General features: G+C 59.6%; 385 protein-coding genes, 1 other RNA gene, 4 pseudogenes and 1 riboswitch (1 of these 391 only partly in view). Of the genes and pseudogenes, 209 read left to right on the plus strand and 181 right to left on the minus strand.

What is annotated here, in order from left to right:
• Window positions 1-239: 239 nt before the first annotated feature.
• Both KVH01_RS00005 and KVH01_RS00010 read left to right on the plus strand, forming a co-directional pair.
• Window positions 240-2270 (plus strand): methyl-accepting chemotaxis protein, encoded by a 2031-nt coding sequence (locus KVH01_RS00005; protein WP_217880053.1) that lies wholly within the window; start codon window positions 240-242, stop codon window positions 2268-2270.
• 124 nt (window positions 2271-2394) lie between these two features.
• Complete coding sequence (locus tag KVH01_RS00010; protein ID WP_217880054.1) at window positions 2395-2823, plus strand: hypothetical protein; 429 nt, start codon at window positions 2395-2397, stop codon at window positions 2821-2823.
• Here KVH01_RS00010 and KVH01_RS00015 read toward each other — a convergent pair.
• The gene (locus KVH01_RS00015) at window positions 2770-3546 is read right to left on the minus strand and encodes a TatD family hydrolase (RefSeq protein WP_217880055.1); all 777 of its coding nucleotides are present in this window, start codon (window positions 3544-3546) and stop codon (window positions 2770-2772) included. The two genes, KVH01_RS00010 and KVH01_RS00015, sit on opposite strands and share 54 nt — an antisense overlap.
• Window positions 3547-3548: 2 nt before the next feature.
• The gene (gene cra / locus KVH01_RS00020) at window positions 3549-4544 is read right to left on the minus strand and encodes a catabolite repressor/activator (RefSeq protein ID WP_043048506.1); all 996 of its coding nucleotides are present in this window, start codon (window positions 4542-4544) and stop codon (window positions 3549-3551) included.
• Between the two features lie 293 nt (window positions 4545-4837).
• Between cra and ptsP the strand changes: the two genes are divergently transcribed.
• The 4 genes from ptsP to KVH01_RS00040 all read left to right on the plus strand — a co-directional run bounded on the left by ptsP (window position 4838) and on the right by KVH01_RS00040 (window position 12020).
• Entirely contained in the window at window positions 4838-7696 is a 2859-nt protein-coding gene (gene ptsP, locus KVH01_RS00025) for a phosphoenolpyruvate--protein phosphotransferase (protein WP_217880056.1), read from the plus strand.
• Window positions 7697-8617 (plus strand): 1-phosphofructokinase, encoded by a 921-nt coding sequence (gene pfkB / locus KVH01_RS00030; protein WP_217880057.1) that lies wholly within the window; start codon window positions 7697-7699, stop codon window positions 8615-8617.
• Between the two features lie 11 nt (window positions 8618-8628).
• Entirely contained in the window at window positions 8629-10347 is a 1719-nt protein-coding gene (locus tag KVH01_RS00035) for a PTS fructose-like transporter subunit IIB (RefSeq protein ID WP_217880058.1), read from the plus strand.
• A gap of 131 nt (window positions 10348-10478) precedes the next feature.
• A complete protein-coding gene (locus tag KVH01_RS00040) occupies window positions 10479-12020 on the plus strand; it encodes an alkaline phosphatase D family protein (RefSeq protein ID WP_217880059.1) in 1542 nt (513 codons plus the stop codon).
• Window positions 12021-12149: 129 nt separating this feature from the next.
• Here the strand turns inward: KVH01_RS00040 and KVH01_RS00045 are convergent, their stop codons facing one another.
• Window positions 12150-14675, minus strand: a complete 2526-nt coding sequence (locus KVH01_RS00045; RefSeq protein WP_217880060.1) for a PepSY domain-containing protein — start codon at window positions 14673-14675, stop codon at window positions 12150-12152.
• A 137-nt stretch (window positions 14676-14812) separates the two neighbouring features.
• On the minus strand, window positions 14813-17098 hold the full coding sequence (locus tag KVH01_RS00050) for a TonB-dependent receptor (RefSeq protein WP_217880061.1): 2286 nt from the start codon (window positions 17096-17098) through the stop codon (window positions 14813-14815).
• Between the two features lie 205 nt (window positions 17099-17303).
• Between KVH01_RS00050 and KVH01_RS00055 the strand changes: the two genes are divergently transcribed.
• From KVH01_RS00055 to KVH01_RS00070, 4 genes are all read left to right on the plus strand, one after another.
• Complete coding sequence (locus tag KVH01_RS00055; protein WP_043048515.1) at window positions 17304-17984, plus strand: Fe2+-dependent dioxygenase; 681 nt, start codon at window positions 17304-17306, stop codon at window positions 17982-17984.
• Window position 17985: 1 nt separating this feature from the next.
• On the plus strand, window positions 17986-18744 hold the full coding sequence (locus KVH01_RS00060) for a tetratricopeptide repeat protein (RefSeq protein ID WP_217880062.1): 759 nt from the start codon (window positions 17986-17988) through the stop codon (window positions 18742-18744).
• 142 nt (window positions 18745-18886) lie between these two features.
• Window positions 18887-19153: a CopG family ribbon-helix-helix protein gene (locus KVH01_RS00065; RefSeq protein ID WP_217880063.1), complete on the plus strand. Its 267-nt coding sequence runs from the start codon at window positions 18887-18889 to the stop codon at window positions 19151-19153.
• The gene (locus tag KVH01_RS00070) at window positions 19153-19428 is read left to right on the plus strand and encodes a type II toxin-antitoxin system RelE/ParE family toxin (protein ID WP_217880064.1); all 276 of its coding nucleotides are present in this window, start codon (window positions 19153-19155) and stop codon (window positions 19426-19428) included. Before KVH01_RS00065 ends, KVH01_RS00070 begins: the two co-directional genes overlap by 1 nt.
• 61 nt (window positions 19429-19489) lie before the next feature.
• Here KVH01_RS00070 and KVH01_RS00075 read toward each other — a convergent pair whose 3' ends face one another.
• The 5 genes from KVH01_RS00075 to KVH01_RS00095 all read right to left on the minus strand — a co-directional run bounded on the left by KVH01_RS00075 (window position 19490) and on the right by KVH01_RS00095 (window position 24578).
• A complete protein-coding gene (locus KVH01_RS00075) occupies window positions 19490-20653 on the minus strand; it encodes a type III PLP-dependent enzyme (protein ID WP_003188470.1) in 1164 nt (387 codons plus the stop codon).
• 474 nt (window positions 20654-21127) lie between these two features.
• Window positions 21128-22285, minus strand: coding sequence for an osmoprotectant ABC transporter ATP-binding protein OsmV (locus tag KVH01_RS00080; protein WP_043048518.1), 1158 nt, complete (start codon window positions 22283-22285; stop codon window positions 21128-21130).
• Window positions 22282-22935, minus strand: a complete 654-nt coding sequence (locus KVH01_RS00085) for an ABC transporter permease (RefSeq protein ID WP_034118069.1) — start codon at window positions 22933-22935, stop codon at window positions 22282-22284. The genes KVH01_RS00080 and KVH01_RS00085 overlap by 4 nt, the downstream gene beginning before the upstream one ends.
• A 12-nt stretch (window positions 22936-22947) precedes the next feature.
• A complete protein-coding gene (locus tag KVH01_RS00090) occupies window positions 22948-23841 on the minus strand; it encodes a glycine betaine ABC transporter substrate-binding protein (protein WP_217880065.1) in 894 nt (297 codons plus the stop codon).
• A gap of 20 nt (window positions 23842-23861) precedes the next feature.
• Window positions 23862-24578 carry an ABC transporter permease gene (locus KVH01_RS00095; protein ID WP_217880066.1) on the minus strand — a complete coding sequence of 239 codons (717 nt, stop codon included), beginning with the start codon at window positions 24576-24578 and terminating at the stop codon, window positions 23862-23864.
• 333 nt (window positions 24579-24911) lie between these two features.
• Here KVH01_RS00095 and KVH01_RS00100 point away from each other — a divergent pair, with 333 nt between their 5' ends.
• Window positions 24912-26495, plus strand: coding sequence for a peptide chain release factor 3 (locus KVH01_RS00100; protein ID WP_217880067.1), 1584 nt, complete (start codon window positions 24912-24914; stop codon window positions 26493-26495).
• A 200-nt stretch (window positions 26496-26695) separates the two neighbouring features.
• On the opposite strand, the gene KVH01_RS00105 is transcribed toward KVH01_RS00100, so the two are convergent.
• The 12 genes from KVH01_RS00105 to KVH01_RS00160 all read right to left on the minus strand — a co-directional run bounded on the left by KVH01_RS00105 (window position 26696) and on the right by KVH01_RS00160 (window position 46289).
• The gene (locus KVH01_RS00105) at window positions 26696-28954 is read right to left on the minus strand and encodes a TonB-dependent siderophore receptor (protein ID WP_217880068.1); all 2259 of its coding nucleotides are present in this window, start codon (window positions 28952-28954) and stop codon (window positions 26696-26698) included.
• A 402-nt stretch (window positions 28955-29356) separates the two neighbouring features.
• Entirely contained in the window at window positions 29357-30328 is a 972-nt protein-coding gene (locus tag KVH01_RS00110) for a peptide ABC transporter ATP-binding protein (protein WP_217880069.1), read from the minus strand.
• Window positions 30328-31296 (minus strand): ABC transporter ATP-binding protein, encoded by a 969-nt coding sequence (locus tag KVH01_RS00115; protein WP_043048526.1) that lies wholly within the window; start codon window positions 31294-31296, stop codon window positions 30328-30330. Before KVH01_RS00115 ends, KVH01_RS00110 begins: the two co-directional genes overlap by 1 nt.
• Before the next feature lie 10 nt (window positions 31297-31306).
• Window positions 31307-32218, minus strand: coding sequence for an ABC transporter permease subunit (locus tag KVH01_RS00120; RefSeq protein WP_003188486.1), 912 nt, complete (start codon window positions 32216-32218; stop codon window positions 31307-31309).
• Window positions 32219-32228: 10 nt separating this feature from the next.
• Complete coding sequence (locus tag KVH01_RS00125; protein WP_003171721.1) at window positions 32229-33239, minus strand: ABC transporter permease subunit; 1011 nt, start codon at window positions 33237-33239, stop codon at window positions 32229-32231.
• A 75-nt stretch (window positions 33240-33314) separates the two neighbouring features.
• The gene (locus tag KVH01_RS00130; protein ID WP_217880070.1) at window positions 33315-34913 is read right to left on the minus strand and encodes an ABC transporter substrate-binding protein; all 1599 of its coding nucleotides are present in this window, start codon (window positions 34911-34913) and stop codon (window positions 33315-33317) included.
• A gap of 80 nt (window positions 34914-34993) precedes the next feature.
• Entirely contained in the window at window positions 34994-36388 is a 1395-nt protein-coding gene (locus tag KVH01_RS00135) for an OprD family outer membrane porin (protein ID WP_043048529.1), read from the minus strand.
• Window positions 36389-36559: 171 nt separating this feature from the next.
• Window positions 36560-38164, minus strand: a complete 1605-nt coding sequence (locus tag KVH01_RS00140) for an ABC transporter substrate-binding protein (protein ID WP_043048531.1) — start codon at window positions 38162-38164, stop codon at window positions 36560-36562.
• A gap of 306 nt (window positions 38165-38470) precedes the next feature.
• On the minus strand, window positions 38471-40099 hold the full coding sequence (locus KVH01_RS00145) for an ABC transporter substrate-binding protein (RefSeq protein ID WP_043048532.1): 1629 nt from the start codon (window positions 40097-40099) through the stop codon (window positions 38471-38473).
• A gap of 258 nt (window positions 40100-40357) precedes the next feature.
• Window positions 40358-41959 carry an ABC transporter substrate-binding protein gene (locus KVH01_RS00150; RefSeq protein WP_217880071.1) on the minus strand — a complete coding sequence of 534 codons (1602 nt, stop codon included), beginning with the start codon at window positions 41957-41959 and terminating at the stop codon, window positions 40358-40360.
• A gap of 80 nt (window positions 41960-42039) precedes the next feature.
• Window positions 42040-45393, minus strand: a complete 3354-nt coding sequence (locus KVH01_RS00155; RefSeq protein WP_217880072.1) for a dermonecrotic toxin domain-containing protein — start codon at window positions 45391-45393, stop codon at window positions 42040-42042.
• A gap of 185 nt (window positions 45394-45578) precedes the next feature.
• The gene (locus tag KVH01_RS00160; RefSeq protein WP_217880073.1) at window positions 45579-46289 is read right to left on the minus strand and encodes an SIMPL domain-containing protein; all 711 of its coding nucleotides are present in this window, start codon (window positions 46287-46289) and stop codon (window positions 45579-45581) included.
• A gap of 205 nt (window positions 46290-46494) precedes the next feature.
• Between KVH01_RS00160 and KVH01_RS00165 the strand changes: the two genes are divergently transcribed.
• From KVH01_RS00165 to KVH01_RS00175, 3 genes are all read left to right on the plus strand, one after another.
• Window positions 46495-47757: an ATP-binding protein gene (locus tag KVH01_RS00165; protein ID WP_043048537.1), complete on the plus strand. Its 1263-nt coding sequence runs from the start codon at window positions 46495-46497 to the stop codon at window positions 47755-47757.
• Window positions 47750-48310, plus strand: a complete 561-nt coding sequence (locus KVH01_RS00170) for a response regulator transcription factor (protein ID WP_043048539.1) — start codon at window positions 47750-47752, stop codon at window positions 48308-48310. Before KVH01_RS00165 ends, KVH01_RS00170 begins: the two co-directional genes overlap by 8 nt.
• A 99-nt stretch (window positions 48311-48409) precedes the next feature.
• The gene (locus tag KVH01_RS00175) at window positions 48410-50134 is read left to right on the plus strand and encodes an ABC transporter ATP-binding protein/permease (protein WP_217880074.1); all 1725 of its coding nucleotides are present in this window, start codon (window positions 48410-48412) and stop codon (window positions 50132-50134) included.
• Window positions 50135-50324: 190 nt separating this feature from the next.
• Here the strand turns inward: KVH01_RS00175 and KVH01_RS00180 are convergent, their stop codons facing one another.
• Window positions 50325-50762 (minus strand): YhcB family protein, encoded by a 438-nt coding sequence (locus KVH01_RS00180; RefSeq protein ID WP_003171734.1) that lies wholly within the window; start codon window positions 50760-50762, stop codon window positions 50325-50327.
• Window positions 50763-50908: 146 nt separating this feature from the next.
• On the opposite strand from KVH01_RS00180, the gene KVH01_RS00185 reads away from it, so the two are divergent.
• From KVH01_RS00185 to zapE, 3 genes are all read left to right on the plus strand, one after another.
• Complete coding sequence (locus KVH01_RS00185) at window positions 50909-51538, plus strand: alpha/beta hydrolase (protein ID WP_217880075.1); 630 nt, start codon at window positions 50909-50911, stop codon at window positions 51536-51538.
• Between the two features lie 16 nt (window positions 51539-51554).
• A complete protein-coding gene (locus KVH01_RS00190; RefSeq protein WP_217880076.1) occupies window positions 51555-52910 on the plus strand; it encodes a tryptophan--tRNA ligase in 1356 nt (451 codons plus the stop codon).
• 79 nt (window positions 52911-52989) lie between these two features.
• Entirely contained in the window at window positions 52990-54084 is a 1095-nt protein-coding gene (gene zapE, locus KVH01_RS00195; RefSeq protein WP_043048545.1) for a cell division protein ZapE, read from the plus strand.
• A gap of 130 nt (window positions 54085-54214) precedes the next feature.
• Here zapE and KVH01_RS00200 read toward each other — a convergent pair whose 3' ends face one another.
• A complete protein-coding gene (locus KVH01_RS00200; protein ID WP_200893569.1) occupies window positions 54215-55135 on the minus strand; it encodes a GlxA family transcriptional regulator in 921 nt (306 codons plus the stop codon).
• Between the two features lie 220 nt (window positions 55136-55355).
• On the opposite strand from KVH01_RS00200, the gene KVH01_RS00205 reads away from it, so the two are divergent.
• Window positions 55356-56492, plus strand: a complete 1137-nt coding sequence (locus tag KVH01_RS00205) for an acyl-CoA dehydrogenase family protein (protein WP_217880077.1) — start codon at window positions 55356-55358, stop codon at window positions 56490-56492.
• Between the two features lie 127 nt (window positions 56493-56619).
• On the opposite strand, the gene KVH01_RS00210 is transcribed toward KVH01_RS00205, so the two are convergent.
• On the minus strand, window positions 56620-57660 hold the full coding sequence (locus KVH01_RS00210) for an NADP(H)-dependent aldo-keto reductase (RefSeq protein WP_217880078.1): 1041 nt from the start codon (window positions 57658-57660) through the stop codon (window positions 56620-56622).
• A gap of 249 nt (window positions 57661-57909) precedes the next feature.
• Between KVH01_RS00210 and rplM the strand changes: the two genes are divergently transcribed.
• The 8 genes from rplM (at window position 57910) to KVH01_RS00250 (ending at window position 63708) form a co-directional block, all read left to right on the plus strand.
• A complete protein-coding gene (rplM, locus tag KVH01_RS00215; RefSeq protein WP_003171742.1) occupies window positions 57910-58338 on the plus strand; it encodes a 50S ribosomal protein L13 in 429 nt (142 codons plus the stop codon).
• A gap of 14 nt (window positions 58339-58352) precedes the next feature.
• The gene (rpsI, locus tag KVH01_RS00220) at window positions 58353-58745 is read left to right on the plus strand and encodes a 30S ribosomal protein S9 (protein ID WP_002555064.1); all 393 of its coding nucleotides are present in this window, start codon (window positions 58353-58355) and stop codon (window positions 58743-58745) included.
• A gap of 267 nt (window positions 58746-59012) precedes the next feature.
• The gene (petA, locus tag KVH01_RS00225; protein WP_043048551.1) at window positions 59013-59606 is read left to right on the plus strand and encodes a ubiquinol-cytochrome c reductase iron-sulfur subunit; all 594 of its coding nucleotides are present in this window, start codon (window positions 59013-59015) and stop codon (window positions 59604-59606) included.
• Window positions 59606-60817, plus strand: a complete 1212-nt coding sequence (locus KVH01_RS00230) for a cytochrome b (RefSeq protein WP_003188526.1) — start codon at window positions 59606-59608, stop codon at window positions 60815-60817. Before petA ends, KVH01_RS00230 begins: the two co-directional genes overlap by 1 nt.
• Window positions 60817-61596, plus strand: a complete 780-nt coding sequence (locus tag KVH01_RS00235; protein WP_005784777.1) for a cytochrome c1 — start codon at window positions 60817-60819, stop codon at window positions 61594-61596. Before KVH01_RS00230 ends, KVH01_RS00235 begins: the two co-directional genes overlap by 1 nt.
• A gap of 148 nt (window positions 61597-61744) precedes the next feature.
• Window positions 61745-62362, plus strand: a complete 618-nt coding sequence (locus KVH01_RS00240) for a glutathione S-transferase N-terminal domain-containing protein (RefSeq protein ID WP_005784778.1) — start codon at window positions 61745-61747, stop codon at window positions 62360-62362.
• A 17-nt stretch (window positions 62363-62379) separates the two neighbouring features.
• Complete coding sequence (locus KVH01_RS00245; protein ID WP_043048553.1) at window positions 62380-62799, plus strand: ClpXP protease specificity-enhancing factor; 420 nt, start codon at window positions 62380-62382, stop codon at window positions 62797-62799.
• Between the two features lie 159 nt (window positions 62800-62958).
• The gene (locus KVH01_RS00250; RefSeq protein ID WP_043048554.1) at window positions 62959-63708 is read left to right on the plus strand and encodes a FadR/GntR family transcriptional regulator; all 750 of its coding nucleotides are present in this window, start codon (window positions 62959-62961) and stop codon (window positions 63706-63708) included.
• Window positions 63709-63869: 161 nt separating this feature from the next.
• Here the strand turns inward: KVH01_RS00250 and KVH01_RS00255 are convergent, their stop codons facing one another.
• The gene (locus tag KVH01_RS00255; RefSeq protein WP_217880079.1) at window positions 63870-65027 is read right to left on the minus strand and encodes a phospholipase; all 1158 of its coding nucleotides are present in this window, start codon (window positions 65025-65027) and stop codon (window positions 63870-63872) included.
• A 235-nt stretch (window positions 65028-65262) separates the two neighbouring features.
• On the opposite strand from KVH01_RS00255, the gene kdgD reads away from it, so the two are divergent.
• From kdgD to KVH01_RS00280, 5 genes are all read left to right on the plus strand, one after another.
• On the plus strand, window positions 65263-66174 hold the full coding sequence (gene kdgD / locus KVH01_RS00260; RefSeq protein WP_043048557.1) for a 5-dehydro-4-deoxyglucarate dehydratase: 912 nt from the start codon (window positions 65263-65265) through the stop codon (window positions 66172-66174).
• Window positions 66175-66228: 54 nt separating this feature from the next.
• Window positions 66229-67674 carry an aldehyde dehydrogenase family protein gene (locus KVH01_RS00265; RefSeq protein WP_217880080.1) on the plus strand — a complete coding sequence of 482 codons (1446 nt, stop codon included), beginning with the start codon at window positions 66229-66231 and terminating at the stop codon, window positions 67672-67674.
• A gap of 178 nt (window positions 67675-67852) precedes the next feature.
• Window positions 67853-69217, plus strand: a complete 1365-nt coding sequence (locus KVH01_RS00270) for an MFS transporter (protein WP_217880081.1) — start codon at window positions 67853-67855, stop codon at window positions 69215-69217.
• A 10-nt stretch (window positions 69218-69227) separates the two neighbouring features.
• The gene (gene garD, locus KVH01_RS00275) at window positions 69228-70781 is read left to right on the plus strand and encodes a galactarate dehydratase (RefSeq protein WP_217880082.1); all 1554 of its coding nucleotides are present in this window, start codon (window positions 69228-69230) and stop codon (window positions 70779-70781) included.
• 174 nt (window positions 70782-70955) lie between these two features.
• Window positions 70956-71897, plus strand: coding sequence for an AEC family transporter (locus KVH01_RS00280; RefSeq protein WP_217880083.1), 942 nt, complete (start codon window positions 70956-70958; stop codon window positions 71895-71897).
• On the opposite strand, the gene KVH01_RS00285 is transcribed toward KVH01_RS00280, so the two are convergent.
• The 6 genes from KVH01_RS00285 to gatC all read right to left on the minus strand — a co-directional run bounded on the left by KVH01_RS00285 (window position 71894) and on the right by gatC (window position 77136).
• Window positions 71894-72274, minus strand: coding sequence for a carboxymuconolactone decarboxylase family protein (locus tag KVH01_RS00285; protein WP_124399358.1), 381 nt, complete (start codon window positions 72272-72274; stop codon window positions 71894-71896). The genes KVH01_RS00280 and KVH01_RS00285 overlap by 4 nt on opposite strands.
• On the minus strand, window positions 72271-73350 hold the full coding sequence (locus KVH01_RS00290) for a calcium/sodium antiporter (protein ID WP_217880590.1): 1080 nt from the start codon (window positions 73348-73350) through the stop codon (window positions 72271-72273). Before KVH01_RS00290 ends, KVH01_RS00285 begins: the two co-directional genes overlap by 4 nt.
• A 26-nt stretch (window positions 73351-73376) precedes the next feature.
• Complete coding sequence (locus tag KVH01_RS00295; RefSeq protein ID WP_217880084.1) at window positions 73377-73748, minus strand: septal ring lytic transglycosylase RlpA family protein; 372 nt, start codon at window positions 73746-73748, stop codon at window positions 73377-73379.
• Between the two features lie 176 nt (window positions 73749-73924).
• Entirely contained in the window at window positions 73925-75370 is a 1446-nt protein-coding gene (gatB, locus tag KVH01_RS00300) for an Asp-tRNA(Asn)/Glu-tRNA(Gln) amidotransferase subunit GatB (protein WP_043048567.1), read from the minus strand.
• A 10-nt stretch (window positions 75371-75380) separates the two neighbouring features.
• Window positions 75381-76832: an Asp-tRNA(Asn)/Glu-tRNA(Gln) amidotransferase subunit GatA gene (gene gatA / locus KVH01_RS00305; protein ID WP_217880085.1), complete on the minus strand. Its 1452-nt coding sequence runs from the start codon at window positions 76830-76832 to the stop codon at window positions 75381-75383.
• A 16-nt stretch (window positions 76833-76848) separates the two neighbouring features.
• Window positions 76849-77136: an Asp-tRNA(Asn)/Glu-tRNA(Gln) amidotransferase subunit GatC gene (gene gatC, locus KVH01_RS00310; RefSeq protein WP_003188556.1), complete on the minus strand. Its 288-nt coding sequence runs from the start codon at window positions 77134-77136 to the stop codon at window positions 76849-76851.
• Window positions 77137-77346: 210 nt separating this feature from the next.
• Here gatC and mreB point away from each other — a divergent pair, with 210 nt between their 5' ends.
• The 8 genes from mreB (at window position 77347) to tldD (ending at window position 88534) form a co-directional block, all read left to right on the plus strand.
• Window positions 77347-78384, plus strand: a complete 1038-nt coding sequence (mreB, locus tag KVH01_RS00315) for a rod shape-determining protein MreB (RefSeq protein ID WP_002555108.1) — start codon at window positions 77347-77349, stop codon at window positions 78382-78384.
• A 139-nt stretch (window positions 78385-78523) separates the two neighbouring features.
• A complete protein-coding gene (gene mreC / locus KVH01_RS00320) occupies window positions 78524-79621 on the plus strand; it encodes a rod shape-determining protein MreC (RefSeq protein ID WP_217880591.1) in 1098 nt (365 codons plus the stop codon).
• Entirely contained in the window at window positions 79621-80109 is a 489-nt protein-coding gene (gene mreD, locus KVH01_RS00325; protein ID WP_217880086.1) for a rod shape-determining protein MreD, read from the plus strand. Before mreC ends, mreD begins: the two co-directional genes overlap by 1 nt.
• 50 nt (window positions 80110-80159) lie before the next feature.
• The gene (locus KVH01_RS00330; protein ID WP_124399362.1) at window positions 80160-80756 is read left to right on the plus strand and encodes a Maf family protein; all 597 of its coding nucleotides are present in this window, start codon (window positions 80160-80162) and stop codon (window positions 80754-80756) included.
• Between the two features lie 70 nt (window positions 80757-80826).
• Window positions 80827-82284 (plus strand): ribonuclease G, encoded by a 1458-nt coding sequence (rng, locus tag KVH01_RS00335; protein ID WP_043048573.1) that lies wholly within the window; start codon window positions 80827-80829, stop codon window positions 82282-82284.
• Window positions 82285-82362: 78 nt separating this feature from the next.
• Window positions 82363-86178, plus strand: a complete 3816-nt coding sequence (locus KVH01_RS00340) for a YhdP family protein (RefSeq protein WP_217880087.1) — start codon at window positions 82363-82365, stop codon at window positions 86176-86178.
• A 48-nt stretch (window positions 86179-86226) separates the two neighbouring features.
• Window positions 86227-87075 (plus strand): carbon-nitrogen hydrolase family protein, encoded by an 849-nt coding sequence (locus tag KVH01_RS00345; RefSeq protein ID WP_217880088.1) that lies wholly within the window; start codon window positions 86227-86229, stop codon window positions 87073-87075.
• A 16-nt stretch (window positions 87076-87091) separates the two neighbouring features.
• Complete coding sequence (gene tldD / locus KVH01_RS00350) at window positions 87092-88534, plus strand: metalloprotease TldD (protein WP_217880089.1); 1443 nt, start codon at window positions 87092-87094, stop codon at window positions 88532-88534.
• Between the two features lie 44 nt (window positions 88535-88578).
• On the opposite strand, the gene yjgA is transcribed toward tldD, so the two are convergent.
• A complete protein-coding gene (gene yjgA / locus KVH01_RS00355) occupies window positions 88579-89100 on the minus strand; it encodes a ribosome biogenesis factor YjgA (protein ID WP_046070919.1) in 522 nt (173 codons plus the stop codon).
• A 108-nt stretch (window positions 89101-89208) separates the two neighbouring features.
• Between yjgA and pmbA the strand changes: the two genes are divergently transcribed.
• The 6 genes from pmbA to KVH01_RS00385 all read left to right on the plus strand — a co-directional run bounded on the left by pmbA (window position 89209) and on the right by KVH01_RS00385 (window position 94457).
• Window positions 89209-90555: a metalloprotease PmbA gene (gene pmbA, locus KVH01_RS00360; RefSeq protein WP_217880090.1), complete on the plus strand. Its 1347-nt coding sequence runs from the start codon at window positions 89209-89211 to the stop codon at window positions 90553-90555.
• Window positions 90556-90698: 143 nt separating this feature from the next.
• Entirely contained in the window at window positions 90699-91094 is a 396-nt protein-coding gene (locus KVH01_RS00365) for a FagA protein (RefSeq protein WP_217880091.1), read from the plus strand.
• Window positions 91087-92463, plus strand: coding sequence for a class II fumarate hydratase (locus KVH01_RS00370; RefSeq protein WP_217880092.1), 1377 nt, complete (start codon window positions 91087-91089; stop codon window positions 92461-92463). Before KVH01_RS00365 ends, KVH01_RS00370 begins: the two co-directional genes overlap by 8 nt.
• Window positions 92464-92489: 26 nt before the next feature.
• The gene (locus KVH01_RS00375) at window positions 92490-92918 is read left to right on the plus strand and encodes a hypothetical protein (RefSeq protein ID WP_043050752.1); all 429 of its coding nucleotides are present in this window, start codon (window positions 92490-92492) and stop codon (window positions 92916-92918) included.
• 1 nt (window position 92919) lies between these two features.
• Window positions 92920-93531: a superoxide dismutase gene (locus tag KVH01_RS00380; protein ID WP_043050753.1), complete on the plus strand. Its 612-nt coding sequence runs from the start codon at window positions 92920-92922 to the stop codon at window positions 93529-93531.
• Between the two features lie 32 nt (window positions 93532-93563).
• Window positions 93564-94457 (plus strand): ZIP family metal transporter, encoded by an 894-nt coding sequence (locus tag KVH01_RS00385; protein WP_217880093.1) that lies wholly within the window; start codon window positions 93564-93566, stop codon window positions 94455-94457.
• Between the two features lie 21 nt (window positions 94458-94478).
• Here KVH01_RS00385 and KVH01_RS00390 read toward each other — a convergent pair whose 3' ends face one another.
• The 10 genes from KVH01_RS00390 to KVH01_RS00435 form a co-directional block, all read right to left on the minus strand.
• Window positions 94479-94751 (minus strand): HPr family phosphocarrier protein, encoded by a 273-nt coding sequence (locus KVH01_RS00390; RefSeq protein ID WP_217880094.1) that lies wholly within the window; start codon window positions 94749-94751, stop codon window positions 94479-94481.
• A 16-nt stretch (window positions 94752-94767) separates the two neighbouring features.
• Window positions 94768-95625 (minus strand): RNase adapter RapZ, encoded by an 858-nt coding sequence (gene rapZ / locus KVH01_RS00395; RefSeq protein ID WP_043050756.1) that lies wholly within the window; start codon window positions 95623-95625, stop codon window positions 94768-94770.
• A gap of 2 nt (window positions 95626-95627) precedes the next feature.
• Entirely contained in the window at window positions 95628-96092 is a 465-nt protein-coding gene (ptsN, locus tag KVH01_RS00400) for a PTS IIA-like nitrogen regulatory protein PtsN (protein WP_043050757.1), read from the minus strand.
• 10 nt (window positions 96093-96102) lie between these two features.
• Window positions 96103-96408 (minus strand): ribosome hibernation-promoting factor, HPF/YfiA family, encoded by a 306-nt coding sequence (gene hpf / locus KVH01_RS00405; RefSeq protein ID WP_003171804.1) that lies wholly within the window; start codon window positions 96406-96408, stop codon window positions 96103-96105.
• A 74-nt stretch (window positions 96409-96482) separates the two neighbouring features.
• Complete coding sequence (locus tag KVH01_RS00410) at window positions 96483-97976, minus strand: RNA polymerase factor sigma-54 (protein WP_043050758.1); 1494 nt, start codon at window positions 97974-97976, stop codon at window positions 96483-96485.
• Window positions 97977-98160: 184 nt separating this feature from the next.
• Entirely contained in the window at window positions 98161-98886 is a 726-nt protein-coding gene (gene lptB / locus KVH01_RS00415; RefSeq protein ID WP_005784841.1) for an LPS export ABC transporter ATP-binding protein, read from the minus strand.
• The gene (lptA, locus tag KVH01_RS00420; protein WP_217880095.1) at window positions 98886-99419 is read right to left on the minus strand and encodes a lipopolysaccharide transport periplasmic protein LptA; all 534 of its coding nucleotides are present in this window, start codon (window positions 99417-99419) and stop codon (window positions 98886-98888) included. Before lptA ends, lptB begins: the two co-directional genes overlap by 1 nt.
• The gene (gene lptC / locus KVH01_RS00425; RefSeq protein WP_043050760.1) at window positions 99406-99978 is read right to left on the minus strand and encodes an LPS export ABC transporter periplasmic protein LptC; all 573 of its coding nucleotides are present in this window, start codon (window positions 99976-99978) and stop codon (window positions 99406-99408) included. Before lptC ends, lptA begins: the two co-directional genes overlap by 14 nt.
• A gap of 8 nt (window positions 99979-99986) precedes the next feature.
• Complete coding sequence (locus tag KVH01_RS00430) at window positions 99987-100511, minus strand: KdsC family phosphatase (protein WP_056845505.1); 525 nt, start codon at window positions 100509-100511, stop codon at window positions 99987-99989.
• On the minus strand, window positions 100512-101486 hold the full coding sequence (locus KVH01_RS00435; RefSeq protein ID WP_043050762.1) for a KpsF/GutQ family sugar-phosphate isomerase: 975 nt from the start codon (window positions 101484-101486) through the stop codon (window positions 100512-100514). It lies immediately after the preceding gene.
• 309 nt (window positions 101487-101795) lie between these two features.
• On the opposite strand from KVH01_RS00435, the gene KVH01_RS00440 reads away from it, so the two are divergent.
• From KVH01_RS00440 to hisC, 10 genes are all read left to right on the plus strand, one after another.
• Entirely contained in the window at window positions 101796-102605 is an 810-nt protein-coding gene (locus KVH01_RS00440; RefSeq protein WP_003216128.1) for an ATP-binding cassette domain-containing protein, read from the plus strand.
• Window positions 102605-103402 carry a lipid asymmetry maintenance ABC transporter permease subunit MlaE gene (mlaE, locus tag KVH01_RS00445; protein WP_043050763.1) on the plus strand — a complete coding sequence of 266 codons (798 nt, stop codon included), beginning with the start codon at window positions 102605-102607 and terminating at the stop codon, window positions 103400-103402. The genes KVH01_RS00440 and mlaE overlap by 1 nt, the downstream gene beginning before the upstream one ends.
• Window positions 103402-103869: an outer membrane lipid asymmetry maintenance protein MlaD gene (mlaD, locus tag KVH01_RS00450; protein ID WP_003171814.1), complete on the plus strand. Its 468-nt coding sequence runs from the start codon at window positions 103402-103404 to the stop codon at window positions 103867-103869. The genes mlaE and mlaD overlap by 1 nt, the downstream gene beginning before the upstream one ends.
• 11 nt (window positions 103870-103880) lie before the next feature.
• Complete coding sequence (locus KVH01_RS00455; RefSeq protein WP_043050764.1) at window positions 103881-104528, plus strand: MlaC/ttg2D family ABC transporter substrate-binding protein; 648 nt, start codon at window positions 103881-103883, stop codon at window positions 104526-104528.
• Entirely contained in the window at window positions 104525-104830 is a 306-nt protein-coding gene (locus KVH01_RS00460; protein ID WP_043050765.1) for an STAS domain-containing protein, read from the plus strand. The genes KVH01_RS00455 and KVH01_RS00460 overlap by 4 nt, the downstream gene beginning before the upstream one ends.
• Before the next feature lie 114 nt (window positions 104831-104944).
• The gene (locus KVH01_RS00465) at window positions 104945-105199 is read left to right on the plus strand and encodes a BolA family protein (RefSeq protein ID WP_128588490.1); all 255 of its coding nucleotides are present in this window, start codon (window positions 104945-104947) and stop codon (window positions 105197-105199) included.
• A 23-nt stretch (window positions 105200-105222) separates the two neighbouring features.
• The gene (murA, locus tag KVH01_RS00470; protein WP_046070935.1) at window positions 105223-106488 is read left to right on the plus strand and encodes a UDP-N-acetylglucosamine 1-carboxyvinyltransferase; all 1266 of its coding nucleotides are present in this window, start codon (window positions 105223-105225) and stop codon (window positions 106486-106488) included.
• Window positions 106489-106700: 212 nt separating this feature from the next.
• Window positions 106701-107336, plus strand: coding sequence for an ATP phosphoribosyltransferase (hisG, locus tag KVH01_RS00475; RefSeq protein ID WP_003188599.1), 636 nt, complete (start codon window positions 106701-106703; stop codon window positions 107334-107336).
• 127 nt (window positions 107337-107463) lie between these two features.
• Window positions 107464-108786: a histidinol dehydrogenase gene (gene hisD, locus KVH01_RS00480; protein ID WP_217880096.1), complete on the plus strand. Its 1323-nt coding sequence runs from the start codon at window positions 107464-107466 to the stop codon at window positions 108784-108786.
• A gap of 3 nt (window positions 108787-108789) precedes the next feature.
• Entirely contained in the window at window positions 108790-109842 is a 1053-nt protein-coding gene (hisC, locus tag KVH01_RS00485) for a histidinol-phosphate transaminase (RefSeq protein WP_217880097.1), read from the plus strand.
• Window positions 109843-109968: 126 nt separating this feature from the next.
• On the opposite strand, the gene KVH01_RS00490 is transcribed toward hisC, so the two are convergent.
• Both KVH01_RS00490 and upp read right to left on the minus strand, forming a co-directional pair.
• Complete coding sequence (locus tag KVH01_RS00490) at window positions 109969-111243, minus strand: uracil-xanthine permease family protein (RefSeq protein ID WP_005784866.1); 1275 nt, start codon at window positions 111241-111243, stop codon at window positions 109969-109971.
• A gap of 2 nt (window positions 111244-111245) precedes the next feature.
• Window positions 111246-111884 (minus strand): uracil phosphoribosyltransferase, encoded by a 639-nt coding sequence (gene upp / locus KVH01_RS00495; protein ID WP_003188608.1) that lies wholly within the window; start codon window positions 111882-111884, stop codon window positions 111246-111248.
• Window positions 111885-112048: 164 nt separating this feature from the next.
• Between upp and KVH01_RS00500 the strand changes: the two genes are divergently transcribed.
• From KVH01_RS00500 to KVH01_RS00510, 3 genes are all read left to right on the plus strand, one after another.
• Window positions 112049-112606 (plus strand): hypoxanthine-guanine phosphoribosyltransferase, encoded by a 558-nt coding sequence (locus KVH01_RS00500; protein WP_005784869.1) that lies wholly within the window; start codon window positions 112049-112051, stop codon window positions 112604-112606.
• Window positions 112607-112609: 3 nt separating this feature from the next.
• A complete protein-coding gene (locus KVH01_RS00505; protein ID WP_217880098.1) occupies window positions 112610-113077 on the plus strand; it encodes a WbuC family cupin fold metalloprotein in 468 nt (155 codons plus the stop codon).
• A gap of 72 nt (window positions 113078-113149) precedes the next feature.
• Complete coding sequence (locus tag KVH01_RS00510; protein ID WP_043050771.1) at window positions 113150-113437, plus strand: PA4642 family protein; 288 nt, start codon at window positions 113150-113152, stop codon at window positions 113435-113437.
• 103 nt (window positions 113438-113540) lie between these two features.
• Here the strand turns inward: KVH01_RS00510 and mqo are convergent, their stop codons facing one another.
• On the minus strand, window positions 113541-115079 hold the full coding sequence (mqo, locus tag KVH01_RS00515; RefSeq protein WP_217880099.1) for a malate dehydrogenase (quinone): 1539 nt from the start codon (window positions 115077-115079) through the stop codon (window positions 113541-113543).
• Window positions 115080-115804: 725 nt separating this feature from the next.
• Window positions 115805-116038, minus strand: a complete 234-nt coding sequence (locus tag KVH01_RS00520; protein ID WP_043050773.1) for a hypothetical protein — start codon at window positions 116036-116038, stop codon at window positions 115805-115807.
• Window positions 116039-116221: 183 nt separating this feature from the next.
• Here KVH01_RS00520 and KVH01_RS00525 point away from each other — a divergent pair, with 183 nt between their 5' ends.
• On the plus strand, window positions 116222-116806 hold the full coding sequence (locus KVH01_RS00525; protein WP_043050774.1) for a YajG family lipoprotein: 585 nt from the start codon (window positions 116222-116224) through the stop codon (window positions 116804-116806).
• 59 nt (window positions 116807-116865) lie between these two features.
• Here the strand turns inward: KVH01_RS00525 and KVH01_RS00530 are convergent, their stop codons facing one another.
• Window positions 116866-117075 carry a hypothetical protein gene (locus tag KVH01_RS00530; protein WP_043050775.1) on the minus strand — a complete coding sequence of 70 codons (210 nt, stop codon included), beginning with the start codon at window positions 117073-117075 and terminating at the stop codon, window positions 116866-116868.
• A gap of 182 nt (window positions 117076-117257) precedes the next feature.
• Between KVH01_RS00530 and KVH01_RS00535 the strand changes: the two genes are divergently transcribed.
• Window positions 117258-117515, plus strand: a complete 258-nt coding sequence (locus tag KVH01_RS00535; protein WP_217880100.1) for a hypothetical protein — start codon at window positions 117258-117260, stop codon at window positions 117513-117515.
• A gap of 136 nt (window positions 117516-117651) precedes the next feature.
• Here KVH01_RS00535 and KVH01_RS00540 read toward each other — a convergent pair whose 3' ends face one another.
• Entirely contained in the window at window positions 117652-118815 is a 1164-nt protein-coding gene (locus KVH01_RS00540; RefSeq protein WP_217880101.1) for a 1-acyl-sn-glycerol-3-phosphate acyltransferase, read from the minus strand.
• A gap of 132 nt (window positions 118816-118947) precedes the next feature.
• Here KVH01_RS00540 and KVH01_RS00545 point away from each other — a divergent pair, with 132 nt between their 5' ends.
• From KVH01_RS00545 to KVH01_RS00560, 4 genes are all read left to right on the plus strand, one after another.
• Window positions 118948-119130 (plus strand): CPXCG motif-containing cysteine-rich protein, encoded by a 183-nt coding sequence (locus tag KVH01_RS00545; RefSeq protein ID WP_043050778.1) that lies wholly within the window; start codon window positions 118948-118950, stop codon window positions 119128-119130.
• An 11-nt stretch (window positions 119131-119141) separates the two neighbouring features.
• Window positions 119142-119402: a putative signal transducing protein gene (locus tag KVH01_RS00550; RefSeq protein ID WP_032893538.1), complete on the plus strand. Its 261-nt coding sequence runs from the start codon at window positions 119142-119144 to the stop codon at window positions 119400-119402.
• A gap of 37 nt (window positions 119403-119439) precedes the next feature.
• Window positions 119440-120060, plus strand: coding sequence for an SOS response-associated peptidase (locus tag KVH01_RS00555; protein WP_217880102.1), 621 nt, complete (start codon window positions 119440-119442; stop codon window positions 120058-120060).
• A 127-nt stretch (window positions 120061-120187) separates the two neighbouring features.
• Complete coding sequence (locus tag KVH01_RS00560) at window positions 120188-121006, plus strand: M48 family metallopeptidase (RefSeq protein WP_043050781.1); 819 nt, start codon at window positions 120188-120190, stop codon at window positions 121004-121006.
• Window positions 121007-121147: 141 nt separating this feature from the next.
• On the opposite strand, the gene KVH01_RS00565 is transcribed toward KVH01_RS00560, so the two are convergent.
• From KVH01_RS00565 to KVH01_RS00575, 3 genes are all read right to left on the minus strand, one after another.
• A complete protein-coding gene (locus KVH01_RS00565; RefSeq protein WP_005784895.1) occupies window positions 121148-121732 on the minus strand; it encodes a TMEM165/GDT1 family protein in 585 nt (194 codons plus the stop codon).
• Between the two features lie 87 nt (window positions 121733-121819).
• Window positions 121820-121941: riboswitch (yybP-ykoY riboswitch) on the minus strand.
• Between the two features lie 50 nt (window positions 121942-121991).
• Window positions 121992-122990 (minus strand): class I SAM-dependent methyltransferase, encoded by a 999-nt coding sequence (locus KVH01_RS00570; protein ID WP_217880103.1) that lies wholly within the window; start codon window positions 122988-122990, stop codon window positions 121992-121994.
• A 31-nt stretch (window positions 122991-123021) separates the two neighbouring features.
• Window positions 123022-123987: a 2-hydroxyacid dehydrogenase gene (locus KVH01_RS00575; protein ID WP_217880592.1), complete on the minus strand. Its 966-nt coding sequence runs from the start codon at window positions 123985-123987 to the stop codon at window positions 123022-123024.
• A gap of 84 nt (window positions 123988-124071) precedes the next feature.
• On the opposite strand from KVH01_RS00575, the gene KVH01_RS00580 reads away from it, so the two are divergent.
• The 5 genes from KVH01_RS00580 to KVH01_RS00600 all read left to right on the plus strand — a co-directional run bounded on the left by KVH01_RS00580 (window position 124072) and on the right by KVH01_RS00600 (window position 133193).
• Complete coding sequence (locus tag KVH01_RS00580) at window positions 124072-124704, plus strand: LysE family translocator (protein WP_057012951.1); 633 nt, start codon at window positions 124072-124074, stop codon at window positions 124702-124704.
• A 231-nt stretch (window positions 124705-124935) separates the two neighbouring features.
• Window positions 124936-126618 (plus strand): fatty acid--CoA ligase, encoded by a 1683-nt coding sequence (locus KVH01_RS00585; protein WP_217880104.1) that lies wholly within the window; start codon window positions 124936-124938, stop codon window positions 126616-126618.
• Window positions 126619-126952: 334 nt separating this feature from the next.
• A complete protein-coding gene (locus KVH01_RS00590) occupies window positions 126953-128812 on the plus strand; it encodes a DUF1302 domain-containing protein (protein ID WP_043050530.1) in 1860 nt (619 codons plus the stop codon).
• Window positions 128813-128854: 42 nt separating this feature from the next.
• Window positions 128855-130219, plus strand: a complete 1365-nt coding sequence (locus tag KVH01_RS00595) for a DUF1329 domain-containing protein (protein WP_046070951.1) — start codon at window positions 128855-128857, stop codon at window positions 130217-130219.
• A gap of 244 nt (window positions 130220-130463) precedes the next feature.
• On the plus strand, window positions 130464-133193 hold the full coding sequence (locus KVH01_RS00600) for a LuxR C-terminal-related transcriptional regulator (RefSeq protein WP_217880105.1): 2730 nt from the start codon (window positions 130464-130466) through the stop codon (window positions 133191-133193).
• Between the two features lie 12 nt (window positions 133194-133205).
• On the opposite strand, the gene KVH01_RS00605 is transcribed toward KVH01_RS00600, so the two are convergent.
• Genes KVH01_RS00605 through KVH01_RS00620 form a run of 4 tightly spaced genes read right to left on the minus strand, consistent with a single transcriptional unit; the run spans window position 133206 to window position 136642 of the window.
• Window positions 133206-133763 carry a PqiC family protein gene (locus tag KVH01_RS00605; protein WP_217880593.1) on the minus strand — a complete coding sequence of 186 codons (558 nt, stop codon included), beginning with the start codon at window positions 133761-133763 and terminating at the stop codon, window positions 133206-133208.
• A 14-nt stretch (window positions 133764-133777) separates the two neighbouring features.
• Window positions 133778-135427, minus strand: coding sequence for a PqiB family protein (locus KVH01_RS00610; protein ID WP_217880106.1), 1650 nt, complete (start codon window positions 135425-135427; stop codon window positions 133778-133780).
• Window positions 135408-136052: a paraquat-inducible protein A gene (locus tag KVH01_RS00615; RefSeq protein WP_217880107.1), complete on the minus strand. Its 645-nt coding sequence runs from the start codon at window positions 136050-136052 to the stop codon at window positions 135408-135410. The genes KVH01_RS00610 and KVH01_RS00615 overlap by 20 nt, the downstream gene beginning before the upstream one ends.
• Window positions 136049-136642, minus strand: coding sequence for a paraquat-inducible protein A (locus tag KVH01_RS00620; RefSeq protein ID WP_043050535.1), 594 nt, complete (start codon window positions 136640-136642; stop codon window positions 136049-136051). Before KVH01_RS00620 ends, KVH01_RS00615 begins: the two co-directional genes overlap by 4 nt.
• A 165-nt stretch (window positions 136643-136807) precedes the next feature.
• Between KVH01_RS00620 and KVH01_RS00625 the strand changes: the two genes are divergently transcribed.
• Both KVH01_RS00625 and KVH01_RS00630 read left to right on the plus strand, forming a co-directional pair.
• The gene (locus tag KVH01_RS00625) at window positions 136808-137452 is read left to right on the plus strand and encodes an MBL fold metallo-hydrolase (protein WP_217880108.1); all 645 of its coding nucleotides are present in this window, start codon (window positions 136808-136810) and stop codon (window positions 137450-137452) included.
• Window positions 137453-137665: 213 nt separating this feature from the next.
• Window positions 137666-138439 carry an OmpA family protein gene (locus KVH01_RS00630; RefSeq protein WP_046070956.1) on the plus strand — a complete coding sequence of 258 codons (774 nt, stop codon included), beginning with the start codon at window positions 137666-137668 and terminating at the stop codon, window positions 138437-138439.
• Window positions 138440-138504: 65 nt separating this feature from the next.
• Here the strand turns inward: KVH01_RS00630 and KVH01_RS00635 are convergent, their stop codons facing one another.
• From KVH01_RS00635 to KVH01_RS00650, 4 genes are all read right to left on the minus strand, one after another.
• Complete coding sequence (locus KVH01_RS00635) at window positions 138505-139086, minus strand: BON domain-containing protein (protein WP_043050538.1); 582 nt, start codon at window positions 139084-139086, stop codon at window positions 138505-138507.
• A complete protein-coding gene (locus KVH01_RS00640; RefSeq protein WP_007904374.1) occupies window positions 139083-139676 on the minus strand; it encodes a phosphoheptose isomerase in 594 nt (197 codons plus the stop codon). Before KVH01_RS00640 ends, KVH01_RS00635 begins: the two co-directional genes overlap by 4 nt.
• 93 nt (window positions 139677-139769) lie before the next feature.
• Entirely contained in the window at window positions 139770-140141 is a 372-nt protein-coding gene (locus KVH01_RS00645) for a YraN family protein (RefSeq protein WP_043050539.1), read from the minus strand.
• A complete protein-coding gene (locus tag KVH01_RS00650; RefSeq protein ID WP_217880109.1) occupies window positions 140141-141952 on the minus strand; it encodes a penicillin-binding protein activator in 1812 nt (603 codons plus the stop codon). Before KVH01_RS00650 ends, KVH01_RS00645 begins: the two co-directional genes overlap by 1 nt.
• Window positions 141953-142161: 209 nt before the next feature.
• On the opposite strand from KVH01_RS00650, the gene rsmI reads away from it, so the two are divergent.
• The 18 genes from rsmI (at window position 142162) to lpxC (ending at window position 161651) form a co-directional block, all read left to right on the plus strand.
• Entirely contained in the window at window positions 142162-143034 is an 873-nt protein-coding gene (rsmI, locus tag KVH01_RS00655) for a 16S rRNA (cytidine(1402)-2'-O)-methyltransferase (RefSeq protein ID WP_217880110.1), read from the plus strand.
• A 96-nt stretch (window positions 143035-143130) separates the two neighbouring features.
• An RNA gene (gene rnpB / locus KVH01_RS00660) (RNase P RNA component class A) lies at window positions 143131-143484 on the plus strand.
• Window positions 143485-143839: 355 nt separating this feature from the next.
• Entirely contained in the window at window positions 143840-144295 is a 456-nt protein-coding gene (gene mraZ, locus KVH01_RS00665; RefSeq protein ID WP_003171868.1) for a division/cell wall cluster transcriptional repressor MraZ, read from the plus strand.
• Window positions 144292-145239: a 16S rRNA (cytosine(1402)-N(4))-methyltransferase RsmH gene (gene rsmH, locus KVH01_RS00670; RefSeq protein WP_010213048.1), complete on the plus strand. Its 948-nt coding sequence runs from the start codon at window positions 144292-144294 to the stop codon at window positions 145237-145239. Before mraZ ends, rsmH begins: the two co-directional genes overlap by 4 nt.
• Window positions 145236-145529: a cell division protein FtsL gene (gene ftsL, locus KVH01_RS00675; protein ID WP_003188663.1), complete on the plus strand. Its 294-nt coding sequence runs from the start codon at window positions 145236-145238 to the stop codon at window positions 145527-145529. The genes rsmH and ftsL overlap by 4 nt, the downstream gene beginning before the upstream one ends.
• Window positions 145529-147271 carry a peptidoglycan D,D-transpeptidase FtsI family protein gene (locus KVH01_RS00680; protein WP_164486659.1) on the plus strand — a complete coding sequence of 581 codons (1743 nt, stop codon included), beginning with the start codon at window positions 145529-145531 and terminating at the stop codon, window positions 147269-147271. Before ftsL ends, KVH01_RS00680 begins: the two co-directional genes overlap by 1 nt.
• The gene (locus KVH01_RS00685; protein ID WP_217880111.1) at window positions 147271-148734 is read left to right on the plus strand and encodes a UDP-N-acetylmuramoyl-L-alanyl-D-glutamate--2,6-diaminopimelate ligase; all 1464 of its coding nucleotides are present in this window, start codon (window positions 147271-147273) and stop codon (window positions 148732-148734) included. The genes KVH01_RS00680 and KVH01_RS00685 overlap by 1 nt, the downstream gene beginning before the upstream one ends.
• Window positions 148727-150097: a UDP-N-acetylmuramoyl-tripeptide--D-alanyl-D-alanine ligase gene (locus KVH01_RS00690; RefSeq protein WP_217880112.1), complete on the plus strand. Its 1371-nt coding sequence runs from the start codon at window positions 148727-148729 to the stop codon at window positions 150095-150097. The genes KVH01_RS00685 and KVH01_RS00690 overlap by 8 nt, the downstream gene beginning before the upstream one ends.
• Window positions 150097-151179, plus strand: a complete 1083-nt coding sequence (gene mraY, locus KVH01_RS00695; protein WP_004371987.1) for a phospho-N-acetylmuramoyl-pentapeptide-transferase — start codon at window positions 150097-150099, stop codon at window positions 151177-151179. Before KVH01_RS00690 ends, mraY begins: the two co-directional genes overlap by 1 nt.
• Window positions 151180-151185: 6 nt before the next feature.
• A complete protein-coding gene (gene murD / locus KVH01_RS00700) occupies window positions 151186-152532 on the plus strand; it encodes a UDP-N-acetylmuramoyl-L-alanine--D-glutamate ligase (RefSeq protein ID WP_217880113.1) in 1347 nt (448 codons plus the stop codon).
• Window positions 152529-153752 (plus strand): putative lipid II flippase FtsW, encoded by a 1224-nt coding sequence (ftsW, locus tag KVH01_RS00705; protein WP_043050546.1) that lies wholly within the window; start codon window positions 152529-152531, stop codon window positions 153750-153752. Before murD ends, ftsW begins: the two co-directional genes overlap by 4 nt.
• Entirely contained in the window at window positions 153742-154812 is a 1071-nt protein-coding gene (murG, locus tag KVH01_RS00710) for an undecaprenyldiphospho-muramoylpentapeptide beta-N-acetylglucosaminyltransferase (protein WP_046070965.1), read from the plus strand. The genes ftsW and murG overlap by 11 nt, the downstream gene beginning before the upstream one ends.
• Window positions 154805-156250 (plus strand): UDP-N-acetylmuramate--L-alanine ligase, encoded by a 1446-nt coding sequence (murC, locus tag KVH01_RS00715; protein ID WP_043050548.1) that lies wholly within the window; start codon window positions 154805-154807, stop codon window positions 156248-156250. The genes murG and murC overlap by 8 nt, the downstream gene beginning before the upstream one ends.
• Window positions 156247-157203 carry a D-alanine--D-alanine ligase gene (locus KVH01_RS00720; RefSeq protein WP_217880114.1) on the plus strand — a complete coding sequence of 319 codons (957 nt, stop codon included), beginning with the start codon at window positions 156247-156249 and terminating at the stop codon, window positions 157201-157203. Before murC ends, KVH01_RS00720 begins: the two co-directional genes overlap by 4 nt.
• 4 nt (window positions 157204-157207) lie before the next feature.
• Complete coding sequence (locus KVH01_RS00725) at window positions 157208-158077, plus strand: cell division protein FtsQ/DivIB (protein WP_043050550.1); 870 nt, start codon at window positions 157208-157210, stop codon at window positions 158075-158077.
• A gap of 15 nt (window positions 158078-158092) precedes the next feature.
• Window positions 158093-159355, plus strand: a complete 1263-nt coding sequence (ftsA, locus tag KVH01_RS00730; protein WP_043050551.1) for a cell division protein FtsA — start codon at window positions 158093-158095, stop codon at window positions 159353-159355.
• A gap of 75 nt (window positions 159356-159430) precedes the next feature.
• The gene (gene ftsZ, locus KVH01_RS00735) at window positions 159431-160627 is read left to right on the plus strand and encodes a cell division protein FtsZ (protein WP_043050552.1); all 1197 of its coding nucleotides are present in this window, start codon (window positions 159431-159433) and stop codon (window positions 160625-160627) included.
• A gap of 112 nt (window positions 160628-160739) precedes the next feature.
• Window positions 160740-161651, plus strand: coding sequence for a UDP-3-O-acyl-N-acetylglucosamine deacetylase (gene lpxC, locus KVH01_RS00740; RefSeq protein ID WP_003171886.1), 912 nt, complete (start codon window positions 160740-160742; stop codon window positions 161649-161651).
• 157 nt (window positions 161652-161808) lie between these two features.
• Here the strand turns inward: lpxC and KVH01_RS00745 are convergent, their stop codons facing one another.
• Window positions 161809-163305: a diguanylate cyclase gene (locus tag KVH01_RS00745; protein ID WP_217880115.1), complete on the minus strand. Its 1497-nt coding sequence runs from the start codon at window positions 163303-163305 to the stop codon at window positions 161809-161811.
• A gap of 101 nt (window positions 163306-163406) precedes the next feature.
• A complete protein-coding gene (locus KVH01_RS00750) occupies window positions 163407-164729 on the minus strand; it encodes an OprD family porin (RefSeq protein ID WP_217880116.1) in 1323 nt (440 codons plus the stop codon).
• A 472-nt stretch (window positions 164730-165201) separates the two neighbouring features.
• Here KVH01_RS00750 and KVH01_RS00755 point away from each other — a divergent pair, with 472 nt between their 5' ends.
• From KVH01_RS00755 to KVH01_RS29655, 5 genes are all read left to right on the plus strand, one after another.
• Entirely contained in the window at window positions 165202-167139 is a 1938-nt protein-coding gene (locus KVH01_RS00755; protein ID WP_217880117.1) for a type VI secretion system Vgr family protein, read from the plus strand.
• A 46-nt stretch (window positions 167140-167185) separates the two neighbouring features.
• The gene (locus KVH01_RS00760; RefSeq protein ID WP_217880118.1) at window positions 167186-167614 is read left to right on the plus strand and encodes a DcrB-related protein; all 429 of its coding nucleotides are present in this window, start codon (window positions 167186-167188) and stop codon (window positions 167612-167614) included.
• 53 nt (window positions 167615-167667) lie between these two features.
• Window positions 167668-172266, plus strand: a complete 4599-nt coding sequence (locus KVH01_RS00765) for an RHS repeat-associated core domain-containing protein (RefSeq protein ID WP_217880119.1) — start codon at window positions 167668-167670, stop codon at window positions 172264-172266.
• A complete protein-coding gene (locus KVH01_RS00770) occupies window positions 172263-172604 on the plus strand; it encodes a hypothetical protein (RefSeq protein ID WP_217880120.1) in 342 nt (113 codons plus the stop codon). The genes KVH01_RS00765 and KVH01_RS00770 overlap by 4 nt, the downstream gene beginning before the upstream one ends.
• Window positions 172605-172998: 394 nt before the next feature.
• Window positions 172999-173916: an RHS repeat domain-containing protein gene (locus KVH01_RS29655; RefSeq protein WP_225923933.1), complete on the plus strand. Its 918-nt coding sequence runs from the start codon at window positions 172999-173001 to the stop codon at window positions 173914-173916.
• Window positions 173917-174127: 211 nt separating this feature from the next.
• Here the strand turns inward: KVH01_RS29655 and KVH01_RS00780 are convergent, their stop codons facing one another.
• From KVH01_RS00780 to KVH01_RS00795, 4 genes are read right to left on the minus strand one after another with little or no spacing between them, the layout of a single operon-like run.
• Window positions 174128-175492, minus strand: a complete 1365-nt coding sequence (locus tag KVH01_RS00780) for a heavy metal sensor histidine kinase (protein ID WP_217880121.1) — start codon at window positions 175490-175492, stop codon at window positions 174128-174130.
• Complete coding sequence (locus KVH01_RS00785) at window positions 175482-176159, minus strand: heavy metal response regulator transcription factor (protein ID WP_046070973.1); 678 nt, start codon at window positions 176157-176159, stop codon at window positions 175482-175484. Before KVH01_RS00785 ends, KVH01_RS00780 begins: the two co-directional genes overlap by 11 nt.
• A gap of 7 nt (window positions 176160-176166) precedes the next feature.
• Window positions 176167-179262, minus strand: coding sequence for a multidrug efflux RND transporter permease subunit (locus tag KVH01_RS00790; protein ID WP_217880122.1), 3096 nt, complete (start codon window positions 179260-179262; stop codon window positions 176167-176169).
• Window positions 179259-180425, minus strand: coding sequence for an efflux RND transporter periplasmic adaptor subunit (locus KVH01_RS00795; protein ID WP_217880123.1), 1167 nt, complete (start codon window positions 180423-180425; stop codon window positions 179259-179261). Before KVH01_RS00795 ends, KVH01_RS00790 begins: the two co-directional genes overlap by 4 nt.
• Window positions 180426-180639: 214 nt before the next feature.
• On the opposite strand from KVH01_RS00795, the gene KVH01_RS00800 reads away from it, so the two are divergent.
• Window positions 180640-180873: a hypothetical protein gene (locus KVH01_RS00800; protein ID WP_043049765.1), complete on the plus strand. Its 234-nt coding sequence runs from the start codon at window positions 180640-180642 to the stop codon at window positions 180871-180873.
• Window positions 180874-181037: 164 nt separating this feature from the next.
• The gene (locus KVH01_RS00805) at window positions 181038-181820 is read left to right on the plus strand and encodes a transporter substrate-binding domain-containing protein (protein ID WP_124399402.1); all 783 of its coding nucleotides are present in this window, start codon (window positions 181038-181040) and stop codon (window positions 181818-181820) included.
• 56 nt (window positions 181821-181876) lie between these two features.
• Here KVH01_RS00805 and KVH01_RS00810 read toward each other — a convergent pair whose 3' ends face one another.
• From KVH01_RS00810 to KVH01_RS00830, 5 genes are all read right to left on the minus strand, one after another.
• Window positions 181877-182620 (minus strand): YkgJ family cysteine cluster protein, encoded by a 744-nt coding sequence (locus KVH01_RS00810; RefSeq protein WP_217880124.1) that lies wholly within the window; start codon window positions 182618-182620, stop codon window positions 181877-181879.
• A gap of 108 nt (window positions 182621-182728) precedes the next feature.
• Window positions 182729-183211, minus strand: a complete 483-nt coding sequence (locus tag KVH01_RS00815) for a GNAT family N-acetyltransferase (protein WP_043049768.1) — start codon at window positions 183209-183211, stop codon at window positions 182729-182731.
• Window positions 183212-183214: 3 nt separating this feature from the next.
• On the minus strand, window positions 183215-184117 hold the full coding sequence (locus KVH01_RS00820; RefSeq protein WP_043049769.1) for a chemotaxis protein CheV: 903 nt from the start codon (window positions 184115-184117) through the stop codon (window positions 183215-183217).
• A 197-nt stretch (window positions 184118-184314) separates the two neighbouring features.
• Window positions 184315-185289, minus strand: coding sequence for a 2-hydroxyacid dehydrogenase (locus KVH01_RS00825; protein ID WP_217880125.1), 975 nt, complete (start codon window positions 185287-185289; stop codon window positions 184315-184317).
• 130 nt (window positions 185290-185419) lie between these two features.
• A complete protein-coding gene (locus KVH01_RS00830; RefSeq protein ID WP_043049771.1) occupies window positions 185420-186388 on the minus strand; it encodes a LysR family transcriptional regulator in 969 nt (322 codons plus the stop codon).
• 182 nt (window positions 186389-186570) lie between these two features.
• Here KVH01_RS00830 and KVH01_RS00835 point away from each other — a divergent pair, with 182 nt between their 5' ends.
• From KVH01_RS00835 to KVH01_RS00850, 4 genes are read left to right on the plus strand one after another with little or no spacing between them, the layout of a single operon-like run.
• Window positions 186571-188082, plus strand: a complete 1512-nt coding sequence (locus KVH01_RS00835; RefSeq protein WP_217880126.1) for an efflux transporter outer membrane subunit — start codon at window positions 186571-186573, stop codon at window positions 188080-188082.
• 10 nt (window positions 188083-188092) lie between these two features.
• Window positions 188093-190282 (plus strand): FUSC family protein, encoded by a 2190-nt coding sequence (locus tag KVH01_RS00840; protein WP_217880127.1) that lies wholly within the window; start codon window positions 188093-188095, stop codon window positions 190280-190282.
• A complete protein-coding gene (locus tag KVH01_RS00845) occupies window positions 190272-190472 on the plus strand; it encodes a DUF1656 domain-containing protein (protein WP_003188711.1) in 201 nt (66 codons plus the stop codon). The genes KVH01_RS00840 and KVH01_RS00845 overlap by 11 nt, the downstream gene beginning before the upstream one ends.
• Before the next feature lie 10 nt (window positions 190473-190482).
• Entirely contained in the window at window positions 190483-191343 is an 861-nt protein-coding gene (locus KVH01_RS00850) for an efflux RND transporter periplasmic adaptor subunit (protein ID WP_057701531.1), read from the plus strand.
• 103 nt (window positions 191344-191446) lie between these two features.
• Here the strand turns inward: KVH01_RS00850 and KVH01_RS00855 are convergent, their stop codons facing one another.
• Window positions 191447-191848 carry a nuclear transport factor 2 family protein gene (locus tag KVH01_RS00855; protein ID WP_043049775.1) on the minus strand — a complete coding sequence of 134 codons (402 nt, stop codon included), beginning with the start codon at window positions 191846-191848 and terminating at the stop codon, window positions 191447-191449.
• Entirely contained in the window at window positions 191841-193028 is a 1188-nt protein-coding gene (locus KVH01_RS00860; RefSeq protein WP_217880128.1) for an MFS transporter, read from the minus strand. Before KVH01_RS00860 ends, KVH01_RS00855 begins: the two co-directional genes overlap by 8 nt.
• A gap of 111 nt (window positions 193029-193139) precedes the next feature.
• Between KVH01_RS00860 and KVH01_RS00865 the strand changes: the two genes are divergently transcribed.
• The gene (locus tag KVH01_RS00865) at window positions 193140-193997 is read left to right on the plus strand and encodes a LysR family transcriptional regulator (RefSeq protein WP_217880129.1); all 858 of its coding nucleotides are present in this window, start codon (window positions 193140-193142) and stop codon (window positions 193995-193997) included.
• Here the strand turns inward: KVH01_RS00865 and KVH01_RS00870 are convergent.
• A complete protein-coding gene (locus KVH01_RS00870) occupies window positions 193994-194806 on the minus strand; it encodes an SDR family oxidoreductase (protein WP_217880130.1) in 813 nt (270 codons plus the stop codon). The two genes, KVH01_RS00865 and KVH01_RS00870, sit on opposite strands and share 4 nt — an antisense overlap.
• 14 nt (window positions 194807-194820) lie before the next feature.
• Window positions 194821-195285: a multidrug transporter gene (locus KVH01_RS00875; protein WP_124399411.1), complete on the minus strand. Its 465-nt coding sequence runs from the start codon at window positions 195283-195285 to the stop codon at window positions 194821-194823.
• Window positions 195286-195505: 220 nt separating this feature from the next.
• Here KVH01_RS00875 and KVH01_RS00880 point away from each other — a divergent pair, with 220 nt between their 5' ends.
• Window positions 195506-198955, plus strand: a complete 3450-nt coding sequence (locus KVH01_RS00880; protein WP_225923936.1) for a hypothetical protein — start codon at window positions 195506-195508, stop codon at window positions 198953-198955.
• A 103-nt stretch (window positions 198956-199058) separates the two neighbouring features.
• Here KVH01_RS00880 and KVH01_RS00885 read toward each other — a convergent pair whose 3' ends face one another.
• The 13 genes from KVH01_RS00885 to yaaA form a co-directional block, all read right to left on the minus strand.
• Window positions 199059-200510, minus strand: coding sequence for a mannose-1-phosphate guanylyltransferase/mannose-6-phosphate isomerase (locus KVH01_RS00885; RefSeq protein WP_043049781.1), 1452 nt, complete (start codon window positions 200508-200510; stop codon window positions 199059-199061).
• Between the two features lie 222 nt (window positions 200511-200732).
• Window positions 200733-201389 (minus strand): alginate O-acetyltransferase AlgF, encoded by a 657-nt coding sequence (locus KVH01_RS00890; protein WP_043049782.1) that lies wholly within the window; start codon window positions 201387-201389, stop codon window positions 200733-200735.
• A gap of 16 nt (window positions 201390-201405) precedes the next feature.
• A complete protein-coding gene (locus KVH01_RS00895; RefSeq protein WP_217880131.1) occupies window positions 201406-202593 on the minus strand; it encodes an alginate O-acetyltransferase in 1188 nt (395 codons plus the stop codon).
• 11 nt (window positions 202594-202604) lie between these two features.
• Window positions 202605-204137, minus strand: a complete 1533-nt coding sequence (locus KVH01_RS00900) for an MBOAT family O-acyltransferase (protein ID WP_217880132.1) — start codon at window positions 204135-204137, stop codon at window positions 202605-202607.
• 216 nt (window positions 204138-204353) lie between these two features.
• Window positions 204354-205463, minus strand: coding sequence for a mannuronate-specific alginate lyase (locus tag KVH01_RS00905; protein WP_217880133.1), 1110 nt, complete (start codon window positions 205461-205463; stop codon window positions 204354-204356).
• A gap of 8 nt (window positions 205464-205471) precedes the next feature.
• A complete protein-coding gene (locus tag KVH01_RS00910; protein WP_217880134.1) occupies window positions 205472-206920 on the minus strand; it encodes an alginate O-acetyltransferase in 1449 nt (482 codons plus the stop codon).
• 11 nt (window positions 206921-206931) lie between these two features.
• Window positions 206932-208500, minus strand: coding sequence for a mannuronan 5-epimerase AlgG (gene algG / locus KVH01_RS00915; RefSeq protein WP_043049786.1), 1569 nt, complete (start codon window positions 208498-208500; stop codon window positions 206932-206934).
• On the minus strand, window positions 208500-209987 hold the full coding sequence (locus KVH01_RS00920) for an alginate export family protein (RefSeq protein ID WP_217880135.1): 1488 nt from the start codon (window positions 209985-209987) through the stop codon (window positions 208500-208502). The genes algG and KVH01_RS00920 overlap by 1 nt, the downstream gene beginning before the upstream one ends.
• Window positions 209984-211363, minus strand: a complete 1380-nt coding sequence (gene algK, locus KVH01_RS00925) for an alginate biosynthesis TPR repeat lipoprotein AlgK (RefSeq protein WP_043049788.1) — start codon at window positions 211361-211363, stop codon at window positions 209984-209986. Before algK ends, KVH01_RS00920 begins: the two co-directional genes overlap by 4 nt.
• Before the next feature lie 188 nt (window positions 211364-211551).
• Entirely contained in the window at window positions 211552-212718 is a 1167-nt protein-coding gene (locus KVH01_RS00930; protein ID WP_005785015.1) for an alginate biosynthesis protein Alg44, read from the minus strand.
• A gap of 37 nt (window positions 212719-212755) precedes the next feature.
• Complete coding sequence (gene alg8, locus KVH01_RS00935; RefSeq protein WP_217880136.1) at window positions 212756-214237, minus strand: mannuronan synthase; 1482 nt, start codon at window positions 214235-214237, stop codon at window positions 212756-212758.
• An 83-nt stretch (window positions 214238-214320) separates the two neighbouring features.
• Window positions 214321-215637, minus strand: coding sequence for a nucleotide sugar dehydrogenase (locus KVH01_RS00940; protein WP_217880137.1), 1317 nt, complete (start codon window positions 215635-215637; stop codon window positions 214321-214323).
• 878 nt (window positions 215638-216515) lie between these two features.
• Window positions 216516-217295, minus strand: coding sequence for a peroxide stress protein YaaA (yaaA, locus tag KVH01_RS00945; protein WP_217880138.1), 780 nt, complete (start codon window positions 217293-217295; stop codon window positions 216516-216518).
• Between the two features lie 241 nt (window positions 217296-217536).
• On the opposite strand from yaaA, the gene KVH01_RS00950 reads away from it, so the two are divergent.
• From KVH01_RS00950 to KVH01_RS00990, 9 genes are all read left to right on the plus strand, one after another.
• The gene (locus tag KVH01_RS00950) at window positions 217537-218661 is read left to right on the plus strand and encodes a polysaccharide deacetylase family protein (protein ID WP_217880139.1); all 1125 of its coding nucleotides are present in this window, start codon (window positions 217537-217539) and stop codon (window positions 218659-218661) included.
• Between the two features lie 340 nt (window positions 218662-219001).
• Window positions 219002-220396, plus strand: coding sequence for a PhoH family protein (locus KVH01_RS00955; RefSeq protein ID WP_032877681.1), 1395 nt, complete (start codon window positions 219002-219004; stop codon window positions 220394-220396).
• A 300-nt stretch (window positions 220397-220696) separates the two neighbouring features.
• Complete coding sequence (locus KVH01_RS00960) at window positions 220697-224425, plus strand: autotransporter domain-containing protein (RefSeq protein ID WP_217880140.1); 3729 nt, start codon at window positions 220697-220699, stop codon at window positions 224423-224425.
• Window positions 224426-224580: 155 nt separating this feature from the next.
• Window positions 224581-225054 carry a cyclic pyranopterin monophosphate synthase MoaC gene (gene moaC, locus KVH01_RS00965; RefSeq protein ID WP_217880141.1) on the plus strand — a complete coding sequence of 158 codons (474 nt, stop codon included), beginning with the start codon at window positions 224581-224583 and terminating at the stop codon, window positions 225052-225054.
• On the plus strand, window positions 225051-225293 hold the full coding sequence (moaD, locus tag KVH01_RS00970) for a molybdopterin converting factor subunit 1 (RefSeq protein WP_068966244.1): 243 nt from the start codon (window positions 225051-225053) through the stop codon (window positions 225291-225293). Before moaC ends, moaD begins: the two co-directional genes overlap by 4 nt.
• A 2-nt stretch (window positions 225294-225295) precedes the next feature.
• Entirely contained in the window at window positions 225296-225748 is a 453-nt protein-coding gene (moaE, locus tag KVH01_RS00975; protein WP_217880142.1) for a molybdopterin synthase catalytic subunit MoaE, read from the plus strand.
• 174 nt (window positions 225749-225922) lie between these two features.
• Window positions 225923-227878, plus strand: coding sequence for a hypothetical protein (locus tag KVH01_RS00980; RefSeq protein WP_217880143.1), 1956 nt, complete (start codon window positions 225923-225925; stop codon window positions 227876-227878).
• A gap of 22 nt (window positions 227879-227900) precedes the next feature.
• Window positions 227901-228875 (plus strand): hypothetical protein, encoded by a 975-nt coding sequence (locus KVH01_RS00985; RefSeq protein WP_217880144.1) that lies wholly within the window; start codon window positions 227901-227903, stop codon window positions 228873-228875.
• Between the two features lie 60 nt (window positions 228876-228935).
• Window positions 228936-233684: an RHS repeat-associated core domain-containing protein gene (locus tag KVH01_RS00990; protein WP_217880145.1), complete on the plus strand. Its 4749-nt coding sequence runs from the start codon at window positions 228936-228938 to the stop codon at window positions 233682-233684.
• A 132-nt stretch (window positions 233685-233816) separates the two neighbouring features.
• Here the strand turns inward: KVH01_RS00990 and rhlB are convergent, their stop codons facing one another.
• Both rhlB and KVH01_RS01000 read right to left on the minus strand, forming a co-directional pair.
• On the minus strand, window positions 233817-235283 hold the full coding sequence (gene rhlB / locus KVH01_RS00995; RefSeq protein ID WP_124399430.1) for an ATP-dependent RNA helicase RhlB: 1467 nt from the start codon (window positions 235281-235283) through the stop codon (window positions 233817-233819).
• Between the two features lie 95 nt (window positions 235284-235378).
• Window positions 235379-236035, minus strand: a complete 657-nt coding sequence (locus KVH01_RS01000; RefSeq protein WP_043048587.1) for an alpha/beta hydrolase — start codon at window positions 236033-236035, stop codon at window positions 235379-235381.
• 345 nt (window positions 236036-236380) lie between these two features.
• On the opposite strand from KVH01_RS01000, the gene KVH01_RS01005 reads away from it, so the two are divergent.
• From KVH01_RS01005 to KVH01_RS01020, 4 genes are all read left to right on the plus strand, one after another.
• The gene (locus KVH01_RS01005; protein WP_005785045.1) at window positions 236381-237412 is read left to right on the plus strand and encodes an amino acid ABC transporter substrate-binding protein; all 1032 of its coding nucleotides are present in this window, start codon (window positions 236381-236383) and stop codon (window positions 237410-237412) included.
• Window positions 237413-237484: 72 nt separating this feature from the next.
• Window positions 237485-238666, plus strand: coding sequence for an amino acid ABC transporter permease (locus KVH01_RS01010; protein WP_217880146.1), 1182 nt, complete (start codon window positions 237485-237487; stop codon window positions 238664-238666).
• Window positions 238667-238676: 10 nt separating this feature from the next.
• Window positions 238677-239774 (plus strand): amino acid ABC transporter permease, encoded by a 1098-nt coding sequence (locus KVH01_RS01015; protein ID WP_043048592.1) that lies wholly within the window; start codon window positions 238677-238679, stop codon window positions 239772-239774.
• 11 nt (window positions 239775-239785) lie between these two features.
• On the plus strand, window positions 239786-240550 hold the full coding sequence (locus KVH01_RS01020) for an amino acid ABC transporter ATP-binding protein (RefSeq protein WP_003171943.1): 765 nt from the start codon (window positions 239786-239788) through the stop codon (window positions 240548-240550).
• Between the two features lie 48 nt (window positions 240551-240598).
• On the opposite strand, the gene KVH01_RS01025 is transcribed toward KVH01_RS01020, so the two are convergent.
• Both KVH01_RS01025 and KVH01_RS01030 read right to left on the minus strand, forming a co-directional pair.
• Window positions 240599-241093: a type II toxin-antitoxin system MqsA family antitoxin gene (locus tag KVH01_RS01025; protein WP_217880147.1), complete on the minus strand. Its 495-nt coding sequence runs from the start codon at window positions 241091-241093 to the stop codon at window positions 240599-240601.
• Complete coding sequence (locus KVH01_RS01030; RefSeq protein ID WP_217880148.1) at window positions 241090-241401, minus strand: type II toxin-antitoxin system MqsR family toxin; 312 nt, start codon at window positions 241399-241401, stop codon at window positions 241090-241092. The genes KVH01_RS01025 and KVH01_RS01030 overlap by 4 nt, the downstream gene beginning before the upstream one ends.
• A gap of 159 nt (window positions 241402-241560) precedes the next feature.
• On the opposite strand from KVH01_RS01030, the gene KVH01_RS01035 reads away from it, so the two are divergent.
• Entirely contained in the window at window positions 241561-242220 is a 660-nt protein-coding gene (locus tag KVH01_RS01035; RefSeq protein WP_217880149.1) for a FadR/GntR family transcriptional regulator, read from the plus strand.
• Window positions 242210-243475: a CynX/NimT family MFS transporter gene (locus KVH01_RS01040; protein ID WP_124399437.1), complete on the plus strand. Its 1266-nt coding sequence runs from the start codon at window positions 242210-242212 to the stop codon at window positions 243473-243475. The genes KVH01_RS01035 and KVH01_RS01040 overlap by 11 nt, the downstream gene beginning before the upstream one ends.
• On the opposite strand, the gene KVH01_RS01045 is transcribed toward KVH01_RS01040, so the two are convergent.
• The 7 genes from KVH01_RS01045 to KVH01_RS01075 form a co-directional block, all read right to left on the minus strand.
• Window positions 243472-244122: a DUF1120 domain-containing protein gene (locus tag KVH01_RS01045; RefSeq protein ID WP_217880150.1), complete on the minus strand. Its 651-nt coding sequence runs from the start codon at window positions 244120-244122 to the stop codon at window positions 243472-243474. The genes KVH01_RS01040 and KVH01_RS01045 overlap by 4 nt on opposite strands.
• Before the next feature lie 12 nt (window positions 244123-244134).
• Entirely contained in the window at window positions 244135-245274 is a 1140-nt protein-coding gene (locus KVH01_RS01050; protein ID WP_217880151.1) for a DUF1120 domain-containing protein, read from the minus strand.
• 11 nt (window positions 245275-245285) lie between these two features.
• Window positions 245286-247724 (minus strand): fimbria/pilus outer membrane usher protein, encoded by a 2439-nt coding sequence (locus KVH01_RS01055; RefSeq protein ID WP_217880152.1) that lies wholly within the window; start codon window positions 247722-247724, stop codon window positions 245286-245288.
• A gap of 117 nt (window positions 247725-247841) precedes the next feature.
• Complete coding sequence (locus KVH01_RS01060) at window positions 247842-248534, minus strand: fimbria/pilus chaperone family protein (protein WP_043048603.1); 693 nt, start codon at window positions 248532-248534, stop codon at window positions 247842-247844.
• Between the two features lie 30 nt (window positions 248535-248564).
• Entirely contained in the window at window positions 248565-249278 is a 714-nt protein-coding gene (locus tag KVH01_RS01065; RefSeq protein ID WP_404821998.1) for a DUF1120 domain-containing protein, read from the minus strand.
• Window positions 249279-249282: 4 nt separating this feature from the next.
• Window positions 249283-249906 (minus strand): DUF1120 domain-containing protein, encoded by a 624-nt coding sequence (locus KVH01_RS01070; RefSeq protein ID WP_217880154.1) that lies wholly within the window; start codon window positions 249904-249906, stop codon window positions 249283-249285.
• A 36-nt stretch (window positions 249907-249942) separates the two neighbouring features.
• Window positions 249943-250563, minus strand: coding sequence for a DUF1120 domain-containing protein (locus KVH01_RS01075; protein WP_043048606.1), 621 nt, complete (start codon window positions 250561-250563; stop codon window positions 249943-249945).
• A gap of 464 nt (window positions 250564-251027) precedes the next feature.
• On the opposite strand from KVH01_RS01075, the gene KVH01_RS01080 reads away from it, so the two are divergent.
• From KVH01_RS01080 to dacB, 7 genes are all read left to right on the plus strand, one after another.
• The gene (locus tag KVH01_RS01080) at window positions 251028-251801 is read left to right on the plus strand and encodes a response regulator (protein ID WP_225923943.1); all 774 of its coding nucleotides are present in this window, start codon (window positions 251028-251030) and stop codon (window positions 251799-251801) included.
• Between the two features lie 190 nt (window positions 251802-251991).
• Window positions 251992-252627 carry a response regulator transcription factor gene (locus tag KVH01_RS01085; protein ID WP_043048608.1) on the plus strand — a complete coding sequence of 212 codons (636 nt, stop codon included), beginning with the start codon at window positions 251992-251994 and terminating at the stop codon, window positions 252625-252627.
• A 226-nt stretch (window positions 252628-252853) separates the two neighbouring features.
• A complete protein-coding gene (locus KVH01_RS01090; protein ID WP_217880155.1) occupies window positions 252854-253498 on the plus strand; it encodes a DUF1120 domain-containing protein in 645 nt (214 codons plus the stop codon).
• 101 nt (window positions 253499-253599) lie between these two features.
• Window positions 253600-254070 (plus strand): nuclear transport factor 2 family protein, encoded by a 471-nt coding sequence (locus tag KVH01_RS01095; RefSeq protein ID WP_217880156.1) that lies wholly within the window; start codon window positions 253600-253602, stop codon window positions 254068-254070.
• Window positions 254071-254106: 36 nt separating this feature from the next.
• On the plus strand, window positions 254107-254379 hold the full coding sequence (locus KVH01_RS01100) for a GIY-YIG nuclease family protein (RefSeq protein ID WP_043048612.1): 273 nt from the start codon (window positions 254107-254109) through the stop codon (window positions 254377-254379).
• A 109-nt stretch (window positions 254380-254488) separates the two neighbouring features.
• Complete coding sequence (locus KVH01_RS01105; RefSeq protein WP_217880157.1) at window positions 254489-256903, plus strand: TonB-dependent siderophore receptor; 2415 nt, start codon at window positions 254489-254491, stop codon at window positions 256901-256903.
• 157 nt (window positions 256904-257060) lie between these two features.
• The gene (dacB, locus tag KVH01_RS01110) at window positions 257061-258518 is read left to right on the plus strand and encodes a D-alanyl-D-alanine carboxypeptidase/D-alanyl-D-alanine endopeptidase (protein ID WP_217880158.1); all 1458 of its coding nucleotides are present in this window, start codon (window positions 257061-257063) and stop codon (window positions 258516-258518) included.
• A 1-nt stretch (window position 258519) separates the two neighbouring features.
• Here the strand turns inward: dacB and KVH01_RS01115 are convergent, their stop codons facing one another.
• Window positions 258520-259299, minus strand: a complete 780-nt coding sequence (locus tag KVH01_RS01115) for an IclR family transcriptional regulator (protein WP_217880159.1) — start codon at window positions 259297-259299, stop codon at window positions 258520-258522.
• A 120-nt stretch (window positions 259300-259419) separates the two neighbouring features.
• Between KVH01_RS01115 and hmgA the strand changes: the two genes are divergently transcribed.
• The 4 genes from hmgA (at window position 259420) to KVH01_RS01135 (ending at window position 264159) form a co-directional block, all read left to right on the plus strand.
• Window positions 259420-260703, plus strand: coding sequence for a homogentisate 1,2-dioxygenase (gene hmgA, locus KVH01_RS01120; protein WP_217880160.1), 1284 nt, complete (start codon window positions 259420-259422; stop codon window positions 260701-260703).
• Between the two features lie 3 nt (window positions 260704-260706).
• Entirely contained in the window at window positions 260707-261993 is a 1287-nt protein-coding gene (gene fahA, locus KVH01_RS01125; protein WP_217880161.1) for a fumarylacetoacetase, read from the plus strand.
• Window positions 261994-262005: 12 nt separating this feature from the next.
• Window positions 262006-262641, plus strand: a complete 636-nt coding sequence (maiA, locus tag KVH01_RS01130) for a maleylacetoacetate isomerase (RefSeq protein ID WP_217880162.1) — start codon at window positions 262006-262008, stop codon at window positions 262639-262641.
• A gap of 153 nt (window positions 262642-262794) precedes the next feature.
• Window positions 262795-264159: an MFS transporter gene (locus tag KVH01_RS01135; RefSeq protein WP_217880163.1), complete on the plus strand. Its 1365-nt coding sequence runs from the start codon at window positions 262795-262797 to the stop codon at window positions 264157-264159.
• Window positions 264160-264261: 102 nt separating this feature from the next.
• Here KVH01_RS01135 and KVH01_RS01140 read toward each other — a convergent pair whose 3' ends face one another.
• Entirely contained in the window at window positions 264262-265065 is an 804-nt protein-coding gene (locus KVH01_RS01140) for a SirB1 family protein (protein WP_217880164.1), read from the minus strand.
• Between the two features lie 187 nt (window positions 265066-265252).
• On the opposite strand from KVH01_RS01140, the gene KVH01_RS01145 reads away from it, so the two are divergent.
• On the plus strand, window positions 265253-266272 hold the full coding sequence (locus tag KVH01_RS01145) for a Glu/Leu/Phe/Val dehydrogenase family protein (protein ID WP_217880165.1): 1020 nt from the start codon (window positions 265253-265255) through the stop codon (window positions 266270-266272).
• A gap of 55 nt (window positions 266273-266327) precedes the next feature.
• On the opposite strand, the gene KVH01_RS01150 is transcribed toward KVH01_RS01145, so the two are convergent.
• Window positions 266328-266588 (minus strand): YebG family protein, encoded by a 261-nt coding sequence (locus KVH01_RS01150; protein ID WP_003188807.1) that lies wholly within the window; start codon window positions 266586-266588, stop codon window positions 266328-266330.
• A 424-nt stretch (window positions 266589-267012) separates the two neighbouring features.
• Between KVH01_RS01150 and KVH01_RS01155 the strand changes: the two genes are divergently transcribed.
• The 3 genes from KVH01_RS01155 to KVH01_RS01160 all read left to right on the plus strand — a co-directional run bounded on the left by KVH01_RS01155 (window position 267013) and on the right by KVH01_RS01160 (window position 268220).
• Window positions 267013-267246 (plus strand): DUF6124 family protein, encoded by a 234-nt coding sequence (locus KVH01_RS01155; RefSeq protein ID WP_217880166.1) that lies wholly within the window; start codon window positions 267013-267015, stop codon window positions 267244-267246.
• 182 nt (window positions 267247-267428) lie between these two features.
• Entirely contained in the window at window positions 267429-267611 is a 183-nt protein-coding gene (relB, locus tag KVH01_RS29665) for a type II toxin-antitoxin system RelB family antitoxin (RefSeq protein WP_124411590.1), read from the plus strand.
• A 120-nt stretch (window positions 267612-267731) separates the two neighbouring features.
• Window positions 267732-268220 (plus strand): phosphate-starvation-inducible protein PsiE, encoded by a 489-nt coding sequence (locus KVH01_RS01160; RefSeq protein ID WP_016978246.1) that lies wholly within the window; start codon window positions 267732-267734, stop codon window positions 268218-268220.
• Here the strand turns inward: KVH01_RS01160 and KVH01_RS01165 are convergent.
• The gene (locus KVH01_RS01165) at window positions 268217-268534 is read right to left on the minus strand and encodes a DUF3509 domain-containing protein (RefSeq protein ID WP_056845458.1); all 318 of its coding nucleotides are present in this window, start codon (window positions 268532-268534) and stop codon (window positions 268217-268219) included. The two genes, KVH01_RS01160 and KVH01_RS01165, sit on opposite strands and share 4 nt — an antisense overlap.
• Before the next feature lie 320 nt (window positions 268535-268854).
• Entirely contained in the window at window positions 268855-270231 is a 1377-nt protein-coding gene (locus KVH01_RS01170) for an L-serine ammonia-lyase (RefSeq protein ID WP_217880167.1), read from the minus strand.
• A 137-nt stretch (window positions 270232-270368) separates the two neighbouring features.
• Here KVH01_RS01170 and KVH01_RS01175 point away from each other — a divergent pair, with 137 nt between their 5' ends.
• Window positions 270369-271316: a LysR substrate-binding domain-containing protein gene (locus KVH01_RS01175; protein WP_217880168.1), complete on the plus strand. Its 948-nt coding sequence runs from the start codon at window positions 270369-270371 to the stop codon at window positions 271314-271316.
• A 213-nt stretch (window positions 271317-271529) separates the two neighbouring features.
• Window positions 271530-271940: an HPF/RaiA family ribosome-associated protein gene (locus KVH01_RS01180; RefSeq protein WP_032877636.1), complete on the plus strand. Its 411-nt coding sequence runs from the start codon at window positions 271530-271532 to the stop codon at window positions 271938-271940.
• A 53-nt stretch (window positions 271941-271993) separates the two neighbouring features.
• Here the strand turns inward: KVH01_RS01180 and KVH01_RS01185 are convergent, their stop codons facing one another.
• Entirely contained in the window at window positions 271994-273505 is a 1512-nt protein-coding gene (locus tag KVH01_RS01185) for an MFS transporter (protein ID WP_217880169.1), read from the minus strand.
• A gap of 105 nt (window positions 273506-273610) precedes the next feature.
• Between KVH01_RS01185 and KVH01_RS01190 the strand changes: the two genes are divergently transcribed.
• Window positions 273611-274483, plus strand: a complete 873-nt coding sequence (locus KVH01_RS01190) for a LysR substrate-binding domain-containing protein (protein ID WP_217880170.1) — start codon at window positions 273611-273613, stop codon at window positions 274481-274483.
• Between the two features lie 135 nt (window positions 274484-274618).
• Here the strand turns inward: KVH01_RS01190 and fecA are convergent, their stop codons facing one another.
• The 3 genes from fecA to KVH01_RS01205 all read right to left on the minus strand — a co-directional run bounded on the left by fecA (window position 274619) and on the right by KVH01_RS01205 (window position 278581).
• Window positions 274619-276955, minus strand: a complete 2337-nt coding sequence (gene fecA / locus KVH01_RS01195; protein WP_217880171.1) for a TonB-dependent Fe(3+) dicitrate receptor FecA — start codon at window positions 276953-276955, stop codon at window positions 274619-274621.
• A 199-nt stretch (window positions 276956-277154) separates the two neighbouring features.
• Window positions 277155-278096 (minus strand): FecR domain-containing protein, encoded by a 942-nt coding sequence (locus KVH01_RS01200; RefSeq protein WP_217880172.1) that lies wholly within the window; start codon window positions 278094-278096, stop codon window positions 277155-277157.
• Complete coding sequence (locus tag KVH01_RS01205) at window positions 278093-278581, minus strand: sigma-70 family RNA polymerase sigma factor (protein WP_043048690.1); 489 nt, start codon at window positions 278579-278581, stop codon at window positions 278093-278095. Before KVH01_RS01205 ends, KVH01_RS01200 begins: the two co-directional genes overlap by 4 nt.
• A gap of 170 nt (window positions 278582-278751) precedes the next feature.
• On the opposite strand from KVH01_RS01205, the gene KVH01_RS01210 reads away from it, so the two are divergent.
• The 6 genes from KVH01_RS01210 to KVH01_RS01235 all read left to right on the plus strand — a co-directional run bounded on the left by KVH01_RS01210 (window position 278752) and on the right by KVH01_RS01235 (window position 284906).
• The gene (locus KVH01_RS01210; RefSeq protein WP_217880173.1) at window positions 278752-279054 is read left to right on the plus strand and encodes a DUF3649 domain-containing protein; all 303 of its coding nucleotides are present in this window, start codon (window positions 278752-278754) and stop codon (window positions 279052-279054) included.
• Window positions 279051-280625, plus strand: a complete 1575-nt coding sequence (locus tag KVH01_RS01215; RefSeq protein ID WP_217880174.1) for a PepSY domain-containing protein — start codon at window positions 279051-279053, stop codon at window positions 280623-280625. Before KVH01_RS01210 ends, KVH01_RS01215 begins: the two co-directional genes overlap by 4 nt.
• The gene (locus KVH01_RS01220; RefSeq protein ID WP_217880175.1) at window positions 280625-280951 is read left to right on the plus strand and encodes a DUF3325 domain-containing protein; all 327 of its coding nucleotides are present in this window, start codon (window positions 280625-280627) and stop codon (window positions 280949-280951) included. The genes KVH01_RS01215 and KVH01_RS01220 overlap by 1 nt, the downstream gene beginning before the upstream one ends.
• 7 nt (window positions 280952-280958) lie before the next feature.
• Entirely contained in the window at window positions 280959-281537 is a 579-nt protein-coding gene (locus tag KVH01_RS01225) for an RNA polymerase sigma factor (protein ID WP_217880176.1), read from the plus strand.
• On the plus strand, window positions 281534-282511 hold the full coding sequence (locus KVH01_RS01230; RefSeq protein ID WP_217880177.1) for a FecR family protein: 978 nt from the start codon (window positions 281534-281536) through the stop codon (window positions 282509-282511). The genes KVH01_RS01225 and KVH01_RS01230 overlap by 4 nt, the downstream gene beginning before the upstream one ends.
• 154 nt (window positions 282512-282665) lie before the next feature.
• The gene (locus KVH01_RS01235; RefSeq protein WP_217880178.1) at window positions 282666-284906 is read left to right on the plus strand and encodes a TonB-dependent receptor domain-containing protein; all 2241 of its coding nucleotides are present in this window, start codon (window positions 282666-282668) and stop codon (window positions 284904-284906) included.
• A gap of 89 nt (window positions 284907-284995) precedes the next feature.
• Here KVH01_RS01235 and KVH01_RS01240 read toward each other — a convergent pair whose 3' ends face one another.
• On the minus strand, window positions 284996-285346 hold the full coding sequence (locus KVH01_RS01240) for a glutaredoxin family protein (protein WP_068966269.1): 351 nt from the start codon (window positions 285344-285346) through the stop codon (window positions 284996-284998).
• Complete coding sequence (yejK, locus tag KVH01_RS01245) at window positions 285346-286350, minus strand: nucleoid-associated protein YejK (RefSeq protein WP_003171997.1); 1005 nt, start codon at window positions 286348-286350, stop codon at window positions 285346-285348. Before yejK ends, KVH01_RS01240 begins: the two co-directional genes overlap by 1 nt.
• A 397-nt stretch (window positions 286351-286747) precedes the next feature.
• Here yejK and KVH01_RS01250 point away from each other — a divergent pair, with 397 nt between their 5' ends.
• Complete coding sequence (locus KVH01_RS01250; protein WP_005785131.1) at window positions 286748-287029, plus strand: HU family DNA-binding protein; 282 nt, start codon at window positions 286748-286750, stop codon at window positions 287027-287029.
• Between the two features lie 179 nt (window positions 287030-287208).
• On the opposite strand, the gene rlmF is transcribed toward KVH01_RS01250, so the two are convergent.
• The 5 genes from rlmF to KVH01_RS01275 all read right to left on the minus strand — a co-directional run bounded on the left by rlmF (window position 287209) and on the right by KVH01_RS01275 (window position 293931).
• On the minus strand, window positions 287209-288225 hold the full coding sequence (gene rlmF / locus KVH01_RS01255) for a 23S rRNA (adenine(1618)-N(6))-methyltransferase RlmF (protein ID WP_217880179.1): 1017 nt from the start codon (window positions 288223-288225) through the stop codon (window positions 287209-287211).
• 204 nt (window positions 288226-288429) lie between these two features.
• Window positions 288430-291276: a valine--tRNA ligase gene (locus tag KVH01_RS01260; protein ID WP_217880180.1), complete on the minus strand. Its 2847-nt coding sequence runs from the start codon at window positions 291274-291276 to the stop codon at window positions 288430-288432.
• Window positions 291277-291488: 212 nt separating this feature from the next.
• Complete coding sequence (locus tag KVH01_RS01265) at window positions 291489-291860, minus strand: hypothetical protein (RefSeq protein WP_043048659.1); 372 nt, start codon at window positions 291858-291860, stop codon at window positions 291489-291491.
• Window positions 291861-291867: 7 nt separating this feature from the next.
• Window positions 291868-292296, minus strand: coding sequence for a DNA polymerase III subunit chi (locus KVH01_RS01270; protein ID WP_043048661.1), 429 nt, complete (start codon window positions 292294-292296; stop codon window positions 291868-291870).
• 144 nt (window positions 292297-292440) lie between these two features.
• Entirely contained in the window at window positions 292441-293931 is a 1491-nt protein-coding gene (locus tag KVH01_RS01275) for a leucyl aminopeptidase (RefSeq protein ID WP_217880181.1), read from the minus strand.
• Between the two features lie 283 nt (window positions 293932-294214).
• Between KVH01_RS01275 and lptF the strand changes: the two genes are divergently transcribed.
• From lptF to tadA, 10 genes are all read left to right on the plus strand, one after another.
• Entirely contained in the window at window positions 294215-295333 is a 1119-nt protein-coding gene (lptF, locus tag KVH01_RS01280; RefSeq protein ID WP_124376473.1) for an LPS export ABC transporter permease LptF, read from the plus strand.
• Window positions 295326-296405 carry an LPS export ABC transporter permease LptG gene (gene lptG, locus KVH01_RS01285; protein WP_217880182.1) on the plus strand — a complete coding sequence of 360 codons (1080 nt, stop codon included), beginning with the start codon at window positions 295326-295328 and terminating at the stop codon, window positions 296403-296405. The genes lptF and lptG overlap by 8 nt, the downstream gene beginning before the upstream one ends.
• Window positions 296406-296663: 258 nt before the next feature.
• Window positions 296664-298463: a translation elongation factor 4 gene (gene lepA, locus KVH01_RS01290; protein WP_043048666.1), complete on the plus strand. Its 1800-nt coding sequence runs from the start codon at window positions 296664-296666 to the stop codon at window positions 298461-298463.
• Between the two features lie 5 nt (window positions 298464-298468).
• Entirely contained in the window at window positions 298469-299323 is an 855-nt protein-coding gene (lepB, locus tag KVH01_RS01295) for a signal peptidase I (protein WP_046071088.1), read from the plus strand.
• Between the two features lie 152 nt (window positions 299324-299475).
• Complete coding sequence (gene rnc / locus KVH01_RS01300; protein ID WP_043048668.1) at window positions 299476-300165, plus strand: ribonuclease III; 690 nt, start codon at window positions 299476-299478, stop codon at window positions 300163-300165.
• Entirely contained in the window at window positions 300158-301060 is a 903-nt protein-coding gene (gene era / locus KVH01_RS01305) for a GTPase Era (protein ID WP_029297473.1), read from the plus strand. Before rnc ends, era begins: the two co-directional genes overlap by 8 nt.
• A 165-nt stretch (window positions 301061-301225) precedes the next feature.
• On the plus strand, window positions 301226-301915 hold the full coding sequence (gene recO / locus KVH01_RS01310) for a DNA repair protein RecO (protein ID WP_217880183.1): 690 nt from the start codon (window positions 301226-301228) through the stop codon (window positions 301913-301915).
• A 51-nt stretch (window positions 301916-301966) separates the two neighbouring features.
• Window positions 301967-302710 (plus strand): pyridoxine 5'-phosphate synthase, encoded by a 744-nt coding sequence (gene pdxJ / locus KVH01_RS01315; RefSeq protein ID WP_198720067.1) that lies wholly within the window; start codon window positions 301967-301969, stop codon window positions 302708-302710.
• A gap of 193 nt (window positions 302711-302903) precedes the next feature.
• Window positions 302904-304286: a multicopper oxidase family protein gene (locus KVH01_RS01320; RefSeq protein WP_217880184.1), complete on the plus strand. Its 1383-nt coding sequence runs from the start codon at window positions 302904-302906 to the stop codon at window positions 304284-304286.
• Window positions 304286-304783: a tRNA adenosine(34) deaminase TadA gene (tadA, locus tag KVH01_RS01325; protein WP_217880185.1), complete on the plus strand. Its 498-nt coding sequence runs from the start codon at window positions 304286-304288 to the stop codon at window positions 304781-304783. Before KVH01_RS01320 ends, tadA begins: the two co-directional genes overlap by 1 nt.
• 131 nt (window positions 304784-304914) lie before the next feature.
• On the opposite strand, the gene cmoB is transcribed toward tadA, so the two are convergent.
• The 5 genes from cmoB to lon all read right to left on the minus strand — a co-directional run bounded on the left by cmoB (window position 304915) and on the right by lon (window position 310305).
• Window positions 304915-305871, minus strand: coding sequence for a tRNA 5-methoxyuridine(34)/uridine 5-oxyacetic acid(34) synthase CmoB (gene cmoB / locus KVH01_RS01330; RefSeq protein ID WP_217880186.1), 957 nt, complete (start codon window positions 305869-305871; stop codon window positions 304915-304917).
• A complete protein-coding gene (gene cmoA / locus KVH01_RS01335; RefSeq protein WP_217880187.1) occupies window positions 305868-306611 on the minus strand; it encodes a carboxy-S-adenosyl-L-methionine synthase CmoA in 744 nt (247 codons plus the stop codon). Before cmoA ends, cmoB begins: the two co-directional genes overlap by 4 nt.
• Window positions 306612-306647: 36 nt before the next feature.
• Window positions 306648-307304 carry a lysoplasmalogenase gene (locus KVH01_RS01340; RefSeq protein WP_217880188.1) on the minus strand — a complete coding sequence of 219 codons (657 nt, stop codon included), beginning with the start codon at window positions 307302-307304 and terminating at the stop codon, window positions 306648-306650.
• Between the two features lies 1 nt (window position 307305).
• Window positions 307306-307695, minus strand: a complete 390-nt coding sequence (locus KVH01_RS01345) for a protease inhibitor I42 family protein (protein ID WP_217880189.1) — start codon at window positions 307693-307695, stop codon at window positions 307306-307308.
• Window positions 307696-307884: 189 nt separating this feature from the next.
• Complete coding sequence (gene lon / locus KVH01_RS01350; RefSeq protein ID WP_225923948.1) at window positions 307885-310305, minus strand: endopeptidase La; 2421 nt, start codon at window positions 310303-310305, stop codon at window positions 307885-307887.
• A 351-nt stretch (window positions 310306-310656) separates the two neighbouring features.
• Between lon and KVH01_RS01355 the strand changes: the two genes are divergently transcribed.
• Complete coding sequence (locus KVH01_RS01355; RefSeq protein ID WP_217880597.1) at window positions 310657-312993, plus strand: putative bifunctional diguanylate cyclase/phosphodiesterase; 2337 nt, start codon at window positions 310657-310659, stop codon at window positions 312991-312993.
• Here the strand turns inward: KVH01_RS01355 and KVH01_RS01360 are convergent.
• From KVH01_RS01360 to KVH01_RS01370, 3 genes are all read right to left on the minus strand, one after another.
• Window positions 312986-314410: a pyridoxal phosphate-dependent decarboxylase family protein gene (locus KVH01_RS01360; RefSeq protein ID WP_217880190.1), complete on the minus strand. Its 1425-nt coding sequence runs from the start codon at window positions 314408-314410 to the stop codon at window positions 312986-312988. The genes KVH01_RS01355 and KVH01_RS01360 overlap by 8 nt on opposite strands.
• Before the next feature lie 34 nt (window positions 314411-314444).
• On the minus strand, window positions 314445-315290 hold the full coding sequence (locus tag KVH01_RS01365; RefSeq protein WP_217880191.1) for a 2OG-Fe(II) oxygenase: 846 nt from the start codon (window positions 315288-315290) through the stop codon (window positions 314445-314447).
• Between the two features lie 222 nt (window positions 315291-315512).
• Entirely contained in the window at window positions 315513-317930 is a 2418-nt protein-coding gene (locus tag KVH01_RS01370) for a glucose/quinate/shikimate family membrane-bound PQQ-dependent dehydrogenase (protein WP_043048685.1), read from the minus strand.
• 493 nt (window positions 317931-318423) lie between these two features.
• Between KVH01_RS01370 and KVH01_RS01375 the strand changes: the two genes are divergently transcribed.
• Both KVH01_RS01375 and KVH01_RS01380 read left to right on the plus strand, forming a co-directional pair.
• The gene (locus KVH01_RS01375) at window positions 318424-318657 is read left to right on the plus strand and encodes a VF530 family protein (protein WP_043048686.1); all 234 of its coding nucleotides are present in this window, start codon (window positions 318424-318426) and stop codon (window positions 318655-318657) included.
• Window positions 318658-318661: 4 nt separating this feature from the next.
• On the plus strand, window positions 318662-319291 hold the full coding sequence (locus KVH01_RS01380; RefSeq protein ID WP_217880192.1) for a Pr6Pr family membrane protein: 630 nt from the start codon (window positions 318662-318664) through the stop codon (window positions 319289-319291).
• Between the two features lie 528 nt (window positions 319292-319819).
• Here the strand turns inward: KVH01_RS01380 and KVH01_RS01385 are convergent.
• From KVH01_RS01385 to KVH01_RS01400, 4 genes are all read right to left on the minus strand, one after another.
• Window positions 319820-320587 (minus strand): siderophore-interacting protein, encoded by a 768-nt coding sequence (locus KVH01_RS01385; RefSeq protein WP_217880193.1) that lies wholly within the window; start codon window positions 320585-320587, stop codon window positions 319820-319822.
• Window positions 320584-321105, minus strand: a complete 522-nt coding sequence (locus KVH01_RS01390; protein WP_217880194.1) for a PadR family transcriptional regulator — start codon at window positions 321103-321105, stop codon at window positions 320584-320586. The genes KVH01_RS01385 and KVH01_RS01390 overlap by 4 nt, the downstream gene beginning before the upstream one ends.
• 174 nt (window positions 321106-321279) lie before the next feature.
• Window positions 321280-324372 (minus strand): transglycosylase domain-containing protein, encoded by a 3093-nt coding sequence (locus KVH01_RS01395; RefSeq protein WP_217880195.1) that lies wholly within the window; start codon window positions 324370-324372, stop codon window positions 321280-321282.
• A 64-nt stretch (window positions 324373-324436) separates the two neighbouring features.
• A complete protein-coding gene (locus tag KVH01_RS01400; protein ID WP_217880196.1) occupies window positions 324437-329263 on the minus strand; it encodes a dermonecrotic toxin domain-containing protein in 4827 nt (1608 codons plus the stop codon).
• 221 nt (window positions 329264-329484) lie between these two features.
• On the opposite strand from KVH01_RS01400, the gene KVH01_RS01405 reads away from it, so the two are divergent.
• From KVH01_RS01405 to KVH01_RS01420, 4 genes are all read left to right on the plus strand, one after another.
• Window positions 329485-334110, plus strand: coding sequence for a hypothetical protein (locus tag KVH01_RS01405; RefSeq protein ID WP_217880197.1), 4626 nt, complete (start codon window positions 329485-329487; stop codon window positions 334108-334110).
• A 351-nt stretch (window positions 334111-334461) separates the two neighbouring features.
• Window positions 334462-335883, plus strand: a complete 1422-nt coding sequence (locus tag KVH01_RS01410) for an amino acid permease (RefSeq protein ID WP_043050126.1) — start codon at window positions 334462-334464, stop codon at window positions 335881-335883.
• Window positions 335884-336028: 145 nt separating this feature from the next.
• A complete protein-coding gene (locus tag KVH01_RS01415) occupies window positions 336029-337987 on the plus strand; it encodes a M3 family metallopeptidase (protein ID WP_217880198.1) in 1959 nt (652 codons plus the stop codon).
• A gap of 169 nt (window positions 337988-338156) precedes the next feature.
• Window positions 338157-343334: a dermonecrotic toxin domain-containing protein gene (locus KVH01_RS01420; RefSeq protein ID WP_217880199.1), complete on the plus strand. Its 5178-nt coding sequence runs from the start codon at window positions 338157-338159 to the stop codon at window positions 343332-343334.
• Between the two features lie 108 nt (window positions 343335-343442).
• Here KVH01_RS01420 and KVH01_RS01425 read toward each other — a convergent pair whose 3' ends face one another.
• Both KVH01_RS01425 and KVH01_RS01430 read right to left on the minus strand, forming a co-directional pair.
• Window positions 343443-349880: an NEL-type E3 ubiquitin ligase domain-containing protein gene (locus KVH01_RS01425; RefSeq protein ID WP_217880200.1), complete on the minus strand. Its 6438-nt coding sequence runs from the start codon at window positions 349878-349880 to the stop codon at window positions 343443-343445.
• A gap of 63 nt (window positions 349881-349943) precedes the next feature.
• Window positions 349944-351074: an OpgC domain-containing protein gene (locus KVH01_RS01430; protein ID WP_217880201.1), complete on the minus strand. Its 1131-nt coding sequence runs from the start codon at window positions 351072-351074 to the stop codon at window positions 349944-349946.
• A gap of 225 nt (window positions 351075-351299) precedes the next feature.
• Here KVH01_RS01430 and KVH01_RS01435 point away from each other — a divergent pair, with 225 nt between their 5' ends.
• Genes KVH01_RS01435 through KVH01_RS01445 form a run of 3 tightly spaced genes read left to right on the plus strand, consistent with a single transcriptional unit; the run spans window position 351300 to window position 354131 of the window.
• Window positions 351300-351674, plus strand: coding sequence for a GtrA family protein (locus KVH01_RS01435; protein ID WP_217880202.1), 375 nt, complete (start codon window positions 351300-351302; stop codon window positions 351672-351674).
• Entirely contained in the window at window positions 351671-352636 is a 966-nt protein-coding gene (locus KVH01_RS01440; protein WP_217880203.1) for a glycosyltransferase family 2 protein, read from the plus strand. Before KVH01_RS01435 ends, KVH01_RS01440 begins: the two co-directional genes overlap by 4 nt.
• Window positions 352623-354131, plus strand: coding sequence for a glucosyltransferase domain-containing protein (locus KVH01_RS01445; protein WP_217880204.1), 1509 nt, complete (start codon window positions 352623-352625; stop codon window positions 354129-354131). Before KVH01_RS01440 ends, KVH01_RS01445 begins: the two co-directional genes overlap by 14 nt.
• A gap of 221 nt (window positions 354132-354352) precedes the next feature.
• On the opposite strand, the gene tnpC is transcribed toward KVH01_RS01445, so the two are convergent.
• The 5 genes and pseudogenes from tnpC to KVH01_RS01470 all read right to left on the minus strand — a co-directional run bounded on the left by tnpC (window position 354353) and on the right by KVH01_RS01470 (window position 358472).
• Window positions 354353-355885, minus strand: a complete 1533-nt coding sequence (tnpC, locus tag KVH01_RS01450; RefSeq protein WP_217880205.1) for an IS66 family transposase — start codon at window positions 355883-355885, stop codon at window positions 354353-354355.
• A 17-nt stretch (window positions 355886-355902) separates the two neighbouring features.
• The gene (tnpB, locus tag KVH01_RS01455) at window positions 355903-356262 is read right to left on the minus strand and encodes an IS66 family insertion sequence element accessory protein TnpB (protein ID WP_225923957.1); all 360 of its coding nucleotides are present in this window, start codon (window positions 356260-356262) and stop codon (window positions 355903-355905) included.
• A gap of 82 nt (window positions 356263-356344) precedes the next feature.
• Window positions 356345-356494 (minus strand): annotated as a pseudogene (locus KVH01_RS01460) (cupin domain-containing protein); the annotation flags it as partial.
• A 62-nt stretch (window positions 356495-356556) separates the two neighbouring features.
• Window positions 356557-356841, minus strand: coding sequence for a putative quinol monooxygenase (locus KVH01_RS01465; protein ID WP_198720513.1), 285 nt, complete (start codon window positions 356839-356841; stop codon window positions 356557-356559).
• A gap of 11 nt (window positions 356842-356852) precedes the next feature.
• Window positions 356853-358472 (minus strand): FMN-binding glutamate synthase family protein, encoded by a 1620-nt coding sequence (locus KVH01_RS01470; RefSeq protein WP_217880206.1) that lies wholly within the window; start codon window positions 358470-358472, stop codon window positions 356853-356855.
• Between the two features lie 272 nt (window positions 358473-358744).
• Here KVH01_RS01470 and KVH01_RS01475 point away from each other — a divergent pair, with 272 nt between their 5' ends.
• Together KVH01_RS01475 and KVH01_RS01480 are read left to right on the plus strand one after the other, a co-directional pair.
• Window positions 358745-359608, plus strand: coding sequence for a hypothetical protein (locus KVH01_RS01475; protein WP_225923958.1), 864 nt, complete (start codon window positions 358745-358747; stop codon window positions 359606-359608).
• A 212-nt stretch (window positions 359609-359820) separates the two neighbouring features.
• Window positions 359821-360093 carry a type B 50S ribosomal protein L31 gene (locus KVH01_RS01480; RefSeq protein WP_217880207.1) on the plus strand — a complete coding sequence of 91 codons (273 nt, stop codon included), beginning with the start codon at window positions 359821-359823 and terminating at the stop codon, window positions 360091-360093.
• Window positions 360094-360113: 20 nt separating this feature from the next.
• Here the strand turns inward: KVH01_RS01480 and KVH01_RS01485 are convergent, their stop codons facing one another.
• The 4 genes from KVH01_RS01485 to KVH01_RS01500 all read right to left on the minus strand — a co-directional run bounded on the left by KVH01_RS01485 (window position 360114) and on the right by KVH01_RS01500 (window position 366181).
• The gene (locus KVH01_RS01485; protein ID WP_217880208.1) at window positions 360114-361493 is read right to left on the minus strand and encodes an ATP-binding protein; all 1380 of its coding nucleotides are present in this window, start codon (window positions 361491-361493) and stop codon (window positions 360114-360116) included.
• Window positions 361490-363298: a DAHL domain-containing protein gene (locus KVH01_RS01490; protein WP_217880600.1), complete on the minus strand. Its 1809-nt coding sequence runs from the start codon at window positions 363296-363298 to the stop codon at window positions 361490-361492. The genes KVH01_RS01485 and KVH01_RS01490 overlap by 4 nt, the downstream gene beginning before the upstream one ends.
• A 14-nt stretch (window positions 363299-363312) precedes the next feature.
• Entirely contained in the window at window positions 363313-364221 is a 909-nt protein-coding gene (locus tag KVH01_RS01495) for a cytochrome-c peroxidase (RefSeq protein ID WP_225924028.1), read from the minus strand.
• A gap of 85 nt (window positions 364222-364306) precedes the next feature.
• A complete protein-coding gene (locus KVH01_RS01500; RefSeq protein ID WP_217880210.1) occupies window positions 364307-366181 on the minus strand; it encodes a putative bifunctional diguanylate cyclase/phosphodiesterase in 1875 nt (624 codons plus the stop codon).
• Window positions 366182-366410: 229 nt separating this feature from the next.
• On the opposite strand from KVH01_RS01500, the gene KVH01_RS01505 reads away from it, so the two are divergent.
• A complete protein-coding gene (locus tag KVH01_RS01505) occupies window positions 366411-367724 on the plus strand; it encodes an HD domain-containing phosphohydrolase (RefSeq protein WP_217880211.1) in 1314 nt (437 codons plus the stop codon).
• Between the two features lie 11 nt (window positions 367725-367735).
• Here the strand turns inward: KVH01_RS01505 and KVH01_RS01510 are convergent, their stop codons facing one another.
• On the minus strand, window positions 367736-371914 hold the full coding sequence (locus KVH01_RS01510; protein WP_217880212.1) for a hypothetical protein: 4179 nt from the start codon (window positions 371912-371914) through the stop codon (window positions 367736-367738).
• Between the two features lie 188 nt (window positions 371915-372102).
• Here KVH01_RS01510 and KVH01_RS01515 point away from each other — a divergent pair, with 188 nt between their 5' ends.
• On the plus strand, window positions 372103-372516 hold the full coding sequence (locus tag KVH01_RS01515; RefSeq protein WP_043050143.1) for an NUDIX hydrolase: 414 nt from the start codon (window positions 372103-372105) through the stop codon (window positions 372514-372516).
• A gap of 433 nt (window positions 372517-372949) precedes the next feature.
• Here the strand turns inward: KVH01_RS01515 and metR are convergent, their stop codons facing one another.
• Together metR and KVH01_RS01525 are read right to left on the minus strand one after the other, a co-directional pair.
• Window positions 372950-373867: a transcriptional regulator MetR gene (gene metR, locus KVH01_RS01520; protein ID WP_043051677.1), complete on the minus strand. Its 918-nt coding sequence runs from the start codon at window positions 373865-373867 to the stop codon at window positions 372950-372952.
• A gap of 80 nt (window positions 373868-373947) precedes the next feature.
• A complete protein-coding gene (locus KVH01_RS01525; RefSeq protein WP_225923986.1) occupies window positions 373948-379506 on the minus strand; it encodes a dermonecrotic toxin domain-containing protein in 5559 nt (1852 codons plus the stop codon).
• 187 nt (window positions 379507-379693) lie between these two features.
• Between KVH01_RS01525 and KVH01_RS01530 the strand changes: the two genes are divergently transcribed.
• The 5 genes from KVH01_RS01530 to KVH01_RS01550 all read left to right on the plus strand — a co-directional run bounded on the left by KVH01_RS01530 (window position 379694) and on the right by KVH01_RS01550 (window position 383279).
• Window positions 379694-380713 carry an alpha/beta fold hydrolase gene (locus KVH01_RS01530; RefSeq protein ID WP_217880213.1) on the plus strand — a complete coding sequence of 340 codons (1020 nt, stop codon included), beginning with the start codon at window positions 379694-379696 and terminating at the stop codon, window positions 380711-380713.
• A gap of 55 nt (window positions 380714-380768) precedes the next feature.
• Window positions 380769-381422 carry a DsbA family oxidoreductase gene (locus KVH01_RS01535; RefSeq protein WP_043051673.1) on the plus strand — a complete coding sequence of 218 codons (654 nt, stop codon included), beginning with the start codon at window positions 380769-380771 and terminating at the stop codon, window positions 381420-381422.
• 158 nt (window positions 381423-381580) lie between these two features.
• Window positions 381581-382501 carry an arginase family protein gene (locus tag KVH01_RS01540; RefSeq protein ID WP_217880214.1) on the plus strand — a complete coding sequence of 307 codons (921 nt, stop codon included), beginning with the start codon at window positions 381581-381583 and terminating at the stop codon, window positions 382499-382501.
• Window positions 382498-382878, plus strand: a complete 381-nt coding sequence (locus tag KVH01_RS01545) for a DMT family transporter (protein WP_043051675.1) — start codon at window positions 382498-382500, stop codon at window positions 382876-382878. Before KVH01_RS01540 ends, KVH01_RS01545 begins: the two co-directional genes overlap by 4 nt.
• Window positions 382875-383279 carry an EamA family transporter gene (locus KVH01_RS01550; RefSeq protein ID WP_217880215.1) on the plus strand — a complete coding sequence of 135 codons (405 nt, stop codon included), beginning with the start codon at window positions 382875-382877 and terminating at the stop codon, window positions 383277-383279. Before KVH01_RS01545 ends, KVH01_RS01550 begins: the two co-directional genes overlap by 4 nt.
• 170 nt (window positions 383280-383449) lie before the next feature.
• Here the strand turns inward: KVH01_RS01550 and KVH01_RS01555 are convergent, their stop codons facing one another.
• Window positions 383450-384220, minus strand: coding sequence for a MipA/OmpV family protein (locus KVH01_RS01555; protein WP_217880216.1), 771 nt, complete (start codon window positions 384218-384220; stop codon window positions 383450-383452).
• Window positions 384221-384460: 240 nt separating this feature from the next.
• Here KVH01_RS01555 and KVH01_RS01560 point away from each other — a divergent pair, with 240 nt between their 5' ends.
• The 6 genes from KVH01_RS01560 to KVH01_RS01585 all read left to right on the plus strand — a co-directional run bounded on the left by KVH01_RS01560 (window position 384461) and on the right by KVH01_RS01585 (window position 391823).
• Window positions 384461-385165 carry an MtnX-like HAD-IB family phosphatase gene (locus KVH01_RS01560; protein ID WP_217880217.1) on the plus strand — a complete coding sequence of 235 codons (705 nt, stop codon included), beginning with the start codon at window positions 384461-384463 and terminating at the stop codon, window positions 385163-385165.
• The gene (locus KVH01_RS01565; RefSeq protein WP_046071135.1) at window positions 385158-386552 is read left to right on the plus strand and encodes an aspartate aminotransferase family protein; all 1395 of its coding nucleotides are present in this window, start codon (window positions 385158-385160) and stop codon (window positions 386550-386552) included. Before KVH01_RS01560 ends, KVH01_RS01565 begins: the two co-directional genes overlap by 8 nt.
• On the plus strand, window positions 386549-387397 hold the full coding sequence (locus KVH01_RS01570; RefSeq protein WP_217880218.1) for an alpha/beta hydrolase: 849 nt from the start codon (window positions 386549-386551) through the stop codon (window positions 387395-387397). Before KVH01_RS01565 ends, KVH01_RS01570 begins: the two co-directional genes overlap by 4 nt.
• A gap of 136 nt (window positions 387398-387533) precedes the next feature.
• Window positions 387534-388658, plus strand: coding sequence for a GNAT family N-acetyltransferase (locus tag KVH01_RS01575; protein WP_217880219.1), 1125 nt, complete (start codon window positions 387534-387536; stop codon window positions 388656-388658).
• Window positions 388658-390436, plus strand: a complete 1779-nt coding sequence (locus tag KVH01_RS01580) for a sensor histidine kinase (protein ID WP_217880220.1) — start codon at window positions 388658-388660, stop codon at window positions 390434-390436. Before KVH01_RS01575 ends, KVH01_RS01580 begins: the two co-directional genes overlap by 1 nt.
• On the plus strand, window positions 390426-391823 hold the full coding sequence (locus KVH01_RS01585; RefSeq protein ID WP_217880221.1) for a sigma-54-dependent transcriptional regulator: 1398 nt from the start codon (window positions 390426-390428) through the stop codon (window positions 391821-391823). The genes KVH01_RS01580 and KVH01_RS01585 overlap by 11 nt, the downstream gene beginning before the upstream one ends.
• A 96-nt stretch (window positions 391824-391919) precedes the next feature.
• Here the strand turns inward: KVH01_RS01585 and KVH01_RS01590 are convergent, their stop codons facing one another.
• The 19 genes from KVH01_RS01590 to KVH01_RS01680 form a co-directional block, all read right to left on the minus strand.
• Window positions 391920-393269, minus strand: a complete 1350-nt coding sequence (locus KVH01_RS01590) for a KamA family radical SAM protein (protein WP_217880222.1) — start codon at window positions 393267-393269, stop codon at window positions 391920-391922.
• 155 nt (window positions 393270-393424) lie between these two features.
• The gene (locus KVH01_RS01595; protein ID WP_217880223.1) at window positions 393425-394552 is read right to left on the minus strand and encodes a pyridoxal phosphate-dependent aminotransferase; all 1128 of its coding nucleotides are present in this window, start codon (window positions 394550-394552) and stop codon (window positions 393425-393427) included.
• A gap of 18 nt (window positions 394553-394570) precedes the next feature.
• Window positions 394571-395347 (minus strand): aspartyl/asparaginyl beta-hydroxylase domain-containing protein, encoded by a 777-nt coding sequence (locus KVH01_RS01600; RefSeq protein ID WP_217880224.1) that lies wholly within the window; start codon window positions 395345-395347, stop codon window positions 394571-394573.
• Between the two features lie 440 nt (window positions 395348-395787).
• Window positions 395788-397188: an MATE family efflux transporter gene (locus KVH01_RS01605; RefSeq protein ID WP_225923988.1), complete on the minus strand. Its 1401-nt coding sequence runs from the start codon at window positions 397186-397188 to the stop codon at window positions 395788-395790.
• A complete protein-coding gene (locus KVH01_RS01610) occupies window positions 397166-398005 on the minus strand; it encodes a Fe(II)-2OG oxygenase family protein (protein WP_124399527.1) in 840 nt (279 codons plus the stop codon). Before KVH01_RS01610 ends, KVH01_RS01605 begins: the two co-directional genes overlap by 23 nt.
• A 73-nt stretch (window positions 398006-398078) precedes the next feature.
• Entirely contained in the window at window positions 398079-399191 is a 1113-nt protein-coding gene (gene blsG / locus KVH01_RS01615; protein WP_217880225.1) for an arginine 2,3-aminomutase, read from the minus strand.
• Between the two features lie 4 nt (window positions 399192-399195).
• Window positions 399196-400758 (minus strand): asparagine synthase (glutamine-hydrolyzing), encoded by a 1563-nt coding sequence (asnB, locus tag KVH01_RS01620; RefSeq protein WP_217880226.1) that lies wholly within the window; start codon window positions 400756-400758, stop codon window positions 399196-399198.
• A complete protein-coding gene (locus tag KVH01_RS01625) occupies window positions 400759-402150 on the minus strand; it encodes an ATP-grasp domain-containing protein (protein WP_217880227.1) in 1392 nt (463 codons plus the stop codon).
• Between the two features lie 355 nt (window positions 402151-402505).
• Complete coding sequence (locus KVH01_RS01630) at window positions 402506-402817, minus strand: hypothetical protein (RefSeq protein ID WP_217880228.1); 312 nt, start codon at window positions 402815-402817, stop codon at window positions 402506-402508.
• Between the two features lie 691 nt (window positions 402818-403508).
• Entirely contained in the window at window positions 403509-404858 is a 1350-nt protein-coding gene (gene aauR / locus KVH01_RS01635; protein ID WP_225923990.1) for a two-component response regulator AauR, read from the minus strand.
• Complete coding sequence (gene aauS, locus KVH01_RS01640) at window positions 404855-406756, minus strand: two-component sensor histidine kinase AauS (RefSeq protein ID WP_217880229.1); 1902 nt, start codon at window positions 406754-406756, stop codon at window positions 404855-404857. Before aauS ends, aauR begins: the two co-directional genes overlap by 4 nt.
• A gap of 181 nt (window positions 406757-406937) precedes the next feature.
• A complete protein-coding gene (locus KVH01_RS01645; RefSeq protein WP_033896404.1) occupies window positions 406938-407672 on the minus strand; it encodes an amino acid ABC transporter ATP-binding protein in 735 nt (244 codons plus the stop codon).
• Window positions 407669-408340, minus strand: coding sequence for an ABC transporter permease subunit (locus KVH01_RS01650; protein WP_043048812.1), 672 nt, complete (start codon window positions 408338-408340; stop codon window positions 407669-407671). Before KVH01_RS01650 ends, KVH01_RS01645 begins: the two co-directional genes overlap by 4 nt.
• Window positions 408340-409086 carry an amino acid ABC transporter permease gene (locus KVH01_RS01655; protein WP_057012160.1) on the minus strand — a complete coding sequence of 249 codons (747 nt, stop codon included), beginning with the start codon at window positions 409084-409086 and terminating at the stop codon, window positions 408340-408342. Before KVH01_RS01655 ends, KVH01_RS01650 begins: the two co-directional genes overlap by 1 nt.
• A 191-nt stretch (window positions 409087-409277) precedes the next feature.
• On the minus strand, window positions 409278-410204 hold the full coding sequence (locus KVH01_RS01660; protein WP_217880230.1) for a glutamate/aspartate ABC transporter substrate-binding protein: 927 nt from the start codon (window positions 410202-410204) through the stop codon (window positions 409278-409280).
• 379 nt (window positions 410205-410583) lie between these two features.
• Entirely contained in the window at window positions 410584-412122 is a 1539-nt protein-coding gene (glpD, locus tag KVH01_RS01665; protein ID WP_217880231.1) for a glycerol-3-phosphate dehydrogenase, read from the minus strand.
• 276 nt (window positions 412123-412398) lie between these two features.
• Window positions 412399-413154 (minus strand): DeoR/GlpR family transcriptional regulator, encoded by a 756-nt coding sequence (locus KVH01_RS01670; RefSeq protein WP_014717134.1) that lies wholly within the window; start codon window positions 413152-413154, stop codon window positions 412399-412401.
• Window positions 413155-413249: 95 nt separating this feature from the next.
• Window positions 413250-414755, minus strand: coding sequence for a glycerol kinase GlpK (gene glpK / locus KVH01_RS01675; protein WP_124399534.1), 1506 nt, complete (start codon window positions 414753-414755; stop codon window positions 413250-413252).
• A 74-nt stretch (window positions 414756-414829) separates the two neighbouring features.
• Entirely contained in the window at window positions 414830-415684 is an 855-nt protein-coding gene (locus KVH01_RS01680; RefSeq protein ID WP_217880232.1) for an MIP/aquaporin family protein, read from the minus strand.
• Between the two features lie 327 nt (window positions 415685-416011).
• On the opposite strand from KVH01_RS01680, the gene ybaK reads away from it, so the two are divergent.
• Window positions 416012-416482: a Cys-tRNA(Pro) deacylase gene (gene ybaK, locus KVH01_RS01685; protein WP_217880233.1), complete on the plus strand. Its 471-nt coding sequence runs from the start codon at window positions 416012-416014 to the stop codon at window positions 416480-416482.
• A gap of 248 nt (window positions 416483-416730) precedes the next feature.
• Here ybaK and KVH01_RS01690 read toward each other — a convergent pair whose 3' ends face one another.
• Window positions 416731-417774: an ABC transporter ATP-binding protein gene (locus KVH01_RS01690; RefSeq protein WP_217880234.1), complete on the minus strand. Its 1044-nt coding sequence runs from the start codon at window positions 417772-417774 to the stop codon at window positions 416731-416733.
• Window positions 417771-418691, minus strand: a complete 921-nt coding sequence (gene argF, locus KVH01_RS01695) for an ornithine carbamoyltransferase (protein WP_217880235.1) — start codon at window positions 418689-418691, stop codon at window positions 417771-417773. Before argF ends, KVH01_RS01690 begins: the two co-directional genes overlap by 4 nt.
• Window positions 418692-419126: 435 nt before the next feature.
• Between argF and KVH01_RS01700 the strand changes: the two genes are divergently transcribed.
• Both KVH01_RS01700 and grxD read left to right on the plus strand, forming a co-directional pair.
• Window positions 419127-421235 carry a molybdopterin oxidoreductase family protein gene (locus tag KVH01_RS01700; RefSeq protein WP_217880236.1) on the plus strand — a complete coding sequence of 703 codons (2109 nt, stop codon included), beginning with the start codon at window positions 419127-419129 and terminating at the stop codon, window positions 421233-421235.
• An 86-nt stretch (window positions 421236-421321) separates the two neighbouring features.
• The gene (gene grxD, locus KVH01_RS01705; protein WP_005785264.1) at window positions 421322-421660 is read left to right on the plus strand and encodes a Grx4 family monothiol glutaredoxin; all 339 of its coding nucleotides are present in this window, start codon (window positions 421322-421324) and stop codon (window positions 421658-421660) included.
• 63 nt (window positions 421661-421723) lie between these two features.
• Here the strand turns inward: grxD and bfr are convergent, their stop codons facing one another.
• Window positions 421724-422194: a bacterioferritin gene (gene bfr, locus KVH01_RS01710; protein WP_043048827.1), complete on the minus strand. Its 471-nt coding sequence runs from the start codon at window positions 422192-422194 to the stop codon at window positions 421724-421726.
• Between the two features lie 200 nt (window positions 422195-422394).
• A complete protein-coding gene (locus tag KVH01_RS01715; protein WP_217880237.1) occupies window positions 422395-422613 on the minus strand; it encodes a bacterioferritin-associated ferredoxin in 219 nt (72 codons plus the stop codon).
• A gap of 243 nt (window positions 422614-422856) precedes the next feature.
• On the opposite strand from KVH01_RS01715, the gene KVH01_RS01720 reads away from it, so the two are divergent.
• Window positions 422857-423459, plus strand: coding sequence for a peroxiredoxin (locus tag KVH01_RS01720; RefSeq protein WP_003172097.1), 603 nt, complete (start codon window positions 422857-422859; stop codon window positions 423457-423459).
• A gap of 68 nt (window positions 423460-423527) precedes the next feature.
• Here KVH01_RS01720 and rnt read toward each other — a convergent pair whose 3' ends face one another.
• The gene (gene rnt / locus KVH01_RS01725) at window positions 423528-424199 is read right to left on the minus strand and encodes a ribonuclease T (RefSeq protein WP_046071155.1); all 672 of its coding nucleotides are present in this window, start codon (window positions 424197-424199) and stop codon (window positions 423528-423530) included.
• On the minus strand, window positions 424196-425242 hold the full coding sequence (pyrC, locus tag KVH01_RS01730; RefSeq protein ID WP_217880238.1) for a dihydroorotase: 1047 nt from the start codon (window positions 425240-425242) through the stop codon (window positions 424196-424198). Before pyrC ends, rnt begins: the two co-directional genes overlap by 4 nt.
• Window positions 425243-425398: 156 nt before the next feature.
• On the opposite strand from pyrC, the gene KVH01_RS01735 reads away from it, so the two are divergent.
• From KVH01_RS01735 to KVH01_RS01745, 3 genes and pseudogenes are all read left to right on the plus strand, one after another.
• Window positions 425399-426307, plus strand: a complete 909-nt coding sequence (locus tag KVH01_RS01735) for a flagellar protein MotY (protein ID WP_124399538.1) — start codon at window positions 425399-425401, stop codon at window positions 426305-426307.
• 129 nt (window positions 426308-426436) lie between these two features.
• A complete protein-coding gene (locus KVH01_RS01740) occupies window positions 426437-427654 on the plus strand; it encodes an argininosuccinate synthase (protein WP_217880239.1) in 1218 nt (405 codons plus the stop codon).
• A 625-nt stretch (window positions 427655-428279) separates the two neighbouring features.
• Window positions 428280-428351 (plus strand): annotated as a pseudogene (locus KVH01_RS01745) (DNA-binding response regulator); the annotation flags it as partial.
• Between the two features lie 131 nt (window positions 428352-428482).
• Here the strand turns inward: KVH01_RS01745 and KVH01_RS01750 are convergent.
• The 4 genes from KVH01_RS01750 to KVH01_RS01765 are packed head-to-tail and all read right to left on the minus strand — an operon-like array spanning window position 428483 to window position 433576.
• A complete protein-coding gene (locus tag KVH01_RS01750; RefSeq protein WP_225924031.1) occupies window positions 428483-428830 on the minus strand; it encodes a TetR family transcriptional regulator in 348 nt (115 codons plus the stop codon).
• 50 nt (window positions 428831-428880) lie between these two features.
• Window positions 428881-430755 carry a site-specific integrase gene (locus KVH01_RS01755; RefSeq protein ID WP_217880241.1) on the minus strand — a complete coding sequence of 625 codons (1875 nt, stop codon included), beginning with the start codon at window positions 430753-430755 and terminating at the stop codon, window positions 428881-428883.
• A complete protein-coding gene (locus tag KVH01_RS01760) occupies window positions 430752-432431 on the minus strand; it encodes a hypothetical protein (protein ID WP_217880242.1) in 1680 nt (559 codons plus the stop codon). Before KVH01_RS01760 ends, KVH01_RS01755 begins: the two co-directional genes overlap by 4 nt.
• Entirely contained in the window at window positions 432431-433576 is a 1146-nt protein-coding gene (locus tag KVH01_RS01765; RefSeq protein WP_217880243.1) for a tyrosine-type recombinase/integrase, read from the minus strand. Before KVH01_RS01765 ends, KVH01_RS01760 begins: the two co-directional genes overlap by 1 nt.
• A gap of 137 nt (window positions 433577-433713) precedes the next feature.
• On the opposite strand from KVH01_RS01765, the pseudogene KVH01_RS01770 reads away from it, so the two are divergent.
• Window positions 433714-434277, plus strand: a pseudogene (locus tag KVH01_RS01770) (LuxR C-terminal-related transcriptional regulator); the annotation flags it as partial.
• 83 nt (window positions 434278-434360) lie between these two features.
• On the opposite strand, the gene KVH01_RS01775 reads toward KVH01_RS01770, so the two are convergent.
• From KVH01_RS01775 to metG, 4 genes are all read right to left on the minus strand, one after another.
• Window positions 434361-434543, minus strand: coding sequence for a PA3496 family putative envelope integrity protein (locus tag KVH01_RS01775; protein WP_043048831.1), 183 nt, complete (start codon window positions 434541-434543; stop codon window positions 434361-434363).
• Window positions 434544-434650: 107 nt separating this feature from the next.
• Entirely contained in the window at window positions 434651-435289 is a 639-nt protein-coding gene (gene nth / locus KVH01_RS01780) for an endonuclease III (protein ID WP_217880244.1), read from the minus strand.
• Window positions 435290-435397: 108 nt separating this feature from the next.
• Complete coding sequence (rsxB, locus tag KVH01_RS01785; protein WP_217880245.1) at window positions 435398-436567, minus strand: electron transport complex subunit RsxB; 1170 nt, start codon at window positions 436565-436567, stop codon at window positions 435398-435400.
• 87 nt (window positions 436568-436654) lie between these two features.
• Entirely contained in the window at window positions 436655-438706 is a 2052-nt protein-coding gene (gene metG, locus KVH01_RS01790; protein ID WP_124411635.1) for a methionine--tRNA ligase, read from the minus strand.
• Window positions 438707-438878: 172 nt separating this feature from the next.
• Between metG and apbC the strand changes: the two genes are divergently transcribed.
• Window positions 438879-439973 carry an iron-sulfur cluster carrier protein ApbC gene (gene apbC, locus KVH01_RS01795; protein ID WP_217880246.1) on the plus strand — a complete coding sequence of 365 codons (1095 nt, stop codon included), beginning with the start codon at window positions 438879-438881 and terminating at the stop codon, window positions 439971-439973.
• A 494-nt stretch (window positions 439974-440467) separates the two neighbouring features.
• Here the strand turns inward: apbC and fdxA are convergent, their stop codons facing one another.
• The 7 genes and pseudogenes from fdxA to KVH01_RS01830 all read right to left on the minus strand — a co-directional run bounded on the left by fdxA (window position 440468) and on the right by KVH01_RS01830 (window position 446418).
• Window positions 440468-440791: a ferredoxin FdxA gene (fdxA, locus tag KVH01_RS01800; protein ID WP_217880247.1), complete on the minus strand. Its 324-nt coding sequence runs from the start codon at window positions 440789-440791 to the stop codon at window positions 440468-440470.
• Between the two features lie 142 nt (window positions 440792-440933).
• Complete coding sequence (gene mutS, locus KVH01_RS01805; RefSeq protein WP_043048909.1) at window positions 440934-443525, minus strand: DNA mismatch repair protein MutS; 2592 nt, start codon at window positions 443523-443525, stop codon at window positions 440934-440936.
• Window positions 443526-443725: 200 nt separating this feature from the next.
• Window positions 443726-443851, minus strand: a pseudogene (locus KVH01_RS01810) (DUF3077 domain-containing protein); the annotation flags it as partial.
• 185 nt (window positions 443852-444036) lie between these two features.
• Window positions 444037-444306 carry a ferredoxin family protein gene (locus KVH01_RS01815; RefSeq protein ID WP_225923992.1) on the minus strand — a complete coding sequence of 90 codons (270 nt, stop codon included), beginning with the start codon at window positions 444304-444306 and terminating at the stop codon, window positions 444037-444039.
• Window positions 444307-444803: 497 nt separating this feature from the next.
• Window positions 444804-445481 carry a hypothetical protein gene (locus tag KVH01_RS01820; RefSeq protein ID WP_217880248.1) on the minus strand — a complete coding sequence of 226 codons (678 nt, stop codon included), beginning with the start codon at window positions 445479-445481 and terminating at the stop codon, window positions 444804-444806.
• A gap of 84 nt (window positions 445482-445565) precedes the next feature.
• Window positions 445566-445937 (minus strand): hypothetical protein, encoded by a 372-nt coding sequence (locus KVH01_RS01825; protein WP_217880249.1) that lies wholly within the window; start codon window positions 445935-445937, stop codon window positions 445566-445568.
• Window positions 445930-446418 (minus strand): Panacea domain-containing protein, encoded by a 489-nt coding sequence (locus KVH01_RS01830; RefSeq protein WP_043048841.1) that lies wholly within the window; start codon window positions 446416-446418, stop codon window positions 445930-445932. Before KVH01_RS01830 ends, KVH01_RS01825 begins: the two co-directional genes overlap by 8 nt.
• A 234-nt stretch (window positions 446419-446652) precedes the next feature.
• Here KVH01_RS01830 and KVH01_RS01835 point away from each other — a divergent pair, with 234 nt between their 5' ends.
• The 23 genes from KVH01_RS01835 to recA all read left to right on the plus strand — a co-directional run.
• The gene (locus KVH01_RS01835; protein WP_177327421.1) at window positions 446653-447396 is read left to right on the plus strand and encodes a LexA family transcriptional regulator; all 744 of its coding nucleotides are present in this window, start codon (window positions 446653-446655) and stop codon (window positions 447394-447396) included.
• A 592-nt stretch (window positions 447397-447988) separates the two neighbouring features.
• Window positions 447989-448327 (plus strand): phage holin family protein, encoded by a 339-nt coding sequence (locus KVH01_RS01840; protein ID WP_043048845.1) that lies wholly within the window; start codon window positions 447989-447991, stop codon window positions 448325-448327.
• A 23-nt stretch (window positions 448328-448350) separates the two neighbouring features.
• On the plus strand, window positions 448351-448866 hold the full coding sequence (locus KVH01_RS01845) for a hypothetical protein (RefSeq protein WP_217880250.1): 516 nt from the start codon (window positions 448351-448353) through the stop codon (window positions 448864-448866).
• Between the two features lie 3 nt (window positions 448867-448869).
• Entirely contained in the window at window positions 448870-449481 is a 612-nt protein-coding gene (locus KVH01_RS01850) for a phage baseplate assembly protein V (protein ID WP_217880251.1), read from the plus strand.
• Window positions 449482-449490: 9 nt separating this feature from the next.
• The gene (locus tag KVH01_RS01855; RefSeq protein ID WP_217880252.1) at window positions 449491-449823 is read left to right on the plus strand and encodes a phage baseplate protein; all 333 of its coding nucleotides are present in this window, start codon (window positions 449491-449493) and stop codon (window positions 449821-449823) included.
• Window positions 449820-450815, plus strand: a complete 996-nt coding sequence (locus tag KVH01_RS01860; protein WP_217880253.1) for a baseplate J/gp47 family protein — start codon at window positions 449820-449822, stop codon at window positions 450813-450815. The genes KVH01_RS01855 and KVH01_RS01860 overlap by 4 nt, the downstream gene beginning before the upstream one ends.
• The gene (locus tag KVH01_RS01865) at window positions 450812-451540 is read left to right on the plus strand and encodes a phage tail protein I (RefSeq protein WP_217880254.1); all 729 of its coding nucleotides are present in this window, start codon (window positions 450812-450814) and stop codon (window positions 451538-451540) included. The genes KVH01_RS01860 and KVH01_RS01865 overlap by 4 nt, the downstream gene beginning before the upstream one ends.
• The gene (locus KVH01_RS01870) at window positions 451537-452067 is read left to right on the plus strand and encodes a phage tail protein (protein ID WP_217880255.1); all 531 of its coding nucleotides are present in this window, start codon (window positions 451537-451539) and stop codon (window positions 452065-452067) included. Before KVH01_RS01865 ends, KVH01_RS01870 begins: the two co-directional genes overlap by 4 nt.
• 47 nt (window positions 452068-452114) lie before the next feature.
• Window positions 452115-452900: a phage tail protein gene (locus tag KVH01_RS01875; RefSeq protein ID WP_217880256.1), complete on the plus strand. Its 786-nt coding sequence runs from the start codon at window positions 452115-452117 to the stop codon at window positions 452898-452900.
• Window positions 452901-453203: a hypothetical protein gene (locus KVH01_RS01880; RefSeq protein ID WP_217880257.1), complete on the plus strand. Its 303-nt coding sequence runs from the start codon at window positions 452901-452903 to the stop codon at window positions 453201-453203.
• A gap of 87 nt (window positions 453204-453290) precedes the next feature.
• Window positions 453291-453464 carry a hypothetical protein gene (locus KVH01_RS01885; protein ID WP_003189022.1) on the plus strand — a complete coding sequence of 58 codons (174 nt, stop codon included), beginning with the start codon at window positions 453291-453293 and terminating at the stop codon, window positions 453462-453464.
• A 2-nt stretch (window positions 453465-453466) separates the two neighbouring features.
• Window positions 453467-454633: a phage tail sheath protein gene (locus KVH01_RS01890; RefSeq protein WP_057021840.1), complete on the plus strand. Its 1167-nt coding sequence runs from the start codon at window positions 453467-453469 to the stop codon at window positions 454631-454633.
• On the plus strand, window positions 454633-455139 hold the full coding sequence (locus tag KVH01_RS01895; RefSeq protein ID WP_057012130.1) for a phage major tail tube protein: 507 nt from the start codon (window positions 454633-454635) through the stop codon (window positions 455137-455139). Before KVH01_RS01890 ends, KVH01_RS01895 begins: the two co-directional genes overlap by 1 nt.
• A 51-nt stretch (window positions 455140-455190) precedes the next feature.
• Window positions 455191-455763 carry a phage tail assembly protein gene (locus tag KVH01_RS01900; RefSeq protein ID WP_217880258.1) on the plus strand — a complete coding sequence of 191 codons (573 nt, stop codon included), beginning with the start codon at window positions 455191-455193 and terminating at the stop codon, window positions 455761-455763.
• A 127-nt stretch (window positions 455764-455890) separates the two neighbouring features.
• Window positions 455891-457711 carry a phage tail tape measure protein gene (locus tag KVH01_RS01905; protein ID WP_217880259.1) on the plus strand — a complete coding sequence of 607 codons (1821 nt, stop codon included), beginning with the start codon at window positions 455891-455893 and terminating at the stop codon, window positions 457709-457711.
• Window positions 457711-458094 carry a phage tail protein gene (locus KVH01_RS01910; protein ID WP_217880260.1) on the plus strand — a complete coding sequence of 128 codons (384 nt, stop codon included), beginning with the start codon at window positions 457711-457713 and terminating at the stop codon, window positions 458092-458094. Before KVH01_RS01905 ends, KVH01_RS01910 begins: the two co-directional genes overlap by 1 nt.
• Window positions 458087-458299, plus strand: a complete 213-nt coding sequence (locus tag KVH01_RS01915; protein WP_217880261.1) for a tail protein X — start codon at window positions 458087-458089, stop codon at window positions 458297-458299. Before KVH01_RS01910 ends, KVH01_RS01915 begins: the two co-directional genes overlap by 8 nt.
• A gap of 9 nt (window positions 458300-458308) precedes the next feature.
• Entirely contained in the window at window positions 458309-459319 is a 1011-nt protein-coding gene (locus KVH01_RS01920) for a contractile injection system protein, VgrG/Pvc8 family (protein WP_217880262.1), read from the plus strand.
• A 61-nt stretch (window positions 459320-459380) separates the two neighbouring features.
• On the plus strand, window positions 459381-459533 hold the full coding sequence (locus tag KVH01_RS01925) for a hypothetical protein (RefSeq protein WP_217880263.1): 153 nt from the start codon (window positions 459381-459383) through the stop codon (window positions 459531-459533).
• Window positions 459530-460081 (plus strand): glycoside hydrolase family 19 protein, encoded by a 552-nt coding sequence (locus KVH01_RS01930; RefSeq protein WP_217880264.1) that lies wholly within the window; start codon window positions 459530-459532, stop codon window positions 460079-460081. The genes KVH01_RS01925 and KVH01_RS01930 overlap by 4 nt, the downstream gene beginning before the upstream one ends.
• Window positions 460069-460569 (plus strand): lysis system i-spanin subunit Rz, encoded by a 501-nt coding sequence (locus KVH01_RS01935; protein ID WP_217880265.1) that lies wholly within the window; start codon window positions 460069-460071, stop codon window positions 460567-460569. Before KVH01_RS01930 ends, KVH01_RS01935 begins: the two co-directional genes overlap by 13 nt.
• Window positions 460570-460651: 82 nt before the next feature.
• Entirely contained in the window at window positions 460652-461152 is a 501-nt protein-coding gene (locus KVH01_RS01940; protein ID WP_124399566.1) for a CinA family protein, read from the plus strand.
• 83 nt (window positions 461153-461235) lie between these two features.
• Window positions 461236-461373 carry the 5' portion of a recombinase RecA gene (gene recA, locus KVH01_RS01945; protein ID WP_005785454.1) on the plus strand. It continues 921 nt past the right edge of the window, so only the first 138 of its 1059 coding nucleotides appear in the window; it begins with the start codon at window positions 461236-461238; its stop codon lies beyond the right edge, outside the window.

Raw genomic sequence — 461373 nt, forward strand, 5'->3', positions numbered from 1 at the left:
GATCAAGATCAAGAGCGGCTCGCTTCGCATCGTGGTTACTGGCGGTCGCTACTTTAGAGTTGTGTCGATACCCATGGCTATCGGGGGCAAGCCCCCTCCCACATTGGGTCTTCGGACACGTCATTAACCTTACGTTACAAAACTCCCTCTCAAATTGAGCTATACAGACAGAGCGCCAAATAGTGGCTATCTGCCGCCGCCCTGCGCCTCAATAAAAATAAAAGAAGGGGAGGTCACCTGTGAAGAGCTTGCTCTATCCCGCCGTCGCGCTGATGAACCGCCTGAGCTTCGGCATGAAGTTCAGCCTGATCAGCGTGCTATTCCTGCTGCCGATGCTGGCGACCAACTATTACCTGGTGCGTGATTCCTGGCGCGAATTCCAAGGCACTCGCATCGAACTCCAGAGCCTTGACCTGCTTGGCAGCAGCCTGGTGTTGCGTCGCGACCTGGAAACCCTCAACAACCAGGTGCAGATCAACGCCACGCTTGGCCAGTCCGGCAAGGCCGCCGACCTTGAGGCGAGAATCAGCGCCCTGGAGCAGAGTGTGCTGGACCGCTTGCAAGTCTTCAGCGCCGTGGCGACCCAGCCCGAGCACGTCAGCGTTTTTGAAAGCAAGCGTGACGAGTTGATCGCCGCGTTCAAGGCGCAGCAACAGGAAAGTTCGTTGCTCAATAAAACGGCGCTGATCGGCAAATTACTTAACCAGGCCCAGATGCTCAGCCAGATTATTGCCAGCCAAGCCGGCTTGAGCCGTGACGCACAAAGTGATCTGCGCCAGCTCTCCGATCTGGTCACTACCGTCACCCCGCAAGTCACCCAGGCCCTGGGGGAGGGGCGTGCGATGGGCGCATATTCCCTGGGCCAGGGCTTTATCAATTCATCCTCCAGCACGCGCTTTGACGAACTGCTGCAGCAGTTGGAAAAACTCCAGGGCGAATATGGCTTGAAATTGCAGGACGCGCTGGGCGCCAGCCATGCTGCACACGCGACCCTCGACACCTTGGCACAAGCCAGCCGGGCCAGCCTCAAGCAAGGCAGCGAATTGTTCGAAGAACAGGTGGTGATGGCCGAGACTCTCGACGCAGCGTGGCAAGGCTTTTATGACAGCGTCAGCCAATTGATGGCCAAGACGTATCAACTGGATGACGCCACCTTGGCATTCATCGGGCAGCAACTGGAGCAACGCCTGGCACAAAACCGATTGCACATGGTGCTGCTGATCGCGGCACTGGCAGCGGTATTTGCGCTGATTTTCTACTTATACGCAGGCTTCTTCGTTTCCACCCGTACCACCTTGCGTCGCCTGGGGGCAATGATGGACAAAGTGGCGGCAGGTGACATGACGGTCACCTTCGTGGCCCAAAGCCGCGATGAGCTCGGGGACTTGGGCCAGGTGTTCAATGGCACAGTGGCCAAGATCCACGACTTGATCGAGCGCGTCGGGCATACGGTCAGCCAGGTCGAGCTGCAGGCCGGCCAGGTTCAGGCGGTTTCGGCACAGAGTAACCAGGCGGTGTCCGGCCAGCGCAGCCAGATCGAACAAGTGGCGACGGCGATGAACCAAATGTCGGCCACTGCCCAGGAGGTGGCGCATAGCGCGGCGGCGGCAGTCAGCAGCGCCCAGAGCGTCAATGATGAAACCGTCAGTGGGCGGGCGCTGGTGCAATCACAGCAAGGCGGTATCGCACGCCTGGCTACGGAGCTTGATGAGTCGGTGCGGGTAATCAACCAGTTGGCCGCCGACAGCCAGGACATCAGCAGGGTCTTGGAAGTGATCAAGAGTATTGCCGAGCAGACCAACCTGCTGGCGCTCAACGCAGCCATCGAAGCCGCCCGCGCCGGTGAACAGGGCCGAGGTTTTGCCGTGGTGGCCGACGAGGTGCGCACACTGGCCCGGCGCACCCAGCACTCCACCGAAGAAATCGAGCAAATGATCAGCCGCTTGCACAGTGGCGTCGGCGCGGCGGTGAAGGCCATGGGCAGCAGCCATGAAATGGCGAGTGGCACGGTGGGGCAGTCGGAAAAAGTCCAGCAAGCCCTGGAGAATATCCTCGGCGCCGCAGGGATGATCGTTGACCAGAACCAGCAGATCGCCGCTGCCGTAGAGCAGCAAACGGCGGTCGCCCAAGACATCGACCAGAATATTGTCGAAATCAATCGCGCTGGCGAGCATGCCGCGCAAGGCGCCCAACAGACCGAAGCGGCCAGCCGGCAATTGTCGGCGCAGGTCATTGAGTTGAAGCAATTGATCGGGGCGTTTCGAGTGTAGGAATTTTCTGTGGGATTGAGCTTCGGATTGCGTAGCGCATATCCTGATTTGTCGGACTGTGTTTTACGCGGCGTGGTTAGGTGAGAATTTATTTCATCCGTCACGGTCACGAGGAGACACGACGATGGCCGCTGCAATCGGTATCAAGGGGCATTGCGCCCAGTGCGATATGACGTTTGAACTCAAGCCTTGGCAATTGAATGCCATTGCCGTTGATATACCTTTTGACTGTACGTATTGCCACTGCGGCTTGCAGCTGTGTTGCCACAAGCAGTTGCGTCAGTTTCGCGCCCTCGACCAGTGGGCGTTGGTGCGCCCGAGCATGATCATGCTGACGTGCGCGACCTTGGTGGTGGCCCTGGTTGCAGAGTGGTTAGGACTGCTCAGCATGATTGCGCAGCTCAACCTTTCACTGGCTACGGTGTTGATTCATTTCCTGGTGGTGCGCTACGCCCGTCATCGACAGCGGATGACCTTGGAGTTGCAGGTCATCAGCCCGCTACCAGTTGAACAACTCGCACGCATTGCGTGTGCTCGTCTCAGCCAGCAATGAAGGGCTGATTGCCATGCGCTGCGCCAGGGCGATGCAGATGTCCGGCAGGTACTGCGGGCTGTTACGCTGGTTGGGATACATGGCCGGGGCCATATCGGGCGAATCGGTTTCCAGCACAACAGCCTCAAGGGGCAGTTGGGCAAGCACCTTGTGCATACGCAGGGCCTGGGGCCAGGTGGCGGCGCCGCCCAGGCCAAGTTTGAATCCGAGCTTGATGTACTCACGGGCCTCCTCGACGCTGCCGGCGAACGCATGGATGATCCCGCCCCGCGGCAGGCGGATGCGCTTGAGGGTGGCAATCACGACGGCGTGGCTGCGGCGTACGTGCAGCAAGGCCGGCAGTTGGAAGTCCGCCGCAAGTTTCAGCTGGGCTTCAAACAGGATTTGCTGGTGCTCGCGGTCCAGGTGCTCAAGAAAGTAATCCAGGCCGATTTCGCCCACGGCGCATAGTTGCCGGTGGCCGTGCAGGCGGGTCAACCAGTCCCCCAGCTCCAGCAGGTCGGCAGGGCGATGATCATCGAGATACACAGGGTGCAAGCCGAAGGCCGCGAATAAGCCGTCGTCTTCCTGCACCAAATCCCACAGCCGCTGCCAATTTTTCTGGTATACGCCCAACACCACCATGCGCTGTACGCCGAGTTGACGGCTATGGGCGAGGACTTGCGGGCGATCGTGGTCGAAGTCCGCGAAGTCCAGGTGGGTGTGGGTGTCGATCAGCTCCACGCTCAGGCCTCGTGAATACGCTGCTTGAAGGTCCGGCCAATGGCGTGCACGCCCGGTTGGTACTGTTCTTCCTCAATGGCGGCCAGAGCCAGGCGCAAGGCGGTCTCGGCGATCAACTGGTGTTGCTGGGCCATGGCGTTGACCGGCAATGGCAGGAAATCCAGCAGTTGGGTATCGCCAAAAGTGCCCAGGCGCAGGGGGCGCGACCTGAGGGGGAAGTCATGCAGCGCGTCGAACACGCCTTGCAGCAGCACGTAGGATGTCGTCACCAGCGCGTCGGGCAAATGCCCCAGGCGTTGCAGCAGTTGTTCCATCAACTGTCGGCCGCAGTCACGGCTGAAGGCTTCGCCCTGTTCGATGATCACTTCGCCGTTGAAGCCTTGCAGCGCTTCACGGAAACCGGCGGTACGCTCCTGGCTGATGCTCAATTCGGGGTGTGCGCCGATCAGCGCGATCTGCTTGGGCAGCGGTTGCAGCAGGCTGCTGGTGAGTTGCTGGCAGGCCTGGCGGTCATCGCTGACCACCGAGCAGAATTGGCCAGGCTCCATGACCCGGTCGATGGCGATCACCGGCAACCCCTTGGCTTGCAGCTCGCGATAGCTGTCATCCGTGGCTGGCAGGCAACTGGCGACAAACAACGCATCGCAACGCCGCGCACGGAACAGTTGCAGCAGTTGGCGTTCGCTGGCGGCTTCGTCATCGGAACTGGCAATCAGTAACTGGTAGCCCCGCGCTCGTGCACCTTGTTCCAGCAGCTTGGCGATGCGTGCGTAACTGGGGTTTTCCAGGTCGGGCAGGATGAACCCCAAGGTGCGCGTGTGCCGGCTGCGCAGCCCGGCGGCTTGGGGATTGGGCGTAAAGCCATGGGCCTGGACTACGGCGCGCACACGCTCAACGGTTGCATTGCTGATGCGTTGCTGTTCGGCCTTGCCATTGATGACATAGCTGGCGGTGGTCACCGACACTCCGGCCAGACGTGCGATATCACTGAGTTTCAAACCGGGATTTCCTTGTTTTTTAGAGCGTGCCCCGACATTTTGTCCAATCGTAACCGATTCCAGCCCACGACCAATGTCCCAGAGCACGCGCCGAGTGGCCCTTCTAGCTTGCGCAATTAACGCGTAATCTGCCATAAATTCTAGATTAAACGTTTCAGCAGGCGTATTTTTACGATGTTCGCCACTGAGTGACCACTGCCAATTGACCACTCAGTCAGTTATTTTTGAACATCTCGCGCTGATTAATTCAAAACAATACCTAGTGCGCACATCGCACTAACTAGGAGAACGGCATGCTTGAGCTCACTGTAGAGCAGATATCCATGGGCCAGGTGGCTGTGGATAAGTCTGCTGCCTTGCACCTGCTCGCTGACAAATTGGTGGCCGATGGCCTGGTTGCCGAGGGTTATCTCAGTGGCTTGCAAGCCCGTGAGGCCCAGGGTTCGACTTTTCTCGGCCAGGGCATCGCCATTCCCCACGGCACGCCAGAAACCCGCGACCAGGTATTTTCCACCGGTGTGCGCCTGTTGCAGTTCCCCGAAGGGGTGGACTGGGGCGACGGCCAGGTGGTCTACCTGGCGATTGGCATCGCGGCTAAATCCGATGAACACCTGCGCCTGCTGCAACTGCTGACCCGCGCCCTCGGTGAAACCGACTTGGGCCAGGCACTGCGTCGGGCCGGCAGCGCCGAAGCCTTGTTGAAGCTGTTGCAAGGCGCCCCCCAGGAGCTGGCGCTGGATGCGCAGATGATCAGCCTGGGGGTATCTGCCGATGATTTTGAAGAGTTGGTATGGCGCGGCGCAAGGCTGCTGCGCCAGGCCGACTGCGTAAGCAATGGTTTTGCGGCGGTGTTGCAACAGGTTGATGCGCTGCCCCTGGGCGATGGCCTGTGGTGGTTGCACAGCGAGCAGACGGTCAAGCGTCCGGGCCTGGCGTTTGTCACACCGGACAAACCCATGCGCTACCTCGGCCAGCCCCTGCACGGCTTGTTCTGCCTGGCGAGCCTCGGTGAAGCTCATCAAGCCCTGCTTGAACGCCTGTGTGCCTTGTTGATTGAAGGGCGCGGCCAGGAACTGGGGCGTGCCACCAGCCGCCGTGCGGTGCTGGAAGTGCTGGGCGGCGAACTGCCTGCGGACTGGCCCAGCGCCCGCATTACCCTGGCCAACGCTCATGGCCTGCATGCGCGCCCGGCCAAGATCCTCGCGCAATTGGCGAAGAGTTTCGATGGCGATATACGTGTGCGTATCATCGATGGCCCGGTGGGCGCCGTGTCGGTCAAAAGCCTGAGCAAGTTGCTCAGCCTTGGTGCGCGTCGCGGCCAGTTACTGGAATTCGTTGCCGAGCCGACGATTGCCGGCGACGCATTGCCCGCGCTGTTGGCCGCGATCGAAGAGGGGCTTGGTGAAGAGGTCGAGCCATTGCCGAGCGTGAGCGCCCAACCTGCCCAGGTCGATGTCGAGCCGGTACTCAGTGCGCCACTGAGTGGTAGCCAGCTCCAGGCCATCGCCGCCGCGCCGGGCATCGCCATCGGCCCGGCCCATATCCAGATTCCACAGCTGTTTGATTACCCCCTGCGCGGTGAGTCTGCCGCGATTGAGCGCCAGCGCCTGCACGCGGCCTTGAGCGAGGTGCGCCAGGATATCCAGGGCCTGATCGAACGCAGCCTGGCCAAGGCCATCCGTGAGATTTTCATCACCCACCAGGAAATGCTCGACGACCCGGAACTGACCGACGAAGTCGACACCCGCCTCAAGCAGGGCGAAAGCGCCGAAGCCGCCTGGATGAGCGTGATTGAGGCCGCCGCCAAGCAGCAGGAAGCGTTGCAGGACGCCTTGCTGGCCGAGCGCGCCGCCGATCTGCGCGATATCGGCCGTCGAGTGCTGGCGCAACTGTGCGGTGTCGAAACCGTCCAGGAGCCCAGCGAGCCCTACATCCTGGTGATGGATGAAGTCGGCCCTTCGGACGTGGCGCGCCTGGACCCGGCCCGCGTCGCCGGTATCCTTACCGCTCGCGGCGGTGCCACCGCCCACAGCGCCATCGTCGCTCGCGCCTTGGGCATTCCTGCCTTGGTCGGCGCAGGCGCTGCGGTGTTGCTGCTGAACGCCGGCACACCGCTGTTGCTCGACGGTCAGCGCGGTCGCCTGCATGTCGACCCGGACGCCGCTACTCTGCAACGGGCCGTGGTCGAGCGCGATACCCGCGAACAACGCTTGCAGGCGGCGTCGGCCCAACGCCACGAACCGGCGCTGACCCGTGACGGGCACGCCGTGGAAGTATTCGCCAATATCGGCGAAAGCGCCGGGGTGGCCAGTGCAGTGGAGCAGGGCGCCGAAGGCATTGGCCTGCTGCGCACCGAGCTGATTTTCATGGCCCATCCCCAAGCGCCGGACGAAGCCACCCAGGAGGCCGAATACCGTCGCGTGCTCGACGGCCTCGACGGGCGCCCGCTGGTGGTGCGCACCCTCGATGTGGGCGGCGATAAGCCTTTGCCCTATTGGCCTATCGCCGAAGAAGAAAACCCTTTTCTTGGCGTACGCGGCATTCGCCTGACCTTGCAGCGCCCCAAGATCATGGAAGCGCAACTGCGTGCGCTGCTGCGTTCGGCGGATAACCGACCGTTGCGCATCATGTTTCCCATGGTCGGCAGCGTGGATGAATGGCGTGCAGCCCGGGACATGACCGAGCGCCTGCGCCTGGAAATCCCGGTGGCTGATTTGCAATTGGGCATCATGATCGAAGTACCGTCAGCCGCCTTGCTGGCGCCGGTACTGGCCAAGGAAGTGGACTTCTTCAGCGTCGGCACCAATGACCTGACCCAGTACACCCTGGCCATCGACCGTGGTCACCCGACCCTGTCAGCGCAGGCCGACGGCCTGCACCCGGCGGTATTGCAACTGATCGACATCACTGTGCGTGCCGCCCATGCCCACGGCAAATGGGTCGGCGTCTGCGGCGAGTTGGCGGCGGATCCATTGGCCGTGCCGGTGCTGGTCGGCCTGGGGGTGGATGAGTTGAGCGTGTCGGCCCGCAGCATTCCCGAAGTGAAGGCGCGGGTGCGTGAATTCAGTCTGAGCGAGGCCCGGGGCCTGGCACAACAAGCACTGGTGGTTGGTTCGCCTGCCGAAGTGCGTGCCCTTGTGGAGGCCGTGTAAATGGCGAAGATTCTGACCCTGACGCTGAACCCGGCGTTGGACCTCACGGTGCGCCTGGCGCGCCTGGAACCGGGTGCAGTCAATCGCAGTGAAGCGATGCTCACTCACGCAGCGGGCAAGGGCGTGAACGTGGCGCAAGTGTTGGCGGACCTGGGCCATGACGTCAGCGTCGGCGGGTTTCTCGGTGAGGCGAACCCCCAGGCTTTCGATGCGCTGATCAGCCGCCGTGGGTTTGGCGATGCGTTCGTTCGCGTGCCCGGCGAAACCCGCAGCAATATCAAGATTGCCGAACAGGACGGGCGTGTCACCGACATCAATGCGCCGGGGCCGCTGGTGAGTGAAGAGGCGCAGCACGCACTGCTCGATAAGGTCGCAATGATCGGCGCGCAATTCGACGCGGTGGTGGTGGCCGGCAGCTTGCCGCGAGGCGTTAGCCCGCAGTGGTTTCAGGGGCTGTTGCAACAGTTGAAAGGCCTCGGTTTGAAAGTCGCCCTGGACACCAGTGGAGAAGCGTTGCGCACCGGTTTGCAGGCCGGCCCGTGGCTGGTCAAGCCCAATACCGAAGAGCTGGCCGAAGCCTTGGATTATGCCACCGATGCCATCAGCCAACTGCATCAGCAGGGCGTCGAACATGTGGTGGTCTCCGACGGTGCTGCGGGTGTGACCTGGTACCGCCCAGGTACGGCGCTGCACGCCACGCCGCCCAAGGTGACGGTGGCCAGCACCGTGGGCGCCGGCGACTCGCTGTTGGCCGGCATGCTTCACGGCTTGCTCAGCGACGAAGCAGCCGAACAGACCCTGCGCCGCGCCACGGCAATTGCCGCGATGGCCGTGACGCAGATCGGCTTTGGCATCAGCGATGACGCGCAGTTGGCGCACCTTGAAAGCGGCGTCGATGTACGCACGCTGACAGAACAATAAGAGGGTTTGTGATGAAGTTAGCCATTGTTACCGCCTGCCCCAACGGCATGGTCACCAGTGTGCTGTGCGCCCGCTTGTTGGACGCCGCCGCCCAGCGCATGGGCTTGCACACCAGTGTCGAAGTCGTCGACGTGCAGCGCCCGGAGCGCCAGTTGTCCCAGGCCACCCTCGATGACGCTGAATGGGTGTTGTTGGTCAGCAGCACACCGGTGGACATGCAGCGGTTTGTCGGCAAGCGCGTGTTCCAGACCACGCCGGCCCAGGCCCTGGCGGATGTCGAGGCCGTATTGCGCCGTGGCGCCGAAGGCGCCCAGGTGTATGTCGCCAACGACGCCCCGCTGGCTGCGAAGCATGCGCCGCGTATCGTCGCGATTACCGCCTGCCCGACGGGCGTGGCCCACACTTTCATGGCCGCCGAAGCCTTGCAACAGGCCGCCAAGCGCCTGGGCTACGACTTGCAGGTCGAGACCCAGGGCTCGGTGGGCGCCCGCACGCCATTGAGCCCGGAGGCCATCGCCAATGCCGACGTGGTGTTGCTGGCGGCTGATATCGAAGTCGCCACCGAGCGTTTTGCCGGCAAGAAAATCTACCGCTGTGGCACCGGTATTGCCCTCAAGCAATCCGAAGCCATCCTCAACAAGGCCCTGGCCGAAGGCGCAGTGGAAAGCGCAGCCAGCGGCGCGCCGGCCAAATCGGAGAAAACCGGCATCTACAAACACTTGCTCACCGGCGTGTCGTACATGTTGCCGATGGTGGTGGCGGGGGGCTTGCTGATCGCCTTGTCATTCGTGTTCGGCATCCATGCCTTCGAACAGCCGGGCACCTTGGCGGCAGCGCTGAAAAGCGTCGGTGACCAGGCGTTCCTGCTGATGGTGCCGCTGCTGGCGGGCTACATCGCCTACTCGATCGCTGACCGCCCAGGCCTGGCGCCGGGCATGATCGGCGGGTTGCTGGCGGGAACGCTGGGCGCCGGCTTTATCGGTGGCATCCTGGCGGGTTTCGTTGCGGGCTACTGCGTCAAGTTGATCAGCCGTGCGGTGCGACTGCCCCAGAGCCTGGAGGCGCTCAAGCCGATTCTGATCATTCCGTTACTGGCGAGCTTGTTCACCGGTCTGGTGATGATCTACCTGGTTGGCCCGCCGGTCGCCCGGTTGCTGTCCGGCCTGACCGATTTTCTCAGCACCATGGGCACCACCAACGCGGTACTGCTGGGTATTTTGCTCGGCGGCATGATGTGCGTGGACTTGGGTGGGCCGATCAACAAGGCGGCGTATGCGTTTTCCGTCGGCCTGCTGGCGGCGTCGAGTGGTGCGCCGATGGCCGCGACCATGGCTGCCGGCATGGTGCCGCCGATTGGCATGGGCATCGCCACCTTGCTCGCCCGACGCAAATTCGCCCAGACCGAACGCGAAGCCGGCAAGGCCGCGATGGTCCTGGGCCTGTGCTTTATCTCCGAAGGCGCGATCCCGTTCGCGGCCAAAGATCCGCTGCGGGTGATCCCGGCCAGCATTGCCGGTGGCGCCTTGACGGGTGCGCTGTCGATGTACTTTGGCTGCAAACTTGCCGCGCCTCATGGCGGCTTGTTTGTGCTGGTGATCCCGAATGCGATGAACCATGCATTGTTGTATTTGCTGGCGATTGTGGCGGGCAGCGTGTTGACGGGGTTGGTGTATGCGCTGCTTAAGCGACCTGAAGCTGTGGAACTGACGGTCACTGCTGCCAAGGGCTGATGGGATTCAAAATGTGGGAGGGGGCTTGCCCCCTCCCACATTTGGATTTTCATTGGCTGTAAGGGTGGTGTCATATCTGCTTCATCCCCGCATGCTTTAGTGACCCTTTTGATACTCAAGAGGGCACCTGCATGAGCCACTTCGATCTCGGCCGCCGCCGTGTGATGCAAGCCGTCGGCGCTGGTCTGTTGTTGCCAGGCCTGGCCCCGGCGGTGATCGCTTCGGTGAAGGACCGGCCGCAGCTTACTGACGGGGTGCAGTCCGGCGACCTGCTCGGCGACCGTGCGATGATCTGGAGCCGCAGCGACCGCCCGGCCAAGATGGTGGTGGAGTGGGACACCCGCAGTGTGTTCAGCAACCCGCGCAAGTTCATCTCGCCCCTGGCCGACAGCCGTACCGACTTTACCGCCCGTGTGGAGCTCAGCGGTTTGCCGGTGGACCAGGCGATTTTCTATCGTGTGCATTTCGAAGATGCCCAGACCGGTGTCGCCAGCGAACCCTGGTTTGGCCACTTGCGCAGCGTGCCGCAACAGCGCCGCGACATCCGTTTTGTGTGGAGCGGCGACACCGTCGGCCAAGGCTTCGGTATCAACCCGGACATCGGCGGCATGCGCATCTACGAAGCCATGCGCCTGCGCCTTCCGGACTTCTTTATCCACAGCGGCGACACCATCTACGCCGACGGCCCGGTGCCTGCACAGCTGGTCACCGAAGGCGGGCGCATCTGGCGCAACATCACCACCGAAGCCAAGAGCAAAGTCGCCGAGTCTCTGGATGAGTATCGCGGCAATTACCGCTACAACCTGCTGGATGAGAACGTGCGCCGCTTCAATGCCCAAGTGCCGCAGATCTGGCAGTGGGACGATCACGAGGTGATCAATAACTGGTCGCCCGGCAAGCAGTTGGACGAGCGTTACCAGACCCGCGATATCAACACCCTCGTCGGTCGCGCTCGCCAGGCCTGGCTGGAGTATTCACCCATGCGTCGGCAGAGCGCAGACGGTGGCGGGCGTATTTATCGCAAGCTCAGTTATGGGCCGCTGCTGGATGTATTCGTGCTGGATATGCGCAGCTACCGTGGGCCGAATGACGACAACCTGGGCGGTGAAAAACCCTTTCTCGGTCGCGAACAGCTGGATTGGCTCAAGCGTGAACTCAAGGCGTCGCAAGCGCAGTGGAAGGTGATTGCCGCCGATATGCCCATCGGCCTGGGCGTGCCTGACGGTGAGGTAAGCCCTGGCGTGCCGCGTTGGGAAGCCATCGCCAACGGCGACTCCGGCCCGGCGCAAGGACGCGAGTTGGAGATTGCCGAACTGCTTGGTTTTCTGCATGCGCAACAGGTGCGCAACCATGTTTGGCTGACCGCTGATGTGCACTATTGCGCGGCGCATCACTATCACCCGGATCGGGCCGCGTTCCAGGATTTCGAGCCGTTCTGGGAGTTTGTCGCGGGTCCCTTGAATGCCGGGAGTTTCGGGCCTAATCCGCTGGATAAAACCTTTGGCCCGCAAGTGGTGTTCCAGAAGGCGCCGCCTGCGCAAAACACATCGCCGTTCGCTGGCTTTCAGTTTTTTGGCGAGGTGCAGATTGACGGGCAGACGGCGGAGTTGACCGTTATTTTGCGCGACTTGGACGGGCTGTCAGTGTTCGAGCAAAAACTGCAACCTGCCTGACCTGGAATGCAGTCAAAAAATGTGGGAGGGGGCTTGCTCCCGATAGCGCTGGATCAGCCAACTGATGAAGTGACTGTTATACCGCTATCGGGAGCAAGCCCCCTCCCACATGGGTTCTGTCTGAAAATCTCAGTACACATCCCGGCGATAGCGGCCCTGTTCAATCAAGCGTTCCACCGCCTCACCGCCCAGGATATCCACCAACGCCTGATCCACCCCTGTCGCCATTCCTTGCAGACTGCCACACACATAAATCGCCGCGCCGTCCGCCAGCCATTTACGCAGTACATCCGCCGATTCGCGCAGGCGATCCTGTACGTAGATCTTTTCTTCCTGATCCCGGGAGAACGCCAGGTCGAGCAGCGCCAAGTCGCCATTGGCGAGCCAGCCTTGCAGTTCGTCCTGGCACAGGTAGTCATGGGCGATCTGGCGTTCGCCAAACAGCAGCCAGTTGCGCTGCTGGCCATCGGCAATGCGCGCCTTGAGCAAGCTGCGCAAGCCCGCCAGGCCGGTGCCGTTGCCCAGCAGGATCAGCGGCACCGGCGCATCCGGCAGATGGAAGCCGCTGTTGCGGCGCAGGCGCAGACTGATGCCCGAACCGATGGCCGCGTGTTCCGTCAGCCAGCCTGAGCCCAGGCCCAGGCTGCCGTCGGGGTGGCGTTCCTGGCGCACGATCAGCTCGAGCACGCCGTCGCTGGCGATCGAGGCAATGGAGTATTCGCGCATGCCCAGGGGCACCAGTGCGTTCACCAAGGCTTGGGCATGCAGGCCGACCAGGTGCGCGCGGTTGTCCGGCAATTGGCGGGTGGCCAGGGCTTGGTCGAGGGTGTGCGCCAAGCCGTCGATCAACACGCCGTCGCTGCCGGCCAGACCCAGGCCGTGGAGGAAGTGATCAATGGCCCACGGGCAGTTTCGCGGCAGGATTTCCACCAGGTCACCGGCCTGCCAGCTTTGCGCCGAGGGCGGTGTGAGGCCCAGCAGATAGACGTCGGCGCCGACGCTGCCAGGGTTGAGCAGGGTGCGTTGGCTCAGTATCCAGGTTTCATATTGTGCGGGTTGCCAAGCCGCCGCTGGCGCGTGACCGGTGAGTTGGCCGAGTTGCTGTTGCCAGGTCAGCAAGGCCTCAGTGTCGCCGTTGTCGACTTCCACCGGGGCGAACAGTGCATTGCCGCCCTGGTTGGTCAGCCAGAAATGCAGGCGCCGGGCAAAGCCGCAGAAGTGTTCGTATTGGCGATCACCCAGGGCCAGTACCGAATAGTTCAAGCCTTTGAGCGGTAAGTCCCGACCGAGCACGCTGCGCTCAAAACCCCGAGCATTATCCGGGGCTTCGCCGTCGCCGAAGGTGCTGACGACGAACAATGCATGTTCCGACTGGCTCAGGTCGTCCCGGCTGACGCTGCCCAGGGGCTGCACCTTCACCGGCAGGCCCGCCGCCTGCAATTGACCAGCCGTTTGCCATGCAAGTTGTTCGGCAAAACCGCTCTGGCTGGCAAAGCCAATCAGCCAGGCCGGCGCATCGCTGTGATTGGTCGTCAGGCCCTGGCGGGCATCGCGCACCTGGCGCTTCTTGCGGCGGCGGTCGAGGTACAGCAGCCAGCCGGTGATAAAGAACAATGGCATGAGCAGCGAGCTGACGGTGAGCACGAGGCGTCCGATCAGGCCGAAATAGCTGCCGGTGTGCAGCGCATAGACACTGGTCAGTAATTGCGATTTGAGGCTCTTGCTGGCGTAGCGCTCGTGGGATTTGACCTCGCCGGTGGCCGGGTCCAGGTTGATCTGGTTCAGGGCACGGTCATGGGGCGAGTCTTTGAGCAGGTAATACACGGTGGCCGGTTGCCCGGCGACGGCCGGCATGCGGATGTTGTAGGCACTCAGGTCGGGGCCGGCGTTGCTGTAGATACTGCTCCAGATCGCGTCGTAGTTGGCTACCGGAGCAGGGCCGGCAGGTGGCGGGCCGCGCTTGCGCATGCGCTCGTTTTGCGGCGCGTCGGAGAGCAGTTTGGTCACGCCCTGGTTGTACCAGTCGTAGGACCAATACAGTCCGGTCAGTGCCGCCAACAGATAAAACAGCAGGCACCAGGTGCCGAATACCGAATGCAGATCCCAGTTGAAGCTGCGACCCTTTTTGCGCCAGTCCAGGGTCAGCCATGCGCGCCAGCTTTTTACCTGGCGCGGCCAGCGCAGATACAAACCGGAAAGGCAGAAAAACACCAGGATCAGGGTGCAGGCGCCGGTGATGTTGCGCCCGGTTTCGCCGACGGCGAGGAAGCGGTGCAGTTGCAGGATAAAACCAAACACATCCTGGCCGACGGCGTCGCCCAGGTAGTCGCCGGTATAGGGATCGAAGTAGCGCATCTGGCCACGACGCTCCCCCGGCGGCGGGGTGAAGGACACCCGGGCGGCGTTGCCGCTGTCGCTTTCCACCCACAGCATCGCGACGCTCTTGCCTTCGGTGGCCTCAAGCTTGCGCACCAGTTCGGCAGGCGGCAGCACACCGGCCTCGCGCTTCTGTACGCTCAATACGGTGGGGTTGAGTGCCCTCAGGATTTCATCCTGGAACGAGTACGCCGCCCCGGTGACCCCCATCAAGGCCAGCACCAGCCCGGCAGTGATGCCGAAAAACCAGTGCAACTGGAACAGGGTTTTCTTCAACACGTCGGGCCGCCTCGCTCATCTGGATGTCTATTTCACGGCGCGCATTATGCCGTGGCTTAACGAGAAAAATTCTGTTTTACACACAAAAGCCCCACGCATCCGATGCGTGGGGCCTTGGGTCGGGACATTGACCGCTTTTAGAAGTGGAAGCTGGTGGTCAACAGCGCGGTGCGACCGGCCGCCTGGTTGGCGAAGTGCGCCGAGTAGGCCTTGTCGTAGTAGGTCTTGTCGGTGAGGTTCTGCACGTTCAGTTGCAGGTCGACGTTCTTGGTCAGCTTGTAGCTGGCCATGGCGTCATAGCGGGTGTAGGACGGCACGTACACGGTGTTGCCGGCATCGCCGTAAACTTCGTCGACGTAGAACGCGCCGCCGCCGACGGTCAGCTTGGGCGTGATGTCGTAGGTGGTCCACAGGCTGAAGGAGTTCTTTGGCGTGTTGGGCATCTGGTTGCCTTTGTTGGAGCCGGCGCTCACCACACCGTTACGCCCGTTGAGTCCGGACTTGACCAGTTCGCTGTCCAGGTAGGTGTAGCCGGCGAACACTTGCCAGTGGTCGGTGAGCTTGCCGCTGGCCGACAATTCCACGCCATCGACCTGGGATTCACCAGCGTTCTGGTAGGTGAGGGCATCGACCAGGATGCGGGTGTTTTTCTTCTCGGTACGGAACACGGCTGCGGTCAGGGACAGGCGATCATGGAACAGGTCCCACTTGGTGCCCAGCTCATAGTTGACGGTTTCTTCCGGCTGCAAATCGCTGGTGGCCGCACCGGCTGACAGCTGATTGGGGTCGGCGCCTTCACCTACCAAGCCACCGGGCGGCGTAGCTGAAGTTGCATAGGACGCATAGATGCTGCCGTTGTCCAAAGGCTTCCACACCAGGCCTGCCTGCCAGTTGAAGAACTGGCTGTCATCCTTGATCTTGGTGCGTCCGGTAGTGGCGTTGGTGTTGGCTTCGGTATCGAAGGTGTCGTAACGCAGGCCGACGTTCAGCAGCCATTTCGGATCCAGCTCGATGGTGTCGAACACATAGGCGGCGCGGCTGGTAGCCTTGGTGTTGGTGCCGTTGTAGTTGCGCGCGACACTGCCGCTCCAGGCGTCGTCTGGATTCGGGTTGCCGAGCGAGGTGCACTGGCCGCCCACGCCGCCCTTGGCCGGGTTGCACACCGGGTTGGCATTGGGGCTGACGGTATAGCCGCTGACGCGGGTTTCTTCACCGGTGAATTCCAGGCCGGTGGAGTAGCTGTGCTTGAAGCCCAGGGCCTGGAAGCTGCCGAACAGGTCGGTCTGGTTGGTGGTCGTGGTGGTCGTGGACACGCGGCTGTTAGCGCGACGCCATACGGTGCCGAACTTGTTGACGTTAAGTTTGCTGTCATCCGGTTGGGTCAGCACATAGTCCTGACCGGTGCTGCCGTGACGCAGGGTGTTTTTCAAGGTCATGTTGTCGTTCAGGTCGTGCTCGATGGAGAACGTACTGATATCAGCGCGAGTTTTGCGGAAGTCGCGGCTTTTCAAACCGTAGAAATTATTGCTGTCGCCGCCATCGGTGGGTTTGTCGTGCACGTGGGCAGTGGCAGTCGACGAAGCATAGCCATAGGGAATGCCCGAATCCGGCAGGTCATCGCTTTCCATATGGTAGTAGCTGAGGTTCACGCGGGTTGGCGTGCCCAGGCCAAAGGTCAGCGACGGTGCCACCCCCCAGCGGTCGTAGTTCACCGCATCGCGACCGGCAACGTTTTGTTCGTGGCTCATCAGGTTCAGGCGGAAGGCGGCGCTGTCGTCGAGGAACTGGCGGTTGACGTCGAGCACGTAGCGGCGGGTCTGGTCGGAGCCGTAGGTGAAGCCGCCGTTGGTGAAGTCCCGCGCTTGTGGGGTCTTGCTCACCAGGTTGAGGCTGCCGCCGGCCGAGCCACGGCCGCCGAACGAGGAGTTCGGGCCTTTGCTGACCTCGATCGACTCGATGTCGAAGATCTCGCGGCTCTGGCCGCCGGTGTCGCGTACGCCATCCAGGTAAGTGTCGCCCTGGGCGTCAAATCCGCGGATGAACGGACGGTCGCCCTGGGGGTTGCCGCCTTCACCGGCGCCGAAGGTAATGCCCGGTACGGTGCGCAAGGCATCCTGCAGCGAGGTAGCGGCGGTGTCCTTGAGCACTTGTTGCGGCACCACGGTGACCGAACGCGGCGTGTCCACCAGCGGCGCGGTGTATTTTTGCGACGAGGCTTTTTCTACCTGGTAGGAGGTGTTGTCCTGGTCCTGGCCGGTAATGTTGGTGGCGCCGAGGGAGATAGGGTTGCGTTCGCCTTTTTGCTCGATGTTTTCTGCCGCCTGCGCCAGGTGGGCGGCAGAGCTGGCACTCAAGGCTACACCGATGGCCGAGGCCAGCATGCGTGGTGAACTGGCTGGTGTTTTTATAAGAATGCGCGACATGACGTGTCCCTTCCCCAAGGATGTGAGGCCGCGGAATATAGGGCCAACAAGACTTTGTATCAATTGCGATATATTGCTATTCGCATTGAATTTACATTCTTTACACTTTTTCATTACGGATTTTGCGTTCTCGTTCGTCCCCGGGTTTTACAGGGCGGATAAGAATCAATACCATTGGCGCCTCTCTGATCGCAGGTATTGCCCCATGTTGCTGCACATTCCCGGCCTGTTCTCTCGCGAGGAAGTGCTGCGCATACGCCAGGCCCTGGAAGAGACCGAATGGGCCGACGGCAAAATCACTGCCGGGCACCAGTCCGCCAAGGCCAAGCACAACCTGCAATTGCCCGAAGGCCACCCCCTGGCCAAGGAAATCGGCGCGGCCATGCTGGAACGGTTGTGGAGCAACCCGCTGTTCATGTCGGCGGCGCTGCCGCACAAAGTCTTCCCGCCGCTGCTCAACTGCTACACCGCTGGCGGCAGTTTCGACTTTCATATCGACAACGCCGTACGCCAACCCAAAGGCAGCCCTGAACGTGTGCGTACCGATCTGTCGTCCACGCTGTTCTTCAGCGACCCGGACGAATACGACGGCGGCGAACTGGAAATCCAGGACACCTTCGGCCTGCAGCGGGTCAAGCTGCCCGCCGGCGACATGGTGCTGTACCCCGGCTCCAGCCTGCACAAGGTCAACGCCGTCACCCGTGGCGCCCGCTATGCCTCGTTCTTCTGGACCCAAAGCCTGGTGCGCGAAGACAGCCAGCGCACCCTGCTGTTTGAAATGGACGGCGCGATCCAGCAACTGACCCGCGACGTTCCTGACCACCCGGCACTGATCCAGCTCACCGGCACCTACCACAACCTGCTGCGCCGCTGGGTCGAGGTCTGAGATGGGCTTTTTATTGCGTCGCCAGGAAGTGCTCAACGTCGAGCAATTGCAGTCCATGCTCGACGATTCCCCGGTGCGCGCCGCCCAGGCGATCCTGATCGCGGCCAGGGAAGGCGTGGTCGACGCCCAGGCTTTGCTGGGGCAGATCCTGCTGGAAGGACGTGGTATTGCGCGCGATGAAACGCTGGCATTGCGCTGGTTCCGCATCGCCGCCCAGGGTGGGCACGTGATGGCGCGCAATATGGCCGGGCGTTGCCTGGAGCATGGTTGGGGTTGCGCCGTCGATGAAGCGGCGGCTGCGCGGCAATACCGGCTGGCAGCAGAGGCCGGCCTGGATTGGGGCCAGTACAACTACGCCAACCTGCTGGCGACCGGCCGTGGCGTTGTGCAAGACCAGGCCCAGGCGCTGACGCTTTATCGCCAGGCGGCAGAGCAGGGCCACGCCAAGTCGATGAATCTGTTGGGGCGTTATCTGGAAGATGGCCAGTATTGCCCCGAGGATCCTGAGGCCGCCGTGCAGTGGTATCGACGCTCTGCCGAAGCCGGGGATTTTCGTGGGCAGTTCAGCTATGCGGCGGTGCTGGCTGGTAGCGGCCAGATCGACGCGGCAGTGGGGTGGTTGCACAAGGCGCTGGAAGGAGGGAATCTCAAATTTCTGCGAACGGCGTACAAGGCGTTGGCGTCTGCGAAGGATTCACAAGTTTTAGCGATGGCGCAGGTTTACCGCGAACACGCGGATCATTTGGAAAAGACTCTGTAGACGATGACTCCTATGAGATTCGTGTTCCGGTTAGTCGATGAACGGCAAGTGCTTGAGGCTGAAGCTTCTGCTTAAATCACTATGATTAATGTTTAATCACACTCAATCAAATGCGTGTCAGATATCCGCGAAGAGAGTTTCCATGGGTGCCGAAACCAAAGTAATGACAGCTCATATCCCCACCGCCCTTGCTCAGAAAGTCGACAAGATGGCCGCGAGAATGGATCGCTCACGCGGATGGGTGGTGAAACAAGCCCTTGCCGATTGGGTCGATCAAGAAGAAGAACGTAGCCGTTTGACGCTTGAGGCGATGGCAGATGTGGATGCAGGACGTGTGATTGATCACCAGGCAGTGCAAGCCTGGGCCGACAGCCTGAGTACGGATTCGCCGCTACCGGTACCGCGCTGATGGAGCTGAGGTGGACGAGTAAAGCATTGTCCGATTTGTCTCAATTGTATGACTTCCTCTCTGTTGTTAACCGCCAAGCTGCCGCCCGCACCGTTCAGTCACTATCCAAGGCGCCTGACACATTGCTCAGTAATCCGCGTATCGGGGAGAGAATTGAAGAGTTTTCGCCGCGAGACGTAAGAAGACTTCTGGTAGGCCATTACGAAATGCGCTACGAAATTCAACAGTCGACACTCTATGTTTTACGGTTATGGCACGTTCGCGAGGATCGCTGAGATTGTGTAGCACACACTAAAAAGCCCATGAAACGTCATGGGCTTTTTAGTTATAGCGTTATTACACGTAGAACGATTTCAACGGCGGAAACCCGTTGAACTCAACCGCGCTGTAGCTGGTGGTGTAGGCACCGGTCGACAACCAGTACAGACGATCACCAATCGCCAGGTTCAACGGCAAACCGTACTTGTAGTTCTCGTACATGATATCGGCGCTGTCGCAGGTGGGGCCGGCGATGACCACTTCTTCCATCTCGCCTTTCTTCTCGGTCCAGATCGGGAACTTGATGGCTTCGTCCATGGTTTCGATCAGGCCGGAGAACTTGCCCACATCGGTGTATACCCAACGCTCGACGGCGGTGCGCGATTTACGTGCAACCAGCACCACTTCACTGACCAGGATGCCGGCGTTGGCAATCAACGAGCGGCCTGGTTCCAGGATGATTTCCGGCAGGTCGTCGCCGAAATCTTCCTTGAGGAAACGGATGATTTCTTCGGCATAGGTTTCCAGGCTGTTGGTGCGGGTGATGTAGTTGGCCGGGAAGCCGCCGCCCATGTTGATCAGCTTCAGCTCAATGCCGTCTTCTTCTTTCAGGCGTTCGAAGATCACCTTGACCTTGGCGATGGCCGCGTCCCACACGCTGATGTCGCGCTGTTGCGAGCCGACGTGGAACGAGATGCCGTACGGCACCAGGCCCAGGTCACGGGCGAGGATCAGCAGGTCCATGGCCATGTCGGTCTGGCAGCCGAATTTGCGCGACAAAGGCCAGTCGGCCGTGGTCGAGCCTTCAGTGAGGATGCGCACATACACTTTCGAACCCGGCGCGGCCTTGGCGATGTTGCGCAGGTCGGCTTCGGAGTCGGTGGAGAACAGGCGCACGCCCTTCTCATAGAAGTAACGGATGTCCTTGGATTTCTTGATGGTGTTGCCGTAGCTGATACGGTCGGCGCTGACGCCGCGGTCCATGACCTTGTCCAGCTCGTAGATCGAGGCGATGTCGAAGCTCGAACCCTTGTCTTTCAACAGGTCGATGATCTCGACGGCCGGGTTGGCCTTGACCGCGTAATACACCTTGGCGAATTCGAAACCGGCGCGCAGGTCATCGTAGGCCTGGCTGATCATCGCGGTGTCGATCACCACGAACGGGGTTTCTTGCTTGTCGGCGAACGCCTTCATTTTGTCAAAGGTGGCGCGCGCGAAATAATCTTCGACGTTGATCGACATGCTGGGGACTCCTAAGGGCAAACAGTAGTAATCAATGGGTGCAAATGAACGTCCTCCGTATCCCCACTTTGGTTCGCCTACTTCCCAAGGCATGTCGCCGAAAGCAAAAAGGCCATGGGATAAGCTTCCCTTGGCCTTGCTGTCTCGTCGTCAGTACTTGAGCCGGATGGATCGTTTCCAGCATGGACGTTCGGCGCGAACTTTAGGGCTTGACGGGCGTGGGATCAACTAAAAATGTCGCGTTTTTGCACGCGTTCGTCGTACGGCCGCGTGCAGCTACTTATGTAACCGACCGGTGTGACGGATTGATGTTCCCCGCTGAATGGGAATTGAGGACATTTCCCTGACTCACCGAGGGGCAAATGTGGGAGGGGGCTTGCTCCCGATAGCGGTGTGTCAGTCACTTACTCAGTCACTGATCCACCGCTATCGGGAGCAAGCCCCCTCCCACATTTTTATCCCTGTTGTGTCAGTTCATGCCAATGCAGTCTCGGCAGGCGAGACAATACTGGTCTTGCCCCCACGGGACTTGCCAGAGCTCAAGTACTCGGCAATCGACTCCTGGGTCACTTCACCCAGGAACACCCGCTCTGCATCCATCACCGGCAACCACGAGCGGTTGAACTCATACATGCGCGACAGCAGGATGCGCAAATGCTCGTCGTACACGGCGGTGGCGTTGAACTCGCGCAGGTACTGGCCGCACGTGCCGGTCTGACGGTGCAAGTCGCGACGGCGTACATAACCCAGCGCCTTGTTCTCGGCACAGGTGACCACCACGTAGCGACGGTCATGCTCGTCCATCAGCTCCAGGGCATCGGCCACCGGGGTTTCCGGGCTGACCGACGGGGCGTTGTCTGCTGCGTCTTCGGCCTTCACCAACAACAGGCGCTTGAGGGTGCTGTCCTGGCCCACGAAGTTGCTGACGAACTCGTCGGCCGGGTGCGCCAGCAGCGTATCCGGGTGGTCGATCTGCAACAGCTTGCCGGCGCGGAAGATGGCGATCTTGTCACCCAGCTTGATTGCTTCGTCGATGTCGTGGCTGACCATGATCACGGTCTTGTTCAGCGCGCGCTGCATCTCGAAGAACTCGTTCTGGATCATTTCGCGGTTTATCGGGTCGACCGCGCCGAACGGTTCATCCATCAGCAACAGCGGCGCATCGGCCGCCAGGGCACGGATCACACCGATGCGCTGCTGCTGGCCGCCGGACAGCTCACGCGGGTAGCGATGCAGGTACTGCTTGGGCTCCAGCTTGATCATGCTCATCAATTCGCGGGCGCGGTCGTGGCATTTCTGCTTGTCCCAGCCGAGCAGCTTGGGCACCACCACAATGTTCTCTTCGATGGTCATGTTGGGGAACAGGCCGATCTGCTGGATCACATAGCCGATGTTGCGGCGCAGGGTCACTTCGTCCAGGTCGGTGGTGTCTTCGCCATTGATCAGGATCTTGCCCGAGCTGGGCTTGATCAGGCGGTTGATCATTTTCAACGTGGTGCTCTTGCCGCAGCCCGAGGGCCCCAGGAATACGCAAATCTCGCCTTCGTTGACGGTCAGGCTTACATCGTTGACGGCGGTAATGGTCTTGCCGTTGCTTTGAAAAGTCTTGGACAGGTTTTGAAGTTCGATCATTTGAGTAATCCTTTTGGAGTCAGCGAGCGTTGCAGCCATTGCAGGAGCAGGTCGGCGAAGATGGCCAGGAGACTGACCAGCACGGCGCCGACAATCAGCATCGACATATCGCTGCGGCTGATGGAAGCCAGAATAAGTACACCCAGGCCACCGGCACCGATGGTGGCGGCGATGGTCATCACGCCGATGTTCATCACCACGGCGGTGCGCACCCCGGCGAGGATCACCGGCACGGCGATGGGCAGCTCGACCATGCGCAGGCGCTGGCCGAAGGTCATGCCGATGCCGCGTGCGGCTTCGCGAATACCCGGTTCCACCCCGGTCAGTGCGAGGTAGGTGTTACGCATGATCGGCAGCAGGGAGTAGAGGAACACTGCGGTAATCGCCGGCATCGGCCCCAGGCCCTGGCCGAACTTGGAGTAGAAGGGCAGCAGCAGGCCGAACAGGGCGATTGAAGGCACGGTCAGCAGTACCGTGGCGCTGGCTTGCAAAGGGCCGGCCAGGGTCGGGAAGCGGGTCATCAGCACGCCCAGGGGCACGCCGACGACAATCGCCAGGATCACTGCGATGCCGACCAGGGTGATGTGCTGCCAGGTCAGATGCAGGACTTGGGCCCAATCAAGATGGGAAAAGGCGTTCAGGAATTCCATGTCTTCTCCTTCTTAGTTGATCGGATGTTGGCGCAGGAAATCGGCGGCGACAGCGGACGGGCTTTCATGGGCGACGTCGACCCGCGCATTCAGCTCGCGCATGGTTGCGTCGTCGAACAGCTCGGCCAAGGGCTTGAGCTCTGCGGCCAATTGCGGATGCTGGTCGAGATATTGCTGACGGATCACCGGAGCTGCGGTGTAGTCCGGGAAGTAATGTTTGTCGTCGGCCAGCAGCTTCAATTTGAACGCGTTCAGGCGGCCATCGGTGGTGTAGACCAAACCGGCAAACACCTGGCCATTACGCAGGGCGGTGTAGACCAGGCCAGCGTCCATCTGCCGAGTGTTTTTGCGCGTGAGGTTCATGTCATACAACTTGACCATGCCGCCCATGCCGTCGGAACGATTGGCGAACTCGGTGTCGAGGGCCACCAGGCGGTTTTCCTTGGTGTCCTCGGCCAGTGCCTTGGTCAGGTCGCTGATGCTGTTGATCTGCGGAAATTCCTTGGCCACGTTTTCCGGCAGTGCCAGCGCGTAGGTGTTGCTGAATTTTGACGGCGCGAGCCAGACCAAGCCTTTTTTCGCGTCGAGTTCTTTCACCCTGGCGTAGGACTGTTCGCTGTCGAGTTTCTCGTCCACGTGGTTGTAGGCCACCAGAGAGACACCGGTGTACTCCCAGAGCAGGTCCAGTTGCCCGCTTTCCTGGGCACTGCGCGCCAGGTTGCTGCCCAGGCCGCCAGTTACCCGGGTGTCATAGCCCTTGGTGCGCAGGTACTGGGAAGTGATTTCGGCCAGCAGGGTCTGCTCGGTGAAGACCCGTGCGCCGATGCGGATTACCGGTTTTTCTGCGGCTTGCGCGATACCTGCGAACAGCAGGACGCAGCCTAATATCAAGCTTAGTTTTTTCATGTGAATTCCTTTGCCAAGCCTTAAGACGGACGTAACCCGCGTTCCAGCCAGAGACGGCTGGCCATGGTCACCAGGCCATCAAGCAGCAATGCGAGCAGCGCGGTGCATGCAGCGCCGAGCAGCAGTTGCGGCTGGTTGTTCAGGGCAATGCCGGGGAAGATCAGGCTGCCCAGGCTATTGGCGCCAATCAGGAACGCCAGCGGTGCGGTGCCGACGTTGATCGCCAGGGCCACACGTACACCGCCGATGATGATCGGCACGGCGTTGGGCAGTTCCACGCGAAACAGCACCTGGCGCGGGGTCATGCCGATGCCGGTGGCGGCTTCCTTCAGGGAACCCTGAACATTCTTCAGGCCTTCGTAGGTGTTGCGCACGATGGGCAGCAAGGAGGCGAGGAACAACGCGAAGATGGCCGGGCCGCTGCCGATGCCGAGGACGCCGAGGGCGATGGCCAGTACGGCCAGGGGAGGGACGGTGTTGCCGATGTTGAAGATTTGCATGAAGCGTTCTGCACGTCCGACCATGTTCGGTCGACTGAGCAGGATACCGGCGGGGATGCCCAGAATCAGGGCTGCCAGCATGGAGACTAGGACGAGAATCAGATGAGCTTGCAGGTAAAACAACAAATCGTCGCGGTACAGTTCGATCGTGTTGATGCCGATCCAGTGGACCAGCAGGGCCAGGAGCGCGACGACAACCGCTGCTCCTATAAGCCCTTTGCCATAGCGAATAGCCACAGGCGGACTCCTTTTTTTCTTCTGTCGACGAACACATTTCCGCGTGGCATGCCATTGCTGGCTGTCAGCGAAATGTGATCGCGAAATGCAGCTCGCCAACGCCGTCAAAAGCGGCATGAGTTCGAGCCATAAGCGCAGCCTCGTCAGGCTAACTTGCTGATTTTTCAGCCCCTGTTCCGAGTGCGGTAGCAGGGGAGTGGACGTCTCTACCTTTTAAAAGGTTCCACAATTGGGCGCATTTAGCCACCCCCAATAGGCTCAACGGTGGTCTGTACCCTCGGGTTTGCGCTATACTCGCCGCCCTTTTTTGACTCACCTGCCAGGCGATTTCCCATGACCCACCAGGCCGCCGAAGTCGCGAAACGCCGCACTTTCGCCATTATTTCCCACCCCGATGCCGGTAAAACCACCATCACCGAGAAGCTGTTGCTGATGGGCAAGGCAATCGCAGTGGCCGGCACGGTCAAATCCCGCAAATCCGACCGCCATGCGACCTCCGACTGGATGGAAATGGAAAAGCAACGGGGTATTTCCATTACCACGTCGGTCATGCAGTTCCCGTATCGCGATCACATGGTCAACCTGCTCGACACCCCGGGTCACGAAGACTTCTCCGAAGATACCTACCGCACCCTCACTGCTGTTGACTCGGCGCTGATGGTCCTCGACGGCGGTAAAGGCGTTGAGCCACGGACCATCGCGCTGATGGACGTTTGCCGGCTGCGTGACACACCCATCGTCAGCTTTATCAACAAACTCGACCGCGATATCCGCGACCCGATCGAGTTGCTCGATGAGATCGAAGCCGTCCTCAAGATCAAGGCCGCGCCGATCACCTGGCCAATTGGTTGCTACCGCGACTTCAAGGGCGTGTACCACCTGGCCGACGACTACATCATTGTCTACACCGCCGGCCACGGTCATGAACGCACCGAAACCAAAATCATCGAAAAGCTCGATTCGGACGAAGCCCGTGCTCACCTGGGTGACGAGTACGACCGTTTCGTCGACCAGTTGGAGCTGGTGCAGGGCGCCTGCCATGAGTTCAATCAGCAGGAGTTCCTCGACGGCCAACTGACCCCGGTGTTCTTCGGAACGGCCTTGGGCAACTTCGGCGTCGACCATGTGCTTGACGCTGTTGTGAACTGGGCGCCGAAACCCCTGGCCCGGGTCGCCAACGAGCGCACCGTGGAACCGGTCGAAGAGAAATTCACCGGCTTCGTGTTCAAGATCCAGGCGAACATGGACCCCAAGCACCGCGACCGTATCGCCTTCATGCGTATCTGCTCCGGCCGCTACGAAAAAGGTATGAAGATGCGTCAAGTACGCACCGGCAAGGACGTGCGCATCGGCGACGCGCTGACGTTCTTCTCCTCCGAGCGTGAACAGCTCGAAGAAGCCTACGCCGGCGACATCATCGGCCTGCACAACCACGGCACCATCCAGATCGGCGACACCTTCACCGAAGGCGAAGCGCTGGGCTTCACCGGTATCCCGCACTTCGCTCCGGAACTGTTCCGCCGCGTACGCCTGCGCGACCCGCTGAAATCCAAGCAACTGCGTCAAGGCCTGCAGCAATTGGCCGAAGAAGGCGCCACCCAGGTGTTCTTCCCCGAGCGCAGCAACGACATCATTCTCGGCGCCGTCGGTGTGCTGCAGTTCGACGTGGTCGCCAGCCGCTTGAAAGAGGAATACAAGGTCGAATGCTCCTACGAGCCAATCACCGTGTACTCCGCGCGCTGGATCGAGTGCAGCGATAAGAAGAAGTTGGAAGAGTTCTCCAACAAGGCCGTGGAAAACCTGGCGATCGACGGCGGTGGTCACCTGACCTACCTGGCCCCGACGCGGGTGAACCTGGCGCTGATGGAAGAGCGTTGGCCGGATGTGAAATTCCGCGCGACCCGCGAGCACCACTAAGGTCTGGGCGGTTGAGAGAAGGGCGAAGCTGTAATGGCTTCGCCCTTTTTATTGACTTGAAATGCAATCAAATGTGGGAGGGGGGCTTGCCCCCGATAGCGGTGGGTCAGCCAACATCAATGTTTGCTGGGCCGACGTCTTCGCGGGCCCCCTCCCATATTCTGATCTCTATAAGGCTGTAAATTGACGCAAACCCTGGATCAGAACGACGTGGTCACCGACGCAAAGTAAGCCCGGCCTGGCTCGTTGTAGGTCTGGGCACCGGCATCCTCGGCGTTGCCTTTGCGCGACAGGCGCTTGTCCAGCAGGTTGTTGATACCGACGCGTACGCTGAGGTTTTTGCTGAACTCATAGCCACTGCTCAGGCCCATCAACCCGTACGGGTCGACATCCTGCTGGGCGCTGCGGTCATAGTTGTTGGCGCTGCGTGAGTTGAGCGTCGGCGCTTCCTGCTTGCCATAGTAGGTGCCGCTGACCTGGAAAGACAGCTTGTCAGTGGCTTGCCAGTCCAGCGTGGTGTTGACGGTGTACTTGGGGATGATGCTCAAGGGCTCGCCGGTGTCCTTGTCCTTGGAGTCGATCATGTAGGTCAGGTTGGTGTTCCAGTCCAAGTCGTCGCGCAGGCTCACGAACAGGTTGCCTTCAACCCCCTGGACCAACGCCGGTCCGCTGTTTTCCCACTCCAGTACACGACGACCATTGCCCAGGCGGAATGCCGCCTCGTTGCTGGCATTGATCTTGTTCTTATAGTCATTACGAAAGTACGTCGCGCTGGTGCGCCAGCTGCCCCTGTCGAACGCCAGGCCGATTTCCTTGTTGACGCTGATTTCCGGCCTGAGGTCGCGATTGCCAACCAGGTAGCACCCGCCCATGTTGGCTTCGCTGGCGTTGCAACCGTTGCCACGGCTGTAGAGCAAATAGTTGGGGTTGGACTGATACAGGTTCGGGGTCTTGTAGGCCCGGGCAATACCGCCCTTGAGGCTCAGCTCATCAGTCAACTGATGGGAGGCGTTGAGGCTGGGGCTCCAGTTGCCGCCGTATTCTTCATGATCGTCGTAGCGCAAGCCTGGAGTGATGATGGTCTTGCTGCCCAGTTCGATGTTGTCCTCGGCAAACAAGGCGTAGCTTGATGCGGTGGTCTTGGTGCTGTTGCGGCTGACCCCAGGTATGGCGGGTACGCCGCCGGTGCCCGGGTCATAGCTTTGCGGGCGCAACGAGCCGGGATCGTTCATCGATTCGTAGAGGTATTCGCTGCCCAGGGTCAGCACCTGTTCGGTGCCGAAGCTCAGCGGCAGATTGACCTCTGCAGTGGCCCGGGTATTGCGCAGGCGTGATTCAAAACGGCCTGCGCTGGCCGAAGGTGCACCCTCGCCGGAACCGGCCAGGCCTTCGTTGAGGCGTTCGTTGCGGGTCAGGTCGTGGGTCAACGAGGCCAGGGTCGAGCCCCAGTCAAATTCCCCGCGGTGCGTGGCAGAGAAGCTGCTGCGTTGAATCACACTGGTTTCCTTGCCCACCAGGCTTTCCACGAATGCACCACCGCCGTTGAGCATAGTATCGCCGGCGAAAATATTGCCCTGGCGGCTGTAGCTGGCTTCCAGGTCGAGGGTTTGTTCCGGGGTGAATTGCCAACTCAGCAGGCCATTGACGTCTTTATTGCGCACGCCCTCGCGGCCGGCCACCAGCGAATCCGGGGTCGCTTGGGCTGCGCGGTTGATGTCGGCGTCATCGGCGTCGGTCTTGTTCAGCCCGCCATAGACGCGGAATGCGAGACTGTCGGTCAGCGGGCCGCTGAGATTGAAGTTGGTACGTTTGCTCGCGCCTTCGGCGTCATTTTCGGGGAAGGCGGTGTAGGCGGTTAGCGAACCGTGCAACTGGTCGGTCGGGCGCTTGGTGATAATGTTGATCACCCCACCCATGGCTCCGGAGCCGTAACGGGCGGCGGCCGGGCCGCGCAGGATTTCAATGCGTTCGACTTCTTCGGCCGGCACCCAGTTGGTCTCGCCACGGGTGTCACGGTCACCGCTCCAGCCATAACGTACTGCGTTGCGGGAGGTCGACGGTTTGCCATCAATCAGGATCAGGGTGTTTTCCGGGCCCATGCCGCGCAGGTCGATCTGGCGGTTATTGCCACGGCTGCCGCTGGAGCTGTTGCCGGTCAGGTTGACGCCTGGCTCGCGGCGGATGATCTCCGACAGGTCATTGGTGGGCGGGCGCTTCTTGATGTCCTCGGCGGTGATGATCGATACGCCAGGGGCTTGCTTGAGTTCTTCGGCGGCAGTGCCCAGCACTCGCGTCTCTTCCAGCACCAAGGCCTGGGGTGTGCCGTCTACAGGCAGGTCTGTCGCTTCGATCGGCACTTTGTCGCGCTGTTTTTCCACACTCTCCGCCAACAGCGCGGGGGACGAAAGGGTAGCGATAAACGCCAGCGATAGATGGCTGAGCCTGAATTGAGACGACATGTCCACAAAGTCCTTTAAGGGGGGGCGATTGAACGAGAGGCGTCTGAATTTTTTCGCGCATCCAGCGCTCTCCATGCGCCGCAATGATATTGATTCTCAAACAGAAGTAAATTGCATTTACAATCTATACACTTTTCGTCAGGCCCTGGCTCAATGTTTTCAAGGTGCTTGGCATTGGTTCAAACGGTATTTTTTGTTACAGGCGCGCAAAAAAAAGCCCCTCCGGCCAGACTGATGCGCAATCTGGCGGGAAGGGCGATGGAACTCATTGAAACCGCAGCCTCTGTAGGAGCGAGCTTGCTCGCGAAGAATCCATGGACACCGCGTTAAACCAGACTACCCGCGTTATCGTTGACGTCTTTCGCGAGCAAGCTCGCTCCTACAGAGAAGAATTGTGTTGCTTCAGGCCACAAACTGCTCCGCGTAGTGGCAAGCCACCTGCCGATTATCCAACGGCCGCAACAACGGCTCCTCGCTGCTGCAGCGCTCGGTCGCATACGGGCAACGCTTGTGGAACGCGCAGCCAGGCGGCGGGTTCAGCGGGTTGGGCAGTTCGCCGACGATCTTGATCTTCGGCTTGTCCGGGTCAGGATGAATCGTCGGGGTGGCCGACAGCAGCGCCTGGGTGTAGGGGTGCAGGGGGCGTGCGTAAATGTCTTCCTTGGGACCCACTTCCACCGGGCGGCCGAGGTACATCACCATCACATCGTCGGCAACGTGCTGCACCACCGCCAGGTTGTGGGAGATGAACACATAGGCAGTGTTGAACTCCTGCTGCAAGTCCATGAACAGGTTGAGCACCTGGGCCTGGATCGACACGTCCAGCGCCGAGGTCGGCTCATCCGCCACCAGCACTTTGGGTTGCAGCATCATTGCCCGGGCCAGGGCGATACGCTGGCGCTGGCCGCCGGAAAACATGTGCGGGTAGCGCTGATAATGCTCGGGGCGCAGGCCCACTTGCTTCATCATCGCCTGCACTTTTTCGCGGCGCTCGGCAGCGGACAGGTTGGTGTTGATCAGCAACGGCTCACCGAGTTGATCACCGACTTTCTGCCGTGGGTTCAGCGAGGCATACGGGCTCTGGAACACCATCTGCACGTCTTTGCGCAATTGCTTGCGTTGAGCCTTGTCGGCGCCAGCCACTTCTTGCCCGGCGATTTTCAAGGAGCCCGACGAGGGCTCTTCAATCAGCGTCAGGGCCCGGGCCAGGGTGGATTTGCCACAGCCCGACTCGCCCACCACGGCGAGGGTCTTGCCGGCTTCCAGCTCAAAGGACACACCATTGAGGGCACGCACGGTGGCGTGGCCCTTGAACAGGCCACGGGACACTTCGTAGTGACGGGTGAGGTCGCGGGCGGTAAGAACGACGGCCATTACGCCACCTCCTGGTTCAAGGGGTAGAAGCAGCGCGCAAGGCTGTTGGTTTTCGGATCAAGGCTCGGGCGCTGGGTGCGGCAGTTTTCCTGCACGTACGGGCAGCGCGGCGACAGCAGGCAACCCTGCGGGCGGTCATACCGGCCCGGCACGATGCCTGGCAGCGTGGCCAGGCGTGTGGCGCCGAGGCTGTGCTCGGGAATCGCCTTGAGCAACGCTTCGCTGTAGGGGTGTGCCGGGATATCGAACAACTGCGGCACCTGGCCGACTTCCACGGCCTGGCCGGCATACATCACGCACACGCGCTGGGCAGTTTCGGCCACCACCGCGAGGTCGTGGGTGATCAGCACCAGGCCCATGTTCTGCTCTTTCTGCAGGGCCAGCAGCAGCTCCATGATCTGCGCCTGGATGGTCACGTCCAGCGCAGTGGTCGGCTCATCGGCGATCAGCAGTTTCGGCTCACCGGCAATCGCCATGGCGATCGCAACACGCTGGCTCATACCGCCGGACAGCTGGTGCGGGTAGGCATCCATCCGGCTGGCAGCGCCTGGGATTTCAACCTTTTCCAGCAGTTCGATCGCGCGTTTGCGTGCTTGTTTGCCGGACATTTTCAAGTGCAGGCGCAGCACTTCTTCAATCTGGAAACCCACGGTGTAGCTGGGGTTCAGCGCGGTCATCGGGTCCTGGAACACCATCGCCAGGTCTTTGCCGACGATCTGGCGGCGCTGGCGGTTGCTCAGCTTGAGCATGTCCTTGCCGTCGAAGTTCAGGGCGTCGGCGGTGACGATGCCGGGGTGCTCGATCAGGCCCATCAGCGCCATCATGGTCACGGATTTACCCGAACCCGACTCGCCAACGATCGCCAGTACTTCGCCTTTGTCGACGGAGATGTCGAGGCCATCGACCACCGGCACGGCAGTCTTGTCGCCGAAGCGGACGTTGAGATTCTTGATTTCTAACAGTGACATGGGAATCTCCTCAGGCGGCGTTCTTGAGTTTCGGGTCCAGCGCATCGCGCAGGCCGTCACCCATCAAGTTGATTGCCAGCACGCTGAGCAAAATGGTCAAGCCAGGCAGGCTCACGACCCACCAGGCGCGTTCGATGTAGTCCCGGGCCGAGGCCAGCATGGTGCCCCACTCCGGGGTTGGCGGTTGTACGCCAAGGCCGAGGAAGCCCAGGGCCGCGGCATCGAGAATCGCCGAGGAAAAGCTCAAGGTTGCTTGTACGATCAGCGGCGCCATGCAGTTAGGCAGCACGGTGATGAACATCAGGCGTGGCAGGCCGGCGCCGGCGAGGCGGGCGGCAGTCACGTAGTCGCGGTTCAGTTCGCCCATTACCGCAGCGCGGGTCAGACGGACATAAGACGGCAACGACACGATGGCGATGGCGATCACGGTGTTGATCAGGCCAGGGCCGAGGATGGCGACAATCGCCACGGCCAGCAGCAGCGACGGCAGGGCCAGCATGATGTCCATCAGGCGCATGATGGTCGGGCCGAGCAAGCGCGGGAAGAACCCGGCGAACAGACCCAGCAGGATACCCGGGATCAGCGACATCACCACCGACGACAAACCGATCAGCAACGACAGGCGCGAGCCCTGGATCAGGCGCGAGAGCAAGTCACGGCCCAGTTCGTCGGTGCCCAGCAGGAACTGCATCTGCCCACCTTCCAGCCACGCTGGCGGGGTCAGCAGGAAGTCGCGGTATTGCTCGCTGGGGTTATGCGGTGCAACCCACGGGGCGAAGATCGCGCAGAACACGATCAGCAGCATGAACAGCAGGCCGGCAACCGCGCCTTTGTTCTTGGAGAAGGCTTGCCAGAATTCTTTGTACGGGGACGGGTACAGCAGGCTCTGATCGACTGCTGACACTTGAGTAGGTGTGGTCATGGTCATGATCTCAGCGCTGGTGACGGATGCGTGGGTTGGCGAAGCCGTAGAGGATGTCCACTACGAAGTTCACCAGGATCACCAGGCAGGCGATCAGCAGAATGCCGTTCTGCACCACCGGGTAGTCACGCGCGCCAATGGCTTCGATCAGCCATTTGCCGATGCCGGGCCACGAGAAGATGGTTTCAGTGAGTACGGCGCCGGCCAGCAGCGTGCCGACTTGCAGGCCGACCACGGTGAGTACCGGAATCAGCGCGTTGCGCAGGCCGTGCACAAACACCACGCGTGCCGGCGAGAGGCCCTTGGCCTTGGCGGTACGGATGTAGTCCTCACGCAGAACTTCGAGCATCGACGAACGGGTCATCCGTGCGATCACCGCCAGCGGGATGGTGCCCAGCACGATGGCCGGCAGGATCAGGTGGTGCAGGGCGTCCCAGAACGCGTCCGGCTCGTCGGCCAGCAGGGTGTCGATCAGCATGAAGCCGGTGCGCGGCTCGATGTCGTAGAGCAGGTCGATACGCCCGGAAACCGGGGTCCAGCCCAGGCTTACCGAGAAGAACATGATCAGGATCAGGCCCCACCAGAAGATCGGCATCGAATACCCCGCCAGGGAGATGCCCATCACCCCATGGTCGAACAGGGATCCTCGTTTCAAGGCCGCGATTACCCCGGCCAACAGGCCCAGGATACCGGCGAACAACAGCGCGGCCATGGACAGCTCCAAGGTCGCGGGGAAGAGGGCGGTGAATTCGGTCCACACGCTGGTGCGGGTGCGCAGTGATTCGCCAAGGTCACCCTGGGCGAGCTTGCCGACATAGTCCAGGTATTGCGCATACAGCGGCTTGTTAAGGCCAAGGCGCTCCATTGCCTGCGCGTGCATTTCGGGGTCAACCCGTCGCTCGCCCATCATGACTTCTACGGGGTCGCCTGGAATCATGCGAATCAACGCAAAGGTCAGCAACGTGATGCCGAAGAACGTGGGGATCAATAACCCCAGTCGGCGGGCAATAAAACTAAACATCTTGGTGTGTACCTCAATCAGCCGGTTAGGCAGGTCCGGCACCGTCAGTGTCGACGGTGCCGAGCGTTTTTCTTATTACTTCACCTGGGTGGTGGCGAAGTTATTGGTGGTCAAAGGGCTTTGGGTATAACCCTCGACGTTCTTGCGCATGGCGGTAAACATTTTCGGGTAGGCCATGGGGATCCAGGGTTGGTCCTTCTCGAAAACGGCCAAAGCTTGTTCATAGAGTGCAGCGCGCTCGGCGGGTTCAGCGTCGGCGCGGGCCTTGTCGATCAAGTCTTGAAACTCTTTGTTACACCAGCGGGCGTAGTTTTCGCCGTTTTTCGCTGCATCGCAACTCAGGTTAGGGGTGAGGAAGTTATCCGGGTCGCCGTTATCCCCGGCCCAGCCGGCGGAAACCATGTCGTGCTCGCCTGCCTTGGCGCGCTTGAGCATCTCGCCCCATTCCATGACCTTGATGTTGACCTTCAGGCCGATCTGGGCCAGGTCTGCCTGCATGCGCTGGGCGCCGAGCATTGGGTTGGGGTTGGTCGGGCCGCCGCCGTTACGGGTGAACAGGGTGAACTCGGTGCCCTCCGGTACGCCGGCTTCCTTGAGCAGGGCACGGGCCTTGTCCAGGTCGCGAGGTGGGTTCTTGAGCTTGTCATTGAAGCCCAGCAAGGTCGGTGGATACGGGCCGGTGCCCACCACCGCGTTGCCTTTGCCGTAAAGGGCTTCGGTGTAGCCGGCTTTGTCGAACGCAATGTTGATCGCGTGGCGTACCCGTGCATCGCTCATGTACTTGTGGGTCGTGTTCAGGGCGGTGTAGCTGGTGGTCATGGCCGCCAGCTCATCGACTTTCAGGTTCGGGTCGGCCTTGACGCTCGGCACGTCATCGGGCTTGGGATACAGCGCGATCTGGCACTCGTTGGCCTTGAGCTTCTGCAGGCGCACGTTGTTGTCGGTGGTGATCGCCAGGATCAGCGGGTCGGCCGGTGGCTTGCCACGGAAATAGTCCGGGTTTGCCTTGAAACGCACCTGGGCGTCCTTGGCATAGCGCGTGAAGATAAACGGCCCGGTGCCGATCGGTTTGGCGTTCAGGTCATCGGTCTTGCCGGATTTGAGCAACTGGTCCGCGTATTCGGCGGAGTGAATCGAGGAAAACGCCATGGCTAGGTCGGCCAAGAACGGTGCTTCGGGACGGGTCAGGGTAAAGACGACGGTGTGGTCATCGATCTTCTCTACGCTTTTGAGCAGTTCCTTGAAGCCCATGCTTTCAAAATACGGGTAGCCCACGTTCGATTTCTTGTGCCACGGGTGATTCGGGTCCAGCTGGCGCTGGAAGCTCCAAAGCACATCATCGGCGTTCAAGTTGCGCGTGGGTTTGAAATAGTCGGTGGTGTGGAACTTGATGTCGTCACGCAGGTGGAAGGTGTAGGTCAAGCCATCGGCGCTGATTTCCGGCAGATCTTTGGCCAGGGCAGGGACCACTTCTGTGGTGCCGGGCTTGAAGTCCACCAAACGGTTGAACATGGTTTCAGCGGCGGCATCGGCGGTGACGGCGGTGGTGTACAGGACCGGGTCGAAACCTTCCGGGCTGGCTTCGGTGCACACCACCAGCGGTTTGGCCGAAACGCCGATTGCCACGCTCAACAGCGCGGCAGCCATGGCGGCTTGTAGCGGGAGCATTTTCATTCAGAGCCCTCTGCAATCGATGGAGCCAGAAAAGCGTAGACGGCGGGCTCGTCCTGAGCCCGCCGTCTGCCTGGCGCTAATTAAAGGATGTTGAATGGGATGGTGGTGACCAGACGGAATTCCTTGATGCTGCCATCGGACTGGAACTCGCTGCCACGGTGTTCAACGTAGGTGGCACGAATCGCGGTGGCCTTGAGCGGGCCACTCTGCACCGCGTAGGAAGCGCCTACACCGTATTCCTGGTGCTTCTCGCCGTCCTGGGACTGGATGCCGTCGTAGGCGAACTTGGCGCGGCCATTGTTGCCGGTGTAGTGGGTACCGTCGATGCCCCAGCCGCGGGCCGAGTAGGCATTGAACTTCAGACCTGGCACGCCGTATTCAGCCATGTTGATGGCATAGGCGATCTGGAAGGATTTCTCGTTCGGGCCGTTGAAGTCCGAAGTCAGGGAGTTGGCCAGGTAGATGCCGTTGGTTTCGTGCAGGTAGTCGAAGTACTCGTTACCGTTCACTTGCTGGTAACCGAAGGTCAGGCTGTGTGCCTGGTGAGTCAGGCCCAGGGACAGGGAGAAGGTATCGTTGTCGATTTCCCCCATCTCTTTTTTGCCTTCATCGACAGTCTTGTAGTAGTTGAAGCCGGTGGTCAGGCCCAGTTGCTGAGCGTCGCCCAATTCGTGGGTAGCGCCGAAGTAGTACTGGTTCCAGAAGTCCTTCACGTTGGCGGCGAAGAAGCTGGTCTTCAGGCTTTTCAGCGGCTGGTAGTTCACGCCCAGGGTGGACACTTTGTCGGTTTCTGCGCCATTGCCGTATTCGGTACGGAATTTCGACAGGCTCTGCTCGCTACGTGGCGAAACGCGGTCAAACACGCCGCCCTGGAACGACAGGTTGCTGAACTCTTCACTGTTGAAGCTCACACCCTGGAAGCTTGAAGGCAGGGCACGGTTGCCGATGGTGTCGACGATGCCGCTGCTGAAGTTCTGGCGACCGGCGGTCAAGGTGGTGTTGGACACGCGGAACTGCACGTTGGCCAGGCCCAGTTTGCTCCACTGGTCGACGGCGTCGCCGTTGGAGTCCGCCAGGGTACGGTTGGAGCCACCCTTGATGTCACGCTTGCTACGGTCCAGTACCAAGGCGTTGTAGACCGCTACTTCGGTCTTCACCCCAACGGTGCCCTGGGTGAAACCCGAGCTGGCGTTGAGGATGGTGCCCTGCACCCAGTTGGTACGGTTGCGATCAGTAAGGGTCTGGCCGTGCTTCTGGTAGGCGAAGGTGCCCCCACGGTATTTGCTTTCATGGGAGTACCAGTTACGTGTGGTGCCGCCCAGGCTGAAATCTTCAATGAAGCCCTTGGCCTCGCCTTGGGCGCTGGTGGCGGCCAACGTGGTAGGAACGAAGTCCTGGCTTTGCGTTTCAGCGTAGGCGGTTGCCGTGATGCTGCTGATGGCCAGGGCCAGAAGCGCTTTGCTGCTCAGTTTCATGGGTGAAGCTCCTTTGGTTCTCTTTTTTAATGCCGGTCTTTTTAGGTGAACCGGCTATTGGGTGTGTAACTCGTTCAAGCTATTGCAAACGTTTGGCGTAGGAAAAATCCCAACAAAAGGCTGCACGTTTACCGGAGAGTCAGCAGCACTCTCCGCAATCCGGTTATTTTCTTATGGGGTAATGCTGACGCCCGAGAACACGTTGCGGCCGAAGGGGCTCACCTTGAAACCTTCGACTTTGGCGCTTAACGGCTGGTTGACCGTCGAGTGGGCGATGGGCGTGATCGGCACCTGCTGCTTGAGCAGTTGCTGCGCCTGTTTGTACAGAACAGTCCTTTGTTCGCGGTCGGTCACGACCTTGGCTTGCTTGATCAGCTTGTCGTACGCCGGGTCACACCACATGGAGTAGTTGTTCCCGCCGATGGCGTCGCAGCTGTAGAGGGTGCCGAGCCAGTTGTCCGGGTCACCGTTGTCGCCGGTCCAGCCGATCAGGCTGACATCGTGCTCACCGTTCTTGGTGCGCTTGATGTATTCGCCCCACTCATAGCTGACGATCTTGACCTTGAGGCCAATCTTGGCCCAGTCGTTCTGCAGCATCTCGGCCATCAGCTTGGCGTTGGGGTTGTAGGGGCGCTGCACCGGCATGGCCCACAGGGTGATCTCGGTGCCTTCCTTGACGCCGGCGGCCTTGAGCAATTCCTTGGCTTTTTCCGGGTTGTAGGCGGCGTCCTTGATGCTGTCGTCGTAGGACCATTGCGTCGGCGGCATGGCGTTGACCGCCAGTTGCCCGGCGCCCTGGTACACGGCGTTGAGGATGCTCTGCTTGTTCACCGCCATGTCCAGCGCCTGGCGGACCTCAAGTTGGTCGAAGGGCTTATGGCGCACGTTGTAGGAGATATAGCCGAGGTTGAAACCGGGCTTGGTCAGCAGTTGCAGCTTCGCGTCAGTCTTGAGGGCTTCGACATCGGCGGGGCGGGGATGCAGGGTGACCTGGCATTCCCCGGCCTTGAGCTTCTGCACCCGCACCGAGGCATCGGTGTTGATGGCGAAGATCAGTTGGTCCAGCTTGACTCGACTCGGGTCCCAGTACTGTTTGTTGCCCACATAACGGATCTGCGAGTCTTTCTGGTAGCGCTGGAACACGAAAGGACCAGTGCCGATCGGCTTCTGGTTGATGTCGCTGGGCCGGCCTTGCTTGAGCAATTGTTCGGCGTATTCGGCCGAGAGGATTGCGGCAAAGCTCATGGCGATGTTCTGCACGAACGCGGCGTCGACCGTGTTCAAGGTCATCACCACAGTGTAGGGGCCGGTTTTCTCGACCTTGGCGATATTCTTGTTCAGGCTCATCCCGTTGAAGTACGGAAACTCGGTAGGGTAGGCCTTGCGGAACGGGTGGTCGGGGTCAAGCATGCGGTTGAAGGTAAACAGCACGTCGTCGGCGTTGAAGTCCCGCGTCGGCTTGAATTCCTTGTTGCTGTGGAACTTCACCCCTTCACGCAGATGAAACGTATAGGTCAGCCCGTCTTCAGAGATATCCCACTTGGTTGCCAGCCCTGGCACCACGTCGGTGGCGCCTTTTTCGAACTCGACCAGGCGGTTGTACAACGGCTCTGCGGCATCGTTGTCGGTGGCGGTGGTGTATTGCGCAGTATCGAAACCTGCCGGGCTGCCTTCGGAGCAGAACACCAGGCTCTTCTTTTCGGCGGCTTGTCCCATGGTGGCCACGGCCAACAGGCTGGTGGCAAACATCGCGGATAGAACGGTGGTATGGCGCATGACAATCCCGATCCTTGTTTGTAGTTATCAACAGCGAACCACCTCTCTGGCGTACGGCCAGGGAGACATCACTGGTCCCACACACAGCAAGTGCCTTTTCTCAGAATGATGCCTCTGCTGTCCTACGACGTTATGGGGCGCGGACATTGCAGTAAATGCGTCAATTCTGACTGGCCTTGTAGGTAACGGAGACACGGGTCGCAGTTCGTTGCTGTAGGACACAACGCTTTCAATCGTGGTCTGTTTCCCTATGGCCTGGGCAGATGGAATAACGGCGACGTTATGAAACGTCGCCGTTATTGATCCTTACTTGCCGCTGACGCTAACGCCGTAGAAGGAGTTCAAGCCAAACGGGCTGATCTTGAAGTCTTGGACGGTATTACGCATGGGTTGATACACCGTCGAGTGCGCGATAGGTGTCATCGGGACTGCATCTTTGAGGATATGTTGCGCCTGCTTGTACAGCTCGGTGCGTTTGGCGACATCCGATGTGGCCTTGGCTTCTTTTACGATGCCATCGAATTTTTTGTCGCACCACTTGGAGAAGTTGTTACCCGACAGCGAGTCGCAGCCGAACAGTACGTTCAGCCAGTTGTCCGGGTCACCATTGTCGCCGCTCCAGCCAATGATCATGGCCTGGTTCTCGCCGCCTTTGGAGCGCTTGATGTACTCGCCCCACTCGTAGCTGGTGATCTTGACCTTCAGGCCGATCTTGGACCAGTCGTTCTGCAGCATCTCAGCCATCAGCTTGGCGTTCGGGTTGTACGGACGCTGAACCGGCATGGCCCACAGGACGATTTCGGTGCCTTCCTTGACGCCGGCTTCCTTGAGCAGCGCCTTGGCTTTTTCAGGGTCGTACTTGGCGTCCTTGATGCTGGTGTCGTAGGACCATTGGGTCGGCGGCATGGCGTTGACGGCCAGTTGACCGGCGCCCTGGTACACCGAGTCAATGATCTGCTGCTTGTTCACCGCCATGTCCAGCGCCTGGCGTACGCGCAGGTCAGCCAGCGGATTTGGCTGATCGCTGCCCTTGATCTTGTCCATGACGTTGTAGGCAACGTAGCCCAGGTTGAAACCCGCCTGGTGCGGCAGTTTCAGGCTTTTGTCTTCACCCAGGGCCTTGAGGTCGGCTGGACGCGGGAACAGGGTGATCTGGCATTCGTTTTTCTTGAGCTTCTGGATGCGCACCGACGGGTCAGTGGTGATAGCGAAGATCAGGTTGTCGATCTTCACATCTTCAGGTTTCCAGTAGTCCTTGTTGCCGGTGTAGCGAATGTTCGAATCTTTCTGGTAGCTCTTGAACACGAACGGGCCAGTGCCGACCGGCTTCTGGTTGATGTCGGCGGGCTTGCCTTCCTTGAGCAACTGCGCGGCATATTCAGCGGACTGGATCGACGCGAAGCTCATGGCCAGGTTCTGGATGAAAGCCGCATCCACGGTGCCAAGGGTGAACTTGACGGTGTGGTCATCGACTTTCTCGATGTTCTTGATATTGGTGTCCATCCCCATGTCCGTGAAGTACGGGAACTCGGTAGGGTAGGCCTTACGGAAGGGGTCGTCTTTATTGATCATGCGGTTGAAGGTGAACAGCACGTCGTCTGCCGAGAATTCACGAGTCGGCTTGAAGTACGAGGTGGTGTGGAACTTGACGCCTTCGCGCAGGTGGAAGGTATATGTCAGGCCATCCGGGGACACGTCCCAACTGGTGGCCAGGCCAGGAACCACGGCGGTGCCGCCACGTTCGAACTGGCTCAGACGGTTGAACATGGTTTCGGCCGAGGCATCGAAGTCTGTTCCGGTGGTGTACTGGCCTGGATCGAAACCGGCCGGGCTCCCTTCGGAGCAGAACACCAGGTTAGTTGCCGCAAGGGCTGCAGGGGCGGCGGCCATAAGGCCCGCGCTCACTAATAACGGAAGGACTGCGTGTTTAAGCATGTTGGCCTCATGATTTGTTGTCATTTTTGGTGGTGAGGGCGACCTCGTGAGTCGGCCTGCGGATACTTATGCAGGCGCCATACCCAATGCAAGATGCAGAGCGGCCAGGAGCGGCAAACTGTGGTACGAACGTACAGGAATGTCGCAATTATGAAAGTTTCGACACAAATAGGCCTGTTTGGAGGTTTTTTTCGGTGCAGTGAGCGCACCAAAAAAGCCCAGCCGAGGCGTCTAGCGCACTCGGTTGGGGCGCTGTTGTTACTTATCTAGACCCACACCATAGAACGGGGTGAGCCCGAAGGGGCTGATCTTGAAGTCGCGTACTTCTTTGCGCAAAGGCTGGAAAACCGTCGAGTTCGCAATAGGCGTTATAGGTACTTGTTCCTTAAGGATTTGTTGTGCCTGTTGATACCACTTGATGCGTTTCTCACGGTCGTTGCTGACCTTGGCTTGCTGCACCAGTGTGTCGTAGGCCGGGTTACACCATTTGGCGTAGTTGCTGCCCTTGACTGCGGCACAACTGTAGAGCACGCCGAGCCAGTTATCCGGGTCGCCATTGTCGCCAGTCCAGCCATAAATCATCGCATCGTGCTCGCCATTCTTGGCGCGCTTTATGTATTCGCCCCACTCATAGCTGACGATGTTGGCCGTGATGCCGACGTTGGCCCAATCCTGTTGGATCATTTGCGCAGACATTCGCGCATTCGGGTTGGAGGCGCGCTGCACGGTCATCGCCCACAAATTGATGGTGGTACCTGGTGCAACCCCTGCTTCTTTTAGTAGCAACCGCGCCTTGATCGGATCGTGGGGCGCGTCTTGGATTTTCGGGTCATAAGACCACTGCGCCGGTGGCAACGCGTTCTGCGCCAATTGTCCGGCGCTCTGGTACACAGCCTTGATAATCGCGGGCTTGTCGATGGCCATGTCCAGCGCCTGGCGCACCTTGAGCTGGTCCAGCGGCGGGTGGGTCACGTTGTAGGCCAGGAAGCCCAGGTTGAAACCGGCTTGCTGCAGGACGCGCAGGTTGGGATCTTGCTTCATCACTTCGATATCGGCGGGGCGCGGGTAACCGCTGACCTGGCATTCTCCGGCCTTGAGTTTCTGCAGGCGCGCGGCGGCGTCCGGGGTGATGGCGAACACCAGGTTGTCGAGCTTTACGTCCTCGGGTTTCCAATACTGTTTATTGGCCGCATAGCGAATCTGCGCGTCTTTCTGGTAACGCTTGAACACAAATGGCCCGGTGCCGACCGGTTTTTGATTGATCTGCTCGGGCTTGCCTTCTTTCAGGAGCTGCGCGGCATATTCAGCCGATTGCACCGAGGCGAAACTCATGGCCAGGTTCTGTACAAACGCAGCATCGACATTATTCAGTTTGAAACGCACGGTGTGCTCGTCGAGCTTGTCGATGCTCTTGATCGTGGTGTTCAAGCCCATGTCGGTGAAGTAGGGCGACTCGGACGGGTAGGCCTTGCGGAACGGGCTGTCGGCGTCCAGCAGCCGGTTGAAGGTGAACAGCACATCATTAGCGTTGAAGTCGCGGGTCGGGGTGAAGAAATCGGTGGTGTGGAACTTGACGCCCTCGCGCAGGTGGAAGGTGTAGGTCAGACCGTCTTTGGATATGTCCCAACTGGTTGCCAGGCCGGGTTCGACTTCGGTGCCTCCACGCTTGAACTGGGTCAGACGGTTGAACACGGTTTCGGCGGACGCATCGAAGTCGGTGCCGCTGGTGTACTGGCTGGGATCGAAGCCGGCGGGGCTGGCTTCGGAACAGTAGACCAGGGTCGTGGCGGCCTGGGCCATCGGCATAAAGGCCAGGAGACTGGCGGCGAGGAGCAGTGGCTTGACGGCGATTCTTTCCATGGAGTCCCCTGAAATGGCAGGCATATAAAAGCTGTGCAAACGAAAACGGCGGTCACCGAGGTTACCGCCGTTCAAGCGGGTTAGGTAGGGGAGACTTCTATGCGGGTAGGCGCAGATTTGTCGATTGTAACGGGCAATTCATCCACCGCATTACTCACACGAAGGGTGAACGTCCGACTGGCTGTGATGCTCAAGTCTGAAGCGGCGATGGGCTCATCTCCGCCTGCATAAACGAGTTTCCATTGCGAGGTCACCGTGACTTTGGTCTCATTTTCCAAAGGCGAATAGTCGATGAAAAAGTGTCGGTCGCCAGCGCTGCTCAGGTAGTCGTCTTTTACCCGGGGGGGCTGCAATTCAAGCCACGCCGGAGCGGCAGAGCCTTGATGCGCTACCTCTGAAATCGCCGCCCGCATGTCGGGGTCGGGGATCGCATTTTCAAAGGTTTCGATTCCGTCATGGATAAGACCATCGACGACTGACTGCTCTGCATTATTGCCCGGAACATTAAGTTCTTTTATCTGCTGGGGTATGTCGATTTCAACGTCCTGCAAACCCGGTCGCCTTATTGTGTAAGGGTTTCTGTTGATGTCTTTGATGAATTGGCCAGAGTAGTCGCTGGTGCCGAACGTTGAAGGGGATGCCGCTTCCGAGGCGGAGACCGTGAAGTTTCCATTGTCTACTTCCCATGAAAGGACAGGGCGACTTTTGACCGTACCGTTTTCCTCATAAACGCTGACGCCAAATCTATACTGCGTCTGCTCCTCAAAGTTGAGGTATTTGTCAAGTGTGTCGGCGCCTTCCATTTTTGATCCGTCTAACTCAATAAAGTTGTCCGAAAAGCGGGAGGATGACTTTAAGTCGTTACTCGGCGTCGGCGAAATCGGACGTTGCCACGGCCACTTGATCCCGCCATCGCCCGGTGCGCGAGCCCACTCTCCGTCACGCCCTGGCGTGATGACCATCACTGCTGATTGTTTATCGGGATTAATGATGGTGGCGAACCTGTCGCCGGTCCTGTAGCGACCGGATATCTCGAATACCTTGCTCGTACCGGTCTCATCGGTAAACCGCACAAATTGGCGCTGTATTCCCTCACTGTCGGTTATTCGATAGACGCCCAGTGCATCGCGGGGAGCATTCATTATCAATTCATCACCGTCAGGTACTGCATGGGGTGCCATTGGGAGCAGTGGCTTTGATTTTGGCAGGGCAGCCCCAGGCTCGTTGACAACGCGTATGCCACTGGATGGCCCGGGTGTGGGTTCCTCGATGGCATTGATTTCGGGTTGAACACGGGGCTCTACATCCGGCAGTTCTTTCTCAGGCGGTAGCGCAAAAGGATCCTCCGGGACTGCGCTTGCCCCGGCTGAGAACAGCGTATTCAGCAAACCATCGAATGCCTTGGACACTCCATCGCTGCGCTCGGCCTCGGTGTCGCCGGATGCTGCTTTTTCCGCGCCCAAACCCAGCTCGGTCAACCCTGCAAGCGCCGCCGCACCCGCAACCGGTGCTGCGATGGGCGCAAGCTTGGCCAATAATCCCGCGGCCACGGTTATGTCGTTCAGCCAGGTATCGCGGGTCACTTCGCTGTTGGATTTGATGACCACATCGGTATCGCTGGTCATGCGTTGTTTAGCGGCGGTCGTCAATGTGGAAAATACGTCTCCCTCGATTTTGGCGTGGCTGTCATTGAGCACCGGGGTTTTCAGATCACCGGCAGCCATTTTTTTGAACAGGGCGTCGAGACCATCTTGCGTGTCGCCTATTCCCGTGAAGTTCAAGCCAGGTATAAAGCCGATTCCCAGTTGCGGCAGAATGCCGGGCTTATGGTCCTGGCGATCAACCAATGAAAAATGCGCCAGCAGCGCCTGGCTTTTTTTCGGATCCTGGCTTTGCTCAATCACCCACTGATTGAGTTTTTTCAGGGAGTCGAAGCGCAGGAATGTCGGCTTTGCTCCCGGTATATAAAGTACCTGGCGACCTCCATCGTCAGCGCTGAACCGCACAATGTCGCTGGACTTAAAACCGTGGATGCTAAGGGCATGCACTTGAGTGTCGCCGTTTACCGGCGCTTGTGCATTGAGCTGCTCCATGCTCAACGCAGCGTTCTCGTCGAGCGGGAGGTTGCTGGCAGCCGCCATCACCAAGCGGTAGTCGCCCCGAGTGAATCGATGCTCGGGTGCTTGCAAGGCTCGCTCAGCGGGTGATCGGGCTTCGGCCGTCTTCAATTGTTCGCGGGCCTGGAAGACGAACTCACCTTTGATCGCGGTCTGGTAGCCATCGGCACGCGTGTTCCAGAAGTTGTCGATTTTCTGGGTCATCTGGGCCTGGAAATCGGTCTTCCAGCTTTCGTGCATTACTTGCGACGGCTTAAGGTCGATTTGATTGTGCTTGCCGTAGCCGCCTTTTTCGCTTTGTCCCGTAGGTTGGGTATACAGACCCGCCTCGAGATCCAGGTTTCCGGGTACCCAATCGTGCTCGGAGAAATTCTTCAGCAAGGCATCGGGCAGGCGTAGCGAAGACCAGGGCTCCTGGAACTTGTGCTCCCAGCCGGTCACTGTATCCGCGCTTTCGCCGCCCTTGAAGCGATTCAAGTAGACGGTATCTGAGTCGATTGGCTTGCCTGTGAGTTTGAGCAGCAGCGCGTCCGCCCATTTTTTGGCCTCTGCCCGCGTATTGGGGAGGTTTTTGGCAACATCTACCGCCAAGCGCTTGTAGGCTAACGCCTGTGGGGCGCTGCTGTAATAGCGGGTCGCATTCTGTTTATGTACCTGCAGCGCCTCTGCCGAGCGGCTGCTGGCAGGACGCAGGTGATCATCGGCGGGAATCGGATCGAAAGTGTTTTTATGCTCCAAGTGCCTGATCTGTTCCCGAGCCTGGGACAGTGTTTTTGGAAGTTCCACACCTTCAAAGTTTGCCACGACCTTTGCGCCGACTTGAATGGAGTCTTCACGCAGCCGCACACGCAAATCACCATGATTGCCTGGAGCGATGATCCTGGCGGCTGCCAGCAGAGGCCCCGAAATCTGTCCCCAACCTGATGTGTCCGTGAGGTGGAAGGTTTTCGTTTCGCCTCTTACCTCGGCGGACAAGGTGCCTGTAGACGGGTCGATTGAGAGGAGGGTGTTCGGCTCGATCTGCTGTTCGCGCAGCCAGCCCTGCACAACAGGGTGTTCCAAATGCTCGCGATATACTCCAAGCCATTGGCCCAGGTTGCTCTGGGGCGGGACTGCTATAAGCCCGGCATTGTTATGCAGGACCTTGCGTTGGGCGGCTTCAAGGTAAGCCTTGAGCAATGCTGTCTCGGCAGGCCGGGCGATGTTTGCGGTGAGCGGTTGAGCCGCTTGTGGGGATTGCGTTTCAGTTGTTGGCCGCGGATCGCCGGGTACCTGCGGCAGCGATGAGGATGGTGTTGCATTGACTGATAGGGACATAAGTTTGGCTCTCACTGTGTGAATAAATGCCAGCACAGCCCTCCCTGGTAGCTATGGCAGTCATTGAGTCGTGAAGGCCCTGAGGTTGGCTCCGGCCCGATATGCTGCTGGATATGACGTGGCAGCACCGAGCACAAAAAAAGGCGCAAGTCCGCGGTCTTGCGCCTTCGTTCTGTCTGAAAAAGTTACGGTAAAACTTCAATCACCCCATCTGCCGTCATGCTGACCTGGCTGGTACCGGCTTCGACTTCCGGCGTCGGCGCTGAATCGGCCATCGCCGCTTTCATCATCATGGCGCCGCGGGCATAAGGCATCGGATAGCCGTTGGTGTTGAAGTTCAGATTGACGATCTTGTAACCCTTACCACCCAAAGCATCGGTCGCCAACTGGGCACGAGCCTTGAACGCGGTAACCGCGTCTTTGAGCAACGCATCTTCGCTGGCCTTGCGCGTAGCGTCGGCGATGGCGAAGTCCATGTTCTCCATTTTCAGTGTGTTCAGCAGTTCGCCGGTAAGTTTGGACAGCGCCGGGAAGTCCGCGCTTTCCAGGCGCAGTTCGGCACGTTCACGCCAGCCGGTGATCTTCTGGTTCTTGTTGTCGTAGATCGGGTAGCTGTTACGGCTGCCTTGGCGCAGCGTCACGCCTTTGACTTCGCGGGCCTGGCCCAGGGCCTGGTTCATGGTGGTGGTGACTTCGGCAGCGAGCTTGGCCGGGTCGGCATTCTGCGATTCGGTGTAGAGAGAGACGATCATTTTGTCGCGAGCCACTTCCTGGCTGACTTCGGCACGCAGGGAAATCTGGTTGTAATGCAGTTCATCGGCAGCCATGGCCTGGAGGCTGGCCAGGGCGCTGGCGCTGAGGGCAAGGACAGCGGCACTGCGAGTGAAACGAGACATGGAAGCTCCTTGAGATAGTCGTGTTCGGTATGACTGTAGACGCTGGCATCGGGTTCTTCGGGTTTACACAATAGCTACAAGTTATGGTGGACCCGACGAACGGTCGTTTTCCCGCCCTGCGTCAAAGAGCCACATACGCCGTGCCAGCCGGCCTGCTTCGTTTATACTCGTGCCGATCCGCCTGCAGCGCTCACCGGGAGAGCTCATGCTCGCCGCCGTAAAACTGACTTCCGCCACCCGCCAGAACCTCTGGCGCCTGACGTTCATTCGCACCCTGGTATTGGCCGCACAGGCCGGTTCCGTCGGGCTTGCGTATTGGTTCGACCTGCTGCCGCTGCCGTGGCTGCAACTGGGCGTGACCCTGGCTTTTTCCACCGTGTTGTGCGCGTTCACAGCTATCCGGTTGCGCACCACGTGGCCGGTGACCGAGCTGGAGTACGCGCTTCAGTTGGCGTGCGACCTGTTTATCCACAGTGTGTTGCTGTATTTCTCCGGTGGTTCGACCAACCCCTTCGTTTCGTATTACCTGGTGCCACTGACCATCGCCGCCGTCACGTTGCCGTGGCGCTACTCGGTGGTGCTGTCGGGCATTGCCCTGACGCTCTATACGTTGCTGCTGGCGCAGTTCTATCCGCTGCAAACCTTCCCGATTGCCCGGGAAAACCTGCAGATCTACGGAATGTGGCTGAGTTTTGCCCTCTCGGCTGCGGTCATTACCTTCTTCGCCGCACGCATGGCCGAAGAGCTGCGCCGCCAGGAAGAACTGCGCGCCATCCGCCGTGAAGAGGGCCTGCGTGATCAGCAACTGCTGGCCGTCGCCACCCAGGCAGCCGGCGCCGCCCATGAACTGGGCACGCCGCTGGCGACCATGAGCGTATTGCTCAAGGAAATGACCCAGGACCATCACGACCCGGCCTTGCAGGAGGACCTCAGCGTGCTGCAGGAACAGGTCAAGCAGTGCAAGCTGACGCTGCAGCAACTGGTGCGCGCCGCCGAAGCCAATCGCCGCCTGGCGGTCGAAATGCAGGATGTTACCCACTGGCTCGACGAAGCCTTGAACCGTTGGCACCTGATGCGTCCCGAGGCCAGTTATCGTTTCAATCTGCTGGGCCAAGGCAGCGTGCCGCGCATGGCGCCACCGCCGGACCTGACCCAGGCGCTGCTCAATCTTTTGAACAACGCCGCCGACGCTTGCCCCGAAGGATTGGGCGTGCAGTTGGACTGGGACGCAGAAAACATCACCATCAGCATTCGTGACCACGGCGCGGGGGTGCCGCTGGCCATTGCCGAGCAGATCGGCAAACCCTTCTTTACCACTAAGGGCAAAGGCTTCGGCCTGGGCCTGTTTTTGAGCAAGGCCAGCGTGACCCGCGCGGGCGGCTCAGTGAAACTCTATAGTCATGAGGATGGCGGCACGCTCACCGAGCTGCGCCTGCCCCGTGTCGCACGAGGAGATATCGATGAGTGACGAGATCCAAGTCGAAGGCGAAGAACTGCCGCACCTGCTGCTGGTAGATGACGATGCGACCTTTACCCGCGTGATGGCGCGTGCCATGAGCCGGCGCGGTTTTCGCGTCAGCACCGCAGGCTCCGCCGAAGAGGGCTTGACCATCGCCCAGGCCGACCTGCCGGACTACGCCGCCCTCGACCTGAAAATGGACGGCGACTCCGGCCTGGTGCTGCTGCCGAGGCTGCTGGAACTCGACCCGGAAATGCGCGTGGTGATCCTCACCGGTTACTCCAGCATCGCCACCGCCGTCGAGGCGATCAAGCGCGGCGCCTGCAACTACCTGTGCAAGCCAGCGGATGCCGATGACGTGCTGGCTGCCTTGCTGTCCGAGCATGCCGACCTCGACACCCTGGTGCCGGAAAACCCGATGTCGGTGGACCGCCTGCAGTGGGAGCACATCCAGCGCGTGCTCACCGAACACGAAGGCAACATCTCCGCCACGGCCCGCGCCCTGGGCATGCACCGTCGCACCTTGCAGCGCAAGCTGCAGAAGCGCCCGGTACGACGCTGAACGAAAACTGAACAAACTGCTTCAGGCGGCACGGATGCGCGAACCGATCACCTATGATCGGTTCAAACGCCTGTGATGTTTTCCTGCCGAGCCTGAACAATGAACCAGAACGCTGAGTACTCCGCGGTCAACGACGCAGTGCGTGGGCAATTCTTCCGTCGAACCTGGGCCATGATCACGCCCTATTGGCGGAGCGAAGAGAAGGGCAGGGCGTGGTTGCTGCTGGTGGCCGTGATTGGCTTGTCGCTGTTCAGCGTGGCGATCTCGGTGTGGATCAACCATTGGTACAAGGACTTCTACAACGCCCTGGAGAAGAAGGACACCGCGGCCTTCTGGCAACTGATCGGCTATTTCGGTGGCATTGCGGCAGTAGCGATTCTCGGTGCAGTCTACCGTCTCTACCTGACCCAGATGCTGACGATCCGTTGGCGTGCCTGGCTTACCGAACAACACTTCACCCGTTGGCTGGCCCACAAGAACTACTACCAGTTGGAGCAGGGCGGCTACACCGACAACCCGGACCAGCGGATTTCCGAAGACCTCAATAACTTCACCTCCGGCACCTTGAGCCTTGGCCTCGGATTGCTGCGTAATGTGGTCAGCCTGGTGTCGTTCTCGATCATCCTCTGGGGCGTGTCGGGCAGCATCGAAGTATTTGGCTTCACCATCCCTGGGTACATGTTCTGGTGTGCGCTGCTGTACGCCGCCGTGGGCAGTTGGCTGACGCACTTGATCGGCCGTCGCTTGATCGGCCTGAGCAACCAGCAGCAGCGCTTCGAAGCGGACTTGCGTTTCTCCATGGTGCGGGTACGTGAGAATGCCGAGAGCATTGCCCTGTACAACGGCGAACCGAATGAAAGACAGCGCCTGAGCACACGTTTCGGCAAGGTCTGGCACAACTTCTGGGACATCATGAAGGTGTCCAAGCGCCTGACCTTTTTCACTGCCGGCTACAGCCAGATCGCCATCATCTTTCCGTTTATCGTGGCTGCGCCACGCTACTTCGCTGGCAAGATCGAACTGGGCGAGCTGATGCAAATCAACTCGGCGTTCGGCAACGTCCAGGACAACTTCAGCTGGTTCATCAACGCTTATTCGGAGCTGGCGACATGGCGTGCCACCAGTGACCGTCTGCTGAGCTTCCAGCAGGCCATGAGCGACAATGAGCAACGTGCCCCGGCCATCGATGTGCGCCCTGAAGGCGAGCGCCTGGTGATAAAGGATCTTGGAATGGACTTGGCCGATGGTCGTCATTTGCTCAGTGACGCCGACATGACGGTGGAACCTGGTCAGCGCGTAATGCTCAGCGGGCGTTCCGGCAGTGGCAAGAGTACCTTGCTGCGAGCGATGGGCCATCTGTGGCCGGCCGGTCATGGCAGCATTCGCCTGCCGGCGACGCGCTACCTGTTCCTGCCGCAGAAGCCTTACTTGCCGATTGGCACGCTCAAGGCCGTGTTGAGTTATCCGCAAGACGACGGAGTCTATCCGCCAGAACGTTATGCACAGGTCCTGGAAACCTGTCGCCTGCCCCATCTGGTCGCACGGCTGGATGAAGCCAACCACTGGCAACGCATGCTCTCACCGGGTGAGCAGCAGCGCCTGGCCTTTGCCCGTGCATTGTTGTTCGCGCCGCAATGGCTGTACATGGATGAAGCAACCTCGGCGATGGATGAAGAGGATGAGGCAACCTTGTACCAGGCGTTGATCGATGAGCTGCCGGGGTTGAGCATAGTCAGCGTCGGCCATCGCAGCAGCCTCAAGCGCTTCCATGGGCGGCATGTGCGGATCGAGGGTGGGCGGTTGCTGGAGCAACAACTTACTTAAGCTCATGCTCGGTAGTGTGGGAGGGGGCTTGCTCCCGATGGCGATCTGTCAGTAACAGATGCATTGGCTGACCCACCGCTATCGGGAGCAAGCCCCCTCCCACATTGATCTGTATTGTTCTTGAAGTGGGGCCCAAAAAAAAGCCCGGCTGATCGATGATCGGCCGGGCTTTTTGTTGCTTGAGGATGACTTACTTCTTCAAGCCGTAATGCTCATCCAGCATGCCTGGGGCGTTCGGCGTCTTTGGCGCGTAGTCCCGTGGTGGCTCCTGGTTTTCCCGCGGCGGGGTCAGGCGTTCCCGTGGGGTTTGCGGAGCATCGGAATGCAGCGCGGCCAGCAGGCGCTGGCGGGTGATGTCGTCGAGGGCCAGGCGATTAGCGCCATCGGCGAGGTGATCCTGTACTTCCTGGTAGCTCTGGGTGAGCTTCTTGACCAGGGTCGCGGTGCTGTTGAAGTGGGTAACAACCTCGTTCTGATAACTGTCAAAACGTTCCTGGATGTCATCCAGCTGACGCTGCGTGCGGTTAGGCGCGGCATTCGGCAGCAAGCGAGCAACCAGGAATCCAATGGCGACACCGGCAACCAGGGCAAGAGTCGGCAACAACCAAACTAAGAGCGAGTGTTCCACGAGTCCTTCCTCTATAAACGGCTTTGCTTTACGTTAACGGCTCGGACCTGCGCTGTATACCGCGATTAAGCTCGCAATGATGCCATGCACAGACTTTTAGCTAGACGAGTCGACCCCTTGAGAGGTCACGGAGTTCATCCTTGCTCATGCGTGAAACCCCCGTTTTGATCGATGGCCCGGTGGGCCAATTGGAAGCCTTGTACCTGGATCACCCCGAGCCACGTGGCCTGGCGCTGGTCTGCCACCCTAACCCGGTGCAGGGTGGGACCATGCTCAATAAAGTCGTTTCGACCCTGCAACGCACCGCCCGCGATGCCGGTTTGATTACATTGCGTTTCAACTATCGTGGTGTCGGCGCCAGCGCCGGTACTCACGATATGGCCGCCGGTGAAGTGGACGATGCCGAAGCAGCCGCCACCTGGCTGCGTGAAAAGCACCCGGACCTGCCGATCACCTTGCTGGGGTTTTCCTTCGGCGGCTACGTCGCGGCCAGTCTGGGTGGCCGCTTGGAGGCCAAGGGCGAGAAACTCGCGCACCTGTTCATGGTGGCCGCCGCTGTGATGCGCCTGGGCGATGCGGATGTGCTGCCTCAAGGCTGCCCATTGACCCTGATCCAGCCGGAAAGCGACGAAGTGGTTGATCCGCAGTTGGTCTACGACTGGTCTGCCGCCCTGAAACGCCCCCACGAGCTTCTGAAAGTGGCAGAATGCGGACACTTTTTTCATGGCAAGCTGACCGATCTCAAGGATCTGGTGCTGCCACGTCTTTCGAATTGATGACAAGCGATCCCCCATGACGACCCGTACCCGTATCCTCACCGGCATCACCACCACCGGCACGCCGCACTTGGGCAACTATGCAGGTGCGATTCGCCCGGCGATCCTTGCCAGCGAAGATGCCAATGCCGATTCCTTTTACTTCCTGGCCGACTACCATGCCCTGATCAAGTGCGATGACCCGCAGCGCATCCAGCGCTCGCGCATGGAAATCGCCGCGACCTGGCTGGCCGGTGGCCTGGATGTGAACCGGGTGACCTTCTACCGCCAGTCCGACATCCCCGAAATCCCCGAGCTGACCTGGCTGCTGACCTGCGTCGCCGCCAAGGGCTTGCTCAACCGCGCCCACGCCTACAAGGCGTCGGTGGACAAGAACGTGGAAAGCGGCGAAGACCCGGATGCGGGCATCAGCATGGGCCTGTACAGCTACCCGGTGCTGATGGCGGCAGACATCCTGATGTTCAACGCGCACAAGGTGCCGGTCGGTCGCGACCAGATCCAGCACGTGGAAATGGCCCGCGACATCGGCCAGCGCTTCAACCACCTGTTTGGCAATGGTAAGGAATTCTTCACCATGCCCGAGGCGCTGATCGAAGAAAGCGTCGCCACCTTGCCGGGCCTGGATGGCCGCAAGATGTCCAAGAGCTACGACAACACCATCCCGTTGTTCACCAGCGCCAAGGACATGAAAGACGCGATCTCGCGGATCGTCACTGATTCGCGCGCCCCAGGCGAAGCCAAGGACCCGGACAATTCGCACCTGTTCACCCTGTACCAGGCGTTTGCCACCAAGGCCCAGGAACAGGAATTTCGTGGCGAGCTGCTGCAAGGCCTGGGTTGGGGCGAGGCGAAGAACCGTCTGTTCCAGTTGCTGGACGGCCAGCTCGGCGAAGCCCGTGAGCGTTACCATCAGCTGATGTCGCGCCCGTCGGACATGGAAGACCTGCTGCTGATCGGCGCCAAGAAAGCCCGCGCCGTGGCGGCACCGTTCCTGGCCGAGCTGCGCGAAGCCGTGGGCCTGCGTTCGTTCGTCAACCAGGCGGCAGCGCCGGTCAGCACTAAAAAGAAAGCCGCGAAAGCCGCACGCTTTGTAAGCTTTCGCGAAGAGGACGGCAGTTTCCGCTTCCGCCTGTTGGCGGCTGACGGCGAGCAACTGCTGCTGTCGCGCAACTTTGCCGACGGCAAGGCCGCAGGTGCGGTGACCAAGCAATTGCAAAGCGGCGACGCGCTGGATGTACGCACTGAGGCCCAGGGCTTCTGCGTTTGGCTGGACGGTGCAGCAGTGGCCGATAGCGCAGCGTTCGCCGATGCCGGCTCCCGCGATGCCGCCATCGCCGCCTTGCGCGCGGCCTTGACCCCAACCGAGGATTAACCCGACCAAGGGTTGATTGCCATTATCCAGGGCCGTCGTTACAGTGACGGCCCGTTTTTGTTGCCTTGCTAACGAAATTATGACGCCCCTAGAACGATATCAAGCTGATCTGAAACGCCCTGAATTCTTCCATGACGCGGCCCAGGAAAATGCCGTGCGTCATTTGCAGCGCCTGTACGACGACCTCGTCGCGGCCTCGCAGAGCAAGCCAGGGATGTTCAGCAAGCTGTTTGGCAAGAAAGACCACACACCGGTCAAGGGCCTGTATTTCTGGGGTGGCGTCGGCCGGGGCAAGACTTACCTGGTGGACACCTTCTTCGAAGCGCTGCCATTCAAGGAAAAGGTCCGTACCCACTTCCACCGCTTCATGAAGCGCGTGCACGAAGAGATGAAGACCCTGCCGGGCGAGAAAAACCCGCTGACCATCATCGCCAAGCGCTTCTCCCAGGAAGCACGGGTGATCTGCTTCGATGAGTTCTTCGTCTCCGACATCACCGACGCCATGATCCTCGGCACCTTGATGGAAGAGTTGTTCAAGAACGGCGTGACCCTGGTCGCCACCTCGAACATCGTGCCCGACGGCCTGTACAAGGACGGCCTGCAGCGTGCGCGCTTCCTGCCGGCCATCGCGCTGATCAAGCAGAACACCGATATCGTCAACGTCGACAGCGGTGTCGACTACCGCCTGCGTCACCTGGAGCAAGCCGAGCTGTTCCACTTCCCGCTGAACGACGCAGCGCACGAAAGCCTGAAAAAGAGCTTCCGCGCTCTGACCCCGGAATGCACCCAGGCGGTGGAAAACGACAAGCTGATGATCGAGAACCGCGAAATCATCGCGTTGCGCACCTGCGATGACGTGGCCTGGTTCGAGTTCCGCCAACTGTGCGACGGCCCGCGTAGCCAGAACGACTACATCGAGCTGGGCAAGATTTTCCACGCGGTGATCTTGAGCGGCGTCGAGCAGATGGGCGTTGCCACGGACGATATCGCCCGACGGTTTATCAACATGGTCGATGAGTTCTACGACCGTAACGTCAAGTTGATCATCTCGGCGGAGGTGGAGCTCAAGGACCTGTATACCGGTGGTCGCTTGAACTTCGAGTTCCAGCGCACCTTGAGCCGCCTGCTCGAAATGCAGTCCCACGAATTCCTGTCGCGCGGACACAAACCCTAAAAGACCTATGGAGATCCAATGTGGGAGGGGGCTTGCTCCCGATTGCGGAGTGTCAGTCACTGTAGAGGTGACTGACCCACCGCAATCGGGAGCAAGCCCCCTCCCACATTTGCCCTGTGTCTGACTGGAGTTATGCGGCTTGCTGGAACTGCTGCCGATACTGGTTCGGCGACAGCTCCGTGTGCTGCCTGAACAAGCGCGCAAAGAAACTCGCATCGTCGTAACCCACCTCATAGCTGATGGTCTTGATGCTCTTGCGGCTGCCCGAGAGCAGGCCTTTTGCCGTCTCGATACGCAGCCGTTGCAGGTAATGCAGCGGCTTGTCGCCGGTAGCGGTCTGGAAGCGCCGCATGAAGTTGCGGATGCTCATGCCGTGCTCCCGGGCGACGTCTTCGAAGCGGAACTTGTCGGCAAAATGTTCTTCGAGCCAGTGCTGGATCTGCAGGATAATCACGTCCTGGTGCAGCTTCTGCCCACCAAAACCGATCCGTCCCGGTGAATAGCTGCGCTGCACCTCATAGAGGATGTCGCGGGCCACGGCCTGGGCAATGCTGGCACCGCAGAAACGTTCGATCAGATAGATGTAGAGGTCGCAGGCCGAAGTGGTGCCGCCGGCGCAATACAGGTTGTCGGCATCGGTGAGGTGCTTGTCCTGATTGAGCTGGACCTTGGGGAAGCGCTCGCTGAAGGCAGTGAAGAACCGCCAGTAGGTGGTTGCCTCCTTGCCATCGAGCAACCCGGCTTCTGCCAGCCAGAACACGCCGGTGGCTTCGCCGCAGAGCACGGCGCCGCGGGCATGTTGTTCGCGTAGCCACGGCAGCACTTGCGGGTAGCGGGTGCACAGGGCGTCGAAGTCGTCCCAGAACGCCGGCAATACGATGATGTCGGCGTCTTCCAGGCCGCCGTCCACTGGCATTATCACATCACTGAAGCTGCGCACTGATTGCCCGTCGGGGCTGACCAGGCGCGTATCGAACCCTGGGGTCAGGCCCAGGCCCTGCTGTTTGCCGTAACGCAGGCTGGCGAGATGGAAGAAATCCTTGGCTTGCATCAGGGTTGAAGCGAATACCCGATCAATGGCCAAAATGCTGACGCGCCGCAAGGGCGTGGAGATTTGGTTAGACATAATTTCATTTATTCTTATAGGGGAAAGTGGTCACCAGACGGCTGGATCGTCTTATTTTTTGTCGCATGTGTCCAGTGTCCCGTGACGCCGTCGGGGCATAGGCTCTGTGGGCTCATCCTTGTCCGACAATCCATGCAGGTGACCCATGATCCCCAGAACCTTGTTCAGCCAGGAGCACGAACTCTTCCGCGAGAGCGTGCGTGCCTTCCTCGACAAACATGCTGCTCCCTTCCATGGCCAATGGGAAAAGCAGGGCTACATCGACCGTAGCCTGTGGAGCAAGGCGGGAGAGGCGGGCATGCTGTGCTCCCACCTGCCGGAGGAGTATGGCGGCCTGGGCGCGGACTTTCTCTACAGCGCGGTGGTGATCGAAGAGATCAGTCGTCTTGGTTTGACCGGCATCGGCTTTTCCCTGCATTCGGATATCGTTGCGCCCTATATCCTGCATTACGGCAGTGAAGCACTGAAACAGAAGTACCTGCCCAAGCTGATTTCCGGGGAGATGGTCACGGCTATTGCCATGACCGAGCCGGGCGCCGGTTCCGACCTGCAAGGGGTCAAGACCACGGCGGTGCTGGACGGTGATGAGTATGTGATCAATGGCTCCAAGACCTTTATCACCAACGGCTACCTGGCCGACCTGGTGGTCGTGGTGGCCAAGACCGACCCCAAGGCCGGCGCCAAGGGCACCAGCCTGTTCCTGGTGGAAGCCGGCACGCCAGGCTTCGACAAGGGCAAGCGTCTGGAGAAAGTCGGCATGAAGGCCCAGGACACCTCGGAGCTGTTCTTCCAGGACGTGCGGGTGCCCAAGGAAAACTTGCTGGGCCAGGCCGGTATGGGCTTTGCGTACCTGATGCAGGAGCTGCCCCAGGAGCGTTTGACCGTGGCGATAGGTGCACTGTCTTCAGCCGAAGCGGCGTTGCACTGGACCCTGGACTACACCCGCGAGCGCAAGGCGTTCGGCAAGGCGATTGCCGATTTCCAGAACACTCGCTTCAAGCTGGCGGAGATGGCCACCGAGATTCAGATCGGCCGCGTGTTTGTCGATAAGTGCATGGCGTTGCACCTGGAAGGCAAGCTGGATGTGCCTACCGCGGCGATGGCCAAGTATTGGGCCACGGACCTGCAATGCAAGGTGCTCGATGAGTGCGTGCAGTTGCACGGCGGCTACGGCTTCATGTGGGAATACCCGATTGCCCGGGCCTGGGCGGATGCGCGGGTGCAGCGCATTTATGCGGGAACCAATGAGATCATGAAGGAGATTATTGCGCGGGCGCTTTGATCTTGTGGTGGTACTGATGGCCTCATCAGGAGCAAGTCGAATCGTCGCACCGCTCCTCCCACATTTGATTGGGTTCATAAGCCAAATGTGGGAGGGGGCTTGCTCCCGATAGCGGCCTAAAGGTCAATCAAGGTGCCGGGTTTGGATGATCCTTCTGAATCGCCTCAATCCCCTCCAACACCTCTTTCGACAGTTTCAGCTCGGCACTGGCAATGTTGCTATCCAACTGCGCAAGCGTGGTGGCCCCAATAATATTGCTGGTCACAAACGGCTGCTGCGTCACAAACGCCAGCGCCATCTGCGCCGGGTCCAGGCCATGTTCCCGCGCCAATTCCACATAGCGGCTGCACGCCGCTTCCGACTGCGAGTTGAAATAGCGGCTGAAGCGGCTGTACTCGGTCAGGCGCGCCTTGGCCGGCCGTGCGCCGCCTTCGTACTTGCCGCTGAGCATGCCGAACGCCAGTGGGGAATACGCCAGCAAGCCGCACTGCTCACGAATGGCGATTTCCGCCAGGCCCACCTCGAAGCTGCGGTTGAGCAGGTTATAGGGGTTCTGGATCGACACCGCACGGGGCCAGCCGCGGGCTTCGGCCAGGGCGAGGAACTTCATGGTGCCCCACGGGGTTTCGTTGGACAGGCCGATGTGGCGGATCTTGCCGGCCTTGACCTGCTCATCCAGGGCCTCGAGGGTTTCCTCCAGGGGGGTGAGGTCGTCTTCGTCCTTGTGCTTGTAGCTTAACTGGCCGAAGAAGTTGGTGCTGCGCTCCGGCCAGTGCAGTTGGTAGAGGTCGATCCAGTCGGTTTGCAGGCGCTTGAGGCTGGCGTCCAGGGCTTGGGTAATGTGCTTGCGGTTGTGGCGCAGGTAGCCATCGCGGATGTAGTCGATGGTGTTGCCGGGGCCGGCGATCTTGCTGGCGAGGACCCAGTCGGCGCGGTCGCCACGGCTTTTGAAGTAATTGCCGATGTAGCGCTCGGTGGTGGCGTAGGTGTCGGCCTTGGGCGGTACCGGGTACATTTCCGCAGTATCGAGAAAGTTGATCCCTGCGGCCTTGGCCCGTTCGATCTGCGCGAAGGCCTCTGCCTCGCTGTTCTGCTCGCCCCAGGTCATGGTGCCCAAGGCAATCGCGCTGACGTTCAGATCGGTGCGGCCCAGCTGTCGGTAATCCATCGGGTACTCCTTCGGGGGAAAACAATCATAAAAGCAGGTTGAATTTTTTTTCGCAATCTGCATAATTGCCCACCTCTTTCTGCAGTGGAAGTGATGCGCCGTCTGCCGAAGAATCTTGCCGTTGAACGGACGCGCCGACCCGAGCCCCCGATAGCGTCTGTATCCGGCTGCCTTTGACTTGTCAAAGTAAGCACTATTCAGTAAGATCCGCCGTCTAATTTACAGGGCGGCCCCTGAGGCTATTAAAGAATGACAACTTTTACTGCAAAACCGGAAACAGTTCAGCGCGACTGGTTTGTCGTCGACGCCGCTGGTCAGACCCTGGGTCGTCTGGCCACTGAAGTCGCCAGCCGTCTGCGTGGCAAGCACAAGCCTGAGTACACCCCTCACGTTGACACCGGTGACTACATCGTGATCATCAACGCTGAGCAGGTACGTGTTACCGGCAACAAAGCGCAAGACAAAATGTACTACCGTCACTCCGGTTTCCCAGGTGGTATCAAGTCTTCCAACTTTGAAGGCCTGATCTCCAAGAAGCCTGAAGCCCCGATCGAAATCGCGGTCAAAGGCATGCTGCCGAAGGGCCCACTGGGTCGCGATATGTTTCGCAAGCTGAAAGTCTATGCGGGCGCTGTACACCCTCATGCTGCTCAGCAGCCCCAAGAACTGAAGTTTTAACGGAATAGTTCATTATGTCGGCGACTCAAAATTACGGCACTGGCCGTCGCAAAACCGCAACCGCACGCGTTTTCCTGCGTCCGGGCACTGGTAACATCTCGATCAACAACCGCTCCCTGGACAACTTCTTCGGTCGCGAAACTGCCCGCATGGTAGTTCGTCAGCCGCTGGAATTGACCGAGACCGTTGAAAAGTTCGACATCTACGTCACCGTTATCGGTGGCGGTGTAAGTGGTCAAGCTGGCGCAATCCGCCACGGCATCACTCGCGCTCTGATGCAGTACGACGAAACCCTGCGTGGCGCTCTGCGCAAAGCTGGCTTCGTGACTCGCGATGCTCGTGAAGTTGAACGTAAGAAAGTCGGTCTGCGTAAAGCGCGTAAGCGTCCGCAGTACTCGAAGCGTTAATTCGCTTTACGTTCCACAAAAACGCCCAGCCTCCTCACGGAGCTGGGCGTTTTTTATTGCCTGCGATTTATACATAAATTTGTGCGTGACAACTTGCCACATCCGTAGACCCCCTATACTACAAGGCCTGGGGGCGGAGGCCCGGGCAATTCCCTTGTCATACGTGGGGCTTTTCATTACCATCCGTCAAAATTTTTATAAGTAAAGTTTCAACACTTAGTAGACGCCTGATTTAACAGGCCAAAAAAGCTGATGGGAGAGGACTGAATGAGCAATGACGGCGTGAATGCAGGCCGGCGTCGCTTCTTGGTAGCAGCCACATCCGTGGTGGGTGCTGCAGGAGCGGTGGGGGCTGCGGTCCCGTTCGTGGGGTCATGGTTTCCCAGTGCCAAGGCGAAAGCCGCAGGTGCACCGGTGAAGGTGAATGTCAGCAAGATCGAGCCAGGCCAGCAGATGATTGCTGAGTGGCGCGGCCAACCGGTATTCATCGTTCGTCGTACCGAGGAAATCCTGGGGAATCTGAAGAAGATCGAGGGCCAGTTGTCTGACCCGCAATCCGAAAATTCCGACCAGCCCGCCTACGCCAAGAACGAAGTACGTTCGATCAAGCCAGAGATTCTGCTGCTGGTCGGTCTGTGTACCCACCTGGGTTGCTCGCCTACCTTCCGCCCGGAAGTGGCCCCTGTCGATCTGGGCAAGGACTGGGTCGGCGGTTATTTCTGCCCGTGCCATGGTTCCCACTACGACCTCGCCGGCCGCGTCTACAAGTCCCAGCCCGCACCCTTGAACCTGCCTGTGCCTCCGCATACCTACGAAACTGACGACCTCATAGTCATTGGCCTCGACAAGGAGAACGCGTGATGAGCAAGTTCATGGATTGGGTGGATGCGCGCTTCCCCGCCACTAAAATGTGGGAAGACCATCTCAGCAAGTATTACGCGCCAAAGAACTTCAACTTTTTCTACTTCTTCGGCTCCCTGGCTCTGTTGGTGCTGGTCAACCAGATCGTCACCGGCGTGTGGCTGACGATGAGCTATACCCCGTCGGCGGAGGAGGCGTTCGCTTCCGTTGAATACATCATGCGTGACGTCGAGTACGGCTCGATCCTGCGCCTGCTGCACTCCACTGGCGCGTCAGCGTTCTTTATCGTCGTCTACCTGCACATGTTCCGGGGCCTGCTCTACGGGTCGTACCAGAAGCCACGCGAGCTGGTGTGGGTGTTCGGCATGCTGATCTACCTGGCGCTGATGGCCGAAGCCTTCATGGGTTACCTGCTGCCGTGGGGCCAGATGTCGTACTGGGGCGCCCAGGTGATCATCTCGCTGTTCGGTGCGATCCCGGTGATCGGCAACGACCTGACCCAGTGGATCCGCGGTGACTACCTGATCTCGGGCATTACCCTGAACCGCTTCTTCGCCCTGCACGTGGTGGCCCTGCCGATCGTGATCCTCGGCCTGGTGGTGCTGCACATCCTGGCGCTGCACGAAGTGGGCTCCAACAACCCAGATGGCGTGGACATCAAGAAGCACAAGGACGAGAACGGCATCCCGCTCGACGGCATTCCATTCCACCCTTACTACACCGTCAAAGACATTGTCGGCGTAGTGGTGTTCCTGTTCGTGTTCTGCTCGATCGTGTTCTTTTTCCCGGAGATGGGCGGTTATTTCCTCGAGAAGCCTAACTTCGAGCAGGCCAACGCCTTCAAGACTCCCGAGCACATTGCGCCGGTGTGGTACTTCACGCCGTTCTACGCGATCCTGCGCGCCATCCCTGACAAGCTGATGGGCGTGATCGCCATGGGCGCAGCCATCGCGGTGCTGTTCGTGCTGCCATGGCTGGACCGTAGCCCGGTCAAGTCGATGCGCTACAAAGGCTGGCTGAGCAAGATTTGGCTGTGGGTGTTCTGCATCTCGTTCGTGATCCTGGGCGTACTCGGCGTATTGGCGCCAACCCCTGAGCGTACGTTGCTGTCGCAGGTCTGCACCTTCCTGTACTTCGCCTACTTCATTCTGATGCCGTTCTATACCCGGCTCGAGAAGACCAAACCGGTTCCGGAAAGGGTGACTGGCTGATGAAAAAGTTATTCGTTGCATTCGTGCTTGCGGCCCTGCCGCTACTGTCCTTCGCCGCCGAGCATGGCGCGCAGCTGGAAAAAGTCGATATCGATGTGTCTGACAAAGCCGCCATGCAGGATGGGCTGCGGACCTTCACCAACTACTGCATGGGGTGCCACAGCGCCAAGTTCCAACGTTACGAGCGTGTCGCTGATGACCTGGGCATCCCCCATGAAGTGATGCTCAGCCACGCGGTGTTCACCGGTGCGAAGATCGGCGACCACATGAACATCGGCATGCAACCGGCCGACGCCAAGACCTGGTTCGGCGCCGCACCGCCCGACCTCACCCTGGTGGCCCGCGTGCGCGGCACCGACTGGCTCTACGGCTACCTGAAATCCTTCTATGAAGACCCCGCGCGCCCCTACGGCGTAAACAACAAAGTCTTCCCGAATGTCGGCATGCCGAACGTTCTGGTCGGCTTGCAGGGTCGCCAGGTGGTAGGATGCAAGCAGGTTCAGGTCGTTGAAGACGGCAAGAAGCAATATGATCCGCTGACCGGCACGCCTCTGACCCATGAAGCGTGTGATCAACTGACCATCGTGCCCAAGACCGGTACGCTGAACGAAGAGCAGTTCGACGAGAAGGTCAAGAACCTGGTGACCTTCCTGGCCTACTCGGCCAATCCGGTCAAACTGCAGCACCAGCGCATTGGTACGTACGTCTTGCTGTACCTGGCTTTCTTCTTCGTATTCGCTTATCTGCTCAAGCGCGAATACTGGAAGGATGTGCATTGATCCAACCGTAAGCAATTGCTGTTAATCTTGCGCGCCCAGCGGCATCTCTGAACACGTAGCGACCGGTTGAACCGGACGTTACAGGGATGCTCTCTGGGCGCGCTCGTTTTTGAGCTTTCGATAATTTCAACAAGCGAGGAGGACCGCCATGGGCGTGACCAATCGGTTGGCCTGTTACTCCGACCCCGCCGACCACTATTCCCACCGAGTACGCATCGTGCTCGCAGAGAAGGGTGTCAGCGCCGAGATCATCAGTGTGGAGGCGGGCCGTCATCCGCCGAAACTGATCGAAGTGAACCCTTACGGCAGCTTGCCCACCCTGGTTGATCGTGACCTGGCGTTGTGGGAGTCAACCGTGGTGATGGAATACTTGGATGAGCGTTACCCTCATCCGCCTTTGCTGCCGGTGTACCCGGTGGCGCGTGCCAACAGCCGTCTGCTGATTCATCGGATCCAGCGCGACTGGTGCGGGCTGGTGGATGTGATTCTCGATTCGCGTTCCAAAGAAGCCGCTCGGGTGCAGGCGCGCAAGGAACTGCGCGAGAGCCTGACCGGCGTTTCGCCGTTGTTCGCCGACAAACCTTTTTTCCTCAGTGAGGAACAAAGCTTGGTGGATTGCTGCCTATTACCCATACTCTGGCGCTTGCCGATTCTGGGCATTGAACTGCCACGGCCGGCCAAGCCGTTGCTTGATTACATGGAGCGCCAGTTTGCGCGTGAGGCTTTCCAGGCGAGTCTGTCTGGTGTCGAACGCGATATGCGCTAAGGCTTAAGGAGCCGTTGATGAACTCCAGTCGACCTTACCTGGTCCGCGCGCTCTATGAGTGGATTGTGGACAACGATTGCACCCCGCACATGCTGGTCAATTCCGAATTTCCTGCGGTTCAGGTACCGCAGGGTTTTGCCAGTGACGGACAAATCGTGCTGAACGTGTCGCCCAGTGCCGTGCGCCACCTGCACATGGACAACGAAGCGGTGAGCTTCGAAGGGCGTTTCGGCGGTGTGCCCCATACGCTGTTCGTGCCAATTGGTGCCATCCTCGGGATCTATGCCCGGGAAAATGGCCAAGGCATGGTGTTCGATCTGGAGTCGCCTTTCGAGGACGCCGAAACGATCGAAGGTGAAGGCGGTGATGATGTGCCGCCACCGGATACCGAGCCGCCGCGCCCTAGCGGTCGGCCGAGCTTGAAAGTGGTGAAGTAGGCGGATTACGCCTCCAGGCCCATGTGAAAAATGCCTCGACTGCTGTCGGGGCATTTTTTTTGCGCGAAGGATATGGATGAAAGTCGCGCCGGAACGGTGATCGTACAACCACCATGGGCTATGATGCGGTCTTTAGTTCGCCGAGAAAGATGGTTCATCATGGAAAACTCCAGCGCCGCTCCACGTCTTCCCCGCAAGCGTCGCAGCCTTGCCCAGGAATTGGTCACGGTGTTGTCCGAGCAGATCCGCGACGGCCAGCTCAAACGAGGCGACAAGCTGCCCACCGAGTCGGCAATCATGGACGCCCATGGCGTCAGCCGCACTGTGGTGCGCGAAGCCATCTCGCGTCTGCAAGCGGCGGGGCAGGTAGAAACCCGTCACGGTATCGGCACCTTTGTGCTGGACACGCCAAGCCCCAGCGGTTTCCGCATTGACCCGGCCACCGTGGTGACCTTGCGTGATGTGCTGGCGATCCTGGAGCTGCGTATCAGCCTTGAAGTGGAGTCTGCGGGCCTAGCAGCCTTGCGTCGCAGTGATGCACAGCTGGCGGCCATGCGTGCGGCCCTCGATGCCCTGAACGAAAGCGCGGCCCATGCCGGCGATGCGGTGGCTTCGGACTTTGCCTTCCATCTGGAAATTGCGTTGTCTACCGGCAACCGTTACTTCACCGACATCATGACCCACCTGGGCACCAGCATCATTCCACGCACGCGCCTGAACTCAGCGCGCCTGGCCCATGATGACCAACAGCACTACATGAGCCGCCTGAGTCGCGAACACGAAGAAATTTATGAGGCGATTGCCCGCCAGGATTCGGATGCGGCACGTGCGGCCATGCGTCTGCATTTGACCAATAGCCGTGAGCGGCTGCGCCATGCCCATGAAGAGGCCGAGGCGCAGCGAGGTTGAAGGCTGGTTCGCCGCGATCCAAATGTGGGAGGGGCGGTGCGACGATTCGACTTGCCCGCGAAGACGTCGGCCCAGCAAACATTGATGTCGGTTGACCCGCCGCTATCGGGAGCAAGCCCCCTCCCACAGTTGATCTCCATTGCCTGGAGTATTGCGGCGACTTAGCTGGTGGGTTGATTGGGCTTGTAGTCCTTGAGCAACAAATATGTACTCCAACCCCACCAATCATTGGTCCAGTGCTTGTCGTTCAGGTCATTGACGTCCTTGCGCCGCAGCACCTTGTCTCCCTCCATCTTGAACAATGGCGAGAAGTTATTCGCCGGGTTTTGTGCCGCGTTCAAGTCGGGCACATACAGCGGTGCCTTGAACTCAGCCGGGGAGGGCGCGATACCGCTGATGAAGGTTTCGAAGATTTCATCCGCCGAGGCCTGTACCGCCCGTTTGACCTGCACGCGGTTGTCCGCGTCGATGTCATCGAAGTAGCGTTTATCCCCATAGGCATGCCATTGATCCCCCATGGCATTGCGCACCTTGAGCCCGAACTTGCTGTCTTCATCGTGCATGAAGCGGCTGATCAGCGAGCCGAGTTCACCCGGCGTCACTACCGCTGCCAGTTGCTTGCGCGGTACGCGCAGGTGGCCGGCGGAAAACAGGTCAGTCAAGAAATGATCAGCAAAGCTGTTCATTGCATAAGCCAGCTCAAGGGCCTGGTCGGTGCCGGTTTGATGAGCCGCTAGGGCCTGTTGCAGTGCCGCTGTGTGGCCGGCCAGGTACGCCGACAGGGCCCACTCGCCGAAGTGGTCGGCATTGTCCGCCGCTAGTTTCAGGTAGCGCCCCAGTGGGAAGAGGGCTGAAACAGCGCTGCCGCCGCCGGTGATGCGATTCCACTCCTCGGACAACGTATCACCCAAGGCGTCATAGGCTTCGTGGGGCTGCTTGCCATCCTTGATCGCCTGCTTGACTGCGGCAATCTCCTTTTGCATCACCGCCAGGATCTTGTGGGCTTCTTCCCGGGAGGCGGGTAGCACTGCCAGAGAGTTGAAGGCGGCAGTGAAACGTTGCACGCGCTCGGCAGGGGAGGCGCCATCGCTGATCGCTTGACCCGGAATGCCATAGAAATCGCCGCCCAGGGCAATCATTTGGCCGTAGGTCAGCGCGAGTCCGTTGGGCAGGTGCAGCTCGACTTGGTACGCAGGAGTTGCCGGCGCGTCCTTGGCGAAGCGAAGCAGGGTTTCATCGCCGATGGCGGTGTGTTCACCCCCTTCGAAACGTAAGGACGGCAACTGTTTTTCTGGTGCAGCGAGTTCTAGACCTGACATGTTAGCTCCTTGCTATGTCGTAGGAATCTTCCTTGTTAGCTGTATATATATACAGCTACCCTGAGCATAAAGGAGAAATTTCCTACGTCAAGAAGCATTGTTAAGCGTGCCGGCTTTGCGATGAGCCGCGATGAATTGCAGTTGACGAATCTTTTTATAGTTGTACGATGACGTACGACATTAAAAATCAACAACAACCTTTCGTTAGAAAGTCTTCGCCCAGGGTGTTCGAATAATGAATCCACAAGAACTGAAGTCCATCCTCTCCCACGGTCTGCTGTCTTTCCCGGTGACCGATTTCACTGCCCAGGGTGATTTCCACCAGGCGGGCTATATCAAGCGCCTGGAATGGCTGGCCCCTTATGGCGCCACCGCCTTGTTTGCAGCGGGCGGCACCGGTGAATTTTTCTCTCTCGCCGCCAGTGAATACTCCCAAGTGGTAAAAACCGCTGTTGATACCTGCGCCACCAGTGTGCCGATCCTGGCCGGTGTGGGCGGTGCGACCCGTCAGGCCATCGAGTACGCCCAAGAGGCCGAACGCCTCGGTGCCAAAGGCTTGCTGCTGCTGCCACACTACCTCACCGAAGCCAGCCAGGACGGGGTCGCCGCCCATGTTGAAGCAGTGTGCAAGTCGGTCAAGATCGGTGTTGTGGTCTACAACCGCAATGTCTGCCGCCTGACCGCGCCGCTGCTGGAACGCCTGGCCGAGCGCTGCCCGAACCTGATCGGCTACAAGGATGGCTTGGGTGATATCGAGTTGATGGTGTCTATCCGTCGTCGCCTCGGCGACCGTTTCAGCTACCTCGGCGGCCTGCCGACTGCAGAGGTTTACGCCGCGGCCTACAAGGCCCTGGGGGTTCCGGTGTACTCCTCGGCAGTGTTCAACTTCATCCCCAAAACCGCGATGGATTTCTACCACGCCATTGCCCGCGAAGATCACGCCACCGTTGGCAAGATCATCGATGACTTCTTCCTGCCGTACCTGGATATCCGTAACCGCAAGGCCGGTTACGCGGTGAGCATCGTCAAGGCCGGTGCGAAAATCGTCGGTTATGACGCCGGGCCGGTGCGCACGCCGCTCACTGACCTGCTGCCCGAAGAGTATGAAGCCCTGGCCGCGCTGATCGACAAGCAAGGCCCGCAGTAAATTATCCACAAGGCCGCTGAGCAATCAGCGGCCTTTTGCGTCAGGAGAAGATTCGTGTCCCAAGCACAGCGTTTTGAGAACTACATCAACGGCGAATGGGTGACCGGCGCCGATTACTGCGTCAATATCAACCCGTCGGATGTGTCCGATGTCATTGGCGACTATGCCAAGGCGGATGTGGCCCAAGTCAACACGGCCATCGACGCCGCCCGCGCCGCGTTCGCGGGCTGGTCGACTTCCGGCATCCAGGCGCGCCACGATGCCCTGGACAAAGTCGGCAGCGAAATCCTCGCCCGTCGTGAAGAACTCGGCACCCTGCTGGCCCGTGAAGAGGGCAAGACCCTGCCCGAGGCCATCGGCGAAGTGACCCGCGCCGGCAATATCTTCAAGTTCTTCGCCGGTGAATGCCTGCGCCTGTCGGGTGATTACGTGCCGTCGGTACGCCCGGGCGTCAACGTTGAAGTCACTCGTGAAGCCCTTGGTGTGGTCGGCCTGATCACCCCGTGGAACTTTCCGATTGCCATCCCCGCGTGGAAGATCGCCCCGGCCCTGGCCTACGGCAATTGCGTGGTGATCAAGCCCGCCGAACTGGTGCCGGGTTGTGCCTGGGCCCTGGCGGAAATCATCTCCCGAGCCGGTTTCCCGGCGGGCGTGTTCAACCTGGTAATGGGCAGCGGCCGTGTGGTTGGCGATGTGTTGGTCAACAGCCCGAAGGTCGATGGCATCAGTTTCACCGGCTCCGTTGGCGTGGGCCGTCAGATCGCCGTCAGCTGTGTATCGCGCCAGGCCAAGGTGCAATTGGAAATGGGCGGCAAGAACCCGCAGATTATCCTCGATGACGCCGACCTCAAGCAGGCTGTCGAGCTGTCGGTACAGAGCGCGTTTTACTCCACCGGCCAGCGTTGCACCGCGTCGAGCCGCTTGATTGTCACTGCGGGTATTCACGACCAGTTTGTTGCGGCCATGGCCGAGCGCATGCGGTCGATCAAGGTCGGCCACGCGCTGCAAAGCGGCACCGACATCGGCCCGGTGGTTTCCCAGGCCCAGTTGGACCAGGACCTGAAATACATCGACATTGGCCAAAGCGAAGGTGCGCGGCTGGTGAGCGGCGGTGGCCTGGTGACCTGCGACACCGAAGGCTATTACCTGGCGCCGACATTGTTTGCCGACAGCGAAGCCGCCATGCGTATCAGCCGCGAAGAAATCTTCGGCCCGGTGGCCAATGTGGTACGCGTGGCGGACTACGAAGCGGCACTGGCCATGGCCAACGACACCGAGTTCGGCCTGTCGGCGGGGATCGCCACCACCTCGTTGAAATACGCCAACCACTTCAAGCGCCACTCCCAGGCCGGGATGGTGATGGTCAACCTGCCGACTGCGGGTGTGGATTATCACGTTCCGTTTGGCGGCCGTAAGGGCTCATCCTACGGTTCGCGTGAACAAGGTCGCTATGCGCAAGAGTTCTACACCGTGGTGAAAACCAGCTACATCGGTTCGTAATACCGGTTTCACTGTAGGAGCGGGCTTGCTCGCGAAGAACGTCAACGATTACGCGCGCATTCAGGATGTACGCGGAGCCTGCGAGTTTTTCGCGAGCAAGCTTGCTCCTACAGGGGACGGTACCCAGCAATACATAACTATTACCCGCAAAAAAAATAATTAGTGGGAGTACTTCTACATGCAAGCGACCAAGCCGACCCATGTCCGCTATTTGATCCTGCTCATGCTGTTCCTGGTGACCACGATCAACTACGCCGACCGGGCCACCATCGCCATCGCCGGTTCCAGCCTGCAAAAAGACCTCGGCATCGACGCGGTCACCCTCGGTTATATCTTTTCCGCTTTCGGTTGGGCCTACGTTGCCGGGCAAATCCCCGGCGGCTGGCTGCTCGATCGCTTCGGCTCGAAAAAAGTCTATGCCCTGAGCATTTTCACTTGGTCCTTGTTTACCGTGCTGCAAGGCTATGTCGGTGAATTTGGCGTTTCCACCGCCGTAGTCGCGCTGTTCATGCTGCGCTTTATGGTGGGCCTGGCCGAGGCCCCCTCGTTTCCGGGCAATGCCCGTATCGTTGCAGCGTGGTTTCCAACGGCTGAACGTGGCACCGCATCAGCGATCTTCAACTCGGCGCAATACTTCGCCACGGTGTTGTTCGCGCCGCTGATGGGCTGGATCGTCTATCGCTTCGGCTGGCAGCACGTGTTTATCGTGATGGGCGTGATCGGCATCATTTTCTCGCTGATATGGCTTAAAGTTATCCACAGCCCGCGCCAGCATCCGATGATCAACGAAGCTGAGTTCAATCACATCGCGGCCAATGGCGCGATGGTTGATATGGACCAGGACAAGGGCAAGGGTAAGAAAACCGACGGGCCGAAGTGGGATTACATCCGGCAATTGCTGACTAATCGCATGATGCTCGGCGTTTATCTGGGCCAGTACTGCATCAACGGCATCACTTACTTCTTCCTGACGTGGTTCCCCGTGTACCTGGTGCAAGACCGTGGCATGACCATCCTCAAGGCTGGTTTCATCGCCTCGTTGCCGGCGATCTGCGGCTTTATCGGCGGCGTGCTGGGCGGGGTGATTTCCGATTACCTGCTGCGCAAGGGCCACTCGCTGACTTTTGCCCGCAAGGCGCCGATCATTGCGGGCCTGCTGGTGTCCAGCAGCATCATTGCGTGTAACTACGTCGATGTTGAATGGATGGTCGTGGGCTTCATGGCGCTGGCCTTCTTCGGTAAAGGCGTTGGCGCACTGGGTTGGGCGGTGGTGTCGGACACCTCGCCGAAACAGATCGCCGGCCTCAGTGGTGGCTTGTTCAACACCTTCGGTAACCTGGCTTCGATCACCACGCCGATCGTGATCGGCTACATCATCAGCACCACTGGCTCGTTCAAATGGGCCCTGGTGTTTGTTGGTGCCAACGCCCTGGTGGCAGTGTTCAGCTACCTGGTGATTGTCGGCCCGATCAAGCGCGTGGTGCTCAAGGAGCCACCCACCAAAGGCCCGGAGTTGACCAACCTTTCCCAAGCGCATTCCTGAGGTTCGTGTGATGCAGTTGATTGAACATGCCGACTCGCCGCGCTCGATCCGTTTGCACGAGCGCGACAACGTAGTGATCGTGGTGAACGACCAGGGCGTGCCGGCGGGCACTGAATTTCCCGACGGCCTGGTCACCGTGGACTTTATTCCCCAGAGCCACAAGGTGACCCTGGAAGATATCCCCGAGGGCGGCCGGATCATTCGCTACGGCCAGATCATCGGTTATGCCTTGGCGCCAATACCCCGTGGCAGTTGGGTGCAGGAGGATCAGCTGCGCATGCCTACCGCGCCGCCCCTGGACAGCCTTCCGCTGTCCACCGAAGTACCGGAAACCCAGGCACCGCTGGAGGGGTTTACCTTTGAGGGCTATCGCAATGCCGATGGCACGGTGGGCACGCGCAATATCCTCGGCATCACCACCACCGTGCAGTGCGTTACCGGTGTGCTGGACCATGCAGTCAAGCGCATCAAGGATGAGTTGCTGCCCAAATACCCGTATGTCGATGATGTAGTGGCACTGACTCACAGCTACGGCTGCGGCGTGGCGATCACGGCGACGGATGCCTATATCCCGATCCGTACTGTACGTAACCTGGCACGTAACCCGAACCTGGGCGGCGAAGCCCTGGTGATCAGCCTGGGCTGCGAGAAACTGCAGGCCGGGCAGGTGATGCACGACAACGACAGCTCCGTGGACCTGAGCGAGCCATGGCTGTACCGCTTGCAGGACTCCAGTCACGGTTTTACCGAAATGATCGAACAGATCATGGAACTGGCCGAAGTGCGTTTGAAAAAACTCGACCTGCGCCGCCGGGAAACCGTGCCGGCCTCGGAGCTGATCCTGGGCATGCAGTGTGGCGGCAGTGATGCGTTTTCCGGCATCACCGCCAACCCGGCGCTGGGGTATGCCTCTGACCTGCTGCTGCGGGCTGGGGCGACGGTAATGTTCTCCGAAGTGACGGAAGTGCGCGACGCGATTTACCTGCTGACGTCACGCGCGCAGAACGAGGACGTCGCCCGTGAGCTGGTCAGGGAAATGGATTGGTATGATCGTTACCTGGCCAAGGGCGAAGCGGACCGCAGCGCCAATACCACCCCGGGGAACAAGAAGGGTGGTCTGTCGAATATCGTCGAGAAGTCCTTGGGCTCTATCGTCAAATCCGGCAGCAGCGCGATCAATGGCGTGCTCGGCCCGGGTGAGCGTTTCAAGGGCAAAGGGCTGATCTTCTGCGCTACACCGGCCAGTGATTTCGTGTGCGGTACTTTGCAACTGGCGGCCGGGATGAACCTGCATGTGTTCACAACCGGGCGCGGCACGCCCTACGGGTTGGCGATGGCGCCGGTGGTTAAGGTGTCGACCCGCACTGAGCTGGCCCAGCGCTGGCCGGACCTGATCGATATCGACGCCGGGCGCATTGCCACCGGGCGCGCGAGCATCGAGGAGCTGGGCTGGGAGTTGTTTCACTTCTACCTGGACGTGGCCAGTGGCAGGAAGCAGACGTGGGCGGAGCATCATAAGCTGCATAACGACATCACGCTGTTCAACCCGGCGCCGATTACCTGAGACCGAGTCGCCTGCATCGGGAGCAAGCCCCCTCTCACATTTGATCGTATTCATTCTGTTGGAATGCGTTCAAATGTGAGAGGGGGCTTGCTCCCGATAGCGGTAGACCAGACGACACGGGCTGCATGGCTTATCATTAGCCAACTAACGACGCCCACCAAGGTTCTCCCCGGCATGCTGGCAATCTTCCTTACCACCCTCACCATCACCGCGCCGGTGTTTGCCATGCTGTTTCTTGGTGTGCTGCTCAAGCGCATCAACTGGATCAACGACAACTTTATCCACACCGCGTCGTCCCTGGTGTTCAACGTCACCATGCCGGCGCTGCTGTTCCTGGGCATCCTGCATGCCGACCTGCACGCGGCACTCAAGCCGGGTTTGCTGATCTATTTTGCCGTCGCCACCTTGGCGAGCTTTGCTTTGGCCTGGGGCTGGGCGATCTTTCGTTGCAAGCGCGAAGACCGTGGGATCTATACCCAAGGCGCGTTTCGTGGCAACAATGGCGTGATCGGCCTGGCGCTGGCGGCCAGCATGTACGGCGACTACGGCATCTCCCTCGGCGCGATCCTCGCGGCGCTGGTGATCCTGTTCTACAACACGCTGTCGACCATTGTGTTGGCGGTGTACAGCCCGGTGATCAAGTCCGACCCATGGAGCATCTTTAAGAGCGTGGTGGCCAACCCGCTGATCATCAGCGTGATCGTCGCCGCGCCGTTCGCTTACTTCCAGATCGGCCTGCCCGGCTGGTTGGAAAAATCCCTGCAGTACCTATCGGATACCACGCTTCCGTTGGCGTTGATCTGCATCGGCGGCACCTTGTCCCTGGCGGCACTGCGCAAAAGCGGCAACATGGCGCTGAGCGCAAGCTTGATGAAGATGGTCTGGCTACCGGTAATCGCGACCCTGGGCGCCTGGCTATTGGGGTTCCGCGGGCCGGAGCTGGGCATCCTGTTCCTGTACTTCGGCGCGCCGACCGCCGCCGCGAGCTTCGTGATGGCCAGGGCGGCGCAAGGTAATCACGAGCTGGCGGCGGCGATCATTGTGATCACCACGCTGATGGCGGCGGTGACCACCAATATCGGGATCTTCGTGTTGCAGGCCGGTGGCTGGATCTAGGCGTCTTGCTGATAGCTGTCGATCACTTCCTGCGCGGCCCGAAATGCGTCAATCGCCGCCGGCACCCCCGCATACACCGCGCAATGCAGCAACGCTTCGCGTATCTCTTCGACTGTGCAGCCATTGTTCAAGGCACCACGGACGTGGCCCTTGAGTTCCTGCGGGCACTTGAGGGCGGTCAGGGCCGCGAGGGTAATAAGGCTACGGGTTTTGAGCGGCAAGCCTTCGCGGTTCCACACGCTGCCCCACGCGTGCTCGTTGACGAAGTCCTGCAGTGGCTGGGTGAACGCCGTGGCATTGCCCAGGGCGCGGTCGACGAACACATCGCCCATGACTTGGCGGCGCACTTCAACCCCAGGCTTTTTCTGATCGGTCATTGCGATTCCCTCTTGTGTTGGCGATGCCAGGCGCGCAGCGAGGTCAACAACAGCAAAACCACCAGCGCCGGCAGGACGTAATGCAACATCAGTTGTTCAAGCTTGTTGGCCAGGGGCATGCCGGTGGTGAAGGCCATCACATGCAGGCCGTACGCCAGATATAGCCCCAGCAGCACCAGCCCTTCGATACGCGTCACGCGGTAGCCGGTATAAAACACCGGCAGGCACAGGACGATGGCACCGAGCATCACCGGCAAATCGAAGTCCAGGGCATTGGGTGATACCGACAGCGGCGACGGCGCCACCAGCGCGGTAAAGCCCAGCACGCCCAGCAGGTTGAACAGGTTGCTGCCGATCACGTTGCCCACCGCAATTTCCCGTTCGCCCCGCAAGGCGGCGATCAGTGATGTGGCGAGGCAGGGCAGCGAGGTGCCCACGCCGATCAGCGTCAGGCCGATGACCCGCTCCGATAAGCCCAGGTCGCCCGCCACGTCCACCGCTGCGCCGAGCAGCAGGTGCCCGGCCAATACCAATATCAGCAGCCCGCCGAGCATCAGCAACACGCTGCTCAGCCAGGGCGCCTTAGTGACGGTGTCCAGGCTTCGCGGGCGGCGCGAATGGCGCGTCTGGTAATGCAGCACGCCCAGGTAGGCCAACAGCGCCACCAGCAATACGCCGCCATCCAATGGCGTGAGTATTTCGTTGGCCGCCAGGATAAACACCAGCAGGCCGGCGAAGATCATCACCGGAATATCCACGCGCACCAGTTGCCGCGATACGCGCAAGGGAATGATCAGCGCCGACAGGCCCAGGGTGACGAGGATATTGAAGATACTGCTGCCAATCACACTGCCTACGGCAATGTCGGTATTGCCGGCCAATGTGGCCTGCAGGCTGACGGCCATCTGCGGCGCGCTGCTGCCGAAGGCGACCACGCTCAAGCCGATGATCAGCGGTCGCACCTTGAGGCTGGCTGCCAGGCGCACGGCGGCGCGTACCAGGATCTCGGCGCCGACGATCAACAGCAGCAAGCCGCCGACCAGTTCGAGCAGGCTCCAGGGCGAAAGGGCATTCAATCCAAAAATACTCAAGGTGGCCTCAATCAGTTGTTCAGGGCTTGCACGCGCACCCGTGCGGTGCCGCTGCCCAGCATCCGCAGTTGCTCGGCAGCCTTGCGGGAAACGTCGATCAGGCGCCCACGGGTGTGCGGGCCGCGGTCATTGATGCGCAGCACCACCGATCGGTCATTGTCGAGATTGGTCACCTTGACCTGGGTGCCGAAGGGCAGGCGCCTGTGGGCGGCGGTCAGGGCGTTCTGGTTGAAAGGTTCACCACTGGCGGTTCGCTTGCCATGGTGCTTGGCGCCGTAATAGGAGGCGGTGCCGGTTTCATCGTAGCCTTTGGGGTCGATGAGGCCGCTGGCGCAACCGGCCAGCAGGGAGGACAGGGCCAGGAGGCCGAGTAGACGCTTCATTGTCAGGACATCCCCAATGAAAAATGTGGAGAGGGGGCATATGTGGGAGGGGGCTTGCTCCCGATAGCGGTGAAGCAGTCAATACATGTGTTGACTGAAACACCCTCATCGGGAGCAAGCCCCCTCCCACACAGGTGGAGCCAGACCTTGAAGTCTGCTCCAACCATTCACCGCAATCAGCCTTCGAGTTTGCTTTTAAGCAGTTCATTCACCTGTTGCGGGTTGGCTTTGCCCTTGGAGGCTTTCATCGCCTGGCCGACAAAGAAACCGAACATCTTGCCGCGCTTGGCTTCGTCTGCCGCGCGGTATTGCTCGACCTGTTCGGCATTCGCCGCGAGCATCTCATCGAGCACGGCCGAGATGGCGCCGCTGTCGGTGACTTGCTTGAGGCCGCGCTTGTCGATGATCTCATCGGCGCTGCCTTCACCTGCGGCCATGGCTTCGAACACCGTCTTGGCGATCTTGCCGGAGATGGTGTTGTCCTTGATGCGCAGCAGCATGCCGCCCAGTTGTTCGGCCGTGACCGGCGCTTCGTCGATTTCCAGGCCCTGTTTGTTCAACAGGCTGCCCAGCTCAACCATCACCCAGTTGGCCGCCAGCTTGGCGTCGCCGGCAATGCCTACGACTTTCTCGAAGTAGTTGGCTTGCTCACGGCTGGAAGCCAATACGCTGGCATCGTAGATCGACAATCCGAACTGTTCCTGGAAACGCTCGCGTTTCTGCTGTGGCAGTTCCGGCAGGGTGGCGCGGATGTCATTGAGGAACGAGTCCTCAAGCACCACCGGCAACAGGTCCGGATCGGGGAAGTAACGGTAGTCGTTGGCTTCCTCTTTGCTGCGCATGGCGCGGGTTTCGTCTTTGTTCGGATCGTACAGGCGGGTTTGCTGGATCACCTTGCCGCCGTCCTCGATCAGTTCGATCTGGCGACGCACTTCGCTGTTGATCGCCTTCTCAATGAAACGGAACGAGTTGACGTTCTTGATCTCGCAGCGGGTGCCGAACTCGACCTGGCCCTTTGGCCGGATCGACACGTTGCAGTCGCAGCGCAGCGAGCCTTCAGCCATGTTGCCGTCGCAGATGCCCAGGTAGCGCACCAGCGCGTGAATGGTCTTGACGTAGGCCACGGCTTCCTTGGCGCTGCGCATGTCCGGCTCGGAGACGATCTCCAGCAACGGCGTGCCGGCGCGGTTCAGGTCGATACCGGTGGCGCCCGGGAATTCTTCGTGCAGGCTCTTGCCGGCGTCTTCTTCCAGGTGGGCACGGGTTACGCCGACACGCTTGATGGTGCCGTCTTCCAGTGCGATGTCCAGGTGGCCCTTGCCGACAATCGGCAACTCCATCTGGCTGATCTGGTAACCCTTGGGCAGGTCCGGATAGAAGTAGTTCTTGCGTGCGAACACGTTGTGCTGGCCGATCTCGGCGTCAATTGCCAAGCCGAACATCACGGCCATGCGCACCGCTTCCTGGTTCAGCACCGGCAGCACGCCGGGCATGCCCAGGTCGACCAGGCTGGCCTGGGTGTTGGGCTCGGACCCGAACGTGGTGGCACTACCGGAGAAAATCTTCGATTGGGTGGCGAGCTGGGTATGAATCTCCAGCCCGATCACAACTTCCCATTGCATAGTGTTCTCCTCAGAAGCCGGTAGGGGTGCGGGTGTGCCAGTCGGTGTGCAACTGGTACTGGTGCGCCACATTGAGCAGGCGGCCTTCCTGGAAATACGGGGCGAGCAATTGCACGCCGACCGGCAGGCCATCGACGAAACCGGCGGGCATGGACAAGCCCGGCAAGCCCGCGAGGTTGGCGGTGATGGTGTAGAGGTCTTCCAGGTACTCGGCAATCGGGTCGCCGGTCTTGGCGCCGATCTTCCAGGCCGGGTTTGGCGTGGTTGGGCCGAGGATCACATCGACTTCTTCGAAGGCAGCCATGAAATCGTTCTTGATCAGGCGACGGATCTTTTGCGCCTTGAGGTAGTACGCGTCGTAGTAGCCGGCCGACAGGGCGTAGGCACCGACCATGATCCGGCGCTGGACTTCACTGCCGAAGCCTTCGCCGCGGGAGCGTTTGTACAGGTCGGTCAGGTCCTTGGGGTTTTCGCAGCGATAGCCGAAGCGCACGCCGTCGAAGCGCGACAGGTTGGAGGAAGCTTCTGCCGGCGCGATCACGTAGTAAGCGGGAATCGCGTGCTGGTTGTTCGGCAGGCTGATTTCCTTGATCACCGCGCCGAGCTTTTCCAGCTCCTTGATGCTGTTTTGCACCAGGTCGGCGATGCGCGGGTCGAGGCCGGCGCTGAAATACTCTTTCGGCACGCCAATGCGCAGGCCCTTGATCGAGGTGTTCAGGCTGGCGCTGTAGTCCGGCACTGGCTCATCGATGCTGGTGGAGTCCTGTTTATCAAACCCTGCCATGCCTTGTAACAATATCGCGCAGTCTTCGGCAGTGCGTGCCAACGGGCCGCCCTGATCCAGGCTGGAAGCGTAGGCGATCATGCCCCAGCGGGAAACGCGACCGTAGGTCGGTTTCAGGCCGGTGAGGTTGGTGAAGGCTGCCGGCTGGCGGATCGAGCCACCGGTGTCAGTCGCGGTGGCAGCCGGGAGGAAGCGCGCGGCAACGGCCGCGGCCGAACCACCGGACGAGCCGCCGGGCACGTGCGCAAGATTCCACGGGTTTTTCACCGCGCCGTAGTAGCTCGACTCGTTGGCCGAACCCATGGCGAACTCGTCCATGTTGGTCTTGCCCAGGGTCACGGCCCCGGCAGCGGCCAGCTTGGCGACCACGGTGGCGTCGTAGGGCGCTTTGAAGTTGTCGAGCATCTTCGAGCCGCAACTGGTGCGAATGCCCTGGGTGCAGAACAGGTCTTTGTGGGCGATCGGAGCGCCCAGCAGTGCGCCATTTTCACCGTTGGCGCGACGGGCGTCGGCGGCCTTGGCCTGGCTCAATGCCAGCTCCTGGGTGAGGCTGATGAAGCTGTTGACCTTGGGATCGTGCTCGGCGATACGCGCCAGCAGGGTCTGGGTCAGCTCTTCGGAAGAAAACTTTTTGTCGGCGAGACCGCGGGCGATCTCGGCCAGAGTCATGTGATGCATGAAAGGCTCTTTCCCTTTAGTCGATGACTTTCGGAACCAGGTACAGGCCGTTTTCGACCGCTGGCGCGATGGACTGGTAGGCCTCGCGATTATTTCGCTCGGTCACAACGTCTGCGCGCAGGCGCTGGCTGGCTTCCAGCGGGTGAGCCAGGGGCTCGATACCGTCGGTATTCACGGCCTGCATTTGGTCAACCAGCCCGAGAATGCTGTTCAGGGCTGCGGTGGTCTGTGGAAGATCGGCATCATTCAGGCCAAGCGAGGCCAGATGTGCGATTTTTTCCACGTCGGAGCGTTCAAGCGCCATGGGATTCTCCAGTGGAAAACAGAACGGAGGGCGTCCGTGTGTTAGATTGTCGGAACACTACCGCATTTCTACGGTCATATGGCCGCGATTGTGGGGGTTGGTGCACAGAAAGTCGGCCAATTTAGCACATTGGCGCCTTGCCCAAAATCCCTGTCGTTGTTAGAGTTTGCCGCACTTTTTTACCCACGCGTTGCCTAGGGTCCCTTTCCCATGTTCAAGAAACTGCGTGGCATGTTTTCCAGCGATCTTTCCATTGACCTGGGCACTGCCAACACCCTTATTTACGTGCGCGAGCGCGGTATCGTCCTGAATGAGCCATCGGTTGTGGCCATTCGGACCCATGGTAATCAGAAAAGTGTCGTTGCCGTTGGCACCGAGGCCAAGCGCATGCTCGGCCGTACACCAGGCAATATTGCTGCCATTCGTCCGATGAAGGATGGCGTGATCGCCGATTTCAGCGTCTGCGAGAAGATGCTGCAGTACTTCATCAACAAGGTTCACGAAAACAGTTTCCTGCAGCCCAGCCCTCGTGTGCTGATTTGCGTTCCGTGCAAGTCCACCCAGGTGGAGCGTCGTGCCATCCGTGAATCGGCCCTTGGTGCCGGTGCCCGCGAAGTGTTCCTGATCGAAGAGCCGATGGCGGCTGCGATCGGTGCCGGTCTGCCGGTTGAAGAAGCCCGCGGCTCGATGGTGGTGGATATCGGTGGTGGTACGACCGAAATCGCCCTGATTTCCCTGAACGGTGTGGTGTATGCCGAATCCGTACGCGTAGGCGGCGACCGCTTCGACGAAGCGATCATCACCTATGTGCGTCGTAACTACGGCAGCCTGATCGGCGAATCCACCGCCGAGCGCATCAAGCAGGAAATCGGCACCGCTTACCCGGGCGGCGAAGTTCGCGAAGTCGATGTTCGCGGTCGCAACCTGGCCGAAGGCGTTCCACGTGCCTTCACCCTGAACTCCAACGAAGTGCTGGAGGCTCTGCAGGAGTCCCTGGCCACCATCGTTCAGGCTGTGAAGAGCGCCCTGGAGCAATCGCCGCCGGAGCTGGCTTCGGATATCGCCGAGCGTGGCCTGGTGCTGACCGGTGGCGGCGCCTTGCTGCGCGACCTCGACAAGTTGCTGGCCCAGGAAACCGGCCTGCCGGTGATCGTCGCCGAAGATCCGCTGACCTGCGTTGCCCGCGGCGGTGGTCGTGCACTGGAAATGATGGATAAACACACCATGGACCTGCTTTCCAGCGAATAAGATCGCCTGGATGGTTCGTGCTTGGTCGGCAGGCAGCACTTTGCAGTGCTGCCTGTTGGCGTTTATCTTCTTCAATCTGCATCCAGGCCGGTTTGATGCCGTATGAATAAAGAGAACATTTGCCTGGGAGGAGCGGCCTATTAAACCGCTTTTCGCCAAAGGCCCCTCATTGGGCGTGCGCTTATTGGTGCTGGTCGTGCTTTCGGTCGCGCTGATGGTGGTCGATGCCCGCTTTGCACTGCTCAAGCCTGTGCGTAGCCAGATGTCGCTGGTGTTGATGCAGACCTACTGGATCACCGACCTGCCGCAACGTCTCTACCAGGGCGTGGCCAGCCAATTCGGCAGCCGCACCGAGCTGGTTGCCGAGAATGAAAAACTCAAGACTGAAAACCTCCTGTTGCAGGGGCGTATGCAGAAGCTGGCGGCCCTCACTGAGCAGAACGTTCGGCTGCGCGAGTTGCTCAACTCTTCGGCACTGGTCAACGAAAAGGTCGAAGTGGCCGAGTTGATCGGCATGGACCCCAACCCCTTTACCCATCGCATCATCATCAACAAGGGTGAGCGTGACGGCGTGGTCCTTGGCCAGCCGGTGCTCGACGCCCGCGGCCTGATGGGCCAGGTGGTGGAGCTGATGCCCTACACCTCGCGGGTGTTACTGCTGACTGACACGACCCACAGCATTCCGGTGCAGGTCAACCGCAACGGTTTGCGTGCGATTGCCAGCGGCACCGGTAACCCGGAACGCCTGGAATTGCGCCATGTGGCCGACACCGCGGATATCAAGGAAGGCGATTTGCTGGTCAGCTCCGGCCTGGGCCAGCGTTTTCCGGCAGGCTACCCGGTGGCGACGGTCAAGGAAGTGATCCACGATTCCGGCCAGCCGTTCGCTATTGTGCGGGCTGTACCGACTGCCGCCCTCAATCGCAGCCGCTACCTGCTGCTGGTGTTCAGCGACAATCGCACCCCGGAAGAGCGTGCCAACGACGCTGCCCAGGCCCAGGAAGCGCAAGACAAGCAGAACGGCACTGCGCCGGTCGTGCCGGCCACGGTGCCGAAACCAGCCTTCGTCGGCCCGCCAGCCCCTGCGGCCGCACCCGCTCCCGCAGCAGTGGCGCCTGTGGCAACGCCGGCCAAACCGCCGGCGCATAACGCCCGCCCGGCCAAGCCGGCTGCGGCCAAACCAGTGGCCACGACGCCAACCGCCGCTCCGGCCCCCACGCGGCAGAGGGAGGAATAATGGCCAGTACTCATTCGCGTAATGGCTGGATCGTCTGGCTGACCTTCGCCATTGGTCTGTTGCTGAGCGTTTCGCCATTGCCGCAATTCATGGAAATCCTGCGCCCGCTTTGGCTGGCCTTGCTGTTGGCGTTCTGGTCATTGAACCTGCCGCACAAGGTGGGCATGGTCACGGCGATGTGCCTGGGCTTGGCGGAAGATGTGCTCTATGGCACCTTGCTGGGCCAGAACGCGTTGATCCTCACCCTGATTACCTTCCTGGTGCTGTCGTTGCAGCAGCGCTTGCGCATGTTCCCGATGTGGCAGCAGTGCCTGGTGATCCTGGTGATATTCGGCCTGGCGCAGCTTGTCCAGTTATGGCTCAGCGCCTTGACCGTCAATCGCCAGCCCACCCTGGCGTTGGTCTTGCCGGCCCTGGTCAGTGCCTTGCTGTGGCCTTGGATCAGTTTTGGCCTGCGTGGGCTGCGTCGTCGCTATAAAATCAATTGAATGGTTGCGAGGCTCTGCCTGGTTATCGGACCCCACAGGGAGAGGCAGCAATGAATTCGCTTTATCTGGCTTCGGGCTCACCGCGGCGACGTGAGCTGTTGACCCAGATCGGTGTGCCTTTCACCGTGGTCAGCGCCGCTATTGATGAAACACCTCTTAACCACGAACCTGCCGTTGCCTACGTCGAGCGCCTTGCGTGCGGCAAGGCCACGGCGGGTTTTGTTGCGCTTGGCCAAACCGCCGGCGTCTGCGTATTGGGTGCCGATACGGCTGTGATTATTGACGGCCGGATCCTGGGCAAACCGGTGGACCAGGCCGACGCGCTGGCTATGCTGATGGCCCTTTCCGGCCGCGAGCATGAAGTGCTCACCGCGATTGCCCTCACCGACGGCCGGCGCTGCGAAACTCGATATGTAAGCAGTCTCGTACGTTTTCGCCAGGTCTCTGTCGAAGAGGCTACAACCTACTGGCACAGCGGCGAACCCCAGGACAAGGCTGGCGGTTATGCTATCCAGGGCCTGGGTTCGGTATTCGTTGCCGGCCTCAATGGCAGTTATTCTGCAGTGGTTGGCCTGCCCGTGTGCGAAACCGCGCAACTGCTCGCCCAATTCGGCATACCCTGTTGGCAAAACCTTACCGTGCGCTGAACGCCGTATTCCAGCGCCAAGCCTTGAGCGACCGGTCACTATTGTGAAAACGCCTGAACGAGACCCAGCCATGAGTGAAGAGATTCTGATCAATATCACGCCGATGGAATCGCGCGTGGCGGTGGTAGAGAACGGTGTTCTGCAAGAAGTACATGTCGAGCGCACCCAGAAGCGTGGGATCGTCGGTAATATCTATAAAGGCAAGGTGGTACGCGTATTGCCGGGCATGCAGGCGGCTTTCGTCGATATCGGCCTGGACCGTGCAGCATTCATCCATGCGTCGGAAATTTCCCTGCGTGAAGGCCCTGCGGTGGAAAGCATCAGCGCCCTTGTACACGAAGGTCAGAGCCTGGTGGTGCAAGTCACCAAGGACCCAATCGGCTCCAAAGGCGCACGTTTGACCACTCAGCTGTCGATCCCGTCGCGCTACCTGGTGTATATGCCGCGCACCGCGCATGTGGGCATTTCCCTGAAGATCGAAGACGAAGCCGAGCGCGAGCGACTCAAAAAGGTGGTCAGCGATTGCGTCGCCGCTGAGGGCATTAAGGAAGCGGGCGGTTTTATCCTGCGTACCGCCGCCGAGGGCGCCGGAGCTGATGAAATTCTTATGGATATCCGCTACTTGCGGCGCCTGTGGGACCAGATCGACGCCCAGATCAAGACCATCGGCGCTCCCAGCGTGATTTATGAAGATCTCGGCCTGGCACTGCGCACGCTGCGTGACCTGGTCAGCCCGAAGATTGAGAAAATCCGCATCGACTCGCGGGAAACCTTCCAGCGCACTACGCAATTCGTTGCCGAGCTGATGCCGGAAATTGCCGATCGCCTGGAGCACTACCCCGGCGAGCGGCCGATCTTCGACCTGTATGGTGTCGAAGACGAAATCCAGAAAGCCCTGGAGCGCAAAGTGCCACTTAAGTCCGGCGGCTACCTGGTGGTGGACCCGGCCGAGGCCATGACCACCATCGACGTCAACACCGGCGCATTCGTAGGCCATCGCAACCTCGAAGAGACCATCTTCAAGACCAATCTCGAAGCCGCCACGGCTATCGCTCGCCAGCTGCGCCTGCGCAACCTCGGCGGCATCATCATCATCGACTTCATCGACATGGAAGATGAAGAGCACCGCCGCCAGGTGCTGCGTACCCTCGAGAAGCAGTTGGAGCGCGATCACGCCAAGACCAACATCATCGGCATCACCGAGCTGGGCCTGGTGCAGATGACCCGCAAGCGCACCCGAGAAAGTCTGGAGCAGGTGCTGTGCGAGCCATGCAGCAGTTGCCAGGGCCGGGGTAAATTGAAGACGCCGGAAACCGTTTGCTACGAGATTTTCCGCGAAATCCTGCGCGAAGCACGCGCCTACCAGGCCGAAGGTTATAGAGTACTTGCCAATCAGAAAGTGGTCGATCGCCTGCTGGACGAAGAGTCCGGCAACGTCGCCGAGCTGGAAAGTTTTATCGGTCGCACGATTCGCTTCCAGGTTGAAACCATGTATTCCCAGGAACAATACGACGTGGTGCTGCTCTGATCCCCAATTGCGTGCCTTATCCGAGACCGGCAGACCTTGATCTGCCGTCCGCCAACTGTTTTTTGAGGGTCGCCTGACATGGAGCGTCTGATACGCTTTTTTGCCGCTTTGACCCGCTGGGGCCTGGGCTTGTGCGCGTTGCTGCTGGTATTGGCGGCGGTGTACGTGAGCCTGGGACGTGAATTGACCCCTCTGGTGGCTGAATATCGCGCCGAAATCGAAGCCAAGGCCCAGGCTGCCGTGGAGACGCCTTTGCATATCGGCAGCCTTGAAGGCCGCTGGAGCGGGTTTGCCCCGGTATTGCTGGCCCACGACGTCATGGTCGGCGAGGGCAGCAGTGCCTTGCGCCTGGACCAGGTGGAAGTGGTGCCGGATATGTGGGCCAGCCTGGTGGCGCGCCAGGTGCGTATCGCCCACCTGGGAGTCAGTGGTCTGCAACTGAACGTCAGGGAAGACAAGGATGGGCGTTGGTCGCTGCAAGGCTTGCCGGTGCAGGACGACCAGCCGCTGGATCCGCAACAGTTGCTGACGCGCATGCAAATGGTCAAGCGCGTCTCCGTGCTCGACAGCCAGGTCACCTTGCAACCCTTTAACCAGACGCCGGTGACCGTGACGTACGTGGGCTTGAGCCTGCACACCGGCACGAGCCACCAGCGCCTGGATGCACGCCTGACCCTGCCCGACGGCCAACCTCTGGCCGTCAGCCTGCGTAGCCGCATCCGCGCAAGCCAATGGAAAGACGCTGAGGTCGACGCCTACCTGAGCCTGCCGCAAAGTGACTGGGCCAAGTGGATACCCGCCAAACTGACCCAGCAATGGAAACTCACCCAGTTCGAGGCCGGTGGCGAGTTTTGGCTCAGTTGGGCCAAAGGCACCGTGCAAAGCGCTGCGGTGCGCCTCAATTCCCCGCAAGTTAAGGGCAGCTACGCCGACCGCAAGCCCGTGCACCTGGAAAACCTGGCGCTGACCGCCTACCTGCAACGCAGCGACAGCGGCCTCAAGGTGCTGTTTGATTCACTGGCGATGAATATCGGTGAGACTCGCTGGGAGTCGCGCCTGCAATTACAGCAGAGCCTGGCGACCGATAAGGCTCAGGAAGTGTGGAACCTGCAGGCCGATCGTCTCGACCTGACACCCATCACGCCACTGCTCAACGCCTTGGCGCCGTTGCCGGAAGGCTTTGCCAAGACCGTCGAGCACTTGAAGGCCACGGGCCTGCTGCGCAATGTGCTGGTGGACTTCAGGCCCCAGGACACCACCGACCAGAAAGTCAGTTTTGCCGCCAACCTTGAGCGTGTCGGCTTCGACGCGTATTTCGGCGCGCCGGCTGCGCGCAATGTGTCCGGCAGCATCAGTGGCGACCTGGGCCATGGCGAGCTGCGCATGGACAGCAAGGACTTTTCCCTGCACCTGGACCCGATCTTCGCCAAGCCCTGGCAGTACATCCAGGCCAATGCACGTCTGACCTGGAAACTGGATAAACAGGGTTTCACCTTGATTGCCCCGTATATCAAGGTGCTGGGGGAGGAGGGCAAGGTTGCTGCAGACTTCCTGATCCGCCTGCACTTCGACCATAGCCAGGAAGACTACATGGACCTGCGGGTCGGCCTGGTCGATGGTGATGGCCGTTTTACGCCCAAGTATTTGCCGGCGGTATTGAGTCCGGCGTTGGATGAATGGCTGCGCACTGCGATTCTCAAGGGCGCGGTGGATCAGGGGTTCTTCCAGTACCAGGGGTCGTTGAGCCACAACGCATTACCGGCGTCGCGCAATATCAGCCTGTTCTTCAAGGTTCATGATGCCGAGCTGGCCTTCCAGCCGGGTTGGCCCCATGTGAATAAGGTCAACGGTGAAGTGTTCGTCGAGGAAAGCGGTGTGCGCATCCTGGCAAGCAAGGGCCAATTGCTCGATACCCAAGTCAAGGACGTCTACGTCAACATTCCCCACGCGCCGGCCGGCCAGGACAGCCATCTGCTGCTAACCGGCGGTTTCTCCGGCGGCTTGGGCGATGGCCTGAAAATCCTCCAAGAGGCGCCCATCGGCACCGCGTCCACGTTCGCTGGCTGGAAAGGCGAGGGCGGCCTGCAGGGCAGCCTGGATCTGGACGTGCCTCTGACCAAGGGCACCGAACCCAAGATCTTGGTGGACTTCAAGACCGACAAGGCACGCCTGCAATTGGCCGAGCCACCCCTGGACCTGACCCAGCTCAAGGGCAGTTTCCGTTTTGACAGCGCCAAGGGCCTCAGCGGGCAGAACATTTCGGCCCAGGCCTTTGACCGACCGATCACTGCGCAGATTTTTGCCGAAGGCAAGCCGGGCGATATCAGCACCCGCGTGACCGCCAACGGCCAGATGACGGTCAAGCGCCTCACGGATTGGTTGAACGTCAGCCAGCCACTGCCGGTGTCCGGGGATATTCCGTACCAGTTACAAGTCATCCTGGACGGCGCAGACAGCCAGTTGATGGTCAACTCCAATCTCAAGGGCGTCGCCGTGGACTTGCCGGCACCGTTCGGCATGCCGGCCAGCCAGGGGCGCGACAGCACCTTCCGCATGACCTTGCAGGGGGCTGAGCGTCGTTACTGGTTTGATTACGGCGAGCTGGCAAACTTCACCTTTGCTGCGCCGCCGGACAAATTCAATGATGGCCGCGGCGAATTGTTCCTTGGCGATGGCGATGCAGTGCTGCCGGGCGCGAAGGGCCTGCGCATTCGTGGTGTGTTGTCGGAACTGGATATCGAACCGTGGAAAAAACTCGTAGACCGCTACGCGGGGAATGACCCGGGCGGCAATGCCAAGCAGCTGCTCAGTGGCGCCGATTTCAAAGTGGGCAAGCTGACGGGGTTCGGCACCCAGTTTGACAAGGTCAGCTTGCAGCTTGATCGCAAACCCGCTGCCTGGGGCCTGCGGTTCGATAGCCAGCAGGCCAAGGGCACTGTGAATCTGCCGGACGCCAAGGGGGCGCCGATTGCGGTCAATCTCAACTATGTAAAATTGCCAGCAGTGGACCCGACGGTACAGGCGGACGAAAATGCGCCCGATCCGCTGGCCGATATCGACCCCAAGAGCATTCCGGCACTGGATATCGCCATCGACCAGCTCTACCAGGGCCCGGATCTGGTGGGTGCGTGGTCATTGAGGATCCGTCCGACCGCCAAAGGCATGGCTTTCAATAACCTCGACCTGGGCCTCAAGGGCATGCAGCTCAAGGGTGCCGGCGGCTGGGAAGGGGCGCCGGGCGCCAGCAGCAGTTGGTACAAGGGCCGCCTGGACGGCAAGAACATTGCCGATGTGCTCAAGGGTTGGGGTTTTGCACCGACGGTGACCAGCGAAGATTTCCATTTGGACGTGGATGGCCGTTGGCCGGGTTCGCCGGCCTGGGTTGGGCCCAAGCGCTTCTCCGGCAGCCTGGATGCGGCATTCCGTAAAGGCCAGTTCGTCGAAGTGGAGGGTGGGGCGCAGGCGTTGCGGGTGTTTGGCCTGCTCAACTTCAATTCCATTGGCCGGCGTTTGCGTCTGGACTTTTCCGACCTGCTTGGCAAGGGCTTGAGTTACGACCGGGTCAAGGGCTTGCTGGCCGCCAGTAATGGCGTGTTCGTGACCCGTGAGCCCATCACCATGACCGGGCCCTCTACCAATCTGGAGCTCAACGGTACCCTGGACCTGGTGGCTGATCGCGTCGACGCCAAGTTGCTGGTGACCTTGCCGGTGACCAACAACCTGCCTATCGCGGCGCTGATTGTCGGTGCACCCGCTATTGGCGGCGCGTTGTTCCTGATCGACAAACTGATCGGTGAACGGGTTTCGCGCTTTGCCAGTGTGCAATACAAGGTACAAGGCCCCTGGAAGGATCCGAAAATCACTTTCGACAAGCCATTTGAAAAGCCAAACTGAGAGCCTGTGGAGTAGCATGGCCCCATGCCCTGTATGGAGTGTCGGCCCATGTCTTTTGCGGTAATCCAAATGGTCAGCCAGAGTGACGTGCTGGCTAATCTCACCCAGGCGCGCCGCCTGCTGGAGCAAGCGGCGGCGGGTGGAGCGAAACTCGCGGTACTGCCGGAAAATTTCGCTGCGATGGGGCGCCGTGACGTGGCCGAGATCGGTCGCGCCGAGGCACTGGGTGAAGGCCCGATCCTGCCATGGTTGAAACAGGCTGCCCGCGACCTCACCTTATGGATAGTGGCCGGCACATTGCCGTTGCCGCCCAAGGACCAACCCCACGCCAAGTCCAATGCTTGCTCGCTGCTGATCGATGATCAGGGTGAAATGGTCGCCCGTTACGACAAGCTGCACCTGTTTGATGTGGACGTCGCGGACGCCCGTGGTCGTTATCGTGAATCTGACGACTATGCTTTCGGAAGCAATGTGGTGGTGGCGGATACGCCAGTGGGGCGTTTGGGGCTGACAGTGTGCTACGACTTGCGCTTCCCCGAGCTGTACAGCGAATTACGCGCGGCGGGGGCTGAATTGATTACCGCGCCCTCGGCCTTTACGGCGGTAACCGGGGCTGCCCATTGGGATGTGCTGATTCGGGCGCGGGCCATCGAAACCCAGTGCTACCTGCTGGCGGCCGCTCAAGGTGGCGTGCACCCAGGCCCGCGGGAAACCCATGGTCACGCGGCGATTGTCGACCCTTGGGGGCGGGTGCTGAGTCAACAGGATCAAGGCGAGGCGGTGTTGCTGGCCGAACGCGATAGCAGTGAACAGGCGTCGATAAGGGCGCGCATGCCGGTGGTCAGCCATCGGCGCTTTTTCTCGCAGGGCGCGCAGCGGCCTGCTTCAGAACGATGAATTTAAGGCCAAACCTATGAGCGAGTTGTTGTCCTCAGTCAGTGAACACCTCCTGGCACCCGGTGGCGTGACCATCGAAAGTCTGCAAACCGTGCTGGGCGATCTCGCCGGGCCGGGCGTCGATGCGGCCGACCTGTATTTCCAGGGGCAGATTTCCGAATCCTGGTCGCTGGAAGACGGCATCGTCAAGGAAGGCAGTTTCAACCTTGACCAGGGCGTCGGTGTGCGTGCGCAATCCGGTGAAAAAACCGGCTTTGCCTACAGTAATGCGATCACCCTGGAAGCCCTGGGCTTGGCGGCGCGTGCGGCACGTTCGATTTCCCGGGCCGGCCAGAACGGTACGGTGCAGGCGTTCAGCACCCAGGACGTGGCGCAGTTGTACGCGCCGGATAACCCGTTGGAAGTGATCAGCCGTGCCGAAAAGGTCGATTTGCTCAAACGTGTCGACGCGGCCACCCGCGCGCTGGACCCACGTATCCAGCAAGTGACCGTGAGCATGGCTGGCGTGTGGGAGCGCATCCTCGTCGCCTCCACCGACGGCGGGTTGGCGGCAGATGTGCGGCCGCTGGTGCGTTTCAATGTGAGTGTGATCGTCGAGCAGAACGGTCGCCGCGAGCGTGGTGGCCATGGTGGGGGCGGGCGCACCGACTACCGTTACTTCCTCGCCGACGACCGTGCGATGGGCTATGCCCGTGAGGCGCTGCGCCAGGCCCTGGTCAACCTGGAAGCGATTCCGGCGCCGGCCGGTACCTTGCCGGTGGTGCTGGGCTCGGGTTGGTCTGGCGTGTTGCTCCACGAAGCCGTGGGCCACGGCCTGGAAGGCGACTTCAATCGCAAGGGCAGTTCCGCCTACAGTGGGCGCATGGGCGAAATGGTTGCATCCAAGCTGTGCACCATTGTCGATGACGGCACCCTGGCCGGCCGCCGGGGTTCGTTGAGCGTCGACGACGAAGGGACACCGACCGAGTGCACTACCCTGATCGAAAACGGCGTACTCAAGGGCTATATGCAAGACAAGCTCAACGCTCGACTGATGGGCGTAGCGCGCACCGGCAACGGTCGCCGCGAATCCTACGCGCATCTGCCCATGCCGCGCATGACCAATACCTACATGCTTGGCGGCCAAAGCGATCCGGCGGAAATCATCGCCTCGGTGAAACGAGGCATCTACTGCGCCAACCTCGGCGGTGGCCAGGTGGATATCACCAGCGGCAAGTTTGTGTTCTCCACCAGCGAGGCGTACTTGATCGAAGACGGCAAGATTACCGCGCCGGTCAAAGGGGCGACGCTCATTGGTAACGGGCCGGAAGCCATGAGCAAGGTGTCCATGGTCGGTAACGACCTGTCACTGGACAGCGGCGTGGGCACGTGCGGCAAGGATGGGCAGTCAGTGCCGGTAGGCGTAGGCCAGCCAACCCTGAAAATTGATGCGATCACCGTGGGTGGCACGGGGTCGTAAGGACGGAGCTTCGGGTGGCGAAGACCGCCACCCGGGGAAGAGGATCAGCGCAGGCCGCGTTGAGTCTCGTCCAGCTCACGGATGTATTTGAAGATTTTACGGCTGGTGGCCGGCGCTTTGTTATGCGCCAGTTCGTGCTGGGCCTGACGGATCAGAGAGCGCAGTTGCTGGCGGTCCGCGTCCGGATAGTCCAGCACGAATTTCTCCAGCACGGCGTCATCGCCCGCGATCAGGCGGTCACGCCAACGTTCCAGGTTATGGAAACGTTCGTTGTACTGGCGAGTGGAGGCATCAGTTTGATCGAGCAAGGCCAGAATGGCGTCAATGTCCTGATCGCGCATCAGTTTGCCAATAAACATGATGTGCCGTTTACGCGCGATATTCGCGCTGTGCTTGGGCGCATCCGCCAAGGCCCGGCGCATTTCGTCGGTCAGTGGCAGTTTGGCAATCAACTCTTTTTTGAGCGTTGTGAGGCGCTCGCCAAGGTCAACCAGCGCATGCAGCTCGCGCTTGACCTGGGTTTTGCTTTTCTCCCCATCGAGGGAGTCGTCGTAAGAATCAACCATGGTGGCAGTCCGCAAAGAAACGCCGCCATGATAACCAGTCGGGGGCCGCTTGTCCGGCCCGGTCGCTCGATGGCCTTAACCGAAAGCAGAATTTGAGTGGAGAAAACCATGAGTGCAGCCCAAAGCGTCGGTCCGCAAGCGTTACCGGCACTGCAGGAACAAGTCGAGCAGATCCTTGCCGAGGCCAAGCGCCAGGGGGCCAGTGCCTGTGAAGTAGCGGTGTCGCTGGAGCAGGGGTTGTCGACGTCGGTGCGCCAGCGAGAAGTGGAAACTGTCGAGTTCAATCGCGATCAGGGGTTTGGCATCACCTTGTACGCAGGCCAGCGCAAAGGCTCGGCCAGCACCTCGGCCAGTGGCCCGGAAGCCATTCGCGAGACCGTTGCCGCTGCACTGGCGATTGCCAGGCACACGTCCGAAGATGAAAGCTCGGGGCTGGCCGACAAGGCGCTGATGGCCAGGGAAGTACAGGATTTCGACCTGTTTCACGCCTGGGACATCACCCCCGAGCAAGCCATCGAGCAGGCGCTGGTCTGCGAAGCGGCGGCATTCGATACCGATGCCCGGATCAAGAATGCTGATGGCACTACGCTGAGCACCCACCAGGGCTGCCGCGTTTACGGCAACAGCCATGGCTTTATTGGTGGTTACGCTTCGACGCGACATAGCCTCAGCTGCGTGATGATCGCCGAAGCCAACGGCCAGATGCAGCGTGATTACTGGTACGACGTGAATCGCCAGGGCAATTTGTTGGCGGACCCCGTCAGCATTGGCCAGCGCGCCGCGCAACGTGCCGCCAGCCGTCTCGGTGCGCGCCCGGTGCCGACGTGCGAAGTGCCGGTGCTATTTTCCGCAGAGCTGGCCGGTGGTTTGTTCGGTAGCTTCCTCGGCGCGATTTCCGGGGGCAACCTGTATCGCAAGTCTTCGTTCCTTGAAGGCGCCATCGGTCAGAAGCTGTTTCCAGAGTGGCTGACCATCGACGAGCGCCCGCACCTGATGGGAGCCATGGGCAGTTCGTCGTTTGACGGTGATGGCCTGGCGACCTATGCCAAGCCATTTGTCGAGAAGGGCGAGCTGGTCTCCTATGTACTGGGCACTTATGCCGGTCGCAAGCTTGGCCTGCCAAGCACCGCGAACTCCGGCGGGGTACATAACCTGTTTGTCACCCATGGTGATGAAGACCAGGCTGCGTTGTTGCGGCGCATGGGACGTGGGTTGTTGGTCACCGAATTGATGGGCCACGGCCTGAATATGGTCACCGGTGATTACTCTCGCGGTGCGGCGGGGTTCTGGGTAGAAAATGGCGAGATTCAGTTCGCCGTCCAGGAAGTGACGATTGCCGGCAATATGCGCGATATGTTCAAGCAGATCGTTGCCGTGGGGAATGATCTGGAGCTGCGCAGCAATATTCGTACGGGTTCGGTGCTTATCGAGCGGATGACTGTCGCAGGCAGCTAACCCCCTCAAACCCTCAATCAAAGGCGCGCCATCCGTGGGATGGCGCGCTTTATGGCTTGGTAACGGGATGATTAATCTCGAGCACTTGTTTTGATTCTCAATATCATTTAATAATAAATATCATTACCGAATGAGTGTGGATCATGAGTTCTGTCCTGCATGAGGATCCTTACCTGGAAAGCTGGCGTTGGATGAGTCGCCAGATTCGCTGCGGCCTCGATCCCGATGAACCACGCCTGATCGAGCATTATCTCAATGAAGGTCGGTACTTGGCGTGTTGCACCGCGACCCATCCCTGGACGATCGCCGAAACCTCGTTTCGTTTGCTGATCGACACCGCCAGTGATATTGCGCTGCCCTGGCATTGGCGTTCCATGTGCCTGGACCAGGCATGGCGCCCGCTACGCGACCTGGAAAAACTCTCCCACTGCCCATGCCGACTCAAGCGCTGGCAGACCTTCGCCTGGCAATTGGCGACCTGCCAATTGCGTCCTTCCATTTCTGTGTCTGACCTTGTGCAAGGATCCTCCGATGAGTAATACCCGTATCGAACGCGACAGCATGGGCGAGTTGAAGGTCCCCGCAGAGGCTTTGTATGGCGCCCAGACCCAGCGTGCGGTGAACAACTTTCCCATCAGCCATCAACGCATGCCGGCGCAATTCATTCGTGCGCTGATTCTGGCCAAGACCGCCGCGGCCAAGGTCAACGTCGATCTCAAGCAAATCAGCGAAGGGCAGGGCAAGGCCATTGTCGATGCCGCCCAAGGCTTGTTGGAAGGCGACTACATGCAGCACTTCCCGGTGGATATCTTCCAGACCGGTTCCGGCACCAGCTCCAATATGAACGCCAATGAAGTGATTGCCACCCTTGCCAGCCGGTTGCTCGGCGAGACGGTCAACCCGAATGACCATGTCAACTGCGGCCAGAGCAGCAACGACATCATCCCCACCACCATTCACGTCAGTGCTGCGTTGGTCCTGCATGAACAAACGCTGCCGGCCCTGCTGCACCTGGTGCAGGTGATCGAGCAAAAGGCCGAAGAGGTTCACCCGTTCATCAAGACCGGCCGTACACATCTCATGGACGCCATGCCAGTACGCATGAGCCAGGTGCTCAATGGCTGGGCGCAGCAGCTCAAGGCCAATATCGGTCACTTGCAGGACCTGCTTCCAGCCTTGCAAGCACTGGCCCAGGGCGGCACCGCCGTGGGTACCGGGATCAACGCGCACCCCGAGTTTGCCGGGCGTTTCAGCCAGCAACTGAGCCGCTTGACCGGGGTGAAGTTCACTCCAGGAACAAACCTGTTTGCGCTGATCGGCTCCCAGGACACTGCTGTCGCTGTCTCCGGCCAGTTGAAAGCCACGGCCGTCTCGCTGATGAAGATCGCCAACGACCTGCGCTGGATGAACTCGGGCCCACTCGCCGGCCTCGGTGAAATTGAACTGGAAGGCTTGCAGCCGGGCTCGTCGATCATGCCGGGCAAAGTCAACCCGGTGATACCGGAGGCCACAGCGATGGTAGCCGCCCAGGTCATCGGCAATGACACGGTGATCACCGTGGCCGGTCAATCGGGCAACTTCGAGCTGAACGTGATGCTGCCGATCATCGCCCAGAACCTGCTCAGCAGCCTTGAATTGCTCGCCAATTCCAGCCGTTTACTGGCGGACAAGGCCATTGCCAGTTTCAAGGTCAACGAGGCCAAGCTCAAGGAGGCGCTGTCGCGCAATCCTATTCTGGTCACTGCGCTCAACCCGATCATTGGTTACCAAAAAGCCGCTGAAATCGCCAAGAAGGCTTATCAGCAAGGCCGCCCGGTGATCGATGTCGCCCTCGAATACACCGACCTGCCGCGTAGCCAACTGGAGGTCCTGCTGGACCCGGAAAAGCTCACGGCCGGCGGCGTGTAATCAACGACCTGCTTTGGAGGCTCACCATGGAGCACTGGAAACGCACGATCGAACGGGCCAATCGCTGTTTTATGGCGGGTGAGCTGGTTGACGCCCGCGAGGCCTATCTGCAAGCCCTGGCCCTGGCCCAAGTGTTGTTCGAGCGCTGGGCGGATGCCGACGAAGCAGTGGCGGCTTGCGTCATTTCCCATCACAACCTGGCGGACCTGCATCTGCGCCTGAACCAGCCTGAGGAAAGCGCAGAGTACCTCTGCGCCATTCACCAGCGCCTGTTGCAGACCATGCAGGACCCGCGCCTCAGCCCGCAATTGCGCGAGGCGGCGTTGCGCCAGAGCAGCAAGACTTATGTCGAGCTGCTGAACTTCATCAGCGATCACGGCGAATACCCGCGCACGCATCGCTTGTTGGGCGTTGCTGCGCCGCAATCGACTATGTCTCACTATGGAGCACATTGATATGACTTACACCTTGCCGGCCCTGCCTTACGCCTACGATGCCCTCGAGCCGCATATCGACGCGCAAACCATGGAGATTCACTACACCAAGCACCACCAGACCTATATCAACAACCTCAACGCTGCGGTCGAGGGCACTGAGTTCGCCGGTTGGCCGGTGGAAAAACTGGTGTCCAGCGTTCATCAATTGCCGGAAACGCTGCGGGCCGCCGTGATCAATCAAGGCGGCGGGCATGCCAACCATTCACTGTTCTGGGCCGTCATGTCGCCCACCGGCGGCGGTAAGCCAGAGGGTGCGCTCGGTCATGCTATCGACGAACAACTGGGCGGCTATGATCGTTTCAAGGAAGCCTTTACCAAGGCTGCCTTGACCCGCTTCGGCAGTGGCTGGGCCTGGCTCAGCGTCACCCCGCAAAAAAAACTGGTGGTGGAAAGCAGCGGCAACCAGGACAGCCCACTGATGGCTGGCAATACGCCGATCCTGGGCCTGGACGTGTGGGAGCACGCTTACTACCTGCGCTACCAGAACCGTCGCCCGGAATACATCAATGCCTTCTACAGTGTTATCAACTGGCCCGAAGTCGCCGCCCGCTACCAGGCTGCCTTGGCCTGATACTCACCCTATAACAAGATCTAAGGCCGACTATGGGCACTGAAACACTGGCGATCAGTAGCGTGCGAATGTTTCGTTATGCGTTTGGCTCGCTGTTGCTATTGGCTGGTACCGCGTTGCTGGTGGCCCATGGGCTGGCCTGGCTGAACCTGGAGCCCCGCATCCTGCGCGCTTTGCAGGGAGGCGCGATTTGCGCGCTCGGCACGGCGTTGGGCGCGGTCCCAGTGCTGGTGATTCGGCGCATGCCGATAGCGCTGAGCGATACTCTGCTGGGGTTCGGTGCTGGTGTGATGCTGGCGGCGACCGCTTTTTCCCTTGTCGTGCCGGGTATTGCCGCGGCTGAGAGTCTGGGGCTTTCGCCTTGGGAGGCGGGTGGGCTGATCAGCTTCGGCATTATGCTGGGGGCTTTCGGTCTGTACCTGGTCGATCGCAAGGTCTCCGGTGCCAGCCCGGAAATGCTGGTGGGCACACCGGATAAACCGGTGATCCCGCCGCGTATCTGGCTATTTGTGTTTGCCATCATTGCTCACAATATTCCAGAGGGTATGGCTGTGGGTGTCTCGGCGGGTGGTGGCATGCCGGATGCCGATAGTCTGGCCATGGGCATTGCCTTGCAGGACGTACCGGAGGGCCTGGTGATTGCGCTGGTGCTCGCTGGAGCGGGGATGTCGCGGGTCAAAGCTTTTTTGATTGGCGCCGCATCAGGTTTGGTTGAGCCGGTATTTGCGGTGCTTTGCGCCTGGCTGGTGAGCCTGGCCGAGGTGTTATTGCCCTTGGGCCTGGCGCTGGCCGCCGGTGCGATGCTCTTGGTGGTGACCCACGAAGTGATACCCGAATCGCGCCGAAATGGTCACGAAAAGCTCGCCAGCCTCGGGCTGTGCATCGGGTTCTGCCTGATGATGGTGATGGATACGGCGTTGGGCTGAAGCCTGCCCCTGTATCGGCGACTACTCACCTTCATCGAATTTGTTATTGATCAGCTCAACCAAAGCGTCCATCGCTTCCTGCTCCTGCTCGCCTTCGGTCTTCAGGTGAATCTTGGTGCCCTTGCCGGCCGCCAGCATCATCATCGCCATGATGCTCTTGCCATCGACCATGGATTCCGGCGTACGACCAGCGCGGATCTGACAAGGGTACTTCCCGGCCACGCCGACGAATTTGGCTGAGGCCCGGGCGTGCAGGCCTAACTTGTTGATGATTTCAATTTCCCGAGCCGGCATCGCAGTGGTGTTCCTTTCAGCTAAGGTCGCGGTGGCGGACCTGGACGTTCTTGAGGGTTTGTTGCAATACCTGGCCCAGCCGTTCGGTCAGATAGACGGAGCGGTGGTGGCCGCCGGTGCAACCAATGGCAATGGTGACGTAGGCGCGATTGCTCGCGGCGAAGCGTGGCAACCATTTGAGCAGGTAGCTGGAGATATCCTGGAACATCTCTTCCACATCCGGTTGCGCAGCCAGGTAGTCTGCCACAGGCTGGTCCAGCCCGGACTGATCGCGCAACTCTGGCTTCCAATAGGGGTTGGGCAGGCAGCGCACATCGAACACCAGGTCGGCATCCACCGGCATGCCACGTTTGAAGCCGAATGATTCGACCAGGAATGCAGTGCCGGGCTCGGGCTGGTTCAGCAGGCGCAGCTTGATCGCATCGCGCAACTGATACAGATTCAGGTTGGTGGTGTTGATCTTGAGGTCGGCCAGATCAATGATCGGCCCGAGCAGCTTGGTCTCGTCCTCGATGGCTTCAGCCAGGGAGCGGTTGGCGCTGCTGAGTGGGTGGCGGCGACGAGTTTCTGAGAAGCGTTTGAGCAATGTTTCTTCGTCGGCATCCAGGTACAGCACATCGCAATGAATATGCTTGGCGCGCACCTCTTCCAGCAGTTCCGGGAACCGCGAGAGGTGGCTGGGCAGGTTGCGGGCATCGATAGACACGGCGACCAGAGGTTGCGCCAATTCAGTATGGATCAGTGCGCGTTCTGCCAGCTCCGGCAGCAGGCCGGCGGGCAAATTGTCGATGCAATAGAAACCGTTGTCCTCAAGGACATTGAGGGCGGTGCTTTTACCTGAGCCGGAACGGCCGCTGACGATGATCAAACGCATGATTACTGCCCGTTTTGTTCATCCAAGACGACCTGATAGAGCGCCTCATTGCTGCTGGCACTGCGCAGTTTGTCACGTACTTCCTTGCGGTCGAGCATGCTGGCGATCTGCCGGAGCAGCTCCAGGTGCGCATCGGTGGCAGCTTCCGGGACCAGCAGCACGAACAGCAGGTCGACCGGGGCGCCATCGATGGCGTCGAAATCGATGGGTTTTTCCAAATGCAGCAGCGCACTGACAGGCGTGTCGCAGCCTTTAAGGCGGCAATGGGGAATCGCAATGCCGTTGCCAAAACCTGTCGAACCGAGTTTTTCACGGGCAATCAGGGCCTCGAAGACATCTTGCATCTCCAGTTCAGGCACTTGGCTACTGATCAGGTTGGCAATTTGCTCGAGGGCTTTCTTCTTGCTGCCGCCCGGCGCGTTCACAAGGGAACGGCCGGGGGTCAGGATGGTTTCAAGTCGGATCATGGGGGGAGAGTTAACGACCTGTACCTTGCATCAGGTGCAGATTCTTTTCCTTATGCTTTATGAGTTGGCGGTCGAGCTTGTCGTAGAGCGAGTCAATCGCCGCGTACATGTCTTCATGTTCTGCATTGGCAACGAGCTTCGCATTCGGTACGTGGAGGGTGGCCTCGATTTTCTGCTTGAGCTTATCGACCTCCATGATGACCTGCACGTTGGTGATCTTGTCAAAATGCCCCGCAAGCTTGTTCAGCTTGCTCTCGGTGTACTCACGCAGGGGCTTGGTGACTTCCAGTTGGTGTCCACTGATGTTGACTTGCATACAGCTTCTCCTTCGTTGCCAGTGCATAAAGCGGCAGGCAAAACGCCTGCCACTGGAACGCTGTGGCCTGCCCGTCACATCAAACGCTTACGCTCGCTGGAAGGCGCGATCCCAAGGGACTCGCGGTACTTGGCGACGGTTCGACGGGCGACCTGAATGCCTTGTGCCTCCAGTAAACCAGCGATCTTGCTGTCACTCAACGGCTTTTTCTGATTTTCCGCGGCAACCAGTTTTTTGATGATCGCGCGGATCGCCGTGGAGGAGCATTCACCGCCCTCGGAGGTGCTGACGTGGCTGGAGAAAAAGTATTTCAGCTCATAAATACCCCGTGGGGTATGCATGAATTTCTGCGTGGTCACCCGGGAAATCGTCGATTCATGCATGCCGACCGCTTCGGCGATATCGTGCAGGACAAGAGGCTTCATGGCTTCGTCGCCGTATTCCAGGAAACCGCGTTGGTGCTCGACGATCTGGGTCGCGACCTTCATCAAGGTTTCGTTGCGGCTTTGCAGGCTCTTGATGAACCAGCGCGCTTCCTGCAACTGGTTGCGCATGAAGGTATTGTCGGCGCTGGTATCTGCGCGGCGCACAAAACCGGCGTATTGCGGGTTGACCCGCAGACGGGGTACCGATTCCTGGTTCAGTTCGACCAGCCAGCGTTCGTTGTCCTTGCGCACGATCACGTCAGGGACAACATATTCAGCCTCGCTGGATTCGATCTGCGAGCCGGGGCGCGGGTTGAGGCTCTGCACCAGCTCGATGACCTGGCGCAACTCGTCTTCCTTGAGCTTCATGCGGCGCATCAGCTGGCTGTAGTCGCGACTGCCCAGCAGATCGATGTAGTCCGACACCAGGCGTTTGGCTTCGGCCAGCCAAGGCGTTTTGGCCGGCAGTTGGCGCAGTTGCAGCAGCAGGCACTCGCTGAGAGTGCGGGCGCCTATGCCTGCGGGCTCGAATTGCTGGATGCGATGCAAGACGGCTTCGATTTCGTCCAGCTCGATGTCCAGCTCCGGGTCAAAGGCCTCTAGGATTTCGTCGAGGGTTTCGTCCAGGTAGCCCTGGTTGTTGATGCAGTCAATCAGGGTGACCGCGATCAGGCGATCGGTGTCGGACATCGGTGCCAGGTTGAGCTGCCACAGCAGGTGGCTCTGCAGGCTCTCGCCGACAGAGGTGCGGGTGGTGAAGTCCCACTCGTCATCATCATTGCTCGGCAGGCTGCTGGCGCTGGTCTGGTACACGTCCTCCCATGCAGTATCCACGGGAAGCTCGTTGGGAATGCGTTCGTTCCATTCGCCGTCCTCGAGGTTATCCACCGTAGGGGCGGTTTCCTGATAGGAAGGTTCCTGCACATCGGGGTTGGGTTTTTGCTCGATGTTATCGGCCAGCGGGTCGGCATTGTCGAAGTCGTCGCCTTCTTCCTGGCGTTCGAGCATCGGATTGGACTCCAGGGCCTCCTGGATTTCCTGTTGCAGGTCCAGGGTCGACAATTGGAGCAGGCGGATGGCCTGTTGCAGCTGCGGTGTCATCGTCAGCTGCTGGCCCATTCTCAGGACTAGCGATGGTTTCATGGCAGGGGCTTAACACCTTATTCGCCGGCGCAATGCGCCATCCACGACAGGGCGCGTGAGCGCCAAACATAAGCAAATTATATGCCTGATCTCGGGGCCTTTGCCTAGAGCGCGGTAACAATAAAAAAACTAAGGTTTCTATTGACTCCTGCGCGCTCCCGGGAAAGGCGCGAAACCACTGCGCCTACAGGCGGAACTCGTGACCCAGATACACTTCCTTGACCAGCTCGTTGGCCAGGATAGTCTCGGCATCGCCTTCGGCAATCAGCTGGCCATCGTTGACGATATAGGCAGTTTCGCAAATATCGAGGGTTTCACGGACGTTGTGGTCGGTGATCAGTACACCAATTCCCTTGGCCTTGAGGTGGTGGATGATCTGCTTGATATCGCCCACCGAGATCGGGTCGACACCGGCAAACGGTTCATCCAGCAGGATGAACTTCGGTGCGGTCGCCAGGGCGCGGGCGATTTCTACGCGGCGACGCTCGCCACCGGACAGGCTCATGCCGAGGTTGTCGCGAATGTGGTTGATGTGGAATTCCTGCAGCAGGCTTTCCAGCTCTTTGCGGCGGCCATCGCGATCGAGTTCCTTGCGGGTCTCCAGGATCGCCATGATGTTGTCGGCCACCGACAGTTTACGGAAGATCGACGCTTCTTGCGGAAGATAGCCGATACCTGCCCGCGCACGACCATGCATTGGCTGGTGGCTGACATCCAGATCGTCTATCAATACCCGACCCTGGTCGGCTTGGACCAGCCCGACGATCATATAGAAGCAGGTAGTCTTGCCGGCACCGTTGGGGCCGAGCAAGCCGACGATCTGGCCGCTGTCGATCGACAGGCTGACGTCACGTACAACCTGGCGGCTTTTATAGGCCTTGGCCAGGTGCTGGGCTTTCAGGGTCGCCATTACTCGGCCTTCTTCTTCGGCTGGATAACCATGTCGATACGCGGACGAGGTGCGGTGACCTTGTTGCCATTGGCGCGACCGGCCTGGGCGACCTGGGTCTGGGTGTTGTAGACGATTTTCTCGCCTTCGGTCGAGTTGCCGTCGGCGCTCAGCACCTTGGCCTGGTCGATCAATACAATGCGATTTTGCTGGGCATGGTATTGAATGGTCTTGCCGTAGCCCTTCATCGGGCCTGGATCTTGTGCCTTCTGCTTCTGTTCGAAGTAAGCGAGGTTGCCCACTGAGGTCACGACATCGATATCGCCGGCCTGGGTACGCGTCAGGGTCACCGTATTACCGGTGATCTTCATCGAGCCCTGGGTGATGATCACGCCGCCGGTGTAGGTGGCAACACCTTGTTTGTCATCCAGCTGAGCATCGTCAGCCGAGATGTGGATCGGTTGCTGGCTATCGTTCGGCAGAGCCCAGGCGCTCACGCTTCCCAGTGCTGCGCCCAGACCGAGCAAAATAGGGAGGGTTTTAACGAGCCTCATACTGTCCTCTTACGTTCGATAGCAGGTGTATCCTGCTTTCTTTCAAATACGCTTTCATTCCCTTGCCAGTCGATACACCGCCAGCGCCGTCGATTCTAACGTCTTGCTCGGTCTGCGCATATTGCTTCTGTGGGAATACCGTCATGCGACTGCTGGTAATGATGGTGTCGCGGTTCTGCGCGTCTGTACGTGCGACGCGCACCGAGTCGATCAGTTCAACTTCGGTGCCGTCCGGGTTGACCTCGCCACGTTTGCTGGTGACGTGCCATGGAAATTCGGTGCCGCGATACAGGTTCAGGTCCGGATTGGTCAGCAGGCTGACTTCCGAGGCCTTCAAGTGCTCGACCTTGTCCGACGTCATTTCATATTGCACCTTCCCATCGGGCAGATACTGGATGCTGTAGGCGTTCGTGGCGTAATAGTCGATAACGCCTTCGTCAACCTGCGCAACAGGCTTGTCGAGAAAGCGCCCCGGGCTGATATTCCAGTAGCCCACCGCCAGGAGCAGCGCGGCGATGACCCCGAATAACAGGAAGTTGCGGATCTTTTTACTCAGCATATAACGCTCTATAGGTAGGCGGCGTGGGCCGCTTCAAGACTGCCCTGGGCACGCAGGATCAACTCGCAGAACTCGCGGGCGGCACCCTCGCCGCCACGGGCGGTGGTGATGCCATGGGCGTGTTCGCGTACAAACGCCGCGGCATTCGCGACGGCCATGCCCAGGCCCACCCGTCGAATCACCGGCAGGTCGGGCAGGTCGTCACCCAAATAGGCGACCTGTTCATAGCTTAGGTTGAGTTGGCCAAGAAGCTCGTCCAGCACCACCAGTTTATCCTCACGGCCCTGATACAGGTGAGCAATCCCCAGGTTTTGTGCGCGGCGTTCCACAACCGGTGTCTTTCGACCACTGATAATCGCCGTTTGCACACCGGCCGCCATGAGCATCTTGATGCCCTGGCCATCGAGGGTGTTGAACGTCTTGAATTCGCTGCCATCTTCGAGGAAGTACAGGCGGCCATCAGTCAGCACGCCGTCAACGTCGAAAATCGCCAGCTTGATGTTTTTACCGCGTTGCAACAGGTCGCCGTTCATCTACATCACTCCTGCGCGCAGCAAGTCGCCAAGGTTAAGGGCCCCGACCGGGCGATCATCGTTGTCGACGACGATGAGTGCGCCGATCCGGTGGTCTTCCATGATTTTCAGCGCTTCCGCTGCGAGCATTTCAGCGCGGGCGGTCTTGCCGTGAGGTGTCATGACGGCGTCGATGGTTGCAGTGTGGATATCAATAGTGCGGTCCAGGGTTCGACGCAGGTCGCCGTCGGTGAATATCCCGGCCAGGCGCCCATCGGGTTCGAGGATCGCCGTCATGCCCAGGCCCTTGCGGGTCATTTCCATCAGCGCATCCCTGAGCAGGGTGCCGCGTGGAACGCTTGGCAGTTCGGCGCCCGAATGCATGACATTCTCCACTTTCAGCAGCAGGCGACGGCCGAGCGCGCCGCCGGGGTGGGAAAATGCGAAGTCTTCGGCGGTGAAGCCGCGGGCCTCCAGGAGCGCCACGGCCAGCGCATCGCCCATGACCAGCGCCGCGGTGGTGGAGGAGGTGGGAGCCAGGTTCAGCGGGCAGGCCTCGTGGGTCACATGCACGTTCAGGTTGACGTCGGCAGCCTTGGCCAGCGTAGATTCAGGGTTGCCGGTGAGGCTGATCATCTGGATGCCCAGACGCTTGATCAGGGGTAACAGGGTCACGATTTCGTTGGTGGTGCCGGAGTTGGACAGCGCCAGGATCACGTCATCCTTGGTGATCATTCCCATGTCGCCATGGCTGGCTTCGGCCGGGTGCACGAAAAACGCGGTGGTCCCGGTACTTGCCAAGGTGGCGGCGATCTTGTTGCCGACGTGGCCGGACTTGCCCATGCCGACCACGACAACGCGGCCCTTGCTGGCCAGAATCATCTCGCATGCGCGTACGAAATCTGCGTCGATATGGGCCAGCAAACCTTCTACGGCTTCAAGCTCGAGGCGGATAGTACGTTGTGCAGATTGAATAAGCTCGCTGGATTGGCTCATGTCTGAATCGTATAGCCTGACGAAAAGTCGGCGATTATAGCTGTAATGATCAATTCGCTCACGTAAGTTCGTCAGGGTTTGTGCGCGAAGTACATGAAAATCATCGTCGGTAACATAGGAGGCAACGTTTTTTCCCTGTCCCAAATCTGAACGAGCGCTGTTCCGGCCTTGGGCGCTCTGTACCAGCAGTGATATAGTTCGCCGCCAGTTCGGTCCACCCAACCCATGTACCTAACTATTGCGCATCCTTTGCAAACCAAAGTCGCACACATGGTGTCTGAGTGAAAGGCTGCATCCCAAGGAGATTAGATGAGTGCCGATAACGCCTACGCGGTCGAGCTGAAGGGTCTTTCCTTCAAGCGCGGGACGCGCAGCATCTTCAATAACGTCGATATTCGCATTCCTCGCGGCAAGGTCACGGGCATCATGGGGCCTTCCGGTTGCGGCAAGACCACCCTGTTGCGCCTGATGGGCATGCAACTTCGGCCCAGTGCGGGCGAAGTGTGGGTCAATGGCCAGAATCTGCCGACCCTGTCGCGCAGCGACCTGTTCGATGCGCGCAAGCATATGGGCGTGCTGTTCCAGAGCGGCGCGCTGTTCACCGACCTCGATGTTTTCGAAAACGTAGCCTTCCCGCTGCGGGTGCACACCCAGCTGTCCGATGAAATGATTCGTGACATCGTGTTGCTGAAACTGCAGGCCGTGGGCCTTCGTGGTGCCATCGACCTGATGCCCGACGAATTGTCCGGCGGCATGAAGCGCCGTGTCGCCCTGGCGCGAGCCATCGCCCTCGACCCACAGATCCTCATGTACGACGAGCCGTTCGTTGGCCAGGACCCGATCGCCATGGGCGTGCTGGTGCGCCTGATCCGTCTGCTCAACGATGCGCTGGGGATCACCAGTATCGTGGTGTCTCACGATTTGGCCGAAACCGCGAGCATCGCCGACTACCTCTATGTAGTGGGTGATGGCCAAGTGCTGGGGCAGGGTACGCCTGAAGAGTTGATGAACGCCGATAACCCGCGCATTCGCCAATTCATGACCGGCGATCCCGATGGCCCGGTGCCTTTTCACTTTCCGGCAGCGGACTACCGCTCAGATCTTCTGGGGAAGCGCTGATGCGCAAGACATCTCTCATCGAGAAGGTTCGCCTTTTCGGTCGCTCGGGTATCGACATCGTCGAAGTCCTGGGGCGTTCGACCATTTTCCTGTTCCACGCCCTGCTGGGCCGCGGCGGCATCGGCGGCGGCTTTGGCCTGCTGCTCAAGCAGTTGCATGCAGTCGGCGTGATGTCCCTGGTGATCATCGTGGTCTCCGGGGTGTTCATCGGCATGGTGCTGGCGCTGCAGGGCTTCAACATCCTGTCCAGCTACGGTTCGGAGCAGGCGGTAGGCCAGATGGTGGCCCTGACCCTGCTGCGTGAGCTTGGCCCGGTGGTCACCGCCTTGTTGTTCGCGGGGCGTGCAGGTTCGGCGTTGACTGCCGAAATCGGCAACATGAAGTCCACCGAGCAGCTGTCCAGCCTGGAAATGATCGGCGTGGACCCGCTCAAGTACATTGTTGCCCCGCGCCTGTGGGCCGGCTTCATTTCCCTGCCATTGCTGGCGATGATTTTCAGCGTGGTGGGTATCTGGGGTGGTTCGTGGGTGGCGGTTGACTGGTTGGGTGTCTATGACGGCTCCTACTGGGCCAACATGCAAAACAGCGTGACCTTCACCGGTGACGTGCTCAACGGCATCATAAAGAGCATTGTCTTTGCCTTTGTGGTGACCTGGATCGCCGTATTCCAAGGCTATGACTGCGAGCCCACCTCAGAAGGGATCAGTCGCGCCACCACCAAGACCGTTGTGTACGCCTCGTTGGCGGTACTGGGCCTTGACTTCATTTTGACCGCCTTGATGTTTGGAGATTTCTGATGCAAAACCGCACTGTGGAAATCGGTGTCGGCCTTTTCTTGCTGGCTGGCATCCTGGCTTTACTGTTGTTGGCCCTGCGAGTCAGCGGCCTTTCGGCCAGCCCCACCGCCGATACATATAAACTTTACGCGTACTTCGACAATATCGCCGGTTTGACGGTCAGAGCTAAAGTGACCATGGCCGGCGTTACCATCGGCAAGGTCACGGCAATCGATCTGGATCGCGACAGCTTCACCGGGCGGGTGACCATGCAGTTGGACAAGAAGGTAGATAATCTGCCGACTGACTCCACGGCATCTATCCTCACTGCGGGTCTGCTGGGCGAGAAATACATCGGTGTCAGCGTGGGCGGGGAAACAGCCCTGCTCAAGGATGGTTCGACCATCCACGACACGCAGTCGTCGCTGGTGCTTGAAGACCTGATCGGTAAATTCCTGCTCAATACGGTCAATAAAGACGCTAAATGAGGAATCTGTTCATGATCTCTACCTTGCGACGTGGCCTGCTGGTACTGCTTGCAGCGTTGCCGCTGATGGCCAACGCGGCAGGTTCTGCGCACGATTTGGTGCAGGACACGACCAGCCGGATGCTGGCCGACCTGAAGGCTAACAAAGAGCAGTACAAACAAGACCCTTCCCGGTTCTACCAAGCACTCAACACCATTGTTGGCCCGGTGGTCGATGCCGAAGGCATTTCCAAAAGCATCATGACGGTCAAGTATTCGCGCAAGGCAACCCCGGCGCAGATGCAGACGTTCCAGGAAAACTTCAAGCGTGGCCTGTTCCAGTTCTATGGCAACGCTCTGCTGGAATACAACAACCAGGGCATCGTCGTTGACCCTGCCAAGGAGGAGTCGGGCGACCGTGCCGAGGTCGGGATGAAAGTCTCCGGCAGCAATGGCGCGATCTATCCGGTGTCCTACACCCTGACGAAAATCAACGGTGAATGGAAGCTGCGCAACGTGGTCATCAACGGCATCAACATCGGCAAGCTGTTCCGTGACCAGTTCGCCGATGCGATGCAGCGCAATGGCAATGATCTGGACAAGACCATCAATGGTTGGGCCGGTGAAGTTGCCAAGGCCAAGGAAGAAACCGACAAAGCTGCCGGGAAGCCTGCGCAATGACCGAGTCGGCTGTTCGTATCGGCGACGCCGGCGAGCTGTTCCTCAGCGGCGTGCTGGATTACCGTACCGGGCCTGACCTGCGTAAGCAGGGCCAGGCGCTGATCAAGGCCAGCAAGGCGCCCGAAGTGGTGCTCGATTGCTCGGCGGTGACCAAATCCAGCAGTGTCGGCCTGTCGTTGTTGCTGTGCTTCATGCGCGATGCCGAGGCGGCCAGAAAGCCGGTCAGCATCCGCGCATTGCCCGAAGACATGCGTGAGATTGCCCAGGTTTCTGGTCTGACCGAGCTGCTGGCGCATCCTTAAGACACACTTTCAGGAAAGCCCCCCGTCAGAGTCCTGCTATGCGGGGTTCGCAGGCGCGGGGCTTTTTTGTATGATGTGCGACCCGTGCGCACTGGGCGCCGATAGAGGTTGAGCATGCAGGCCAACGAAGTTAAAAGCTTCCTTGAAGAAAAGCTGGCGGAAAACTTTTCTTCACAAGTGCAGGTTGAAGTTGAAGGCGAAGGCTGCAACTTCCAGCTGAATGTGATTAGCGATGAACTGGCGGCGTTGAGCCCGGTCAAGCGTCAACAGCAGATCTATGCCCATTTGAACCCGTGGATCACCGATGGCAGCATCCACGCGGTCACTATGAAATTTTTCAGCCGCGCGGCCTGGGCCGAGCGCACCTGAGCCCCCAAGGCGTCGAGATTCTTATGGATAAATTGATTATTACCGGCGGTGCCCGCCTCGATGGCGAGATCCGCATTTCCGGTGCGAAAAACTCCGCCTTGCCGATCCTGGCAGCAACCCTGTTGTGCGACGGCCCGGTGACGGTGGCCAACCTGCCGCACCTGCACGACATCACCACCATGATCGAGCTGTTCGGTCGCATGGGCATTGAGCCTGTGATCGACGAGAAACTGTCAGTCGAAATCGACCCGCGAACCATCAAGACTTTGATCGCTCCGTACGAATTGGTGAAAACCATGCGTGCGTCGATCCTGGTACTCGGCCCGATGGTTGCCCGTTTCGGTGAAGCCGAAGTGGCCCTGCCTGGCGGTTGCGCCATTGGTTCGCGTCCGGTCGACCTGCACATCCGTGGCCTGGAAGCCATGGGCGCGATCATCGACGTCGAAGGCGGCTATATCAAGGCCAAGGCGCCGGAAGGCGGCCTGCGTGGTGCGAACTTCTTCTTTGATACCGTCAGCGTAACCGGTACCGAGAACATCATGATGGCCGCTGCCCTGGCCAAAGGCCGCAGCGTGCTGCAAAACGCCGCACGTGAGCCGGAAGTGGTCGACCTGGCCAACTTCCTCAACGCCATGGGTGCGAAAGTTTCCGGTGCTGGCACCGACACCATCACCATTGATGGTGTAGAGCGTCTGCACACTGCCACCTATAAAGTCATGCCGGACCGTATCGAGACTGGTACCTACCTGGTCGCCGCTGCCGTCACCGGTGGTCGTGTGAAGGTCAAGGACACCGATCCGACCATCCTTGAAGCCGTCCTGGAAAAACTCAAGGAAGCCGGCGCAGAAATCACCACCGGTGAAGACTGGATCGAGCTGAACATGCACGGTAAGCGGCCAAAGGCCGTCAACGTGCGTACAGCTCCATACCCGGCCTTCCCGACCGACATGCAGGCGCAGTTCATCTCCCTGAACGCGATTGCCGAAGGCACCGGTGCCGTGATCGAGACCATCTTCGAAAACCGCTTCATGCATGTGTATGAACTGCACCGCATGGGCGCCAAGATCCAGGTCGAAGGCAATACCGCCATCGTCACCGGCATCGACAAGCTCAAGGGCGCGCCAGTGATGGCTACCGACCTGCGTGCCTCGGCCAGCCTGGTGATCTCGGCACTGTGCGCCGAAGGCGACACCCTGATCGACCGCATCTACCACATAGACCGTGGCTACGAGTGCATCGAGGAAAAACTGCAGATGCTCGGCGCAAAAATCCGCCGCGTACCGGGCTAACCCCCGCTGCACTGTAGGAGCGAGCTTGCTCGCGAAAAACTCATGTACACCGCGTTGACTCTGAGTAAACGCGTTATCGTTGACGTTCTTCGCGAGCAAGCTCGCTCCTACACGCACTGGTTTGTTTCAAATCGAGGCTGTCATGGCCTCGATCTGTGTCCGGCGCCATTTGCGACCGGGCCGCAATAGCCTGATGAAGGACTGACGTTCCCATGTTGACCATCGCACTGTCCAAGGGCCGCATCCTTGACGACACTTTGCCGCTTCTGGCTGAAGCGGGCATCGTGCCGACCGAGAATCCGGACAAGAGCCGCAAGCTGATCATCCCCACGACCCAGGACGACGTGCGCCTGCTGATCGTGCGGGCTACCGACGTGCCGACCTACGTTGAACATGGTGCCGCCGACCTGGGTGTGGCCGGCAAGGACGTACTGATGGAATATGGTGGCCAGGGCCTCTACGAGCCATTGGACCTGCGTATCGCCCTGTGCAAGCTGATGACCGCCGGCCGTGTCGGCGATGTCGAGCCCAAGGGCCGCCTGCGGGTCGCCACCAAGTTCGTCAACGTCGCCAAGCGCTACTACGCCGAACAAGGCCGCCAGGTCGATATCATCAAGCTCTACGGCTCGATGGAGCTGGCACCGCTGATCGGCCTGGCCGACAAGATCATCGACGTGGTCGACACCGGTAACACCCTGCGCGCCAACGGTTTGGAACCGCAGGATTTCATTGCCGACATCAGCTCCCGCCTGATCGTCAACAAAGCGTCGATGAAGATGCAGCACGCCCGTATCCAGGCGTTGATCGACACCCTGCGCAAGGCAGTGGAGTCTCGACACCGCGGTTGACTCACCCGCGTAGCCCAAAGGCTGCGCCCGTCTATCCGCCTCATAGCCAGAATTCTCAGGTGCCCAAGCGGAGCGAACGGTAGTTTAGGGCGCCTGAGTTTTTTGCCAATCCTATGAGGCCCTCGCTATGACCACGTCCACTGCAATTGCCCGACTCAACGCTGCCGACCCGGATTTCGCCCATCATCTGGATCATCTGCTGAGCTGGGAAAGCGTGTCCGACGATTCGGTCAACCAGCGCGTGCTCGACATTATCAAGACCGTGCGCGAGCGCGGTGACGCGGCGCTGGTGGACTTCACCCGTCAGTTCGACGGCCTGGACGTCAAGTCCATGGCTGACCTGATCCTGCCCCGCGAACGCCTGGAGCTGGCGCTGACACGCATCACCATCGCGCAGCGCGAAGCCTTGGAAGTGGCAGCGACTCGGGTACGCAGCTACCACGAAAAACAGAAGCAGGACTCCTGGAGCTACACCGAGGCCGATGGCACCGTGCTGGGCCAGAAGGTCACGCCGCTGGACCGGGCTGGCCTGTATGTACCGGGCGGCAAGGCTTCTTATCCGTCGTCGGTGCTGATGAATGCAATTCCGGCCAAGGTCGCGGGCGTAACCGAAGTGGTCATGGTGGTACCGACCCCGCGTGGCGAGATCAACGAGCTGGTGCTGGCCGCCGCCTGCATCGCCGGCGTCGACCGCGTATTCACCATCGGTGGCGCCCAAGCCGTCGCGGCGCTGGCCTATGGCACCGAAAGCGTGCCGAAGGTCGACAAGGTGGTCGGCCCCGGCAATATCTATGTCGCCACGGCCAAGCGCCATGTTTTCGGCCAGGTCGGCATCGACATGATCGCCGGCCCCTCGGAAATCCTCGTGGTGTGTGACGGCCAGACCGACCCGGACTGGATCGCCATGGACCTGTTTTCCCAGGCCGAGCACGACGAAGACGCCCAGGCGATCCTGGTCAGCCCCGACGCCGAGTTCCTCGACAAGGTTGCCGCCAGCATTGATAAGCTGCTGCCGACCATGGAGCGTGCCGAAATCATCGAGAAGTCGATCAATGGCCGCGGTGCGCTGATCCTGGTGCGTGACATGGAGCAGGCCATCGAGGTGGCCAACCGCATCGCGCCGGAGCACCTTGAGCTGTCCGTAGCGGACCCACAGGCCTGGCTGCCGTCGATTCGTCACGCTGGGGCGATCTTCATGGGGCGCCACACCAGCGAAGCCCTGGGTGACTACTGTGCCGGGCCTAACCACGTGCTGCCGACCTCGGGCACCGCGCGCTTCTCGTCGCCACTGGGGGTGTACGACTTCCAGAAGCGCTCGTCGATCATCTTCTGTTCACCCCAAGGCGCTTCCGAACTGGGCAAGACCGCTTCGGTGCTGGCCCGTGGTGAATCCTTGAGTGCCCACGCACGCAGCGCTGAATATCGCATTCTTGACGAGAAGGGGAACTGAGGCATGAGCAAATTCTGGAGCCCTTTCGTCAAGAACCTCGTGCCTTACGTACCCGGTGAGCAACCAAAGCTGACCAAGCTGGTCAAGCTCAACACCAATGAAAACCCTTATGGCCCATCGCCCAAGGCGCTGGCGGCCATGCAGGCCGAGCTGAACGACAACCTGCGCCTGTACCCGGACCCCAACAGCGACCTGCTCAAGCAGGCCGTGGCCAAGTATTACGGAATCGATGCTGGCAAGGTGTTCCTCGGTAACGGTTCCGATGAAGTCCTGGCGCACATCTTTCATGGCCTGTTCCAGCACGATCTGCCACTGCTGTTCCCGGATATCAGCTACAGCTTTTACCCGGTGTACTGCGGCTTGTACGGCATCAAGTTCGACGCCGTGCCGTTGGATGAACAGTTCCAGATCCGCGTGGCGGACTACGCCAAGCCCAACGGCGGGATCATCATCCCCAACCCGAACGCGCCGACCGGCTGCGTACTGGCGTTGGATGCGGTGGAGCAGCTCCTCAAGGCCAGCCCGGACTCGGTCGTCGTGATCGATGAGGCCTATATCGACTTCGGCGGCGAGACCGCCATCAGCCTGGTAGACCGTTACCCGAACCTGCTGGTGACCCAGACCCTGTCCAAATCGCGCTCACTGGCCGGTTTGCGTGTGGGCCTGGCCGTGGGCCACCCAGACCTGATCGAGGCGCTGGAGCGGGTCAAGAACAGCTTTAACTCCTACCCGTTGGATCGGCTGGCGGTTGTCGGTGCGGCGGCGGCGTTCGATGACCGTGAGTATTTCGCGAAGACCTGCCAGTTGGTGATCGACAGTCGCGAGAAGCTCGTTGCGCAGTTGCAGGCTAAAGGCTTTGACGTGTTGCCATCAGCGGCCAACTTCATCTTCGCTCGCCACCCGCAACACGACGCAGCCGGCCTGGCGGCCAAGTTGCGTCAGCAAGGGGTGATCGTGCGGCACTTCAAGCAGGAGCGGATTGCCCAGTTCCTGCGGATCAGCATCGGTACGCCGGAGCAGAACCAGGCGCTGGTCGATGGGCTCGGCGAGCTATAACAGACGCTGCAATACAATGTGGGAGGGGGCTTGCTCCCGATAGCGGAGTGTCAGTCAACAAGGATAGTGACTGATACACCGCAATCGGGAGCAAGCCCCCTCCCACATTGGGTTCTACAGTGTCGGTTAGATCAGCGGCTCGTCAGGCTTCTTGTTCTTCCAGCCATCATTGCCCGGCAGCAGCAGGTTCAGACCAATCGCTACCACCGCACACAGGGCAATGCCCTTGAGGCCGAAATCATCCGGGCCGGTGCCGGTGCCGACCAACACACCGCCGATCCCGAACACCAGGGTCACCGACACAATCACCAGGTTGCGCGCTTCACCCAGGTCGATTCTGTGGCGAATCAGCGTGTTCATCCCCACTGCGGCAATCGAACCGAACAGCAGGCATAGAATCCCGCCCATCACCGGTACAGGGATGCTCTGCAGCAGTGCGCCGAACTTGCCGATAAACGCCAGGCTGATGGCAAACACCGCCGCCCAGGTCATGATCTTCGGGTTGTAGTTCTTGGTCAGCATCACTGCGCCGGTCACTTCGGCGTAGGTGGTGTTCGGCGGGCCGCCAAACATCCCCGCTGCCGTAGTGGCAATGCCGTCACCCAGCAGCGTGCGGTGCAGGCCGGGCTTTTTCAGGTAATCACGGCCGGTTACGCTGCCTACTGCAATCACACCGCCGATATGCTCGATCGCCGGGGCCAGGGCCACTGGGACGATAAACAGGATCGCCTGCCAGTTGAACTCCGGCGCGGTGAAATGGGGCAGGGCGAACCAGGGGGCAGCGGCGATCTTTGCTGTGTCGACCACGCCAAAGTAGAACGACATGGCAAACCCCACCAGCACCCCGGAAATAATCGGCACCAGGCGGAAAATACCCTTGCCGAACACCGCCACGATCAAGGTGGTGAGCAGCGCCGGCATCGAAATCAGCATTGCCGTCTGGTAATGGATCAACTCGGCACCGTCGCCGGACTTGCCCATGGCCATATTGGCGGCAATCGGTGCCATGGCCAGGCCGATGGAAATAATCACCGGGCCGATCACCACGGGTGGCAACAGCCGGTCGATAAACCCGGTGCCCTTGACCTTCACGGCCAGGCCCAGGAACGTGTAGACAAAACCTGCCGCCATCACCCCACCCATGGTCGCCGCCAGGCCGAACTGGCCCTTGGCGAGAATGATCGGGGTGATAAAGGCGAAGCTCGATGCCAGGAAGACCGGCACCTGTCGCCCTGTCACCACCTGGAACAGCAACGTGCCCAGGCCTGCGGTGAACAGTGCGACGTTTGGATCAAGACCTGTGATCAGTGGCATCAACACCAGCGCGCCAAATGCTACGAAGAGCATCTGTGCGCCAGACAGGATCTGGCGCCAAAGCGGGTCGTTGAATTCATCCTGCATGCTCACGCGTCCTTCTGCTTGGTGCCGAAGATCTTGTCACCGGCATCGCCCAGGCCTGGGATAATGTAGCCGTGCTCGTTCAGGCGCTCATCGATGGACGCAGTGTAGATCTGCACATCAGGGTGAGCCTTCTCGACGGCGGCGATACCTTCGGGCGCGGCCACCAGCACCATGGCGCGAATGTCTCGGCAGCCGGCTTTTTTCAGCAGGTCGATGGTTGCGACCATGGAGCTACCGGTGGCGAGCATCGGGTCGATGATCATGGCCAGGCGTTCGTTGATTTCCGGGACGAGTTTTTCCAGGTAGGTGTGGGCCTGCAGGGTTTCTTCATTGCGGGCTACGCCCACGGCGCTGACCTTGGCGCCCGGGATCAGGCTGAGGACGCCTTCGAGCATGCCGATACCGGCGCGCAGGATCGGCACGACGGTAATTTTCTTACCGGCGATTTTCTCCACTTGTACGGGACCGGCCCAACCGGGGATCTCGTAGGTCTCCAGGGGTAAATCCTTGGTGGCTTCGTAAGTGAGCAGCGCTCCGACTTCCTGAGCAAGCTCACGGAAATTCTTCGTGCTAATGTCGGCACGGCGCATAAGGCCGAGTTTGTGTCGGATCAGCGGGTGGCGGATCTCGCGAGTGGGCATGGGAAAGGCTCCGGCGGCGGGCAAAAAAACCGGCCTAGATTAATCTATCCGAGGGTGTTGTCCTATAGACATCAAGTACGTTAGTCCATAAAGGCTTGATTGGAGCGCACGAGAAGCGTACCTTCGCCCGCTTTTCTTGCCACAGCACCCCCTTGGAGAGCGCCATGTCTGCTGATCTCGAGCATATCCGTCAAATCATGCACGAGGCTGACTGCCTGTACACCGAAGCGCAAGTCGAAGCAGCGATCGCCAAGGTAGGCGAACACATCACCCGCGAAATGGCCGACACCAACCCGGTGGTCTTCTGCGTGATGAACGGTGGCCTGATCTTCGCCGGCAAATTGCTCACACACCTGCAATTCCCGTTGGAAGCTTCCTACCTGCACGCTACCCGCTATCGCAATGAAACCAGCGGCGGCGACCTGTTCTGGAAGGCCAAGCCGGAAGTCTCGTTTATCGATCGCGATGTGCTGATCATCGATGACATTCTCGATGAAGGTCATACCCTCGGCGCGATCATCGATTTCTGCAAACATGCCGGCGCGCGCAAAGTGCACACCGCTGTACTGATCGATAAAGACCACGACCGCAAAGCCCGTCCTGAACTGAAAGCCGATTTTGTGGGTCTGCCGTGCGTCGACCGCTATATCTTTGGTTATGGCATGGACTACAAAGGCTACTGGCGTAACGCCAATGGCATCTTTGCCGTTAAAGGAATGTAATCGATGGCCCGCTTTCTTGATCAGACTCTGTTTGCCGAATTGGCCGAGAAAGCGGCCGTCAACCCCCGTGGACGTCAGAACGTCAATTTCCATGAGATGCAAGAGCCTTGTCATCGCATGGCGGTCGGCTTGCAGCCCAGCACCTATGTGCAGCCTCATCGTCATATGAGCGCCGATAAGGCCGAGACCTTGCTGGTGCTCAAGGGGCGCCTGGGAATCCTGATTTTCAGCGAGGCCGGCGAACTGCTCAGCAAGCGTGTGTTGCAAGCCGGCGGAGAGTGCCAGGGCGTAGACCTTTCGCCGGGCGTTTTTCATGGACTGGTGGTGCTGGAGCCAGACAGCATCATGTTTGAATGCAAAGCAGGCCCTTACCGTCCTGTCGGCGATGGCGAACTGGCAAGCTGGGCGCCCCGTGAAGGCGAGGTGGGTATGGCGGAGTATCACCGCTGGATGCTTGCCCAGTTCGATTAAGCCCCTCCCACATACTGCATCGCGCAGGTAGACTTCAAACCCCGTGTAAATGTCTGCAGGCTGGAGTCGGTAATGCGTAAAGATAAGAAACAGGTGATTGGCGACGAGATCGGTGACGACCAAATCAAGTTGTTCCTGGACTTCGAGCCGGTTGATGCGACTTCGCCGTCCCTGCACAAACTGATCAAGGCCTATCGTGGCCTGCGTATCGACGATTTCGAGCGTTTCCTGGGCTTTTTCAAAGAAGCAGGCCTGGACCTGGATGGCCAGGATGAGCATGGCCAGACCTTCGTCGACCTGATCAAGGACCAGCGCAACGCCGCCGAATACATCGAGTTGATCGACAAAGCCCGCGGCTGATTATCCGAGCCACAAAAAAACGCCCCGGCCTCATAAGAGTCCGGGGCGTTTCGCTTTCAACTGTAGGAGCGAGCTTGCTCGCGAAGAACCTGAGAGCGCCGCGTCAAACCAGATGAGCTGCGCTATCGTTATCGTTTTTCGCGAGCGAGCTCGCTGCTACAGGTTCCACCAGTTCCAGGCTGATGTTGTTCTGCGTGTTGATCCTGCGATACAGCTCTGCATCGGTCTCCAGGACCTTTTCCCGTGCCGGGAAGATCTCGTGCAGCTTGGTCGCCCATTCACCGGCCGCTTTCTGCGGGAAGCAGCGCTCAATCAGTTCGAGCATGATCGACACCGTGACCGAAGCGCCCGGAGACGCGCCCAACAGCGCCGCCAGTGAACCGTCCTTGGCCGCCACCAGCTCGGTGCCGAATTGCAGCACGCCGCCTTTCTTCGGGTCTTTCTTGATGATCTGCACCCGCTGGCCGGCCACTTCCAGGCGCCAGTCCTCGGCTTTCGCCTCGGGGTAGAAGCGGCGCAGGGATTCCAGGCGCTGTTCCATGGACTGGCGTACTTCGCTGACCAGGTACTTGGTCAGGTCCATGTTGTCGCGGGCCACGGCCAGCATCGGGCCGATGTTGCCGGCGCGAATCGACATCGGCAGGTCAAGGAACGAGCCGTGCTTGAGGAACTTGGTGGTGAAGCCGGCATAAGGCCCGAACAGCAGGGATTTCTTGCCATCCACCACGCGGGTGTCCAGGTGTGGCACCGACATGGGCGGCGAACCCACGGCTGCCTGGCTATACACCTTGGCCTGATGCTGCTTGACCACTTCCGGGTTATCGCAACGCAGCCACTGGCCACTGACCGGGAAGCCGCCGAAGCCCTTGCTTTCCTCGATGCCCGAGGCTTGCAGCAACGGCAGCGCCGCGCCGCCGGCGCCGAGGAATACGAACTTGGCGTCGACATCACGGCTGTTGCCGCTGTTGACGTCCTTGATGCTCACGGTCCAGCCGGCACCGTTGCGCTTGAGGCCGGTGACGCGCTTGCAGTATTTGACCTGGGCGTCCGGTGAACTGGTCAGGTGGCCAAGCAGCTGATTGGTCAGTGCGCCAAAGTTGACATCAGTGCCGTTCATTACGCGAGTGGCGGCGATTTTTTCGTCGAGCGGGCGGCCCGGCATCATCAACGGCATCCACTCGGCCATTTCGCTGCGGTCTTCGGTGTAGTGCATATCCGAAAACGCGTGGTGCTGGCTGAGGGTCTCAAAGCGCTTCTTGAGGAAGGACACGCCTTTGTCGCCCTGCACGAAACTCAGGTGCGGAACCGGGCTGATGAACGACTTGGAAGAGCCAAAAGTGCCCTTCTTGGTCAGGTACGCCCAGAATTGCTTCGACACCTCGAACTGGGTGTTGATGTGCACGGCTTTCTTGATGTCGATGGAGCCATCGGCGGCCTGCGGCGTGTAGTTCAGCTCACACAGCCCGGCGTGGCCGGTGCCTGCGTTGTTCCACGGGTTGGAACTCTCCGCGGCACCCGAATCCATCAGCTCAACGACTTCCAGCTTGAGGCCAGGGTCGAGCTCCTTGAGCAGTACGGCCAGGGTGGCACTCATGATGCCGGCCCCTACCAGTACTACGTCGACTGCTTCGTTATGCGCCATTTAACGCGTCTCCAAAATCTGCAGCACCAAATTGACGGCATGGCTGCCAGGAGTGACGGGGCGGTTCACGTGTTGCCCCAGGTTACCCATGGCCAGGATCGCCATGTCCGTTTCGCAATTCTTTGCAACTTCAGCACACGCTTCCTGCCGGGCTAATCTGCCTATGAACGCATTCATGGGCGCCTGTGGCAATTCGACTTATGGTCAAAGCGTGCGATTCGTGCAACCAATCCGTAGCGGACAGGCTCAAGCTCCGGTTTTTGAAGAAGGCTCGATCCTGTGTAATTGGGCTGCCCCAGACGCTGATGGTGCTTGTACAAACGCCAAACTATTCATTTGCTCGCCACACTCTTGTGAAGTTGTGAAAACCCGTTTTTTCACGCTCTTTTGAAGACGTGAACCTCAAAAAAGGGCTGCCCAGCCTGGCACCTGGCCCGCAAACCTCTGCCGACATGCGGCAAAACGGGCAAACAACTCAAGTGGCCGAGCGCAATGGCAGCTCTGGCAGATTCGACAAAGACGGGTGGTTTGCAAAGGAAACAGCAAGCACGCCAGCTTCACTCGATCTGTGTGGGCGGCTCTCTGTGGGCGATTTTGGGGGCTAATGCCTGGGCATTAACGATGCTGCGAGGCCCGATCAGGAGACGTCCTTATAATCGGGGGGAGATTGTAGCGAAGAACGCCAAGGAAATGGGCGTGTTTTATGACTTTTATTAGCGCCTCGGTCAGGAGGCCAACACTTGCCGGTGCCGTGGGCGAAAAACCTGTGGGCTGACCCGGGCGCTGGCCGGCAGTGGGCGGTGCATCCAGCCCAGGTGAGTCTCTGTCACTTCGACCCAGCCTTCACCGACCGGCGGCAGGCTGCACTGCTTGAATGCCTGGCAATGGCCTTGGGCATCGAGCAGGGCGAAGTGGCGGTGACGGGTGTGTGTCATAAACAGGGTCTTGAGAAGGCGCATGGCTGTGTACCTATTGCGTTACATGCTTGAAGGTTGCCAGTGTGGCATGACACTGGGGTGACGAATTTATGCGAATTTGTAATTTGCCCCCTGCCTTCAGCCGCCGTTCAGGATCGCTGGTGAGTGGCGCGCGTGCACCGTTATACTGGCGGCCTGTCTGCACCCAGTCCTGGAGAAATGAGTATGTTGCAACGCCTGTTGTTCGGTTTGATCACTGTGACCAGTTTGACCCTGGTTGGCTGCGCCAACAGCCCGCAACAACTCAGCCCGCAGCCTAAAGTCACTGCGCCATTGGCCGCGGTAGGCCATGGCCAGCCGGTGTCGGTGCGGGTGGTAGACGGTCGCCCGTCGCCGACCCTGGGTTCGCGTGGCGGCCTGTACCCTGAGACGGCGCTGATTTCGGTGACCGGCCAGGACGTGCTGCCCAAGTTGCAGGCCCAGGCTGAAGCCGCCGTGCGCTTGCTGGGCTTTACCCCGACCAACTCCCCAGGCGTGCCGCAACTGACTGTGACCCTGGCCGAGCTGAAATATCAGTCGCCCAAGGAAGGCCTGTATGTGACCGAAGCGTCCATCGGTGCGACCTTCAAGTCCGACGTCAGCGCCGGTACCCGCCGCTACAGCGGCCGCTACGCCGCCTCGCTCAACCAGCGCTTCGGGATGTCGCCCAACCAGGAAACCAACACCAAGTTGGTCAGCGACGTGCTCAGTGATGCCTTGACCCGCCTGTTCAAGGACCCAAGCATCGGCCAATTGCTCAGCGCGCAATAAGCTGTTCGAAAAAAACCGGGCTCATTGCTGAGCCCGGTTTTTTTATACCTGTGGTTTGGTCATGCCGCCGTATCGACATAAAAGTCCAGCACACTCACGCCGGTGAGCAAATCCAGCTCCGGCAGGTCGGCATGCTGGTGCCCGCCGAGGGCGCAATACACCAGCCAGTGGCGGTCCTGGACGTTGAACGCGAGGCTGCCGATCAGCGCCTCTTGCTCATCGCTTTGGGCGATCAGATACAGTCGATCCTGGTTTTGCGCATGCAACATGACAAGCTCCTCAAGCGTCGAAGGGCAACAGGGTGGCTTGTTAAGGTGACGTTCAGGTGACGCTGTAAATTACTGGATACATTAGCCGTCCACGGGAAGGGAGTATCAAAGACGCAGGAGGCGACTATCGTTCAGCTTTGTATTTGGACTGATACCCGAACACTGATCCGCCGAGGTTTGCGATGGCGCTGCCTGCACTGTTCATCAATGCTGTTGCCCTACTGATTGCCTGCTCGGGCGCCCTGGTGCTGTTCATCACCCGCCTGCACGCGCAACGCGCAATGGCCGACCTGGCCATGCGCAGCGAAGAGCGTGCGATTGACCAGCCGATGCTCTTTTTGGACGCGCGCACCGAACGGGCGCATCGCCAGTCTTACCGGGCTGGGTTCGCCTGCCTTGGCCTGGCCCTGGCCGCCTCCTGGCTCAGCACCCACTTGTAGGAGCGAGCTTGCTCGCGAAAAACTCAAAGGCGCCGCGTTTATTCAGAAAGCACGCGTTATCGTTGACGTTTTTCGCGAGCGAGCTCGCTCCTACAGGTATTAGGGCTGCCCCCCTCTCCCACATTTGGATGAGTGTTTACAGGGGGATCCCGGCCTTGACGCGGTATTGATTGCGTACCGGCGTCGCATACTGCACCACCAGATAAGGCCGGTGCTCCGCCGGGCATTCGTTCAGGCGTCGTTCCCATTCCGCCTTGGCCTTGGCCAGCTCATCGGCCGGGAATACATCGGCGGCCTCGGGCACTTGCAGCTGCGGGTCGGCTTCACTCCACTGCGCGTACGCCAGGTAATGCACCGGGAACAGCCGGTAACCGCCGAGGATCTGCCGATCCATTTCCACTGCCAGCAGCTTGGTATCTTCGAAGCGCTCGGTGATCGGCGGCGCAAAATTCACATGCACCCGGCCCTTGTAGCCGGTGATGCCCAAGGCAATGCTCACATCGTCCTCACCCGGTGCCTTGGCGTAGGTGCCGGTGGTGGCGCGGATATACAGCTCGCGGGCCTTGGCGGCGTCGCAAGGGTCGTACTCGTAGCTGATGGACACCGGCGTCAGGTTCAACGACTGGATGACCTCGGCAAACGGCTCGTCCTTGCGGCTGACATGGAACATCTTGAGGATTGCCGATTCAGTGCGGTCATCGCCATCCTTTGCCCGGCCTTCGGCCTGGGCAATCCAGATCGACTGGCAGTCGTTGCGGATCGAATGGTTGATATAGGCCGACAGCAGGTTATAGGCCGCCATCTTCTCCTTTCGCCCGGTAATCGAACGGTGCACGATAAAGCTCTTGTTCAAGCGCATCAGGTCGCTGACAAACGGCTTTTGCAGCAGGTTGTCGCCGATGGCGATGCGTGGCGTCGGCAAGCCGGCGTGGTACACGGCATAGTTGACGAAGGCCGGGTCCATCACGATGTCGCGGTGGTTGGCCAAAAACAGATAGGCGGTGCCGGATTTGAGCTGTTCGACGCCGGTGTAGGTTACGCCGTCGGTCGCCCGGTCAATGGTGTGGTCGACGTAATACTCGACTTTGTCCTGCAGCGTGGCCACGGTGGTGACGCCGGCAAACTCGCGGCGCAATTTGCGTGCGATCATCGGCTTGAGCAACCAGCCCAGGGCGCCGGCAAAGCGCGGGAAGCGGAAATGAGTCAGGATGTCCAGAAAGGCCTTGTCACTGAACAGACGCGCCAGCACTGCCGGGACTTCGCTGTCGTTGTAAGGTCGGATGGTATCGAATTCGCCCATCATGCTCTCTTGTTAGAAACGGCTAGGGTAAGTAAAGGAAATAGCAGGAGCGGCGTGAGTAAACTGGCTCAGCCGGAAATAGCCCTGTAAATAGACCGGCGATTATACGCACAAGTCACCTTGGAGACTGCGATGCTGGAAACTGCGCTGTACGATTGTCCTTATTGTGGCGAAACGGTCGAGACAACGGTGGATTTGTCTGGTGGTGACCAGTCCTATATAGAAGACTGCCAGGTGTGTTGCCGGCCGATCACGTTCGACCTGCAAGTCCATGGTGACGAGTGGATGCTTGAAACCCGCAGTGAAAATGAATGACAGGTACGCCCATGCAGCGAATCTATGAACCGGAAAACCTGATGGAAGGCGAGCTGCTGCAACAGATGCTTGCCAGCGAAGGAATCGAGGCGCACCTGGTGGGCCGCCATTTGCTCGGTGGCACCGGCGAACTGCCGATCTTTGGCTTGCTTGGGCTTGAAGTCGACAATGACCAGGCCGCCTGTGCCCGCGAGCTGATCACTGCCTATATCGGTGCGCAACCGCTGCCCGGTGATGAACCCGACAGCTTCCCCGACGTATTGGTCTGTTAGGCTGTCGGTCGGTTTACCCCAAGAGTCGTGTTGCCCCATGTGTGGACGTTATGCCCTGTTTCGCTGGAACCCCGCCTTTGCTGCCTTGCCCGGCTTCCCTGCCGACCAGCAGGCCCAGTGGAACATCTCTCCCAATGATTCGGTGCTGATCCAGCGCCTGAACGAAGGCCAGCTCACCCTGGCCCGTGCCCGTTGGGGCCTCACGCCGCCCTGGCTCACCGACCTTTCCCGCACCCCGGCCCACGCCCGCGCCGAAACCCTGGCCGAGCAACCGATGTTCCGCGAAGCCTTCCGCCAGCGCCGCTGCCTGCTGCCGGCCAACGGTTTCTACGAGTGGCGCGGCACCCAGCGCAAGCGCCCGTATTGGCTGACACCGGGGGAGGGTTCCACACTGTTTTTTGCCGCGATCTGGGAAGCCTATCCGGTGCAGGAACAGGTGTGGCTGAGTACGGCGGTGATCACCCAGGCGGCGCAGAGCCAGCGACGCCCATTGATCCTGGATGCGGCAGGGCAGGCGGCGTGGCTCGATCCCGAGACGCCGCTGCATGTGTTGCAGGGCTTGCTGGCCGGTGAGCCCGCCGCATTACGCGAGCGCGTGCTGGCCAATATGGTCAATGATCCGAAGCTCAACGGGCCGGAGTGCCTGACCCCGGCTTGAGCCGATGCCTGCCAGGTCATCTGCACTGTGGGATGTGTCCGAAATTCAGTAGTTAAATGTCTGATGTATCTGGCGCGGATACAAACGACCGCCTACGATACGCGCCATGTGTTCAGGGAGCGTGTTCATGAAGAAGTCATTGGTGGTAAGTGGTTTGGTTGCAGCGATGCTGCTGGCGGGTTGTCAGTCGGTTAATACCACCAGCGGCGGCGCCGTTGGGGTAGAGCGCAAGCAGTACATGTTCAGCATGCTGTCGAGCCAGGAAGTCGACCAGATGTATGCCCAGTCCTACCAGCAGACCCTGGGTGAAGCCAGCGGCAAAGGGGTTTTGGACAAGACCAGCGCCAACGCCAAGCGCGTGCAGGCCATTGCCAAGCGCCTGATTGCCCAGGCACCCACCTTCCGCCCGGATGCGGCGCAATGGAACTGGGAAGTGAACCTGATCAAGAGCGACGAGATGAACGCCAACTGCGGGCCGGGCGGCAAGATCCTGGTGTACAGCGCGTTGATCGACAACCTCAAGCTCACCGATGACGAGTTGGCGGCGGTGATGGGCCATGAAATCGCCCACGCCTTGCGCGAACACGGGCGTGAAGCCATGTCCAAGGCCTATGGCATCGAGATGGCCAAGCAGGGCGCCGGGGCGATATTCGGTCTTGGCCAGGACAGCCTGGCATTGGCAGATACCGTGGCCAACTATGGCATGACCTTGCCCAACAGCCGCAGTAATGAGAACGAAGCGGACCTGATCGGCCTGGAGCTCTCGGCCCGCGCCGGCTACAACCCGAACGCGGCGATCACCTTGTGGAACAAGATGGCCAAGGCTTCTGAAGGTGCCCCGCCGGAGTTCATGAGCACTCACCCGGCTTCCGACAGCCGCATCGCTTCGTTGCAGGCAGCGATTCCGAAGGTGATGCCGCTGTACCAACAGGCCAAAAAATCCTGATGGACGCCGTGTAGGAGCGAGCTTGCTCGCGAAAAACTCACCGGCACCGCGTTTATTCAGGCAGCACGCGTTATCGTTGACGTTTTTCGCGAGCAAGCTCGCTCCTACAGGCATCAGGGCCAACCATCCCTCGTGTTCGGTTTAGATCCAGCCACTGCTTTGCATGGCTTTGTAGACTGCCACAATCGCCAATACAAAGAACGCCGTAGCCGCCAATCGGCGAATCAAGGTCAACGGCAGTTTCTCCGCGGCAAAATTCCCCGCCAGAACCACCGGTACGTTGGCAATCAGCATGCCCAGGGTGGTGCCGATAATCACCAGCCACAACTCCGGGTATTGCGCTGCCAGCATCACCGTGGCGATCTGGGTCTTGTCCCCGATTTCGGCGAGGAAGAACGCAATCAATGTGGTCAGGAACGGCCCGAACTTGCGGGTGGTACTGGCTTCGTCATCATCGAGTTTGTCTGGCACCAGGGTCCACAGCGCCGTGGCGCAGAAGCTCGCGGCGAGGATCCAGTGCAGCACTGCGTCCGAGAAGAAGCTCCCGAACCAGGCCCCCACGGCACCGGCCGCCGCATGGTTGGCCAGGGTAGCGGCGACAATACCGGCGATGATCGGCCAGGGTTTGCGAAAGCGTGCGGCAAGGATGAGCGCGAGCAGTTGCGTCTTGTCGCCGATTTCGGCCAAGGCAACGATTGCGGTAGGAACGAGCAGTGAATCCAGCATCAGGTAGCTTCCAGGGGCGGGTCGACACGGCTATGACACGTACAGCCTTCCCGCCCCGGGTAAGGTGTGCGTGTCATAGGTCTTGTCAAACCCCGGTCCGTCTGTGCGGACTCCTGGGTCGCATACGCCATGGTCTGCTGACCAAGTATGTTGACGTATGCCGGACGAGCATGGTGCTCGTGGGAGACTACTCCCCTAGGACGCTGCGGATTCTGCCTAGGCAAAACCCATTCGGCAAGCCTTCTTTTTCAAACCCCCGTCACGGACGCTTGGCACGGTAGATGCGAAAACCATTGCCCTCGGCCTTGACCGCGCAAATGCCCAGATGCTCTTCGATCAACGGCTGATACTTGAGAAAACTGTTGGCAACCAAGCGGAGTTCGCCGCCTTTTGCCAGATGTTTGGTCGCTTTTCGCAGCAGGTTCTCCGTGGCGAAGTAATCCGTGTGCACGCCGACATGGAACGGCGGGTTGCTCAAGATCGCGTTCAAACCCATGGGCGCCGCATCGATGCCGTCACCGGTCAACACCTCGGCTTCCAGCCCGTTTGCGGCCAGGGTCAGGCGGCTGCTGGCGGCGGCGAAGGCATCCACATCCAGCATCGTCACCGTGTTATGCGGGTAGCGACGCTTTACCGCCGCGCCGAGTACACCGGCGCCGCAACCGAAATCGAGCAAATGCCCGCCGGGCAGTTTATCCAGGTGCTCCAGCAACAGCTCGGTGCCGCGGTCCAGGCGCCCGTGGCTGAACACGCCCGGCAAGCTCACCACCTTCAACGGGCCTTCGGCCAGCGGCACATCGAAGACCTGCGCCAGGCTCTCCAGCTCCACGGCTTGCGGAGCATTGGTCACGGTGACCTGCCACAACTGGCAATGCCGTGCATTATCCAGCTTGCGCGGCTTGCCGAAGGGCAGCATCTGTTTGGCGGCGCTTTCGATACCGCCTTTTTTCTCCCCCACCAGAAACAGCTCGGCACCTGGCAGGCGTGCGGCCACGGCGTTAAGCAGGTAGTCGGTGAGGTCCTTGGACTTGGGCAGGAAGATCACCGCCGCATCAAACGTACGCTCGGGTGCATTCACGCCGAACTGGCTGCGTTCGGGGAAGCGTGCGTCCAGTGCCGCCTGGTCGCCGGCATGCCAGCACCAGCCGTGGGCGTTGGGCAGGCGCCCGAGCAAATCGTCGGCGGGCAAACCTACCAGCAGCAGGTTGCCTTGAAAAAGTTCGGCCTGGCGAAGCAGTACTTCACTGCGCGGATCCATAGTCTGCTCCTTGAAAAAGGGGCGCAGTTTATCAAGTGACGACGCGCAACGGGGTGCCGCTGAAAAAGCCCCGGGCGTTTTCCGTCAGTTGGCCGACGATACGTTGCCGCGCTTCACGACTGCCCCAGGCGTTGTGAGGCGTGACGATCAACCGTGGGATGTCATCGGCCAGCAGCGGATTGCCATTGACCGGCGGCTCGACACTCAGCACGTCGGTTGCCGCGCCGCCCAGATGCCCGCTGCGCAGCGCATCGGCCAGGGCCTGTTCATTGATCAAGCCACCGCGTGCGGTGTTGACGACAAACGCACCAGGTTTGAGCAGGGCCAATTCACGGGCGCCGATAAAGTCGCGGGTGTGTTCGTTGAGTGGGCAGTGCAGGGTCAGCGCATCGACCTGGGCGAGCAGCTCATCCAGCGGCACGCGGTCGGCGCGGGCAGGGCGCCCGGGTATTGCGCCGAGCAGCACGCGCATACCGAAGGCTTCGGCCAGGCGCGCCACGGCGCCGCCTAACTCGCCATGGCCGAGCAGGCCGAGGGTTTTGCCTTCCAGTTCGACAATCGGATGGTCCAGTAGGCAGAACTGTTTGGCCTGCTGCCATTTGCCGGCGGCCACATCCTGTTGATAGTCCTTCAAGCGCGTCGCCAGGTTGAGCAACAGCATGATCGTGTGCTGCGCCACCGACGGCGTGCCATAACCCTGGCAGTTGCTCACGCTGATGCCGTGGGCGCGTGCGGCTTCGAGATCGACGTTGTTAGTGCCGGTGGCCGATACCAGGATCAGTTTGAGCTCAGGGCACGCCGCCAGGGTTTGCGCTGTGAGCGGAATTTTGTTGCTGATCGCGACTTGAGCGCCCTGCAGGCGTTCCACCACGTTCTGCGGCGTGGTCTGCTCAAACAGCTGCAACTCGCTGAAGCAGTCACGCAAACCGCTCAGATCAAGGTCGCCCAAGTCCAGGGAGGGGTGATCGAGGAAGACGGCGCGGCGATTGTTCATGATCAACTGTACCTTTTGCGGCGAGGTTCGAAGGCGTAATCTGCCGAGACTATCAGATGAAATAATCAGTTACTTAATGGAGTGAGCATGTACGTCGCCGAGTTTTTGACCGTAGCCTTGATTCACTTGTTGGCGGTGGCCAGCCCCGGCCCGGATTTCGCCGTGGTGGTCCGTGAAAGCGTGACCCACGGGCGCCGCGCCGGAACCTGGACGGCCCTGGGCGTCGGCACAGCGATTTTCGTGCATGTAGGTTATTCGTTGCTGGGCATCGGCTTGATCGTGTCCCAGTCCATCGTGTTGTTCAACGCATTGAAATGGGCGGCGGCGGCGTACCTGCTGTATATCGGCTTCAAGGCTTTGCGCGCCCAGCCGGCCAAGCCTGCCGCCGAGGGTGAGTTGCACCGAGAAGCGGGCGAGCGCACACCACGCGGCGCGTTTACCGCAGGCTTTGTGACCAACGGCCTGAACCCCAAGGCGACGCTGTTCTTCCTCTCGTTGTTCACCGTAGTGATCAACCCGCATACGCCGCTGGCGGTACAGGCCGGTTATGGCGTGTACCTGGCGGTGGCGACGGCGTTGTGGTTTTGCCTGGTGGCCATGCTGTTCAGCCAGCAGCGCGTACGGGCCGGGTTTGCGAAGATGGGGCATTGGTTTGATCGGACCATGGGCGCGGTGCTGATTGCGATTGGGGTGAAGTTGGCGTTTACCAGCATGAAGTAACGCTTCCAACTTAAGCGGGCACGGTCAAATGTGGGAGGGGGCTTGCTCCCGATAGCAGAGTGTCAGTCAGTCTATGTATGGCTGACACGCCGCCATCGGGAGCAAGCCCCCTCCCACATCTGGCATTTGCTCAGGTCTGCAAATCATTCCTTTGGCTGATTTGGCTGAAACATAAGCCCTCTACAGTGCAAGTCTTCAAGCCAAGACCGTGCAGTCATTAAAGGGATTCGTATGTTGCAGACCCGAGTTATCCCGCCCGCCGAAGGCGCGTACCAATACCCGCTGTTGATCAAACGCCTGCTGATGTCCGGGACGCGCTACGAAAAGACCCGCGAAATCATCTACCGCGACAAGCTGCGCTATACCTACCCAACGCTGATCGAGCGCGTTGCGCGCCTGGCCAATGTGTTGACCGAAGCGGGGGTCAAGGCCGGTGACACCGTGGCTGTAATGGACTGGGACAGCCACCGTTACCTGGAATGCATGTTCGCCATCCCGATGATCGGCGCGGTGATCCACACCATCAACGTGCGCCTGTCGCCGGAACAGATTCTCTACACCATGAACCACGCCGAAGACCGCTTCGTGCTGGTCAACAGTGAGTTTGCGGGGCTCTACCAGGCCATCGCCGGGCAGTTGACCACGGTCGACAAGACCTTGTTGATTACCGATGGTGACACCAAGACCTGCGAGCTACCCAATCTGGTGGGTGAGTACGAAACCCTGTTGGCCGCTGCCAGCCCCAAGTACGACTTCGAGGATTTCGACGAAAATTCCGTCGCCACCACCTTCTACACCACCGGCACCACCGGTAACCCAAAGGGTGTGTACTTCACCCATCGCCAATTGGTGCTGCACACCATCGGTGTGGCGACGATCATGGGCAGTGTCGACAGCGTGCGCCTGTTGGGCACCAACGACGTGTATATGCCGATCACGCCAATGTTTCACGTACACGCGTGGGGCCTGCCCTATGTGGCGACCATGCTTGGCTTGAAGCAGGTCTACCCCGGTCGCTACGATCCGGAATATTTGGTGGAGCTGTGGCGCAAGGAGAAGGTCACGTTTTCCCACTGCGTGCCGACCATCCTGCAAATGGTGCTTAACGCCAAGGCCGCCCAGGGTGTGGATTTTGGCGGCTGGAAAATCGTTATCGGCGGTAGTGCCCTTAACCGCTCGTTGTACGAAGCGGCCAAGGCCCGAGGCATTCAACTCACTGCCGCGTACGGCATGTCCGAGACCGGGCCGCTGGTGTCCTGCGCCCACCTCAATGCCGAACTGATGGCCGGCAGCGAAGACGAGCGCACCACGTATCGCATCAAGGCCGGCGTGCCCGGGCCGTTGGTGGAGGCGGCGATCATGGATACGAACGGCAACTTCCTGCCTGCCGACGGCGAAACCCAGGGCGAGCTGGTACTGCGTGCGCCCTGGCTCACCGAGGGCTATTACAAGGAACCGCAAAAGGGTGCCGAGCTATGGGCCGGCGGCTGGATGCACACCGGCGACGTCGCCACGCTGGATGCGTTCGGCGTGATCGATATCCGCGACCGCATCAAGGATGTGATCAAGACCGGTGGCGAATGGATCTCGTCCCTGGCTCTCGAAGACTTGGTCAGCCGCCACCCGGCGGTTCGCGAAGTCGCAGTGGTGGGCATTGCCGACCCGCAATGGGGCGAACGCCCATTCGCCTTGCTGGTGGTGCATGAGGGCCATGTGATCGGCGCACGGGAGCTCAAGGAGCACCTCAAGCCTTTTGTCGAGCTGGGGCATTTGAGCAAGTGGGCGATCCCGAGCCAGATCGCCGTTGTTACTGAAATTCCCAAGACCAGCGTAGGAAAGCTCGACAAAAAACGTATCCGTATCGACATCATCGAATGGCAGGCCAACAACAGCACATTCCTGTCTACACTCTAATGCTCCTCGCCGCGCCCGTTCGGCCGCGGCAACGCTCTATCTTGCGGCTTTACTTGTGATTTACCGAATTTCAGCCATCCTTCTCGCGCCGGCCTTCGCCGGCGTGGCGAAAGGGTTGTGGCAGACGGCTTGGTGATGCAAATCACACTTTAGAGGGATCAAGCGATACCTACCGCTGGCTATAGTCCCTTTCAGAGTTTTTCAAGGATGTTGTGCTTCGGGCCATGGGGGCCCGGTTGTCGTGCGGCATTGGAATCGTTGTATTCCGGCCGTTACATGCATCCAGCCGCAGAACTCACTGCCATAACAATAAAATGCACATGGAGTAGCGTCGATGACCTCAGTAAACCAGTTCTGGCGCCGGGCAAGACTGCCCCTGGCCGTCAGTCTCGCTTCTACGCTCGCCGGGCCCGCATTCGGCGTCAGTTTCAACATTGGTGAAATCGAAGGGAGTTTTGATTCGTCGCTTTCCGTCGGGGCAAGCTGGTCCACGGCCAAGCCCAACCGCGACCTGATCGGTGCCAACAACGGTGGCAAGGGCTTGTCCCAGACCTCCGATGACGGTCACTTGAACTTCAAGCGCGGCGAGACGTTCTCGAAGATCTTCAAGGGCATCCACGACCTGGAACTGAAGTACGGCGACACCGGTGTGTTTGTGCGTGGCAAGTACTGGTACGACTTTGAACTCAAGGACGAAAGCCGTCAGTTCAAGGACATCAGCGACAACAACCGCAAGGAAGGCGCCAAGTCTTCGGGCGGGCAGATCCTCGATGCGTTCGTCTACCACAACTACTCGATTGCCGATGCGCCGGGCTCGGTGCGTTTTGGCAAGCAAGTGGTGAGCTGGGGCGAAAGTACTTTCATCGGCGGTGGCATCAACTCCATCAACCCGATCGACGTGTCGGCGTTCCGTCGTCCGGGCGCCGAGATCAAGGAAGGCTTGATCCCGGTCAACATGTTCTATGTGTCCCAGACGCTCACCGACAACCTGTCGGCCGAGGCGTTCTACCAGCTGGAGTGGGACCAGACCGTCACCGATAACTGCGGCACTTTCTTCTCGCAGCCGGACGTGATCTCCGATGGTTGCAGCAATAACCTGCGGGTGCTGAACAAGCGCTCGACCATCCCGGCCGCAGCCTTGCCGACCTTGGGTGCCCTGGGTGTAGACGTCAACAGCGAGGGCGTGCTGGTGCGCCGCGGGCCGGACCGTGACGCACGGGACAGCGGCCAGTTCGGCGTGGCCATGCACTACAACTTCGAGCCGCTGGACACCGAGTTCGGCGCCTACTTCATGAACTACCACAGCCGGGCGCCGATCTTCAGTGCTCAGGGTGCGCCATCGGCGGCCTATACCCGTCCTTTGGGCCCGCTGGGGGCACTGCGTCCGCTGATCGTGGCCGGCAGTTCGAACTACTTCGTCGAGTATCCTGAAGATATCCGCCTGTATGGCTTGAGCTTCTCCACCACGCTGCCTACCGGCACCGCCTGGAGTGGTGAATTGAGCTATCGGCCAAATGCACCGGTGCAACTGAGCACCACCGACATTCTGTTTGCCGGTGTCACGCCGATTCCGGGCTTTGGCAATGCTTCCGTGCTCAAGGGTTCGCCCGGCCAGGATCTGCATGGCTACAACCGCAAGGAAGTCACCCAGTTCCAGACCACCTTTACGCACTTCTTCGACCAGGTCATGGGCGCCAGCCGTCTGACCACGGTTGGTGAAATCGGCGTGACCCATGTTGGCGGCCTGGAAAGCAAATCCCAGGCGCGTTATGGCCGCGATCCAGTGTTCGGCCCAGGTACCTTGCCGGGTGGCTTCTGCGCCGCGCTTAACAACTCCACCGCCAACGGCGCCGGTCTGCCCAACGCTGCCGGCCTGAACACCAATTGCAACAACGACGGCTACACCACCGCAACCTCCTGGGGCTACCGCGCCCGTGCCATCTGGGAATACCCGGACGTGTTCGCCGGCGTCAACCTCAAGCCCAACGTGGCCTGGTCCCATGACGTCAAGGGTTACTCGCCAGGTCCTGGCGGTAACTTCGAAGAAGGTCGCAAGGCGGTCAGCCTGGGCCTGGATGCCGAATACCAGAACACCTACACCGCGAGCCTGGCCTACACCAACTTCTTTGGTGGCAAGTTCAGCACTGTGGATGACCGCGACTTCGTCGCCTTGAGTTTCGGCGCCAACTTCTAAGCACACTCTTTTCAAGTGGCATGTATTCAGGAAGACCAGAGTATGAAAATAACTAAAAGTTTGTTGCACGTGGGTGTGCTTGGGCTGTCGATCCTGGCGAGCAACGTCATGGCCGCAGTCTCGGCGGATGAAGCCGCCAAGCTCGGCACGACCCTGACCCCGATGGGCGCCGAGATGGCGGGCAACGCCGCTGGCACCATTCCTAAATGGTCACCACTGCCCACCAATGCCGGCGCCGTGGATGCCAAGGGGTTCCTGGCCAACCCATACGCCAGTGAACAACCGCAGTTCACCATCACCGCGCAGAACGTCGAGCAGTACAAGGACAAGCTGGCCCCCGGGCAGTACGCGATGTTCAAGCGTTACCCGGACAGCTTCAAGATGCCGGTTTACCCGACCCATCGCGGCGCCACGGTACCGGCTGAGGTGTTTGCCTCGATCAAGAAAAACGCCACCACCACCAACCTGGTGTCCGGTGGCAACGGCCTGGAAAACTTCGAGACCGCCGTACCCTTCCCGATTCCTAAAAGTGGCGTCGAAGTCATCTGGAACCACATCACCCGTTATCGCGGCGGCAGCGTGACCCGCCTGGTCACCCAGGCCACTCCGCAAACCAACGGGTCCTACAGCCTGGTGTACTTCCGCGACCAGTTCGTGTTCCGCGACAAAATGAAGGACTTCGACCCGAAAAACCCGGGCAACGTGCTGTTCTACTTCAAGCAGCAAGTCACCGCGCCGGCCCGCCTGGCCGGTGGTGTACTGCTGGTGCACGAAACCCTGGACCAAGTGAAGGAGCCGCGTTCGGCTTGGGTCTACAACGCCGGCCAGCGCCGCGTGCGCCGGGCGCCACAAGTGTCCTACGACGGGCCGGGTACTGCCGCTGACGGCCTGCGTACGTCCGACAACCTCGACATGTACAACGGTGCGCCGGATCGCTACGACTGGAAGCTGGAAGGCAAGAAAGAAATCTACATCGCCTCCAACAGCTACAAGATCGACGACCCCAAGCTCAAGTACGCTGACATCATCAAGGCCGGCCACATCAACCAGGACCTGACGCGCTATGAGCTACGTCGTGTCTGGCACGTGGTCGCCACCTTGAAGGAAGGCCAGCGCCACATCTACGCCAAGCGTGACTTCTTCATCGACGAAGACACCTGGCAAGCGGCGGTGATCGACCACTACGACGGCCGCGGCCAACTGTGGCGCGTCGCCGAAGCCCATGCCGAGAACTACTACGACAAGCAAGTGCCGTGGTACGCCCTGGAAACCCTCTACGACCTGCAGTCCGGCCGTTACCTGGCCTTGGGCATGAAGAACGAAGAGAAACAGGCCTATGACTTCGGCTTCACCGCCACCACCAGCGACTTCACCCCAGCGGCCCTGCGCCAGGACGGTGTTCGCTAACCTGTAGGAGCGAGCTTGCTCGCGAAGGTCGTCAACGATAACGCGCCCATCCTGGATGGGCGCGTTGTTTTTGAGTGCTTCGCGAGCAAGCTCGCTCCTACTTCTTCCCAGGAGTCTGGGCGAGATATTTTTTGTCGCAGTTCTTTTTCAGCCATTTGTTGCAAAGATCTACAATCGCGCCGCTTTTACCGCTAGTCTGCGGACATCTGCAATGCCGACAACAGCCTTCTACAAGAGCCCGGCGATGACTGATCTGTCCCGAATCCAAGGGCCTGCCAGCGTGGTGATGCCGACCCTGGAAGGCCGTTTCTACAGGCCCCCGCTACCTGACGGCTACGTGCTGCGCCCGCGCCTGTGCGAACGCCTGAATGCCGGCCTGGACGGGCGACTGTTGCTGGTCTGCGCCCCTGCGGGGTTCGGCAAGAGTTCGTTGGCGGTGGAGTTCTGCCAGGGCCTGCCGGCCCATTGGCAAAGCCTGTGGCTGGGCCTCAGCCTCCGGGACAACGACCCCGGCCGCTTCCTGGAGCGACTGCTGGATGGCTTGCAGCGATATTTCCCACAACTGGGTGCCCAATCCCTGGGCTTGCTGAAAATGCGCCAGCGCCATCAACCCTTTGCCTTTGAAGAGTGGCTCGATGGCCTGCTCGACGAGCTGGCGGTGCACCTGTCCATGCGTTCGCCTTTACTGCTGGTGCTGGATGACTACCACCTGGCCCAGGGCCCGGTGCTGGACCGCTGCCTGCAGTTTTTCCTCAATCATTTGCCCGATGGCCTGGTGGTACTGGTTACCAGTCGGCAGCGCCCCGACTGGCACCTGGCGCGCCTGCGCCTGTCGCGGCACTTGCTGGAACTGCATGAGCAAGACCTGCGCCTGACCCATGACGAATCCCTGGCCGTGCTGGATGGGCACAGCAGTGCGTTGCGCGGCGAGGCGTTGGAAAACTTGATCCGCCGTAGCGAGGGTTGGGTCGCCGGCCTGCGCTTCTGGCTGCTGGCGGCCTCCGAAGCTGGCAGTGACGGCGCCTTGCCCCAGAGCCTGCACGGTGGCGAAGGGCTGATTCGCGATTATTTACTCGAAGAAGTCATCGATTGCCTGCCCGTGGAGGTGCAAGGGTTCCTCTACGACACGGCCTCCCAGGAGCGCTTTTGCAGCGAGTTGTGCGACGCAGTGCGCGAAGCCCATGACAGCGCAGAAATCCTGCGTTATCTGCAGGCTCACCAGGTATTTCTGGTACCTCTGGATGAGCAAGGCCATTGGTACCGTTATCACCATCTGTTTTCGGACCTCCTACGTACCCGCCGCGAGAAGAGCGCGACCTTGCCGCCGGCCAGCTTGCACTTGCGCGCCTGCCGTTGGTTCAACGCCCAGGGGTTGATCGACGAAGCGGTGGAGCAGGCGCTGCGGGCCGGTCATCTGGATGTGGCGGCGAACCTGGTGCAGAACCTGTCCGAAGAGCAGCTGTTGGCGGAGCAGAATGTCGGCATGCTGCTGCGCTGGAAGATGGACTTGCCCGACAGCCTGCTGATCAGCACACCGCGCTTGATCGTGCTGTATAGCTGGGCACTGGGGCTGGCGTGCCAATTGGATGCGGCGCAGGAGCTGTCCAGCTACCTCAGCCGCTTCCTGCCGGCGCCATCGGCCACCGCGCAGAAATCCATGCTGGCCCAATGGCTGGCACTGAGCGGGATCATTGCCCGTGGGCGCGGGGACCGCGAGCTGACCCAGCGCTATTGCAACGAGGCGTTGGAAAGCCTGCCGCAAAAGCGCTACGGCCAGCGCCTGATGTGCCTGTCGACCCTGTCCAACCTGGCCATAGTCGATGCCGACCTGTGGCGCGCCCGGGGCCTGAACCGCGAATCCCTGGAACTGGCGCAGCGCGTCGGTAACCCACTATTTGAAGCTTTGGCTCATTACGACCGGGCCCGGGTGCTGCAGGCGCGGGGCGAGATCCTGCGCTCCCTGGACGAAGTACGCCAGGGCCTGGAGCGCCTGCACGGCCTGGCGCCCCAACGGCTGTACGCCGTGCGCGCGCGGTTGTCGCTCTATGAAGGCTACCTGCTGCTGGCGCGTTACCAACCCGAAGCCGGCCTTGTGCGCTTGCGCGCCGGCTTGGCCGAAGCCCGCGTTTGCCGGGACATCAGCGTGCTGATCGGGCATTGCGTGATCGCCAACTTCGAAGGCCGGCGCGGCGATTTTTCCAATGCCTTTGCCGAGCTGGCCGAAGCCGAGCGCTTGATGCATATCTGGGACGTGCCGCCGATCTACTATCTGGCGATGATCACCCTGATCAAATGCGAATTGTGGCTGGCCCAGGGGCGCACTGACTTGGCCGATGCCTGGCTGACCCGGCTCGGGCAGACCTACAACGGTGAGCACGCCGCGGCCGCTCCGGAGTTTCATCCGCACCTGCCACAGCATATCGAGCTGCAACAAGCTGCCCTGGATGCCGCGCGCCATCAGCCCGACATTGCCCTGCAACGTCTCGAAAGACTGGCGCAACAGGCCCATGACAGTGGGCGCCAGATGATTGCCCTGATGGCCCTGACCCAGCAGGCACAGCTCCTGCTGGAGTGTGGTCAGGAGGCCAAGGCCAGGACGGTATTGGCTCGCGCACTTGAAGCTGGTGCGGGCGGCGCGCTACAGCCGTTTCAGCGGTTGCTGGAAGGTTACCCGGACTGGATGCGCGAGCAGTTGGGCAAGGAACCCCATGGCCTGCTGAACCAGAGCTTGCTGGCGCTGCTGCCTCAAGCCCGTGTGGTCGAGGCCTCGCCTCATCAAGAAACACTGAGCACGCGGGAACTGGCGGTGCTGCAACTGATTGCCCAAGGCTGTTCAAACCAGGAAATCAGCAACCAGCTGTTTATCTCCCTGCACACGGTGAAGACCCACGCCAGCCATATCAACAGCAAGCTCGGCGTGGAGCGTCGAACCCAGGCGGTGGCGCGAGCCAAGTCCATGGGTTTGCTGGCCTGAGTGCATCGCCGTTTATTGCGCAGCAGGGCAGCCTTTGAGTGATGTGTCGACCGTCTGATTGACCAACGCCGCGAAACGCTTGAGGTTGTTCTGGTGCGCCAACACCAGCTCGTCGATGCTCGGCCCTGCAGGTGACTGCAAGGTGCTGCGGCAGGTCAAGGCCGGGCGATCGCCGTTGACCTGCCGCAGGCGCCAGCGCACGTCGAGCAACGCGTACTGCCCGGGAACCGAGTCAAAACGCTGTACTTCAACGCGCAAAGCCACAGCCTGCTGCGGATTGCTGTTGGCCAACTGATCCACCAACGCGCTCCTCAGTTCGTCGGCGAGGCTGGCAGCCCACCACTGGGTTTCAAGAATCGCCAACCCACTGTCGCCCTGGCGCACCACTATCTGGGCGCGGTCAACCTGGGGCGGCACACTGATGCTGTCAATGCGCACGCCGCCGGCATCCGCTCGTGAGCTGTTGCTCCAGTGCGCCGGGGTCAGGGTGTGGAAGGCAATGGGTTCACTGCGACACGCTGCGAGCAGCAGCAGGGAGGTCAGCAGCGTGATCTTCAACGGCAGCGTCATGGCGGCTCCAATGGTCATTTGCGCGGTGGTCCTTGCAGGTCGGTCGGCGCGGCGTTATCGGGACGACCGCGAATCAGCGACTCCGGATGCCGGCCAAGGTAATCCGAGAGTTCGCGCAAAGAGCGCGACATCCGCCCCAGTTCATCCAGGGTCTGGGTCAGTTGTTCACGCTGCGGCGAGTCTTCGGCCAGGGTAGAGCTGGCTGATTGGAGGGTCTTGCTCACGTCGGCCAGTGTCGTCTGAACACCCGGCAGCGTCTTGGCGTTGAATTGCGCCAGCCCCTTGCGCAGTTCGACCAGGCTGGCGTCGAGGTTGCCGGCGATGCGCTCGACAGGCAGTTGGCTGAGCTTGTTGACGATGCCTTCGAGCTTCTCCTGCAACTGTTCGAGGTTGCCGGGGATCGTGGGAATGCCAACCGGACGTTGGTTGGGGTCAAAGGCGACTTTCTCGGCTTTGGGGTAGAAGTCCAGGGCAATGTACAACTGGCCGGTCAGCAAGTTACCGCTGCGAGCCTGGGCGCGCAGGCCGTTTTCGATGAAGCTGCCGATCAGGCGCACGCCGGCCGCCTCATCGTCAGGGTTATTGTTCATGGCCTTGAGCAGTTTGGTGTGGGCTTCGCCGAGCAGTTGCGGATAGATCACGATGCCGACATTCACCGGGAAGCTGCGTTTCTTCGTATCGAAATCCAGGTTGATCGACACCACTTTACCGAACTCGACGCCGAGGAACTCCACCGGCGCGCCGACTTTCAACCCGCGCAGAGCCTGGTCAAAGCGCAGGACCATGTATTGCCCCTTGCCATTGGGCGGGGCGAGGGCGCTTTGCTGGTCTTCGAACAATTCAAAACCGCGGTTTTCCTCGGCTGGCTTGTCGTTGGGGTTGTAGGGTGGGGCCTGGAAGGAGATCCCGCCCATCAACATGGACGACACGGATTCGGTCTTCAACGCAAAGCCATTGGCGCCGACGCTCAAATCGATACCGCTGGCATTCCAGAAGCGGGTGTTCTCGGTGACATACAGGTCATTGGGCGCATGCACGAAAATTTCGATATTCACGCCCTTGCCTTCGCTGTCCAGCTCATAGGCCACCACCTGGCCCACGGGGATTTTGCGGTAATAGACCGGGGAGCCGATATCCAGCGACCCCAGGCCCTGGGTATGCAGGGTAAAGCGCTTGCCTGGCTCGCCGTAGGTGATGGGCGGCGGATTTTCCAGACCCGTGAACTGTTTGGCGCGGGTCTCGGATTGGCCGATGTCTGCGCCGATGTAGTCGCCGGACAATAACGTGTCGATGCCCGACACGCCGCCCGCGCCAATGCGCGGGCGCACCACCCAGAATTTGGAATCTTCGCGTGTGAAGCTTTCGGCCTGTTTGACCAGCTCGACGGTGGCGTTGACGCTTTTCTGGTCATCGCTCAGGGCCACGGCGGTTACCTGGCCGATCACCACGTTGCGGTATTTGACCTCGGTTTTGTTGGCAACCAGCCCGCTGCCGGTCTTGAAATTGAGGACGATGGTCGGCCCTTGTTGCATGACGCTGTGAATCACCAGCGAGATCCCCACCAGCACGGCGACAATCGGCACGATCCAGACCAGCGAGACACTGAAGCGACGCGTCTTGATCGCAGGTTGCCCCGCAGGGGTATCAGCCTTGGATGAGCTCATCCGAGGTCTCCTCGTTATGTGGATTTTCCCAGATTAGCCGGGGATCAAAACTCATGGCCGCGAGCATCGTAAACACGACCACCAGGCCAAAAAACAGAATGCCCAGGCGCGGTTCTATCGTGCCCAGGGCTTGAAACTTCACCAGCGCGGCCACCAGGGCGACCACGATCACATCGAGCATCGACCAATAGCCGATCAGTTCGATAAACCGAAACAGCTTCGAGCGTTCCTTGCGCGCCCATTGGCTATTGCGCTGCACGGTGACCAGCAGCAGCCCCAGCGACAAGAACTTGATGCCCGGCACCGCGATGCTGGCGATGAAAATGATCAGGGCAATGTCCCAGGCGCCATGCTGCCAGAATTCCAGCACACCGCTCATGATGGTGCTGTCTGCCCCCGAGCCGAGCATGGTGGTGTTCATCACCGGCAGTAAATTGGCCGGTACATAAAAGGCGAGGGCGGTGAGCATATAGGCCCAGGTTCGGGTCAGGGACTGAACCTTGCGCCGGTGCAGGGGCGCGCCGCAGCGGTCGCACTCGGTGGGCTCTTGAAGCATGTCGCAGGCCTGGCCGCAGGTGTGGCACAGGCACAGGTTGAGCTCGCGGGCAGTGGGCGGTGAATTCATACGGTGTCCCACAGGTCGCGCACATCGCGCCCGGCAATGCGGATCAGCAACAGGCTGAGGGCGGCCAGGGCAAACAGGCCGGTGCCGGGAATCACATCCAGCATACCGGCCAGCTTGAACACCGCGACCATCGCGCCCAGCAGGCAGACTTCCAGCATGCTCCAGGGTCTGAGGGCTTCCAGCCAGCGCATGCACAGCTTGAACGCCGGCGAGCGCCGGCCGGCCAGGGCGAAGCTCAATACCCAGATCAGCAACAGCAGTTGAAACACCGGCGCGATGATGATGGAAATCGCCGCCACCAACGCAATAAACGTGATCGGCCCCAGGCTCAACGCCACCACCGAATCCCAGAGCGTCGCGCTGTTTTTCAAGCCCTGCAGACTGATGCTCATCACCGGGTAAAAGTTGGCGAAAGTCCACAACACCGCTGCGGTTACCGTCAGGGCCAGGCGTTGTTGCACCGTCAGGCCGTTATGGCGCTGCAGTACGCCCGCGCAGCGTACGCACAGGGCGGTTTGATGTTTGGCGAGCGTGACTTTTTCGTACACGCAGTCGCAGTGTTCGCAGATGACCTGTTGTTGATTCGCCATACGTCTTGCTCCAAACGCGACACGCTGCGGTCCTGGCTGTTGCTGGGTTCGATGGCGCTTGAGTAGCTTAGCATCTGATGCAACGCAAATTCGATGCCTTCCAGATCTGGGGCAAGGTCAACCATACTGTGTCTGGAATGCCATAGAGCTTGCAGGAACACCCCCATGCACAACCAGAAAAGCCCGTTGATCCGCGAAACTTTCCCCGTCGGCCCGTTGCAGTGCAACTGCACCATCATCGGTGACCCGATCAGCAAAAAAGCCATTGTGGTCGACCCGGGCGGCAACCCTGAGTTGATCCTGGCGCGTCTAGATGCCCTGGGCCTCCAGGTGGTGAGCATTATCCACACCCATGCCCATCTGGATCACTTCCTGGCCTCCGGGCAGTTGAAGGAGAAGACCGGCGCGACGCTGCACCTGCATAAAGAAGATCAATTCCTCTGGGATAACCTGGAAATGCAGTGCCAGATGTTTCGCGTGCCCTATGTCCCGGTGCCGTCGCCGGACCGCTGGCTGGAAGATGACGAGGAACTGGCCTGCGGTTGTGGCGTGGCTTTGCACACACCAGGGCACACGCCGGGTTCGATGAGTTTCTGGTTTGCCGATGCCAAGTTGCTGATTGCCGGTGACACCTTGTTCCGGCGCGGCGTGGGGCGCACCGATTTATGGGGCGGCGACCAGGCGACAATCGTGCGTTCGATCAAGCAGCGCCTGTATACGCTGGACGAAGGCGCGACGGTGGTCACCGGTCATGGGCCGGACACCTGCCTGGGCGACGAGATGCGGGAAAATCCCTTCGTGCGCGCTTGATGGTCGATGAGTCTGACAAGCGCTGCAGTAAAAACCCAGGTCGTTTTCTGCCTGCATCTGCTACGGTTCCTGTAGCGGTGACATTGGCTAAACTTTTGTTACAGCATGGGCGGCGACCACGGAATTTTTACCGCTGGTCGTGTTCCAAACTCGGCACAGGTCCATTGCCAATGTCCTCTGCATCTCAGAATGCAAAAGTAGGAGCTTCCCTTCATGTTTACTCCGCGTCGTCTGCTTGTTGTCGCTACTGCCGTAGCCCTGTTGTCTGGCTGCGCTTCACCTAATCCATATGACGGCAGCCAGGGACAGGCCAGCAATGGTTCCGAAAGCGGTATGAGCAAGACCGCCAAGTACGGAGGCCTGGGTGCGCTGGCCGGCGCGTTGGCTGGTGCGGCCATCGACCATAACAACCGTGGCAAGGGCGCGCTGATTGGCGCAGTCGTCGCGGGTGCCGGTGCCGCTGGTTATGGCTACTACGCCGACCAGCAGGAGAAAAAGCTGCGCGAAAGCATGGCCAACACCGGGGTCGAAGTGCAGCGCCAGGGCGACCAGATCAAGCTGATCATGCCGGGCAACATTACCTTCGCCACCAACTCGGACGCTATCTCCAGCAGCTTCTACCAGCCGCTGAACAACCTGGCGAACTCCCTCAAGCAGTTCAACCAGAACACCATCCAGATCGTCGGCTACACCGATAGCACCGGCAGCCGCCAGTTGAACATGGACCTGTCACAGCGTCGTGCCCAGAGCGTGGCCAACTACCTGACTTCCCAGGGTGTCAGCGCTGCCAACCTGAGCGCCCGCGGTGCCGGCCCGGATAACCCGATTGCCAGCAACTCCGACGTGAATGGCCGTGCCCAGAACCGTCGCGTAGAGGTCAACCTCGGCCCTATCCCCGGCCAGCAGTACGGTCAGCCGGGCCAGCAACAGCAGGTGCCACAGCAGAACAACCAGTTCCAGGGCAATCCATACCAGCAGTACCAATAAACCCTGCTCACTAAAAAGGGCGCCGTGCAGTCAATGCACGGCGCCCTTTTTTGTGGCCCTCTACATCAATCGATGTACTCGAACACCTTGACGATCTTCTGAACACCGGACACACCCTGCACCAGGTTGGCGGCACGGGTGGCTTCGGCCTGGGTCAGCAGGCCCATCATGTAGACGATGCCGTTATCGGTGACGATCTTGATCCGCGAGCCCGGCACTGCGCTGTCGGTGAGCATCTGCGCCTTGATCTTGGTGGTCAGCAAGGCATCGTTGCTGATGGCCAGCAGGGTGATCGGGTCCATGACCTGCAACTCGTTGTGGACCTTCTTGACCCGCTGCACCCCCGCGGCGGCTTGCTCGGCCTGGGCCTTGAGGTCGGCGCGGGGTGTTTGCCCTGCCAGCAGGACGACACCGTTGAAACTGGTCACCACGATGCGCGATGCGCCGTTGCCCAGGTCGGTGGCGGCCTTGGCGACGTTGACCTTGACCTTGGTTTCGATCAGCGAATCATCGATGGTGCTGCCGAATGTGCGCGTGCCCCTGTCGTCCTGGATGGGGGTGTCCCGTGTAGCGGTGATTGCCGAGCTGCAGCCGCTGATGGCTAGGCACAGCGTAATGGCCATAAGGCTGAGGCGGTTAACGGTCATTCTTCACTCCCGAACAGTTGGCTGTCGATCAGATCGCACAGGCAGTGGATCGCCAGCAGGTGGACTTCCTGGATGCGTGCAGTGACATTGGCCGGGACGCGAATCTCCACGTCCTCGGGCAACAGCAGCGAAGCCATGCCGCCGCCGTCGCGTCCGGTCAAGGCTACGACAATCATTTCGCGATCATGTGCGGCCTGGATCGCTTGAATAATATTCGCCGAGTTGCCGCTGGTGGAAATCGCCAACAACACATCGCCCGGTTGGCCGAGGGCGCGGATCTGCTTGGAGAAGATTTCGTTGTAGCTGTAGTCGTTGGCGATCGAGGTGATCGTCGACGAATCGGTGGTCAAGGCAATGGCCGGCAGGCTCGGGCGCTCACGCTCAAAGCGATTGAGCAGCTCGGAAGAAAAATGCTGGGCATCGCCAGCCGAACCACCGTTGCCGCACGAAAGCATTTTGCCTTCGTTGAGCAGGGCGTTGACCATGACCTGACTGGCTTGCTCGATGTGCGGTGCAAGTACGTCCATCGCCTGTTGCTTGGTGTCGATGCTGGCCTGGAAAAGCTGGCGAATTCGGGATTGCATGTCCATCTGTGTGACCTTAAGTAGCGCGGCTGTTTGGCACAGGTAATGTGCAGCCCGCAAAGCAAAGAGCAAAAGTGTGGGGTGAAGGTGCCGGGTGGGTCAGCTGTCGAAGGCATTCTTGAGCCAGTTCAAATCAGCGGGACCCGACGGTGTGCTTTCCATGGCTACCACATCGAAACGGCAGGGGCTGTCAGCCCAGCGATGCTCTTTTTGCAGGAAGAACTGCGCAGCGAGTATCAGCTTCTGACGCTTGCGCCCGTCGATACTGGCGAGCGCGCCACCCCATTGTGCGTGTTTTCTATAGCGGACTTCGACAAATACTACTGTATCGCCGTCAAGCATGACCAGATCAAGCTCGCCGCGTTTACACAACCAGTTTTGCGCCAAAAGGCGCAGACCCTGTTGTTGCAGGTATTTCAGTGCCTGGCGTTCGGCATCCTTGCCGCTTTGTGCGCTGGACCGCTCGGGCATCAGCGCGGGGTATCTGGAAGGCGCTGGATGTCGCCGCCGACGAATTTCGCCCATGGCATCTGGCGATCTACGCGCTGGTTGGCGCTGATGCCCAGGTTGCCCGAGAGGCCGTCGAAACGGGTGTCCGGCAGCGCCTTGAGCTGGCCCAGGCGTGGCGCCAGGCGGTAGGCATCGACGCCCATCGCGTACAGGCGACCCAGGCTGCCATTGGCCTGTGGCCATTGTGCGGCAACCTGATTGCGCAGCGGGTCGGTGGTATTAAGCAGCCAAGGGGTTTCGCAGAACATCACGTTGGTCATGTCCAGGTACTGGTTGCGGTCACCGCTGGCGCTGAATACGTGGGAGGTCGCGTAGACCGGCACATCACCGGCGTACTGGAAGTTCAGGGTCGGCTTGATCTGCTGGGCCAGTTGCGGGGTGACGGCCAGGAAGATGAACTCGATGTCCTGGCGACGCGAAGGCTGGGCGGCAACGTCGGTGCCGACCGTGCTTTGCAGGCTCTTGGCACGGCCTTCACTTTTGCGCAACTGAAACAGATCGGCGATCTGCTGGGCCAGTGCCACGGGCTGATCGACATATTCGACACCCATGACGGTGCCGCCATTGGCTTCCCAATCCTGGCGGAAGGCCTTGTAGACACGCTCGCCCCATTCGCCACGGGGCACCATGGCGGCGGCGCGATGCAGGCCATCGGCGCGGGCACGACGCGACACTTCACGGGCTTCGTCTTCAGCGGCCAGGCCGAACTGGAACAGTTGGGCCGGGCCTTGATCGGTCTCGCTGTAGTTCAGCGCCAGGGTAGTGATCGGCAATTGCGGGCGTGCACTGAGCTGCTTGACCAGTGGTTTTTCCAGCGGGCCAACCACCAATTGCACGCCGGCGGCCTGGGCCTTGGCGTAGAAGTCGTCGAGGGAGGTCATGCGCGAGCTGTCGTAGAACTCAATGACCGGCGCCTTCTGCCCGGCCTGCTCGGCCTGATAGTGAGCGGCCATGAAGCCTTCGCGCAGCGCCTTGCCGACCGAAGCCAACGGGCCCTCCTGTGGTAGCAGCACGGCAATCTTGTTCAAGGGCTGGCTGGCCAGTTCCTTGAGTTTGGTCAGCGGCGTGGGCAGTTGCACCGCGGCCGGGTGGCCGGGGTTCTGTGTGCGCCAGGTATCGATGGCCGTCTGCTGTTGCTCCAGGGTGCCGGCGCCCTTGACCGCCTGGGCCAGGGTAATCCAGCCGTCCAGCGTCGGGTTGCCGGTGGCTTGCAGTTGGTCGGCCGGCAGCGCGGCAATCAATGCCCAGATGGCTTCGTGGTTGCTTGCAGCGGCATCCCCGGTGAGCAGCGGCGCCATGGCCACCCGCTCGCGAGCAGCGGCGAGGGTCTGGCCATCGGCTTCATAGGCGCGGGCATGCACGGTGCCGGTGCGGACCTGCTGGTCTGCCGGCAGCTCCTTCAGGCTTTGCAGGCTGGGGTGGTTCAGCGCCGCCAATGCCGCCTTGGGCTGGTTGCGCGTCATTGCCAGTTCGGCGGCCAGGGTGCTGGCGAATACTTGAGCGGCCGGTTTCAGGACATCCAGGGGCACCTGCGCAAGAATCTGCGACGAGCGTGCAGGGTTGTTCTGCTGGTAGGCCAGATCAGCCGCACTCAGGCGCAGCATGGCGGCCTTTTCTGGCGTCTTGGCGTTCGTTGCCTGTTCGAGCAGTTGCTCGATACTGGCATCCGGAGTCCGTGGAAGGTCGCCAAGGCTGGACGAGGGCGAGCTGGCGCAAGCGGCCAGCAAGGCAGCGAGGCAGAGGGCGGAGAGCAGCCGCAGGCAAGCGATCATGTAAGTGTTCCTGATACCGATCAAATTAGCGTGGAAGTGTACCCAAGCACTGGCCCAGGCGCGACGTTAGTGGCGTGAAACAATCGATTTAGGTCGTGCAAATGTTGCGATCAACTAATAGTGGCTGAATCGACATCCACAGTGATGGCATATTTTCAAGGCGTCTACGCGCTACAATATTGCTTTTGCCAACCATCGAGGTGTGCGTTTTGACTGCTCCAGGTCCATTGAATTCCACTGCAGGCTCGCTTTTTGTCGTGGCGACGCCCATTGGCAACCTGGACGACATCAGTGCGCGGGCGCTGAAAGTGTTGCGCGAGGTTAAATTGGTCGCGGCCGAAGACACGCGGCACTCCCAGCGGTTGATGCAGCATTTTGGAATCAGCACGCCATTAGCGGCATGCCACGAGCACAACGAGCGTGAAGAAGGCAGCCGTTTCATCACGCGCCTGCTGGCCGGCGATGACGTGGCATTGATCTCCGATGCGGGTACGCCCTTGATTTCCGATCCGGGTTATCACTTGGTTCGCCAGGCACGCGCCGCAGGTATCAATGTAGTGCCTGTTCCGGGAGCCTGCGCGCTGATCGCTGCATTATCTGCCGCCGGGCTGCCATCGGACCGCTTTATCTTTGAAGGCTTCTTGCCGGCCAAGGCGGTGGGGCGTCGTGCGCGCCTGCAAACGTTGAAGGAAGAGCCGCGCACTCTTATCTTCTACGAAGCCCCGCACCGTATCCTGGAATGCCTGCAGGACATGGAGCTGGTGTTTGGCGGTGAGCGCCTGGCGCTGTTGGCCCGGGAGCTGACCAAGACCTTTGAGACCCTCAAGGGCTTACCGCTGGAAGAGCTTCGCGCATTTGTCGAAGGCGACAGCAATCAGCAGCGCGGTGAGTGCGTGGTGCTGGTGGCGGGGTGGACGGCGCCGGAAAATGAAGATGCGGTGGGGAGCGAGGCGATGCGCATCCTCGATTTGCTGCTCAAGGAAATGCCGCTCAAGCGTGCCGCGGCCTTGGCGGCCGAAATTACCGGGGTGCGCAAAAATGTGTTGTACCAGGTGGCGCTGGATAAGCAGAAAGCCGAATAGTTCCGGGGGCGAACCTGTATTGCGTCTGAACGTGATGGCACCGCGGTACTTTTAATACTTGTCCTGAGGCCGCCGTGCCGTTAACCTGCGCGGCGGAGAGTCGATTGGACAGTCGCTGCCCTCTATGAAAATTAGGGGGGGGAGGAAAGTCCGGGCTCCATAGGGCGAAGTGCCAGGTAATGCCTGGGAGGCGTGAGCCTACGGAAAGTGCCACAGAAAATAACCGCCTAAGCACTTCGGTGCCGGTAAGGGTGAAAAGGTGCGGTAAGAGCGCACCGCACGACTGGCAACAGTTCGTGGCTAGGTAAACCCCACTTGGAGCAAGACCAAATAGGGTCCCAAGGCGTGGCCCGCGCTGGGACCGGGTAGGTTGCTAAAGATGTCCAGTGATGGCCATCGTAGACGAATGACTGTTCAAGACAGAACCCGGCTTACAGATCGACTCTCCACCTTTTTTCCTTGCGTTCGAATCTCGTGCGCAAACCCGGTAGTAACGCAAGAATCCCTCCCTGCCAAATCATTGGCAGATGCATCTTCGTAATACCAAAAAAATCTTACTCTTAATAAATTACTTTAACTTTAGGTCGTAGCTCTATGAGCTATTTGCCGTTGTTGAGTCAAAAACATCGTCAAACTCTCGTTTCTCCTCCTTTTACCTTCCTAAATCTCCGTTCTGTAAGGCTTTTCCTTGAATACGCGCCTTGACGGTGTGGTAGGCGCATTCCTATAGTGTGCGCAAGTGGCGGAAAGTGGCACAAAGTGGGTTTTTTGAACGTAAAACGCTAAAATTTGGAGAAACGCATCTGTGTTTCGCGGAGCTAACGCTATCAGTCTCGATGCAAAAGGCCGTCTCGCCATGCCGAGCCGGTATCGTGACGAGCTCATTTCGCGAAGTTCAGGCCAGTTGATCATCACGATTGACGCCGTTGACCCTTGTTTGTGTGTTTACCCCCTCGATGAGTGGGAGTTGATTGAAACCAAGTTGCGCGCACTGCCTTCATTGCGTGAAGAAAACCGCCGCCTCCAGCGTTTGCTGATCGGTAATGCCGTCGACCTTGAGCTCGATGGCAGCGGTCGTTTCCTGGTGCCACCGCGTCTGCGCGAGTACGCCAAGCTCGACAAGCGCGCAATGCTGGTGGGCCAACTGAACAAGTTCCAATTGTGGGACGAAGATGCCTGGGATGCTGTTTCTGCAGCAGACCTGGCTGCTATTCAACAACCGGGCGCCATGCCTGATGAACTGCGTGATTTGATCCTGTGACTATTGATAGCGGCTTTAACCACATCACCGTACTGCTTGACGAAGCCGTCGAGGCTCTCGCCGTACGCGCGGATGGCTGCTATTTGGACGGCACCTTTGGCAGGGGCGGGCACAGCCGGTTGATACTCAGCCAGCTCGGGCCCGATGGTAAGCTGCTCGGGTTCGACAAAGACCCTCAAGCGATTGCGACCGGGCAAGCGCTAGCGGCCGAAGACGGCCGCTTTGTCGTTGTGCAACGCAGCTTTGCCGAGTTGGGTGCCGAAGTCGCCGAGCGCGGCATGGCGGGCAAGGTGGCCGGGGTTTTGCTCGACCTGGGCGTGTCTTCGCCCCAGCTCGACGACCCGGAGCGCGGCTTCAGCTTCATGAACGACGGCCCCCTAGACATGCGCATGGACCCCACTCGTGGAGTCAGTGCCGCACAGTTCATTGCCACCGCGCCGGTGGAAGAAATCGCCCGCGTATTCAAGGAATACGGTGAAGAACGCTTCGCCGGCCGCATGGCTCGTGCCGTGGTCGAGCGTCGCGAGATCCAGCCGTTCGAACGCACCGCTGACCTTGCCGAAGTGCTCAAGGTTGCCAACCCGGCCTGGGAGAAGGGCAAGAACCCGGCAACCCGTGCGTTCCAAGGCTTGCGCATTCACGTCAACAATGAACTGGGTGATCTGGAAGCCGGTCTCGAAGCCGCACTGGAGGCTCTGGAAGTGGGCGGTCGCCTGGTGGTGATCAGCTTCCACTCCCTGGAAGACCGCATCGTCAAATTGTTCATGCGTCGTCTGGTCAAGGGCGAGTCCGACAACCTGCCGCGCAACCTGCCGGTGCGTTTCGAAGCCTTTGTGCCGAAAATCAAAATCCATGGCAAAGCGCAGTTCGCTTCCGAAGCGGAGCTCAAGGCCAACCCACGTTCCCGTAGCGCCGTCATGCGCGTCGCGGAGAAGCTGCGGTGAGCAAGCTTTTCGCCAAGCCCCTCCCGGGCGGCAGCTTCTTTATGTTGCTGCTGTTTGTCGGCGTGCTGGTGTCCGCGATTGCGGTGTCCTACAGCGCCCATTGGAACCGCCAGTTGCTCAATACCCTGTACGGGGAATTGAGCGTGCGTGATAAAGCGCAGGCGGAGTGGGGCCGGTTGATCCTCGAGCAAAGCACCTGGACGGCCCACAGCCGTATCGAAGTGCTGGCCACCGAACAGTTGAAGATGCACATCCCTGGCGCGGCCGAAGTCCGCATGGTGGCGCCATGATGAAACTTGAAGGCGCACTCTACCCATGGCGCTTCCGCCTGATGCTTGGCTTGCTGGCATTGATGGTGGGCGCGATCGTCTGGCGTATCTTCGACCTGCAGGTGGTCGATCGTGACTTCCTGATCGGCCAGGGTGATGCTCGAAGCCTGCGACATATCCCGATTCCCGCGCACCGTGGCCTGATCACCGACCGTAACGGCGAGCCCCTGGCCGTCAGTACTCCGGTGACCACCCTGTGGGCCAATGCCAAGGAACTGCAGGTCGCCAAGGACAAGTGGCCTGAACTGGCCGCTGCCCTGGGGCAAGACCGCAAGGCTCTGACCGAGCGCCTGGAAGCCCAGGCCAATAAAGAATTCATCTACCTGGTTCGAGGGCTTACCCCTGAGCAAGGCCAGCAAGTGCTCGATCTCAAAATCCCCGGTGTCTATGGCATCGAGGAATTTCGGCGTTTCTACCCAGCCGGTGAAACCACCGCGCACATGGTGGGCTTTACCGATATCGACGACCACGGCCGCGAAGGCGTGGAACTGGCCTATGACGAATGGCTGGCCGGTGTGCCCGGCAAGCGCCAGGTCATCAAGGATCGGCGCGGCAGATTGATCAAGGATGTCCAGGTCACCAAGAACGCCAAGGCCGGCAAGCCCTTGGCGTTGTCGATTGACCTGCGCCTGCAATACCTGGCCAACCGTGAACTGCGTAATGCGATCATGGAGAACGGCGCCAAGGCCGGCAGCCTGGTGATCATGGATGTGAAGACTGGCGAGATCCTTGCCATGGTCAACCAGCCGACCTACAACCCGAACAACCGTCGCAACCTGCAGCCGGCGATGATGCGTAACCGCGCAATGATCGACGTGTTCGAACCGGGTTCGACCATGAAAGCCATCTCCATGAGCGCTGCCCTGGAAACCGGGCGCTGGAAACCCAGTGACAAGGTCGAGGTGTATCCAGGCACGCTGCAATTGGGCAAGTACACCATTCGTGACGTGTCCCGCAGCGAAGGCCCGATCCTGGATTTGACCGGTATCCTGATCAACTCCAGTAACGTCGGCATGAGCAAGGTTGCCTTCGATATCGGCGGCGAGGCCATCTATCGCCTGGCACAAAAAATCGGCCTGGGGCAACCCACCGGCCTCAACTTTCCGGGTGAACGCGTCGGCAACCTGCCGAACTACCGCGAATGGAGAAAGGCCGAGACGGCCACGCTTTCCTACGGCTACGGCTTGTCGGTGACTGCGATCCAACTGGCCCACGCGTTCTCGGTATTGGCCAATAACGGCCGCATGGTTCCGCTGAGCCTGATCCATGTCGACGAACCGCCGCAAGCCACCCAAGTCATGCCCGAGAACGTCGCCAAGACCATCCAGGGCATGCTGCAACAAGTGATCGAAGCACCGCGTGGCGTATTCCGTGCCCAGGTGCCGGCTTATCACGTGGCAGGCAAGTCCGGTACTGCACGCAAGACCTCGGTGGGTACCAAGGGCTACGCCGAAAACTCCTATCGTTCGCTGTTCGCCGGCTTTGGCCCGATGAGCGATCCGCGCTATGCCATCGTTGTCGTGATCGACGAGCCGAGTAAAGCCGGCTACTTCGGTGGCCTGGTTTCGGCACCGGTGTTCAGCAAAGTGATGTCCGGCACCCTGCGCCTGATGAACATCACGCCGGATAACTTGCCGCCGACCCAACAAGCCAATGCCGGGCCACCGGCCGCTGCTGTAAAAGCCAATGGAGGGCGCGGCTGATGTCTCTGAGCCTGAACAAGATTTTTGCCCATGCCGGCCGCGATCTGCTGATTCGCGAGTTGAGCCTGGACAGCCGTAATGTACGCGCCGGTGACCTGTTCCTGGCGGTGCCCGGCGGCAAGCTCGACGGTCGTGCGCACATTGCCGATGCCCTGCAACGCGGTGCGGCTGCCGTGGCCTATGAAGTGGAAGGCGCCACCGTGCTGCCGATCACCGACGTGCCGTTGATCCCGGTCAAGGGCCTCGCTGCGCAGTTGTCCGATATCGCCGGGCGTTTCTACGGTGACCCGAGCCGCCAGCTCAACCTGGTGGGGGTGACCGGCACCAATGGCAAGACCAGCGTGACCCAATTGGTCGCCCAAGCCCTTGATCTGTTGGGTCAGCACTGCGGCATTATCGGCACCCTGGGCACGGGCTTTTATGGTGCGCTGCAAAGCGGCCTGCACACCACACCGAATCCGATTGCCGTGCAAGCAACTTTGGCTGACCTGAAAAAGGCGGGTGCCAAGGCGGTTGCCATGGAAGTCTCATCCCACGGCCTGGAGCAGGGGCGAGTTACCGCCCTGGCCTTTGACGTGGCGGTGATGACCAACCTGTCCCGCGACCACCTCGACTACCATGGCACCATGGAGGCGTACGCCGCCGCCAAGGCCAAGTTGTTTGCCTGGAATGACTTGCAATGTCGGGTGGTCAACCTCGACGACGCATTCGGTCGCCAACTGGCTGGCGAAGACAGCGAAGCGCGCCTGATCAGCTATAGCCTGCAGGACCCCAGCGCGTACCTGTTCTGCCGTGAAGCCCAGTTCAATGACGAAGGCGTGCGCGCCACCTTGGTCACGCCCCAGGGCGAGCACCATTTGCGCAGCACCCTGCTCGGGCGTTTCAACCTGAGCAACCTGCTCGCCGCCATCGGCGCGTTGCTGGGCCTGGATTACGCCCTGGATGAAATCCTGCGCGTGCTGCCGAAGCTGGAAGGCCCGGCTGGCCGCATGCAGCGCCTGGGTGGCGGCACGCAGCCATTGGTGGTGGTCGATTACGCCCATACCCCGGATGCCTTGGAAAAAGTCCTCGAAGCCTTGCGCCCGCACGCCAAGGGCAAATTGCTCTGCCTGTTCGGCTGCGGTGGTGACCGTGATCGCGGCAAGCGTCCGTTGATGGCCGAGATCGTCGAGCGTCTGGCCGATGGCGTAGTCGTCACCGACGATAACCCACGCAGCGAAGACCCGAGCCAGATTTTTGACGACATCCGTGTCGGCTTCAAAGATGCCGCCAAGGCCACTTTCGTTGCCGGCCGCGGCGCCGCCATTGCCCAGTTGATTGCCAGCGCCGGCGTTGACGACGTGGTGGTCCTGGCGGGCAAAGGCCACGAGGACTATCAGGAAATCAACGGCGAACGTCATGCCTTCTCCGATCTGGCCGAGGCCGACCGCGCCCTGACCGCCTGGGAGGCTGCCCATGCTTAAGGCGATGAAGTTCAGCGAACTGGCCCAGGCCCTGTCTGCCCGTGTACTGTCGAACGACTGCACGTTCACCGGCGTCAGTATCGACAGCCGCAATATCCAGCCTGGGCAATTGTTTGTCGCGCTGGCAGGCCCGCGTTTTGATGGTCACGACTACCTCAATGAAGTCGCCTCCAAGGGTGCCGTCGGCGCCTTGGTGCAGCGCGAAGTGGCAGACTCCACTTTGCCGCAACTGCTGGTTGCCGATACCCGCTTGGCCTTGGGCCAATTGGGTGCGCTCAACCGTGCCGCCTTCGGTAAACCGGTAGCGGCCATCACCGGCTCCAGCGGCAAGACCACGGTCAAGGAATTGCTCGCCGGTGTCCTGCGCACGCGCGGGCCGGTACTCGCCACCCGTGGCAACCTGAACAATGACTTCGGCGCACCGCTGACCCTGCTTGAACTGGCCCCGGAACATACGGCGGCCGTGATCGAGCTGGGCGCTTCGCGTATTGGCGAAATCGCCTACACCGTGGCGCTGACCAAGCCCCACGTTGCAATCATCAACAACGCCGGTACCGCCCATGTCGGCGAATTCGGCGGCCCGGAAAAAATTGTCGAAGCCAAGGGCGAAATCCTCGAAGGCCTCGACGCCGCGGGCACTGCCGTACTTAACCTGGACGACAAGGCTTTCGAGACCTGGCGTGTACGCGCCACCGGTCGCAAGGTGCTGACGTTTGCGGTGCTGAATGCGGCCGCCGATTTCCATGCCTCCGACATCCGTGTCGACGCTCGTGGTTGCCCGTCCTTTACCTTGCACACCCCGCAAGGTGACGGGCACGTGCAGTTGAACCTGCTGGGCAACCATAACGTCGCCAACGCCCTGGCCGCCGCCGCCGCAGCCCACGCGCTGGGCGTGTCGCTGTTTGGTATTGCAACGGGCCTGGGCGCGGTGCAGCCGGTCAAGGGTCGTACCGTGGCGCAACTGGCCAGCAACGGCATGCGCGTGATTGATGACACCTACAACGCCAACCAGTCTTCCGTTTGCGCCGCCATCGACCTGCTCAAGGGCTTCGACGGTCGCAAGGTACTGGTGCTGGGCGATATCGCCGAGCTGGGCGACTGGGCAGAGCAGTCCCACCGCGAAGTCGGCACTTACGCCGCCGCCAAGGTCGACGCGCTCTACGCGGTCGGCCCGAACATGGCGCACGCCGTTAGCGCATTCGGTCCCGGCGCGCGGCATTTCGCGACGCAGGCTGAATTGATCCAGGCGCTGGCCGCGACTGAACACGACAAACACACAACCATTTTGATCAAGGGATCGCGCAGCGCGGTGATGGAAAACGTCGTCGCAGCCTTGTGTGGCTCAAGTACGGAGAAACATTAATGCTGCTGCTGCTGGCTGAGTATCTGCAACAGTTCCACAAAGGCTTCGCGGTCTTTCAGTACCTGACCCTGCGCGGGATCCTGGGTGTGCTGACTGCGTTGTGTTTGTCACTGTTCCTGGGGCCGTGGATGATCCGCACCCTGCAGAACCTGCAAATTGGTCAATCGGTTCGCAATGACGGCCCGCAGTCGCACCTGTCCAAGTCCGGCACCCCGACCATGGGCGGTGCGTTGATCCTGTCGTCCATCGGCATCAGCACATTGCTCTGGGCTGACCTGCACAACCGCTACGTGTGGGTGGTGCTGCTGGTGACCCTGTTGTTCGGCGCCATCGGCTGGGTCGATGACTACCGCAAGGTGATCGAGAAAAACTCCAAGGGGCTGCCAAGCCGCTGGAAGTATTTCTGGCAATCGGTGTTCGGTCTGGCCGCGGCGATCTTCCTCTACACCACCGCCCCGAGTGCAGTCGAGACCACCCTGATCATCCCGATGCTCAAGGACGCCAGCATTCCCCTGGGCATCGGCTTCGTGGTGCTGACCTACTTCGTGATCGTCGGCTCCAGCAATGCGGTCAACCTGACTGACGGCCTCGACGGCCTGGCGATCATGCCGACGGTGATGGTCGGCGGCGCGCTCGGCATCTTCTGCTACCTGTCGGGTAACGTGAAATTCGCTGAATACCTGCTGATTCCTTATGTACCGGGCGCGGGTGAGTTGATCGTGTTCTGCGGCGCGCTGATCGGCGCCGGCCTGGGGTTCCTGTGGTTCAACACCTACCCCGCACAAGTCTTCATGGGCGACGTCGGCGCACTGGCGCTGGGCGCAGCCCTGGGCACCATCGCGGTGATCGTCCGCCAGGAAATCGTGCTGTTCATCATGGGCGGTGTGTTCGTGATGGAAACCCTGTCGGTGGTCATCCAGGTGGCGTCCTTCAAATTGACCGGGCGTCGTGTGTTCCGCATGGCGCCGATTCACCACCACTTTGAACTCAAGGGCTGGCCCGAGCCACGCGTGATTGTCCGCTTCTGGATCATCACTGTGATTCTGGTACTGGTTGGCCTTGCCACCCTGAAACTGAGGTAGAAACGAGTGACCCTGATCGCTTCAGACCACTTCCGCATCGTTGTCGGCCTCGGCAAGAGCGGCATGTCCCTGGTTCGCTTCCTGGCGAACCGGGGCACGTCGTTTGCCGTGGCTGATACGCGGGAAAATCCACCGGAGCTGGTCACGCTGCGCCGTGACTACCCGCACGTGGAAGTGCGTTGTGGCGAGTTGGATGTCGAGTTTCTGTGCCGTGCCGATGAGCTCTACGTGAGCCCCGGCCTGGCCCTGGCGACACCGGCCCTGCAAGCCGCTGCGGCCCGTGGCGTTAAGCTGTCCGGCGATGTCGACCTGTTCGCGCGTAACGCGAAGGCGCCGATCGTGGCCATCAGTGGCTCCAACGCGAAAAGCACCGTGACCACCCTGGTTGGCGAGATGGCGGCTGCGGCCGGCAAACGTGTGGCCGTGGGCGGCAATCTCGGCGTGCCGGCGCTGGACCTGCTCAGCGACGACGTCGAGCTTTACGTGATGGAACTCTCGAGCTTCCAGTTGGAAACCACCCACGACCTCGGCGCCGAAGTGGCTACCGTGCTGAACGTCAGCGAAGACCACATGGACCGCTACAGTGGCCTGCCGGCTTATCACCTGGCCAAGCACCGGATCTTCCGTGGCGCCCGTCAAGTGGTGGTCAACCGTCAGGATGCCTTGAGCCGTCCGCTGATGGGCGAGGGCCTGCCATGCTGGACCTTCGGCCTGGGCAAGCCTGATTTCAAAGGCTTCGGCATTCGCGAAGAGAACGGCGAGAAATACCTGGCCTTCGAATTCCAGAACCTGATGCCGGTGCGCGAGCTGAAAATCCGCGGCGCCCATAACCAGTCCAATGCCCTGGCGGCCTTGGCGCTCGGGCATGCCGTCGGCTTGCCGTTCGACGCCATGCTCGCCAGCCTGCGCACGTTTGCCGGGCTCGAGCATCGCTGCCAGTGGGTACGCGACCTCAATGGCGTCAGCTATTACAACGATTCCAAAGCCACCAACGTCGGTGCCGCTCTGGCGGCCATCGAGGGGCTGGGGGCGGATATAGACGGCAAGCTGGTGTTGATCGCAGGTGGCGATGGCAAGGGCGCCGACTTCAAGGATCTTAAAGGCCCGGTGGCTGCACATTGCCGTGCCGTGGTGCTGATGGGCCGTGATTCGGATTTGATCGGCGCCGCCCTCGGCGATGGCGTGCCGCAAGTACGTGCTACCTCCCTGGACGACGCCATTGCCCAGTGCCAGGCGTTGGCCCAGCCGGGTGACGCGGTGTTGCTGTCGCCCGCATGTGCCAGTTTCGACATGTTCAAGAACTACGAAGAGCGCGGCCAGCTGTTCGCTCGCGCCGTGGAGGCCTTGGCATGAACATCAACTTGCGCAACATCATCAAGCCGTACCCGTCGCCGATCATCACCGGGCGTGGTGTCGACCTTGATTTCCCGATGCTCGCCGGTTGCCTGGCGCTGCTTGGCCTGGGCCTGGTGATGATCACTTCGGCATCCTCCGAAGTGGCCGCCGTGCAGTCGGGCAATACCCTGTACATGATGATCCGTCACCTGGTTTACCTGGTGATCGGCCTCGGCGCATGCATCGTCACCATGATGATCCCCATCGCCACCTGGCAGCGCCTGGGTTGGCTGATGCTGATCGGTGCATTTGGCTTGCTGGTGATGGTGATCGTGCCCGGTATCGGTCGCGAGGTGAACGGCTCGATGCGCTGGATCGGCTTCGGCGCGTTCAACGTGCAGCCCTCGGAAATCGCCAAGGTGTTCGTGGTGATCTACCTCGCCGGCTATCTGGTGCGACGCCAGAAAGAAGTACGCGAAAGCTGGATGGGCTTCTTCAAGCCTTTCATCGTGCTGCTGCCCATGGCCGGCCTGTTGCTGATGGAACCGGACTTCGGCGCCACCGTGGTGATGATGGGAGCGGCGGCGGCGATGCTGTTCCTCGGCGGCGTCGGCCTGTTCCGTTTCACCTTGATGGTGGTGCTGGCGGTGGCTGCGGTGACGATTCTGGTACAGGCACAACCCTACCGGATGGCGCGCTTGATCACCTTTACCGATCCCTGGTCCGACCAGTTCGGTTCCGGCTACCAACTGACCCAGGCGCTGATCGCCTTCGGTCGCGGCGAGTGGCTGGGCGTGGGCCTGGGCAACAGTGTGCAGAAGCAGTTCTACCTACCGGAAGCGCACACCGACTTTGTGTTCTCGGTATTGGCCGAAGAGCTTGGCGTGGTCGGCTCGCTGTGCACCGTGGCGCTGTTCGTGTTTGTGTGTGTGCGCGGCATGTACATCGGCTTGTGGGCCGAGCGGGCCAAACAGTATTTCGCCGCCTATGTGGCCTATGGCTTGTCGTTCCTGTGGATCGGCCAGTTCCTGATCAACATCGGTGTGAACGTCGGCCTGCTGCCGACCAAGGGCCTGACGTTGCCGTTCCTCAGTTACGGCGGCAGTTCGTTGGTGATCTGCTGCGCCTGTCTTGGCTTGTTGCTGCGTATCGAGTGGGAGAGCCGGACCCACCTGGGCAGCGAAGAGATGGAGTTCAGCGAAAGCGACTTTGCCGAGGAGCCGACCCATGGGCGCTAACGTGCTGATCATGGCGGGCGGCACCGGGGGCCACGTGTTCCCGGCCCTGGCCTGCGCGCGTGAATTCCAAAGCCGCGGCTACACCGTGCACTGGCTGGGTACGCCCCGTGGCATCGAGAACGAGTTGGTGCCGAGTGCCGGCTTGCCCCTGCATTTAATCAACGTCACCGGTCTGCGCGGCAAGGGCAAGCTGTCCCTGCTCAAGGCACCGTTCGTATTGCTCAAAGCTGTGTGGCAGGCACGCAAGGTCATTCGTGAATTGAAGCCTGTGTGTGTGCTTGGCTTTGGTGGTTACGTGACCGGCCCGGGCGGCGTCGCCGCGAAGCTCGCCGGTGTACCGGTGATCGTGCACGAACAGAACGCCGTCGCCGGGACCGCCAACCGCCTGCTGGTGCCATTGGCCTCGCGGGTGTGTGAAGCCTTCCCGAAAACCTTCGCCGCCTCCGACAAGCTTCGCACCACCGGCAACCCGGTGCGTACCGAGCTGTTCATGGCCATTGCGCGTGATGCGCTGGCCGGGCGCAAGGCGCACCTGCTGATCCTGGGCGGAAGCCTGGGCGCCGAACCGTTGAACAAACTGTTGCCCGAAGCAGTGGCGCAGTTGCCTGTGCAGTTGCGCCCGGAGATCTTCCATCAGGCGGGCAAGCATCACGATGAAGTCACCGCGACGCGTTATCGCGAGGCCGGTGTGGAAGCGAATGTGCAGCCCTTCATCAAAGACATGGCCCAAGCCTATGGCTGGGCCGACCTGGTGGTCTGCCGCGCTGGTGCGCTGACCGTCAGTGAACTGGCCGCCGCCGGTCTGCCGTCCTTGCTGGTGCCTTTGCCCCACGCCATCGACGATCACCAGACCCGCAACGCCGAATATTTGGCCGGGGAGGGCGCTGCCTTCCTGCTGCCGCAAAGAACGACCGGCGCCGCCGATTTGGCCGCACGCCTGACCGAGGTTTTGATGCAACCGGAACGACTCAACAGCATGGCGAGCACCGCAAGCCGCCTGGCCAAACCTGACGCAACCCGCACGGTGGTGGATATCTGCCTGGAGGTGGCCCATGGTTGAGAATCAGAAAGCCATGCCGCAACCCGAGATGCGCCGCATCCGCCGTATCCACTTCGTCGGTATCGGCGGCGTGGGCATGTGCGGGATTGCCGAAGTGTTGCTGAACCTGGGGTACCAGGTGTCCGGCTCGGACTTGAAAGAGTCGCCGGTCACCGATCGTCTTAAGTCGTTTGGCGCGCAGATCTTTATCGGTCACCGTGCCGAGAACGCAGCCGAGGCCGATGTATTGGTGGTTTCCAGCGCCGTGAACACCTCCAACCCGGAAGTGGCCACTGCCCTTGAGCGCCGTATTCCAGTGGTGCCGCGTGCCGAGATGCTCGCCGAGCTGATGCGTTACCGCCACGGCATCGCCGTCGCCGGTACTCATGGCAAAACCACCACCACCAGCCTGATCGCCTCGGTGTTCGCCGCCGGTGGCCTGGACCCGACCTTCGTCATCGGTGGCCGCCTGAATGCAGCTGGCACCAATGCCCAGCTCGGCACCAGCCGCTACCTGATCGCCGAAGCCGATGAAAGTGACGCGAGCTTCCTGCACCTGCAACCGCTGGTCGCCGTCGTCACCAACATCGACGCCGACCATATGGCGACCTACGACGGCGACTTCAACAAGTTGAAGAAAACTTTCGTCGAATTCCTGCACAACCTGCCGTTCTACGGTTTGGCGGTGGTGTGCCTGGACGACCCGGTGGTGCGTGAAATCCTGCCGTTGGTCAAGCGTCCGACCGTGACCTATGGCTTCAGCGAAGATGCCGACGTGCGTGCGATCAATGTACGCCAGGAAGGCATGCAGACCTTTTTCACCGTGCTGCGTCCAGACCGTGAGCCGCTGGACGTGTCTGTCAACATGCCGGGCAACCACAACGTGTTGAACTCCCTGGCGACCATCTGCATCGCTTCCGACGAAGGCGTCAGCGATGAAGCCATCGTCGAGGGCCTGTCGCGCTTTGCCGGTGTGGGACGACGCTTCCAGGTCTATGGCCAGCTGCCGGTTGAAGGCGGCGATGTGATGCTGGTGGACGACTATGGTCATCACCCGACCGAAGTCGCGGCTGTGATCAAGGCCGTGCGCGGTGGCTGGCCGGAGCGCCGCCTGGTGATGGTCTACCAGCCGCACCGCTACAGCCGCACCCGCGACCTGTACGACGATTTCGTCAATGTACTGGCCGATGCCAACGTGCTGCTGTTGATGGAAGTCTACCCGGCCGGTGAAGAACCGATCCCGGGCGCCGACAGCCGCAAGTTGTGCAACAGCATCCGCCAGCGTGGCCAGTTGGACCCTATCTACATCGAGCGTGGCGTGGACCTGGCGCCTATCGTTAAGCCGCTGTTGCGTGCCGGCGACATCCTGCTGTGCCAGGGTGCCGGCGATATTGGCGGCCTTGCGCCCAAATTGCTGGCGAGTCCGCTGTTTGCCGCAGCAAAGGGGAAGTCGAAATGACCACTGACTACGGCTCCCTGTTTTCCACTATCGCGCCTGCCGACTTCGGCCGCGTGGCGGTATTGTTCGGCGGCAAGAGCGCTGAGCGCGAAGTGTCGCTCAAGTCCGGCAATGCCGTGCTCGACGCGCTGCAAAGTGCGGGTGTGAACGCTTTCGGTATCGACGTGGGCGATGACTTTCTCCCCCGCCTGCAGGCCGAAAAAATCGACCGCGCCTTCATCATTCTTCATGGCCGTGGCGGTGAAGACGGCAGCATGCAGGGCTTGCTGGAATGTGCCGGCATCCCTTACACCGGCAGCGGCATCCTGGCTTCGGCTCTGGCCATGGACAAGTTGCGCACCAAGCAGGTGTGGCACAGCCTGGGTATTCCGACGCCACGTCACGCCGTACTGTGCAGCGAAGACGATTGTATTTCTGCGGCCAAGGAACTGGGCCTGCCTTTGATCGTCAAACCAGCCCATGAAGGCTCCAGTATCGGCATGGCTAAAGTGAACTCGGCCGCCGAATTGATCGACGCATGGAAAGCGGCAAGTACCTACGATTCGCAAGTGTTGGTGGAACAGTGGATTTCCGGTCCCGAGTACACCATCGCCACCCTGCGTGGCCAGGTATTGCCGCCTATCGCATTGGGCACGCCCCACACCTTTTATGACTACGACGCCAAGTACCTGGCTTCCGATACCCAGTACCGGATCCCGTGTGGCCTCGATGCAAGCAAGGAACAGCAATTGATGGACCTCACGGCGAAAGCCTGTGAGGCGCTGGGTATCGCCGGTTGGGCGCGGGCAGACGTGATGCAGGATGACCAGGGGAATTTCTGGTTCCTTGAAGTCAACACTGCACCGGGCATGACCGACCACAGCCTGGTTCCCATGGCAGCCCGTGCCGCCGGCCTGGACTTCCAGCAGTTGGTGCTGGCGATCCTGGCCGACAGCATTGAGCCAAGAGGCTGAACACATGAAAGGCGCATCGCTTCGTCATCAGCCCCCACAAGCACCGAGCCGCAAGCCGGTGCCGCGGGGCGCCAGCCGAATGGTGGCTAAAGAGCCGATGTCGGCGCGCCTGCCAAAAGCCAACTTTGGTTTTATCAAGGCGCTGTTCTGGCCGGTATTGCTGGTGGTATTGGGCTTTGGTACCTACGAAGGCGCGCAGCGGCTGTTGCCGTATGCCGACCGGCCAATCACCAAGATCAGCGTGCAGGGCGACTTGAGCTACATCAGCCAGCAGGCGGTACAGCAGCGCATCGGCCCGTACCTGGCGGCGAGCTTTTTCACCATCGACCTGGCCGGTATGCGCCGGGAGCTGGAACAGATGCCGTGGATCGCCCACGCCGAAGTCCGCCGTGTCTGGCCGGACCAGGTGACGATCCGCCTGGAAGAACAACTGCCCGTGGCCCGTTGGGGCGATGAAGCGCTGTTGAACAACCAGGGCCAGGCGTTCACCCCGCGTGAGCTGGCCAACTACGAGCACCTGCCGCAGCTGTTCGGGCCGCAGCGGGCGCAGCAGCAAGTGATGCAGCAGTACCAGGCCCTGAGCCAGATGCTGCGGCCACTGGGCTTCTCCATTGCACGCCTGGAATTGCGTGAGCGGGGCAGCTGGTTTTTGACGACCGGGGCAGGCAGTTCCGGCCCGGGCATCGAGTTGTTGCTGGGACGCGACCGCTTGGTGGAAAAGATGCGCCGCTTTATTGCCATCTATGAAAAAACCTTGAAAGAACAGATTACGAACATTGCGAGCGTCGACCTGCGTTACGCCAACGGCCTGGCCGTCGGCTGGCGTGCACCGGTTGCGCCCACGGCAGCACAACCCGCTGTCGCGAAGAATTAAGAAGAGGCAGGACCCATGGCAAACGTGCAAAGCGGCAAAATGATCGTCGGTCTCGATATCGGCACCTCCAAGGTGGTGGCGCTGGTGGGCGAGGTCGGGGAAGACGGCGCGATCGAAATCGTCGGTATTGGCACGCATCCGTCCCGGGGCCTGAAGAAGGGCGTGGTGGTGAACATCGAGTCCACCGTGCAATCGATCCAGCGCGCCATCGAAGAAGCGCAGCTGATGGCCGGTTGCCGGATCCACTCGGCGTTCGTCGGCGTGGCGGGCAACCATATCCGCAGCCTGAACTCCCACGGCATCGTGGCGATCCGCGACCGCGAAGTCAGCTCGGCCGACCTTGAGCGCGTCCTCGACGCCGCCCAGGCCGTGGCGATCCCGGCTGACCAGCGCGTGCTGCACACCCTGCCGCAGGATTACGTGATCGATAACCAGGAAGGCGTGCGCGAGCCCCTGGGCATGTCGGGCGTGCGCCTGGAAGCCAAGGTCCACGTGGTGACCTGTGCGGTCAACGCCGCGCAGAACATTGAAAAATGCGTGCGCCGCTGCGGCCTGGAAATCGACGACATCATTCTCGAGCAGCTGGCTTCGGCGTACTCGGTGCTGACCGACGACGAAAAAGAACTGGGCGTGTGCCTGGTGGACATCGGCGGCGGCACCACCGACATCGCGATCTTCACCGAAGGTGCGATCCGTCACACCGCCGTGATCCCGATTGCCGGCGACCAGGTCACCAACGACATCGCCATGGCGCTGCGCACACCGACCCAGTACGCCGAAGAAATCAAGATCCGCTACGCCTGCGCCCTGGCCAAGCTGGCCGGTGCCGGCGAGACCATCAAGGTGCCAAGTGTCGGCGACCGTCCTCCTCGTGAGCTGTCGCGCCAGGCCCTGGCCGAAGTGGTCGAGCCACGCTACGACGAGCTGTTCACCCTGATCCAGGCTGAACTGCGCCGCAGCGGCTACGAAGATTTGATCCCGGCCGGCATCGTGCTGACCGGTGGCACCTCGAAGATGGAAGGCGCGGTCGAACTGGCCGAGGAAATCTTCCACATGCCTGTCCGCCTGGGCGTGCCCCACGGTGTGAAAGGCCTGGGCGACGTCGTGCGCAACCCGATTTATTCCACCGGTGTGGGCTTGCTGTTGTACGGGCTGCAAAAGCAGACCGACGGCATTTCCCTGTCGGGCCCGAGTATCCGCGACAGCTACCGTAGCGACGACGAAGTGAAAGCACCGTTGTTCGAGCGGCTGCAGGCTTGGGTCAAAGGCAATTTCTAAAGATTTACCGCGACACCGCAGCACCCGTAGTAAGCAGTAGGCGAAAAAACTAGAGAAAATGAAAGGAGAGGGAACATGTTCGAACTCGTAGACAACATCCCCGCAAGCCCGGTTATCAAAGTAATCGGTGTTGGCGGTGGCGGCGGCAACGCTGTCAATCACATGGTCAAGAGCAACATTGAAGGCGTTGAATTCATCTGCGCCAACACTGATGCCCAGGCGCTGAAAAGCATCGGCGCGCGGACCATCCTGCAATTGGGCACAGCCGTGACCAAGGGCCTCGGCGCTGGTGCCAATCCGGAAGTCGGCCGTCAAGCCGCCCTGGAAGACCGCGAGCGTATTGCCGAAGTGCTGCAGGGCACCAACATGGTGTTCATCACTACCGGCATGGGCGGCGGTACCGGTACCGGTGCTGCACCGATCATTGCCGAAGTGGCCAAGGAAATGGGGATCCTGACGGTTGCCGTCGTGACCCGTCCGTTCCCGTTCGAAGGCCGCAAGCGCATGCAGATCGCCGACGAAGGTATCCGTCTGCTGTCTGAAAGCGTCGACTCGTTGATCACCATCCCCAACGAGAAACTGCTGACCATCCTGGGCAAGGACGCCAGCCTGCTGTCCGCGTTCGCCAAGGCTGACGATGTACTGGCCGGTGCCGTCCGCGGTATCTCCGACATCATCAAGCGCCCGGGCATGATCAACGTCGACTTTGCCGACGTACGTACGGTCATGAGCGAAATGGGCATGGCGATGATGGGCACTGGCTGCGCCAGCGGTCCGAACCGTGCACGCGAAGCCACCGAAGCGGCCATTCGCAACCCGTTGCTCGAAGACGTGAACCTGCAAGGCGCACGCGGCATCCTGGTGAACATCACTGCCGGCCCTGACCTGTCCCTGGGTGAGTACTCCGACGTGGGTAGCATCATCGAAGCCTTTGCTTCCGAGCACGCCATGGTCAAGGTCGGTACCGTTATCGATCCGGACATGCGCGATGAGCTGCACGTAACCGTGGTTGCTACCGGCCTGGGTGCAAAAATCGAGAAGCCTGTGAAGGTCATCGACAACACCCTGCATAACAGCCAAGCCAGCCAGGCAGCTGCCGCTCCAGCCCCTGCTCGCCAGGAACTGCCGTCGGTCAACTACCGTGACCTGGACCGTCCGACCGTGATGCGCAACCAGGCCCAGGCCGGTGCTGCTGCGTCCCGTAGCCCGAATCCGCAAGATGACCTGGACTACCTGGACATCCCGGCATTCTTGCGTCGTCAGGCCGATTAATGGAATGTATCAGGGCTATGAAGGTGATTGGTGTTCAGCAAAGGTCTGGTCTGCTATTATCGCCAGCCTTTGTTGATACCAGTTCGCAATTTGCGCTGAAGCGGTCCAAGCCATGATTAAACAACGCACCCTGAAGAATATTATTCGTGCCACAGGTGTAGGTCTGCACTCCGGGGAAAAGGTCTACCTGACCCTCAAGCCTGCACCTGTCGACACCGGCATCGTGTTTGTGCGTGCCGACCTGGACCCTGTGGTGCAGATACCTGCTCGCGCGGAAAACGTTGGCGAAACCACTATGTCGACCACGTTGGTCAATGGTGACGTCAAAGTGGACACGGTGGAGCACTTGCTCTCGGCCATGGCCGGTTTGGGCATCGATAACGCCTACGTCGAGCTCTCCGCGTCCGAAGTCCCGATCATGGATGGCAGCGCTGGACCCTTCGTATTCCTGATTCAATCTGCCGGCCTGGAAGAACAGGACGCAGCCAAGAAGTTCATACGCATTCTGCGGGAAGTGACAGTAGAAGACGGCGACAAGCGCGCCACCTTCGTCCCGTTCGAAGGCTTTAAAGTGAGCTTTGAGATCGATTTCGATCACCCGGTATTCCGTGACCGCACCCAAAGTGCAAGCGTGGATTTTTCCAGCACTTCGTTCGTAAAAGAAGTCAGCCGCGCCCGTACCTTCGGTTTCATGAGTGACATCGAGTACCTGCGCAAGCACAACCTCGCACTCGGCGGCAGCGTTGAAAACGCCATTGTGGTCGACGCGGATGGTGTACTGAACGAAGACGGCCTTCGCTATGAAGACGAATTCGTGAAGCACAAGATCCTCGATGCAATCGGTGACCTCTACCTGCTGGGCAATAGCCTGATAGGCGAGTTCAAAGGCTTCAAGTCGGGCCACGCCCTTAACAACCAGCTGCTGCGCAAGTTGATTGAGCAGACAGACGCTTGGGAAGTCGTGACCTTCGAAGATGCCAGCACCGCACCGATCTCTTACATGCGTCCCGTTGCGGCGGTGTAAGTAACAACTCTCTTTCTTTAGTTTTAAAGGCTGCCTTCGGGTGGCCTTTTTTTATGCCTGACTGTAGGAGCAAGCTTGCTCGCGAAGGTCGTCAAAGGTAACGCGGGCATCCTGATTGAACGCAGTGCCCATGAGTTTTTCGCGAGCAAGCTCGCCCCTACACGGGCAGGGTCGCGGCATCGACAATCCGATTGCGTCCACTGTGCTTTGCCTCATACAACGCCTGGTCGGCCTTTAGCAGCAAGTCCTCAAGGGTATTGCGGCTGTGTTTGTGCCAGGTACTCAAGCCGATGCTCACGGTAACCGGCTGTCTACCCCCAGCCACCCGTGGCAAACGCTCGACGCTGATGCGGATGCGCTCGGCGATCACCCAGGCGCCCTTGGCGTCGGTATGGGGCAGCACCACGGCAAACTCTTCACCGCCATAGCGTGCTGACAGGTCGGCCGGACGGCGGATATTGCTGTCGATCACCTGCGCGACCGCGCGCAACGCATCATCGCCACCCTGGTGACCGTGGCGGTCGTTGAAGGCCTTGAAGTGGTCCACATCGATCATCAGCATGGTCAAGGGCTCGGTCGAGCGCTGTGCCCGGTCCCATTCCAGGCGCAGGCGCTCGTCCAGGGTGCGACGGTTGGCCAAGCCGGTGAGGGCATCGGTGGCTGCCAGTTCTGACAGCACCTGTTCAGCGCGATGACGACGGCGCAGCTCCATGCACAGCGCCCAGGTCAGCCACAACAGGCCTACGCACAGCACGCCTGTGGCGATGCTCACCAGCCACGCCGCACGCCGCCATGGCGCAAATATCTCGTTGCTGGACAGGGCCACCGCTACAATCAGCGGCAGGTTGCCCACACTGGAGAAACTGTAGAGCCGCGCCTGGTGATCGACACTTGAGGTACTCTGGAAGCTGCCATCGCGCTCGCGCAGCATGCGTGCCACATTGGGACGCTGGCTGAGATCCTTGTCGATCATCCCTGCTTCCAGCAAAGGTTCTTGGGCCAACAGGATGCCTTGGTGGTTGAGCAGGTTAATGGTGCTGTTGCTGCCGATGTTCAGGCTGCTGAACAACTGGTGGAAGTACGACAGGCGCATGGAGGCGGCGGCGACGCCCAGGAAGCGCCCGTCCGGCGACGAAACGCGGCGGCTGAACGCGATGCGCCATGGGTCATCGCACGCACAACGGGCCATGAATGGACGGCTGATATACAGCCCGGCGTCCGGATTCTCGCGGTGCACCTGAAAATAGTCCCGATCAGAGAAGTTACCCAGCTTGGGTGTAAGCAGGGACGAATCGGCAATCACCTCGCCGTTCGGGTCCAGCAGCAGGATATCGCCTTTGTACGGCGCCGCCGCCGAGCGGTCGAACAGCACCAGATGACGGATGCTCGCTGAAACGTCTTGCAGGTCAGTGCGCTCGGCTGCCGCAATCAGGCCTTTGAGGGCCATGTCGTAGAGCTCCACGTTGCGCAGCACGTCGGCATCGATCAATTGAGTGATGGTATTGGCGGTGCGCTTGGCCGTCTGCAAGGTATTGGCCTGTTCCCGAATCAGCAGCGCGGTGACGATCCCCACGATCAGCAACACTGTCAGCGTGCTGCCCAGGATCAGCAAGCGCTCCGGGCGGCGGTCGGGACGGGTAAGGCTTGGGCTCATCGGACGCACTTCTGCTTTGGGGATTCCCATAGCTTAGTAGTAACTCTGGAATAGGTCGCAGAACCAAAATGCGGGAGCAAGCCCCCACATCAGAAACGCTGTTAGAAGACGTTGATGGGGTAGTCCACAATCACGCGGTACTCATCCACGTCCCGATCCACTGCCGAATAGCCATTGCTGCCGCGATTGGTCGCCCATTGCAGGCGCATCGACAGGTCCTTGGCCTTGCCGCCTTGCACTACATATTTCAAATCGATATCCCGTTCCCAGTGCTTGGCATCTTTGCCGTCGGCGCTGTACCAGCTGCTGTAGCCGCGGCTGTTGGGGTCGACCTTAGTCAGGTCGGTCTTGCCGCTGATGTAGGACACGGCAGACGTCAGGCCAGGCACACCGAGGCCGGCAAAGTCGTAGGCGTACTTGAGCTTCCATGAGCGCTCGTTGGGGCCGTTGAAGTCCGAGTACTGCTGGGAGTTGTCCAGGTAAATGCTGTCGCCCTGGGCGATGTAGTCGAACGGCGTATTGCCGTTGACCCGCTGGTAGGTGGCCGTGACGCTGTGGTTGCCCACGCCGACGGTGAAATGCAGGCTGTAGGTGTTGTTGTCGATATCCCCCAGCAACGATTGGCCGGTGTCTTGGGTGTGGTAGTAGTGCAGGCCTGGGGTCAGGCTGACCAGGTCGTTGAGAGCATAAGTGTATTCGAGGTCGTAGTAGTACTGGTGCCACACGTCCTTGAGTTCGGAGGCGTACAGGTTGCTGGTCAGCCCCGGGATACCGCTGAACGATACGCCGGCCCAGTCCAGGTGCTGGCTGTCGGCGTTGGCGGGCAAGGCGCCATAACTGGTGCCGATGCGCCGGTGGCCGCTCTGGTTGTAGAGCTTGGTAAAGCTGGCCTGGCCGCCCTCGATCAGCCAACCGTCGAAGCTGTGGTTGGCCAGGCTCACACCACGGAAGGTCTGCGGCAGCATGCGCGTCATGCCACCGGCGATCACCGGGTTGTTGAGGAACAGGTCGCCGGCTTTCAGTTCGGTATCGAAGGCACGCATTTTCAAGGTGCCGCCGGCGGTAGAGAACGATCCGGGTGCCTTGCCATTGCCACTGCCGTAGGGAAGGATGCTGGAGCCATCGGTGCCGCCACCACCGTCGAGCTTGAGGCCGAGCATCGCATTGAGGTCCAGGCCGAAGCCGACGGTGCCTTGGGTGTAGCCAGACTCGAAGGTGCCGATAAAACCCTGGCCCCATTCCTTGCTGTCATCGGTATGAATGTCGCGACGGTCGCGGTTCATGTAGTAGTTGCGCGTATTGATCGTGAGATGGGAGCCATCAACGAAACCGTCGGTGGGTGTGGTGTCTGCCGCCTGGGCGAGGGAAGTGATCGTTGTTGCAACTGCGAGGAATAACGGGGTGAACGTCAGCGAGTTCTTCACCGGTGGAGCTCCTTTGGTCAATCAAGAACGGCCAGTGTCGTGGGGGTGTGCCTGGCCTTTTTTTACGGCAAAAAAAAGCCGCTGAAGTCAGCGGCTTTAAGACAGATTCCCAGTGTAGAGCCCTGGAAAAAAGTCGAGGGAAATTCGGGGAAGCGGGTCAGCTGCCTTTGCCGTCGCGCTCATCGATGCGTCAAAGTAACGCAGGGGAGCGGTGCGATACAGAGTGTAACAAGATAATCACTATTGCCAAAACTACAACAGTGAGGCTCGAACGTGGGGCGTTCAGGCTTTTTCAAGCTGTCGATCGATTTATCTGGAGTTGAACGGCTTTCTTTGAGTAGTGCAGAAATGTCCGACAGCTCGTCTTAGTTGCATGGGTAAGACTCCTCTCGATTTCCTCCACACCATTGAAGTGCCAGATCACAGCTTCCTAGGATTGCGTCCGTCTCAGGCGTATTACAAGGATGCCCTCATGCCCCGTCAAAGCGACCTTCGTTACACCTTCCAACCGCTGCGGGGCGATCCCTTCGAAGTGGTCTCATTCACCCTCGAAGAAGGCCTGTCCCAGCCGTTCAAACTCGAACTGGAGCTGGTCAGTCACCACCCGGCCATCGACTTCTACCGCATGCTCGACCTCGCCGCCGTGTTCACCATCTGGCGCGACGACACCCCGGTGCGCTACGTGCATGGTTTGGTCAGCCTGTTCCAACAAGGCGACACCGGCTTTCGCCGCACCCGCTACACCGCCGTAGTCGAGCCGACCCTGGCGCGTTTCAACCTACGTTCCAACTGGCGCATCTTCCAGGCCCAGACCGTGCCCGACATCATCACCAGCATGCTGGCCGAGCAGAAACTGACCGACATCCGCAGCGAAATCTGCTTCGAGCACCAATCCCGCGAATACTGCGTGCAAGCCGGTGAAACCGACCTAGATTTCATCGCCCGCCTCGCCGCCGAAGAAGGCCTGCTCTACACGTTCGAACACCGCGCCGACGGCCACACCCTGGTTCTCACTGATCGCGTCGGCGGTCTGGGCACCATTGGCACGCACACCGATTGCCCGGTGATCTACCAGCCCATGGGTGGCGGCGACTCCAAGGAACCGGCGTTGACCCGCTTCCACTACACCGAACAAGTGCGCACCGCACGCCAGGTGCAGCGCGACTACACCTTCACCCACCCGCGCTACAACCAGCAGCACACCGCCACCGGCGACCAGGACCTGAACAACCAGCACAAGGACTACGAGCGCTACGACTATCCCGGGCGCTACAAACGCGATATCGCCGGCAAGCCTTTCACCAAGACCCGCCTGGCCGCCCTGCGCAATGACGCCAAGCTGGCCCATGTGGAAGGTGACGACGAACGCCTGCAACCTGGGTTGGCCTTCGACCTCAATGATCATCCCCGTGAGGACTTCAATGACCGCTGGCGCACCATCGCCATCAAGCACGAAGGCAAACAGCACACCAGCTTGCAGGAAGAATCGTTTGGTAGCGGCCTAGGTACGTCTTACTCGTTAAAGGCCAGCGCCATCCGCTGGACCTCGGACTGGAAGGCGCCGCTGCGTCCCAAACCCTGCATCGACGGCCCGCAGATCGCCACGGTGGTCGGCCCGCCAGGGGAAGAGATCTATTGCGATGAATGGGGCCGGGTCAAGGTGCAGTTCCCGTGGGATCGCGCGGACAAAAACAACGACCACAGCTCGTGCTGGATCCGCGTCACCCAAGGCTGGGCCGGGGCGACCTGGGGCTCGATGGCCATCCCGCGTGTGGGTCAGGAGTTAGTGATCAGCCACCTGGACGGAGATCCTGACCAGCCGATCGCCACTGGGGCCGCCTACAGGCAGACCAACCTGCCGCCCTACAAGCTGCCCAAACACAAGACGCGAATGACCATCAAGAGCCGCACCCATAAGGGCGAAGGTTTCAATGAGCTGCGTTTTGAGGATGAGCTGGGCCAGGAGGAGGTGTTTATCCATGCCCAGAAAGATCAGAACACGGTGGTGAAGAACAACCAGACCCAATCGATTGGCGCGGACCGAAGCAGCCAGGTCGGCCAGGACGAAACCATCACCGTCGGCCGCACCCGCATGCGGGTGGTGAAGGCCAATGACACGCTGAAAGTAGGCGGCAGCAAAAGTGATTCGGTCGCCGACGAATATACCGTCGAAGTGGGTAACGCGTTACGTCTGAAATGCGGCAAGACCGTGATCGAGCTGCATGCCAACGGCACGCTGAATATCACCTGCGAGAACTTCAATATCACCGGCTTGCAGTCCGGCCAGATCAACACCCCCGACGGCATGTTGGATCTCAACGTGGAAGGTGGCACTGCTGCCGTTTCCGCTGACGGGCGAGATGCCCGCGCGCTCCAAGACGAAGCCAATAGCCATTTTCAGCACGACTGAGACCGTTGATGACTGACCTGTACTTCCCAAAATAAGGAACACCTGAATGGCCAGATACCTGACTCAGGATCTCAACGTCGACCTCGGCGATGAGATGCCCGAAGACACAACACTGAACATGCTCCAGTTTCGCGAGCGGCAAACCACCTTGGTCATCGCTCGTAGCGCGCTACCAGAACACCAGAGCCTCGATGACGCCTACACGTTTCAACTGGACTTGCTGCACAAACGGCTCACCGCGTTGACCTGCACTGACCCCGTGACCGTTTTTATTGGGAAAGACAAGCACGTCGAAGGTCGTGAAGCAGCACTCCAGTTCACGCACGGAAATCAGCCTATGTACCAGCTTCAGTTGGCCTGCCAACTGCCTGGGCAACAACGCCTGCTGGTCCTGAACTACAGCAAACACAGCGCGCTTACCGAAGCCGATATCAGCCATTGGCGGGCGATCAAAGACAGCCTGCATTTTACCTGATCAGTTCACTCCCCCATTTGCATACACGCTAGTTCAGCAAGGAGCACACACCAATGGCGCAGAACGTCCATGCCGCCAGGGAAGGAGACGCGATCCTTCACCCCCCCCTGGCTGCCGAGCTGATGAGTGCATTGGCAGAAGCGGTTGTCTACGCCGCCGCGACCGCTCTCGTTGCGGCGGCTATCGCCGGCACCGTTGTCGCGGTGGTGGGTACGGGCGGTGCGGCGGCAGTGCTGGTTCCTGTGATTGCTGGAGCACTGGTAGGCGGTGCCAGCATGATTCCCATAGGCGATAAGAGCATTGGTGAAGCCATCACCGACGGGTGTGACTCTCTCGCCAACAGCGTGTTCCCGGCAGAGCCATTCGGCAAGATTGAAAGCGGCTCGCAAGATACCAACATCAACGGAAAGCCCGCAGCTCGGGCCGCAGGGCGCAGCTCCGGAGGTGGTGGCGCGGAAGCTGCCGAAGAGGAGTCAGAACCGTCATTTCTGGACAATGTAGGCGCAATGGCGATGTCCGCCGCGCCTATGCTCTTACCTGTGCTCGGGCTGGGCATGGCGATCTACGACATCTTCAATCCTCCTGTCACAACTCCAGCAGCCCCAGGAACGGAGCCGGCAGAACAGGATAAGGTCACTTGCGAACGCCATCCTCCCATGCCCGATACCTACATCGCGCAAGGGTCCAGCAAGGTGTTCATCAACGGGCAGCCTGCCGCCCGAGCCGGCGATAAAACCACGTGCGATGCCACCATCGACAGCGACGCCAATGTGTCTCCCAACGTTCGCATTGGTGGTGAACCGCTGACCGTACGCGATATCCGCAATGGCAAAAGCAAGATTGCGCAATTTACCGGCATGGTGGCCGGTATGTTGATCTCGCGCAAAATCAAGCTCAGGCCGCGACCGAAGGGCAGCCCCAAACCGCAGCCGCGCATCCGTCCGTGCAAAGGCAGCCCGGTGATTGTTTCAACCGGAAGCAAGGTGCTGGGTGGGCCGGAGGATCACGACTTCACCTTACCGGGCCTGCTCCCCATCGAATGGGCCAGGGGTTACAACAGCAACGACCTGCGCCGAGACGGCCTGTTCGGAATGGGTTGGAGTGTTCCCTACGAGGTGGAAATCCTGCGCGTTCCTCATCCCGAGGGCGGCGAGTTGTGGATCTATGTCGACGAAGAAGGCATCCGCCTGGAGCTGGGCCGCTTGAAAGCGGGCGATGCCTTTGTCAGCGTGCTCGACGGGTTGGCGTTCTTTCAACTGGAGGATGGACAGACCGTGGTCGAGGACATCTACACCGGCCTCTACCAAGTCTTCCAGACCGACCCGCACAACCCGAAACGTTCACGCCTTATCAAGCTGGGTGATCGCAACCTGAATACGCTGGGGCTTCTCTACGATCAGACAGGGCGACTGCACTACGTGTGCGACGGGGTGAGCCGAACCACCGTCCGACTGAGCTATGACACGCAACACCCGAAGCGGGTCAGCCAAGTGGAACGACTCTATATCAAGCTTGGCGATGACCCGCAGATCGAACACACCGAAATGCTCGCCAGCTATCGCTACACCCATACCGGCCAGTTACAGGAAGTGCTCGTTACCACAGGCCAAGTCCTGCGTCGCTTCACTTACACGGCGCAAGGCTACCTCGATAGCCACACCCTGCCCAGCGGTGCGACTCGGCAGTATCAATGGCAATGTTTCGAAGTTCCCGCGCAACGTCCTCAATCAGTGCGCTTAGATGGCAGCCTCTGCAACTTCCCTCCGCTGCTGGAGCCTCAGCCTGACCATGAGTGGCGCGTCATCCGCCATTGGGGCAGCGATGGCGAGGACTATCGCTTCGAGTACGACCTGGAAAAAGGCCAGACCCGAGTCACCGACAGCCTCGGTCGCCAAGACCATTACTACTGGGGGCCCTTCTATGAGATCTACAAACACATCGACCCCATGGGCCATTGTTGGCAGGAAGACGTACTCAGCGGGCAACTGCTCAAGAGCATCGACCCGCAAGGCGGCGAATGGCAATACGGCTACGACGAACTCGGCCGCCTGATCGAAACCCGCGACCCACTGGGCCGCTGCGAAAGGATCCGCTACACCCGCCACTGGGCCTTGCCACTGAGCATCACCGATGGCGCCGGGCGCACCCAACGCTTCGGCTACGACGGCCAGGGAAATCTGCTGTGGGAGCAAGATCCCCTCGGTCGAAAAACCCAGTACCGTTACGACAGCCAAGGACAGGTCCAATGCATCACCGATCCGCTGGACAAGCACAAATACCTGCGCTGGAACGCCCACGGGCAATTGCTCAACTACCGCGACTGCTCCAACAATGAGACCCACTACCGCTATGATCGGCGTGGTCTGCTTAGCGAAACCATCAATGCGCGTGGCGAGCACACCCTCTATCGGTATGACGTCCGCGGCTACCTGATCGAAAGCCAGCGTCCCGACGGACGCATCGACCGCTATGATATCGACGCCGCCGGTCAGCTCGTCGCCTACATCGACCCGGCCCAGCGTATCACCCGCCTGCGTTATGACCGCAGTGGTCGTCTGATCAAGCGTGTTGACGCCCTCGGCCACAGCGTCGAGTTTGGCTACGACGCCTATGACCGCCTGCTGCACCTGAGCAATGAAAACAACGATCGCTACCGCTTCGAGTGGGACGTGTTGGATCGCCTGCTGGCCCAGCAGGACCTGGACGGCAGCGGGCGCATCTACCAGTACGACCCGTTGGGTGATGTCACCGGTATCCGTCATATCCCCGCGCCAAATGCCGAGCCCGATCTGGACGGCAAGGACAGCGCCGAACCCAAAACGCTGATGGAGCACCATTTCGAGCGTGATGCCCTGGGACGGTTGACCCGCAAACGTACCGACGATGGCGTCACCGAGTATGCCTACGACAACGCCGATAACCTGCTGGCGATCAGTTTCACCGACAACCAGGGTGACCAGCAGCGGCTCGACTATACCTACGATGCTCTCGGTCAAATGCTCAGCGAGACCAACAGCGCCGGCCTACTGCAATACCAGTATGACGAGCTGGGCAACCTAGAAACCCTGACTCTGCCCGATCAGCGTCAGCTCAACCACCTGTACTACGGCAGCGGCCACCTGCATCAAATCAACCTGGGCGGCCGGCTGATCAGCGATTTTGAGCGCGATGCACTGCACGACGAAGTGCTGCGCACCCAGGGCGCCCTGCACACCCGTACCCGTTACGACCGTAATGGCCGCCTCAGCCAGAAAGCCCTGCACTACCAGCAGGTCGCCCGCGAAGTGTTGCCGCTGTTGCAGAAAGACTACCAGTACGACGCCAGCGACAATCTCGTGGCCGAAATACTGACGCAGACCCAGCGTCCAGGCATTAATCGCCCGACCACGGCGGCCAATGACGACAGCCTGATCGGGCGTTTTCACAACCAGACTTCTACCGGCAAGTCCTATCAAGGCAGCGCCCAATACGGCTACAACCCTGCCGAGCAGATCCAGAGTGTGCACCGCAGCAGCCCCATGGCGCAGGGCCAACATATCGAGAGCCTCAACTACGACGCGGCCGGCAACCTATTCGACGGCTACCGGGTCAACGGCCTGATCAAACACAACCGGGTGCATGTGTATCAAGACAAACGTTATCGCTATGACCGCTTTGGGCGGTTGAGTGAAAAGCGCACCGGCAGCAGCCGCATTCAACGCTTCGAATACGACGCCGAACACCGACTGATCGGCGTGCATCAACAGAACGGCGCCCTGCGCCAACGGGTGGTATTCGGCTACGACCCGCTGGGGCGGCGTATCAGCAAGCAGGTGTACAACGACGACGCCAGCGAACCGAGCAACCGCACGCTGTTCCACTGGCAAGGGTTACGACTTCTGGAAGAGGTGCAGGACGGCCGGCCCAGCCTGTACGTGTATGCCGATCCGGACAGCTATGAACCGCTGGCACGGGTCGACGGCAAACCGGGCAGCGAGGCGATCTTCTACTTCCACACCAACCTGGCCGGGTTGCCGGAACAGCTCACCGACACCGACGGCCACACGGTGTGGCACAGCGAGTACCAGGCCTGGGGCAGGACGCGGGAGGAGTGGCATGATCATCAGCCGGGGCGTGAGCAGAACCTGCGTTTTCAAGGCCAGTACCTTGACCGCGAAATCGGGCTGCACTACAACACCTTCAGGTTTTTTGATCCGGATGTGGGACGGTTTACCCAGCCGGATCCGATTGGGTTGGCGGGCGGGATCAACCTGTATCAGTATTCGCCAAACCCGATTGGGTGGGTTGACCCGTGGGGATGGTCTGGATGCAGCCTCCAAGAGTACGAAGTTGGAAAATTTGATGATTTGCAACGTAAATCACGAATCGGAGACAAATTGGATGTCCACCATGCAGTTCAAAAGCACCCTGCTGGCCAGATAATTAATGGATACGACCCCAAAACAGGCCCTTCGATTGCACTTCCCCGAAAGGAACACAAAAAAATCCCAACAGTCAAAGGGCAGTACACAGGAACGGCTCGCGACCTTCTCGCCAAAGATATTCGCGACCTTCGAAGATATACCAACACTCCATCTTCAGCGATAAAAAAACTAATCAACCTTAACAAAGAAATGTTCCCAAAAGCATTTGAAAGGACAACCACAAAATGAACACCAATGAATTTATTGAAGCAATAAAAATTGTCGTTCGTGACGCAGCAATTGAGGACTCGATATCGCTCCTCGAGTCCCCTCCCGGGAGAAACCCAGACAAAACAACTCTTGATTTAACAGATTTCTACAATCGCCAAGCAAATGATGACAAAGAAATGATCAGCAAAATTATTGAATCAGCTGTTGACGAGGCGATATTTGGACTCCTCTGCGTTCTTGATGGTGTCAGAGCAATAGAAAATGAGGACAATAAAGGCACGCTAGATTTGTATTTTACAAAGTCGACATCCGTACATTTAAACAAAGATCGGAATCTTCACGATATATACAACTAAACATAACGCATGCGAAATGGTCTGGGTGGACTATATGCCCGCCCATTATAACCACCATGACTCGCTGGCCTAGATCGCTGGTATACCGCCCCCCCTGTCTCCTCATCGCCCGAAAGTTCAGACTGAAGAGCTGCAAGGCAGGCAACCCGGCGGCTGTATTCACCGACAGCACGCTCCAAGATGACCCGGACGACCGGGGCCTCATCCTTTATTGATTCGGGCACGACCTGGAAAAAGACGAAACCCACGTCACCGACAGCCTCGGTCGCTAGGACCATTACTATTGGGGGCCCTTCTATGAGATCTACAAACACATCGACCCCATGGGCCATTGTTGGCAGGAAGACGTACTCAGCGGCCAACTGCTCAAGAGCATCGACCCGCAAGGCGGCGAATGGCAATACGGCTACGACGAACTCGGCCGCCTGATCGAAACCCGCGACCCACTGGGCCGCTGCGAACGGATCCGCTACACCCGCCACTGGGCGATACCGATGGCGCCGGGCGCACCCAACGCTTCGGTTATGACAGCCAGGGCAATCTGCTGTGGGAGCAAGATCCTCTCGGTCGAAAGACCCAGTACCGATGTGACAGCCAAGGCCAAGTCCAATGCATCATCGACCCGCTGGACAAGCATAAATACCTGCGCTGGAACGCATATGGCCAACTGCTCAGCTACCGTGACTGCTCCAACAACGAGACCCACTACCGCTATGATCGGCGCGGCCAACTCACCGAAGCCATCAACGCCCGTGGCGAGCACACTCATTACCGCTACGACGCCCGTGGCTACCTGATCGAAAGCCAGCGCCCCGATGGGCGCATCGACCGCTACGACATCGACGCCGCCGGCCAACTGACCGCCTACACCGACCCGGCCCAGCGTATCACCCGCCTGCGTTATGACCGCAGTGGACGGCTGATCCAGCGCGTCGATACCCTTGGCCGTAGCATCGAGTTCGGCTACGACGCCTACGACCGCTTGCTGCACCTGAGCAATGAAAACCGCGAACACTACCGCTTCGAGTGGGACGTGCTGGACCGCCTGCTGGCCCAGCAAGATCTGGACAGCAAGGACAGCGCCGACCCACACACGCCACTGCAACATCATTTCGAGCGCGACGCCCTCGGACGGCTGATCCGCAAACGCACCGACGATGGGGTCACCGAGTATGCCTACGATAACGCCGACAACCTGCTGGCGATCAACTTCACCGACATACGAGGTGAGACCAGCAGCTGCTCGACTATATCAACCACCTGTACTATGGCAGCGGCCACCTGCATCAGCTCAACCTCAATGGCCGGGTGATCAGTGACTGCGACCAACTGCATGCGAAAATGCTGCGCACTCAAGGCGCCCCGCACCGCACTTGCTACGACCACTGAGTACCCGGAAGTATTGCCATCGCTGGATAAGCGCTACCAGTTCGTTGCCAGCGACAGCCTGATTATCGCGCGCCACGCCCAGACCCAGCACTTTGGCGGCATCGATCCAGGGCTCAGCGAAGGTCGAAAGTCACTTAGACAGGCAGGGTAATGCCAAAGGTGTTGCCGCCGTGCTCGCTGCGCACAAACACATCCCCACCATGCATCAACGCAATCGCCTTGACGATGGCCAGCCCCAGCCCGTGGTTCGCCCCGCTGTTGCTACGCGACGCATCTACCCGATAGAAACGTTCGAACAGCCGTGGCAAGTGCTCGCGGGCAATCGCCTCGCCGGGGTTGGTCACGCCGATTACCACTTGTTGCTCCCGCACCTCGATGTGTACGTCGATCACCTGCCCCGGCGCGGTGTGCTGCACCGCATTGCTCAGCAGGTTGATCAGCGCTCGGCGCAGGTGGGCCTTTTCGATCTGCACCCGAGCGTCGCCGTGCACACGCACCTGCACCTGGGCATCTTCGAGGATGAAATCCAGGTAGTCGAGGGTGGTGGCCACTTCATCGGCCAGGGCGCTTTCGATCAACTTGGTGGCCTTACTGCCCTGGTCGGCGCTGGCGAGGAATAGCATGTCGTTGATGATCGAGCGTAGCCGTTCCAGCTCTTCGAGGTTTGATTGCAGCACCTCGAAATATTGCTCTGCTGAACGACCACGGGTGAGGGCCACTTGGGTCTGGCCGATCAGGTTGGTCAGCGGTGAGCGCAGTTCGTGGGCCACGTCGGCGTTGAAGGATTCCAGGCGCGAGTAGGCCTGTTCGACGCGGTCGAGGGTGGCGTTGAACGAATTGACGAACTGGCTCAGTTCCGGCGGCAGCGGTGACAGGTGCAAGCGCCCGGAAAGTTTGGGGGGCGCAAGTTTCTGCGCCTCATCCGAGAGTTTGCCCAGGGGCTTGAGGCCGATGCGTGCGACCCAGAACCCCAGCAGCGCCGCCAGCACCACACCGACCAGTGCCAGGCTGACCAGCGCTACCAGCAAGTGGTGCTGGGTGGCGCGGAAGTTTTCGGTGTCGATGGCGATCATGAAGCGCAGCGCCGGACGTTGGTCCTTGGCCGCAAACTGACTGACCAGCACCTTGAACGGATAATCGTGGCCGGGCAGGCGCAGGTCGCGCTTGCCTGTCGGACCCTGTGCAAAGGCGCGGATTTGCGCATCGGGCTCGCCGTATTCATAGCTTGGGTCGCTGCTGACCACCCAGAAACGGATACGCTTGTCTTCTTCGCCCAGCAACTTGAGCTTGGCCTTGATCTTGACCCAATGTTCCGGTGTGCCGAAACGATTGACCGACGATTCCAGCACGCTGTAGCGCGCATCCAGCTCGGCCCCCGGCAATAAGCCCAGGCCGCGATCCACCTGCTGATACAGCGCGCCGCCGATCAGCACGAAGATCAGCAACGCCACCAAGGTGAACATGCTGCTCAGGCGCAGGGCAATGGAATTAGCCGACACTACGGTTCTCCAGCACATAACCCATGCCGCGAATGGTGTGCAGCAACTTGTGTTCGAACGGCCCGTCGAGTTTGGCGCGCAGGCGTTTGATCGCAACCTCCACGACGTTGGCGTCGCTGTCGAAATTGATATCCCAGACCATCTCGGCAATGGCGGTCTTGGACAGGATTTCACCCTGGCGCCGCGCCAATACGCTGAGCAGCGAGAACTCCTTGGCGGTCAGGTCCAGGCGTTGGCCGTTGCGGCTGGCCTTGCGGCTGATCAGGTCGATCCATAAGTCGGCGACCGTAACCTGCACCGGTTCGTGACCACCGCTGCGGCGGGTCAGGGCTTGCAGGCGCGCTACCAGTTCCAGAAACGAAAACGGTTTGCCCAGGTAATCGTCGGCGCCTTCGCGCAGGCCGCGGATGCGGTCTTCCACGCGCTCGCGGGCGGTGAGCATGATCACCGGCGTCTGCTTGCGGGCGCGCAACGCACGCAACACACCAAAGCCGTCCAGGCCGGGCAGCATCACATCGAGCACGATCACCGCGTAATCGTTTTCCAGCGCCAGGTGCAGACCCTCGACGCCTTCACGCGCCACGTCGACGGTGTAGCCTTGCTCCGTAAGGCCGCGGTGCAGGTAGTCCGCGGTTTTCTCTTCATCTTCAATAATCAGGACGCGCATGACCGCCTCAGTGTGTGGTCGCCAGCGCCAGCGCTGGTTTGGGCCTGTGGAAAAACCGTTCAAGGTACAAGTATATGACCGGCGTAGTGAACAGCGTCAGTGCCTGGCTCACCAGCAAGCCACCGACTACCGCGATGCCCAACGGCTGACGCAGTTCCGCACCCGGTCCCGAGCCCAGCATCAACGGCACTGCGCCAAGCAAGGCGGCGAGGGTGGTCATGATGATTGGGCGGAACCGCGTGACGCAGGCTTCGTAAATCGCATCCTGCGGCGGCAACCCACGTACGCGTTGGGCTTCCAGGGCAAAGTCGATCATCAGGATGCCGTTCTTCTTCACAATGCCGATCAGCAATACCAGGCCGATCAAGGCCATGATTGAAAAATCCTGGCCCAGCAGCCACAGCATGACCAGCGCACCGAGGCCCGCCGAGGGGAGGGTGGAAATGATCGTCAGCGGGTGCACGAAACTCTCGTACAACACACCCAAGATAATGTAGACCGCCACCAGCGCCGCAAGGATCAACCACGGCTGGCTGGCCAGCGAACTCTGGAACGCCTGGGCCGCGCCCTGGAAATTGCCGATCAGGGTACTCGGCATGCCGATGTCGTTCTTGGCCTGGTCGAGCATGATCACGGCATCGCCCAGGGCCACGCCGGGGGCGAGGTTGAACGACAGGTTGGCGGCGGGGAACATGCCGTCATGGCTGATGGATAACGGCCCCACGCTCGGCGGGTCGACCTTGGCCAGCGCCGACAACGGCACCATCTCGTTGGTCAGCGGCGAGCGCAGGTAGAAGTAATTGAGGCTTTCGGCCTTGCCGCGCTGTTGGCTGTCCAGTTCGAGTATCACTTGGTATTGGTTGATCTCGGTCTGGAACTCGTTGATCTGGCGCTGGCCGAAGGCGTCGTACAGGGCCTGGTCGACATCGGTGGCGGTCAGGCCGAAGCGGGCAGCGGCCTGGCGGTCGATACTGATGTGGGTGATGCTGCCGCCCAGTTGCAGGTCATTGGACAGGTCGCGAAACGCCGGGTTGGCGCGCAGTTTTTCGGTGAGGCGTTGGGTCCAGGTGTTCAGCGTCGGGCCGTCATTGCTCTTGAGCACATACTGGTACTGGGCGCGGCTGGGGCCGGAGCTCAGGTTGATGTCCTGGCCAGCGCGCAGGTACAGCACGATACCCGGCACCTTGGCCAGTTGTGGGCGCAGGCGATCGATGAACTGGCTGGCGGATACGTCACGCTCACCGCGGTCTTTCAAGGCAATCCAGAAGCGCCCGTTGGCGATGGTCTGGTTGCTGCCGGTGACGCCCACTGAGTGGGAGAAGGCTTGCACTGCCGGGTCGGCTTTGACGATCTCGGCCAGTGCCTTGTGCTTGGCCACCATGTCCGGGTATGACACATCGGCCGCCGCCTCGCTGGTGCCGAGCACAAAACCGGTGTCCTGGACCGGGAAGAAACCCTTGGGGATAAACACGTAGCCGACCACGGCCAGGGCCAGGGTCACCGCGAAGATCGCGGCCATGCTGCGTTGGTGGTCCAGCGCACGGCGCAGGTTGCGTGCATAGCCGGCCAGCAGGCGTTCGCTGACGGTGGGCTTGGCGTGGGCGTGATGGGTGGGTGCACGCATGAACAGGGCCGCCAATGTCGGTGCCAGGGTCAGCGAAACCACCACCGAAATCAGGATGGTCGAGGTGGCTGTCAGCGCGAACTCCTTGAACAGCCGCCCGACCACGCCGCCCATGAACAGCAGCGGAATAAACGCCGCCACCAGCGAGAAGCTGATGGACACCACGGTAAAACCAATCTCGCCGGAACCCTTGATCGCGGCTTCGCGCTTGCCCAGGCCCGCCTCCAGGTGCCGGTGAATGTTCTCCACCACCACAATCGCATCGTCGACCACAAAGCCCACGGCAATCACGATGGCCACCAGGGTCAGGTTATTCAGGCTGAACCCCATCAGGTACATCAGGGCGAAACTGGCCACCAGCGATACGCCAAGCACAGCCGACACAATCAGCGTCGCCGACAACTGGCGCAGGAACAGCGCCATGACCGCCACCACCAGCAGGATAGCGATCAGCAGGGTCATTTCCACTTCATGCAATGAGGCGCGGATGGTTTTGGTGCGGTCGGTCAATACACTCACCTGCACCGAGGCCGGCAACATGCCTTGCAGGCGCGGCAGTTCGGCTTGAATGCGGTCGACGGTCTCGACGATGTTGGCGCCGGGCTGGCGTGAAATCACCAGGTTCACGCCCGGGGTATCGCCGGACCAGGCTTGCACGTAGGCGTTTTCTGAACCATTGACGACTTTGGCGATATCACGCAGTTGCACCGGCGCGCCGTCCTTGTAGGAAACGATCAGCTGACCGTATTCCTCCGGGTGAAACAGTTGGTCGTTAGTCGACAGTGTCGACACGCTGTCCTCGCCATAGATCGCGCCCTTGGCCAGGTTCAGGCTCGATTGCTGGATGGCCAGGCGGATATCGGCGAGGGTCAGGCCGATGGCCGCCAGCTTATCAGGGGATGCCTGCACACGAATCGCCGGACGCTGCTGGCCGGTGATGTTGATCTGGCCGACGCCGTCGATCTGGCTGATCTGGCGCGCCAGCAGGGTTTCCACGTAGTCGCTCAGCTCAGTGCTGGGCATGCTGGCTGAGCTGACGCTGAGGATCAGCACCGGGCTGTCCGCCGGGTTGACCTTTCTCCAGGTCGGCAAACTCGGCATATCGCTGGGCAGCTTGCCCGATGCGGTGTTGATCGCGGCCTGGACTTCCTGGGCGGCGGTGTCGATGCTTTTTTCCAGGGTGAATTGCAGGGTCAGCTGGCTGGACCCCAGGGCGCTGCTGGAGGTCATCTGGGTTATGCCGGGGATGGCACTGAATTGCACCTCCAGGGGCGTGGCCACCGATGAGGCCATGGTATCCGGGCTGGCGCCGGGCAGTTGCGCGGTAACCTGGATCGTCGGGAATTCCGCTTCCGGCAGTGGCGCGACGGACAGGCGCGGGAAGGCAATGATCCCCAACAAGACCAAGGCGAAGGTCAGCAGCAGGGTAGCGACCGGGTGATCGACACACCAGGCCGAGGGCGAACGGCTGCCGTTCATGGTTGCACCTTGGCTTCAGCGGTCTGGATTACCTGCGGCGGCTCCTTGAGCACCTCCACCCGGGCACCCGCCTTGAGCCGCGACTGACCGTCGCTGACCAGCACATCCCCGGCCTGCACGCCCTGGATGATGTTGATCTCGCTGTCCTGGTAGGCGACGTGCACCGGCACCACCTCCACGGTGTCATCGCTTACCCGGTACACGAAGTGCGAGTCCAGGCCACGCTGCACCACGGTGGGCGGCACCACCAGAGCGTTCTTGTCGAGGGCGGTCTGGATCTTGATGGTCACCAGTTGCCCAGGCCACAGCTTTTGCGCGGGGTTGTTGAACTCGGCCTTGGCCCGCAGGGTGCCGGTGGTGGAACTGATCTGGTTGTCGATCAGGCTCAGGTGGCCTTCGCCGAGCAGGTCGCCGGTCTGGCCGTCGGTGTCGGCGCCCAGGTAGGCATCGACACTTGCCCGGGTCGGCGCGGCAATCAGGCGCTGCAAGGTCGGCAGCATTTGCTGGGGCAGGGAGAATGTCACGGCTATCGGGTCGATCTGGGTGACTGAAAACAGTCCCTGGGTGTCGCTCATGCGCAGAAAGTTACCTTCGTCCACGCTGCGAATACCCACGCGACCGCTGACCGGGGAGCGAATCTGGGTGTAGGAAAGTTGTACCTGAGCCGCATCTATCGCGGCCTGGTTGCCCTGGGCCGTGGCCTTGAGCTGGTTGACCAGCGCCTGTTGCTGATCATAGGTCTGCTTTGACACGCCGTCGTCAATGCTCAGCTCCTTATAGCGCTTGAGGTTGACCAGTGCCACTTGCAGTTGCGCCTGGCTTTCGCCCAATTGCGCCTTGGCCTGGTCGAGGCTCGCCCGGATGGCGCGGTCGTCGATGCTTGCCAGCAAGTCACCGGCTTTCACCAGTTGGCCTTCCTTGACCAGCAGTTTGGTGAGGATGCCGTCAATCTGCGGACGAATCACCACACTGTGCAACGACAACACCGAGCCGATGCCGGTGACGAACCGCGGAACATCCTGTTGCACCACGCTCACCACCCGAACGGGAACTGCGCTGGGCGCTGCCAGCCGGGTCTTGGCCGGGCGGGTCAACGCCCAGGCTGCAACGGCCAGTATCAGGAGTACGCCCACCATCAGGGCCGTGTTTCGTTTTATGTGCATGGAAGGACGCCAGCGGCGCAGTTGCAAGTTTCAAGCTGCAAGCTGCAAGTTGAAGTTTGAATGAGTGCTTTATAGCGCTGTCATGCGGTCAGTACAGTGACGGCAAACTGACAGCGGTGACAGCTGGGGGCTTTGACTTCGGTTGAAGCGTACCGCTGGCAGCTCCAGCCCCGTATACTCGCGCTTTTATGCCTATAGCTGCGCCGGAGCCCTTATGTCTTCCCCCACCCAACCCCCTGTCGAAGCGGCCGAACTCGTCGACTTGGACACTGCCGACGGCGTTGAAAAAGCCGAGATCCCGGCGTTCAAGTTCCCTTTCAAACCGGGTGAGCTGGCCGGGGCAAAGCATGCCGGCCAGCCCTGGTACAAAGGCGGCGCCAAGAATGGCCATGCCAAGACGCCGGGTATGGCGCCACCGGGCACTCGTCGTTCGATGGGTAAACGTTAGGATCAAAGTTTGTTGCGCTGTATCGGCTGTTGCCTACGGCGTATGTAGATATTTCTGATTGTAGGTCCGCGCCCATTTCTTGAAAGCTGGCACAGCATTTTACTCCGCCCCAATGACGCTCATCGGGGGCGGTGAGCCAGTTTTTCCCGGAAAAGGACGTTCCTGTGGCCCTGATACACATTTGTGCAGTGTTTGCTCTCTTGCTGTCGACGACTGTTGCTGCCGCCAGCGATCAACCACGGCACGAAATCCGTTTCGCCGTCGCCGCGCACTTCCCGCCGTTCCAACACCGCAACTCGCAAGGACAACTGGTGGGGCTGAATATCGAACTGGGCAACGCCCTGTGCGAGCAACTCAACGTGCGCTGTACCTGGGTCGACCAGGTGGTCATGGAAAACTTCCCGGCCCTTGAAGGCCGAATGTTCGACGCGATCATGGGCATGGCGCCGACGTCGAATCGGCGACAACGGGTGAGCTTTACCCATGCGCTCTACCCCATCACTACTCGCTTGGTGGCCCGGAAAACAGCTGGCCTGACTCCTGATCGGCGGTCGCTCAAGGGCAAGCGTGTCGGGGTCTTGGTCAGAAGCAATCGTGAAGCCTTTGCCCTGTCGCAGTGGGCGCCGGCAGGCGTGATCATCAAGAGCTTCTGGCTAAACGATCAACTGATCAACAGCCTCCTCGCAGGCGATATCGATGCGACCCTGCAAGGTGCGGTAGAGATACGCGAGGCCCTGCTGGACACGGCCCAGGGCCTGGATTTCGATTTTCTCGGACCCGTTGTCTCGTCTGAGCTGTTGGGCGACAGCGTGGCGATCGCAGTGCGCAAGCTCGATACCTCGTTGCGCAATGAACTCAACCATGCGCTTGAACAGCTGATGCAAAACGGCGAATACCAGCGCATCGTCGAGCCCTATCGGCTCAATGTATTGCCCTCCAGTCCGTGATGGCTGGGGGCAAGCCCCATCGACATGACGAGCACCCGCCAAATCCCCATCAGCTATCAGGCCGCCCGCAACGAAATAAACGCATAGTTGGCCGGCACCTCGGTGGCAATCTGAGCCCCGGCGTCCAGCAGTTGTTCGGCGATATCCATCCCGGACACATGGAACACCCATTCAGTAGCCATGGCTGGCTGCTCTGTCGCCTGCTCAATGGCGTGGGCGAATGCCTGCATATCTGGCAGGTACGCGGTAAAGCCGTCGCCTTTGAGCGCAGTTGTCCGAATGCCGAGCAAGGCGCACACCGCCTCCTTGGCCTGTACATCATCACGGTCGGCCTGGCGCGAACGACGGATCAGCTCAGCCAGCTCCAGGTCCATCAATTCGCCACCGACGATCAGCGCCGGGCCCTGTTCCCAGGATTGCGGCGGGCAATCCTTGGCGCCCGGGTTCAGCGGGATATGCGGGTTGATCTCCATCGGATAGATCCGGCACACCAAAGGGCGTCGCTCATAGATGCGGCAGCGGTTGTCTTCGTCAAGATTCCGGCAGGGGCCGGCGTTGTAGGCGGCAAAGGTGATTGCCACGAACGCCTCGGTATTGCCGCTGGGCACGACCACCGAACGGCGTTCGGCATGCTCGCGTTGTTGCAGAGGCAAACCCAGGCCGTTACGCAGGAAGCCTTCGACCAGAACGATGACATTGCCGCCGTCCGCCGCCCATTGCCGGGCCTCTTCAAGGGTCAGGGGCACATGATGGTCGTTGCAGCATTTGCCACAACCTACGCAGGAAAAATGAGTGTTCATGACGGATCTGTCACCAGGCAAGTTCAGAGGAGACGCTTGAGGGGTGACGGGTTTTTACCTCTATCCACCGCTCGGGCTCTCTGGAAGCAAGTTATGCGCCAGTGGTTATCAGTCCTTGGGCAATACGTCCCGTAGGACAAATTTCATACCTGCACTTTCATACAGCTGCCGGGCGCGCAAGTTGCTCTCCAGCACCTTAAGGTCCACATAAGGTTCGCCGCGCTGCTTGAACATCTGGAAGGCCTGCAGCAACAAGGCGCGGCCCAGTCCCTGGCCCTGGGCGCAAGGGTGTACGCAGAGATTCTTGATAAAGGCGCTGGTCCAGCATTGCGCCACCCCAAGGATGCCGTCGGCGTTACTGGCTACCAGGCACAATGTCGGATCGAACTCGGCATTGGTGACGAATTGCCGGCGCCATTCATCCAGCCTGGCGACACGGCCGCCGCCCTGGTCCTGGGTCATGCGCAGCACGGCATGGATCGCCGGGGCCAGTTCATCCCGGTAATGATCCAGCCGCGTATCTGTTGGCCACTGCGGGGCGGGCAGGCTGCCTGTGAGGTCGCGACGCAGCAGCTGGAAATAATCGGCCAACGCCTACAGACCCTTCTGCGCCACGGCTTTGGCGGCGACGACCAGGCACTTGGTCAGTTCCGGCGATGAGAACTTGGTCAGCACCGCATCGGCGCCGGCCAGGCGGGCTTTTTCGCTGTTCATCGCGCTGTCCAGGGAGGTGTGCAACAGCACGTAGAGGTCCTGGAAGTCCGGGGTTTCGCGCAGGGTACGGGTCAGGGCGTAGCCGTCCATCTCGGACATTTCGATGTCCGACACCACCACGTTGATCTGCTCGCCGGTGCCTTGCAGCTCCAGCAATACGTCGATGGCCTCCTTGGCGCTGCGGGCGGTGTGGCAGGTCAGGCCGAGGTTGCGCAAGGTGTGTACCGATTGCTGCAGGGCCACCTGGCTGTCGTCCACCACCAGGATGCGCGCATTGCCCAGTACTTCGGCTTCTTCCATGGTCAGGTCGGTCGGCGCCGCTTCAATCGGTGCCGGGGCGATGCCGTGGATGACTTTCTCGATATCCAGCACCTGCACCAGGCCACCTTCTACCTGGGTCACCCCGGTGATAAACGCCCGATTGCCGCCGGAGCCGTAGGGCGGCGGGCGGATATCGGTGGTCAGGCAATGCACGATCTTGCTCACCGCCTGCACATGCAGGCCCTGCTTGGAACGGCTGACATCGGTGACGATCAGGCAGCCGCCGTCCGGGTCTTGCAGGGGCATTTCGCCCAGGGCGCGGCTCAAGTCGATCACCGACAGCGAAGCGCCGCGCAAGGTGGCGATACCTTTGACGTGGGGATGCGACTCCGGCAGTTTGGTCAACGGCGGGCAGGGGATGATTTCACTGACTTTCAACAGGTTGATGGCCATCAGCTTGCCGCTGCGCAAGGTAAAGAGCAGAAGCGAGAGTGAGTCTGCGCGGGCTTTGGTGGTGGACATAAAAACCTTCTGTGGATCAGGGATGACGATCATCTATGGAAGGTTATCGACTCGGCTGGTCTGGGCTTTAACCGGATTTTGTGTCGGGCACTGCTAATGTGGGAGGGGCTTGCTCCCGATAGCGGCGTGTCAGTCAGCAGATGTACAACTGATCCACCGCCATCGGGAGCAAGCCCCTTCCCACATTGGGTTATGTATCAGCCTTTCCAGGCATGGGGATTCACCAGATCCTGCGGGCGTTGGCCCAGCAGCGCGCTGCGCAGGTTGGCCACGGCGCGGTTGGCCATGGCTTCGCGGGTTTCATCGGTGGCCGAGCCGATATGCGGCAGGGTCACGGCATTGCTCAACTGGAACAGCGGCGATTCGGCCAGCGGTTCCTTCTCATATACATCCAGCCCGGCGCCGCGAATACGTTGGGTTTGCAGGGCTTCGACCAGTGCCGGTTCATCCACCACCGGTCCGCGGGAAATATTGATCAGGATCGCGCTGGACTTCATCAGGCCCAATTCGCGGGTGCTGATCAAGTGACGGGTCTTGTCGCTCAATGGCACCACCAGGCAGACAAAATCCGCCTCGGCCAGCAACTGGTCCAGGCTCCGGAACTGCGCGCCGAGCTCTTGTTCCAGCGCGGTCTTGCGGCTGTTGCCGCTGTACAGGATCGGCATGTTGAACCCCAGACGTCCACGCCGGGCAACGGCTGCGCCGATATTGCCCATGCCGACGATGCCCAGGGTCTTGCCGTGCACATCGCAGCCAAACAACGGTGCGCCCACGCTGGCTTTCCAGTGGCCGGCCTTGGTCCAGGCGTCCAGCTCGGCCACCCGGCGTGCGCTGCTCATCAGCAGGGCAAAGGCCAGGTCGGCGGTGCTTTCGGTGAGCACATCGGGGGTGTTGGTGAGCATGATCCCGCGCTCATTGAAGTACGGCACGTCATAGTTGTCGTAACCCACCGACACACTGGACACCACCTCCAGCTTGCTCGCGCCTTCGAGTTGCTCGCGGCCGAGCTTGCGGCCCACACCGATCAAGCCGTGGGCGTGGGGCAGGGCTTCGTTGAACTGTACGTTGATATCCCCCTGTTTGGGGTTGGGCACGATCACCTCGAAATCCTGTTGCAGGCGTTCGATCATGGGCGCGGTGATGCGGCTGAAGGCCAGGACAGTCTTTTTCATTGCAGGCGGGCTCATCGACTACGGAAGAATGCCAAGCACGCTAACATTCCCGCCGTTGATTGTCAGGACACCGTAGCTCTAAAGGGGAGCAAGCCCCCTCCCACAGTTGTTCTGTGTTGTCAGGCAGAAATCAGGTCGCCATCCGCACGCCACCCAGACCACCACTCAACTCGTACGCCACCAGCTCAGCCTGGTGCGCCGCCAGGATCTCCGGCAACGAACCGCGCAGGTATTCCACCCAGGTCTTGATCTTTGCATCCAGGTATTGGCGCGAGGGGTAGATGGCGTACAGGTTCAATTCCTGGGAGCGGTAGGTCGGCATCACCCGCACCAGTGTGCCGTTGCGCAGCCCTTCGATGGCGGCATATACCGGCAGCAGGCCGACGCCCATGCCGCTGGTAATTGCGGTTTTCATCGCGTCGGCCGAATTGACCAGGAACGGCGAGCTGTTGATCGCCACGCTTTCCTGGCCTTCGGGGCCGTTGAAGGTCCATTTGTCCAGCTGGATCACCGGGCTGACCAGGCGCAGGCACGCATGGTTGAGCAAGTCCTGGGGCCGCTGTGCGCAGCCCTTGGCCTTGACGTATTCCGGTGAGGCGCAGGCGATGCTGTAGGTGATGCCCAGGCGCTGGGACACGAACCCTGAATCCGGCAGTTCGCTGGCCAGCACGATGGATACGTCGTAGCCCTCGTCGAGCAGGTCCGGCACGCGGTTGGCCAGGGTCAAGTCGAAGGTCACGTCGGGATGGGTGCGGCGGTAGCGGGCAATCGCGTCGATGACGAAGTGCTGGCCGATGCCGGTCATGGTATGCACTTTGAGCTGCCCGGCGGGACGGGCGTGGGCGTCGCTGGCTTCGGCTTCGGCTTCCTCCACATAGGCGAGGATCTGCTCGCAGCGCAGCAAATAGCGCTTGCCGGCCTCGGTCAGCGCGATACGCCGGGTGGTGCGGTTGAGCAAGCGGGTTTGCAGATGGGCCTCAAGGTTGGAGACCGCGCGCGAGACATTGGCCGTAGTGGTGTCCAGTTGCACGGCGGCAGCAGTGAAGCTGCCGGCTTCGGCCACGCAACTGAAAGCGCGCATGTTTTGCAAAGTGTCCATGGAGTGTTCTCAAGGGAGATAGCAAATTGTGACAGAAAGTTACGCCGTCCAGTGATCCCTACCAACGGATTATCGCCTGAACGGTAACAAAGATTCACAGGAATGCCAGCTTATCGTCCTCCATGGCGCCGCCTAGAATTGCGCCACCTCTTGCGCAACACCCTCTCAGGAATTCGCTTGCCGTGCCGCGTCACATCAGCAGAGAGCTGAAGACTCTCAGTGTTTGGGCCTTATCGTTAGCCATCAGCGGTTGCATCGGTACCGGAGGAATCGCCCCCCAGGGTCAGGCCCTCAACGCCAATACCCTGACCACCGACGAAGCCATTCAAGCCGCCGCCCAGGACGCCCATTGGCCCACCATTCAATGGTGGCAAGCCTACGGTGATCCGCAGCTCAACCGCTGGGTCGAGCTCGCCACCCAGAACAGTCCCAGCCTCGCCATGGCCGCTGCACGGGTGCGGCAAGCGCGGGCGCTGGCCGGGGTAGCGGAGTCGACCGAGTCGTTGCAGATCAACAGCGACACCACCCTCAAGCGCCACAACTGGCCGAAGGATCAGTTCTACGGCCCCGGCGAACTGAGCGGCGCCAACACCTGGGACAATAATTCGTCCCTGGGCCTGAGTTATGCCCTCGACCTGTGGGGCCGGGAAAGCAATAACACCGAGCGCGCCGTCGACCTCGCCCATATGAGCGCCGCCGAAGCGCGCCAGGCCCAGCTCGAACTGCAGAGCAACGTGGTGCGCGCCTATATCCAGCTGTCGTTGCACTACGCCAACCGCGATATCGTCGCTGCCACCCTGGCCCAGCAACAGCAGATTCTCGACTTGGCCCACAAACGCCTGGACGCCGGGATCGGCACGCATTTCGACGTCAGCCAGGCCGAAAGCCCGCTGCCGGAAACCCATCGCCAACTGGATGCTCTTGACGAAGAAATCGCCTTGAGCCGTAACCAACTGGCAGCGCTGGCGGGCAAAGGCCCAGGCGAGGGCGCGCAGTTGCAGCGCCCGTGCCTGACTCTCGCTGCACCGTTGAAACTGCCCTCGAGCCTGCCGGCGCAGTTGCTCGGGCAGCGCCCGGACGTGGTCGCCAGCCGCTGGCAGGTGGCGGCCCAGGCCCGTGGCATCGATGTGGCCCACGCCGGTTTCTACCCCAACGTCGACTTGGTCGGTAGCCTCGGCTACATGGCCACTGGTGGCGGCATGCTGGAATTTCTGGCGGGGAAGAAATTCAACTACAACGTCGGCCCGGCGATCACCTTGCCAATTTTTGACGGCGGCCGCCTGCGCGCCCAACTGGGCGAAGCCAGTGCCGGTTATGACATGGCCGTCGCCCAATACAACCAGACCCTGGTCAACGCGCTTAAGGGTGTCAGCGACCAGTTGATCCGCCGCGAGTCCATGGACAAGCAGTCGGCCTTCGCCGCGCAGTCGGTGGCCTCGGCGCAGAAAACCTACGACATCGCCATGATCGCCTACCAACGTGGCCTGACCGATTACCTCAATGTGCTCAACGCCCAGACCCTGCTGTTCCGTCAGCAACAGGTCGAGCAACAGGTGCAGGCGGCGCGCCTGGGTGCCCATGCGCAATTGGTGACCGCCCTGGGCGGCGGCCTCGGTGCCGGCAACGATGTGCCCCAGGATGCCAGGATCCTTCCGAGCAAGACTCCGGCGGCGCTTGCCGTGTTTGATCACTGAGTAGGATTTGATGACTCCCTTGCCTGCACCGCTGCGCTGGCTGCATTCCCTTGAGTGGCGCCGTGGCTTTTTCGACTGGGCACGCAGCGACGGCGTGACCTGGGTGTATATCTTCAAGGTGCTGGTCGCTGCGTTTCTCACGCTGTGGCTGGCCATGCGCCTGGAACTGCCGCAACCGCGCACGGCGATGATCACCGTATTTATCGTAATGCAGCCCCAGAGCGGCCAGGTGTTCGCCAAGAGTTTCTACCGCTTCCTTGGCACTTTGGCGGGGTCGGCGGTGATGGTGCTGCTGATCGCCTTGTTTGCGCAGAACACCGAACTGTTCCTGGGCGCGCTGGCGATCTGGGTGGGCATTTGTACCGCTGGCGCCACACGTAACCGCAACTTCCGCGCCTATGGCTTTGTGCTCGCCGGCTACACCGCGGCGATGGTCGGCCTGCCGGCCCTGGCCCACCCGGACGGTGCCTTTATGGCGGCCGTATGGCGGGTGCTGGAAATCTCCCTGGGGATTCTTTGCTCGACGCTGGTGAGCGCGGCAATTCTGCCGCAGACCTCCAGCGCGGCCATGCGCAACGCGTTGTACCAGCGTTTCGGCGTGTTCGCGTTGTTCGTTACCGACGGCCTGCGTGGGCGCAGCCAGCGCGAGCATTTCGAGGCCAGCAACGTGCGCTTTATCGCCGAAGCGGTAGGCCTGGAAGGCTTGCGCAGCGTCACCGTGTTTGAAGACCCACACATGCGTCGGCGCAACGGGCGGCTCAGTCGCCTCAACAGCGAATTCATGAGCATCACCACGCGCTTCAACGCCCTGCACCAGTTGCTTGAACGCTTGCGTGCCGATGAGGCCGATCATGTGGTCGCAGCGATCAAACCCGGCCTGCAAGACCTCGCCGAAGTGCTCGACAGCTTCTCCGGCCGTGCCCTCACCAGCCCGGATGCCGCACGCCTGGTCAACCAACTGAGTGCCTACAAGGACGGCCTGCCCGCCAAGGTGCGCAGCCTGCGGGCGAGTTTCCAGGACGATAAGCCTACCGAAGCCGAGCAACTGGATTTTCATACTGCCTACGAGCTGCTGTACCGCTTCGTCGACGACCTGCACAACTACGCGCAAACCCACGCGTCCCTGGCCGACCACCACCATGCGCGGGAAGACTGGCACGAGTCCTACACGCCAAAAACCAACTGGCTGGCCTGTGCTGCCGCCGGACTGCGGGCCTCGTTTATCCTCATCGTGCTGGGCAGCTACTGGGTGGCAACCGCCTGGCCCAGTGGCGCGACCATGACCTTGATCGCGGCAGCCACGGTGGGCCTCTCCGCCGCCACGCCCAACCCCAAGCGCATGGCGTTCCAGATGGCCTGCGGCACCTTGATCGGCGCCTTGGTCGGCTTTGTCGAAATGTTCTTCGTGTTCCCCAGGATCGACGGCTTCGCGCTGCTGTGCGTGATGCTCGCACCGGTGATCATCTTTGGCGCCTTTCTTTCTTCCCGGCCCCGGTACGCGGGTGTCGGCGTGGGCTTGTTGATCTTCTTCAGCACCGGCTCGGTGCCGGACAACCTCACGGTCTACAACCCCTACACCTTTATCAATGACTACATCGCCATGGTCATCGGCATGCTGGTGTGCGCGGCAGCGGGGGCGATCATCCTGCCGCCCAACAGCCGTTGGCTATGGCGTCGCTTGGAACAGGACCTGCGTGAGCAGGTGGTGTACGCAATCAGCGGCAAGCTCAAGGGGCTGGCGTCGAGTTTCGAAAGCCGTACCCGCGACCTGCTGCACCAGGCCTACGGCCTCGCGGTCGGCCAGCCGCAGGTGCAGCGCGACCTGCTGCGCTGGATGTTCGTGGTATTGGAAGTCGGCCACGCGATCATCGAGTTGCGCAAGGAGCAAGCGATTCTTCCGGTGCACCCGGCGTATGCCGAGTCCCAGCCATGGCGCCAGGCAATCCGTGTAATGGGCCGCTCGTTGGTGCGCTTGTTCTTGCAACCCAGCGCCAGCAACCTGGAGCGCGGCTTGATCGCCGTCGACCATGCGATCAGCCGCGTACAGGCCACCGACGAGCCTTTCGCCCCGCACTTCGACACCTCTGCCCTGCGCCGGGTGAAGAGCTACCTGCACTTTATCCGCACCTCGCTGCTCGACCCGCAATCGCCACTGGCGGCCCTCAAAGGCGCCACGCAAGGAGCCATGAATGCCCCGTGAAATCGCATTCCACGGCATCTATATGCCGACCATGACCCTGATGTTCCTGATCGCCGCGGGGCTGGCCTGGGCGGTTGACCGCTTCCTCGCCGGGTTCGACCTGTACCGGTTTTTCTGGCACCCGGCGTTGCTGCGCCTGAGCCTGTTCGCTTGCCTGTTCGGCGCCCTGGCGCTGAGCGTCTACCGTTGAGAATGCCCCGATGAAAAAATTTTTCAGCCTGCTCGCAACCTTGCTGGTACTGGCGTTGGCGATCTGGATTGGCCGCACGTTGTGGGTGCACTACATGCAAACACCATGGACCCGCGATGGCCGGGTGCGTGCCGACATTATTAACGTCGCGGCGGACGTTACCGGCGAAGTGGTAGACGTGCCGGTACGCGATAACCAGTTGGTGAAAAAAGGTGACCTGCTGATGCAGATCGACCCCGAGCACTACCGCATCGCCGTCAAGCAGGCGCAATCGCTGGTGGCGTCACGCAAGGCCACCTGGGAGATGCGCAAGCTCAACGCCCACCGCCGCGCCGACCTCGACGCCCTGGTGATCTCCAGGGAAAACCGCGACGACGCCAGTAACATCGCCGACTCGGCCCTGGCCGATTACCAACATGCCCTGGCGCAGCTGGAAGCCGCTGAGCTCAACCTGAAACGCACCCGTGTGCTGGCGGCGGTGGATGGCTACGTCACCAATCTCAATGTGCATCGCGGCGACTATGCGCGTATTGGCGAGGCGAAGATGGCCGTGGTGGATATGAATTCGTTCTGGGTCTATGGCTTCTTTGAAGAAACCAAGCTGCCCCATGTCAAAGTCGGTGACAAAGCCGACATGCAGCTGATGAGCGGCGAGACCCTAAAGGGCCATGTGGAAAGCATCTCCCGTGGCATCTATGACCGCGACAACCCCGAGAGCCGGGAGTTGATTGCGGATGTGAACCCGACGTTCAACTGGGTGAGGTTGGCGCAGCGTGTGCCGGTGCGGATTCATATCGATGAAGTGCCGGAAGGCGTGTTGTTGGCGGCTGGCATCACCTGCACGGTGATCGTCAACCCAACACAAAACTAAAATGTGGGAGGGGGCTTGCTCCCGATAGCAGTGTGTCAGTCGGTACATCTGACACTGACACACCGCTATCGGGAGCAAGCCCCCTCCCACATTTAGACCCGTGTTATGCCTTGATGAAGGTTTCATGCAAGTGCCGCCAAAGCAGCGCGCCGCTGGCCTGCTTTTCGAACACCACCGTGGCGCGGCGATCCGTCTGGGTGCCACTGTCATCCACCTGGTGCTCACGGTAAGTCACCGTAGCCCCCCGCGCATGACGATCAATGCCGGTCATTTCACTCAAGGTGATTTTCAAACCCGGGCGCATTCCGCCCAGGCGCGTGAACAGCGCATTGACCCCGGCTCTATTGACGCGCGTACCGGTGGCGGGCGCGATCATGCTGAACTCGGGTGAGAAGCGCGCCAGCAGGTTTTGCAGGGTGCCCTCAGGCGCAACGCCGGCGAACCATTGCTCGATCTCGACGTGGGTCTGGATCACTTCTTCAAAAAAATCGCTGTAGTCAATCATGCTTGGGCTCGCTGGAAGGGTGAAGCAGGCTGCGTACCCTGGATGCATCCAGGCGCAACACTGCGAAAAGCGGCAACAGGGTCAAGGCTGCCGCCATCGTGAAGGTTATGGCGAAGGAATCCAAGGCCGACAGCACGGCACTGAGCACGGCGGCGCCCACGCAGAAACTCACTTGGCGGTTGATATTCCACAAGGCGCTGGCGTGGCCCATGCGCTCGGCGGCGATATCCAGGAAAGCCAGGGTCTGCGCGGTGCTGCTGCACAGGCTGCCGCCCAGGCCCATCAACGCGTAAGCCGCAATGATCAAGGTCGGCTCGTTGAGCAACAGGATGCCGCCGCATTGCAGTGCCATGCCCGCCACCAACAAGGGTTTCGGGCCACAGCGATTGAAGAGTTGCTTGCTCAGGTGGATCGCCATGGCCGAGGCCAGGGCCCAGGGCAACATGAGTGCGCCGGCCTCGGTGGCGTCATACCCCAGGCCGCGCACATAGAGGATGGCGATCAGGCTCGTGCCGATAAATACCCCGGGAATGCACAGGTAGACCAGCATCGCCACGCGCAGCATCGGGCTGGCGGCCTGTTTGAAAATACTGCCCAGGTCCAGGGGCGGGCGCACGCTTGTGGGCACATCGGGTTTTATCCATAGGAGTGTCAGCAACAGGGTGATCAAGGCCAGTGGCACGTTGGCGTAGAAGATCCAACGCCAGGACAGGCTGTCGACAATCAGCCCGCCCAACGCCGGGGACAGCGCTGGCACCAGCAATGCCACCGACATTACCCGCGCTGTCAGGTGGCTGCGCTCAGCCGCTGGAAAGTGCCGGTAAGCCATGGCTTGCCCCACCGGAATCAACAAGCCGCCACCGAGTCCCTGCAAAGCGCGCCAGCCAATCAACGCGTCGATGGAACCGGCCTGGCCCACCATCACAGAGGCTCCTGCGAACAGCAGCAGGCTGGTGGCGATCAGTGTGCGCTCGCCCATGATTGCCGCCAGCCACACACTCAAGGGAATAATCACCGTCAACCCGAGCATGTAGGCATTGCTGATCCACGCCAGTTGCGTGACCGAGGCTTGCAATTCGCGGGCGATATCCGGGTAGGCGACGGTGGCGACAAACATGTTCACCAGGTCCAAGGCAAAGCCCAGTAAAAAGATCCAGGCGACTTTCGAGCGGTAGGTCATGAACGCGATCCTGCGAATGAAGCCGGCAGGGTAGGCCGCACGCAGGGTTTGGGATACGCCGGTTTGCCTGCTAGTTTGTCAAAAATATTTTGACAAAGGAGGGCGTGGCCCATGGTCAGCCTGGACCGATTCGACACCTTCAAGGCCGTGGTCGAGGCCGGCTCACTCACCGCCGCCGCTGATCTACTCGGCCAGACCCGCGCCGTGGTCAGCTTCAACCTCAAGCGCCTGGAGGCGGAACTGGGCGTCACCCTGCTGACCCGCAATACCCGCCAGTTGGCGCTCACCGATGCCGGCGAACGCTTCTACCTGCGCTGCACCCGCATGCTAGAAGAGGCCCGTTTGGCAGTGGAAGAAGCCCGTTCCGAGCACGCCCAGCTCAAGGGCACCCTGCGTATCACCACCACAGTGGAATATGCCCTGGCTGTGGTCGCCCCGGCGGTGGAAGCCTTTCGCCGCGTGCACCCGGACCTGAACATCCACTTATCCACATCCTCCACCCACGCCGATCTGATTTCCGAGCGTTTTGACGTGGCGATTCGCCTGGGGCGTTTGCTGGACTCCAATCACCGGGCGGTGCAGTTGTCGACGTTCGAGGTGTACGCTGTTGCGGCGCGAACGTTTGCCGGCGTTCAGACCCTGGATGAGTTGGAGCAGGTGCCCAGGCTGGGCCATGGCCGTTTGACCGAGTTGAGCGTGACCGACCCCGTCGGCCATGAGCATCAATACCGCGCCGGTCCCACGGCGTTAGTGGCCGACAGTGCGGCGGTGCTCCAGGCGTTTGCCGTGCGTGGCCATGGTGTGGCGATTCTGCCGCAATGGCTGGTGCAGGATGATCTGGACGCAGGCAGGCTGGTGCGCCTGTTGGCGGACCATCGCTTTGCTCCGCAAGGGATCTACGCGATGTATCCGGATACCCGGCACCTGCCGCTGAAGGTGCGGGCGTTTATTGATTTTATGAAGGGCTAGAGGCTGCCACTCAAGCCAAAGCGCTTCTTCAACACCTTCTCCAGCAATCCCTTGGGCAACAGCGCTGCCATCAACGGCAACGCGCGACTGCCGTTGCCCGAGCGCAGCAGGCGTGGTGGCTGGTTTTGTTGCACGGCCTTGAGCACATCCGCCGCAAACTCAGTGGCTGGGGTTGGCTTGTCCTGGGAGGCCTGGCTGCGCGCCCGAATGCCTTCGCGCAACGGCCACCAAGGCGACTTTTCATTGATCAACAATTCAGCCTGGGCCCCGGCATTCTTTGCAAAGCTGGTATTGATCGCGCCGGGTTGAACCTCCATGACACGCACGCCAAAAGGTGCCAACTCCATGCGCAGGGCATCGCTCAAGGCATGTACAGCCGCTTTGGACGCGCAGTAGGCGCCCGCGAACGGCGTTACCAACACACCGGAAACGCTGCCGATATTCACCACCAGCCCTTTGCTGCGACGCAGGGCGGGGAACAGCGCCTGGGTCACGCCGACGATGGAAAACACATTGGTTTGGAACTGGCGCTGCATCGCCTCGGTACCGCCGTCGAGCAACGGGCCCATGGCGCCGTAGCCAGCGTTGTTGACCAATACATCCAGCTCGCCCAATTGCTCGGCCAGTTGTTGCAAGGCGGCGCTGTCATTGACGTCCAACTGTACGGCATTGAAGCCTGCGGCAGCGAGGGCGGCGACATCATCGGGCTGGCGGGCGCTGGCCCATACGTTGAAGCCTGCGGCGTTGAACGCATCGGCGAGGGCGCGGCCGATGCCGCTGGAGCAACCGGTGATCAGTACGTTGGGCATGCATCATTCCTTTGTCAGTCCGAGAAACTGCCTTGCAGGTGCTCGGCGCGAAATTCCAGGGTTTGCGGGCGATAGCCAGGGCGCAATGGCGGTGTGGGCAAGCAATCGTCCCAGGTGGCACCGGCCTGCAATTCGCCGGGGCCACGATAGCGCGGGGCGGCGTAGACGTTGTCGGCCAGGTTGACCGTGTCGCCCGGCGCATAGGCGGCGACGCGCCAGCGCAATTCGGTCAGCGGTACGTCGTTGCCGTTGTTGAGTGTCAATTTCAGTGGGCGGTCGGTCGGGCATTCCTGCGGGGCATATGTGATGCGCAACTCAAGGCGCGCCAGTTGCGCGGCTTCGCGATTGTCCAGCCACACTACCCAGACGGCGACGAGACCCAGGCCGACGGCAGCCGTCAGCGACACCGGCAGGGCCTTGGCCGGGTAACGCAGCAGCAGGATCAGCCAGGTAATGATCAGTAAAACACCAACAAACATACTGAAAACCTCGTTTAAGGATAGGCCATCGTACCTGTGGCCGGGCCGGATTGACTATCGGAGGAGCTGAGGCAGGAGCGGCGATGCCTGGGGGACATATCCCTAAATAACTCTATGTCGCGTTATTGGTACGAATCGACACTCAGGAGGCGACCGAGCTTGTCAGAACGAATACCCCGACATGTCCCGGTTCCAGTCCCTTTTCTGTGAGATAGAATCGATGATCAGTTACTTGCCCAGCCCATCTCATCTGCCACCGCCGGTGGCCCTTGCCACGCCGTCGTCCTTGCCGGTCGAGGCGTCTGCCGTTGCGGTGGACGATAGAACATCCGAAATGCCCACTGTACCTCGTCAACCTGCGTTGTCCCGGTTGCGCCGCAGTATTGAATTGGAAAACCCTCCCGTTGGCGAAGGCGCGCTGATGGCCGGGCAGACGCTTGAGCATTGGCAGCAACTGACGGGGAGCATCCAAAACAACTATCGCCTCGTCACGGCGTTACAACAGATCCAAGAGGCCATTGCCAAGGATCCGAGCCTGGACGTAGCGGCGTTGCTGGAAGCGAAGACGTTTTCCATTCATGAATACTCGGCATTTGCGCGCTCCTATGGCATCGGGCCGGGTGAGGAGGACTCGGTGGCGTGGTTCCTGAGGGAAAACCAAGTGTTGGTCCCGAAAGATCCCGTGCAACTGGCAAACCTGATCGCGGTATTTAAACAGCCGTTACCCGAACCGGCGGATTACGGCAATCACTGGGGGCTGTTGAACCAGCCAGACACCCTGGACAGTGAGGGACGCACGAAGCTGAGCGAAATGGCGACGGCAGAAATGATCAAGCTATCGCCCGGCAATGGCATCTTCCAGGCCTTTTATGAAAGGCATGGGGCCTCGATCCAAGGCATGAGCGCGGCGCAAGTCCTCGAATACATGATGAGCACTGCCGAGATCAAAGGCTTGGGGCAAACGCTGGAAACTGCTTTCAAGAGCGAGGACACGACGGCGTCAGCAGATGCGGTTGATTGGGCATTGACGGCCATGATCCTGGAGCTTGATCCCCAGGCGGGCAGCAAGCGCGGCGTAGTCGCAGGCTACGACCTTTATCAGCCGGCCAACCGGGACGTTCATCCTGCGGTGGTGGTGGCGCGCCTTGAGCAGTATCTGGTGGACCAGGGCAAGGTGCCTGCCGAGATGGCGCCAGCCGCCGCACGTATGCTGCTTGCAGGGTCTGAACCGGCATTTATAGTCGCGGATATGCCCAGTAACATGGAGGTCAAGTCTGCAGCGTTTACCCGACTGTCGGCGGTTGTGCAGGCGCAAGAGTTCTGGTCGCCGGGAATAGCGACACACACCGATTTTAAAGCCTTCATGCGCCTGGGCGAGCTGAGTCCTGTTTCAGCCGCGCAGGTCATTATCGAGGCCAAGGCTCAGGCCAGCGCATTGACTCAGTGGGGCATCGCCCAGGGCATAATTGATCGAAGGGACGATGACGATTATACGGTGCAAGAGGTGACTAAGGTCCGCGAGGCCTTCGATCTGGAGCTCACCGCGCTGAAAAAAGCCCATGCCCAGTTAAGCGCGCCCATGCCGACTCGTGAAGGCATTGCGACTGGCAACCTGGAAAGTGTCTACAGAAACGGTCCGTTTGATGTGCGCAACACGCGCATCGTTAATATCGATGCCAGTGAGAGCGACGAGCACTCATTACTGGACATCTACATGTCAGGGAAAATGGACCGTATTCCCAGAAAGGAGCGCTACGACTTTCAGATTGGTAACCGTTTTGTGCGGGTCAGGCCGCTTCCTGACGTCAATGCGCAGTTCAATACTCAGTTCGATGATTACTTCAACGGTTTGAAAGAGGGGGTCACGACCACCGTCAAACACCAGTTGTCGCAGCTACCCTTGGAAGACAGGCAAACCATCGCGTCGGGTAAGGTCGAGTTTTTCTCCCTGCGCAAAGCCAGTGTCGCGGAGGCTGAAGGGGAAGAGTCTGATGCCCAGGCACGCGCTGCCAAGGGGCGTTATGGGCTGTTGATGCGCGTTCTGACCAAGATCGACCCAAGTGGCAGCGACCAGGACGAAAAGAACCTGCGGCATGTCTACTACGAAGTATTTCCTCTACAAGGCACCATTCGCCGTCGCGACGACCTGCCACGCTATTTGCCTAATCCCCCGCCTCGGGTCGCCAACGCTGAAACTTACACCACTACCCAGACCAAAGGGGTCAGTGTCGCGGTCGATTATGAAGCCTATGAAAGCAGCACCCCATCCCAGCCAGGCAAAGTCTCGCAAGGGCTCCTGACGCAGCGGCTCGATGGGCCTTACTTGCCCGAGCCGCGCCCAGGACAGGTCGCCAATGCAGCGGATGCCATGAATGCGCGGTTCGACACGATTGCCGATGTGGTGGCCGGCCACCTGCTGCATGATCGCGAAGCGATGCAGGCTGGCGCCAGGGGTGTGACCAGGGTGGAAGAGGAAGAGGCCGGTATCAAGGCTGGCCATGACTTTGTAAAAGGGCTGATCCCATTCGTAAATGCGATTGAAAACGCCGTCAACGGTAATACCGGCGCGGCGATTCGGGATTTTGCGCTGGACATTTTCGGTTTCATCGTTCCAGTCGCCAAGGGCGTGGGCCAAGCGGGTAAAGCCTTGGGCAACCTGAGCGGAAAACTTGGCGCGCGAGCGTTCAAGGCGTCCGATAAGGTCCTGCGCTCGACTGTCAGTGGCTTGAACCCTGCTGATGGGCTTGGAGACCTGGCGGAAGGCTTGGCAAGGGGTGGCAAGTCGGTATTGAAGAGCAGCTACAAGGAGTTGAAGGAAATATTGCAGAAGCAATCTTCTTCTCTAGAGGACACCGTCAAATTGTCCGACGCGGCGTCCGACGTTGCCGGTATCCGCCGCGACTACAGCGCTCACGCCATGCCTGAGGATTTTCTGGAGGGCCGTCCCTTAAGGGGGGACGGTACTTACCAGGTAGACGATGATTTCTATGTCAACTTTACCGATGGCACAGGCGAGAGCCGGGCATTTCTGGTTGAGCGTCGCTACCAGGGCGGAGGCAGACCGATTCGGGTCATTGATCCTGAAACTAAAAACCAGGTGATGGTGCTGGTGCCCAAAGGTAATGGCGAATGGCGATTGGCAGGCAATGTCGGTGCGGGCAGAAAGGCTACGGACGTGGACAGTATCAGGCTGCAACCGCAAAAAAACGCGCGCAAAGGCAATCCGCCTTCACCCTCTATCGTGAGTCGCCCTTTGACCAATCATCCTGATTGGTCTTCGGTATTGGATTCGGGCTTTCACAATGGGCAGCCGGTCTATATCCACTACACCAGCAAGGAAGGCGCCGAAGCGATCGCTCGAGCCCAAGGTATCAATGACCTGGCCCGAGGTGAAACACGCGCGGGTTCAAAGGGCGGCGTGTACGTAAATCCTCCCGGCCAACAACTCAACAGTGAGAACGTTGAAACCCTGTTGTTCCTGGGCAATGAACGCTATGCGGGCAGAGGCGACTACAAGGTGATATTCAGCACCGACCAGGTGCCAAAGGAGTTGGGTCCCGTCACTGCCGGCAGCCAGATCGTTGAGCTCAAGATGGACAAGGAAATCAAGCTGACGTCGTCGAACTTCCTGTATTTGGGGCCGAACACGTTCCCCGATTATTTCGGTTGAGGACGTGCTGAAACAGCTGTGAACGAGCAGAAAAAAGCCCCCACCCAACCCACTGCGGATAGGGGACGCAATGGGCTGGGCGAGGGCTTCTTGTACGACTGTTTTACTGCGCGATAGTTTTCACCGACACGCCACGTTCAACCGGCGTCGAGCGACCGTAGATATCTTCGAAGCGCTCGATATCGTCTTCGCCCAGGTAACTGCCCGATTGAACTTCGATGATTTCCAACGGGATCTTGCCCGGATTGCGCAGGCGGTGCACCGAGGCGATCGGGATGTAGGTGGACTGGTTCTCGCAGAGCAGGAACACGTTCTCATCACAGGTGACTTCGGCGGTGCCGCTGACCACGATCCAGTGTTCGGCGCGGTGGTGGTGCATCTGCAGCGACAGGCAGGCGCCCGGCTTGACCGAGATGTGCTTGACCTGGAAGCGTCCGCCCATGTCCACCGAGTCGTAGGAGCCCCATGGGCGATAGACCTCGCAGTGGTTCTGGGTTTCGCTGCGGCCTTGCTCGTTGAGCGTATTGACCATCTGCTTGACGCCCTGGACCTTGTCCTTGTGGGCAATCATCATCGCGTCCTTGGTTTCCACCACCACGATGTTGTCCAGGCCGATCACCGACACCAGTTTGCCGTTGCCATGCACCATGCAGTTGCGGCTGTCCTGGATTACCACGTCGCCTTTGCTGACGTTGCCGTTGGCGTCTTTGTCATTGACCGCCCACAGCGAGGCCCAGCAACCCACGTCGCTCCAGCCGGCGCTCAATGGCACCACGCAGGCGCGCTGGGTTTTTTCCATCACCGCGTAGTCGATGGAATTGTCCGGGCAGCAGGCGAAGGTCGCATCGTCGAAGGTCACGGTGTCGTGGGTCTGCTCGCTGCGCTCCAGGGTCAGCACGCAGGTGTCATAGATGTCCGGATCGTGCTTTTTCAGCTCTTCAAGGAAGCGGCTGGCACGGAACAGGAACATGCCGCTGTTCCAGAAGTAACCACCGCTTTTGACGAACTCGATGGCACGTTTTTCATCGGGTTTTTCCACGAATTGCTGCACACGGCTCACGCCTTCGGGCAGCAGCGAGTCGTTGGTGGACTTGATGTAGCCGTAGCCGGTTTCCGGACGGGTCGCCGGTACGCCGAACAGCACCATCTCGCCACGCTCGGCCGCCACGGTGGCCAGGGCCAGGGCACGTTGCAGGGCTTTCTGGTCGTCGATCACGTGGTCGGCGGGCAGTACCAACATCAGATCGTCACGACCTTCGTTGACCAGCATCATCGCGGTCAGGGCCACGGCCGGTGCGGTGTTGCGGCCAAAGGGCTCCATCAGGATGCGCTGGCATTCGAGCTTACGTGCGCTCAGTTGCTCATTGACGATGAAGCGGTGGTCCTTGTTGCAGACCACGATAGGGGCGTCCATACCTTCGAACACCAGGCGCTCCAGGGTTTGCTGGAACAGCGTGTGCTCGCCGGTCAGGGCCAGGAATTGCTTGGGGAACTGCTTACGCGAAAGCGGCCAAAGACGTGAGCCGCTACCACCGGAAAGGATTACTGGGATCATGGGTGTTTCTCCTTGAATCAGTTTGGGTCAGAGCTACGAAGGTTTGTCGTTTCACTCTTGTTTTTGTCTCGGTCCGAACTGACAGCCTTGCCCCCTGTAGGAGCGAGCTTGCTCGCGAAGCACTTCCAGGCAACGCGGTCATCCAGAATGCCCGCGTCATCGTCGGCGATTTTCGCGAGCAGGCTCGCTCCTACAGTGGGTTGCGTTCAGTCCGGGAAATCGTTAGCGGGTCGACACTGGGCGTTTGACCCAGACTGGCGACAGGCTCGAACCGGAACCGGTGACGTACAGCACCGCTGCCTCACCACGCTCCAGGGCCACCGGCTTCACATCGCCGACCTTCTTGTCGCCGTCATACAGCGCCAGGCTTACCTTCACCGGGTTGATCTCGCGCTCGCCACGGCCCTTGGCGGCCACCGACTTGACCACATCGGTTTTGCCGTCGGCAGTTTTCAGGGTCAGGGCCTTGTCGCTGAGGTTCTGCACGCGTACCAGGGATTTCTGCTTGTTCTTGAACGGCGGCTCTTCGATCAGCTGAGGCTGGCCGCTGCTGTTGTTGACCAGGGTGTAGTAGTGATCGGCAGCGAGTTTGACCGGCACGGTCTGGCTGCCGACCTTGGCGCTGTAGTCACCGCCCGGCATGAAGCTGAAGTCGCTGCTGGCCAATGGCGCCACGTCGCTGAGGTTGGTGCTGCCGACGGTGGCGCTGACTTCCTGGTTGCTGGCGTTGTAGATGCGCACGAAGCTCGAGCCCTTTGGTGCGGTTGGGCCGTACAGGGCGGCGTCACCACCGGCGAAGGCGGACATCGATACGAAGCTCAAGCCGGCAGCGATGGCCAGGGTCTTGGCGAGACGACGCGGAGTAGTAGTGAAAGTCATGTGAGTTACCTCTCTTTCAGTTTTGCGCCCGGTCGGGCGTCTCGGGTTTCTGATTTTTAAAAGCAGGTGTGTTGCTTGCCATGTTCTGTTGGCGCGAACCAGCTTGTTTAAGCTGCGCAACCCACGATGGGTCGGCATCACCGATTTCGTTATTCACGGGCAGATAGCGTTCGGGGAATTCCCAGATCAGCACCTGCGGCGGGTTGTTCTTGAAGTCGTCGCTTTTCAGATAGCTGAGCATCGGCAGGATCGGGCCGTGGCCGTCTTCGGCGTAGCTGACCACGTCGCTGCCCAGGGCTTGCTTGAGGGCGCCGACGAAGTTCCAGTTGGGGTTGGCGCTGTAGCTGGTGCCCACCAGGGCCACCGGGGTTTCGCTGTCGCTGAACAGCGCGTCGTCGCCTTGGGTTTCGGCCAGGTGCGTGACGCGTTTTTCCAGCGGCTCTTTAGGCGGCATCAGGTTTTCGAACAGCGGGTCCAGGGGCAGGAACAAACGCAGGTCGCCTTTGTGCGGCTCGGTTTTCTCCGCTTCGGTGACAAAGCGCTGTGGCTCGCCGCTCAGCGGGGTCTTGTCGGCAATGGTCTTCGCTAGTTGCTTGGCGGCGATTTCCGCGCCATCCGGCGTCCAGTGGGTGTCGGTGCGCAGGAACACCTGCTTGCCGCCCAGCTTGGCCTGTTGCAGCGGGCCGAGCAGGTCCGGGGCCGGGATGTTGTCGGCGGCGACCCGGGCGTGGAAGTCCTGGTACAGGTTGGCGTGAATGCTCGCCGGTTTCACCTCACCCAGGTGTTCCGGATACAGGCGCACCTTGGCCGGCACGATCGCCATCACCAGTTGAATGCCTTGAGCCTTGAGCTTCTGGCGCACGCCTTCGACCAGCGCGTAGTTGCCTTGCAGGTTCTGGTCCTCGTTGACGGCAGGGTTGAATTCCTCGTCGCTGTACAGCCAGTGATCGCGACCCAGCACCACGCCAGGGCGACCTTCATTGAACAGCTTGTAGTCCAGCGCTGCCCATAGGTTGGTGCCGATGCGCTTGATCGGGAACTCGTCGTCGTAGTGGGTCTCGACGGCCTTGGTCCAGCGCCCGTTAAGCACGGTGGCGTCAGCATTGGTGCTGAAGCCCAGGAAACTGCGCAGCGACCAGGCGCCCAGGGCCAGCAACAGCACCATGAACAGGCTGATGTAGAGGACGCGTAATGAACGGGTCATGATCGGCTCCCTCAGAATTGGAAGTAAAGGAACGGCGAGAAACTCTGCGCCGACAGTTTCAGGATCGACGCCACGAACAGCAGCAGCACCGCGCCGCGCATGGCGTAGCGTGGCCAGTCAGCGGTCCAGTAGGCCGGTTGCACGGCGGCGTCACGGCCCACGCTGAAACCAGGCTCGTGGATGCTGCCCGGGTTGTCGCCAGGCACCGCCTTGATCAGGCTCGGGTCAGCAGGCTTGGTCTTCTCGGCAGGGCGATTGGTGTAGAAGTCGCGCAGGCCGAAGAACGCCAGGGTTGCGTAGGCCACCACCAGGGTCGCCACTTGCAGGCCGGTGAGGTTGGCGCGGTTGAGTTCCGACAGCGACCACTCGCCAAAGCTGAACATCGCACCGTACATACGCCCGGCAACGTGCAGGTTTTCAGCGCGGAAGATCACCCAACCCATCACCACCAGCAGGAAGGTGAAGGCCCAGCGCAGCACATTGAAGCTGCGCGGCGCGGTGTTCAGGCCGATGGCTTTTTCAATCGCCAGCCACATGCCGTGCCAGGCGCCCCAGACGATGTAGGTGATGTTGGCACCGTGCCACAGGCCACCGAGCAGCATGGTCAGGAACAGGTTGCGATAGGTGGTCAGCGTGCCTTTGCGGTTGCCGCCCAGGGTGATGTACAGGTAGTCACGCAGCCAGGTGGAGAGGCTGATGTGCCAGCGCCGCCAGAACTCGGTGATCGACTGGCTGATGTACGGCTGCTTGAAGTTTTCCATGAAGCGGAAACCCATCATCAAGCCCAGGCCGATGGCCATGTCGCTGTAGCCGGAGAAGTCGAAGTACAGCTGCGCGGTGTAAGCCAGTGCACCCAGCCAGGCATCGCCGGTGGTGGGGTTTTGCAGGGCGAAACAATGGTCGGCCACCACCGCCAGGGTGTCGGCAATAAAGACTTTCTTGATGAAACCCTGCATGAACCGCGTGCAGCCCTCGGAGAACTTGTCGAGGGTGTGGGTGCGGTTGTTGAACTGGTCGGCCAGGTCACGGAAGCGCAACACCGGGCCTGCAATCAAGTGCGGGAAGATCGCCACGAACGCCGCGAAGTCGATCAGGTTGCGAGTCGCCGGGGTATCGCCACGGTACACGTCGATGATGTAGCTGATGGACTCGAAGATGTAGAACGAGATCCCGATCGGCAACAGCACGTGGGTGAGGATAAACGGCTCCAGACCCGCCGACTTCATCATCACATTGATGCTGTCGACGCCGAAGTTGGCGTACTTGAAGTAGCCGAGGATGCACAGGTCGACGGCCACGCCGAGCAGCAGCCAGCGCTGCGCCGGCTTGGTGCGCACGCCGGCGGCACCGACCTTGAGGCCGATCCAGTAGTTCCACAGCGTGACGGCGGCGAACAGCGCCAGGAAGTCCACTCGCCACCAGGCGTAGAACACGTAGCTGGCAATCAGCAGCAGCAGATTGCGATAGCGTTGCCCGCTCAAGTAGTACAAGCCGAGAAAGATCGGCAAGAACAGAAACAGGAACACATTGGACGAGAAAACCATCCCGATCTCTCCATGTTTAACCAACAGTCAAGGGCCAGAGCCCCCCCAAACCCCCCCACGATTTCGGGGGAGGCTGTATTGCATTTCTACTGACGAAACCGGCTTCAAATGTGGGAGGGGGCTTGCTCCCGATAGCAGTGTTTCATTGAACACAGACGGCGACTGTTACACCGCCATCGGGAGCAAGCCCCCTCCCACATTTTTTACCGAGTTCACTCAGGAACCTTTGTTGCCTTTTTCATGCGCCGGGTCATAGACCTTGGTCAGGTCGCCACCCAGGCGGAACGTCTTGAACGGCTGCATCTCATGCTTGCGCTCGATCACATCCGGCGCGCAGGTGTAGAGCGTGCAGAAGGGCTCAAGCCAGGCAAATTTCATGTCTTGCTTGAGGTCCTTCATGTCCTGCTCCTTGCCGTTCTTCTGCTCGAAGATGTCCGGGTCTTTCACCCCGGCCAGCACCTTGTCGCCCAGACGCTTGAGCGCGCCGTTGTTTTCCTGGCGCAGGTCCACGCCATTGACCAGGGCAAAGCTGGCGATCATCGACAGCGGTGGCAGGGCGTAGTTGTGATACGACAAAGCCCGTTGCTGACGCTTCAATTCGTTGGGCAGGAAGCCCTGGTCGTCGACCTGGTTCACGCCGACCTTGTATTCCTTCACCGCCCAATCAAACAGGTCGCGGCGGTTGGTGGCGATGGAAGTTGCCATCACCGACCAGGCGGCCCAGTAGGAGTGGTTGTTGGTTTTTTCCAGCGGCAGGTTGTCCCAGTCGCTCACCACCTGGTCGGCCAGTTTGTTGAACCAGGCTTCGATCTGCTGGGCTTCCTGCGGGTGCTTGGCCAGCGGTTGCGATTCGGAGAACTTCAGGCGTACGTAGGCCGAAGCCATGCTGCCCAGTGCCCATTTGCGCATGGACTTGCCGGTGTGGTTGAAGTCCTTGGACATCAGCGCGTCGGCCTTGGCCCACGACACCAGCCAGTTCAGCGTGCATTCGAGCTGCTGGGGGCGGCCGTCACGCATGAACTGCATCACGCGTTTGCTGGTGTCTTTCTCCAGTTTGGTGATGTCGGCGGTGCTGTCGCGAAAGGCCTTTTCGGATTGCACATTCAGCGTGGAGCGCGCCTTGTCCGAACCTTCGTACTTGCTGCGAAACTGCAACGGCCCGGTGTAGGGCGTCGGCATGGTGTCGCAGTTTTCCTTGAAATCGCCGGTCTTGAACGCTTCGATCGGTGCGAAATAGCCCTGGGGCGGACGCAGTGGCGCAGCGGCGTTAGCGGCCCCGGCGAAGATCGCCAGGCCCAGCAACGATGGAATCAATAACTTTTGCATAAGTAACCTCATTGCCCGGTTGAAGCGGTTTGTTGACCGCCGGCTGGGAATACGTTGCGTGTGCAAATTTTCGCTTCGACCTTCTGCGCGGCAGCACCCTGTTCCGGGCCCTGCACTTCCACGGCCAGCAAGTTCTGCGAGGCCCAGTCTTCATCGGTGCGCAGTTCAAAGGCGAAACGCCCGTCTGTATCGGATGTCTCGGGTTTCTCGATCTTGATGTCTTCGTGGCGACCGTTCATGTACCAGAGGGTGGCTTGCAAGGTTTTCACCGACGGATCGGCGAAGCGGATATCGACCTGATGGTTGGCGTTGCGCAGGTCTTTGTTGGCACTGTTGACCATCAGCTCGTTCTTGCCGGGCTTGAGGGTGGTGCTGGCGGACATCTGCGCAGTCTTGCCTTCGCACCCGTTGTCCAGCAGCGCCATCATCTGGCGATAGATGGTTTCCTGGTCGAGGCGGTACAGCGGCGAGAATTCCCAGATCAGGATCTTCGGCGGAGTCTTCTGGAATTCGTCGCTGCCCAGGTACTGGATCATCGACCCTTCCAGGCCACCGCCGGGGAAGGCGACGTTGAGGATGTCGGCACCGATTTCCTCCTGGAGGAAGCCGGCGAAGTTATAGTTCTTGCCGCTGTGGCTGGTGCCCACCAGGGTGATCTGCGGGTTGCCCGAATCGCTGAACAGGTCGCCGTCACCGGCTTCGCCCTTGGGCTCGGTGGTGAACTGGTCCATGTACTGGATCGCATAGCTGGTGCCGCACAGTTGCCCGGCCATGTTGTGCAGGGTGCCGGTCTTGCCCATGCGGCCCGAGCGCTTGGTCTCGAATTCGCGCTTGGGAATCTCGGCGTACTCGGGCATCTGCTTGACCTTGGCCGCGACGATTTTCGCCGTGCGCTGGGCGCCGTACGGGGTCCAGTGCTGGTCGCCGCGGAAGTAAAAATCGTGGGCCGGCAATTCGTCCGGTAATTGCTCGTTGGTCAGAGGCGACAGGTCCGGTACCACGTAACCCATCTTGGCGAAACGGCCAAGCATGGTCTTGTAGTTGGTCAGGGCCTTGTCGAAGTTGAATTTGGCTTTTTCTTCAGGGTTGAGCTTGTTGCGGTTCACCAGGCCACGGGTCGGCTGGTAAACCACCACCAGCTCCACGCCCTTGGCCTTGAACGCATCGTGCAACTGCTGCATGCGTTTGTAGCCGGCCGGTGTGGTGTCGAATTCGGTGCGCAGGTCTTCCTGGGTACGGAACAGCCAGTCGCCCTGGGCTTGGACCAGGGTTGTGAAGTTCTGCTGGTAGCGCGTGGTGTAGTTCTTCGCGTCATGGGCGGCCGGGCACAGGCTGCAGCATGGCTCGGCGGTGAAGGTCGGCGCCTTGGCCTCGTCGGCGCGCACGCCCTGGCTGGCCGCAAGCAGGCCGAGGGTCAGACCCGAGAGGCTCAGCAGTTTGATCATGTGTGGGTGCATAAGGGTCATCCTCAGTCCTGCAGTTCGGTCTGGCGTTCGACGGGGTCGATCAGCACGGCTTTCTGCTGGCGCACCAGCAAGTCGAGAATTTCTTCCTGGCGCTCGCCAAGAATGCCGTTGAAGCTGATGCCACTGGATTTGGTCGGCGCCAGCATCGACACGCGGTACAGCTCGACACTCAACGGCGAATCGATGGACAGCGGCCCGCTGCCGTTGCCCGCCAGTTCACCGCCAACCACGATCAGCGAGACCTTGGCGTCGAATGGGTCGAGGGCAATGTCGCGGTCGGTGTCGGTCAAGTCCTTGATGTGGCCGTAGAGCCCCGTCAGACCGTTGGCCATCGAGGTGTTTTCGTAGAGCTTGATGTTCACGCTGTTACGCACACGAATGCCGTGGCGACGATTGGCGATGACCTTGTTGCCCCACAACAGGTTGTCGCCACTCTCATAGAGCGTGATGCCGTCGGTGTGGTTGCGGTAGATCTCGTTGTCGGCGATCAGGTTGTTCACGCTGTTACGGTCGATCACCAGGCCCGAAAGTTTGTTGTCGTAGCTGCGGTTGTTGAAGATGAAGCTGTCGTTCACTTCCCGGGAAATGATGATGCCGTGCTTCTTCTTGGTGCCGTACACCGTGTTGTCGGCGATGATCAGGCCGTGGGAACGGTCGTGGGGGTCAATGCCGTAGACGATGTTGTCTTTGTAGGTATTGCCCTTGATCACAAAGCCCGTTGTCTCGTAGCAGTAGAAGCCGTACCACATGTCCGAGAACTCGGAGTCGATAATCCAGCCGGTTGGCTCGGGACGCTTGAGCACCTTGGCCATGTTCGGCGTGTACTGGGAAATACTCACCCCGTAGGACTTACTGTTGGCGTAGCCGAAGCTGGCCATCTTGGTCTTGGAGATATAGGTCTCGGTGCCGCCCCAGGCCAGCAGGAACGGGCGGAATTCCTTGGCCGACTTGAACAGCGCCGGGCCGTTGGCTTTTTCATCCCAGCCGGTGACCTTGGTATCGCGCACAAACAGCTGGCCGTCGTTGATCAAAAACGCGCCGGCTTGCTGGGACAGGCGCAATTCCTGGGTATTTTTGTCGATATCGAGGATGCCCTTGCGCCCCACCACGATCGGCAGCTTGGCCAAAAACACACCCGGCGACGTTTCGCTGAAGTACTGCTTGGGCACCTTGCCCAGCAGGTCCTTGAGGTTCATGTAGCCATCGTCGACAAAGATCGCCTGGGGAATGCCGTGCTGGCGCACTACCCATTCGGCCATCTTGTTATCGCCGCCGATAAAATCCTTGAGCGCGTCTTCCTGCATCATGCGGCGCACGCTGATCTTGCCCGGCTTGGTCTTGACGATCTTCTTTTCCATGGCTGCGGCGGTGTAGCCCGACAGGTCCGGCAGGGCAGGCTTGGCCATTTCCAGCGGCGCGGTGGGCGGGCTGGAAATGGTGTAGGTCTTGGCCTGTTGCAGTTCCTTGGCGATGATCGGCGCCTTGGCCGTCGTATCGGCGAACGCTGTGGCGCTGGCCAACAGCATTGCCGCGACGAGTAGGCTTTGAGCATTCATGGCGCAGGCTCCCATCAGAATTTCCAGACCACGTCGACAAACGCGCGGTGCATGTAGGAGTCGACCTGGCTGCCATAGGCGTCGCCCGGCTTGAACACACCGGCACGCAAGCGCACCAGGGCCGACGGCTCGTCGATCGACTGGCTCAGCGCGGCGGGCAACAAGCCTTTCTTGAAGTACTTGGTGACCACCAGGTCCATCTCCTGGCCGAGGTCTTTCTTACCGTCTTCCAAGGGCAGGGAAGTGCTGGAGAGGATCGCGCCGGTAACGTCATCGGTGTTGTTCTGCACTGCATCGATACCGTTGCTGCCCACCGGCTTGTTGCCGTCCACGCGCCAGAACTTGTGGTACACCAGGCTGGCGTCGTAGTCCTCGCGCAACTGCCACGAACCGAACAGGCTCATGGACTGCATGTTGTTCATCTCGCCGCGATACGCTTCGCCGAAGCGGTGTACGCGGGATTGGGTGCCGGTCCAGTTCGAACGGTTGCTTTGCAGGCCGTTCTGCTCGTACTCGGCGCTGGCGCGGGAGTAGGCCGCGCCCACTTGCCATTGCGGGTCCAGACGCAGGCGCACGCCGAGGTCGGTGACCCAGCCGCTCACGTTATCGCTGCGCTTGGCATTGGTCGGGCGGGTGCCGTCGGCGTTCAAGGCGTTGACCGTGTCGCGGTCGCCGCGCATGCCGGTGATGCTGGCCCAGTAGTTGACGGTGTTGGTATTGCGCCAGTTGTAGGCGTCGCTGTTGGCTTCGATACCGAGCCAGGTCAGGTCGCCGTTCTCGCGCTTGTCCAACGGGTCTGTGGCCACGCCCGGTTCGGCGTAGTCGAGCTTGCCGTCGTCATGGGTATGGTGACCGCGCAGGCCGATCCACTGTCCCGGCGTCCACTGGTAGGCGGCGTCGGCGTAGAAGTGCTGGCGGTCCTTGTCGACTGGCGACAGTTCCTTGAGGTCGGTGCGGTACTCGCTGAAACGTTCGGCGGCGCCGACATTAGCCTTGAGCAAGGTGGTGTCGAAGGTCCAGTTCAGCGCTTCGATGTTGGTGTCGCGCCATTGGCCGTCGTCATTGCGCAGGCGCTGGCGACCGAACTTGAGGATCTCTCCGGGGTAGGGCGTGAAGCCGCTGTAGCCGACCCAGAACTCGCGCAGGGCCAGGTAGTTTTTCTTGGCCTTGCGGTCGTCGTTGCTCGACTGTTCGGTGGTGTCATCGGCCGACTGTTGCAGGGTGTCGGTCTCGATGATGTCGCTGGATACCACCGCCTGGCCCATGGCGTAGGCACTCCACGCGCCGCTTTCGCCGTAGATCCAGGGGCGCAGGTCGAGGCCGATGCCGTTGACGTCGCCGCCTTTCTGGGTGCCGAGGTCGCGGTCGTCTTCGGACTGTGCAGTGGCTTTGACTTCCAGGCCGAAGTTCTTGGCTTCGGTCAGCGCGGCCAGGGTCGGGCACGACCACAGCAGGGCGAAGGTCAGGCCGATGCCGGCCTTGACGAATGGGTTGAGCTTCATAGGGATTCCTCGCCGTCTTCTTCTTGCAGGGCGTGCAGTTGCAGCGTGCTTTGGGCCAGGGTGCCGCGGGCGGCCAGTTCCTGTTGCACCAGGCGTTGGCCTTCGGCGCGTTGCTCAGGCGTCAGCGGCGCTTCGAGCTGGGTGGCCAGGTCATTGGCCTCAGGCGTGTCCTGGGCCTTGGCCAGTTGGCTGAAGACATAGGCGTTCAATGGGTCGGGCTTGGTGCCCTTGCCTTGGGAAAACAGTTGGGCGATGGCAAAGTCGGCGCTGTTCTGGCCGTTGCGCGCAGCGGTCAGCAGGTGGTCCAGGGCCTTTTGCGGGTAGACTTTTCCCAGGTAGCCACGGCGGTAGATCTGGCCGAGGTAGTAATCGGCGGCCACTTCACGGCCCACGGCTTTTTCGAAGTGGGCTTCGGCGGCCTTGGCGTCGGCCGGCACCCACTTGCCTTCGTAGTAGAGCTTGCCCAGCAGCAATTCGGCGCGCGGCTGGTCGGCGGCGCGGCCGTTGTCGAGGTACTTCATCATCTGGTCGACGTCGCCCATTTCGGGGAAGTCGTAGAGCAGTTGCGCCAGGCTGACCCAGGAGGCCGGGTAGGCAGGGGCGATTTTTTCAAGCAAAGCCTGGGCGGTTTTTTCGTCCGGCGTGCCGAGGCTGGCATCACCGAGTACGCGGGCGACGCTGTCGACGCGCTGGGCGGTGACGCTGCCTCGGCTGTAGCCGGCTTCCATTTGCTTGAGCAGTTCGGCCTGTTGTTCCGGCTGGGCTTTTTTCTGGTAGACCGTGGCCAACTCGACATAACAGATATCGGTGGTATTCAACGCGGCCTTGCAAATGCGCTCCACATCATCCAGGTGCTGGTCGTAAGTGTCCTGGGTGCGATACAGCAACACCTGGGCCAGGCCGGCTTCCGGGTAACCGGCCGCTTGCCACTTGCTGATCTGCTGCTGGGCATTCACGTTGGGGAAGCTGTGGGGATATTGCAGGTACAGCATCGCCAGCGGGATCAGGGTGTTGCCTTCGCCATTGGCAAAGGCTTTTTTCAGCAGGCTCTCGGCTTCATGGTGTTCAGCTTCGGTGGCGCCGGGCTTGGCCACCAGCAGGCGGCCGAGGCGTGCCTGGGCGCGAGGCGAAGTGTCCGCCGCCGCACGGTAAGTGGCTTCGGCCTGTTTGATCTGCGCCGGATCGCGGGTGCCTACCTGGATATCGGCCAGTCCTACCTGAGCCTCGCTGTAGCCCAGGTCTGCCAGTTGCTGGTAATTCTGCTGGGCGGTGACAGTATCGCCGCGTTTCAATGCTTCGTTGGCTAAACGCTGATCTGGCAAACCGGCACAGCCGGCCAGGCTCACCGCAACAGCCAGCAACGCCACCGAAGTCATGTGGGATAGGCTTTTGTGGCGAGGGAGCTTGCTCCCGCTGGGCAGGGCTGGCGCTCCAGTGCGTAGCGCTCCCGAAAAAGCCGGCTCCAGCTGCGCTGTCGAGCGGGAGCAAGCTCCCTCGCCACAGCAAGCCCGCTCCCACAGGGATTGTGTTGTTCTTGAAATAGGGTTCACAGGCATGTCCTCGCTTACAGACCGTGAGCCATGGCTTTATCGATCAGCCAGTTCAGGGACGGGCCACGGTCGCTGGTGACTTCCACCGGGCGGCCGGCGTAGGTGCTGTCCAATGGTGCATCCGGCTTGATCTGCACGCGGATGTCAGAGGACAAGTCGGCGCTGTTCAGGCTGGTGCTGCTGACGATGGTGCCGGTGCGAACCTGTTCTTCGTCGGCCACCTGGAAGCTCACCGGCGTACCTGGGCGCACATCACCGAACTGGCGGTAGGTGAAGCGTGCTTCCACATTGGCCTGGCTGCCGCGTGGCACCAGTTGGAAGATCACATCACCCTTGCTGGCGTACTGGCCGTCGGCGACCAGTTGCTGGGCCACCACGCAATCGCATGGCGAGGTCAGGGTGCCGGTCATTTGCTTGCCGAACAGCTCTTCGACCTTGGCCGGCTGCAGTTGGTCTTCGTCCAGGTGGCCCTTGAGGACGTCGAGCATGCTGGTGCTGAAAGTTGCCAGTGGCGCGCCTTTGGCCGCAACCGAATCGCCTTTGAGCAGGCTCTGCACGGTGCCGTCACGCGGCATGGTCACGTTCATGCCCGGCACGCTGACGAGGCCGGCCTGGGCGTGGCTGACGAAGTACATGCCGTAGAGGGACTTGAAGACAAACCCGAACGCGGCCAGGCCGACCAGGAAAATCGCCAGGCTGAACGTCACGGCGCGCAGGCGACCGAATGCGGTCATGCCGCTGCCGCCGTCCTTGACCTTGCGTGCCTTGGTGAAGTTGTCGCGTTGCAGGGTCGCCAGCACGTCGCCCATGGTCACGATGTCGCCGGACAGGTGCGAGGTGATCAGGTGGCGCAGGGTGGAAATATCCTGCGCGTCGAGGTTCTGGAACTGGCAGCCGGTGCGGCCGGTCTGGCGGTCGTAGGAGCGAATCTGCAGCTCCACATCCATGGCCAGGCCGAGGTTATCGATGACGAATTGCAGGCGACCCTTGTGCACCTGGCCGACGGTGAGCGGCTGGGTTGCGGTAAAGGCCAGGCCGCCGGCGGACAGGTCGATGACCCGCGCTTCAGTCGGCGTGCGGTCGCTGTTGAAGAAGCGCAGCTTGGCCGGGATTTTGACCCGGGCGTGCTGGCGCTGGGCTTCGGATTCGTGGACAACGTTGGCGTTTACTTGGCTGTTCATAATGTTCTAGTTCCTAGTTAATTCAGGCTTGGCAGGGTCAGACCATCATCAGCAACACGGCAACGAAGATGCTGCCGGCGGAGAAGGTCATGGTCCGAGACGACCAGGTGTTGAACCAACGTTGAAAGCTGGCCAAATCGCGGGTCAGTTTGGTGTCCTGGCGGGTCCAGGACTGTTGATCAAGGCGGAAGAACACGTAGATCTTCACCAACGCGCCCATGATCTGGTTGTAATAGAGAATCATCGGGTAAGCCGGGCCGATCTTGTGGCCCGAGCACGACAGCAGCAGGGTCAGGATCAGGCGGGTAAGGCCGATCCACAGCAGGTAGACCAGGATGAACGCGCCGCCGTACTTGAAGGTGGCGATCATCGCCACGGTCAGGCCGAGCAGCGACGTCCACATCGACACGCGCTGGTCGAACAGCACTACGCTGGTGAACAGGCCGAGGCGACGTACACCCAGGCCGAGGGCACGGGAATTCTGGCGCAGGTTGTTGCCGTACCAGCGGAACATCAGCTTGCGGCTGGCCTTGATAAAGCTCTTTTCCGGCGGGTGTTCCACGGTGTTGATCGCGGCGTCCGGCACGTAGAAGGTGTCGTAGCCCAGGCGCATCAGGCTGAACCAGCTGGACTTGTCATCGCCGGTCAGGAACTTGAAGCGCCCCAGGCGCCAGTGTTGCAGCGAGTCGCTTTCCACGTCGGCGATAAAGCCCGGGTCAGTGACCACGCTGGCACGGAATACCGACATGCGCCCGGTCATGGTCAGCACGCGCTTGGACAGGGCCATGGAGCACATGTTGATGTGGCGCTGAGCGAAGCGCAGCTTGTGCCACTCGCTCATGATGTAGCCGCCGCGCACTTCGCAGAATTCGTTGGTGGTCAGGCCGCCGACATTGCCGAACAACTGGAACCAAGGCACGGTCTTGCGCACCACGCCTTCAGCGAGCACGGTGTCGCCATCGATTACGGCTACCACGGCGCGCTCATCCGGCAGATGGCGGGAGATGGCGCGGAAGCCGAAGGCCAGGCCGTCACGCTTGCCGGTACCGGCGATGCGCACGAAGTCGAGCTTGACGTGGGCCGGCGGGTTCATTTTTTCCCAGAGGCTCTTGACCAGCAGCTCATCGGACATTTCCACCAGCGAGCAGACCACGGTAGTAGGGAAGCCGCATTCGATGGCTTCACGGATCACCGAGCTGTAGACCTGGGCGGTGGTCAGCGCGTCGATGCGAAAACTGGTGACCATCAGGAACACATGGGACGGGTCGGCGGCCTTGCCCAGCTTGCGCACTTTGCGGCGCAGGTGCGGGTAGACCACGTACAGGAACAGCATGCCGCGAAAGAAATGCGTCGCGCCCATGGAGTAGCGCCAGATACCCACGGCACCAATCAGGAAAATAAAATTCTTCGATTGCGAGTCGAAGGTGCTCGCCGGCAACAGCAGGGCGAGACCCATCAGCAGGCTGAGGAAGAACAACCAGCCGGCCGCTTGCAGAAATACATGTTTTAACTTGGACATAAGCGTCATCCGCAGGGGGAGGAGGCTTCAGGCTGCAAGCGCTGGGGATAAAGACACTTGCAGCCTGAAACTTGCCGTTGCTGTTACCAGCAAATACCTTCGGTACGGCCGCTCACGCTGGTGGCCTTGGACATGAAGCCCACCAGGTCGACCACTTGCTTGCCATGCGGGGCGTTCTGCGCCAGGGCACGGAACTTCTCATCGCGGTTGCCCAGGATGATCACGTCGGAGTTGTTGATCACGTCGTCGAAGTTCGAGTTGAGCAGGGACGACACGTGGGGGATCTTGCCTTCGATGTAGTCCTTGTTCGCACCGTGCACACGGGCGTACTCGACGTTGCTGTCGTAGATGCTCAGGTCGTAGCCCTTGCCGATCAGCATTTCCGCCAGTTCCACCAGTGGGCTTTCACGCAGGTCGTCGGTACCGGCCTTGAAGCTCAGGCCCAGCAGCGCGACTTTGCGTTTGTCGTGGCTGGAAACGATGTCGAAGGCGTTCTGTACCTGGGACTCGTTGCTGCGCATCAGCGAGTTGAGCAACGGCGCTTCCACGTCCAGGGAACCGGCGCGGTAGGTCAGGGCACGCACGTCTTTTGGCAGGCACGAACCGCCGAAGGCGAAGCCTGGACGCATGTAGTACTGGGACAGGTTGAGGGTCTTGTCCTGGCACACCACTTCCATCACTTCGCGACCATCGACGCCGACGGCCTTGGCGATGTTGCCGATCTCGTTGGCGAAGGTGACCTTGGTGGCATGCCACACGTTGCAGGTGTACTTGATCATCTCGGCAACGGCGATGTCCTTGCGGATGATCGGGGCGTCGAGTTCTTCGTACAGCGACTGCAGGACATCGCCGGAGGCTTTGTCGAACTCGCCGATGACGGTCATCGGTGGCAGGTCGTAGTCAGCGATAGCGGTGGATTCACGCAGGAATTCCGGGTTGACCGCAACGCCGAAGTCGACGCCGGCTTTCTTGCCGGAGCAGTCTTCGAGAATCGGGATCACCACGTTGGCCACGGTGCCTGGCAATACGGTGCTGCGCACCACGATGGTGTGGCGGGTGGTCTTGTCACGCAGTACAAAACCGATTTCGCGGCATACCGACTCGATGTAGTTCAGTTCCAGGTCGCCGTTTTTCTTGCTCGGCGTACCCACGCAGATCATCGACAGGTCGGTGTCGCGGATGGCTTCGGCGAAGTTGGTGGTACCGCGCAGTCGACCGGTTGCGATGCCTTGGCTCAACAGTTCGCCCAGACCTGGTTCAACGATGGGGGATTTACCCGCATTGATCAGGTCGATCTTTTCCTTGGAGATGTCTACGCCGACCACTTCATGGCCACGGGCAGACAGGCAACCGGCACACACTGCGCCAACGTAACCCAAACCAAATATGCTGATGCGCATCGCAATTACCTCTTTGTTTAATTCATGCCATTAAATGGCCGGAGTTCATGTTTGCAAGCGTCACTGATGCCGCGAAAGTTAGGCGAATAGACGCCGACTCACCGCGTGCAGGCATGTTGAATAGTGAGTGACTAACTATTGCACTCAAGTTGTGCGCAACTTGGCCTTTTTATTGGGGCTTGCCCTGAAATGCAGCCGGGCTTCCTTGGCGGAGGGCTCCGGCGCCAGTGCCGCAGGGCTTTGATACAGGCCATAAGCCTTTTGATATCAATGCCTTGGGTCTTCACCACTGGCTCATTTAGGTCAGCGCTGCCTTGGCCTTCAGGGGTTGGCAATAAGTGCTTATCGCTACCCTCAACTCAAACAGTTGATGTTATGACCATAGAGTCAAAGTGTTTTATGACAACTTGACTACTTCCATTGGTCGCTGTGTAAGTCATCTCTTACGTAAACAGAGAATTTCGTTACCGGTGGTATGAGCGGCGCTTCAGGATGAAGTTCCTGGCCGCTCATCCTGTTTCCGGAAATTTCTTGAAATATTAGAAAAGATGGCACTGGTACTATAGTGATAGCACTTGCTATTTAGGCCAGTAGTTGTGGGGAGTTGGTGCGCGGGGATAGTTTTATGCCACTACTGATTAAAAAAAGTGGTGCCACTACGAAAAAAACCGACGAGTGTCGAGTGAAGAAATCGTTAGGGTTGTATCTGGATGTTTTTCTGGCGCCAAATAAATGACGATTTATGGTTTGGAATACAAACAAAATGTGGGAGGGGGCTTGCTCCCGATAGCGGTGCGTCAGTCACTGAAGTGTTGACTGAAATACCGCAATCGGGAGCAAGCCCCCTCCCACATTTGATTCGCAGTGTCTGTGCAGCCTTATTCCGGTGCGTGATCGCGCAAGAACACCAGGTTATCCGGCTTGGACTGCTCCGCATTGAAGCGATAGCCCTGTACATCGAACTGCTTGAGCTTGGCCGGGTCGTTGATGCGCTCTTCGATCACAAAGCGGCTCATCATGCCCCGGGCCTTCTTCGCGTAGAAGCTGATGATCTTGTACTGGCCGTTCTTCAGGTCCTTGAACTCGGTGTTGATGACCCGCGCATTCAGGGCCGGGCGCTTGACCGCCGAGAAGTACTCGTTGGAGGCCAGGTTGAGCAGCACGTCATCGCCCTGTGCGGCCAATGCTTCGTTCAGCCATTCGCTGATGCGTGTGCCCCAGAACGCGTAAAGGTCCTTGCCGCGGGCGTTGGCCAGCTTGGTGCCCATCTCCAGGCGGTAGGGCATCATCAGGTCCAGGGGGCGCAGCAGGCCGTAGAGGCCCGAGAGCATGCGCAGGTGATCCTGGGCGTAGCTGAAATCGGCATCGCTGAAGGTCTCGGCGTTCAGGCCGGTGTACACATCGCCCTTGAATGCCAGCAGCGCCTGCTTGGCATTGGCCGGGGTGAAGGCGGGCGTCCAGCTGCCGAAGCGGGCGGCGTTGAGGCCACCGATCTTGTCGGAGACGTGCATCAACTCGCTGATTTGCGCCGGGCTCAGCTTGCGCAGTTGTTCGATCAGTTCCTGGGAGTGGTCCAGGTATTGCGGCTGGGTGAAGCGCGCAGTGACCGGCTTGGACTCGAAGTCGAGGGTTTTGGCGGGGGAAATCACCATCAGCATGAAGTTGGCTCCTGGAATCGTGGCGTGATTCTAGGGGGTTGAAGCGTTCGACTCCACCTATCAAGCTGATAGGCCCTGTTTTGTGTAGGAGCGAGCTTGCTCGCGAAAATCTTCCAGGCACCGTGTTTATTCAGTCTGCCAGCGTGATCGTTGACGACTTTCGCGAGCAAGCTCGCTCCTACACAATAAGGGTGAACCAGTCCGCTATGATGGGCGGTAACTCTGGAAAGGAAGACCCCGTGTGCGATTAGCGCTTTTATTGTCGGCTTGTTTGCTGTGCGTCACCGCCCAAGCCGCGCCGGTTGACGTAGCCAGCCTCGACCGTGGTACCTGGCCGGAAAAACTCAGCAGCCCGGCGCTGTTCGATGTGGCTTCGCGTGCGGAAATTCTGATGTTCGCCCACGGCCTGCTCGCCAGCGAAGCCCTGGACGACGCCGCGCTAAAGCAGCGGTTGGGGTTGAAGATCATCAATCTAGCGGCCATCGACGACCTGCGTCGCCAGCTCTGGCAACGGCTGTTGGAGAACTACAGCTTCGCCCAAAAGAGCTGCGAAGAAGATGCTTCGTTCTGCTACCTGGTGGAAAGCATGGACGACCTGCGCGAGCAGGCCGGCAAATTCGAGGTCAGTGACAACTCCTTCTATATAGGCTGGGCCGCCCCCAGCCGGCACTTCCACGAGCGCTATCTCGACGAACTGCTGCGCAAGGCCGCGCTGTTTCCGCAGATCAGCAGTGAAGTGGCACGCTTTGGCGACCATGAGCGCAATGGCGACGAGCTCAATGACCGCATGTTCCTGCTGACCTTCGATGGCGGCCCGGCACCGGTTGGCGGCAATACCGACTGGCTCACCGACTACCTGCGCAAGCAGAAGATGAACGCCACCTTCTTTACCCTTGGCAGCAGCTTGCAAACCCGGGTAGAGCGTAGTTCTGCCGCCGATGTGCAGGCGCTGTACCAGGGGCAGTGCGTAGGTATCCAGGGGTGGGAGTACCGTTCCCACAGCCATTGGGTCGACTGGCAAAGCTCCATCACCCGCAGTGCCGCGCTGGTGCAGAACCTGATGCCGGAAAACTATCTGCCGCTGTTCCGCCCACCCTATGGGCAGCGCCGCGCGGACAGCCAGGGTTTCTTCCAGCAGCAGGGCTTGCAGGTGGCGTTGTGGGATATTGATTCCCAGGACGAGCCGGGCAAGCTCAAGGCCGATGAGTCGGCGCAGCGGGTGCTGACGCTGATGCTGCTATGGCGCAAAGGCGTGATTGCCTTTCACGACACCCAGGACAAGGCGCGGGTGGCAATACCGATGCTGTTGCAGGCAACGGCGCAGAGTGGCTTGGGTTGGCAGGAGTGCCGCGAGGCGTTTCGTTGAGAATGCCCGGCCCTGTTAGGGATGAGGGATTTTCGGGGTGATTTGCTGCGACATTTCGATGCAGGCGGACTTCCGACTTTAACGGGGCAGCTGGCACTCGGCTAGTGCTATTCGTCATCCTGAAAAATAAACTTCAAAAAAGCGTCAAAGTGCTTTTTCCTGTCATGGGTTTTGCGGTATTACGAAGTCAGACCGCCGAACCCTGCAACACAGGTGGCGTCTTCCAAGACTCCTCATGTGGGCACTGCACTTGACGTCACTCAGGTGTGGTCGGTGGTCGAATCGAGGCGCAGCACCGCCCAGGTATTGCGTCGACTGGCTCCCACAAAGGTGACCGAGTATGGATGATCATGGACGCACCCCTTCTTCCGACCAGCCAATCCTTTATGTGCTTGATACCAACGTATTGATCCACGATCCAAACGCACTGCTTAACTTCGAAGAACACCACGTCGCCATTCCGATGATCGTGCTTGAGGAGCTCGACAAACTCAAAAGCGGCCACCACAGCGTTGCCGCCGAATGCCGCCAGGCCATCCGCCTGATCGACAAGACGTTGGGCGAAGCCTCGCCCGAGGATGTTGAGGTCGGCGTGCCGATCCAGCGTGGCAAGAGCGGGCCCAAGGGCTTGCTGTCGATCCTGATGAGCAAGCGCAGCGAGCCCAACAGCCTGCTGCCGGAAAACCTCAACGACAACAAGATCATCAACCAATTGATCGACCTGCACGCCCGCGACAAGGACCTGCGCGTGGTGCTGGTGACCAAAGACATCAATATGCGCCTCAAGGCACGAGCGTGTGGGATCGCTGCCGAGGACTACAGCACCGACCAACTGGTCGACGACGTGTCGATGCTCTCCCGTGGTTATCACATGATGACCGGCTCGTTCTGGGACCGTGTCAGCAAGGTCGAGACCCGCCAGGACCACGGCCGCACCTGGCACCAGGTGCAGCTGATCGACAACCTGCCGGCTGTGCACATCAATGAATTCATCGTCGACGAACAGGGCTTCGTGGGCTGGATCAAAGAGATCCAGGTCGACAAGCTGCTGATCCTCGACCTGCATCAGGAACCCCTGTTGCACCAGGAAGCCTGGGGCCTGAAACCGCGTGATATCTACCAGAGCCTGGCGCTGTACGCGCTGCTCGACCCGGACATCCACCTGGTCAACCTGACCGGTGCCGCAGGTTCGGGGAAAACCATCCTCGCCCTGGCTGCCGCCATCGAGCAAACTATGGTGACCAAGCGCTATCGCCGTATCATCGCCACCCGCAGCGTGCAGGGCCTGGACCAGGAAATCGGCTTCCTGCCCGGCACCGAGGCGGAAAAAATGGAACCGTGGCTGGGAGCGATCACCGACAACCTCGAAGCCTTGCACATGGATGACGAAAACACCCATGGCAGCGTCGACTACATCCTCAGCAAAGTGCCGTTGCAGTTCAAATCCCTCAACTACATACGCGGGCGCAGCTTCCAGCAGAGCCTGATCCTGATCGATGAATGCCAGAACCTTACCCCGCACCAGATGAAAACCATCATCACCCGTGCCGGCGCCGGTTCCAAAGTGGTGTGCCTGGGCAACCTGGCACAGATCGACACCCCTTACCTGTCCGCGACCAGCTCCGGGCTTACCTACCTGACGGAACGTTTCAAAGACTTCCCCAACGGCGTGCATATCGCGCTGCAAGGGGTGCCTCGTTCGATCCTGGCTGAATACGCCGAATCCCACCTGTAAGCAATAAGTGGCTAAATGCCACGAACCACCCCGGATTTTTCACGAAATCCGGGGTTTTTGTTGTGGGCGACATTTGCCTGCGATAACGCGCCCTGGGTGCTTGTGGTTTTTGTAATTATTTTGTTACATTTTTTCTCGCGGTAAAAACAATAAGAACACTCCACGACCCCGTCGGAACGCCGCTTCCTTGATTCGACGTACGTTTTGAAGACCTATCCAGGGTTTTCACCGTGACCCTGCCTATTACAAAAGCCCGATACATCGCTCATTGACGACGCACATATCCAAAGGGAAAGGAAAATGGACGTAGCAGGTAATGGCTTCACTGTGTCGCAACACAAGCACGCCACTCGTTTCAAGCAGATACCCCTGACACCCATTGCGCTCGGCCTGGCCCTCTGGCTGGGCCTGGGTTCCATGGCCTGGGCCGAAGACAATCCCTACACCTCCCAGGTGCTGGAATCGGCGTTTCGCAAAGCCGTCGCCTCCTTCGGCCCCGGCACTGACGTGTACAAGAACCTGCGGTTCGCCTACGCAGATATCGTCGACCTGGCGGCCAAGGACTTCGCTGCCCAGTCCGGCAAGTTCGACTCGGCCCTCAAGCAGAACTACGAACTGCAACCTGAAAACCTCACCATCGGCGCCATGCTCGGCGATACCCGGCGACCGCTGGACTACACCTCGCGCCTGGATTACTACCGCAGCCGGCTGTTCAGCAACAATGGTCGCTACACCAGCAATATTCTCGATCTCTCCAAGGCGATCATCGCCAACCTGCCGGCCGCCAAGCCCTATACCTACGTAGAGCCGGGCGTGAGCAGCAATCTCAATGGGCAACTGAACGCCGGGCAATCCTGGGCCGGCGCAACCCGTGACTGGAGCGCCAACGCGCAAACCTGGAAGACCCCGGAAGCCCAGGTCAACTCTGGACTGGACCGCACCAACGCGTACTACGCCTATGCCCTGGGCATCACCGGAAAGGGGGTGAATGTCGGCGTGCTCGACTCGGGCATCCTTACCAGGCACTTCGAGTTTCAGGGCAAGAACGCCCAGGGCCAGGACCGCGTGCAGGCGGTGACCTCCACCGGCGAGTACTACGCCACCCATCCGCGCTACCGTCTTGAAGTGCCCAGCGGCGAGTTCAAGCAGGGTGAGCATTTCAGTATTCCCGGGGAATACGACCCTGCCTTCAACGATGGTCACGGTACGGAAATGTCCGGTGTGCTCGGGGCCAGCCGCAACGGCACCGGTATGCACGGCATTGCCTTCGATGCGAATATCTTTGTCGCCAACACCGGCGGCAGCGACAACGATCGGTACCAGGGCTCCAACGACCTCGACTACAACGCGTTCATGGCCAGCTACAACGCCCTGGCAGCGAAGAACGTGTCGATCGTCAACCAGAGCTGGGGGCAAAGCTCGCGCGATGACGTGGAGAATCACTTCGGTAATGTCGGCGACAACGCCGCGCAAAACCTGCGCGACATGACCGCGGCCTATCGCCCGTTCTGGGACAAGGCCCACGCCGGTCACAAGACCTGGATGGACGCCATGGCTGACACCGCACGGCAAAACAGCTTCATCCAGATCATCTCGGCGGGCAACGACAGCCACGGTGCCAACCCGGATACCAACGCCAACCTGCCGTTTTTCAAGCCGGACATCGAAGGCAAATTCCTCGCGATCACCGGTTATGACGAGACCAGCGCCCAAGTCTACAACCGTTGCGGCACCTCGAAGTGGTGGTGCGTGATGGGGGTGTCGGGCATCCCGTCCGCAGGGCCGGAGGGTGAAATCATCCCCAACGCCAACGGCACCTCTGCCGCCGCGCCGAGCGTTTCCGGCGCCTTGGCCCTGGTGCTCCAGCGCTTTCCCTACATGACCGCCAGCCAGGCTCGGGACGTATTGCTCACCACCTCCAGCCTGCAGGCGCCGGATGGCCCGGACACGCCTGTCGGTGAACTGACAGGTGGCCGCACCTACGACAACCTGCAGCCGGTGCACGATGCCGCGCCGGGAACGCCACAAGTGCCAGGAGTGGTCAGCGGCTGGGGCTTGCCCAACCTGCAAAAAGCCATGCAAGGGCCGGCGCAGTTCCTTGGTTCAATGGCGGTGGCCTTGCCCACGGGCACCCGCGATATCTGGGCCAACCCAATATCCGATGAAGCCATTCGCGCCCGGCGCGTTGAAGATGCTGCAGAGCAGGCGACCTGGGCGGCCACCAAGCAACAGAAGGGCTGGCTCAATGGCCTGCCCACCAATGCGTCGGCCGATGATCAGTTCGAATACGAGATCGGTCATGCCCGCGAGCAGGCGACGCTCACCCGTGGTCAGGACCTGCTCACCGGCGCCACCTACGTTGGCAGCCTGGTCAAGTCGGGGGACGGTGAACTGGTGCTGGAGGGCCAGAACACCTATTCAGGCAGTACCTGGCTGCGCGGTGGCAAACTGTCGGTGGACGGCACCTTGACCTCTGCCGTGACGGTGGATGGCAGCGCCGTGGGTATGCGCAATACGGATAACGGCGTGCTGACCACCATGGGCGGCACCCTGGCCGGCAACGGCACGGTAGGGGCTTTGAGCGTCAACAACGGCGGACGTGTGGCGCCGGGGCATTCGATTGGTACCTTGCACACCGGCGACGTGACCTTCAATCCGGGTTCGGTGTATGCCGTCGAAGTGGGTACCAATGGCCGTAGCGACCAGATCCAGAGCAGCGGTGTGGCGACCCTCAATGGCGGCGTGGTGAGCGTGTCCCTGGAGAACAGCCCCAACCTGCTGTCCGCCAGTGAGGCGCGTAGCTTGCTGGGCCAGCAGTTCAACATCCTCAGCGCCAGCCAGGGCATCAATGGCCAGTTTGCGGCGTTCGCGCCCAACTACCTGTTCATTGGCACGCAGTTCAACTACCAACCCAACCAGCTGACCCTGGCGATAGCGCGCAACCAGACCAGCTTCGCCAGCGTCGCACAAACTCGCAACGAGCGGGCGGTGGCGACGGCGGCCGAGACACTTGGGGCTGGCAGCGCGGTATACGAAAGCCTGTTGGCTTCGGATTCCGCCGACCAGGCACGGGACGCGTTCAAGCAACTGTCGGGGCAACTGCACTCGGATGTGGCGGCGGCGCAAATGGCCGACAGCCGCTACCTGCGCGAAGCGGTCAACGGCCGCCTGCAGCAGGCCCAGGCGCTGGATTCCAGCGCGCAGATCCAGGCCAGCGACAACGGCGGCTGGGTGCAACTGCTAGGGGGGCGTAATAACGTCAGCGGTGACAACAACGCCAGTGGCTACTCGTCGTCCACCAGCGGCGTGCTGCTGGGTTTGGACACCGAGGTGAGTGATGGCTGGCGGGTGGGGGCAGCGACCGGTTATACCCAGAGCCACCTCAATGGCCAGTCGGCTTCGGCGGACAGCGACAACTATCACCTGTCGGTATATGGCGGCAAACGCTTCGAAGCCATTGCCCTGCGCCTGGGTGGCGCCACCACCTGGCACCGTCTGGACACCTCGCGGCGAGTCGCTTATGCCAATCAGTCGGACTATGCCAAGGCCGACTACAGCGCACGCACCGACCAAGTGTTCGCCGAGATCGGCTACACCCAATGGAGCCAATTCGAACCCTTCGCCAACCTTACGTACCTGAACTATCAAAGCGACTCGTTCAAGGAGAAAGGCGGCGCCGCTGCTTTGCACGCCAGTCAGCAAAGCCAGGACGCGACGCTGTCGACCCTGGGCCTGCGTGCACATACGCAGTTGCCGATCAGCTCCACCTCGGCGGTGACCTTGCGCGGTGAGTTGGGTTGGGAGCATCAGTTCGGTGACACCGACCGCGAAGCCTCGCTGAAGTTTGCCGGCAGCGACAGCGCCTTTGCCGTCAACAGCGTGCCCGTGGCCCGGGATGGCGCGGTGATCAAGGCCAGCGCGGAGATGGCCTTGACCAAGGACACCCTGGTGTCGTTGAACTACAGCGGCTTGCTGTCCAACCGTGGTAACAACAACGGGATCAATGCCGGGTTTACCTTTCGTTTCTAACCTTGCACTTGATCTTCGTGTAGGAGCGAGCTTGCTCGCGAAGGACGCCAACGATAACGCGGGGTAGCTGGAACCCCGCGATATCGTCTGGTTTTTCGCGAGCAAGCTTGCTTCTACAAGGTTTACAATTGCCGCTCCTGATCAGGAGTATCCCTGTGCTGACTCATCTCGATTCCCAAGGTCGCGCCCATATGGTCGACGTCACCGACAAAACCGTGACGTTCCGTGAGGCGGTGGCCGAAGCGCGGGTGCGCATGTTGCCCGAAACCCTGACAATGATTGTCGACGGCGCCCACCCCAAGGGCGACGTATTCGCCGTGGCCCGCATCGCCGGGATCCAGGCGGCGAAAAAAACCAGTGACTTGATCCCCTTGTGCCACCCGCTGATGCTCACCGGCGTCAAGGTCGAACTACGCGCCGATGGCATGGATGCTGTGCATATCCTGGCGCGCTGCAAGCTTTCCGGGCAGACCGGTGTAGAGATGGAAGCGCTGACGGCAGCCAGTGTCGCGGCGTTGACCATCTACGACATGTGCAAGGCCGTGGACCGTGGCATGACCATCGAAAGCATTCGCCTGCTGGAAAAGCTGGGCGGTAAGAGCGGGCACTTCAAGGCGGATCAGGTATGAGTATCAACGTGCTGTTTTTTGCCCGTTACAGCGAAGCGATTGGCCTGGATTCGCTGGAGATGGAAGGTGACTTCGCCACCGTCGACGCCGTACGCCAAGCATTGGCGGTCGATCCGGGCTTCGAAGTGCTCAACGAGACCAGCCTGATGTGCGCCCGCAACCAGGAGCTATGTGGTCTCGACGAGCCACTGCAAGCCGGTGATGAAGTCGCGTTTTTCCCACCCGTGACCGGAGGCTGACCATGGCTATTCGTGTACAAGTCGAAGCCTTTGATCCCGGCGCTGAAGTCAACGCCATGCACGCCGCCAATGTCGGCGTGGGCGCGGTGGTGAGTTTTGTCGGCTATGTGCGCGACTTCAATGACGGGCGCGATGTGTCGGGGATGTTTCTTGAACACTACTCCGGCATGACCGAAAAGGCTTTGACTAAGATCGCCGTGGAAGCCGAGCAGCGCTGGCCATTGCTCAAGCTGGAAGTGCTGCATCGTATCGGCGCGCTGGAGCCGGGCGAGCCGATTGTGTTTGTCGCGGCGGCCAGTGCGCATCGCCAGGCGGCGTTTGATGCCTGTGCGTTTGTGATGGATTACTTGAAAACGCGGGCGCCGTTTTGGAAGAAGGAAAATACCCCGCAAGGGCCGCTTTGGGTAGAGGGGCGGGAAAGCGATCAAGTGTCGGCGGGGAGGTGGGAAGAATAGTAAAACGGTTTTCCTATTAAAAGCGGGCACGCCAATTCTTTTATGATCTAAACAACTGTCAATTCTGACAGTTGTTTCTTCCCTTTATTCCTATCTTAATCATTACCAGTCTTGGATATTGATAGGCCTCATATTTTGTATGCGGCACTGGATGTTTACGAGTGGGAGAACGTGATGGTTATTAAGACGGATAGTGTCAGATTATCTCACTTGAAGATTCGCTTGCCCGATGGATTAAATTCGACGTCCGCGCTGTACGCCAATAACCGACATCAGTGCCTGGTGATCATCGACATTGTCAAAGAGATGAGAGGCGATGATGGTGTCTGGCACCCTGTTGCCTTGACTGCACATGAGCGCACTAATATAAATGTCGTGGCTTATTCGTCTGACCCTGATGCAGGTTTGCCTCCGGGTTGGAACTGCGATGCCAGAAAAAACAAATTTACTTTAGGGCTGGTACCTCAGAAAGACTCAATCAAAACGACAAAAAAACAGCCAGAGATAAAAGCACTTGATCCTAGCGTGGAATCTATCAAGCGCTATATCCGTGTTGATTCAGCTATCGCACTTGCACCAGTTACTTTAATGGCCAGGGTTACCCTTGCTGGGCAAGTTTTTACCACTCATGGTTTCGGCAGGGAGGGCGATTCATCAGTGGTCATAGAGCCCACAGCCCCTTTGCGTTTGGGCGCTGCAGATCTTGAACTTAAGGTGACGCCTGGTGCGTTTCAGCAAGGGCTAGTCAAAATAAATCTCTATGAGTGGAAACCCCGAAATACAGGGATCTACTTTATAGAGAATCAGGGGTTAGAGGCACCTATTAAATTAACGGATGAGGGTGATTACTTTGAGACCTCGTTAGTTATTGGTGTGCCGATGTTTCCGACGATTTCACGTAAAGTTGGAGTGGGAATAAAAGCGCCGAACTCGCCCCTGTATATGAATGATATTCATAAAGGGCTTGAATTAAGTGAGCCCAACCCGTGGTTGCCCTTCACAACCTCCATAATGAATGCGATGATTGTGTCGGGTGAGTTCAGATCCACTCCATCAGACACGAACAGTGTCTGGCGCCTACTGGATAATGTCGGTAACGAGCATTCCTATTATCTCTCAATGTCTGATACGGGAACTTTGGTTCTAAGAGATGCTGCAGGGCCAAAGTTACGTAGAGTCTCACTCTTTGAAATTAAACTGGCCGCTGGGAATTCGTCCACCCAAGCGCTCTATTCCAGTGGCCACAATCAATGCAAGGTATTTATAGAGGTCATTGTACTAGAACGTCAGGATGACGGATTTTGGCAACGTGTGAATTTATCCTTCGATGAATCTCGGAGTGCGACCGTCACTTTTTTCTCCAATGATCCTAATCAATCGTTGTCCAAGGGTTGGTTCTGTGATGTTCTCAAAAATCGCTACAATACTGGTATATCGACAAGCCCGCAAAACAGCAGCGAACATGCGCCGGATGCGACCCGTTTCGACACTATCGAGCGCTATATGCGGGTTAGCCCAGGTACTATCGAGACTCAAAGGTTCATGGCACGCATCACGGTGGGAGGTAAGGTCTACACTACCAACTCTGTAGATGGCAGTCTGATCTTCAATTCATGCATTGCCATACGGCCCACACGCCCCTATGCGCTTCGTCAATACGATCTGCTTGAGCATATTGACACTAATGCATATCGAGATGGAAATTCCGTGCGGGTTTCTGTTCACTACTATACGACTCCGTCATCGATTCAAATAATTGAAACGGTTGGGTTGAGTCGCCCGGTTCCTATCCCGAGTGAGGGTATTTATTTCAAAACTGCAGGGGTGGTGAGAATCGTGGGTTCGAACAGTGAAAAAGTTGGCATTGTGGTGAGCCACGACCTGCCAGGATCCGTTCTGTATATGAATGACGTTCAACGCGGGGTTTACTCCGGTTCAAATCCAAGTATCAAGATCAATGAACGACAAACGATAATGCGTGCTTTTAGTTTTTATTGGGCGGGTTGGTATCCGAGTGAGGCGCTCCCACTCAATTACGTGACGTTCAGAGACTCTAACGGATGTGATCATCGATTTCGGCTGTCATTTAGGGCTGCATCTGTAGCGCTCGGCGCGCGGTTGACGGGCTGAAAACTGCCTTGAGGAGGCTACCATGAACAGTAGAAATGTGCGTTTGGAGGAATTTGCAATAGAGTCGGATCTTGGTGGTGTTTATACAAGTGAGTTATATGCAAATGGCCGGCATCAATGCAAGTTATACATAAGGCTTATCAAAAAGTTGGAAAATGCATTAGGGGGATGGGACGTTGTCCCGCTAACGTCTGCTGAAAAGGCCAGTGCCACTGTCCAATTGTTTTCGCCCAATCCCGCCATCGGATTACCAGCAGGTTGGAGTTGTGATGTAGAGAAAAATCAGTTTGATTGCGGGTTATGGCCTCAAAGCGGCCAGACAGAGGCAGAGGTACAAGAAATTGCTATAAATCCGCCCAGTGGTGCACCGCTGGAGCTGTTGGAGCGCTATGTGCGCGTGGCGCAAAACGCAATTACCGATACTAAGCGATTTATGGCAAGTATCGTGATTGACGGAAAGGTCTATACGACTTACTACAATGACGATAATGTTTTGTCTAATTCCTTCGTCGATATCACCCCCGTGAAGCCTTATGTACTCAGGGTAGCGCAACTGCAACGATTCATCGACATTGTCGATCTTTCGCACGTGGAAGAGAAATTGCGCGCTCAGATTTGTTATTGGCAACCGCCAGCCTCTCTTTATTTTGTTGAAAGTTTAGGTCTTACAGCGCCTTTAGATGTACCTGATGAGGGAGCAAGCTTTCAGACGGCGTTTGTGTTTTGGGCGGGGAGGGGCGGCGTGGCACGCGATAAAAATGTGCTAGGCACGCCGTTGTTTCTTTCTGACGTCAAACGGATCATTGCACCGGGTAAAGATACCGAGATTGAGTTCAATCTTCAACCCACAGCGATGCGAGCGGTCGTTTTATTTACTGATTATTTCGACCATAGGGAAAGCGCGGGAACATGGCGAGTGGTCGATAATTTTGGCTGTGAACACAGTTACCGAATGGTGTTTGGCACCTTTGGCGACCCGGTAAAACTCACGGATTAAATAGCTGTGCGTTGTTGCGTATTACCTTGAGCGGATAGATTGTATTCCTGGAGTTTCGTCATGGATGTTTACTCTAATGCCTTTAACTACCGTTCCTATATCGCAGGTTCGGTGGATGTGCGTACCGGTCAATTTGGTTGCCAGATCAAGTTGGCAGCCTTATCCCCCCAAGGGCCTTTAGAGGTGAGCCGTGAGGTCATCCTCGGGTTTTCAATGCTGGGGGGTGTCGGCGGCCTCTATGGTTTGAATTGGCATCTGAGTAATACCCAGTTTGATAGCGCAAAGTCCCGGCTGACATTACTCACGGGCGAGCGGTATCAAACCCAGGGTCTGCCTTCGGTAGGTGCAAGACTGGTGATTAAGGATCGCAAGCTCGAGGATCTGGTTGTCAAGCGCGTGGATACCAACACGCTGCATGTCATCTACAAAGATGGCACTGTCGAAATCCTGCGCCGTACCAGCAGTACGACACCTTATCGAATCGTTGCCCTCCTATTTGAAAACGGCGAGCGCTTTTCCTGGCACTACGATACGGGTGATGCCCTTGAGCGAATTCTCAACCACAACCAGGAGGAACTGTTGGTGTTGACGTATTCGGGCGGCCGCTTGTCGATGGCCGATACCCGCGTCGACGGCAATCGTTATGCGCGTACTCGCTTTACTTATACCAATGGCCGGCTGACCAGTGTCACGGTGCCCTATGACCGTACTGAACCGCCTGGCACTCAGAGTTATACCTTTGGCTACACCCAGCCATTTCGTAATGGTCTGGTTGCCATCAATCGCGTGGGCACGCCCATGGGCGGCGTTGAGTCAATCAGCTATGTCGAAATGGGGCATCAGTATGGTAATGGCCAGTACCTTCCAAGGGTTGCGAGCTGGGTACAGACCGCCGCCGCAGGTCAGCCTGATATAGCGCGAACTTACAGCTACAGCCCGGATCGGAATTTTACCGGTTACCCCTTTAGGGGGGGCTTCACCGAAGGCGTCGATAACCTTTACCTGGTGCCCTCGCCCTACGCCTACTGGACGGAAGAGAGCACCATCGATAACACCGCTACCGTTGCTGCGCTGAGTATGACCCGCACCACCTACAACAACTTTCATTTATTAACCGAAGAGCAGGTCCGGCGAGAAGGCACACTGGTCACGACGACTATTGCCTATAATACCCGCCCCGGCTTTTTTCCCGAACAGCCCGCCAACCTGCAGATTCCCAAAACCATCACCAAAAGTTTTGAACAGGGGAGCGGAGGGGCTCCGAGAGAGGAAGTCCAACATATCGAGACCGACGACTACGGCAATGAGCTGAGCCGCACCGAGGCTTCCGGTGTTCGCACTGAATACAGCTATTACCCGATCACTGGCCAGCCAGGTAAATGCCCTGCCGACCCCCACGGTCTATTCCAGCGCTATGTGAAGCAGGAACGGCTTATTCCCGCAGGAGGCACGTCTGTGCCACCACCCACCGAGTACACCTACACAAGCATACAACGGGCCGGTACTGGTTATTTTGTCATGCAGGAATCGAGTACCCAGGCTACTGTATACAGCACTCGGAACACCTATTACCAAACCCCTGTCGAGCTGGCGGGCCGGTTGAAGAGTATTTCCAGCACCATTGACGGACTCACGTCAGTCAGCGAAATCAGTTACGCCATTACCGGTGACAACCTGATTGAAACCCGGCGTCTCAACGGGCGCGAGGGGCAGTGGCTTGAGTCAGTGCGCATACTCTCGTTGGTCAACCGTCGCCTGTTGTCCATGACCCGTGATGGCGGCAGCACGCTGACCATGGCGTTCGACGTCAATGGCCGAATGACAGCGGAAACGGTGTCAGCCGGTAAACCAGAACAGGCCGGGCGCCGTTACGCTTACCATTTTGCGACGCCCACCCAACGGGCGCATTTGATCACCACCGATGCCCAGGGCTCCCAGGTCATCACCTACTACGACGGTCTCGGGCGCCAAATATCCGAAGCTCACTTGCTGGGCGTGCCGGAGCTTAACACTGGGACCTGGCGGTATGACGCCCTTGGGCAATGCGTCGAAGAGGTGCATACCGATTATCTGAGCGACGGGACTCGGACACTCGAGACTACCTACACCTATAATCGCTGGGGCAACCTCAGCCGTGTGAAGCGTCCTGATGGCAGTGTGTTGATCGATGAGTACGATCCCCTGCTGAACCTCAAGATCGAGGGGGTGGAAGGCGGTGAACGCCTGAAGACCTGGTTCAATGAGCATAACCAGCCGGCGAAGGTCGAGCGCCTCGACGTTAACGACAACAGCGTCGAAATTGAGTCGCGCACCTACGATGGGCTGGGCCGATGCCTTTCGGTGCTGGATGTGGGTAAAAATCTCACCGAATTCACCTACGATGCTTTCAATCGACAGGTAACCGTTTTGCAAAAACCTGCCGATGGCACTGCACAGCGCCTGCGTAAAATCGAATACGCACGCGGTACCAGTAGCGAATCAGCTACTGCACTCATGATCGACGGCAAACTTGTGGGGGCCCATACGTATGACAGCCTGGGCCGCATGATCAGCCAGGTCCGCGGGAAAGGGCAGGCCATGATTTTGGAGTATGAGGCCGGATGGATGGAGCCTGCCTCCATTGTTTCCCCACTCGGTGTTCGTGAGAAACGTTTTTATAACAGAGAGCTGAACAGGCCTTGTCGTATTGAAATAGCAGGGCGCTCAGTCAACACCTACCGACATGACCTGATGTCCGGCGCTTTGACGCATTCGCAGACCGATGGCTCGATTCATGAGGTTGTTTACGACGTCAACGGCAATCCCGAAAAGGATGTTCAAACGGTCAGTGGTACGTCCGTTACCACACTGTATGACTATTCTCCCGGCGGGCGCTTGAAGTATCAAACCACAGCCGATGGCCAGCGAAGCCAGTTCGATTATGATGCACACGGGCGTTTCCTGCGGATGACCACCGGCTCAATGGTGATCGAGCAGGATTACGATATATTTGGTCGGCCTCAGACGCTGACCGCCGTTTACGAGAATACGCGAGTCGTCACCAGGATTACCTACGACTCCCTGGGGCGAGAAGCCGAGCGCCGCTTTGAGCAAAACGGCGAGCTGTTGCAGGTGATGACCAGTGAGTATCACCCCAACAGCATGTTGGCGAAGCGGGTTTTTCGAGACGCGAAAGCACAGCTGCTCATCGGTGAGACCTTTAGCTACGACGCCTACTTGCGCTTGAAGACTTATCGCTGCGAAGGCCGCGAACACCCACAGGATCGCTTGGGGCGTAGCATCGTCGGTCAAAACTTCAGTTTTGACAGCCTCAATAACATTACCCAAGTGGTCACCTCCTTTGTCGGTAATACGCAAGATGTTTGTGAACGGTTTTTCACCGGCACCGACCCCACCCAGCTGACGCGTTTGACTCACACGCTCCCGGTGCAGGATGTCACCCTGACCTATGATGCGGCGGGCAATTTATTGGTTGGGCCGTCAGGCCAGCTCTACACATATAACGAGTTTGATCAATTGACCGACATACGGGCCGATGGCTTTCAATACAGCTACCGGTACGACGCAGAATCCCGTCAGGTACTCGCTTGGCGTGGAAATGAACAGCCCGTGATGCTGGCGTATGCAGGCGAGCACCTTGAATCCTTAGTTGAAGGCAGTAAAAAGATCCGCTATTTCAACGGCGATGACCAAGTAATGGCGCGTGGTGGTGGCGTGGACGGGCCGCAACTGCATACCAACGATGCCGCCGGCAGCGTGCGTGGCATATCGGCGCCGGGGCAGGCTCATGTGCGGCGACAATACACGCCTTACGGCTATACCAAAATTCCTCTGGATGATGGCAAGACCCGCACCATGGCAGACCTGCAACTACCAGCGTTCAATGGCCAGCGATTAGATGCGGCATCCAGGCTCTACTTCCTGGGCAACGGTCGTCGTGCCTACGATCCGGAGCTGATGGTGTTTTTGCAGGTCGACGAGCTGACCCCTTTTGGTAAGGGCGGGCTCAACGGCTATGCCTACTGTGCGTGTAACCCGAGCAACATGGTAGACCCTAGCGGTTTATGGCCTAGCTGGTTGAAGTGGGTATTGACCGGCGCGTCGTTGGCGCTCTCCATCGTTACGGTAGGGTTTGCAGCTCCAGCGCTCGCGGCGGCTGTGTCGGCAGGTGCGGCGGGGATGCTTATCGCTTCCAAGGCGGCAGTGTTGGTTGGTGCGGGGTTGGGGGTCGTCAGCGGAACACTGAGCACCGCAGCACTGGGCGTCGCCGAGGTCGATAAAGCAATGGGTTGGGACCGCTCGAACCACATCAATAACTTGGGATGGGCCGCGTTCGGGTTCTCCATAGCCTCATTGGCTGTGGGCGTGGGAGGGGCCTATACCTCGGCGCATATGGCCTACAAGGGAGCCGCAGCAAAATGGACCGGTGTGGGTAACCTGTCTGATACACCGATCGGCAGTGCTGTATTGGCATCGCGAGACCGCATGTTGGGGTTGACCTATAAATTTACCGATAAAGCTGGAGTTACCTTGTACAGCCAGATGTTCGGTGGTACGCGGGCTATTTTGAGATTTACCAATCTTGGCCGATCAATCGAAAGTAGAAGTCAGACGAGGGAGAACGCCGTGCCTGAGGGCAATAAGGGTAGTTTTTCTGCTTCGACACAGCCTCAAACGCAACCCGCCCTCAGCAGCTTGAAAGATATGGTGAGCAGCAGCGTCGAATATTTCGATGCATTCAGGGACGAGGCCTGGCGTATTCGCCAGCCTATCCTGAGTGGGCTGATACAGGGGAGAGGTGACGCTTGATGCAAACGAATGCAGGAGGGGTGGTGCGACGATTCGAGGTGCTCCCGATTGGGGTGGATTAGTCGATATCTTTGTTGACTGACACACCGCAATCGGGAGCAAGCCCCTCCCACATTTTGAGCGTATTTCAGCTTAGGGGCGCTTGCGCTCCACTGCCCGCAACAGGTGCGTCGGCGGCGTCTCGCAACTGATCTTGCGTCCCAGCAGGGCTTCGATCGATGGCAACTGGTAGGAGTCATCTTCCCCGGCAAAGCTGATCGACACACCCGCAGCCCCGGCGCGCCCGGTACGGCCGATGCGGTGCACGTAGTCGTCCGGCACTTCCGGCAGGGTGAAGTTGATCACGTGGCTGATGCCGTCGATGTGAATGCCGCGCCCGGCCACGTCGGTGGCTACCAGCACGCGGATCTTGCCTTCGCGAAAGCCTTCCAGGGTCTTGATACGCTTGTGCTGTGGCACGTCGCCCGACAGTTGCGCAGCGTTGACGCCGTCGCGCACCAGACGTTCTTCGATGCGGCGCACCTCGTCCTTGCGGTTGGCGAACACCATCACGCGCTCCCAGCCGTTGTCATTGACCAGGTTGTAGAGCAGCTTGTACTTATCGGCACCGGCTACGGCGTAGATATGTTGCTCGACGTTTTCGCTGGCGACGTTCAGTGCCTCGATCTCGACGATGGACGGGTCGGTGGTCCACTGCTTGGCGAGGTTCATCACGTCTTCGGTGAAGGTCGCGGAGAACAGCAGGGTCTGGCGCTCGGCTTTGGGCGGGGTCTGGCGGATGATCTGGCGTACTTGCGGGATAAAGCCCATGTCGAGCATGCGGTCGGCTTCGTCCAGCACCATCACTTCGACCATGTCCAGGTGCACGTCGCCGCGCTGGTTGAAGTCCAGCAGGCGGCCCGGGGTGGCGACCAGAATGTCGCAGTGGCGGGCTTCGAGGTGCTTGAGCTGTTTGTCGAAGTCCATGCCGCCGACGAAGGTCATTACGTTGAGGCCGGTGTACTTGGTCAGGTCGGCGGCGTCCTTGGCGATCTGCACCACCAGCTCCCGGGTCGGTGCGATGATCAGGGCGCGCGGCTCACCCATGTAGCGCTCTTTCGGCGGTGGCGTCTGCAGCAGCTGGGTGATGATCGAGATCAGGAATGCGGCGGTCTTGCCGGTACCGGTCTGGGCGCGGCCGATGGCGTCTTTGCCTGCCAGGGTGAAGCCCAGCACCTGCGCCTGGATCGGTGTGCAGTACGGGAAGCCCAGGTCCTGGATGGCGTGCATCAGTTCCGGGGCCAGCTTGAAGTCGTGGAAGCGGGTCTTGCCTTCCTGGGGCTCGACGACGAAGTCTTCGAGTTTCCACGGGGTCACCGGCGGCTTGGGCGCGCGTTCGCGACGTGGTTTGGCCGCGGGCGCCGCAGCGACCTCGGCAGGCTGGGCCTGTTCAGGCGGCGTCACCGAGGGTTGTTTCGGTGCGGCGGCGGGCGCGGTCCGGCCAGGCTGTTGACCGTCATTGCGGTTGCCGGGCTTGGGGGCAGGAGCACTGGGAACAGGCGCGAGCGGCTCAGCCGCGCTTTTGCCGAACATCTTCTTGAGTGCTTTGAGCACGGTCATCTCATTAATTGGTTAAGGAATATACGCCGGCCAGTGTAATGCAAGAATCGGGCGCGGCGTAGTGCGTCTGTCATACGGCTACATAAATGCAGGTTTCAGCGCAGGCGTTCAGCCAGCCAGGTGCCGATGTCGCGTATCTCTTCGGGTAACACTTCGTGGCCCATTGGGTATTCCTGCCATGTCACGGTGACACCACGGCCCTTCAAATGCTCATAGGCGCTGCGGCCCATGGCGTTCTGCACTACATCATCGTACTGGCCATGCAGGCACAGCGTCGGAATGCGCTGCTGGCTGGCGGATAATTCCAGCTCATTATCAAAGGTTGGCGCGTAGGTGGAGAGGGCGATAACGCCACCCAGTGGCCCCTCCCAATTTAAGAATGCGGTGTGGAAAACCACCGCGCCGCCTTGGGAAAAACCCGCGAGGAAAATTCGCGAGGCGTCTATCCCGGTTCTCTTCTGAGCCTCGATCAAATCCGTGAGCATTTTCGCCGAGACTTCCAGTTCTTCCAGGCTGATCGAACGCGCCGGGCTCATGGCCTTGATGTCGTACCAGCTCGGCATCTCATAGCCGCCGTTGATGGTCACCGGGCGCGTCGGCGCCTGGGGCAAAACGAAGCGTGTGGTCAGCAGGCTTTCCTGCAGCGCCTCGGCCACCGGCAGGAAGTCGTAGCGATCGGCACCCAGGCCATGCAACCAGATAACGCAGGCGTCTGCGGGCTTGGCGGGCTGAAGAATCAAGGGTTCGGTCATGTCTGCTCCATATATGTGCGCGCGCTCCGATTGGGGGCGTCGGAACGGTGCGCGACAGGTTGATCTGTTAAGAGAATGTCGCAAGGGTGAATCTTTTGCCATTAACCCAGGGTTGCAACCCCTTGGTCGGCACTCTGGTACGCGCCTTGCTATGTGTAGGTCGATGTCAGAACTCTCCCGGGACGGTAACACTATCAGTGACCGCCGTTCAGAGGATAGCCGCTGGAATGATCGCGAAAACCTCATGCCGCTTGACCCCAAAAAAAGCCAACACGGGTCGATATCGCCTCATAAGGGTGCGCTGGGGTTGGAGCTTGGACACAACAAGAGCAACTGGAGGTTTGAATGAAGGTATTGAAATCCACCCTGGCCATCGTCACTGCGGCGGCTGTATTGGGTGTCAGCGGGTTTGCCCAGGCGGGCGCCACCCTGGATGCCGTGCAGAAGAAAGGCTTTGTGCAATGCGGCGTAAGTGATGGCCTGCCGGGCTTCTCGGTGCCGGATGCCAGTGGCAAGATCCTCGGTATCGATGCCGACTACTGCCGCGCCGTGGCCGCTGCGGTCTTCGGTGACGCCACCAAGGTCAAGTTCAGCCAGTTGAATGCCAAGGAGCGTTTCACCGCGCTGCAATCGGGCGAAGTCGACATCCTGTCGCGCAACACCACCATGACCAGCTCTCGCGATGCGGGCATGGGCCTGAAATTCCCAGGCTTCATTACCTACTACGACGGCATCGGCTTTTTGGTCAACAACAAGCTGGGCGTCAAGAGCGCCAAGGAGCTGGACGGTGCAACCATCTGCATCCAGGCCGGTACCACCACGGAGCTGAACGTTTCGGACTACTTCCGCGCCAATAACCTCAAGTACACCCCCATTACCTTCGACACCTCCGATGAAAGCGCCAAGTCGCTGGAATCCGGGCGTTGCGACGTGCTGACGTCCGACAAGTCGCAACTGTTTGCCCAGCGCAGCAAGCTGGCCGCGCCGAAAGACTACGTGGTGCTGCCGGAAACCATTTCCAAGGAGCCGTTGGGCCCGGTCGTGCGTAACGGTGACGACGAGTGGCTGGCCATCGTGCGCTGGGTGGGCTACGCCATGCTCAACGCCGAAGAAGCCGGTGTGACCTCCAAGAACGTTGAAGCTGAAGCCAAGTCGACCAAGAACCCCGACGTCGCACGTCTGCTCGGTGCCGACGGCGAATACGGCAAAGACCTGAAAGTGAAGAAGGACTGGGTCGTACAGATCGTCAAGCAGGTGGGCAACTACGGCGAAATGTTCGAGCGCAACCTGGGCAAGAGCACGCCACTGGAAATCGACCGTGGCCTGAACGCGCTGTGGAACAACGGCGGCATCCAATACGCACCCCCTGTGCGCTGATCGCTGATGGTTCTATCACCCGGTGGGCCAACCGCCGGGTGATGTTCTGTTCCATTCTTTGCGGGGCACTTCATGCAAAATCAAATCGGCGCACCCAAGCAGAAGCTCAGCTTCAGCGATCCCAAAGTGCGCGCGTGGCTATTCCAGATCATCACAATCGTGGCGGTGGTCTCGCTGGGCTGGTACCTGTTCCATAACACCCAGACCAACCTGCAACACCGAGGCATCACCTCGGGTTTCGACTTTCTTGAACGCAGTGCCGGCTTCGGCATCGCACAGCATTTGATCGACTACACCGAATCGGACAGCTATGCCCGGGTGTTTGTGATCGGCTTGCTCAATACCTTGCTGGTGACTGTGATCGGCGTGGTGCTGGCGACCCTGCTGGGCTTCATCATCGGCGTGGCGAGGTTGTCGCCCAACTGGATGATCAGCAAGCTGGCGACGGTCTACGTAGAAGTCTTCCGCAATATCCCGCCGTTGCTGCAAATCCTGTTCTGGTATTTCGCGGTGTTCCTGACCATGCCAGGGCCGCGCAACAGCCATAACTTCGGTGACACCTTCTTCGTCAGCAGTCGCGGTCTGAACATGCCGGCAGCCCTGGCGGCCGACGGGTTCTGGCCATTTGTCGCCAGCCTGGTGATCGCCATTGCCGCCATCGTGCTGATGACCCGCTGGGCCAACAGGCGCTTTGAAGCCACTGGCGTACCTTTCCATAAATTCTGGGCCGGCCTGGCGCTGCTCATCGTGATTCCGGCGTTGTGTGCGTTGATCTGCGGCGCGCCGTTGCACTGGGAGATGCCCCGGCTTGCAGGCTTCAACTTCGTCGGAGGCTGGGTATTAATCCCTGAACTGCTGGCGTTGACCCTGGCGCTGACGGTGTACACAGCGGCGTTTATCGCCGAGATCGTGCGTTCGGGGATCAAGTCCGTGAGCCACGGCCAGACCGAAGCCGCGCGTTCTCTGGGCCTGCGCCCGGGGCCAACGCTGCGCAAGGTCATCATCCCGCAGGCGCTGCGCGTGATCATCCCGCCACTGACCAGCCAATACCTGAACCTGGCGAAAAACTCGTCCCTGGCCGCCGGTATCGGTTACCCGGAAATGGTTTCGCTGTTTGCCGGCACGGTGCTCAACCAGACCGGGCAGGCCATCGAGGTCATTGCCATCACCATGAGCGTATACCTGGCGATCAGCATCAGCATTTCCCTGCTGATGAACTGGTACAACAAGCGCATTGCGCTGATCGAGCGGTGAGGAAACGCCCATGACGACGCATACGTTCAAACCTGATATGCCACCGCCGAGCAAAGTCTTCGGGCCGGTGGCGTGGATGCGCGCCAACTTGTTCTCAAGCTGGCTCAACACCCTGCTGACCCTGCTGGCGATCTACCTGGTGTACCTGGTGGTGCCGCCGATTCTGCATTGGGCCATTCTCGACGCCAACTGGGTTGGCACTACCCGCGCCGATTGCACGAAAGAGGGCGCTTGCTGGGTGTTCATCCAGCAACGCTTCGGACAATTCATGTACGGCTACTATCCTGGCGAACTGCGCTGGCGCGTGGACCTGACGGTGTGGCTGGCCATTGTCGGCGTGGCACCGTTGTTCATCTCGCGTTTCCAACGCAAGGCGATCTACGGCCTGGGCTTCCTGGTGCTGTACCCGATCATCGCCTACTTCCTGCTGCACGGCGGCGTCTTCGGCCTGACCAACGTGGCGACCAGCCAATGGGGCGGCCTGATGCTGACTCTGGTGATCGCCACGGTCGGCATCGCTGGCGCCTTGCCACTGGGCATTGTGCTGGCGTTGGGCCGGCGCTCGAACATGCCGGCGATCCGTGTGGTCTGCGTGACCTTCATTGAGTTCTGGCGCGGCGTGCCGTTGATCACCGTACTGTTCATGTCCTCGGTGATGTTGCCGTTGTTCCTGCCCGAAGGCATGAACTTCGACAAGCTGCTGCGGGCGCTGATCGGTGTGATCCTGTTCCAGTCGGCCTATGTGGCCGAAGTGGTGCGTGGTGGCTTGCAGGCGATTCCCAAGGGGCAGTACGAAGCCGCCGCAGCGATGGGCCTGGGTTATTGGCGCAGCATGGGCCTGGTGATTCTGCCGCAAGCCCTGAAGATGGTGATCCCGGGGATCGTCAATACCTTCATCGCACTGTTCAAGGACACCAGCCTTGTGATCATCATCGGCCTGTTCGACCTGCTCAACAGCGTCAAGCAAGCCGCCGCCGACCCCAAATGGCTGGGCATGGCCACCGAAGGCTACGTGTTCGCCGCCCTGGTGTTCTGGATTTTCTGTTTTGGCATGTCGCGCTATTCCATGCACCTGGAACGCAAGCTCGACACCGGCCACAAGCGTTAGGAGTGGTTTTTATGAGCGAAGCAATCAAGCAGCCTGTGAGCCCTGAGGGCATTATCCAGATGCAGGGCGTCAACAAGTGGTACGGCCAGTTCCACGTGTTGAAAGACATCAACCTCAACGTCAAGCAAGGCGAGCGCATCGTGCTGTGTGGGCCGTCGGGTTCGGGCAAGTCCACCACCATCCGCTGCCTCAACCGTTTGGAAGAGCACCAGCAGGGCCGCATCGTGGTCGATGGCGTGGAGTTGACCAACGACCTCAAGCAAATCGAAGCGATCCGCCGTGAAGTCGGCATGGTGTTCCAGCACTTCAACCTGTTCCCGCACTTGACCATCCTGCAGAACTGCACGCTGGCGCCGATGTGGGTGCGCAAAATGCCCAAGCGCAAGGCCGAGGAAATCGCCATGCATTACCTGGAGCGCGTGCGCATCCCGGAGCAGGCGCACAAGTTCCCTGGGCAACTGTCCGGCGGCCAGCAACAACGTGTGGCGATTGCCCGTGCCTTGTGCATGAAGCCGAAAATCATGCTGTTCGATGAACCGACCTCGGCGCTGGACCCGGAAATGGTCAAGGAGGTATTGGACACCATGATCGGCCTGGCCGAAGACGGCATGACCATGTTGTGCGTGACCCACGAAATGGGTTTTGCGCGTACCGTGGCCAACCGTGTGATCTTCATGGACAAGGGCGAGATCGTGGAACAGGCGGCGCCGAATGACTTCTTTGACAACCCGCAGAATGATCGGACCAAGTTGTTCTTGAGCCAGATTTTGCATTGATCGGTGTTTGAAAAAACAAACCCGGCCTGGCCGGGTTTATTTTTGGGGTTAGGACGCTTTGAGTGCTTCAGTGTCGTTGTTCACGGTGTAGGTGAAGGCGCCGCGCATATCAGCGCCTTCCGCCAGGGCTTTCGCGTCCGCAAGCAGGTGCGGGTGGCGATCCAAGAATCGCATCAGCAGCACCAAGGGTTTGGGGGCTGAAACTTCGCCGCGTTCGTACCGGGAGAATGCGTTGTGGCCGCCACCGGACAGCAAATCCACGGCTTCCTTTTGCGTAAGGTGCAGTTTTCGGCGGATGCGCTTCATCTCGGCGCCGATCATTTTTCGAGCGGCGAGGACTAGCTCGTCACCCGCTTCGCCATAGCGATCTGCACTATCGGTATCGGGGTCCCAAAAGCCGTCGCCGCATACCTTGCATTTCCAGCCTGCAAGATTGTCGACTCGACGCTCCATGCCTTTGACGCTTATGGTTTCGCTGCGGCCCTCGAAATAGCTCAATGCATCAGGGGCGCCACAGATGTAGCACAGCTCGGTTTTTTTCATGGGTGTTTCTCCTTGAAGGAGATTACCGGAGGCCTACCGTCTGTGCAGTAAGTGACCTTGATGTAAATCTCCCTGCCTTTCGAATGAGTGTGGTACACGTCCTGCCAGACTCGATGGTCTCCATAAGTGGTCATCGACTTGTACAACATCCAGTTTTGCAACTCATAGATGACCTCTTGCATTTCCTCAAGGCTAAAGCACAGGTCCCAGCCGCATCGTTGTGCTGACTGGGGAAATGCTTTCCTTCCAAGCCGCCTCACATCCGCCTTAATCACCGCCAAATCGTAATGAGGTGTGTACTTTTCCATAAGACACCTGAGTCCAATAATTACCCTCTAAGGGGAATTTTACCAATCGAAAATACTGCTCCTTTTCCTGCCTAAGAACCCTAGTGCGTTGCCTTTGTAGGCGACTCCGAATAGCCTGTAGGAAAATTCATCCTATGATTGGACGAAAGTGCAAAATCCATGACAGATATCGCTCCACTGATCAAACGTTCCCTGGTCGACCAGGCCTTGGAGCAACTGCGCCTGCGTATTGCCCAAGGCGTGTGGGCCATCGGCGAACGCCTGCCTACCGAGCCGGAGTTGTCTGCCGAGCTGGGCATCAGCCGCAATACCGTGCGCGAGGCCATGCGTGTATTGGCGTTCTCTGGCCTGATCGAAATCCGCCAGGGTGACGGCAGCTATTTGCGCTCGATGACCGATCCGTTGGGCACAATGCGTGCGCTGTCCCATTGCTCCCTGGAGCAGGCGCAGGAGACGCGGCAGATCCTGGAGGTGGAGGCTATCGGCCTCGCCGCAGTGCGGCGCACCGATGAAGACCTCGACGCGTTGCGCCAGGCGCTCCAGGCCAGTGCCAAGCTGTATCACGGTGACCTGGAGGCTTACATCAACGCCGATCTAGTGTTCCACCGTCGGTTGGTAGACGCCGCACATAACCCGGCGTTGAGCGAGCTGTACCACTACTTTTCCGCCATCGTCGGCGCGCAGTTGCGCCAGACCTTGAACATCTCACCACGTCGTCAGGCCGTGTTCGACCTGCACAGCGCCTTGATCGACGCGGTGGAACATCAAGACCCCGAACGCGCCAAATCCCTCTGCCGGCAGTTGATCAATGAACCCTGAAACCCAACGCAAGACTGAACTCGAAGAGCTGTTGATCGACGCCGAAGCCGATGACGAGGTGGTGCAACACACATCGCCGCTCGTCACCCGCCCGTGGCTGTTGCTGCTGGGCCTGATCCTGGTGGCGCTGAACCTGCGCCCGGCGCTGTCGAGTATGGCGCCGCTGCTCAGCGAGGTGTCCGCGAGCCTGGGGTTGTCGGCGGCCAAGGCCGGGTTGCTGACCACCTTGCCGGTGCTGTGCCTGGGCCTGTTCGCGCCGTTGGCGCCGGTGCTGGCGCGGCGCTTTGGTGCTGAGCGCGTGGTGCTGGGCATTCTGCTGACACTGGCTGCCGGCATCATTCTGCGCAGCGCGCTGGGAGAGGTTGGCCTGTTCGCCGGCAGCCTGATCGCCGGCGCGAGTATCGGCATCATCGGCGTGTTGTTGCCAGGGATCGTCAAGCGCGACTTTGCCAGGCACGCCGGCACCATGACCGGCGTCTACACCATGGCCCTGTGCCTGGGCGCCGCGTTGGCGGCGGGGGCTACGGTGCCGTTGAGCCATTACTTCGGCGACAGCTGGAACATCGGCCTGGGCTTCTGGATCCTGCCGGCGCTGCTGGCGGCATTGTTCTGGTTGCCCCAGGTCGGGTCGAAACACGGTGCGCATCAGGTTGCTTATCGGGTCAAAGGACTGCTGCGCGATCCGCTGGCCTGGCAGGTCACCTTGTACATGGGCCTGCAATCCTCCCTGGCCTACATCGTGTTTGGCTGGCTGCCGTCGATCCTGATCGGGCGCGGCTTGAGTGCAACTGAGGCCGGGTTGGCGCTGTCCGGCTCGATCATCGTGCAGTTGTTCAGTTCGCTCGCCGCGCCCTGGCTGGCCACCCGTGGCCAAGACCAGCGCCTGGCCATTGTGGTGGTGATGCTGCTGACCCTGGCTGGCCTGTTCGGTTGTCTCTATGCGCCCTTGGATGGCCTGTGGGGCTGGGCGATTCTGCTTGGCCTGGGGCAGGGCGGCACCTTCAGCCTGGCGTTGACCTTGATCGTGCTGCGCTCGCGCGATTCCCACGTCGCGGCCAACCTGTCGAGCATGGCCCAGGGCTTCGGCTACACCCTGGCCTCCATGGGCCCATTCGCGGTCGGCCTGGTGCATGACTGGACGGGTGGCTGGGGCGCCACCGGCTGGATCTTCGCCGTGATCGGCCTGGGCGCGATCGTCGCGGGCCTGGGGGCCGGCCGGACGCGCTATGTGCAGGTCACCAGCGAGAAGGTCTAGAGGTAAACCACTTCCAGCGTGGCCGAGCCATCCAGCGGTGTGTCGACGCTCAGGTCCAGGTTGCGACGGGCATTGATCACCGTGTGGACACTCACGATGCCGGTCAGCGTGCCGATCGCCGAGGGCCCGGCGACGCTGCCTTCGGTGTCGGTAAAGCCCAGGTAACTATTGGCGCCGATGTCGATCGGGTTGAGGTTGGCGGTGCGCCAGGCCACGCCGCCAGTGGTCGATTCGGTGCCGTAGATCGACGCGCTGGTGTCCGCCTGGGTTTGCCTGGGATCGAAACTCATGGAGTAAAGGCCGAGCCGGTTGCCGCTGTGGTCGAAGCCCAGCCCGTAGTAAATCTCACTGTTGACCGTGGCCGAGCCGTCGCGATTGTCGCGCATGCGCAGGGCATAGCGGCTGGGCGCATTGCAGTCGATGCTGATTTGCAGGGTCTTGACGGGCAGGCGCGTACCTTGCTCCAGGTTCAGGTCCTGGTGGGAGATCTTGCCGTAGTCGACTACTCCGCCTGCGGATAGCAGTGGCGTGCAGGCCGTGGGAATGATGCGGCCCAGGACACTCAGGTCGATGCTGGAGGCGGCTTGGGCTGGCGCCCCGGCCAGTGCAAGCAGCAGGACGGGTAGCGCGGTGCCGAGGATATTCATCAGGCGTACTCCTTAAAAGTAGATGATTTCGATAGTGCCGGAGCCGTTGATACGCACCACTTCACTAAGGTCCAGCGATTGGGTGGGGGCCAGGTAGGTCTTGATGCGTACGGTGCCGCTCAGGTTCTGGAGGGCGACCGGCCCTGCGGTGCTGCCGAGCTTGTCGGTGAACGCTAGGATACTGTTGGCGGCCATGGGGATCTGGCGCTGGCTGGAGCTGCTCCAGGCTATGCCGTTGCTGGTGGAGTCAGTCCGATACAGTGACGTGAAGGCATCCGCGGTGAATTCCGCCGGGTCGACCGTGACGAAATACACACCGATTTTATTGCGACTGGCATCCAGGTCCAGGCCGTAGGCAGTCTCGTCGAGCCCCCCAGTGGCCGAGCCTTCGCGGTTGTCAAGCATGCGCAGGGCGAATGGGGTCGGCGCATCGCAACTGACGGCAAAGCCCAGGGTGCGCAGGGGCATTGGGGTTTCGGTGGTGGCGTTCAGGCTTTTTGCCGGCAGGATGCCGTAATTCACCACGCCATGGTCAGACAGCGACGGTTGGCAGGCGGCCGGGGCAAAGTGTGCGCGCAAGGTCAGTTCGCGATAGCGCCCCTGCAATGGAGAGTAAAACGTCCCGGACACTTCCCAGGTGGTGGCGTCTCGCACCCGGGTGGCGGCACTATCGGCCCAGGCGCGCAACGTCAGTTGCAGAGACAGGGTGCTGCCTGTGACCACGCTGCCCTGCAAGGTCGGTGCGATGCCATGGCCGGCGCGCCAGTCCTGCATGCTGGCGTTGCTCAGCGGCGGTTGCCCAGGGGCGGCGAGCAGGCCCAGTTCCACCGCCTTGCCATCGACCACGCCGTTGCTGGCTTCAATCTGGTAGTGCCCATGCTCGGTAAAGCGCAGTTGCTGCGCATCGGCGGCCAGGGCGCGGTAGAACAGGCTCAGGTCTTGGGGCTGGGGGCAATTGAAAGTCAGGCTCAGGCGCCGTTCGCCGAGCAGGCGTTGTGGCGCACTGTCGTTCTGGGCGATACGGCTCATCAAGCCGAAATCGAGCAGCGATTCGCTGAGCGTGAGTTGGCATTCATCCGCAGCCACGGCCTTGCCGGCCAGGCCGAGCAGTAGCCACAGGCTGATAGGGCGCAGGAAAGTCATACGGGACATCACGGTGATCCTCATGGCGTTTGGCATCGGGCAGGGGCGGTTTCGAAATACACCGACGGGTCGGCTTTCTCCGGCAACTCGAAGCGCAACACACAGCGGCTGCCGCCCGGCAAAGTGACCCACAGCGTCGGCTGCTCCAGCACATTGGGCAGGAACACTTGGCTGGAGTCCTGCACCAGGGTGACGAATTCACCCTCTGCGGTGCTGACCGAGGCGCCCCTTGGCAAGGGCGCGCCCCCATCGGTGCTGACGGTGAGCAATGCGCGACGCGTCAGGCCTACGCCGAACTCGACCCGGTCCACCGCGCCGCGGCCTGCGGCGATCACCGCCAGGCCGTTGCTGATATCGGCGTTGCGCGGCAGCGAACGAGTCTGGACCTCCACCGGGCTACGGCCATAGGCGGCGACCTGGGGCACTACCGCCTGGCCTTGCCAGTCGGTCCATACCGGCCCACTGGGGGTGCTGACCTTGATCCCGCTCATCTCACCCACCGAGAGCAGGGCGAAGGTGTCGCGCACCGGGTAGGGCGAGAATGTCACTCCGTCGCCATGCAGCACTACGCCGCCGCGTGCGCCGCCCTGGTAGCTGGAACGCTCTGCATCGGAGCGGCTGTAGCTCAAGTCGAGCTGTGTGTAGCGCGGCAGGGCGGAGAGGCCCAGGGTGGTTTCCACTTGGTTGTCGCGGGTGTCGTGCTCGGCGCTGACGCGATAGCTCAATTGATCGTCGAGCTGGTCGTTCATGCCGACGCCGGTGCGATGTTCGCCGCCGGAATTGCGTGCCCAGGCGCGCACCCGGCGATTGTCGCCCAGGGGCAGGCTGATATTCAGGTAAACGGCATTGTCCTGTTGATCCTGCCCGCCCATCTGCCATTCGGCGCTGGCAGACAGCGAGACGCCGCCGACGCTGGTGCCCCAGGACGCCAGCGCCCGACTGCTGCTGCGTCCGTCGAAGCTGGCCGAGCGGGACACCCCGGCACTGAAGGCGCCGAGCCAGGGGTGGGACCAGCCCAGGGTGGCGCTTTGCTGGTCGCGGTAACGCGAACTGCTGTGCTCGCTGGTGACCTGGCGATAGGTGCTTTCTTCCAGCTCGCGATAGCCTGGGCTGCGCCAGGAGTTGGCGGCACTGAACGACCACCGCTCATTCAGGCGCTGTGACCAGGACAGGTCGGTTTGCACTCCAGACACCTGTTCCCAGCCGCTGGCATCCGATACCTGGCTGGTCAGTTGCACTTGGCTGTCCAGCCACGGCAACCAGCTCAGGCTGACGCCGCTGGCACGATAGTTGTCGGCCACCGTCACACCGCCGCCGACGCTCAGTTGCGGGTGCACGGGGCCGGTCCAGCCGGCGCTGACCACCCAGGGATCGGTGCCCTGGGCATCGCCGATATTGCGTACGCGGCCTGCCGCCAGGGAATAGCCCGGCGCAGGCAAACCGAGGCCCAGCATCGCCGCCGGCACGGTGAAGCGGCGTTCACCACCGACGCTTTCCTTGACCGTGACCTCCACATCCGAACGGGTGTTGAGGCGACGCACATCGCTCAGGGCAAATGGCCCGGCCGGCACTACCGTGGAATGGATCAACGCACCGTTCTGGCGTACCTCGACCTGCGCCGGGCTGTTGGCGATTCCTTCGATCACCGCGCCCTGGCCTTGCTCCTGCAGCGCTTGCTCGGTGAGCACCTGCACCCCGTTGATCTGCGCGCCAGCCAGCACCGGGTTATAGAGGTTGATCTGCCCGGCCTGCAGCACCGCCTGGTGGCTGGAGAAGGTCCGCTGGGCATAGGCTTCCAGATGGGTGCTGCGCGACAGACCATCCTGCCAGGTCTGAACCTGGCGGCTGCGCACGATCCAGTCGCCGGCATTGAACCCGATTTCAGTATTGGCCGAGCCGAACCGGCTGGCGTCATCGCCGTACCGGTTATAGAAACCACTGAGGTCGTAGTTGAGCAGTCCGGCGAAACCACCGGTTTCATACCCCGAGACATCTTGGGGCGTCGGGCGCAAGGCTTCGGTGGGCACCACCAGGGCTACCGAGAGTGTGGCTGGATCCGGCTCCACCAGGCTTTGCGGGTACTGCCCAAGAAAGTCGTGGCACGGGCCGCTGTCGTTGGGCGTCAACAGGTGGGCAGCGTCCAGCAGGGCGCGATCAAAACACAGCTGGCCCTGTTGATCGAAAGCCGCTTCCAGGCGGCCACGACGCTGGCCGTTGACCCGCAGGGTGACCGTATGCCGGCCGGCAGTGAAGCGCGGCGCGTCCAACAGCAGGCTCGCCAGTTGTGGGTCGATGCCACGCTGGTGCAGGGTCTGGGCGTCGAAGCCGGGCCGTGGCGCCACCTCGGACCACGCCTTGGCCGGCACCAGTGCGCACAGCAATACCAGGGTCGCCAACGGTTGACGGACAGATGCAGCGGGCACGGCTTCGCCGTCACGGTAACTCAGGACTGTTTTCACGAAAGGCACTCAATCTGGTGGACGCCCTGTGCCGGCCCTGGCTACGTTGGCGGCGTCCTGGTAACGGTCGATGAGCCGTTACTCGTTATGCAGGCGCCTACCTGGCGCCTGTGGGTTTCAAAGGGTTATGGGCGCGTCGTAGGCGGCGACCGCAAAGCCATACACCGTGGCCGGCTGCAGCCGCACCTGCGTGGCTGGCCCGCCGGTAGCCGGCACGCTCAGGGTTTCTCCGGGCAGCACATAGGTGCGCGGCAGGGTCGCCTGACCATCACCGGGCAGCAGGCGCAGCTCCTGCGCCAGGCGCACCACATACGGCGTATCGTTGCGCACCTGCAATGTGCCGTTGCGCAGGGTCCAGGTCAGGTCGGTCCAGGGCGTGCGATTGATCGCCAGGCCCTTGGGGTGCACGATCACCGGCAGGTTCTGGCGCACGGTCACGCCAACCCGGGCATGTCCGGCTTCGGTGGCTGCCCGGCCCTGGGGCATGCCTTCGAATATCACGCGTTTGAGACGCTGGGCGCGCAGCGGTGCCTGGTTCTGCAGGATGAAGCGCACCAGTTGCGACTTGCCGCTTTCCACCCGGGACAACGGCGGCGTCACCACCAGCAGCGGCTCGGTGTCCTCGGGAATGTCTTGCAAGGTCACGTGCAGCAATGCCAGGTTGCTGTCGGTGTTGGTGACCGAGACAGCCGCCTCGCCATCGGCTTCATGGATGATCACCACGGAGGTGTCGGGCACCATGCCGTCAGCCTGGGCATTGAAGCTCAACAGTAAGGCCAGGGTCGCGAGTGTGAGGCGTGTCGACGTCATGACAAAGTTTCCATTAGGTAAGTGAGTGGGTCAGAGGTAGCGCAAGTCCAGGACGACGGACCCGTCGAGGGGCACTTCCTGATCCAGGGTCAGGTACTGCGAAAAGTTGATCGAGGTGTCGACCCGCAGTTGGACGTTCAACTGGCGGATGAAGTCCGGTTGACGGTCGCCGGGCAGGGCAAACCCCATGTAGGACCTGGGATAGGCATTGGGCTCCGTCGCCCAGGTTTCGCCGCTGTCGTATGAGGCCAATACCTGCATGGTCTGTGCGTCGCCCACCGGGTTACGCAAGGACAGCGCTACGGAGCCAAGGCGCTCCTGCGGGGCATGGATATTTCGGCCCAGGCCGTAGAAATAGTCCGGTGCCAGGGATGAATCGGCACGGTTGTCGATGCCCACCAGGGCAAACAGCATTGGCCGGTTGCAGCGTACCGTCAGCTCCAGCAACTGGGCTGGCAGCACGGTGAATTCGTCGCTGCTGAGGGTGTGGGCGGGGATGCGGCCATGATCGACGGAGCCGTTGTCGGACAGTTCCACATTACAGGCGTCCGGGGTCACCCGGCCGGTCACCGTGAGGTCGACAAACGAGGCCGCGAGCGCCGGGGCGGTCAGTGTCAGTGTGAGTACGACAGCAAAAAGGCGAGGGCGCGTATTCATCGGTGCAGGGTCACTGGTTCGAATGAGGGTGGCCGATACGAAAAAAAGCCCATGACGGCCGGTTTCCAGGCGGGCATGGGCGTTCAGCGGGTCAGAGATAAATCACAGTCAGGGTGGCGGAACCGTCGATCTGGACTTCGTTGCTCAGGTCCAGGCCATCGGTACGGTAGATGATGGTTTGCACCTCCAGGTCCATCTGCAGGTCCTGCACCGGCACGGGTTGGGAGGCGTCACTCATGACGGCCACGGACATGTACAGGGTGGGGTCCCAGAATCTTTCAAGGTACCAATTGTCTTGGCCGTTGACAGAGGCGATGGACTGTACTTCAACGGCGTCGGCGAGCGGGTTGGCGATCCGCAGGACGTAGTGGCCGAGCTTCTGGTTGCCATTGATCAGGCCCAGGCCATAGTCGGTGTTACTGATCGAGGAGCCCCTGCGGTTATCTTCCGATTGCAGCGCGATAAGGGTCTGGCCCTCGCATGTCACCGACATGGTCAAGGTGTGGTTACCGATAATCGTGGTGCCGTCGGGGTTCAGATCCTTGGCGGAAATCTTGCCGTGGTCGATCACCCCACCACTGGACAGGCTCGGCGTGCAGGCGCTGGGAACGATCAGGCCCGTGACCGTCAGGTCCACGGTGGAGGCGGCGAAAGTGGTCGTGCTGGCGAGCAGCAGCGTTGCGCTGGTCAATGCGCCAACGAATAGTTTGTTCATGGGACGTGTTCCTTCGATAGGGGCTGTGTACGGCAGTTACAGGTACATGAGTTGTACGGTGGCGTGTCCGTCCACCGGCACTTCGTCGAGCAGCGTCAGGCTGCCGCTGGGCGCGATATGGGTGTTGAGCCGGAGGTTGGCCTGAAACTGGCGCACCGCTACCGGCACCGGCACGTTGTTGATCGCCACCGCCGTCAATACGGTGGGGTTGAGCTGGGTGCCCAACTGCCAGGTCGTGCCGCCATCGCTCGAATTGATGGTCTGGGCGGGTAGGTTGTCAGCCAGCGGGTTATGCAGGTTGAAGCCGGCGCCGCCAATCTTCTCGCCTTCTGAAGTCATGCCCAGGCCGTGCCAATGTGGGTGATTGGCGCTGGAGCCTGGCCGGTTATCGATGGTGTTCAGGGTGAACAGCGTCGGCCCTTCGCAGTTCACGCTCAATTGCACGGTTTGCCGAGGCAGAGGCGTGTACTGCTCGGCGTTGAGTTCCCTGGCCGACATTTTTCCGAAATCGACCACGCCGCCGCCGGTAATCAGGGTGTCGCAGGCACTGGGGGTAATCACCCCCCTGACGGTGAGGTCTTGGGAGCTGGCCGCGACGACGGGCGGCGCACAGGTGATCAACAGGACGCTGCCAAGGGCAACCAAATGCTTGTTCATAGAATGTGTTGTTCCGGTGTGTGGCCAACAGGCGAAAACAGACCCATGGCGACCCACTGCAGCAAGGCAAGTGCTGTCAGGTCTGGTTTATAGCCGCCCTGATAAATGTGGCGGATCGTTACCCTCTGGCGGGGTGCACACAATTTAGTGATCGCCGGTATGCGCGGACATACAACTTTTACGACATTGGCCCAGAGGCGAGTAGAGCGATGGGGTGGCGAGGTTATTTAGGCTAGAAAGTTGTTTTTCGTAGTTGTTGTATCGTCAGCTGTGTGGTCAAAAGGATATTTTGACAGTGCGATTACAGTTATTTGAATGGCTTTAAGCGCTGCGCCAGGCAGTGCCTTGAATGGTTGTTCCTGACTGTTACGTCAGTGCTGCCCGAACCTAAGTAGTACTGCAAAGGAGCACCTGATGAGGTAAGCGGGCGTGCTTTCGAGCAATGTCGCTGCGCAGAACAACTGATGCGTCAGGTTACGACACCGGCACATTGGCGGCATCATCGTGTGTTAGTGGTGGAGGATCATTCCGCCTACCGGGCAATGATGGGCTGGCAGTTAGACAAGCTCGGGCTGAGCCACCAATTGGTCGAAAATGGCAGCAGTGCCATGGCGGCCATTGCGTGCCGGCGTTTTGACCTGGTGATCAGCGATTGCCAGATGCCGGTCATGGATGGTTACAGCCTGGCGCGTGCCATACGCCAGCGCGAGCAGGACCTGGGGTGTGAGCGGGTGCCGATCATCGCGCTGACCGGCAACCTGGTGCACGACGACCCGCAACGTTGCCGCGACGCCGGCATGGATGCCTGGTTGCTCAAGCCGCTGGCCCTGGAGTCGTTGCGTGACATGCTGATGCACTGGCTGCCGGGCGCGCCCGCAGCGCTTTGCAACCAGCCGCCGGGCGTTGCTGCGCTGGATTGGCCGACCCGTGACAGTCTGGTCGAGTTGTTTGGCAGCCCGCGGGTCGTGGATCAGATGCTGCGCAGCCTGCTCACGGAAGCGCAGCGAGACACCAAGGCGCTGACGCATGCGCTGAATGCCCAGGATGCCAGCTTGACCGCCGAGCGCTTGCATCGCCTCGTGGGCAGCCTGGCCTTTTTGGGGGGCGCGGGGCTGGAGTCCAGAGGCAGCGCCTTGATCAGCGAGGTACGTGCCCATGGCGTAGCAGTCAACCAGAGGAAGTTGGAATTTTTCCAGAGCGACCTGGCGGCTTATCTCGACTACTTGCGTGGTTTATGACGAATTGTCGAAATTGAACGGTTTTGTAGTGACTTTGGGGTGTAAGAATTTTCCTTTTGTTTTGTAAGTTCAAAACTACCCCCTTCAAAACATGGGGTGCAGCTGAACTTCACTTGCTGTTACCGGTTGTTACCAATCGCCAGCAGGGTTATTTTGCGTGCATTCAATTTGCCATCATCCGTGGGTATCTATGCTTCGTGTAATTATTGCTGACGATCATCCCATCGTACGTATTGGGCAGAGAGTGGTGATTGAGGCGGGCGGCAGGTGCAAAGTGGTTGCGGAGGCCAACGGTCCCGATGAGCTGCTCAACTTGCTGGCCGAGGTGCCTTGCGATGTGCTCGTCACTGACTTTGCGATGCCTGGGGGCCAGCAGGCCGACGGTTACGGCCTGCTGAGCCTGTTGCATCGCCAATACCCGGGGCTGCCGGTGATCCTGGTGACCATGTTCGCCAACGTCGCCACCTTGCGTGCCTCGTTTGCCCATGGCGCACGCGCCATCGTTGCCAAGAGCGCTTCGGCCAAGGAGTTGCCTCTGGCAATCAGGGCGGTGTGCGCCGGCCAGAACTTCGCCAGCGAGTCCCTGCGCGAGCAGTTGTTAGAGGCGGGGCCGGGTGATCAATCGCAACAGCCGCAGCTGTCAGGCAAGGAGCGCGAGGTGGTGCGAATGCTCGCCAGCGGCATGACCGTCAGCCAGATTGCGGCGCGGGTCAATCGCAGTATTTCCACTATCAGCAAACAGAAAAGCACCGCCATGCACCGATTGTGCATATCCACTGACGTGGACTTGTTCGCTTATGCGCGTGCGGCGGGAATGGTGCCGTAGAAAGTTGCAGTTTTATGACAAGGATGAATTAACTAGTGTGAGTTTTGATTCGTATTAGTTGTATTCAGCTTGAAGTCGGCCTGCTCTAAGTTGTCACGGTCTTCTCGTCGTTATTGCGGTGAGGTCTGACATTCCTAGTCTAATTAGTTGAGCCGAACTGCAGGTTGGCAAAACGCCGGAGTGCGTTGTTCGATCCTTTGGTAATCGGCCGAAAGTGAGCATTGATATGCAACCGTCTCGTGCACTTATGACCGCCGCCTTGTTGTGGGCGGGTGTTTCCAATGTAATGGCCGCGTCCAGTGTGGACCTCAGTGTGGTCGGCAAGATCACCCCGGCAGCCTGTACGCCCACCCTGTCCAATGGCGGTGTGGTAGACCATGGCAAGATCTCCGCCCAGGACCTGCACCCCTCGCTGGAGACCGATCTTCCCAATGCCTCTTTGCAGGTGTCGGTGATCTGCGATGCGCCGACGTTGATGGCGATCAAGAGCGCCGATAATCGTCCCGGCACTGCGACAGACCCCGGCTATGAGTCGGCTTCAGCGTTCGGCCTTGGCCTGGCCAGTAACAATGCAAAAATCGGCAAGTACACCCTGAGGATGGCTGAAGTGAGCGCTGACGACGTACCGGGAATCCCGATTGAGTCGGCCAATGGCGGCACGTGGCTCGATGCTTCAGGGGACACAGCCTGGCAGCCGGGCTTTATGCGTACCATCAAGGACCCAGGTAACTCCATCCCGACGCCGCTGGCGATGACCACCTTCAAGGGGGTGCTGGAGGTGGTCGGCAAGCTTAACCACAAGAGAAATCTGCCGATTACCGAAGAGATCCAGATCGACGGCAGCGCTACTCTGGATGTGATCTACCTCTGACGCGGCCGGGCATCACTCATCGACGTGGTGAATAGCCATGGCTTTCCCACGCGGTGCGGACTATCGTTCAGTCCTTCCTGAACCACGTGCGAAACCTGCCCATGAGTGATGCCCATAACGCCCTGATCACCCAGTTCTACCAGGCCTTCCAGCGTCTGGACGCCGAAGCCATGGCCGCCTGCTACACCGATGACGTGGTATTCAGCGACCCGGCCTTCGGTGAATTGCGCGGGCGCGATGCCGGTGACATGTGGCGCATGCTCACCACCCGTGCCAAGGACTTCTCCCTGACGTTCGACCAGGTGCGCAGTGATGAAACCACCGGTAGCGCGCACTGGGTGGCGACCTACCTGTTCAGCGCCACCGGCAATACGGTGGTCAACGATATCGGCGCCAGGTTTGTATTTCGCGACGGCAAGATCTGCGAACACCACGACCACTTCGATCTGTGGCGTTGGTCGCGCCAGGCGTTGGGCCTCAAGGGCCTGTTGCTGGGCTGGTCGCCAGTGCTGAAAAACGCCGTACGTGCCCAGGCACGCAACGGCTTGAAGGCATTCCAGGCCGGTCGTTGATAAGATTGGCGTCCCTGCGGTTTGCCGAAACGACTTGTGACTGATCCTTCTGAATCCAAACCCTGGTTTGTCTACCTGGTGCGTGCCGCCAATGGCTCGCTGTATTGCGGCATCAGCAATGACCCGGTGCGCCGCTTTGCTTCCCATCAAAGCGGCAAAGGCGCGCGATTCTTCTTGTCCAGCCCGGCGGTGGCGTTGGTGTACACCGAGCAATGTGCGAGCAAGGGCGAAGCGCTGCGCCAGGAACGGCTGATCAAGAAGCTGAAGAAGAGCGCCAAGGAGTGTCTGGCGGCGAGTGGCGCTCAATGATCAAAATTATTTGCGGATTCAGGTGAGGTAAAACACCGGCCCATCCGTGTAGTGCATGAAACTGCGATCTATTCGCATTAACAGCGTTTTCTACACGGGTTCTCACAGCATGAAGGCAACGGCAGGCGGTTGGGTAAAACAGTGGCTGGGAGCCTCGGTATTAGCGGTGTCGGGGCTGGCATTGCTGCCACTTGGCATCGCCCAGGCGCAGGAGCAGCAAAGCGCCCAATTCAGGTTTGCCCTGGCCGCCAAACCGTTGCCCCAGGCCCTGAGCGATTTCAGCCGGGTCACCGGCCTCAGCGTGATCTACACCGATGAAGCGCCCTACGGTCTCTATGCCCCGGCGGTCAGCGGACAGATGAGCGCGACCCAGGCCCTGCAACGTCTGCTGAGCCAGTCAGGCTTCACCTTCCGCCAGATCGACCCCCGCACCCTGGCCCTGGAGCCGGTGCCTACCGAGGGGGCGTTGAACCTCGGTGCCACCACTATCAGCGCCGCCAACCCGACCCAGGACAGCACCAGCTACCAGCCGCCGCCCACCAGCTCGGTGATGCGTTCCCACGGCCTGCTGCTGGAAACCCCGCAAACCGTCAACGTGGTGCCGGCCCAGGTGCTACGCGACCAGCAGCCGCGCAACCTGGATGACGCCCTGGGTAATATCAGCGGCATCACCCAGTCCAACACCCTCGGCAGCACCCAGGACGCGGTGATGTTGCGCGGTTTTGGCGACAACCGTAATGGCTCGATCATGAAGGACGGCATGCCGGTGGTGCAGGGCCGGGCCATGAACGCGACCGCCGAGCGTGTCGAAGTGCTCAAGGGCCCGTCGTCTTTGTTGTATGGCATCCAAGACCCGGGCGGCGTGGTCAATATCGTCAGCAAGAAGCCCGAGCTGGTGCAGTCCACTTCCCTGACCGCCCGTGGCTCGAGCTTCGGCAGCGGCAAGTACGGCAGCGGTGGCAACCTGGACACCACCGGCCCGCTCGGTGACAGCGGCCTGGCTTATCGACTGATCGTCGATCATGAAGATGAAGACTACTGGCGCAACTACGGCACCCACCGTGAGACGCTGGTGGCGCCGTCCCTGGCTTGGTATGGCGACACCACCCAAGTGGCAGTGGCCTATGAGCACCGCGAATTTCTCGCGCCGTTCGACCGTGGCACCGCCATCGACCCCAAGACCAACCACCCGTTGAACATTCCCGCCACCCGTCGCCTGGATGAGCCATTCAACAATATGGAAGGCCGCTCGGATTTGTACCGCCTCACCGTCGACCACGACCTGAACGACGACTGGAAGGCCCACTTTGGCTACAGCTGGAACCGCGAAACCTACGATGCCAGCCAGGTGCGCGTGGTCAAGGTCAACACCAACGGCACCCTGACCCGCAGCATGGATGGCACCCAGGGCGCGTTGACCACTGACCGCTTTGCCACCGCCAGCCTCGAGGGCAAGGTGAACGTGGCCGGCATGCAGCATGACCTGGTGTTCGGCCTGGACGACGAGTACCGCAAGATCTACCGCGCCGACCTGATCCGCCAGGCACCACGTGGCACGTTCGACTATAACAACCCGGTGTACGGCAACGAAGTGGCGGGGTCCAGAGTCAGCGCCCCGGACAGCAACCAGACCGACCTGCTGCGCAGCGACTCGCTGTTCTTCCAGGATGCGATCCACCTGAACGATCAGTGGATCCTGGTTGGCGGCGCGCGCTACCAGATGTACGACCAATACGCGGGCAAAGGCGTGCCGTTCACCGCCAACACTGACGGTAACGGCCAGAAATGGGTGCCGCGTGCCGGGCTGGTGTATCGCTACACCGATGAACTGTCGTTCTACGGCAGCTATACCGAGTCGTTCAAGCCCAACTCCACCATCGCGCCACTGGCGAATAAAACCGTGCTGGACGGCAGCCTGCAACCGGAGGAGTCCAAGGCCTGGGAGCTGGGCACCAAGTTCGATATGCCGGGACGTATCACGGCGAGTGCGGCACTGTTCACCATCGACAAGCGTAATGTGCTGGTGCAGGTCGGTGAAGGCTTGACCTCGGTCTACAGCGTGGCAGGCAAGGTGCGCTCCCGTGGCCTGGAGGTGGACGCCAGCGGCCAGTTGACCGACAACTGGAGCCTGATCGGCAGCTATGCCTACACCGATGCCGAGGTCACCGAAGACCCGACGCTTAAAGGCAACCGCCTGCAGAACGTGGCAAAAAATACCGGCTCGCTGTCGGCGGTGTATGACTTCGGCAGCATCTTCGGCGGTGATCAATTGCGGCTCGGTGCGGGCGCCCGCTATGTGGGCAAGCGCGCCGGGGACGCGGCCAACAGCTTCGAACTGCCGAGCTACACCGTGGCCGATGTGTTCGCCAGCTATGACACCAGGCTCGAGGGGCAGAAGGTCAAGTTCCAGCTCAATGTGAAGAACCTGTTTGACCGTACTTACTACACCTCGTCGGTGAATACGCAGTTTGTGTCCATAGGCGATGCGCGGCAGGTGTCGGTGTCCAGCACGCTGACCTTCTAACGCCATCCCTTTGTAGGAGCGAGCTTGCTCGCGAAAAACGTCAACGCTCACGCGGGCTGCCTGGTTTAACGCGTTGCCTGTGCGTTCTTCGCGAGCAAGCTTGCTCCTACAGTGTTAGCGTTGCCGTTATTGTTGATTTTGCGGGAACGGCACACTGATGCACTTTGGGAAATGGTTTCACACCAGCGCCCTGCTGGTCGGCTTGAGCTTGTTGCTGGGCGGCTGCGCCAGCGTTTCGCAGACGTCCACGCCTGCCGCCCTGGACAAACTGTTAAGCGACCCGGCGCTGCACGGCGCCACGGTGTCGCTGATGGTGCGCGATGCCCGCACGGGTAGCACGCTCTACCAGCACAACCCGCGCACCCGGCTGGTGCCGGCTTCAAACCTCAAGCTGCTGACCACTGCGGCCGCGATGGATGTGCTGGGGCCGCAGTACCGTTTCTCTACCCAGTTGCTCAGCAATGGCATACGCCAGGGCGACCGCCTGACCGGCAACCTTTATCTGCGTGGCCTCGGCGACCCGAGCATCCAGTTCGCCGACTATCAGGCCCTTGCCGCGCAGTTGGCCAGCCAGGGCGTGCGCCAGGTGCAGGGCGACCTGGTGTTCGACGACACTTGGTTCGATGCCGAGCGGCTGGGTGTCGACTGGTCCCACGACGATGAAACCACCTACTACGGCGCGCAGATTTCAGCGCTGACCGTGTCACCCAATACGGATTTCGATGCGGGCAGTGTACTGGTCACGGCCAAGGCTCCGATGCGGGCTGGCTCGCCGGTAAGTGTCGATATCTTTCCGCCCACCGATTACCTGCAACTGAGCAACCGTGCCGTGAGCGGGCCGGGCAACAGCTATGGGATCAACCGTCGCCATGGCACCAACCTGCTGCAACTCAGTGGCGCAGTGGCACCGGGTCGGCAGAGCCAGCAACTGGTCAGCGTCTGGGAACCGACGCAACTGGTGGCCAATCTGTTTGAGCAGGCGTTGGCGCAGCAGGGGATTATGGTATTGGGGCGCCGGGTGATTGGCGGGGCGAGTCCGGCAGCAGTGACGGTCCTGGCCGAGCACCAATCGGCGCCATTGCAGGAGCTGATCGTGCCGCTGCTCAAGCTCTCTAACAACAACATGTCCGAAGCCTTGCTCAAGGCCATGGGGCGCCAGACCGCCAATCGCGGCACGGCGGCGGCGGGCGTGGTGGCAGTGGGCGGGTTCCTCAAGCGCCAGGGGATGGACACGGCCGCACTCAATCAAGTGGATGGCTCCGGCCTGTCGCGACGTAACCTGGTGTCTTCGCAAGCCCTCACCGACCTGTTGCTGGCGGCGAGCAAGCAACCATGGTTCAACGCCTGGTACAGCGCGCTGCCGATTGCCGGCAACACTGACCGCATGACCGGCGGTAGTCTGGGGCATCGCCTGCGCGCCACCCCAGCGCAAAACAACCTGCATGCCAAGACCGGCTCCATGGGCGGCGTGTCGTCATTGAGCGGTTACCTCACCGACGCCCACGGGCGCAAGCTGGTGTTCTCGATGCTGACCAACAACTATGTGGTGGCCGGCGCGCAGGTCAAGGCGCTGGAGGATCGCGTGGCCGTGGCCCTGTCACGCAGCGAGGATTGATTCAGGGCTGATAGCCCATGCGCCAACTCACGGCCCGGGTCGCTGCCAGTAGATGCTGCGCCGCCGGGCCATCTTCATCGGCGTGAAACAGTGATGTCGGGCCGACTACGGTCATCACCGCCGCCACGTGCCCGACCGCATTGAACACCGGCGCCGACAACGCATCCACGCCGGGCATCAGCAAGCCATGCACAAAATGCAGGCCACGGCTGCGGATCTGCTCGCACACCGTGGCGTAGGCCTGATCGTCCGCCAGTAAGTGGGCGGTGCCGGCTTGAATCTCGCGTTCGCGCAATTCCACGGTTTCCCTCGATGGCAGGTAGGCGCTGAACACCAGCCCGGTGGACGAACTGAGCAATGGCAATACCGATCCCAACTGCGTCACCACCGTGACGGCACGCACCGCCGGCTCGATCTGCACCACCGTCGCGCCCTGGTTGCCCCACACCGCCAGAAAGCAGGTTTCATTCAATTCATCGCGCAGCTCCGCCAGGGGCATCGCCCCGACTTTCAACACATCCATGCTGCCCAGCGCCGCCAGGCCCACGCGCAACGCTTCGCGGCCCAGGCCGTAATGGTTGGTGGCGGCGTTCTGTTCGGCAAAACCCGAGGCGATCAACGCCTGTAAATAGCGGTGGACCTTGCTCGCCGGCATCTGCACATGTTCGGCCAGGCGTGACAACGAGGTGGAGGGAGACAGTTCGGCCAGGGCCTTGAGGATATCGGTGCCAACTTCCGCCGAGCGGACTTTCTGTTTACCGGTGTCGCGGGGCTTTTCCATGGAAGGGCGAGAATCCGAGAGATGAATGGGCGTCTTTATAGCTTGACGCTCGAAAGCGATCAAATTACGTTATGCGTAACTGAATTACGATAAAAATAACTTGTGTACAGAGGAAGATCCATGGACCTCGAATACCTGTCGGGCTTCGGCAATGAATTCGCCAGCGAAGCCTTGCCTGGCGCGCTGCCGGTCGGGCAGAACTCGCCGCAAAAAGCCCCCTACGGGCTCTACACCGAACTGTTTTCCGGCACCGCTTTCACCATGGCTCGCAGCGAAGCGCGGCGCACCTGGTTGTACCGCATCCAGCCGTCGGCCAACCACCCGGCGTTCATCAAGCTGGAACGGCAATTGGCGGGTGGCCCGTTGGGCGCGGTGACGCCTAATCGCCTGCGTTGGAACCCGTTGGACATTCCGAGTGAACCGACGGACTTTATCGACGGCCTGGTCGGCATGGTGGCCAACTCGGGGTCGGAAAAACCTTCGGGCATCAGCATCTACCACTACCGCGCCAATCGCTCGATGGAGCGCGTGTTCTTTAATGCTGACGGCGAACTGTTGATCGTCCCCGAGCAAGGCCGCTTGCGTATTGCCACCGAACTCGGCGTGCTGGATGTCGAGCCGCTGGAAATCATCGTGCTGCCCCGTGGCTTGAAATTCCGCATCGAGCTGCTGGATGCGCAAGCACGCGGCTACGTCGCGGAAAACCATGGCGCGCCGTTGCGCCTGCCGGATCTCGGACCTATCGGCAGCAACGGCCTGGCCAACGCTCGCGACTTCCTTACACCCGTTGCCCATTATGAAGATCTCAAGCAACCTACAACGCTGGTGCAGAAATTCCTCGGTGAACTGTGGGCCTGCGAGCTCGATCATTCGCCACTCAACGTCGTCGCCTGGCACGGCAATAACGTACCGTACAAATACGACCTGCGGCGTTTCAACACGATCGGCACGGTGAGTTTCGATCACCCGGACCCGTCGATCTTCACCGTATTGACCTCGCCCACCAGCGTGCATGGCCTGGCCAACCTCGACTTCGTGATTTTCCCGCCGCGCTGGATGGTGGCCGAGAACACCTTCCGTCCACCGTGGTTCCACCGCAACCTGATGAACGAATACATGGGCTTGATCCAGGGTGCCTACGATGCCAAGGCCGAAGGCTTCCTGCCCGGCGGCGCGTCGCTGCACAGTTGCATGAGCGCCCACGGCCCGGACGGCGAGACCTGCACCAAAGCCATCAATGCAGACCTGGCGCCGCACAAGATCGATAACACCATGGCCTTCATGTTCGAGACTAGCCAAGTGCTGCGCCCGACCCAGTTCGCCCTGGAGTGCCCGCAACTGCAACCTGCTTACGACGCGTGCTGGGCCTCGTTGCCCGCCACCTTCAACCCGAATCGGAGATAACTCATGACGCAACCGACGCCTACCCGTAGCTGGGTGGCCTCCGCCAACGGCCACGCAGATTTCCCCCTGCAAAACCTGCCCCTGGGCATATTCAGCATCAATGGCTCGGCACCGCGCAGTGGCGTGGCGATTGGCGACGCGATCCTCGACCTGCACGCAGCGCTGGACGAGTTTGACGGTGAAGCCCGACGTGCCGTCGAAGCCACGGCGGGTGGGCAACTGAACGCCTTCTTCGAACTCGGCCGGGGCCCACGGGTGGCGTTGCGCGAGCGTCTGTTGGAGCTGCTGGCCGAAGGCAGCAAGCTGCAAACCCGCGAGGCGCAGGTGCTGCACCGTGCTATCGATTGCCAGATGCACTTGCCGGCCAGGATCAATGACTACACCGACTTCTACGTCGGCATCGAGCACGCGCAGAATGTTGGCAAATTGTTCCGCCCGGATAATCCACTGCTGCCGAACTACAAGTACGTGCCGATTGGCTACCATGGCCGTGCCTCGACCATTCGCCCTTCAGGTACGGATGTACGGCGCCCTAAAGGCCAGACCCTGCCGGCCGGCCAAACCGAGCCGACATTTGGTCCTTGTGCGCGCCTGGACTATGAGTTGGAACTGGGCATCTGGATCGGCCAGGGCAATGCCATGGGCGACGCGATTGCCATCGGCGATGCCGCCGAGCATATCGCCGGCTTCTGCTTGCTCAACGACTGGTCGGCGCGGGACATCCAGGCTTGGGAATACCAGCCGCTGGGGCCGTTCCTGTCCAAAAGCTTTATCACCAGCATCTCGCCATGGGTAGTGACGGCCGAAGCGCTGGAGCCATTCCGTAAAGCACAACCGGCGCGGCCCGAGGGTGATCCACAACCCTTGTCGTATCTCTTGGATAAGCGCGATCAGAACGCGGGTGCCTTTGATATCGAACTGGAGGTGCTGTTGACCACGGCTTCGATGCGTGAGCAGAACCTGCCCGCTCATCGCTTGACCTTGAGTAACACCGAGCACATGTACTGGACCGTGGCGCAAATGGTTGCGCATCACAGCGTCAACGGCTGCCAGTTGCAGGCCGGTGATCTGTTCGGCTCGGGCACCTTGTCCGGTCCGCAACCGGGGCAGTTTGGCAGCCTGTTGGAAATCACCGAAGGCGGTAAGAAGCCAATCGAATTGCCCAGCGGGGAGGTGCGTAAATTCCTCGAGGACGGCGACGAAATCATCCTGCGTGGCCGTTGCATCCGCGAAGGGTTTGCCAGCATTGGCTTTGGTGAATGCCGCGGCACCGTGGTCGCGGCGCGTTGAGAGGGCAGGGCAATGGAACTCTATACCTACTACCGTTCCACCGCCTCGTATCGGGTACGGATTGCCCTGGCGCTCAAGGGCCTGGACTTCACCGCGTTGCTGGTCAACCTGCTGGTGCCGGCAGGCGGCGCCAATCACCAGCCTGAGTACCTGGCGATCAACCCGCAAGGGCGCGTGCCGGCGTTGCGCACTGATGAAGGCGCGCTGCTGATTCAGTCACAGGCGATCGTTGAGTACCTGGAGGAATGTTATCCACAGGTACCGCTGCTTCCGAAAGATCCCGCGTCCCGTGCCCACCAGCGCGCAGTGGCGTCGATCATCGCCTGCGATATCCACCCGTTGCATAACTCCAGCACTCAAAACCTGTTGCGTAAGTGGGGGCATGATGAAACGCAACTGCTCGAGTGGATCGCCCATTGGGTCAGCCAGGGCTTGGGCGCGGTGGAACAGTTGATTGGCGATGACGGGTTTTGCTTCGGCGCGCAGCCGGGCATGGCGGATGCGTTTCTGATACCCCAGCTGTATGCGGCCGAGCGCTTCAAGGTGCCGTTGGGCGCGTACCCGCGTATCGGCCGAGTAGCGGCGTTGGCGGCGCAGCATCCAGCGTTTGTGCAGGCTCATCCTGCCAACCAACCTGACACCCCTTAGTTTTCAGAAACTGCCTAAATCCAAATGTGGGAGGGGGCTTGCTCCCGATTGCTGTGTATCAGCAATAAGTTTGGCAACTGGCACACCGCTATCGGGAGCAAGCCCCCTCCCACATTTGATCGTGCCAACATAAAAAAATAAAGGTACCTTGCGATGCACAATCAGATTGCCAGCTTTCGCGCGGCACTCGACGCCCGCCCGGTGTCGCGCTATCAATGGTTGATTCTCTTGCTGCTGGCGCTGCTGCTGGTCACCGATGGCTATGACGCCCAGGTACTGGGCTACGTGGTGCCGGCCCTGGCCCAGGATTGGGGCCTTGAAAAATCCGCGTTCGGCCCCGTATTCAGCGCCAACCTGCTGGGCCTGACCCTGGGCTCGCTGCTGGTGACGCCGCTGGCGGATCGGTTTGGCGTACGGCGTATCCTGCTGGCCTGTGTGCTGATCTACGCCAGCCTCACAGTGCTGATGGTGTTTGCCAATTCCCTGACCACACTGATGGCGGCACGGTTTATCTGCGGCATCGGCATGGGCGGCGCGATGCCCAGTGCTATGGCGTTGATGTCCGAATATTCGCCGCCACGCCTGCGCACCTTGATGGTGACCCTGGCAGCGTGTGGCTTCTCATTCGGCGGCGCCGCGGGCGGGTTTGTAGCCGCCGGGTTTATCGACGGCTTTGGTTGGCAGGCGGTGTTCCTGGCTGGCGGGGTGACGCCGTTGCTGCTGTTCCCATTCCTGGTGTGGCTGTTGCCCGAATCCCTGCCGCGTCTGTTGCGCGATGCACCGCCGTACCTGCGATTGCGCAAAGTCACGGCGCGCATGTCGCCCGACTGGCAACCGCCACCCGCGAGCGGCGCCGAAAACCTGCGGGAGCAGGGCAGCAAGTTCACGGTGGTGGAACTGTTCCGCAATGGCTACGCCCGCCCGACGTTGTTGATCTGGGCGACCTTTTTCGTCAGCCTGATTCTGCTGTATTTCATGATCAGCTGGTTGCCTTCGCTGCTGCTTGAAAGCGGCCTGGCACTGAATGAAGCCAATTTGGTCACTTCCATGTTCCTGTTCGCCGGCACCTTGGGCGCGATCCTTATGGCCTGGTTTGCCGACCGCCTGAAAAGCAAGGTGCGACTGCTCTCCGGCGTACTGGCGGCAGCGGCGTTGTTCACCGTCCTGCTGGGCTTGAACCACGACAACCCACGCTACCTGGTGGCCTGCGTGTTTGCCGCCGGGTTTTGCATCATCGGCGGACAACTGACCCTCAATGCGTTTGCCAGCAATTTCTACCCGGCACAGGTGCGCGCCACCGGCACGGGCTGGGCGTTGGGAGTGGGGCGGTTCGGTTCAATTCTGGGGCCGTTGTTCGGCAGCCTGTTGCTGGCGATGCACATACCGGTGCAGCAGATTTTCTTCTTCTGCGCGATTCCGGCGGTAATTGCAGCGTTGCTGATTATTCAAGTTCGGGCGCCGGGGCCTACTACGCCTCAAGGGCCGCTGCACAACGACATTCTCAAACCTTCACTGTAGGAGCGAGCTTGCTCGCGAAGGCCGCAAGGACACTGCGTTAAACCAGGATGCCCGCGTTATCGTTGACGTTTTTCGCGAGCAAGCTCGCTCCTACAGGGGGGCTCAGTGCACCACTGAATTGGGTGGCAGGTGCCCCAGCCGCTCGGTCAGCCGCAGGCGCTGTATCGGATCTTCGCTGAGCATCAGCGCATGTTCCAGGTCAAAGCGTTCAGCACTCGGGCAGTCCAGGCGCTGGTACAGGCTGGCCCGCGCCAGGAAGTCGGCGGCGTTGGCACCGCCCAGTTCCAGCACGCGCTCGGCGTCTACCAAAGCGGCCAGCGGTTCGTCGTTGGAAAGGTGCAGTTGGCGCAGGTTGCGCGACAAGCGTTGCAGAATCGCCCGTGGTTCGGCGGTATGCAGGTGGTCGGCCTGCAACTTGAGTTTCGGCCCGTATTGCCGGTGCAGCAGCTCGCGACAGTCATTGGGGTACAGGCGCCGTCCACCGCACGGGTCGAGCAGGTGATCGGTACCGGGTACCCGCAGCAGGAAGTGGCCCGGGAAGTTCACACCGACCATGGGGATCTCCAGGCGCCGCGCCATTTCCAACGCGATCAGGCCCATGGCCAAGGGCTGCCCGCGTTTGCGTTGCAGCACCTTGTCGAGCAATGCGGCGGCGGGACGCAACGGGGTGTGGTCATCCTGGGCAAACCCGAGGTCATTCATGCGCCGCAGCAGCGGTTGGCCCAGCTCGTCCGCCGGCAGCATGGGCATGCCCAGGCTGACCTGTTGTTGCAGCGCGGTGAGACCCTGCAGGATCAACAGTGGCTGCACGCTGGCGTCGTGTTCGGCAGCAATCCACAGCGCCGCTTCGAACAGCGCAGGGGGTGAACGGTCCAGGCAGGCGAAAAAGGCGGTGCGGGGATTCATTGCGTTCTCCGGCGGATGCCCCTGTTTTAGCCTTGCTGGGAATTTTCGTCCAGCATCTTGAGAAATATCCCACTTTCTTATGTCTTGGAGCCCACGAATCTGAGCCGCTTATTCCAGTGCGATCCAGCAGTTTTCTGACGTAAGCCTATAATTGGGCCAACACTAAAAGTGATTCGGGAGCTCGAAGATGTTTGCGCTCATGCACAGCACCCGCCTTGAATCGCTGCACCTGAGCGTCGATCCGGTAACGGGGCTGAAGGCGATCATTGCCATTCACAACAGTCGTCGCGGGCCTGCCTTGGGCGGTTGTCGCTACCTCGCTTACCCCGATGATGAAAGTGCCGTGGCCGATGCTGCGCGGCTGGCCCAAGGCATGAGCTATAAGGCCGCGTTGGCTGGGCTGTCGGTGGGCGGCGCTACTGCGGTAATCATGCGTCCTGAGCACGTGGAAAGTCGTGCGGCGCTGTTCGAAGCATTTGGCCGCTGTATCGAAAACCTCGACGGCCGCTACATCACTGCCATCGACAGCGGCACCTCAGTCGCCGATATGGACTGCATTGCCCAGCACACCCGCTTCGTCACCAGCACCACGGCCGCCGGCGACCCTGCGCCACACGCTGCCATGGGCGTCTTCGCCGGTATCCGCACCACCGCCATGGCGCGCCTGGGCAGCGACAACCTCGAGGGCCTGCGCGTCGCGGTGCAGGGCCTGGGCAACGTCGGCTATGCCCTGGCCGAGCAGTTGCACGCCGCCGGAGCCGAACTGCTGGTCAGCGACATTGATCACGGCAAGGTGCAACTGGCCATGGAGCAACTGGGCGCCCACCCCATCGCCAACGACGCCTTGCTCAGCACCCCCTGCGACATTCTCGCGCCCTGCGGCGTGGGTGCCGTTTTCAACCGCAGCAGCGTCGGGCAACTGCGTTGCGCCGCGGTGGCCGGTTCGGCCAGCGCCCAACTGACCAACCTGGACATCGCCGACCAGTTGGAAGGCCGTGGCATCCTCTACGCCCCGGACTACGTGATCAATTCCGGTGGCCTGATCTACGTCGCCCTCAAACACGCCGGCACGGACTTGCCTGGCATCACCGCGCACCTGTCAAACATCGGCACGCGCCTGACCGAAATCTTCGCCCACGCCCAAGCCGAAAAACGCTCCCCGGCCCGGGTGGCCGATGAGCTGGCCGAACGCCTGCTGTACAAATAGCCCAGGCATTAAAAAGGCCCTGAATCGATGATTCAGGGCCTGTTCAATTCGGGCTTTATTCTGCCGCCGGGTTCAGCAACTCGGACAGCGCGTCCGGTTGGCTCTTGAACGCCTTGGCAAATACATCGCGGTTCTTCGCCATGTAGATCCCGGCTTCTTCCACCTGCTGCTCGCTCAGCGACGGCACGGCTTTTTGCAACACTTCTGCCAGCAACTCAGCGAGTTCAAGCATCTTGTCATGACGGTCAGCTTCGGCTTTATCCATGAACAAACGCTCCAGATCTCGGCTGCTGCGGTATACCACTTCGACGGCCATTCACCACCTCACATGCCTTCACGATAGTTGTCTTTTGCGACTACTGTATTTATATACAGCCAAAAGGATAAGCCAAACGTTGGGGTTTGGATAGTAGGTTTTTAATGTAGTTGGGAAATGGGGGTTTGCTACACCGGAAATTTCTGACAACTTGCCGGGGTTGCGCTGGAATTGTCCGGTGGCTTACCTTCCTCGGGCGCTGCATTTGCAGCGAGCGGGCTTGGCGGCCCGGTACGAAAGGCGCAATAACGCTTTAAACAGATACAGACGCTAATGGCGTTTGAGTTTCTGTGTAATGGCGGGTTGCGCACGGACCCTTAGGGGGGCCGGTTCTTTCGTACCGGTCCGCCAACCTTGTGCAATCCGTCACCCAACCTGCTTGGCGGCAGGCGGTGCTTGGTTTCCCTACGAAAGGTGCTGTCTCATGAAAAAAATTACCCCCAATCCCCCATCGCTATTCAGTGTCACGCCTGAAGCAGATGTAGAAACCTTACTGGTCAATGCCAGCGAAACCCTCAGCAGCGCCCAGGAAATGGCTAGTACGCTGGCCTTTGATCTTGAAGGTCCTCAGCGAAGCTTGGCGTTGGCTATTTACCAAGTGGTAGAACTGGGTGGCTTGTTAGTTGACCGAGCGCTGGAACAAGTAGCACCCGTTTGAGTCCCCACCACGCCTTTGCCGAGTGAGTTGGATGTGGCGAGCGAGCGAGCTTGCTCGCGCTGGGCTGCGCAGCAGCCCTAATTCAGGCAAGGGTGTGCTATCAGGAATCACAGTGACACGCTCTTGGGGGCGCTTCGCACCCTAGCGGGAGCAAGCTCCCTCGCCACATAGGAGGCGTTCATATGAAAAATAAGTGTTCTGAAGTTTCTCAACGCATTGAGGACCATTTGTCCTACGAACAATGGTTCAGAGCCCGAGTGCTAGAGGCTTTGGATGATCCAAGCCCAGGCATCCCTCATGACGAAGTCATGAGGGAGATGAAAGCGTTCATCGAGTCGAAGCTTTCACTCCATCCGACCGATTAAGTGCCTAATATCAGCCCGCCACCATCTCACTATCCTGCCTATGGCCTTGTTTCTGCATACAGAACAACCGTCACGTCCAACCCGCATTATCCGGTCGAGCCGACCTAAGGAAACACCATCGTGAAAATCAACTGGGCCGAAAGGCTGCGCCAGCAAGTCCATGGGCTGGCCGAGTCCCTGGGGAATCTGTTTGTCGAGTCGTTCCACTACCTGGCGCTGTTTGCCATCGGAGCGGTGACCGCCTGGGCAGCGGTGATGGAATTTCTGGGGATGCTGGAGAACGGGCACATCAAGATCGATGACATCCTGCTGCTGTTCATCTACCTGGAATTGGGCGCGATGGTGGGGATTTACTTCAAGACCAACCACATGCCCGTGCGCTTCCTGATCTACGTGGCGATCACCGCGCTGACGCGCCTGCTGATCTCCAACGTGTCGCACCACAACCCGCCGGACGTGGGCATCATCTACCTGTGCGGTGGCATCCTGCTGCTGGCGTTTGCCATCCTGGTGGTGCGCTACGCGTCGTCGGCTTTCCCTTCGGTGAAGGTCGAAGGCCCGCGTCGCAAGGGCGAGGCGAGCCTTGAAACCGAGAAAGGTGAGCTTTAAAGCCCGACGCTGAACGGCAGGGTACGGGCGGGCGGTTGCTGCAGGAGTTTGTGGTTGTCGCCGTCCGTCATCAGTTCGAGGATTTCCACGGCGCTATGGCCCTGCTCGATGGCGATGCCGAACTGGATGCTCTGTACCAGGCGGCGCAGCCGTTGCGGGTCGTTGCGTTGTTCGGCGCTGATCATGCGCTTGGCCACCACGCCGGTCTCGTCCGAAAGGGTGAGCATGATGCTGCCGTCCAGCCGCTGGATGCTCAGGTTGACGCGATATTGAGGGCTGAAGGTATCGGTGATGATCTGAAAAGGATTGTCCATGGTGCGTTACCGCCTGATAAGAACATGCAGTCATTGACGGCCGGTGTCGGGATTAGTTCGCATCGCCTGACCATCGGCCAAAGTCCGTTTTCCTCGTAAGTTCTACAGCAAGCCTCGTGCCGTACAGGCGCTGAAGTTTTAATGTGGGAGGGGGCTTGCCCCCGATAGCGGTCTTTCAGCCAAGTATTTATTGGCTGACACACAGCTATCGGGGCAAGCCCCCTCCCACATTTGTTCTGTGTGGCTATTGGGGTCGGTGAACTGTTTCAGGGCAACGCTGAGAAAATGATCGCAGACAACGCAATCTGGCAGTGCTCCAATCAGCACTCCACCCAGCTGACCGCCAGGCCGCCCCGCGACGTTTCTTTGTATTTGTCATGCATGTCGGCGCCGGTATCGCGCATGGTGCGGATCACCCGGTCGAGGGAAATGAAGTGCTTGCCGTCGCCGCGCAGGGCCATTTGCGTGGCATTGATTGCCTTGACCGCGGCAATGGCGTTGCGCTCGATGCACGGCACTTGCACCAGGCCACCGACCGGGTCGCAGGTCAGGCCGAGGTTATGCTCCAGGCCGATTTCGGCGGCGTTTTCCAGTTGCTCCGGGGTAGCGCCGAGAATATCGGCCAGGCCGGCGGCGGCCATGGCGCAGGCCGAACCGACTTCGCCCTGGCAGCCGACTTCGGCGCCGGAGATCGAAGCGTTTTTCTTGCAGAGGATGCCGACGGCGGCAGCGGCCAGGAAGAAATTCACTACGTCATCATCAGACGCATCAGGATTGAACTTCATGTAGTAATGCAGCACCGCCGGGATGATCCCCGCCGCACCATTGGTCGGCGCCGTGACCATGCGCCCGCCGGCGGCGTTTTCTTCGTTGACGGCAAGAGCGAACAGGTTGACCCATTCCATCGCCGACAAGGTGGAGGTGATGACGTTGGGCTTGCCGATTTCCAACAGGCTGCGATGCAATTTCGCCGCCCGCCGTGGCACATCCAGGCCACCAGGCAGGATGCCTTCATCGCGCAGACCCTGTTCCACGCATTCTCGCATCACCGACCAGATGTGCAGCAGGCCACTGCGGATTTGTTCGTCGCTGCGCCATGCACGTTCGTTGGCCATCATCAGTTCGGAAACCCGCAAGCCGTGCTTGTTGCACAAGGCCAGCAGTTCCACCGCGCTGGAAAAGTCGTAGGGCAATTGCACATCGCTGGTCGGTGCGATGCCTGATGCAGCTTCGGCAGCTTCGATGATGAAGCCACCGCCCACCGAGTAATAGGTTTGCTCGCTGAGTAGGCCGTTATCGCCATAGGCGTGTAGTGACATGGCGTTGGGGTGGTAAGGCAGGCTTTCGTCCAATAGCAGGAGGTCGGTTTGCCAGTTGAAGGCAATTTCCTGGGCACCCGCAAGCAGCAATTGGCTGGACTCGCGCAGTTGCTGGATACGTGCATTGATCGAGGTGGGGTCGACCTTATCCGGCCATTCCCCCATCAGGCCCATGACACAGGCGCGGTCGGTGGCGTGGCCGATGCCCGTGGCGGACAGCGAGCCGTACAGGCGTATCTCGACGCGGCGGGTCTGGCTGAGCAAATGCTGGTCGACCAGCGCCTGGGCGAAGGTTGCCGCAGCGCGCATCGGGCCGACGGTATGGGAGCTGGAGGGGCCAATGCCCACTTTGAATAGATCGAAAACACTGATAGCCATGCTAAACCCTTACAAGCAATGGAGTAGAAATCGCTGCCATGTTTTGTAGGACGAGCGCAATTAGGGCGATACTGAGCCTATGGATCGACACTGACCAACGAATTGTTCTAAGACACCCTTTAGCAGGACTAAACCCTATGACTCGCCCCCTCAATGGCCAGACCTATGTGTGGTTGCATGTTTTCGCCTGCGCTGCACGGCACCTGTCGTTCACCCGCTGCGCTGAAGAACTGCATATCACACCAGGTGCGGTGAGCCAGCAGATTCGCCAGTTGGAGGAGCGCCTAGGGTTTCGGTTGTTTCATCGGCGTGCGCGCGGGGTGGAGCTCAGCGCCGAGGGGCAGCGCCTGGCGGCTGTGGTGGGGGAGGCCTACGGCAGCATTGATGCGGAATTGCGGCGCCTGGACGCGGGAATGATCAGTGGCACCTTGCGCTTGCGTTCGATCCCGTCGTTTCTCGGTAAGTGGCTGACCCCGCGTTTGCCGCGTTTGCAGCAGCGTTTTCCGGACATTCAATTGCGCCTGGTCGCCGAAGACAGCAGCATCGCCTTGCATGAAGGTGATTTCGACCTTGCCATCGACCTGAACGACGGCAGCTACCCCGGCCTGTTATCCACAGCCTTGCTGGACGAGCAGATATTCCCGGTGTGCGCTCCCAGCTTATTGCGTGGTCGGCCACCGTTGCACGGCCCGGCTGACCTCGCGCACTTCCCGCTGCTACACGACATCACCGCCTGGCGTGGGAGTTATGAATATGCCGAGTGGGAGTTCTACCTTAATGCCATCGGCTACCACGGCGCGGATGTGCGGCGCGGGCATACCTTCAACCGCAATCACTTGACCATCGAAGCTGCCATTGCCGGCATGGGCGTGGCAATTGCGCGGCGCACCTTGCTCAATGATGAACTGGAGCGCGGCACCCTGATCGTGCCATTCGGCGTGGCCGTGCCCAACCATAAACGCTACGTGCTGCTGTATGCGCCGGGTGCGTTGAACCATCCGGGCGTGCGTGCGGTGCATGATTGGCTAGTGGAGGAGGCAGGGTTTTTTCGTGTTTTGCACCCTTTGGCAGAGGCGCAATTATGAGATTGGCTGGTCGTAAGAAGATGTAACTAACTCCCCACCCTACCAGCGTTTTTGCCCGTCGTCAGGGTTAATTTGTAATGTAGGATTTATCTTTGCAAAGGGGTTGAATTGTTTCAGCAGGTGCTCAATTGTGTAATCAGGAGGTCATGGTTTCACCACCCCGGTGTTGCAGTTTGTGACCTCTGGCGAGCTAGCTGAAATAAGGGAAGAACTATGCAAATCCAAGTCAATAGCGATAACCATATTGAAAGCAGCATCCGACTGGAGGAGTGGGTACGTACTACCATTGAGAGCACGCTCGAACGTTATGAAGAAGACCTGACCCGTGTTGAGGTCTACCTGCGGGATGAGAACGGCGACAAGCCCGGTCCCCACGATTTAAGTTGCCGCCTGGAAGCACGGCCAAAGGGCCATCAACCGGTTTCCGTGTGCCATAAAGCCGATACGCTGGAACAAGCGATCGATGGCGCCGCCACCAAGTTGGACCATGCGTTGGAACACCTGTTTGGCAAACTGCAAGGCAAGCCCCGCGCTGCCGCGAAAACCCAGCCAATCAACAAAGTGAATGAAGACGCGCTTGAAGAGGAATTCCTGGAAAACGAAAACGCTGCAATCAACGGCTGACCGTTTTTTAAACCCCACTGAAAACGGGCCTGCACATGCAGGCCCGTTTTCGTTCAGCCACGGAGCCTGAAGAAATACCGGCTCAGTGCGGCTAATCCGCAAGCCCCCAAACCCGCAAAGAGCATGGCCCAACCGGCGCCGGTGCGCAGTGCCGTCTGCGCATCAACGGCGGTCAGCCCCGGCGCGTTCAACTTGCCTGCTGCAATATGCTGGCTGAGTGTTGCCCACTCCAATGCCGTGTTGTCAGGCAGCACATTGGCCAAGTGGTGGCTGATCCCCAGCAACAACACCAGGCCCATCAACGCAATGTTGAGTGCCAGGGTGATCAGTCGTGCGCTGAAGTCAATGCCCGACGCCATGCCCGCACGGTCAGCCGAGACTGCGCCGGTGGTGGTGTTGGTGGTGGGCGAGTTGGTCAACGCCAGGCCAATGCCGGCGATCACGCAACTGAGCAACACCAGCGCGGTGCTTGGTTGTGCAGCGATATTGACAGCGGCCATGGCCAGGAACCCCGCGCCCATCGTACCCAGGCCCAGGGGAATGATGCGTTTGGCGCCGAAACGCAAGGCCAGGCGTTCGGCCACGGGCGGCACCAGCAGGGTAGGCAAGGTGTAGGCAAGCAGGGCGGCGCCAGTGGTCAGCGTGTCGTAGCCCAGCCCAGCCTGGAAGTACAGCGGCAGGTAGATCATGAACGGCCAGAAGCTGAAGTTCATGCCGATCGAGCCCATCAACGCACCGTTGAAGCGCTGGATACGGAATACCGAGAAATCGAACATCGGGTGTGGGCTGCGCCGTTCGATCAAAATGAACAGCAGCATGCCGATCAAGGACAGGCCGGCCCAACCGAGCATCGCCGGGGTGCCAAAGCCGTACTCGCTGCCCTGGGTGATGAAATAGACCAGCGCGAACACCGTCAGCGTCAAGGTCAGCATACCGGCAATGTCCAGGCGGTGACCGGCCGGGTCACGGGATTCCTGCACGCTGGCATGCAGCAGCACCAGGGTGAACAGAGTCAGCGGTACGTGGACCAGAAACACCCAGCGCCAGTCCGCCACGGCCAGGATCAATGCCCCGACCATCGGTCCGAACCCGAGGCCCACGCCGGCGATCACGCCCCATATTGCAAACGCCCGTGCCCGCGCCGCCGGTTCGCGGAACTGATGAGACAGGATGGCGAACTGGCAAATCATCATCGCCCCAGCGCCAATGCCCTGAACAAACCGCGCCACGATCAGTGTCGATGCACTTTCCGCCAAGCCACAGGCCAGCGAAGCCAGGCCGAACAGCCACAGGCATAGCACCAGCATGCGCCGACGACCAAAGCGGTCGGCCAAGGTGCCTGCCGCCATCAGCACGCTGGTGCAGGCCAGGGTGTAGGCATTCATGATCCACTGGGCGTCTTGAAAGCCTGTGCCCAACTCCTTCTCCAATGTAGGCAGGATGACCGGCACGCTGGAAATTTCCAGGCCGAACATCAGGGCTACCAGGCAGACAGCGGTGAGGGCCATGCCATTTCTGGCGGTGGTCGGCGGGTTGAGGGCCGTTACATCAGCGGCGGGCGGCATCACAGGTTCCTTTTGAATAGGGGAGGCTCTATTCTCTCGGGAACCGAATTCGTTATTCGTGATAATTTTTCCATCAATAAGGGAATTAAAGGTGACAATTGACTTATGGCTACCCCGCGCTTTGATGGTGTCGAGCTGTTTTTGCAAATCGTCGAGAGCGGCAACCTGACTGACGCCGCCGAGCGTCTGAGCCTTACCCGCTCGGCCGTTGGTAAAGGTTTGGCGCGTCTGGAGGCGCGGCTGGGCACTTGTCTGTTGCAGCGCTCCACACGCCGCCAGCGGTTGACCGAGGACGGGCAGGCGTACTACGAACACTGCATGCGTGCATTGGCCGAACTGGACGCGGCCGAATCGGTGCTGGAAAGTGGTCGGCAACAACCACGAGGGCGGCTGAGGGTCAGTGTGCCGCTGGCGTTCGGGCACCACTATGCCGCACCGGCGTTGTGGGGCTTGATGGAGCGTTACCCTGAACTGGAAATCGAGATTTGCTTCTCCGACCGCATAATCGACCTTGCACAGGAAGGTTTCGACTTGGCTGTGCGGATCGGCACGTTGCCGGATACCGACCGCCTGAGTGCACGTCGGCTGGGGCAGCAGGTCATGGGGCTGGCGGCGTCGCCGGCGTATCTGCAGCGCAGGGGGAGCATTGAAAGTATCGAAGACCTGGCCGTTCATCGCGGCATTGCGTACCGCAGCAACACCACGCATCGCTCACACCTGGCCTCGCCCTTGGTGCTGGATGATCTCCAAGCGGTAGCCGATGCGGTCATCGCGGGCGTAGGGCTGGCCTGGTTACCGAGTTGGTTGATCGCCCACTATGCGTTGCGCGGGCAATTGCAGGCAGTGTTGCCAAGCTATCGCGAGCAGCCGGCGCCGATCCATGTAGTCTGGCCGACGGCGGTGCATATGCCGGCCAAGACGCGGTGTGCCATCGATGCGTTGGTGGTGGCTACGCCCAGTTGCCTGGCGGGTAGCTGAAGTCGGTTAGGTCCAATGTGGGAGGGGGCTTGCTCCCGATGGCGGTGTATCAGTGGCAAATGTACCGACTGACACACCGCTATCGGGAGCAAGCCCCCTCCCACAGTAGGTTCTGTGTTGTTCTGCAGATTTGGATCAGAACGCGATAGAGGTTTGCACATACACCGTACGCGGCTCACCCACGTACTTGCCCTTGTTGTTATCGTCAAACGAGCGGGTGTAGTACTGTTTGTTGAAGATGTTCTTCACCCCCACCGCCACATTCAAATCCGACAGCTGCGGGCCGAAGTCATAGGCCGCTCGGCTGCTGAACAGCATATAGCCGGGGATGCGTCCATTGGCACCGTCGGCGCTTTCGGCCTGGGTGTTGGCATTGTCGGCAAACTGGCTGCTCTGGTAGCTGCTGTCCACATTCAGCTTCCACGGGCCGTCGGTGTAACCCACGCCGAGAGTGCCTTTGTGCTTGGACGAGAAGGGCACGCGGTTGCCTTTGTTCGGGCCGTCTTCGCGGATGGTCGCGTCAACATAGGCATAAGTGGCATACACATCGAAACCCGCCAGCGCCGGGCTCAGGCCGTCAAGGGCGTAGTTGATGCTCGACTCGATGCCCTGATGGCGCGTCTCGCCACGGGCGATCACCGTGTCGTTGGTCTGGTTGCTGTCGTACTGGTTATCGAAGTTGATCAGGAAGGCGCCAATTTCCGCACGCAGCGTGCCGTTGTCATAGCGCGTGCCGAGCTCCCAGGTGCGGGCCTTTTCCGGTTTCACCTCGCCACTGTTCACACGGTTGGGCATCTGGCTGTACTGCACGCTGCCGAACGAGCCTTCGGTATTGGCGTAGAGGTTCCAGTCGTCGGTGAGGTGGTAAAGCACGTTCAGCGCCGGCAGTGCGGTGTTGTAGTCGCCCTTGTACTTGACGTTGCTCAGGTTGTTGGTCTGCTGGGACTCGATCATCTCGTAGCGAATGCCCGGGGTGATGGTCCATTTGCCGATATCGATGCGGTCGTCGATGAAGAACGCATTGGCTTCGGTGCCACCGCGCGTGTCGCGGTCGTTGCGGCTGTCGGTGGTCGGGATTTGCTGGTTGGCGGCAATCGGTGTGCGGTAGCGCAGTTCGTGGCCGGCTTCATTGATGTAGCGGTAGCCGACGCCCACCTCATGGCTTGTGGGGCCGAGGTCGAAGCCCTGGGCGAAGCGGGTCTCGAGGCCACGTACCCAATATTCGCGTGGCGACAGCGACAGGAAGCTGCCCTGGTCCAGGTAACCGCTGCGCAGTGTCTTGGTAAAGAAGCTATTGACCGTGAATTCGCGGCGGTCCTGCTCGTAGCGATAGCCGACGTTGAACATGGTACGGCGGCCCCAGAACTTGTCGTAGGGGCGGGTGGACTGGTACGGATCGGCCTTGTAGTCCTTGACGTTCAAACCGCCGGGCATGTCGGCCTGGCCTTCGTAGTACTGCGCCATGGCGTTGAAGCTGTTGGCGTCGTCCAGTTGGTATTTGCCCTTGAGGATCAGGTCGTCGATGCGCGTGTTGCTGTTTTCGCGCCAGTCGCCGCCCCGGGTTCCCGAGTACAGCAGCGCGCCGCCCAGGCCATTGTCGGCAGTGCCGCCGGCCAGCAGGTTGCCGGTGGTCTTGAAACCGTCGTGGCTGGAAGACGGGCTGGTTTCGGTCTGCAAGCCACCCTTGACCGTGGGCGCATCCGGGATGGCGCGGGTCACGAAGTTGACGATGCCGCCGACGTTCTGCGGGCCGTAGCGCACCGCACCGCCGCCACGGACCACGTCCACCGCGTCCATGTTGCCCATGCTGATCGGCGCAAAGGACAACTGGGGCTGACCATAGGGTGCGAACGGCACCGGGATGCCATCCATCAGCACTGTTGAGCGCGACGCCAGTCGCGGGTTGAGCCCGCGAATGCCGAAGTTCAGCGCCATGTCGTGGCTGCCGGTGCCGTTGTTTTCCGGGGCATTGACCCCGGGAATACGGTTGAGCACATCGCGGGCCTGGGTTGCGCCTTGGCGTTCGAACTCTTCACGGCGGATCACATCACGGGCGCCGGGGTGTTCGAACACATTGGTTTGCGCCGCGTCACCGAGCCAGTCGCCGACCACGTTGGAGGTTTGCAATTCAAGGGGGACGGTGACGCCGGTCGGTTGCAGGCTGTAGGCATTGTCACCTTCGGCCCGGGCCTGCAGGCCGGTACCTTCCAGTAGTTTCTGCAGGCCGTCGGCCGCGCTGTAATTGCCCGCCAGGCCACGGGTTTGCATGCCGGCCGTCACTTCAGAACCGAAGGACACCAGCACACCGGCTTCGCGACCAAATTGATTCAGGGCCGCTTCCAGGGTGGTCGGCGCGATGTGGTAGGCCTTGGTGTCGGCAGCCATCACGGGGGGCAGGACGGTCAGGCTGAGGCTGGCGCCCAATAGGAGTTGGCGCAAGGTGCGGGCGAGTAGCGTCGGTTGCTGGGGCATGAAGGCGGTCCTGAGAAGGAAGGATCAAGGTGGCTTTCCTTCTCTGTCACGCCAGGTGCGGAAAACGGCTCACATTTATAAAAAAATATTTACTGTAGGAGCGAGCTTGCTCGCGAAAATCGTCAACGGTAACGCCGGTTGCCTGGTTTAACGCGGTGTGCTGGCGTTTTTCGCGAGCAAGCTCACTCCTGCAAATGCATCAGGCACGTGCCTGCACGGTCACCCAATAACGGGTAAAGCGCCGCACTTTCACTGGCAGGCTGACTTCCAGCAGGTCGAGGATGCGTTCGCTGTCATCCAGCGGGTAGCTGCCCGACAGCAGCAGGTTTGCCACTTGCGGGTCGCAATGCAGCTGGCCGCGGCGATAACGGCCCAGTTCGCTGAGAAAGTCTTCCAGGCGCATATGCGCGGCCACCAGCATGCCGTCGGCCCAGGCGCCGCTGTTGGCGTCGGTCGAGCGCGGGGTGTCCCAGCCCTTGCGGGTGAAATTCACTTGGTGCGCTGCCGCTATGGTCAGTGGCAGGCCACTGTAGTTATTGGGCGTGACCTCTACCTGGCCGGCCAGCACTGCGAGTTGGGTATGGTCGTTGAACTGGCGCACATTCAGGCGCGCCGCCTGGCTGCTGAGCAGGCCCTGGCCGGTCAGCACGCGCAATGGTGTATCGCCTGCACGGGAGGTCAGCAGAATTTCGCCTTCGAGCAGTCGGATCAGCCGTTGCTGCCCATCGATATGCACATCCACTGCGCTGCCCGTGTTGAGTTTCAACTGGCTGCCGTCGGCCAGTTGCACGCTGCGACGCTGGCCTACCGGGCAGCGATAGTCGGCGCTCAGCGGCGGCAGGATATGTTGCTGGCGCAGGCTCCAAACTGCTGCCGAACCGGCGCCCAGGATCAGCAGCAACTTCAGCGCCTGGCGCCGGCTGCGCAAGGTGGGGGCATTCAACGCCGCGTGGGCCAGGGGCGAGGGCATGCCGCGCAGGCGTTGGTTGACCTGCTGGATCTGTTCCCAGGCACGCTGGTGCTCGCTATGGGCATTCAGCCATTGTTGCCAGGCAGCTTGCTGGCGTGGAGTGAGCGCGCCTTGCTGCATTTCCAGCAGCCAGTGCACGGCTTGTTCGGCGACTTGGCTGGAGACGTTCATAACGCGAAGTAACAGCGCATGGCCGCCTTGGTCAGGTGGCGCTTGACGGTGGCGATGGAGATGCCCAGTTCGGCACTGATCTGCGCGTAGGTCAGGCCATCGAGCTGGGCGAGCAGGAAGGCCCGCTTGGCCAGCCGGGGCAAGCCATCGAGCAGTTGGTCCAGTTCCAGCAGGGTTTGCAGGATGATTGCGCGGTCTTCTTCCGACGGTGCGACGTGCTCGGGCATTTGCGCCAAGGCATCGAGGTAGGCGCGCTCCAGGTCCTGGCGGCGATAGAAGTTGAACAATACGCGCTTGGCCACGGTGGTGAGGAAGGCACGGGGTTCAATCAGCGTCGGGGTGTCCCGTGCGCTGAGCACGCGGATGAAGGTGTCCTGCGCCAGGTCGGCGGCGTTTTCCGGGCAGCCGAGCTTGCGTCGCAACCAGCCGGTGAGCCAGTGGTGATGGTCGTTGTACAGAACTTCGACAGTATTGGACGGCTGCAACGCGATCACTCCGTAAGCATCGCCATGCTTTAGAGAACAAGAATTGTTCGCATTGTAGGGGCGGCGACAAGGTTCGGCAATCCGTCACGGCAGGTGATTCATCCGTTCTCTTTTGCTTATGAGAATATTTATCATTAATATTGCGCGCTGATCAGCTTGGCGTCTGCCGCATGAAAAGCAAAACCTCATTGCCCGTTTCCTACCGCCTCGCCGTCACCTCGCGTGTGCTGGCGGCTGTTATCGGCGGCTACCTGATGGCGTCCCTGGCCGCCATCTGCCTGGCGTTGTGGATGCCCACATCGCGTGCCGACGCGGTGGTCACCGGCATGATGAGCTCGTTCGTGTTCTACCTGCTGGCGGTGCTGTGGTGCTTTGCCTGCCGCACTGCGTGGCGTGCCTGGGCGGGGGTGATGCTGCCAAGCGCGCTGTTTGCCACCCTGGCCGGCGTAGGTTTGTGGATGGTGCGCATATGAAGGAGGGTTTTCGCCAAGCCATGGCCTGGCTGCATACCTGGGCCGGGTTGATCTTCGGCTGGCTGCTGTTCGCGATTTTCCTGACCGGCACCCTGGCCTATTTCAAAGACGAAATCACCCACTGGATGCAGCCCGAAGTGCAGGCCCATCCCCTGGATGACGGGCGCAGCCTTGCCGTGGCCCAGAATTACCTGCAACAACAGGCGCCCACGGCCGCACGCTGGTTCATTACCCTGCCGACCCAGCGCGATCCTGGTCTTTCGGTGATGTGGCAAGACAAGGTCGAGCCCGGTAAGCGAGGGACCTTCATCCAGAAAGTCCTCGACCCGGTCAGCGGCCAACCGGTGCAGGCCCGCGACAGCAAGGGCGGCGAGTTCTTCTATCGCTTCCACTTCCAGCTGCAAATGCCTTACCCGTGGGGCCGCTGGCTGTCGACCATCGCCGCCATGGTGATGTTTGTCGCGTTGATTACCGGCATCATCACCCACAAGAAAATCTTCAAGGATTTCTTCACCTTCCGCCCGCGCAAAGGCCAGCGTTCCTGGCTGGACGGGCATAACGCGGTGGGTGTGCTGGTGCTGCCGTTTCATCTGATGATCACCTACAGCAGCCTGGTGATTTTCATGAGCATGGTCATGCCAGCGCCCATCATGGCGTCCTACGGCGACGACAGCCGGGCGTTCTTCAAGGAGCTGTTCCCCAACACCGACAACGCGCCGGCTCTCGGCCAATCGGGCCAGTTGCTGCCGTTATTGCCGATGTACCAGCAGGCGCGCGAGCAGTGGGCGGGCGGCCATGTGGGACGGGTGGCGGTCAACAACCCTGGGGATGTGAACGCGTCGGTCAATGTGTTCCGCGCCAGCTCCGATAGCGTGGTGCACGATTTCGGCAGCACCGTTTCATTCAACGGCACCACGGGCGAGTTGCTGCGAGTCAGTGGTGAACCGTCCTTGCCGTCGGTCATCGGTGGCAGTTTCTATGGCCTGCACATGGGCCATTTCGCCGGCCCGGTGCTGCGCTGGCTGTACTTTATCTGCGGGTTGGCGGGCACGGCGATGATCGGCACCGGCCTGGTGATCTGGCTCGGCAAGCGTCAGCTCAAACACGCCAAGAGCGCAGCGATGCCGTTTGAATTGCGCCTGGTCGAGGTGCTGAATATCGCCAGCATGGCTGGTTTGATGATCGCCATCGCCGCGTTTTTCTGGGCTAACCGCCTGTTGCCGGTAAGTTTCGCCGCGCGCTCCGACTGGGAGGTGCAAGCCTTTTTTGTCGCCTGGGGCCTGAGCTTGTTGCACGCGATGCTGCGTCGCGGTCGCCGAGGCTGGGTCGAACAACTGAGCATCGGCGCGCTGCTGTTTGTGGCGATCCCGCTGCTTAACGCAATGACCACCCCGCAGCATTTGGGCGTCTCGCTGATGAACGGCGACTGGGCCATGGCCGGCTTCGACCTGACCTGCCTGGCCAGCGGTGTGTTCCTTGCCTGGGCGGCGTGGAAGATGCAACGCCGTACCGCGTCGCAACCCAAAGCCGAGCGTGCGCGTGGGTTGACGCTCAAGCAGGAGGCCGGCTGATGCTCCTCGCGCTGCTGATGTGCTACGCCGGGTTTACCGCGCTGTGCCTGTCCACCGACCGTCATCACGGCGAGCTGCTGCACCGCAAACCCACGTCGAAGCGGCGCGTGGGGCTGCGCCTGGCCGGCTGGTTGTTATTGACTGTCTCGATCTGGCCGGCGGTGCGTGCCTCAGGTTGGAGCCAGGGCCTGGTCGAGTGGTGCGCAGTGTTGATGCTGAGCGCCTTGCTGCTGGTACTGCTGTTGCCGTATCGGCCAAGGTTGGCCTTGAGCCTGGCAGGTCTCAGCCTGCTGGCCAGCCCTGTTGCAGCATTCGCACTGTCCTGAGCCTGCCATGATAATCAGCCCACCGCCGGAGCCCCAGGACAGCCCGCACAGCGATGCGCCCGGTGGGCGTGCGCATTTCCTGCAGGTGTTTTTGTCCCAGCGTTCGCAGATGGAAGCGCTGGTCAGTCGCCGCGTCGGTTGCCGTGCCACAGCGGCCGACCTGGTGCAGGATTTGTTCCTGCGCTTCTGGCGTCGCCCCTTGGTGCAGGTTGAAGAACTCAGCACCTACCTGCTGCGCTGCGCCGGTAATATCGCTATCGATCACCTGCGTAGCGAAGGTGCACGGGCCCGCTGCAGCGAAGGCTGGTTGCCCGAGTACTCAGATCCCCAAGTCTGCGAACCCCAGGCCGCACTGGAGGCAGGCCACGATCTGCGACACGTGGAAACCGCCCTGCGCAATTTGCCCGAGCGTACCCGCCAGATTTTCCTGCTTAATCGTATCCACGGGCGCAAGTATGCAGAAATTGCCAAAGCCATGGGGCTGTCCCAAAGTGCCGTGGAAAAACATATGATGCGCGCCCTCGAAGCCTGCAAGGCCAGCCTTCGTGAACCAACGCAGCCACGCACGCCAGGGAAAGCACCGTGAACATCACGCCGACACCCGCCCAGGAACAGGCCGCCCTTGACTGGCTGAGCCTGCTGCATGACCAGCCCAGCAGCGGCGACCAGGCCACGTTCAGCCGCTGGCTGCGCGCCGATCCCGCGCATGCCGAAGCGTACGCCAAGGCTCAGGTACTGTGGGAGTTGAGCGAAGAGCCGGCGCGCAAGCTGGCCGATGAAGACGCGCTGGCCTTACAGGCCTACCTCAATAAGATGAATTCCTCCAGGCGCTCCCGTGCACTGCGCTGGCCCGGCGCCCTGGCCCTGGCCGCCTGCCTGCTGGTGATGGTGTCGATGGGCGCCGGTTGGCAGCCGTCGCGCTGGGTCGATGAGTTGGGCGCTGATTATGTGACGGCGCCGGGGGAGGTGAAGACCTTCACCCTGGCCGATCAGTCCGAGGTCACCCTTGACGCCGACAGCGCCATTGCCGTGGATTTCAGCCATGGTCAACGGCATATCCAGCTGCGGCGTGGCGCGGGATTTTTCAGCGTGGCACACACCGGCCAGTCCTTTGTGGTGGAGGCGGGCGGTGGTCAAGCGCAGGTGCTGGGCACCCAGTTTGAAGTGCGCCTGCAACCGGCCGGAGCCGAGGTCACCGTATTGTCCGGCCGAGTGGGCGTGACACCTTCGGAACAGGGCCGGCAGCAGGTTTTGACAGCAGGCCAGCAAGTGGCCTACGCCGATGGCGTTGCCGATGCCATGCACGCTGTCGACAGCGAATCCCGCTTGGCCTGGCGCGATGGTTGGCTCAACTACTACAAGGCGCCGCTGGCCGATGTAGTCCAGGATTTGAGTCGTTATTACCCTGGCCGATTGCTGCTGCTCAATCAAGAGCTGGGCGCCAAACGCGTCAGCGGCAGTTTTCCGAGCAAGGACCCGTTGGCAGTATTGAACGCCTTGCAAGCGGTGCTGGGCTTTGAACAACACAGGCTGTTGGGCCGAGTTATCGTATTGCGCTAGACGCAGCGCCGTTCACCGAACCTTCATCGCAATCGCTAAAACCTGTCACCAAACGGTTACACGTGCCGTGGATCATCCCTGGGTTCCTGAGCAAGTGGTCAGGAAGAGCACCTCTGCCCCATACAACACAACAATGTCAGTAAGGGATCTACACGTGAACTACAACTCTCTTTATGCCTTGCTTCTGGCATCGGGCCTGGGCGGCTTTGCACCGCTGGTGATGGCCGATGACACCCAGGACGTAGGTTCGGTGAACGTTGCCGGCAAGCAGACCCTGGGCAACGGCCACATGATTCGCGAAGAAAGTGCCAAGGCGCGCTCGACGGTGACCAAGGAGGCCATGGACGAAATGTCGGCCACCGCCAACGCCATCGACAAGCTCAAATACACCCCGGGCATCAACGTTTCCAGCGATGACGCCAGCGGCACCAGCGGCACCAACTTCACTATGCGCGGCATGAGTTCGGACCAGGTCGGGGTGTCGGTGGACGGCGTGCCGATCAACGATTCGGGCAACTACAGCGTGTATTCCAACCAGCTGGGCGACCCGGAAAACCTTGCAGAAGTGTTCGCCACCCAGGGCTCCTCCGAGGCCGACGGCCCGCACATCGGTTCCAGCGGCGGCAACATCGGCATGATTACGCTGCGGCCAACCAAGGAGGCGGGGGTTTTTGCCAAGCAGACTATGGGTACCAATAACCTGCGCAAGACCTTCGTGCGGGCAAATACCGGTGATTTCGGTGGCCTCAAGACCTGGGTCTCGGCATCGCACCTGGAAGGTGACAAGTGGCGCGGCAAGGGCACCCTGCGCAGCGATAAAATCGAGTGGAGCAGCCTGTTCGAAGGTGACAACGGCAATTCCACGTTGGCCACGGTCAAGTACAACAAGCAGGAGAACTACAACTACAACAGCCTAAGCAAGTCGCAATTCGACAACGAAGGACGGCGCAAGGACTACGCTGAAAGCCCAGTGTACAAGGCCGGTTTGTTGTCTGCGTCCTACAAGCTCAATCGCAACCCTTTTGAAAGCGTCAACGCCACGCTGACCCAGCGCTGGCAACTGCAAGACAATCTGTCGCTGACGGTCACGCCGTATTACTACTGGTCCAACGGTGGCAGCTTCAGCGGGCAGACTGCCTCCAACCTGGGGCCGAGATCCGACAAAGCCGGCAATTACGACCTCGGCAACCTGCAATCGGCCAACTACTACCGCCCTTCGTGGACCGAGACCTGGCGCCCCGGCGTCACGGCCAAAATGAAGTGGGACATCAACGAAGAACACAGCCTGGACTACGGCTACTGGTATGAACGCGCACGCCAGCGCCAGACCCAGCCGTTTATCGGCATCAACGGCGAAGGCGCGCCGGATGACGTGTGGGGTGACTACAACAGCGGCGGCCAGGTGGTCGACAAGAACGGCGCGACGGTACAAGGTCGTCACTACTACACCGTCACCCCATCGCAGAAGCTGTGGGTACAGGACAGCTGGCAAGCCACGCCGGACCTGAGTTTTGTCGGCGGCGTGGCCTACCAATACGTCGAACGTGACGGCAATAACCTCGGCAGCCTGTACGACAAGCCGGAAAAACGTAACACCCGTTACCACCAATTCCTGCCCAACTTCAGCGCCAAGTACCAGGTCGACGAGAGCAACCAGGCGTTTTACAACGTCACCCGCAACATGCGCACGCCGCCCAACTACGTGCTGTACAACAAGGGCGATTCCGTCAGCCTCAAGTCCGAGTTGAGCTGGAACCAGGAGCTGGGCTGGCGCTACACCGAAGACGACATGGCCTTGAGCGCGACCCTGTTCTACATCAGCTTCAAGGATCGTCAGGTGTCGACCACCGATGCCAGCGGCGACTACATGGTGCTCAACGTAGGCAGCGTCGCTAACAAAGGCCTGGAACTGGAATGGAGTGGCCTGCTGCCCCACAACTTCAACTACTACGCGTCCTACACCTACACCCAGTCCGAGCAGAAGGACGATCTGCTCAGCAAGAATGTGCTGTTGCCCACCTCAGGCAAGCAACTGGCCAACGTGCCGGAAAACATGTTCAACCTGGTGTTCGGCTATGACGACTCGCGGTTCTACGGCAACGTGGCGGGCAAGTATGTCGGCAGCTTCTACGGCGATTTGACCAACAAGGAGAAAATCGACGGTCGCACGGTGTTTGACCTCAATGCCGGTGTCTATTTGCCAGTGGACAAGAAAGTCATCAAGTCGGCGACCCTGCGCTTGTCGATGCTCAACGTCTTCGACAAGCAATACCTGAGCTCGGCTCGCACCGTGGCGTTCAACTCGACACCGGTCAACGGCCTGGCGCCGAGCACGGCGTATTACAACGTAGGGGAGGAGCGCACGGCGATGGTGTCTCTAGAGGCCAACTTCTAAGACCACCACGAAACCAAATGTGGGAGGGAGCAAGTCGAATCGTCGCACCGCCCCTCCCACATTTGATCCACGGTGTTTCAGGAACTGGGTTATTTCAGGGCCGCCATGATCGCATCCGGGTCGTAGTCGCGGATCAGTGTGCCATTGACGTCCACAAATGGAATTCCGCCACCACCCAACGCCTCATAGGCCTTGCGCGCCTGGGCGTCCTTCTCGATATCCAGCGCCTGGTACGGGATACCCTTCTGGTCCAGAAAACGTCGGATCTGCTTGCAGTATCCGCACCACTGCGTGGAATACAGCACCACACGCGCCGAGGCGCGTACCTGTTCCGAAACCACCTGGGACGGGTTGAATAGCCGCTCGACCTTGCCCCAGTTCTGGATCACCACCACCACCAGCAACACCAGCAGGACTTTCTTGAAGACCCCGCCCAGCATCAATTACGGCGCTTGAGCTGGTCGGTCAGTTGGGTCGGCAGGCCCTTGATGATCAAGGTGCCGGCAGCTTCGTCGTACTCGATCTTGTCGCCCAGCAGGTGTGCTTCAAAGCTGATGGACAAGCCCTCGGCGCGCCCGGTGAAACGGCGGAACTGGTTGAGGGTGCGTTTGTCCGCCGGGATTTCCGGCGACAGGCCGTAGTCCTTGTTGCGGATATGGTCGTAGAACGCTTTTGGCCGATCTTCATCGATCAGGCCGGAGAGTTCTTCCAGGCCCATGGGCTCGCCGAGCTTGGCCTGGCTGCTGGCGTAGTCCACCAGGGTCTTGGTCTTTTCGCGGGCGGATTCGTCAGGCAGGTCTTCGCTTTCGACGAAGTCGCTGAACGCCTTGAGCAGGGTACGGGTTTCGCCGGGGCCGTCGACGCCTTCCTGGCAGCCGATAAAGTCGCGGAAGTACTCCGAGACCTTCTTGCCGTTCTTGCCTTTGATAAAGGAGATGTATTGCTTGGACTGCTTGTTGTTCTGCCACTCGGAGACGTTGATGCGTGCCGCCAGGTGCAACTGGCCCAGGTCCAGGTGACGCGAGGGGGTCACGTCCAGCTCGTCGGTCACTGCCACGCCTTCGCTGTGGTGCAGCAGGGCGATTGCCAGGTAGTCGGTCATGCCTTGCTGGTAGTGGGCAAATAGCACATGGCCGCCGGTGGAGAGGTTGGATTCCTCCATCAGCTTCTGCAGGTGCTCCACGGCGGTGCGGCTGAAAGTGGTGAAATCCTGGCCACCGTCAAAGTATTCCTTCAACCAGCCGCTGAACGGGTGCGCGCCGGACTCGGCATGGAAGAAACCCCAGGCCTTGCCTTGTTTGGCGTTGTAGCTCTCGTTGAGGTCGGCAAGCATGTTCTCGATGGCGGCCGACTCGGACAGCTCGGAGTCGCGGGCGTGGAGAACTGCGGGTGTGCCGTCGGGTTTTTTGTCGATCAGGTGGACGATGCAATGACGGATCGGCATAGGCTTCTCGGCTGGTTGAAGGGGGAGCGGTCGGCCTCCCCGAAAAGTCGCCCAGTGTACCGCACCCATTGGTCAAGACGTGCCTGGAAGGGCGTTTTGGACGACGTCCGACCGGGCATATGCCTTTTTTTCACGGTTTAGAGCGATAAAGCTGACCAAATGGGTATGTTGAGGCGGATATTTCCCCGTCTCTGTGCTAGTTTTGCCCGGTCTTACGCCAAGTCTCGGCGTTAAGCGTGCATTCAGCATTTGTCAGGTCGAACCAATCCCCGTTTCAAGCATCTATAACCCCGATCTCCGTGGTTATGGCCGGGGATGCCAGGCCATGACGGCCAGGCTCGACGGCTGACACTGCACTCTGCAATCCATATGAATTTGATAGGGAAGGAACACCACAATGGCTTTGACTAAAGACCAACTGATCGCTGATATCGCTGAAGCTATCGACGCGCCAAAAACCACCGCGCGTGCTGCTCTGGACCAACTGGGCCAGATCGTTGCTGATCAGCTGGAAAACGGCGGCGAAATCACTCTGCCAGGCATTGGCAAGCTGAAAGTGACCGAGCGTCCTGCCCGTACTGGCCGTAACCCTTCGACTGGCGCTGCCATCGAAATCGCTGCCAAGAAAGTTATCAAGCTGGTTGTGGCTAAAGGCCTGACCGACGCTGTTAACAAGTAAGACGCAGTAAAAAAACCGTGCTCCGGAGTGATCCGGGCACGGTTTTTTGTTGCCTGCGGTTTTTCAAACTAACTGTAGGAGCGAGCTTGCTCGCGAAAGACGTTAACGATAACGCGCCCGTTCTGGTTGGACGCGGAGCCTTGGTGTTTTTCGCGAGCAAGCTCGCTCCTACAGGTGGGCTAGCGGACCCAGCGCTGGCGCCAGATCTGCTGCTCATTCTTGGTCTGGAACGTCCACGCCACGAACCGGCTTTGCTTCTGCCCCTGGGACATCTCCACCACCTGGCTTTCCAGCACGCCGGCTTTTTTCAGTGCGGTCTGGATCGCGGGCAGGTTTGACGCTTTTGACACCAGGGTGCTGAACCACAACACCTTGTGGGCAAAATGCGCACTTTCGGCGATCAGCTGCGTCACAAAGCGCGCTTCGCCGCCTTCACACCACAGCTCGGCCGATTGGCCACCGAAGTTGAGCACTGGCAACTTGCGTTTCGGATCGGCCTTGCCCAGGGCACGCCACTTGCGCTCGCTGCCTTTGGTGGCCTCGTCCATGGACGCATGGAAGGGCGGGTTGCACATGGTCAGGTCAAAGCGCTCGCCCGGCTCCAGCAAGCCCAGCAGGATCTGCTTGGGGTTGGGCTGTTGGCGCAGTTGGATGACCTTGCCCAGGTCATTGGACTGCACAATGGCCTTGGCGGCGGCCACGGCGATGGGGTCGACTTCCGAGCCCAGGAAGTTCCAGCGGTACTCCATATACCCAATCAGCGGGTAGACGCAGTTGGCGCCCATGCCGATATCCAGCACCTTGACGATGGAGCCGCGCGGGATCTTGCCGTCGTTGACGCTGGCCAGCAGGTCGGCGAGAAAATGCACATAGTCGGCACGCCCCGGCACCGGCGGGCACAGGTAATCGGCCGGGATGTCCCAATGCTCGATGCCATAGAACGACTTGAGCAAGGCCCGGTTGAACACGCGCACCGCATCCGGGCTGGCAAAGTCGATGCTCTCCTTGCCATAGGGATTGATGATCACGAATTGCGCCAGCTCTGGCGTGGTCTTGATCAGCGCCGGGAAGTCGTAACGGCCCGTGTGGCGGTTGCGCGGGTGCAGGGTAGCCTCTTTGCGCGGAGCCACGGGCTTGGCCGGGGTAGCGGATTTGGGCTTCTTGCGCGGAGGTTTAGGCGTAGTGGGGGCGGTCATGTTGATTCTGGTGTTGGCTCAAAGTGGCGGCCATTGTCACACATCCTGAGCTCAACCCGGTCAAATGTGGGAGGGGGCGTGCTCCCGATAGCGGTGTGACAGTCAAGAATATTGAGACTGATCCAGCGCTATCGGGAGCAAGCCCCCTCCCGCATAGGCAAAAAAAAGAGACCCGGAGGTCTCTTTTTTCACGCGAGTCAAACCTTACAGGCTGGAGATCCGCGCATGTTGCTCGGCCAACTTGCCCAAAGCCTGTTCAGCTTCGGCCAACTTGGCGCGTTCCTTGTCGATCACTTCGGCCGGTGCCTTGTCGACGAACGCCGCGTTGGACAGCTTGCCGCCCACGCGCTGTACTTCGCCTTGCAAGCGAGCAATTTCCTTGTCGAGACGGGCCAGTTCCGCGCCCTTGTCGATCAGCCCGGCCATCGGCACCAGCACCTCCATATCGCCGACCAACGCGGTGGCAGACAACGGTGCTTCGGCATCGGCAGCCAATACGGTGATCGACTCCAGCTTCGCCAACTTCTTGAGCAGCGCGTCGTTCTCGCTGAGGCGACGCTGATCTTCAGCGCTGGCGTTTTTGACGAACACCGCCAATGGCTTGCCCGGGCCGATGTTCATCTCGGCGCGGATGTTGCGCGTGCCGAGCATCAGGGTCTTGAGCCATTCGATATCGCTTTCGGCGGCCGCATCGATGCGTGCTTCATTGGCCACCGGCCAAGGTTGCAGCATGATGGTCTTGCCTTCGATACCGGCCAGCGGTGCCAGGCGCTGCCAGATTTCTTCGGTGATGAACGGCATGAACGGGTGCGCCAGGCGCAGCGCCACTTCCAGCACGCGCACCAGGGTACGACGGGTGCCGCGCTGGCGTTCGACCGGTGCGTTTTCGTCCCACAGCACGGGCTTGGACAGTTCCAGGTACCAGTCGCAATACTGGTTCCAGATGAACTCGTACAGCGCCTGTGCGGCCAGGTCGAAACGGAACTGGTCGAGCTGGCGGGTCACTTCGGCTTCAGTGCGTTGCAGCTGCGAGATGATCCAGCGGTCGGCCAGGCTCAGCTCATAGGCTTCGCCGTTCTGACCGCAGTCTTCGCCTTTGTCCAGCACGTAGCGTGCAGCGTTCCAGATCTTGTTGCAGAAGTTGCGATAGCCTTCGACGCGGCCCATGTCGAACTTGATGTCGCGACCGGTAGAGGCCAGGGAGCAGAAGGTGAAGCGCAGGGCGTCGGTGCCGTAGCTGGCGATGCCATCTGCGAACTCATCGCGGGTCTGCTTCTCGATCTTTTTCGCCAGCTTCGGCTGCATCAGGCCCGAAGTGCGTTTCTGCACCAGGGTTTCCAGGTCGATGCCGTCGATGATGTCCAGCGGGTCCAGGACGTTGCCCTTGGACTTGGACATCTTCTGGCCCTGGCCGTCGCGTACCAGGCCGTGCACGTACACGGTCTTGAACGGTACCTGCGGGGTGCCGTCTTCGTTCTTCACCAAATGCATGGTGAGCATGATCATCCGGGCAACCCAGAAGAAAATGATATCGAAGCCGGTAACCAGCACATCGGTGGAGTGGAATTTCTTCAGGAACTCGGTCTGCTGCGGCCAGCCCAGGGTGGAGAAAGTCCACAGGCCCGAGCTGAACCAGGTGTCGAGTACGTCGTTGTCCTGTTGCAGCGCAACGTCCGGGCCCAGGTTGTGCTTGGCACGTACTTCGGCTTCGTCGCGGCCAACGTAGACCTTGCCCGACTCGTCGTACCAGGCCGGGATGCGGTGGCCCCACCACAGCTGGCGGCTGATGCACCAATCCTGGATGTCGCGCATCCACGAGAAGTACATGTTTTCGTACTGCTTGGGCACGAACTGGATACGGCCATCTTCCACGGCGGCAATCGCAGGCTCGGCCAGCGGCTTGGTGGACACGTACCACTGGTCGGTCAGCCACGGCTCGATCACGGTGCCGGAGCGGTCGCCCTTCGGCACTTTCAGGCCGTGGTCGTCAACGCTGACCAGCAACCCGGCAGCGTCGAACGCGGCAACGATCTGCTTGCGCGCTTCGAAGCGGTCGAGACCGGCGTATTCGGTCGGGATCTTGCCGTCGATGCTGTTGTTCAGCGTACCGTCCAGGTTGAACACCTGGCAGGCCGGCAACACGGCGGCGTTCTTGTCGAAGATGTTCAGCAGCGGCAGGTTGTGACGCTTGCCGACTTCATAGTCGTTGAAATCGTGGGCCGGAGTGATTTTCACGCAGCCGGTGCCGAACTCAGGGTCGCAGTAATCATCCGCGATGATCGGTATGCGACGGCCAACCAGCGGCAGCTCGACGAACTTGCCGATCAGCGCCTGGTAGCGCTCGTCGTTTGGATTAACCGCGACGGCGGCGTCGCCCAGCATGGTTTCCGGACGCGTGGTGGCGACGATCAGGTAGTCGTTGCCTTCGGCGGTCTTGGCGCCGTCAGCCAGCGGATATTTCAGGTTCCACAGGAAACCTTTCTCGTCGTGGTTTTCCACTTCGAGGTCGGAAATGGCCGTGTGCAACTTAGTGTCCCAGTTGACCAGGCGCTTGCCGCGGTAGATCAGGCCGTCTTCATGCAGGCGCACGAAAGCTTCCTTAACGGCTTCCGACAGGCCATCGTCCATGGTGAAGCGCTCGCGGCTCCAGTCTACGGACGAACCCAGGCGACGGATCTGACGGCTGATATTGCCGCCGGACTGGTCTTTCCATTCCCAGATTTTTTCCAGGAATTTCTCGCGCCCCAGGTCGTGGCGGCTCTGGCCGGTGGCTTCGAGTTGACGTTCCACCAGCATCTGGGTGGCGATACCGGCGTGGTCGGTGCCCGGTTGCCACAGGGTGTTGCGGCCCTGCATGCGGCGGAAACGGATCAAAGCATCCATGATCGCATTGTTGAAGCCATGGCCCATGTGCAGGCTGCCAGTGACGTTCGGTGGCGGAATCATGATGGTGTAGGAATCGCCGGCACCTTGTGGGGCGAAATAGTTCTCGGACTCCCAGGTGTTGTACCAGGAAGTTTCGATAGCGTGGGGCTGATAGGTCTTATCCATGCGCGGCGGGACCCTAGTTGGCATTTATTCAGGAAAGCCGGCAAGTATAACGGGGCAGGGCGAGGAGGGCGAGTTGAAGACGGACTTAAGGCTGATGCAAAACTAATGTGGGAGGGGGCTTGCTCCCGATTGCTGAGTGTCAGCCACCGAATCATCGGCTGATACACCGCTATCGGGAGCAAACCCCCTCCCACAGGAAATATCAGTGTGGCTCAGGACTGGTATTGGCTGAGCAACCGTTCCATGCGCGCATCCATCCGCCGCTTGATCTCGGTTTCGATATGCGGCGCAAAATCATCGATCACGTCCTGCATGATCAATTGGGCGGCAGCGCGCAGTTCGTTGTCCAGGTGCAGCAGCAGGGCGTCGGGTGCTTTTTCAGCTGCTGGCGCGGGCTCGGCGACAGGCTCCGGCGCGGCGGGCTTGCCGCTGACCATATCGAACAACAGCGGAATCTGTACCTCGCCGTCCACCGTGTCGGTCAGCAGCGGCGGCTGCAGGTTGTCATCACCCAGCAACTGGCGGATCGACTCAAGGTCGTCCAGCAGGTGGTCGTCTTTTTTCAGCGGGTTGGGAGTGTCCATCGTGTACTCAGAGTCGTTGTAGCCGGTGATCCTGCAAAGAATAGCCCTGTTCGCGGTAGAAACGGAAACTCTCCCGCGCGGCCTGACGAATAGCCGGGTCTTCCACCACCACTTCCGCCACGCGGGCAAACGCCTTGGCAAAGGCCGGTACTTTCAGGTCAAGGTTGACCAGCAGGTCCTGGTGATCGCCGCAACTGTCCCCCAAACCCAGGACAATCGGGCTTTCGGGTTCGGATTCGGCGGGGCCGTGGGGCACGAAGCTTTCGCCCTTGAAGCGCCACAGGCGGGCATCCAGTTCGTCACGTTGGGTTGCATCGCTGCAGTGCAGGTAGATGCGGTGGCCCATGCGCCAGGCTTTTTCGGTGAGCTTGCAGGCAAAGTCCAGGCGCGCGAGGGGATCGGCGCTGGGCAATATATAGAAGTCGACTTGGGTCATTGCAGTTCCTGGTGCTGGCCCGCCAGTCCTGTAGGAGCGAGCTTGCTCGCGAAAAACCAGAGACACCGCGTTCATCCGGGATGGGCGCGTTATCGTTGGCGATCTTCGCGAGCAAGCTCGCTCCTACAGAAGGGCCGGTGGCGCTTAAGCTTTGGCGCGGTCCAGCAGGTACTGGGTCAGCAGCGGCACTGGGCGGCCAGTGGCGCCCTTGTCCTTGCCGCCGCTGGTCCAGGCCGTGCCGGCGATGTCCAGGTGCGCCCAGTTGAAGTTCTTGGCAAAACGCGACAGGAAGCAGGCCGCCGTGATGGTGCCGGCTTTCGGGCCACCAATGTTGGCGATGTCGGCGAACGGGCTGTCCAGCTGTTCCTGATACTCATCGAACAGCGGCAGTTGCCAGGCGCGATCATCGGCGGCCTTGCCGGCGCTGAGCAGTTGCTCGATCAGTTCGTCGTTGTTGCCCAGCAGGCCCGAGGTGTGGGAGCCCAGGGCAACGATGCAGGCACCGGTCAGGGTCGCGATGTCGATCACTGCTTGTGGCTTGAAGCGTTCGGCATAGGTCAGGGCATCGCACAGCACCAGGCGGCCTTCAGCGTCGGTGTTGAGGATTTCCACGGTCTGGCCGCTCATGGTCGTGACGATATCGCCAGGGCGGGCCGCGCCGCCGCTCGGCATGTTCTCGGCGCACGCCAGGATGCACACCAGGTTGACCGGCAGCTTGAGTTCCAGCACCGCACGCAGGGTGCCGAATACACTGGCGGCGCCGCCCATGTCGTACTTCATCTCGTCCATGCCGGCGCCCGGCTTGAGGCTGATGCCGCCGGTGTCGAAGGTAATGCCTTTACCCACCAGGGCATAAGGCTTTTCGGACTTCTTGGCGCCGTTGTATTGCATCACGATCAGGCGTGGCGGCTGGTCACTGCCCTGGCCCACGGCATAGAACGAGCCCATGCCCAGTTCCTTGATCTTCTTCTCGTCGAGGACTTCGACTTTCAGGCCCTTGAACTCCTTGCCCAGCGCCTTGGCCTGTTCGCCGAGGAAGGTCGGGTGGCAAATGTTCGGCGGCAGGTTGCCCAGGTCGCGGGTGAACGACATGCCCTTGGCAATCGCCTGGGCGTGGGTCACGGCGCGTTCGACTTCAGCCTGGGCCGCCTTGATGGTCAGCAGAGTGATTTTCTTCAGGGCGCGAGGTTCGGCCTTCTGGCTCTTGAACTGGTCGAAGGTATAGCCGCCGTCCACCAGGCTTTCGGCCAGCAGGCGGGTCTTGCCATAGCTGTCACGGCCCTTGATGACGATTTCGTCAAGTGCCAGTGCCGCATCGGTGCCACCCAGGCCCTTGAGGGTGCTGAGGATGCCGCTGACGATCTTGCGGAATGGACGGTCGCCCAGTTCGGCGTCCTTGCCCACGCCCACCAGCAAAACGCGATCAGCCTTGAGGTTCGGCAGGCTCTGCAACAGCAGGCTCTGGCCGACCTTGCCGGCCAGGTCGCCGCGCTTGAGCACGGCGCTGATCGCGCCACCGCTGAGTTCGTCCAGTTGCTTGGCGGCGACGCCGAGTTTGCGGCCTTCGCCGACAGCGACCACGAGGGTGGCGGTTTTCAACGTTTCGGGGCTAACGCTTTTTACAACCAATTCCATTTTCGGGTCCCTTATAAAGGTCGGTGAGCCTGGCGTTTGTACCCAGGCTTTAAAGCTTGGCGGCGTTGTAAGCCGCCCGCGACAAAGGCCGCAGTTTGAACCTCGCCGACGGAGCCTGACAACCCTTGGTGCGTGCTTTGTGCGTGCGCATGAGTAAGCTCCGTGACAGGCGCGAACAATCACAGGATAATGCCCCATCTTTTTAGCCGGCCCGCGCAAACGGGCTGACTCGGTATGCTTGCTTGTTTGGCCGCCTTAGCCTGACAACCCTGGAGTGTCTGGTTTGATCGTCTTCCGTTATCTATCCCGCGAAGTCCTGTTGACCCTGAGTGCCGTGAGTGCGGTATTGCTGGTCATCATCATGAGTGGTCGTTTCGTCAAGTTCCTGGCCCAGGCCGCCGCTGGCGCCCTGGACCCAGGCTCACTGTTCCTGATCATGGGCTACCGGATGCCCGGCATGCTGCAGCTGATCCTGCCGCTCGGGCTGTTTCTCGGCATACTGCTGGCCTATGGCCGGCTTTACCTTGAGAGTGAAATGACCGTGCTGTCGGCCACCGGCATGAGCCAGCAGCGCCTGCTGGCCATGACCATGGTGCCGGCCGCCGGCGTTGCCCTGGTGGTGGCCTGGTTGAGCATGAGCCTGGCGCCCCAGGGGGCCATGCAATTCCAGTTGCTGCTGAACAAGCAGGATGCGATGACTGAGTTCGACACCCTCGAGCCCGGCCGCTTCCAGGCGCTCAACGATGGCACGCGGGTGACCTATACCGAAACCATGACCGATGACCGTTCCAACCTCGGCGGCGTGTTCATCTCCCAGAAGAACCTCGGCCAGAACCAGAAGGACCGTGGCATTTCGATCCTGGTGGCCGACAGCGGGCGCCAGGAAATCCGCCCCGATGGCAACCGCTACCTGATCCTGGAAAATGGCTACCGCTACGACGGCAGCCCTGGCCTGGCGGATTATCGGGCGATCAAGTACGACACCTACGGCGTCATGCTGCCCAAGGCCGAGATCAGTGACGAGGTCACCGACCGCGACGCGCTGCCGACCTCATCGCTGTTCGGCAGCCCGGAATTGCGCTCCATCGCCGAGTTGCAATGGCGCCTGTCTCTGCCGCTGCTGGTGTTTATCGTGACCCTGATGGCCGTGCCGCTGTCGCGCGTCAATCCGCGCCAGGGGCGTTTCCTCAAGTTGCTGCCGGCGATCCTGCTGTACATGGCCTACCTGACCATCCTGATTTCTGCCCGTGGTTCCCTGGAGAAGGGCAAGTTGCCGCCGGCCCTGGGCCTGTGGTGGGTACACGGGGTTTTCCTGGTGATCGGCCTGGGGCTGCTCTACTGGGAACCTATCCGTTTGAAAATGAAGAGCCGTCGTGGCCTGAAGGAGTTGGCTCGTGGCTAAGCTTGATCGCTACATTGGTAGCAGCGTACTGATCGCCATCCTGGCGGTATTGGGCATCATCCTCGGCCTGGCCTTGCTGTTCGCCTTCATTGATGAAGTGGGCAACGTCACCGACACCTACACGGTCTCGGATGTACTGAGCTACGTGGCACTGACTGCGCCGCGTCGCCTCTACGACATGATGCCGATGGCCGCGCTGATTGGCTGTCTGATCGGCCTGGGCACCCTGGCCAGCAACAGCGAACTGACCATCATGCGCGCCGCTGGCGTTTCCATTGGTCGTATCGTCTGGGCGGTGATGAAGCCGATGCTGCTGCTGATGGCGTGCAGTGTGCTGATCGGCGAATACGTCGCGCCTCCGGCGGAAGCCACCGCCCAGGCCAATCGCGCCCTGGCCCAGGGATCGGGCGATGCGCAAAGCGCCAAGCACGGCCTGTGGCACCGCCAGGGTGACGAGTTCATCCACATCAACGCCGTGCAGCCAGGCGGCCTGCTGATCGGGGTGACCCGCTACACGTTCGATAAAGAGCGGCACATGCTGTCCTCCAGCTTTGCCAAGCGCGCGCAATACAGCGCCGAGCAATGGCAGTTGAGCGATGTCACCACCACTTATTTCCGTAATGTGGGCCAGGGCACCAAGTCCAGCACCGAAGTGATCAACATGCCGACCGAGCAATGGGATATCGCCCTGAAGCCGGAATTGCTCAATACGGTGGTCATGGTCCCGGAAGCCCTGCCGATCTCCGGTTTGTGGAGCTATATCCATTACCTCAAGGACCAGGGCCTGAACAACGGCCGCTACTGGCTGGCGTTCTGGGTCAAGGTGCTGCAGCCGGTGGTTACCGCCGCGCTGGTGTTGATGGCGATCTCCTTTATCTTCGGGCCGTTGCGCTCCGTGACCCTGGGCCAGCGGGTATTCACCGGCGTGCTGGTGGGCTTTACCTTCCGCATCGCCCAGGATTTGCTCGGGCCCTCGAGCCTGGTGTTCGGTTTCTCGCCGCTGTTTGCGGTGCTGGTGCCGACGGCCATCTGTACCCTGGCCGGGTTCTGGCTGCTGCGCCGGGCCGGTTGAAAGCCGAGCTCTCGAGATGCCACTCACTGTAGGAGCGAGCTTGCTCGCGAAAGTCTGCGAAACGCCGCGTTTATCCAGAATAAGCGCGTTATCGTTGGCGATTTTCGCGAGCAAGCTCGCTCCTACAGTCTTAAGCCCCATTAAAGTGGGGCTTTTTTGTATCGGTCACCAAAGATGACGCCTGGCCCGAGCATCAGGTACAATTCCCGGCTATTTTTCAGCGGGCAATCTGCCTGCAGCCTTTTTGAGTGTTGATCCGTGAGTGATTTGAGTCATATCCGCAATTTCTCCATCATCGCCCACATTGACCATGGCAAGTCGACGCTGGCCGATCGGTTTATCCAGATGTGCGGCGGCCTTGCCGAGCGTGAAATGGAAGCCCAGGTCCTGGACTCCATGGATCTTGAGCGCGAGCGCGGCATCACCATCAAGGCCCACAGCGTGACGCTGTACTACACCGCCAAAGACGGTATCAAGTACCAGCTGAACTTCATTGACACCCCAGGCCACGTCGACTTCACCTATGAAGTCAGCCGCTCCCTGGCAGCCTGCGAAGGTGCATTGCTGGTAGTGGACGCGGGTCAGGGCGTTGAAGCCCAGTCCGTGGCCAACTGCTACACAGCCATCGAGCAGGGCCTGGAGGTCATGCCGGTACTGAACAAGATCGACCTGCCTCAGGCCGATCCTGACCGCGTCAAGGAAGAAATCGAGAAAATCATCGGTATTGACGCCACCGACGCCGTCGAGTGCAGCGCCAAGACCGGCCTGGGCGTCGACGAAGTGCTTGAGCGCCTGGTCAAGACCATTCCCGCGCCAACCGGCAACTACGAAGATCCGCTGCAAGCGTTGATCATCGATTCCTGGTTCGACAATTACCTGGGGGTTGTCTCCCTGGTACGCGTGCGTCATGGCCGGGTGAAGAAGGGCGACAAGATCCTGGTCAAGTCCACCGGCAAGATCCACCTGGTGGACAGCGTCGGTGTATTCAACCCAAAGCACACCGCCACCACTGATCTGAAAGCCGGTGAAGTAGGCTTCATCATCGCGGGTATCAAGGACATCCACGGTGCGCCGGTGGGTGACACCCTGACTTTGAGCTCTACCCCCGACGTCGCCATGCTGCCGGGCTTCAAGCGTATCCAGCCGCAGGTCTACGCCGGCCTGTTCCCGGTCAGCTCCGACGACTTCGAAGACTTCCGTGAAGCCCTGCAGAAGCTGACCCTCAACGACTCGTCGTTGCAGTACACCCCGGAAAGCTCCGATGCCCTGGGCTTCGGCTTCCGCTGCGGGTTCCTGGGCATGCTGCACATGGAAATCATCCAGGAGCGCCTCGAGCGCGAATACGACCTGGACCTGATCACCACGGCACCGACCGTTATTTTTGAGCTGGCGCTGAAAACCGGTGAAACGATTTACGTCGACAACCCGTCCAAACTCCCAGACCTGTCTTCCATCGAAGACATGCGCGAACCGATCGTGCGCGCCAATATTCTTGTGCCACAGGAACACCTGGGCAACGTGATTACCTTGTGTATCGAAAAGCGTGGCGTACAGCACGACATGCTGTTCCTCGGTACCCAGGTGCAAGTGACCTACGACTTGCCGATGAACGAAGTGGTCCTGGACTTCTTCGACCGACTCAAATCCACCAGTCGCGGCTATGCTTCGCTGGATTACCATTTCGACCGTTACCAATCGGCTAATCTGGTGAAACTGGATGTGTTGATCAACGGCGACAAGGTCGATGCCCTGGCACTGATCGTGCACAAGGACAACGCGCACTACAAAGGTCGCCAGTTGACCGAGAAGATGAAAGAACTGATTCCGCGCCAGATGTTCGACGTCGCGATCCAGGCCGCCATTGGCGGGCAGATCATTGCACGGACCTCCGTCAAGGCTCTCAGAAAGAACGTACTGGCCAAATGCTATGGCGGTGACGTAAGCCGTAAGCGCAAGCTGCTTGAGAAGCAAAAGGCCGGTAAAAAACGCATGAAGCAAGTGGGCAACGTGGAAATTCCACAAGAAGCCTTCCTTGCGGTGCTCAGGTTGGATAGTTAGGTCCTATGTCACTAAATTTCCCGCTGTTGCTGGTCATCGCCGTTGCCGTCTGTGGTTTCCTGGCGTTGCTCGATCTGGTGTTCTTCGCCCCGCGTCGTCGGGCAGCCATCGCTTCCTATCAGGGCAGCGTCAGCCAGCCCGATGCGGTGGTGGTCGAGAAGCTCAACAAAGAGCCCTTGCTGGTTGAATACGGCAAGTCGTTCTTCCCGGTGTTGTTCATCGTGCTGGTGCTGCGCTCGTTCCTTGTGGAGCCGTTCCAGATCCCTTCGGGGTCGATGAAACCGACCCTGGACGTGGGTGACTTCATCCTGGTCAACAAGTTTTCCTACGGAATTCGCCTGCCGGTGATCGACAAGAAAGTCATCCCGGTCGGCGACCCGCAGCGCGGCGATGTGATGGTGTTCCGCTACCCAAGCGACCCGAACGTCAACTACATCAAGCGTGTCGTCGGCCTGCCAGGCGACGTGGTGCGCTACACCAGCGACAAGCGCCTGTTGATCAACGGTGAGTCGGTGGCCGAGAAGCTGCTGGGCGCCGAGCCGAATACCCTGGGCAGCGCCGAGCTGTACCAGGAAAAACTCGGTACGGTAGAGCATGAAATCCGCAAGGAAATGAGCCGCTACCGCGCGATGCCCGATGGCGAGTGGAAAGTGCCTGCCGGGCACTACTTCATGATGGGCGACAACCGCGACAACTCCAACGACAGCCGTTACTGGGACGATCCCAATATTCCCAAGGACCTGCTGGGCATGGTGCCCGACGAGAATATCGTCGGCAAAGCCTTCGCGGTCTGGATGAGTTGGCCGGAACCCAAGCTCAGCCACCTGCCGAACTTCTCGCGGGTCGGGCTGATCAAGTAATACAGGCGGCGCTGTGAACACAGCGCCGAATGCTTTTCTGGGGCTTGGACAATTAACCGTCCGGCCTCATGCAGCACCAATCAGGATGTGAATTTGAACATTGCGTCAATCGTCGATGGCCGCCGGTGCCACCAACTAGATATGGGTAAACCGTGACCGTTTCTCTAAGCCGTCTCGAGCGCCAGCTCGGCTACACCTTCAAGGACCAGGAATTGATGGTCCTTGCCCTCACACACCGCAGCTTTGCAGGGCGCAATAACGAGCGCCTGGAATTCCTCGGTGATGCCATCCTCAATTTCGCCGCCGGTGAGGCGCTGTTCGAGCGTTTTCCGCAAGCGCGCGAAGGCCAGCTTTCGCGCCTGCGGGCACGCCTTGTGAAAGGCGAGACCCTGGCCGTGCTGGCCCGGGGTTTCGGCCTGGGCGAGTACCTGCGGCTGGGCTCCGGTGAGTTGAAAAGCGGCGGTTTCCGTCGCGAGTCGATTCTGGCCGATGCCCTGGAAGCATTGATCGGTGCGATCTACCTCGATGCAGGAATGGAGACGGCCAAGGAGCGCGTAGTCGCCTGGCTGGCTTCGGAAATCGAAAGCCTGACGCTGGTCGACACCAACAAAGATCCCAAGACCCGCCTGCAGGAATACCTGCAGTCGCGAGGTTGCGAATTGCCACGCTACGAAGTGGTGGATATCCAGGGTGAGCCTCATTGCCGCGTGTTCTTCGTGGAATGTGAAGTCACCTTATTGAACGAAAAAAGCCGAGGTCAGGGTGTGAGCCGTCGTATTGCCGAACAGGTAGCGGCCGCTGCAGCACTGATTGCCCTGGGCGTGGAGAATGGCCATGACTGATTCAACCGCAACACGCTGTGGCTATGTTGCCATCGTCGGCCGCCCGAACGTGGGCAAGTCCACGCTGCTCAACCACATCCTCGGCCAGAAGCTCGCGATCACCTCGCGAAAGCCCCAGACCACCCGCCACAACATGCTGGGCATCAAGACCGAAGGCAACGTGCAAGCGGTCTACGTCGACACCCCGGGCATGCACAAAGGCGGCGAGAAAGCCCTGAACCGCTACATGAACAAGACCGCTTCGGCCGCGTTGAAAGACGTCGACGTGGTGATCTTTGTGGTCGACCGCACCAAGTGGACCGACGAAGACCAGATGGTCCTCGAGCGCGTGCAGTACGTCACCGGCCCGTTGATCGTCGCGTTGAACAAGACCGACCGCATCGAAGACAAAGCCGAGTTGATGCCGCACCTGAGCTGGCTGCAGGAGCAACTGCCGAACGCCCAGATCATGCCGATCTCGGCCCAGCATGGCCACAACCTCGAAGCCCTGGAGCGCGTGATCGCCGGTTACCTGCCGGAGAACGAGCACTTCTTCCCGGAAGACCAGATCACCGACCGCAGCAGCCGCTTCCTTGCCGCCGAACTGGTGCGCGAGAAAATCATGCGCCAGATGGGCGCCGAGCTGCCGTACCAGATCACCGTGGAAATCGAAGAGTTCAAGCAGCAGGGCAAGACCCTGCATATCCATGCGCTGATCCTCGTCGAACGTGACGGCCAGAAGAAAATCATCATTGGCGACAAGGGTGAGCGTATCAAGCGCATCGGTACCGAAGCGCGCAAGGATATGGAATTGCTGTTTGACTCCAAGATCATGCTAAACCTGTGGGTGAAGGTTAAGGGCGGCTGGTCCGATGACGAGCGTGCACTGCGCTCCCTGGGCTATGGCGACCTGTAAGGTCTCGAATGCACCACAGGGCTGAAAAATGTGGGAGGGGGCTTGCTCCTGATGGCGGTGGGTCAGTTAACCATTAAGTGACTGACACACCGCCATCGGGGGGCAAGCCCCCTCCCACATTGGGTTTGTGTCGTTTTCAAAAATGCATTCCAACAGTGAGCATCCATGTCCAAAACCCCGCCTCCCAGCCAACTCGCCTACGTGCTGCACAGCCGCGCCTATCGTGAGACCAGCGCTTTGGTGGACTTCCTCACGCCTCAAGGCCGCTTGCGTGCGGTATTGCGCAGTGCGCGGGGTAAGGCGGGTACCTTGGCGCGGCCGTTCGTGGCCCTGGATGTGGAGTTTCGCGGCAAGGGCGAGCTGAAGAACGTCGGCCGCCTGGAGAGCGTCGGCACCTCTGCCTGGCTCAACGGCGATGCACTGTTCAGCGGCCTTTACCTCAATGAACTGCTGATTCGCCTGTTGCCCGCCGAAGACCCGCACCCGGCGGTCTTCGATCACTACGCCGCCACGTTGCTGGCCCTGGCCGAAGGCCGGCCCCTGGAGCCGTTGCTGCGCGCCTTCGAATGGCGCCTGCTCGACGACCTTGGCTACGGCTTTGAATTGAGCAACGACCTGCATGGCGAGCCCATCGCCGCCGATGGCATGTATCGCCTGCAAGTGGACGCTGGCCTGGAGCGTGTGTTCCTGCTGCAACCGGGCCTGTTCCAGGGCTTCGAGCTGCTGGCCATGAGCGAAGCGGATTGGACCGCGCCGGGTGCCTTGTCCGCCGCCAAGCGTTTGATGCGCCAGGCCCTGGCCGTGCATCTGGGCGGGCGGCCGCTGGTCAGTCGCGAGTTGTTTCGAAAGCCCTGACATCCCCGTGTATGCTGTGCACCGATTCTTTCCCTTTTCAGGAGCGCTTCCGTGACCACCAGCAATCGCATTCTTCTTGGCGTCAACATCGACCACGTCGCCACCCTGCGCCAGGCCCGGGGCACCCGTTACCCTGACCCGGTCAAGGCCGCGCTGGACGCCGAAGAAGCGGGTGCTGACGGCATCACCGTGCACCTGCGCGAAGATCGCCGCCACATCCAGGAGCGTGATGTGCTGCTGCTCAAGGACGTGCTGCAAACGCGCATGAACTTCGAAATGGGCGTTACCGAAGAAATGATGGTGTTTGCCGAACGCATCCGCCCGGCGCATATCTGCCTGGTACCGGAAACCCGCCAGGAACTGACCACCGAGGGCGGCCTTGATGTCGCAGGTCAAGAAGCGCGGATCAAGGCCGCGGTGGAGCGCTTGTCGAAGATCGGCAGTGAAGTGTCCTTGTTTATCGACGCCGACGAACGCCAGATCCAAGCCTCGCGCCGTGTCGGTGCCCCGGCCATCGAACTGCACACCGGCCGTTACGCCGATGCCACCACCCCGACCGAAGTGGCCGATGAGCTGCAACGCATCATCGACGGCGTGAACTGCGGGCTCAACGAAGGCTTGATCGTCAACGCCGGCCACGGCCTGCACTACCACAACGTCGAAGCGGTGGCCGCGATCAAGGGCATCAACGAGCTGAACATCGGCCATGCGCTGGTGGCGCATGCGTTGTTCGTTGGTTTCAAAGGCGCGGTTGCCGAGATGAAGGCGCTGATCCTGGCGGCTGCCAAGCACTAAAAAACAATGAAGATCCAAGGTGGGAGGGGGCTTGCCCCCGATAGCGAAGTGTCAGCCAATAAGTTTTTGTCTGATACACCGCTATCGGGAGCAAGCACCCTCCCACATGCGAACCCTTACTGTTTAGCGCCCGCGGGTGTATCGTATCTGCCCTTTGCAGGCCCTGTGCCTGCGGCAGATACGTGAGGTTGTTGTGTCCCAATCGTTTTCCCGTCGACAGATCCTCGGTGGCCTTGCCGGCCTGGCAGTAGTCGGTGTGGGTGCTGGTGGCGCCTACCGCTACTGGCTGGGCAAGGTTGCCGATGCCAACGCAGGAAGCGATTACCAACTGATTGCCGCGCCCCTGGATGTGGAGCTGGTGCCGGGGCACAAGACCGAGGCTTGGGCATTCGGCCCTTCGGCGCCTGGCACCGAGCTGCGCGTGCGCCAAGGCGAGTGGCTGCGGGTACGCTTCATTAACCACCTGCCGGTTGCCACCACCATTCACTGGCATGGCATCCGCCTGCCGCTGGAAATGGACGGCGTGCCCTACATCTCGCAGTTGCCGGTACTGCCTGGCGAATACTTCGACTACCAATTCCGTGTGCCCGACGCCGGCAGCTACTGGTATCACCCCCATGTGAACAGCAGCGAAGAACTCGGCCGTGGCCTGGTCGGCCCGCTGATCATCGAAGAGCGCGAGCCCACCGGTTTCAACTACGAGCGCACCCTCAGCCTGAAAAGCTGGCATGTGGATGAAGAGGGCGCCTTCGTCGCCTTCAGCATCCCCCGTGAAGCAGCGCGTGGCGGTACGGCGGGGCGCTTGTCGACAATCAACGGGGTGTCCCAGGCGGTCGTCGATCTCCCCGCCGGGCAGATTACCCGGGTGCGCCTGCTCAACCTCGACAACACCCTGACCTATCGTCTTAACATCCCCGGCGTCGAAGCACAGATCTACGCGCTGGATGGCAACCCCATCGAGCCGCGCCCGTTGGGCAAGGAATACTGGCTGGGCCCGGGCATGCGTATCTGCCTGGCGATCAAGGCACCGCCGGCGGGTGAAGAATTGTCGATCCGCAACGGCCCGGTGCGCCTTGGCACCTTCCGTTCGGTCGCCAATACCGACGCGCCCACCCAATGGCCTCCGGCATTACCGGCTAATCCGATTGCCGAGCCGGACCTGGCCAATGCGGAGAAACTCAACTTCAATTTCGAATGGGTCGGTTCGGTGTCGGTCAACGTCGACAACGGCAAGCCGCCAAGCCTGTGGCAGATCAACGGCCAGGCCTGGGACATCACCGACAAGACCTGCGCCGACCGCCCGATTGCCAAGCTTGAGAAGGGCAAGAGCTACATCTTCGAATTGAAGAACATGACTCAGTACCAGCACCCGATCCACTTGCACGGCATGAGCTTCAAGGTGATCGCTTCGAACCGCCACAAGGTGATTCCGTATTTCACCGACACCTACCTGCTGGGCAAGAACGAACGCGCCCGTGTGGCGTTGGTGGCGGATAACCCGGGGGTGTGGATGTTCCATTGCCATGTGATCGACCATATGGAAACCGGCCTGATGGCCGCCATCGAGGTGGTGTGATGCGCCAGATTCGCCCCGCGGCGATTATCGATCGCAGCCGCGACCAGGATTTCATGCGCGAAGCCCTGGCCCTCGCTGCCCAAGGAGCGGCGTTGGGCGAAGTTCCGGTAGGTGCGGTGCTGGTGCAGGACGGTGAAATCATCGGGCGCGGCTTCAATTGCCCGATCAGCGGCAACGACCCCAGCGCCCATGCCGAAATGGTCGCGATCCGCGCTGCCGCCCAGGCGATCAGTAACTATCGCCTGGTGGGCAGCACGCTGTATGTGACCCTGGAGCCGTGCAGCATGTGCGCCGGGTTGATCGTGCATTCGCGCATCGCAAGGGTGGTGTACGGCGCACTGGAGCCCAAGGCCGGGATCGTGCAGAGTCAGGGGCAGTTTTTTACCCAGGGCTTTCTCAACCATAAAGTGCTGTTTGAAGGCGGCGTGCTGGCCGAGGAGTGCGGCATGGTGTTGAGTGAGTTCTTCAAGGCTCGCCGAGCTAAACCACCACTCTAAAGAACACTGAGAACAAAATGTGGGAGGGGGCTTGCTCCCGATAGCTGTGTATCAGCCATAAGTGTGGTGGCTGACACTCTGCTATCGGAAGCAAGCCCCCTCCCACATTTGGATCTTCATCTATTCAGTGATTACTTCTTGGCGATGATCACAGCCCGCATCGGCGCCGGCAGCCCTTCGATGGTCTTGCTGTGATCTTCGGGGTCGAGGAAGTCACTGAGCGACTGGTACTTCATCCACTCTGTCCCCCGCTGTTCCTCAACTGTGGTCACACTCACATCCACGCACCTCACCTCACTGAATCCGGCACGGCGCAGCCACAGCATCAAGGCCGGCACCGAGGGCAGGAACCACACGTTACGCATCTGTGCGTAGCGATCTTCCGGCACCAGCACCTGCTGCTGATCGCCTTCCACCACCAGGGTTTCCAGGACCAGTTCGCCGCCTTTGACCAGGGTGTCTTTCAGCGCCAGCAAGTGCTCGATCGGCGAGCGGCGGTGGTAGAACACGCCCATGGAAAACACCGTATCAAAGCCTTCCAGGTTCGCCGGCAAATCTTCGAACGGGAACGGCAGGTGCCAGGCCCGGGGCTCGGACAGGTAACGCTGCACCGCCTGGAACTGGCAGAAGAACAACCAGTTCGGGTCTACGCCAATCACGCTGTCGGCCCCGGCGCCGAGCATGCGCCACATGTAGTACCCGTTGCCGCAACCGACATCGAGGATGCGCTTGCCGTTCAGGTCCAGGTGCGGCGCGACCCGCGACCACTTCCAGTCCGAACGCCATTCGGTATCAACATGCACGCCGAACAGGTGGAATGGGCCTTTGCGCCAGGGGCTCAGGCCCATCAGGGCGGTGTGCATTTGCGCACGGGTGGCGTCGTCGCAGTCGGTATCCAGCACCAGGCAATGGAGCAGGTCGACTTCGCTGGGCTGGATCTGCGGCAGCGCATCCAGCGCGCTCTGCCATCGTTCCAGATCGCCGTGGCCCTTTTCCATCTTGCTATCGAGCTGCGCTTGCAGACCTTGGGCCCACACGGCCAAGGGAGTGCCGACCAGGTGGCGGGCGAGGGGGGACAAATCAATCATGGCAAGGCAATCAACGAGGCAAAGTTAAGACACTGGAACCACGGCACGACTTTCGAGAACCCCGCCGCCAGCAGGCGTTCGCGGTGTTCCTCGAGGCTGTCGGGCTTCATGACGTTTTCGATGGCGCTGCGCTTCTGGGCGATTTCCAGTTCGCTGTAGCCGTTGGCGCGTTTGAACGCGATATGCAGGTCGGTCAGCAGTGCGTGTTCCTCGACATCGTTGAAGCGCAGCTTTTCCGAAAGGATCAACGCCCCGCCGGGCAGCAACGATTGGCGGATACGCCCGAGCAACGCCAGGCGTTCGTCAGGGGCGATAAATTGCAGGGTGAAGTTCAGCGCCACCACCGAGGCGGGCTTAAATTGAAGGGCAAGGATATCGCCCTCGACTACCTCGACCGGCAGCAACTCCTGGAACATCGAGTCCTGGCCATTGAGGTATTCCCGGCAGCGTTCGACCATCGCCGCCGAGTTATCCACCGCGATGACCCGGCAGCCATCGGTGCGTACATGGCGACGCAGGGCCTGAGTGACGGCACCCAGGGATGAACCCAGGTCATACAACACACTGTTGGGTTGGGCAAATTGCGCGGCCAGTACGCCGAGGTTCTCGACGATGGTCGGGTAACCCGGCACCGAGCGCTTGATCATGTCCGGGAACACCCGCACCACATCCTCGTTAAAGGCGAAGTCCGGCACCTGGGGCAGGGGCTGGGCGAATAGGCGATCGGGTTCTTTGCTCACGGCTGTTCCGGCGACGATGGGGGAAAGGCCGGCATTTTAGCCAAGTTGGCCCTCGGATGCGCGGGTTGTCTGATGGAAAGCAGAGGCGGTGATGCCCCATTGCCCGAGCCAATAGGTGGTGATCAACAGATAGGGGGCCGCATCGAACGCCAGTACAAACCGATTGATACCGATCAACGTGTCGGAAAACACAAACGACACTGCACCCGCCGCCGCCAGCAGTGCCGAGCGTTTCGGCACAGCGCTGCCCAAGCGCGCCAATGCACGCCAGAGCATGGCGCTGATCACCAGCGCGTAAACCACTACCGGTACCAACAGGTCGCCCAGGCCATGGGCAATCAGAACACTCAACAGGATCGTCCCGACGCCGAGGGCCAGCATCAGGGCCAGCACCGCCAGGCGCCGGCAATCACTGAGATAGGCTTTGAGATAGGCCAGGTGCGCGCACAGGAATGCGCCCAGGCCAAAGATGAACAGGTCCCCCGGCCAGGCGAGCAGTACATCGCCCACCAGGGAAAAAATCAGCCCCAGGCTGATCCAGCGCCGATAGTCAGTGGGCGGTGCGTCATGCAGCCAACCCAGCAACGCCAGTACCGGCAGCGGCTTGACCAGCAGGCACAGCAGCGTCGCATGGGTCGCCAGGCCGTAGATGAAGGTGCCGGCGCCCATCAAAGCAAGGATCAGCCATGGCATATCAGTTCACCGTAATGGCACAGTCAAAGGTTTCGGCGGGCTCGGCTTCCGGCTCCCAAGGTTGCTGGGAGGTCAGGCGTAAACGGCCCTGGCCCGCGGCAAACGCCTGGAAGCGCCAGGTTGACTGACCACCGCCACCGATCACGCCGGATTCGCTGCTGCTGTAGACCTCGGGGCTCAAGGCGCGCAAGACACCGCCAGCGGAGTCCTGGATGGCCCAGCGATAACCGGTGGTGGGGTTGCTTGGCAGGGTGAGGATCAAGTTTTGTCCGGTTTTAAGCAGGATTGGGCAACTGCTCTGGTTTTCCACGCTGATGTTTTGCTTGGGAGCACTGGCACAAGCGGCCAGCAGGGCAAGGCTCAAGGGGAGAAGCAGGCGGGCAGCGGTCATGGGGGCTCCGTTTATACACGACGAAGGGCGAGCATAACCGAAGATGAGACAGGGTGTGACAAGCAGGAGATGTGTTGCGGCCACTGACGCCATCGGGGGCAAGTCCCCTCCCACACTTGAATGTGTTCACAAATCAAAATGTGGGAGGGGGCTTGCCCCGATGAGGCCGGTTCAGGCGCTAGAGCTCTATCAGAACAGCACCTTCGCCACATCCGCAAAGCGCTTGGCAAAGTGCACCGTCATGCCCTCCTTCAGATAGTCGGGCAATTCTTCAAAGCTGCCACGGTTCGGCTCCGGCAAGATCAACTCGTGAATTTTCTGGCGCCGCGCCGCAATCACCTTCTCGCGCACTCCGCCAATCGGCAGCACATGCCCGGTCAGCGTCAGTTCACCGGTCATCGCCACGCCTTTCTTCGGCGGTTGGTTGCGCGCCAGGGAGAGCAATGCACTGGCCATGGTCACGCCCGCGCTCGGGCCGTCTTTCGGCGTGGCGCCTTCCGGTACGTGCAAGTGCACGAAGGCTTCGTCGAAGAACTTCGGATCACCGCCAAATGACTTCAGGTTCGAGCTGATGTAGCTGTAGGCGATTTCGGCGGACTCCTTCATCACCTCACCCAACTGTCCGGTGAGCTTGAAGCCGCGATTGAGCGTGTGGATCCGCGTCGCCTCAATCGGCAACGTAGCGCCGCCCATGCTGGTCCAGGCCAGGCCGGTAATCACGCCGGTGCCGGACAAGACTTGCTCGTTACGGAACACCGGCATGCCCAGGGAGCTTTCCAGGTCCTTGTTGCCGATCTTGATCACGCGGTCGGGCTCATCCAGCAGCTTGACCACCGCCTTGCGCACCAGTTTGCCCAGTTGTTTTTCCAACTGGCGCACGCCGGCTTCCCGCGCATAACCGTCGATCAACGCACGCAAGGCGCCGTCGCTGATGGTCAGGCTGTTTTTGGCCACGCCGGCTTTTTCCAACTGTTTGGGCCACAGGTGACGCTTGGCGATGGCGACTTTTTCTTCGGTGATATAGCCCGACAGGCGAATCACTTCCATACGGTCGAGCAACGGGCCTGGGATCGAATCGAGGGTGTTGGCGGTACACACGAACAGCACTTTGGACAGGTCCAGGCGCAGGTCCAGGTAGTGGTCTAGGAATTCGACGTTCTGCTCAGGGTCCAGGGTTTCCAACAACGCCGACGCCGGGTCGCCCTGGAAGCTCTGGCCCATCTTGTCGATCTCATCGAGCATGATCACCGGGTTCATGACTTCCACGTCTTTCAACGCCTGCACCAGCTTGCCGGGCAGGGCGCCGATGTAGGTGCGGCGGTGGCCCTTGATCTCGGCCTCGTCGCGCATGCCGCCGACGCTGAAACGGTAGAAAGGTCGGCCCAGGGATTCGGCGATGGATTTACCCACACTGGTCTTGCCCACGCCCGGCGGGCCCACCAGCAGCACAATGGAGCCGGCGACTTCGCCTTTATAGGCGCCGACGGCGAGGAATTCGAGGATGCGGCTCTTGATGTCGTCCAGGCCTGCGTGATGCTTGTCCAGCACCTTGCGTGCATGCTTGAGGTCGAGCTTGTCCGCGCCGTACACGCCCCACGGTACCGAGGTGGCCCAGTCCAGGTAGTTGCGCGTCACCGCGTATTCCGGCGAGCCGGTTTCAAGGATCGACAGCTTGTTCAGTTCTTCATCGATGCGCTTTTTCGCCTGGGCCGGCAGCACCTTGCCTTCCAGGCGCTGCTCGAACTGCTCGACGTCGGCGCTGCGGTCGTCCTTGGTCAGGCCCAGCTCCTGCTGGATGACCTTGAGCTGTTCCTTGAGGAAGAATTCGCGCTGGTGTTCGCCGATCTTGCGGTTCACTTCGGCGGAGAGTTCTTTTTGCAGGCGCGCGACTTCGACTTCCTTGCGCAGCATCGGCAAGACTTTTTCCATGCGCTTGAGCATGGGCACGCAGTCCAGCACCTCCTGCAACTCGTTGCCGGTCGCCGAGGTCAGCGCGGCGGCGAAATCGGTAAGCGGCGATGGGTCATTGGGGCTGAAGCGGTTGAGGTAGTTCTTCAACTCTTCGCTGTACAGCGGGTTGAGGGGCAGCAGTTCCTTGATCGCATTGATCAGCGCCATGCCATAGGCCTTGACCTCGTCGGTCGGCTCGCTGGGCTGGTGCGGGTATTCGACTTCCACCAGGTAGGGTGGACGATGATGCTTGAGCCAGGTCTTGATGCGCACGCGGGTCAGGCCCTGGGCCACGAATTGCAGCTTGCCGTTCTCGCGGCTGGCGTGGTGCACCTTGACCAGGGTGCCGTACAGCGGCAGGGCCGAGGTGTCGAAATGCCGTGGGTCTTCGGGCGGCGTGTCCATGAAAAACAAGGCAAGAGAGTGATGGTCGGATTTGCTCACCAGCTCCAGGGTCTCGGCCCAGGGCTCTTCATTAACGATCACCGGCAACACTTGTGCCGGGAAAAACGGCCGATTGTGGATCGGGATGATGTAGACCTTGTCCGGCAGGTTTTGCCCTGGCAGGGCCAGGCCGGTGTTGGACGAGGCGGTTTCAGCGTTTTCGGGATCGGCGTAGTCGTTGAGGTCGTAATCAGGGACGTCTTGCTGGTCGCTCATGGGGCACCTGCATAAGGAAGTATGCAGGTTAGATGGGGCGGGGTTGCGGTGGTTTCAATGGTGCGGGTGCATTAGCAACATATTGCATGAAATGTCCGGAATGGCGCCTGCGATATTCCGAACTGGAAATACCTGGCAATGCGCATGCCCAATGACTGGTACGTCAATAATGTGGCGGCGTATGCCCAGTGTTTATTGGTTTTACTTATCCACAGTCCCAGCTAATCTGCTTTAGCAAAGTACTGCATGAGAATGGACGTTTTTTTGACGCCAGCCTAGCGGTCGGCAGGGACGCGTATGACAAAAGTCAGGTACAGCACAGAGCGACGAATGCTGCCCGCGGGCGCGGCGATGCAGTGGCGCCACACCTTTCAAACCCGCATCGCGGGGGTGCTTGCATTGTTGCTGCTGGGGGTCGTGTGCGGCACCTATTTTGCCGTCAAGGCCGCCACCACCCGCGCGGTGGAGAACCAGGCCGAGGTGCAGTTGGACACTGGGCGGCAAGTATTCGAGCGCCTGCTGGACCTGCGCGGGCGCCGCTTGCAATACGGGTTGGATTGGCTGACCACCGATGGCCCGTTCAAGCGGGCTGTGGCTGCTGGCGCAACTGTACCGATCCTGAAGGCCCTGGGACGACATAGTAACGGTGTCAGTTCCAGCGAAGTGTTTGTGCTGGGCCTGGATGACAAAGTCACGGTCAGTACCTTGCCGGTACTGAGTCAAGGCCAATCCTTCCCCTATGCCGATGCCTTGCGCAAGGCGCGGCGTAGCGGCCAGCAGATGTTGATAGTTGCCATGGCCGGGCTTCCCTATTTGCTGGTGCAAAAAGAGGTGCTCGGCCCTGCACCTGTCGCCCGGGTGATCATGGGCTTTCCCATGGACACGCAATTTGCCTATGAACTGCGCTCCATGAGCAACCTTGAGGTGTCATTCCTCAGCGTGCAGGACGGCCTTGTGGGGCAACTTTTCAGCACCCAGCCGGGCAATTTCCAGCCGAGTATCATCAGCCTCCTGCATGGTCCACCCACCAATCCCGACGGGCACATCCACCTGTTCCATGGCGAGCGCGTGCTCAGCCAGGTGTTATCCCTGGCCAACAGTGGTGGGGGCGACGAGGTGCGGGTGCTGCTACAACGCCCCCTGGACCATGCCCTGGAATCCTTTGCGCCGCTGGACCGACAATTCCTCGGGATCGCCCTGGTGGTACTGCTGGTCTCGCTGGCGGCGGCGTTGTTCCTCGCACGGCGTGTCTCACGCCCGCTCAATGCATTGGTGCAGGCCGCTGAACGCATCGGTGCCGGTGACTACCGCACGCCGGTACGGGTACGTAGTCACGATGAATTCGGTTTGCTGGCCCGGGCCTTCAATGCCATGCAAAGCGGCATCGCCATGCGCGAACGGCAGTTGGCCCATAATGCCTTGCATGACCCGCTCACCGGCCTGCCCAATCGTGCCCTGGCCATGGAGCGCCTGGGCAGTGCGATCAGCGCACGCAGGCCAGTGGTGTTGCTGTACCTGGGGATTGAAAACTATCGGGTCATCAATGAAGGCTTCGGCCCCCAAGGCGTCGAGGATATGTTGTGCGAAGCCAGTCGTTGCTTGTCCATGAGCCTGCTGGCCAGCGACACTGCGGCACGCATCGCCGGTAGTGAGTTTTTGCTGTTGCTGGAGAACACCGGGATCGACTGCGCCGTGTCCCGCGCCGATCGTCTCTATGGGCTACTGACCGAGCCCCAGCGCATCGGCAACGACGAAGTGCGCCATGAAGTGAGCATCGGCATTGCCGCCTACCCCGCACACGGGCAGCAGGTGGAAGAGCTGATCAGTCGCGCGGCCATCGCCCGGCATGACGCGGCCAACCTGCCGGGTCATTTGCAGATCTACCAGCCTGATCGCGACCTTGCTCACCAGCGCCAGATTACCCTGATCCGCGATCTGCGCCGGGCGGTGGTGGAGGGCGAACTGTTCCTGTGCTACCAGCCCAAACTCGACCTCACGCACGGCCATGTCGACCAGGCCGAAGCCTTGCTGCGTTGGCAACATCCGACCCTTGGGCAGGTGTTACCCAATGAGTTCATTCCTCTGGCCGAACGCACCGGCAGCATGGGCGGACTGACGTTGTGGGTGATCGAAGAGGCTATCCGCCAGATCGCCGAATGGGCGCAGCGTGGACTGGTTATCCAGCTGTCGGTGAATATTTCCGTAAACGACTTGGCCGATGACGACTTGGCCATTCGCGTTACTGCGCTATTGGCTCAATACCGCGTGGCTGCCGAGCACTTGATTTTCGAGATTACCGAAAGCGCGATCATGCACAACCCACAGCAAGCTCTCAGCGTACTGGAGCAACTGCGCGACTGCGGGATCAGCCTGTCGGTGGATGATTTCGGCACCGGTTACTCATCCCTCGCCCAATTGCAGCGCCTGCCAGTGCAGGAGTTGAAGATAGACCAGTCTTTTGTGCGCAACCTCGACAGCACCAGCGGCGATGGGGTGATCGTGCGTTCCACCATCGAGATGAGCCATAACCTGGGCCTCAAGGTGGTGGCCGAAGGCGTGGAATTCGAGCACAGCCTCACCCTGCTCAAACGCTGGAAATGCGATACAGCCCAGGGCTACCTGATCAGCCGGCCCTTGAATGCCATGGCGTTTGAGATGTGGATGAGGCGTGAACGGATGCCTACTTAGCAGGCATCTCAGTCACCAGGGACTGCAATAGCGCCCATAACCCTTCGACATGCTGGCGTTCGGTGCCCAGCGCGCCGATGGATACGCGCACCATCCAGCGGTCATCGAGGATCGCAGGGGTGACGTAGGCACGGCCTGACTGGTTGAGCTCTTCTGCCCAGGCGCGGGTGTGCTTATCCAGCGCTTCGCCGTTCAACCCTGGCGGTTCATGGCGAATGCACAGGGTTTGCAGTGCCGGTGCGGCCACCAGTTTCCAATGCGCACTGCCTTCAATCTGCTCGGCCAGCCAACGTGCATTGGCCAGGTCTCGCCGCAGCCGCGCTTGCAGGCCGCTGACGCCTTGCTCGCGGATCAGGAACCACAGCTTCAGGGCGCGGAAGCGGCTGCCCAGGGAAATTCGCCAATCGCGGTAGTTTCTGACGTGGCCGTCGGCGTTGGACTGCAGGTAACTCGGGTTGGTGGTCATGATGCGAATCAGATGCTCGGGGTCGCGAACGAAGTACACCGAGCAATCGAAGGCCGCGCCCAGCCACTTATGCGGGTTGAGGACCATGGAGTCGGCGTTTTCGATACCACGCCACAGCGCCCGGCATTCCGGCAGGATCATCGCAGCGCCGGCCATGGCCGAGTCGACATGCAGCCACAAGCCATGGCGTTGGGTCAGTTCGCCAATCGCATCCAGGGGGTCGATCGCCATGGCGGCTGTGGTCCCGGTGGTGGCAATCACCACGCAGGGGCGGTTGCCGGCGGCCAGGTCCTGCTCGATGGCTTGCGCTAATGCCTGGGGCGACATGGCGTTGCGTTCGTCGGTGGCGACCGTGCGGATATTGTTCTGGCCGAATCCGGCGAGAATAGCCGCCTTGTTCACTGAACTATGGGCGTGGGCTGAGGTGTAGACGATCAGGGGCGCGCCGCGGTCTTGCAGGCCGTCATGCATCAGCGCGTACTGGGAGCTGCGTTCCCTGGCGCTGATGAGTGCCACTAAGGTGGAGGTGGATGCGGAATCCTGGATCACGCCGCTCCATTCGCGGCTCAGGCCGATCATGTCACGCAGCCAATCGGTGGTCACTTCTTCAATTTCGGTAAGCGCCGGGCTGGATTGCCAAGACAATCCCACCACACCCAAGCCGGTGCTCAGGCAATCGCCCAGTACCGAAGACAGTTCCACGTTGGAGGGGAAGAATCCGAAAAAACTCGGATGTTGCCAGTGCAGCAGCCCGGGCATGATCAGTTTTTCCACATCCCCCATGATCTGTTCAAAGGGTTCGGCGCTTTCAGGCGGGCTCACCGGCAGAGCGGCTTTGATTTCGCCAGGAACAGTCGTGGGCTGCACGCCGCGTTGCTCGATGTTTTGTCGATAGTCTGCGATCAGATCGATCATGGCGTAGCCATGGCGACGGAATTCTTCGGGAGTCATAAAAAAATATCCATTTGCAAGCGGGTTAAAAGTATCAGCACCAGAAATAAAACGGTTCGCCAGCGGTATAGCCGATAAACGACTGCATGCTGATACGTTTCCCCGACTCGAATCCGCAAATGGCGTGGGGCCGGCGGGTGTTGATGATCACCAATTCGTTTTTGCGCGGCTGGATACGCAACGGCTTCTGCAAACGGTCCTCAGGCAGCTGGGCGCCTTCGAAACGCTTGACCTCGTCATAGGCAAAGGCCTCGGTATCCCAGATGATCAACTCTCCGCCTGACGGCGGCGTTTCCAGATAAATATTGGCGCTGAATTGGTGTTCCAGTTCCGCGATCGACAGGGGGAGGCAATCAACATGGGGAACCGTTTCCGAGAGGTGCGCGGTCTCGGGAAACATGGCGCGGATAATTCCGCAGAACATCGGTTGGCCTTGAAAAGCCGCGGTGACTGCGCCTTGCGGCCAGATCTCCTGGAGCTGGTCCATCAGGTGTTGGATGGGTGGCTTTTCAGGGGCGCAAATGCTGTCGATCACCCTGCGCATATGGGCCGCGTCAGCATAATATTTAGCTTGGGCATCGCTGCCGGCAGCCTTGCCGTAGGTGGAGTTGAACGGGGTGCCCCAGCGATGCACGCCATAGAAGTGTTGTACGACGTGGCCATCCTCGTAGGTTTCATGGCTGTATTGTTCCAGCGTGTCGGCCTCACCAATGATTTGATTTAACCGCTCGCTGGTTTTGGCGTTCGCAAACTCAGGTATTCGGATGGCAAGCACTTCTCCACTGATCAGTTGTTTCAGACTTGAAGTGTCGAGGTATTCGAGTTCTATAATTTTTGCTGATTTGGACGTAGTTGGTTTTGTCGCAGCATGGTCCATCATGTTCAGAAGCTCCCTTAAGAGTTTTATCAGTGTGCGTATAGGGTACGCAGGGCGTGTGCACTAAATTAGTTTTAAGGGCGCAGGGGACCGATAGGACTTTTCTTGAACCGCCGGTTTTTTAGCCGGCTGATGAATCACGCGTTAGCGATCGTTAATTTTTGTCAGACGAAAAAAAGGCGGCTACCCATCAGGTAGCCGCCTTTGTTTTACCGCCGGTCCTGCTTAATCCGGCAGTTTGAACGCCATCACATAGTCACCCTGTTTGGTACCCAGGGAACCATGACCGCCAGCCATGACCAGCACGTATTGCTTGCCGTCCTTGCCGGTGTAGGTCATCGGTGTGGTTTGCGCGCCTGCAGGCAGGCGGCCTTCCCACAGTTGCTTGCCGTTTTTCACGTCATAGGCACGCAGGTACTGGTCGAGGGTGCCGCTGAGGAACGCGACGCCACCGGCGGTGGTGAACGTACCGCCCAGGCTTGGCACACCCATGGTCAGCGGGATCGGAACCGGCGAGCTGTCACGCACGGTGCCGTTCTTGTGCATCCAGATGGTCTGGTGGTTGGTCAGGTCGACCGCTGCCACGTAGCCCCACGCTGGTGCCTGGCACGGCAGGCCCATCGGCGACAGCAGCGCTTCGAGGATCACGCCGTACGGCGCGCCTTTGTTCGGCTGTACACCTTCGGTTTCGCTGACGCGTGGGCCTTGCTTGGCGATGTCTGCAGCCGGGATCAGCTTCGATTTGAACGCCATGTAGCTCGGGTTCACGAAGGCGATCTGGCGGACCGGATCGACCGAGATGCCGCCCCAGTCGAATACACCGAAGTTACCCGGGTAAACGATCGAGCCTTGCAGCGATGGCGGGGTGAACGGGCCGTCGTAGCGCATCGACTTGAAGTCGATCCGGCAGATCAGTTGGTCGAACGGCGTAACGCCCCACATGTCGCGCTCTTTCAACGGCGGCGGCATGAAGTTCAGGTCGGACTTGGGCTGGGTAGGGGAGGTACGGTCGCCCGCCACTGCGCCTTGGGGTACGGCAACTTCGTGGATTGGCACCACCGGCTGGCCGGTAGCGCGGTCCAGCACGTAGATGCTGCCTTGCTTGGTCGACGCCATCACGGCCTGCTTGACGCCGGCTTCAGTCTTGATGTCGATCAGCGAAGGCTGGCCGCCGACGTCCATATCCCACAGGTCGTGGTGGGTGAACTGGAAGGTCCACTTCACGTGGCCGGTGTCGATGTCCAGGGCGGTCAGGCCAGCGGCGTATTTTTCCGAATCGTCGGTACGGTCGCCGCCGTACTGGTCGGGCATCTGGTTGCCCATCGGCAGGTAGAGCATGCCGAGTTTTTCATCCACGGCGAACATGGACCACATGTTCGGCGAGTTGCGGGTGTAAGTCTTGCCCTCGGCCAACGGGGTGGTGTCGTCCGGGTTGCCGCTGTCCCAGTTCCACACCAGTTTGCCGGTGTGCACGTCGAACGCACGGATCACGCCGCTTGGTTCGTCGATGGAAACGTTGTCGGTCACGTGACCGCCGATCACCACCAGGTTCTTGGTCACGGCCGGTGGCGAGGTGGAGTAGTAACCGCCTGGGGCGAAGCTGCCGATGTTGGCACGCAGGTCGACCTGGCCTTTGTCACCGAAGTCTTCGCACATCTTGCCGGTGTCGGCATTCAGGGCGATCAGGCGAGTGTCAGCAGTAGGGACGAATATGCGTTTCGGGCAGGCATTCGGCGCGGCAGCCGGGCTGGCGCTGCCGGTGGGGCTCTGCTCGGAAGCGTAGGCAGCGTCATCGTGGTACGACACGCCACGGCAAGTCATGTGCGCCCAACCCTTGAAGCTTTCAGCACCCTGGGTGGTGATCTTCGGGTCGAAACGCCAGATTTCCTTGCCGGTGTCCGGGTCCAGGGCAATCACTTGGCTGTGCGGTGTGCACACGTAGAGCATGCCGTTGACTTTCAGCGGGGTGTTTTCCGCGGTGGTTTCACCGGGATCGCCTGGGCCAGGGATGTCGCCGGTACGGAAGGTCCAAGCGGGTACCAGCTTATGCGCGTTTTCCGGGGTGATCTGCGCCAATGGCGAATAACGATCACCGTGGGCGGAACGGCCATAGGAATTCCAGTCGCCATCAGCCTGGGCCGGCGCAGCGCTGGCCATGCCCGGTACCGCGTCGCGGTCCAACTGGCCGGTCTTGACCATTTCACCTGGGTTGGTGAACTGGCTGGCCAGGGCGGTAGCACCGGCCAGCACCACGGCTACGCTCAGCGCGCCAGTGCCCAGCGGCGCGGCTTGGCCACGCAACAACGGACGGCGAAACCACGGCAGCAACATGACGATGCCCAGGGCGAACAGCAGCGCCAGGCGCGGCACCAGTTGCCACCAGTCCAGACCGACTTCCCACAGTGCCCACACGGTGCTGGCGAACAACACCAGTGCGTACAGGCCCAGGGCGGCGCGGCGGGTGGCGAGCAGCAACACGCCGGTCAAGGCGATGCCGATACCGGCCAGCAGGTAGTACAGCGACCCGCCGAGCATGCTCAGCTTGACGCCACCGGCCAGCAAGGCCAGACCCATGATCAGCAGCAAGATCCCCAGCAGCCTGGGCAGCAGGCGGCTTGGGCTTGAAGCACCATCAGTGCTCATAGTGTGTTTCTCCGTGACGTTGGAATAATTATGTAACCCCGTGCTTCACTCACTGTAGATGACGATTCAGCTCGGGCTTGGTTCATCGTTATTTTTGGTTTTTTCTGTGGATAACTGAGTTACCCACAGGCGGGCAATAACCCCTCCAGCGCTGGTCGATGTGAGACAGCGCTGTCTTTGCGTATAGGAAAATTGGCAAAGGGGATTGACCGGGAGGTGAAGCGTTTCAGATTGTTGCGAAGGATAATGCGGTGTGGCGTTTTGAGAAAGGGTGAATCGCAAGATGCATCATTTCAGTTTTTGTAACAGTGACTGAATGTCGCTGCAAAATTGAAGTGGGAGAGTGTGGGTGGTGTCGGCGCCGCTGGAGCGCAACTCGCCGGCGCCGAGGCTGCCTTTTCCTTGCAGGCTATATTCAATGCCATGCTTCCACCTGTACGCCTCGTCGGCTAAGGTGCGCGGCTGTGTTTCCTCTATTTGCAAAAGGCCCGGCATGACCGCGACAAGCAACGACCCGCTTCACGGTGTGACCCTGCAACACGTGCTCACCACCCTGGTGGAACATTATGAGTGGAGCGGCCTGGCCGAGCGCATTGATATCCGCTGCTTCAAGAGCGACCCGAGCATCAAGTCGAGCCTGACCTTCCTGCGCAAGACCCCGTGGGCGCGGGAGAAAGTCGAAAGCCTGTACGTCAAGCTGATGCGTACCAAACGCCCGCTGGATTGAGGCCATGAAGCGCTTTGTGGCGGCAGCGGCGCTGGCCGGTTGGGTGGGGCTGGCGATCCAGCAATACCTGATCTTCTATTCACGCTGGAGTATCGACGCCAGCCTGCTGGGTGGGCTGATCAGCTTTTTCAGTTTCTTTACGGTGCTGACCAACACCCTGGCGGTGGTGGTGCTCAGTTATGCAGGGGTCAAGCGCGACTCAGCGATGAAACGCTTTTTCCTGGCGCCGGTGGTCAGCAGCGCAATCGCCGTGAGCATCATTGTGGTGAGCCTGGCGTACAACCTGCTGTTGCGGCATTTGTGGAGCCCTGAAGGCTTTCAATTTATTGCGGATGAATTGCTGCATGACGTGATGCCGTTGCTGTTTGTGATTTATTGGTGGCAGTGCGTGCCCAAGGGGCAGCTGCGTTTGCGGCACATCGGTGCCTGGGTCATCTACCCATTGGTGTACTTCGGTTATGCACTGCTGCGCGGGGATTTACTCGGACAGTATCAGTACCCGTTCATTGATGTGCTGACCCTGGGTTACCCACAGGTGTTCGTGAATGCCGGGGGACTATTGGCGGGGTTTGTGCTGGTGGCGTTGGTGGTGGTAGGGCTGGATAAACGCCTGGGCCGGGCGCACTCCAACTGATATAGCTGATTCGACTTGCGCCCGATGGCGGTGGGTCAGCCTTGGATGTATTTACTGATCCTTCCTCATCGGGGCATAGGTATCTACACAACTTCTGGTATGGCGCTGTACCTGTGGGAGGGGGCTTGCTCCCGATGGCGGCCTCAGGGCCGACCAGTATGTTGGATCAGAGCGAGTACATATCCATTGCTGCGGTAACGGCCACTTAGGGTTCCGCCCTTACGGCGGGTCACTTTTGAAAAGCCGGAATGCCGGCCCAGGCAAAAGTAACCAAACGCTCTTGCCCCACCACTCGGCACCTCGCCCAGGCTCGGTGTGCCCGTAATCCGACACGGATTTGGGCCAGCGTGGTTTAACGGGGCGCCTAAGATCAAGATCAAAAGCAGATCAAGCTCAAGAGCGACTCGCTTCGCATCGTGGTTACTGATGGTCGCTATGGCGCAGTTGTGTAGATACCCATGCTCATCGGGGGCAAGCCCCATCCCACAGGTCCAGGGCCTACCCAATGTTGTAGATATCCATGGCCATTTATTCTTCTTCGCTACCCTCGGCCCGCCAGTAGCCCACAGCCTTCAAGAATTCCTCGTTGACCTTGTGCGTATCCAGCAGCACGCGCCGTATCTGGCGTGACAGCTTGGTTTCGGTTGCGACGAAGCTGTACAGCGTGCCGCCAGGCGGCGTCAGATTGCGTACTACATCGAGCAGGTCTTCCTGGCCGCGCACCACCCAAATAGTCTTAACATCCGCAGCGCTCTCCAGCACTTGCTGTTCCGCCGCGTCGGCGATTTCTATCACCGCCAGCACCTTGCGACCCGCCGGCAGTTCTTCCAGGCGCCGCGCGATGGCCGGGATGGCGGTTTCATCGCCAATCAACAGGTAGCTGTCGAAGATATCCGGCACGATCATCGAGCCCCGCGGCCCGCCGATATACAGGTGCTGGCCGACCTGCGCCTGCTCGGCCCAGGTGGACGCGGGGCCGTCGCCGTGCAGCACGAAGTCGATATCCAGTTCACCGATGCTCAAATCGTAACGTCGTGGCGTGTAATCGCGCATGGCCGGTTGCGGCCCGTCGCCTTTGATAGTGAACGTCGGGCTTTCCAGTGCGGCTTGTTCGGCGGCGTTCTGCGGGAACAACAGCTTGATGTGGTCGTCGCTGCCCAGGCTGACAAAACCGGCCAACTCAGGACCGCCCAAGGTGATGCGACGCATGCGCGGCGTGAGGTCGACCACCCGCAGGACTTGCAGGCGGCGGCGTTTGATTTCGTGGGTAACGCGATGGATGGCTTGAGTGTTCATTGGTCTTTCCCGTCGACAATGGCTTGGGCGGTGCCGTTAAGCAGCGCCGCGACACGAACGATTTCTTCCGGGCTCCAGCGCCCATGGTGCGAATGCAGGGCGTGACGCAGGTTGTGCACCGCCTCGTGGATTTCCGGCGGGCGGTCGTGGCCACGCAGTGAGCGCTTGCTCACTTCCATGCGCATGCGAATGCCTTGGAGGGCAACCGACTGTTCGCTTAAGAAGAAACGACCGGCGTCGGTGATTGTGTAGTGTTTTTTTCCGCCTTCGGCGTCACCGCTGATCAATTCGCTTTCTTCAAGGAAGGTCAGGGTCGGGTAGATCACGCCCGGGCTTGGGGTATAGGCGCCATCGAACAGGCTTTCGATTCGGCGAATCAAGTCGTAGCCATGGCAAGGCTGCTCGGCGATCAGCGCCGGCAGCAGCAGTTTCAAGTCGCCCGGTGCGAATACGCGTGGACCGCGGCCGGGGCGTTTATCGAAGCCGTCACGGCCATCGTGAGGAAGGTGTTCTCTCATCTTTTAAGTTCTCCGTCTTGGTTAAGATAGAACTTAAGATATATCTTTAATCTTGGCAAGCTTGAGCGACTGATGGTCGCTCAAGTGGCAGGAGGGCGGGTGGAGGATCAGTTGCTGGCGTGATCGCGGAAGCCGGGCACGTCCATTATCTTCGATGCACAGAGGCCCGCTTGATCACCGGTGACACAGTGCCTTCCCCGTTGCTTCCAGATATGGCACCAGCATTGGCGCCATACCCTTGAGCACTTGCACCGGCAATGCCGAGGTAAAGGTGAAGCCTTGGGCCGAGCTGCCGGGTACGAACGCGGTGAGGGTGCCGAAGTGACGGTCGCCGATAAAGAACACAAAGGTGGCGGTGCGGTTGATTGCCTTGGAACTGAGTATCCGCCCACCGGCGCCGATGGCTTCGATGCGGTTGTCGCCGGTGCCGGTCTTGCCGCCCATGGCCAGGGGCGTGCCATCGGCCAGTTTGAAACTGCCGGCCACGCGTTTGGCGGTGCCGGCGTCTACCACCTGGGACAGGGCACCGCGCAGGGCCTGGGCCACTTCCAACGGCATCACGCGCTTGCTGCGGTTGGGGTCGTTGACCAGGCGGGTGTCATAGGGCGTGCCGGCGCCGAAGTGCAGGCTGTCGATGCGCAGTACCGGTAGACGCACGCCGTCGTTGAGGATGATCCCCATCAATTCGGCCAGGGCCGCCGGACGGTCGCCGGAACTGCCGATGGCGCTGGCCAGGGATGGCACCAGATGGTCGAAGGGGTAGCCGACGGCCTGCCAGCGCTGGTGGATCTCCAGGAAGGCTTCGACCTCAAGCATGGTGCGGATGCGACTGTCACGGGCGCTCTGATGGCGGCTCTTGAACAACCAGCTATAAACCTCCTGGCGTTCGAACTGACTGGCCTTGACCACCTCACTGAACGTCGCTTCGGGATGGTTGAGCAGGTAGCCCACCAGCCACAGGTCCAGCGGGTGAACCTTGGCGATATAGCCTTGGTCCGGCAGGTCATAGGCCCCGGGGCCATAATCTCGATAGAGTTTTTGCAGGCGTTCGTCACTGAGTTTTTCATTCGTCTTGGTTCCGGTCAGGTGCGCACGCACGAACCGGTTGAAGCTGTCCTGGCTGGCGTCGGGCAACAGGTAGCGGTGCACGGCGGCCAGGCGCATGGGGGTGGGGCGCAGGCCGTCGAGAAAGGTATCGAGGCGCGCCTGGGTATCTTTCTTCTGGTACTTCTTCCAGAACTTGCGCAGGTAGGTCGTACCTTCACGGTCAGCAAAACCGGCGAGGTATTCCTGACGGCGCGGGTCGCTGTCGTCCTTGAGCAGTGCGGCGCTGTTGTTGGCGCCAGAGTAGGTGGTGAAGCGCACCAGATCGCGCATCAAGCGGATGAAGGGCAGGTTGATCGACTCGCGCAGGGCGTCACGCAAGGTCGGATTGCGGTGGTTGTCTTCATTGCGAAAATTATGGAAGTGATGCAGGCCGCCACCGGTGAAAAAACCTTCGTAGGGGCTGGCCGAGTAGGTGCGGTCGAGGGCGGCATCGAGCATGTTTGCCAGGGATTTATCCGCGGCCTGGATCAGGTAGTCGACGGCCCAGCGGCTGATGCGGTCCTGCTCGGCGATGTCGAGTTTCTTCAGGGCGGCCGGGGCCAGTGCGGCGTACTTCTCGTGCAGCTCGGCGATGATCTGCAGGTAGGTGGTGAGCACCCGCAGCTTGGCGGTGGAACCCAGTTCGAGCTTGCTGCCCTCGTTGATATCGAAAGGCTGGTCGGTGTTGTCGGTCTGCACCCGCACCCGCGCACCGTCGGTGGTGCGCTCGAACAGGGTAAAACTGTAGCGCACCTGCGCGGTGCTGGCGGGGCTGAGCAAGCGTTCACCGAGCAGGCCGAGCTTGGCGGCGTTGGTCGGGTCGGCGAGTTGCTTGAGGTAGTCGGTGAGCTGGTTCTGCAAGGGGCCTTGCAAGGTACTGGTGGCGGCCAGGTCAAGGCGATCCAGGTCGTACAGCGGGCGGTTGAGCAGGCCGGCCAATTGGCTGCGCGCCACGCTGATGCCTTTGTTGCTGTCGACCCGTTGCAACGTCGGTTGCTGTTGCCAGTCACGGAAACTGACCTGGGCTGCCAGCGCCGCCTTGGTTAGCGCTGCATCAATGATCTGATGATGAGCCAGCAATCGAAGGTGGCTGTCGGTCAACTGGGCCAGCTCGTCGCGGCCCTTGATCAGGTAATGGGAAGGCCGGCGCTGGGCAATCATCAACGACAGTACCTGGCGCAAGGCCAAGCCCCGTGCGGCGAGGCTGGCCGCAGACTGGCCAGTGTCCGCCAGCGCCCGGTTGACCTGGGCAAAATCGGCGCCGTACCACACCCGCAGCCCTTCGGCCATGCCATGCACTTCGCCATGGCCGGGCACCGCCGACAGCGGCACGCTGTTGAGGTAGTCGCGCACCACGTTCTGCCGGGCGACCAGGGTGTCGGGGCCATGCTGGTAGGCGCGCACGCTGGCGGACAGCATCTGGCGGATTTTCTCGCTGCCCGATAGGGTCAGGCCCTCGGGTGAGTGGCGGTACTTTTCCAGCTGGGTCGCCAAGGTACTGCCGCCGGCCGCCTGCCCGGGCAAGTGCAACTGGCGGGCGACTTGCGACCAGGCCGCCTTGGCAAAGCGCGGCCAATCCACGGCCGGGTTGGCCTGGGCCGGGTCGGGGTCCAGCAGTTCGCGGTTTTCGATGAATAACAGGCTGTGCACCAGCAGCGGCGGTACGTCGGTGAAATGTGCATATAACTGTGGCGGGTAGCTGAACTGATACAGCGGCATGGCGCGGCAATCGGTGATTGCCAACCCGGCCTGGAGTTTCTCGGCGTAGGGAATAAATAGCCCATGGCGGCTGTAATTCATCAGCGCCTCGGAGAAGCGCGCCTGGGATGCGATCACGTAGTTGCGCTTGAGCAGGCGCGGCAGGAACTCGTCCAGGGCGCTGTAGCCCAGGCGCTGGTCAAAGGGACCGGCGCCGGGATACACCATGGCGTCGCTGGCGCCGGGGCCGACGCTGTAGGTCAGATCGCTCGCCCACTGGCTGAACAAGCGGGCTTGCCAGTGGGCGCTACGCATTTCCCGTAGTGCGGCATAACCGGCGGCGACTACGACCATCAACACAATCAGCCAGCCCAACCGTCGCCAGAGGCGAGGCGGCGGTTTGTTTTTCGACAAAGGCGCGGTGGACGGGCTGTCGTTGTTGACTTCAGCCTTGCTCGGATCGGTTTGCCACAGAGCGCCCATAGTCGATTGATCCATGCGTGCAGATTGATCGGACCTGTCTCAAGCGTAGACGTAGATTGGCGGTTCAGACGGGCGCTGTGGAGGGCCCCGGCAGCGGCTCGGATACCTCGGCTACCGGGATGTTCAAGCGTTTGAGCCGCCGCACCAGGAACGCGTCTTCCTTGAAGCTGCCATCAAAGCGTACGTATCGGTACCAGGAGGCCAGATGAATATCGTTTTCGATGGCGAATCGCTCAAGGGCGATTCTGTTGCGATTGGCCGGGTCGCGGGCTTTCTCGTACCAGGCTTTCAAGTGCTGGTCAGTGATACGTCGGTTGGCTTTTCCGGTGATGCGCGTATTGAGTATTTTTGATTGCCTGGCCAGGCCCCGGATGGTCAGTGCACCATCGGGCTGAACGTACGTTTCCCATACTGAAAGCTTCACGCTGTTTTCCTGCCTGAACAACTGTGCGCTTTGTGGCGTCTTGTTGGGTGCATCCACCCATCGCATGAAGGTCGCATCGTTGAAAGGCTTGGCTTCGAATGTGAGCCGCTCGATACCCCGCGCCGTGAGTTCTCCGCTCTGCTTTACGTGTTGGCTCCACGTGTTGAACGGGATACCGCGTTCGGCAAAAAACACCGCAGGCGTCAGGGCCGGTGCTTGCCCCGGGGCCTGGGCCAGGGTGGTTGCGACGTACACTTGCCACTGCCTGAGCGCTTCATCCACTTCCTGGCTGGTCTTGGGGGCACCGCCGGGCAGGCGCTCCAGGGTGTCCAACGCCCAGCGCTGCGTCCCCGCCATCCGGCGCAGGCGAAACGGCGTACTGGCACCCGAGGGAGTCAGCACCCGTGCGACTACGCCATCGGGATCGTAGAGGTTGAACGAGTCCTGGATGCGCAGTACAACCTCATCACCCGAGGCGTGAGTGCCGCGCACCAGCAAGGTCGAGGGCGAGCCTGCGGTCCGATAAATGGCACTGCCTTCGGCCAGGGAGGCGCTTGTGGGAATGCCTCCGGGCACTGCCAGGCTGGCGCTCTGGCGTTGGAACTCACGCTGATAGCCCGGCAGAATGGCCTGGCTCATCGACCTTGTACCGCGTGGGCTCGAACCGAGCACCAGTGGCAGTGGCCGCAGGCTGATACCGGCACTGCGCGCCGCGCCGGCAACGGGCGCGCCAGCATTCGCCATCTCGACCATCACCCTTCCGGCAAAGCCATGCCGCACAATCAGCCCGGGGATGTTGCGCCCCAGTTTGCGCAGGGTTTGCAGCGTCAGGCCGCCCACTCGGGCCAGCCATTTAACCGTCGATGCCGCGTAGTGACCCGCCCCTGGGAATGCGCCCAGTGCGGTCAGGGCGAACTCGACGCCGTACATCACCTTGTTGAAGGTGGACTGGCTCTCCAGTTCCTCATTGCTCAGTGTCTGCTCGTCGGCCCGGTAGGCCAGGTGCTGGTGGTGCTGGCGATACAGCCCGGCGAGGAAATCACCGGTATGGGGGGCGAATCGCGGATTCAGCAGGCGCGCATCGGTCGGTAGCCGGGCCTTGAGGTAGGTCTGCCAGGCCGGGGCCTGGCTCAGCCTTGCCAGCTCGGCCTCGTTCTGGACCTCCCTGAGCAACTGCCCGTCCGGAGCGTCCGGGGTATACATCACGACCGGCTCCTCGACCGCAGTGCCGATCAGCAGCACCCCGTTCACCGTTTGCCCGCCGCGTCCTTCGGGGGCATCACTGGCGGCGTTGAACATCAGGGCGGCGGCGATCACGCTTTGGCCGTCTACGGGTTGGCGGTTTTGCGCAGCGGGGGCAGCCAGTACCGCGGCAACCCAGGCGGCGCCTTTCTTTTGCGCGTTGTCACTGGCCAGCGGCGTGCTGTAGGCATCCGGGTTCAGCTCGGCCAATAGCGCGGCGTAACTCAAGGTAGCTTGCTGGGCGGCCATCCACGTGTCTTTCAATGCTTGGGCCTGGCGCGTCATGGGCTGCGGATAGAGGTGTTGCTGGAGTACGTTTTCGATGTAGCGCGGGCCGATATTCAGCTCCTTGAGCCATTGCTCCAGCACGTCCTTCGCCAGGGTGATGGGTTTGCCGCGACCATCGCGCAGCCACCGGCCCGCGGTGTTGGTGAGCGTGGTTTCGAGCTTGTCGTCGGCACTCCAGGTGAGGCTTTTTTCCCAGGGCTTGGTGTTTCTCAGGAGTAACTGCGTCAGGCTCATGCGCTCGATGTCGCCGACGCTTTCATGGCCCGAACCAAAGCCACTGCCGGCGCTGATGCGTACCCGTTCAGTACGGATGACCATTGTCAGGTCCGGGTCTGCCTCAGGCACCGGGCATCCGGCCTTGAGGCTGGCGGCCAACGCTTTCATGGCCGGTAGCGCATTGATCTTGACCATCACCTGTTGCTTGGCGTATTCGCTCAGGGCAGGTACGACTTTCCACTGTTGCGCCAGCACCTGCTGTTTCTCCAGGGCCGCTTGGGCGTGGCTGTGCAGGCGGGCTTTGTTGGTCGGGCTGAGGCGTTTTTCCCAGTCTGGCCGATGCTCATCCAGCAGCAGCTGATTGCGCGCCATGAACGCGGCGGCGGTGTCCAGCAGTTCCGCCAGTTCGGCACGGCCATTGTGTTCGGCGCTGCCGGGGTCACACCCAGGCTTGAAGTCGGCCTCGTGCCAGTGTTCGGCCTGGCCCAGGAGGGTCTGGATATCATCGAGCTGTTTGTCCAGCAGGCTCTGCACGGCGTCGGCGATGAAGTCGCCCTCAATCGGCCTGAACACCTTGCTCAGGTGCATCCCCCAAAGCCCATCGAGCGATTGGGCCTGGGCGATCGGCAGGGTGCAGGCGAGCAGTCTGCCCGCTTCCTCGCCGGCGTCGAGGCGGGCGGTCAGCCCATCGTGCAACGTCTGCAACGTCGCGAACTCTTCAAGCCCCTGGACCGGGGAGAACAGCACCACCGGCCCATGCACCGTACTGCCGCCGGTGCCTTGGGTACTCAGGTTCTTGTGCCCATTGGGCCAGTGGGGCAGGGTTGCCAGGCTGGCGTCGCTGGGGGTCACTACGAAGCACCCGGCCAGGCGTTGGCCCTGAGCACTGCCGTTATCGACCGTGAGTTGATACACCCCGGGGCGTTGGCCGTGGCTGAAGCGCGCCTCGCGCCGGGCCTGGTTGGTATGGCCCAGTACGCGCTCGATCAGCAGCTTGGCGGCGGGGCTTAGGGTGGTGTCGATAAAACGCAGGCGCGCTTGCACGTCCAGGCATTGACGGTAAAGGTCGTTGAGCTTGATTTGCGGGCAGCTCAAGCCTGGCCCCAAGGGACTGTGCCAATACGCGGTGATCTGCGCCGGCAAGCGCCTGCGCAGGGTTTCGGCCAGTTCTTGCAGGGTACCGTTCCAGGCCACTTGCTCGGTCTCGGCCACCCTACTGGGGCTGGGGAACACGGCTTGGGCGAGCGTCGCATCCGCGGTGTCGTCCTGCATGATGTCCGTGGGCAGGCGTCTCAATAGCGCTTCGCGCAGAGTCTGGGAGAGCTCCAATCGGCGGGTGCCTGCACTGTCGATGCGGTAGCGGTTGACATATAAGGCGTCCAGGCGGGCGTCGGTGGGCAGTTGGGTGAAGGTTTCCTCAAGCAGAGTCGATAGCGCGCCCTCCAACGCTGGGTGTTTGTCCTTGTCCAGCAGGTAGCCGATTTGTTCGTTGAGGGAGTCCCAGAGGCGGATCAGGTGCTTTTGCTGCTCACTGTCGGGCGCGGTGTGGGGAGTGACGATTTGCGCCACCGGGTCGCGTGCTGCGGGCAGGTGCTCCAGCAGCGCCTGGTTGCCCGACAGCGGCAGCGCCAAGTGGGAGTGCAATCGGGTGGCCAGTGCCTCGAACGTGGTGTGAGTGGTACCAAAGGTGTGGGCGATATCCGCCTGTTGCTGGTCGCGCTGGGCGTGCAGGCAGTGGCTGAACACCGGCCCGTTGATTGGGGTAAAACGCAGGTTTTGCCCGCTTTTCAAGACTTCGCTGGCGCGCTCGCGTTCGCTGCCTGGCACGTTGGCCAACAGCAGGCTTTTGCTCGTGCCACTGACCAGGCGCCTGCTCAAAGTGTTTTGCAGGGTAAAAAAGTTCTTGAAGGTTTCACCACCATATTGCGGGGTGTACAGCACTGCCGGCAGCGTCGAGTGCAATTGTTCGCTGAGGATGAACACCCCGTTAAGCGGCACCGACCACGTGGGTGTCTGTGGGTCATGCAGGGTGAGGCTGACCGCCCGCGGCGGGGTCGCGGCGCCCGAGGTTTCATGCAGTACCAGGTTCTCGATCAATTGCCGGCCTTCGGTCAACAGCATCAGGTCCGGGTGCTTGGCCTGGCGCGCGCTGAGCAGTTTCAGGTCTGCTTCAATACGCAGCAAGTCGCGTAGCTGTTGACTTACGGCATCCTGGACACTGAGCCCGCCAGTGAGAGGGTGCAACCCCGACCAGAAATCCTGGAGCCTGCGTTGATAAGCCAGCAGGCTGTTCTGGCGCAGGTCATCGACCAGCGCATTCAGGGCCGCTACTTCAAGGGTGGCAAACTCGCCGTCTGTGCCTGCGCTCAACGCGTCGTGGTAGAAGCCCATGGCCGGGCCGTCGGGCGCGGCTGGCGTCGCCTTGGCGAGCAGGGTGGGTGCGGCGCCGGTGACAACGGCCGCTTGCACGACCTGGGTCAGGTTGCGCGAACGCGTGATACGCGGCACCTGCGAAGGGCTGTCGTAGGTGTATTCATTCAAGTACAGCGCATCAGGGTTCAGAGGCTGGTCGGGCGACAGTTCGCCCAGTTCCTGGCGCAAGGCGGCGCTCAGTTGCGTGGCGAACAGGGGCTGGCAATCAAGCAGGCTCTGCAAGCTGCTGGTGCACAGGCTGAGTTGGCGCAGCAGCTCTTCATGGGTAGGGGGCGGGAGTGCGGACATATTCAGGGTTTTCCGTAGTGTGGGTGATTCGTGCGGGCCGTTGCACAGTTGTCGAAGAAAACGATCGGCCCACACTACGGAGCGCCATGCCTGGCCGGAGGGTAATTAACTACCTCAGCGGGCCAGTCGCAGCGCGGCATCGACGGCGGTAATTGTCTACGGCAATGGGGCGCAGGGCAGGGCGTAGGGTTGCGGGTTTGACCGTATGGAGAGCGCTCATCATGACTACCCTCGGCCCCGTCCCGGCATCGTCACGCCAGGCGGCTATCGAACAAATTCACACCTTGCTGCACCCGCCGCCGTCGTTGCGTACGGTCGCGCAGCAAAGTGCCCAGGCTGACCTGGACCAACACTTCGGGGCAGCGACCTGGCAAGCCGAGCGGCTCTATATCGGCACACCGGGCGAGAGCAATGGTGCCCTGGCCTATCAGGCCCTGGTCGATTGTTTACTGCAGCGCCTGGCCGCGGCCAAGCCACTGCTGCTGGTGCCGGGTTATCAGGTGGTTGTGCAGCGCCAGCGCGAGGTGTTCGTGCCCGGTGGCCCGCCCCTGGCACAGCTGGAAGTCCTGATCAATCGCTGCGCAACGCTGCTACTGGGGGCCTATGCCCAACACCTGCAAGCCTGGTGGCGAGAAGCCTTGCCGGTGAACATGACGCGTTGGGGCTATGTGTCGGATGACCTGCTGGCGTTGTTGTACGAGTCCCCGCCGCCACCTGGATTCACTGCGCAACGTTTTGCCAGCGTATTCCCCAGGCACTTGCTGCGCCCCGCTCGGCCCGATCCGCAGTGGAACCTGCACGGTGATGCGGTGCGCGTACAGGCCCTGTACCTGTGCGGCGAACCAGAGACGAACGATGGGGCGCAGATGCTGCCATTGCTGGTCCTCAGCCATGGGGCGCAGCATGTGCTGTTCAGCCCGGCCAATGGGCTGCACCCCTTGACGCGCCTGGAGGATGTCGCCAAGTGGCTGGCGGCCTATGCGCCGACGCCTGGCGCGCCGACCCACTGGTTTGCCGCCGATGTCGAGGGCGATCCGTTCGATGCCTTGGCGGCGAGTTACCTGGCGCAGCAACTGCGTGACATCGACCGCATCGACCGCAGCATTGCCCTGGCACCCGGGCAACATCAGGCGCTGCTCGATTACATCACCGATGCCCGCCGCTGGTTTGTGCCCCGCCCCAGCGCGTTGCAGCGCAGCCTGCGCAACGTCATGCCACTGTGGCTGACCCAGGCCGGCGATGCCGACAGCACTGCCTATGCGCGGTTGCTCCAGGCCTGGGTGCTGGCGCGCCAGGACAGTGCCGGCGCGCATTTTCTCGAGGGTATCGGCTCGATCCAGCAGTTTGCCGACAACGCCCTGCAAGCGTGCTTGAGGCGTGAGTCCAGTGCCCAGGAAGTACGCCCCGGCAATATCCGTCTGACGTTCAATCGCGTAGTCGCCGCCGCAGTGCCGGTGCAGGGGGGCTTCATCGCAGGGGAGGTTGACCCTGTGACCGTTACCCTCACCGAATTGGCCCTGGAGAACCTGGCCGGATTCCCCTCCACCCCCTCCTTGATCACCCTCGACAATGCGCAGGCCCCGGTATGGTTGACATACAACCTGCTCAAGAGCTGTGTCGCCCGCGCCAATGTCGGCCAGGCCTACCCGGATCTGCTCAAACAGAAACTGGTGGATGACCCGCAGGAGACCGCCCGCCGTTTGCAGATGTTCAGGCGCCAACTACGCGTGCAACTGCCGATGCTGGCGCTGGAATTGAAGATCAAGGGCGAGCACGGCCTGACCCAGCAAGGCTTCAAGCGTGTACATGCCGTGTTGCAAGCCAAGACCGCGGACCGCCAGGTAGACGGCCAAGCGATGGCGTTGTGGCCGCTGGCATTTAAGGCCACGGCAGATGCTGCCGCGGATGTGATTGCCAACCACTTCATCATCGGACCGCGACGGCTGCAGACCGGCGTGCACCTGCTATACCGGCCATTGCTGGAACCGATGTTGCTGGAGTTTGCCTCGATAGATGCTTTGTTCGCTGCGATCAAGGCCCCAGGCCCGTTGCAGGACAGCGTACTGACCTGGATCGCCCCTGGGCGCCGGGCGGTCTACGCCCAAGGCGGGTTTGAAGAACCGCATGTCCGCCGCTTTCTGGCGGGCGATGAATTCACCCGGTATGAAAAACCCGCGCCAGCGCAGCTCGCCAAACAGATCAGTGCCGAGGGGCCGACCAGCCAGGTGTTCAACGCGACCGCCAAGGCCCTGGTGGCCCTGGCCGACCGGCAGTCGGTGTCCAATACCGAGCAACGCTGGGCCAGTTTGAAACAGGCCGGCTGGTTGCTGTTCGGCGCCGTGCTGCCGTTCGCACGGGGACCATGGATGCTGGGCGGGTGGCTGCTGCAACTGATGGACAGCCTGCAACAGGATGTCCAGGGGCTGGGCAGCGGCGATAAGCAGGTGCAGAGCGCGGCGATCATGGATGTATTGATGAACCTGACGCTGATTCTCGCCCATCAGGGCGCCCCTCACGATCCACGACAGCAGGTTGCACTGGAACATCCACTGTTCGCCCCCTTGGCGCAACCCGAAGTGATTCCAGGGCAGCCAGTGCCGACGCAGATCCCGACGCCCGCGACCTTCCGCGCCGCCGCCGGCTGGGCCAATGCCCGCGCGACCTTGACCGATTCCCAGCAGGCGCGGCTGCGCACCCTGAGCCTCAAGGTGTTCGCCGAGCCGTGGCCCGAGTTCCTGCCCAACGCAGAACAAGGCGGTCGCTGGAGGGGCCTGCTGCGTGATACCACGCACATGCCGGCCCAGTGGCAGGCCCTGGTGCGCGGGCATTTGTACCGGGTCCAGGCTGAACAAGGCCGCGTGCGGGTGATCAGTGCCGATGGCGCCACCCTCGGTCCCCGGCTCGAAGCACTGGGCGAGGGGCGCTGGGATTTTGATTTGCGCCTCTATCTGGATGGCGGCAATGCCGATAGCGTGATTCAAGCCGCGCAACAGACGGCGCTGGCTTCACTGCCCACGCTTGAGCGCGAGTACCTTGACGCAAGCCAGGCACGCATACGCTCCCAGGCAGCCATGGAAGTCGCAGGGAGGCTGATGCGTCAGGCCACTCACCTCAGTGATGAACAACTGGCCCAGGTCCGCGAGCGCTACCGCACGGAAGTCCAGAACAAGGTGCGCCTGTCCCAGCACGAGCTGCAACTGCTGATGCGCCTGCGGGAGATCAAGCCGCGGCCCCACTACGAAGAGGATCTTTGCGAAGTGCTGGAATCGCTGATCCTGGCCCTGCAACTTCTGGACGCCCACGCCCGTGAGCACATGCTGCGGATCAATGCGCAGGTCAGGCCGTTGTTGACGCTGTTGGAGAGCGAGAGTGCGGAGGAGGCGGAGTCCGATATCAACCATCAGGCCCACACCCGACTCCAGGCGCGCATGGGCGAATTGGTGGTGGTACAGGAGTCGGCGATTGAGTGGCGTACCCTGGAAATCAACGCCATGCACCAACTGCGCAATGTGCCGCGCCTGGGGCGTGATAAAGCCGCCGCGCTGGTGGCGCAGTTGCCCGCGCGACCGTCGAATGTAGACCTCAAGACCTTGCAGATGACTTCCCTGTGGGGCCTGAGCATCGACGCCGGCGGCCCGCCGCTGGAAGATGAGTTCTATCAGGGCTTGAACCAGGTGATGAACCGGGCCCGGTGTGCCAGCCGCTCCCTGGCGGATCTGGAACAACTGGCCGTGACCCGCGAGGAACGGATCGAATTGCTCAAAAGCTTCAGTCAGGTGTACGCCTTCACTGACGATCGCATTGAGTTCTGGCGCGCCATGACACCGGAGAGCTTTGACTTGCCCTACCTGCAAAAACTCCAGGCGCTGCTGCGCGGTCTGCGCCAGCAGGTGGAGGAAGAACTGGCCGGGCTGCTGGCAGCGGATGCGCCAAGCACCAGCGCCCCGGTGGCGACCGGCGCACGGCAGAAAAAGATCATTCGTACGCGCAATCGTGATGTGTATGTGGCGCGCTTCAAGGCTCGTGCCCAGGGCGGTGGTGCCGAGACGGCAGAACTGGTGGACGCCAAGGACAATGTGATCGCCACCTTCACCGAGGCGGCAGACGGTGTCTGGGAACCTGTGGAACCACCGGCCCGGGGCCCCGCCGCAGATCCGCAATTGGGCGCGTTGATGAACAAGGGTCAGCGCCTGCTGCGAGATGTCGACAAGGCAATTCTCAAGGTACAAGCACTGGCCGCGACCTGTACCCCATCTTCCCTGCAAGCGTTGCTGGACGAGCAGGCGACCAGCCGACGCTGGGTGGCCGACAGTATCGCCGGCAAACTGCGTGACCTGGACCTTTCCCGCTTGTCGGTCGTACAGCAAGGCAATGCCAGGACTCGGGAAGGTGAGTTGCGGGCAGCGGCGTTGCGCCTTGAGGCTGCCGGGGTGCAGGCACGGGTCCGGGCCAGCAAACTCAAACTGGACAGCGTAGAGGACGTGGCCTTTCTGAAACAACTCGACGAGGTGAACATTCTTCGCCAGGGAGCTCGCGTGCCGCTTCAGGGCAAAGCCCAGGATTTCCTGCAGGTGTACACAGTGGTGGATGCCCATTCCAAACACCCCTTGTGCTATGCCCACTTTCACTATGAACGCAGTCAGGGGCCGGACGACCACTACACCGCCGCGCACCTCAAGAGCCCCGAGCAGGAGCGCCTGGGGCGCCAGGCCCAGGCCGAGGTCGAGGCCCAAGCTTTTGCGCGTATCCGTACCGGTCAGGCCGGACGGGTGCGCCAGACTCTGGAGATTGACCGGGCAAGCATTTCGCGGGCGCTGGCCAGGCGCTTGTTTTTCAGTGTGGATTAGCCCTGGCGACTGATGGCAGCTGGCTCGCCAACGGCGCGGACACATGCCCCCGGATGCAGACAAGTTATGTAATAATTCCCGCCGTTTTGCGCCGTGAAGGCCGATCTAGACGCTTGCAGCTGCCGCCGTCGAAAGCGGTTTTTACGGGGCTTATCGCCAAATTTTGCTGTTTATAGAGTGAAAAGCCCTGTCGGTAGCTTTTTATACTGCACGCCCGCTGACCTGCCCGGTTCCTACGGCCAGGCGGGTCTGTCCACAAGGCAGGCCCGGTCCCAGCCGGTGTATCAGGCCATCCGCCGATACGCTTGAGGCTCAGTGGCTAATCCAATAACAAAATGAGGTTGTACCCTTATGCCAGTCGGCAACCCACTGCCCCATGGCGAGACCGCTCAAGGCGGCCCGCTCAAACGTGAACTCGGTGAACGGCATATTCGCCTGATGGCCCTTGGCGCCTGCATCGGTGTCGGCCTGTTCCTCGGCTCGGCCAAGGCCATCGAAATGGCCGGCCCGGCGATCATGCTCTCCTACATCATTGGCGGCCTGGCGATCCTGGTGATCATGCGCGCCCTCGGCGAAATGGCGGTGCACAACCCCGTCGCCGGCTCGTTCAGCCGTTATGCCCAGGACTACCTCGGCCCGTTGGCGGGCTTTCTCACCGGTTGGAACTACTGGTTCCTGTGGCTGGTGACCTGCGTCGCGGAAATCACCGCCGTCGCCGTGTACATGGGCGTGTGGTTCCCCGATACGCCACGCTGGATCTGGGCCCTGGCGGCACTGATCAGCATGGGCACGATCAACCTGATCGCGGTCAAGGCTTTCGGTGAGTTCGAGTTCTGGTTCGCGTTGATCAAGATCGTCACCATCATTGCCATGGTGATCGGCGGCGTCGGCATCATCGCCTTCGGCTTCGGCAATGACGGCGTGGCACTGGGTATTTCCAACCTTTGGGCCCACGGCGGTTTCCTGCCCAATGGCGTGCAGGGCGTGCTGATGTCCCTGCAAATGGTGATGTTCGCCTATCTGGGCGTGGAGATGATCGGCCTCACCGCCGGTGAAGCGAAGAACCCGCAGAAGACCATCCCGAATGCCATCGGCTCGGTGTTCTGGCGCATCCTGCTGTTCTATGTGGGCGCTTTGTTCGTGATCCTGTCGATCTACCCGTGGAACGAAATCGGCACCCAGGGCAGCCCCTTCGTGATGACCTTCGAGCGCCTGGGCATCAAGACCGCCGCCGGCATCATCAACTTCGTGGTGATCACCGCCGCGCTGTCCTCCTGCAACGGTGGCATCTTCAGCACCGGGCGCATGCTCTACAGCCTGGCGCAGAACGGCCAGGCGCCGGCGACCTTCGGCACCACCTCCAGTAACGGCGTACCGCGCAAGGCCTTGCTGCTGTCGATCTTTGCCTTGCTGCTGGGGGTACTGCTCAACTACCTGGTGCCGGAAAAAGTCTTTGTCTGGGTGACCTCGATCGCCACCTTCGGCGCGATCTGGACCTGGGTGATGATCCTGCTGGCCCAGCTCAAGTTCCGTAAGGGCCTGAGCCCGGCCGAACAGAAAGCCCTGAAATACCGCATGTGGCTTTACCCGGTCAGTTCCTACCTGGCCCTGGCGTTCCTGGTGCTGGTGGTGGGCCTGATGGCGTACTTCCCGGACACCCGCATTGCGCTGTACGTGGGCCCGGTGTTCCTGGTGCTGCTGACGGTGTTGTTCTACGTGTTCAGGTTGCAGCCGACCAACGCTGGTGATGGAGCGGCGCTCAAGCAGCCATGAGCCACTGAGCGCGCCTGTGCACGCAAATGTAGCGCCTTAGGGGCGTCACATTTGCGTGTCGGTGCCCCTACCTATCTATTCCTCCCTGCGGTTATTCACTCTTTAGGCTGGCTGTTCCGACTGCCATTTTTCAAAGAGTGACCCCATGCCCGACACTAATCCCCTGCTGCTGCCCAATGATTGGCCGCCGTTTTCAGCGATCCAGGCGCACCACCTGGTGCCCGCCATTCAACAGATCATCAGCGAGTGCCGCAGTGTCACCGCTTCGATTATTGCCAGTCAGGCAGCCTTTCCCACCTGGGATGACCTGGTGCTGGCCGTGGATGAACTGGAAGCGCGCCTGGATGGTTTTGTGCACGTCCTCACCCTGCTTGACTCCGTCCCCCAAGGTTTGGCCTGGCAGCAGGCATCAACGCGTAGTCAAGCGATGGCAACACAGTACAAAGCCGAGCTGGCAGGCAATGGCGACCTGTATCGGCTTCACCGACAACTGGCCGCCAGCCCTATAGCCGCGCTGTTCAGTGAGCAACGCCAAAGCGCGCTGCAAAAAAAACTGCGCAAGTACAGCGTGGCCGGCCTTGAGCTGTCACCGGAAAAGCAGCTGCAGCTCAGTGCGTTGAACCAAGACATCGACGTCTTCAGCCAGGCATTCCTGGACCGCGTGAAAAACGCAAACGATGCATGGCGCAAGCATATCCTGGACGCGTCAGTGTTGAGCGGACTGCCTGATTCAGCTCAGGCACGCATGGCGAGTGCGGCTACGGCGGCCGGTCTGCAAGGCTGGTTATTGACCCTGTCGGAGCAGTCCTTTCGCGAGGTGATGACTTACGCCGATCATCGAGGCTTGCGTAAGGAAATCATGCTCGCGTACTACAGCCGTGCAGTGAACAGCGACCCGGAGGCGATCGCCGATGACAATGAACAGGTGCTGACAGCGCTGCTCTATAGTCGTCACCAGAAAGCGCAACTGCTGGGTTATGCCAATTTCGCTCAACTGGCACTGGTGGAGCAGATGGCAGGCACGACGGAGCAGGTCAGCGTATTTATTCACCAACAGATCGACCTGGCACGCACAACGTTTACCCACGAGGCACAGCAACTGCAAAACTATGCCGCGCAACGCGGTATCGATGTGCTGGAGCCCTGGGACCACGACTATTTCGCGGAAAAAATCCGTCAGGATCTGGCGGGCATCTCCCAGCAAACCGTGGGCAACTACTTCCCGTTTGAGTGGGTACTGCAAAGGCTATGCGCGTTCGCCAAGACCCTGTTCGGCGTCGATTTGATCGAACAGGCCACGGTCGATACCTGGCACCCGGATGTGCGGGTATTTGAGCTCAGAGAGTACGCAGAACCGATCGGGTATTTGTTCATTGACCCTTATCGGCGCAGTGAGGCGGCGGGGTTTGGCTTCACATCCAGTCTACGAAGCCACCGAATGACGGCTGAAGGACGACCAAAACTGCCCGTGGCGGTGCTGCGTACCCAAATGCCGGCCCCGATCACGACCCATCCTTGCTTGATGGATCATTTACAGCTGCGGGTCTTGCTACACGAGTTCGGCCACTGCCTGCAGCACCTGTTGACCTCGGCGCCTTATCGGACGATCTCCAGTATTGATCAACTGAGCCGGGATGCGTCGGAGTTCGTCAGCCAGGTCTTGGAGCAGTTCTGCTTTACACCCTCGTTCCTGATCTGGCTCTCGAACCATTTCCAGACGGGAGAACCGTTGCCTGACGACATGGCCACCAGAATCAGCCGGTTGATTCACACCCAGACCAGTCAGGAAACCGCCAGGGTTTTGCTCACAAGCCTGGTCGACTTCGAGTTGCACCGCACTCACGGTGACGGACGCACACCCCATGAGGTTTTCAGCCAATGCAACGCGCAAGTCGGGCATTTGCAATGGCCGGCTGGCGCTCGTCCACTCAATAGCTTTGAACAACTTATCGACTATGGAGCCAACGCCTACTCCTACAGGTGGTCGGGTGTCCTGGCCAGGCAGGCATTTGAGCGGTTCGAGCGTGACGGGCTGTTCAACCCCGAGACCGGGAAAGCCTTTCGTGAAGCGTTCATCACTCAAGGGACACCGGCACATTGTTAAAGTCACTGGCGCTTTTTCGGGGTGAAGGCGACTCCTGCGCCGAGCACTCCGAGGCATGACGCTTCGTTGTATATATAGCGCATCGGCGCAAGCCTGAACTGCCAGAGTGATCCTCCCGGATCACTCATGGCTGTTCATCCAGCAGCCAGGCCTGCATGGAGCGCACTTGATGGCTAGCGATAACCTTCCGTATTTTTTCCGCGAAACCCAAACCGACCGTACACAACTGACCGAGCGCCAAAGCACGCGCCACTTCACGCTCCAGGACCTCGACTGGCTCGACACTGTCTATCTGGCCACTGATGCCTTGCGCCAGGCACAAAAAGCGCCGATGCAGGTGCACACCCTGCACCTGAGCGTGCCCGATAAACAGCCGATTGAACTGGCGGGCGCGTTTGTCATGAGCCCCGCCCCAGGCGCAGGGGTATTTCTCTACACCCCTGCTCGAGGCCTGGAAAAGCTGGAAAGCCATCGGGCACTCAATACCCAATTGGCAACCTGGCTGAAGGATCCCGTGCAGCGCCAACCGTTGCTTGATTACCTGTCCATTGCCCAGCAAGCGCAGCTGGCGTCGGAGACGAGTCTGAGTATTTCCACCCAAACCGTGGCTGGGGCTGTCTTCGAAGCACAGCAAGCGACCCTTGCCAACAACCGGCTTGAAAATGCCCGCCTGATGCGCGAGGAACTGCTCAAGCTGCCCAGTTTCACGTCTTTGCTGGATGAATACATCGCCGCACAAATGGCCCAGTCCTTCGCAGGTATCGACCAGCGCCAGACTCAAGTGCAGAGCACCCTCGTCGATACTTCCAGCTCCTCGGGTGGCACCGCTACGCCAGCGTCCCGACACACCACCATGCGTTCCCTGCATGAAACCGTGTTGATGTATTTCGTCGCCGACGGCTGGCCAAGGGGAGAAACCCGCCATTACTCCAACCCCCAGCGATTGACTCAGGACGCCGATGATCAGTTGCGTTGGGAAACCTCAATCCAAGGGCTGGCCCGGGGGCTCAGCGCATACATGCTGCAGCAGCCCAAGTTGTTCTGGCAGCAACCGGCTTCGACCGGAATGACGCGACAGCAGTTGTTTATCCAAGCGATGTTCCATGGGTTTCTCACCGTCCTGCTGGACCAGCAACAGCAAGGCATCATTTCGCCTGGGCAGCGTCTGCAACTGCAGGCGCTGCCGCTCAAGGCCGACCCTGGCGCGATCATCATCGCCCCCGCCCTGGCGGTCGATAAAGCTCTGCTGGAGGGGCCGCGACAGCCCTCGACCGAGCTGGCCAGCACTTTGATTATCCGCGATGACAAAAGCGGCGAGGCATCGCTCTGGCTGCTCTATAGTCCCCACATGGGCTTACAGACGTTTACCGAGCTGGACTCACTCAAAGCCCACCTTCTCGGTCACCTGAACCCCCAGCAGCATCCCACCGCCTGGAGAAACTATCTGTCCAGGCAGGAGCGCTGCAGCGAAGTCGACCTGCAAACCAGTGACATTACCCGCGCGCCCATCACCGGGAGCATTTTCCAAAGCCTCCTGGAAGGCATCATTCAAAAGCAAGGACGCAACCTTGGATATGCGCTGGACCAGTATCGCCTGAGCCAGGGCACCCTGGACCTCGACGCGCTGGTCGACCATGTGCTGGATGTGCGCGGCATGGTTGATCCAGCACTATTGACCCTCGAACCCATGGGGCGCTGGAGTACACAGTTGGCGGCCAGCTGGACGGCGAGTGCGCTGCAACCGAGGATTCCACCAACGCTCCTGGCGATGCGCACCACGGTGCATTTGCTCGAAAACGTCGCTGCCGAAATCGAGCAGCAACGATCGTCGCGGCCCTCGCTGGAACGCTCGGCCATTACTTATCTGAATACCAGACTGCACAGCCTCAAGCTTGCGCAGCTGCAGGCTGCGTGCCTGTCGGTGCGGTATTACAGCCGCCCCTCGAGTGCCACCGGACAACCTCAGCTATTGTCATCGAGCAGCATGGTCGAGCATTTCCTGGCGCGCTTATGTGGCGAGGCGGGCCCACTCACCGACTCGCCGGACACCCAGTTCTATTCGACCGCGCCAGACAAAACCGCCAGCAAGATCCCGGGCCTGGAGGTCAAGACCTTCAATCATCTGATCGAAACGGCCATGGGCGGTTTTACCCAGTATCTACGTCGGACCCACAGCCTTTACCCCAATATGGAGCCGGTGCTGAAAAAAGCCATGGAGATGGGCCTGATCGCAGAAATGCAACTCAGGCTTTGGAACAACGCTGTGTTACCTATCGACTACGAAGTGCTCTCTAGCGTGCTGGGTATCTACGCCAGGGACCTGCGCCTGAGTGTCAACGGGTTTCGTCCTGATGCGTTTTACTTGAAGGTAGCGATCATCGGGCAAGCGACCTCGCACGCCCTCAAGAACTGTTTCGTGTTGACCGAGCGTGGTGGGCTGGACCCTCAATATTCGGGGCGCATGCTGCTATGGACGCCCGCATTGGGGCTGGAAGGTTTCGGTTCACTAAGTCAGTTCAAAGCTTCAGTGGATCAACGCCTGGCAGATCCGGTCGAACGCCAGGTTTTCCTGGAAAACCTGGCTCGACCGGACTGGCAGACCTACCCGACCTATGCGCTCAGTACCCTTGAACTGATCGAAGACAACCTTGTTGAGCACGTGCAACGAACCCATGCCCAACAAAAAGACCTTGAACTGGCACACATCCTGTCGATGCAGCTGTCGGTCCAGCAGTTGCACAAGCTATGGCAGGTTCAAGTCACGCAAAGCCTGGCGCCCACCAATGTGCAGCGGGCCATGGAGATGGCCCAGTCCATGATCGTGCAACATGGCCTGCAGTGGTTGGGCCACGCCAGTGCTGTCGATCAACAGCTCTATGCCGAACTGCTGGAGCAGTATCGAAACAATGTCAATGACAACCAGGATTACCTGCATGGGATCGACTCGCTGGCTCAGTTCACGCGCAAGAAGCTCATTGCTTTGCTGACAACGCTGTACGACCGCAGCAGCGTCACCCCTGATGAAATCGAAGTGGGTCTGCCGGCCCAGGGCGACACGCCAGCCCGCAATCAGTCGCTGCTGGGGTATGCACTGAGTCATCAATCGTATTGGAAGGATGAGGTGCCGTTCTTCGCCGGTACCGGAACAACGCCGTTGCCTGACACCCTGGATGCGCGCACATTGAAGACTCGGATTCAGGCGCTGAAGGTCAACGCGGCTTATCAGGCTTACATCGAGTCCTGTCTGGGCTCTGCCAGTGCGGATTTTGCGCAACGCTCAACGCGGTTCGCCAAGCAGTTGCCTTGGCAATTGATGCAATACGCTCACAGCCTGACGTTGCAAGGCCAGCTTTCACCGACGGCCTTCGGGCTTATCCAGCAGGTCATGGATATGCCGGATGCAATCGCCCGGGCGACCGTGGCAGGTGCCGACGCCATGATCTGTCCCCTGCAGTTGCTGATCGATGCCGGCACGAAAACCCTCAAGGTGCCTGGAGTCTACTTGATCGGTCGTACCGGTGCCGGCAAGACGCCTCAAGTGCTCTATGCGCCTTACAGCCCCGGTCATACCCTCAAGGAATACCCGCATGAGGCCGAGCTGGTTGCTGAACTGACGTCACCAGGCGCCTTGAATAGCTGGGTTTTGCAGGTGGCCCAGGCAGTCGACCAGGACGCGCTGACAGCCGCCCTGAAAGGAAAATCGGTGAGACTGGCTTACAACGCCATCCACATGCCGCTGTTCAAACAGCTGTTCATCGATAATACCGAGCTGCTGGTACGCTTGCTCGGCTGTCAGAACAAAGCCGACGCGCAGACCGCCTGGGATACGGTCAAGGCTGTGTTTGCAGAGGGCGTGCAGGCTGCCAGCGTGTTCCTGCCCGCAAAGCTGGCGTATCCCTTGATCGTCTGGCAGAGCTATAAACTGTTCAAAGCCAGCGCCGATGAGCTGCAAAGCCAGAACTGGCATGAGGCGCTTGGGCAGTTCATCGCGGGGGTTGCCCTGATCGCGGGCCTGCGGCGCTCCAGCCCCTGGGTGCCTGAGAGCGGCAGCCCGCCGACGCCCGCGCCCAGACCGGCGTTTGCAACCCCGGCAACGGCTGTGGCGTCCTGGCCCGCGCTGGATATAACCGCCGCGCGCCGCACCCGGCTACAAGGTTTTGAAGTCCTTGAGCCAACCTTGGCCAGCCTGGTCAAAGACACCGCGCTCAACCTGTACCGGTCCGCTTCCAATCACGACTACGCCGCCGTGGCAGGGAAAGTCTACCGGGTTATCAAGCTCGGCCTGGACTGGCACATAACCGGTGACGCCGAAGTCGGCCCCTTGGTGCACAGCAACACACGACAACAGTGGATGCTCAGTAGCAGCGACCCGTTGCTGACCGGCCGCAGAGCGGTTGCGCGATTGACCAATCGCTTTTACTCAGAGCCATTTGCCCGGCCAAGTATGAATATATTGGCCATCGGCATGCGCGATATTCGCGCGCTTTACGCTCAAGAATCACTGATGATCACTGAGGCGCTGGCAATGGCGACGTTCTATGCGAAGAACGCCGAGGAGAACCTGCGCCTGCTACAGCAAACGCCCCTTGCGGTGCCTGACGTGGCCGAACAGATCAAAATGTTCTTTGGCTTGCAGACCCTCGAAGCCCTGCATCTGGAAAAAATCCGCGAGGTTGTCGACAAGGTGTGCAATGCGTTGATCGAGCCCTCGCTGACCTCACCGTCTTCGAAGCGATTTGTCATTGGCCGCTCGAGAATGCCCGCGCTCACAGGTGCCTACAAGGTGCTGGCCTTCACGATTGTCCCCGATCCCCTTCAGTTGCTGTACTTGACCGAGGCGTTTTTCAGCCCGGGCTTAAAATACAGTCATCTGTTGATAAAACCCTTCTATGTCAATGTTCACGCGCGTGCCACTACCCTCATACATGAGGTCTCTCATCATGTGTGCGGCACCCTGGACCTGGCTTATGTGCATTCCACCCATCCCTTCCATGACTTGATCGACCCTCAGGTGCCTGACGGCAATAGCACTAAAACGGTGTTGGAAAACCGCCAGTTGTCACGACTGTCGCTCAAGACTCCGATCCATGAATTGTTCCAGGTTGTGGATATCGCCACCGGCCTCAAAACTGATCCGGCCCAGGGCACGTCAACGGCGCCGGTGCTCAATCGACTGCTCGCCGCGACGGGTACGCAAACCCTGAGCGATGCTCGACGTGTTTTCCGGACCGATGCGCTCAAACGCGTCGTCACCGTGCTTAACAACGCCGACTCCGTAGCCTATTTGATTGCACTGGTGGGACGTCGAAAAGCCATACCCATCGGCTTAACCAGCAATTCGCCCTGAGTCGTAATCCTTATTAGCGGTGCACCGAGCGAGTCTGGCGTGGCTAAACCTGTGGCGAGGAAGCAAACCACCTCGCCACAGGTTGCATGTAGTTGGCTCTAACGTCGATCAGGCATGTTGCAAGGCAGCCTGTGTGGCGAGGGTCAGTTGCCGCACCAGGCGGTTGAGTTCCGCCTGCTCCAGGTCGACCAGTGACTGACGCCGCTCCAGATAGTCTTCCGAGCGTTTGTCTGTCAGCTCCTTATCCAACTGTCGCACTTTGTGCTTGATACTGTCCTTGACGGTAGAAAAGGGCTCCGGATGACTCCTGGCCAGGTACTCGATCCAGAATCCTTCCATCAGCAACCATTCCTGCAAGGCCGAGCTTGCTCCGAGCCGACGCAGCTCGGTGCGAGCATCATCGAGCACCGTGTCGGTCACGTAGGTGTCAACGGTGTAGAGCAACTCCAATGGATGAAAGGGCAGGTCGAATTCATCGGCCAACTGGGCGCGCATATAAATAGTCACCTCGGCCGGGTCGACTTCCAGTGCGGCCATTTCCCGACGCTCAATGAACCTGGCGGAAAACTCATCCAGTTGGTTCAAGTAAAAACGCCCGGTGGCCAATTTCAGCAAGTCCCTGTCGCTCTCGTAGGTACGAGTCTTTGCCTTGGCCTGGTGTATGCGAAGTTCAAGCTCCATCTTGGTGAACGCCAGCAGGACGCTGTCTCCGCAGTCACCGGCACCGTAGGTATTGAGGCAGACGTTGTTGCGCAGTTCAGTGGAGTCGGCCATCGCCAGCAATAAGGTCCAGACTCTTGTGGTCAGTGCTTGCCTGGACTCGCTGGAGGCGCTGTAGGCATAGGTATTGGGCAGGTCTCGAAGCACTTCGAATACATCATCTGCGTGTACCGATTCATTGGCGCGCAGCTGCTCCCATAGCTGCTTGCGCTTGGGATGTTCGGTCGCCGGCACACCGGCCAGCCACTGGTCTATCTCGTGCGGCGCAGCCGGCGCATGTTGTGGCCCCCGCGCTGCACCGCCCAAGCGGATGCCGGTACTCTGCCTGTATTCGTCGAGCCTGAGCCATGTGTCCGGGCTCAAGTCGTTGCCATGCAGGTAAGTGTTGCGGTTGGTGAGGCGCATGCGTGCGTCGGTATACAGCACCGGGGGCACATGGGTGATGGAGTTATCCTGCAATAGCAGTGCATTCATATTGGGGCGCCGCTCGGCGCCAATCGGCCACTGGGTGATGCCGGTGCCGCGCAGGCTCAAGATCCGCAGGCGGGTCATGGTACTGACATCCGGCGTCAGTACCAGTGAGTTACCGTCCAGGTGCAACTCTTCCAGGCGCGTGAGAGACCTGAGGCGCTCGCGGGCCTCGACTGTCAGCCGGATGTCGTTGAAGCTCAGGTCCAGGTGCTCAAGCTGGGTCATATCGGTGATGCTGGTTGGCAGTTCAGTGAGCTGACAATCGACCTGCAGGTACTTGAGGTTCACGAACTTGCTCAAGAACGCGTTGCCGGTGGCGGGAAATTCATCGGCCATCAGGCGCAACGATTCAATGTGTTCGAAACCTCGGGTGCCAAGGATGAAGTCGGGGTCGGGCAGGTCGTTGCCGTCCAGTTGCACCACCAGATGGTGGGCGTCGAACAGGCCGTTCTGATACGGAGCACCGGTTTCGCGACGCCAGGCACGGCGGATCTGCTGGGCGACAAAGCGTCGCCTGCCCAGGTTCAAGCCGAGGGGGTCATCGGCGTCGTTGGCATGGGGGGCATCGGCCCAGCGCGTCAGGCCATGGTCCAGCGCCTGGTATTCGGCTTTGCGCCGTTGCAGTTCGATCAACGCAGCCGGGTCGCTCATGCCCAGGTCGTCGATCAGGTCGTGGGCGGCAGCCCGATTGAGGCTGGGATAGAGTTCGAGCACCTTGCTCACCAGGTCAACCGGTTGCTGGCTGCTAAATGGCCACAGGTTGCTCAGCGAGAAGGGGTAGGCGGTGAATGAGGTGTCCAGCGCCATGGGCGGCTGCAACCAATGGGGGATGTGGGGGATGTCCAGCAGGGCCTTGATGGCAATGCGCTGGTTAAGTGCCGCGTCGGCGATGCTGTTTTGCAGGGGTGCCAGTTCGACACCGCCCAGCACCAGACTGAGTGCCCCGAACAGGTCCTCGGCCGTGTCGCCCAGCAGTTGCCCCTGCTGGTCATATGCCAGGTAGCGCCCATCGACATTGGCCAGCACCTTGCGCGCGCTGCCGTCCAAGTGCCCGGCGCTGTTGAGCAATGCACCATTGGCATCGACTAAATGGATGTCCAGCCGTGTGTTGGCTGGCCAGCCTGCCGCCGACTTGAGCAGGTGCAGGATGATCTTTTCGCTGTCAGGATTGCGCTGGGTGCGTAGGTACAGGCCTTCAAAGGCCCGGTTGAGGCGCACATCGTTGGCGCTCAGGCGCGCCTGCTCGGCCAGGCGCAGTCCGACCTCGTCGTGTTCATGCAATTGCTTGAGTTCTCGGGGGCTGGCCTGTTCGAGCATTGCGTCGAGGGCACTGCCGGGCAGGTTGGGGTAGTGCTGCCGCAAACGACGTTGCAGGGCCGTGGTGCCATTGCTTTCACTTTGGGTATAGAGGGTGTCGAACAACTGTGTGCGCTCACGGTGAGCATACTCGGCGATTTTTTTGCCGAGTTTGAACAGGCGTTCTTCGAGACTTTCGGGCAGCTCATCCAGCAGAGCGCGGGCCACAGTGTCGTTCCTGACAATGGCGCTCAGCGGTTCGGCGCCGCGACTCTGTTCAAAGCTCATGCGGATGATATTCGGGGCTCTGGCGTTAGCGGCCGGGAAGCTGCGAATGATCTGCCCATCGCTGTCGACCACATGCAGTACATGGCTCGCCGGCCACGTGGGCAGCGCACACGCCAGCAACAATTGCAGGGCGGGCCGGGCATTGCCCTTGGCTGAATAGGTGGTCATGGCCTGGATGAAGGACTCGATCTCACGCTCGATGCGAAAGCGTTTGCTGGTATCGGCCAGCAGCGGCGGTGGCGGCAGGTTGGCGCTGTGCACCTGGCGCAGGGCACTGGGCGGGGTGCCTGTGATACGCAGGATGCGCGCGGCGGTGGGCTGGTCGACGTTGTAGTCCTGGGGGCCCAGGCGATAGAACAAGCGATGGTCGTCCCAGGTCATCGGATTTTCGCTGGACAAGCGCCACGCGCCCAAGCCGTTGTGCTCCAAACGCGGGGTCTGGACCCCGACTTTTTGCGGGTGCTTGAGGCGCCATTTGAGCAGGGTATTGTCGAAGACGACCGGGTACAGCGAGCCGTACAGCGGCACCAGTTGCTGGCCCTGGTATTCGTACAAGCCTTGGGCGTTGGGCAGCAGGTCGGTGGGTAGCACGATGCGCTGTTCGTACTGGGCCAGGGAGTTGTCCAACAAGCTGACATAGCCATCGGGGCTGCGCTGTGTGCTCATCAGGTCGCCGAGGGTCTGGCGCAGGCCCTGGGCGTCGGCGGCCGAGCGCATGCCCAATTGCGTACGCTCATGGGGTTGCAGCACGGAGCCGATGGCCAGGTAGAAACTGTCCGCTGGCGGTGAGACCGGGATGGGCCCGCCGTTGCGCATATCGTAGGCTTGGTAGCGGCCTTCACCGTAATGCAGCAGTTCTACTGTGGTGTCGTTCGGCCCGCTGGAGACGTAGCGGTCGGCAGGTGCACCATTGTTCATTTCGGTGACCACGAAGTGACGGCCCAGGTTTTTGCGCACCAGGCTGGAGGCGAATTCCCGCGCCCACTGGTCGGTGTCCTGGTGGTAGGCCCGAGGGTGGTAGAGGCCATCTATCACCGCGTCGATGCGCAGGGCAGTGCGCTGATGTTCCAGGTGTCGCTGCACGCTGGCGGGTAACTGACCATGGCTGAGAAACTGGCTTTGCTGTGCCGCGGTGAGTGGCGTTTGCACTAACAGCTGTTGCAGGTTGGCCGGAGTCAGGGGCGGGTACAGGTCATGCAGCTTTTGCAGCAGCGGGGTCACTTCCACGAGGGGCGACGCGACTTTGATCGGCACCAGCTCGCTGGCGCCATCGGTGGCCGGGACCTGCTCGCGTGCCTTGCCGGCGTGGCGGGTCATGGCGCTGAATAACTCAATTTGCCGGGCCTTGGCCAGGGCACTGATTTGCACGCGCACGCGCGCAATGCGCTGGGCGAGGGTCAGGTGCGCGCTGCCTTCCTTGCCCAGGGTGGAGTCAGCGGGTTGCCCGGTCATGATCAGTTCGAACAGTTGTTCCTGGCGCGCGACGTCCTGGGTGTTGTCGCCGAAGGCCAGGTAGGTGCCGTCATCGCGTCGGGTCAGGTCGATGAACTGGACTGCCGGTGGTAGCTGGCGGCTACCGGCATAGGTCTCCATAGGGGTGCCCGCCTGGTCGTAAATGCGGATGGCGCAGTCCCGGGGCCAAGTCTCCAGTTGGGTCAGCAGGCACAGCACGCTGCTATCGGCATAAGGCGGCATATGGCCGCGACGGTGGAAGTCGTGGATCAACTGCTTGATAACCTGGTCGACTTGCAAGCGGCGCACACTTTCGATCAGGTGAACCGGCGCGGGTTCTCCGGCCCAGATCCGGTCGAGGGTGGCGCGGGTGGTCGAGGTGCTGCGCAGCATGCGCTCCATGGCAGTAGAAGGCACGGCGCTTGAGCCGTTGGGTAGCATGCGCTCGGCCAATTGCACATCGGACAGGGTATGGGCGCCTTGCAGGTCCAGGGTCCAGGCTTGTTGTGCCGGGTTGAAGATAATCGGTGGCGCGAAGCTGGCGCCATTGTGTTGTTTGAGGACAAAACGCTGGGACTGTGGGTCGAGTTGCACTTGCACCACTTGGCGCTGCTGGTCCTGTATCAGCCACACATATTGATTGCCGTTGACCTGATAAACGCCCTGGGGGTTAGCGACCTGACCGTTGAGCAGGTGCTGGTCGAGGGTGGCGAAGGGGCTGATATCGGGTTTCCACAGTTCGAATTCACCGTCGGCGCGCTGTACTTTGCGCGGGTTGCCCAGGCGTTGCAGCAGCCCTTCCATACGCAGGCGATGCACGCGGCCGGCTGTAGAGATCAGCAGGCCATTGACCGCCAGGTCGGCGACATCGGTCAGGGCGGCGGCGAAGTTGCTGGCTTCGCCCTGGGCTGCCTGGGTGATCCCGGCGACCAGGCTATAGCTGAGGCTGCCAAATACCACGGCCTGCATGATCCGGTTCAGGCCGGTAACGCCACCTGGTATGGGCGTGAGCAGCAGTTGCAGGACTTCATCGGCCACCGCGGCGGCGCCGTCGATTACCGCCTGCAAGTCGCGCTCGGAGCGGGTGGTGGCCAGGGTCGACAGATTGGCTTGGTAACGCTGTACCTGGCGCGCTGCGAAAGCCTGCACCAGGGTCTTGCCCGGCCCGGATTGCGGGTCGTTGGTAAACCGAAGTTGATCGACGGTGCGCTCCGGGAACCAGTGATGGAAGGTGTCATACAGAAACCCTGCCGCCGGGCTGAGGCCCGTAGGGCGGGACTCGTCGCTCAACAGTTGCTTGAAGGCGTGCATCTGCGACATGGGCAACTGTCGGGAGAACCAACCCAAGTCGCGGTTGCGCTGGCCAAGCTTGAGGTCGGCCAGAAACTGCGCGCCGGCGGCCTTGGCGTCGGTGTGAAAATGCAGGGCGCCACCGGGGCGAAACGGAAAGTAGGATAGTACGCCGAGGCTGGCTACCCGGATCAACAGCAGGGGGAGCGGCACCGCAGTTTCATAGGGTCCGGTTTGCATACTCAGGGTGTCGAAGCCCAAGGCCGGACCACTGCCGTCGATGGCCTGTACCAGTTGCTCGTGGAGTGCCCAGGTGACGCCGGTACTGGCGCGGTTGCGATAGGCTTCCAGGGCTTCGAAGCGCAGGCATGCACGGGCACTGGCCTGAATCAGTGCCTGGAGGGTCCCGCCCGGGCCCAGGACGGTCTCCAGGCGGTTTTTCAACTGGCCGCCCAGGTCCAGTTCGCGGCTGATGGCGATAAAACGCTGCACATTCAGTTGCTGCTTATTCACCCCGGTGAGGTAAGTGGAGTCGACGAAACTATGCCCCGTTTTGTGTTTCACCTCGGTGGCAAAATCGAAGTTCAGGCAGGCAGCGTCCCATAGCGACATCGTGGATACGTGGGCGCGGTACATCCATTCATCAAAGGCGCGCCGAAAGCGCTGCCCGGCGAGCGGCAAGATGTCGCTGGTGCGCGGCTCCCATGGCTGGGGCGCACCGACTTCTTCCAGGTAGCGGGTGTGCAGGAAAATCGCCTCGGGGTCCAGCCCACCGAGTTTGCTGCGCAATTGCACCAGCCCGTCGGTCTTGAAGGCATCAATCAGCTCAGTGTTGGCCTTGTCCACTGCGTTGAGGGCATGGAGGGCTTCACGTTGCAGCCGGACATAGTCCTGCTGTTGGCTGGGGGTGAGGCTGGCGAGGGTGCGCGTGAACGTCTGGCGGATAAATTCCAGGGCCTGCTGCCGGGCCCAGGATTCATTGGACTGCAGGTTACCCGACAGTCCGTTGAGCAGTAGATGGGTAGCCAAGTGCTGTTCCTTTCACAGTGAAGTGGAAGGCAGATAGAAGCACTCGGCATGTGTCGACGGGGATTACCTATTTAGCGCCGTTTCGCGAGCCGCCTGATGGAGGCGTCTGTTGAAATCCAGCCAGGCAGCGAGGGCCGACATCAGCACCACACCGACCAAGGCAGTGAGCAGTTGCATGGTCACGGCGTCATCCGCCAGGGCATTGAGCATATCCGCCAGCGGTGCCAGCACTACACCCAGGCAAAACACCTCGAGTGAATAGCGGCCCATCTGGCAGACGCGCTCGGCCAGCGGGTTTTGCGTCCAGCTCCGGCCAGGCAGCAGTTTGGCGGTGACATAGGCCAGGGCAAGGAAATGCACCAGGCGCACCGGCGACAGGTCGGTCTTGCTGATGGGGTACAACAGGTTGCTGAGCGTGGCCGGCATCACTGCGTCATGCACTTCAGGCCAGAGCCACGACAGCGTGATCACGCCGGCCACCACCACATAGAATGCTGCCGCGACGAACAGCGGCTGACGATACAAGGAGCGTGTCTCGGGCACGCGGGGCCGCTGGCTGTAGATCGCCGCGGCGCCCCCCAGCACAAACAGCAACTGCCAGGTGACCGGGTTGAAATACCACACACCGTCGGCGATCGCCCGCAGGTTCCAGCCCATCCACGGTGCCATCAGGTATATCACCAGCGAAACGCCCACCACCGCCCAGGGGGCGCGCACCATCAATGGCAACACCACGGACAAGCCGGCAAGCAAGATGATGTACAGCGGCAACGGGTCCATCAGGTTGGGCTTGAAGCGCAGCAGCAGTTCATCGGTCAGCGCCTGTTGCGGGTGGGTGACGAAGTGCGTCAGCCCCATTTCCGCCACCAGGTCTCGGGTTTCCACGTGGCTGTTGGCGAAGAACACGATGCCCATTAACAGGGCCAGCAGGAAGATATGCACCACGTACAGCACCCAGGTGCGTCGCAGGATCTTCAGGCAGGCCATCCAGTAGCCCTCGCGTTGCAAGACCTTGCCGTATGCCAGCACCGAGGCGAAGCCGGCGAGAAATACGAAGACTTCTGCGGCGTCGCTGAAACCGAAGTTACGCAAGGTGATCAAGCCGAGGGGGTTGTGGGGCACGTGATCCCAGAAAATGAAGATCAACGCCAGGCCCCGAAAAAAATCGATGCGCGGGTCGCGTCCGTTCAGCATGGCAGCGGGCTCTTGAACAAGTTGTTGAATGACGATGGGTGAGTGCGCGGGTTGTCGTACGCCGCACATCGGGCGGGCGCAGGTTGGCGGTATTTGTAAGCAAATGCAAAGGGTGGATATTACTGGATGTCTCAGCCTTAGAAGGGGGGGGGACCTGTCAACTTTGACAGTAGACGCAAAAGGAGCGCCATGGCTTGCTAGGACGTAACCGCAAAGGACGACGGTATGGCCCGGCTATGGAAAGGTTTCACCCTTTACACAGTGATTGGTATCGCCAACACGGTGATCCATTGGCAGCTGTTTTTTATGTTGCGAGCAGGATTTGAGCTCAGCCAGGCGTCGAGTAATTTTTTCGCCTTCTGTGTGGCGGCATCCTTCTCGTTCTACGTGAATGCCCTGTTTACGTTTGCCATGCCGGTTTCCTTGGGCCGCTACCTGCTGTTCATGACCTGCATGGGGGCCTTGAGCCTGTTGGCGGGTTGGCTGGGTGATCATCTGCACCTGCCCGGGCTTGTCACTGTGCTGGTGTTTTCCCTGGTCAGTCTGTTGTGCGGGTTTCTGCTGTCGCGGTGGGTGGTGTTTCGCGAGGGTAGCCAATGAGGGTCTCACTGGTAGTGCCTCTGTTCAATGAGGAACAGACGGTGGGCGCGTTTTACCGTGCGGTTCGGCAAGACTCGTTATTGCAGGCCTGTACTGTGGAAATTGTGTTCATCAACGATGGCAGCAATGACCGCACGGCCGAGGTCGCCGAGGCGCTGGCGCTGGCTGATCGCGACGTGATGCTGATCAACTTCTCACGCAATTTCGGTAAGGAAGCCGCGTTGTTTGCCGGGCTGGAATACGCCACGGGCGACGCGGTCGTGCCCATGGACGTGGATTTGCAGGACCCGATCGACGTTGTTCCTCGGCTGATCGCTGCGTGGCAGCAGGGCGCCGACGTGGTGCTGGCCAAACGGCGCGACCGCTCCAGCGACGGCTACCTCAAGCGTCACAGTGCATCGTTGTTCTACCGCTTGCTCAACCTGATCGCCTACACCCATATCGAAGAAAACGTCGGAGACTTCCGGCTGATGGACCGCAAAGTCGTCGACGTGATCAAGTTACTGCCGGAACAGCAACTGTTCATGAAAGGCGTGCTGTCGTGGGCAGGGTTCACGGTTGCCATCGTTGAATACGACCGTGCCCCCCGAATGGCGGGGCAAAGCAAATTCAATGGCTGGAAATTGTGGAACCTGGCGTTGGATGGGATTACCTCGTTCAGCACTTTGCCGTTGCGGTTGTGGAGTTATATCGGCGGGGGGATTTCGCTGTTGGCGTTGGTGTATGCCGGGTTTTTGATTGTGGACAAGGTGTTGTTTGGCAATGACGTGCCGGGGTATCCGTCGTTGATGACCGCGATTTTGTTTTTGGGCGGGGTGCAACTGATTGGGATCGGGATATTGGGGGAGTATGTGGGGCGGATTTATATGGAGGCGAAGCATCGGCCGCGGTATGTAGTTAAGGAAGTCGTGAGTCGGTGTGCCGAGAGTGGTGAAAAGGGAGATAAATATGATGTGGGCTGAAAAAGCACTGAGCAGAAAAGAAGTGTTGGTTTTTTTTCTAGTAATGTCGTTTGTATATGTATATCCGATTGTTTATGCGGATTATGCCTATATAGATGATAATTGGCGCTCTCTATTGGGTGCTCAGGAAGCATGGCGCAATCAGGGGCGTATTCTGATTGAATGGTTATATGAAGTATTCACATTCGGTAGCGGGACGACAAATATTTTTCCACTGCCTTTGTTGTTTTCCATCGCGCTGCTCGCAGTAGCTATGAGTCGACTGACATTTTGGTATTTTTCTACACCTTTCATGTCAAGTTGTCTAGTCGTTCTACCGGTGCTCTGCAATCCATTTTTTCTCGGTAATTTGACCTATCAATATGATGGGCCCGCGATGGTCCTTGCTGTAGTTTCTGTAATTTATGCAGTTACGTGTAAAATCGAAAATATTAGCACTCGAGTTCTGGTCGTGGCTGTGCTGTTAGCTATAACACTCAGTCTTTATCAATTGACAGTGGCCTTGTTTGTTGGGTTCTGTATTCTTGAGTTCTACCTTGGTGTAAAAAACAAAATGGCAGTGCACGGAATTCTGCTTCTACTGTGTCAAAGGGCTGCGCAGCTTCTAAGTGGCGGACTAATTTACTTTCTGACCGCCTATCAGTTGTCAGTCGACAGTCGGGGGCATCTCTCCAGATTCGATGAACATTGGTTTGATGAAGTGGCTAGAAAGTTTATTTTTGCGATGGATAAATTAAGTTTGTTAGTGGTGCCAGGGAACGCATGGCTTTGTGCTGCAATATTGGCTGTTGCGTTCGTGGGGTACGTGATTTTTATGAAGAATATTTTTGCACTTAAAGGAGGATGGTTTGGCAAGGGTGTTGTCGCGATGTTGTATTTTCTGGGTGTGCCTGTATTGGTTCTAATAGTGCCAGGGATGATGTTGTTTTTAACAGAAATTAATCTGGATGCGCGAAATTACATTGCCTTTTCAGCGGTGTTGATTTTTTTAATGATGTTGAATTATGATGTTTTGGGTCATCTGCATTCAAAGTTTCGACTGGTGTTGGCTGTACCCGTTTTATTCATGTTTTCTTTTAGTTATATGTACGGCCAGGTCATTATCGCAAAAAAAGAGCTTGAATTTTCATTGGCGCAATATGTGGCTTATGATTTGATTTCGAATGAAACCCTGTGGGCGGTCGATAAGTTTTACTATGTAGGGCCAACCATGGATGGGAATTGGTTGCCGAGAGGTCATGCGGCTATGACTTATATGCCGCTGTTGAGATATATACTGAGTGGTTCTAATACGCTTCTGCATCCGCAATTTTTAACTCGAATGGGAATAAATAACGTAGTGCAGGGGCAGCGTGAGGTGTTCGAAGCCACTGTCACTGCCGATAATGAACAACCGGTGGTTGACAGGAGATTTTATTCGATTTACTCGCGTCGTGGGAGTGCGTTTATTGTAATGAAAGACTCTTTTGGTCCGGAAAATTATAATGCTAACTGAGTGGCTCGTGGTGATGAGGCGAACTTTCAATTATCATTAATGTGCCATAACTCCCTTCAATTACTGCATGTGCCATGTGTGCCTCTATGAGGTACATATGGCCAGCGTCTATGTTTATTTCCTTTCCGGCAACGTCCAAACGCAAACATCCACTGATCACCAGCAGCCCTCCATTGGTAAGCGCTCCATAAACCCCACCCAGTCAAAAGTGGGCGGCGCGTTTAGCCGTGGGATCCAGGCTTGCAGTTCCACGACAACAAGGCTTCGTAATCTTCAACCGAGGATGCCTGTGGCAGGCGCTCCAGTGCGTGGCGCAGCCACGCATGAGGCTCTTGGCCGTTGGCTTTGGCGGTCTCGACCAGGCTGTAGAGTTGAGCACTCGCCGTCGCGCCTTTGGGCGTATCGCTGAACAACCAGTTCTTCCTTCCGATAACGAAGGGCCGGATCGCACGCTCGGCGGTATTGTTGTCGATGGGCAGGTAGCCTTGCTCGACGTACCGTTCCAGTTTGCTCCAGTTGTTTGCCAGATAGGTCACAGCCTTGCCCAGCGCATTCTGCGTGGTCATGTATGGGAGCGTTTTTTCCATCCAGGCCTTCAGCTCACTCATCACCTTGAGACTTAAATCCTGACGTCCATTTTTCCGCCCCTCATCGCTGCTCTCTTTGAAGGCGATCTCGATGCCGTATAGCTTGCTGATCAGCTTCAGCGCTATATCCGCCCGGCCTGTCTTGCCTTTGGGTTGCACTTTTTGCGCTTCGACAAACTTACGGCGTGCATGAGCCCAGCACCCTAAACGCTCGACTCCGTCCTGCGCGCCAAGCGCGTTGTAACCGGCGTAATCATCGGTCATGAGATAGCCGCAGTAGCCATCGAGCAGGCGCGTTGGAACCTCCTGCGAACGGCTGGTGGAGTAGTCAAAAAGGATCACTGGTTTGTCTGGCGGGCCGCCGGTTTGCACCCACATCCAGGACTGACTGCTTGGTTCCCGGTCAGGCTCTTTCAACACCTGCACGCGTGTTTCATCGCAATGGATGACCCGGCTGGTTAAGAGGCTGTCGCGCATTAAATTCAGCAACGGCTGAAAGTGCTCACCGCATTGGATAACCCAGCGAGCCAGGGTCTGACGTGGAATATCGATGTCATGGAGGCTTAGTACTTTTTCAAAGCGGTGGAGCGGCAAACCGTCCACGTATTTGGTGGTCAGCAGCATCGCCAGAACACTTGGGCTGGCCATGCTTTTTTCAATCAGTTGAGCCGGCTTGTCCGCAGTGACCGGGGCCGTCTCGCAGTCGCGGCAACCGTAAACTTTACGAACGTGTTTGATCACTCGGATCTGCATCGGTACGATTTCAAGCTGCTCGTTGAGTTCCTCGCCAATCACGTGTTTGCGGCAGCCGCAGGCACACGTCAGTTCATGCTCGGGAAGTTCGTGGATGACTTCGGTACGTGGCAGGTCGGCAGGCAGCGGCTTGCGTTTGCCGCGACGCTTGGCCGGAGCGACAACCTCTTCTTCAACGTCTTCGCCGATAGGCTCGGCGATGCTTTCCGCCTCGTTGAAAAGGGCTAGCTGAGGCGTTGCCAGATCGGTTGTCTGCTCGGACTTAGGTCCGAACAGGCGCTGGCGCAGCAGCGCGTTTTCTTCTTCAAGATGAACGATGCGGCCCTTGTTAGACTCGCGCTCAATCAGCATCTGCTCTAGCAATTGCTTGAGCAGCGCAGGGTCGTCAGGAGGGTCTTTGGGCATCGAAATCATGCCCTGGATATACCGAGTCAGGCCACGAATCGTGGCGTCAAAACCTGATGGGGACGGTTACGCCAGAGGTCAAAACCGTCGAGCATCCAGTTGAGTTTCTGGACGGTCAGGACTATCGCTTCGTCGCTGGCATCGGGCGATGTTTTAAAGCGCTCGGATTCTAGGCGCTTGAGCCATAGGCAGAAGCCATTGCGCTCCCAATATAAAATCTTCACTCGGTTGCGGGGCTTGTTGAGAAAGACGAAAAGCACGGGGTCAAAAACCGCGACCTTAATGTCCAACTCGACCAGCGCAGCCAGGCCGTCGATGGACTTTCGGAAGTCGACGGGTTTGGGGTACAGATACACTTTTTCGACTTTTGCATCGGGTCGCATCATGGCGAACGAGCTCCAGAAAGAATCGGGAGTACAGCATCCGGGATCAGCTAAGCGCTTTGAATGTGGGGTTCATGGAGCGCTTACCTTCGTTGTAATCATGGGTTTCTTCTTCATACGCCTGCCCATCCATGCGTAACACCTTGATCCGCGCCGAACCGACCTGACCCAAGCAGGTGGATTTCCAGCTTTCAGGCAATTGCTCGGCGATGGCGACGAAGTCCAATAACGGCATGTGAGTCTCCTTGTTTTCAACGATGCCGTCGGTGGTCCGGTTCAGCGGGCAAGTGGGTATTTTCAGAAAGCGTCCATCAACAAGAACCTGCACGGCTCGGCCTGATAGGCGTTGATCTGCGGCACCAATCGTTTGAAGTGCTCGGTCTGGCAGTGCGCATCCAGCGCCGCCTGATCGGGCCATTGTTCGATAAAAATAAAGTGTCCCGGGTCTTTCTGGTCCACAAATAGATCGTAGGCGATGCACAGCGGTTCCTGGCGGGTTTTTTCCACCAGTTCTGCGTACCACGGGCGCACAGTCTCCAGGTGTTCAGGCCGGATGAAATCCTCGGCGATGACTTTCAACATGGCGGGCGTCCTCAGGCAGCGGCGACTTCATGGGGTTCAAAACTATCCGCTCGTGCCATTTGCCACATGCGTGAATAGAACTCACCGTTCACTTCGCCGGTGAGCAATTCACCGGGTTTCAAGAACACATGCAACTGCGAGAACAGCTTGATCTCGGTCGCCGACATGCGCCGCACCAGGTGCTTGGCCGACAACTGCGAGGGATGATCCAGGCCGGCAGCGGCGAGCATTTCCGCCAAGGCGTGCAGGGTGTTGCGGTGGAAGTTGAACACGCGCTGGGCTTTGTCTGGCACCACCAGGGCGCGTTGGCGCAGTGGGTCCTGGGTGGCGACGCCGGTCGGACATTTGTTGGTGTGGCAGCTTTGCGACTGGATGCAGCCGATGGCGAACATGAAGCCGCGCGCCGAGTTGGCCCAGTCGGCGCCGATGGCCAGGACGCTGGCGATATCGAAGGCGCTGACGATCTTGCCGCTGGCGCCAAGCTTGATCTTGTCGCGCAGGTTCAGCCCCACCAGGGTGTTGTGCACAAACAGCAGGCCCTCACGTAGCGGCACGCCGATGTGGTCGGTGAACTCCACTGGCGCGGCGCCTGTCCCGCCTTCCTTGCCATCGACGACGATAAAGTCCGGGAGGATGCCGGTTTCGAGCATGGCCTTGGCGATGCCCATGAATTCCCATGGGTGGCCCAGGCAGAACTTGAAGCCTACCGGCTTGCCGCCGGACAGTTCACGCAACTGGGCGATGAACTGCATCAGCTCGATTGGCGTGGAAAACGCACTGTGCCGCGATGGCGAGATGCAGTCTTCGCCCATCATGATGCCGCGGGTATCGGCGATTTCCTGGGTGACCTTGTGCTTGGGCAGAATCCCGCCATGGCCGGGCTTCGCGCCCTGGCTCATCTTGATTTCGATCATGCGCACTTGCGGGTTCTGCGCCTGCGCGGCGAAGCGTTCCGGGTCAAAACGGCCGTCGCTGGTGCGGCAGCCGAAGTAGCCGCTGCCCAGTTCCCAGGTCAGGTCGCCGCCATTTTCACGATGGTAGGGGCTGATGCTGCCTTCGCCGGTGTCATGGGCAAAATTGCCGAGCTTGGCGCCCTGGTTGAGGGCGCGAATCGCGTTGGCACTCAACGAGCCAAAGCTCATCGCCGAGATATTGAACACCGACGCCGAGTACGGCTGCGTGCACTGTGGGCCGCCGACCATCACGCGAAAGGCACTGGGGTCACTCAACGGTGCCGGGCGCATGGAGTGGCCGATAAATTCGAAGCCCGACTGGTACACGTCAATCAAGGTGCCGAAGGGTTTGTCTGCCGTTTCATTCTTGGCGCGCGAGTACACCAGTGAACGCTGGGCCCGGGAGAAGGGCAACGCGTCGCTGTCGGACTCCAGCAGGTACTGGCGGATTTCCGGGCGGATACCTTCCACCAGGTAACGGATATTGCCCAGGATCGGATAGTTGCGGCGCACCGCGTGGGGGCTTTGCAGCAGGTCGAAAATACCAATCAGGCTGAGGATGCCGGTGACCAGTGTGAAGGGCCACAGCCATTCATGTTGGATAAAGGGGAGGCTGGCGAGGGTGAAAATGACGCACACGGCAAAGAAGGCGTAACGGCTTAACAAAGACAGGCTCATACGGTTTTCCTTGGTTTCAACTCTGAAGGTCGATTACCCATTCTGCGCCTGTCGATAAAGCACGGACAAGGATTGATCTTCCGGTCGCGTATTTGTGCGTGCGAATCTTTGTACAGTAAAAAATATCTATCAACGTCATAGAGGAATCAATGACTGCAGCGTTACCACTCTTTAGGCACCTTCGGCATCTGGGTGTGACCAGATCGCGCTGGTAGGCCAAGGACGCATTTTTCAAGACGGAGTTTACAACGACTAGAACAAGTGATTTTTGTATGACTACATTGAGCAATGTTGGTGCTAGTGGAAGTATCTTTAACGCTTCAGATTACTTAGCCGATGATCATGAGGAAAAGGCTGCTGCGCATATCGCCCAAGAGCGCAAACTGATGGAAGGTATCGAGAAGCCCGAACAGGATGTGCGGCGAAAACCGAATTTCGCCACGGGCCGCCCTCCGGGTGATAACCGTTCCGCGGAACAGATCATCGCCGACAATCCGATCCTCAAGAACCTTGGTCATCAGAAAGATATCAATCGTGAATGGGCCTACCGACGTTTGGGGGACTGGACGATTAACAACAAAGACCCGGAGGCACGAGCCGATGCCGCATTCAACGCCGCGCGGGTGCTCAACTACATTGATACATCCTTATCGGCTAACGGTGAACATCGTGGCAAAGCTCACGATAATGGCGACCTCGAAGGTATCACCAGCAGCGGCGATGCCAGGCGTGGTACGCCGGCAGGCATGTGGAAGGACTTTACGGAGCAGGGTTATACCGCACTGCGCGATGACCACCGCCTGGATTCGACCAAAGACAACTATGTCAAGAAGGACGGTACGGTCAAAAGTGACCTGCAGTGGTTCGCGGGTGAAGTTGGAAAGAGAACCTGGTTCATCCCGGGACTCAGCAATATCTTGAATGGGATCAGCAATTCGGAACCCGGGATAGACGGGGCTATTCAGGGGGCCATAGGCGGTTTTGAAAAAACCCGGGCTGATGGTTTCGATAAGGCCCTTGTCAGTGCTGTGAGTGGCGACATCAAGGGTATCGCCCAAGGCTATGCCGATACGGTGCGCAACAACGAGTCCACGCCGCAGGTGGTCCAGTCAGCATTGGATGCTGTGCGAATTTAAGGCCCTTGGGTCAAGCGGCTAGGGCTTCTACGAAATCAGCTTGGATCCCGGCGGTTGCCGAGCAGAAACTGGCCTGCGGGTTTCGTGGGTCACAGTTTCCAGGGAGCCCATAGAGCCTTGTGGGCTACCACTGTTGCAATCGGTTCTCGTTTGGGGGTAATTTTGTGTTACTGTATAACACTTAAGTTGCACCCAAACGCCCAGGAGGCCTTATGAAAGCTGGTATTCACCCTGACTATCGCACCGTGCTGTTCCACGATACTGCCGCCGACGTGTTCTTCCTGATCGGCTCCACCGCTGACAGCGACCGCACCCACAAACACAGCGATGGCAACACCTATCCCTACATCCCGTTGGACGTGTCCAGCGCGTCGCACCCGATTTACACCGGCCAGCAGCGCAAGACCCAGGCCGAAGGCCGCATCGCCGGGTTCAACAAGCGTTTCGCGTCGTTTGGCTCAAGCCCGAAAAAAGCCGAGCAATGAGTATGAGCCGGCGGCGTGCCTTACGCCGCCGTCTGCCGAATCGGCAGAACCACCCGAAATGTGGTGCCCTTGCCCGGTTCACTGCTGACGGATATGTCGCCGCGGTGTTTCTTGACGATACCGTAAGACAGTGACAACCCCAGCCCCGTACCTTCGCCCACCGGCTTGGTGGTGAAAAACGGGTCGAAGATCTTCTGCACCGTTTCAGGCGCAATCCCGCAACCGTTATCGGCCACTTCCAGCCAGATGTTCTCGTCTTCCACGCCATTGCTGATGGTGATGGTGCCGCGCTCGGGGCCCATGGCCTGGGCAGCGTTGATCACCAGGTTCATCACTACCTGGTTGAGCTGCGAGGCCAGGCATTCGATGTCCGGCAGCGGCGCATAGTGCTTGACTACGTCAGCCTTGTACTTGAGTTCGCTGGCGACAATGTTCAGGGTCGAATCAATGCCGTGTTGCAGGTTGGCGAACTGCCAGGTCTGGTCGTTATCCACCCGTGAGAAGTTCTTCAGGTCCTTGACGATCTGTACCACGCGGCCAATGCCATCCTTGGATTCGCGGATCAGGATCGGAATATCTTCCTGGAGAAAGTCCAGCTCCAAGCTCGTGCGCAGTGCCTGGAGTTGATCACGCTGATCCTGTGCCGCAATGAACGCTTCGCTGTGCTGGTAGGCCTCGAGCATCTGCTGCAGTTGGTTGAAGTAGCTATCAAGGGTACTGAGGTTGGATGAAATGAAGCCTACCGGGTTGTTGATCTCGTGGGCGACACCGGCCGCGAGTTGCCCCAGTGAGGCGAGTTTCTCCGATTGCACCAGTTGGCTTTCCAGATGCTTGCGCTCGTCGATTTCCAGTTGCAGCGCCTGGGTGCGCTGTTCCACCAGTTGCTCCAGCTGTTCGGTTTGCAGGGAGGCGCGGCGAGCCATGTCCCATTTGTTGGCCAGGGTGTTGGCCATTTGCTGGACTTCAATGTTATCGAAGGGTTTTTTCAGGATCAGCAAGCGCTCGTGGGCATGCAGGCGAAACAGCAGGTCCTCCCAGGAATAATCCGAGTACGCGGTACACACCACCACTTGCAGGTCAGGGGCGACTTTCCATAATTCTTCAATTGTCCGGGCACCATCCCAGCCCTGGGGCATGCGCATGTCGACAAAAGCCAGGGCATAGGGGCGTTTTTCGGCCATGGCCGTGGTCAGCAAGCCCAGGCCTTCTTCACCGCCATAGGCCGAGTGCAGCTCGAACACCTGGGCCTGAGGTTTGGCGGTTTCACCAAACAGGGCTGATTCCATCGCGTCCAACGCCTGGTTGGATTCCACGGCCGGCATCAGGATTTTGCGAAAATCATCATGGATGGACGGCGTGTCATCAATCAGCAGGACGCGCCGGTTGGGTGGTTTGTTCATGGCGTTGTTCCGGCGTGGGTGAGAGGGATAGTCAAGGTAAATACCGCACCACGGCCCGGCCCGTCGCTGTGGGCGCTGAGCTGGCCATTCATTTCTACGGCGGCCAGGGCGCAGCTGTGCAGGCCGAAGCCATGGCCTTCCTTGCGCGTGGTAAAGCCGTGGCTGAAGATCCGGATCATATTTTCGGGCGGTATCCCTTCGCCGTCATCCTTCACGCTGATCTTCAAGGTGTCGTCAGCCCCCGGCAGCACCGTCAGGGTCATCTGTCGTGGCCGGTCGCTGAGGCCGGTCATGGCGTACTTGGCGTTGCTGATCAGGTTGACCATGATCAGCAGCAGCCGGTGTTTGTCGCCGAGAATCTGCGGCACCTGCGCGTACTCCTTGACTACAGTGACGTGATGACGGCTCAGGGCGCCGGCGTTCATGCGCAGGGCGTCGTCCATCAGGGCGCCGATGTCGACGGGTTCGAGCAGTGATGAAGCCCCGGCGTAGGACTGTTGGGTCGAGACGATGTCCTTGATGTGGTCGACGCTCTTGCTCAATTGCGTCAGCTCATCGGCCATGCCTTGCTGCTCAAGCGCAATCGCGCCGACCAACTGGTTCAAGTAGCCCGGCAGCAGTTTGCCTTTGGCATCTTCGGTAAGGAAGGTACCCAGGTCGCCGGGGTGCTCGTTGAGCAATTGCATGGCCTTGCCCAGCCCCTGGGCCTTGCTGTTGCGCAACGTGCGGGCGACCAGGTCGGCGGAGATATTCACGCTGTTGAGCACGTTGCCGACGTTATGCAGCACATTGGTGGCGATCTCGGCCATGCCGGCCTGGCGGGCGCTGTCCATCAGCTCGCTCTGGGCATCCTTGAGCTGTTGGGTGCGGCGTTCCACTCGTTGCTCCAGGGTTTCGTTGGCCGCCTGCAAGGCGCGGTTGACCCGGTTGATCTCGGCGAAGCTGCGCAGCAGGCGCACCGCCAGGTAGAGCAGCAACACCACGAGTAACGTCGAGAACACCAGCAGGTAGCGATGGTATTGATGATCAACCAGATCGGCCGTTTGCTGGTCCTGGTTGAGGTGGGTGGTCAGCTCGTCCAGGCGTTCGGCTACCGGGACCGCGGCAATCCGCTCAAGCAGGCTGTTGACCAGCGGTTGCTCACGCAGGATCAGCGAGATGTGATTGCTGAGCAGCTCCACCGGCGCCTGGAAGTCGCTGGGCAGGCTCTCCTTGTTGATCGCCAGCTTGCCCAGGCCTACCAGGATATCGGCAGCGCGCTCGTCGCTGGTAACCTGGGCAAACTCCAGGCTGCTGAGCAGCAGGTCGTAGGTGTCGGTGGCCACACCTTGCAGGCGCAGCCGGCCTTCATCGTCAATTTCATTGAATTGGGCCTGGATATCGTCTTCGGCCGTCGGCAGAAAAGCCAGCGAGTTGCGCAATACCGCGTTGTGGGATTTGAACTGGTCCACCAATCGCGCCTTTTCCTGGATGGCGGCCTGATAGGTTTCCTGGCTGGTGCGCCAACGCGGCAGGTCGACCGGGTTGTGATAAGTGTCGCGGCTCTGCAGGTCAGCCCAGAGCCGCGTCATTTCCGCCAGCGGCGTGACCAGAGGATCGTAGTTGTGGGTAATCGCAATCCGCGCCTTGAGCACTTCACTGTCCCACTGGGCATTGAGCTGCTGGAGCTGGCGGATCAGGTCCCGTGATTGGGTATAACTGGCCGTCTGGTCGCGGGAGGACTTGAGGTACAGAAACACCAGCGTCGAGACCAGCAGCAGGGTTATCACACCCAGGAGCAGCTGGCTGATGCGGCGCCGTGACATGCGTGACGAGCGGCTCATAGGGGCTTACCCGCCCATTCGCCGGTCAAGGTCTTGAGAAACTGGATGATCAGGTCCTTGTCTTCCTGGCTCGGCGTGCGTCCCAGCTGGTACTTGAACATCACGTCGACGGCCTCCTCCAGGGTCTTGGCCGAGGCGTCGTGGAAGTACGGCGCGGTGACCGCTACATTGCGCAGGCTGGGTACCTTGAACACGTGACGGTCTTCTTCATCCTGGGTCAACAGGTAGCGGCCCAGGTCTGATTCCAGCGGGTTGCCGCGGGCCTTGAAGTAGTCACCCATCACGCCGAACTTCTGAAACATGTTGCCGCCAATATTCACCCCCTGGTGGCAAGCGATGCAGCCGTAGTCCTTGAAACGTTGATAGCCGTACTTTTCCTGGATTGTCAGGATTTCGGTATTACCCAACAGGTACTGGTCAAACCGCGAGTTGGGGGTCAGCAGCGTACGCTCATAGGTGGCCAGGGCGTCTTGCACATTGGCGGCGGTGACGCCGTCGGTGTACGTCTGCTTGAACGCGTTCCGGTAAGCGGGCAGGGCGGACAGGTTCTGCACTACGGTTTTCCAGTCACTGCCCATTTCCAGCGGGCTGATCACCACGTGTTCGACCTGCGCCTGCAGGGTATCGACCCGGCCGTCCCAGAATTGCTTGAAGTTCAGGCTGGCGTTGAACACGGTGGGCGTATTGAGGGGCACCGGCTTGCCATCAAAGCCCAGGGAGAAGGCTTTGTCATCGGCACCACTGGTTTCCAGGTGGTGACAGCTGGCGCAGGACAGGGTGTTGTTTACCGACAGCCGTGGTTCATTGAACAGTTGGCGGCCCAGTTCGACTTTGGCCGGGTCGAGTACCGCAATGGCCGGCAGGGGCTTGAGCGCTTCGTCCAGCGGTGCGGCGATCAACGGCATCGCCAGGCCCGAACTCAGCAATAGCACGAAGCCGAGACGGTAAATCGAGACATCGCTCAAGCGAGCACTCCTTGCAAGCAATGGGTTATTGATCGGGTATCAGTGTTGCGCCACCGACTTGCAGCAACTGGGCGAAATCCTCGGCCGGCAAGGCCTTGCTGAAGAGAAAACCCTGGCCTTCCTCGCACTGCCGGGCTTGGAGGAATTTCAACTGTTCAAGGGTTTCCACGCCCTCGGCGATGATGTTCAGCTCCAGGCTCTTGCCCATGCCGATGATAGCGCTGATCAGCTGTGCGTCCTGGCTATTTACACTCAGGCCACGCACGAAGGACTGGTCGATTTTCAGCACGTCGATCGGAAAGCGCCGCAGGTAGCTGAGGCTGGAGCATCCGGTGCCGAAATCATCCAGGGCCAGGCGTACGCCCATGGCTTTGATCCTGTGCAACCTGTCCACGGTGGCGTCGACGTTTTGCATCAGTACGCTTTCGGTGATCTCCAGTTCCAGCAGGGTGGGTGGCAGGCCGGTGTGCTGGAGGATGGCGGCCAGGTTGTCAACAAAGTCGCGCTGGCGAAAATCGATGGCCGAGATATTGACCGAGATGGGCAAGGATGGCAGGCCCATGGCCCGCCAGGCCTGGGCTTGTTCGCAGGCTTGGCGCAACACCCATTGGGTCAGACGCACGATCAGCCCACTGTCTTCGGCCACGGGAATGAAGTCCGTCGGGCTGATCCAGCCTGCGCGCGGCTGGAACCAGCGGGCCAGCGCTTCGGCACCCACGATGCGCCCGGTTTTCAATTCCAGCTTGGACTGGTAGTGCAGGGTGAATTCATTGCGCTCCAGTGCCTGGCGCAGCGCGCTTTCCAGGTGTTGCTGGTGCTGGGCGCCCCGGTTCATGGCTTCGGTATAGAAGCTGAAGTCGTCCGGGCCACGCTCCTTGCTGGTGTGCATGGCGGTTTCCGCATGCTTGATCAACGCCACTGCCTGGGCGCTGTCATTGGGGTAGATACTGATGCCCAGGCTGGCGGTGATGCTCAGGTCATGCCCCGCCACGTGGCGGGTAACGCTGACGGCCTGGAGCACCTTCTGCGCAATATGCTGGGTCTGCTGGGGATGCTGGATGTCGTTGAGCAGGATCACGAACTCATCGGAGCCATAGCGAAACACCGAGTCCGAGGCGCGCACTGTTGCCACCAGGCTTTGACTGACCTGCAGCAGCAACTCGTCGCCCACCGGGTAACCCAGGGCGTTGTTGATGCGCTTGAAGCGGTCGAGCCCAAGAAACATCACCGCCAGTTGCGTATCGTGCCGACGGCCCAAGGCGATCGCCTGGGTCAGCCGGTCGCCCAGCAAGGTGCTGTTGGGCAGTGCCGTAAGCGCGTCGTATTGCAACAAATGCGAGACCTTGAGCAGCTCCTGCACGCGTTCCTCGATGGTGCGCTCCAGGCCGATCACTTTGAGGGCTACGTCCTGGGCCAGTTGCCATTTCCAGGTCAGGGCGCTGGCCATCTGGCGGATTTCCAGGGGGTCGAAGGGCTTTTTCAGGATCAGCAACTGATCGTCGTATTTCAACCGCGCTTCGATGGCTTCGAAGGAATAGTCCGAATAGGCGGTGCACAGGGCGATTTGCAGGTTGGGGTCGGCATTCCACAACTGCTCGATGGTTTGCAGGCCATCCCAGCCTGGGGGCATGCGCATATCGATAAACACCATGGCGTAGGGGGCATTGGCGGCCAGGGCTGTGTTGACCAGCGCCAGTGCCTCCTCGCCCTGGTAGGCGGAGTCAAGCTCGAAGCCCTGGCGCACCGGCGCAGTCGTGCCGAAGAGGGTGGACTCCAAACTGTCCAGGGTTTGCTCGCCCTGCTCATCGACACACAGGATCTTGCGAAAGTCCTGGTGGATCGAGGCGGTGTCATCCACGATCAGAATGCGGCGGTTGGCCCGCGCAGCCTTGGTGTTCATGATGCGCTCGGTAATGGCAAACGGCTTGATCGCATAGCGGTTCCTTCCCTGACCCTCGCTCGAGCGGGGCGCTGACTGACTGTGACAGCATAGTCGAGCTCCCTTGATATCGACGGCCAGTTGGCGTCAAATCAACAGCGATTGCGGTATGAGGCCCGTCAGCGACGGAGCACGGCACGATACAACGGCTCAATGTAGTCCAACTTGGTTTTATTAAGGCAGAGTTACCATGGATGAACCACTCTCTACCAAGCCGGCTGTGCTGCTTGTGGACGATGAAGAGTCGATTCTCAACAGCCTGCGCCGCCTGCTGCGCAGCCAGCCCTACGACGTGATGCTGGCGACCAGCGGCGCCCAGGCGCTTGAGATCATGGCCGGTAGGCCCATTGACCTGGTGATGAGCGATGCACGCATGCCCGGCATGGACGGGGCCACGCTGTTGGCCGAGGTGCATCGCCTGTATCCCGCCACCGGTCGTATCCTGCTGACCGGCTACGCTGACCTGACCACTATCATCAAGGCAATCAACGACGGGCAGATCCACCGCTACATCAGCAAACCCTGGAATGACGAGGAGCTGCCGCTGGTGTTGCAGCAGGTCCTCGAGCATCAGCGCCTGCAACGCCTGGCTCACGGGCAGAACGAGCAGCTCAAGGTACTCAACGCTACGCTGGAAAAACGCGTGGCGGCGCGTACCGCTGAATTGCAGCAGACCGCCGACATGCTCGACCTGGCCTACGACGAGCTCAAGCGCAGCTACGTGACCGGCACCGAAGTGTTCTCGTTGCTGGCCAACTTGCGCTTACCCAAGGACAAGCAGACCAACCGCGCCCTGATCGAGCTGATCCGCGTGTACTGCGCCAGCCAGGCCATGGACGAAGCCAGTACCCGCGACCTGACCATGGCCGCCGCGTTGTACAACATCGGCAAATTGAGCTGGACCGACAGCATGATGATCGCTCCATCGGACAGGCTGCACAGTACCGACCGCGGGCTGTACCGCGAGTATCCGACGCAGAGCGAATCGCTATTGATGACCCTGGAGCCGATGAAGGATGCCGCACGGATCATTCGCCATCACCAGGAACGCTGGGACGGCAGCGGCTTTCCCGATCACCTCAAGGGCGAGGCGATTCCCGCCGGTTCGCGCCTGCTGAAACTGGCGGTGGACTTTATCGAGCTGCAAAAAGGCCTGATCCTCGAGCGGCACTTGAACAGCGACGAAGCGCTGCTGTATATCCGCAAGTACGCCGGACGCCTTTATGACCCCCAGTTGGTCGAGGCCTTTGTGCTGGCCTGTGCCACTTTCCTCAGCGACGTGACCCTGGGCGACCCCAACGTCAAGGTCATGAGCACCCGCGAACTGGCCGAGGGCATGGTCTTGGCGCGCAACCTCAATGCCGACAACGGCATGTTGTTGCTTAATGCCGGCAAGGTACTGAACCTGCCACTGGTGGACAAGCTGATCGCATTCGAAGCCATGGAGGGCGCAAAGTACAGTGTGTTTATCCGGGTGCCCGATGAAGTGCCGCCGCTGCCGTAGCGGTTTTGTGGCTACACGCCCCAGGCCACATGCCTGCTGCCGTGATAGTCGAAGATGCCGCGGATGATGTAGACATCCTTGCCGCCTTCCTTGCCGTTTTGCTCGATCGCCACGCGCCACAGGCCACGCCCCGAGCCGGCCTGTACCTGGGGTAGATCTACATAGGTGTAGTTGTTGATCCGCTTGCGGCTAAGGCGCCCGGCCTGGATGTCCTGGGTGATCTGCTCAAGCTTGGCCATGGCGCTGTCGGGCAGGAGCTTTTTCTGGGTGTGTGCCAGGTCATCCAGCTTCACGATATTAATGTCCGGGTCACGGGCGGGGATGGCTTCTGTGACCGTCGTCGGTGCCGGCCTCGGTCGTTGGGTCCGGTGGGTCTGCACGCGGGGGACTTCAAATTCCAGGGGCGTGGAGAATTTGGGCAGCTCCCGTTCGAATTGCGTGACGGTTCGGCTGTCGACCATGGTGATGCCAGCGTCTGCGTCGTGTTTGCCCCGTGACATGGCGATATAGGGAATGCCGGACTTTTTGAAGTCTTCTGAATAGGAGTTGACCTGCAGCCGGGCAAGTTTGGCCTTGAAGGTGTCCTTCATGAAGTCATCCAGGGTTTTCTTCACATCGGGCCGCAACAAGAACTGATGCGCCGCCTGTTCGAGGGGGATGTTGGTGTCGGCGGCCAGCTCCAGGATCAGCGCGCGACGTGCCGGTTCGTTGGCGAACTCATTCAGCGCAGCCTGTTGCCAGGTATACAACTCATATTTGCGCGCAAACCGCTCCATCGCATTTTGATGTTTTTGCGTGATGGCGTAGCCGACGAATTGTGCCTCGGTATCAGGGTCGATGATGGAGATCGAGGTGCGGATCTCCTTGGCGAAATTGTCGTTCTTGCCGATCAGCCGTTTGACTTGCTTGAACAGCTCATCCTTGTCTGCGGCGGACAACGGCGGCGTCAGGCTGCGGGTCGACTTATGAATGTGTTCGAATGCGGCCAGGTCGAAGCGCAGCGTCAGCACGGACGTACGTAGCTTTTGTTGATTGGCTGTGCTCAAGCTGTAGGGTCTGGACAACCAGCGGCGAAACTCAGCCTCATCCACCTGGGCGCCGAGCTGCTGGCGTGCGCGGGTGATGAAGTTGAGTTTTTGTGCGGCGCTGGTTTGCCTGATGACCTCTTCGAAAACTCGCATTTCCGCTTCCGTGGCGTAGAGCTGCATGGCCGCGATCAGGTCCGCATCCACTTGCTGTTCCGGGCTGAGCGGGCGCAGGGCGCCGAGGATGGAACCGCCGCCCTGGGCATTACGTTCGAACCTTGGTTTCCAGCCCTTGGCGTCCCCTGGCACGACCATGAAATTGACCCGGGTGCCTGCCGGATCGCTGACATAGCGGGCGCCCTCCTCGACATAGGATTGATACAGGTGATAGCGGCCCGCTTGATCGCGCATCGCGATCCGCTGGTGATTGTGCTTATCAAGAAAATACGGTGCGCTGCCGGTCTGGCGCGACAACGTGTAGCGGTTGGCCTGGGCAAACCCGGCGACATTGAAGAACGGCTCGATCTGCTGCGGTAACCGATAAGGTGCTACATCGACCCAGGCAGGTTCCAGCGGGCGCACGGCGGCCGCGGTGAGTGTGAGGCGGGTTTTGTGGCCGGCGCCGATTGTCTTCGTCAGCCCCGGGATGCGCCGCCCCAACTGCCTGGCCAGGCCCAACCCGCGTTGGATACCGCGGCGCAGCAGCGTCAAGGTGGCTTTGCCGGGGACCAGGCCGAGCAGGGTGTCGGCAACCTCCGCGCCCAGCATAAAGGCATTCACCGCTGACTCACGGGAGACCTCAGCGTTACTGCGTGAGCGGAAATCGGCGTGGGCCAGTTGAAACCCCAGCTGCGCCGAGTACAGGTAGGCGTGGATATTCCCGTTGATGGGCGTCAAGGCATACCGATGCACACCGCGGGTATCGTTGAAGATCCGCGTGATCTCTTCGGCATCCCGGGTCGCCATGCGTGGCCTGAAATAGGCCCGCCACTCAGCCCTGGCCTTGAGCGTGTCAAGCTCCGCCAGGCCCTTGGCCAGTTCACGCAACGGCATGCCATCCGGGGCGTCCGGCGTATACAGCAGACTGACGCCGTCAGGCCTGGTGCCCTTGCGATGAATCACCAGCACGCGATTGATCACCTGCCCACCCTGGCCCCTGGCCTGTGCGCCGCCCATGACCAGCAGGTTGACCTCTATCTGGTGGCCGCTGACCGGGGGGCGAGTGTTCGAGTCGGGGTGTTCGGCAACGGCCTTTATCCAGTCGCGCCCACTGCCGGGGGTATGAAAGGTAAACAGTGCGTCGGCATCAGGGTTGAGCCGACTCTCCAGGGCATCCTTGTGCAGTTGCGCCTCGCAGGCCGCCTGCCAAGCTGCCGCAAAGGTGTTTCCCGCGCCATCCGCTGCGAACGCGTTGCGCAGGTAGGTGGCGTAGCCCTGGCCAATGTCGGCCCCTTGGGCGAGCGCGCGCAAATCTTCATCGCCGAGCTTGCCTCGATGCATGCCGGCGGTGTCGACAATATCGGCGCTGGCGCTGATTCTCGTGAGCAAGCTTGCCACGGAGAACGGCTCGACATTACGGCGGGCATAACTGGCCAGTGTGCGCAGGTCGACGAGGGTCGAGGTGCGCCAGGTGCCCCACCCTATTTGCTTGCCTTGCAGGTACTGCGGGATGTTGATCCTGGGGTCTTCGCTGACGTAGACAATGCCACTGGCCGCATCGCGATAACCGCGGACCTCGGCCGTCCTCGACCCAAGTTCTGCGGACGCACGCAGATGCACCAGGCTTCTGTAAGGATCGATCTCTACGTCGGCATAAATGGGTTTTTGTCGTTTCAACACCTTGTCGGTCTGCGCGTCGGAGAACGCTTGCAGGCTCGAGATCGCTTCCAGCAGCGGGAACAGCGCCAGGTTACTGTCGAGCAACGCCTTGTTCAATTGCCGGTACCGCGCTTGATCCTGCGCGCTGGCGGTTTTCAACCAGGCGGGTTCGGCGTCTAGCAGGCGAAGGTTGCGTGCAGCAAAAGCGCTGGCCACATCCAATTGCGGGGCCAGGTCGGCAACCACGTCGAGCTCGCCTGCCTGGGGCAAGACCTCGCTGCGCATCGCCTGGCGGACCGCATACTGTTGGCGTACACGAAGAGCGTGGACGCTGTCGGCAATCACGTCAGCGCTTATTCGCGCCGGTTGTGTCGCCATTGCCGGCAGGCCGCTCAGGCGCAAGCGGGCAGCTGCGGGCAGGCTGGCAACCAGCAGGTGTGCTGTCGGTCCGTCTTCCTGGATTCGCGCTGCAACGGTTTCATTCAAGCGCTGCAGGTTGTCAAACTCCTCGTATTCCTCGCTCGCGCTGTACAACAAAACGCTGCCAGCCGGCGGTGTGTCTTGGGTTGGGCTGAGGATAAATGCGCCGGCGAACTCACTGCCGTCCGCCAGCGCCAGCCGGTAGACCGCTGGTCTGTTGCCGACAGGGAGTGCCAGTTTCCGCGCTGCGTCACTGGGGTGCTTGAGCACCGTTTCCGCCAGCGCCTGTGCGCTGGCCGACAACGTGCCGTCAAGCACGCGCAAGGCCAGTTGGTGGGCCAGCACCCGCCGGCGCAAATCGACCAGTTGCGCTTGCGGGTTGGCTTGGGGCGGCTGGTCACTGCCCCAGAATGTATTCAGGCTCAAGGTGATGGCGACTTCCAGCCGGCCGGGCAGGGTGGCTGTCTCTGTTGTGGGGCGCAGGCGTAGGTCTTCGTCCAGTGTGTCGGGTTCGCGGTAGAAAGCGCCGGTTTGCGCGTTCAGGTAGGTCTCTGCGTCAGGTGCACGCAACCTGTTCAGCAACGTGCCGAGAGGCTCGCAGGACAGCAATTGTTTTTGTCCGGCCTTATCTCGGTAGCGACTGTAAAAGATCCGGTTGGGATCAATGGGCCGATGCAGCTCGGGGAATATCTCGGCCAATGTCTGCTGGTACACACCGCCCACACTGGGTTGTTGCTGCAACAGTTGCTGGGTCTGGGTATTGAGCGTGTCGAGGGTGCGGATGAGGTGGGCCTGCTGTGCGTCTGTGGACAGCGAAGGCGGCGGTACCACGGGCAGCGTCACTGGCTGTGCGGTCGCTGCAGGTGCGCGGGAAGCCTGAGGGTCGTCAGCTGAAGGTTCCAGGGGAGGCGGCAATGAAATAGGCATGGGCAAACTCGTCAAAAGGGGCGCGGCGCGCCATCGGTGCGGCACGCCTGGCGCTATAGGAGTATGCGAGTCTAGGGTGGCCGGCGGTGGGGCCGGCGGTGCATGTATGTCGGCCATACCCGGGCACAAGGTTGTGTGGGCAGCATGCCCATGGGATCCTTGGCGACTTTCAGAACCTGGGGTGTTTCATGTCCAAGACTATCCGCATTGCCGCAGCCATCCTGATCGGCAGCGACGGTAAAACCCTGCTGGTGCGTAAACGCGGCACCCAAGCCTTCATGCAACCTGGCGGCAAGATCGATGCGGGCGAGCTGCCGGTGCAAGCCCTGGTGCGTGAGCTGCGCGAAGAACTGGACTTGCATATCGACCCAAGTGAAGCGGTATACATCGGTACATTCTCGGGACCTGCCGCCAACGAGCCTGGGTATACCGTAGAGGCCGAGATGTTCCAGCTGCGGATCGACGTGGCAGTGACCCCCGCCGCGGAGATCGAAGAAGTGCGCTGGATCGACCCGGCCGGCGACGGCGGCTTGCAGCTGGCGCCGTTGAGCCGTGAGCAGATCCTGCCGTTTTATCGCGCTTCACTGACTGCGCTGGCCTGAAGCGAACAATTGGGTCGACATGGGGGCGGGTTGCATGTGATGCACCTCTATCCAAATGTGGGGGCTTGCTCTCGATGGCGGTCTGATAGCCGACCAGGATGCTGAATCAGACCGAGTACATATCCATTCCTGCGGTAAAGGCTGCTATTGGTTCCGCTCTTACAGCGGCTCACTTTTGAAAAAAAGCCCAAAAGTAAGCAAAAGGCTCTTGCCCCACCACTCGGCACCTCGCCCAGGCTCGGTGTGCCCGTAATCCGCCAGCGTGGTTTAACGGGGCGCCTGAGATCAAAAGCAGATCAAGATCAAGAGCGGCTCGCTGCGCATCGTGGTTACCGTTGAAACGTTGTGTAGAGACCTATGGCCATCGGGGGCAGCCCCCTCCCACATTTGGATAGCGGGGCGCCGTGAGCCCGTCATGGGGGCAAGCACTTGCTTAACGCACCGCACTGACCCCATCCAACGTGGAGAACGAAGTGTCCTTGGCCGTCAGCAGGAAGTCGCGCATATACGGCGCATCGAGCATGTCCGCGCGGATCCCGGCATACAGCGTTGCAAACAAGCCTTTTTCGCCCAGGCGCTTGGCCTTCACGTAGCCGCGTGAGCTGTATTCATGCAGGGCCCAATGGGGCATGCCGCACACGCCGCGGCCGCTGGCCACCAGTTGCATCATCATCACCGTGAGTTCCGAGGTGCGCACCTGGGCCGGCTCGACGTCGGCGGGTTCCAGGAAGCGCGTGAAGATATCCAGGCGGTCGCGCTCCACCGGGTAGGTGATCAGGGTTTCGGTGAGCAGGTCTTCGGGCACGATGTAGGGTTTGTTCGCCAGCGGATGCTGGTTGGCCACGGCCAGCATGGCTTCATAGGTGAACAGCGGCACGTAGGTGATACCGGCCAATTCCAGCGGATCGGAGGTCACCACCAGGTCCAGGTCGCCGCGGGCCAGGGCGGGCAGTGGGGCGAAGGCAAAGCCGGAGGCCAGGTCCAACTCGACTTCCGGCCAGGCATCGCGGAACTGGTCGATGGTCGGCATCAGCCATTGGAAGCAGCTGTGGCATTCGATAGCCATGTGCAGTCGCCCGGCGGTGCCGCCGGCCAAACGCGCGATATCACGCTCGGCGCCGCGCAGCAACGGCAGGGTGGCATCGGCCAGTTGCAGCAGGCGCAGGCCGGCGCTGGTAAAGCGCAGCGGCTTGGTCTTGCGCACGAACAGGGGCATGCCCAGGCGCTCTTCCAGTTCCTTGAATTGGTGGGACAGGGCGGACTGGGTCAAGTGCAGGCGTTCGGCGGCTTCCACCAGGCTGTCGGCTTCGCGCAAGGCGTGCAGGGTCTTGAGATGACGGATTTCCAGCACGATGGCCTCCATGAGCAGAATTTGTGATCAATGTTAACCCATTGAGTTCTGTTCATGTTTGTACGCCGTCTACCCTGCGGCTATTGGACTGCGCTGAAATGTTTGTTGGCGATCGGTTTATCAATGTTGCCCCGCCAGATTTTCAGGTCGGCAAACGTCACCCCGCGCCCTTCGGCAGCGATCTGCCAATGCAGGCCTTGCAGGCGCTGGTCGGCGATCTTCAAGTGGGCCTTGGTAAAGGACTCGAACCCTGAGTCGGCGCTCAGGTAATGAAAATGCGCATACCAAAGGGGCTTGTCCGCTGTTTGCTGGCGGTCATGCACGGCGTACTCCTGCAAGTGATCGGTGGTGCCATCGGGGCGCTTGAGTTTGAGCTCGCGACGAGCTCCGAGCTTGCGAATTTCAACGCGGTTCTGGTCCATCAGGTAGTCCAGATAGCCCTCGGTGGGGGTCTTGCTGGCCAGCGTACGTTCAATCCGCAAGGCCTGCCCGGCCGCCTTGAGGGGAGCGGCGCGGCTGCGCAGTTGGGCAATCAGCGGATGGTTGGCATCCAGGCGTTGCACCTGGCTCGCTCGTGATTCCAATGCCTGGGCTTCACTGACGAGCAGATGCTCAAGATTGATCGGTTCCAGGTTTTTGTAAGCGCGCACCTTGTGTTCAAAGGCATCCACCGCAGCGAGGCGAGCGCCGGCCTCGCTGACGACCTCGGTGAGGTTGCCAGGCACGGCAGGCGCCGCTGCTGCCGGCTGGCTCAAGGTGGTATTGAGGCGGTAGCGTTGGCTGTCGGAGACCTGGTCCCAGACCTCGACGGTTTTTCCCGCCTCGTTCGTGACGATGAACTGCCTCGGCGATTGTTGGCGCGCAGGTTGCTCCGTGCCCATCAACAGTTGCCCATCCTCGGTCTCGAAAGGCACTCTGCCGGCGCTCGTCTGCGGTCGGGTATGGGCCTGTTTGATCCCGCGTCGGGCGGTATCCATCAGTTGTGACAGGTGATCCAGCAGAGGCTGCACATAGAGCGGGTCAAAGTGGCTCGGCGACACGAGATGCCAGGTGCTCAGGTCGCGATGGAACTGCCCGTACACATCGATGATGTTGTGCAGCATTTGGTTGCGCTGAGCCTTGCTGAGGCTGGCAGTGGGCAGTTGCAGGTGGGTGACCAGGGTGCGATCAAGTCGCTGCATGGCGTCTTGCAGCACCACTTCCTGATAGGCCCAGCTGATGTTTGAGGGCTGGCGCTGACCATGCAGGCATTGCAGCAGATGCCCGGTTTTAAGCAGCAACTGGGCGCGCTCGGTATAGGTAGTCTGCAGCTTGGTGACATTTGGGACGACCTTGGCTTTCATGGACGGCACGGTGATGCGTGGCAGCCAGGTATCCAGCTCCCTGAGAAGGTCGCCCATGCTGTTCATGTCATCGATCCATTCAATCCGAATGCGTTTGAGCGCGTCTTGCGCGGCGAGGTCTTCAGGACCGTAACTGCGCATTTTCTGCCTGCGTTGGGAGAGATCGACGATTTGATCCTGCAGGCCGAGCAGCCGCCGATTGGCATTGATACCCTGGCGCATCAGGCGGTCGCCCACCACCAGGGCAGTGCGGCTTTGGTTAAAGGTGATGTCCTGGCGCAAGGTGTGGCCGTCGAAACCGGCGGCTCTCTGAGTGGCCGTGTACACCTGCTTGGCGCTTTCGATGTCCCTGGCCATCAACGCGTCCAGCGTTTTGGTGGTTTTGAGCCGTTGGGCGGTGTCTGCTGGCGTGACGGGGAGGGCAAATTGCTGTTCGAAGGCGGTCAACTCGCGTTGGGACACCAATATCTGCGCGTCGAATTCATCGCTGAGCCTGCCTATTTCCAGCAGCGTCGCCCGGCGTTGCTGGTTGACTTGTGAAACCGCCGCGGGTGTCTGGCGTTCCACCGCAGCGGGTACGCTGGCGCCCGGGCGACGTGACCCGCGCCCAGGGCGACGGCTACCGCCTGAGTAGCCGGTGAGGTGTCCGCCGTGCAATACCGAGTACGTGTCCCAGTGCAGGGCGTGGTCCAGAGCAATGATCGGTGAATAGTACTTGCCGCTGGCGACCAGGCGCATTTCGCGGGTGGTGGCGTCGTACCTGACTTTAAAATGCCGCCCTTCACTGAGAATAAAATGTTCGCCGGAAGTGTGGCGCAGGGTGTGCCGGTAGGGCCCGCTGTGCACCGGTTTCAGTGAGCCAGGCTCAAGGGGCTCAGGGTGTTCATAGCCGGCGAAGCGCTGGCGGGTGGTGGTGCCCTGGCGCGATTTCAACGAGCGCCAGAAGCTTGCGCGGGCGGCGGGCTGCAGTTGGCGAGCGCGGGCTAACTGGCTGGCCTTGCTGGCCCGTGTGCCGGGCGCGGCGGCAAGGGTCAGGGCATCCAGGGCGGCATACACCAGGCAGTCGAATACCGAGGCCAATTGATCGATGCCGTGGGCGGTTTCGCCACGCTGGAAGGCCGCTACCGCTTGATACAGGCTGGTGGTCGCGTCGGCGAGGGACAGGGCGGTGCCGATAAAGGGCACGAAATTCAGGGCTATCTTGATGCCATTGAATAACTGGCCACTTTTGAGTGCGTATTTTTCATGGGCCAGGTCTGCGTTGGAACGGGCGTCATTGCGATGGGCTTCAATCAGCCGGCCCATATAGGCATTCAACTGGTGGGCGGCCAACGAGGTGGTGGCGGGCCAAGGGAAGCCAGCCTGGATAATTGCGTCGTAGCCTTTGACGGTGGCCTGGTCGATACGCCCGATGTGTGCCCGCACGTTGCCCTTGATCGCACGGCCCGCCACATATTCCACCATGCTGTCGAGGCGGCACAGTTCAAACAGGGCAATGCGCGCCTGGTTGACGCTGGCGTAGCTGCGCAGGCAACGCTGGTCGGGTGCCTCAGGCAGGTAGAGCAACGTCTTGCCGGAGATCTTTTCCTCGATGAAAGTGATGCCGGACAGTGTGATCGGGCTTTGTTCCTGGGTGTCCTTGCCGCCCGCACTCAGGGTTGCCGGCAGCAGCCTGATGTGTTTTGCGTCGATATTCCAGGCCGCATGCGTGTCGGCATCAATCGCGATGTTCAGCAGGCGCAGTTCGTCAGCGTTGATGTGGTTTTGCATGCGCGCCAGCAGGCCCTGAGCCTTGAGCGTCAAGCGCCAGGGCTCGATCAGGCATTCGCGGCGGTAGTTTTTCTGATGTGCGGACTCTCGCGTGATGCCCCTGAATGTCTCGAGGATCAGGTCTTCATAGCGCTTGGCCAGGTTGAGATCAGGCACCATGCCCGTCAGGTAGTCTGCGGTGACGCCAGCCTTGAGGGTGGCCCGTTCAGCGGGCTCGTCGGCCGTCACCTCGGTACTCATGAAGCCCAGGCGCAGGTTGATGTCGCTGCCGATGTTGCGCAGGGCCAGTTCCTCCAGGGATATCTTGCTGCGCTTGGCGCTGGGTATATCAATGGTCTTTACCGGCGTACCCGGCGCGGCACCGGCAATGATGTCGCGCTTTTGCGTGACCGAATCGGGTAACTCCAGTTGTACGGTGAAGCCTTTGTCGAGGGCGAAATCCTTGCGCAGCCGCGCATCGATTTGCTGGCGCACAAACACGTCGCGGGGCAGCAGGGAGCGATCCAGCAGCGCCTGGGCGTGCTTCAGGGCGTGGATGTAGGCGTCGAGCAGCGTCTTGAGCGTCGCTTGGTCTTGCGGGGGTTGATTGAGTAACCAAGGCGGCAGTTGTTCCGTCAGCCAGCGGCTGTTGTATTGCTCCACCAGTTGTAGAAACGCCGCTTCACGGGCCGAGTGATCGGGTATCAACAGGGTCGGCAGGGTCTGTTCGTAGAGGTTTTCCAGTTCGCCGGTCAGCCGTGCCGCGTGCTCAGGGGCGGACCAGGTCTGGCGCAACTGCGCGGCCTGCTCTTCAAAGGCGCTTTGCTGGGCACGCAGGCTGTAGTCGAACGGGTCTTCGGCCAGTGTGACGAAGTGCAGGGCCAGCACTTCATCCTCGGGCTGGATCCTGAACAGGCCTTCTTCCAGGGCTTGCCTCGAGGCAAAGCGCTGCAAGGCGCCGTCGCTGCCGGGCCAGTAGATGAAATGCGTGCCGTCGCGGCGCGTAGGTGCCTGCGGGCCTGATGGCGGCAGGATGACCAGCGGGCCTTTGAGTTCAGTATTTTTGGAGGTGCCGGACTGGGTGATGGAGAGCGCCAATGCCACGATGTTCGGTTCGGGTGTGTCCAAGGCGCTTTCGATTTGTTGCAGGTCTTCAGCGCTGATCTGTATAAGGTTTCGTTGAATCCGGGCTTCGATCCGTATTCCCTGCAGGCGTGCCTGGTACAGCGCGGTGTATTGGCTGTTGAGCGTAGTGAGGTCCAGCGGGCGCCGTTTCAACATGGCACGAGCCGCTTGCTCTGCGGCCTGTTGCTGCACCTTCAAGGCGTCCAGTTGTTGCTTGAACGATTGCCAACGGAGGCCGTTTGGACCGCTGGACATTTCGTCGGCAAACAGGCTTTCGAGGGCGTTGCGATGGTGCAGCACCAGGGCCATGCGCTGGCCGGCGTCCACCGCGTTATGCAACTGGCCGAATTGGGGGAAATCCTGCTGCGCAAGTGTGCTGGCATCCGACTCTGGTAGCGGTGGTGCCACGCAAAACGGTGGAGGGCGCTGGGCATCGAGCTGGTCGATATGCAGGCGTGCCAGGAAGGCATTGTCGATCGTGAAGTCGGCCAAGGGCCTGATCGCGCTCTGGTACTGCTCCTTGGTCAGTTGGGTGAGCCAGAGGCTGATGCCCGCCTCGAGCGGCTTGGTGTTGAGCTTGTACTCAATAGTCGCCAGGGGATCGCTTGCGCGGGTGGAGAACAATTCTTGTTGCCGGTCGAGCAACCAGCGTTCCATGTCCGTGCGTTGGGTGAAGGGGTGCCAGAGCGGTGCGTGGGTCGGCAGGTACAACAGTTGGTTGACCGGCTGCTCGTTGTCCACGGTCAGTACCCAGGCGCCGGGCAGAGTAATGGCGCGGCTGTCGGCGGGCTTGAGCAGCACCTGTTCGACATAGAGGGCCGGTGCTGCGGCCCCAACCGGGTGAAGCAGCGAGAACAGCGGTGCGAGGACTTCGGCATTGATCTTGCCCTCGGCCAGCAATCGCTCAGCGCTGGCCTCGAAATGGGTGCGGTACAGTTCATATGCGCGCTTGAGGCACGTCACCGGCGCATAGGGTGCGCGCTCTGTGCGCCAATACCGCAGCCAGTTGTCATCGATGGCCTGTTCCAGGTCCAGGCCTTTCAATTCATCCAGCCATTGGGCGACGCTGTACTGTGCCAGTGTGTGCTGTGCCGGCAAATAAAGGAGTTTGCCCTGGGGCGCCTGGGCGGTATCCATGCCTGGGTGTTGCTGCATGTACAGGCAGGCTTCGGTCAAGGAGATACGGCTGCGGCCACGCTGCTCTGTGGCGGCAAACTCCAGTACCACCTGCTCACCGTCCAGTTGCAGCTGGTCCCTGAGCAATCGATTGATGGAGTTGCGCACGCTCGGGATACCCGCCATCAGCGCGAGCATCTCGCGGTGGCAATCCTGCCAACGTTGTGTGGCATCCCACAGCAGGGTTTCGTCGATGTTGCGCTGCAGCAGCGGTCGCGCCTGCGGGGCGAATGTGGGGTCGGTCATGGTGCTGGATCGCTCTATGGTTTCAATGCCCCCATTAAAGGGCGGCATCGCGGGCGGCCGGCGGCATATAGCTATCGACACGACCGTTGAGCGATCTTCATTAAACTGTCATGCAACTGTGGCAGCGCGCTCGAACAAACTTCATCAGACTCGCGCTCTACTGGGGTTCTGCGTTTCGGTGTTTTTCATGCGCGTGTTGTGTTTACTGGCCGCTCTGTTGTTCGGCCTGCCGTCTTATGCGGCGTCTCGATGTGATGTCAACGTCCCGACCCAAACGGTCGACCTGGAAAAGGTGAGCATCGCCTACCAGAGCATCGGCCGTGCCTCCGACCCGGCCTTGCTGCTGGTGATGGGGCTGGGCGGGCAGTTGATCCACTGGCCGGATGAAGTGGTCGTGGCCCTGTGCGAACAGGGGTTTCGGGTTATCCGCTATGACAATCGTGACGTGGGCCTGTCCACTTGGCGCCAGGCCCCGGCCAGCGCCAACCTGACCTTCGAAGTGTTGCGCTACAAGCTTGGCCTGCCGGTGGCGGCGCCCTACACGCTGACGGATATGGCCGACGATGCCCTGGGCTTGATGGATGCGTTGCAGGTTCGCCAATTCCATGTACTGGGCGCGAGCATGGGCGGCATGATCGCCCAGCATCTGGCAGCCATGGCGCCGCAGCGGGTGGAAAGCCTCACGCTGATCATGACCAGTTCCGGTGCCGAGGGCCTGCCGGCGCCGAACGCGGCGTTGGTGCAATTGCTGTCACGGCGCAGTGCGCCCAATCGTGAGGTGGCGCTGGAACAACAGGCGGATTTGCTCGCTGCCCTCGGCAGCCCGCAGGTGCAGGATGATCGCCAAGCACTGTTGCAGCAGGCGGCGCTGTCCTACGACCGGGCCTTCAACCCCGAGGGCGTCAAGCGCCAGATCATGGCGATCCTCGCCGAGCCCAGCCGTGTGCCGTTGCTCAACCAATTGAGGGTGCCGACCCTGGTCGTCCATGGCACCGCTGACCCGTTGTTGCCGGTGATGCATGGCGTTCATCTGGCCGCGCATATCCGGGGCAGCCAGTTGAAATTGATTCCCGGCTTGGCCCACCGTTTTCAGGAGGCATTCAAGGCACCGTTACTGGCGGCGGTGCTGCCTTACCTGCAAGCCCATCGCGAAGATGCCGCGCACTGGGCGCAGATTGGCCAGGGCGAGCCTTCGAAGCTGCTGTGAAGGTGGTGTATCGTGTGGCTTTTGCGGCGCATTAATGCCAGCGAGGTTGCCTACCATGAGTACTCCCCTGAAAATCGATTTCGTCAGTGACGTGTCCTGCCCCTGGTGCATCATCGGCTTGCGTGGCCTGACCGAAGCCCTTGACCAGTTGGGCAGCGAGGTGCAGGCCGAGATTCATTTCCAGCCGTTCGAACTGAACCCGGACATGCCCGCCATCGGTCAAAACATCGTCGAACACATCACTGAGAAATACGGCTCCACGCCTGAACAATCCCAGGCCAACCGCGAGCGTATCCGTGACATGGGCGCGGCGTTGGGCTTTGCTTTCCGTACCGATGGCCAGAGCCGCATCTACAACACCTTCGACGCGCACCGCCTGCTGCATTGGGCCGGGCTGGAGGGCTTGCAATACAACCTCAAGGAAGCGCTGTTCAAGGCTTATTTCACAGATGGCCGCGACCCTTCAGACCACGCAACCCTGGCACTCATTGCCGAAAGCGTCGGCCTGGACCTCAAGCGCGCCGCTGAGATTCTTGCCTCTGATGAATATGCCGCCGAAGTTCGCGAACAGGAGCAACTGTGGGTCTCCCGTGGGGTGACCTCGGTGCCGACCATTGTGTTCAACGACCAATATGCCGTCAGCGGCGGGCAGCCAGCCGAAGCCTTCGTTGGTGCGATTCGCCAGATCATCGAAGAAGCCAAAAACTAAAGCCAAAGCCGAGCACAGATCAAAATGTGGGAGGGGGCTTGCCCCTTCCCACATTTTGATCTGTGCAGGTCTCATAGCCCTGGCCCGGCCCTTGCATTAACCCCTTAAAGCCCAGCCGGCCTGCGGTTGGGCGCTGCCATTAGGGGTGAAACATTACCTTGAATATCCTTGACCTCGACCACAGCCTCACCGGCCAGGCCCCCATCGCCCGGCGGTTGGCCAGCGGCCGGGCCACGCGCCTTGATCTGCTGGACCTGGGCCCGAAACTGCGTTTGTGGGCCACCGAAAAAACCTGGAAGCGCTTTGTCGCACGCCTGGCCCAACGGCCAAGGCCCCGGGATGCGCGTCCGGAGATCCTGTTTGTCGGCTCCGGCGACTATCACCATCTCACGCCGGCCTTTTTGGCCGACCTGAAAGAACCCATCAGCCTGATCCACTTTGACAACCACCCCGACTGGGTGCGCTTTGCGCCCAAGCGCCACTGTGGTTCGTGGGTCAACCGTGCGCTGAAGATGCCTGCGATCAAACGCATCGTTACCCTCGGCCCGTGCAGTGATGACCTGCACAATCCGCAACTGCGCGGCGGCAACCTCGGCGCCCTCAAGCGCGGGCACTTGCAGTTGTTTCCCTGGCAGCACCCGCCGTCGAAAGTCTGGGGCCGGGTCGGCGACGGTGCCGGCCACCAGCAACAGGAAAACCACCTGCACTGGCGCAACCTGGCGGACCTGGATTGGGCAGCGTTCCTCGACCAGATGATCGCCAGCCTGCCCACCGAAGCGGTCTGGATCACCATCGACAAAGATGTGCTGGCCAGTGAAGACGCTGCCACCAACTGGGACCAGGGCGGCATGCGCCTGACCCACTTGCTCCAGGCCCTGCGGGCGTTGGCGGCGCATAAACGCATCATTGGTATCGACGTGTGCGGTGAGTTCGCTGTGCCGGCGTTCAGCAACGCGTTCAAGCGCTGGGAAGCCAAGTCCGACCAGCCCCCACCGGAGCGCTGGAGTGCGCAGGATCTGCAGCGCAATGCCGCGACCAATGAAGCTTTGATCGACCTGTTTGAGGAGCTGTTCCCATGACCCTGACCGTGGTGCTGTTGCTGGCCTTTTCCATCGTCCTCGATGTGATTGGTCAATTGTGTTTCAAACTGGGCGTGGACCGTTTGCCGCAACTCGATGGCGGCTTTCGGCTGCGCGCATTCTGGGGCCAGGTGTTCAATGCGCCGCTGCTTTGGGCCGGCGTCGGGGCTTATGTCATCGAGTTTTTTGTCTGGCTCGAGGCCTTGTCCCGTGCGCCATTGAGCCTGTTGTTTCCATTGGCGGCATTGGCGTATTGCCTGGTGGTACTGGCGGGCAGGGTGGTGCTCAAGGAAACCGTCAGCCCCCGTCGTTGGGTGGGCACGCTGGTGATTACCTTGGGCGTAATGTTGGTAGCGATTGCGGGGAGCCAGGCATGACGACGCAAACAGTCGACACCGGTTGGTTACATGGGCGTCTGGGCACCCTGATGCTATGGGCGCTGTTGATCGCGACCGAAAGCGCCGGTCAATTATTTACCAAGGTGGCCGGTGATCAATTGGGCCAGATGGACTTCACCTGGCAATGGCTGGCTGACGTGGCGCGCAATCCGGGGATCCTGGCGGCGATTGCCAGTTATCTCGGCGCGTTTTTTGTGTGGATGCTGATCCTGCGGCGCAGCAGTTTGTCCTTGGCGTTTCCGCTGAGTTCGCTGGTATTCGTGGCAGTGTTGCTCGGCTCGTGGTTGGGGCTGGGGGAGCACATCAGCCTGTTGCATTGGGTGGGTGTGGTGGTGATTGTGGCGGGGATTGTGTTGTTGGCGGAGGGGGAGGAAAGCTGAGTGAGCTGGTATGTCGGACTCAGTTCAAAATGTGGGAGGGGGCTTGCCCCCGATGACAGGGTGTCAGTCAACTGATTAATTGACTGACCCACCGCTATCGGGAGCAAGCCCCCTCCCACATTTTGATTTTCTTACATCGGGCTGATCTATACCTGCTTTTTGCTCTGGCTTTAATCGAAGGTGTAGCTGATCGCCGTCTGCACCTGGCCCTGATTCACGTCGCCAGCCTGCTTGACGATGCTGCTCTTGGCCGCCGAACCCACCAGGTGTACCCAGCTGGCGCTGGTCAGCAGGGACCAATGGGGCGCCAGGGGGAAAGCGAAGCTTTGGCTCAGTGTCACGTTCTGGAAACCGCCGCTGGCGTTGTAGGGCCGAAAGCCGGTAGCGGCGGCTTCGTTGCTGTCGACGCCGAAGAACGTATTGGCCTGGCGCGCATCGGCAAAATGCGCAACCAGGCCACTGCTGCCGATGATCCCGCCACCCAGCGGGTAGCCCAGTTCACCGCCAATTTTACCCAGGGCACCGCTCTGGGAATGCCCGCCGCCCACGGCCTGGCCCAGTTGCGCGTAGACGCGCCAGAAATTGGCCGGGGCGTATTGGATAAAACCGCCGACCTCGGCCATGTCCGACACGTTGCGCAAACCCTGTAACTCGCCGTTGGAAGTACGCCCCGCCAGGTAGTTGATATAGGGGCCGGCTGTGAGGCCGTGGCTGTTCAGCGCGCTCCAGGTCAGGCCGTCATCGGTACTCAGGCTGACGTCTCCCCAGTCCAGATCCAGGTAGGGCACGGGCCGGGTTTCGTAGCGGCTGCCGCTGGGGTCATGGGGCTGATAGCTCAGGCCCGCGCCCACGTCGCCGCTGATGCCGTCCGCCCACGCGGTACTCGAAGCGCTGCACAGCCCAAGTAGACCGGTGAATACAGCAGATGTGAGCTTGGACATGGTGCGTTTTCCTAAGGTGGACAGGCGCGCATGAACGCGCAAACCCTCGCCTCTGCGCAAGCACTCATCTTGTTTGTAGCAAGCTACAAAAATTGTAGCCCCCAAGACACATTGTCCTCTGAAAATCCTGCAAAGCCCCCAGCCCCGCTGGGCTTTGGCCAGTTGGCACAGTCCCTGCTCTATCCCTTGGCAAGCGCATACAGCGCACTCTCCAAGGCCCTTTACCTAAAGGAAAGGCAGATGATCCACTGGCATATCGTGTGTGACTTCGACGGGACCATTACCCCCACGGATGTCATCGACAACGTCCTCCAACGCTTCGCCGGCCCCGAGTGGGAAACCATCGAACAGCAATGGCTGGATGGGCACATCGGTTCACGCGAATGCCTGAGCCGCCAACTGGCACTGATCAAGGCGAGCCCGGCCGAGCTGTTGGCATATTTCGACAGCGTCGAGATCGATCCGGACTTTCCGGATTTCGTCGATCACGTCATGGACTTGGGTGCGTCTATCGAAGTAGTCAGCGACGGCATTGAGCAGGGCATCGCCCGCATCCTGTCGCGCCACTACGTGACCCTGCTGCCGATCCTGGCCAACCGCCTGCGCCAGGTCGACCACAACAGCTGGCGCATCGACTTCCCCTATGCCAGCGATGCCTGCCGCGCCGCGTCAGGCAACTGCAAGTGCAAATCCACCCCGCGCAACAGGCGCGTGCTGGTGATCGGCGACGGCAAGTCGGACATGTGCGTGGCCTCCACCGCCGACTTCGTGTTCGCCAAAGGCAGCCTCGCCGATTATTGCGTCGCCAACCAGATTCCTCACGCGCGCTTCGAGACCTTCGCCGAAGTGCCTGCATTGCTGGCCAAGCTGCCACAAGGCATCGCCGCCAACGCCACCACCTTCAATACCTCTGCTGACAATCAGGAACTCTTCCATCATGTCTGACATCCGTATCGCTACCGCCGAAGACCAGGTTCTGCTGGATAAAGAAGCCAAGTACTGCTCCTACGGCGACACCGTTCACTACATCGAGCCGCCGCGCATTTTCAGCCGCTGCGAAGGCTCCTATGTGTGGGACACCGAAGACCAGGCCTACCTCGACCTGCAAATGTGGTACTCGGCGGTCAACTTCGGCTACGCCAACCCGCGCTTGAATAATGCGCTGAAAAAGCAGATCGACACCCTGCCGCAAATCGCCAGCCAGTACCTGCACAAAGGCAAGATCGAGCTGTCGGAAATGATCGCGGTCGACGCCAAGAACAAGTTCGGCCTCGACGGTCGTGTGCACTTCAACGTCGGCGGTTCGCAGTCCATCGAAGACTCCCTGAAAGTGGTACGTAACGCCACCAACGGCAAGAGCCTGATGTTCGCCTTCGAAGGCGGCTACCACGGGCGTACCCTCGGTGCGTCGTCGATCACCTCCAGCTACCGCTACCGTCGTCGCTACGGCCACTTCGGCGAGCGTGCGCAATTCATCCCATTCCCTTATCACTTCCGTGGCCCGAAAGGCATGACCAAGGAAGAGTACGGCAGCCACTGTGTGCAGCAATTCGCCCGTCTGTTCGAGACCGAATACAACGGCGTGTGGGACCCGAAAGTCGGCCAGAGCGAATACGCTGCGTTCTACGTCGAGCCGATCCAGGGCACCGGCGGCTACGTGATTCCGCCGATGAACTTCTACCGCGAACTCAAGCACGTGCTGGACCAGCATGGCATCCTGATGGTGTCCGACGAAATCCAGATGGGCTTCTATCGCACCGGCAAGCTGTGGTCGATCGAACACTTCGACGTACAACCGGACGTGATCGTGTTCGGTAAGGCATTGACCAATGGCCTCAATCCACTGGGCGGCATCTGGGCCCGTGAAGAGTTGATCAACCCGAAGATCTTCCCGCCAGGTTCAACCCACTCCACCTTCGCCTCCAACCCGTTGGGTACGGCGGTGGGCCTGGAGATGTTCAAGATGACCAGCGAAGTCGACTACGGCGCCATGGTCATGGCCAAGGGCAAATACTTCCTGGAAGGCTTGCAAGACCTGCAGAAACGCTTCCCGATCATCGGCGACGTCGATGGCCTGGGCCTGGCGCTGCGCTGCGAAATCTGCGGGCCGGACGGCTTCACTCCGGACAAGGCGACCCTGGACTACATGGTCGAAGAAGGCATGAAAGGCGACATGGTCGTAGACGGCCAGAAACTCGGGTTGATCCTCGACGTAGGCGGTTACTACAAGAACGTAATCACCCTGGCCCCGTCCCTGGAAATCAGCTACCCGGAAATCGACCTGGGCCTCAAGCTGCTCGAGCAACTGCTGGTGCGAGCGACCCAGCGGTGAGCGCGCACGGTATTGACCTCGGGGAAGGCGATGCCGGTTTCGTTCTCGGTGACGGTCCGGTCGGGATCCTGTTGATCCACGGCCTGACCGGCACCCCGACGGAATTGCGCCAGGTCGCCAAGGGCCTGGCCAAGGCGGGTAACTGCACGGTATACGTGCCGACGTTGGCCGGGCACTGCGGCGACAACAGCGACCTGCAAGCCACCGGTTGGCTGGACTGGTACGAAGGGGTGCGCAAGACCTTCGTACAGGTCAGGCAACGCCACGAGCAGGTGTTTGTCGGCGGCTTGTCCATGGGCGCGGTGATGTCGATGTACGTCGCATCGGAACACCCAGGGCAAGTCGCCGGGCTGCTGATGTATTCCACCACCTTGAAGTACGACGGCTGGAGCATTAACAAGCTGGCGTTCCTCACGCCGTTGCTGATGAAGATTCCGTTCGGCGTGCACATCTGTCGCTTTGAGGAAAAGCCGCCCTATGGCATCAAAAACGAGCGCCTGCGGGCCATCGTCGAGCGGCAGATGAAGGAAGGTGAGAGCAGCGAGGCAGGGTTGCTGACCATGGAAGGCATCACCGTGCGCGAGTTGCACCGTATGAACGCTGTGGTCAAGAAACGCATGCCCCAGCTCAAGGTGCCGGCGCTGGTGCTGCACTCCATCGAGGATGACATCACCAGCCGCTGGAACGCCGACTACGTGGAGCGCCACCTTGGCGGCCCGGTGACCAAGATCCTGCTGGATAACTGCTACCACATGATCACCGTCGACCTGCAATACCGGCGGGTGATCGAGTTGAGTGCCGAGTTTATCGGGCAGCACGCGGTGCAACTCAATCGTGTGGCCTGATTAGTTACTTGTAGGAGCGAGCTTGCTCGCGAAGGTCGTTAACGATAACGCGTACTGCCAGTTTGAACGCGGTGTCTGTTCGGTTTTCGCGAGCAAGCTCGCTCCTACAGTAGAGCGGTGTTGATAAGGAAAAACTGTGCTAACTACCCAAGCCTTCCCGACCATCCGCGCCATCCAGCGCGATGCCTGGAACGACTGTTTTCCCGGTGCCCTGGAGGATTGGGACTATTACCTGGCCGTGGAAAATGCCGCGATCGATCACTTTCAGTGGCGTTACCTGGCGGTCTACGACGATCAGACGCTGGTGGCTGTGGCTGCCGCGTTCATCACCCATTATCGCCTCGACACCACAGTGTCGGGGGCCGGCAAGCGCTTGACCGAGTGCCTGGAGCGGCTGTGGCCGGGTGTTTTGCAACTGGCGTTATACGCCATCGGTTCGCCCGTGGCTGAACGTTGTGATGCGGGTGTCGCAAGCGATGTGCCCGAGGCCCGGCGCCCGTTGTTGCTGCAACAGTTGCTGGCGGCTGCGCGTGCCGACGCCGATCAATTCGGTATCGGGCTGGTGGCGGTCAAGGACGCGCCGACCAACGACCCGCATTGGGCTGAAAGCTGCCGGGCCGCAGGTTTTCAAAACATGCCGAGCTTGCCTACGGGTGTGTTACCGCTGCCCTACGGTTCGGTAGACGCTTACCTGGGTTCGTTGGGCAAATCCACTCGCAAGGACCTGCGCCGCAAACTGCGCGCACCGGGGCCGCGGGTCGAGTGGCGTCACAATATCGATGATGTGCTGCCCGAGGTCATGCGCCTGTATGAAGCGACGCTTGCGCGCGCGGACTTGCAGTTCGAACGCTTGCCCGCCGGTTACTTCACGCAAGTGCTCGAACAACTTCACGAGCGGGCGATCTGTGCTCTTTACTGGGTGGGCGAACACTTGGTGGCGTTCAACCTGATTCTGCTGGACGAGCATCGGCTGGTGGACAAGTTCTTTGGCCACGACATCGAATTCAGTCGTGAATACAACCTGTACTTTCGCAGTTGGTTGACCAATGTCGACTACTGTATTGAGCATGATATACCGGTGTACGAGTGCGGCCAGGCCGGGTATGCCAGTAAACTGCGCCTGGGGTGCGAGTTCCAGGGCAACAGCCTGTTCTTCCGTCACCGCAACCGGCTGGTCAACGGCCTGCTCAAGCTTGTAAAACTGTTTATTCGACCGGATCGTTCCGACCCTGCCATGGCTGCTGCGATAAGCGAAACCTGATGATCACCAAGACCCGCCAGAAAGCCCGCCCCTTTGCCATTTCGCGTTGGAGCGTCCAGCGCAAGCTGGTGCTGGCGTTCTGGCTGGTCAGCGTTATTCCGACCATGATCGCGGCCGAGCTGGCCGCCACCACGCTGTCGCAGATTTTCGACAGCAACGTACGCATCTGGCTGCAAGAGTCGACCAAGATCGTCAAGGACGAGATCGGCGACATCCTTCATGACAACGCGCGCATGGCCAAGCTGTTCCTGCGTTACACCAGCCCGCCGTCGTCCAAACAAGCCGCCAAGCATGACCGGCTCACCGCCGATATAGCCGATGCCACCGATATCGACGTGGTGGCGCTGATTCGCACCAGTGACCATAAAGTGGTGTTCAGCACGGCCGCCGATGACATCGTCAGGCAGATCAGCCTGACCAGCAATGCGGTGCTGCAGACCGTGCAAGTCGGCGGGGTGAGCACCGGCCTGGTGGTGTCGACCTTCGAAACCAGCCGTGACGGCGTTGACTACCTGCTGCTGGTGGCTACCTACCTCGATAGCAGTTTCCTGACCAGCGTGGCCGATGTGCACTCCCTCGACCTGCGTCTTTACCTCGCCAACCCGGCAGGTTTTTCCGAAATATTTTCCACCCAGCGCTTCGAGAATCACCCCTCGCGCATCCCGAAAAACGTCGAGGCTGCACTGCGCAGTACCAAGCAGCCCAGCGAGCAATTCACCAACCAGTACAGCGGTTTGTATTGGCCGATCTTCAACGATGCCGGCGAGCTGCAAGGGGTGATCTTCAGTGGTCTGCTGCGTCACACCAGCCTGGTGGGGCTGGTGAACCAGAGCAACCTGTTCGTGCTGATCTTCCTGCTCAGCTCGGCCCTGTCGCTGGCGGCCGGGTTGCTGGTGTCGCGGCGGCTGACCAAGCCGCTGCGGGACTTGTCCCAGGGCGTGGATGCAGTGATTTCTGGCAGTTACGCCCACCGTGTGGTGGTCAGCGGTGGCGACGAACTGGCGCAATTGAGCAGCACCTTTAACCACATGACCGAGCGCCTGGGTGAATTGCATCACCTCGAGGCCCAACTGCGTCGACGTGATCGCCTGCATGCCCTGGGTGAAGTCGCCATGGGCCTGGCCCACGAAATCCGCAACCCGCTGGGCATCATCAAGACCGCCACCCAACTGCTGCACCGGCGTGCTGACCTGGCGGACACCGACAAGCGCCATCTGGAATATGTGATCAGCGAGGTCAGCCGCATCAACGACCTGATCACCGAGTTCCTCGACTTTGCCAAGCCCAACCCGCCGATCCGCGTGTTGCAGCCGGCCCGCGCCTTGGTGGAAGAGATCCTCGGTTTCTGCAGCCCGGAGCTGAGCAGCCACAACATCGACGCACAGATAGACGACCAGGCGCCTGACGCCACGATCTATGCGGATGCCAAGCAGCTCAAGCAGGCCTGCCTCAACCTGATCCTCAATGCCATTGACGCGATGCCCGAAGGCGGGCGCTTGACCCTGGGGATTCGCAGCGTCGGCGACAACACAGTGATCAGCATCGCCGACACCGGCCAGGGCATTGCCGCGGATATGGTCGAGCGCATCTTCACGCCATTCGTCACCACCAAGGCGTCTGGCACCGGGCTGGGCCTGGCCAAAGTCTATTCGATCATGGAAAGTCATGACGGCAGCATCGAATGCGCCAGCGAGAAAGATGCCGGCGCCACGTTCAGCCTGTACATTCCCGCTAACGGCGAAGACGACGGCGAAGATGAGGATGGGCATGACGCATAACGTATTAGTGGTGGATGACGAGCCCAAGCTGTGTGAGCTGTTGTCGTCCGCCCTGAGCCAGAACGGCATCCAGGTGTTCAGCGCGGGCAATGGCCTGCATGCCCTCAAGGTGCTGGGGGACGAGGACATCGACCTGGTCATCAGCGACTGGCGCATGCCGGGCATGGACGGGCCGGCGCTGCTTGCCGAGATCAAGCTGCGCTACCCCCAGGTGCCGGTGATCGTGATGACCGCCTACAGCACGGTGAAAAATGCCGTGCAGTCGATGCGCAACGGCGCCTATGACTACATCGCCAAGCCGTTCGATATCGACGAGCTGGACATCACCGTGGCCAAGGCCCTGCAATTTCGCGACATCATGCGCGATAACGCACGCATGCGCGCCGAGCTGGACGAGCACGCACAGTTTGACAGCCTGGTTGGCGACAGCCCCGCGTTCCGCAAGGTATTGCAGGCGGTGGATTCGGTGCGTGACAGCAGTGCGACCATCCTGCTGACCGGCGAAAGCGGCACCGGCAAGGAAATGGTCGCCCGCGCCATCCACAAGCATGGCAGCCGCGCCGACAAGCCCTTTGTGGCGGTCAACTGCGCGGCGATTCCCGAAGGCTTGCTGGAAAGCGAAATGTTCGGGCATCGCAAAGGCGCCTTCACCGGCGCCGTGGCCGACCGTGTCGGGCGCTTCGTGCAGGCGGACAAAGGCACGCTGTTTCTCGACGAAGTCGGGGATATGCCCCTGGCGTTGCAGGCCAAAATCCTGCGTGCTTTGCAAGAGCGGGTCATCGAGCCGGTGGGCGACCCTCGGGAGCGCAAGGTCGACGTGCGGGTGATCGCCGCCACCAACAAGAACCTGCTGGACGCTGTGGCCAACAAAGAGTTTCGCGAAGACCTGTATTACCGCCTCAATGTGTTCCCGATCCCGTTGCCGGCCCTGCGCGAGCGCGTGGAAGATATCGCGCCCCTGGCCCGGCACTTTGCCCAGACTTTGAGCGCTACTGCCGGCAAACGCATCACCGGATTCAGCGCCGAGGCATTGCAGGCCATGGCGGCGTATCACTGGCCGGGCAATATCCGCGAGCTGCAGAACTGCGTGGAGCGCGCGACCATCGTGGCGGCGTCGCCGGTGATCGAGGATATTGATTTGCCCGGGTATCTGTTTGCTTCCAAGCCGACCGAGGACGGGGTGACAGCTATCCTCAGCGACGGGCCGGGCGTGCCGCGGGACCTGGATGCGGCGTTGGCGGAGGTGGAGAAGGCCTACATCCTCGCGGCGTTGCAGGAGAGCAATGGCGTTCAGGCTGCGGCGGCGCAGCGCATCGGGATTTCCGAGAGGAGCTTCTGGTATCGCCTGAAGAAACTAGGAATCCAAGTAGACAAAATAGTCCGCTGACACACGGTGGTCCAAAACGTGGGAGGGGGCTCGCCCCTCCCACATTTTCATGATGATTGGTTCCTGAAAAGAAATCGGGAGTTCAGCATCAACGGGTTAAGACAGGTTCTCCTCGAAAAAGAACGCAGCCTCCCCAAAGGCCGGTTTTAGTTGATCGAACCACGTAGCATTGGGATCAAATTTTGCGAAGAAGGGCCTCTGCACCCAATCCGGGTTTCGTGCCTGGATAAAACGTAAAACAAACACCTTTTCTCCCCTGATTTCAGCCACACCGCAGATCTCAACTTTTCCCGGATCCGCGCTCATCGAAGGTCCTCTGGCGGTCCTGCCAACGCCTGAAACTTGTTTAACAGCATCCCGGTAAATTTCCCACGAACGTACAAGAGGTACTTCAAAATATCGGCGGGCTCCGGTATCGCGCTCAATAAACATATAGTAAGGAGCAATACCTAGTTGAATTTGCGTCTGCCAGAGCCGCGCCCAAACGTCAGCAGAGTCATTGATATGAGCCAGCAGCGGGCCCTGGCTACGTATTTGAGCACCGGTTTGTCGAACACGCTGAATAGCCTCTCGAGCAATTGCAGGCTCAAGTTCCTTCCAATGATTGTAATGAGCCATTAACGCTAAGTGTTTACCGCTTTTGCTAATCCTCCTGAATAGATCAAGGAGTTCACCGGCGTCGCTGTCAGTCACAAACCGCTGAGGCCAGAAAGAAAGTGCTTTCGTACCAATTCGAATAGTGTGGATATGCTCGAACTCAGGAGTCAAAAGAGGTTCTAGGTAAGCACGTAGATTGCTTGTCTTCATAACTAGCGGGTCGCCACCGGTTATTAGGACATCAGTCACTTGAGGGTTGGCCCGAAGGTACTCCAACAGCTGAGCGTTTTCCTTGGCAGCAATCTTCAGCGATTGGTCACCAGTGAATTGGGCCCAACGGAAACAAAAAGTACAGTAGCTATGACAAACCTGGCCAGCGCTCGGAAAAAAAAGTACAGTTTCACGATATTTGTGCTGGACACCAGTTACTGGCACGCCAGACAGTGAAGGGATATTACGCTCCAGCTGTCCCGCTGGATGGGGGTTGAGCCTGGCTCTAACCTCCTTTACCGCGGCGTCGAACGATGAGCGGTTGGAATTCTCTAAAAGTAAAGAGGCTATCAAATCATAAGATGCTTTATCCAACATATCCTTCTGGGGGAAAGTGAGTTGATATATAGGGTCGTTTGGAATGTTTTCCCAGTTGATCAGGTGTTTGATAACATAGTCATTGACTCGAAACGGCAAGACACTCGCCACCACCTTCATCGCCCAAACAGTCTGGCTTTCTAATTGAGCAAGCTGAGGGATCTGGTCAATTTGATTCAAGGTATAAACCTTGAAGCGTTCGACCTCGTTTTTTGTTGTGAGGTCTTCAACGCTGATTGCTATGTTTTCTATAGAGTGCATAATTAGTGGCCAATAAATTTAATGGTGGAACATAGGGGCTATAAAATATTGAGCTGTTATTGCCTGAAATAAATGTCACACCCCACGATACTAACTAATGAAGCCATGCAGCCTCCGAGCAAAAAAATCCAAACTAGTAAATCTGTGGTATGCAATCAGCGATGGTGGACAAAATCAATAATTCTCCGACACGCCTCTTTGATGTCAGCTTCATTGACGGAAGCGATAGATAATCGGATATGGTCCTTCATACCGTAAGAAGAACCCGGCGTGGTCGAAACAGATTTCACATTGAGGAGGCCGTCTACAAATTGGGCATCCGAATCCCATGTAACACCCAATAGCCGGGAAATGTTAGGGAATAGAAAAAAACCACCCTGCGGCTGCACAATATCAAACGTAGAGCTTAGTAGCTGATGGCAGTAATAGGCTCGGCGTTGCAGCTCTTCAACACGTTTTTTAAGACTATTCTCAGGCAGCGCTATGGCGGCCAAGGCGCCGTGCTGCGCGAATGTACACGCATTATCTGTCATGACGCCCTGAAGTGTGGAGCAGCGCCTGATGATATTTCTATCCGCGAACATATAACCGATCCTAAAACCGGACATAGAGAACAGTTTTGAGAACGTACGTGTAACGACCAACAGGTTAGAGGATACCGCAAGATCCAGAGGGCTGACATATTCATCACCGCCGAATATAATGCCCTCGTAGGCTTCATCGGATATAAGTAGAAAGCCATACTCTTGAGATAACAAGACCAAGTCTAGAATGTTCTGTCGACTGAGAACCAAACCAGTAGGATTGTGAGGCGAGTTAATAATCAACGCCTTGGTTCTAGGAGTCACCAATGTTCGAATTTCAGCGATGTCGATACCCTTGGTTCCCATATGGTAATCGACGGCGACGCCTTCGTTAAAATTTATATAAGCTTTATAGGCGGGCCAGCATGGGTTCGGTATAAGAACTTCATCACCGCTGGATAATATGCTTTCCATCAACATGAACAAAGCCTGACTCGAGCCATTGGAAACCAAAAGCTCAGACGGGTCATACAGCTTACTGTGTTTTTGAAAGCACCTTTCGATTAACGCGTTTTTTAGAGTCTCTATACCGGTAAGATTACAATAGCCAGTGTGACCTTTCATTAGCGCGTCAATCGTTGCGCGAGAAACTTCTGGCGGGACTTCAAGATTGAATTCGCCATCGTGCATCTGAATTAAATTGCTTATTTGAGGTCCTTCACTTAAGACCTTCGATAACTGCTGGCTCGGATTTAACATAATTTTCACCCGCTATAATTATTTTAAGTGTCGCAGCATCTGCCGTGAATAGACTTCAATAAAAAAAGCTTTTGCAGACTGGCTCAGATCCTGTGGCCAGAAATCAAACATTAGATTAACGCGAGTGCATTTGCTGTAGTTCCAAGACTCATGTTGAAACGTCGTATCAATGATCGCTATTTCGCCAGTTTTCCAACTAAATATTTCCTCTCCGATTCTCAGTCCAGACAATCCATCGTCAGAACAAAGGATAGGAAGATGTAACGTCAGCATTGGGTAAACATAATCCAAATGCGGCTCGATATGACCGCCCGGTTCAAGGGTTGAAAGTACTACCTCTCGGATAGTAGCACCTGGCACAACATCTTCAATGAAACGAATAGTATTCGGAACGTGATCAGCGTATGTGGATACTTTTTGACCCCCTTTATAAAGTGGAATTGATTTCCACAAAGGATCACCATGAAAAGGATATTTTTCCTGGGTGTCCTTGTACTTTTCGTAGAGCTTGATTAATTCCTGCGTCATCTCGGCGATAAGTGAATCAATGCCTATGAGGAAGCTAAAGTCGTTTTTAGACCAAAGAGGCTTTCTTGATCCGAACAACGACTTAAATCCGTTGATGTTTATATTCGTAGCATAAGGTATAGGTATTACAGGCTTAGGCAAGCCGCTGGTGAGGCGGCCAGACGCTGATAATTCCCCTGCGTTAAATTCCAAACCAATTAGGTTGAGGATGCACTCTCGAGTTTTATCGTCAATATCGCCAAGGTCATCTAATGCCTCATGCCACAATTTGACTACCGGCTCCCGCCACTTTAGAGCAGACCTGCAGGCAATCACAATACTCGCATATAATTGGACTATGAGGTAAATGATTAATAACTGACTTGATACTAAAAGTCCAAACCCGACTGATTCGGTTCTGTAATAGAGCCCCCCTAGCAAAGTGAAAATGGAGAAGGGGACAAGCCAACATGCCAAGCTCCTAAAGCGTCGCACGCTAGAATAAGGTATGACGATATTCAGCATGTCCAATTGGGAGCGAATAATTGGTCCTGCACTGATGGAATAAATAAGGAAAAACAACAAGCAGCCGTAAGATATCAAATGGATCGATAAGAAAACTTTCGGAACTAACAGAATGAGTGACGTATACAGCAATGTTAAACAAACTATCACGAATATACTGTGTGTCAGTATATGCCTTATGCCTTGAATGCCGTATAGGTTTCTCATATCGCAGCCTGCTCAGGAGCCTTGTATCGAGACCATCTAAATAGAAGTACCAGGAATAGCGCGATAAGACCAAGTCCTACGCCACACCATACACCAGCTGCCCCTAGATCAGTATAAAATGCCAAGAATAGAGCGAGCGGTAGTCCCACGAACCAAAAACAAATAATCGAGAGCACCATCGGGAAGACGGTTTGTTTTAATCCCCTAAAGATGCCAAGTAGAACCATTTGACTTCCATCAAAAAAATGGAAGATGCCCAAGATGCAAACAAAGAGGCTAGAAAGCTTGATGAGTTCGTCATCTCCACCCTCACCCCGAGCAACAAATAGCTGAACGATATCATTAGAGAAAATAATCAAAAGAGAAGATATCACAGTGAGTACTATCCAGCAGAGCCATAAAGCACTCCATCCTGCGTCACTCGTCCGCCGCGAATACCTACCTAAAGGTGAACACAGGCTTATTCTCGTAGTAGAGGCTTGAGAAATGCCATTGGGTATTGTGAATACGACTTGAAGAACTTGCATAGCGATACCATGAGCAGCCAATGCAACGACTCCAAACTTACCCACTATAATAGTGAGGATAAAGAAAAACAGCGTGTCGTTTGCTTGTGTCAAAGAGACTGGAATACCGTTCTTTAAGATAGGCAGCATCAACCATCCTCTTACGGTCGCTAATTTTGTGCAGTGCCGGCGCTCCTTGAACCGCGTATTCTTTGAACCTAATATGACCAGCAATATACATAGCAGAACGTTTGTTAGCGTCGTAGCGATACCTGCTCCAACCAGACCCAATGGTGGTATCCATAAAAAGCCAAATATTAGAATCAGATTCGCAACGAAGTTAAAGATGGCTGCTATAATAATTGCGATAACTGTATATCTCGCTGATCCCATTATGGATAAAACGTTTCTGAGGTGTACAAATAAAATCGCTGGGCCAATGCTCCACATCAGGCTGTTCATGTATCTCTGAGCTTCAAGAGACAAAAGCGGATCCTGACCAAAAAAGACCAATATTTCTTTCGTAAAATAGAGCATTGTCAAACATATTAAAAACGCAACTATTACGATCTGAATGCAACTGGTTGACACGGATGTATATTGTTCCTCCTTTGCCTTAGGCCCTAACGCATCAGTTATAAATGGAATGGTAGAGACGAGTAATCCGGAAAATAATAAAAACAGGAGATAGTAGAGGCCCTGTGCCAACGTCGATGCAGCTAACGCCTCGGTACTAATCCATCCGGCCATTATTACATCCGTAGTGGCAATAATCACATGCGCAATATTGCCCGATACAAAGGCTAGCGAGAGCCGAGAGCTCTCGCGTATCTCGGATGTATATCTACGGGAAAATCTCGTGGCACGGTTATATATCAGTGATGATGTCAAGGCTGTACTCCCGCTCTAGGTGCTTAGACACATCCTTGGAAATTTGTACTCTCTTCAGCCATCGATCCGTTCCATCATATTTTGGCGTAAACTGCGGCCTGCCATGAGCGCACTTGTAGTTATTGATAAATAGTACTTGTGCTTCATTCATCGATAATTCAATAGTGGCTGACTCAACAAGCTCGATGAAATCTTTAAAATCCAGTTCTTCACGTTGAGACATTTTATTGTAGTCAATGTAGACCGGATCATAGATGAAGCGATAGCCTTCGGTCGGCGATTCGTGCAATACCGCCGTCTCGAGATCTTTCGGTTTATAGTCGATCGTAGAGGGGCGGTCGGAAAGAATGGTATAACGGCTCTCAATTAACCTATTCTTGAGTGTTGCATCAACAGCTGAAAAGTCTGGACAAGACAGCAAGTTAGGAATTTTGTCTTCGTTTCTTACGCACAGAAATCCCAGCACATCTGCTCTATAAGGTAACGCGGGGTCTTCAGTATGCAGTTCTAAATGCACCGAGCCACTTCCCAACTGCTTATTTCTATCTTTGAAGATCGGAAATATTTCTTGGACAAGTTTGCCATCCTGCAGGTCGCTATAGCCGAAGACATCACCAACATGCCTTGAAAGCTGAAGAAATAAATCATCGTAGTTTGAGCGACAGTCGTCCTTCCAGTGTTTCGGTGTCGGTCGCTGCTCATTGACTTTAGGGAGGCTTAACAATGTTATGTCAGATGAAAAACTAAAATCCTCCTTGAATTGAGCGACGATAGCTTCTGGTCTTAACAATGAGTAGTCTAATTTTGTAAGTATCATGTCAGTACCGAAAAATAGTAAATATCTAGTTTCAAGGCCCCAGGCTAGCGACCCGCTAATGCGTCAGTGGACCTCAAGAGATTTCGAGCGTTTTATGATCATAGCCAAGCACGAATTTCTTAGAACCTAGTTTATAGAAGTACTGGTTGTTCAGAGGGATCTTCCCAAGTTTAGTGGTGTAGACATACTGCGGAACACTGAAGCCAGTTTCATAGCCGTGAAGCTGCTCCATAATTTCAAGGCCTTTTTCTATTGATGTCCTAAAGTGCGACACGCCTTGAACATTGTCCGCGTGATAGAGGTAATAAGGCCTTACCCTGCCTTTAACCAGCATTCGGTTCAACGTTCTAAGTATTTCGACGTCGTCGTTTACACCTCGCAACAGCACTGTTTGGTTTTGCACCGGTATACCGTGGGAAAGGAGTTTATCTACCGCACTTAGGGCCTCTGGAGTCACTTCCACGGGATGATTGAAATGGGTGCTGAACCAGATAGATTTGAATTCAGACAACATCTTACAAAAATCATCTGTTATTCGCTGCGGAAGGAAAACCGGGTACCGTGAGCCAATGCGTACAAAATCTACGTGAGGAATTGCATTGAGTCTGGATATAATGCTATGCAAAAGTTTGTCGGAAAGAATTAGCGGATCGCCTCCGGTCAGTAACACGTCGCTGATGTTCTTGTTGTTCGCGATGTACTCTATGTCCTGATCATATGAAGTGGGCAGCTCTTTGTTGTAGTAACTGCCGGACTTGTCCGTTGTGTGGAATTTTCTAGTGCAATGTCTGCAATAAACCGGGCACGTATCGGATACGAGAAAGATGACTCGGTTTGGATACTTATGTACGACACGCCTGGTTTTCATGTAAACCATATCACCTACCGGGTCTACATCCTCCTGCTGATTACATTCATCAACTTCTTTTGGGTGGGGTATGCTTTGCAGCCGAATCGGACAATTCTCATTGGTTTCATCCATCAGCGACGCATAATAGGGAGTAATCATCCACTTATACTGGCTCTCGGTTTGCTCGATACCTTTCAACTCCGTATCGCTCAGAGTCACCCAGGCTTCCAGTTGAGCCTTAGTGCGGATGGCGTGCTTCATTTGAAACTTGTGGTCGCCCCATTGGTCGGAAGACAGTAAATCCTGTTTGCTCAAAGTGTCCTTTGCAATAATCATTTTATTATCCTTGGCTGGTAGGAGAGCTGACGAGATTCTTATAAATATTTGTAGCTGTCGAGGTCGTCCATCCACCGCTATGATAGTCGAGACCTTGAACCTTATATCTATTGTCTGGAAGTTCAAAGCCGAACTCTTGGAATATTAAGGCAGCATTGTTAACTGCATTGTCTTCCAATGGGAATGGCTTGTTATCCAGGCTCTGATTTATTGATTGAAGTGTGTCAAAAATGAGTTCGCCTATACCTGAGCCTTCGGACATCCTCATTTTGGGTCGTCGGGTGATGTAATCTGGTAGTTCGAGAGAAAAGGCGTCCCTCAGTAGCGCTTTTGTAAAGTCCTCTCTTACATGAAACTCCATCGGTGCTGATATTATGAAATCGACAAGATCTTTGTCGAGAAACGGTACGCGGCATTCCACTGTATTGAACATGCTCATTCTATCCACACGCTGTAGATCGGTTCGATACAAATTCTTGATTTTATGTAACTGAAGTGCTCGTCGGTCACTCGCCCCTTGAAAAAAGTCATAGCCAGCGAATAGCTCATCACTGCCATCTCCAGATAGAGCTATGCGTATTCCGTCTTCTTTCATTCGTGAAAAAGCCGAATGTATAGTTAACGCATCAGTTATATCCACGGGTTCAAACTGTTCAGAGACATATATGCTGGTTCTAATCGACTGCATCAGGTCGGCACGATCAACATCAGAAACTACTATTTTAATGCCGAGTTCCTTGCAAAATCTCTGCGCGAATACCAAGTCGGCTGAACCCGCCACGCCTACCGTATAGGCGGTGACGTTCTTATGGTATAGGTTAGCAAGATAAAGAACTATCGCGCTATCTAGCCCGCCAGAGAAAACTACTCCGATCGGTAGATCCGTATTCACTTGGCGCTGTACCGAAAGGTGCAGTAACTCATTGCATTTGTTTGCCGTAGAGTTGTAGTCAAGTCGCGGATCTATACGGTCGCTCACTGCATAATATGCGTTCTGTTCGCCGTCAAACCAATAATGTCCGGGTGAAATTTCTTGTGTCTTGTTGGTCAACCCGATCAGTGCTTTCAGTTCCGAAGCGAAATAGAGGGCTGATCCTTCTTGGGCCCAATATAGAGGCTTTACGCCCAGCCGGTCCCTCGCGGCGAAAACAGTGTTGTCTTCCGCTGAATAAATAATGAATGCGAATATTCCATTGAAACGGGTTAAACAGGATTTTCCCCAATGGATATAGGCCCTGAGTACTAACTCAGTATCTGAGTGGCCTGAAAACTCTACACCGTGCGATGATAAAATCAATCGCAACTCATCCAGGTTGTAGATTTCGCCATTAAATATAACTGCGTGACCCGACAGACTATCTATGAACGGCTGATTGTTGTCTTGTCTCTCCACGATAGGTAAGCGATTGGTACCCATAGCAGCATGAGAAAATATATAGCGCTCTCCAAATCTTTCAGCCGCGCCCCTGTGTGAGATTCTTCCTAGTATTTCTACTAAAGTAGCCTCAAGGTCGAGATTTTCATCAGAACGGGTAGAGGTCTCAAATATTGCAGCTATCCCGCACATTTAGCACTGCTCCACTAATTTTTTTTCAGTGTGTTCAGATAGATCGACTCTGATGTTTTCCTCATACTCTTTATGCAAGTGGAGTATCTCGTCTATAGACTGTGCTTTCACCCACATCTTAGCGATATAAGCTTCTTCGTTCTCCACATCGAAGAACCCATCTTTGTGGCCATTGGTACTGGGCAGTACCTGCGATAGGACCTCACACGCAGAATCAACTTCCGGCAGCTTTATAGCTTCGATATATCCTGAGTGAGCTGGATAGAATAGCAGCATCGCGTAGACGGCGTTCTTCGGCACGATCGGAAGATCATCAGCCGTATAGTGCTCTATGGTGACTGGCTTATTTGTAATGTACTTTACGTTTAAGTCATAAGCGTCACATGCGCACAAGTCCTTAAGCGCTTCATCCACAAAGAACCCGCCGAGCCTCGGATTCACCTCAATCACCTGAGGGCCACTTTTAGAAAGTTTGAACTCGACGTGTAAAAAGCCGTTTCTTATCTTCAGTGCTCTTATAGAATTGCTGATAGTTGAAACGATCATCGATATCTGGTCGTTGGAAAAGCTCTGCGGCGGTGTAACGATAACTTTTTCTAAAACCGTGCTGGATGCAGTGCTTGTTATCATTTTTTCAAATATCAGCATTGGGTGAATATTGCCGTCGATCACTAAACATTCTAGAGAGCCTTCGGGTCCATCGATGAACTCTTCAATTAGAATGGAGACTCCTGGTGTATATAGCACTGGGGTTTCTTCTAAAGAAGTAAGCCATTTTTCAACGCCAGAGAAAGAATAGGCTCCGGGCACGTCAGGGAATCTTTGTATGAAGTGCCTGTATGCCTTTTCAAGACTCTTTCGATCATTACATATCGAAACAAATGCCGAGCCGCCTCCGTACACCGGTTTCATCACGACGGGATAGATAAGGTCGTCAACGGTTTCAAAGTTCCCGTTGAAGAGCTGGAATTTGACGGGTAAGGAGCCTTTTATATTGTTTAACTTTGAACGCATTAAGTACTTGTTATTACAGTTTTCTAGCGGTTCGGCGTTGTAGTAGTTTAGTCCGTATTGCCTGGCGACCTCTTCAACTACAGGGTTGGCATCCCCGCGCGGTGTTACGTGGGCGGGGTAGCAAAACAGCCCTTTCACGCTGTATGTCTGGCTTAAATTTTCTACTGCGTGGAGCACTTCGCTTGTTTCAATACGATCCACTAAAATTATTTCATCGCTTTCATTGCTAGCTTCGCTGATGTTTTTACTGTCTTTTGCGATGATTGTTACACACCTGATGCCTTCTTTTGCAGCAGCTTGAAAGTGTAACCTTCTATATAAATAGAGTGAGGTTGATAGATAGTCGTTGTCGATGAAAATCAATATTTCAGGCTTCATGTGTTGGTCCATGATGATTTAGAGTTTTGTAAGAATAAGACAGCGAGCTAACGTATGCGCTGGAGGTGACACGCATGTTGGTAGGTTTTTTTGGGGAGTGTCACAGTTAAATCAGTCTCACCGAGATAGTAGATATCTCTACGGGGGCGGCCTGTCGTTATGAAGTAGGCGTATGTATGCGGGTGAACTTGCATACTGAGAGGATGAAACAAAACGTTTAGCTTGCGCTCACTCGAATGGTTCAGCATTATTATCTATTCCTTTAGATATTCGCTTCTAGCGTTGATCAATTTGGTGTACGAGTTGAGTTTTCTGCCCTTCTTGTCCATGGTAGCCATGAATGTTTGCAGTTTAGCTACAATTGAACGGGGCTTTCGTGCGGTGGTGGCGGCTTTACTATCGACGTGCATGCCTGACAGATAACCATCCCCAGCATGTCATCGACAGAAACCAGGCTCCGGATATCTTTTGAATGTTCAGTAGGCGCATCGGGCCGGCAGGTCAGGAGTCTGGATATTCCAGTGCGCCGTTTGTATTGGCGAATGATCCAGCGGTCGAAGCTGGTTTCGTCGATGCCGGTAATGGCGCTGTTCTTGAGGGGGACGCGGAAATGGTCCAGGACATTCTCAAGCAGGCCATGGTTTGCTTCTGGGACATGAAACAACATAGACAATCCTTCGCTATGTGAACTGCGCTTTCGCGGTCATGTTTCCTTGCCGATGCACTTAAACTGTGCAACGGGTTTAGACTACATGCGAAATATGCCGGCACGCAATACTCCTCCGAGCCGAAGTTTTCTCAATTTACCCAGGAGTGCGGTTGAAGTTTCGCCTTCATCAATCCGAGATCCGCAGACTAGACAGTTCGCCGCCTATGCCAGTTGCTTAAACCTCACGCCAGCAATTAATGCGCCTGGCCGGCAGAACCGTAGCCGGTGCCGACCAAGGATGATCAACGTCTGCCTGGGCTGGCCAAAATAGTGGCTGGACAGCGGCGGTGTATGCAGTCACCGCAAAATCCATGACGACCTGCGTGCGCTTGAAACCGTGCGCCAGCGTCGTGTTGTTCGATTGATGTGTCTGGAGCGGCCGCGCTCGCGGGCAGGGTATCAGTGCTGACCAGGACGTTATGCTGGCGAGCCTGCAGTGACTTCACCAAGTCATCTTGAGCGCCGATTCAATGTCTGCCAACCCAACAAAGACTAGTTACGGACATTACCTAGCTGCACGTACGGATCTATGCGCAGTGGAGGAGGGAGGTGACTGGCATTCCTACCGCCATCTCAACAGCGGTACCAGGCTCGTGACGTCTCGGCCAGCGCCGCTGTGGCGCCAAGGGCTGTCGTCAAGAAAGATCCATCAATGGCCCAACCCGTATTTTTTGACCTTGTCGAACAACGTGGTCTTGGCCATTCCCAGTTCCTGGCTGGCCTGGGTCAGGTTGCCGCCGCTGCGTTGCAGGGCGTCGCTGAGCAGGTTGCGCTCAAAGGCTTCCACTGCCTCGGTAAAGGCCAGGCCCTGGTTACCGCTGCCGGCGCCGCTTTTCTTGAAGGCGGGCAGGCCGAGGGCGAAGCGTTCGGCAACGTTGCGTAGCTCCCGCACGTTGCCCGGCCAGTCGTGGCTCATCAGGCTGGACAGTGTCTGGTTGTCGAGGTCCGGGACGCTGCGGTCGAAGCGCAGTGACGATTGCTGCAGGAAGTGTTCGAACAGCTGCAGGATGTCTTCGCGCCGCTCGCGCAGGGGCGGCAGTTCCAGGGTCACCACATTGAGGCGGTAGTACAGGTCGCTGCGGAACTGACTGGCGCGGCTCAGCTCGTCGAGGTCGGACTTGGTGGCGGCGATCACCCGGCAATCCACCGCCACGCTCTGGTTCGAACCCAGGCGTTCCAGGGTGCGTTCCTGTAGGACACGCAGCAGTTTGATCTGCAGGTTGATCGGCATGCTTTCCACTTCATCGAGGAAGAGAGTGCCTTGGTGGGCGTGCTCGATCTTGCCGATGCGGCGCTTGCCGGCGCCGGTAAAGGCGTTGGCCTCGTGGCCGAAAATTTCGCTTTCGAACAGGTTCTCCGGCAGGCCTCCGCAGTTCAAGGCGACGAACTGGTGGGAATGGCGCCGGCTGAAATCATGCAGGCAGCGCGCGACCAACTCCTTGCCTGTGCCGGTCTCGCCTTCGATCAGCACGTTGGCCGAGGTGTCGGCGACGTTGGCGATCAGTTCGCGCAGGTTTTGCATCGCCGGCGAGCGACCGATAATGCGGCCTTCCAACGAGTCGCGCTCGGCCAGTTGGCGACGCAACGACCAGACTTCCCGCGCCAGCCCGCGCTGCTCCAGGGCGCGGCGGGCGACTTCCACCAGGCGCTCGGGGGAGAAGGGCTTTTCCATGAAATCGTAGGCGCCATTGCGCATGGCACCGACCGCCATGGAGATGTCGCCGTGCCCGGTGATCAGCACCACCGGCAGGCTTTTATCCAGGGCCTTGAGGCGGGTCAGCAGTTCCAGGCCATCAATGCCCGGCAGGCGGATATCACTGATGACGATGCCGGCGAAGTTTTCGCCGACGCGATGCAGCGCCTCTTCGGCACTGCCCACGCCGATGCTGGGAATGTCCTCCAGCGCCAGAGCTTGCTGGCAGCCGAGCAGCACATGGGGGTCGTCCTCGACAATCAGCACGTTGAGGTCCTCGGTCGCAGTTGTAGTGTCTGTATTCATGTCGACTCGGCTTGTTGAGCGCCCACCAGCGGCAGGCTCAGGACAAAGGCAGTACCACCACCGGCCGGGTGCTCCACGGCGAGGTTGCCGCCGGTGGCCGCCGCGAGGCTGGCCGAGAGCGTCAGCCCCAGGCCCAGACCCTGCTCGCCAGGCTTGGTGGTGAAGAACGGTTCGAACAAATGCTTGCGCGTCTCGGGGTCGATACCATGGCCGTTGTCACGCACCCGAAGGCGGTATTTGCCATCAATCACCTGGCCTTCCAGCCACAGTTGCGGTGCCGGTTGCACCTGCATCGCATCAAGGGCGTTACCGATCAGGTTGACCAGGATCTGCTCCAGGCGCGTCTGGTCGATCTGCAATTGGGCGTTGCTGAAGTCTCGGTGCAAGGTCAACGGCAGGCCATCGAGCCGCGGGCCGAGCACCTGGAACGCGGCGTCCACGGCCTTGCCGAGGTTGGCTTCGCCCTGGTCGTCACCGCGTCGGGCAAAGGAGCGCAGGCTGGCGGTGATGCGGCCCATGCGGTCGATCAATTCGTTGATGGCCTTGAGGTTGGTACTGGCGGTATCCAGGGCGCCGCGCTCGAGGAAACGCACGGTGTTGCCGGACAACGTGCGCAGGGCCGCCAGCGGTTGGTTCAATTCGTGGGCGATGCTGGTGGACATCTGGCCGATGGCCGCGAGTTTGCCGGCCTGCACCAATTCGTCCTGGGCGTGGCGCAGGGTTTCTTCGGCCTGGCGCCGTTCGCGGATCTGGCCCTTGAGCCGTTCGTTGCTGGCGCGCAGGTCGGCGGTGCGTTCGGCAATCCGCCGTTCCAGTTGGCTGTTGGCTTCCTGCAGGGCTTCCCGGGCAGCGAGGCGGGTGGCAATGACTTTGCGCCGTTCATTCCACGCAATCAGCAAGAAGGCCACCAGGCCAAACGCCACGGCTACCAGGATGCCCTGGTTGATCGCGGCGCGGCGCAGGTCGTTGAGCGGGGTGAGGAGGGTGAAATGCCACGGTGTGTCGTTGAGCGGGCGGGTTTGCGCCAGGTAGCTGACGGCGTGTTCGTCGTTGACTACTTCGCTGTTGGCCGGAAAGGTCAGTTTCTCGGTGCCTTCGTTCAGGCGCTCACGGGCCAGGGGCTGCAGTTCGTTGAGTGTTGCCCAGTAATATTGCAGGCTGTGGGCCAGGCGTTCCTTAATGTCTTCGCTCAACGGGCGTACGGCCTTGAGGCGGCGGGCCGGGTCGCTGGAGAGGATGATGATGCCGTTCTCGTCGCTCACGAAGGCTTCGAGGCGGGCGCGCTGCCAGCGCTCTTCCAGGGCTTCGAGACGGACCTTGACCACCGCGACGCCGATGATCTTGCCATGCTCTTCCAGGCCATGGGCCAGGTAATAGCCGGGTTCGCCGTTGGTGCTGCCAATGCCATAGAAACGGCCTGGCTGGCCACGTACGGCATTCTGGAAATAGGCGCGGAAGGACAGGTCTTCGCCCTGGTAACTGTCGGCATCGCGCCAGTTACTGGTGGCCAGCACGCGGCCGGTGGTGTCCATTACGTAGATGGCCCGGCTGCGACTGCGGCGGTTCAGGCCCTCGAGGTAAGCGTTGACCGTGGTGCGGGTTTCCTGGTTCGGGTCGGCCAGCAACCGCGAAACGCTAGACTCCAGCTCCAGCAGGCTGGGCAGGTAGGTGTATTTGCTCAGTTCGCTTTCGACGGTGCGGGCGTGCAGCTCCAACTGGCGTTCGCCGTTGTCGCTGAGGGTGCGGATGCCATAGTAGTCACTGACCCAGAAGCCGATATAACCCAGGCCGACCATCAGGGCGATGATCAACGGCGGCAGGAACAGTTGGCGTATCAGACGAGGCTTCACGGCAAGTGATGGCGGCGCGGCGCGATATTGATGGGGGTCGCATTTCATCACAGATGCCTTGGGTCAACCAGAGCTGCCAGCCTGTGTGGTCCAGTGTGGGAGGGGGCTAGCCCCGATAGCAGTGTGTCAGTCGGCATACCTTTCACTGATCCACCGCTATCGGAAGCAAGCCCCCTCCCACATTGGCCCGGTTTCTACAGTAGGAGCTGTGTACTTAGCTAGGTAGTACTTAGTGCTGCAGGATTTTCTCAAGGAAGTGCTGCGCGCGTTCAGAGCGGGCGCTGATGTCGCCGAAGAACTCTTCCTTCGGGCAGTCCTCGATGATTTTGCCGGCGTCCATGAAGATCACGCGGTCGGCCACTTTGCGCGCAAAGCCCATTTCGTGGGTCACGCACATCATGGTCATGCCCTCGTGGGCCAGTTGCACCATCACGTCGAGTACTTCGTTGACCATTTCCGGGTCCAGCGCCGAGGTCGGTTCGTCGAACAGCATGACGATCGGGTCCATGGCCAGGGCGCGGGCAATCGCCACACGTTGCTGCTGGCCACCGGAGAGCTGGCCTGGGTGTTTGTGGGCATGTGCCGACAAGCCCACGCGATCGAGCAGTTGCAGGCCCTTCTTGGTCGCCTCTTCCTTGCTGCGGCCCAGCACCTTGATCTGCGCGATGGTCAGGTTTTCGGTGATGGTCAGGTGCGGGAACAGCTCGAAGTGCTGGAACACCATGCCCACCCGCGAACGCAGTTTCGGCAGGTTGGTCTTCGGGTCAGCAATGGAGGTGCCATCGACCACTACGTCGCCTTTCTGGAACGGTTCCAAAGCGTTGACGCACTTGATCAGGGTGGATTTGCCCGAGCCGGACGGCCCGCACACCACGATCACTTCGCCTTTTTTAACCTCGGTGCTGCAATCGGTCAGCACCTGGAAGTCGCCATACCACTTGTTGATGTTCTTGATAGAGATCATACGGCAAACCTTTTTTGCAGACGCTTGACCAGCAGCGAGGCGGAAAAGCTGATGATGAAGTAGACGACACCGGCAAAGATCAGGAACTCATTGGAGCGGCCGATGATGTCGCCGTTGGAGCGGGCGGAGTTGAGGAAGTCCACCAGGCCCACGGTGTAGACCAGCGAAGTGTCCTGGAACAGGATGATCGACTGTTGCAGCAGCAATGGCGTCATCTTGCGGAACGCCTGGGGCAGGATGATCAGGCGCATGGTCTGCCCGTAGGTCATGCCCATGGCTTGTGCCGCGGCCATCTGGCCCTTGGGAATCGACTGCACGCCGGCTCGCACGATTTCGCAGAAATACGCGGCCTCGAACATCATGAACGCTACGACGCAGGAGGTGAACGCACCGATGGGTGTGTCTTCGCCGGTGATCCAGCGCAGCACGAACGGCACCGCCAGGTAGAACCAGGTGATCACCAGCAGCAGCGGGATCGAGCGGAAGTAGTTCACATAGGCGCCAGCCAGACGCGACAACAGTTTGCTGGACGACAGGCGCATCAGCGCGAGGATCGTACCCAGAATAATGCCGCCGACCACGCCCATGACCATCAACTGCAGGGTCATGACCATGCCGTTCCACAAGCCCGGGATGGCGGGGATGATGCCACTGAAATCGAATTCCATTATTTGCCCCCCACGGAGATCAGGCCGGGCACCGCGACTTTCTTCTCTACCATGCGCATCAGCAACATCAGGCTCATGTTCAGGGTGAAATAGATCAGCGTGGCCAAGGTGAAGGCTTCAAACAGGTTGGCCGAGAACTCGGCAGTCTGCTTGGTTTGCGCCAGCAGTTCCATCAAGCCGATCAAGGACGCCACCGAGGAGTTCTTGAACACGTTGAGGAACTCCGAGGTAAGCGGCGGAATGATGATGCGATAGGCCTGGGGCAGCAGCACGTTCCAGTAGATCTGCGGCAGCTTGAAGCCCATGGCGCGTGCGGCGGACTCCTGGCCACGGGGCAGCGCCTGGATGCCGGTACGCACTTGTTCACACACACGTGCGGCGGTGAACAGGCCCAGGCACACGACAACGCTCAGGTAGGCCGAGGTGGTCGGGTTCAGGTCTTGCTTGTACCAGTCCTGCAGGTTCTGCGGCAGCAGGTCGGGCACCAGGAAGTACCAGATAAACAGCTGAACCAGCAGCGGCACGTTACGAAACAGTTCCACGTAGCAGGTCGCAATGCCCGATACGATGCGGTTTGGCACGGTGCGCATGACCCCCAGAATGGAGCCCAGTAGCAAGGCGATGATCCATGCCACGACAGCGATGGCGATGGTCCAGCCCAGGCCGGCGATGTACCAGTCGAGATACGTCTCGCTGCCAACGCCAGTGGACTTGAAGAACACGCCCCAGTCCCAGTTGTAATTCATTAGGGTCTCCCCTCGAGATCGATCAATGTACAAGCACCCGCTTGGGGAAGATCCTTTCCCGCCTGGCAATGAACGCCAGGCACACACGATCGGCTCGGAAACCGCCAGGTCGAGTGTTCCAAATTAAAGCCAGCAGGTAGTAACAGATGCCTGGGGAGTGAGCCCCCCAGGCGATAAGGTTAGTCAGGTTTTCAGATCTTTACTTCCGGTGCCGGCTTGTCGGTCGGATTCGCGATCAGTTCCTTGACCTTTTCGCTCATCGGGAAGTTGAGGTTCAAGCCTTTTGGTGGAATCGGGCTCTCGAACCATTTGGCGTAGATCTTGTTGATTTCGCCGGATTTGAACAGGCCGACGATGGCGTCATCCACGGCTTTCTTGAAGGCCGGGTCGCCTTTGCGCACCATGCAGGCATAGGCTTCAAAAGACTGCGGAGTACCGGTGATGACCCAGTCGTTCGGCTTCTTGGCCTTGGCTTCTTCACCGGCGAGCAGGGCGTCATCCATCATGAACGCAACGGCACGGCCGCTTTCGAGCATCTGGAAGGATTCGCCGTGGTCTTTGGCGGAGATGACGTTCATGCCCATCTGCTTGTCAGCGTTCATCGCCTTGATGATGCGCTCGGACGTAGTGCCAGCGGTGGTCACGACGTTCTTGCCCTTGAGGTCGGCAAAGTCAGAGTAGGACGGCTTGCCTTCCTTGTCTTTCTTGACCAGCAGGCGGGTGCCGATTTCGAAGATGTTGGTCGAGAAATCGACTTGCTGGGCGCGTTCGGCGTTGTTGGTGGTGGAGCCGCATTCGAGGTCCGCGGTGCCGTTCTGGATCAGCGGAATACGGGTTTGCGAAGTCACCAGGTTGTACTTGACCTTCAGGTCGGGCTTGTTCAGGTCTTTTTTCAAGGCTTCAACGACAGCCAGCTGAATGTCGTGGGAATAGCCCACTGGTTTGCCCGAACCATCCGCGATGTAGGAAAACGGAATAGAGCTGTCGCGGTGAGCGAGAGTGATGGTGCCGGAGTCGTTGATTTTCTTCAGTGTGCCGGTGAGTTCGGCGGCGAAAACTGGAGTGCTGATCAGAGCTGCAGCAATAGCTGCGCCCAGGATATGGGGAACGATGCGCATCAATACTTCCTCGACATTTGTTTTTTTTATGAAGCCAGCTAAACGGCTCTTTTGTACAGCGAATGCCCGTGACGGCTCCTAAGGCGCCTCAGGTAATCGTCAAAGAGTGTAGAGCATGAGTCGTGCCATACCGAATATAAAAGGTTAACTGCATGATTTATATCGAGATTAACTTTATGTTGCGACGCGGTTTTCGCTGCCGGGTCCGGCAAACCGAATAGGGAGGGAGCCAGTGTTCGGAAAACCGAATGCCGCTCCAGAGATCTGTAGGAGCGAGCTTGCTCACGAGAACGCAAAAGCGCCGCGTTTATTCTGAATAAACGCGGCGCTCTCAGGGTTTTCGCGAGCAAGCTCGCTCCTACGGTTTGGGGATGGCTGATCAGGCCGCTTCGATCTTGCTACGGCTCTGTTCGACCTTTGCCAAGTAGCGTTGCACGTTTTCCTGCTCCTGCGGCGTGGTGAACAGGCCAAGCTTGGTACGGCGCCACAGTACGTCCTGCGGTTGCGTCACCCATTCTTCGGCGCACAGGTAATCAACTTCGCGGGTGTACAGGCCGCCGCCCAGATGGTCACCCAGGTCGGCCAGCGATTGCACGCCCTCCAGCAGGCGCCAGGTGCGGCTGCCGTAGGTGGTGGACCAGCGACGGGCGATTTCGCTCGGGATCCAGTCGAACTTGGCGCGGATCGCATCGGCCAGGGCTTCGGGCGTGGTCATGTTTTCACCGCCGGGCAGGCTGGCCGTGGCGGTCCAGCTCGGGCGCATCTGGGTGAAGTACGGCGCCAGTTGCCCCATGGCCGACTCTGCCAGCTTGCGATAGGTGGTGAGCTTGCCGCCGAATACCGACAGGATCGGCGCTTCGCCGTTGCTGCCGGACAGCGCCAGGGTGTAGTCGCGGGTGATGGCCGACGGGTTGTCCGACTCGTCGTTGCACAGTGGGCGCACGCCGGAGTAGGTGTGGACGATATCGTCACGGCTCAGTTGTTTCTTGAAGTGCGCGTTGACCACCTTGAGCATGTAGTCGGTTTCACTTTCGGTAATCGCAACTGCAGCCGGGTCGCCGGTGTATTCGCGATCAGTGGTCCCAATGATGGTCAGGTGGTTCAGGTACGGAATAGTGAAGACGATGCGTTGGTCTTCGTTCTGCAGGATGTGCGCGTGGGCACCTTCGTAGAGCCTCGGCACGATCAGGTGGCTGCCCTGGATCAGGCGGATGCCGTAAGGTGAATCCAGCTTGAGGTCGTCCCGGATGAACTTCGCGACCCACGGGCCGGCAGCATTCACCAGCGCGCGGGCGCGGATCGAAAACAGGCTGCCGTCGGCACGCTCCATGTTCATTTCCCACATGCCGTTGCTGCGGTGGGCGCTGATGCAACGGGTCTGGGTATGGATGTGCGCGCCTTTTTCACGGGCAGCCATGGCGTTAAGCACTACTAGGCGGGCGTCATCCACCCAGCAGTCGGAGTATTCGAAACCCTTGGTGATTTCGCTTTTCAGCGGGCTGTCGGCGCCGAACTTAAGGCTCTTGGAGCCTGCCAGTTTCTCACGTTTGCCCAAGTGGTCGTAAAGGAACAGGCCGGCACGAATCATCCATGCCGGACGCAGATGCGGGCGGTGGGGCAGTACGAAGCGCATTTGCTTGACGATATGCGGCGCCTTGGCCAGCAGCACTTCACGTTCGGCCAGGGCTTCACGTACCAGACGGAATTCGTAATGTTCCAGGTAACGCAAGCCGCCGTGTATCAGCTTGCTGCTGGCCGATGAGGTGTGGCTGGCCAGGTCGTCCTTTTCGCAAAGGAATACCGACAAACCGCGCCCGGCTGCGTCTGCTGCAATGCCGACGCCATTGATCCCGCCACCGATTACGGCAACGTCATAGACTTCGGCAAGCGGTGGGGCAGGCAAGGTGGAAGGGTTCATCGGCTGGCCTCGCGATCTTTTCGTCTTGGAATTCGAACATTAATGTTCATTTGCGAAAATGGTAGCTGATAAATGCGCGCACAGCCACCCGACTTCGATTAAAAAAACTCATCGAAGGGCGGGAAAAGGAAAATTTGTGAACATGAGCCTGGGGAAGACTCAAAAGGTTGAGTGCTGGATAGATCACCATCGGGAGCAAGCCCCCTCCCACACTGGTATGTGTTCACAGCTCAAAATGGGGGAGGGGGCTTGCTCCCGATGGCGGCAGTGCAGGCGCTACACGACTTCCAGTCGCACCTTGTGCTCATTCAACACTTGCACCAACGCCGGCACTGGCTGCTGATCAGTCACCAGGCAGTCCACCAGGCTGATGGGCCCCAAACGAATCATGGCATTGCGCCCGAACTTGCTGGAGTCCGCTGCCAGGATCACCTGGCGCGCATTGGCAATGATTGCCTGGGAAACCCGCACTTCCTGGTAATCGAAGTCCAGCAGGCTGCCGTCCTCGTCGATGCCGCTGATGCCCACCAAGGCAAAATCGACCTTGAACTGGTTGATGAAATCGACACTGGCCTGGCCGACCACACCGCCATCACGGCGCACGTTGCCACCGGTGAGCAACACATCGAAGTCGTCCTTGGCACTGAGCATGGTGGCGACGTTGAGGTTGTTGGTGATGATTTTCAGGTGGTTGTGATTGAGCAGCGCACGGGCGATGGATTCGGTGGTGGTGCCGATATTGATGAACAGCGAGGCGTGATCGGGAATTTGCGCGGCGATGGCTTCGCCGATGCGCTGTTTCTCGTCGCGCATCTGGTCGGCACGCATGGCGTACGCGGTGTTCTCGACACTCGAATCATAGGCTGCACCGCCGTGGTAGCGACGCAACAGGTTGGCATCCGCCAGCTGGTTGATATCGCGGCGGATGGTTTGCGGGGTGACAACGAATAGCTGCGCCATTTCCTCGATACTGACATAGCCGCGTTCGCGGACCAGTTCGAGGATTTGTTGTTGGCGGGGAGGCAGATTCATGGGGCGTCCTTTGGGCTGCCATACAAAAGTGGCCCATGATGACGCAGGAATCCGCTCCCTGCCAGTTACAACCCGATATGGACCCGGCGCTTGGCTTATTCAGCGCCTTCGTGCGGTTCCCAGTCACGGGTGCGGCTCACCGCTTTTTGCCAGCCGGCGTAGAGCTTCTCTTTGGCGGCTTCGTCCAGTTGGGGTTCGAATTCGCGCTCGATTACAGCCTTACCACGAAGTTCGTCCAGGCTGCCCCAGAAGCCACACGCCAGGCCGGCCAGGTAGGCGGCGCCGAGGGCGGTGGTTTCACGCATTTGCGGGCGCTCGACCTGGGTGCCGAGGATATCGGCCTGGAATTGCATCAGGAAGTTGTTGGCAACCGCACCACCATCCACACGCAGGGCCTTGAGGCGCTCACCGGAGTCTTGTTGCATGGCGTCGAGTACATCGCGGGTCTGGAAGGCAATCGACTCCAGGGCTGCGCGAATAATGTGGTCCACGCGTACGCCGCGGGTCAGGCCGAACAGCGCGCCACGGGCATACGGGTCCCAGTAGGGCGCGCCCAGGCCGGTGAAGGCCGGGACCAGGTACACACCGTTGCTGTCCTTGACCTTGCCGGCAAAGTATTCGGTGTCGTGGGCGTCATTGATGATTTTCAGCTCGTCACGCAGCCACTGCACGGTGGAACCGCCGTTGAAGACTGCGCCTTCCAGAGCATAGGCCACTTCGCCGCGGGGGCCGCAAGCGATAGTTGTAAGCATGCCGTGCTTGGATTTCACTGCCTTGTCGCCGGTGTTCATCAGCAGGAAGCAGCCGGTGCCGTAGGTGTTCTTGGCTTGGCCGGCTTCCACGCACATTTGGCCGAACAGCGCCGCTTGTTGGTCACCGGCGATGCCGCCGATGGCGATGCCGCTCTTGGTGCGGCCATAGATTTCGGAGGAAGACTTGACTTGCGGCAGCATTTCCCGCGGCACATCCAGAATCTCCAGCATCTTCGCATCCCACTCCAGGGTGTGGATGTTGAAGAGCATGGTGCGCGAGGCGTTGGTGTAGTCGGTGACGTGGGTCTTGCCGCCGGTAAACTTCCAGATCAGCCAGCTGTCGATGGTGCCGAACAGCAATTCGCCATTGCGTGCACGCTCGCGGCTGCCTTCGACGTTATCGAGGATCCACTTGAGTTTAGTGCCGGAAAAGTAGGGGTCGGTGACCAGCCCGGTGGTGTCGTTGATGTACTGCTCGTGGCCATCGCGCTTGAGCTGCTGGCAGATTTCGGTGCTGCGGCGGCACTGCCAGACGATCGCGTTGTAGATCGGGCGGCCGGTGACCTTGTCCCAGACTACAGTGGTCTCGCGCTGGTTGGTGATACCAATGGCGGCGACCTGGTCATGGTGCAGGCCGGCTTGCGCCAGCGCTTCGACCATCACTGCGCTCTGGGTGGCAAAGATTTCCATCGGGTCGTGCTCGACCCAGCCGGCTTGCGGGTAATGCTGGGTGAATTCACGCTGAGCGGTACACACCACATTGGCATCGCGATCAAAAATGATAGCCCGCGAACTGGTGGTGCCCTGGTCAAGGGCAATGATGTAGTTCTTATTCTGAACGTCGGTCATGTCAGGTGCCTTACGAAATAAGGAAGTCAGAAATCAGCCTGGACCGCGAAGGGCAGGGGACCAGGCTGGCGCTTTCAGGAAATACGGGTCTTGCCGTTGACAGCCGTGTCGGGTGTTTCAGCTATAGCAGGTACGGCGCTTGGCAGGTGGCGGGCAATCAGCCCGCGATAGGCTGCGGCGCCGAGGCATGCGCCGACAATCGGGGCGAAAATCGGCACCAGGAAATAAGGAATGTCGCGGCCACCAGTAAAGGCCATTTCACCCCAACCGGCGAAAAAGGTCATCAGCTTGGGGCCGAAATCCCGTGCCGGATTCATCGCAAAGCCGGTCAGCGGGCCCATGGCGCTACCAATCACGGCGATCAGCAAGCCGATCAGCAGCGGGGCCAGCGGGCCGCGTGGCAGGCCGTTGTTGTCATCGGTGAGGGCCATGATCACGCCCATCAGGATCGCGGTGATGACCATTTCCACCAGGAATGCCTGGGCCGTGCTCAGCAGTGCATGGGGATAGGTGGAGAACACGGATGCCAGTTCCAGGCTGGCCTGGGAGCCGCGGACCATATGGTGGGTTTGTTCGTAATCGAAAAACAGGTTGCTGTAGAGCGTATATACCAAGGCGGCGGAGCAGAAGGCGCCGGCGACCTGGGCCAGAATATAGAAGGGCAGTTTGCGTTTTTCAAAATCGGCAAAAATGCACAGGGCGATACTGACCGCCGGGTTGAGGTGAGCTCCGGAAATGCCGGCGCTCAGGTAGATCGCCATGCTCACGCCGATCCCCCAGATAATACTGATTTCCCAGAGGCCGAAGCTCGCACCCGCGACCTTGAGCGCGGCGACACATCCTGTACCGAAGAAGATCAGCAGCGCGGTCCCCAGGAATTCGGCCATGCATTGGCTCGAAAGTGAAGGCTGTTGAAGAGCAGTTGTCATGGAAAACCTCGATTGTTGTTCTTGTCTGGCGCACTGCCTCAGCGGGCGGTTGCGCGATTTTCACCGTGACAAGGATCCCCATCCTGGGTCGCGGCTTACTGCTGGAGTACTGAGGAGTATTCCTACAGTATTCGGAAACGAAAAAATATAGACAAGAATGACCGCTGTCAAAGGTCGAAAGTGAACCGCCAGTCACTTTCTAACTATTGGTCTGGTGAATGATCACGCGGGTTGGGTTTGGCATGTGCGCCAGCAGCGCTTGAACTAGAGCGTTTTGCCAGCGCTTGTCCTAGAATTGGGCACCTGTTTTCCCTGCCCGGAGACTCCATGACACCCGCATTGGATTTGTTGAAAAAAGTTCGCGCCGAACATCGCATCCATAGTTATGAACATGACCCGAAGGCAGCTTCGTATGGCTTGGAGGCCGCGGAAAAATTGGGCCTCGACCCTGCGCAGGTGTTCAAGACGCTGCTGGCGAGCAGTGAGAAAGGCGAATTGTTGGTAGCGGTGGTGCCGGTCGTCGGAAGTCTTGATTTGAAAGCGCTGGCTCATGCGGCGGGCGTGAAAAAAGTCGAAATGGCCGATCCGGCGGCGGCTCAGCGTTCCACCGGTTACTTGTTGGGTGGCATCAGCCCGCTGGGGCAAAAGAAGCGCCTGCGTACGTTTATCGACGAAACGGCGCAACCCTTTGCAACGATTTTTGTGAGTGCGGGGCGGAGGGGGCTGGAGGTGGAATTACACGCAGCAGTGCTGGCTGAACATACCCAGGCCAAATTCGCGCCGATTGGCCGGGCCTGATTTTCAGCCCTGTTACGATCCAAATGTTGGAGGGGGCTTGTCCTAATGCCAGTCAGTTAAGGCTTTTTTGTAGGAGCGAGCTTGCTCGCGAAAAACTTACAGGCGCCGCGTTCATTCAGCAAACACGCGTTATCGTTGACGTTTTTCGCGAGCAAGCTCGCTCCTACAGAAGGCGATGACCGCTTAACTGACTGGTATTAGGGCTTGCCCCCTCCCACATGTTCAACCCGGTTCCCCCAAGAAGCTGCTTAAGCCTGGAACAGCACCAGATGCTCGGCAGCCACTCGAATGCCTACATCCGCACCAACGGCATGATCGGCATGGCTGGGGAAAATCGACTCCAATTGCGCTCCCGTAGGCAGCTGCAGGCGATACAGGGTCGATGCCCCCAGGAATGTCTTGCCGACGATCCGGGCTTTCAATGCACTGTCCGGTGCATAAACGATGTCATCCGGGCGTAGCAATACGTCCACCGCGCCGCCAGTGGGCCAGGTATAAGCGCGGTTGCCGCGTAGGTCTCCCAGTTCAGTGCTCACCGATTCCGGCGAGTTCAAGCGCCCACGAATGAAGTAACCCTGGCCAATAAAGCTTGCGACGTAAGGCGTCTGTGGTTCGTGATAAAGGTTGTAGGGCGTATCCCACTGTTCAAGGCGACCTTCCTTGAACACGCCGACATGGTCACTGACGGCGAACGCTTCTTCCTGGTCATGGGTGACGAGGATCGCACTGGTGCCCCGCACCTTGAGGATATCGCGCACTTCATGGCTGAGCTTGCGGCGCAGTTCGCCATCCAGGTTGGAAAACGGTTCGTCCAGCAGCAACAATTGTGGTTCCGGCGCCAAGGCGCGGGCGAGGGCGACACGTTGCTGCTGACCGCCGGAAAGCTCGTGGGGGAAGCGCTTGCCCAAATCCTTCAGATTCACCAGTTCCAGCAACTCGGCGACTACGCGATCCTTTTGCGGATGTTTGCGAATACCGAAGCCGATGTTATCGGCCACGCTCAGGTGCGGGAACAGAGCGTAGTCCTGGAACACCATGCCGATACGACGTTTCTCGGGTGCCAGGGTGAAACCGGCGCTGGAGATGACTTCACCCGCCAGGCTGATTTCGCCTTCGTGTATTGGCTCAAAGCCGGCAATGGCGCGCAAGGTGGTGGTCTTGCCGCACCCCGAGGAGCCGAGCAGGCAACCGATGTCGCCGGCATTAAGGTGCAGGTTGAGGTTCTGCACCACCCGTTGATCTTGATAGCCGCATGCCAGATTGCGCAGGTTCAGCAGGAGTGGCTGGCTCATGCGTGGTGGTACGAAGGTGGGACGAGAAATTCCAGCAGGGCTTTTTGCGCATGCAGGCGGTTCTCGGCCTGGTCCCAGGCCACCGAACGCGGGTCGTCAAGCAGGTCGAGGCTGATTTCTTCGCCGCGGTGAGCAGGCAGGCAATGCATGAACAGCACGTCGGGCGCGGCCGTATCGAGCAGGGCACGGGTCACCTGGAACGGCGCGAACAGGGCCAGGCGCTTGGCCGTTTCATCTTCCTGGCCCATGGAGGTCCAGACGTCGGTGCTGACCAGGTGGGCGCCTACTACTGCATCTTTTGGATCGCGCAGCAGTTGCACACGACCATCGGCCTTGGCCATGAACTCGGCGCTCGGCTCGTAGCCTTCAGGGCAGGCGATACGCAGGTGGAAGTCGAACTGGATCGCCGCTTCTATATAGCTGTTGCACATGTTGTTGCCGTCGCCGACCCAGGCTACGGTCTTGCCCTGGATCGAGCCACGGTGTTCGAAGAAGGTTTGCATGTCGGCCAGCAGCTGGCAGGGGTGCAGGTCATCGGACAGGCCATTGATCACTGGCACGCGGGAGTTGGCGGCAAATTCAGTCAGGTTGCTGTGGGCGAAGGTACGGATCATCACCGCGTCGAGCATGCGTGACATGACCCTGGCGCAATCGCTGATCGGCTCACCACGGCCCAGTTGGGTATCACGCGGTGAAAGGAAAATCGCCTGGCCGCCCAGCTGGATCATGCCGGCTTCGAACGACAGGCGTGTACGCGTCGAGGATTTCTCGAAAATCATCCCGAGTACGCGGTTTTTCAAAGGCTCAAACAGTACGCCGCGGTTACGCAGGTCTTTAAGCTCAATGCCTCGACGGATCACGCTGACCAGCTCTTCGGGCGTGCAATCCATCAGGGAGAGAAAGTGCCTTGCGCTCATCATTAACTACCTTTTTGCAACAGACCGCAGATACTCAAAGCCTTGTTTATTGTGACAACGGGCGAGACCTGCGGCGGAAGCCGCACGGGGCGACGAAATAGGGGAAGGCGCGATATTGACATTAAATGTCGCGTCTTACCAATAGGGCTACGGTTTTTAGGGGTGTTCAAGCAGGGCGCTGACGCGCGTTTGAAGACGATTTCCTGACAGCAGCGGGTCATTTGTACACTGGCGCCGAGGCCTTTTGCAATGCGCCGAGGCGGGCCCAAGCCAGGTAGCGTCGGTTTTAGCCAATCGGTGGAGGAATTCTGAAACATTTACTCATGCTTAGCCATGCCTTGGCCTATGCCCACCGATTCACAGCACGAAGGTTGCTGGCGCGCTGGCAGCTCGCCGCCCATAGTCAAGCCAAAGCCCCTATAAAAGAGACTGGCCATGACCAAGACTCTCCATCACCGCGCCTGCCACCTGTGCGAAGCCATCTGCGGCCTGACCCTGGAAACCACCCAGGCTGACGATGGCAGCCTGGCGATCACCTCGATCAAGGGCGACCCTCTGGACAGTTTCAGTCGCGGGCACATCTGCCCCAAGGCCGTGGCCCTGCAGGATATCCAGAACGACCCGGACCGCCTGCACCAGCCGATGCTGCGTGTGGGCAGCGAATGGCAGCCAATTGCGTGGGACGAGGCTTTTGCCATGGTGGCCGAACGGCTGGCAAGCATCCAGGCCCGGCACGGGCAGAACGCGGTGGCGGTGTATCAGGGCAACCCCAGCGTGCACAACTATGGGTTGATGACCCATAGCAACTACTTTCTCGGGCTATTGAAGACGCGCAATCGCTTTTCCGCGACCTCGGTCGACCAACTGCCCCATCACCTCACCAGCCACCTCATGTACGGCCATGGCCTGTTGCTGCCCATTCCGGACATCGACCATACCGACTTCATGTTGATTCTCGGCGGCAACCCGCTGGCCTCCAATGGCAGCATCATGACCGTGCCGGACGTGGAAAAACGCCTCAAGGCCATCCAGGCCCGGGGCGGTAAAGTGGTGGTGGTCGATCCTCGGCGCAGCGAGACAGCCGCCATCGCCGACCAGCACTTGTTCGTACGCCCCGGAGGCGATGCGGCGCTGTTGTTCGGGCTGCTCAACACCTTGTTCGCTGAGGGGCTGACCCGCGACAGCCATTTGCCAGTTGAAGGGCTGGAAGACGTGCGTCGAGCAATTGCCGGATTCAGTGCCGAGGCCATGAGTCGCCAGTGTGCAGTGCCTGCCGAGCAGATTCGGCAATTGGCCCGCGATTTCGCTGGGGCTGATAAAGCCGTTTGCTACGGCCGAATGGGCGTCTCGACCCAGGCGTTCGGCACCCTGTGTCACTGGTTGGTGCAGTTGATCAACCTGGTAACTGGCAATCTCGACCGCGTGGGCGGTGCGCTGTGCACCAGTCCGGCGGTCGACCTGGTGGCCTCGACTGGTGGCGGCCATTTCAATCGCTGGCAGAGCCGTGTGTCCGGGCGCCCGGAATACGGTGGAGAGTTGCCGGTGTCGGCCCTGGCCGAGGAAGTGCTCACCGAAGGCGAAGGACAGATCCGCGCGCTGGTGACAGTGGCCGGCAATCCGGTGCTGTCGACGCCCAACGGTCGCCAGTTGGAGCAGGCGCTGGATGGATTGGAGTTCATGGTCAGCGTCGATCTCTATATCAACGAGACCACGCGTTATGCCGACCTGATCCTGCCGTCCACCTCTGCATTGGAAAACGATCACTACGACACCACCTTCAATATGTTCGCGGTGCGCAATGTCACCCGCTTCAACCGTGCGATCCTGCCCAAGCCCGAGGGTGCGCTGCATGACTGGGAGATCTTTGTCGGCTTGGCCAAGGCATTCGCGGCGCAGACCGGCGTAGCGCTCAAGCCAACCCTGCCTCCGGCACAGATGATCGATTTCGGGCTGCGCGCAGGCGCCTACGGTGATGCATCCAGTCATAAGCTATCGGTGGCGATGTTGGCCGATCATCCCCATGGTGTGGATCTGGGGCCGCTCAAGGCCAATCTCGCAGCGCGTTTGAAGACTGCCGATGGCAAGGTCCAGGCGGCACCGGCTGTGATCCTCGCTGACCTGGCGCGCTTCGAGGCCCAGCCGATGCCGGTGGCCGACGAGCTGCTGCTGATCGGTCGTCGTCATGTGCGCAGTAACAATTCCTGGATGCATAACTACCATCGGCTGGTGAAGGGCAAGCTACGCCATCAATTGCTGATGCATCCTGACGACCTCGCCAGGCGACAGCTCAATGACGGTCAACGGGTGCGGGTAAGTTCGCGCATCGGCATGATCGAAGTGGACGTGTTGGCCAGCCTGGACATGATGCCGGGCGTGGTCAGCCTGCCTCATGGCTGGGGGCATGGCCGCCCGGGCGTACAAATGAGCATCGCCAGTGCTCAGCCCGGGGCGAGTGCCAATGACTTGACCGACGAGCGGCAGTTGGACGAGTTGTCGGGTAACGCCGCGCTTAATGGCGTGCCGGTGCAAGTGGCAGCGGCGTGAGGTGCCCGAGCACCGCGCTGGGATTTTGCGTTACAATGCGCCACCGTGCCGACCTGTGAGTCGCAAAGTTCCAGCCGAGGTGTTCCATGGATATCATCGAAACGATCAAAGACCAGATTGCCAACAACACCATTCTGCTCTACATGAAGGGCGCGCCTAACGCTCCTCAGTGCGGTTTTTCCGCAAAAGCCTCCCAGGCCATCATGGCGTGTGGCGAGAAGTTCGCCTATGTGGATATCCTGCAGAATCCGGAAATTCGCGCCAACCTGCCTAAATACGCCAACTGGCCGACTTTCCCGCAACTGTGGGTAGCCGGTGAGCTGGTTGGCGGCAGCGACATCATCACGGAAATGGCAGCCGATGGTTCGCTGCAAGCGCTGATCAAAGACGCGGCGGAAAAAGCGGCAGCCAAGACTGAAGCTTGATTGACCTGCAATAAAAAGCCCCGCTTCTCAATACGAGAGCGGGGCTTTTTTGTACGCTAGGGGTTATTCACCCATCTGCGACTGCAGGTAGTTCTCCAGGCTGACCTTGTCGATCAGGCCCAACTGGGTTTCAAGCCAGTCGATATGCTCTTCCTGGTCTTCCAGGATGTCTTCCAGCAGTTCACGGCTGCCGAAGTCACCCTTGGTTTCGCAATGGGCGATGGCGGCCTTGAGGTCGCTATGGCTCTTGCGCTCAAAGCCCAGGTCGCTGCTGAGCATTTCCTGGGTATGCTCGCCGATGTTCAGCTTGCCCAGGTCCTGCACGTTCGGCAGGCCTTCCAGGAACAGGATGCGCTTGATCAGCGCGTCGGCGTCCTTCATGGCCTTGATCGATTCTTTGTATTCGCGCTTGCCAAGCTTTTCCAGGCCCCAATCGTCGTACATGCGCGCATGCAGAAAGTACTGATTGATCGCGACCAGTTCATTGGCAAGGATTTTGTTGAGTTGCTGGATGACTGAGATGTCGCCTTTCATGACTGGGGTCCTGCCCTGTAATAGCTGTGTATAGGGCAGAGTCTGAGCGGTGGAAATCCTAGTGTCAAACCTAAGTTATTGAATAATAAATGAAAATTAATCGGAATAAGAATGTTTGTGTTCCGCGTCTTGGCGCTAACTGATTGAATTACAGACATAAAAAAACCGGACACTAGGTCCGGTTCTTTAAAACAGCCTTTTCAGGCGTGTGTAAATTCTGTCGAGTAGGGGAGCACTGCCTGGGCTGTTTGCAGCTGCGTCAGGGTCTCCCGTACCACTTGCTTGGCGAGGCACGCACATTTACCACACTGACTGGCAACGCCGGTGGTCTCACGCACTTCTTTGTAGCTGCAGCAACCTTCGTAGATTGCTTCGCGGATTTGTCCGTCGGTGACGCCAGTGCAAAGGCAGACATACATAAGGGAGAACCGTCGCGGGTTTATGGCTTAAGTGCGATGGATCTTAATGTTAACGAGAATGATTGTCAAAGTAGTTTCATCAACGATCAGCCGCGCATTGCCCATGCGCTGACGAACGGTTTTTTCAGTGTATGATGGTCGGTCTTCACGAAGCGTGATTGCGTCATGTTTCTGTCGGATTCTACAGGCAGACTCGACCGGTCCTTTTGCTTCAATCGTCACCCCTACATCAGGAGATATCCAATGAGCGTACTCGTCGGTAAACAAGCCCCGGATTTCGACGTCCCCGCCGTCCTCGGCAATGGCGAAATCGTTGACAGCTTCAAACTGTCTGAAGCCATCAAAGGCAAATACGGCCTGGTGTTTTTCTACCCGCTGGACTTCACTTTCGTCTGCCCTTCAGAGCTGATCGCCCTGGATCACCGCATGGACGATTTCAAGGCGCGCAACGTAGAAGTGGTGGCTGTTTCGATCGACTCCCACTTCACTCACAACGCCTGGCGCAACACTGCCATCAATGATGGTGGCATTGGCAAAGTCAAATACACCATGGCTGCCGATATGAAGCACGACATCGCCAAGGCCTACGACGTTGAGTCCGAAGGCGGCGTGGCCTTCCGTGGTGCGTTCCTGATTGACGACAAGGGCGTAGTGCGCTCGCAGATCATCAACGACCTGCCGCTGGGTCGTAACATGGAAGAGCTGATTCGCTTGGTCGACGCCCTGCAATTCCACGAAGAGCACGGCGAAGTCTGCCCAGCCAACTGGAAAAAAGGCGACAAGGGCATGAACGCCTCGCCAGAAGGTGTTGCTGCTTACCTGACCGAGAACGCCGGCAAGTTGTAAGCGCCCGTTTCACGGTACAAAAAAAACCGGCCTGAGAGGGCCGGTTTTTTTATGTGCAGGGTTCAACTTCAATCGCTGAAGTCTTCCCAGCCGCCCATCTGCTTCCAGCGATTGACGATGCCGCAGAACAGCTCGGCAGTCTTCTCGGTATCGTAGCGGGCCGAGTGAGCCTCGCGGCCGTCGAAGTCGATACCGGCGGCCTGACAGGCTTTGGCCAACACGGTCTGGCCATACGCCAGACCGGCAAGGGTGGCGGTATCGAAGCTGGAGAACGGGTGAAATGGATTGCGCTTCATGTCCAGCCGCGCCACGGCCGCATTCAGAAAGCCCAGGTCGAAACTGCTGTTGTGGCCCACCAGGATCGCGCGTTTGCAGCCATTGGCCTTCAACGCTTTGCGCACGCCACGGAAGATATCAGTCAGCGCCGCTTCTTCGCTCACCGCCATGCGCAGCGGGTGGTCGAGCTTGATGCCGGTAAACTCCAGGGCTGCCGCTTCGATATTGGCGCCTTCGAATGGCTCGACGCGGAAGAAGTGGGTGTGTTCCGGGAACACAAAACCGTGTTCATCCATGCCGATAGTGGTAGCGGCGATTTCCAACAAGGCGTCGGTCGCGCAATTGAAACCACCGGTTTCTACGTCGATGACAACCGGCAGATAGCCGCGAAACCGCTCGGCCATCGGGTGACGGGAACCCCCGCCACTGTGCTCTTGTTCGTCGTCGTAATGGTCTTCACTCACTTGTTTTCCTCCAGCAGGCGCCAGCGCAGTGTTTCACCGGCGCGCAGCGGGATAACGGTCAGCTCGCCGAATGGCAGGCTGGCAGGGGCGGTCCAGTCTTCACGAACCAGGGTGATGCGGTCGGTATTTGCCGGCAGGCCGTAGAAACGCGGACCGTTGAGGCTGGCGAAACCTTCGAGCTTATCCAGGGCATTACGTTGTTCGAACGCCTCGGCATACAACTCGATGGCGGCAAACGCGGTGTAGCAACCGGCGCACCCGCACGCGGCTTCCTTGGCGTGCTGCGCGTGGGGGGCGGAGTCGGTGCCCAGGAAGAACTTGGGGCTACCGCTGGTGGCGGCATCCAGCAAAGCCACTTGGTGGGTATTGCGCTTGAGAATCGGCAGGCAATAGAAATGCGGCCGAATCCCGCCCACCAGCATGTGGTTGCGGTTGTAGAGCAGGTGATGGGCAGTGATGGTCGCGCCAACGTTGGCCGAGGCCTCGGTGACGAACTGCACGGCGTCGGCGGTGGTGATGTGTTCGAACACTACCTTGAGCGTCGGGAAAAGCTCGACCAGACGACGCATGTGCTCGTCGATGAAGATTTTCTCGCGATCGAACACATCCACATCGCCACGGGTGACTTCCCCGTGGATCAACAATGGCATGCCGACGTCGGCCATGGCTTCAATGGCTGGCATGATCTTGTCGATACTGGTCACGCCGGAGTCGGAGTTGGTAGTCGCGCCCGCCGGATACAGCTTGGCGGCGTGTACGAAGCCGCTGGCCTTGGCCTGACGAATTTCGTCAGGCTGGGTGCGGTCGGTCAGGTAGAGCACCATCAACGGTTCAAAGCGGCTGCCGGCCGGTCGTGCAGCGAGGATGCGCTGGCGATAGGCGTCGGCTTCTGCGGCATTGCGTACCGGAGGTACCAGGTTAGGCATGATGATGGCACGGCCAAACGTGCGCGCCACATCGGCCACGGTTTGGGGTAACGCAGCACCATCGCGAAGATGAATATGCCAGTCGTCGGGACGCAGCAGGGTCAGGCGGTCGGACATTGGGGATTCCAGGCGGGTCAATCTGGTGGGAATGCTACCGGAAAAGACTCTTGCAGGCACTCGCTATCAAGTTTTGCCGGATGCGACCGATATCCCCGGGTATGCCTTAACGATGTATGACGCTTTGAAGTGTTGTAGAAACCAGTGGAGCCTCCCGTGCGCCAGCATTATCTAGCCCTGCTCAGTGTGTTCGCCAGCCTGCCTGCGATGGCCCTCACGTTCCAGACCCGCCTGGAGAATATTGAGTGGAAGGTAGAGGGTGACCAGTTCGAGTGCCGCCTGACCCAGCCGATCACTGATTTCGGCTCCGGCGAATTCGTGCGTCGCGCCGGTGAGCAGGCGACGTTTCGCTTGAAGGCCTATAACGGCTCGTTCGGCGCAGGCTCTGCGACTTTGTTGGCTGCTGCTGCGCCCTGGCAGCCGGGCCGCGGGGATATCAACCTCGGTGCCGTACGGGTCGGCAGTGGTGACGTATTGTTCAACAGCTCCCAAGCCCAGGCCGGGCGTCTGTTCACCGGCTTGCTCGAGGGGCGTAGCCCGACCGTGCGGCATTACGGACGTGAGGGTGGCTACTCGGAAATTCGCCTGCTGCCGGTGAAGTTCAACAAGGCCTACAACGACTATCAGTTGTGCACCACCAAGCTGCTGCCAATGAATTATGACCAGGTCAAACAGACTGAAGTCGGCTTCCCCGGTGGCGGCATCGAACTGGACGCGGCTGCAAAAAAGAAGCTGTCGGTGATTCTTGCATTCATGAAAGCCGACCCCACGGTCAATCACGTCGAGTTGAACGGCCATTCGGATAACAGTGGCAACCGACTGACCAATCGCGATGTCTCGCGCCGACGCGCCCTGGCGGTGATGGACTACTTCAAGGCCAACGGCATCCCGGAATCGCAGATCACCCTGCGGTTCCATGGCGAAAGCTATCCTTTGGCGCCCAACACCAATGCGGCCAACCGCGCCCGCAACCGTCGGGTGAATATCCAGCTGGAGCGGGTAGCGGCCCCCGAGAAACCGGCACCCCAGGCCACAGCGCCGGGCAACCCTGCAGCCACATCATAAAGTGCGACCATCGGTCGCCCACTCGACATAATCTGTCGCTTTATCTTCATTTGCTGTCGCGCCCCTGTAATTTCACGGTTTTGATCGGTAGAATCGTCGCCTTTCCGTACAACCCCGTGGAGTGATGGCATGGCCGACGTAAACAAGGTCGTTCTCGCGTATTCCGGCGGCCTGGACACTTCGGTGATCCTCAAGTGGCTGCAGGATACTTATAACTGTGAAGTGGTGACCTTCACCGCTGACCTGGGTCAGGGCGAAGAGGTCGAACCTGCACGTGCCAAGGCGCAAGCCATGGGCGTGAAAGAGATCTACATTGACGACCTGCGCGAAGAGTTCGTCCGCGATTTCGTCTTCCCGATGTTTCGCGCCAACACTGTCTATGAAGGCGAGTACCTGCTGGGTACCTCCATCGCACGCCCGCTGATCGCCAAGCGCCTGATCGAAATCGCCAACGAAACCGGCGCCGACGCCATTTCCCATGGCGCCACCGGCAAGGGCAACGACCAGGTACGTTTCGAGCTGGGTGCCTACGCACTCAAACCAGGGGTCAAAGTGATTGCGCCTTGGCGTGAATGGGACCTGCTGTCCCGTGAAAAGCTGATGGATTACGCTGAAAAGCACGGCATCCAGATTGAGCACCACGGTAAGAGGAAATCACCTTACTCGATGGATGCCAACCTGCTGCACATCTCTTATGAAGGTGGTGTGCTGGAAGACACCTGGACCGAGCATGAAGAAGATATGTGGAAATGGACCGTCTCCCCGGAGAACGCTCCTGACAAGCCGCAGTACCTGGAACTGACCTACCGTAACGGCGATATCGTGGCGCTGGACGGCGTTGAAATGACCCCGGCCACCGTACTGGCAACCTTGAACCGGATCGGCGGCCAGCACGGCATCGGGCGCCTGGACATCGTTGAGAACCGCTACGTCGGCATGAAGTCCCGTGGCTGCTACGAAACCCCAGGCGGCACCATCATGCTGCGCGCCCACCGCGCTATCGAGTCCATCACCCTGGACCGTGAAGTGGCCCACCTCAAAGACGAACTGATGCCTAAGTACGCCAGCCTGATCTACACCGGCTACTGGTGGAGCCCTGAGCGTCTGATGCTGCAACAGATGATCGACGCTTCCCAGGCTCACGTGAATGGCGTCGTACGCCTGAAGCTGTACAAGGGCAATGTGATTGTTACGGGCCGCAAGTCCGATGAGTCTCTGTTCGACTCCAACATCGCCACCTTCGAAGAAGACGGCGGGGCTTACAACCAGGCAGATGCGGCCGGCTTTATCAAGTTGAACGCACTGCGCATGCGTATTGCTGCCAACAAGGGCCGCTCGTTGTTCTGATTGTTAGACGCGTTGTGAAGATGGCCCCTTGTTCAAGGGGCCATTTTTTTGCCTGGATATTGGTAGGCGAGCGTTAAAGTAGGTGTTGATGTTTATTGGCGTTTAGGCTTTGTAAGTTTTTCCGCAACTTGCAAGGATGATTTCGGTTGTTGTCTTTTTATTTTTTGGGGTGAATGATTTTTTACATCTGAAGAGGAACTATTTCTGACAGAAAATTCACTCATGTATGTGTTGGTGGTACGTTAATTGTTGAATTTTCTGTAGGAATTTTGAGTGTGTGTAAATATGTTAAATGGAACTAACGTAGATAGAATGTGCTCGTCACTTTGCATGCGCCTTCGTCAGAAACAAGGGGCATTTCCTGAAAGTCATGTGCGGTGCGTTTACCTTTTGTGGCTTATGGCAAGGATATTTCACTCAAAATATGTATGTGCCGAGAAAGTTCTGAAAGGAAGCATAAAGCCACACACCTCTAAGTTGGCGATTTTTTGTAGGCTAATTCCTATCTTCTTGTGGGTTGGGTCTCTGCCTACTGTTGCTCGGGGGTGAATGCTATGCCAACTAGTAATCGACTAGGCTATTGTGCTTGCTCTAAATAATTCGAACAGCGAAATTGGACTTTCTCATGAATAAAGTGCTGATCGTGGATGATCATCCCGTCATTCGTCTTGCTGTGCGCATGCTAATGGAGCGTCATGACTTATGGTGCGTTCCTAACAGTTACAAGAGCTTTGGGCCCCAGAAATAAGGGGCTTGGTACTTCTAACCTTTTTCGACTTACAGCTGCCCGCATCATAAGGTTGAGCAGGGAAATGAGCGATCGTCTGTTCAAGGCAAGCGACCAATTGACGTTACGCTTCTGTGTTCCTTAGCTTTGATAGTTCGGTTCTCATCAAGCAGTACTTCATTTAAAGATGCCAATTTTGCAACCTTAAGGCGAAGTTCATCTAGTTCTTTACGGAGTTCTTTGTTCCTGCTGCGCTCGGTTATAAGTTCATGGTGTTTATCATCTCTTTGCGCTCTACTGGACCGCCCCTGTGCGTCTCGGATATCTTCGGCGATTCGAGGGTAGTGGTTGTGAATCAACGCAGTAGATACCCCTGCCTCGCGAGCCACTGAAGCGATTGTGAGCTTTTTCTCTCCCAGCTTTGAGCGGCCTTTCTGAATTCTCAGCATCGCTAATTTAAGCTCTTTCTCACGAGCATCTGATGGCTTACGAGAGGTCGTCACTGGAGGTTCTCCTGGGGTTCATACTCGAGCTGAGAAAGAACATTCTGGCACCGGGCAAGATCTCTAGCGACTCTGGCCCGGCCAACTTCTCCAATATCGGGTAGGTCAAGAAGCTCTTCCAAATTTGAATGAAGGCTTTCATAAATTGGCGAAAATTCGCGGCCGATAACGGAATGGTCACAGTTACCGCACCTCGTTTTTTCCAAACTATTCCCTATGCAGCTGTCGTTGTCCGCCGTGCACCAAGCGTGTCCATTGCTCCTAATTGAGGTGCTCTCAGAGATAGATGCAATCATGGCTTTGTGAGATTTAAAAATAATTAGATTTTCTGGATCCCGCTGCCATTTTTTGAACGCTTGGCCGTACCCACCGCTGAGATTGTCTTCTTGAGTCCATGTGTTAACAGTATGATCTTTGGTAATGCCATACTCCCTTTCAATCTCCGTATAGAGATCTAAGTCTAAGTGGGCTCCCCAGTTCTCATCCATTGCATAGCCTATAGTCATGTCCATGCTCCAATGCGCGAAATGATCCCGAAGATAGCGCAAGTCGCCGAATTTGCTATGAGCTGCGTAGTTTGCAAATTTTCGTCTAAATTGGTGAGATGTCAAGTTCCAGTTAGTGCCTGAATCTTTTGCAAATCTTTTTAATTCAGAGTTCCACGTTCTCAGCGAAAGCGTTCTAACTTCGTCTTTTTTGAAGTAGTTTCCTAGAAAGAGAGAGTATCTGTGCTTGATCGCCTCGGTGATCGCCGGATCGAGAGGGTTAGACGTTCTTCGTTTCGATATTTCTTTAGCAATAGCTGCTTGGTATGGAGTAGCCCAGCGCTCCATGATTCTCAGTGCGCTGACTGCTATGTCAGGAATCATCCATTCAATAATGCCCGCACTAGTTTTCTCGGATTTTGAGCGCATCCAGTGATAAATATCTCCATCATTAGAGCGCGTGCGGTGACAAGCGCCAGATTGAAGATTGGCCAGCTCATGGTTGCGGCATCCCGAGGTCGACGCTACCACAATATAACAAGCAGTCCGGAGCTCGTTGATTCTTCTGTTTAACTCAACCTGACTATGATTCCAACCCGCCGCTCGCAATCTTGCTACCTTAGCTTTCGAATGGTTCGGTGCGTTACTTGATACAGAAATCGTTTTACCGTCACGGATGTCACGTAGATCCAGAATTCTTCGACCCTGCTCAACCATGCTATGAGCTCTCTCAAAAACTCGACAAAAAACATCGTCAGGAATAATTGGAGTTGTTCCACCGACGCGATGACGAGAGCCATCTCCAGTGAATCCAGACATCGAAGAGGCGGAGGTTTCCGGCCATGGATGCTGGGGCATTGGAGAGGAAGTAAACTGGCTTAACTCATACACAGCTTCAACCGAGACGAATATCTGAAATAGTGATCCCGGTGTGAACGGTGTTCCCCTCGCTGTGCGGTGTGAGCGAACGTTAGCAATATAGTTAGAAATAACTATTGGTGTTACTTTGGTTAAGTCGTTCATCCCTAGAGCATGCAGATATTCAAAAAAGCGCTTTGAACGATCAAAAAGGCTCCTGACTGAGCCACCTTTAGGTCGTGGAAGACCAGCACGTCCTCTTTTCATGTAGCGATGCATAACTTCTTTCACCACGCTCTGCATCGGCTCTGGCATGGTGCGGAAATCTATACGACGAAGCGCTTGTGATTTGTTACTGGGAATACCATCCAGATACCATATCGGATCAGCATAGCGAGATGTAATTACCCCCATCCCATCCACAACGGTAGTGGATATTATTGAGTTCTCGCCGACAGCCGAGATGACTGGGATTTCCTCAGACCCTAATAGACCTAAAGGATTTTCGTGTGCATTGTTCGTACTCATGCCACGATCTCTAAGTTGGCAATCAGGTCGACCGACCAAAAAGGATGAGGTGATATGCGGGCCTTTTCCCGCGCCTTATCTACAGCAGAAGTCTTGAAAATCCCCCGCCTCAGACCCTCTGCGATTATGTAGTCATCTATGAGCCTGGGGATGTGGGCGTACTGTTTACCCCACTGTCGCTTCTCGATGCGGGAGCGCTCCTCGAAGATACGGAAGTAGAAGCTGAAGAGCTTGTATAGGTCGTCCTCGGTAACAGCGTAATGCCTGCACCTCAGGCAGTTTAAGAAGCTCATGCACATGGCTCCTGCGGCCTTGGGGGCATACTGACCATTCACGATGTCACTGCATTTTCCTAGCGGTGTGTCCTTGTACGTAGCCCCGATTGTGTTCGTGAGAAGCTCTTGGACTAGCACTTCTCCCAGGAATCTCCAATTCCTTTTTGATTTATCGTCAGGCTTGAGATAGTGCCTGTCAGCAACGGCAATTGTGTTCCCTAAAGCTGCAGCAGTGACTGCGACGTCTCCGTTCGAGATTTCAAAAATTCTATTGCCGAAAGTTTTTCTCAGTCTGGATATGTTAACGCGCAAAGGATTTCCATCGTCACCGACAATTCCATTGTCATCCACGATTTTACGAAATGCCTTGTCAATGCATTGTTGTGTTAATTCAATGGTCTCCCCGGTTCTAGACGCGGCACGTGCAGGATGGATCCACACACGCTCGCGCAGATTACTAGAAGCGCCAACAAGCAGTGGCTCGGTTAGAGCTATAATGCGACGGATTAAGCGTTCGATGCTGGCTGTGATGGTAGGTGTAGATTCCAGTTGGGACTCATCTGTGCGACTAGAACGGAGAGCTACTTTACTGGTGTTATTCCCGCGTCGCTTCCATAGAACTAAAAAAACACAATTTTCTTTCGGATGACTGCGCAAACAGCTTCGCGTCATTTCAAGTAATGGTGTAGAGTTTCTACCCGTGTGAAGAGCAATAACAATCAACGCGCACGACAGAAGGTGGCTTGTAAGTGCTACACCCTCCTGCCAAATAGGCATCACTGCTTGTTTAATTGAATTGGCGAACCGGGTGCGTTCAGCCTTGGAAAGTCCTGTGGAGGATTTCTTCAGCTTGTTGCTATTAGGGAATGGGTTTTTGGGAAAGGTTGCAAGATCTCCAGATTCTATAAGCTGGAGCACTCCTCTCCGGCCCAAGGCGAAAAGGACACTTTTGGTTGCTCCCCAGATATTCTTTTGGGTTCCAATGCTTGATCCAGGTCTCGCAATATGGGACAAGAAGTCATCAATTGTCTCTCGGTTAATATCGCTGAGAGTTAGGTCGCGCTCAAGAGCCGTCACTCTTAGAGTGAGATATTTCAGAAAGTTTCGCAAGCCGGAGTGGCAGTATAGCGCTGCTGTGATGGCTTCGATTTGAGCATCCTGCCCCTTCACGAAGCGTTCGACTTGGATTTGGCACGCATAGGTAATTTGATCGATGCCCACACCATACCAAGTTGAAAAATCAAATTTACGATACTTTGATGTGTTTACGCCGAAGTTTACAGTGAGAATATCCGGCATAACGAAATCTTTCTGAGAATCCCGTTCTCCGCCATGCCCGGATTTTAGCTCTATCTGTGGGATACTAATATCAGTAAGAACGAAAAGCTTTTTCTTGGCCATCAGGGAAACTCGATGCTGTCGTTCAATTCTCGGTCGTAATCCAAGACGGCCTCATCAGCAATCTCGTTAACCAAATGTAAATAGATAGATGTTGTTTCGATGGAGCTATGTCCTAGTTGGCGCTGTAAGAACACTAAAGGGTCGACGTCCCCTTTGCTTCGCTGCAGCATTGCGAGGGTATGAGTAGCATATGTATGCCGAAGCATATGAGGATGTGCTTTAAGATTAGCTTTCTTACCCCAGTCGCGCACAATGCGCTCAATGCCTTTGCCATCGCCGCTGTAGTGTTGGCCCATCTGATTTACAAATAACGTTTTCGCCTCGTTTCCTGTTAATGAACTTCTCTCCCCGCGATAGAGACGAACATAATTTGCGATTTCCTGCCAGAACTCGCTACTCACATAAATATCACGAACTTTTTGTCCCTTTGTTCGCATGCCCGTGCCGTCATATGGATTGAGGGTTATCTTGACATTCCTTTCAGTAATCCCTTTGGCTTTAGGATCAAAAACGTAAGCCAAAGGGAAGGTAGCCAGTTCTTCTCTGCGGAGCCCGGTTTTTAATGCAAGCCGAATGAGTATCTTATGATGATGGTTCTTGATAACGCCTAGCAATAATTTTATTTGGCTCAGATTTAGGAACTTTGGCAAATGTTGTTGTTTTTTTGGCATCAAGTCGTTTGCGCTAACTGATCCGCTGCTAGCATCCACATGAGCCAGAAATCCTTTAGCACGGTTACTGCGACGATCTTCAACTGTAAATGGTAGGCGGTTAACCCACCCTCGCGATAATGCATACGCATAGAACTGGCAAATATAATGTATGCGCTGTCTGATCGTTGCAATGGCTAGCCCGCACTCAGCTTTCGAATAATCTCGGTAAGCTGCAATTAGGGTCTTTGCTTCTCCGCGATCAACATCTTTCCAGTCAAGTTCATGAGCTTGTAGAAAACTAAGGAAGTCATATAGCGCCCGCCCTACGCATGGCCAAGAGCGATTCGACCCAATTGCACCTCTGAGCAGATATGAACGAAAGAACTCATTAGCTGGAATTAAGCTTTCCATGTTGTCGTTCAGTAGTATCGGAAAGCCTGGGTAGGATTGCCCACCGATTACAAATTGTTCTGTTGCCCAAACTAATTCCACTCCCCTTCGCCTCGCACTATTTATGTCAGGTGACCAACTGCTCGGGTGACCAGCTAAGCGGCTCCCTCGGATCCGGGTTGTCCGGCAAGCAGCAGGAGTACCTTGTCATCGCTCCTAACCATTAGCAAGCACCGTAACATGGTTATGAGGTCGTTGCCGAGACTGATAACGGTGTCGATGCATTGCAACTTGCACGGGAACATATGCCGGACATTGTCATACTGGATATAGGAATTCCCAAGCTCGATGGCCTGGAAGTAATTTGCCGGCTGGCTTCAACCAAGCAGGCCGTATCGTTCAAGGTGCTGGTGCTGACGTCACAGGCTCCCGGCCATTTTTCCATGCGCTGCATGCAGGCGGGGGCGGCGGGCTATGTGTGCAAGCAGCAGGATCTGACAGAGCTGTTGAGCGCCATCAAGGCGGTGCTTTCCGGCTACAGCTACTTCCCGAACCAGGCGCTGAACTCGGTGCGCTCAACCATGGGCAACGCCAGTGAAGCCGATATGGTCGAACGCCTGTCAGGTCGAGAGATGATGGTGCTGCAACAATTGGCCCGTGGCAAAACCAACAAGGAGATTGCCGACGGCATGTTCCTCAGCAACAAAACCGTCAGTACCTATAAGACTCGCCTACTACTCAAGCTCAATGCCCGCTCCCTGGTGGACCTGATCGAACTGGCCCAGCGCAACGGACTGGTCTAGGAGGGCATTGCACCGCTCATACACCCGTGTAACCGGCAGAAAAAAGCCTCCGTCAGGGAGGCTTCCGGTCGTTGACGCCTCGATCAGAAATCGAAGTCGTAATCGGCCAGCTGTTTTTGCAAGCGTCGCTCTTCCAGAAGATTGTCGATAGTGCGGCGTTTGCTCAAATTGGTCTTGGCCACCTCTGCCACAGGTGCCTCTCCCACGTCGTCGTCCGACTCAACGAGGTCGTCGTCCACTTCAAGTTGTTCTTTGCCAGTGCTCATAAGGTTAACTCCAGGCTAAGACTGCCATTGGGGCTCCTTATAGCGATAATCGGCGGGTGGGTAAAAAAGATTTTTTCAATCGACTGATCAAGAAACCTAATGATTGCTCAATCGTCGGACGTCTTGTCCTTGTATTCACACAGATCTTCGATACGACAGCTGCCGCAGCGTGGCTTGCGCGCCTGGCAAACGTAGCGCCCGTGCAGGATCAGCCAGTGGTGGGAGTCGAGTAGATACGGCTTGGGTACGAACTTCATCAGTTGCTTTTCCACCTCGACCACATTCTTCCCGCGTGCAATACCGGTTCGGTTACTGACGCGGAAAATGTGCGTGTCCACCGCCATGGTCAGTTGCCGGAATGCCGTATTGAGCACGACATTAGCCGTCTTACGCCCTACGCCCGGCAATGCCTCAAGAGCTTCCCGCGTTTGGGGTACCTCGCCACCGTGAAACTCCAACAGCAGGCGGCATGTTTCGATCACGTTCTTGGCTTTGCTGTTGTACAGGCCGATGGTCTTGATGTATTCGGACAAGCCTTCCACGCCGAGGGCATAAATCGCCGCGGGGGTATTCGCTACCGGGTACAACCTGGCCGTCGCCTTGTTGACGCCAACGTCCGTGGACTGGGCCGACAGGATCACCGCAATCAGTAATTCGAACGGCGAGGAGTAGGCCAGCTCGGTTTTGGGTTCCGGATTGTCTTCGTGAAACCTGCGGAAAATTTCCAGGCGTTTTGCGGCATTCATGGGCAGAGCGATTCCTTGCGGGTGGTCTACGTCATTTAAAAAGCCCAGGCCTAAACCTGGCAGGTATCAATGTGACGGCGGCCATGTCGACTAGCAACCGCCCCTGGCTCATTCTGAGCTTGGTCTATGGGCTTGCAGCTGCCGCTCTGCCTCGTCCAGTCTACGCCGTGCGGCGTCCAATTCATCTACACATGGGGCCGGTTGGCGTTGTAACCTGCTGACATCTGCGCGAGCGTAGGCCAACGCGGTTTTCAACTGGCGCAGTTGGCTGTCGATAGGGCGTTTTTCTACACGCTGCAAAGACGGCCGCGGTTGCTCGGAGGCGGCTTCGGCCTCATGCAGACGGTGCTCGGCGGCGGTCAGCGCGGCATTCAATGTGGCCAGTTGCAGAGTGTCAGCACGCTGCTCCTGCGCCTTTTTCAATTCAGCGCGACGCGTGGCCAGTTGGATCTTGGCACGCTTGAGCGCTGGATCCTTGGGTATTGCAGTCGCTGGCGGGCTGTTCACCTCAAGCACAGTCAGTGCCCGCTCCGCGGCTTCGAAGTGCCGTTGCAGGACGATCAGTTGCGACTGCTGCTCAAAAGTCGGTGGATGGCCAAACGCCTTTAAGGATTTGTACAGCTGGGCTCGGCTCATCGCGACGGTGATCCTGGCTTTCTTGATTGCCGCATCCTGAACAACCTGAGGGTTATCTACAGGTATTGCGTCCATCGGCGCCGTGCGCTTGGCCCGTGCCAGGCGTTCAGCGAGCTTGTGTTCTTCTTCCCGGTGCAGGCGCGCTTTGCGTTGTTCATAGCGCCTGCGTGCCCGATCACGCTTGAGGTCACGCTCATGGTGCTCGAGATCGTTGGCCGCCAGGCCACCCACTATTGGCATGACGCCGAACCCTGGGCGCATTTCGATACAGTCCACAGGGCAGGGGGCCACACACAGGTCGCAACCGGTGCACTCGTCGATAATTACGGTATGCATCAATTTGGCGGCACCAACGATGGCATCCACCGGGCAAGCCTGGATGCACTTGGTGCAACCGATGCATTCGGCTTCGCGGATATAGGCGATCTGGGCCGGGGCTTCCCCGCGGCTTGTATCCAGTTCCAGTACCGGCACCCTTAACAAGTGGGCGAGACCTGCGATAGTCTCCTGTCCGCCCGGGGGACACTTGTTGATTGCCTCGCCTTCAGCGATGCCTTCTGCGTAAGGCTTGCAACCCGGGTGCCCGCACTTGCCGCATTGAGTCTGCGGTAGCAGCGCGTCGATACGTTGAATGAGGTTCATGCTTTGATCATAGCGTTGACGCCCGGCCCTTTGAGGTGGGCAAGCTGAAAAGCCCCGTCGCTGAAACGGCGGGGCGTTTTACAGGATTTACTTGATACGTTGACCCGGCTTGGCGCCACTGTCCGGGCTCAGCAGGTAGATTTCCTCTCCGCCGGGGCCTGCCGCCATCACCATGCCTTCGGAAATGCCAAACTTCATTTTCCGTGGCTTGAGGTTGGCAATCATCATGGTCAGGCGACCATCGAGCTTTGACGGGTCCGGATAAGCGCTCTTGATCCCGGAGAACACGTTGCGCTGTTCGTCACCGATGTCCAGCGTCAGGCGCAGCAACTTGTCGGCACCTTCCACGGCTTCGGCCTTGATAATCAACGCTACGCGCAGGTCCACGGCGGCAAAGGCGTCGAAATCGATTTCCGGGGAAATCGGGTCCTTGGCCAGCTCGCCATTGCCCGCAGGTGAGGATTGCCCGGTATCGGTCTGGCTGGCAATCAGGTCTTCTTTCGAAGCGTCGGTCATGGCTTGGACTTTCACCGGGTCGATACGGGTCATCAGCGGCTTGAACGCGTTCAACTGATGGTTGCTGAGCAACGTGGCATGGTCGGCCCAGGTCAAGGGAGCCACATTGAGGAACGCCTCGGCGTCGGCGGCCAATAATGGCAGCACCGGTTTGAGGAAGATCACCAGCTGGCGGAACAGGTTGACGCCAGTGGCGCAGATCGCCTGGACTTCAGCTTCCTTGCCTTCCTGCTTGTTCAGCGACCAGGGCGCTTTGTCGGCGATCCAGGCGTTGGCACGGTCGGCCAGGCCCATGATCTCGCGCATGGCGCGGGCAAAGTCACGGGCTTCATAGGCCTCGGCAATGCTTGGTGCGGCCGCCAGGAAGGCTTCAGTCAGTTCCGGCGCGGCGTTTTCCGCCACCATTACTCCGGCGTTGCCCTTGTGGATAAACCCGGCGCAACGGCTGGCAATGTTGACGACTTTGCCGACCAGGTCCGAGTTGACCTTCTGTACGAAATCTTCCAGGTTCAGGTCCAGGTCGTCGACACCACGGCCCAGCTTGGAGGCGTAGTAATAGCGCAGGTATTCCGGCGACAGGTGATCCAGGTAGGTGCGCGCCTTGATGAAGGTGCCGCGAGACTTGGACATCTTCTGGCCGTTGACCGTGAGGTAGCCGTGCACTGCGATGCCGGTTGGCTTGCGGTAGCCCGAGCCTTCGAGCATCGCCGGCCAGAACAGCGCGTGGAAGTTGACGATGTCCTTGCCGATGAAGTGGTACAGCTCGGCGGTGGAGTCCTTGGCCCAGAACGCGTCGAAGTCCAGCTCCGGCGTGCGGTCGCACAGGTTCTTGAAGCTGGCCATGTAGCCGATCGGCGCATCCAGCCACACATAGAAGTATTTGCCCGGCTCGTCCGGGATCTCGAAACCGAAGTAAGGCGCATCGCGGGAGATGTCCCACTGTTGCAGGCCAGCATCCAGCCACTCGGCGATCTTGTTGGCCACCGCGTCCTGCAGCGTGCCGCTGCGGGTCCAGGTTTGCAGCATCTGCTGGAAGTCCGGGAGCTTGAAGAAGAAGTGCTGGGAATCCTTGAGCACCGGGGTGGCACCGGAAATGGCCGATTTCGGATTCTTCAGGTCAGTCGGCGCGTAGGTGGCACCGCACTTCTCGCAGTTGTCGCCATACTGATCTTCGGTGCCGCATTTCGGGCAGGTGCCCTTGATGAAGCGGTCGGCCAGGAACATTTTCTTGTCCGGGTCGAAATACTGGGTGATCGAGCGCGTGGCAATGTGCCCGGCGTCACGCAGGCGCTTGTAGATCTGGCTCGACAGCTCACGGTTTTCTTCGGAATGGGTCGAGTGGAAGTTGTCGAAGTCCACCAGGAACTCGGCAAAGTCGGCGCTGTGTTCAGCCTGCACGTTGGCGATCAGTTGTTCCGGGGTGATGCCTTCCTTTTCGGCGCGCAACATGATGGCCGAACCGTGGGCGTCGTCCGCGCAGACATAAATGCATTGATTGCCGCGATGCTTCTGGAAGCGCACCCACATATCGGTCTGGATGTACTCAAGCATATGGCCAAGATGGATGGAACCATTGGCATAGGGCAGGGCGCTGGTGACGAGGATCTTGCGTGGCTCGGACATGGGGCTCGGCTACTTGATGAAACGGAGGTCGGCCACTATAAAGCGCCGGGAAATTTATTTCACCCCGTGAGGCTGTTTCAGAATTTTCGGCCGCTTAGAAAGCATGCCGTTCGGCGGCCGGAACGGTTAGGATAGCCGCCTGTTTCAGTCAGTCTTTTTTCGGGAGTAGCCCATGAGCGCCGTCAATCGCGCAGCGGTGGAAGCCGTTCTTCGCCAGTACACCGACCCTTATTTGAACCTGGACCCGGTCAGTGCCGGTTGCGTACGTGCCATCGAGGTCCAGGGTGACCAGGTGTCGGTCCAACTGGAGCTGGGCTACGCCGCCGGCCTGTTCAAAAGCGGTTGGGCGCAGATGCTGCAAATGGGTATCGCGGGCCTGGACGGCGTGGGTTCGGCCAAGGTCGACATCAGATGTGTAATCGCACCGCACAAGGCTCAGGCGCAGATCCCTGGCTTGGCCAATGTTAAGAATGTGGTGGCGGTGGCCTCCGGCAAGGGCGGCGTGGGTAAATCCACCACTGCTGCCAACTTGGCCCTGGCCCTGGCCCGGGAAGGTGCACGGGTGGGTATTCTCGACGCCGATATCTACGGGCCGAGCCAGGGCGTGATGTTCGGTATCGCCGAAGGCACGCGGCCGAAGGTCAAGGACCAGAAATGGTTCGTGCCCATCGAGTCGCTGGGCGTGGAAGTGATGTCCATGGCCTTCCTCACCGATGACAACACACCCATGGTCTGGCGGGGGCCGATGGTCTCCGGTGCGTTGCTGCAACTGGTCACGCAGACGGCCTGGGGCGACCTCGACTACCTGGTGATCGACATGCCGCCAGGCACTGGCGACATCCAGCTCACCCTGGCGCAGAAAGTCCCGGTGGCGGGGGCGGTGATCGTTACCACCCCTCAGGACCTGGCGCTGCTGGACGCCAGAAAAGGCGTGGAGATGTTCCGCAAAGTCAATATTCCGGTGCTGGGCGTCGTGGAAAACATGGCGGTACACATCTGCTCCAACTGTGGGCATGCCGAGCATCTATTTGGTGAGGGCGGTGGCGAGAAGCTTGCGACTCAATACGGCGTCGAACTGCTCGCATCGTTGCCGCTGTCGATGGCTATCCGCGAACAGGCCGATGGTGGTAAACCCACGGTAGCGGCCGAGCCCGATGGGCAGGTCGCGATGATCTACCAGGAACTGGCCCGTCATGTAGGCGCGCGCATTGTCCTACAAGAAGCGGCTGCCCCGGCGATGCCAACCATTACGGTCAGCGACGACTGATCCAGTCGACGGACAAAAGCCTCGACATTGTCGGGGCTTTTTTTGGCCCGCTCACAGGTCAAGCACGCGACTTCGCGCATTACCCAATTGGGCGTGTAAGCATTCGCTTACTTTCTCGTAAGTGTTTGGTTTTTTTGCTGGGTGTGTACGTCTCAAATACGTGCGAGTTTTTTCTATCTAATTGAAATATAACAATTATTTATCTTAATTTTGATGTGGGCGCGTGTCAGTTCGCACGTTGGATCCCGTTGAACTTCTCATTGAACCCTCTAAGATCAGTCCTGTGTCCACGGATTGACACAGCCATCAAGGAACGATGGTTTGAAGGAACGTCGCAGGATGCGATTCATCAGGACGATGAAAAGGAATAAAGGGACTAGGGAAAAAATGTGGGCGGGTCATACCGCCCCTTTTTTCGCCTGCAGAAAAGTAAAACACGTCCTTCAGAAACGCAAAAAGGCCCGCAAGGGGCCTTTTGGAGGGCGGCGACGCTATCAGCGTTCGAGGTCTGCAATCTTACCTGTCTTGCCATCCCATTCCGCGGCATCGGGCAGCGGATCTTTCTTCTCAGTGATATTCGGCCAGATTTCCGCCAGCTCGACGTTCAACTGAATAAACTCCTGCATCTGCGCCGGGACTTCGTCCTCGGAGAAAATCGCAACGGCCGGGCATTCCGGCTCACACAGGGCGCAGTCAATGCACTCATCCGGGTGGATAACCAGGAAATTCGGGCCTTCGTAGAAGCAGTCCACCGGACACACTTCTACGCAGTCGGTGTACTTGCACTTGATGCAGTTGTCGGTGACGACGAAGGTCATTTCTAATTTTCTCCTCAGGCGGCGGCAGCGAAACCCCTTCCGGCGGGGCTCGCGAGGTTTGGGAGCGATAGTCTGCAGGCCAGGCTAAAAGCCCACAGCATCCCAAACCGCGCGAGAGTCTACCAGCTTGCAAGCGTCTGCGTTATATCCGAGTCTTCAGTGCATATAACATTTCGAGCGCTTTACGCGGTGTCAAGTCATCCAGGTCAAGCTTGGACAACTCATCCAGTACCGGATGGGGCAGGCTGGCGAACAGATCGCTCTGGTGCGGCGCGGCGGGTTTCTTGCTGGCCTTGGCCGGGCTGGCGACCACCGTTTCATGGGGCAGGGCCGTGGTTTCCAGGCGGCTGAGGTGCTCACGGGCGCGGATGATCACGTCGTTCGGCACACCGGCCAGCTGCGCCACGGCCAGGCCGTAACTCTGGCTGGCTGGCCCCGGCAGCACATGATGCAGGAACACGATGCGCTCATTGTGCTCAGTGGCATTGAGATGCACGTTGGCCACCAGCGGTTCGCTTTCCGGCAACACCGTCAGTTCGAAGTAGTGGGTGGCAAACAGCGTATAGGCGCGCAAATGCGCCAGGCGCTCGGCCGCCGCCCAGGCCAGGGACAGGCCGTCGAAGGTGCTGGTGCCGCGGCCCACTTCATCCATCAGCACCAGGCTACGTTCGGTTGCGTTGTGCAGGATGTTGGCGGTCTCGCTCATTTCCACCATGAAGGTCGAACGGCCGCCGGCCAGGTCATCGCTGGAACCGATCCGCGTGAAGATGCGGTCCACCAGGGACAGCTCGCAGCTGGCCGCCGGCACAAAGCTGCCGATATGCGCCAACAACACGATCAAGGCGGTCTGGCGCATGTAGGTGGATTTACCGCCCATGTTCGGACCGGTGATCACCAGCATGCGGGTATCGTCGTCCAGAGACAGGTCGTTGGCGACGAACGGCGTGGTCAATACCTGCTCCACCACTGGGTGTCGGCCTTGCACAATGCGCATGCATGGCTCGCTGACAAACCGTGGACAGTTCAGGTCAAGGTTCAGCGCTCGTTCGGCGAGGTTGCTCAGTACATCCAGCTCCGCCAGAGCGGCGGCGGTGTCCTGCAATGGAGCCAGGCGGCTGATCAGGTCCTCGAGCAAGGCTTCGTAGAGCATCTTTTCCCGGGCCAGGGCGCGGCTTTTGGCCGACAGCGCCTTGTCCTCGAACTCTTTGAGCTCAGGGGTGATAAAACGCTCGGCGCCCTTGAGGGTCTGGCGTCGTTGATAGTCGATAGGCGCCGACTCGGCTTGCTTGCTCGGCAGCTCGATGAAGTAGCCGTGCACCCGGTTGTAACCGACCTTAAGGTTCGCCAGGCCGGTGCGGGCTTTTTCGCGGGCTTCCAGATCAATCAGGAACTGCCCGGCGTTTTCGCTCAGGGATTGCAGCTCATCCAGCTCACTGTCGTAGCCGGTTTTCAACACGCCGCCATCACGGATGATCGCGGGTGGGTTGTCGATGATGGCTTTTTCCAGCAGTGCCGCGAGATCCGGGTAAGTGCCGGCAGTCACCGCCAGCTGTTGCAGATGCGGCGTGTCCAGTTCGGTCATCGCCACTTGCAACTGCGGCAGGGCGCTCAAGGCATCACGCAGGCGCGCCAAATCGCGGGGTCGCGCATTGCGCAGGCCGATCCGCGCCAGGATACGTTCGATATCGCCGATTTCTTTCAGTTGCGGCTGCAGCTTTTCAAAGCGATAGCCGTCGAGCAGGCAGGTAATAGACGTCTGACGCGCTTGCAGCACGGTCAAGTCCCGTAGCGGACGGTTCAGCCAACGGGTCAGCAAGCGGCTGCCCATGGCGGTCTGGCAACGGTCGACCACCGATTGCAGGGTGTTATCGCGCCCGCCGGCCAGGTTGGTGTCCAATTCCAGGTTGCGACGGCTGGCGCCATCGAGCACCACGGTATCGTCCAGACGCTCATGACGCAGGCTGCGCAAATGCGGCAGGGCGGTGCGCTGGGTTTCCTTAGCGTAGCTGAGCAGGCAACCGGCGGCGCCGATGGCCAATGTCAGGGTTTCGCAGCCAAAACCTTTAAGGTCTTGCACCGAGAACTGCTGGCACAGACTCTTCAGGGCCGAATCACGCTCGAAATCCCACGGCGCACGACGCTTGGTCCCACGGCGCTTCTCGGCGGGCAAGTCCTTGGGCCAATCATCCGGGATCAACAACTCCACCGGATTGATACGTTCAAGTTCCGCGAGCAGGTTCTCCCAGCCCTTGATCTCCAGCACGCTGAAATTGCCGCTGGTGATATCCAGCACCGAGAGGCCGAACAGCCGTTCATCACCCAATACCGCAGCGATCAGGTTGTCGCGACGCTCATCCAGCAACGCCTCATCACTCACCGTGCCCGGGGTAATAATGCGCACCACCTGGCGTTCCACCGGGCCTTTGCTGGTGGCCGGATCGCCGATCTGCTCACAGATCACCACCGACTCGCCCAGCTTGACCAGCTTGACCAGGTAGCCTTCCAAGGAGTGATAAGGAATCCCACACATCGGAATCGACTGCCCCGCCGACTGCCCGCGCGCGGTAAGGGTAATGTCCAGCAGCTTGGCGGCCTTCTTCGCGTCTTCATAGAAGATCTCGTAGAAGTCGCCCATGCGATAGAACATCAACTGATCAGGGTGCTGGTTTTTCAGGCGCCAGTACTGCTGCATCATCGGGGTGTGGGAGGACAGGTCTGAAGTGTTTTTACTCATTGGGTAATAGACAAATTCGTTGAAAGTGATGGGGCAAAGGGGCGCTTGGCCCAGCATTTTTTGCGATGGCGGCAAGGTTAACACGCAAGGCCGGGGGGACGCAGGTCGCAAACGGGTAGGTAAAAAGCAAACGCGGTGCCGCCCCGATATCATTCACTAAAAGGGCGGCGGCGCCAGAGGTTAACGGTTACCCGCCTTTTCTATTTTCGCGGCTTACTGAGTATTACCGGCGAATCCAACACCTTCACCACATCATCAACTACCGCCTTGACCATTTCCTGCAAGTAATGCGAAGCCCTGGCATAACGGTCCGTCTCCTTGGTCATCGGGTCAGAGTGAGCGTTGTCGACGATAACGAAAGAACTACGCCAGTATTGAACCGTCCGTCGCAACAGGTGCAGGCAGTTGTGGTTGACGTGCCTGCACGCGCAAGTTCACCCTTACAGCGTCGTAGCTCCAGTAGCGGCGATCTTAAGAGACGATAAGCAGACGAAAGGTGGATTTCCTTATGTCAACGTATTAAATGTTGAAGTTTGTTATCCATATATACCCATCGATCGACATCTGCATGTGCAGGTTTGTTTCTGGTGATTTTGGGCCAGTCCCTAGCTAATTCCGCATTGAGTTTTTTGAAATTTTCCATTCCAATAGGTAGTGCGTCTTCGCGGAAAATAGCACCCGCTGGGCATTCTTGTACGCACGCAGCGCACTCAATGCATTCATCAGGATCTATTACTATAAAATTTTGACCCTCGTGAAAGCAATTTACCGGGCATACCATAACTCACTCGGTATATTTGCAGTTTATACAGTTGTCAGTCACTACATAGGTCATCTTAAATCTCCTCACATATTGCGGAATCTTTTATTGGTGGTTTTTGTTGTGAGTGTTAGTCGGCATGATTTGTATAGAATCTGTAACTGTCGGAAATGACAGTTTTTTATGATACTTAGCACTCTTTGTTATTCCCCCGGATTATTAGAAGCATTGTTCAATTCCCTTCACGCCAGAGCACCTCGAAGCCATTGAGCTCCATCGCACGCGCTGAAAAGACCGTGCTCTACAGCGACCGCACATTGGAATACCGCTCTACCGACGAATTGCTCAAGGCCCGCAACTAGATTCGTATGTCGCTTACAAACGCAGCCGGGCCGCGACCATGCGAGGTTCGGCTGATCAAGGATTGATCGCCTTACGGGCCTGTCAGGATTACGTAAAGGAAGTTTCTACATCGAAGTAAAAGGAGCGGCCGGGCAGGATGCGTCAACTCCCCCAAGTCAGCGGTTTATCGCGCTGATCGGGGCCTCAGCGTTGTTTTTGCAGCCCGTCACTTGTGGATAAGGCAGGCAAACCAGCGTCATTTCATGCTTGGGTTCAAAGCCATGATCAATCATGCAGCGTTGCGCCTTGGCTGTGCGCCCGATGCTGGCGACGGCCAGGTTTGACCCCAGCGGTTTCGGGTATCCGCAGGCGTACATGACCGGCAGCGCTTCCTTATCGTTAGCCAGTTGCACCGAGAAGTGCGGTGATGCACCCATTTTTCGCCAGGTGATCTGCATACTCTCGTACCGGCCAGAGTCAGGTTTTATTGGATAAAAACCTTCATCATCGCCAAACGGCAGGGCTTCGAGCTCGGACAGACTCAGTGGGCGACCTATCCTTTCTTCTACACAGGCCGGAACGTCCTTCATGACTTCACAGAATTTGAAATCGTCTTTACGGGTAAAACCGAGGCGCTGCATACACTGAAAATGGATCACTTCTTCGTTTATGGGGTAGCGAGTCAGTGAACCGCCTACAGGGTCGCCACATTCCGCCATAGCAGCCTTTACGCCATCGACTGTTGTGGACGTGCGCTGCCACTGTGTGAATTCGGCTGGCGGTGGACAACCAGTGAGCAAAAATATCGTTCCGAGCAGTGCAGGGATGGTGATGATCTGACTTTTGCGCAGCATATCTAATCCTTATTAAATTGGGATGGCTGCGCAGCCCAACGCAAGCTGGTCAAGAGTAGATGGTTGTATCGGGGAAGGAACAGATTATTTGGATTTACGCCCACTGGCCGGAAACAACCCTCTGATCACACCAAGGAACGCCGCAAACAAATTGATTGAAGTCGCCGTAGTGATGGCAATCAATACATTGTCCGAAAACGGCGCTTTACCCGAGTAATACGTCGACCACCCATTCCACACCAGCAAGACCGCCCAGAAGATCACCCCGCAGGCAGCGAACCAAAATGCACGCCCCGCATATTTCTTGCGCAGTTGCCTTTCGGCCTTCTGGTCTTTGAGGTTCTGGCTTCTTTCATCGTCGGTGCCTATGGCTTGCTCGCCACCGGCTTGGGAGTCCTGGTCCGGCCCTGCCACGGGGGGCAGGGTGAGTTCCAGGTTGTCGAGTTCTTCACTCACGGATGCGGCTCTTTGGGTGAATGAGTGTTGCCATGTCTTCCCAGTCAATGGCGGAACCGTCGGCGCCCTTGAGGGCCCAGGCTGTGCCCTCCTCGTGGGAAAGGTTGGACAGTTGGGTGCCGGACCATTTGCCGTATTTGTTAATGATCCGGTCAATCAAGCGGTGGGTGTAGGTATCGCTCTCAGGAACCCTCGGTGTCACGAAGACAATGTCTTCGGCGTCGGGCTTCAGGTTGCTGAGCAGCGATGTCACCGGGCGATTACCGTAGGATTTCAACTCATGGTAAAGCGACGGAATGACCGGGCCGTATTGCCAGCGGGCGAAGTGGTCATCCATAAGGGGCTGGTCCCGTTCGCGCAAGTGCCAGGACTGCGTATAAAACAGCAGTTTCTGCAGCTTCATCGGGGTCAGGCCCGAAACCTTGCCTTCCTTCGCGCGTTCAATGAAGGCGTTAGCAACAGCTAGCGCTGAATAAGCCATGAGCACCTCCGTCGTTGCTGGCTAGGTGATTGACGAGTTTTATACATAGCCCCTGAATTGTCGATAAGCAAGGGACGCTGATATCCGTGGCATCTCAACATCAGACCGCCCGGAAGAATAGTGGGTAATCAACTGTTTGCATATACAGTATTTTGTTTCGAGGCAAACAAAATTGTCTGTTTAATGCATAAATATGCAAATTAGCATTTGCCAACCTTAAAAACTCCCGTCACTATCCGCGTTATGCAAAAACGCAACGTTTCTATCGTCTTAAGAGAGCTGCTGGACCGCGACCGGATCTCCCCCACGGAGCTTCACCGGCGTACCGGCGTGCCCCAATCCACCCTGTCCCGGATCCTCAGCGGCAAGATCGTTGATCCGTCGGACAAACACATCTCGCGCATCGCCGAGTACTTTCGTGTCAGCACCGACCAACTGCGCGGGCGCGCTGCGGTGGGGGCATTGCGCGATGACGGGCGCGACCCGATGCATTCGGAACTCAAGGACATAAGCCTGTGGGACGACGACACCCCCGTTAATGATGACGAGGTGTCGATCCCCTTTCTGCGCGAGGTTGAATTGGCTGCTGGATCAGGAAGATTCGTCATCGAGGAAAGCGAGAAGGCCAGCCTGCGGTTCGGCAAGCGCAGCCTGCGGCATAACGGTGTGCAGTTCGACCAGGCCAAGTGCGTGACGGTGCGCGGCAACAGCATGCTGCCGGTACTGCGCGACGGCGCCACGGTTGGAGTGAATGCCGGCAAGAGCGGCATCGGCGATATCGTCGATGGTGATCTGTATGCCATCAACCACAACGGCCAACTGCGGGTTAAACAGCTCTATCGCCTGCCTTCCGGAATCCGCCTGCGCAGTTTCAATCGTGATGAGCATCCGGATGAGGACTACAGTTTCCAGGATATCCAGGATGAGCAGATCAGCATCCTCGGGCATGTTTTCTGGTGGGGCATGTACGCCCGTTAACCTCCTCGCGTAAGACGAAACCCGCCCATGAGCGGGTTTTTTTTCGCCCGCAGAAAGCCGGCAAACCCTTGGCCCACAAGGCTTCAAATGCACCCGTGCATTTCCATAGCAAAAATAAATGCATTTGTGCATTGACTGTATATGCATACATGCATATTCTTCACCTCAAGCCAGCCAACAAGGCTAGGTGGAGGCGGCAAGGATGCTGCCAAGGAAGACAAGGAAGGCACGCAACATCGGCAAGGACGCCATCGAAGCGATGGCAGGGATGCCAGGCAACACCGGCAAGGATGCCGACGCTCTTTAGTTACGACGCTTCAAAAAAACAGGCAGCGATGAACCGGCCTTGACGGTTCAGAGGGTTGGCAACTGACCCGGGTGTGCAGCGTAAAGCACCAGAAGCAGTTATCCGGCAGACAGGGATCGTGGTCGGAAAAACATTGAGGAAAGGACCGTACCGCGCCAGTAGCGCCGAAAGTCCGAGGACAGCATTACTGAAAAGCCCGGGCAACCGGGCTTTTTGGAATGCCTACCTATCGACGCATGTGTAAATGAAATATGGATTATTAATTGCTCAGCCAGGAGGCGTGACATGACAAATGAACAGCAAGCGTTAGCGGAAATGCCTATCTGGCTGGTGATCGTATTGGCCGTGATCGGCGGGGTGTCGGGAGAAATGTGGCGCGCCGACAAAGAAGGCGCCCGTGGTTGGTCGTTGATCCGTCGTCTGGCGCTGCGCTCCGGGGCCTGCATGGTCTGCGGGGTTTCGGCGCTGATGCTGTGCTACGCGGCCGGCATGTCGATCTGGACCGCCGGCGCCATTGGTTGCCTCACCGCTATGGCCGGTGCCGACGTGGCCATCGGCCTTTATGAGCGGTGGGCGGCCAAGCGCATCGGGATCAACCAAGGCTCCGGCCAGGACCCGCAGTAATTGTTGCAAGGACGCTACTCAAAATGACGCTTATCGAAAAGCCATCCCAACTGCCCCAGGCCGTGGGCGCTGCGCTGCATGCAGCCTTCCCGGACCTCAAGGTCGGCAGCCACCAGGACTTCCAGGGCGACGCTGAAAAAACCGGTGTGCAGGTCACCGTCGAAGGCAATGGCCCGGGCATTCGCTCTCGCGAAGGGCGCAAGGCCCACGTGCTGAGCATTTCAATCAGGGCCATGGTCGCCCCCGGTGCATTGCCGTTCGATGCCTGCGACCTGGCCAGCCAACTGATGGACCTGGTGCTGGATAACCGTTGGAACCTGCCCCAGGCACAGTGCGATTTGCCGGCGAATATCGTCGCTGCTCCCGCTGCGCGCACTTCCGTGGAAACGGACTACGACACCTGGACGGTTTCCTTCACGCAAACCCTCTATCTGGGGCCGGTGTTACTCGACGACCCCACAGGCCAACCGCTGTTTGCCTGCACCTGGGACGTCTCCAACATCGACGACCCGGCCCAATACAAGCCACTGGCGGAGTAGCCCATGTTCGACGCGCTGTTACGCATGCAATTGGGACCGATCGTCGAACGCCTGGCAGAGATGGAAACCCAGCTCGAAGACCTTTACCGTCGCGCCGAAAGCTTCTGTCGGATTGGTATTTGCCAACAGGTCGACGCGGCCAGCAACACCTGCAAGGTCAGCCATGGTGATTTGCTTACCCCGGCGATCCGCTTTTTCAACCCCAGCGCCGGTGCGCAAACCGAAACCCGTATCCCCACGGTGGGTGAACAATGCCTGCTGCTCAACTACGGCGGCGGGGAGGGCGGCGTGCAATCCGTGGCTCTGTTCGGCCTTAACAGTGATCGTTTTCCGCCGGTTTCCAGTGTTGCAACGCTGACCCGGCGTCGCCATCTAGATGGCACCCAAAGTGACTACGACGATGCCAGCCATACCTTCAACTGGGTCAATGGCCCCACCACCTTCAGCGGCTCCCGCGAACAAGTCGACGTCAAGGTCGGCGCCACCAGCCTGACCCTCAACGCCCAAGGCATCGTCCTGCAGGTCGGCGGCACCAGCCTGTTGCTCGATGCCAGCGGCGCGCATTTCAGCGGCCCGCTGGTGGACCATCAAGGACGACTCATCAGCCCCCGATAAGGACATCCCATGCTCGGAATCGAGAGGAATACCGGGGCAGCCGTCGATGACTGGCTGCAATTTGTGCAGCGCGCCACCCGAGCGCTGACCACCCCTGTGGGCACTCGGCAAAAGCGTCCGTTGTACGGTTCGCTGATCCCGCAGTTGCTCGGGCAAAACCTCGGCGACGACCTGCTGATCCTCGCCCAAAGCCACGCCGCCCAGGCGTTCTACAACATCCACAACGGTATCGACGACTTTGACCCCCAGGTCATCGTCGCTACCCGCCAAGGCGCCGGCCTGCTGCTGCGGTTTGCCGGCACCTGGAAAAACCGCCAACAATCCTTCGAGGTCGTGACATGAGCATGCTGATCCCCGGCCAGAACCAACTGGCGGAACCGGCCATCATCAAGGTGGATGAGTTCGAACCGTTGCTGGCCGAGTTCAAGGCGTTCGTCATCGACTATGTTGCCAGCCGAGCTCCGCAAAGCGCGGCCAAACTCAAGGTCAGCCTCGACAATGAAAGCGAACTGCTGACCCTGGCCCTGGAAGCTTTTTGCGTGCGTCTGCAAACCCACGAGCGCAAATACAACGCCCGTATCAAACAGATGCTCGCGTGGTGGGCCACCGGCAGCAACCTGGATGCGCGCCTGGCCGATATGGGCCTGGAACGCCAAGTGCTCGATCCTGGCGACCCGGCAGCTTTCCCGCCGGTGCCGCCCACCCTGGAAAGCGACGACGACGCTCGCCTGCGTTACTACCTGGCGCCCCATGCTCCGGCGGCCGGCTCGCGGATGCAGTATCGCCGCGAAGTGTTCACCCTTGGCGAGCGTCCGGCGGTAAAAGTGCAGAGTGCGACGCCGGGAGTGGTGACCGTCACCTACACCTTCGATCCGGATGGTTATGCGGCCCAGGTCAAGGACGGCAACGCTCGGCGCACCGCACCGGGCGAAGTCATGGTCACGGTGCTTTCCAGGGACGGTGACGGCACACCATCTATCGACTTGCTTGACGGTGTACGTCGACATTTCGCACGGCCGGACGTCCGGCCGGAAACCGACCTTGTCACTGTCCAAGGTGCGCAGATTCAACCTTATAAAATTCGCGTGGTGGCCAAGATCAACGCCGGCCCGGATTCGGGGCTGACCCAAGTGGCGGCGCAGAAACTGCTGCAAGACTACGCAGAGTCCTGCCATCGTCTGGAAGGTCGGGTCGACCCCAGTTGGATCGACTACGCAATCCACAGCGCTGGCGCTGCGCAACTGCAAATCCTTGAACCGCTCGCGCCGATTATCAGCACCGCGTTCCAGGCCCCGTATTGCACGGGCGTCGAGGTGGAGGTGCGCACGCTATGAGTGAACCTAAAGCGAGTTTGTTGCCGGCCAACAGTTCACCGCTGGAAAAGGCTTTGGACCTGGGCTTCGGCACATTGCTTGAACGTGTCACGCCACCGTTTCCGGCGCTGATGAATCCACTTCAAACTCCAAGCGAATTCCTGCCTTACCTGGCCGCCGACCGCGGCGTCAGCGAATGGGATGCCGAGGCCAGCGAGGCGGAAAAGCGCCTGACCGTGGCGTTGTCCTGGCAGATCCAACGCCAGGCCGGTACGCCCAAGGCACTGAGTCATGCGGTGGAGTCATTGGGTTTTACTCCCAACATCAGCGCCTGGTATCAGCAGCGCCCCTTGGGTGTGCCTTACACCTTCGACGTGCAGGCGATCATCGGGCGCAGTTGGTCCAGCGGTGATCACAACCGGCTGATCCGGCGTATCAATGCGGCCAAGAGTGAGCGCGACCAGGCGACGATTACCATCGTGCATGAGACCACCCAAGGCTTGCGTGTCGCTGCAGCAACGGATCCGGCACTGAGTATCAGTGACCATAGCCGACCCGGAGCCTTGCCCGAGGTGAAGCTACTAGGTTCCGTCTCCTTCAGCAGCGCTGCTCACAGACCCCTAAGCGATGGCGAGTTGCAGCTTGAGGGCGCGCTACCTGAATTCGGGCTTGCCGCCCGACTGAACAGTGCCGGGGTTGCCCGGCACTACACCATTAACGATTACGACCTCAGGGCGCAGCCATGACAGATGAAATCACGCGCCTGGTGCGCTTCACCTCCAAAGGTTTGGATGAAGTGCTGCAGGCAAAGAACCAGGGCCTCAAAGGCGAAATCACCCACATCGGCGCCGGCACCGGCCGCTACAACCCCGACGGCACGGAAGTGGCCTTGCGTGACGAGCGTCAACGGGTGGCCATCGTCGATTACGAAGACCTGGGCGAACGCCAACTCAGGATGGCCGCGCTGTTTGATGGCGACGGCGAGTATGAGATTGGCGAGTTCGGGTTTTACCTCGCCAGTGGGACGTTGCTGGCGGTGTATTCCGTGGCGGGCAAGTTGCTGACGTATAAAGCGGCGGCGGCGCGGGTGCTGCAGAAGTTTACGCTGGATGTTTCGCCGTTGCCGGCGGATAGCGTGACGATTGTGGTGGGGAGTGAGAACTTGAATGTGTTGTTGGCCGAGGAGATCGCAATCATGGCGGCGGCTTCGGTTGGCAATATGTCGAGGCATATGAATTTGATGTTTCGAGTTATGAATCTCGAAGCGAAGTAGGAGCACTTAAAAAAGTGCCGGACGGATTACCTAACAGGGAGTTGAAAATGGGAATTGAAACGACTATTACGAAGGTTGTAGATGCGTGTAACCAACTTACGGAGACCGTGACAACCCAGATTGGGAAAATTAATGCCCAAGTAGATGCTGTATCCAACCAGTTCACTGCGTGGCGCAGCAGTGTTCAGGCAAAAGATATTAACGGTCGTGCACTCTATAGTCAGGATATTGATCTGACGGGGTTGCCGACGGACACGTTCTACCCAGTCTGGTGGACTATGCCAGGTAATGATAGCGGTGAGACTGAGGTCACGCTTTCTCGTATTTACAGCCGCGATGCTGGTCTGTGGCCGTTTGGACAAGGGATTGTCCACATAGCGGGGTTGAATCTGCAAATGGAAGGGTGTGGGCATCTATGGAGTGGAGATGGAAACTACCTGACGGTAAAACGCATTTCGCAGACATACCGTGAAACCGTCCGTGGCATCAGTTTTGGGATGACCTGTATTGCCCGACACGTAACAGGCGTTAGACCTTTGTACTTGAACCTGAAGGATGGGCAGATCATTCAGTCGTCCATACACTCTGGACTTTATCTACGCGGCGGGTTGAGCTACACCGTTAACAAATCGTTCCCCGGCGCCATCGGTTTTAGCCGCTTAGATGCCGAAGTGCCTATGGGCGAAAGTAGCCAAGGTGATTGGGAGATCCGTTGGTGCGTTCGTCCATATCGTCTTTCAGAGGCCGACGCAGTATTGGGCGCTACGTTGCCTGAAAAGCGCATGGCATACGCTTATGACAATGACAAAATCTACGCGATGAAGGGGGCGTAAATGACTATTTCCATCAAGTCCGCAGTAACACCTGACGGCGAGCAGCTGATTAACATTCCTGCAGATCCCGAAATTCTCAAAAGTCTCGGTTTTTCCGCTGAGCAAGCGGCAGAACTGTGTAACGAGGCCGCTAAAGTCATTCAACTTGAAAATTCTATCGCTGCACGCCGCACGCTATATGTGACAGAAGCCGATCCTTTGTTTCTCGAGTGGCAATACGACGAAACCTCCGAAAAGGAAAAGGCCTGGCGTGACAAAGTCGCTGAAATCAAAGCGCTTTACCCCTTGCCTGATCGAATTTGACGCCCACCGCGAAAGCAGTTTTTTCGCCTCCCCCCAAAGCCCCTCCCGCAGGGGCTTTTTGCATTTTCCACCCGGAGATTTCCACTCATGCCCACCCGCCAAACCTACACCGTCCTCATCCCATTCCCCATCGGCAACGGCCATTGGTCCACCGCTGGCGAGGAACTGGAACTGCTCGACGTCGAAGCATCCGCCCTGCGCACCGCCGGCCGCCTGGAACTGACCAGCGTCCTCAACTCCACCCCCAAGAAGGCTGAATAACCATGGCAGAAGTCCTGAACTTCGAGCACAACGGCATCACTGTAAATGCCACTGAATCCCCCGAGGCCATGGGCGGCCTTGGCGACAACGTGATCGGCCTGGTCGGCACTGCGCCGAATGCCCATGCATCGATCCCGAAAAACGCGCCGTTCCGCATCAATAGCTTCACCACCCAGGCGTTGCTGGACCCGACCGGTACCGAGTCGGGCACCTTGTTCCAGGCGGTGTACCAGATCCTCAAAGTGGTCAAGGTGCCGGTCTATGTCGTGATCGTCGAAGAGGGCGCCACCCCGGCTGATACCGTCAACAATGTGATCGGCGGTAACGACCCGGTCACCGGTCGCAAGCTTGGCCTGGCTGCCCTGAGCAGCGTGCCTGAAGACCTGACCATCATCGGCGCCCCAGGCTTTACCGGCACCAAGGCCGTGGCCGGTGAGTTCGCCTCCTTCGGCAAGCGCATCAAGGCGCGTGTGGTACTGGATGGCAAGGATGCTTCGGTCGCAGACCAAGTTGCCTACAGCGGCGAGTTGGGCGGGGCTGACCTCGGTTTCGACCGTTGCCTGCTGGTGCACAACATGCCGTCGGTGTACTCCAAGGCCGCAAAGAAGAACGTGTTCCTGTCGCCGTCCTCGTTGGCCATCGCCGCACTGGCCAAGGTCAAGCAGTGGGAAAGCCCGGGCAACCAGGTGACCTTCGCCGAGGACGTTTCCCGCGTGGTCGAGTACAACATCCTCGACACCTCCACCGAGGGCGACCTGCTCAACCGCCACGGCGTGAGCTACTACGCGCGCACCATCCTCGGCGGTTTCTCGTTGCTGGGTAACCGCTCCATCACCGGCAAGTTCATCAGCTACGTCGGCCTGGAAGATGCCATCAGCCGCAAGCTGGTCAAGGCCGGCCAGAAAGCCATGGCCAAGAACCTCACCAAGTCCTTCATGGACCAGGAGGTCAAGCGCATCAACGACTGGCTGCAAACCCTGGTGGCCGACGAAACCATCCCTGGCGGCAGCGTATACCTGCATCCGGAACTGAACAGCGTCGAGAAGTACAAGAACGGTACCTGGTTCATCGTTATCGACTACGGCCGCTACGCGCCGAACGAACACATGGTTTATCAACTCAACGCCCGCGATGAAATCATCGAGCAGTTCCTGGAGGACGTTCTCTAATGTTTACCAACCGAGTCAGACAGGCCATTGCGGCCACCCTTCAAGGCCTGCCGTTGTCCGCAACCGTGGAAGAGTTCACCCCGCCAAAGATCGAGTTCGACATGGAAGCCATGTCCGGCGGGCGCTTCATCGCCGAAGAAATGGCCAAGAGCGGCAAGGTGCTCAATGCAACCCTGGTCCTCCAAGGTGCCGGCCCGGAAATCATGCTGGCCCTGGGCGTGCGCATGGGTGACGACATCCTGCTGAACGTGCGTGAAGCCGGCCAGGACCAGGACGGCAAGACCTACTTCACCTACCACACCGTCGGCGGCAAGCTCAAATCCCTGGAGGAGGCGAAGCTGAAGATGGGCGACAAGGCGCTCACCACGCTGGAACTGTCCTGCCGTACCTACAACCGTCTGGAAAATGGCATTTCGGTGATCGACATCGACGTGCGCACCCAGAAGTTCGTGCTCAACGGCGTCGATATTCTTGGCGATGCGCGCCGCGCCGTACTGATGCCGTAAAACCTCGGGGGCGGGCGTGCTCGCCCCCAAACTTCTCAAAGGAATTGCCCCATGGCCTGGATGCCACCGTTGCATATCCTGCTGGCCCCGATCACTGCCGATACCGGCGCGATGATCCAGCAGGTTCAACTCAAACCGTTGTTCTACGCCGCGCAAAAAGACGCGCTGGCCCGGGCCGGTGATGACGAGGACGACCAGTTCTTTGAACTGGCGAAACTCGCCACCGGCCTGTCGGAAAAAGAGCTCGACCAGCTCAAGCGCCCGGATTATGTGAGCATTGCCCAGTACGTACATGAAATGTCGACGCGCCCGGCGTCGTTCTTCCTGGACGCACAGGATGCGACACCCCACGACCAACCCGTCCCGTTGCTATTGCCCTTGGAAGCAGCCGGCCTAACCCTGACCGAACTGTCCCTGGAAATGCCCGCCCTGCGCGCCACCAAAGTGATGAAAAAGCTTGCCACCAATAAAGAGCGCGCCGAGTTCATCACCGCCCACTGCACCGGGCTGATGATCCCTGACCTGGCCGGTTTGACCGTGCCGGACTGGACGGAACTGCAGGAGCGCATCGACGATTTTTTAAATCAACCGGCGGACTTCTTTCGCAGCGCGACATCGACGTAATCCTCGATGTGGTGCCGCTGATCTACTCGGTCAATGAGGCGGAGATCCTCGACTGGGACGCCGGAAAAGCATTGCGCCGCTACGACATTGCGATCACTCGCCTTGGCGTTAAACAGGAGTAAGCGGGATGCAGGACAAGTATTCGCTCGCCTATGCCGTGGCCAGGAATGGCCGGGATGCGTTCGGCACTACAGACGGCGCACATGACGCCGATATCTTCAGCCTTGGCGCTTTGCCGGTTGGCAGCTCAACCCCACCAACAGGTCTGGCTGACTTGTCCGGGACAGTTGCCTCCCTCACTGACGCGACGCTGAAACTCGATGAGCTGGCTCTGTCGCTCGGCTCATTGCGTGAGGGTGTGGATTCTCTCGACACCGCCTTGTCGTCGCTCAGGGCGATTGCTGTGCGTTCGTCCAACATGGATGGGCGAACAGAATCGAAGACGGTGGCTGAATCCGTTTCGACCACCTCAGAGGATTTGCGCCATACCCGCGAGGCCATGACGCTGGGCAGCGCACAGATAATCGATCTGGCAAGTGCGCTGCAGCATTCAGGCAGCCAGTTGAAGTTTGACAAAACGGCGACTTCGGAAAAGTCGATCAAGGCGCTGCGCGAGGAGTCCAGCGAAAGCGGCAAGCGTTTCTCTACGACCCTGGAGGCCACGCCGGTCTGGGGCGAAGCACTTTGGCTGAAAGCCAAAACGGGCCTGGTGGATAGTGTCAATGGCGCTGCTGCAGAGTCGCCGGCTCTGGCGGGCGCGGTTAAAACAGCGGGCGCCGTTACGCCGGTGTTTTCCGAATTTTTCTCCGGTTTGGGAGAAACGATAAAAACCCGCGTTGCAGGCAACGTGGTCGATGCGACGCTGGGTAAACTTCCGGGTGTTGGCAAGCTGTTCAAGGAGGGCGGTGCTGAAAAAGATAAGTCGTGCTGCTGTGCAACGGCAACTCAGCACCCCATCGAAAGCCGCCGTTCGCGCTCGCCAGGTTCTCGCGGGAAAAAGAGCCATCGTCAGCCGAGGTCGCAAAAAAAGCAGGGGTCTCAACACACTCAGAACAGGCCGAAGAAACAACTGGTTGCACCGAAGACTGCCTCGACCAAACGATCACCCGCCCGCAAGAACGGCGGTGTGTTTGCGCGGATCCTAAACAGCCTCGAACGTGATGCAAAGGCATTGTTGCCTGCACCATTTTTAGGTTTCGATGCCGGTGGTCCGGCTCGACGGTTGCAACCTCGTGTGGCCGTGGCGAACCGTCGAAGCAAGAGCGGAACTGCGGGCCAGTCGCCAGCGAGCAGAGGTCCAGGGCTGATCGAAGCCTTAGAGCGCAAGCTCATCCACATGCCTTCCGAAGGTCGGGTAGCGACCGCGCCACAGGCTCGCAACTTCAGTCGTGAACCTCTGCCGGGCCCGCTGAAGATGCCTGCCAATCCTTCGGGAGCAGTGAGCAAACTGGGGCTGGCGGGTGCTCGCCGCCTTGGCCCGATGAGGTACGCCGACACGGCGTTTGATGTGATTCAGGGCGTACGCACTGGCGACGTCAAGGCTGTCGGTACCGGTCTCAGCACCGCCGGTGGCGCCTGGGCGGGAGCGTCCGCCGGCGCCGCTCTCGGCACGTTGATTTTCCCTGGTGTCGGCACCGCAGTCGGCGGCGCCATCGGTGGATTGCTGGGCAGCGAAGCAGGCAGTTGGCTCGGTGAAAAACTGTTCAGCTCGAATGATCGCCTGCCCGCGCCCAATGCACTGAGCAAGGAGCTCAACAGTGCCCGCACGGATAACGTCCAGGTCACGATTGCACCGAGTATCCAGATCACTGGCGTCAACCCTGCCGATGCCCAGCAGGTCGTCAATCAGGTGATCCAGGCCTTGCAATTCCAATGCATGCCCATGGTCACCGACTCCCTTGGCATCCGGCGCAACGCGGCACTGGCCGATCCTTCAGGAGGTGATTGATGCGACAACAAATGGTAATCGGCGACTTTATCTTTGGCTTGTCCCGGGGTTTTGCCTATTCGTCGTTGATCCGCAACAGCGACGGCGGCTGGAGTGACCTGGCGATTATTGCCAGCAAACCCCAGTCGCGGCAGAACGGCCAGAAGCTGGAAAAGCTCACGTTCAGCGGCACGGCCATGTACGCCATCGGCATGCAGCGCCTGGACGAACTGCGCGCACTGCAAGATGCGCGTGCGCCGTTGCCGCTGGTCGATGGCATCGGTCGTAACTGGGGCCTGTGGCGCATCAACTCGGTGGTGGAAACCCAAAGCAACGTGATCGATGACGGCACCGCCATGGTCATGACCTGGACCCTGGAACTGGAGGAATTCGTCAATGCGTAGAGTGCGAAGTATCGCCGGTGATTCGGTCAACCTGTTGCTCTATCGCGAGCTGGGACGTTGCGATGACACGGCGGAAGAAACCCTCTGGCGCTCGAACCCCGAACTGGCTGAATACGGTCCGGTATTGCCGGCCGGAGTATGGGTGATCGTGCCCGAGATGCAAGCCAGGCCGGCGGCAGTGCGTCCCGTGCTGGCGTGGGATTAAGGAGGCTGCATGGCACAGGGATTTACCCCGATCGTAGAGTTCTACGGCGCCAACGCGGCGCTGCTCAATCAACGCCTGATGCACTGGAGCCACATCGATGCTGGCGGTATCCAGACTGACCGCCTGGAATTGACCCTCAATATCGAAGGGCTGGACGGGTTGCCCAGCCTGAGTGGCAAGATCGGCCTGCGCGTCGGTTACCAGGAAACCGGCTTGGTGGAAAAAGGCGAGTTTGTCGTCACCCAACGAACCCCAGTGTTGTTTCCGATGCGCCTGATGATCGTGGCCACGGCCGCGCCCTTCAGTGAGGTGGATAAGAGCGGGTACCGCCAGCGCCGCTCCGCCAGCCACGGGCCTACGACATTGGGGGCATTGTTTCGCCAACTGGTCAGCCGTCATGGTTTTTCACCGCGAGTGGCACCGACGCTGGACGGCATTGCGATTGCGCACATCGACCAGTCCAATGAAAGCGACATGGCCTTCATCACTCGCCTGGCCAAGCGCTACAACGCGGTCACCAAGCCGTTCAACGAACTCTATGTGCTGGCCGAGGCAGGGCAGGCCAAATCACTCTCCGGTCAGCTATTGCCGCCAGTGAAATTATCGGTGACCGAGGACAACCGGCCCGGTGAGCACGCCTTCATTACCGCCAAGCTCGACGAAAAAGCCCGCTCCAAATACATGGGCAGCCGCGTCAGCTGGTGGGACGCCGCCGCCGGCAAGCAGCGCGTGGTCCAGGTAGGGATCGCCCCGTTCAAAACCTTGCGTCAGCGCTGCCAGAACGAAGCCGAAGCCCGCGCCGTGGCCGAAGGCGAACTGCGTCGGGTGGGCCGTGAAGGCTTGAAGCTGCAGATCGATTGTCCCGGTAACCCGTTGCTTGCTGCCGAAGGCTTGCTGGTGCTGGATGAGACCTGGCCTTCGTACATGCAGGGACGCTGGTCGATTACTCAAGTGACCCACGTTGGCGACCCGGCGACGGGGTATCGCAGTTCGATCATGGCCAGTGGGTTGGCGTCTTGATGGTTACCGCTGCGACATGTTGAAGCTCGCAAACGCCACTCGATTTCATGGAGAACAATGAATGTTGATTATTACAAAGCTCAGCTATAAGGAAGGGGTGCGCACGCCTCAGGCCCTTGCTCATCGTGTTTTGCGATTCCTCGAGGAAACCACACCCATACCCGAAAATGTTCTGGCGGCCCGGGCGGAGGCGCGTGGCAAGGTCCTCACATGACGCTCAATCAGCTCCAGCAAATGTTCCCGAATGCCCGCTCTCAAGCGGGCATTTTCATATCTGCTATCAATTCGGCCATGCTGAATCGGGACATCAACACGCCCAAGCGCATCGCCGCGTTTCTCGCCCAGATCGGCCATGAGTCCGCCGAGCTGCGCTACGTCCGAGAACTAGGCAGCGATCAATACCTCAGCAAGTACGACACCGGTAACTTGGCCGCACGCTTGGGTAATACCCCCGAAGCAGATGGTGACGGTCAAAGGTACCGGGGCAGGGGGCTGATCCAGATCACGGGGCGTCGCAATTACCTCACGTGCAGTCAGGCACTGTTTGGTGATGATCGCTTGTTGAGGCAACCCCAATTATTGGAACAACCGCAATGGGCCTGTGAATCCGCCGCCTGGTTCTGGCAAAGCAACGGGCTCAACGAGCTGGCTGACAAAAACCAGTTCACCACCATCACCCGGCGTATCAATGGTGGACTCAACGGCCTGGAGGACCGTTTGCAGTTGTGGGCGCGGGCGAAGGCGGTGCTATGCGTTTCCTAGGTGTGGTGCGATGGATCGGCATATGCCTGCTCATGGCGCTGGTGTGGCAGTTGCAGGCCTGGCGATATGGTGCGCAGCTGGAGCGTCAGGCCGCTGCCCATCTGCAAGTGTTGAACCAGCAAAACCAGGCGGCGCTGAGCCAGCAGAGGGCGGAACAGGAAAAGCGCCTGGCCCTTGAGCAACAGCTCAACGCCAGCGACCGACAATACACCCAGGAGTTGAGCGATGCCCAGCGTAACCAAGCTGCTCTGCGTGGCCGCCTGGCCACTGCTGATGTGCGGTTGTCAATCCTTCTCGACGCCGCCGATGCCGCCAGTGGCTGTGCAGTGCCTGCCACCCCCACCCCCGGCAGCCTGGTTCATGCAGCCTCGCGAGCCCGACTTGACCCGGCGCATGCTCAGCGAATTATCCGCATCACCGACGACGGCGACAGCGCCCTGATCGCCCTGCGTGCCTGCCAGGCGTATGTGCAGGCCGTCGCACGTTAGCCTCTTGATGCACTCTCTATCTTGCATGGTCGATAAGCTCCTGTAGGGTAGGCGAACCCCTCGCTCATTCCTGGAGAAGACCGTGAAGGAAATCACTCAACTGGCTGCCGACCTTGGTCGCCGTTTGCAAGTGCTCAATGCCCACGTCACCACAGCCGAGTCCTGCACCGGCGGCGGGATTGCCGAGGCGATTACGCGGATACCGGGCAGTTCGGCCTGGTTCGAGGCGGGCTATGTCACCTATTCCAACCGGCAGAAGACCCGGCAGTTGAATGTGCCGGAAAAACTTTTCTCCAAAGTAGGCGCCGTCAGCCAGGAAGTGGTGGAGGCAATGGCCCGTGGTGCGCAGGAAAAAAGCCTGGCGCGATTTGCCGTCGCGGTCAGCGGTATCGCCGGCCCGGATGGCGGTTCGCCGGACAAGCCGGTCGGTACTGTCTGGCTGGCCTTTGCGGTGGGCGACGAGATAACGGCCGAGCTTGCGCACTTCCCCGGTAGCCGCGACGACGTCCGTCGGCAAACGGTAAAAGCCGCGCTGGAGGGCCTGTTGCGACGAGCTGCAGCAGAAATAGAAAAACAGGGGTAGGCGATCCCGGATCTTTGTGGAACAATACTGTCTACTTATACAGGTGTTGGCCGTCAGGCCTTATTGATTACGTGAGGACTTTAATGGACGACAACAAGAAGAAAGCCTTGGCTGCGGCCCTGGGTCAGATCGAACGTCAATTCGGCAAGGGTGCCGTAATGCGTATGGGCGATCACGACCGTCAGGCGATCCCGGCTATTTCCACTGGCTCTCTGGGTCTG

The organism is Pseudomonas khavaziana (assembly GCF_019145205.1).
GTDB lineage: Bacteria > Pseudomonadota > Gammaproteobacteria > Pseudomonadales > Pseudomonadaceae > Aquipseudomonas > Aquipseudomonas khavaziana.

Coding starts and splice junctions, on each gene's coding strand:
- KVH01_RS00010 (WP_217880054.1), top strand. CDS start 2,395: ATGGCCGCTGCAATCGGTATCAAGGGGCATTGCGCCCAGTGCGATATG.
- ptsP (WP_217880056.1), top strand. CDS start 4,838: ATGCTTGAGCTCACTGTAGAGCAGATATCCATGGGCCAGGTGGCTGTG.
- pfkB (WP_217880057.1), top strand. CDS start 7,697: ATGGCGAAGATTCTGACCCTGACGCTGAACCCGGCGTTGGACCTCACG.
- KVH01_RS00035 (WP_217880058.1), top strand. CDS start 8,629: ATGAAGTTAGCCATTGTTACCGCCTGCCCCAACGGCATGGTCACCAGT.
- KVH01_RS00040 (WP_217880059.1), top strand. CDS start 10,479: ATGAGCCACTTCGATCTCGGCCGCCGCCGTGTGATGCAAGCCGTCGGC.
- KVH01_RS00050 (WP_217880061.1), bottom strand. CDS start 17,098: ATGTCGCGCATTCTTATAAAAACACCAGCCAGTTCACCACGCATGCTG.
- KVH01_RS00055 (WP_043048515.1), top strand. CDS start 17,304: ATGTTGCTGCACATTCCCGGCCTGTTCTCTCGCGAGGAAGTGCTGCGC.
- KVH01_RS00060 (WP_217880062.1), top strand. CDS start 17,986: ATGGGCTTTTTATTGCGTCGCCAGGAAGTGCTCAACGTCGAGCAATTG.
- KVH01_RS00065 (WP_217880063.1), top strand. CDS start 18,887: ATGGGTGCCGAAACCAAAGTAATGACAGCTCATATCCCCACCGCCCTT.
- KVH01_RS00070 (WP_217880064.1), top strand. CDS start 19,153: ATGGAGCTGAGGTGGACGAGTAAAGCATTGTCCGATTTGTCTCAATTG.
- KVH01_RS00075 (WP_003188470.1), bottom strand. CDS start 20,653: ATGTCGATCAACGTCGAAGATTATTTCGCGCGCGCCACCTTTGACAAA.
- KVH01_RS00080 (WP_043048518.1), bottom strand. CDS start 22,285: ATGATCGAACTTCAAAACCTGTCCAAGACTTTTCAAAGCAACGGCAAG.
- KVH01_RS00085 (WP_034118069.1), bottom strand. CDS start 22,935: ATGGAATTCCTGAACGCCTTTTCCCATCTTGATTGGGCCCAAGTCCTG.
- KVH01_RS00090 (WP_217880065.1), bottom strand. CDS start 23,841: ATGAAAAAACTAAGCTTGATATTAGGCTGCGTCCTGCTGTTCGCAGGT.
- KVH01_RS00100 (WP_217880067.1), top strand. CDS start 24,912: ATGACCCACCAGGCCGCCGAAGTCGCGAAACGCCGCACTTTCGCCATT.
- KVH01_RS00105 (WP_217880068.1), bottom strand. CDS start 28,954: ATGTCGTCTCAATTCAGGCTCAGCCATCTATCGCTGGCGTTTATCGCT.
- KVH01_RS00110 (WP_217880069.1), bottom strand. CDS start 30,328: ATGGCCGTCGTTCTTACCGCCCGCGACCTCACCCGTCACTACGAAGTG.
- KVH01_RS00115 (WP_043048526.1), bottom strand. CDS start 31,296: ATGTCACTGTTAGAAATCAAGAATCTCAACGTCCGCTTCGGCGACAAG.
- KVH01_RS00120 (WP_003188486.1), bottom strand. CDS start 32,218: ATGACCACACCTACTCAAGTGTCAGCAGTCGATCAGAGCCTGCTGTAC.
- KVH01_RS00125 (WP_003171721.1), bottom strand. CDS start 33,239: ATGTTTAGTTTTATTGCCCGCCGACTGGGGTTATTGATCCCCACGTTC.
- KVH01_RS00130 (WP_217880070.1), bottom strand. CDS start 34,913: ATGAAAATGCTCCCGCTACAAGCCGCCATGGCTGCCGCGCTGTTGAGC.
- KVH01_RS00135 (WP_043048529.1), bottom strand. CDS start 36,388: ATGAAACTGAGCAGCAAAGCGCTTCTGGCCCTGGCCATCAGCAGCATC.
- KVH01_RS00140 (WP_043048531.1), bottom strand. CDS start 38,164: ATGCGCCATACCACCGTTCTATCCGCGATGTTTGCCACCAGCCTGTTG.
- KVH01_RS00145 (WP_043048532.1), bottom strand. CDS start 40,099: ATGCTTAAACACGCAGTCCTTCCGTTATTAGTGAGCGCGGGCCTTATG.
- KVH01_RS00150 (WP_217880071.1), bottom strand. CDS start 41,959: ATGGAAAGAATCGCCGTCAAGCCACTGCTCCTCGCCGCCAGTCTCCTG.
- KVH01_RS00155 (WP_217880072.1), bottom strand. CDS start 45,393: ATGTCCCTATCAGTCAATGCAACACCATCCTCATCGCTGCCGCAGGTA.
- KVH01_RS00160 (WP_217880073.1), bottom strand. CDS start 46,289: ATGTCTCGTTTCACTCGCAGTGCCGCTGTCCTTGCCCTCAGCGCCAGC.
- KVH01_RS00165 (WP_043048537.1), top strand. CDS start 46,495: ATGCTCGCCGCCGTAAAACTGACTTCCGCCACCCGCCAGAACCTCTGG.
- KVH01_RS00170 (WP_043048539.1), top strand. CDS start 47,750: ATGAGTGACGAGATCCAAGTCGAAGGCGAAGAACTGCCGCACCTGCTG.
- KVH01_RS00175 (WP_217880074.1), top strand. CDS start 48,410: ATGAACCAGAACGCTGAGTACTCCGCGGTCAACGACGCAGTGCGTGGG.
- KVH01_RS00185 (WP_217880075.1), top strand. CDS start 50,909: ATGCGTGAAACCCCCGTTTTGATCGATGGCCCGGTGGGCCAATTGGAA.
- KVH01_RS00190 (WP_217880076.1), top strand. CDS start 51,555: ATGACGACCCGTACCCGTATCCTCACCGGCATCACCACCACCGGCACG.
- zapE (WP_043048545.1), top strand. CDS start 52,990: ATGACGCCCCTAGAACGATATCAAGCTGATCTGAAACGCCCTGAATTC.
- KVH01_RS00200 (WP_200893569.1), bottom strand. CDS start 55,135: ATGCAAGCCAAGGATTTCTTCCATCTCGCCAGCCTGCGTTACGGCAAA.
- KVH01_RS00205 (WP_217880077.1), top strand. CDS start 55,356: ATGATCCCCAGAACCTTGTTCAGCCAGGAGCACGAACTCTTCCGCGAG.
- KVH01_RS00210 (WP_217880078.1), bottom strand. CDS start 57,660: ATGGATTACCGACAGCTGGGCCGCACCGATCTGAACGTCAGCGCGATT.
- rplM (WP_003171742.1), top strand. CDS start 57,910: ATGACAACTTTTACTGCAAAACCGGAAACAGTTCAGCGCGACTGGTTT.
- rpsI (WP_002555064.1), top strand. CDS start 58,353: ATGTCGGCGACTCAAAATTACGGCACTGGCCGTCGCAAAACCGCAACC.
- petA (WP_043048551.1), top strand. CDS start 59,013: ATGAGCAATGACGGCGTGAATGCAGGCCGGCGTCGCTTCTTGGTAGCA.
- KVH01_RS00230 (WP_003188526.1), top strand. CDS start 59,606: ATGAGCAAGTTCATGGATTGGGTGGATGCGCGCTTCCCCGCCACTAAA.
- KVH01_RS00235 (WP_005784777.1), top strand. CDS start 60,817: ATGAAAAAGTTATTCGTTGCATTCGTGCTTGCGGCCCTGCCGCTACTG.
- KVH01_RS00240 (WP_005784778.1), top strand. CDS start 61,745: ATGGGCGTGACCAATCGGTTGGCCTGTTACTCCGACCCCGCCGACCAC.
- KVH01_RS00245 (WP_043048553.1), top strand. CDS start 62,380: ATGAACTCCAGTCGACCTTACCTGGTCCGCGCGCTCTATGAGTGGATT.
- KVH01_RS00250 (WP_043048554.1), top strand. CDS start 62,959: ATGGAAAACTCCAGCGCCGCTCCACGTCTTCCCCGCAAGCGTCGCAGC.
- KVH01_RS00255 (WP_217880079.1), bottom strand. CDS start 65,027: ATGTCAGGTCTAGAACTCGCTGCACCAGAAAAACAGTTGCCGTCCTTA.
- kdgD (WP_043048557.1), top strand. CDS start 65,263: ATGAATCCACAAGAACTGAAGTCCATCCTCTCCCACGGTCTGCTGTCT.
- KVH01_RS00270 (WP_217880081.1), top strand. CDS start 67,853: ATGCAAGCGACCAAGCCGACCCATGTCCGCTATTTGATCCTGCTCATG.
- garD (WP_217880082.1), top strand. CDS start 69,228: ATGCAGTTGATTGAACATGCCGACTCGCCGCGCTCGATCCGTTTGCAC.
- KVH01_RS00280 (WP_217880083.1), top strand. CDS start 70,956: ATGCTGGCAATCTTCCTTACCACCCTCACCATCACCGCGCCGGTGTTT.
- KVH01_RS00285 (WP_124399358.1), bottom strand. CDS start 72,274: ATGACCGATCAGAAAAAGCCTGGGGTTGAAGTGCGCCGCCAAGTCATG.
- KVH01_RS00295 (WP_217880084.1), bottom strand. CDS start 73,748: ATGAAGCGTCTACTCGGCCTCCTGGCCCTGTCCTCCCTGCTGGCCGGT.
- gatB (WP_043048567.1), bottom strand. CDS start 75,370: ATGCAATGGGAAGTTGTGATCGGGCTGGAGATTCATACCCAGCTCGCC.
- gatA (WP_217880085.1), bottom strand. CDS start 76,832: ATGCATCACATGACTCTGGCCGAGATCGCCCGCGGTCTCGCCGACAAA.
- gatC (WP_003188556.1), bottom strand. CDS start 77,136: ATGGCGCTTGAACGCTCCGACGTGGAAAAAATCGCACATCTGGCCTCG.
- mreB (WP_002555108.1), top strand. CDS start 77,347: ATGTTCAAGAAACTGCGTGGCATGTTTTCCAGCGATCTTTCCATTGAC.
- mreD (WP_217880086.1), top strand. CDS start 79,621: ATGGCCAGTACTCATTCGCGTAATGGCTGGATCGTCTGGCTGACCTTC.
- KVH01_RS00330 (WP_124399362.1), top strand. CDS start 80,160: ATGAATTCGCTTTATCTGGCTTCGGGCTCACCGCGGCGACGTGAGCTG.
- rng (WP_043048573.1), top strand. CDS start 80,827: ATGAGTGAAGAGATTCTGATCAATATCACGCCGATGGAATCGCGCGTG.
- KVH01_RS00340 (WP_217880087.1), top strand. CDS start 82,363: ATGGAGCGTCTGATACGCTTTTTTGCCGCTTTGACCCGCTGGGGCCTG.
- KVH01_RS00345 (WP_217880088.1), top strand. CDS start 86,227: ATGTCTTTTGCGGTAATCCAAATGGTCAGCCAGAGTGACGTGCTGGCT.
- tldD (WP_217880089.1), top strand. CDS start 87,092: ATGAGCGAGTTGTTGTCCTCAGTCAGTGAACACCTCCTGGCACCCGGT.
- yjgA (WP_046070919.1), bottom strand. CDS start 89,100: ATGGTTGATTCTTACGACGACTCCCTCGATGGGGAGAAAAGCAAAACC.
- pmbA (WP_217880090.1), top strand. CDS start 89,209: ATGAGTGCAGCCCAAAGCGTCGGTCCGCAAGCGTTACCGGCACTGCAG.
- KVH01_RS00365 (WP_217880091.1), top strand. CDS start 90,699: ATGAGTTCTGTCCTGCATGAGGATCCTTACCTGGAAAGCTGGCGTTGG.
- KVH01_RS00370 (WP_217880092.1), top strand. CDS start 91,087: ATGAGTAATACCCGTATCGAACGCGACAGCATGGGCGAGTTGAAGGTC.
- KVH01_RS00375 (WP_043050752.1), top strand. CDS start 92,490: ATGGAGCACTGGAAACGCACGATCGAACGGGCCAATCGCTGTTTTATG.
- KVH01_RS00380 (WP_043050753.1), top strand. CDS start 92,920: ATGACTTACACCTTGCCGGCCCTGCCTTACGCCTACGATGCCCTCGAG.
- KVH01_RS00385 (WP_217880093.1), top strand. CDS start 93,564: ATGGGCACTGAAACACTGGCGATCAGTAGCGTGCGAATGTTTCGTTAT.
- KVH01_RS00390 (WP_217880094.1), bottom strand. CDS start 94,751: ATGCCGGCTCGGGAAATTGAAATCATCAACAAGTTAGGCCTGCACGCC.
- rapZ (WP_043050756.1), bottom strand. CDS start 95,625: ATGCGTTTGATCATCGTCAGCGGCCGTTCCGGCTCAGGTAAAAGCACC.
- ptsN (WP_043050757.1), bottom strand. CDS start 96,092: ATGATCCGACTTGAAACCATCCTGACCCCCGGCCGTTCCCTTGTGAAC.
- hpf (WP_003171804.1), bottom strand. CDS start 96,408: ATGCAAGTCAACATCAGTGGACACCAACTGGAAGTCACCAAGCCCCTG.
- KVH01_RS00410 (WP_043050758.1), bottom strand. CDS start 97,976: ATGAAACCATCGCTAGTCCTGAGAATGGGCCAGCAGCTGACGATGACA.
- lptB (WP_005784841.1), bottom strand. CDS start 98,886: ATGGCGACCCTGAAAGCCCAGCACCTGGCCAAGGCCTATAAAAGCCGC.
- lptA (WP_217880095.1), bottom strand. CDS start 99,419: ATGAGGCTCGTTAAAACCCTCCCTATTTTGCTCGGTCTGGGCGCAGCA.
- lptC (WP_043050760.1), bottom strand. CDS start 99,978: ATGCTGAGTAAAAAGATCCGCAACTTCCTGTTATTCGGGGTCATCGCC.
- KVH01_RS00430 (WP_056845505.1), bottom strand. CDS start 100,511: ATGAACGGCGACCTGTTGCAACGCGGTAAAAACATCAAGCTGGCGATT.
- KVH01_RS00435 (WP_043050762.1), bottom strand. CDS start 101,486: ATGAGCCAATCCAGCGAGCTTATTCAATCTGCACAACGTACTATCCGC.
- KVH01_RS00440 (WP_003216128.1), top strand. CDS start 101,796: ATGAGTGCCGATAACGCCTACGCGGTCGAGCTGAAGGGTCTTTCCTTC.
- mlaE (WP_043050763.1), top strand. CDS start 102,605: ATGCGCAAGACATCTCTCATCGAGAAGGTTCGCCTTTTCGGTCGCTCG.
- mlaD (WP_003171814.1), top strand. CDS start 103,402: ATGCAAAACCGCACTGTGGAAATCGGTGTCGGCCTTTTCTTGCTGGCT.
- KVH01_RS00455 (WP_043050764.1), top strand. CDS start 103,881: ATGATCTCTACCTTGCGACGTGGCCTGCTGGTACTGCTTGCAGCGTTG.
- KVH01_RS00460 (WP_043050765.1), top strand. CDS start 104,525: ATGACCGAGTCGGCTGTTCGTATCGGCGACGCCGGCGAGCTGTTCCTC.
- KVH01_RS00465 (WP_128588490.1), top strand. CDS start 104,945: ATGCAGGCCAACGAAGTTAAAAGCTTCCTTGAAGAAAAGCTGGCGGAA.
- murA (WP_046070935.1), top strand. CDS start 105,223: ATGGATAAATTGATTATTACCGGCGGTGCCCGCCTCGATGGCGAGATC.
- hisG (WP_003188599.1), top strand. CDS start 106,701: ATGTTGACCATCGCACTGTCCAAGGGCCGCATCCTTGACGACACTTTG.
- hisD (WP_217880096.1), top strand. CDS start 107,464: ATGACCACGTCCACTGCAATTGCCCGACTCAACGCTGCCGACCCGGAT.
- hisC (WP_217880097.1), top strand. CDS start 108,790: ATGAGCAAATTCTGGAGCCCTTTCGTCAAGAACCTCGTGCCTTACGTA.
- KVH01_RS00490 (WP_005784866.1), bottom strand. CDS start 111,243: ATGCAGGATGAATTCAACGACCCGCTTTGGCGCCAGATCCTGTCTGGC.
- upp (WP_003188608.1), bottom strand. CDS start 111,884: ATGCCCACTCGCGAGATCCGCCACCCGCTGATCCGACACAAACTCGGC.
- KVH01_RS00500 (WP_005784869.1), top strand. CDS start 112,049: ATGTCTGCTGATCTCGAGCATATCCGTCAAATCATGCACGAGGCTGAC.
- KVH01_RS00505 (WP_217880098.1), top strand. CDS start 112,610: ATGGCCCGCTTTCTTGATCAGACTCTGTTTGCCGAATTGGCCGAGAAA.
- KVH01_RS00510 (WP_043050771.1), top strand. CDS start 113,150: ATGCGTAAAGATAAGAAACAGGTGATTGGCGACGAGATCGGTGACGAC.
- mqo (WP_217880099.1), bottom strand. CDS start 115,079: ATGGCGCATAACGAAGCAGTCGACGTAGTACTGGTAGGGGCCGGCATC.
- KVH01_RS00520 (WP_043050773.1), bottom strand. CDS start 116,038: ATGCGCCTTCTCAAGACCCTGTTTATGACACACACCCGTCACCGCCAC.
- KVH01_RS00525 (WP_043050774.1), top strand. CDS start 116,222: ATGTTGCAACGCCTGTTGTTCGGTTTGATCACTGTGACCAGTTTGACC.
- KVH01_RS00530 (WP_043050775.1), bottom strand. CDS start 117,075: ATGTTGCATGCGCAAAACCAGGATCGACTGTATCTGATCGCCCAAAGC.
- KVH01_RS00535 (WP_217880100.1), top strand. CDS start 117,258: ATGGCGCTGCCTGCACTGTTCATCAATGCTGTTGCCCTACTGATTGCC.
- KVH01_RS00540 (WP_217880101.1), bottom strand. CDS start 118,815: ATGGGCGAATTCGATACCATCCGACCTTACAACGACAGCGAAGTCCCG.
- KVH01_RS00545 (WP_043050778.1), top strand. CDS start 118,948: ATGCTGGAAACTGCGCTGTACGATTGTCCTTATTGTGGCGAAACGGTC.
- KVH01_RS00550 (WP_032893538.1), top strand. CDS start 119,142: ATGCAGCGAATCTATGAACCGGAAAACCTGATGGAAGGCGAGCTGCTG.
- KVH01_RS00555 (WP_217880102.1), top strand. CDS start 119,440: ATGTGTGGACGTTATGCCCTGTTTCGCTGGAACCCCGCCTTTGCTGCC.
- KVH01_RS00560 (WP_043050781.1), top strand. CDS start 120,188: ATGAAGAAGTCATTGGTGGTAAGTGGTTTGGTTGCAGCGATGCTGCTG.
- KVH01_RS00565 (WP_005784895.1), bottom strand. CDS start 121,732: ATGCTGGATTCACTGCTCGTTCCTACCGCAATCGTTGCCTTGGCCGAA.
- KVH01_RS00570 (WP_217880103.1), bottom strand. CDS start 122,990: ATGGATCCGCGCAGTGAAGTACTGCTTCGCCAGGCCGAACTTTTTCAA.
- KVH01_RS00580 (WP_057012951.1), top strand. CDS start 124,072: ATGTACGTCGCCGAGTTTTTGACCGTAGCCTTGATTCACTTGTTGGCG.
- KVH01_RS00585 (WP_217880104.1), top strand. CDS start 124,936: ATGTTGCAGACCCGAGTTATCCCGCCCGCCGAAGGCGCGTACCAATAC.
- KVH01_RS00590 (WP_043050530.1), top strand. CDS start 126,953: ATGACCTCAGTAAACCAGTTCTGGCGCCGGGCAAGACTGCCCCTGGCC.
- KVH01_RS00595 (WP_046070951.1), top strand. CDS start 128,855: ATGAAAATAACTAAAAGTTTGTTGCACGTGGGTGTGCTTGGGCTGTCG.
- KVH01_RS00600 (WP_217880105.1), top strand. CDS start 130,464: ATGACTGATCTGTCCCGAATCCAAGGGCCTGCCAGCGTGGTGATGCCG.
- KVH01_RS00605 (WP_217880593.1), bottom strand. CDS start 133,763: ATGACGCTGCCGTTGAAGATCACGCTGCTGACCTCCCTGCTGCTGCTC.
- KVH01_RS00610 (WP_217880106.1), bottom strand. CDS start 135,427: ATGAGCTCATCCAAGGCTGATACCCCTGCGGGGCAACCTGCGATCAAG.
- KVH01_RS00615 (WP_217880107.1), bottom strand. CDS start 136,052: ATGAATTCACCGCCCACTGCCCGCGAGCTCAACCTGTGCCTGTGCCAC.
- KVH01_RS00620 (WP_043050535.1), bottom strand. CDS start 136,642: ATGGCGAATCAACAACAGGTCATCTGCGAACACTGCGACTGCGTGTAC.
- KVH01_RS00625 (WP_217880108.1), top strand. CDS start 136,808: ATGCACAACCAGAAAAGCCCGTTGATCCGCGAAACTTTCCCCGTCGGC.
- KVH01_RS00630 (WP_046070956.1), top strand. CDS start 137,666: ATGTTTACTCCGCGTCGTCTGCTTGTTGTCGCTACTGCCGTAGCCCTG.
- KVH01_RS00635 (WP_043050538.1), bottom strand. CDS start 139,086: ATGACCGTTAACCGCCTCAGCCTTATGGCCATTACGCTGTGCCTAGCC.
- KVH01_RS00640 (WP_007904374.1), bottom strand. CDS start 139,676: ATGGACATGCAATCCCGAATTCGCCAGCTTTTCCAGGCCAGCATCGAC.
- KVH01_RS00645 (WP_043050539.1), bottom strand. CDS start 140,141: ATGCCCGAGCGGTCCAGCGCACAAAGCGGCAAGGATGCCGAACGCCAG.
- KVH01_RS00650 (WP_217880109.1), bottom strand. CDS start 141,952: ATGATCGCTTGCCTGCGGCTGCTCTCCGCCCTCTGCCTCGCTGCCTTG.
- KVH01_RS00680 (WP_164486659.1), top strand. CDS start 145,529: ATGAAACTTGAAGGCGCACTCTACCCATGGCGCTTCCGCCTGATGCTT.
- KVH01_RS00685 (WP_217880111.1), top strand. CDS start 147,271: ATGTCTCTGAGCCTGAACAAGATTTTTGCCCATGCCGGCCGCGATCTG.
- KVH01_RS00690 (WP_217880112.1), top strand. CDS start 148,727: ATGCTTAAGGCGATGAAGTTCAGCGAACTGGCCCAGGCCCTGTCTGCC.
- mraY (WP_004371987.1), top strand. CDS start 150,097: ATGCTGCTGCTGCTGGCTGAGTATCTGCAACAGTTCCACAAAGGCTTC.
- ftsW (WP_043050546.1), top strand. CDS start 152,529: ATGAACATCAACTTGCGCAACATCATCAAGCCGTACCCGTCGCCGATC.
- murG (WP_046070965.1), top strand. CDS start 153,742: ATGGGCGCTAACGTGCTGATCATGGCGGGCGGCACCGGGGGCCACGTG.
- murC (WP_043050548.1), top strand. CDS start 154,805: ATGGTTGAGAATCAGAAAGCCATGCCGCAACCCGAGATGCGCCGCATC.
- KVH01_RS00720 (WP_217880114.1), top strand. CDS start 156,247: ATGACCACTGACTACGGCTCCCTGTTTTCCACTATCGCGCCTGCCGAC.
- KVH01_RS00725 (WP_043050550.1), top strand. CDS start 157,208: ATGAAAGGCGCATCGCTTCGTCATCAGCCCCCACAAGCACCGAGCCGC.
- ftsA (WP_043050551.1), top strand. CDS start 158,093: ATGGCAAACGTGCAAAGCGGCAAAATGATCGTCGGTCTCGATATCGGC.
- ftsZ (WP_043050552.1), top strand. CDS start 159,431: ATGTTCGAACTCGTAGACAACATCCCCGCAAGCCCGGTTATCAAAGTA.
- lpxC (WP_003171886.1), top strand. CDS start 160,740: ATGATTAAACAACGCACCCTGAAGAATATTATTCGTGCCACAGGTGTA.
- KVH01_RS00745 (WP_217880115.1), bottom strand. CDS start 163,305: ATGAGCCCAAGCCTTACCCGTCCCGACCGCCGCCCGGAGCGCTTGCTG.
- KVH01_RS00755 (WP_217880117.1), top strand. CDS start 165,202: ATGCCCCGTCAAAGCGACCTTCGTTACACCTTCCAACCGCTGCGGGGC.
- KVH01_RS00760 (WP_217880118.1), top strand. CDS start 167,186: ATGGCCAGATACCTGACTCAGGATCTCAACGTCGACCTCGGCGATGAG.
- KVH01_RS00765 (WP_217880119.1), top strand. CDS start 167,668: ATGGCGCAGAACGTCCATGCCGCCAGGGAAGGAGACGCGATCCTTCAC.
- KVH01_RS00770 (WP_217880120.1), top strand. CDS start 172,263: ATGAACACCAATGAATTTATTGAAGCAATAAAAATTGTCGTTCGTGAC.
- KVH01_RS29655 (WP_225923933.1), top strand. CDS start 172,999: ATGGCAATACGGCTACGACGAACTCGGCCGCCTGATCGAAACCCGCGA.
- KVH01_RS00785 (WP_046070973.1), bottom strand. CDS start 176,159: ATGCGCGTCCTGATTATTGAAGATGAAGAGAAAACCGCGGACTACCTG.
- KVH01_RS00790 (WP_217880122.1), bottom strand. CDS start 179,262: ATGAACGGCAGCCGTTCGCCCTCGGCCTGGTGTGTCGATCACCCGGTC.
- KVH01_RS00795 (WP_217880123.1), bottom strand. CDS start 180,425: ATGCACATAAAACGAAACACGGCCCTGATGGTGGGCGTACTCCTGATA.
- KVH01_RS00800 (WP_043049765.1), top strand. CDS start 180,640: ATGTCTTCCCCCACCCAACCCCCTGTCGAAGCGGCCGAACTCGTCGAC.
- KVH01_RS00810 (WP_217880124.1), bottom strand. CDS start 182,620: ATGAACACTCATTTTTCCTGCGTAGGTTGTGGCAAATGCTGCAACGAC.
- KVH01_RS00820 (WP_043049769.1), bottom strand. CDS start 184,117: ATGTCCACCACCAAAGCCCGCGCAGACTCACTCTCGCTTCTGCTCTTT.
- KVH01_RS00825 (WP_217880125.1), bottom strand. CDS start 185,289: ATGAAAAAGACTGTCCTGGCCTTCAGCCGCATCACCGCGCCCATGATC.
- KVH01_RS00830 (WP_043049771.1), bottom strand. CDS start 186,388: ATGGACACTTTGCAAAACATGCGCGCTTTCAGTTGCGTGGCCGAAGCC.
- KVH01_RS00840 (WP_217880127.1), top strand. CDS start 188,093: ATGACTCCCTTGCCTGCACCGCTGCGCTGGCTGCATTCCCTTGAGTGG.
- KVH01_RS00845 (WP_003188711.1), top strand. CDS start 190,272: ATGCCCCGTGAAATCGCATTCCACGGCATCTATATGCCGACCATGACC.
- KVH01_RS00850 (WP_057701531.1), top strand. CDS start 190,483: ATGAAAAAATTTTTCAGCCTGCTCGCAACCTTGCTGGTACTGGCGTTG.
- KVH01_RS00855 (WP_043049775.1), bottom strand. CDS start 191,848: ATGATTGACTACAGCGATTTTTTTGAAGAAGTGATCCAGACCCACGTC.
- KVH01_RS00860 (WP_217880128.1), bottom strand. CDS start 193,028: ATGACCTACCGCTCGAAAGTCGCCTGGATCTTTTTACTGGGCTTTGCC.
- KVH01_RS00865 (WP_217880129.1), top strand. CDS start 193,140: ATGGTCAGCCTGGACCGATTCGACACCTTCAAGGCCGTGGTCGAGGCC.
- KVH01_RS00870 (WP_217880130.1), bottom strand. CDS start 194,806: ATGCCCAACGTACTGATCACCGGTTGCTCCAGCGGCATCGGCCGCGCC.
- KVH01_RS00875 (WP_124399411.1), bottom strand. CDS start 195,285: ATGTTTGTTGGTGTTTTACTGATCATTACCTGGCTGATCCTGCTGCTG.
- KVH01_RS00880 (WP_225923936.1), top strand. CDS start 195,506: ATGATCAGTTACTTGCCCAGCCCATCTCATCTGCCACCGCCGGTGGCC.
- KVH01_RS00885 (WP_043049781.1), bottom strand. CDS start 200,510: ATGATCCCAGTAATCCTTTCCGGTGGTAGCGGCTCACGTCTTTGGCCG.
- KVH01_RS00890 (WP_043049782.1), bottom strand. CDS start 201,389: ATGACTTTCACTACTACTCCGCGTCGTCTCGCCAAGACCCTGGCCATC.
- KVH01_RS00895 (WP_217880131.1), bottom strand. CDS start 202,593: ATGACCCGTTCATTACGCGTCCTCTACATCAGCCTGTTCATGGTGCTG.
- KVH01_RS00900 (WP_217880132.1), bottom strand. CDS start 204,137: ATGGTTTTCTCGTCCAATGTGTTCCTGTTTCTGTTCTTGCCGATCTTT.
- KVH01_RS00905 (WP_217880133.1), bottom strand. CDS start 205,463: ATGCAAAAGTTATTGATTCCATCGTTGCTGGGCCTGGCGATCTTCGCC.
- KVH01_RS00910 (WP_217880134.1), bottom strand. CDS start 206,920: ATGCACCCACACATGATCAAACTGCTGAGCCTCTCGGGTCTGACCCTC.
- algG (WP_043049786.1), bottom strand. CDS start 208,500: ATGGGAGCCTGCGCCATGAATGCTCAAAGCCTACTCGTCGCGGCAATG.
- KVH01_RS00920 (WP_217880135.1), bottom strand. CDS start 209,987: ATGAAGCTCAACCCATTCGTCAAGGCCGGCATCGGCCTGACCTTCGCC.
- algK (WP_043049788.1), bottom strand. CDS start 211,363: ATGACTTCGGTGGCGTTGCTGGCTGTTGCGGTGAGCCTGGCCGGCTGT.
- KVH01_RS00930 (WP_005785015.1), bottom strand. CDS start 212,718: ATGAACAGCCAAGTAAACGCCAACGTTGTCCACGAATCCGAAGCCCAG.
- alg8 (WP_217880136.1), bottom strand. CDS start 214,237: ATGTCCAAGTTAAAACATGTATTTCTGCAAGCGGCCGGCTGGTTGTTC.
- KVH01_RS00940 (WP_217880137.1), bottom strand. CDS start 215,637: ATGCGCATCAGCATATTTGGTTTGGGTTACGTTGGCGCAGTGTGTGCC.
- yaaA (WP_217880138.1), bottom strand. CDS start 217,295: ATGCTGATGGTGATTTCCCCCGCCAAAACCCTCGACTTCGAGTCCAAG.
- KVH01_RS00955 (WP_032877681.1), top strand. CDS start 219,002: ATGGATGATCATGGACGCACCCCTTCTTCCGACCAGCCAATCCTTTAT.
- KVH01_RS00960 (WP_217880140.1), top strand. CDS start 220,697: ATGGACGTAGCAGGTAATGGCTTCACTGTGTCGCAACACAAGCACGCC.
- moaD (WP_068966244.1), top strand. CDS start 225,051: ATGAGTATCAACGTGCTGTTTTTTGCCCGTTACAGCGAAGCGATTGGC.
- moaE (WP_217880142.1), top strand. CDS start 225,296: ATGGCTATTCGTGTACAAGTCGAAGCCTTTGATCCCGGCGCTGAAGTC.
- KVH01_RS00980 (WP_217880143.1), top strand. CDS start 225,923: ATGGTTATTAAGACGGATAGTGTCAGATTATCTCACTTGAAGATTCGC.
- KVH01_RS00985 (WP_217880144.1), top strand. CDS start 227,901: ATGAACAGTAGAAATGTGCGTTTGGAGGAATTTGCAATAGAGTCGGAT.
- KVH01_RS00990 (WP_217880145.1), top strand. CDS start 228,936: ATGGATGTTTACTCTAATGCCTTTAACTACCGTTCCTATATCGCAGGT.
- rhlB (WP_124399430.1), bottom strand. CDS start 235,283: ATGACCGTGCTCAAAGCACTCAAGAAGATGTTCGGCAAAAGCGCGGCT.
- KVH01_RS01000 (WP_043048587.1), bottom strand. CDS start 236,035: ATGACCGAACCCTTGATTCTTCAGCCCGCCAAGCCCGCAGACGCCTGC.
- KVH01_RS01005 (WP_005785045.1), top strand. CDS start 236,381: ATGAAGGTATTGAAATCCACCCTGGCCATCGTCACTGCGGCGGCTGTA.
- KVH01_RS01010 (WP_217880146.1), top strand. CDS start 237,485: ATGCAAAATCAAATCGGCGCACCCAAGCAGAAGCTCAGCTTCAGCGAT.
- KVH01_RS01015 (WP_043048592.1), top strand. CDS start 238,677: ATGACGACGCATACGTTCAAACCTGATATGCCACCGCCGAGCAAAGTC.
- KVH01_RS01020 (WP_003171943.1), top strand. CDS start 239,786: ATGAGCGAAGCAATCAAGCAGCCTGTGAGCCCTGAGGGCATTATCCAG.
- KVH01_RS01025 (WP_217880147.1), bottom strand. CDS start 241,093: ATGAAAAAAACCGAGCTGTGCTACATCTGTGGCGCCCCTGATGCATTG.
- KVH01_RS01030 (WP_217880148.1), bottom strand. CDS start 241,401: ATGGAAAAGTACACACCTCATTACGATTTGGCGGTGATTAAGGCGGAT.
- KVH01_RS01035 (WP_217880149.1), top strand. CDS start 241,561: ATGACAGATATCGCTCCACTGATCAAACGTTCCCTGGTCGACCAGGCC.
- KVH01_RS01040 (WP_124399437.1), top strand. CDS start 242,210: ATGAACCCTGAAACCCAACGCAAGACTGAACTCGAAGAGCTGTTGATC.
- KVH01_RS01045 (WP_217880150.1), bottom strand. CDS start 244,122: ATGAATATCCTCGGCACCGCGCTACCCGTCCTGCTGCTTGCACTGGCC.
- KVH01_RS01050 (WP_217880151.1), bottom strand. CDS start 245,274: ATGTCCCGTATGACTTTCCTGCGCCCTATCAGCCTGTGGCTACTGCTC.
- KVH01_RS01060 (WP_043048603.1), bottom strand. CDS start 248,534: ATGACGTCGACACGCCTCACACTCGCGACCCTGGCCTTACTGTTGAGC.
- KVH01_RS01070 (WP_217880154.1), bottom strand. CDS start 249,906: ATGAACAAACTATTCGTTGGCGCATTGACCAGCGCAACGCTGCTGCTC.
- KVH01_RS01075 (WP_043048606.1), bottom strand. CDS start 250,563: ATGAACAAGCATTTGGTTGCCCTTGGCAGCGTCCTGTTGATCACCTGT.
- KVH01_RS01080 (WP_225923943.1), top strand. CDS start 251,028: ATGCGTCAGGTTACGACACCGGCACATTGGCGGCATCATCGTGTGTTA.
- KVH01_RS01085 (WP_043048608.1), top strand. CDS start 251,992: ATGCTTCGTGTAATTATTGCTGACGATCATCCCATCGTACGTATTGGG.
- KVH01_RS01090 (WP_217880155.1), top strand. CDS start 252,854: ATGCAACCGTCTCGTGCACTTATGACCGCCGCCTTGTTGTGGGCGGGT.
- KVH01_RS01095 (WP_217880156.1), top strand. CDS start 253,600: ATGAGTGATGCCCATAACGCCCTGATCACCCAGTTCTACCAGGCCTTC.
- KVH01_RS01105 (WP_217880157.1), top strand. CDS start 254,489: ATGAAGGCAACGGCAGGCGGTTGGGTAAAACAGTGGCTGGGAGCCTCG.
- dacB (WP_217880158.1), top strand. CDS start 257,061: ATGCACTTTGGGAAATGGTTTCACACCAGCGCCCTGCTGGTCGGCTTG.
- KVH01_RS01115 (WP_217880159.1), bottom strand. CDS start 259,299: ATGGAAAAGCCCCGCGACACCGGTAAACAGAAAGTCCGCTCGGCGGAA.
- hmgA (WP_217880160.1), top strand. CDS start 259,420: ATGGACCTCGAATACCTGTCGGGCTTCGGCAATGAATTCGCCAGCGAA.
- fahA (WP_217880161.1), top strand. CDS start 260,707: ATGACGCAACCGACGCCTACCCGTAGCTGGGTGGCCTCCGCCAACGGC.
- maiA (WP_217880162.1), top strand. CDS start 262,006: ATGGAACTCTATACCTACTACCGTTCCACCGCCTCGTATCGGGTACGG.
- KVH01_RS01135 (WP_217880163.1), top strand. CDS start 262,795: ATGCACAATCAGATTGCCAGCTTTCGCGCGGCACTCGACGCCCGCCCG.
- KVH01_RS01140 (WP_217880164.1), bottom strand. CDS start 265,065: ATGAATCCCCGCACCGCCTTTTTCGCCTGCCTGGACCGTTCACCCCCT.
- KVH01_RS01145 (WP_217880165.1), top strand. CDS start 265,253: ATGTTTGCGCTCATGCACAGCACCCGCCTTGAATCGCTGCACCTGAGC.
- KVH01_RS01150 (WP_003188807.1), bottom strand. CDS start 266,588: ATGGCCGTCGAAGTGGTATACCGCAGCAGCCGAGATCTGGAGCGTTTG.
- KVH01_RS01155 (WP_217880166.1), top strand. CDS start 267,013: ATGAAAAAAATTACCCCCAATCCCCCATCGCTATTCAGTGTCACGCCT.
- relB (WP_124411590.1), top strand. CDS start 267,429: ATGAAAAATAAGTGTTCTGAAGTTTCTCAACGCATTGAGGACCATTTG.
- KVH01_RS01165 (WP_056845458.1), bottom strand. CDS start 268,534: ATGGACAATCCTTTTCAGATCATCACCGATACCTTCAGCCCTCAATAT.
- KVH01_RS01170 (WP_217880167.1), bottom strand. CDS start 270,231: ATGGCTATCAGTGTTTTCGATCTATTCAAAGTGGGCATTGGCCCCTCC.
- KVH01_RS01175 (WP_217880168.1), top strand. CDS start 270,369: ATGACTCGCCCCCTCAATGGCCAGACCTATGTGTGGTTGCATGTTTTC.
- KVH01_RS01180 (WP_032877636.1), top strand. CDS start 271,530: ATGCAAATCCAAGTCAATAGCGATAACCATATTGAAAGCAGCATCCGA.
- KVH01_RS01185 (WP_217880169.1), bottom strand. CDS start 273,505: ATGCCGCCCGCCGCTGATGTAACGGCCCTCAACCCGCCGACCACCGCC.
- KVH01_RS01190 (WP_217880170.1), top strand. CDS start 273,611: ATGGCTACCCCGCGCTTTGATGGTGTCGAGCTGTTTTTGCAAATCGTC.
- fecA (WP_217880171.1), bottom strand. CDS start 276,955: ATGCCCCAGCAACCGACGCTACTCGCCCGCACCTTGCGCCAACTCCTA.
- KVH01_RS01200 (WP_217880172.1), bottom strand. CDS start 278,096: ATGAACGTCTCCAGCCAAGTCGCCGAACAAGCCGTGCACTGGCTGCTG.
- KVH01_RS01210 (WP_217880173.1), top strand. CDS start 278,752: ATGAAAAGCAAAACCTCATTGCCCGTTTCCTACCGCCTCGCCGTCACC.
- KVH01_RS01215 (WP_217880174.1), top strand. CDS start 279,051: ATGAAGGAGGGTTTTCGCCAAGCCATGGCCTGGCTGCATACCTGGGCC.
- KVH01_RS01220 (WP_217880175.1), top strand. CDS start 280,625: ATGCTCCTCGCGCTGCTGATGTGCTACGCCGGGTTTACCGCGCTGTGC.
- KVH01_RS01225 (WP_217880176.1), top strand. CDS start 280,959: ATGATAATCAGCCCACCGCCGGAGCCCCAGGACAGCCCGCACAGCGAT.
- KVH01_RS01240 (WP_068966269.1), bottom strand. CDS start 285,346: ATGCTGGGCGGGGTCTTCAAGAAAGTCCTGCTGGTGTTGCTGGTGGTG.
- yejK (WP_003171997.1), bottom strand. CDS start 286,350: ATGCCGATCCGTCATTGCATCGTCCACCTGATCGACAAAAAACCCGAC.
- KVH01_RS01250 (WP_005785131.1), top strand. CDS start 286,748: ATGGCTTTGACTAAAGACCAACTGATCGCTGATATCGCTGAAGCTATC.
- rlmF (WP_217880179.1), bottom strand. CDS start 288,225: ATGACCGCCCCCACTACGCCTAAACCTCCGCGCAAGAAGCCCAAATCC.
- KVH01_RS01260 (WP_217880180.1), bottom strand. CDS start 291,276: ATGGATAAGACCTATCAGCCCCACGCTATCGAAACTTCCTGGTACAAC.
- KVH01_RS01265 (WP_043048659.1), bottom strand. CDS start 291,860: ATGGACACTCCCAACCCGCTGAAAAAAGACGACCACCTGCTGGACGAC.
- KVH01_RS01270 (WP_043048661.1), bottom strand. CDS start 292,296: ATGACCCAAGTCGACTTCTATATATTGCCCAGCGCCGATCCCCTCGCG.
- KVH01_RS01275 (WP_217880181.1), bottom strand. CDS start 293,931: ATGGAATTGGTTGTAAAAAGCGTTAGCCCCGAAACGTTGAAAACCGCC.
- lepB (WP_046071088.1), top strand. CDS start 298,469: ATGTCACTAAATTTCCCGCTGTTGCTGGTCATCGCCGTTGCCGTCTGT.
- era (WP_029297473.1), top strand. CDS start 300,158: ATGACTGATTCAACCGCAACACGCTGTGGCTATGTTGCCATCGTCGGC.
- recO (WP_217880183.1), top strand. CDS start 301,226: ATGTCCAAAACCCCGCCTCCCAGCCAACTCGCCTACGTGCTGCACAGC.
- tadA (WP_217880185.1), top strand. CDS start 304,286: ATGCGCCAGATTCGCCCCGCGGCGATTATCGATCGCAGCCGCGACCAG.
- cmoB (WP_217880186.1), bottom strand. CDS start 305,871: ATGATTGATTTGTCCCCCCTCGCCCGCCACCTGGTCGGCACTCCCTTG.
- KVH01_RS01340 (WP_217880188.1), bottom strand. CDS start 307,304: ATGCCATGGCTGATCCTTGCTTTGATGGGCGCCGGCACCTTCATCTAC.
- KVH01_RS01345 (WP_217880189.1), bottom strand. CDS start 307,695: ATGACCGCTGCCCGCCTGCTTCTCCCCTTGAGCCTTGCCCTGCTGGCC.
- lon (WP_225923948.1), bottom strand. CDS start 310,305: ATGAGCGACCAGCAAGACGTCCCTGATTACGACCTCAACGACTACGCC.
- KVH01_RS01355 (WP_217880597.1), top strand. CDS start 310,657: ATGCAGTGGCGCCACACCTTTCAAACCCGCATCGCGGGGGTGCTTGCA.
- KVH01_RS01360 (WP_217880190.1), bottom strand. CDS start 314,410: ATGACTCCCGAAGAATTCCGTCGCCATGGCTACGCCATGATCGATCTG.
- KVH01_RS01365 (WP_217880191.1), bottom strand. CDS start 315,290: ATGATGGACCATGCTGCGACAAAACCAACTACGTCCAAATCAGCAAAA.
- KVH01_RS01370 (WP_043048685.1), bottom strand. CDS start 317,930: ATGAGCACTGATGGTGCTTCAAGCCCAAGCCGCCTGCTGCCCAGGCTG.
- KVH01_RS01375 (WP_043048686.1), top strand. CDS start 318,424: ATGACCGCGACAAGCAACGACCCGCTTCACGGTGTGACCCTGCAACAC.
- KVH01_RS01380 (WP_217880192.1), top strand. CDS start 318,662: ATGAAGCGCTTTGTGGCGGCAGCGGCGCTGGCCGGTTGGGTGGGGCTG.
- KVH01_RS01385 (WP_217880193.1), bottom strand. CDS start 320,587: ATGAACACTCAAGCCATCCATCGCGTTACCCACGAAATCAAACGCCGC.
- KVH01_RS01390 (WP_217880194.1), bottom strand. CDS start 321,105: ATGAGAGAACACCTTCCTCACGATGGCCGTGACGGCTTCGATAAACGC.
- KVH01_RS01395 (WP_217880195.1), bottom strand. CDS start 324,372: ATGGGCGCTCTGTGGCAAACCGATCCGAGCAAGGCTGAAGTCAACAAC.
- KVH01_RS01400 (WP_217880196.1), bottom strand. CDS start 329,263: ATGTCCGCACTCCCGCCCCCTACCCATGAAGAGCTGCTGCGCCAACTC.
- KVH01_RS01405 (WP_217880197.1), top strand. CDS start 329,485: ATGACTACCCTCGGCCCCGTCCCGGCATCGTCACGCCAGGCGGCTATC.
- KVH01_RS01410 (WP_043050126.1), top strand. CDS start 334,462: ATGCCAGTCGGCAACCCACTGCCCCATGGCGAGACCGCTCAAGGCGGC.
- KVH01_RS01415 (WP_217880198.1), top strand. CDS start 336,029: ATGCCCGACACTAATCCCCTGCTGCTGCCCAATGATTGGCCGCCGTTT.
- KVH01_RS01420 (WP_217880199.1), top strand. CDS start 338,157: ATGGCTAGCGATAACCTTCCGTATTTTTTCCGCGAAACCCAAACCGAC.
- KVH01_RS01430 (WP_217880201.1), bottom strand. CDS start 351,074: ATGCTGAACGGACGCGACCCGCGCATCGATTTTTTTCGGGGCCTGGCG.
- KVH01_RS01435 (WP_217880202.1), top strand. CDS start 351,300: ATGGCCCGGCTATGGAAAGGTTTCACCCTTTACACAGTGATTGGTATC.
- KVH01_RS01440 (WP_217880203.1), top strand. CDS start 351,671: ATGAGGGTCTCACTGGTAGTGCCTCTGTTCAATGAGGAACAGACGGTG.
- KVH01_RS01445 (WP_217880204.1), top strand. CDS start 352,623: ATGATGTGGGCTGAAAAAGCACTGAGCAGAAAAGAAGTGTTGGTTTTT.
- tnpC (WP_217880205.1), bottom strand. CDS start 355,885: ATGATTTCGATGCCCAAAGACCCTCCTGACGACCCTGCGCTGCTCAAG.
- tnpB (WP_225923957.1), bottom strand. CDS start 356,262: ATGATGCGACCCGATGCAAAAGTCGAAAAAGTGTATCTGTACCCCAAA.
- KVH01_RS01465 (WP_198720513.1), bottom strand. CDS start 356,841: ATGTTGAAAGTCATCGCCGAGGATTTCATCCGGCCTGAACACCTGGAG.
- KVH01_RS01470 (WP_217880206.1), bottom strand. CDS start 358,472: ATGAGCCTGTCTTTGTTAAGCCGTTACGCCTTCTTTGCCGTGTGCGTC.
- KVH01_RS01475 (WP_225923958.1), top strand. CDS start 358,745: ATGACTACATTGAGCAATGTTGGTGCTAGTGGAAGTATCTTTAACGCT.
- KVH01_RS01480 (WP_217880207.1), top strand. CDS start 359,821: ATGAAAGCTGGTATTCACCCTGACTATCGCACCGTGCTGTTCCACGAT.
- KVH01_RS01485 (WP_217880208.1), bottom strand. CDS start 361,493: ATGAACAAACCACCCAACCGGCGCGTCCTGCTGATTGATGACACGCCG.
- KVH01_RS01490 (WP_217880600.1), bottom strand. CDS start 363,298: ATGTCACGGCGCCGCATCAGCCAGCTGCTCCTGGGTGTGATAACCCTG.
- KVH01_RS01495 (WP_225924028.1), bottom strand. CDS start 364,221: ATGCCGTTGATCGCCGCACCGCTGGACGAAGCGCTCAAGCCCCTGCCG.
- KVH01_RS01500 (WP_217880210.1), bottom strand. CDS start 366,181: ATGAACACCAAGGCTGCGCGGGCCAACCGCCGCATTCTGATCGTGGAT.
- KVH01_RS01505 (WP_217880211.1), top strand. CDS start 366,411: ATGGATGAACCACTCTCTACCAAGCCGGCTGTGCTGCTTGTGGACGAT.
- KVH01_RS01510 (WP_217880212.1), bottom strand. CDS start 371,914: ATGCCTATTTCATTGCCGCCTCCCCTGGAACCTTCAGCTGACGACCCT.
- KVH01_RS01515 (WP_043050143.1), top strand. CDS start 372,103: ATGTCCAAGACTATCCGCATTGCCGCAGCCATCCTGATCGGCAGCGAC.
- KVH01_RS01525 (WP_225923986.1), bottom strand. CDS start 379,506: ATGACCGACCCCACATTCGCCCCGCAGGCGCGACCGCTGCTGCAGCGC.
- KVH01_RS01530 (WP_217880213.1), top strand. CDS start 379,694: ATGCGCGTGTTGTGTTTACTGGCCGCTCTGTTGTTCGGCCTGCCGTCT.
- KVH01_RS01535 (WP_043051673.1), top strand. CDS start 380,769: ATGAGTACTCCCCTGAAAATCGATTTCGTCAGTGACGTGTCCTGCCCC.
- KVH01_RS01545 (WP_043051675.1), top strand. CDS start 382,498: ATGACCCTGACCGTGGTGCTGTTGCTGGCCTTTTCCATCGTCCTCGAT.
- KVH01_RS01550 (WP_217880215.1), top strand. CDS start 382,875: ATGACGACGCAAACAGTCGACACCGGTTGGTTACATGGGCGTCTGGGC.
- KVH01_RS01555 (WP_217880216.1), bottom strand. CDS start 384,220: ATGTCCAAGCTCACATCTGCTGTATTCACCGGTCTACTTGGGCTGTGC.
- KVH01_RS01560 (WP_217880217.1), top strand. CDS start 384,461: ATGATCCACTGGCATATCGTGTGTGACTTCGACGGGACCATTACCCCC.
- KVH01_RS01565 (WP_046071135.1), top strand. CDS start 385,158: ATGTCTGACATCCGTATCGCTACCGCCGAAGACCAGGTTCTGCTGGAT.
- KVH01_RS01580 (WP_217880220.1), top strand. CDS start 388,658: ATGATCACCAAGACCCGCCAGAAAGCCCGCCCCTTTGCCATTTCGCGT.
- KVH01_RS01585 (WP_217880221.1), top strand. CDS start 390,426: ATGACGCATAACGTATTAGTGGTGGATGACGAGCCCAAGCTGTGTGAG.
- KVH01_RS01590 (WP_217880222.1), bottom strand. CDS start 393,269: ATGCACTCTATAGAAAACATAGCAATCAGCGTTGAAGACCTCACAACA.
- KVH01_RS01595 (WP_217880223.1), bottom strand. CDS start 394,552: ATGTTAAATCCGAGCCAGCAGTTATCGAAGGTCTTAAGTGAAGGACCT.
- KVH01_RS01610 (WP_124399527.1), bottom strand. CDS start 398,005: ATGATACTTACAAAATTAGACTACTCATTGTTAAGACCAGAAGCTATC.
- blsG (WP_217880225.1), bottom strand. CDS start 399,191: ATGATTATTGCAAAGGACACTTTGAGCAAACAGGATTTACTGTCTTCC.
- asnB (WP_217880226.1), bottom strand. CDS start 400,758: ATGTGCGGGATAGCTGCAATATTTGAGACCTCTACCCGTTCTGATGAA.
- KVH01_RS01625 (WP_217880227.1), bottom strand. CDS start 402,150: ATGAAGCCTGAAATATTGATTTTCATCGACAACGACTATCTATCAACC.
- KVH01_RS01630 (WP_217880228.1), bottom strand. CDS start 402,817: ATGTTGTTTCATGTCCCAGAAGCAAACCATGGCCTGCTTGAGAATGTC.
- aauR (WP_225923990.1), bottom strand. CDS start 404,858: ATGAATACAGACACTACAACTGCGACCGAGGACCTCAACGTGCTGATT.
- aauS (WP_217880229.1), bottom strand. CDS start 406,756: ATGAAATGCGACCCCCATCAATATCGCGCCGCGCCGCCATCACTTGCC.
- KVH01_RS01645 (WP_033896404.1), bottom strand. CDS start 407,672: ATGATCTCTATCAAGAACATCAACAAGTGGTATGGCGACTTCCAGGTG.
- KVH01_RS01650 (WP_043048812.1), bottom strand. CDS start 408,340: ATGGAATTCGATTTCAGTGGCATCATCCCCGCCATCCCGGGCTTGTGG.
- KVH01_RS01655 (WP_057012160.1), bottom strand. CDS start 409,086: ATGAATTACAACTGGGACTGGGGCGTGTTCTTCAAGTCCACTGGCGTT.
- KVH01_RS01660 (WP_217880230.1), bottom strand. CDS start 410,204: ATGCGCATCGTTCCCCATATCCTGGGCGCAGCTATTGCTGCAGCTCTG.
- glpD (WP_217880231.1), bottom strand. CDS start 412,122: ATGAACCCTTCCACCTTGCCTGCCCCACCGCTTGCCGAAGTCTATGAC.
- KVH01_RS01670 (WP_014717134.1), bottom strand. CDS start 413,154: ATGAATCTGCCTCCCCGCCAACAACAAATCCTCGAACTGGTCCGCGAA.
- glpK (WP_124399534.1), bottom strand. CDS start 414,755: ATGACCGACGTTCAGAATAAGAACTACATCATTGCCCTTGACCAGGGC.
- KVH01_RS01680 (WP_217880232.1), bottom strand. CDS start 415,684: ATGACAACTGCTCTTCAACAGCCTTCACTTTCGAGCCAATGCATGGCC.
- ybaK (WP_217880233.1), top strand. CDS start 416,012: ATGACACCCGCATTGGATTTGTTGAAAAAAGTTCGCGCCGAACATCGC.
- KVH01_RS01690 (WP_217880234.1), bottom strand. CDS start 417,774: ATGAGCCAGCCACTCCTGCTGAACCTGCGCAATCTGGCATGCGGCTAT.
- argF (WP_217880235.1), bottom strand. CDS start 418,691: ATGAGCGCAAGGCACTTTCTCTCCCTGATGGATTGCACGCCCGAAGAG.
- KVH01_RS01700 (WP_217880236.1), top strand. CDS start 419,127: ATGACCAAGACTCTCCATCACCGCGCCTGCCACCTGTGCGAAGCCATC.
- grxD (WP_005785264.1), top strand. CDS start 421,322: ATGGATATCATCGAAACGATCAAAGACCAGATTGCCAACAACACCATT.
- bfr (WP_043048827.1), bottom strand. CDS start 422,194: ATGAAAGGCGACATCTCAGTCATCCAGCAACTCAACAAAATCCTTGCC.
- KVH01_RS01715 (WP_217880237.1), bottom strand. CDS start 422,613: ATGTATGTCTGCCTTTGCACTGGCGTCACCGACGGACAAATCCGCGAA.
- KVH01_RS01720 (WP_003172097.1), top strand. CDS start 422,857: ATGAGCGTACTCGTCGGTAAACAAGCCCCGGATTTCGACGTCCCCGCC.
- pyrC (WP_217880238.1), bottom strand. CDS start 425,242: ATGTCCGACCGCCTGACCCTGCTGCGTCCCGACGACTGGCATATTCAT.
- KVH01_RS01740 (WP_217880239.1), top strand. CDS start 426,437: ATGGCCGACGTAAACAAGGTCGTTCTCGCGTATTCCGGCGGCCTGGAC.
- KVH01_RS01750 (WP_225924031.1), bottom strand. CDS start 428,830: ATGCTGAGAATTCAGAAAGGCCGCTCAAAGCTGGGAGAGAAAAAGCTC.
- KVH01_RS01755 (WP_217880241.1), bottom strand. CDS start 430,755: ATGAGTACGAACAATGCACACGAAAATCCTTTAGGTCTATTAGGGTCT.
- KVH01_RS01760 (WP_217880242.1), bottom strand. CDS start 432,431: ATGGCCAAGAAAAAGCTTTTCGTTCTTACTGATATTAGTATCCCACAG.
- KVH01_RS01775 (WP_043048831.1), bottom strand. CDS start 434,543: ATGAGCACTGGCAAAGAACAACTTGAAGTGGACGACGACCTCGTTGAG.
- nth (WP_217880244.1), bottom strand. CDS start 435,289: ATGAATGCCGCAAAACGCCTGGAAATTTTCCGCAGGTTTCACGAAGAC.
- rsxB (WP_217880245.1), bottom strand. CDS start 436,567: ATGAACCTCATTCAACGTATCGACGCGCTGCTACCGCAGACTCAATGC.
- metG (WP_124411635.1), bottom strand. CDS start 438,706: ATGTCCGAGCCACGCAAGATCCTCGTCACCAGCGCCCTGCCCTATGCC.
- apbC (WP_217880246.1), top strand. CDS start 438,879: ATGAGCGCCGTCAATCGCGCAGCGGTGGAAGCCGTTCTTCGCCAGTAC.
- fdxA (WP_217880247.1), bottom strand. CDS start 440,791: ATGACCTTCGTCGTCACCGACAACTGCATCAAGTGCAAGTACACCGAC.
- mutS (WP_043048909.1), bottom strand. CDS start 443,525: ATGAGTAAAAACACTTCAGACCTGTCCTCCCACACCCCGATGATGCAG.
- KVH01_RS01815 (WP_225923992.1), bottom strand. CDS start 444,306: ATGGTATGCCCGGTAAATTGCTTTCACGAGGGTCAAAATTTTATAGTA.
- KVH01_RS01820 (WP_217880248.1), bottom strand. CDS start 445,481: ATGCTGCGCAAAAGTCAGATCATCACCATCCCTGCACTGCTCGGAACG.
- KVH01_RS01830 (WP_043048841.1), bottom strand. CDS start 446,418: ATGGCTTATTCAGCGCTAGCTGTTGCTAACGCCTTCATTGAACGCGCG.
- KVH01_RS01840 (WP_043048845.1), top strand. CDS start 447,989: ATGACAAATGAACAGCAAGCGTTAGCGGAAATGCCTATCTGGCTGGTG.
- KVH01_RS01845 (WP_217880250.1), top strand. CDS start 448,351: ATGACGCTTATCGAAAAGCCATCCCAACTGCCCCAGGCCGTGGGCGCT.
- KVH01_RS01850 (WP_217880251.1), top strand. CDS start 448,870: ATGTTCGACGCGCTGTTACGCATGCAATTGGGACCGATCGTCGAACGC.
- KVH01_RS01855 (WP_217880252.1), top strand. CDS start 449,491: ATGCTCGGAATCGAGAGGAATACCGGGGCAGCCGTCGATGACTGGCTG.
- KVH01_RS01860 (WP_217880253.1), top strand. CDS start 449,820: ATGAGCATGCTGATCCCCGGCCAGAACCAACTGGCGGAACCGGCCATC.
- KVH01_RS01865 (WP_217880254.1), top strand. CDS start 450,812: ATGAGTGAACCTAAAGCGAGTTTGTTGCCGGCCAACAGTTCACCGCTG.
- KVH01_RS01870 (WP_217880255.1), top strand. CDS start 451,537: ATGACAGATGAAATCACGCGCCTGGTGCGCTTCACCTCCAAAGGTTTG.
- KVH01_RS01875 (WP_217880256.1), top strand. CDS start 452,115: ATGGGAATTGAAACGACTATTACGAAGGTTGTAGATGCGTGTAACCAA.
- KVH01_RS01880 (WP_217880257.1), top strand. CDS start 452,901: ATGACTATTTCCATCAAGTCCGCAGTAACACCTGACGGCGAGCAGCTG.
- KVH01_RS01885 (WP_003189022.1), top strand. CDS start 453,291: ATGCCCACCCGCCAAACCTACACCGTCCTCATCCCATTCCCCATCGGC.
- KVH01_RS01890 (WP_057021840.1), top strand. CDS start 453,467: ATGGCAGAAGTCCTGAACTTCGAGCACAACGGCATCACTGTAAATGCC.
- KVH01_RS01895 (WP_057012130.1), top strand. CDS start 454,633: ATGTTTACCAACCGAGTCAGACAGGCCATTGCGGCCACCCTTCAAGGC.
- KVH01_RS01900 (WP_217880258.1), top strand. CDS start 455,191: ATGGCCTGGATGCCACCGTTGCATATCCTGCTGGCCCCGATCACTGCC.
- KVH01_RS01905 (WP_217880259.1), top strand. CDS start 455,891: ATGCAGGACAAGTATTCGCTCGCCTATGCCGTGGCCAGGAATGGCCGG.
- KVH01_RS01910 (WP_217880260.1), top strand. CDS start 457,711: ATGCGACAACAAATGGTAATCGGCGACTTTATCTTTGGCTTGTCCCGG.
- KVH01_RS01915 (WP_217880261.1), top strand. CDS start 458,087: ATGCGTAGAGTGCGAAGTATCGCCGGTGATTCGGTCAACCTGTTGCTC.
- KVH01_RS01920 (WP_217880262.1), top strand. CDS start 458,309: ATGGCACAGGGATTTACCCCGATCGTAGAGTTCTACGGCGCCAACGCG.
- KVH01_RS01925 (WP_217880263.1), top strand. CDS start 459,381: ATGTTGATTATTACAAAGCTCAGCTATAAGGAAGGGGTGCGCACGCCT.
- KVH01_RS01930 (WP_217880264.1), top strand. CDS start 459,530: ATGACGCTCAATCAGCTCCAGCAAATGTTCCCGAATGCCCGCTCTCAA.
- KVH01_RS01935 (WP_217880265.1), top strand. CDS start 460,069: ATGCGTTTCCTAGGTGTGGTGCGATGGATCGGCATATGCCTGCTCATG.